The sequence below is a fragment of the Mycoplasmoides fastidiosum genome (assembly GCF_024498275.1).
Classification (GTDB): domain Bacteria; phylum Bacillota_I; class Bacilli_A; order Mycoplasmatales; family Mycoplasmoidaceae; genus Mycoplasma_N; species Mycoplasma_N fastidiosum.
Genome location: NZ_CP101809.1, coordinates 749,730 through 1,211,102, shown reverse-complemented (window position 1 = coordinate 1,211,102; position 461,373 = coordinate 749,730). Strand labels below are relative to the sequence as shown.

Sequence of the window (461,373 nt, the reverse complement as noted above, 5' to 3'; positions counted from 1 at the left end):
ATTCTTGAAGCACAGAATTAGCAGTATTAAACCCAGTAACTCGAGGACCACCTACTGCTCCACTTTTTTCATTGAATGTTTTAGCTAATTTAAGACTTAAATCAAAGAAATCGTTATAATTTTGCATTTTGGCTTTTGACAAAATATAACCTTTACCATCGGTGCCTTTAGGAAAATTGTTTGCTACGTTTTTTGGATTACCCCAAATTTCTTTAATTTTGTTTAGTTTTTCAGCATTTACAGTATATTTTTTCTTTTGGGTACCAGTTGTTGCAGTTAATGAAGTTGTAGATGTTTTTTCAACACCTAATTCTGTTCTAAATCATTCTTCATCTTTAGAATCGATGGTAATTCCTGCTGATGTATCTTTAATTAAACTATCGAAGAAGTAGTGTAAAACTGGCCGTGAAAGAATGGTGATATTACTTCGAGAACTAATAGGTGCTGCATAGAATTGGGTATCAGATTGAGGAATATCTTGAATTTCAGTAAAATTAGAAAATGTTTTGTAATAATTATCCAATGATAATCCTGGTTCAGTAGCAGAGTTTTTGTTGGATAAATTTAATTCTCGATTAAATTTCCCTAATTCTCTTAGCAATGATTCATATCCAAAAGTAATTTGAGGAATATTAGTATAATTTCCTGTAGTGAAGTCTCCACTAATTTGATTTAAAACTTCAGAATATGTTAATCCTTTTCCTGTAACATAAAAATCAACAGGCATGTAACCTGCTTGTTTTTTTTCTTCAGGATTTTCTGCAAGAAATTTTTTATATTTATCAGAAATTTCTAATAAAGTTTTGTGATTAAGACTATCTTTTTGAAAAGGTAAATGAAATTTTAATTCTTGTAAATTTTGAAAACTGTTATTACCCCCACAAGCTGCTAAAACTAGTGAACCTAACATTGATAAACTAGTTGTAAATAAAAAGATTGATTTTTTTCTTTTTAATTTAGAAAACATATTAATGCCTTGAATTTTTTATAAACTTGAATAATTGAAATTATAATTTATAAATACTCAAAACCTATCAAAACCATCGCTGCTAAATAAGAATTTTTATAAAGGAAAAAATTTTGAAATCAAAAATTTTAGAAGACAATTTTACGATATCTAATCAAGAAAAATCAAAGCAAAAAACACGCAAAAAAGGCGTTTTTATCGTTTTTGAAGGTGGAGATTTTTGTGGCAAGTCAACCATTTTAAAAAAAGTGGAAAAACAGTTGCAAAAAAAATTTGAATTAGATAAATCCTGGTTAGGTTATGAAGGGGTAGTTACTAGTTTTGAACCAGGAGGTGGTTCAGAAACTGCATTAGCAATTCGGGAAATAATTTTGAATCCTCCCAATCAAAAAAGATTGAATGAATTAACTGAAGCTTTTTTGTTTGCTGCTTCTCGAAATGAAAATGTAACAAAATTAATTTTGCCTAATTTACAAAATAAAAAAATTGTTATTACTGACAGATTTGTAGATTCTTCTTTTGTTTATCAAGGATTATTAACTGATTTAGGTTATGAATTAGTAAATCAAATTAATCAATTAGTTTTAAAGGATTTAAAAATTGATTTAACATTTTATTTTGAAATTGATTTTGATACTTGAAACCAAAGAGTTTTAGATCGGAAACAAACACAAGAATTTAATCACTTAGATAAAATTAATTTTGAAAAATTAAAAACTAATTATCAAAAGATTTATCAATTGAAGGATAATAAAAAACGAAAAGTTATTTTTATCGATGGAAGTAAACCGATTGATAATATTGTTGATGAAATCATTAACCATATCGAAAAATTTGGATTAACCCAATAATATGATCTTTGCAAAATGAGCAACCGAAATTAAAACTCTAAACCAATTACCTCATTCCATTATTATTAATTTAAATAGTAATTCTGATGCGGATTTGATTGTTCAAGATTTTTTTCAATTAACCCTTAATTTAAATAAAAAATTAACCAATCAACAGCGTGAAGAATTTGGAAAAGCATTTATTAATAATACTTATTCTGATTATTTTCCTGTTAAAGATATTGAAAAAAATACTTATTTAAAAAAAGATTTTGAAAGTATTTTTGAAGGAATGAGATACAGTTTAAATAATAAAAATCACATTCGTTTAATTACAATTTTTAATGCAGAAAAATTAAATGAAAAAATTAGTAATTCACTTTTAAAATTAATTGAAGAGCCAGGATTAAATACTTATGTTATTTTATTCACCAATAATTATCAGAATATTTTAAATACAATTAAAAGCCGATGTATTTATTTTAATTTGAATTTAACCAATCCATTTCAAGATCGAACACTTAGCGAATCAATGAAAGCATTAATTTATGCTAATTATGATCGAGCTGAAATCAATTATTTAGATCAGATTAACAGAAACAAAAAAATTTTTGAATTTACCCAAAACTTTTTTGCAAATTATCAAGCCAAAAAACTAGAAAACTTTTTTGATGAAATTAAAAATTTTTTTCAAAAATTAGATAATACTGAAATGCAACTATTTCTGGATTATCTCATTTATTTATTGCGTAATGAAAACAAATCTAAAGAAATTTTTCTAATTGATCAATTGCTAAAATTTAAAGCAAATTTTCATTATTCTAATCCTCGCATTGCTTATATTTATTTATTAAATCTACTTATTAAGAACACTTATGAATAATTTACACTTACTCCCAACAATCGCAGCATTGGCAACTCCAGTTGGTAAAGGCACTCTTCATATTATTCGGGTTTCTGGTTCAAGGTCTTATGAGATTGTTAGCAAGATTACAACTGAAGAAGTTGTTAAAACAGGTAAAAAAGATATCCAGTTAACTAGAATTAAAGATGGTTACAATCAAATGATTGATCAAGTTCTATTGATTAAATTTGTTGCTCCATTATCATTTACGGGTGAAGATATTGTAGAAATTAACTGTCATGGCAATATGTTGATTGTTCAGTTAATCTTAGAATTATTAGTTAAAAATGGTGCACGTTTAGCTGAACCTGGGGAGTTTACTAAGCGTGCATTTTTATCTGATAAGCTAGATTTAAATAACGCCACTTCAATTATGGCTTTGGTTGAAGCGAAATCACAACATGAAATTCATACAGCTATGGCTAATTTAGATGGACGAGTTTCATCAGAAATAAAAAAAATTAGTGAAGATTTATTTCGAATTATTGCGGAATGTGAAATTAATATTGATTATCCAGAAACAGATAATAATCACGCGGATGACGAAACAAATTTACGAAATAAAATTGAACCTAAGTTAAAAGAAACAATAACTGAATTACAAAAGTTATGTAAAATTTCTCAATCCAAAAAAATAGGAAACTATCGAATTGCAATTGTTGGTCGGGCCAATGCAGGTAAATCTTCATTAATGAATGCCATTTTACAAACTGATCGAGTAATTGTTTCAGACATTATGGGAACGACCCGTGATAGTGTTGAAGTAGAACATTATTTTCAAGGAAGACTTGTAAGTTTTGTTGATACTGCGGGAATTAATGAAACTGACGATGTTTTAGAACAATTGGGAATCGATCGAACCTACAAAGAAATTAGTGATGCTGATCTAGTTTTGCATTTAATTGATGGCACAGATCCGAATCATCCTGAGAACCAACGAATTAGTAAAAAACTTCAAGACAAAAAAGTAATTAAGGTTTTTTCCAAAAAAGATTTAATTAAAGAGCAATTAGATCCAGAACAAATTTATATTAGTTCAAAAGAAAAAGATTTAAAAGATTTATATGAAAAAATTGAGGCTGTTTTAAATTCTAATTCCATTGATTCCACACAAGTTTTTGGTTTATGCAATGATGATGCAATTGCTAAACTTGCTTTAGCTTTATCAGAATTAGAAACAGGTCACAAAGAATTGCTTGAAAAAACTCCAATTGATTTAGTTGTTGAAAATCTTCGTTCAAGTTATGATACTTTGTTAAGTATTACTAATGAACCTGATAGTGATATTATCAATAAAATTTTTGCCAACTTTTGTTTAGGAAAATAAAATTATGAAATTTTTTGATACCCACTGTCATCTTAATCTAGAGCCTTTAAAAGATCAATTTGATCAAATTATCACTGAATTGAAAAGACAAAATTGTTACGCCAATATTGTTGGCATTGATCTAGAGTCTAGTTTAGCTGCGGTGGAATTAGCAACTAAATCTGAAATGTTATTTTGTACAATTGGAATTCATCCAACTGAAGTACACAAACTGGATAATGAATCAGAAATAATTGCTGTTTTTGAAAATTTATTAAAAAATAAAAATAAAAATAAAATTATTGCAATTGGGGAAACTGGATTTGATTTTTTTCATTTTAGTGCTGAAGAATACACAACACAAAAACAAGTTCAAGAAAAATGATTGCGAATTCATTCTGCGTTAGCTAAAAAATATGATTTGCCATTAATATTGCATGTGCGTGATGCTCACGCTGAAATGCTAGTAGAACTTCAACAAAATCAACATTATGGCATTATCCATTGCTTTACTCAAAATTATGAGATAGCACAGCAATATTTGAGTTTAACAAATAAATGATTTCTTTCTATTCCAGGAGTTTTGACCTTTAAAAAAGCAATTGACATTCAAGAAGCAGTGAAACAAATTTCGCTAAATAAATTGTTAATCGAAACCGATGCTCCATGATTGGCTCCTATGCCGTATCGGGGGAAAACTAATTATCCACAATACTCATTAGAAACTTTGAAAAAAATTGCTGAACTTAAATCACTTGATCTAACAGTTTGTGCTGAACAAATTTTTGCCAATACATTAGAAATTTTCAAACTCAATAAAGAAAATTTAAGATAAAAAAACCGACTGTTAATTCAGTCGGTTTTTTTATCTTATTTAACTGGAAAAACCTTGAATAATTCGTGAATTACTCCATCTTCAGAATTAGATTTATCAGTAATTTTTTTAGCATAAATTTTAGCTTGAGTAACACCATTCGATAATGCATAAGTATTACAAGGCATTTTCAACATGGTTAAGTCATTAATGTTGTCACCAAAAATATAGATATTTTGGTAATCAACATTGTAATAACTTGATAAAAATTCAACCCCTAATTTTTTAGTTGCATAAGGGACACCAATTTCCATAAAGAAAACATCACTATTCTCATACTCCCAACACTGAATTAATAAAGTGGTTGCAATGTTTTTGATGTGAGAAAACAAATAATTAACTAAACTACGATTTTTAAATTTAGTTCGAATGTATGCAACTTCATGATGACAAGAGTTATAGTAATTTATTAAAAAATCATTAATCTCTTGAGAGGAGTGCAAATTATAAGTTTTTTCTACCGTTGTTACAACTGTTCATTCCATTTGATCAACAAAAACTTGATCATTAAAAATTGATTGAAGAAAACTCTTATCAAACGTAAAATAACGAGGACTAAAAGTTGGATCATTTGGTTTGACAATTTGACAAGAATTACAACAAACAGCAACAGTGTCTAAATTAAGTTGCTGATAAATTTCTTGAGTTTCTTCCCAGTTTCTTCCGGTTACTAAACATAAGATTAAGTTAGAGTACTGGGATCTCAGTTTAGTCAAACCATCAATTGTAGTTTGAGTTAGTTTGTGATTGTTATTTAAAATGGTGCCATCAATATCACAAACTACTAAAGTTTTCTGACTATTCATTTTTTAAACTATCTACCTTTGATGAATCAATGTGCATTTTAGGATCATTTTTAAGTGGTGGTTTTACATAATTAGCACCTAAAGTGGCTGGATCTTCGATTAATTTGAATGACTGAATGGTTCTTAATAAGATATCCTGATGTTCTTCAATGGTCATTCAAGGAATTTTAATAGGATTAATACGACTAGTTTCCAACAATCGGCTGATTTTATCTTTTGCTAAATAAAATTGTTTAACTTGACCATTTTCTTTATATGCTAAAAAAGCATTATCCTGATCAACATCAATTGTAATTGCTCGAGCATTAGCGGCTAATAAATGTAATTCCAAATTACCCATTGCATAAAGAGGAACTCGACCAAAACAAGCTAAAGTTTTAGCGGTTAAAGTAATTAATCGATCACTATTAAAACGAGATGGACCGTTGTTAACATAAATTGCATTAATGTCATTTTTACTTAAATTGTTTTGAGTCAAAAATTGGCGAACGTTATTCAATAGTGATTCGCTAATTTGGTTTTGAGGGAATTTTTGTGATTTAAGTGAAATTGATTTTGGTGTTATTGTTACTAAAGCTAAAATAACATCGTTTTTTAATGGGCCTAAATATAAAGCGTATTCATTCTTTTTATTATTCATTTTTTAAATCCTTAAATCGCAATTGGTGATATTTGGTATCAAATTCTTGAGGTCACTGACTTTTAAAACTAATTCTTTTTTTAGTAACCGGATGATCAAACTCTAAGTAACTGGCATGCAAATATTGTCCAAATAAATCGCCAGGAATTTTATGACCATAAAGATAATCATTTAAAACCGGATTATTAATGTGAGCTAGATGAACTCGAATTTGATGGGTTCGTCCAGTTAATAAATTACATTCTACTAAAGTATGATTATGTAATTGCTCGAGTTCATTTACTTCTGTAATCGCATCTTTTAAATCTTTTTGAGCATTCACACGCATTTTTAAAGTCCCATCATTGGATCGTCCAATTGGTAAGTTAATTTTTAAATGCTTATGAGGCAACTTCCCTTGAACAATAGCACAATACTTTTTAATTACAACTTTTTTTTCAAAATCTAACAAGATTTGTTTTAAAGCTGTTTCTGTTTTAGCCACAATCATTAAACCTGAAGTTTCTTTATCAAGTCGATGAACCAAACCATTACGTAACAGATCAACTGCTTGTGGATTTTGGCTAAAATAAAAAGCTAAAAAATCAGTTAAAGTATCGTTCTCATTTTTGCTTGTAGGATGAGAGAGTAATCCAGATGGCTTATCAATAATTATGATGGCATCATCCTCATAAACAATTTTAATCTGGGAAAAAATTGGTTGATTACTAATCTCTCTCTGGTTTGTTTCAATAATTGGGATTGTTTCTGATTGATTAATTTGAATGCGATATTCTAGTTGATCTAAAATAAATCCAGGTTTCGAAATTATTTTATCATTAACAATTATTTGATTATTTTTAATTCAATTTTGCACTTTAGTTTTTGTTCATCCGAGTTGATCAGTTAAATATTTATCTAAACGAATTTTGTTTTTTTCGGAATTGTTAAAGTGAATAATTTTTAAAATCATAGTTTGAATTTTATCAAAATAAAATTTGAGTTATTCTTGTTAAATTTTTTAGAGTAATTCTAACTAACAATAAAAAAATTTGCCCTTAAAAAATTAAGAACAAATTTTAATTATTTTAAGTAAAAATTACAATTTAATTTGCTTGTTGGCTACTAGTTGTTGGAGCAGGTGTGGTTGGAGTTGTTGCAGGAGCATTAAGCACTTGATTTTGATTGTTTGGAGCAGCAGTTGTTCCAGCTGCAGCTTCATTTGCCATTTTTTCTTTATTATCAGCTTCTTGCTGCCATTCTCTTAAACCAATAACATAAAGTTTATGACTACTTCTTTGAATTGCATCAGGGTCATTAAAGTTTCTGTTGATAAAACTAATTTTACGATTTAATGCTGCTTCGGGATTCCGATTAAAAGGAGTAGTAAAACCAAGAACAGTACCGCGATCAAATTCGCTTAAACCATCTAAAATTTCTTGACCCTCTTTAAAGTATTGTTCTACAACATCAGCATTACTTACGGTTGAACTAGTGTAACCAGAATATTTTTCTTTAGGTAAAGTGATAGTTAAACTTTTGTTACCATATTCAAACCCCTTAATGGTTGTAGTGGTCTGAGAATATAAATCAGCAGCGATATCATATGCTGCTTGAGCATAGTTCTTAGTAATAGAACTAATGAAACGATACGACTGAGTTGGATAAACCAATGATTGGTCAACATCAATTCCCACAACGTAAGCAAAATCAGCATTTTTGCGATAGTAACGAATGGTTGATTCAATCCCAGGATTACCAGCTACAGGCAAAGTAGCTCGAGTTGTTTTATTTAACACTTGTTCAACAGTATCGGTTAATCTTTTACTGTTGATATCTGATGAAGATAAATTAATTTGGTCGGTGGTAATTTGTACACGGTTTTTATAATCGGCTAAAAAATTATAAGCCAAAACACCATCTAAAAAACCACGGTTATACTGGGTTACACTTGGGACACTTGCTGAACCAAAAGTACTAATGCCTCGTTCTTCACGATTATTAAAAGAAGTAGCAATATATTTAGCAGTAGCATAACCAACAACGTATGCACTGTCTACAACATCAAAATTATAAGAAATGGAATTACCTTTAGCAAAATCTTCAGGAAGTTGGAAATCAACTGCGACAAAAACAGTTCTTCTTCGATCCATTTGAATTTTATTGGCTTCGTAGAACTCCTTAACACCTTCAAATTGCTCACGGCCAACTAAGAACCATAAATTGACATTACGTTGTAGAGCATCAGCATAACCTTCTGATGGAGTTTTATATTTAGGATCATTTAGCTTAACAAAGTAAGGTTCACGAACTGATGGAGTAATATTTTTCATCTGTTCACTTAAGTGCAATACACCGGTTAGTGTAGATTGGGTAACAGAATTATCGTCATATTCACCCCTAGCACTAAAAACACCAATTCGACTCTCTCTTGTTAAATCAGTAGTTCGAAGACTATCATTCAGAGTGACAGGATTTTTTGGTCTTGTAGTTCCGCAAGCTGCTAAAAATAAAGCAGAAGAAGTAGTAAGGACCATTAAAGTTGGTACAATTTTTCTCTTCAAAAAATATTTTTTCATTCGTATGTTATTTTAATTTTTATGACGTTATCAGATCATTTTTCTCACGTTAGAATAAGTCTGTCGAGTAAAAATGAATAAAAAACTTCAGTTAAAATCATAAGATTTAACTTTATTAAATTATAAACTTATATTGAATTTTATTAAATGCTGATTTTTATCCAAAAATCAGCATTTTTTATTTGTTATTAAGAACTAAAAGATCCCAAAATAATCAGTATTTATCGGGATATTTACTAAGTAAATTAATATTTCTTACATTAAAAAAGACCATTTTGAAAAAAATTACCACTTTTTGGTTAATTTCTAAAAAATGGTCTTTTTTAATTACAAAATACGCGAAAAACGAATTTAAGATTAGAACTAGAAAAATGAATTTGAAGCAGAGGAACTAATAATGAATTACATGAAAAACTATGAAATGAATCATGATGAGATGTTATCCAACATGATTGAAGAAAAACAAATTGGTCTTTGTAAGAAAGAATTAAAAAAGCTTTTTATTTTGGGTTCATATTATGCGTTGCATCATATCAATACTAATCGATATGATGCGTTTATTAATGCTTATAATCATCGCGAAGTTTTAAGTTATGTGTATTTAGCATTTGCATATGCGTTAAAGCAATTTCGCTGACAAGAAAATACAAGCATTAATTCTTTTAGAAATTATTTTTTTGAATTAATTCGGTTTTATACAATTGCAGAATTTAAGTTAATTACTCATTGGAAAACAGCTAGCCAGTATAAACACTTAGAAAAAGATCAAAGTAATTTTGTTACTCCAGCTTATGAAGAAAGCAATCACTTAATTAATGTGCAAAAAATTAATACAATTAAAAAAATGTTAGTTAATTTAAACCCAATTTACTTAAAAATTATCGAAGGTAAATTACAAGGTTTTTCACATAAAGAAATTGCCAAACAAAATAATGTACCTCCAGATTTTGTGCGTTCTAGCTTTCAGTATATCAAGAAAATTGTGCGTAAAAAATACTCTACTCTTAAAGAATTAGAACGAACGATTTAATTTTTTTCTGCGATATTTAATGGTTTTTTTGGTAAAGAAATAAGAACCTAAAAAAACAATAAAGATTAAACTTACAGCAAAAATTAAATAATTGGTAAAAAATCTTCAAGCAAAAATGCTATTTGCAATTTGGTTATTTAAATCGGCATTATTAATAATTTCTGAAAAAGAAACTAGTCCATTTAATGTAAATTGTAATGTTCCTTCTACATTAGGAATAGGCACAAAATTATTAGCAGTTGTACCGATGTTAATAATGTTAAACATTGTGTTTCATGGGATTAAAGCACCTGAAAAGGGATTAAAACCATAATAGAATAAAACAAAAATAACATACAACAACATTGTTGCCACAAAATTATTAAAAACCAAAATTAGAGTGTCTCATTCTAAAATTTCTTTACGAAAAGCAATTTTATAAGAAGCATTATTTTTATATTTTTCAACAATCTCTTCACGAGTAATATATTTCATTTTCAAAATTTTTCTAAAAAAATGAATTGTTGAAGAAATTGCCACATGTATACGTCGGGAATAATTAATACCAAAAATTAGAGCTAACATGGTGATATCGATTAATAAACCAAACATCACAATGTAATAAATGTAGGTAACTTGCCCACTTACAATTGCTGCTGAATTATCAACTGAATAGGCAATAAATGATGGTCAAGTAATAATTGTTTGCATTGCTGATCAAGCTAACAAATTAGTACCAATAATTGTGCCAATTTTTTGGCGCGATACCCCTTTGCGTGAAAGTCATCAAACAAAATAAGGTTCAGAACCGATGGAAAAAGGAGTAATCATTTGCATGAAGACTCCAACAAAACTGTGCTTAATTCAATCAAAATAAGAAATTTTTTCATGAACAACTTTTCTTAATTTGATGGAATAATTCAAAATACGAACTAGAAAAACAATAAAAAAATTAATGATTGATAAAACAATCGCCAAGATTAAAAAACGATTAGTATCATCTAAATTACTAATCGTTTGTAATAAATTATGAAAGTCAATATCAAGCACAAATTTAATTACAATAACAATTAATCCAAATAATAAAATGGTTCAAAGTACAATTCCAATAATCTTTTTCTTATCAAAAAAGTTGGTGAATTTAAGTGGGTATTGGAATTATTGATTGGATTTTTAATCATGAAAATTTAATTATTTTATTGCAAATTAACTAAAAAAATTTCAATGTCACGCTGTAATTTCTCATAAATTTTTGATTAATTCTATAATCAATTTAGTTTTAAGTATAATATTAAATATTTATTATTCGAATTAAACTTCTATGAAATTTCAAATTGCGATTGATGGACCATCTGGAGTAGGTAAAAGCGCTACAGCCCAAAAAGTAGCTAATGCCCTAGATTTTTTATATGTGAATACTGGGTTTTTATTCAGAGGTCTAGCTTATGTTTTTCAACAAAAAAAATTAGCTAATCCCCAAATCACGATCGAACAAATGATAGAAGAATTAAGAAAGCAACAAAATTTTGCGTCAGTAGATAATCAAATTTATTATCAAAAAAAATTGATTAATGATTTTTTATCTAATTCAGAAATTGCAAAACTAAGCTCAGAATTATCACAAAATCTGAACATCCGTAATTTTATTTTGGATTTAGAGCGACAAATTGCAAATAACCAACAGGTTGTTATGGAAGGCCGAGATATTGGCACAGTTGTTTTACCAAATGCATTTTTAAAAATTTTCTTAACTGCTTCTGTTGATGTGCGTGCTCAACGTCGATTTAGTGAATTAAAGAGAATGGGGAAACTTAACAACCAATCATTAGACGAAATTAAATACGAAATTTCAATGCGTGATGAAAAAGATCGTAACCGCGAATTAGCCCCTTTATTAAAGGCTGAAGATGCGATTGAAATATTAACTGATAATTTAGATCTAGAAGAAGTTGTGTTAAAAATAGTTGGCATTTTTCTTGAAAAACTAAAAACTTCTTATCCAAATAATTAAAAAATCAAACTACTCAATAAAAAAACCAAACAATTTTGTTTGGTTTTTTTATTGAATTTGTTCGGGAGGAGTCTCAGAAGACAAGTTTTTGGTTTGTGCTTTTTTTAACTGAATTGGTTTATCAAATAATTTATCTTCATCAATAGTTTCAATGTTAATAGCGATAACGGTTTTTTTATTTTTAGCTCGTCAGATTAAAGCAGATACTTTGGATTCTACTATTCTTTTTAAATCTTTTAATTGCACTTTTTTGGTCGGATCATCAAAGTAAGTTTTTAAATCGGTATGAATATGATAAACAATACGCTTAAATAAATCCATTGAATCAAAAGCATAAAATGATCCTGCAGTCGCTAGAGGAGAAATGGATAAAACTTTTCGTTTTTTCAAGTCAACATAAACTTGACAATAAATTACACCATTTTCACTTAATTCAAAACGATCTTTAATAATTTTATTACCTTCTAAAGTAGCATCATTACCATCAATATAAACTTCAGAAGCATCAACAGCTTCATTGTTGGAATGAGATACAACTCCGTTTAGTAAATATAAAACTTGGCCATTACTGATAATGAACACATTTTCTTTAGGAATGCCTAATTCAGATGCGCTTTTTTGTAAAGCCCGCAGCATTTTATATTCACCATGGATGGGCACAAGATATTTAGGATTCATTAGACTAATTAATAGTTGTTGTTCCATTTTTGCCCCATGACCAGAAGAATGAATTTTTAAATTTGCTGAATTATAGTACAGACGACAACCAGATTTGCTTAAACGATTCATTAATTCATCAACACTAACAAAATTACCAGGAATAGCATTTGAAGATAAAATAACTGTATCGGTTGGTTTTAAACTAATTCAAGCATGACGTCCTTTAGCAATTGTGTTTAAAGCAGCAGTATCTTCACCTTGAGATCCGGTACAAATAATCATGATTTCTTTATCGGGATACTGATCAATATCACGAGCTTGAATCATGAATTTATCATCAAATCTTAGATAACCAATTTTTCGTGAAACAGTTACATTACCAACCATTGAACGACCCACAATAACTAATTTACGATTTCGTTTAATTGCAATCCGAATAATTTCTTCAACTCGACCTAAATTAGAAGCAAACGAAGTAATAATGATTCTCCCTGAACAAGAGCTAATTAAATTATTTAGTTCTAATAAAACATTGTCCTCACTCTCATTAAATCCTTCATTTTCGGCATTGGTTGATTCACACAATAAAACATCAATGTTCCGCAAAGCAATTTTAGAGATTTTAGAAATATCAGTTTTATCAGCGTTGTTCCCAAAATCAAACCGAAAGTCCCCAGACGAAGCAATGTTGCCATTAGGAGTTGTTATTGCTACACCAAATGAATCAGGAATGGAATGGTTTACGCGGTAAAAATCAATTGTAAAGTGTTTGGTTTGAAAAACAGATAGATCAGAAAAAACTTCTGCTTTATTTAAAACGGCTTTTTTGTGTTCAGATACTTTACGTTTAATTAATTCCAAAGCAATAACTGGAGCATATACAACAGGAATATTAATTTTTTTCAGTAAATAGGGTACACCACCAATGTGATCTTCGTGACCATGGGTAATGACTAAAGCTTTAACTTTGGCTTCATTTTCTTTTAAATATGAAAAAGAGGGAATAATTCCAGAAATTCCTGGTAATTCTTTTTTGTTTGCAAATTTAATGCCGCAATCAACAATGATGATTTCATCATCATGCTCAATACAATACATATTTTTGCCAATTTCTTCAATCCCACCTAAAGCAAAAATTTTAGTTGGAATTTTATTTGGTTCTTTAAAAATGTGTTTTTGTCTCTCTGATCGTTGATTATTTAAATATTCTAATCCGCCCACTTTCATCCGAGGAATTCGAGAAGTTTCAACTAAATTATTTTTTCCTAAAAAATCCCGTTCAAAAGTTTGGTTATGATCAGCATTTTTGGTAAATAAATTTGGGCTTTTAGCTTTTAATTGGGGTTTTAAAACTTGAACAAATCTTTTAGAAGTTCCAAGTTTAGGTTGACTAGAAACTTCTTTTTTTTCTTCTGGTTTAAATAAATTTTTTTTGTTGGGATTATTTGGATGCTTTGAATTTATTTGAGGAGTTTTAAAACTTTTTTTTCGGGAATTATGATTATGAAAATTTGGTTTTTTCTCATGATTAGAAGTTAATGAAATGTCATTAGATTTATTAACTTCATTATTGAAATTTTCGTTAGTGGTTTTTTTGTTTTTAGATTTTAAGTGATTTGATTCAAATTCTTTTTTATTCATAATTTTTATTCGATTCTAAATGCTCCTTCTTTTACTTTAAACGGTTCGGTTTTGGAAATGCGATCATAATAAAGAACACCATTTAAATGATCAAATTCGTGTTGAAAACAAATGCTTAAGAAATTATCCATTGCATACTGTTCATCTTGATTGGTAAATAAATTAAAAGCTTTGACAATAATTTTTTTCTTTCGATAAACATAACCTTCATATTTGGTTTCTACGCTTAAACAACCTTCACCAGTCGATAAATATGAATCTTGAAGTGATTCAGAAACAATAACTGGATTAGCTAATAAATATTTATGTTCAATTTCAATCGGTTCATTTGCTTCATTTAGGGGATCAGGTAAATATTCCCGAAAATGAATGTACATTATTCGTACTGGAACACCTAATTGAGGAGCAGCAATTGCAATTCCCTTTTTAATACCCAATTGATCTGCAGTGTCATCAAAAGTAGAATCGATGAAAGCTTGCATTTTAGCAATTAATTCTAAGTGTTCATTGGATAGAGGTAATGTAACGGGATTACACTTTACCCGTAAAACATCGGCGGGATCAATCGCTAACCAATTGTTATTAGGAATGAGCTTTTTGTGATTATTCATAATTTATGTTTGAATTATTAAATTTCATGAAAAGTTGGTAAACAGTTTCTGGATCTTCAATCATGGCCACATGAGCAATGTTGTTTAGTTCTACAAATTGTAAATCTTTAACATAAGTATTAAAAAATTCACGCAAAATATCAGACGGACAAATAGGATCTTTTTCTCCAGTAATAACAAAAAAAGGCAGAGAATTTTTTTGATATCCTACTAAAATTTCGGCAAAAGTTGCATCACTTTTTAAAGAGTGATAAAGATCAAGCATATGAGAATTATGACGTCCTTCAATCTCAAACCGTCTTTGTAAACCTCTTAAAAAAGCAGGATTGCTAGTTGATTCTTTACCTTTTGCATATAAAGACTCGTATAAGAAACGGTATTTTTCAAAGGTATCAGCAAAAAAATATTCCTCTCAATCACGATTTTTTAATTTTTCAGCAGGAACAAGTGGAGAGATTAAAGTGACATTTTTAATTAAATTAGGTACACGAGAACTAACAACAGCAGCAACACCCCCACCCATAGAGTGAGCAATTATACTAATATTTTTTAAGTTTTGGAATTGAATAAATTCAATAGTTGCTTCAATAAGCTGTTCAAAATCTAACGGACGAGTCCGAATTGGCGAACCATGACCGGGTAAATTTAAGCCATAAAAATCATTATCAGTGATCAAATTTAACAGTCCAAAGGCTGCTTTATAACTTGATCAAAATCCATGAATAAACAAAATGGGATTTTCTGGTTTTTGATTATTTTTAAAATGGAAGTCAAAATTCGCCAATGTTTTTACCCTAACCCTAACAAAGTATTTCGATATTTACCATTTTTAGATGGTTGTTTTAGTTTGCGTAAAGCTTGAGCTTCTTTTTTGCGAACTCAATCAAAAACAATTTTTCACTCTTCATCAGTGTAATCTTTGTTTTTATCGTGATTAGGCAATAATAAACTATTGTCTTTGTTGCTACGAACGATATGATGTTTATCAGTTTTTAATAAGCATTTAGCAATCATTTCAGTACTCATGGAATTTTTATATGGTTCAAGTCCATAACGCATCATAATTACTTCTAGTTCATCACGCTCTAAAGTATTTTCTAAAAATTCCAAAAGGGTTTTGGTTTTGAATTCTTTTTCGGCTGCTTCTTCGGGATTATCCATTTCATTATCTTGAACAAAATCAGAGAAATTGGAATCCTCATCATGAGCAATTGGTTTGTCTAAAGAAACTAAATCCACATTCAACTTTCGAATCTCAATAATTTTTTTAGGAGTATATGTTGAATCTTGTTTTGCTAATTCTTGAGAAATCTCTTCAGCTGTTGGATCATGTCCCAATTTAAGGGTTAAATAACGTTCGACCTTAACAACTTTATTGATAGTTTCAACCATGTGAACCGGAATACGAATGGTTCGAGCTTGGTCAGCAATTGAACGAGTAATTGCTTGACGAATCCATCAGGTAGCATATGTTGAAAATTTGTTTTCTAGTTTATAGTCAAATTTTTGAATCGCCTTCATTAAACCCAGCGAACCTTCTTGCACTAGGTCTTCTAAGTTTAAACCACGGTTCAAATATTTTTTGGCAATAGAGACAATCAAACGTAAATTAGAAGTAATTAGTTGATGGGTTGCATATTCACGAGTTGCAGGATCTAACATTAATTTTGCTAATTCAGTTTCTTGTTCTTTGGTCAACATTTTAGAATAACCAAGTTTGGATAATAAAGCTTTGTTTGGGTCGCGAATTTTTTCGCCCATACTTGCTTGACCATAACCTTTAGAAGCCTCAAGCACATTATCAATTTCAAAATTGGAATGTTCTTCCATTTCTTCTTCAGTTAACTCAGTAATTTTGATTTTATTATTAGCAAATTTTTTAGCAATAATTCGTCATTTATCATCACTAATTGGTGCGTAATCTTCTAAATAAAGAGCTACAACATCATGGCTTAATTTATTTTTCCCTTTTTTCACTCCCAAAGCTTGAGTTACTAAAGGATCTAAATAACGATTAATTTTTTTAGTATCAAATTTATTACGTTTGTTATTGATTTCAAACAATTGCTGATCTAAAATCACGCTATTACTTTTATTTTTTAAGCTTTCTTGATGAGCGATTCGTTTATCGATAATTTCTTTAACCTTCATCAATTCTTGATACACTTCATCGTAGCTGGCTGCATTTTTAACAGAATTAGAGTGTAGACGGCGTTTTTTTACAACTCCATCTTTCAAAATGTAAGTTGATTTAACGGTTTTGGTTTTATCAGAGACGTTTTTATTTCTAGTAATTTGCTTTTTGGTTTTAGCACTAACAGTTTCATCACGTTTATTTTTAGCTGATCCAGACCGAGAAATCAACTGCATTTTTTGTTCTTTCTCAGCGCTATAAACAACATCAGTTTTGATGTCTTTTTGCTTTTTTTGTTTTCGAATTTTGTCAGAAACAATTACTTTTTTTAAAACAGCTTTTTTTGCTTTAGTTGCAGTTTTAGTTTTATTTGAAGCTGCTGCTTTTTTAGTTGTTGTTTTTGTTTTATTCTTTGCTTCAGTAGCTTGTTTTTTAGTTGCAACTGCAACTTTTTTCTTGACTGTTGTAGTTTTAGTAGAACCAACAGCTTTTTCTTTTTTGATGACTGGTTTTTTAGATTCAGCAGTAATTTTTTTAGCAACTACTTTTTTTTCTTTTGTAACTTCTTCTGTTTTTTTGACAGCACCTTTTTTGGTAGTAACAGTTTTTGTAACTTTTTTTACTACTGGTTTTTTAGTTTTTACTTCAGCTTTTACTGGAGTTTTTTTAACAGTTTCTTTTTTTGGTAGACTAACTACTTTTTTTGTAGATGACTTCAAATTACTCTTTGCAGATGCAACAGTTTTTTTATTTGCGACAGTTTTAGCCACGATTGTTCCAATACCCTTTATTTCTAAAACAAAATTAATCTTTTTACACTTTGCCTGATTCAATAAAAGATTCAGAAGTCTATATTATTTTGATTGAGAAATTCAATTAACTTTAAATCAAATCAAATTAATTGAAACTATACTCAGGATCTTTTATTTTATCATATTTTAAAGTTAAAAATAAATTTTTTATTTTATTTTATTTTGTTCTTTTGTCTTTTTGGTTTAGCTGCCATTTGTAACTCAATGATTGCATCACGTAAATATGCAGCTCGCTCATATTCTTGATTATTAGCAGCTTCTAACATTTGCTCTTGCAATGTTTTGATTGTTTCTTCAGTTTGTTTTTTATCGCGAGAGCGTTTGATTGTTAAATCTAAATCAGTTCCTGAAAAGTTGCTAGATAAGTCGCTGTGAATTGGTTTAATAATTGTTGTTGGCACAATATTGTGAGCTTTATTATAATTAATTTGAATATCGCGCCGACGATTAGTTTCTTTAATGGCTTGCTCCATTTGGGTTGAGATTGTATCTGCATACATAATCACCCTTCCTTCGGTGTTGCGTGCTGCTCGACCGATAATTTGAATTAAAGATTTTTCGCTACGGAAAAAGCCGGGCTTATTAGCATCAAAAATTACAACTAAGGAAACTTCGGGTAAGTCTAAACCTTCACGTAATAAATTAATGCCAACAACTACATCATAAACTCCCATTCGTAAAGAATTTAAAATGTGATCACGTTCTAAAGTTTTTAATTCATTGTGCAAATAAGCAACTTTAATTTTTTGTTGCTTTAAATATTCAGTTAATTCTTCAGCCATTTTAATTGTTAAAACGGTTACTAAAGTTCGATGTTTTTTTTCAATCTGAATTTTTAGTTCAGCAACTAAATCATCAACTTGCCCAACAGAAGGTCGTACTTCAATTACTGGATCAATTAAACCAGTTGGACGAACAATTTGCTCAACAATCTCATTATTAGCTTCCTGAATTTCTCATTCATTAGGAGTAGCTGAAACATAAATCACTTGTTTAGTTTTAGATTGAAATTCTTCAAAATTTAAAGGACGATTATTCAAAGCTGAAGGTAAGCGAAATCCGTGTTGAACCAATGTAGTTTTGCGGGATTTATCAGTGTTGAACATTCCCCGAATTTGGGGAATGGTAATATGAGACTCATCGATGATTAATAATCAATCATCACCAAAGTAGTCAAATAGACTATAAGGTGTTTGACCATCTTCACGTAATTCCAAGTGAGCAGAATAATTTTCAATGCCAACACAAAAACCCATTTCTTTTAGAAAATCTAGATCATGATTGGTACGTTGAACAATGCGTTGTTCTTCTAGATATTTATTTTGTTTAGCAAAATTAGCTGCAACTTTTTTTAGTTCGGCTTCAATTCGACGAATGGCTTCATCACGGCGACTAACTTCTAATAAGTATTCATTAGCAGGAGTAATCAAATAGTTTTTATGTTTTTGAATAATAGTATTATTTAACGGATCAATTTCAGCAATTTCTTCAATGACATCACCAAAAAAAGAAACCCTTAGAATGAACTGATCAGTGTAACCTAACATGATTTTTAATACATCACCCTTAAGACTAAACTTACCAGCGGTTAACTGAATATCATTGGCTTCATAGTTTAGTTGTACTAACTTATTGATCACTTTTTTAATTGTTAAATTCGGATCATTTAATTCTAAAACAAACCGAAAGTTAGCAAAATCTTCAGGTGGTGATGCGGGATAAATTGAAGCTACTGAAGCAACAACAATTACGTCTTTACGGGTTGTTAATGCAGTTAAGGTTGATAGCCGCATCATTTCAATAATACTGTTAGTTACTGATGATTTTTCAATGAAAGTATCAGTACTTGGAATATAGGCTTCAGGTTGATAATAATCAAAATAAGAGATGTAATATTCAACACGGTTATCAGGAAAAGTTGATTTTAAATCATTATATAATTGTCCTGCTAGTGTTTTATTATGCGCAATCACTAAAGTTGGTTTTTGCACTTTAGAAATAACATTAGCAATAGTGAAAGTTTTTCCGGTCCCAGTTGCACCTAATAAAACACTACTTCTTTTTTTGGCATTAACAGCTTTAACCAAAGCTTCGATTGCTTTGGGTTGATCACCTTTTGGAGTTTTGGAACTTTTTAAATTAAATCCAAGAAAATTCAAACTTAATTGCCTCTTTCAGCGGCTGCTTTTTGAATTGATTGTAATTGTTCTAGTGCGGATAATTCTGATGCTGATGAATTTGAATTATCAGTGTGTTCAGATGTAAGATTTGCTTCTCCAGAAGAACTAGCATCTGTTTTGCGAGCATCAGCCATTTGATCCTGAATTTTTTTGCTGCGTTGAGCTCTTAATGTTTCTGCATATTCATAACATTGAGTATTAATACCAGGAATGTTGTAATGTAAGAAGGTTAAGATGACATTATTACCAGTTTCGGTTAATAATTTTTCAAAGGCAATATCAGCTTCTTCAATGTAAATATTTAATGGTGATTTTTGTTCTAAAGTTCTTAATGAAACACTGTCACGCAATTTAGAAATAAAACTAATGTGTTTTTGTCAGCCGTTATCTAAATTATGAATCAAGATTTCACGAATCATATTGTTAGTTACAGTTTCACCTAAAACTTCGGTTTTTAAATCAACCATCTTATTCAGAATTAGAATTAGAAAATTTTCAGCTTCATTGATAGTTAAATCAAAAAAATCTTCAGGTAAAAACATTGGATAACTGAACATTTTTTCATTCAAGGACTCGGCTAAAAGTTCATAGTTCAACATTGTAGTATTACGAGAGTCAATAAATAGTTTTACAACTTCAGGAACAACTTTTTGAATAATACGTTTTAGAATATCAACGTTCTTTTTAGTAGTCAAAATTAAGTCACGTTGTTTATAAATTAACTCACATTGATAGGATAAAACTTGATCGTATTCAATCAAATTTTTCCGCATATCAAAATTAACACTTTCAACTTTCTTTTGAATCCGCACTAAAGTTTTAGAAAACATTTTGGAATCAAAATAGCTATCTTCAATTTTTTGAGATAGTTTTTCAAATCGATTAGTTGCAAAACGTTTAAACAAATCGTCTTCTAATGAAATGTAAAAAATAGATTCACCTGGGTCACCTTGACGACCAGAACGACCCCGTAACTGATCATCAATCCGACGAGATTCGTTACGTTCAGTTCCAATTACCAACAAGCCACCAAGTTTTTTTACTTCTTCACTAATCTTAATGTCAGTTCCCCGACCAGCCATGTTGGTAGAAACAGTTACTGAATATTTTTTTCCAGCACGTGCAACAATTTCAGCTTCAGTGGCATTATTGCGGGCGTTTAAAACTTCATGAGGAATTTTTTCTTTTAGCAATCGCTGATGAACAATTTCAGAGTCATCAACAGATGATGTTCCGACTAAAACTGGTTGACCTTTTAAGAAGCGTTTTTTAATTTCAATAATAACGGCTTCTCACTTTAAATTTTTAGTTCCAAAAATAACATCAGGAACATCATTTCGAATAACAGGACGGTTAGTTGGAATTGGAACAACAATCATGTTATAAGTTTTAGCAAATTCTTGTTCTTCAGATAAAGCAGTTCCAGATAATGAAGCAATCTTTTTATATAATCGGAAAAAAGATTGGTAAGTAATTGTGGCAACAACAATATTTTCGGGTTCAATTTGTACTGATTCTTTAGCTTGTACAGCTTGATGCAATCCAGCATTATAACTTCGCCCGTGTAAAATCCGACCAGTGAAGTGATCGACTAATAAAATTTTGTCATCTTGAACAATATATTCTTTACCATTTTCAAAAACAAAATTAGCAGTTAAAGCATTATTAATTTTGTGCACTAAATCAGAATTTTCAAAAGAATATAAATTTTGAATCTGAAAATAGTTTTCACATTTTTTAATTCCTGAACTTTGCAAACTAACTGCTCGAGACTCGGGATCAATTTTAAAATCACCTAAAACTAAAGTTTTGACAAACCGGTCAACTTGAACATAAAAAGAAAGATTTTCTTGGGGCTGACCAGAAATAATTAACGGAGTTCTAGCTTCATCAATTAAAACAGAATCTCCTTCGTCAATGATTGCAAAATTTAAACTACGTAAAACTTTTTGATCATAACTTGTAACCATGTTGTCACGTAAGTAATCAAAGCCTAATTCGGAGTGAGTCGTATAAGTCACATCACATGCAAACATTTTGCGTTTTAAATCACGAGATAATTGAGAAGTGTTAAAACCAACAGTTAAACCTAAAAAGTTTAAAATTTTACGGGAGAATTCAGCATCACGTTTTACTAAATATTCATTAACAGTAACAACATGAACTCCTCTTTTTTCCAAACCAATTATGTAGTTTGCTAAAGCAACAGTTAAGGTTTTTCCTTCACCAGTTTTCATTTCAGCAAAGTCACCATAGAAAATAACAATAGCGCCAATTAATTGCACCGGATAGGCAAACATTCCATGAGCGCGATAAGCTGCTTCGCGCACAGTAGCCAATGCTTCAGGTAAAATATCTTCAGTTGTTTCACCTAATTCTAGGCGACGTAAAAATAATTTGGTTTTGTCTCGTAACTGATTATTAGTTAATGCCCGCATTTCATCTTTATAGGATTCGGTTTGATTAACCACTTTTTCAGCTTTATTTAAAATATAAGTCTTGTTTTCGAATAAGGATAACAGCTTCATGTGTTAGTTGGTGTTTCAAAATTATGGATTAAAATTCATTGTATCTATTAATAAAATACAAACTGATCTTATATTATACTAAATTTTAAAGTCATTTAAAAGCAGCAAAATTTAGCAAAATAATCGGAATTTAGGTCAAAAAGTTGATAAGATAATTGCAATTATTACTTTTTGATTAACATCTTTTTTGTTTTAGTTGTTACACTAATTTTTATGAATATTTCATAAAGTTATAACAGTGATAAAAAGTTTTATTGAAAAGTGTTCGAGCTTAATTTAAAACTTTTTAGTGGAGATTTTTTGATCTTTATTTAAATTGAAAAGATGTATAATAAATTTTACGTATTAACTTTTGAATTTTAATCAAAATTTAGTAACTATTTTTATATCGGATTTAATACTTTTTCGAACAAATTTCATCAATCCGACTACCTGATTTATTATCAATTTTAAACAAGGGGCTAATTGTGAATATTTTCACTAAGCTAAAAAAATCCTGAAATCAAAAATTCAATAAATCACTCTCCATTAAAAAAGTTGCAGTTGCTACTCTGGTTTTAACAGGGATTGGTGTAACTGCTGGAAGTACTTATAGTATTGTTCAAAATTTTAAATTAGGAGGGGATTATGTTGACGGCTATATCGGTAAAATTGGTTTAAACCCATTCAATGAACCGTTAACATCAAGTTCTGCTTCAAACAATCAGGGTTTTGGAATTTATAAATTAGAAGGCAAAGAATATGACTTTGATAATCCTGATGTTTTGAACTCAGGAATTAGTCAAGCTGAAATTGCGTTAACTAATTTCAATAATAGCTTGGGACGCCGCGATTTTTTTGTTAATCGTTCTAATGCTAATTCAGTTACTGATAATAATGCTACTCGTTTACTAAACTTGTATTTTCATGCACCAAGTTTAGGTCAAATTAAAAACGAAGATCCAACAAATCAAAATACTAAACCCCAAATTGATTACAATCATAATAACGCTTGATTCAGACACGTTAGTTTTAACCAAATTAGCATTGACCGATACGGATTTGATTATAACCAAGATGGTTCAGCTACTGTTGGTGGGGGACCAAAACTACATACTTTAGTACAATACAACAATATTGGCACAGCCAATATGCGATATTTATCTGCTAATATTAATGGCTCTGAAGGTGTCGGTTTTAATATATATGATCAAAACATTCCTAAATCTGAAATCAGTATTTTAGCGAATACCAACTCTTCACTATATGTTATTCCTTCACAGTTTAGCAATACCGCAAGTAATACTTGGCAAGTTTGATTAGATAAAGATCTTTTAGCTTTACGGCTAAATTACATTTATCAAACTTATGTTTTTAATCAAGATTGAGCATATTCTTTAAACGCGGTTCAACGAGTTATTGGTAATCCTAATATTAATAATGGTCAAACCGATGTTCAAAAAGCGAATTATCAAACAATTCGACAAAACTACTATGCTTTATCTGCTAATGAGAAAAAATTTGCAGAAGATTATATCAAGATTGTAGTTAACTCTAACACTGCTAACCGTTCGAATACTGATGCAGTTGATCGGGCAACTACTCCGGCACGATTTATTAGTTCTGATAATTTAAATGCAATTTATAACAATTTTGTTGCTAATTCTGGTGATCTAAATTTATTTAATGAATACTTAATTAATAACATTAAACCCGGATCATCTGGAAATTGAACCAATTTTTTTCCTAAATATAATTCTCGGTTTAATGCTAATTTTGATGAGAAGTTAGATAGTACTGTTCCAGAACAAATTAACCCGATTTTTGCTTTAAATAGTGAGGGTGCTGTTATTGATACTCCACCAGCAGCTGATGCTAATGCTAACACTGATCAAAATCAAAACGATCAAAACGCAAATCAGAACAATACCAATACTGATAACGCATCAACAACTACTCCGGCTAAAAAACTGGAAAAATATAAACCAAATGAAAATGAAATTTGGTTATCAGTTGATTCTACAATTAACCGAACAATCACTAATCAAAACCTTTTTGATCGGTTAACTAAATATCAAGTACGTTTTTTCCGTTTACGTCAAAATGCGATTATTCGTGACCAAAACAATAATTTTATTCTGTCACCGATTTGAAGTAGTGGTATTTATTCACCATCTCCAGTTTCATCAGCTTTAGAAGCAATTAGTTTACGATATGCTCCTCCAGTTGCAGGAAACAACATTGGTTTATTTCAAAACTTAAGCAGTGGTTGATGATCCATTATTGCTTCTTTAATTTTTGCTCTTTTAGTCGGAATTATTGTTGCTGTTATTTACCGCATTCCAGGATTAGTTGCTAGTTTATTTTGAACTAGTGCTATTACAGCAAGTTTAGCAACTTTCTTTGGACTAAAATTAACTTTAGTTTCAGATAGTGCAGCAGGGATTATTGCTTTTGTTATTATTTCAGCAATGATTATGTTGTACGGATTAAACTTCTTTATTAAACAAGTCCGGCAAGGAAGCTCCCTGCGGCAATCGGCCAATAAAATGTTGGGTGAAGGATTCCAGTTTGGCTTTGACATCATCATCCCAACGTTTTTTAGTGCAATTTTGATTGCCTTTACAGCTTTATTAGAATTACGTAGTTTTGGTTTATTTTTATCAATTGGAACATTCATGTTGATGTTTGTGTTTGTTTTTTTAACAAACGTTACCAATTGATTCTTAATAACAATTAATAATCACCGACCGCAATTATTTTTATCTAAGACAAACCGAGCATATTTAAAATCCTTAACTGGAGAATTAAATATTGAATCCGAATTAGCCAGAAAATTTGTAAGTAAAAAATATTTTGCTAACCGCACTCAAGGAGTCAACGATGGTAAATTACTAGTTGATTTATTTAGTTGAAAAACTTGAATTTATTTTGCTTTCATTCTAGTGATCTTGATTGTAGGAATTACAATTATCTTTATTCCTTCAATTGGTTTTGGTTCATCCTTCATTTTAAAAAATGGAATTAGTGTGAACTATGTTGTGAATGCCGATACAGTTTTGGGAGGTCGTAATTTAGCTGAAGCTCAAGCTGCATTAACCCCCGAACGTCTAAACCAACTAGTTGGGTTTCAATTTGTTCGTGATGTTTCAGCATTAAATCCAAGCGAATACTTTTTAAGAACGACTAACACTTTTGATTTCGCAACTTTAACAAATGAGTTTAACCAATGATTACAGCCAAATACTTATAGTATTCAACAAACTAATGAATTTAGCAATAACGCTTTAATTGGTGAAGCATTCAAATTAATTGCCATTAATTTAACAATTATGAGCATTTATTTCGCAATGCGTTTCAATTGAACAAGCATTTTTCAATTGTGATTAACCACTTTCTTATTGATTGGTTTAAGTATTGGCATTATTGCAATTATCCGAATTACAGTTGACCGCAACATTACCGGCTCAATTTTAATTTTCTATGTTTTAGGTTTAATTACTAATGCAATGTTATTGCATTTGTATCGTGAAAATTTTGATAAATGACACATGTATCGAACTAAAGACTTCTTTCGATTAATTAATAAATCAATCGAAAATAATTGATTGTTTTACGTTTTATTTTTAAGTATTGGCACCATTACTGCGATTTTAGGGGCTTTATTTAACTGAATGGAATTACAAAATCTGTTCATTTATTTATTAATTGGCTTGATTGCTTCAGGATTATTAATCATTCCTTTTGGTACTTTAATTTGAGTTCTGTCAATGAAATTACGACAACGCTTATTTTATAATGGTGAAGTAGATGAAGAGCACAATTTACTAAAACTAAAATATCACATTAAAAACCGCGATGTAGTTGATGAAGAATTAATTTCAGGAATCAATTTTTTCCCACACAAATAATTTAAAAAAATAAATAAAAAAAACAACCCAGATTTCTGGGTTGTTTTTTTTATGAACAAAATGCAATTAATCCAATAAAAAAACCACCATTGTTAAAAAATGGTGGTTAAAAAAATGGTGGAGACTATGGGACTCAAACCCACGACCTCCTGCTTGCAAGGCAGGCGCTCTATCAACTGAGCTAAGCCCCCACATGGTGGGAATAAATGGACTCGAACCATCGACCTCTCCCTTATCAGGGGAGTGCTCTAACCAACTGAGCTATACTCCCAATTAGCTAGTGGACTAAGTGGTATAAATCCAATATATTATACACAAAAAAATTAGCTACCATATTAAATTTTGAACCAAATAACTGTATGAAGGCGTAGCAATTTTTGTTAAAAAAAATTAATTTCAAGTATAAAGATTACAACGATTATTTGTCCTTAATTTGTAATTTAACCCTTGAATTTTGATTTTTTAGTTTGTTAATTACTGTTGAAAAATTGAATGATAAAAACTGCTTTTATCATTGAAAGACCAATTTACTCTTTAATCTAGTTTGGTTATATCAAGTTTTTATTTCAAAACTGGCATCGAATAAAATGACCCAAGAATTTGATTCTATAATTAAAAACGGAATTTTTTAAGGCTTGATTTCCAAAGTTTAATTCAATTTTTGAGCCTTCAAATCAAGATTTGAAAGGTTGAATAACACATGTACTCAAAAAAATGATTTCTAACACTTGTGGCACCAAGCTTCATTGTTTTTAGTATTGTTATGCTCGTTCCCACTCTTATGGGAATTTTATTGTCTTTTACTGATTGAAAACAGGGCGAAGACATGTTTGCAAGTGGCTGAATTGGCTTCGCAAACTACCGAGCAGCTTTTAACAATGGCGGGTTTATTAACGCCATTTGATACACATTTGTTTTTACAATTTTTTGTGTTGTCATCATTAATCTTATTGGTTTTGGATTAGCGTTATTGCTTAATAAAGCTTTTCGTGGCCGAAACTTGTTTCGTAGTGCCTTTTTTGTTCCCAATTTAATTGGCGGCTTAATTCTAGGTTACTTGTGACGTCTAATTTTTGACCAAATTTTTGTCAGCATTTTTGGAGGTAGCTCATTACGTCTAGAATCCCAATTCGGCGCAATGATTGCGATGGCACTTGTGGTGAGTTGACAGTCTGCGGGCTATGTCATGATCATTTATATTGCTGCTTTACAAAATGTTAATAAAAGTTTGGATGAGGCTAGTCGCATTGAAGGCGCAGGAATTATGCGCCGTTTTTACAGTGTAACTTTGCCAGCAGTAGCACCAGCAATTACTGTTGCTGTTTTCTTGGTTCTAAGTGGTTCGTTCAAATTATTTGATCAAAACTTAGCATTAACTGAAGGAGCAAATAATTCGGGATTATTGGCTTATGACATTTATGGTACAGCCTTTATTCCCTCTTATACTCAAACATATGGGGTTGCTCAAGCTAAATCAGTCATCTTTACCATTTTAGTTTCCATGATCGCGCTAATGCAAGTTTATTTCAGCAAGAAAATGGAGGTGCAACAATAATGTTTGGCACCCAAATTCATTTAAAAGAAAAACGGGATGCATTAAAAATTTCGGGTCGAATTACCTTTTTCACTTTTCTAACAATCATTGCTTTGGTGTGATTATTTCCATTTTTCTTAATGGTTAATACTTCTTTTAAAGACATTAGTCAATTAGTTCTTAATGACATTTGAGCTTTCCCTAAACCATATGAAACTGAAAGCTGAAACCAAGCCTTTAAAGCTTTGGATTTTGTTCAGTCGTTTTTCACTTCATTGTTAGTTACCATTTTTTCTAATTTTTTTATTGTTTTGTTTTCATCCCTTGCAGCATGACAAATTTCGCGTAGTAAAAAATGGTATGCTAAATTTTTATTTTATTTATTACTAATCGTCATGATTGTGCCGTTTCAAGCAATCATGTTGCCCTTAATTAGTGTGATGGCAAAAATGTCATTCATTAATTTGCCAGGTTTGATTTTTATGTACACTGGTTTTGGTATGAGCTTATCCATTTTTATGATGACGGGATTTTTAAAATCAGTACCAATTTCTTTAGAAGAAGTGGCGCGGGTTGAAGGATATAACCCAATTCGGGTTTATTTCAAAATCATTTTGCCACTACTTAGACCCATTATTACCACCATTGTTATTTTGAATACTATGTGGATTTGAAATGATTTCTTATTACCTTATCTAGTCTACCAACAAAACCAAAATGGTTTTACAACAACAGTTGTGAAATTATATGATGGATTAGTTGGTACTTATGGAACCGATTACACCGCATTAATGGCAGGATTAACAATTTTGATTATTCCAATTACAATCTTTTTTATTTTTGTACAAAAAAATATTATTTCAGGAATCACTAACGGAGCAGTTAAATAATGAATTATAAAAAGCATGTTGCAACTGCTTCCAAGCTCCCTGATTTTTTATTAAAACGCTATGAACAATTAAAAAAAGAAGAAGTCAAGCAAGATTATATTTTAGAACTGAGCAATGTCGATAAGTTCTACAGCAATGGTTTTCAAGCTATTTTTAACACTAATATCCGACTAAAAAAAGGTGAATTCTTAGCTTTATTAGGTCCGAGTGGTTGTGGTAAATCAACTACTTTACGAATGATTGCGGGATTAGAACAAGTTAGTCAAGGTGACATTTTCATTAATAACGTTAATGTCACAGATGCTGAACCAGCAGTCCGTGATTTAACCATGGTTTTCCAAAACTATGCTTTATTTCCGCATCTGTCAGTTAAAAATAATATTATTTTTGGTTTAAAAGCCAACACGAAAAAAATTGGTAAAGCAGGGGTTGTTTATAAAAAGATTAATGTCTTAAAAAGTAAAATTCAAGCTCGAGCCAATCTAATTAACAACATTCAAAATTTAACTAAAAATGAAGCCATTCTAGCCAAAGCAATCGAAAAGCTGAAGAAAACTAAAACAACTTTAGCTAGTCGCGTTGCTCATCCTCCTCATTTTCTAGTTGAGAAAATTGAGACCAAAATTTTTGGTGATTTAACCCGAAAAAAACGCTTTCAAATTGCTAGTCTAGAATCATTTATTAGCGCTAGTCAAAATAAAATTGCCATTTGAAAAAAAGAAGCTGTTAATGTTCCGAAAATGAAAGAGGAAATTGAACAGTATAAAAAAGAAATCCAAGATTTAAACAATCAATTAAAAGATTTAGTCAAAGCTGAAAATACTAATGAAATCATTGAGCAAAAATTACATGATGTAACTAAAGTCTTGGAACTAGATTATTATCTTGATCAAAAACCAGCTCAACTTTCAGGGGGCCAACGTCAAAGAGTAGCATTAGGGCGATCAATCATTGGTAATCCAAATCTTTTTTTAATGGATGAACCACTTTCTAATTTGGATGCCAAATTACGCGCAACAATGCGCCAAAAAATTCGTGAGTTGCACGAAAAAATTAATTCAGGAACAGTTTATGTAACTCACGATCAGATTGAAGCAATGACGATGGCTGATTTAATTGCGGTCATGACGGATGGATTTGTTTTACAAATTAGTAATCCTAACGATTTATTCAAAAACCCATCTTGTTTATTTGTTGCCAGTTTTGTAGGTTCTCCAGAAATGAATCTATTTGAAGGACAATTTATTAATAATCAATTTGTTTCTAAGAAGGGTGTGGTTTGAGAAATTCCTAAATATAAAACGAACAATCTAAAACCAAATCAGAAAATTGTTTTTGGTATCCGACCAACTGATTTCTCAGTTGATGACAGTCTTTTAGAAGCTTACAAAGTTCAAATCACCACCAAAATTATTAGTAAAGAATTATTAGGAAATGAAATCCTTTATCGAGCTCGAATTGTAACTGACAAAGGGTTAGGTGATGAAATTAAATTCATTACCAGCGCTTATGAAAATTATCCACTAAATAGCTTACAAAAAATTTATCCTATTTTGTCCAGAATTCATTTATTTGATCAAGAAACTACAATTAGTTTAACTTCAGAATTAAATTTAGACACTATTAAAGCCTTAAGAAACTGAATTGGTTCAGCAGATAAGATTGCAATTCGTACTGAAATTTTGGAAACAGCTAAAGTTAAATCACATAAAAAATCACTTGTTAAACAAATCTATCAAAAATTAAGAACAAGTGTCATTAATTTTAAAAAATCAAGTACTTCAATAAATCCATAAGGAAAATAACATATGAAAATTTATAAAAAAATAATTAATATTTTAGGTTTGATGAGCATTGGTGCTATTACATTAGCAGCATGTGGATCAAATAATAGTAATAATCAAGCACGGATTGAAGCTTTGACTAAAGCAGTGCAAGAAGATAGCACAGCAATTACTGAACTAAAAACTCGTCTTGCAGGTTATTCAACTGATGATATGGAAATTATTGCTAACAAGCAAGAAATTGCCGAACAATCACGTGATTTTATTAAAGTCTTTAATGATACTTTTGGGACTAAATTAGCTTTCACCCAAGTTGGAGGAGCTACTGATTATGGTCAATTTTTATCTACTAAACTTGTTAATGGTGTAGGTAATGTTTTAATGATTGGGGGTGGTTCAGTTGATGGTTTTGCCCAAACAATTTCCCGATTTACCAGTGCTTCAGCAGCAGAAATGTTACATAATGATGATACAACTGCAGGTCAGTTTTTAGTAAATGGTAAAGCTTTTTTACCAGCAGCTGTGGAATCAATTGGGGTAATTTATAATCGGGATACTTTTGCCAAAGCTAAAATTACAGTTTTTGAAGGTCAATCTTTTGAAAATGCTACTACTAAACCAGCTGATTTAGTTAAACCAACCACAGATTACAACGGAACTATTGTTAAAGATGGTAATACTTATGTCTTTACAAGTGATTTAACCGAACCAGGTTATCGATTGATTACTAAAACTTTAACTGATGCTAAAATTGATCCATTTTATGTAACATCTAAAACCCAAAGAGAACAAATTTGGCCAATGACCAACCACTTATTGGGAGCAGCAGTTAATGCTCAAACTGGATTAACAGCCAATGATGAAGTTAAGCTGCGGTCAGAACCAAACGCAATTTTAACAAATGAGGTTATTAACAGTATGAAAACAGCATTAGATATTTATGGTCATGATGCTGCTTGAAATTTAAGAACTAACACCGTTGATAATGCTATGAATTTTGTAGCGTTAGGTCGATATGCAATGAGTCAAAATGGAACATGAGCAACTCCACAAATTACCCGAGCAAATCCTGATGCTAATGTTGGGTTTTTACCAATGCCAATTTTTAATAAAACAGATAAAACCGCAATGTTGTATCGCAGTGTTTCACAGCGATGAGGTTTGACTACTTTAGCAGAAGATGCAGCTAAAAAGAAAACAGCTCAATTATTTCTACAATTTCTATACCAAACCAAATCAGGATTAGAATATGCTGGAAACGAAATGCAATTGTATTCACCATTTAAAGCAGTTCCTGGAGTTAATTTAGATTTCAAAGATAATTTATCTGCTTCATCCCAAAGATATCAAGGAGCTGATTTAGGTGAAACGGTTGATAACTATTTTGTAACTGGATTTGGGAATACCGATGAGGTAGTTATCCAAGTAACCAATGAAGGATACAAAATGGCTGATTCTCAATCAAGACTAATTACAGAATTTAACCGTTTAATTGAAGCCCGAAAAAACACTACAGCAACTACTAAATAGTTTTTGAAAATTTATTTAGTTGTTCAATAAAAAAATGCATTTCTCTTTAGAACAAGAGAAATGCATTTTTATTCTTATGATTCAAAAAGAAAAAGTGATGATTAAAGTTTTACAAATACAAATCATTTACTTAATTACAAGTTATTATTTGAATTCACATACTTAATTCAAATAATTTTGTTTAATTTTTCATTAAAATTTAGAACGTCTTTATTTTTATCATCTAGGATTTTTTTATGATTAAGATTTCTAAAAGTGAAATTGATGCTTTATTTAAAATGAATTATTTGCAAGCATGCAAATACCTTCAAGAAAAATATGGTCTAGCTACAGGAAGCTATTTCGCAAATAGTGGATGTAAATCTACTAATTCTAAAATTAAAAGAACAAAAGAAGGGTTATATATTCATCACATTAAGGAAAATGAATTTGCAGATTTGGCCCAGAAACATATAGCAATTCTTTGTGATTTTAGTTATCAAGAACCAATAAATCTAGTTTATTGTAATTTAATTGAACATTTAATTTTACATGTTTTAATTGCATGAGAATACATGCAAAATAGACCTAATTTAGGTATTATTTGGATAATTGCTCAAATAAATGATTATTTCAATGAAAATGTTACTTTTGAAAAAACACCTCATCATGAAGTGCAACGACAATTATATAAAGATTTTAAAGAAGAATATTTTTATACTTTAAGTCAGATAATCAAAAAGGACAAGGAAAATATAATATGAAGTTTTTCCAAAAGAATTTTTATGTCTTATAAAATTTTGGGAGAAAATGAACAATTAATAAAAGAAGGAAAGATAATCAAAATTTGAGCTGATTATTTAGATCAAAATTATTATCAAGAATTAAAAGAATATTTAATTAAAACAGATGCATTTGATGAATATTCTTATTATCAAATTAGTACAAAAAATGATTTTCAGTATTCAGAATATATAGGAATATTAATGGGACGTCATTAGCTAATAAGTAAAAAAATAGTATTATAAGTTTAAATTAGAATTCAAATACATTTCTCTTTAAAACAAGAGAAGTGTATTTGCATTTTTATGATCTAAAAAAGCTATACTTTTCAAAGTATGATTTATCAAAATATTTTAAAGGGATAAAAGTGATTAATAATCATCACTATCAAATTGATTTTTGAGTTTTTGAATAATTCTATTAACAACTTCGGTTCTTAATTTATCTGGAAACCTTTTGGTCTTTAAACTTTCTCTAATTTTCTTCTTAATATTTCTTTCTGAATCTTTATTTTCAAATCAAGCTTCTTCAATTGTCATTCTTTCATGATTTGTTAGATTTATAAAAATGAATTGGGCTAAATCTTGATAAAAATACTTTGGAAATTTTCGTCTTTGATTCCGATTGACATTGCGAAGAATATCATAAATGTCATTAATTCATTGTTCTTCTTCAGTAACAACCGTTTCTTCTTCCTCTTCAAATTTATAACTTGAAGAAGTATAAGAATCAGACTCATAACTAAAAAAATTTGCAATAAATGCAACGGCTCTATTTAAACGACTTTTTAATGAAGAATAAAGTGTATCTTTTAATGATTGAAAAAATTCTTTAACTGCTTGAGTAAAAACTTTTTTTGAACTAGAATCAGAAGCAAGAGATTTGTGATCAATAATTTTAATTTCATTATTTTCTAAATTAAGTGAAGCAATTTTTTGTTCAATTTCTTTTTCTTTTTGTCTAATTTCTTCTTCTTGTTTTTGTTTAACTAATTCTAAATCACTTAAATTGAATACTTCTTGCAAATCTGCATGATCAGGATTGCTTTCAAATTCAATTAGTTTGTCAGCGTATTGAGCAATATTTTTGATAAATGATTCTCAATCAATTTTTCTTTTAATATCTTCAGCAATATAAATTTTTAATAAAATTAAAAACTCAATTTTTTCTTTTTCTTGTGGACTTAGATAAGGAAATTATTTTTTTATTTCAGAACTAATCAACTTAAAATCTTCAAGGAAATATTTTTCCATATCAGTATTAAGAATTAAATCTTTTAATCGCTCAAACCTTTCATCTCTAGTAGTTGATTCATCAAATTTTTGATAATCATCTTTTCCAAGAATGTGTAAGTAAAAATTATTAATTTTATTCATTAATATATCTTTAATTTCAACATCAGAAAAATTTTGTTTAGCATTGCGAATTGGTTTATATTTAGTTTTAGAATGATGTGAGTATAATCTTAATGCTTCATTTAAATTATCAGTAATGTTGATATAAGACACAATTAAACCATACGCCTTTTTTAAGGCATAATCTTTGTCATCAACATATTTTCTATTAACCCTAGCAATTGCTTGCATTAGAGAATGTTTTCTTAAATTTTTATCAAGATAGATAACATCTAAAGCAGGAACATCATAACCAGTCAATAGCATATCTACTACGATTAAAATTTTATGTAAACTATCTGGTCTTTTAAAACTATTAATAATTTTTTGGTTTCAAATTTTGGATCTTGGTTGATCTGTAGAATTAGATGAATTGGAATTACTATCGGGAGTAACAATAACTTCAATATGATTGCGTCATTCTGGCCGCAATTTTAAAATTTCCTGTTTATATAAATCTGCTATTTTTTTACTTTGAACTGCAAATAAAGCTTTTCCTTTTAAGGCTCTTGATCTTTTTTCATAGTGTCTGACAAAATGTTGGGCAACTAATTTAATTCTTTCAAGATTTTCTCAATGAGATTTGTTTAAAAGAACTTGAGTTTTAAGAATATTCTTAACTTTAATAGCTGTTTCTTCGCGATTCGTGGATAATTGATCGCGAATAATTTGATTTTCTTTTTCGTTTTCTTCTTCTATCAATTTTAAGGTTTGATCAGAAACATTAAAATTAATTAAAGTGCTAACATTCTCATACCGTAATTCCACAACGGCTCCATCTTCAGTTGCTTGATTTCAAGCATAAACATGGATGTGATCACCAAATACATTGCGAGTATCTCTGTCATCTGATTCGATGGGAGTCCCTGTAAAACCAATAAATTTAGCATTTGGTAAAGCCATTTTCAAAGTGCTAGAATAAGAATGTGTTTTAGATAAACCTTTTTCTAACTGGAAAGAAATTTTTTCACTTGCATCATCTTCTTGATGAGAACGATGAGCTTCATCGGTGATAATTAAAATATCTTGACGATCATTTAAAAAGCCAACATTATTACTAAATTTTTGAATGGTAGTAAAATAAATTGATTTTTTCTTGGAATTTTTTAATTCTTCTTTTAATTGTTGGATATTTTCGAAATTAATTAATGAACTTTTGCCTAAATATTTTTGAAATTTTTTAAAATTATTAAAAATCTGTTGATCCAAATCAATACGATCAGTCAAAACAACAATAGTAATATTAGGTAAAAAATCACGAATATTTTTAGCCAACATTACCATGGAAAGAGATTTTCCTGAACCTTGAGTGTGTCAAACAATTCCAACTTTGTTATCACTCTGTTCTTTTTCAACAATGATTTTTTTGCGAACAATTTCAGCAGATTTTTTTACAGCATAATATTGATAATAACGAGCAAAAATTTTACGTGGCTTATCTTCGCTATCATTAAAGAAAATAAAATTTTGAATGATATCTAAAAATTTCTCTTTTTGAAAAAGATCTTGAATAACAAACTCAATTTGATTTTTTCCCTCTACATCATCCCTTCAAAAATGAAATTCATCTTTTGCTGAAGTTATGGCTGAAACTTTAGTGGTTGTGTCATTAGTAATAAAACTGAAAAAATTACATGACAAAAATTTATTTCGATTAGAAATTAAAGTTTTAATTTTTCGAGATGAATTTTTAAGAGTTCCATCATGACTATCAAAACTGTATTTTTCAGTTTGACCCACAACTAAAGGAATACCGTTAACAAAAATAACAATCTCAGGAATTGATAAAGGATCTTCTTCATCTCTGTGATCAATATAAGCAATAAAATTATTATTTTCACAATTATCAAAATCAATCCATTTCATTTTGTAAACAGAACCGTTCAAACTTTTATATTTAAACGGAACAATTAAGGATTGAATTATGTTTTTATTTATATTAATAATTTTGGTATTTCTGGATTTGAAAAATTTTTCATTTAAAAAGGATTCATCAAAAAGTCTATAAAGATTTTCGCTCTCAAGCGAGTTTTCTTTCAAAATTTCAGCAATTTGAGGATTGATTTTTTGTAAAGAATCAAATAAAATCGATTTTATGATTTTATGTTGATTGAAGATATTGGCATCTGTAATTTTTGATTTATCCCAATGGGTATAACCAAGATTTTGAAATGATTTAGTAATTTTTTGAAGTAAAGCCATTTTTTTCCTGTATTTTTATTAACTTAATCAAGGCTGAAAAACAATTAAAGATAAAACAATAGCGATAAAAAAAATAAAAATAAAATTTATTTTTTTTCAATAAAAAAACAATGACAATAAAACTAAAATTGGTCCTCAAACATAAAGTGCATATAATCTTCAACCGTTGAAAAAAAGATTTTTAGCAGATTGAGAATTATCACCAATGTAATTTTTTAAGGACTGATTAAATACAGTGTGAGGAATTATTGCGCCTAGAAACAGTTGCAAAGCTAGAGCAATTAAAATACCAGCAATAACAGGTTTAAATCATTGGATATAAACAAGTCATTTCTTATTTTTTATTTTATAGAATAATTTGCTGGCAAAGTACATAATAAACATTGCAGGCAGCATAAAAACCGCATAAGATAATATTAAAACTAAAAATCCTCATCACTGATTAGCACTAATTAAAATTCCGGTCATTGCCGCTAATTTAGTTGATACAGTTCCAGGGGTTAAATTAGCAACTGTAATTACAGCATCGAAAGAATTAGGATCTAAATCTAGTGAAAAAGTGTTATTTAAAGTGGTTCATAACCATTGAAACATCGGAATAAAAACTTGACCACCACCAAAAACAATTAAAGAAATAATGGCAACAGCAATTAATGACAACAGAATTGGAACTAAAATCATACTTATTTGCGCACCTGTTGTTTTGCTCTAATTTTTTGCACGATAATAATTGAAAAAATCACTAACAATAATCCCAAAATAGCAAATGCAGGTAAGTTAAAAGGAGCAGGAACTAAAAAACAAAAAACAAAAGTAAAAAGAGTCAATCCAATTAGTGGCAAGGTTTTAATGCCAGATTCTTTTGCTTTTTTTAAATAATTAATGACAAATCCAACTAACATGCCCACAATCGCGCATAAAATGGCAACATTAATAATTAGTAAATACTGAATGGGCAGATAGGTAAGACCATAATAAATTCCCACCGCAAAAATAACATGAGGTAATACTCCTAAAAAAGTTGCTAGACTTCCCCAAAATAAGCCTAGTTTTTTAATCGCAATATAAGATAAAACTTGAATAACATTTGCGCCTGGTAATAAATTAGAAGTAATGATAATTTGTTGAAATTCTTCTTCATCAATTCATTGGTATTTTTTCACAAACACTGAATTAATGTTTGGCAATAAAGCATTGCCTCCACCAAAACTAGTAAAAGTAATTTGAATGATGACTCATAAAACAATTAAAAAATCTTTCAAGATTTTTTTAGATTTCATAACTTAACCAAACCAAAAAAATAAATAGATATTTAATAATAATTTTATTTACTTTTTTTATTCAACGCCTAAAAAAACCACATTTAAATCAATGTGGTTTTTTGGATTTATATTAAAGAAATGTTAAAAATGAAGAAAAGGTTTAAAGATATTCTTCCAAATTTAAATAATCAACAATTTGTTGACGAATTATGGTAATTTCATTTTTGATTGCTTCTTGGGTTTCACCAAAAAAATTGTAGTAAATTTTAAATTTAGGTTCAGTTCCTGATAATCGAAAACGTAATCAGTTATCGTCATCTAAAATTCAATCCAAACAATCATTAACATGATTTCATTCCACTTTAGTTACTGGGTGACTACTAACGGTTTTTAAAGGTTGATTTTCTAAGAAATCTAATTTAGCTTGCATTAATTGTTTTCAATTAGGATCTTTGATGACAAACGAATGAGTTGTTCCAAATCATTGACCATATTGGTTGTAAAGATTTTTTAAAACGTCAGTTAAACGTAATCCTTGGGATTGATAGTAATTAATCATTTCCAATGATAAAGCTACTGATTGATAACCGTCTTTTTCACGATTAAAGGGAAACAATAAAGAACCAATTGCTTCTTCAAAAGCGATTAATAAATTATTGTTTGCTTTTTCTTGTTTTTCAACAATATCACAAATGAATTTGAAACCAGTACCAGTTCGATGCACTGGGATTTGATGGGCTTTAACTAACCGATCAATAAAATTGTTAGTCACATATGAAGTAACCACATAACGATTAGGTTTTTGCTGAGTGGTTAGTAAATAATTAGCAAATAAAATCCCGTTTTCATTACCGTTAAAATAATAAAAACTATTATCTTTTTGCCGTTCACCCATTGCAAATCGATCACCATCTGGATCTTGACTCATTAAATAATTAATGTTATGTTGATTGGCATAAACTTCCATCGGCGCAAATGATCGGGGATCTTCAGGATTAGTAATTTCAGAATCAGGAAAATCACCAGTGATATTAGTTTCTGGAGTAAATTCTTGAAAGTTGATATATCCTAATTGGTGCATTAAAGCTAAACAAGTTTGTGATCCTACACCGTGATGACTACTATATAAAGCTTTGACACTAGTTTTAGCCCTTGTTGCAAAATTTGGTAAAGCTTTTTTCACTTCATCAAAATAAGTCTGCAAACAATCACTGGGTAGATACTGGATTAATGGGGAATTAATCGCATGTTCAATATCAAAAAGCTGATCTTGACTAGGCATATTTTGAACAATAATTTGGGCTTGTTCATCAATGACTTGGCTGCCAAATTGGTTATAGGCTTTAAAACCATTATAAGCTTTAGGATTATGACTAGCAGTAATATTAATGCCTCCATCCGCATTTAAACGACGAATCCAGTATGAGATTACTGGAGTTGCTAATAGTTTATTTTCAGGGGCTAAATAAACTAAAATGCCTTGAGCAGCTAAAACTTCCGCACAACTTAAAGCAAATAAATCTCCATTCAAGCGATTATCATGAGTGATTACTGCTACTGGCTGAGACTTGTTACTAGATTGTTTTAAAAAATGGGCATACCCCAATGCCATTTGGCGGTAAACAAAAACGTTTAATCGTTGGGTACCTGGTCCAGTAATTGCCCGAATTCCAGCGGTCCCAAATTTTAATGGAGTGTCAGCAAAAGCGCGAGCTAATTCAGCTTCATTCATCGTCTGAATTATTTGTTTATCAGCTTCACTAACTAGATCAGAATTTAATCACTGATCAATATTTTTTTTGATATTGTGATACAACATATTTATCCTTTGGTTCTACTAATAAAATTAATTTTAATCCGCTAAATTCATTTTTTTATCTTTGATTTCAAATGGTTTTTTACACTTTTTTTATAAATTAGTTTTTGAAATCAAAGATAGTCAAAAATTATCTGCTAAAATTAACTTTGATTTGTATATCAAAATCAATTATTGGCCAAAAACCATGATTACTAATAATTTCAAAAAAACGAAAACGAACGAGGTCATTGCTTATTTATTTAATTTAGTTCAAACTCGATGCAATTCTGAAGATACATCGTTACCATCAGAAGCATTTATTTGTAACAAATTTAAATGTTCCCGAATTATCGCAATTGCTGCTTACAACAAACTAAAAGCAATTGGTGCAGTGAATATTATTGAGAAAAAAGGCCGATTTGCCGTTAAAAATTTCAATAATCTGATCAAACCACTAAGTTATGCAATTAATTGCGATCGTGATACTACCGAGAAGGTAAAAGGTCGAAAAAAGGCTGATTGACTCCTACAATTTGGAGTTAATTACAAAAAATTCAACCAGTATTACAAGCAGTATTATAAAAATGATGAACTAATCATGACTGCTGATTACTACTTGGCACCTGAACTTAATATCGGTAATAACTTTAATGAAATTTCTATTACGCACAAGTTGGCATATGAAAATATGACACTAGAACGAGTTAACTATCACCTTAAATGTGAAAACATTGAGATGTTTGGTAGTCAGAAGATTATTGTTGTTTACATGGAGGGCTATTACCAAAACGAAATTTGTGTTTGTGCCCGCTATTTAATTGATCCAAATCATTTTATTTTTAGACACGATGAATACAATCTATTTTTTTAGATTGTATTTTTTGTTGCTTCAAAACTTGATATATTAAGAAGAAGAACCACTCTCGGCAATTTTTATTGTGAATTTCATTTAGTAATTAAAATTATAAATTCAGTGAAATGACACAAAAATTAGTAGAGATTAGTTAGTTAGATGATGACAGCTACCAGCTGAAAAAATAAAATTATTTACCAAATTTTCCCGCGTTCTTTTAAAGACGCTAATAATGATGGCGATGGTGATTTACAGGGGATTATTCAAAAATTAGATTACATCCAATCATTGCATGTTGACATTATTTGATTGTGCCCTATTTATGAAACCGAATTTGCTGATGCTGGTTATGATGTTATTGACTATTTCAGTGTTTGGTCAAAATTTGGCACACTTGAAGATTTTAAACAGTTAGTCAAAGCAGCTAAAAAACGCAATATTGACATCATGATGGATGTTGTATTAAACCATACTTCATCAAAAAACAAATGATTTATTGAAGCGTTGAAATCTCCCGATCAACCTGAACACCAATTTTATATTTGAACCGATCTACCTGGTAAAGAAGAATCGATTTTTGGCGGTTCTTCTTGAACCTATGTGCCCCATTTAAAAAAATATTATTATCACTTGTTTGCTGAAGAACAAGTTGATCTTAACTGAATGAATCAAACTACAATCGATAACTTTGCTAAAGTTATCGATTTCTGATATGGTCTAGGAGTAAAGTGTTTTCGCCTAGATGCCATTCAGCATGTAGCCAAAGATTTTGGAGCAACTTTTAGCCATTCGTTTGCAACTCACATGGTAGAAATTTTAAAAAAATTCAATCAAGCTGCTTTTGCAAACAAACCAGATGTTTATACTTTTGGTGAGGCATCTGGTATGAATCCCCAAAAAATTCTGGAATATGGAACAGGAATTAATCAAGTTTGTCAAAATTTTTATAATTTCAGTTGATGATGGGTGGGATGAAATCAACAAACAGGGCGCAATGGAGTAGATTTTAATTGGGACGTTAGCAATTTAGCTAACCCTGATGCCCGATTGTATCAATCAGATGTGCGAATTAAAACCGAAATGTTAACCAATTTTGCAACTAATCATGATACAGCTCGCGCAATTTCTCGTTGGGGTAATGAGGGAATTTATTGAGAACAATCTGCTAAAGCATTGTGCTTGTTATTAATGAGTTTAAAAGGCATTCCATCAATTTATTTTGGTGAAGAAATTGGAATGTTGAACAACCATTTTCAAAACCGGTCTGAATTCCGTGATGTTGATGCTTTAAATGCTTTTAAACTGTTAGTAGATGAAAAACAGATTTATTCTGAAGAAGAAATGTTGATTGGGCATAATGTGAACAGCCGTGATCATTCTCGTTATCCGATGCAATGAGATGGTGGTAAAAATTATGGCTTTAGTGAAAATGATCAAACTTGAATTAAATTAGGCAAAAATTTTGAGAATAAAATTAGTGTTGCAAATCAAGAAAACGATCCACAATCAATTTTAAATTTTTACCGTGATGTCATCAAATTGCGTAAATCTTCAGAATTTAACCAATTATTTTTAGATGGTAACTCACATTTTGAATTTTCTGAAAATTTGTTATGAGTAAAACGCACTTATCAAAATCAAACAACATTGACAATTATTAATTTAAGCTTACAAGAAGTTGTTTTAACAAAACCAATTTCTTACCAACAAATCTTGTTTAGTTCTTATCGGGATCAAAAAAGTATAACTAATAAATTACGCCCGTATGAAGCAGTTTTATTGTTGATTTAATGAGTAAAAGGTAAATTATTCCGTGCAAGCAAAGTTATATTACGACACAATAAACAAAATTATTAGACAAAAAGGATTTAACCGCGATCTAACCGCTAAAACCGAATCAATTTTTTCCCAAGGTAATGGGACTTTAGGAATTCGGGGAGTCGATGAAGAAATTGAAAGTTTTAACAAAGAAGATTTTTTTGTTAATGGGGTTTTCAATGTTGGTGATAAAGAAGAAGTCTCTGAATTAGCGAATCTAGCTGATACTTTACAAACCAAGATTAGTATTGATCAAACAACTTTTTCTTTATCAGATTCTTCTGGTTTAATTAGTTATGAAAAATGACTAGATTTACATACAGGTTTATTAACTAGAACCATTGAACACCAAATTGGGGACAAAAAATTCCAATTTATTTTTGAACGAATCGTTAGTCAAAAACATAAAAATTTTTATGTGCAACGTATTACAGTGAAACAATTAAGTGGAGCAGCTTCACAAATTATTGTTTATCCTCGTATTAATGGTCAAGTGACTAATTCTGGAATTCAACATTGTAATGAGGGAACTAAAAAATTAGTTGGTCCTAATCATGTTTCTTACACTTATAAAACTAACCAATCTGATTTAGCAATCAGTCAAGCAATGTTTTTAAATGTTTACTCAGGAGACCAAAAATTATTTAATAATGATAACGATTTCATTTTACAAATGAGTCGTCGTCAAGTGGGTTTTAAAGTTAAAACAGAACTAAGGGTTGATAAGCCGTTACATCTAGAAAAAGTGATGGCAATTGCAACAGCGATTAATCCTGACAGCCCTAATGGTTTAGCTAATGAAGAACAATTTGATAGTTTAATCAATCAACAGAACGATTTAATTAAAAACCTTACTTTAGAAAAGGTGATTGAAGATAATCATCAATTTTATACAGAAAAAATTTATCGACAATTTACTGTAGAAATCATTGGTGAATCAGAACAAGCCCAATATGCTCGGTTAGCATTAATGTTTAGTTTGTATCATGCTAATAATTTTGTACCCCAAAATAATCCCTTTTTATCAGTGGGGGCCAAAGGATTATCAGGGGAAGGTTATCAGGGGCATTGTTATTGAGACACTGAATTCTTCATTGTTCCCAACTATACTTTTAGCAATCCCCAGGTTGCACGCAATTTACTAGAATATCGATTCAAAGGATTAGAAGGGGCTAGAGCAAAAGCTCAAGAATCAGGTTTGCAAGGCGCTCAATTTCCTTGGGAAATGGGTTGACCAACTGATGGTGAATTAACCCCATTTTGAGGCCAACCGGATATTATTACTGGAGAACAAGTACCAATTGCTTCTCGAGCTCAAGAAATTCATGTCTCCGCAGATATTGCTATTTGTCTTTGACAGTATTATCAAGCAACTAATGATGAACAATTCATGTTGGATATGGGATATCAAATGTTATTAGAAACAGCTTGATATTATACTAATCGCGCTGAGCCAAAAAATAGCGGTTATGAAATTACTGATGTTATGGGTCCAAACGAATATAAAGGTAACATTGACAACAATAATTTCATTAACTTTGCGGTGCAAGAAAATTTACGTCTTGCTTTAAAAGTGCTACCGCGCTTACAACAAAAATTTGCTGAACCCAAATTAATTGATGGCAAACAATATTCTAGCTGACTAGAATATTTAACAACCAAAATTCCCTATCAAATTAATTTTGATTTGATCAAAAAAGTTGCTGATAATTTAAAAATTCAAAAACCTAATGCAGCACATGTCATTCCTGAAAATGATCAGTTTTTGCATTTGCCAAAATTAGATGTTTTACCCTTTCAATTTTTAGGTGATGCTGGTAATACTTTGTTTAATACTTCTGAGGGAATCAAGCGTTTAAGTGGACAATTAGTAAAACAAGCCGATGTTGTTTTAAGTCTCTTTGCTTTCCCAGAATATTTTGATCAAAATTTAGTTAAAACTAATTTTGAATATTATGAACCAATCACAACTCACGATTCTTCATTATCAGCCGCAACTTATATGATTATTGCTAATGATTTAAAAGATCGTGCTCAAGCTTATAAATTGTTCGAGTATGCAATTAATATTGATATGGGAACAAATTTCCATTCATGTGATAAAGGCATTCATGCGGGATCTTTATGTGCAATTTGACAAATGATTGTTTTTGGATTTGGTGGTTTTCGTTTTTGATCTAATTCGCAAAATGATGATTATCGAATTAATATTAATCCTTTAATTCCCCAAAGCTGAAATTCTCTAAAATACCGGGTGCAAGTTCGTAATACTTGAATTGAAATTGATATTAATCAAGAAACTTTTACAATTAAATTACTAGATGGCACAGCTTTAGATGTGTATGTTAATAACCAAAAAGAAACAATTACAATTGAGAAACCACGTCAATTCGAGGTTGTAAAATCATGAAGATAAAGGGTCTTATTTTTGATCTGGACGGTGTAATTACTGAAACTGCTGATTTGCATTTTTTAGCTTGAAAACAAACCTTAGCGCAACTAGGTCTGGAATATACTGAAGCAGAAAACCAAAGTTTAAAAGGATTAAACCGGCTTGATACTTTAAAAGCGATTTTGAAACTAAAGAACCATGAGTTAACTAATTCTGATCAATTAGAAGCATTAACAACAGAAAAAAATAATCTATATGTTCGCTTTCTTCATGAAGAACTAACCGAAAAATCAGTTTTAGCAGGAGTGAAAGATTTATTAGAGCAAGCAAAAAAGTTAAATTTAAAAATGGCAATTGCTTCTTCATCTTTAAACGCTCCGCTTATTTTAGAAAAAATTAGTTTAAGTCATTATTTTGATTTTATTGTTGATCCAAGAACCCTTAAAAAGGGCAAACCTGATCCTGAAATTTTTATTAAAGCAGCCGCAGGATTAGGTATGCTACCCCAAGAATGTATTGGTTTAGAAGATGCTATTGCCGGAGTCGAAAGCATTAAAAATGCTAACATGACAGCAATTGCTATTACCCATCAATCACCAGTGGATTTCGGAATTGCTGATTTTGTTTATGATGAGTTAACCGAATTTAATTTAAGTGATTTAATCAGTCAATTAGAAACAAACAATAATTAATAGAGGCAATTTCCTTGGCCATTGCATATTGAAATGATTGAAAGATTATTGATTTATCTTTTCAATCAGAATTCGAATACAATCTTCAAACTCCATTTTTCATTTTTGATAGCAATAATCAAAAATTTCAACTTAGAACATTAAGTGTCAACAAGCAACCAATTTCTTCGCCTTCAAAAAGGACTGAATGAAAATTTCGTTTTGAAATTTTAGAACCATTAACTATTGGTCATCAATATTATTTATCAGACGATAAAAATAATCAATTTGAACTGCATTATGGTCATATGGTACGGAGTGCAGAATTTGATCAAACCTTTTTTTATGATCAAAATGATTTGGGTTGCACTTATAATCCCTCTTTTTCCATTTTTAAAGTTTGAACACCCATTGCGACTCAAGTTGATTTAGTTTTAATTGATCCAATCACTAGTAGAGAAATAATTTGTTCAATGCAGAAAAATCCTGCAGGAGTTTGAGCAACTCAAGTGGACGGAGATTATGAGGCTTATAAATATTTATACCAAGCTAAAATTAATTTTCAAACCATTCGCACAACCGATCCATATGCACATTCTTCTGATGCTAATAACAAACATTCATTTGTAATTGATTGAAATAAAATTGAAGCAGCAACTCCCCAACACCAACAAATTCAACTAGAAAAACCAACCAATGCAATTATTTATGAAATTAGCATTCGGGATTTTACGGATCACCAACACTTTCAATATCGCAATAAATTTCTAGGTTTAACTGAAACTAATTTAACCGATGAAAATAATCATCCAGTTGGTTTAGATTATCTGAAGTGGTTAGGGATTAGTCATGTACAATTACTGCCTATTTATGATTTTGCAACAATTGATGAAGCCCAATCAGTAACTGAAACAGATTACAACTGGGGCTATGATCCGTTGCAATATAACGTTCCTGAAGGAAGTTATACAACTGATCCTCACGATCCTTATGCACGGATTATGGAATTAAAAAAAGCAATTGCAACTTTACACCAAAATCACATTGGTGTGGTTATGGATGTGGTTTACAACCATGTTTATGATCCTGATAATTTTGCTTTCAATCAATTAGTGCCTTATTATTTTTTCCAATATGATCACAACAACCAACTATTAGCAGATAGTCAATGTGGTAATGATGTTAATTCTTCGCGAAAAATGGTTGATAAATTCATTTTGGATTCAATTCAATTTTGAACAGAAAAATATCAAGTGGACGGTTTTCGGTTTGACTTAATGGGCATTTTGCATTTTCAAACTTTTAAGAAAATATCAACTTGAGCACAACATCATTATCCCCAACTTTTACTTTATGGCGAAGGTTGAATCATGAAACGCAAGTTTTGGGGTAAATTTGCTGATTTTTCTTATGCATCAGAGCTGAAAGAATTTGGTTTTTTCAATGATGTAAGTCGTGACTTTTTGCGGGGTAATGCTAATCATTGAACTAACGGACAAGATATTCTAGAGCCAATGCGCGAAATTCTGACTGGTTCCATTGGGGTTAATCAGGGAGCTAAATTTTTTGATTTACCGATGAATTCCATGAACTACGTTGAAATTCATGACGGTTATACTTTATGAGATCACTTACAAATTCATTTGCAAGATTGGTCTTCAGCTAAAAAAGAGAAAATTCATTTATTTGCTACTGCATGTGTTTTATTAGCACAAGGAGTGCCGGTTTTACATGGGGGCCAAGAATTATTTCGTTCTAAAAAATTGGTTGAAAATAGTTATAATGCCCCATTAGCAATTAATCAATTTCCATGAGATCAATTAAAGCAACATTTTGCTAATGCTGAAAAAATTCGAAAATTAATTGCAATTCGCAAAGAATATCCAGTTTTTTGTTTGAACGATCGGGAAAAAATTCGTCAACAAATTCAAGTTGAATGGGATAAAAATAAAAATATTTTGTATACTTTAAATGATGCTACAGCCAAACTTTTGGTTGGTTTTAATTATCATGCATATCCAAGCGAATTAAGTGTAAATATCCAAAATTATGAATTAGTTTTTGATTCAAATAATTCCTCAACAAATTATAAAAATTTAAACAATTCAAATTTCATTTTAGAACCTTATAGTTTTTGTATTTTAAAAACAAAAAATTAATTATTAAAATAGTTTCCAAAACAAATGCAACTACTTCTTAAAGTAGTTGCATTTGTTTTTTATCGTTTAATTATTTTAAATTCTTAATGATTTTCGTTATCAACTAAAACTGTACCATTGTTAAATAAAGTAGCTAAATGATCGTTTAGATTAGCAGTTTGACTACCGGCATTAGGACGCAATTGACTGCTTAATAAATTCTGAACAGTAGTTAATTGTTTGTTGTTACCTCATTGTAATTTAACTAATTCAGTTTTCAGTTGTTCAAATGAAAGCTTTGCATGATTAGCGCCTGATTTTGTTGTTCCATTTACTAAATCAGTATAAACATATCCGGATTTATCTGAATTTTTAGCAATCGCATTTAATTTATTTTGATTATCTGTTGATAAACCAGTTATTTTAGAAAAGTCATCTAAAGCTTTACCAAAAGTTCCCTCACTTGTTCCTTTTATGTCGGTAATGATTACTTCTAATGCGCGCATTAATGGTGCAGTATTTTTATTTTGTTCGGTTTGTGTCGCTGGAACTGCTTCTGTTGCGCTTGTAATTTTTTGAATGTGATTTCCTAACGATTCTACAGCGCTAACAACTTCTAAAACATTACCATAATTTTTTGAAACACCAATGGTTTGATTTAATGCAGTTGCTTGTTGTAATAGCGGATAAAAAATAGTACTTTGGTTTGTGGTTCATAAATTAGGTTGTAACTTATTTCACTTTTTTTTGAAAGCAATAAATTTGGTTACTAAAGCTTCGGCTTGGGTTTTAAAAGCATTAATTTTAGTTTTATCGGCTGTTTTACTGGTATCAGTAATACCATCATGCAAGGATTTTAAATCCTGAACTAATTTAGCTAAAGCATTTGTTGTACTACCAGCAACTAAGTATGTTTGATAAGATTGCACACCGTTTGCGATTTTTTCTAAAACATTTTTAATACCATTATCACCCGTTTGGCTTAACAATTTAGCTACATTAGCGCTATCTTTTGTTAAATACGCATTTAAACGTGCCACATCTAGTGGGGTTGGATTTTCCACATGTAGTGCTAATAAATTAACTGCACTTGCTAATTTAGATAATAAAGCTTGGTTATATGTCAATGATTTAATTTCATTGTTAATTTGATTTCATGCGACTGATTGATCAGCAAGACCAACAATAATTGTATACAATTTAGTACTTTTAGCTGCAGTGTTAGCTGGAGCATTGCGCTCAGCGGTTAACTCATCATTACCAGTGGTTCATAAATCTTTACCAGCTTCACCTAATACGCCAGTCCGTACTTTTGTAACTAAACGATTTAAAGTAGTGGTATGAGTAGAACCGTCTGTTCCTTGTAAAAAAGTTGTTACATCATTGTTAACAAAATTATCTAATTCAGAAGTTGCGCTATCTAAAATAAAAGCTGATCTTTCAACGTTTACTAATCTAGCTGCAACTAATTTCACTTCGGCTTCATATGTGTTTTTAGCTGTAACTAAAGCAGTTAATTGCGTTTGCACATTAGCTTCAGTAGATTTTAAGAAGTTGTCAATAGCAGTTGTTAATTGAGTTTGTAAATTTTTTAACTTTTTGGCATCATCTTTCTTAGGTAGTTCTTGAAATTTTTTAAGTAGATCTTCAGCACCATCAGATACTTTTCTTAAAGCATCTTGAAATGGTTTTTTCTGCTCATCTTTAATAGTTGTTTCTTGTGCTGAATTAACATTATTACTTAATGTTTTTACTAATGCAAAAACAGTAGCAGCATCAGAGTCTGCTGCTGTGTCTGCTGTTTTACCCAGTGCAGTTTCTGAATCTTTCACTTTTTCTTGGTTAAAATCATCAATCAAAGTTACTTTTGCTAATTGAGTGGTAATACTATTTTTCCAATCATTTAAATTATTCTTAATGATTGAAGATAAGCCAGGAGTTTGTAAAACAGCTTCGGCAAATTTTTTCTGTTCTTCAGTTGCTGTTGGTACAACTGGAACTTGGGGTTGATGAGTTTTCTTATTTGCATCTGTCTTAGGATCTTGACTAGGAGGATTCGCATTTTTATTAGAAGAATCAGAGGCATTATCGCTTGGTGTGTTACTGCTATTGTTAACCCCAGATTGAGCACCACAAGCAGCAAGCACTAAACTGCTTGTTGTTGCAACTCCTAAACTGGCTAATCATAATTTATTTTTTTGAATGAATTTTAATTTCTTCATTAATTAAAAAGTCCTTATTTTCTTAAAAATTATTTTTAGATGTCCAAAGAAAAATCTTTAAACATCACTCATTTTACAAAAGTCTTTTTTTTTTTTTTGAGAAGAACAGAATCTAAAAATATGGGGATAAATTTTTAAAAATGAATTTTTCACCCAAAAATTATTTATTTTTAAAAATGAAAATTTCAATTTAAAAAATATTCTTATTTTAGTTTTTTAAGCAAATTAAAACCTTGTCATAATGAATAACTAAGCGATAAAAAAGTTACAAATTTTTAGAGTGATATAATTTAATCAGCAAATATAAAAGAGTTATTTTTTATATTTATTTAGAAAAAAGGAAAGGATTTAGTTGAATATGAAAATAATTATTTTTGATCAAGTTGATGACTTACAAAGATACTGCGCCCAACTTTTCCTTGACAAAATTCATCAAAATCCTAAAGTTACTTTAGGTTTTGCAACTGGAATTTCACCAATTCCAGCTTATCAATATTTGATTCAGGATCATCAAGAAAATCAAACTTCTTGAAAGGAAATTACTACTTTTAATCTTGACGAATTTCTTGGGATCAATAAAGAGCATCCAGAATCTTTTATCCAACAAATGAAAAATAATTTGTTTGATCATATCGACCTTAACACAAACAAAATTAATATTCCCAATTGCGAAGCAAATGATCCGTTTACTGAAGCAATGGAATACGAAAACAAAATCATCAATCATGGAGGCATAGATTTCCAATACATTAGCTTAGAGATCAATGGGCATATGGCTTATAACGAACCAGGCACATCCTTTACTAGTAAAACTCACGTGGTTGATTTAACTAGTGAAACAATTACTGATTTAATTACAAAAAATAAATTTTCATCGCCAGAAGAAGCGCCTAAACAAGCGATTACAATGGGGGTTCAGACTTTACTGAAACACACCAAAGAAGCAATCATGGTTGCTTTTGGCAAACATAAAGCAATTGTTGCTAAAAAGATGTTAGAAGAAGATCCTAATAGTCAAATAACAGCTTCTTTTTTACAATTACACCCCAATTGCACCTTTATCCTTGATAAAGAAGCAGCAAGTTTATTGAGCGAGCAGACCCTAGCGATGGCTAAAAAGGGGTCTAACAGTGTTACTTAATATTTTCAAACAGCGTGGTAATAAACTTATGCGCCACACTGATAAAACACCTCACCGAATCAAAAATCATTTTAATAAAATTCTAAATAAATTGCAGCGACTGGGAAAATCTTTAATGTTTCCAATTGCGGTTTTACCGATCGCTGCGCTTCTGCTCCGTATTGGAGTTTTAATCACTGACCCATTGAGTAACGGATCGGTTGGTATTAGTAGTGCACAAGTTTTTATTGGTAAATTAATAAGCACACCAGGTCAAGTTATTTTTGATAACTTAGCAATTATTTTTGCCATTGGAGTAGCTTTTGGTTTAGCTAAGGATAACCGCGGCGAAGCGGCATTAGTAGGTGCGATTGTGTGATTTGGCATGACTGCACTTTTAAAAGAAGATTTTTTAGCTAGTGCGATTTGAAGCAATGTCGCAACCGCTGAAAATTTAGAAAATAAATCCATGTTACTTTATTTTCTAAGAAATAACAAGCCAGTATATCAACTCGATACGGGTGTTCTAGGAGGAATTGTTGTTGGAGTTTTGGTTAGTTTAATTTATAATCGTTACAAAAGTGTGCGTTTACCATTATCCCTTTCATTTTTTGGTGGGCGCCGTTTTGTACCGATGTTAGGAGTTTTAACTGTTATTCCTTTAGGTTTGTTTTTTGCCATTGTTTGACCTGGTTTACAATTTGCTTTAATTAACATTGGTCAAAGTTTAGCTGCTTCTGAAGGAGGAGTCCAAGCGGTTTCGGGTGGAGTTTATGCTTTTTTAAACCGGTTGCTACAACCATTTGTATTACATCACATTATTAATGTATTTGTTTGATTTCAACTACCAATTACTGGTCATTCCATTACTACCCAAACTGAATTAACAGTTAATGGTGATATTACAGCTTTCCAAAACGGGATTGTTGGTTCAGGATTATTTACAACGGGATTTTTTCCGTTATTTCTAGGCGGGCTACCTGGAGCAGCTGCGGCGATGATCATGACAGCAGATAAAAAGAAACGGCGACAAATGGCTCTGTTTTATGGAGGTGCCACTTTAGTAGCTTTTTTAACCGGAATTGATGAGCCACTAGTTTTTTCTTTTATTTTTGTCTCACCCTTACTATATGTTATTAATGCCTTACTAACCGGAATTTTTTATGCATTAGTGACTTTAACCCAAATGTCCATTGGAATTGGTTTTTCTGCGGGTTTTATTGATTATGTTGTTTCTTTTGGGTTATCATGACAACTAGCACGTGAATTTAGTATTTTAGCTAATCCCTTATGAGTCTGGGCTTTTGCTTTAGTTATGTTTGGAGTTTATTATTTTGTTTTCTTTTTTGTAATTAAAAAATTCAAAATTGCAATTCCTGGTCGCGAAGAACAGTTGGGTTTAACTGAAGTTGTTAGCTCACAACGTAATATTTTTGATGAAGCAGAACAGAAACATCAAACTCAAGGAGTAGTTACAGATAAATACCAAACTATGGCTAAAGATATTTTAAATATTCTTGGTCAAACAAACATTGAACTTGTAGAAAACTGTGCAACCAGATTACGCTTAACCCTTAAAACAAACGCTAAAGATCAAGTTAATGACCAGCTAATCATGCAAACCGGAGCTAAAGGAGTCATTCGGGTTGGTGATAAGGGGTATCAAATTATTATTGGTACTGATGTGGAACATGTTGCTGACCAGTTAAATAAATTAATCAAGTCACAATAACAAATAATTTAAAAAATAAAAAAAGCGGTTAATTTTAACCGCTTTTTTTATTGCACATGATGAATTTTATTTAGAAATAATGACAGGAACTAATTCGTAATTAGTATGTTCTTGCATGTTAATGGCATCAAAAATTTTTCGGCCAATTAAGTTGTAGTTAATTAAAATCTTAAAACTAAAATTAGCAAAAGCATCATTTAACGACATATAACCAATGTCACTAAATTGTACTGAATGATTATTGAAATTAGCTGATGCCCGAAAAATAGTGTGACTACCACAAATAATTAAATCAGGTTCAATAACAAAAGAATCACGTAGATAATTAGTAGCAGTTTCTAATTCGTTGTTGGGGCATAAGAAAATTTCAACTGGTAAATTTTCATTTTGATTCCAGTCTAAAATGGCTTGATAACGATTTTGATAAGTTTGTTGATCAATGGTTGAACTTGTTGGATCAACACCTACATAAGCAATTTTTTTGAATTTGTTTTTAGCTTTAATTTTGGTTAATAAACTTTTAATTCCACTTTGTTCGTTGACATAAAAAGATTGAAATTCTGGTAATTTTGTTCCATAAATAAAAACCCGATCTTTAATTTTAATTAGTTCTTTAACAAATTTTTTATCATCAAAAAGTTTGACGTTATAAAAAACAATTAAATAGCTAAATTGAATTTTTTTCAAATTCTTAATGATGTGTGCATAATTGTTTTCATTATTAGTTTTGACCCGATGTAAAAATAATAACTTATCATTTAAATTTTTATCTAATTCTCGAATAACTTGGTAATTTTGGTGATTTTGAAAAGAGACTGATAATAATAAAACTGATTTCTCTTGATTTTTAGTCTTTTTTAATCGCTTAATTTGTTCGGCATTTTGAGCATTTTTCACATATTCTTCAAGAATAATTTGGTTAGCTTTTTTGATCGGCTTATTATTGAAGAAACGAGAAATAACTGCAAGACTACAACCTGTTTTTTCAGCAATTAATTTATAAGAAATCTTTTTATTCATAAACAATTATTTTTTAAACACTTTAATTTCGGGTAATTGTAAATAATGAATTGGTTCATCATCAACTGTTTTTTGATCATCTTCATAACAACCACAATTCCATTTTTGCAGTTGTTCGGCTAGTAAATCGGTTTGATAATTTTCAAAAGAAATTTTGCCGTTTATTTTATCGATAATGCCCGAATTTTCTTGATTGAATTTTGTATTAATAAAATTTTGAATAATTGTTCACATTAAGCCAAAATTAATAATTTCTCCACCCATTGCTAACACATTTGCATCATATTGGGTTCTGGCTTGTTGGGCGATTAAGGGGGTTTTGGTTAATACACAGCGAATATTTTTTACTTTATTACAAGAATTGGCAATGCCTACTCCAGTTCCGCAAATAACAATGCCATAATCGACTTTTTGCTGAGCAACAAGAGTGCTAACAGCATGACCATAAAGGGGATAGTGGGTTCGTTCTAAATCATGAGTTCCACAATCATAAACTTCATGATGGGCTTCCACTAGTTTTTCCACAATTTTATTTTTAATGGGAGTCACAATGTGATCACATCCAATTGCAATTTTCATAAACTAATCCTTTGGTTGCATTAATTTTTTTAACATTTCAAGTCTGACTCAATGTCTTGCTGCTTCAAATTTAGAATCCAAAAAAGTTTGAATAATGACTTTTAAATTTTCTAATCCGATAGTAGCTAAAGGGCAAATCATGATATTGGTATTGTTGTGTAATGGAGTCATATAAGCGGAGTGTTGGTCTTCAACAAAAGCAACAATGGAATTCAAGTCTTTTGTCAAATACATAAATCCAGCAATGCCGTATTGTTCAATGACAATAATTCGGTCATATTTTTGTTCAGCAATTTCTTGCAAAATTTGGTCATAAATTGAAAAATTTAGGTTTTCATTATCGTTTAAAACCAAACTTAGATGTTCATCTATTTTCAGAGTGGTCAAAATGTTTTTAACAAAATGACCATTATCTGGTGATGCGTAAATTTTAATTTTCATAATTTGTAATTTCTTAAATGGAATTTTCACTAATATTTTATAAAAAAACTAATTTTTCTTATTTTTATCTAAAAAATTACCTTTTTTCATTAATCATAAAAAAATAACTATAATTAAAGCGATAAAAATGAAAAAAATTAAATTTAAGCTTATTTTTAATGAAAATTTCATTTTTACATAATTTAATGTTTTTTTATCTGTTTATGTCCCAAAATACTAACCAAATTGCTATTTCCATCATTGCGTATGCTGGAGATGCTCGAAGCGATCTTTTAATTGCTTTAAAAAATGCTCGAGAAAAAAACTTTACAGCTGCAGAAAAATTATTTAAAGCAGCCGAAGAAAATTTACACGAAGCACATCGAATCCAATTTGACCTACTACAACAAGAAGCCAGAAGCCTTCCAATTGATTTAACTCTTTTAATGATTCATGCTCAAGACCATTTAATGAATGCATTGACATTGAAAGATCTAGTTTTAGAAATTATCGAATTACATAAAGCTAAATAATCCAATGAATAAATTTATAAAAATTCCCGATAAGTTTTATTTAGGTGGTGCTATCGCCGCTGAAGAAGTAGAAGGATTGGGCATTACTCCTAAAGCAAGAACAGAATGAGATTTATTTTTTGCTGAATCTCCACAAAGTTTTTTTCATGGAATTAATAATAGTTACACCAACAACATGATGGTTCAATACCAAGAGGATTTAAATCTTTTTCAAGCTGTGGGTGCTAACTCAATCAGAATTTCCATTTCTTGATCACGTATTTTTCCTGAAAAAAATAAACTGAGTCAAACTGGCATTGATTATTATCATGCCTTTTTAGATTATGCAGCTGCTTTAAATATTGATGTGATTGTTACATTGATGCATTTTGATTTACCAGCTTATTTTTTTAATCATAAAAATGATGGATGAAACAACCCTGAAACTATTGCAGGATTTGTACAATTTGCAGATGTTGTTTTCCAGGAATATGGAAGTAAAGTCAAATATTTTGCCACTTTTAATGAACCAATTGTCGCTTTAGAAGGCTATACCGGATCCAAAAAACGATATCCATTATTAGACAACTTAAAATTAGGTTATCAATGTATGGCCAACATTGTTTTGGCCCATGCTCGAGTTGTTAATTTATTTAAAACAAAGTATCAACACATAAATGCTCAAATTGGTATCGTTTTAAACTGAGCTCATTGTTACCCTAAAGATAATCAGAATTTCACGCCCGCAGATTTTGCAGCAGCTAATAAATACAATCATCTGCATAATTACTTTTTTCTTTCACCAGCTATTTTAGGTAAATTCGAAGCTGAAACTCGATCATTCTTACAAGAAATGAATTGTGATTTTCACTTAACTCCAACAGAAATTGATGAAATTGCAGCAAATCCAATTGATTGGTTAGGGGTTAATTTTTATGCGCCTACTCGGGTTGAAATATCAGAACAAAATGATAAATGACCTTTCAAATTATGAAAATGGGATCAAGGTCGTTTTAATCATTTTCGTGGGTGAGAAATTCATCCTGAAACATTATTAGAAATTAGTGCAATCATCCAAACCAAATATCACAATCTCCCCTGAATGATTTGTGAAAATGGTATGGGAGTAGAAAACGAAGGTATTTGAAGAAATCTGAAGACTCAACAAATTGAAGATGATTACCGTATTAGTTTTATTGCAGAGCATTTGGATTATTTATTCCAAGCAGTAGCAAAAGGCGGCAATTGTTTTGGATATCATCTCTGGGCAATGATCGATAATTGATCATGAATTAATGCTTACAAAAACCGGTACGGATTAATTGAGCTTGATTTAAATAATTATGCGCGGAGAATTAAAAAATCAGGGAACTGATTTAAACAATTAACAGATAGCAAACAACTTGATTTAGATTATCGTAAAGTTGATGAAATTATTGATTATCAAAAAATTAAATACAGTCAATCTAATTAAATATGAATCCTGTAATTACCAAACAACAATTTAGACAGTATGCTAAAACTTCAGCCAATTATTTAAATCGTTGACTAACTCGATTTACTTCTAATTTGTTAATTAAGTCATTAATGCAAGCCATGATTCAAACCATTATGTTTATCATTGTTGGTGCATTATTCCTTTTATTGTTTGCTTTACCTCAGGCTATTTTGACAATTGCTTATGATGCTGATTATTTAAATGAACACATTTTTAATAACTATCATTGAAATAATTGGAGCCGGTTTACTTTAACGGTTTGGGATTTAAGTGGTGGATTTTTAGGCATTTTAGTTGCTGCTCAACTTGGTTATGTCATGACTAAAAACCTGAATCCTCGTTTGAACTTCCAGAAACAAATTCCTGCGATTTTTGTTTATATTACTTGTTTAATTTCTTACATTATTCTAGCCATTATTCCCGCTTCTATTGACGCTTATCAAGTGGGGGATAATAGTTATTCCCGATTTGCAGTCTTATGGGGGTCACAAGGATTATTACCAGGAATTATTCTGGGTTGATGTTTACCATTGATTTTTTATTTGTGTTATAAACATAATATTACTTTACGGCTATCACCTAGTGCACCACAAATTATTTCCCGAGCTTTTACTCCAATTGTGCCGGTTTTTATTAGTTTCTTTTTAGTTTCTTCAATTTCATTAGGATTCAATATTTTATTAGGAGCACCATTATTTATTTGGATTTTTACCCAATTATCTTCCCGAATCATTAACCAAATTAATGACACTTGAGGATTGGCTATTTTTTATAGTTTTATTAAACCGTTTTCCTGATTTATTGGCATTCAACCCAACTGAACTGGAGCTATTTTTCAACCAATCCTTTTATCTAATTTAACAGAAAACGGAAATTTACTAACCAATCCTAACTCCACTTCGCTTTATTCTTGATCCAACGGTAGAACCCATATTTTTGTAGAAAATGTAATTGATAGTTTTTCTGATGCGGGTGGAGCAGGCGCCACTTTTATGGTGCCGTTTTTATATCTATTATTTGCTAAATCAGATCAGTTAAAAACTGTGGGAAAAAATTCATCAGTAACAATTTGGCTTCAAGTCAATGAACCATTGTTATTCGGTGCTGGATTAATTCTTAATCCGATTTATGTTATCCCCTTTTTATTGACACCAATTTTAAGTGTGATTCCAGTTATGACTTTTTGACAATTGGGTTTATTCAATGGCGCAGGGAGTAATTTACCATGACCAACTCCTTGATTTTTAAGAACAGCAATTCCTAACTTTAACCAAGTGGGAGTCTATTTTTCCATTATTATTGGTTTCTTGCTACAAATCTTCATGTATTTACCATTTATCAAAATTCATGACAATATTTTACTAAAGCAAGAAAAATTAGTTAACCCAAACAAACTCTATGTTAGTGGATTACAAGTGATTTGGGGGACATGATTCAATTTTGATCCATTGGCATTTAAACAATTGCGATTAGCCAAAAAAACTCAAAAGGATCAAAACAATTCAGCAGATCAATTGCAACAAACATTTGTTAAAAAACATAATGACAATATTAATTTTTACTCATCTGTTAAACTAAATAAAAAATTAGAAAAATTAAATAAAAAGCTGGAAAATAAAATTCAATTACTTAATGATAAGCATACAGCATGAATCGAAAAACAACGTACCAAAATTGAGACTTTGCAGCAAAAAGTTGAAATTTATCAAAATGATATTCTAACAATTGCTGGTCAATTGAATGCCAAACAACAAGCTAAGATTGATAAATGAAATGCAGAAATTACTAACTTAAATACTCAACAATTTAGCTTTAAATTAACCCAAGATAATGAACCAATTTTATGATACTTCCGTAAAAAAATGGAATTGGAATTAAAATATCAAATTTATCAATTACGTAACGAAAACTATTTGCCAATTCGTTTTTATTTTGCGGGTAAAATCTATAATCATTTTAAAAATCCCAACTATCAAGTTTCAACTGATGTTATCGCTACTTTAGAATCCGAAAAAAATAATAATTTAATTACAAAAGTTAATTTAAGCAATCAAATTATTCATATTTCCCAAACCCAAAACCCATATCAAAATTACTTAGAATGAATTCACCCTTCCAAATCTCAAACTATTATGAGTGAAATAATTGAGAATAAACCAACAAATTCAACTTCCAAAAAACCAGTTAAAAAAATTTTATGTTTGTGTATTGGGGCTGGAAGTTCATCAGTGCTGGCAAATAATTTAAATAAAGCAGCACAGCAACATCATTTGAATTATGAAGCAACAGCTTTTGCTTTTGGCAATCATGCTGAAGCATTTAAATTAGCTGATATTGTTTTGGTTTCACCTCAACTAAAACCTAACTATCAAGCATTAGCAAATGAGGGATCTAAAGACCAAATTAAAGTGGTACAAATGTCTGCTAAAGAGTATATTAATTTAAGTAATGATGTGAATGCTGTGACAGCATACTTTGAAGCAAACTCTGATTTGTTAAAAGAATAATTAAAACTAGCATTATTTTTTACATTAAAATTTTAAATACATTGCATATCTATTTAAATGCAATGTATTTATTTATCAATTAAAACAAATGCAAATTCAATAAACTTAAGATTAAAAAAATTCTTTAAAGAAATAAATATCCTTATTAATTGAATTAAGTAAACAATCTGATCATTAATAAAGAAAATTAATTTTTGAAATAACAGGTAAATAATATGAATATTATTCATCCGGATAAATGATTCCAAACAGCTTTAAAAAACCGCCAAGCCATTCCGGCTTTTAACATTTTGAATTTAGAAACTTTAAAGGGAGTTGTACAGGTTGCTGAAAGACTCAATCAACCAGTCATTATTCAAATTTCACAAGGTTCATTGAAATGAGCTGGTTATGATTATTTAATCCCAATGGTTAAAAATGTTTTAGAAAAGTCTTCAGCTTCATTTGTTTTACATTTAGATCATTGTTTAGATTTAGAATTGTTAGAAAAAGCAGTTAATGACGGATTTAGTTCAGTCATGTTTGATGGCTCACATTTTAGTTATGAAGAAAATGTTCGTTTATCCCAATTAGCTAAAAAAATTACTAGTTCCAAAAATGTTTTTTTAGAATTAGAAATTGGCAAAATTGGCGGTAAAGAAGATGATCTTGTTGCGGATGAATCTGATCAATTAGAATTAAGTACAATTCTAGATTTTTATCAAAAAACCCAACCAGATAGTTTAGCAATTGCTTTTGGAACTTCCCACGGCATTTATAAAAAAGCTGCAAGTTTAAATTATGAATTGATTAAACAAACTCGGGCTAATTTACCAATCCCCCTAGTGATGCATGGTACTAGTGGGATTGCTTATGATGAAATTCTTCAATGTGTGGCTTCAGGAATCAATAAAGTTAATATTGCCACTGATTTATTAGTTGTTTACCAAAAAGCAGTACGGGATCATTTATTAGCCCACCCTGATACTCATGATGTGCGGATTACAAATAATTTAGGGATTGATGCAATTAAAGTCAAAGTGGAATCGTATTTCAATTTGTTTAAATAAAAAATCAACATTTTAATCCTGCAATTTATCTTCAAAAAAGATATAGAGCTTCTGGATATAATTACATCTAGCTCTCACATTTGGAGCAATCTATTTTTAATCAAATTAATGAAGGAATCTTTATGCTTGAAACAATTTTAGTTGTCTCTGATAATCATGGCAGTCTTGAATCAATTCGGCAATTAATTAATCAGAAAAAATATTTTGCTGTTTTACATGCTGGTGATTTTACTTGTGATCCTCAAAGTGTTTTAAAATTACATCCTAAAACATATTTTATTTTGGGAAATAATGATAGTTATGACCAAGGTTCTTATTTGCCCAAAGATGGACAATATTATCCGCAAGATAATGTTTATCTTATTAATTTATTGGGTCAAAAAATTTTGTTGACCCATGGGCATTATGTTTTACATTGAGAAGAAGTTAAAAGTCGTAATAACTTAAAACAATTAGCAGAAAAATATGGTGCCAATTTTTTAATTTTTGGTCATACTCATGTGCCTTATTATCAAACTTTAGAAAACCTTCACCTTTTAAATCCTGGGTCAATTAATTATCCCCGTAGTAATTCAGGAAGAACCTATGGCGAAATTGAAATCAAAAATAACCAAATTCTTAATGTGACAGTCAAACATCTGGCATAATTTTCTAGATGTTTTAAAGTTATTTAATATAAAATAAAAACCAAAGACACAAGCAAAAATTTTAATAATTTTTGTCGAAAAACAATTTAATTGAATACAACAATGAAAAAAATATTAATTACAAGCAAAGCTGGCATTAAGAATGATTTTGTCGAATTTGCTGTTAAGTTTAGCATTCCTGATTTCTACTTTGATCTTTATGGTCAAGCTTTAAGGGTGTTTAAAATTGATTTATTTAATCAAGGATTCAATTTTGAACCAGTCTGACCTGAAAAAGTAGAAACTCATGTTGTGCGTTTTGAAATTGATGGGATGAATTTTTTAAGTATTGGTCCTAATCATTTTGCTTCAACAAGCGAACGCAATGCAACTGTGCTTGCGGAAAAATATCAAGCACAAGTTGTGTTCTATAATTCAGAGAAAGAATTATTCCGTTATCGCAACGGAATCTTGTTTGTGAGCTATACTTTATTCTTAAATAAAGAAGCAAGTAATGAAGATAAAAGTGTTTTAGTTACCATTGATAATGGTTACCTAAAAAATGCCGTTTTAAATTCTCACATTCAAAACGAAAACCGAACTTTTGACACCATAACTATAAAAAGTTTTTATGGAGTTAAAAATGTTCCCCATTTAAAACGTCGTAAAGTCTTCACTAAAGAAGAAGCCGCAATTTCTCAAAGCCGATATAATAATAAAAATAGTGTTGATTTAACTCACTTATATAATGACCACTTAGTAAGTTTCAAATTCTTAACTTCAGAATTAGATATTGATGGTCAACTAAAAACTTTAGACGATCAAGCTTTTGTTCATAATGAAATTTTCCATGATAAACCATCATTTAATGAAAATTTAATTGATTTTGAGCTTGAACAAACTAAATCTAAAGATGATGAAGAAGCAGATTGAGAAGATTCATTGATTGCATCAATGAATCAAGTTGAAAGCGAAGATAAAGGGGTCATCGGTGATGATTATCTAGAATTAGTAGATACTGAAAAAACCGTCAAAGAACCAAAAGCTGATTTCGACTATGAATCTTATGTTCGTTCTACTAATGATAAGTTTTTAGATCTAGATGAATATGAAGTAATTAACCGAATGGCTCAAATTGATGGTCAATCTGCTGCAACTACAGTTAATGAAGAAATTCGCACTGACCAGTTAAATCAAACTACAACTGAATTCAATAGTTCTGATGAAAAATCAGCTGAAACCAAAGTGCCGGCTGAAAATGATTTATCATTTATTGCTGAGCGAATTCAAACAGGTTTGTTTAAAAGCACAAACGTAAAAATCCCTGAAATCAAAGAAGTTCCTGCACCGGTAAAAGAGACTGAAAATGAAGAAGATGAATTAGCTGGCTTTATTTTTGGTGAGGAATCTGAAAATTTAGAAGAAACTGAGCAAACAGAACAATCTGAACAATCAGAAGAATTGCATCAAGAAGAACAATCTGAACAGCCTGAACAATCTTTTGAACAACACGACCAACAACAGAATGAAGAAGATTCATTTATAGATTATAGTTTTGAAGAACAAACTAATTTTGAAGAATCAAATCATTTTGAAAAATCATCTCCATTAGAAGTTGCAAACTCAGATGACATTAGTTCTGAAACTTTTTTAGCGTCTAAAGAAGAACAATCTTTTGAAGAACCAATTAATCATGAAACTCAAAATGTTTTAGATTCGAATTCTACAGTTCGAATTTTGGAAAGCAATGTTGATGAAAGTGAATTGGCGATCAAAACTATTAGCAGCTTCAAACATAAAGTTAGTTTATTCTTTGCTAAACTAAAAGTTAAAAAAATTAAATTGGATGATCCAGAAAATATTTTGAATTCACCCGAACAATTGGCATACGATGAAGTTGTTGATCAAATTCCAGAATCAGAAGTTTCTTCAGAAATATTATATGATTCTGAAACTGAAACAACGAGCGCTATGTTTGGTGCGGAATCAGCAGCCATTAGTGAACCGGTCTTAACAGATGGCTCATACCAATTGTATTCTGAAGATTTAAGAACAGAGTTACCAGAAGAAAACGAAGTGTTAACCGAATCATTTGAAACTGATGAAGTTGCTCAAGAGACTGTTTTTGATGCAGATGTGACTGGAGTGGAAACCAATGTTCTGCAAGAAGAATTTTTTGCTTCACATCAAAATGATGAAGATTTAACCGAAGATTCATCAATTCAAGAATTATCAGTTGAAGAAGAATCCCGAACAGAAGACTTAGAGTTATTAACAACTGATCATCACTCTAGCGATGTAGAGGATCAAATCTTAGTGGAGAATTTAGCAACTGAGAACTTTGAAATCCCATCCCATCAATTTGAATCAAATTCTGAAGAATTATTTGAATTCAATGAAGCTCAAAAAGTTCACTTTCACGAAGTTCAAACAACTGAAGTGGTTGAAGAAGAAGTGGTTGAAGAAATTATTTCTGAATCCATTATTCCCGAACCAATCATTCCCGAACCAGTTCGCGAATTAACTGAAGGTGAACGTTATGATCGTGAATCTCGAATTAATCGTTTACGTGATGCTATTGCTGACTGTGAAAAAGCAATTACTGAATTTAATAAAGCTCATGGTGGCAGCGAAGAAGAAAAAAATATTTTATCTAATAACTTCAACGAATCCACCGAAGTAATTGTAGATGCTTTAATTAATAAACCAATTGCAGAACAGTTTGTGAATGGGGAATGAGAAATTTCCAATAACTCTGTTGATGAATTTACTAAAGACATTCGTGATATCTCTCACAATTTCTACCGCCGTAGTTTGAATTTACAAAACTTGAAAAAACGAATTCAATTACAAGAATACATTACTAACAAACGTAAACAACTGACTGATATTTTAGTTCGACGTACTAAAAGAATTAAAGATTATCAAGGACGGACAACTGAAATTATGTCGGAAATTGAAGCGAAAATTAACTAGAATAAATTCAGTTTTATTTGTCATAAAATTGCAAATTTTTTTACTCAGAAATCACAGCCAAACTAGGCTGTGATTTTTTTGTTTTCATTTTTTGGTGAAGAAAATTTTGGTTATTTAATTTCAGCAAAAAAAGGAGTTGTTTTAACAGAGGAAAAAAGAAATTTTAGAACAATAATCTTTGAAAAAACAATAACTTTTATTTGATTTTTTAATATAATTTCATTTATGTTAAAACCAAATATTTTTTTTATTTTTTAGATTTTTTTCAATAAATAAAATTTTTATTTTTAATTTAATTTTAAGGATTGTTAATGAACAAAAAACCATTAATTTCACTACGTCATATTAATAAAAAATATGACAATAATTTAACAGTAATTGAAGACCTGTCGTTAGATATTGACGATGGGGCTTTTGTTACTATTTTAGGCCCAAGTGGATGCGGTAAATCAACTTTATTAAAGATGATTGGCGGATTTGAAATGCCAACAAAAGGCCAAATTTTAATGAATGGATTGGACATTAAAGATGTTCCCATCTACCAACGAGCTACTGCAACTGTGTTTCAGGATTATGCGTTATTTCCCAACATGAATGTTTATCAAAACATTGCATATGGTTTGAAAAAAATGCGAACTCAAAAAGAAAATGCTGAAAACATGCGGGTTAAAGTGGAATTAGTTGAAGAAGCTGCCAAACTAAAATCCGGTGATAAATTAGCTGCTAATGCTAAACGTGTAAAAGAAGTTAAAGAACGTTTAGAAAAAGAAACTGCCAGTTTAGCAGCAATTTCTAATCAAAAATCTTTTGCTTACAAAGTGAAAAAAAGTTTAATTCAGTCCCTTGACAATGAATTAAATGATTTAGATTACTGAAAATCTTACTGGGAAACTTATCCCTTCATCAGTAAACAAAATGCTGAAAAGAAATATTTAACTCGCAAACTAACTAAAGAAGAAATTCAGGAAAAAATTAATCACGTTTTAAAATTAGTTAGTCTTGAGGGAAATGAATTTAAAAAACCTGACCAGTTATCTGGGGGTCAACGTCAACGGGTAGCTTTAGCTCGAGCAATTGTTACTCTACCAAAAGTGTTACTATTAGACGAGCCATTATCTGCATTAGATGCAAAAGTTCGCAAACAGATGCAGGTTGAATTAAAACGAATTCATGAAGAATTAGGAATTACTTTTATTTTAGTAACCCACGATCAGGAAGAGGCTTTAGTATTATCTAGCAAAATCGTGGTTATGTCTAAAGGAAAAATTGAACAAATTGGTACTTCTTCTGAAGTGTATGACTCACCAGCTAATGTTTGGGTGTCCAATTTCATTGGCAAAGCCAATTTATTTGAAGGAACTTATCTTTCTCTTGGTCAACTAAAATTCTATGATATTGAAATTGTCACAGATGTGATGACCGGTTTTGATGCCAATGAAAAAGTGCAAATCATGATGCGTCCTGAAGATTTTGATGTTGTCCCTCAGGGCAAAGGCTTCATTGATGTTTATGTGGAAGATGCAATTTATACTGGTAAATTATGGGAACTAAAATGTCAGTTCCATGATCGTGATATTTTTGTTGATAATATTGACGAAATCAAACCAGGCCAAACGATCGGTTTACTTTGAGATAAAATCGATGTTCACGTAATGAAACAATAAAAGAAAGAGGTGTAAATAAAAAATTGAAACAGTTAGTTTTTGGAATTTTTAAAAAATTTCAAAATCCACGCTTGTGGCTTATTATTCCGTTCGCAATCTTATCACTAGTTTTAGTGATAATTCCCTTAATTGTTGTCGTTTTATACGCTTTGACTCCTGTGGTCGGTAGCACCCAAAATAATTTTGTTGTTTTAAACGCTACAACTGGTGCAGCAATTTGACGTTCTTTATGAGTTTCTTTTTTAGCAACTTTTATTTGTCTGATTATTGCTTATCCATTTTCATATTTTTTAAGCTTTGCTGAATCTAAAACTTTTAAAGTCTTGATTTTATTAATTATTACTGCACCAATTTGAAGTAGTTTTTTAGTGAAATTAATTGGACTAAAAAGTTTATTAGACATTATTAATGGTGGCGCCAACTCTACTTATGGGGTGGGTTATAGTCTGTTGGGTTTAATTTATTTATACCTACCATTTGCAATCTTACCGATTTACACCATTCTTGACCAAATGCCTCGTAACATTTTGAATGCTTCTCAGGATTTGGGATATAACCAATGAGAAACTTTTTTATATGTTGTTCTCCCATACACTAAAGCAGCAATGCTGTCTGCAATTATTGTGGTATTTTTACCATCCTTCACCACAGTAGCAGTCGGTCAATTCTTAGATAATAGTAACGGCCAATTATTAATTGGTGACATTAACTATGAACAAGGTATTTTGGGGTTAGATTCACCAATTGCTCTAGCACGTTCTTCTGCGATCTCATTAGTGATTAGTATCGTGATGTTCTTGTGTTATGGAGTGATTGTGTTAATTCCTAAAATTGTTGCCGTAGTTAAAAGCCAAAACCGCAAAATTGAATTTGCAAATGAATTTGGTTTTTTAGCAAAACTTGCTAACCGATTCCAAAATAAAAATAAAGGAGTTAACTCCAATGTTTAAAACTTTTTTGGCTAATTTCTTCACCCAAAACCGTTTTTTCAAAACTTTAAAAATGAGTTATATTTGGGTTGTTTTGGCGTTAATTTATATTCCATTAATCATTGTGGTTTTCTTATCATTCACCGATCCATCAGTGCGGGGAAATGTTGTTTTAAATTTTGAACGCAACTGAAATAGTGGTGAAAATTTCTCTCGATTGTTTGTTGATTTATCTTATAACGGAAACTTCATTAGCTCATTAGTCAATTCCATTATTATTGCTGCAATTGTTACTCCCATTTCTTTGGTCATTGGTACTTTAACTACTTTTGGAATTTGAAGAGCCAAAGAAATTACTAAGGCGAATGTTTTGAATGTTTCCAAAATTACCATCATCAATCCAGATGTTATTACTGGGATTTCTTTATCAACCTTATTTGTAATTGCATTTTTACCACTAGGTTTAAACTTTGGTTGAGTAACTATTATTTTGGCACAAATTTCATTCACTGTTCCATATGTTATTGTTACTCTTTATCCGAAAATGATGAAGATGAACATTATTTTGTTATTAGCTAGCTATGATCTAAATTACCGTAAATTTGAAACTTTTATTAAAATTGTTGTTCCTTATTTAATGCCTTCAATTTTTGGGGCAACTTTAATTGCTTTTGCAGTTTCATTTGATGATTTTATTATTACTAATCTAGTGCGAGGTCGGGTAACTACAATTGCCACTGAACTTTATACCATGAGTAAAGGAATTAAATCATGAGCTATTACTTTTGGTGCGTTAATTGTTTTAATTACTTTAGGTATTATTGCTTTATTATCAATCTTTAAAATTGTAAAAACCAACCGCAATAAACTTTCACCACGCAACATTATTCGTTCTTTTAAAAAGGATGATGTTGTTAAAAAACATCGGGGACAAGTCAATACTTTTGAAGAGAATCCGATGGAAATGATGTCACGAGCAGAATAGGAGTTTAAGTTATGCGTAAAAAAATGAAACAAAAATGACTTGCCCTATCAGGTTTATCCACACTAGGAACCGCAATTGTTTTATCAGCGTGTGGAGTTAATGCTAACAGCAATGATGGCAGTTTAATTCTTGGTAACTACCAGTCTTATATTTCTCCTTGATTAGAGAATAATTTAGGTCAGAAATATAACATGAGCTTTAACTATTTCAACACTGCAGAAGAAGTGCCTTCACGTTATCGTTTAAATAACTATGATGCTTCTATTGTTTCTAGTTCAGTCTTAGAAAATTTAATTAAAGTTGATTTAGTAAAAAAACTGGACTGATCCTTTTTTGGTATTAAAGATAGTAATGGTGATTTAATTACCAATGCTACCCAGGCCTTAACCCTGTTTACAAAACCAGTTCAAGAAATCTTAACCAACATTTATACTCGGGATGATGGTACCAAAATTAATTTATTGGACTATGGAATCCCTTATTTCTTACAAACTTTTAATTTTGCTTATCGGGGCGAAGCTATTCCGGCTTTACACGAAAATGAAAAAGATTTGAAATGGTCTGATATTCTTAAAGCTATTAGTGAAAACGATCGGTTTAAATCCCGAAACAACATCCCTCAATTAGGTGTAGTTAATGACCCCCGCACTTTATTGTCAATTGCAAATTTAATGAATCCTAACACCCTTGGAGTGAATCCAGATTTAAATAACGGAACAATTGCGAATTTAGAATCAGCGTTTGATAATTTTACTCGTAACGGTATTAATCGGGGCATTTTAGGAAATAATCCGGTGTTATTGAATGCCGATTCTACTGTTATTGTCAACCAATTAGCTGCACCAACTGCAAGCCTAGGATCTTCTGCTGGAGGCTTCATGTACAATGGAGATATTTTATTTACTGCTAATGGTGGGGATAATCAAACTGAAATTGATGGGGATGATTTACACATTGTCAAAAATCAAGCAACTCTTTATGCTTTAGACCTAATCAATTTTTCTAGTCAAGTGCCCGAAACTTTTACAAACAATAAACCAACTGCAGGATCTAAATTAGACCGATTGTACAAAATGGCGCGCAGTTTAAGTCTTGAAGGTAGTGACACCACAGAATCCATGTTGGCTGAATCTGAAAAAGATGAAAATTTGACTGCTGCAAAAAAAGCAGAATTAGAACAAGCAATTAGTAATAACTGCACTGAAAATTGCATTAGCTATGATGCTAATCTGATTGATGGTACAGCCGATGATGATGGTAAATACATTTATGGACCAATGATTAATTTTAATTATGTTCAGTACACTCCGGTGCTAACTAAAATGTACAATGAAATTTTAGGTGTTCCTTTAAATCCTGAAACAGCAGAACCCGATCCAGCTGCAGCTGGTGCAACCGGTACTGATGCAGCAGCAAATTCTGGAACCACAACCACAACTCCACCAACTTCAACTGATACTACACCAGCTGTGGATCAACCAACCGTTAAGATCACTGATGATAATGTAACTTTAGAACAAGTCGAACAGTTCATTGAAGACTCTTACTTTTATGAACCACCAACTGAAGTTTTCTTTGGACGAAAAGAAAGTGGAAAAACTGATTATAATAATCTAAACGCATCTAACTGAGAAGATTATTTAAGTTCAGCTAATTTTGATGATGGTTCAGATGCTGAAACCGATCCAGCAACTGTTGCAACTAAGAAGTTAGTTGTTACCGAAGCTACTTTAGTCGAAAAAAGAACTCCAGTAGAAAATGGAGCCTTAGTTCATAATTATGTTCGGGTTAGCTATGAAATTCAATCAATTGCTAATCCTGATGAAAAAGAAACTCACACTCAAGAGTATCTATTATCTCAAACTGCAGAACAGCACTTAGCTGAAGCAATCAAACCATTAAAAGAAAAAGCGTTATTAATGGCCAAAATCTTGATCATTAATTATTTTCCAGAAATGAATAAATTTGTGGAAAAAGACCTGCCTGATATTTTACGAAGTAATTTATTGATTGCTTTTAATGAACTAAAAAGTGCATGGTAATTTTTGCGGCTTTAGATTAAAAAGCAAATTATAGAAACCAACCCCACCATATGCGGCAAATTATTTTAGGGATCGAAACAAGTTGTGATGACACCGGAATTGGATTAGTTGATCTGAAAACCGGTTTAATTGGTCACAATAAATTTTCATCCGCTGAAATTCAAGCCAGCTATGGTGGGGTTGTGCCTGAAATTGCGGCTCGGGTTCATGCTGAACAAATTATTCGAGTCACCAATCAAGTTTTAGTTGAATATAATATAACAGTCGCTGAAATTGTGGCAATTGCTTATACCCAAACCCCTGGATTGAAGGGGTGTTTGATGGTGGGTGGTATTTTTGCTGAAACTTTAGGTTGGATATGGAATAAACCCTTAATTCCCTTAAACCACTTATATGCCCATATCTTTTCTGTGGGGATTAATCAGCCCCTAGTTTTTCCGTTTATGGCTTTAGTGGCTTCAGGAAAAACAACCTCATTATATTTGGTCAAAGCATTAAACCAAATCGAATTATTAAACGCAACTGTTGATGATGCAATTGGGGAATGTTATGATAAAGTGGCTCGAGTAATGGGGTTGAATTATCCGGGTGGTCCCAAAATTGATGCTTTATTTGATCCCAACCTGCAACCAGCTAGCTTAGCCCAACAACCCCAAGCCAAAAAACCCTTTAGTTATTCAGGGATTAAAACCGCTGCAATTAATTACTGACAAACCACTAATTTAGATTGTGACTTATTAACGCGTCAAAAATATTTAGCAACTGCTTTTCAGACTTGAATCATTCGTTCACTGGTTAACAAAATTAATTTTTATATGCAGGCGCATGATTTAAACCGCATTGCCATTGTTGGCGGAGTTGCTGCAAATCGTTTTTTACGAGAAACTTTAAGCAATTTAAATTATGAAGCGCTTTTAGTGAATCTAGAGTATGCAACCGATAATGGTGCCATGATTGCTTATTATGGTAGTTTGTTGTACCAAGAACAAGAAAAAAATCAAAAAGAATAACTTTCGTTTATGAATTGAAATTTTGATATTAGTAGTGCTGAATCAGTCGGTCGAGGCCATCCTGATAAAATTTGTGATCAAATTGCTGATTTTATTTTAGATGAATGTTTAAAACGCGATCCTAAAGCTAAAGTTGCTTGTGAAGTATTGGCTTCTAATCGTTTAATTGTCATTGGGGGCGAAATTACTACTTCAACTTATGTTGATGTAGTTAAAGCAGCTTGAAAAGTTTTATTAGACTTGGGTTATAACGAAAATGATTTTACAATCATTTCTAATGTCAACAAACAATCAAGTGATATTTCTCAATCAGTCATTAAAAGCAGTAACGAAGTTAGTGCAGGAGACCAAGGCATTGTCTATGGTTTTGCTTGCAACGAAACAACTGAGCATTTGCCATTGGCATATGTACTAGCAACCAAAATTATTCAACAAACAACTAAGTTGATTAAAACCAAAAAACTACCGTGGGCCAAATATGATATGAAATCATTAGTAAGTTTACGTTGAGAAAAAACTACACCGATTTTAGACTCAGTTATTTTTTCAATTCAACATGATGAAAAAGTTAGCAATGCCAAAATTATGGAAGATATTCAACAATTAGTTTTTGATCCGATTTTTCAAAAGGAATATCATTTAAATGATAATTACCGACGGGTTATTAATAGTTCTGGTCGGTTTATTATTGGTGGACCCATTGCGGATACGGGCTTAACTAATCGCAAATTAATGGTTGATTCGTATGGAGGTTTAAGTTTACATGGCGGGGGAGGATATTCGGGTAAAGATCCTTCTAAAGTCGATCGTACAGGGGCCTATTTAGCCCGGTGAATTGCTAAAAATTTAGTGGCTGCAAAAATTTGTGATTGGGTTGAAGTTAAGTTAGTTTATGCTTTAGGCATTGCTCACCCGATCAACATTAGTTTGCGTTTTAACCAAATGATAAAATATAGCCATGAGCAAATTTTAGCAGCCATTCAAAAAACTTTCCCGTTAGATCTAAATGATGTGATTCGGGAACTAGAATTGTTAAAACCCCAATATTTTGCTTTAGCCTGTTATGGTCATTATGGTCGTCAAGATCAAAAGAATCGCTGAGAATCAATTGATAAAGCTCAGGAATTAATTAAAAATTTAAATGCATAATTATGAATGCTGAATTATTAGAACAACTTCTTGGTGAACTGAAAACCAAATTAACCCAAGCTCCCAATTTACAAGCAGCAATCGAAGCAAAAAACTTGTGATTGAAAAATCATGTTTTATCTTTACAAGCTAATTTACGGAATTTAACCCCAGAAGAAAAAAAAGTGATTGGAGGATTGATTAACCAACTTAAAGACGAATCTAAATTGCTCTTTGATGAAGTGCGTGACCAGTTTGAGCGTCAAAACTTTACTGTAATTAAAGCTGATTTAAGCATTAAGAATGAAGCAATTACTGCGGCTTTACCTCACTGGGTAAATGAAATTATTGCCCGTTCTTGTGAATGGTTTGCACGGATGAATTTTCAGATTGAAACAGGGAGTGATGTTGTCAGTTATCAAGAAAATTTTGACTTATTAAATATTGGTCCTAACCACCCTGCACGCTTAAATTCGGATTCATTTTATTTTGATGACAAAACAATGTTACGAACCCATAATACAGCTCACACCGCTAAAGTTTTATTAGAACAAAAGAATAAAGGTGAATTACGAGTAGTCACTTTTGGTGATGTTTATCGAAATGATCCTGATGATTTTACTCACACTCATCAGTTCACCCAAATTGATTTTATTTGGGTTCAAGAAAAATTATCATTAGCTAATTTAAAATGAATGATTAAAAACTTTTTAGATTATGTTTTTGAACGTGATATTAACCTACGGTTTCGTCCATCGTTTTTTCCATTTACTGAACCATCTTTTGAAATCGATATGGCATGTAATAAGTGCGAGCAACAAGGTTGTTCTACTTGTAAAAAAACCGGATGAATTGAAGTGTTGGGTTCAGGCATGATTAACCAACATGTTCTACGCAATACAGGATATGATCCAACTAAATTTAAAGCCATTGCAGCTGGTGTTGGCATTGAACGTTTAGCAATGATTAAATACAGTATTAGTGATATCCGAAACTTTTTCAATAATGATGTGCGCTTCTTAAGTGAGGTGAAAAAATGTTAATTAGTCGCAACCTTTTAGCGCTTTTACAACCTGCTATTACCAACATTACTTCTGAACAACTAGCTGAAGCCTTCATCAAAGTAGGAGTTGAAGTGGAAGCGGTTTATGCGCACCAACCAATTAAAGAAATTTATTTTGGTTTAGTTAAGTCTTGTCAAAAACACCCTAAATCCCAAAAACTTTCTTTATGTGAAGTAGAACTTTCTACTGGAGTAACTAAAACAATTGTTTGTGGAGCGGCTAATGTTCGCACTGGTTTAAAAGTTGTTGTCGTACAACCAGGTGCAGTTTTACCAAATGGTTTAGCAATTCAACCTCGTGAAGTTTTAGGTCAATTATCTGATGGAATGATTTGTGCTTATGATGAAATTCGGGGAATTGATAAAACAATTTTATCTAATGGTAATGATGATGAAGGCATCATTGAATTAGATGCAGATTTTAATTATCAACAACCATTCAATCCAAGTGTACTTGGTTTAGATGATTGAGTTTTTGATTTATCACTTCCTTCTAACCGACCAGATTTACACTGTGCTTTTGGTTTGGTGGTTGAAATTTCCCAAAAACTCAATTTAGCTTTTAAGATACCTAGTTATGAAGAATTATGAAGCAAGGTTAATGACTTAGCTAGAACCGCAACTTTAAAAGTAGTGAATAACCAAAAAACTAATGATGCAGCTTTTTTTGTAGAAATCAACCAAATTGCAATTCAAAAAAGTGATTGAAATTTAAAAAGCTTAATGTTAAATAATAATTTAGGATCAATTAATAATTTGGTTGATTTGGGTAATTTATTAGTTTTATTATTTCAACAACCCGTTCACTTTCATGATGTAGAAAAAATTAGGGATAAAACCTTAAAAATTGATTATGCAACTAATCAAACATTCACTGATTTAAACCAAAAAAATTATCAATTATCTCAAGATGAAATTGTTATTTTAGACGGAGCTGATCAAGTTTTGGCTTTAGGAGGCATGATTGGTTCAGATGTAACTAAAATTAGTGATACAACTACTACTTCTTATTTAGAACTAATTAATTTTCAAGCTTTACCAATTCTGAAAGCGAATCTTAAATACCAAATCAACAGTCTTTCTACGATTAGTAATAGCAGTCAAAAATCGAATTATTTATCGTTACTAGCTTTAAATTTCATCATTCAAAAATTATCAGCTAATTATGATTTAAAACTAGCTTATGCAGTTGCTAAAAAACCCGAACCACGAATTATTCAATTTAATCAAATTTGATTAGAAGAATTTATTGGTCATCAATTTAAATCAGAAATGATTATTGATCAATTAATTAAATTAGGTTTTACCCAGCAAAATGATCATTTAATTGTGCCAACTTGAAGATTAGATTTGCATGACTTTAATGATTTAGCAGAAGAAATCACTAATATTATTGGCATTAATGAAATTGCTTTCACCCCTCCTGTTTTAGTTCCGCAAAATAAGTTAGATCTTGTTCAATTTGAGAATTGGAATCAAATAAGACAATACTGATTACACAAAAATTTCTTTGAAGCTAAAACATATAACCTCCAAAAACGCAACGATGTTGAAAAATTTAATTTCATGCATACACCAATTTATGCTGATTTAAAAAATTACAATAACATTAATCGAACCACTTTAAGAACTCATAGCTTAAGAGAATTACTAGAAGTGGCCTTAATCAATTTATCTAAACAAAATCGACCGGTTTCTTGATTTGAATTAGCGAATGTTTTTGCTGATGACTCATCCCGATTGGGTTTAAGTGTTTTAGCGATTCCTGATGTGATCAGTTTCCCAATGAATCAAACAAAATTAAGTCATGATTTATATGATTTAAAGACTTATTTATCTGAATCATTAAATTTATGTCATCAGCAAATTAATTTTAAAGGGATTGATGCAGACAAATATTTAACTGAAGTTTTTGTTCCCGAAAATACTAATTGTATTGTTGATGGAAATGACCAAATACTTGGGTATGTGGGACAGTTAAATTATGGTTTTTTAAAAAACCAAAAATGGAATTTAAAACAAGTTTGTTACGGCGCATTTGTTTGAGTTGACCGTGGTGTTCCATTAAAAAGAACTGCACCAGTTCTAAGCGAATACCCTTCTTCATTCCGAGATTTCTCTTTCAGTCTTTCACTTGATGCGCATTTAAAATTAGGTGATTTGATTCAACAAATTTATGAAATCACTAATGTTGTCGAAGTTAATTTAATTGATAAGTATGTTGATGAAAAAACAGAAAATAATTACTTATTGACTGTTCGATTAAATAATTTATCTAAAACTTTAGATAGTCAAGAAATTGATACCGCTTTTAATGACATTGTTGCAATTTTTACAAACAACAATATTAAATTAAGATAAAAATCTCCAATAAAAAAACCAGTTGAATCATCAACTGGTTTTTTTATTGTATTAATAACAAATTATTGTTGGAACTGAGTTCTTCATCATGACAGAGCTCCAAATACTCCCGCATAATTAGATGATTGGGCTTTTAGTAATTTGGTTTTAAATGGAGTGTTGGCTAGATATTGGTTAAAACCATCGTGAATGGCTTGCAAATATTTATCTTCTAAATTAGATAAACCACCACCAAAACTGATTGCATCTAAATTAAGAATAATTGCTATTGAACCTAAAAAATTGCCAATTTCAGTTAAGTAATTATTTAATTCATTTTTAAATGCAGAATTAGCTGCAAAATTTTGCGCTAATAATGCGGTGTCTTTCATACTGAAATTATATTTCTGTTTAATGTTTTGATAAAAACTAGAAAAAGAAAATTTATCATCCAAAGATAAATTACCAAATTTTAAATAACCAATCTCTCCACCCAATCAGTTATGACCAGTAAATAATTTTTTATCTAAAATAATTCCTGAACCAATACCAGTGCCAAAGGTAAATAAGGCAAAATTATTAACATTAACTAATTTATCAAATTCAAAAATAGCTGCAGCATTGGCATCATTGATTAAAGTTAATTTCAAGTGGGGATATTTGCTAATTAAGCGATTAAAATTAATGTTTTTAATTCAATTATTTTTTTCATTAGCAAAAAAAATTTTGTTGGTTTTGCTATTGACAGCTCCCATTGAACAAATGGCAACACCTAATAAATTATTCGAATAATATTTATCAATAATTTCTTGCATTTTGATTTCTAATGTTTGCGGATTAGTCGGAATACTTTTTAAATGATAGTATAAATTTTCATTCTCGTATAAAGATGCTTTGACACTAGTACCACCAATATCAAATAAAATAAATTTAACATTGATTTGTTTCAGGTCTTGGGGATCAGCAGTAATTTTGATCATTTTATGTGTGCTATAATTTAATTTCAATCTAATAATTATAATACGCTAAAAATATTTATGCTTTTGAAGTATAAACAAGAAGAAAAGATTTTATGAAACGTCAAATTAAAATTAAATTAGTTGATTTTGATGATGAAAAAACTAAATTTCAATTAGAAGACGATGCATATCGAGGTGATTATTTTTTCATCGAAGATGCAATTAATGATTTAGCTAAAATTGATCAAAAATTTTTTTATCGTAAATTAAAAATTACCGAAGAGCAATTTATTAAAAATAAAGAAAATGAAATTGCTCCACAAATTATTGATAAATTTAAACGAAGCAATGAATTTTTGGGTTTGCAACAAGAAAATTTCAAATTAAAAAATAATTTAGAAAATAATAAAAAAAATTTAGAGATTTTAAAAGAAAATTTCAGAAGAGAAATTGAAGACCAAAAAAATCAAGAAATTGCTCAATTAAGAGAACAAATTGCAGCATTAAATAATGAAATTAAAAATAGTGAAGAAAACAAAAAAGTCAATATTGAAAAATCAGTTGCTGAAATTAAACTTCGATTAGCAAATGATTATCAAAAACAATTTAATGACAGAATAGAAGAATTAAGAAATAAAGATATAAAAGAATTTGAAGAAAAATTAAATAAAAATACTAACGAGCGATTAGCACCGTTAAGAGAAGAATGAGAAAGAATACGCAACGAACTTAATAGCAAAATTAATGAAGATGCTAAACACATCAAAGAACTAGAAACAGCCTTGCAAAGCCGTGCTAATTGAGGTCGCAATATTCAAGCAATTGGTCAGGATTTAGAACAATATGTTAAAGATGAATTTGAAAAATATTTTCCATTTGCCAATGAACAACATAATCAACCTAAATTAACTCCGCAGAAAATTCATGAAGAGGGCCGGGCCGATTTCTTATTTGAATGTTTCGATGACGAAAAGAAACGATCCTTGTCAGCGGTGATCGAGTGTAAAACAGAATCAGAATTATCTGGAAGTCGCACCAAAAATTCTGATCACTATAATCAAGTTTTAAGGGATGCAGAAAAATTAAAAACAGATTATGCAATCTTAGTTACTGAATTAGAAAAAGAACGTAATTTTAGTATTCTTGAAGTTGTGCCTGAAAAAATTCACCAAGCTAAAATTAAATTATTTATTATGCGGCCAAACTTCTTAATTCCCTTTTTACAATTAATGACTAAAATTAATGAAATTAAGAAAAAATACAACAAGAAAAATTCTAAATTTGAATTAGTAGAAAATTTTGATGCTAAATTTCAAGAATTTAAAGATAGCATTCTAAAAAACCAAATTCGTCATATTACATCAGAATTCGATGATATTGAAAAACAAACTAATACTATTATTACTTCTGCTAAAAAAATCCAAGAGGAAAGTTTAGAACGAATTAAATCTAAGTTTATTCAAATTACTAAGAAGTTTAATGATTTTGAACCCAAAGTTAAAAAATATATAAATAATTTAGAAAAAAATAATATTACAAACAAATCATTTAATAATTCAGAAGAAGAATAAATAAAAAAATACAGAATCAAAAAAAGCAACCCAAAATTTTGGGTTGCTTTTTATATTTGTTAGTTAAATGTTACTTAAAAATAGAGAAAAGGCTACTTCCTAGTTCTTTCAGAATTTGACTTACACTAGGAAAACTTAGTTTGCCAAAATCAATTTTCGGTGAAATGAATTTCATGTATGTTGATTTACGCATATCAATTTCTGAACTATACTTACCATCTTTATGTTCACCAAATTGATTAGAATTTAAAGAATAAGTGGTAGTGATAATATAAGGATCTAAACTAACAATAGTTGAAATAATAGATGTAATTAAATTTTTGATTGTGGGAGAGTTATTAATAATATTGTTAGCAGATAAAGGTTGATTTAAAAGGTTGTTAAAAGCTTCAAATAAAGGAACTTTTGTAATAGAAATTTCTGGTTCAACATTGGAGTTAACCGGATTTTCATAATATTTTTTAGCAACATCTTTCAATTTCTGAATTAGCTCATCATTAACATCATCATTGGTTTGGATTGTATTAATGATTTCATCATATTCTTTATCTCGATTATCATTTTGAATGATTGTACTATGGTCAGAAAGAAAATAATTATACCCATCAGCCTGAAGTTTTTCAGCGGCATCTTTCCAAATTAATTGTAATTTTTGCGGGTGTTTATAATCAGTATTCGAATTGGCGACTTCACTAGTTGGAGCAAGGGCCACTAAACCTTCAAGGTTTAAATCAGAGTTAATAATGAAGTGTTGGGGATTTGATCCTAGATTAGAATAAAGCGGAACTTTGTTAATGGTTTGGGGCAATTCATAGAAAGCTTGAGAAACCATAGCACTAATTTGGGAATTAGTAAATACTAATGGAATTTTTAATAAATTTTTAACAAGGGTTTCTACTGGTCTATCAATTTTTGGATTATTGGAATTTGATTCGCTTTCAGTTGATTGATTTTTTTGAGGTCGAGGTTGATAAGGTAAAAAGAAAAAAGTTAAAGCTTGCAACAAAGATTTTAAATCACCTTTTCGTAATTTACTAATAACTGAATTTAAAGATATTAATCCTAAAATACTAGTATTATCTGCACCTAATTCATATTGATTTAATTTTTCTAAAATAGGAATGACTACCCCATAAAAACCAGATAAATCAGTAGTAGATTTAACTTGATCAACCTGTCAACCAAATGTGTAATTAGATGCCATTTTTACATCAAAAGTTTTAGGCATATAAAATAATAAGTTGCCTTTATCAGCTTTGTAATTTGTGCTGATATAAGTACCAGCAGGAATTTTTAAATCATCTAATTGCAGATCATTAATTAGTGTGGAAACAATTCCATCAAAGGCATTACTGCCTCCAAAAGAAAAACCAAATCCTTTTAAAATTCTGCCTAAATCAAATAACTTACTTACGTCATATGTAATTTCTTGATCCTTATACTTGACAGTTCCTTTTAAAGGAAAGTTTAATTCCTTTTTAAAAGTAATTTTTTCAGTATACTCCATTGATACTTTAGGAATATTGGGATTGGTTAAATCAATTTCAGGATCTTTAATTCATGTGACTTCAATATCTAAATTATGATAAACATATGAAGCAAGATTATTGTTTAATAATGCTTGAATGAAAGCATAAATTTGTTCTAATGGCGGTAATGATTCATTTTCTTGGACAGAAAAAACATTACTTAAAACATCTTTTAAAGCGCCAGGAATATTGAAATTAGATAATAAAGCATCATTAGCTGCTTTTGCTTTATTTTTATAAAGTAAATCTAATAAAGAATAATTAATACCATCATTACCACGAATATTTGGGGTGATGAAATATTTTAAAATGTTATTAATGTCACTGCTTAAATTAGAATAATAAATTCTTCTAAAATTAATGGCATCATTAGTTAAATCATCTTTTAACTGTTGACCAGTTAAACCACTAATTTTTTTCATTGCAGCATTATGCAATGATTGAAAATCATAATTTTCACGCACTCGAGTGTAATAAGTATTCAGTGCAAAACTGCGGTATGGCAAAATTTCTAAAGTATTAACAGCACCTGTACTAGATTGTAATTGAGCATCAGTAGGGGTTGAAGCCGTTGCGATTTCTTCTTGGATGGGGGTTTGCTCAGCTCCTTCATAAATAAATCGTTTGACATAATTCACATTAATGTCCATTAAGTTTTTAGGATCAGTTAATTTCCATGAAGAAAAATAATTACTTACTCCACCTTCAGAAGTATTGGTATTTTTGTACCATGGTTTAACTTCTAATTCCGCGGCTCGAATACTAATTTGCGCGCGGGAATTTGGCGCAATAGTAATGGAGTTAAAAAGATCAGCAAGAGTTTTGCTACGATTCACTAATTCAAAACTGAAAAGAAAATTTTTCAGTAATAATTGGTGTTCAGATACTTTTTCTAATTGAAAATCTAATTTCAACCCTTTAAAATCAATATTTAAATGTGGCTTAGAAAACGCTAAAAATTTTAAGTTATCCAAAATATCATTACGAATACTTTCAGCAGATAACTCAGCAATGATTTTTTGATAGGCAGCAGAATTTAGTAAATAATCTAAATCAATGTCCGCATCAAAACCATGGAATGCTTCAATCAAACCATGAATCGGTTCATAGTTGGATTGTTTATAAAAATTAGGTGAAAATTCTAAGTCATTTAAATTAGTTCAGTTGGAATCAGCAGTCAAAGATTGAACTGATTGTTGGTCTAGCACATCAGCAAGCTCGGGCTTTTTCAGTTGGCTGTGATCAGTATTATGAGTGATTGTTGGTGCACAAGCAGCTAAAACACCACTAGCCATAATGCTAAAAGGGGCAACTGAAAAAATCTTGAAGAAATGGTTTCTTCTTAAATAGACTTTATTCACTGGGATTAAAAATCCCCAGCCAAAAATTAGGTATTAATTTTTAGAACTAGGGAATTTTGATGATAACAACTTTGCAAAGCAAACTATATGAGACTATAATTTTACTCTTTCCATGAAGAAATAGCTTATTTTTTCTGAAATAATAAAATTAAAAATTGTGGATAATTTTTGTTAGAGATAACAAAAAACCATATCCTTGAACAGGGATATGGTTTTAATTTAAAGCAGATCAAAAATTTTTATAGACCGTTGGGGAATAAATTAGTTTTAATTCCTTTATTACTATAAGCCCGAGCTAAAGCATCTTTGTAAGAGTTTTTCTGGTCTAATCCACCACCAAAAATTAAGTCATAGTCAGCTAAATAATAATTGGGAATGTTGTTATACAAAAAACGTTCGCTTTTTAAAACAAATGATAATCCAGTATCAGATTTATCCCAGTCAGAATAATGAATTGAAACAATTTCGTTTTTCTCATTAATAACCATTCCACCCGAAGATCCGCCCCGCATTGCATCGTGACGAATGGCATAAGATAAACCGCCTAAAGTAAGCTTTTCACCCCAAAACTTCAGGTTTAAATTGTTCATGCCAATTAAGTTATCATTAATTCCTTCATGATTAGTGAAACTGGATAACACTCGCACATTTGCAAAGGGAGAGCCCTGATTTTTAATGTTTTCAGGTAACTCAGGATGTAAATGACCGTTTTCTTCGGGATTTTTATTGGTTGCAACATGCGGATAACTGGTAGCACCACCAGAAGGATAACCTGCAGAATAAAAATCAGGAGATTTCCATTTTTTAGGTGGTTGACTTAAATAAGATTGCTTTAAAAAACTAAATTTGTGTGGTTCAGCAACATAATCTTGGGTAGCTCATTTAGCTTCAGCTTCATCTTTAAAAGTGGCTTCAAAAACAGCGAAATCAGCAAATTCTTCAAGGGAGGGATCAAATTTATCAGGAAAGAAATCATGGGGTTTAGATTTTAAGAAATCCCGACCAGTGAACAGAATTTTCGCATCTACACTAACTTCTTTAGAAGAATTGGGATTAGCATAAGAAGGACCTTTATTTTCCATTCCCAAGGCTTCATTAAACATTTGGCCTCCACCACCAATGCTGCCCACAGGATAAAACCGTAATTTGGTTTCTTTAGTGATGATATTAGTTTTAGGATCATACTGGTACGGAGCATATGATGATTTAGAACTTAAAGCCCGGATAACATGTAAGTTAGTAGCATAATACCAAACAGTAGGATACTTACTAGAATCAGTTGGAATTTGATAATCTAAAATCCAACCGGTGCCCCCATTATCACCAACTTTTAAATCTAAATCATCATTGGTAAAACTCCGGTTTTTGTCACCGCTTTCGTTTTCATACCAGTTGACAAAGTTTAAACTAGCCGAGTATTTTAAAATTTTACGATAAGTTTCATTTGGAACGGTGTTTTCAGAATTAGCATTGACTTTAGTATCATATTCCTCAGGCACATTACCTTGATAATCCCAATCGTGAAATTGAACACTTTTGACATCAGTACTAAATACCCGGTTAAGCGTATTGTATTGTACACGGGGAGTTGACCGGGGAATTTGTTGGTTATTAATTACGTAATTGCCATCAACAAGCTGGCGGCTAAATTGATCTTGAAAATTAGTTTGCCAGTTAGCCGGATAATCACGAGCAACATGATAATTTGGTTTATTTTCTGCAGTAATTGGTAGGTAGTTATACCGAAATTTAGTTGGATCATCATCAGTGATTTTGCCACTATATTCGATTGAACTTTTCCTAGGATGAACTTCTGGATCAGGTTGAACGTTATTGTTGTCTGAAGTATCAGGACGAACTAATTTGGGCACTTTTGGGGATTGAAATTCGGGATTAAATTCTTGTGTAGTCGGAATACTACTGTCAATTTGGGCACAAGCACTAGCCACCAAGGACAATAAACTTAGGCTAATGAATGTTTTTTTGGATCAATTTTTCTTAGTCATTTTGGTTCATACCAACGGCTTCTTGAATTTTAGAGCTACTTTTTATTTGCTTCTTGTCTTATTAATTATATGAAAAACTACAATCTTTAGCAGTGAAATTTTTTTGCACCCAATAAATATTGGGGGGAAAATCTAATTTCCAGTTGGATTTAAACTTAAAATTAAAAAAGAAAACCAAGCCTGTTAATTCGGCTTGGTAAAAAAATAATTGATTTTTTGAAATTAGTGATGAGCTGTTTGGGCAATTTGATTTAACATTTGGTCCAATTGTTCATACCGAGTTTTTAAAGCGTCAAACTGGGTTTGATCAACCGCTTTTTTACGACGCAACAATGACTGTTGTTGACTTAATTGTTTTTCAACTTTTAAAATTTCACGAAATTCTGCAGTTGTAGTTGTTCAAGAAAGATTAGTAATACGATGATTATAAGCTTCAGAACGGGGACGGAATAGTTCAACAATTAAGGATAAACTATAACCAAATAATGAAGTGGCAAAGAAATTAATGATTGCTAAGTAAGAAGAATTCAAACCAACTCGAGCAGCTGGAGGAATAAAACTTTGGGTCAGAATTCACAACGGTAACACAATTAATGAAGAACAAACAATGCCAATGAATGTACCAATGCTGTTGGCTCGTTTAGTAAAGATGCCTAAAATAAAGACGGCAGCTACAGGAGAACCGAATAAACCAACAATGCCTAAAAAGTAATTAATTACATCGTCAATACCTGTATGAACAAATGATAAGGCCAATGCAGTACCAAACAGACCCGAAATTAAAACAATGATTTTAGATCAGATCAAACTCCATTTCTGACTCATCTTGGTTCAACGTTCAACAAAATCACTCATAATCGAATTAGATAAAGAACTTAAACTAGAAGAAATCGTGGATTGAGAAGCAGCAAAAACTGCGGAAATAATTAATCCAGCAATGCCTGAAGGTAAAACTGAAACAACAAAATAAGGTAATAATAAATTAGTTGCATTTCGTCCAGAAGCAGTAATAGTCTGAATTGCTTGAGAATCATCAACATTTTGATTTAAAGAACTGTAATAAGTATATAAAACACTACCTGCACCATAGAACAATAAGATGGTAATAAAACCTAATCCAGCATTAATTCATAGAGTGCGGTTAATATCAGCAATATTTTCTTTGGCTTTATAACGTTGTACCACATCTTGAGAACCAATGTATTGGTATAAAGTGTTGAAAAGATTGGAAATAAAAATTAAAGGAATTCCAATCATGGTCAAACTAATTTTTCATTGACCAGCATTTAAAATAGCTTGGTATTTTAGTTCAGCCGCATCCCATTTAGTGTATGCTAGTCCTAAAATAACCACTAAAGCGATGCCAAGAATTAAAACAATACCTTGAATAGCATCACTTCATAAAACGCCTTTCATCCCTCCGAATAAAGTGCTGAATAAAACAACCAGACCCATAATTGCTACCAGCAGATAAGGACTAATATCGACAAATAAAGAAAGCGCAGCAATCGGAATATACATCACGATTGCAATTCGGAAAATGTGAAAAGCAATGAAGAAGGCAGAAGAAATAGCCCGCAACGCGTAATGAAAACGCTGTTCTAGGTAATGATAAGCACTAGTTGCTTTCATGCGACGAAAGAAGGGAATGATGTATTTAATTAAAAACGGAGCTAAGACAATGATTGTTAATTGCGCAAAAGCTCACATTCATCCGCTTTGAAAAGAAGTGCCGGGAACAGCTAGATAAGTAATAGAAGAAAGGGTGGTGGCCCAAATGGAAAAACCCACAACCCAAGTTGGAGTTTTTCCACCACCAGTAAAGTAGTCAGCTGTATTATTGAGTTTTTACGTCTTTGTCATCATCAGAAAAAGACTCCCATTCCCAAAATGATGATTAGATAAATCAACATGACTACTCAATCGGCAACTGATAACGTAACCTGTTTTGTTGTCATAATATAAAAAAATTATTTAGTTTAATTTAATAAAAGAAAAGGAATGTTTTAGCCTAAGTATTTAGTTTTTATTTCTTGGGCGTATTTTTTTAATTCGTCACTATCAATTAATTTGAATGGTTTTTTATTAACTCCAGCATCAACACCATCTAATTGCATAATTGCTTTCAGAGTTTGCATTAATCCTTTAGATAACAAAGCATTAATATAATCGTTGTAAATGTGTACACGTCGGCGTAGCAGATCCATGTCTTTATTATTAAAAGCTTCAATAATAGAACGAGCTCCTTGGGCATTAACGTTATAAGTAGAACCAATAAAGCCCCGGGCCCCCAATAATAAACCAGCTGATAAAGCCTCATCAAAAGCAAACATGAAAATTTTGTCTCTAAATTGACCTAATAAACGTTCAAAAAAGTAAAGATCAGTTGAACCATATTTAGAACCAATTACGTGTTTAATATTTAATAATTCACCAAATTGTTCTAAAGTTACTTTCCCACCAGCTAGTTGGGGTAAGTAGTAAATAAACATTGGTAAGTTCGATGCTTTAGCAATTTCTTCATAATAAGATTTCACTTCTTCAAAAGAAAAATTATAGTAATAAGGAGTAATTGCAGAAATCGCATCATATCCTAGTTGTTCAGCATATTGAGCTAATTCTTTAACTTCATCTAAATTCAAGCTACCGATCTGAGCGATTAGAGTAATTTTACCTTTAGCTTCTTCAGCTACGATTTCTAATACCCGTTTTTTATCTTGGGGGGTTAGCAATAAAAATTCCCCAGTTGATCCGGTTGCATAAATTCCATCAACCTTTTGGACATTAATTAAGTAGCGCACAATTTCGCGCAGACCATTTTCTTTAATTCGACCATTCTGGTCAAATGGAGTAATAAGCGCCGGAAAAATTCCGTCAAATTTTGTAGTATTCATTTTTTATTTAATTAAATTTGTTATTCAATAATTTTTTGTAAAAAAGTTTTAGTAATAAACTGGGGACGAGTAATTGCTGACCCAACCACCACCACATCAACTCCTAAATCTAAAACAGCTCGAGCATCAGCAGGGGTGTTCAATCCCCCTTCAGCTACCAAAATCACGTTTTTATCTTGAGAAATTTGCCGACACCACTTAATGAATTCATAATCATTTGCGGTGTTAGACATATTTTGAGTTTCAGCGGTATATCCTCGCATGGTTGTGGAAATGATGTCAAATCCTAAATTAATGGCATTTTCAATATCTTCTTTATTAGAACAATCCGCCATTAATAATTGGTGGGGGTTTTTATGCGTTTGAAAATGTTGCACCAATTCAGTTAGAGTTTGGGCGGGACGTTGACGTAACGTAGCATCGATTGCAACAATATCAACATTAGTTTGAATTAATTGGTCTAAGTCTTCAATAGTGGGAGTGATATAAACATCAGATCCAGAATATTCTTTCTTAATTAGGCCAATAATTGGTAAATTAAAATTTTCAGCCATAATCTTTTTAATGTTATCGATTTGACTGGTTCGAATTCCTTGAGCTCCGCCTAAGACTGCAGCACGTGCGAGTTTTAAAACCGTATCACCACCAAAAAGTGGTTCACCTTCAACAGCTTGACAAGAAACGAAAAATTTATGTTTTTTCAGATCAAACATTATTTCATCTTAACCTTTACGACAACTTTTTTTAGTTTGCGTAGATCACCTGTATATTTAGGAGTGTGACCTTCACCAGGTAGAAAAATCAGAAAATCTTCACGACGGGGTTTAAAAAAATTGCGGTGATCATCAATTTCAAATAATTGATAATCATCAGCAGGTACATATTCGCCTTTGGGTTTACCCATTCGAGATTCATCGTCATAATAAAACATTTCATCATCAACTGCAACTTGAATATCAGCATAATGGTGGTGTACTTCGTGTTGTTTGGTTGTGTCATCATATGAATCAGCATTTAAAACAATACAAAAAACTTCATCACCTTTAATTTCATGCTTGCCTAAAGGAAGTTGATTAACGTCTTGTTTGGCTAGTCAATCAATTCCTAAATCAAGATTAGGGTGGATACCCAAATATTCCTTAATCTTGCTTAATTTGCCATAAATCATTGGAAAAGTCCTTGGAATAATAGTGAAAGGAAGTCTGATAATGGCACTTCCTCTTTAAAATTATACAGTTAGAAAAAAATATTAATTATTTACCCGAAAAAAAGAAAATTTTTTCCATATATTCAGAAATAGTTAATTTGTAAAGTGAAAAAATTATCGCTTATTTTTTTACACATATCATAATAATTTTTCTATAATATCAAAAGTTTGATACCACTTTAATAGTAGGAATTTTATGTACAAAATCTTAGATATTAGCAATGTTCGGATCTCAGCTAATGAGAAAATTATTAATGATTTTATTAATAATCACACTGATAAATTTATTAGTTATTCAATCAAAAAACTAGCTGAAACTTTGTATTTAAGTATTGGTTTAATTTCTCGTATTGCCGAAAAATTGGGTTTAAAGGTTTTAAAGAACTAAAGAATTTTGTTATCCGCGAACATGAACGTCAAAAACATTATTACAGTGAGAAGAGTGATAACTTTTTAGAAAATGTCAACATTTTCTATCTGCACTCAATTGAAAAAACAATGGACATTTTAGTTCCAGAAACTTTAAAACAAGCAGCTGAAGTTTTAAAGAATGCGAACAATATTATTTGTTATGGCATTGGTTCATCATTAAATGTAGCTAATGAAATGTGTTATAACTTGCAAGTGATTGGCAAGAATGCTTTCTTAGCTAATACAATTCATGATATATTCTTACAAATTCAGACTAACAGCCGGGATAAATATGTAATTTGTTTCTTTTCCAAGTCAATGAAAACCAAAGAAAACAAGTTTCTTTTAAGCTTGTTGCAGAAGTATGGTATTAGTGTCATTCTAATCACTAACAACCGACGATATGTGAGTGAAAATAAGACAATTGTGATCCATTTTTACACTTTAGAACAGAAAACTCGAATCATTGCTTTATCTTCTAAAGTGTCCCAACTGTTTATTGCTGATATTTTGTTACGCAAGATTTATTTAAGTAAAACCGAAGAAGAAAAAAGTGATATTTTATTGGAATTTCATGAGAAATGACAGTAACAAAATCAGATTTATTCTAAATATCTTTAATCATTAATAATTAAAATTGGTATAATCAAAAGCGTACTGGTAGTTATCTTTCTGAGGGGATAATTATTAGTACAACCAACCTTTTTTTAAATATTTATCCTTATTAATAAACTCCCTCCTCTGCGAGCTTTCGTCGGGTTCGTAAATTGTTTGTTAATTAGATTTGTCTCTTTTCAAAAACTCTCTCTTTTTCTTTTATTTTTTCCTTTCGTAATTTTTTTTTTAATATTTTGTTTTGTATTTTTCCTTTTTTTTGGTAAGTTAATTTAAAACTCCTTTTATTAATTTTTTTAATTTTTTTATTTTCATAATATTTACTCCATTTTTGTTAATTTCTTTTATCCTTTCTTTTAATTAACATTTTTTAACGTTTTTCATATTTTTTAAATTTTCAAAATAAATAGTAAGTCATTTTTTGTATTAAATATCAACTTATATTAAATACGTTTGTATTTAGATATATTGTTAAAATCTATTTATTCATTTATTTTTTTACCATACCTCCTTTTATTTAAATTAATTACTAATTCTAACTTTGTTGTTTTTTCACATTACCATTGTGTCTTGTGTTCTTATTTAAAAACAAAAAATAGAACTAAAATTTTATTTTTTGTTCTCGGCGAGTTAAAAAATTATTCTTTAGTAAAGACATGGGCTAATTTTTTAATCGCTCCAAGCATATTGCTATCTCCTATTATTAATAACTAAACGCTATAATTACGTGCATATAAAATTGTCAGTTTCTTGATGATTTTTCAAAAATTACTTTTGCCACTTGATGGCATTATAAAAAATACCGATATTTAATACATCTTTAATCCAAACTATATTTCTCCTGTATAACTGGATTATCAAACTATATAATTAGTCTGTTATTATTTTTTACAAACAACCCACTTTCATTCAGTGGGTTGTTTTTTTATTGTAATTAAAGATGTTAAAATGATTAATTTTCAATTATAATTAGAACCGCTTTGCCGATTTAGTTTAGTGGTAAAACAAGACAATGGTAATGTCTAGAGAGCAGTTCGATTCTGCTATTCGGCACCATAATAAAAAAATCAGCTATTTTACAAGAGTCGAAACTAATAATTAGTTTTCAATCAAGTGAAATAGTTGATTTTTTATGTTAATGAATTAAGAATTGATCATTTAATTTAATATTAGCTGATGTGAATAAAGCAATGGGAATGATTCAGTAACTATGCTGGTTAATAATTCAATCCTTCTTGATTTTATTGATGTTCAATCAGATATTGGTAATGCGGTGATCAAAATTGGTTTCGATTAAGGCAAAAGTTAAATTTAAATCTAAATCTTTATTTAAAAATTGAAAAGTACAAATAACATTCATTTCATCAATTTTATTGATGTCATTGATTGCACCTCAGTTAACTAAATTACGTAATTTCACGACTAAAGAACGAAATTTTTCTTTTCCGTTAATTGAAATTTCATAAACCCGAAAAAAAGATTGACGCATTTTAGCTTTTTTAATATTGTATTGCCATAAGTACTTGCGTAAAGGTGTTTGGTACATATTTTTGCTTGCAATTTAGTTTTGAAAAAATGGTAAAACCCAATAAAAAAACCGCCATAATCACGAGATTATGGAGGCGAGTTGCTTCTGTAGAAAATAATACTTGTGGATCCAAATAAGCACTACATTCACATCCACAACTCATTGTGTAAAATGGAGGGCTACCAAATTACACCTTTTATTATAACTAATCCAGTAATAATTTTCAAAATAATTTAATTTTTGATTCCCGTTTTTTGCAAAATTCATCAAGTTTAATTGGTCAAAATTTAATCTAAAATCACCCTTTAAAAATGGACAGCAAAAAACGACTATAATTAAGGTTGAATAATCGACTTTTCTGCAGGGAATAGTTGGTTATACTCTTGTTATTTTTGATTAAAAAAATGCCTTTTAACATATATAATTAAAACCATGTTAAAGTGTAATTTTGAATTTCAAAATTTACTAATCAATAGCAAAAATTTAATAAATTTTAGGTTACAAATAAGTGAAAAAAGACAAAGATTTAGAAAACAATTTAGAAGTAACGTCTAGTTCAATTTTACGTGAACTAAAAGACGTGAACGAACAATTGGAATTAGTCAACAAAGAAGAACAAGAACTTGAAAAGTATTTGCATGCTAATATCTTCAATTTTGTAGAAGCAAAAGAAGGTTTAGAAGATGTATTTAAAGTTCAAGAAAAAGCTTTACAAATTGTTGATGAATTAGACCGCGGTTTATTAAAGTTGGATCGAACTGTTCCATTACTTGAAGTTCGTCACTTAACTAAGTATTACGAAAATCAACGACAACCAGCAGTAGTTAACACTAGCTTTAAAGTTTATCCTGGAGATTTTCATGCTTTAGTTGGTGCAAGCGGTTCTGGAAAAACAACTTTATTAAACTGTATTCTACGTAACGACACTAGTTATCAAGGTGAAATTTTATTTGCTAACAAAATTACTAGCGAAGAAGAACTAAAAACTTGATTACCATCTATCGGAGTTGTGCCTGCTCAATTTGATTGAGACCCAAATTCAACATTGCATGACTTAATTGTACAAAAAGCAGTTGCTTTAGAAAAAACTCATTTAGAAGCTTTATCTTACGCCCGAAGTTCTTTAGAAAAATTAAATCTATGACATTTGCGAACTCGTAAAGTTGTTGAATTAGGTTTATTAGAACGACGTAAATTAGGTCTTTCTATTGCATTAATTAATAATCCTTCATTAGTGATTTTAGACGAACCATTGACTGGCCTGCAAAAACACGAAGAAGTTGAATTATTAGTTTTATTAGCTAAACTACAAGCTGAGTCTCGTGGAGTATTAGTATTAAGTCACTTAATTGACGAATTTAGTGGCTATGCTAACATGATGACTATTCTTTCAAAAGGGCGAGTTTTTTTCTCTGGATTAGTAAAAAGTTTAGAATTACAAAACCAGTTCAAATTTTTAGTGCAAACAACTGACAACCAATTAGCATTAACACTGCTAAAACGAATCAACTGTAAATATCGTTATAACGAAATTTCTAAAACTATTCTTGTGAAATTTGATGGCCAATTGAACTTATTATTATTCCAAAAAGAATGTGCAGCAAAAAACATTATCATTACTGACTTGAAACATGCAGCAACTAGTTTAGAAGACTTATACGTAGTTTTACTAAAAGTAGGAACTAGTGAAGCAATTCGCGAAATTTATGATTACCGTGCAACCCATTTAAACCGCCAAGAAGTGGAATAATTAATCTTTAAAAAATAAATATGAAAAACAAAAACCGTTCAATTGCTTGAACGGTTTTTTTGTTATTTTGTTTATAAAAATAAAGATTCTATTTTTTACAATTAGCTTCTAATTGGGACAAATAAGATTTTTCTTTTAATCGATTAATGAAAAATTCTTGAATTTTTCGTGCTACACCATCATTGCCATTATCAAACGGAGTGACGCCTCGGGCCACAAATTTAGCCGTAGTTTTTCCGTTTTTCATTGCATAACCATAATGAGCTTTGGAAACCAAACTAACATCATTATAACCATCCCCAAAAGCAATGCTTTTATCTAAAGGAATTCCATAGTAAGAAGAGAAGAATTCTAAAGCATTACCTTTGTTAGCAAAGACGGTATTTACTTCTAGAATTTTGGATTTATCATTTAAAGATCACATTTGACAAGTCATTGTTTTTACTTTGGATTTAATCAAACTAATAATGTAGTCAATGTCAACTGAAATTGATAATTGAATTAAAATTGATGGAATGTTTCTTTGGGTTTGAAAAACTTCTTCAAAACCATGACTAGGACGATCTTTTTTTAAATCAAAATGGAACCAACGGGATAAATCTTCAATGTGTTTTTCATCAAGTGGAGCATAAGTTCGTAAACTATGCCCATCTTCTAAGATAATGTTTTCGATCACATTTAAAATTTCTTGATCTTCACATAATTGTCGTAGAATATCGCTTGAAAAAACATAATTAATTGGCACCATGTATTGATCATATGGTTTATGCACAATCGAACCATTTAGATTGGCGATTAAAGTATTTAATTCTAATTGATCATAAAATGGTTTAGCAGAACGTCATGGTCGTCCGGTCGCAATACAAAATTTATGACCATGCTTATTTAAAATTTTAATAACTTTTTTAGTGTAATCAGTGATCTCTCCTTCACAATTTAAAAGAGTGCCATCCAAATCAGAAACAATTAAAAATTTTTCAGGAGTGAGCGCAAGTGCTTTTTTAAAATCACGCATTTGTTCTTGTTGAATTTTAGTAGACCACTTGTTGGAAGGATCGATTATTTGATGGTTTTCATCTGTAGTTTCTTCAATTTTATTTTTCACAATTTACCTTCTTTTTAAAACATATTTTCAATAAAAAGCAAGCCTTAATTAATGCCGCAATTAATGATGTTGTAAACCATATAACTGTTGCAATTGGTTAATTTTTTTCTGAGCAATTTTTTGACAATGTTGGTGATTATGCTTCAACATTGTTGCTAATGCTAAATCATCAATTGTATTATATTTGTTTTGAATTTTTGCGAGAAAATCACAAACAACATCAGCTACTTTTTCTTTTAATACTTTATAACTTTGATCTTTTAATGAGGTTACAAACTCATTAATAGCTGTGTCGGTTAAACCGCAATAAATTTCAATTAAATTGGTTACACCAGGTTGGTTTTCTCGATCAAAATTAATGGAATTTAAAGAATCGGTTTTGGCATTCATGATTTTATTGCGTGCCACATTAATTGGATCAGTTAAAAAAATAGTGCCTCGATCGGTAATGCTAGATTTAGACATTTTTGCTAACGGATTTTGTAAATCCATAATGCGCGCACCAACTTTAACAATGTATTCTTCTGGTATTACAAAAAAATCTTTTTGATATTTATTATTGATGCGAATGGCGATATTGCGCGCTAATTCTAAATGTTGGCGTTGATCTTCACCAACTGGAACCAAGTGTGCATCATACATCAAAATATCAGCCGCCATTAAGACAGGATAAATTAATAAACCAGTTGGAATAGTCACTGTCTTGTTTTTTAATGTAACTTGTTGGGATTTATCTTTAAACTGGGTCATTCGATTTAGTTCGCCTAAAGAAGTTTGAACTAATAATAAATAACACAATTCTAAATGTTCAGGCACAGCTGATTGGTAAAAAATTCGACAACGCTCAGGATTTAATCCGGCTGCTAAATAATATTTAATTACTTCTAAACTATTCACAGCCAATACAGCAGGATCAAACGAGCTGGTTAACATGTGATAATCAGCAACAAATAAATAGCTATCATACTCATTTTGTAATTTAACAAAATTTTTAATAGCCCCAATATAGTTCCCCAAAGTTAATTTATTAGATGGTTGGATGCCAGAAACAAGAATCTTACTATTATTCATACTTTATAAATCTTCAAAAATTTTAGTAGTAAAGTTATCAATTTTATTAATTTTATTCAGATAAACCCATTGGATTACATCATTAACATAAAGCCGACCAGTCATCACATAACGTCCATTATTGATACTTAAGTCAAAGAAACTAACATCAAATAAAAAATCTAATTTAGTTAATGGTTGACCTAAAATCATGCGCCGCCGATTATCTTGTTCATCATTAGGATGATTAAAACGTTCTAAATCAAGAGTATTTGATTTAGCATCATAAATGATTGATAGTTTTAACACAGCTCCATCATACAAGTTTGCATAAAAACTTTTACCTGGTTGAATTTCAATTGTTTTAAAAAACAATTTCTCATTTTCGTTTTGTCGTACTAAATCAATGTAATCAGGTAATAATTTTAAATAAATCCGCTGGTTTTGAAATAGAACTCTTTTCATTGGGGTTAAACAACCAGCTCAACCATCTGTAGCTTCAACGAAATTGGTTTGTTCGGGCAAATTTGCTTGACCAATCATTAAATACCGGTCTTTATCTTTAAAAATTTGGGGTCCGTAAAAATCAAAACCATAATCCAATTGACGCAACTTACTAATTGGTTGAATTTTAGTTTCAAGGTCAAAAAATTCAGATAAGGAAAAAGTAGTATAAAAAGTTCTACTAGTTGCTTTAGTATCATTACTTGTTCGTACAGGGACCATTCCAAAAACTAAAGCCACTTGATCGTTTTGAATAATAATATTGGGACACTCCACTGCACGCCAGCTAGCAGAAGTAATTTCAAATCGCTTAAGAAAATTAATTTTGTTATTTTCTAAATCAAAAGAAAATAACCAAATTTGGGCTCGGTTATTATTTGTACCAATTCCCACTAGAAAATAAACTTTATATTCATGAACAAAAACAAAGGGATCTTTGAATTGACTAGCAATAATTTTGTGAAAATTAATACTAGACATTAATAACCGTTTTTGAGAAACTTTAGCGTTTTTATCTAATTTAGCTAAAACTAAAGTTCGTACACAATTGTTAAGTATATCACCACCGGTATTGACATCACCTGAATACATTATTAATTGCTTGTTTTGATAATAAAAACAGGATCCCCCTAAACAACTGGCTTCATCATAATCACTATTAGGAGAATTAGTCATTCACTGGTATTGATAAGTGAAGAAATTGTGGGTTTTAGCCATTGAATAGAACTTAATATTGCGGTTTGTTTCAAAGGGATTATGCTGAAAAATCACATGATAGTGCTTTGAATCAAAGAAGATGCCAGCAGGATGATCAATTAAACCAAAGTTAGGACTAATTAAAGTTTTAGGGCGATAAATGCTAACATTGTTAGCATTAATTTTTTGTTTAATTTTTCATAAGTCCGCTTTGATGTAAGTGGTTTTGTTTGTATTCATTTTAGTGGTGAATTTAAAATTTAAATAGTTATTAAATATTATAATATTTTTAATTTTTTTAGAAATCTATTCTCTGATAGTCGGGATTTTAGTTCCAAAGATCAGAAACTAAAAAATTTTTATTAACACAGTTTGGAACAATAAAAAAATTACTTAATTTTTTGTTAAAATTTGTTTAGTTTCTTAGCAGATGTTTTTTTCTTAAAAAATACGCAAAGAAAATCTTTATTAATATTGTCTAGATGAATCTAGAGTTAAAAGAAAACGAGGAACATGACCTTAGACAAAGAAAAATCTTTAAGAAATAAATATTTGCAGAATGCATATTTACCCTTAGGATTAATGGGCTTTGCAATTACCACAGTCCTTTTATCGCTTTATAATTTAAGAATCTTTTCAACTGCTGCAAGCCCAGTAACTGAAGCTTGAGCAATTGTTTTTATTAGTGTTTGCGCACTTGTATTAGGAGGTTCAATCCAGTTTATTGCTGGATTAAGAACAATTCATTATGGCCACCAAAAAACCGGATCAATTTTAGCAACATTTGGTGGCTTTTGATTAATTTATGGAACCTTCCAATTATTGCTTAATTTAGCTCCACTTGATGGCACCACTCTTGCTGGTAAAAATCCGGCTGCTGGAGTACCAGCACATGCACCTAATTTTATAAGAGCAATTGTTGCAGTTTTTTTATTTCTTTATGGTGTTATTTGTATTGTTAGTTTATACATTAGCATGCACAAAAACATTATTACTTCATTAATCTTTTTCACCCTAATTGTTGCTTTTTTCACTTTAGGTATTGGTGATGCAATTGCTGGAAGTGGCGCAGCTACTCAAACAGCTTTTAGAGCTAAATTACGAGCAGCTAATGCTTTTCAAGTTATTGGCGGTGTGTTTGGTTTAGCCGCTGGCTTCTCTGCTTTCTATCTTGCATGAGCAGTAATTTTGGTAAATATTTTCAAAAAACCAATTTTACCATTTGGTAAACCAATCTTGAAACCCCGTGATGCTTCAGTTCAATTGGGTGATTAATTTTTATTAAATTAAAAATTAATTCTAATAACAGACTATTAAAACATGATCTAAATTTGGATCATGTTTTTTGTTTTATGAAGGATAGATTTGTTCGATAACAATAAAAAAATCCAACGATGTTAGTTGGATTTTTTGTTGTTTTTTAGGTTTACTAAACTTATTTTAATTTAGGTTTAGCAGCTAGTTTGTAAAGAGTTCGCACTAATGGACCAGAACCAGAGCCATCAGCAAATGAATCCATACCAGCAATGTCTAAGTGGTAATAAGGTTTGTCACTACTAAATTCTCGTAAGAAACATGCGGCACGAGAAGAGCCAGCATTTGGAGAATTAGTGGAGTTTTTAATATCAGCAATATGACTAGTTTTTAATAAACTGATGTAATCATTATGGAATGGTAAACGTCAGATTAATTCAGCGGCATCAGCTGCTGCAGTTGTTAAAGCATCCCAGTCTTGATCAAATTTAGATCATGCTCCAGCAAAAGTGCTACCTAAAGCATAAATCACAGCTCCAGTTAAAGTAGCAATGGTTAATAGTTTGTCAGCTTTTAAATCTTTGTAAGCATAAGCTAAACAGTCAGCCAACACTAAACGGCCTTCAGCATCGGTATTATCAATTTCTACAGTAGTACCTTGATAAGAAGTTAAAACATCATCAACTCGGTAAGATTTGGAGTCAACCACGTTTTCAACTAAACCAACCACACCAATAACATTGGTTTTGACTTTATTAACCGCTAAAGCACGAACAGCAGCAACTACTGCAGCCGCTCCGGACATGTCAAATTTCATGCCCCGCATGTGACCACCAGTTTTAAGACTATAACCACCAGTGTCAAAACAAACACCTTTACCAATTAAGGCTAATTTTTCTGCTTTAGCATTGGTTTTGTATTCTAAAGTTACAATCCGTGCTCCATCATCAGAACCTTGAGCGACACCACAAATTAGCTCCATTTTTTTAGCAAGTAATTGTTTGTGAGTTAAAACATTTATTTTGACTGGCAAACCTTTTAATGCACGTTTAATTTCTTCGACAAAAGTGGAAGGATATAAGAAATTATTAGGCATGTCTTGTCAGCGACGAGCTTGAGTTTGGGCAGATGCCAAATTAACTGCTTCGTTGCATTCTTTTTTACATCGAGCTGGCACGTTGGTTACTTCGTGTTTTAATTTGGAACCTTTAGTGGTTTTCATGGAAAATGGCACTTTATTGTTACCATATTCAATTGCAGCATAAACTGCTGTTGCCACAGTTTCTAGACCTAATGGTTTTTCCAAAACTTTTAAAAAGGAATCAAAATCAACTGCTAGTTCTTTAGGACTTTTTAATGCTAAGTTTAATAGACTACGATACAATTCGTTTCCATTAGTTTGAGAAGGATTAAAATGTAAAACTTTAGCAAGAGGACTTAGTTCTTCAACTTCCAAATGTTTTTTTTCAGACTTTGCTTTACCAACTGCGGCTGCAGTTATTACAACTTTGGACGCAGCGCTTGTTTTTTTTGTTTTCATAAATTGTGAAAAAAATTCCTATTCTATTATGGATTTTTCTAAAAAATAATTTAGTTTCAATAAATGATAACAGAAAAAAATTAATTAGTTGTTGATTTAGAAAATCAACTCCAAAATCCAATACATTTTAAAAAGGTCAACAACAAAAACCCCCTGCTTGAAATTGAGCAGGGGGGTTTTTGTTGTCAGATAAAATTAACAATTATTTTTGAGCAAATTGTAATGACAAATTACGTGTTACATAATAAATTGCTTCAGACAAAGTTGGATGAGTATGAGCTGTAGCAGCTAAATCATCGATAGTTAAATTATTGTTCATGGCTACAGCTAATTCATTAATTAAAATGGAAGCATCATCTAAACCAATGTGAGCTCCTAAAATTAAATGAGTTTGCGGATCAACAATTAATTTGAAGAAACCACGACTAAAACGTTGTTCAGCGTGATTACGAGGTAGCTGAGCAGCTGGAATTTCAACCACTTGGTATTCTTCAGGCTTTTTGGTTTTTTGTAAAAATTGTTCACTAGCTCCAACAGAAGCAATTTCGGGACTTAAATAAAGTGCATAAGGCACATTGCTTAAATTAATTGGCCGTGATTTTAAACCCAAAATAGAGCGAGCGATAATTCCGCTGTGAATGTAAGCAACATTGGACAATTGAATTTGAGCAGTTACATCACCTAAAGCATAAACATGAGCTAAACTAGTTTTCAAATCAGGAGTTAAAACTAACCGGTTGCGTTGATCGCGTGCCAAGTTTAGGTTAGTGAATGATTCATCATTGATAATTCGACCAACAGTTTCTAGGTATTTTTCGGTTTTAATTTGGTGTTTGTGGCCATCATGTTCATAAATTAATTGAAAATCAGCAGTCATTTCTAAAATTTTGGCACCAGTCACAATTTTAATTCCCATGTCTTTTAACATTTCATCAACCAATTTAATTCCACTTACATCAAATTGGGGAATGATTGTTGGCATGTCTTGTAGAATGGTTACTTCAACTCCTAAAGTCGCATACAAATAAGCAAATTCTACAGAAATAGGACCACCACCAATAATAGTTAATGATTTAAATAATTGGGGTTGGTTGTAGTATAGAAAATAACTACTTGTGCTCAAAACTTCAGCTTGACGTGCAGCTGCAAAACCAGGTAAATCAAGTTCGCGAGAACGACTTCCAGTTGCTAAAACTAATTTATCAAATTCTAAAGTTTCACCACTTTTTAATTGTAAAGAATGTTCATCAATAACAGTTGCTTCATCTGTGAACAAATCTACTTTAGCTCCAATTAGTGTAGCATTAATCGCACCATTTAATTTCTCTTTTAATTGTGCGCGATTAGTTTGGATTTTGGTGTAATCAATTTTTTGCACATTAACATCAATACCATAATCAGCATAATGTTTCAAATTATTAATTTTTTTAGCAGAGCTTAATAAAGCTTTAGTTGGAATACACCCGTAGTTAACACAAGTTCCACCTAAAAAGTTTTTTTCAATTAAGCCAACTTTTAGGTTGTTTTTGGCTAGATCAACAGCTAATGTATAACCACCAGGTCCAGCACCAATTACAATGACATCATATTTTTTCATGTCGATTTTAATTTTCCCTCTTATTTTGCAAAATTGCTCACTAGTTTTGATTTAGTAATTTTGCAAATTTTATTTTAATGAGTTAATAAATATTTAAAAAGATCATCAGATCATCTTAATAAATTGAAATTTATTATAGCCTCTGGTTTTTGAACCCAAGAAGAATTATGATTTATTTATATTTTTTTTAAAATACTACCAATTTTTAAACTGTTATGTTGATGTTGTCTAAAATTATGGAAACCATTAGTAAAAAACAAAAAATCGTCACAAAAACTTCGTGACGATTAAATTAAATATATGCACAAAAAATGGCGGAAGCTAAGAGATTCGAACTCTTGCGCAGGAAATCCCACCTAACACCTTAGCAGGGTGCCCCCTTAGCCACTTGGGTAAGCTTCCGTATCGAATATAAATTATACACCAAATCAGACCCAAGTGTGCAAATAAACTAGTTATGATAAATTGAAAAAATTTTCGATTTAGTACTTTAGTTTATCAAATCAAGATTTTAAAAAAGTCCTTAATTGGTGCTTTTTTACAACCTAGAATTAAGTGGATTTCAAAAAGCAATTTTTTTATCTCATTTTTTTGGAAAATATTATTCTTTTGTATTTTATTAATAGCAATTTTTCATTCCCCTATTTTTAATTAGGTATAATTAAAGTTGCGTTTTAACGTTCTTAGTATTTTAATCGATACTGACAGCGTTTAAAAATGATACATATTACACATAAGGAATTTATTTCAGAGAATAAATTATGTCAATTACACCAAAGTTACACTTTTTTAAAAGTGAACAAAAACCTTACCGGTTACTTGATAAAGATGGTAATTGGTTATACCCTGAAAAAAAAGCGCCCCTATCAGTTGCTAAAGTTAAAGCAGCTTTTGAACGCATGATTTTTCAACGTACCCTAGATGAAAAAATGTTGCAAATGCAACGTCAAGGACGAATGTTAACTTTTGCACCAAACTTAGGAGAAGAGTGCTTACAAGTTGCTACGGCATTAGCAATGAATAGCGAAGACTGATTAATTCCAGCTTTCCGCTCTGGATTATTAATGTTAGAACGTGGTTTTTCATTAAAAAACATGTTACTTTATTGGAACGGTAACGAACGTGGTTGTGAAGTTGGCGAAAAATGAAATACTCTCCCAATTAACATTACCATTGGCACTCAAATGTCTCATGCTGCAGGAATTGGTTGAGCATTACGAATTGATAAAAAAGAAGCTGCTGCAGTTTCTTTCATTGGAGATGGAGGAACTGCTGAAGGCGAATTTTATGAATCATTAAATTTTGCTGCGTTACGTAAAGCAAAATGAGTAGCTGCAATTAATAATAACGGTTTTGCAATTTCTACTCGAACTGATTTAGAAAGTGGTATTAATGATTTATCTGCTAAAGCAATTGCTGCGGGAGCTCATTATTTAAGTGTTGATGGGAATGATATTTTTGCCTCTTATGAAGCTGCTAAATTAGCATTAGATTTTGCTCGTTCTGAAAATGGTGGTCCAGTTGTTTTAGAGTTTGTGACCTATCGAAAAGGACCACACACCACTTCTGATGACCCATCTATTTATTTAAAACCAGAAGAAAAAACTGTTGGTGAAGCAACTGATCCATTTATTCGCACTGAAAAATGATTACGTGATAAAAAAGCTTGAACTGATGAAGATTATAATCGCACCCGTGAAGCTGCATTAAAAGAAATCGATGAAGCTTTTAAACAAATGGAAGCAGAATTAATTCCTCCATTGGCTGATGTTTTTGATTACACTTATGCTGAATTAACACCTGATTTGAAACGTCAAAAAGAAGATGCGATCAAACGATTTGGAGGTAAATAATAATGGCTGATAAAAAAACTCTTAATCTAATTGGTGCAGTGACTGATGCCTTAGATTTAGCGCTTGAAAAAGATCAAAATGTTTTACTTTATGGTGAAGACTGTGGTTATGAAGGGGGAGTATTCCGCGCGACTGCAACTTTGCAAAGTAAATATGGCGAAACCCGAGTTTTAGATGCTCCAATTGCTGAAGCAGCAATTGTTGGAATGGCTGGTGGTTTAGCTTTAGCTGGTAAGAAACCTGTGGTAGAAATTCAATTTGATGGTTTTAGCTATCCGGCTTTCCAACAATTATTTTGTCAAGTAGCACGTTATCGGAACCGTTCCCGAGGTCGTTGGGCAATGCCAATCGTTGTTCGTGTACCAATGGGGGGAGGCATTCGCGCTTTAGAACACCATAGTGAAGCTTTAGAAGCAATTTATGCAGCTCACCCAGGAATTAAAGTGGTTTACCCATCTAGTCCTTATGATGCTAAAGGCTTGTTATTGGCAGCGATTGAATCTAAAGATCCTATCTTGTTTTTAGAACCAAAAAAATTATATCGAGCGTTCAAACAAGAAGTGCCTGCTGGTTATTACACTGTTGAAATTGGTAAAGCCAATGTGATTAAAGAAGGTAGTGATATCACTTTAGTTTCTTATGGATCCACTTTACACGAAGGAATTGCTGCAGTTAAAGAATTGGGCGATAACATTGATGTCGAAATTATTGATTTACGTACCATTTCTCCACTTGACTGGGATACTGTTTTAGCATCAGTGCGTAAAACTGGTAAATTATTAGTGGCAATTGAAGCTGTGAAATCTTTTTCTGCAGCAGCAGAAATTGTTACCCGTGCAACTGAAGAATGTTTTTATGATTTAAAAGCTGCCCCAGTTCGTTTAACTGGTTATGACATTATTGTTCCTTATGCACGGGGCGAAAAATATCATACCGTAACTAAAGATGATATAAGCAAAGCATTGAAAAAATTAGCAGAACTTTAATTTTTAGCAAATTAAATCAAAGGAAATATTTATGTATCAATTTAAATTTGCTGATATTGGTGAAGGTCTTCACGAAGGTAAAGTAACCCAAATTTTTGTCCGTCCTGGTGACAGTGTCAAAGATGGAGACCGCTTATTTGAAGTGGAAACAGATAAAGTAACTTCTGAAATTACCAGTCCGATTGGCGGTAAAATTACAGAAATAAAAATTACTCCTGAACAAACTGTTCATGTTGGTGATGTAGTTTTTTTAATTGATGATGGTTCAGGTTCTAGTGCTGCACCAGCAGTTGAATCAAAACCAGAAGCAGCTCCGGCAGCTGGGGGCGCATCTGTTGTGGGTCAGGTAAAAGTTTCTGACGAAGTTTTAGATTTTGGATTTAGTAAAAAAACTACTTCTAAACCAATTTCACCAACTCCATTAACCACTTCAGGACCAATTAGTTTAAGTCAAGCTCGAGCAATGAAACTAAAAATTTCTCCATTTTTAGTGAAATATGCTGAAGCTCATCACATTGATTTAACCCAAGTAAAACCCACTCGAGCTGATGGTATTATTTTAAAAACTGATTTAGATGCAGTTGCTAATGCTGCTGCTCCAGTTGTTGCTCCAACCCCAACTGTTGCAGCACCAGCTTCAGCCTCTGCTACACCAAAATCAACGGGTCCAAGTCCAACAATGTTCACTGGGTTTGTTGCTCGTCGTGAAAAAACTTCTTCTTTGCGTCAAGCAATTGCTCGGAACTTAAAAAATTCTTGAAACAAAGTTGCTTACACTAATTTAGTAATTCAAGCTGATGTTACTGAATTGTGGAATTTACGCAGCAGTATTAAAGACTCCTTGTTAAAAACAACCGGAATTAAAATCACTTTCTTACCCTTCATTGCTAAAGCAACCGCAATTGCTTTAACTGAATTTCCAATTTTTATTAGCCAATACGACGAAGCAACTCAGGAACTGGTTTATCCAGATACCATTAATTTAGGCATTGCTGTGGATACTGATCAAGGTTTAATGGTACCCAACATTAAAGATGCTCAGTCTAAATCCGTGTTGCAAATGGCAAACGAAATTATTAGTTTAGCTAAAAAAGCCCGAGCCAAAGAATTAAAAGGAGCTGATATGAGTGGGGGTAATTTTACAATTACAAACTACGGTTCAGCCGGAGCATTATTTGGTGTACCAGTAATTAAATTTCCTGAAGTAGCAATTTTAGGAATTGGCACAATTATTGATCAAGTGCAAAGTGTTTCTTTAGGCGGCATGGGTGATAACCGAAAAATTATGTATTTAACAATTGCTGCTGATCACCGTTGGATTGATGGTGCAGCTATTGGTCATTTTGGAACCCGTATCCGTCAGCTTTTAGAAAATCCGTCACTGTTATCAGTGTACTAGGTTAGAGGAATTAAACATGTCACAATATGATGTTATTGTCATTGGCGCAGGACCTGGTGGTTATCAAACCGCAGTTGATGCTGCTAAATTAGGCATGAAAGTTTTAGTGATTGAAAAGGATGAATTAGGCGGTGTTTGTTTGAACACTGGTTGTATTCCAACTAAAACTTTATTAAAGATTGGGAAGTCTTATACCAACTTAAAAAAAGCGGGGGCTTATGGTTTAAACTTAGATCCTAGTGCAGTAACCATTGATTGATCCAAATCCCAAGCTCGTAAAGCTGATGTGGTAAAAAAACTTACTTCAGGAATTGGATTTTTATTTAAATCTAATAAAGTTGATTTAGAACGAGGTGAAGCAGTTGTGCTTAACCCAACAACTGTTAAAGTGAATGGTAAAGAATTTCAAACCAAATTCATTATTGCAGCAACCGGATCATCGCCTCGTATGTTACCACTACCAGGTTTTGAACAAAGTTTGAAAGATGGGTTTGTAATTACTTCCACTGAAGCTTTATCATTACCAGTGATTCCTAAAGAATTAGTGATTATTGGTGGCGGAGTAATTGGTATTGAATTTGCCTTCTTGTATTCTGATTTAGGCACTAAAGTAACGATTGTGCAAGGTTTAGACCGAATTTTAGAAGTTTTAGACCAAGAAATTTCAGCCACAATTACTGATATTTTGAAGAAAAAAGGGGTGGAAATCATCACTAATGCCAAAGTTTTAAGTGCGGAAAACCGGGAGCTAAAATTTGAAGTTAACGGTCAAACCCAAAGTTTAAAACCAAACCACGTCTTAGTTTCAGTTGGTCGTAAAATTAATTATGCAGGCTTAGAAGCATTAAACTTAGCACAAGATGAACGGGGTGTAATTAAAGTTGATGATCAATTACGTACCAGTGTTCCCAATGTTTTTTTAGTTGGTGATGCAGTTGGCAAAGTGATGCTAGCCCATGTGGCTTATAAACACGGTGCGATCGTGTTGGATGCGATGCATAATCGCGCTACTAAAATTGATTATTTAAAAGTACCTTCATGTATTTATTCTCATCCTGAAGTTGGTACAGTAGGTTATACTGAAGAACAATTAAAAGAAAAAGGTATTGATTATCTAAAACATAAAATTCCAATGGCGGCATTAGGGAAGGCTTTAGCCGATGATTCAACAGTTGGGTTTGCTAAACTTTTAGTTGGTAAAAAGTATGGTGAAATTTTAGGATGTCACATCGTTGCTGAAACAGCTAGTGACATGATTGCTGAAATTGCTTTAGCAATGGAGTCCGAATTAGTAATTGAAGATTTAGCTAAAGCAATTCACCCGCACCCGACGATTTCTGAAATTATTCAAGAAATTGCCAAAGATTTATATTTCAAACATTTTTATAAAACGGCTTAATCAAATATTTTCCAAGTTGCAACCACCATTTTTATTAAATGGTGGTTGTTTGCTTTAACTGTTTTATTTGTTAAAATAAAACCCTATGAATTGGAAAAAAACTAGTAATTATGTCGCATTATCGCTGACTCGAATCATGAAAAATGAAGAATATGAAAATGAACTAGTTCATTTTTGTGCGGTTCGTTTCGTTAATGATCGAGCTAAAGAATATTTAGATCTTTATATTGAAAATTCTAAGAAGGAATATGATCAAAACCTGAATAAAAAAGCTTATCCATTAGTGTTAATTTTAGCGATGTTACATACCTGATTTGAAAATGATATTATCATTTTGCATGATGGGGGTCGTAAGGATATGGAGTGGCTCTCTGAAGAGTTAAACCGCCACACCAACCTACAAATTCGTAACCAATTTATCAATGTTGAAGACTTGGCAGTTTTTGAAATTGGTTTACAGAAAACATCGCTTAAAAATATTGCCAAACATTTTGGTGTTTATCGAGTAAATACTAGTACCAAAGTTAGTCGTGATGCACACAATTGCATGTTAATTAATGAAATCTGGAAGGCTTTCAAAGATTCCCAAGATGTTTAATTCCAAACCGAAATCCACTGAATTAATTCTTGTTCGACCAATTCAGGGTCTTTATTTAAATATGAATCAAGTCCCGTACAAATTTAGTTGACCAAAACTTAAGTGGGTTGATCAGAGTTTAGATTTTTTTTATGTTGATTATTATGCAACCACTTATCGTTCTTATCGAGCTGATTACTTATTTTTAAATCTAACAAATCCCGAAAGAACTAATAAAACATTAGCTATTTTTTTATCGCCCCAAGTAGCTTTTTCCCAATTAGCCCAAGTTGTAGCACATTCAACTTTTGATCGGGCTGTGATTCGGATTAATCATTATTCTGACCATCTTTTGAATCAGTTATCCCAAGCAATGAAATTATTGGATGAAAAAAAGATTAAAGATGTTGTCATTGATTTATATGACACTGCAGATGCCATTAATTATTTACACGAATTGTATGCACGGTTTTTATATCCAAATGTTAACCAAATTAATCTCTATTTTGATGATGAAACCACAATTGATCAAGGAGTTTTAACTCAAAAAATTGCGGCTTGACTAGCAAACAATCCTGATTGAAGTGTTGATCACAATTTTAGCGTGCGACGTACTAATTACATCAATCCTTACTTGCGTTTTTTAAATGGTCATGATAATTATTTAGGCATTGGTGATAACGCGGTTTCTTTAATTGATAATTTATTTTTTAAATCAGTTTATCTTCCTAAAGAAAATGCTTTTGGGACTTATCAGTTATACGGTACAAATCAGGCCGAATACAAAGAAGCAATCATTAATCGCTTAATCCTAAGCTTATTGGAAACTTCCATTAATTTAATCGATGCAACTGAAAACTGATTAGATGCTTTTTTTGGTCCTGGCAATTACCAATTAGCTACTTTACGCACTAAAGTTGCCAGAACAACAAAAAAGAACCAACAAATTGATCAGATTGTTAGTGTCTTAATTGATGATTTACAAATTGAACCAAATTGATTTGCACAAATTAATAACCAAAACAAAATTGATCACATCATTAATTTTATTAATTCCTTTTATTAGAATTTCACTACCTACTTTAGTTTTTTCACACTATCAAGTTGTGAACTAACTTATAATTATTGTTAATTCGCATTTTTATTATGAACACTCATCCTAAAAGCACTGAAATTTTTCTAACAAAAACTACTGACCCCTTTTTCAACATTGCGTTAGAAGAATGACTGTTAAAACAATACAAATCTGAAAATAACATTATTTTCTTGTGGCAAAATTTTAATTCCATTATTATTGGTCGCAATCAAAATACCCATTTAGAAATTAATCAGAAATTAGTTGATCAATACAACATTAAAGTTGCCCGCAGGCTTTCGGGTGGGGGAGCAGTTTTCCAAGATGCTTTTAACCAATGCTGAACTTTTATCATTAAAGAAGCTAGAGCCGGTGATTACCGGTTTTTTGCAACTCCAGTTTTGGCGTTTTTAAAAGAAATTGGTGTGGATGCGGAATTTTTTGGTCGTAATGACTTGACGGTTCAGGGTAAAAAAATTTCTGGAACTTCACAAATTGTTTATGGCGACTATGTCTTATGTCACGGAACAATCCTGTTTGATGTTGATCCGGTGATGATGACTAGTGTTTTGACTCCCAATTTAGAAAAACTTTCTTCTAAAGGGATTGATTCTGTACGAAAACGCATTCTTAATTTGAAAGAGGTTTTACCTGATTGGAGTTTTGAACAATTTCAAGCTGCTTTTTTTCAATTTTTAGAAAAATACTTTAACACCCAAATTAAAGAACTACCAGCTGAAGCAATTAGGTTTGCAACAGAAGCCGCTGCTAAAAAATTTAGCACTTGGGAATGAAATTTTGGTGAATCCCGGGAATTTGAGTTCATCAAAAAACAATATTTTGCTAACAAAGGCACGATTACACTTTCTTTTAATACCAATAAGAACACAATTGAACAACTAAAAATCCATGGAGATTTTTTATCAACTAAAGAACTAAGTTTCATTGAATTATTACTAGTTGGTTGTCGGTATGATCAAAAAAGTGTGGAAACCCTATTAGAAAAAATTGATTTAACCCCCTATTTAGGTGGGATTACAAAAGAAGATTTTATTATGTGTATGTTTAATTAGGGTATGATTAACATATTCTTGCAGAAAAACAAAGGAGAATTAAAATGAAAGCTGCAAATCAACTTCGCCCCAAGAGCTTTGACGTTAACAAACGTTGAGCGACAACACCTGATGTGAATTATGGCAGTCCAAAATTCTATGTTTTAGGGGAGTGACGGAAACAAACCTTTTCAATTACTAATTTTCATTTTAAAATCTGATGATTTTTATTGAGTGTGGGATTGATTTATGGGCCACACTTAGTATTTGCAATCATTCAAACGGTTTTTGTATTTCGTCCAGAATGAAGTTTTACTGGTAGATCGTTTTATATTTGAAACTACTACTTTTTAATTGCTACAGTTTACTTCCGGATGGGAATTGCGTTTGTTTTAGGGATCTTTTTCATGGTCTACTTTAAAAAACTGTTCTGAACTTCAGGAATTTTCATGCTGTTCTTCTATGTTTTTTTACAATTAGGCTTTGCTGTTTTAGGCAGATTATTAGAACGTTATGCCCATGTTGAAAATTTTCCTTCTTACTGAACTTATTTTTTAGCTCTGGTCATTATTTTCGTTTTAGCAATGATCTTAGTACCCGATTTACGCCGAGCTTTTTTACTAATTTTTGCTAAATGAAACTCAGTTAACAGCTACTTAGGTCGTAAATTAAGTGTTCAGCCAGATCCTCGAGCAACTACTGAAGAACCAAAACCTGGCAAATTAAAAGCTAGTTTATCCGCTTTTGCCTTGTTTCTTTTAATTTTTATCATTACTTTTGGGGGCACAATGTTTGCCAATTACATTACTGGCATCATTGAAAGTTATTTACCTAAAATTAATAACTCTAACCAAAGTTCAATTGATGAGACTTTAGGAAGTGGTAATTTTTGATTGGAAGTTTTACCATTATACTTATTAGTTTTATTTGGCGCTCCTTTGGTTGAAGAACTAGTTTTCCGGGTGAGTTTTTTATCCTTTGGTAACCGTGGCACCACTAGTATTTTATTATCAGGCATTGTTTTTGGTTTAATTCACACCCATGCGGATGGCTTAATCAATGTGACTGGTTATTTATTATTTGGATTAGTTCTAGCGTTTTCTTATTCGCTTGCAGGAAACTACTGAATTGTCTTTTTAGTTCACTTTACCAATAATTTAATTAGTGTCCTAGTTTAAAAGGGCTAAATAATTTCTACAAAAAATTTTAATAAAAATAATTTTCCTTTTAAAATTGTTGATAATTTTGAAGGAGTTAAATATGACAACAAAAAAAAATAATGTTTTTGGAATAATTAACTACATCTTAAATTTTGTTTACAACAAAGAAACCGATTTATTTCAAACTGATGAACAAACTGATGAAACTTTTGATTATTTGGACTTCAAGCACTTAAAATTACAGAAAATTCTCTATTTTTTGTTTGGTTTTTATTATGGTAAAACTAAACAAGAATTATTTGACGCCGAATTTATTGCTTATCGTTATGGTCCGATTATTAAACCAGTTTATGACAAAATTAAGAATACTTATGTGGATGAACCACTAAAAAATCTTGAAAAGGATTTATTTGCCAAATACAGCATGGAAGATCTGGAAATGGATCGAACTGTTGTGAATGAAATTTTAGAAAAACTTCTTAATTTTTCCACTTGAAGATTGGTTGAACTAAGTCACTTGGACGGTGGTCCTTGGGATGAAACCAAACAATCTGAAGTTATTGACAAAGCCAAAATACTCAAATATTTTGATGATGCTTTTATTGATTAAAAAATACGTGTACTAGGGTTCTGATGAATAAAAAAGTGAATAAAAAAATTTTAAAAGCAAATAATGTTCACTTTAACTCCGTAAAGATTGATTTTTCTTTCAAATATTTTGATTTTAGTGACATAAATAGTTTTGATCCAAAAGTTTTTAAAAAAACTTTCATGCTTATGAAAGATCGCATTAACTTAAAATGATCTGATGTTCAATTAGAAGGTTTTGTAATTGAAGAAAAATCAGATAAAACCAAACAAATTGCAAGAAAACTAACAAAACTAAACGACCAAGAATTTCAAGAAAGATTTAGTGGTAAAGTTTGGGATTTCCAAAGGGGCGATACTGCTTTACGAGTTTTTGGAGTTTTTGAAAAATCAAAATCAATTTTTTATATTTTACAAATTGATCCATCTCATAAATCAAGATAATTACAATACATGAAAAAACCACTTGCTTTTAAAAAAGCAAGTGGTTTTTATTTACTAATTATGTATTAAAACTAATCATTAATTTGAATTTTTAAAATTTCATAAACCATCAGCATTCCGATCAGTGAAATCATATGTGAAAGCGGGATCTTTACCAGATTTTTCGTATAAAACACCTAATTCAATAATATTATCATGTTGACCTAAAACAGTAATGGTACTGTAAGCAAAAGTATTGTTTGGTTTAGTGTTAAAATCATAAATTTTTTCAAGACGACTATAATCGTTGTTTTTAACAACAAACAACTTACCATTAATTCGTTGTCCAGTGGTTGGTAAACTGATAAAAGTGTATTCAGTGTTTTTATGTTTCACATGCGCCAAACCGTGCATTGCCCGAGAATTGATGTTTTGATAATGATAAACACTTAAAGGTTGATCAGGATTATTATCAACAGCTTGTCAAGTGGCACCTGCATCAGTTGATTTAGAAACATAATATTTATTTTGTTCATTAGTTCTTAAAAAAGCATAAAGAGTACCATCATCAGCTTCAATTAATTGGGTTTCTGAAGCCATACGTCATTGTTTGCTGTCACGATACTTAGCTCGATCATTGAATGATTGGGCTTTAGTCCAATTTTGTCCATGATCATCACTATAAATTGCGAAAGCTTCTCTAGGATTAGCTCCAGTTACAGCATAAAACGGAAAGACTAAACGGCCATTTAAACGAGGATTTTTTTGTTTACTTAAACCAATGCCTTGACCAGGTCCTAACACTACAGAATTAGCATTTTTAATATTACCTTTAGCTTGAGCAGTGATGTTGTTAACTAATTCTCAAGTTTTACCATCATCTTGTGATTTTAGTAAGTAAATATAAGAAGCTGAATCGATGTAATATTTAGGTTTTTGGTATTTTTGGTTTTCATTATTAAAACCATCAAATAAGGAAACGCCTTGAACAGAATTATTTATTTCATTAATGTTATTGATGTTTTCATAAGCTAAAAAACTTAATACACCTGTAGTTGGTTCATATTTTTGGTGTGCAAAAATTTTAGTTGCAACTAAATTACTGTCAGCAGTATTATTTGGATTATTGTCTTTTAGTTGAGAAACTTGAAACCACACATTGTTAGTTTGACGTTTGATTTCTTTTAGCACATATGGTTTATTGTCATTTAAAATATGAAACTTTTGGTATTTACCATCAGGAGTATAACCCATATCTGACCCAGTTAAGGGATTGCGATTATTAGCAATCGCCATCAACCCGGATCCACCGGGAAAGACATCAGCTGCCATGTAAATGGTATTGGTATTATGAGTATCATCAATGACAGTTGAATCAATTGCCCCAGCAATATTGCCGGTATTATTATGAATTTTTAAAATAACTTGAGCATCTGTTCAAGTTCGACCATCATCATTACTAGTTCGCATCACTTGATGAATTGGAGTGTATGGGGAATCTAGTTGGTTATTAATGCGTTGATCAACAATACTGATTAACTTACCGCTTTTAGTTTTGATTAAACTAGGAATGCGATAACTATGGGAATTTTGATATTTAGGAGCAAAAAGTCCGTAAGTTGATAATTTTTCCACTTGATACCCGGCCAAACTAATGACTTGTTCACTAGCCTGATTGACTTCAGTTGCTGTAGTTAAAAGGTTATTGGGTTTAATTATAAATCCAGTGGTTGCTACAGCTCCTAAAGTAATAGCTAGAGTAAGAACTTTAAAACTAATTTTTTTCATTGTTATTGAAGTTTATTCCAATCTTAATTTTGCCAGAATATTCCTTTCTTTAATTTTCTAATAGCTGTTTTTTATTTTAAAAAATATTGGATAATAAAGATCAAAGCACAGCTATTATATTAATCGATGAAAGGGAAACTAACAATTTAATTATAGAATTCCAAACCATGAAATAACTATCTGAAATTGATTTTCTTTGTAAAAAAATTTACAAACGTATTTATATAAATTAGAAATAATTTAACGTAGTGAAAATCTTTTTTAAGAGTAGTAAAAGCAAAAAAAAGCACTGATTTTCTTGATGATTTCAATTAATGATTAATTGATTCATCGCGAATATATCAGTGCTTTTAAGTTTTAAATTTTTATCTTTAAATCATGCAAGCACGACTTAAATTTATTGAAATAATTTTAATCTTATTGGGTGATTACAATTATTTAGCAGCTTGACCAGTACTCATGCCACCAGCAACTGCGCCCATGCCAGAAGCTCCATCAGAACCAGTAGTTGATGATGCACCACTAGCTTGACTGTTTTGAGATGAGCCAGCAGCTGCACCACCACCAGTTGCTGGAGATTCAGTAGTCTCTTTAGCTTCTTCTGATTTTGCTTTTTCTTCTGTTTCTTTAGCTGTTGAATCTGTAGATGATCCTGTACCAGTGGCATTAGCATCATCGCCTTTCATTTGTCCGTCTGCTTTGTTTTCGGTTTTATTATTTTCTTCTTTTTTAGCAGCATCAGCAGATTGATTTTTATCATCTGCTTTTGGTTCTTCTTTTTTATTTTCTGCATTGCTTGCACACGCAGCTAAAACTAATGTAGAAGTTGCAAATAAACCTAAATTTGCCATTCAGAAACGACTTCTTTTTAATAAATTCATTTTTTTCATAATAATAAACTTTCTTAATTTTTACAATAATTTAATTTCTAATTGTGACTGCTTATTTTTTACATTTTGTTTAATAAGCATTTTAATTTACTTAGTACTTTTTATAATTGCACTTATTTAATTTTTATTGACTAGGAGTACCAGGACCAGACATACCTCCACCTGCAGCAGTGTTTGGATCTTCTGATGTTTGTCTTGGTGGGGTAGTGGGATTTCCCGCACCACCAACTGCTGAATCTTTAGGAGCAGCTTCAGTTTCTCCATTTTTTGGTGTTGATGGACTTGTACTTACACTTGCATCACTGCCAGCTGTGGAAGGATTAGAATTAGTTGATGAACTAGTTGAACTATCTTGAGATGTACTGGTTGCTGCTCCTTCGCTTGCTTTAGGAGTTTCTGTAGTAGATTCTTTAGCATTTTCATAATCTGGTGCTCCAGCTTTTTGATCTTTTTCTTCTGATTCTTTATTTACTGGAGTTTCTGCAGATTCTGGAGTTGATGGTTTTGAATCATCCTTCTGCATTTTATTAGCATCTTCTGAAGTTTTTTCGTCTTCTTTTTTAGATGTTTCAGTTGATTCGGATTTATTATCTGATTTTTGATTTTCAGATTGATTTGGTTCTTCTTTTTGGTTTTCTGCATTGTTAGCACAAGCGGCTAAAACTAAAGTAGAAGTGGCAAACAAACCTAAACTTGCCATTCAGAAACGGCTTTTTTTGAATAAATTTAGTTTTTTCATAATAACAACTTTTAAGTTTTTTAACATTTAGAAAATGTTCAAAAACTTAAACCTTTACATTAATTAATTTTTATTTATTTTATTTTTATTGAGGAGTTCCACCACCAGGAGCAGCTGCTCCTTGAGCAGTGTTTGGATCTTCGGTGGAACGACTCGGAGCCCCAGCACCACTGGCTGAATTACCTTCTTCACTTGGTTTTGGAGCTGGATTTGACATTGTTCCAGAATCACTTGTACCTTGATTTGATGCAGTAGATTGAGAACCAGTTGACATGCCAGATGTTGTTTTATCATCTTTAGTTTCTCCACCGTCACTAGTTGATGGAGTTTGAGATTCTTTAGAATCTGGTGATTCAGCTTTTTGATCTTTTTCTTCTGTATCTTTAGTTACAGAATTTGTATCAGAACTTGAAGTACTTGGATTAGAATCATCTTTTTGCATTTTATCAGTAGATGATTCTTTTGTGCCTTCATCTGTTTTCTTATCTTCTTTTTTAGATGTTTCAGTTGATTCGGATTTATTATCTGATTTTTGATTTTCAGATTGATTTGGTTCTTCTTTTTGGTTTTCTGCATTGTTAGCACAAGCGGCTAAAACTAAAGTAGAAGTGGCAAACAAACCTAAACTTGCCATTCAAAAACGGCTTTTTTTGAATAAATTTAGTTTTTTCATAATAACAACTTTTAAGTTTTTTAACATTTAGAAAATGTTCAAAAACTTAAACCTTTACATTGATTAATTTTTATTTATTTTATTTTTGTTGGGATTTTTGACTAGAAGCAGCGTTTATATCGGAATTACTTTGACCTGTTGTTGGAGTATCAGTTTCTGATGCCTTGATTTTATCTGCATCTTTGTTGGCTGGTGCTGAATCAGAATTTGCAGCATCTTTGCTATAATTATCACTTTGCATTTTGTCTGCTGATTGCTTTGAATCTTTATTTTCTTCTTTTTTAGCAGCATCAGCTGATTGAGATTTGTCATCTGATTTTTGATTTTCAGATTGATTTGGTTCTTCTTTTTTATTTTCAGCATTGTTTGCACACGCAGCTAAAACTAATGTAGAAGTCGCAAACAAACCTAAACTTGCCATTCAGAAACGACTTCTTTTTAATAAATTCATTTTTTTCATTACAACTAAACTTTTTTAATCCTTTATTGATTTGTGATTACTTAATTGTTTTTAATTGGTGTTATTTACTTAATTATCGTAACTTTGCTTTTGATTGATCAGCATCATCACAGGTAACAACTTTACCTTCAGTAGGTTCTGTTTGTTCTCCGGCTTCCGATTTAGCATCAGCTTGTTCTTCTGAAGAATTGATATCAGTAGAAGATTCAGAATCTGTGGTCATACCAGATCCTGTTGAGGTATTTTTGGAAGGATCAGCTTCACCAGAATCTGAATTTTTAGTATTTTCTGGGCTTGGTGTTCCGTCAGGTTTCTGATTTTCTGTTTTTTCTGTTTTATTATCTTTAGTTTTTGGAATTTCAGAAGATTTTGAGTCTGCTTGGGTATCATTGCCCTGCATTTGTTCTGTGTTTTTTTGTTCTTCTTCTTTTTTGGTTTTTTCAGCTGGTTTAGATTTTTCTTTTTTAGATGTATTATCAGATGATTTAGCTTTATCATCTGATTTTTGATTATCAGGCTGTTTTGGTTCTTCTTTTTGGTTTTCAGTATTGTTAGCACACGCAGCTAAAACTAACGTAGAAGTCACAAACAATCCTAAACTCGTCATTCAAAAACGACTTCTTTTCAATAAATTCATTCTCTTCATAATAAAAACTTCTAAAATTCTTTAATTTGTATCGCTTAATAAATTAATGTAATTAACTTGATGGTTCACTAACAACTGTAGCTTCTTTAGGTTGTTCTTCTGTTTCGGATTCTCCATCAACTGTTGCTTCTGGAGTTTCAGGAGCGGTACTGTCAGCGGGAGATTGAGAAGCAGTATTTCCATCACCAGCTGCTGCAGAAGTATTAGATTTAGATTCCATACCATCAACGGCTGCTTGATCATCTTTAGCAGTAGTGCTTTCGCCACCAGATGAAGTCTGAGTGTCTTTAGTGTTTGCTGAATCTGTTGCTTCAGCTTCTTTAGATTTTTCTTCTCCAGTTTTTTGATTGTTTTTTTCTGAAGATTGTGAAGATTCTGAATTTGCTTTATGATCATTGTCCTGCATTTGCTTTGCATCATCAGCTTTTTGATCTTCTTCTTTTTTGGCTCTATTATCAGATGATTTAGCTTTATCATCTGATTTTTGATTATCAGGCTGCTTTGGTTCTTCTTTTTGGTTTTCTGCATTGTTAGCACAAGCGGCTAAAACTAACGTAGAAGTTGCAAATAAACCTAAACTTGCCATTCAGAAACGACTTCTTTTCAATAAATTCATTTTTTTCATTACATCAAAATTTTTTAATTCTTTAAATTTATAGCTAATTTCAAAGAAATAATTCCTTATATTAATTTGTGACTGGTTTTTTGATTGATATGGTTTATCTAATTATCGTACATTAGTGTTACTAAAAACAACTTTGCCTTCAGCGGGAGTGTTTTCTTCTTGAGTTTCGACTTCTGCTTCGGATGGATCGGGGGTAGTTGGTTCTGTTGAAGAGTTATTACCAGCAGAAGTTTGAGAATCATCTCCCATACCCGACATTGAAGCATCATCTTTAGATGTATTAGCTTGATCAGAAGCAGAAGGATTAGACTCGCCAGATGTTGAGACATCAGAATCTTTAGTATCAGTTGACTCAGATGGTGTTTCAGCTTTTTGAGCTTTTTCTTCTTTAGCTTCTTTGTCTTCGGTTTTTGGAGCTACAGTAGGTTCTTGATTTGTTGTAGGATCATCGCCCTGCATTTGTTCTGTCTTTTTTGGTTTTTTATTTTCTTCTTTTGGTTTAGATTCTTCTTTTGGTTTTTGACTTTCAGATTGTTTGGGTTCTTCTTTTTGGTTTTCTGCATTGTTAGCACAAGCAGCTAAAACCAAACTTGAAGTTGCAAAAATCCCTAAACTCGCCATTCAGAAACGACTCTTCTTTAATAAATTCATTTTTTTCATGATAATAAAATTCAAAAGTTTTTTAATTTGTGTTCTTTATTTAATTAACGTAATTGACTTGACGAATCGCTAACAACTGTAGCTTCTGAAGGTTCCATTTCTGCTTCTTGTTCTTTTGTTTCAGATTCTCCACCAGCAGCTTTTTCTGGAGTTTGCGGAGAAGTATTTGCTTCACCATCTGTTGCAGGAGTACCAGAACCAGCCCCCATATCAGCATCTATTTGATCATTTTTAGTAGTACTATCTTCACTAGCAGCTGGAGCTTGAGAATTTTTAACATCTGCTGAATCTGTTGTTTCAGCTGCCTTAGGTTTTTCTTCTTCAGTTTTTTGATCTTTATTTTCTGAAGGTTGCAAAGGCTTTGAATCTGTTTTAGAATCACCATCTTGCATTTGTTCTGGATCTTCAGCTTTTTTAGTTTCTTCTTTTTTAGCTGCGTTGTCAGTTGGCTTAGATTCTTATTTTGGTTTTTGACTTTCAGGTTGATTTGGTTCTTCTTTTTGGTTTTCTGCATTGTTAGCACAAGCAGCTAAAACTAATGTAGAAGTCGTAAATAAACCTAAACTCGCCATTCAGAAACGGCTTCTTTTTAAGAAATTCATTTTTTTCATGATAATTAAATTGCAAAGCTTTTAAAATTAATTAATTTTAATTACTTTATCTTTGTTGACCAAGCGCACTAGGAGTACCTGAACCTTGAGCAGTGTTTGTGTCTTCACCGGTTTGTCTTGGTGTGCTGTTGCTAACATCTGGGCCCATTGAAGAAGTATCATTAGGTTTTGGAGTTGGACTTGTAGTTGCGTCAGCACCACTATTTTTAGCTGCTTCTTGACCATCTTTAGATGTATCACCACTAGGAACTGGAGCTTCAGCCTCTTTGGCGCTTGCAGAATCAGTTGCTTCAGACTTGGAATCTGAGTCAGAATTTGATGGCATTACATTAGTATCATCACCTTGTGCCTTGTTTGCTGATTCTTCTTTGCTTTCATTATTTTTTTCACCTTCTTTTTTAGCAGAATCAGCAGGTGCTTTTCCATTGTTTGATTTTTGTTCATTAGTTTTTGGTTCTTCTTTTTGGTTTTCAGCATTGTTAGCACAAGCAGCTAAAACTAATGTAGAAGTCGCAAACAATCCTAGACTTGCCATTCAAAAACGACTTCTTTTCAATAAATTCATTTTTTTCATAATAATCAAATTGCAAAGTCATTTAAAATTTTGTTAATTTTAAATGACCGATCCTTAAACTTAAAATTTCTAATTTCTTTAATGATTAAATCCATGATTTAAATCAATATAAATATTTCAAATAAAACATCAATAGAAACACTAATACCACTTGGTATTAGTGTCTTATTTTATTTATTTTGCAGCAGGTTGGCCGCTGGTAGATCCTGGAGAAGATGTTGCACTTGAACTATCACTCATACCTGATGATGATGAACCTGCACCAGATGACATTCCAGATGATTGACTAGCGTCTTTGGACTGAGCATTATCTGAACTTGTTCCAGCAGCTGGAGTTTCATCAGAACTCTTGGCTTTTTCAGCGTCTGATTGAGCCTTTTCATCCTTACTTTCAGTATCTTTTTGTTCTTGACCTGCTGAAGCAGATGCGTTAGGATCATCTCCTGGCATTTTTTCTTCAGCTTTTTCGCCTTCTTTATTAGCTGCATCTGCTGAACCTTTATCACCTGCTTTTTGATTTTCAGATTGATTTGGTTCTTCTTTTTTGTTTTCAGCATTGCTTGCACAAGCAGCTAAAACTAATGTAGAAGTCGCAAATAAGCCTAAACTGGCCATTCAAAATCGACTTCTTTTTAATAAATTCATTTTTTTCATAACAACAAAACTTCATAGTTTTTTTTAAAATTTTGTTAATTTTTAAAAAAACTGAGCTTTCATTTTTATTAATTTCTAATTTGTTGATTGCTTATTCTTTTAAATTTATGTCATAAAATGTCACTAAAACTTTTGATTCAATTGAATTTAACTAAATTTTTATTGAATCAAAATTTTCCTAATTTGATATTTTTAATCAATTTAGAAAATTTAAAAGAACAATTTTCTTAACATAAATATGTAGAAAAATAATTTCAATCGCGGATAATTATATTAGATTAATAATAAATTGATATGTCCAAAAAGGCAAATAAACAAAATTTAGGGTGGGATATCTTCAAGGAAATAACAATTGGACTTTGGATAATAATTTAGTTATTAAATACTTTAGTTGCAGTAGATACTAACTGATCATAGCCCTTTTTGTCTAAAAATTGTTTAATGGTATAAACATAAGCGTTGGGATTTTTGGTTTCGACAAAGCTTTTAAAGTTTTCTTGGGTAATCACCAACTGGTCTTGAGCCGCAAGGTTTTTTAAGGGTTTATTAATAATATCAATATGAGTAATGTTGTTGTTTTTTAATAGTTTACGGACTAAAGAAGCCCCCATTGCACTAGATCCCATACCCGCTTCACAAGCAAAAACAATTTGTTTAACACTTTTTAAAGCACTGACTAAATCATCATTAACTGCAAATTGGGTCTGTTGGATTTGGGTCTCTTGTCTTAAATCAGCTAGAGTTAAATGGATGTCAGTTTGTTGGACTTCTTGTTTTTTAGTAATCGTTTTATTGTTTTTGACAAAACTATATGTACAAAAATAACGATCATTAGTTGCTGATTGATAATTGAAGTCAACGATTTTGTTAGCCAAGTCCTCAGTTTCTACTTTAGAAAACTTCATTATTTTAGTGGAATCGAAATGAGTAAGTGCTTTAGTAAAAGTATGGAATTTTTTAGAAAAAAAATGAGATTTTAAATAATTAATTTTGGTTACTCAAAATTTATTTTTCGTAGCAAAAACTTTAACTAAATAAGTGTTTTGTTTGTAATCAACATATTGAAATTCCAGCATCTTAGCTGATTTAGGATTCAAATAAAACAATTCTTGATTTCCGTTTTCTAAAATTAGGGTTTCTAATAATAATTGTTTTTTACCTGAAATTGTTTGAAAAGTTAAACTTTGTAGTTTTTTAACACGGTTTAATTCAAATAAGTTAGGTTGGTTTTTAATTTTGTAGTGACGGGAATTAATTCATGAATAATACGGATTAATGAACACACGTTCGCCGTTTTTATTGCGTTCTCAAATCAAATAAAATGCGGTCAATCCACCAACAATTCCAGCTGATCCTAAAATAGAAATGGTTAAACCAATATAAGAAGAACTGCTTTGGTATAAGAAAGTGTAAACAGAAATGACACTACCAGGAGAATTAACAGAAATTGAACCCACTCCGAAAATGTTGTAGATAATAATATTAAAAATTCCGCCAATAATCATAAAGATTAAAGTAACTGGTTTCATTAACACAAATGGGAAATAAACTTCATGAATTCCGCCAACAAAATGAATGGGCATAGATGATGCAGCTTGGGCTTTTAAACTATTGGATTTAGCAAATAATCACCAAGCAATTAAAATTCCCAGACCTTGTCCTGGATTAGGATCTAATAATAATAAGAAAGATTTTCCCGCAGTTTGTACTTCTGCAGTTCCCAACGGAGTAAAAATTCCGTGGTTGACAGCATTATTCAAAAATAATACTTTAGCTGGTTCGACAAAAATTGGCAATAATCAGTCTAACTGATTTTGATACATGCCATTAATGGCTTGGGAAAAGACACACTGGATTCCAGCAATAATTGGGGTTAAACCATAAAAAGCAATAATGGCGAATCCAAAACCAAAAATTCCTAAAGAAAAATTATTGATTAACATTTCATAACCTTGAGGAATATAAGGTTTTCAAAACCGTTCTAGTTTTTTGAAAACAATTGCAGCAATTGGTGCAGCAATCATGGCACCAAGTAGCATGGGCATGGTTGTTACTGGTTGGTTGGTAACAGGATCAATTGGAATTCCTGCAATATTAGCAAAGTAATGGGTAGAACTGGAATATAACACTCCTAAAGTAGCAATAATTCCAATCATGGCGCCTCGGGTACCATATATTTGTTTACCGCCAAAAAACGCAATTAAAACGGGAATAACATAACTTAAGGTTGGTCCAATAATGATGGCTAATTGTTCATTAGGAGTTCAACCAGTTTTTAAGAAAAATGCAGTAATTAACCCTCAAGCGATAAAAACTCCAATGGCCGGCATAATCATCCCAGCAAGAAAAGAACCAAATTTACGAATTTGATTCTTGATGGTTTTAGGTTTGAATAAATCACCAAACCGTTTAGGATTAACTTGGCTGCGGGTTTTATTCATTTCTGTAGTCACAGCAAAATTATTATTGTTCATAATTTGTTAATGATTTTTATATCAATCTTCATCTAAAGATAGGTTGGCAAAACTGTCACAACCATTATGGGTTGATGGAAGGTGGGTGTTTAAATGCATTTCAACTAAACTTAAATCTCTGGGAGTAATAAAAATTTTTTTAGCAATAATGTTTTCTTCGATTTCATGAATAACACTAGTACGACAAACTGGAATAATGCTCTGGTTAATGTTGTAAGCTAACATCAGTTGGGCAACTGTGCATTGGTATTTTTGGGCCAGAGATTGTAGAATAACGTTTTGAAACGTATAAGTATAATTTCCAAATGGCCTTCAACCTTGAACACTAATGTTATTGCGTTTGTTGTAAATGATGCGGTCATAACGCATATAAGTTACACTAGATTCAATTTGATTAATTTGGGGCATAACTTGAGTTTCATTGAATAAAGTTTGAACTTGATCGCGATCAAAATTTGAAACTCCAATAACTGCTACCAAACCCTTTTGCTGACAAGCAATTAATTCTTTTCAAGCTTGCACATTAACTGACATGTCTACATGGGGACGGTGCAATAAAAATGAATCAATTTGATCAATTTGTAGTCGGGCTAAAGTTGCGCGCAATTCTTGTTCAACACTATTTTTATAATCTGATGGTCAAATTTTGGATTGAATCAAAGGTAATTTATTATTTTGATAAACTGGATTTGCAGCAATAATTTGCAAGCACTCACCAATAATGGTTTCGTTTTCATAATGTTTAGCAGTATCAATAAAGTCATAACCTAAACTAACTACTTTTTGTAAAACTGGTAACATTGCTTCTTTGGTGGTGATGCGATAAGTGCCAAAGCCCAGAACACTATTAAGAATTGACATGATGACTCCTTAAATATCTATATTCTTATTTTAGTGAACAGAAATTCAGTCATCAAATTACTGCTAAAAGCTTTGTCAGCAGTAAATGCCAAAACAAAAAAAAAAAAAAATCTGCATTGAGTGCAGATTTTTAGTTTTGATCTTGCTTTAATAAAAAATGGTTAAACAATAATAATTTAGTATTTTCATCCAAATACCAATGATTAACAATATTATTGATTTTTAGTTTGATAAATAAGGTTTGGGGAATTTTTTCTTCTAAATCAATCGTACTAAAAATAATATCGATCGGATGCTTGTTTAATAAGTTTTTTAATTGACTATATGAACAAGCATTGATTTCAGCATTGGGGAAAATGCGTTCAATGTTAGTTTTTAAAATATAACTAATTCCCATGCCTCCCCAACAAATTGTGTTAATTTTTCAGGGCTGCTTACAAATCCATTCATAGAAAAAATTAATGAAATAAAGAAGTAGATAATATGACTGGTAAGGATCTTTAAGTACTCACTCTTGAAAAGCTTTTTCAATGATTTCATGTAATTTGGCATAATTCTGTTTTAGCAAATTAAAATTATGAAAATTATTTTGATCTAAAACATTCACATTAGTTTCATTAATTAAATGCAGCAATAAAACTTCTTGAAAATTATTACTAATAGTAATTTGGGGATCAATTTGATGAACTACTTTTTGAATTGCTTGACTAATTTTATTTTTATTTTGTAAATAATCTTTAGTTAGAAAACAAGCAATAAAATCTTTATATTCTTGGGGAATAAATCATTTGCTAATTGGGCTGTCAAAATTATTTTCTTGAATATAAGAAAACCAAATTCAAGTTACTAAAGTTAAAAGAAAAAAATCTTTAATTGATTGAATATCTGAATAATTTTTTTCTAATGCTTTAATGACTAGATGATAGTTTTCAAAGTTAATAAAGGGTTGAATTTTATCAACTAATAATTTGGGGAAATATTGTTTTAAGTCTTTTTTAACTAAAACATTAGTTAAATCATAATTATAAAAACTTTCACAAAACCAAGTAGTGAAAAAAACTCATAAAAATTTTTTAGATTGAGCATCACCTTGGTGGCTATGATTGCGATAATAATTATTAACTAAGCTATCAACAATCACAAAATCGCTGTTGGATAAATTTCAATGTTTTTTAATAACGGTTTTTTTATAAGTACCTAATAAGTAATTATCAATAATAATTACTAAAGCGATTTCGCGCAATAATAATTCCACTTTATTTTGTTGGTACAAACTAATCAAAAAACTTTGATAAGGTTTAAAATTTTTAACACCAGAATTAATTTTTTCCAGTTTATTAATTTTTAAAAAATTATTTAATTCATCTAATCTTCGGTATCAAGTTCTTCTAGAAATATTAATGTGGTAAGAAATTTTTTCATATTCAATTTCTTGATAATGAATGATGATTTCTAGAAGTTGACGAATTTGTCGATTCATTATCATCAGCAGCACCTGCTTTTATATGTTATGATCAATTCATGATAAAGTTGGGATTTAGTTTGCCCATTCTAAACTCAAACAAATATCCATACTTAAAATTCTAATTAATTTTTGAGAAAAAATCAAGATTTTGCTAATGAATTAACAGAATTTTAACCGATCTTCATTATCGGTTTAAAAATAAAAAAATGCATTCTAAAATTAGAATGCATTTTTAATTTAATTATTTATTAATATGGTAATTATTTGATTTTAAATTTCAGTTCAGCAGTGGCTACAACATGGTTATTAATAAAGTGTAATAAATCTTGTTGGGTTTTTAGTTCTGGATAAGCTTGGGGAGCAAGATCAGTTGCATAAACAAACAAAGTATAAAAACCAGCAGCAGTAGAATAGGTATCACTTAATTCCACAAAATATCCCCCACCAAATAAATTTCGGGCAGCAAATAATTTTTTTTCTTTCTCAGTGATCAACCCATCTTTACCAAACTGGGCAAATAAAGAGGGACGACCAGAATTTAAAATCTCAGCACTATAACTGTTAACGGTGTTAAACAAATGGGTTTGTTGATCGACCACAACCCGATCGCCTTCTGGTTGAAAAATACTATAACCAGTCCAGTTTACTAATGGGGTTCCGATAATATTCAAACTTTGGGAGTTATTCAATAAAACAACATATGATTGAGCATCAGCTACCTTATCAAAACTAAATTCAATGCGTTTAAAAGATTTAAAACCTACAGAAAGAGGGTTTTCAGCATTTCATTTTAGAATAGTGAAATATTTGCGATCTAAAAAATTTCCGGATTCAGTTTTGATTAAATCTTTGATTTGTAAATTTTGAATGCGAATTAAACTAGCTGTTTCTGAAACATAGAAATGACCACCATCTTTTAAATGGGGGTCAACAATGTCGGGATTAGCTAAACTGATATAACCATTTTGAAATTTCACTTGCCGACCAACAAAGTATAGTGAATATTTTTTAATTGGATCAGATTTTAAAACGATTTCTTCAAACAAAGCAAAAGTTTGGGGATAAGGCAAATGATCAGTATCGGGTTTTTCTCTTAAACCAATGACAACCACTTCGTATAAATGATCATTTTCAGGAGGAGTAGGACCAAAATAATTCCGAGCGTTATCATTTAAAAATTCAGCAGGAATAATACTGGATTGAACGTTTTTAGTAGTAGAGTTTTCAAACTGGAATAAAACATTTTCGCCTAATTCAGCTGAAGCATTTTCATCCAACTCAGTAATATTAGGATCTAAAACTAAAGCAGCCCAATGTAAAAACGGTACTCCCATGGCACCTGAAGCATCTTTATCCATTAAAACAACAGCATAAGCAGCTGCATTTTCGATTGCAGCCCATTTCAAGTGCAATGAACGATAAGGATCGGTATTTAATCTTGCATTAATAACATGGTTTTCATCAATACTATTAGAGGTTAAAAATTTGGTGAATTTTTCTTGCATTTTGTTATCCATTCATGAATATTTATAAGGTGTTTAAATTTTAACACAGAAAAAATGAATCATTTTTTGTCAGAAGATTAAAAAAACCAAGTTAAGTGGTTTAACTTGGTTTTTCAAGGAAGCAGACAACTAATTGTGGCGTATGATGTTGCCTGTTTTTAATTGATTTAACAGTTCTTGGCCGGTAAGTTTTTTATCACTCATGGACATTTTTTCAATTGATGATGAAATATAACTATCAAGATTAGCAGTATTCAAATCACCTGCTGGATTAAATAAAGGATTATGAGCAGAATCTTTATAAGGAACAGCTTGAGCTGCTTCTTGGAAACTGATGTAGTCTCGTACAGAAATACCTAAAGCATCTAGACTTAATTTTTTCACATTATCTTTTTCAGTTTTAGCTTGATCCATAATTTTTTGATAATGGGCTTTAGCTTTAGTTACATCGCCATAATTTCTAGCAATTGGCACATAGTAGCGGGATTTTAATTCGATGTAATCAGTAGTGTTATATTCAACACCATTTTCAATAATGGTGCCCTTATATAATCAACCTAAAAATTTAATTAATCCCTTGTCTTTGCGTTCGGTTGTATGAATTGGAGTCAGCGCAGATCCCCCGGCCACATAAGTGAATTTTTGTTGTTGGGCATCTGTGGCTTTAGTCACATAATTAATTTGACCAACTCACTTTACTTCTTCATCAAACTTAGCAAAAGATTGAAAAATTTGTTCATTATTATTACTGAAATATTTACGGGCATTATCAGATTGGGCAGAACTTAAATAAGCCACAGTTGGAGAAACTGCTAATGCAGTATTAAAAGTGCGAATGTAATTATGGGACCAATCTGAACCGGTTTTAGCAGCATAATTAATTGGCCGTAGTCCCAAATCTTTTTTATAGGGGATAAAGTTAGAACCAACAAATTTGTCAAATGATTCAACAAAAGCTTTAGCTTTAGGATTCTCTGTTGGGTCTCCATCTAAGAAATTATAATCAACAGTTACCCGAGAATTTCTTGCATCATTTTTATATTTAAAAATGTAATCACTTTGGTTCTCTCCAGTATCTTGCCATAAGAACCGATAGAAAATATTATTGGAATAATCAGACGAAAGAACACTAGTTAACTGATCTCTAATGGGATCAAATTTTACTCCACTTTTTAGTTTTAAAAGTGGAGTAACTTTGTAAACAAACTCGTTTAGTTTGTCATAGTATTTAAAAGTGTCGTTATTAATGGTATAACCATTCAATTCGGTTGTTTTAGTTGCTGAAGATTCAGGATACTGGAAGCGGTTATACCCAGAAGATTTGATTCTTTCGATTACTTTTGCACGAGTGATAGCTGCAGCATCATGAACTAGTCCACTGGATTCAGTAGTTAAAGTTGCTCCGGCTTGCACAGCTAAATCTAATAAAAATTTTAAAACAACTAAATTAACAGTTAAACTTTCTAGACTAGTTAAATTAAAGGGAAGAGAATACAATCGTTTTTCATTACTTGCAGAATTAGCGCCAGAAATATTGGTGTGCATGGATAAGATTTCGGGACTGAAATCTTCAGGTTTAATAACACTGGAAACATCAAGTAAGCGATTATAACTTTGGATGGAACTTGCTGCGGTTGGGGTGTTCAAAATTAAAGATGGTACAAGTGAATCACTTGCTGAAATCTTTCGAACAGTATCATTTAATAGAGCAACTTCAGAAGTTGGCCCATTGTAATCGCTTTGGGTTAATAAATCAACTTGAACAAAATCAGCTTGATCTTTAAAAGTGGCGTTGTAATAATTTACTAAAGGTTTTAAAGCAGTTGGTAAAGGTCAATCTAATCCTTGAGCTGTTGCAAAAATCACATTATTGGATTGCGTATTAGCACACGCAGAGATAACTAATGAACTGGTGATTGCACCAATGAAGAATAAATTTAATTTTTTAAATCAATATTTTTTAACCATTTTTTTGTTTTCTACTTCCGTTTACTTTAAGATTGATTAGTTTTTTATTGAAATCATGTTGGAACAATAAAAAGCTGATTAATCTCAAGTAATTATTAATTTTTGTATCTGAACAAAAATAGGTACAAATTTATTCCTATTTCTTGCGATACAATCAGTATTTTATTACTTTTAAAACTAAATGTCAATAATTTTGGCATTATTTTTCTCACTATTTTTAATTCAGATCATGTTTAATTTCTAAATTAATGCTTTGAAAATTCTTAATAAATAAAAAAATCAAAAATGTTGATTTGCAGGCAAACAACATTTTTGATTTTGGTGAAAATGGAGCAAAATTAAAAGTAGAAAGAAACTAAAAAATTCCTAATAAAGATGGGTTTTCTAAGTATTTTTTAATTGTTGAGGCAAAAGTAGCAATTTCAACACCATCAGCCCACCGGTGATCTGCAGCAACTGTTAAATACATGAAATGGTGTTCTTGATGATCTGCAAGAACACGAGTTACAATTGTTCCAACACCTAAAATTGCCATTTCAGGGAACTTAATCACAGGCATTCCAAAAATAGCTCCAGCTGAGCCGTAGTTAGTAATGGTGAAATGACCATTGCTCATATCCGCTCCTTTTAATTCCCGAGCGCGGGCTTTTTTAGCTAAAGTAGTAATATCAGCAGCTAATTGTAAAACAGATTTGGTGTGCGCATCTTTAATATTCGGTACTAATAAACCATAATCAGTATCAACAGCAATACCTAAGTTTAAAGTTCCAGGATAAACTAATTCTTGGGTTGCTTCGTCATATTGACTAGTGAAGATGGGGAACTGTTGCAAGGCTAAAGCAGTAGCTCGAGCAATGAAGGGCAAGAAAGTTAATTTTACGCCGGTAGTTTTTAAAACCATTTCTTTATATTGAGAACGCAGTTCTACTAAGTTGGTCACATCAGCTTCAACAACTTGGGTAACATAGGCAACTTTTTCTCAAGATTGTTTTAGATTTTTAGCAATTACTTGGCGTAAAGATGAAGTTTTTTCTCGTGCAGCAACAGGATGCGTACCTAATTTAGTTGGTTGAACAACTGGGGTTGGTTGAGTTGCAACTGTTGGTGTGGACAGAGGCGCAGGCTGTTGGCTAAGATCAGCACTCATGATTCGATTATGCGGGCCACTACCTTGTAAACCAGTTACATCAATGCTATTAGCGGTTGCAATTTTTTTAGCTAATGGTGAAATTACCACATCTGCACTAATTGTTGTTGTAGGTTCAACTGAAGCAACCGGAGCCGGTTGTGAAGCAGAGACTGGAGCAGTTTCAACTGCTGGTGCAGGTGCTTCATGGGCTGGATTTTCTTGACTGGGATCTTCTGGACCAGAACCATCATCAATGACAAACACAACTTCACCAACGTGAACAGTTTGGTCAACCGCAATTTTAATTTTGAAAATTTTACCATTAACTGGAGAAGTGATTTCTGAGGTTACTTTATCGGTTTCAACTTCAAATAAAGCATCACCATCTTTAATTTGATCACCCTCTTTTACTAAAATTTGGGTAACTTTGCCTTCGTGTAAACCTTCGCCAATGTCGGCAAATTTAAAATAATACATTTTGAATTTTCTTTCGATATCAAATTTTTCGTCGCAAAAATTTATATGGAATAATTAACTGCTTTGATCTGTTGGGAACAATTGCAATTATCAAATTTTGATTATAAACCATTAAAACTCACAATTAATCATAATCATGGTCAGTTAAAAAACTTCAAACTAAACCATAAGCATGAATTTGATCATTTTTTTGGGCTCCACTAGCTAATAGTTTTTCGGTTAATTGGTATTTAGCTAATTTGGCTTTTAAGCGAAATTTGTTATCAATTGTATCTTGGGGAATTTTGTGAATTCAGTAAGCAATTTCGGGGTGTTCGACATTTCATCCTGATTTCCCAAAACTAATTTGCAATTCTGTTTGCTGATTTTTGGTGGGGAAATTAGTGTTATTAATTTCATAAACCCCTGCTTCAACTTGTTTCATTAGCTGATCATGAGTTTGAAAGACCCGATCTAATAAATCATTCATATTATTTTTGTTGGCGGTGGAAATTAAAAACACTTCTTGTTTTGTTAAATTAATTAGTTGTTCATAAGCGGCTTGATCATAGTTTAAATCAATTTTGTTAATTACTAAAATGGTTGGTTTAGCTGCTAAAGCAGCAGAATACTGTTGAATTTCATTAGCAATAACTTGATAACTATTAACAATTCCTAACTCATCATCTGCAGCAATTAAGTGAATCAAAATTTTGCAACGATTTAAGTGTTTTAAAAAATCATGACCTAATCCCGCTCCATTGGCTGCATTTTCAATTAAACCAGGGACATCAGCAAAAACTAGTTTTTGATTTCGATGAGCTACTGCACCTAAAACGGGTTCTAAAGTGGTGAAGGGATAAGAAGCAATTTTGGGTTTAGCGTTAGAGATATTAGATAAAAAAGTCGATTTTCCCGCATTTGGAAACCCAAACAAACCCACATCAGCAATGGATTGAATTTCTAATTTGACAGTTAAACCAGCTCCTAAATCACCTCGTTCTCATAAGGATGGAGCTTGATTAATGGAAGATTTGAAAAAGTAATTACCCTTTCCCCCTTTCCCTCCCTTGCACAATAAAAAACTTTGACCATCTTGCACGATATCACAAATTTTAATCCCTGTCTGCAGATCAGTAACCACAGTACCACAAGGAACTTTAATAATCTTATCTTGACCTTTAGCTCCGTGTTGAATTTTAGAAGCACCATTCACTCCGTTTTCAGCCCGAATCGTTTTTAGGTTACGCAAATGAAATAAATTATTAAGGTTTTGATCACCAATGATAATGATGTCACCACCTTTACCTCCATCACCACCAAATGGCCCACCTTGGGGATAATGAGCTTCACGACGTCATGCTAAAGCGCCATTACCGCCATTCCCAGCTTGTAATTTTAAGACGCAAACATCGACGAATTGGTAGTTCATAGCAAGAAGAAATTATTTTTTTAGATTAATGTAGTTTTTTTCTTTATTTTTTTGCAATCAAGTTTTATCGGTTTGGTTATGTTGCACTTGTTCGCGGAATTCTTTTAGGTTTTCTAAATAAACACCGTCATTTAAATTACGGTTTAAATAAGCAAAGAATTTAAATGGAAAATAAAATCCAATAACAACTGTTCCAGCCATAATTAAAATGCGAATGATCACAACAAATCAAGCTGAACTAGACTGCCCTCCAAATCCTGGAAAAGCTCCAGAATAAAACAGAATTAATGCGGTGAATCAAAAGGCAAATAAGAAGACATAACAATCAGTCGCTAATAACGGGCGTTTTAAAAAGATGCGACAAATTAAGTGGTAAATGCCTAAGATTACGACATGAATAAAAATGAAAGCTAAAAAGATATAAAAGGCATTTGGATTTACTGTTGCAAAAGGATAAAAGAATTTAGCACCAACCGGCTCTTCTTGCACAACTCCATCAATCACTAAATTATTGCCAACATAATTACTCGTTGTGGCAGGATCAATCATAAGATTGCGAAAATAATCTAAGTATTGGGGCGGCAAGCCGCGAATTCATGTGTTTCACGCCCCACTAAAATTAGCGGGATTAGTTGGGTAATAAAAAACAGGGGTATTCTGATTTTGAGCAATAATCCAGTTCTGGTGCAATAAATTTCATTCCCCCATCAAGATGTAAAAAACAAGCAAAGGGGCAATGACAAGTAAAGATAATCACAGTCATAAAGCAACTGGATTACTGCGGAGTTTTAATTTCATTAGAATTTATTTTATTTTGATTGATTGAATTGCTAGTAATTAAAAAAGGGTCAAATTAAACGCGTTTTTTCCGTGGTTTTTTTACATTATAAAATTTTTGATAGTAAAAACTTAATAATTCATTGGTGCGGTGCATATACGCTTCAATTCCAGGATCATAGGGCATACTAAGAGCTCATTGTACAGCAAAACAAGTGGTTAAAAAAATATGATCAGCCAGAATTTCTCATTCCAATTTTGCTAATTTTGCTAACCATTGGGCTAATTCTAAATCTAAACGGGCCTCCCGGATGAAATTAGCATAATCCCAATAATAATTGTTAATGCGCCCCCATTCATAATCGATCAATTCCAATTCTTGGGTTTGATCATTATAAATTAAATTTAAAAGACTAATATCGTTATGGGATAAACATTTGGGTAAGTCTTTGTAAGTGTGGGTTAGTTCTAAATATTTTTGTCAGTGTTCTGAAGCTAGACGTTCATCAACGTATTGTTCAAAACACAAATTATTGTGCTTTCGCACTTTTTTAGCTGCGGGATGATTTAAATCAGTTTTGTGCAATTGTTCAATAATATCAACTAGTTTTTTTAAAAACTGGATGTCAATATCAGTAACAACTGGATTGCGCCCCACAAACCAATGACGAATGCTATTACCAGTTTTTAAATCATAATAAACATAAGTTTGATCATTAATTAATTTTAAAATGGCTCGTTCGTTGTCGCGAAAAATAATGTCATTGTTCATCCCAAAACGGACTTGGTATTGTTTGTTATTTTTTGTTTTAATGCGGTATGTTTCGTTGCTATAACCCAAGCTAATTTTTTCACATTCGACAATATCTTCAACTTTATATTTTGGTTTACAATGCTTGATAAAAAAGCTTTGAATTTCGGTCAATTTTTCACTACTCCCACTTACAAAAACTGGCTAATCATGTAAAACATAATTTTAGCAAATTATCAATTTAAATGCTTAAAAAGATGAGAAGAAATTCATTCAAAGCATTTTTATTGATGGTATTTGATCAAACAAAAACCACCCAAATTACTTTGGCTGGTCTTAAAAAATGGTGAAAATTTATTTTAAAAATTGAATTTCATTAATTAAATGCAGAAGCTGAATTTTAAAAATTAGAAGTAGCAAAAACATAAATTAAATTCTGGGCTAATGAAGGAATATAGGGTGAACCAGTATCATTGAAGAAAACCGTTTTCATTTGGGATTCAAAGAATTCTTTTAAATAAATATTGATTGGCTCAGATACGCGTAATTTATTATTGCTAAATAATCTTAATCCATTAGGAGCTGGTTCATTAACTAGAATTTTAATTTGATCATCCACATATTTTAAAGCATCACCCCTAAATCCAGCTACTTGACGTTGGAAGTCAGTCAGTTGTTCACTAACTTGAAAGTCTTGAATGATTGGATCAAAAACTTTTAACTCAATTGAATTTAAACCACTTAACCCAGATTCTAAAGCACGAAAAATAATGCGGTTTTCATCCGCGTTATAAATGTTATTTAGCGCAGTGATTACTTGGTTTAAATTCGGGTTTAAACCAAGTAAACGGTGTTTAACTTCTTCAGTCAATGTTACATTTTTAAAAGCTTCACCACTGGCGTTTTTTAAAGCATTAAAGAAGTCATCGACACTATTAATTGGTGTTTTGGGTTTTGAGGTATTATTGGTACTGTTACCAGAATTAAAGTGGGTTGGATTAAATAAATTTTGAATTTGGGCAAAGATTTGTAAGAACAATTGCCGCACTTGATTTAAATTATTATGTAATCAAAATAAAGCACTAATACGATTGTTAGTTGCATCAAAGTTACCAAAGGGATTAATTTGGTTAAAAAGGCGGGTGCCGTTGAATTGATTTAAAAAATCTAAGGCTTGATCTACAGCTTGGTTGGCTGTAAATTCGTGCCATTGATTATAACCAGTAAAAACGGTTACCGGCTGAAGTTGATTAATTGATCAAGTTGGTTGCACTAATGGAAAAACTAGTTTGGATGATTGATTTTCAGATTCATCTTCTTCATCATCTTTTTTTGTGTCTTTAGTTTGTTGAGTTGTTGGCTGATTAGCTTGGTCATTATTCGCACCAAGATTAATTCCAAAAACTTCAGATAAACGTAATCCCGAAGCAAGAGTGCCAGTTAAACCAAAACTGATCGGCAACATTAAAGTCGCTTGAGCGATCGCAGTAAAAACACGCCGTGATACTCGCCACAATAAATTACCCCCACCCCGACGTTTGAAAATTTTGCGTAAGAACAACATGTGGATACCAAAAAGGATGATGTTCATAATGACGGCTGCGATGATATAAAAAATAACCACCACATATTGTCGAACATAAATTAGGACCACTGGCGTGTAATAGCGGTACTGTTGGGGTAAATAATTTGAAAAATTATTAATCAAAAAATTAGTAAAACCTTCAAGTGCATAATTAGCAACAAGTGCAAAAATTGCTAATAAAACGACATTGAAAACTCCGTAGTACAAGACTTTTCTTCAGCCAGAAAAAAAGCCCCAAACAAAACCAATGAGCAAAAAACCGATAAAAACTAAAATGGAAATTAAATTAATGTTCATGATAAATTTTTTGGACCCATTTCTGTAAAAAGGCGGGTTAAAAAAATGTTCTTTGTATAAAATACGCCTTTTTTATTAAAAATAAAAAAGGCGCTGAATGATTTGATTTTACCCAAAATATTTGATTTCTTGGCATTTTCTAGTGCAATGCGATTAAAATCAAAATTAATTAATAAGTAATTATTTTTTACTACGTAATTCTAAAATTTCAGTTGTAACTGATTTTGGGGCTCGTTCGTAGTGGGAGAAAGTCATAGTGTAGTTACCTCGACCTTGAGTGAAAGATCGTAAGTCAGTGGCATAACCAAACATTTCTTTTAACGGCACTTTAGAACGAATAATTTGGACATTATCGCGTTGATCAGTTCCTTCAATTTGGCCTCGACGAGAAGAAATGTCACCCATAGTGTCACCGAAGTACTGGTCAGGAACAGTTACTTCCACGTTCATAATTGGTTCTAATAAAACTGGACCACATGATTTAGCAGCTTCTTTTAAAGCCATCGAAGCAGCAATACGGAAAGCCATTTCGTTAGAGTCCACATCGTGGTAAGATCCATCAAATAAAGTTGCTTTCACATCAATTAATGGATAACCAGATAAAGGACCTGATTTCATTGCATCAACTAAACCGGCTTGAATTGGTTTAATGTATTCTTTAGGAATTCGACCACCAACAATTTTGTCGACAAATTCAAAGTTTTTGTCTTTATTTGGTTCAAATTTAATTCACACGTGACCATAGTTCCCCCGACCACCAGATTGTTTAATGTATTTTCCTTCAACATCAGCTGTTTGGGTAAAGGTTTCACGGTAAGAAACTTGGGGAGCACCAACGTTTACATCAACTTTAAATTCGCGTTTCATACGGTCAACGATAATTTCTAGGTGTAATTCACCCATTCCAGAAATAATGGTTTGACCAGTTTCTTCATCAGTGTGAGCACGGAAGGTTGGATCTTCTTCGGATAACTTAGATAAAGCAATGGACATTTTTTCTTGGTCAGCTTTTGTTTTTGGTTCAATTGCTAAAGAAATTACGGGTTCAGCAAATTGCATGGACTCAAGAATAATTTCGTTGTTTTCATCACACAAAGTATTCCCAGTTCCAGTATCTTTTAATCCCACTACAGCACAAATATCACCAGCCCGAATTTCTTCGATTTCTTCACGGTTGTTAGAGTGCATTTTCACTAAACGAGAAATGCGTTCTTTCACTCCTTTAGTGGAGTTGTAAACATAAGTTCCTTTTTTTAGAACACCAGAATAAATCCGGATGAAAGTTAAGCGACCTACAAATGGATCAGTTGCAATTTTAAAAGCTAAAGCAGCAAATGGTTGGTCATCGCTATTGTTACGTTCCACTTCTTTGTTATCAACAGTAATTCCTTTAATTGCAGGAACATCAATTGGTGATGGTAAATAATCAACCACCGCATCCAATAACAGTTTTACCCCTTTGTTTTTAAAAGCGGTACCACACAAAACAGGGAAGAATTCAGCAGTTAAAACTAAACTACGAATACATTTTTTAATTTCAGGAACACTGATTTCATGACCTTCTAGATATTTAGCCATTACTGTTTCATCAGCAACAACAATTTCGTCTAATAATTCACTGCGTAAACGTTGTGCTTCAGCTAATAAATCAGCAGGAACTTCGATTTCAGTGTAATCTTCATCTTGCTTGCCATCAAAAGCATAAGCTTTCATTTCCACCAAATCAATAACCCCTTTGAAATCAGCTTCAGTTCCGATGTTTAATTGAATTGGTACAGCTTTAACTCCTAAACGATCACTGATGGATTTTACTGATTTTAAAAAATGGGCACCGATTTTATCCATTTTGTTACAGAAAACAATGCGGGGCACGTTGTATCTTGTAGCTTGACGTCACACGGTTTCAGTTTGGGGTTCAACACCCATTTGGGAGTCCAACACAGCTACAGCACCATCTAATACCCGTAAAGAACGTTCCACTTCTACAGTGAAATCCACGTGTCCAGGAGTATCGATTAAGTTTAATTGGTGGCCTTTCCAAGTCACAAAAGTAGCTGCAGAAGTGATGGTAATTCCGCGTTCTTTTTCTTGAGCCATTCAGTCCATGGTTGCTCCACCATCGTGCACTTCACCAATTTTGTGAGTTTTACCAGCGTGGAATAAAATCCGTTCACTTGTTGTTGTTTTCCCAGCATCAATGTGGGCCATAATTCCAAAGTTACGGAACTTGTCTAATTCAAATTTACGATTCATATAAAGAAGATTTGTATTGGATAATATTTTTAATTTAATAGTTTTCTGTTAAATTGCAGATTTAAAAATTCAGTAATTCACTCCATTAATTATATGATGAGAATAACAGATAATTATTCGGAGCAAATAATGCAACACAACTAAAATCGCAAGTGGGCAAATGCTTTGTTTGCTTCAGCCATTCTTGTTGTTTCTTCACGTTTTTTAATAGAAGCACCAGTATTGTTTGAAGCATCAATGATTTCATTAGCTAATTTTTCGATCATTGTTTTTTCATTACGTTTGCGACTAAATAAAATTAATCAACGTAGACCTAAAGTTTCTTTACGTTCTTTTGAAACTTCAGTTGGTACTTGGTAGTTAGAACCAGCTACCCGACGAACTCGTAGCTCGATCACTGGAGAAATGTTATTTAAAGCGGTTTGAAACACTTCTAATGCTGGTTTTTTAGTTTTTTTCTCAACTAAAGCGAAGGCACTGTACAAAATTGATTGCGCTGTACTTTTTTTACCTTCATACATAATCATATTAATAGCCTTACTTACTAATCGTGAGTTGTGTAATGGATCAGGTAAGACAAATCGTTTTGGAGCTTTTGCTTTACGCATGATTTAAAGTTTCCTTTGTTTTAATTTGTTGATATTTGTTTGAAAATAATTATTTCGCCGCAGCTTTAGGTCGTTTTGCTCCATAGGAAGATCGTTGTTGGCGGCGTTTTTCTAACCCGACAGTATCGAATGTTCCCCGAACAATATGATAACGAACCCCAGGTAAGTCTCTAACCCGACCACCACGAATCATTACAACGTTGTGTTCTTGTAAGTTATGACCTTCACCAGGAATATAAGCCAATACTTCATCGTTATTAGTTAAACGAACTTTGGCATATTTTCGTAACGCAGAGTTAGGTTTTTTTGGAGTCATAGTCCCAACCCGAGTACATACTCCTCGTTTAAAAGGCGCCGCATCAGCATTATGAACCTTTTTCAAAGAGTTTCAGGTTTTTAATAATGCTTGAGATCGGGATTTTTTGATTTTACGTTTGCGTTCATTTCGCACTAATTGCGCAATTGTTGGCATGTTTCACCTTATTTCAAGAATAATTTATATTTTTTTAATTAAAGAGATGAATGCAAGATTTTGGCTATTCTATAGCAGTAAATGCTTGCATTTTGTATTTGAAATAACAACACTTCCGTGTGTATATCAATTAACCGAATTAAGATTATACCTAAAAATTTTAGTTTTTTAGCGAAATTATTGGGAATTTGAACAGCCCAATTAAAGGTTTTTCAAAAACTAAACCCACAAAAATAAGGAAAATTTTTATTTTTTATTATGAAAAATTCTAGTTTTTTTGATAAATAAGAAAATACATTGGTTTTTGGGAATTGGTAGTTTATTTAAAATAAAAAATTACAGTCAATCTAATTTCTAAAATACTGTTAATTTCATTTAAAAGTGAAAAATTCATTTTCCAACACAAATGGAATTAGTTGTTACTTTCTTTATAAAAGTAAGTGTCACCATTTCATGCGGAATTTTTCAGTTAAGAAAAATTATTTTTCAAAACTTCTCAGCTTGCTCCCTTTGGGTTTCATAACAAGCGGCATCTTAGCAGCATGTGCGCCAACAATCCAAACAAGCGAGTCTGATTTTACTGATAATCAACAACCAGATCCATTTCTTAATCCTGTAAACAAATCAGTAGCGCAATTAACCACTTCTCAAAATAACCATCAAAGTTTTCGGGGTTTACAATTTTCATCTAATTTTTATAAAAACACCGATTATCAACCAATTGGTGATTTTATTCCGGAATTTAAAGGTTTTGATTCAGATGTTGATGTAAATTATTGACTAACTGCTCAATTTTATCGTGAATTAATTGCTAAATTAACTGCTGATGATTTACAGAATGATATTTTAGATAACTTAAAATTTTTAGTTTTCTCTAATCCCCAAATTGAGATTGATTTTGAACAATTAAAATTAAGTTTTGAATTAGTTCCAATTTCCACTACGGAGTTAAATTTACAAAATTTTAATTTACAGTTTTTATTAACTAATACACAAAAAACTAAATTTGATTTATTCAATGCCATTCCAGTTAAACCCAATTCTCAGGCTTTAATTCAAATTGAAGCGCCAACAGTTAGTGTAACACCATGATACAAAAAAACTAATACTTCAGAAGGTGGCATTAACAATTATTTTTCTTCATGAAAAATTTTAAACAATAACAACCAAATTGATGTCAGTATTAATTATCTGCAACAATTTTTGTATGATGGCATAAATATTCAATCAACTAATCATTATCAAAAAGCAAAAACTGAACTTTTTCCTAACGTTGATCATTTGAATGAACTTGAAATCTTAACTTACCGCAGTTTTGTTTTGAATACTTATTACACTCGGGTGCGAGAAAATTATGATTTTAAGGCTTTTCATGATGTAAGCTTGGCTAAAATTAAACAACTGAGTCCAGAACAATTAAAAAAAGATTTACTAAATAGTCGGATTAATTTACAACGTATCTACTATGCCAATATAAGTGATGACATCACCAGTATTCTTAATTATTTCATCACCCCTAATATTCGACAAATTGATGGACGTAGTTATTCATTATTAGATTTACTGTACCATAATACATCTAAAGAAGCAAAAGAAGCTTTATTGGAAAATTTTGATATTCCTAAAATTCTGAAAGAATTATTGATCAATATTTTTACTCCAAGAGAGAATGAACAACTACCCCCAATTGAAGAAATTTATGCGTTTATCAAAGTATTGCTGAAAAACGATTTATCATCTTATGTTTATCATCATTTAGACATTGAATTAGATTGAATTCAAGATCCCAAACTAAATTTCAAGAATCCAAATGCTCCCAAAGTTTCTATGGAGTATACAGAAAAAATTACTTTTAAAAAAGAACTAAATTTTCCTTTAAAAGGTAGCATTGAAATTGACGGTCAAATCATTAATTATGATGTAACTAAATTGTTTAATCCAATGCGGCTTTTAGCTGGTTTTGGGTTTTCATTTGCTGGGACGGATAGTTTTGATGGTGTTATTTCGAAATTATTGGATGAATTTAATTTAGATAACTTAAAGATTGCAGCAGGAACCACTTTTACAACTCGTAATAAAGTTGAGAATGGCAATTTAATGTTTCATATGCCTAAAACTTTTGATGTAAGTATTGCATCCAATACAACTTTAGGTTGACAAATTGATCAAGTACAATCGACATTTGATCTTTCTGGTTTATATGATTCAATTATGCCAGTTTTCAAAAAATTTAATGAGCATCAAACTAATTTAAACAACACTAATTTACTTGATTTAACTAAATTAAGCGGCATTGTTAATAAATTGAAAAAGGGAGATTTTAATGCCTTATTTGAGGTGTTAACTTTCTTTTATGTTCCCAATACTCAAAAAGATCAAAAATGAATTAATGAGACTGAAAAATTGACACCAGAAGAATTAGCTGCTCGAAAAGATAGACCAGTGGAAACTTTAGTTAAAAAACTATTAGGAATTCCGATCACATTTACAAATGCAGGTATTGAAGCATTAACATCTTCAGCTTTTTATCAAATGCCCTAATCAATTAATTCAACCCCAATTTATTTGAGTAAAGACAATGCTGGTAAAAAATTTGCTATCAATCCAAATTTTAATTTGGAAACATTAGTAAAATCTGCTCCACCAGGTATTGTTGCTCAACCCAATAAATCCTATAGAAACCTAGATGATTTTCAATTAGTTTGAAAAGATGAAACAAATAAAATACAAGCAGATAGTTATAATTACTTTTTTTCTGATCAATCTACAATCATTGCAAACAATGCTCGGGACAAAGAGTATGCTGAAATTCTTAAAGAAATAAAAACTAATAGTGAAGTCACTGATGAATTAGTAGCTAAGCTGAAAGCAATTGCAAAGAAGCATTATGCTAATCCAATTAGTAGTGTTGCTGAACCACAAATTGCAATTGTTAAAATTCCATTTTTAGAAGCAGTTAATAAATTGTTGCAACAGGAATTAGTAGATAATAGCCAACTATTTAAATCTAAATCAGTAAAAGAAGCAATTAAAAATATTATTAATCAAATTACCGCATTAGATCCTTATCTTGTTTCAACATCTTATCCATGGAATTCTAATCAATTTGGTAAGAACATTGATGGCAAATACAGTTCAGAACTTGATGAACGTAAATCATCATACACAACATTTATTGCACCTCAAATTGATTTTTCCAAATTAAGTTTTCCAGATGCTGGAACCATTCTTTCAGAAATTATTCTTTATCGTAAAAAATAGTCCCAACTTTAAATCACTAAATTCTCTTTTGTTTAACTAGCCATTAAGATATAGCAAGATATAATGAAAATGTAGATCGAAGAGTCTTGAGGTGATGTATGACATTTAAACAATCAAAAAAATCTAAAACAGTTTCAACATTATTATTTGCAACTATTCCTTTGCCAATTATTATTGCTGCTTGTACTACAGTAAAAACTGTGGGCCAGGTAGCAATGAAATTTAAAGCACAAGATAAAATTGATTTAGCAGATTTATTAAGTGCTGCCACAGGTGGTAGTTTTGCTAATGGAATGACTTCATATCAAAATGATGGTAATGAAAATCTTACTACGCGAGCAGGACTAAACGTGACTAAAGCAGCAGCAATTACAGCAATTAAAGCTAATTTAGGAATTGGAGTTGATAACAAATTATTAAGTAATAATGAATTTGGCATCAAATTTAATAAGTTATTAGAAGAAAATCAACAGCTATCTGAAATTGATTTGCAAAATATTGATTCAGTTTTAATTAGTATGCCTAGTTCTGCTGACAAAACAACTTTAAATGATTATCTACCCAGTTCTTGAGTATCACCAATTGTAACTGAAGAAATTACTTTTATCTTAAAAGCTAAGCAAGATCAACAATTTAGTCATAGCTCAGCAACCGAATTAAAAATTTCTGGACCAGTTAAAATCAAATTGACTGATTATCGTCGAATCGATGAAACATCATTAGTCAAACAAGATAATCAAACCATTCAAGTTCTTGGTTCTAAACCAATGACCAATCCTAAAAATTCTGATTTATTAACAGCTCTAAATGAAACTTTTTCAATTGAAGACGCTAAATTTGCTACGCCTTTATTTCCAATTTGAAACATTAAAAAAGATGGAACTCCTAAATGGTTTCAAGGATCTACTAATAATCCAGTGAAACATTCTTTAACTGATGAACAAATTGAACAATTAATTCAATTATGAAAAGATGCAAAACCAGATGCTGCAGTAAATAGCAAAGGTGATTTTCCTGCTGTTCGTGTTAAACGAGCTGTGGAAAAAGTAAATTTTAGTTTAGCTGATGGAGTGAATGCAGAAACAACTGTAACACCAAGCTCTGATAAATATTCTGTGAAAGTTAATCTGAGTTTAGATTTAATGCAACATTGAAGTTGAAACTATCAAATGGCTTATTCTGATGCAATTAGATCATATACTTTTAAGGATATTACTTTGATGATCTCCTACAATCAAGATACTTAGCAGTCTACAGTTGTTAAACGTGGTTAATATTTTTGAAAAAAAAAAAAAAAATCAACCCATATAAACTGGGTTGATTTTTTATTTTAAGTTCATTACTTCTTTTAAATTTTAATAATGTACAAATTATTAAATTTGTTCTTATATAATTTAAATACATTCTTTTAAAAATAATTAAAATTAAAGAGAAATCATAAAATGATTAATGTTAAAAATCTATCCATTAAATATGGGAAAAGAATCATATTAAATGATATTAATCTAAGTTTAAAACCAGGTGATAGAGTAGCTATTTTAGGTAAAAATGGAACAGGTAAAACATCGCTTGCTGAAACAATTGCTGGGGTAAGAGCATTGCAAAAAGGCACAGTTGAAATTGATCCTATTTACAAAAATAATACTCGAGTTTTATTTCAGGATGTTAATTTTGATAGCGATCTTAATTTGAAACAACTTTTTTATTTTTATCTAAGAATTTGTAATATTTTTGACAAAGAACTTGAGAAAACTGCTTTTGTTAAATACGAATTAGATCATGTAAAAAATAAAAAATTCAAAAAACTTTCTGGGGGGGAAAAACAAAAATTTAAATTAATGTTAACCCTAGAACTAAAACCTAAATTTTTAATTGTTGATGAGATTTCCACATCTTTAGATTATGAATGACGATCAAACGTCTTAAAAATCATTAAAAATTATCTAAGAAATAATGAAGATGTTATCTTATTAATTATTTCTCATGATGAAAAAGAAATTAGAGCTTTGACTGATAAATATTATTTGATTGAAGATCAAAGTTTAGATCCAATTAATAATTTAGATAGTTTATTTAAAACTATTGAATAGAATTTTTATAATTAATGATTTTTATTTAATAAGAACTTGTTAATCCAAAAAATAAATCATTGCACAGAATTTTATAAAATTCTTAATCTTTTAGAAAAACACTACAATTTGCAATTTTAATAATGGAAAAAATTACTTATGCTTTCAAAATAAAAAGCTCCATTTTTTATCAACTATATTTAATGAATTTATTTAAATTCGTTAAAAGTCCTTTAAATCTATTTTTTACGATTATTTTCCCAATTATTTGAACGTTTATTTCTTTCTATACTTGAGGGGGAGGAAATCGAGAAGCTGTAGAACCAAATCAAGTTCATCCGTTTATTTATTCGGTTGCTGTTATTCCACTAATGATGTTGACAAATGTGTCGATTATATATCTACCAACTAATTTTGGATTTGATCGAGTTAATAACAGAAATAAATTTTATTTAAATTTAAATATCAAAGCCAAAACTTATTTATTTTCTAATTTATTTGCATGTTTTACTGTTTTCTTAATTGGTTGAAATTTAATAACTTTATTATCTGCTGTTATTTTACCAAGCGAAAGACCTATAATTTCTGTTAGTCAATATTTTGCACTTTTATTTGTCGGTATTTTTGGTTTTATTACTTCTTTTTGTTTTGCTTCAATTTTTTCTTTTATTGGAAATACAGAGAAAACAATTAATGTAGTAGTGATGATTCATTTTTATATTGTTTTTGTTACTTCTGGAGTAATGATTCCTGCAGCATTTTTTGATATAAACGATGTATGGATGAAATATGTTCAATATTTGCAACCAATTGGTGCAACGGCCAAATTGAGTAATAGCATTGTAGGTGCAAATCCGGGAACACTTGCAAGTAGAACCCCAATGTCTTGAGATTTTAATTGAACATTAGATTGACTTACTATTGTAGTTCCAATTATAGAAGCAGTGGCCGCAATCTTTATTTTCAAAAAATTATTTAACTGAAAAATTTAATTTAAGAAATAGTTGTTTCTAAATAAAAGTCATACAAAAAAAATAACTTCATCCATTGGATGAAGTTATTTTTTAATTCAGTTTTTAGTTTTAAGTTTTTAAATGAAAACTAACCGATACTTTTCAAAGTTTTTCGTGTTTTTGATACTAAAACAATATCAAAGATGAAAGACACAAAAGTAAAAAGAAATTGGAAAATTAAAGACAAAACTGCTAGAGTTACAAAGCTGCTTGGATTATATTTATCTGAATTTTTTAATTCTTCAGTATTATTTAATTTATTTGAAGATAATAATAGAGCGATACTCAAAATAACATTAACAATATAAATTACAAGCGTAGAAGCAAACAGGATAATTGGAATAAGATATTTTTCAACAAATTGCTTATCAAAGCTTTGAGCATCTCGATAAATTTCTTTTCAAAAATCTCTAGCTTCATCAATGTTCCTTCTAATTTGCTCTCCTGTTATTCCATCGTTATAATCAGAAAAATCAATCGCACGTGTAACAAGTAATGCTAATCCTACAATCATCAAAATAATTGAAGTTACATATAAGATTATTTTTCATGCAGCCAGATTTTTTGTTGTCTTTAATTTTTTAATTGTCGGTTGACTAAAAATATTAACATCGTTCATAAAATACCTCTGACGCAATAAATTATAAAGCAAATATTAAAAAGCCAATTTTAAATTCTTCTAAATTTCTTGTTGATAACTTTTTAAAAAAGTAAATTATCTTTTTAACAGTAAAATTTGCCTCTTTATTAATTAATTAATTTTAAAAATTAATGGATTCTTATTAATTTTAGATATTTCTTTAATTCCTATATGTATTAAAATAATTAGCATTAATTTATTGAATTACTTAAGGAATTATATGAATAAATCAAAAGGATTAATGAATTTTACAGGTTCTAAAACTTGGAATCTAGTTAATGATCAATATAACCGAGAATTTGCAACAGCAATGTTGTTTTTTGAATATGCAGCAGAAGCTGATCGGCTAGGCATGACTAATTTTTCCAATTTGTTACAAAACTGAGCCAAGGAAGAATTAGAACACGCCGGTGTTTTTTATGAATATTTAGATTCTCGAGATTCTTGAGCTAAAACTAATGATTTAGCTTTAACAAAATTGTTAAAACCATTTAACCACCCTCGAGAAATTGCTCAAGCTCTAAGCGAATACCAAGCGAGTGTATCTGATATCATGGTAGAAATTGCCAATGTAGCAATTGCAGAAAAAGATCCTGCCACATTATACTTCATTGAACATTTTGTTAAAGACCAAATTATCGAAGAAAAGAAATGTATTGAAATTAATGATGCATTTGAAAATTCCCAGGATTTAACTACAGCTGATTTGATGCTACGTAAAATTGATCGTAAATATCACCAACCACAAGAAAAACCACACGAACATTAAGTAAAAAAATACGAAATAAAAAAGCTATTGTTGAAAAACAATAGCTTTTTTTATGATTTGAAATATTTTTAAGCAACAGCAACGTATTTGGTCATTTCCAAAAATACTTCGATGTATTTATTTAGTTGATCGTGAATTTGATCATACATTTTTTCATTTTTAGATAATTCTCAAGCATGAGATTTAACCGCTTTTTTATATGCATTTTTTAAATGTCATCGTTGGCTGAAGGATAAAGGTAAATCTTGAGCGTTTAATTTAGTTGTGGGCATTTTTACTTCGGCAAATAGTTTATCAAAATCAAAAATACTTAAACAATTACTATAAATTGGTTTTGGATCAGTTGTATTTAGTTTGATCAAATGATTATTCAAACTAGCTAATATTGAAAATAAATCTTCATTGGAAGTAAAAGTTTGCACAATAATGTCTTTAAAGATGTATTGTGATTGATGATTGGAATAATCAGCAAAACTAAAAGTTTTTTTTGCTTCATTCATATTAAAAAGATGCCACCTTTTGATTTAATTTGAAAAATACCAGATTAACGTTTAGTAAATTGAGGAGAACGGCGTGCTCCGTATTTTCCGATTTTTTTACGTTCTTTGCAACGTGAATCACGGGTTGTTAATTTAGCTTTTTTTAATTGGCTTTTCAGTTCTTCGTTGTAACTGATTAATGCTCGAGTTACACCTAAACGAATTGCACCAGATTGACCAGAAAAACCGCCGCCTGATACTTGGGCTTCAACATCAAATTTAGTTTCGTGATTGGTAATTGTTAAAGGTTGAGTTAAATCCTTAATCAAAAAAGGATTTAGAAAATATTTGTCGCCATCTACACTAGCAACAATTTTGCCATGTGAACGTCGAATAACAGTAAATTTACCAGTACCTGGAGTTAAAAATACTTTAGCAACTGAAGATTTACGACGTCCCAAGCCATAATATTTAGTTTGATTCATATAAATTTAGTAATCACCCTTTTAAAATAAAAATTAATTTTGTCCGTTTAAACGATAAATAATTGGTTCTTGAGCTTGGTGTTTGTGATTATCGTTTTCGTAAACAAATAATTTATGCATTAGTTGCAATGATAAGGAATTATTTTTTGGCAACATTCCTTTAACTGCTTTACGAATAAACTCAACTGGTTTTTTCTCAATCATTTCTTTACCGGTTCGAGATTTTAAACCGCCAACATATCCGCTGTGTCGATATCATCGTTCATTTTCGGCTTTATTACCGGATAAACGAATTTGTCCAGCATTGATCACAATTACAAAGTCGCCACAATCCTGATTGGGGGTAAAATCTGGTCGATTTTTACCACGTAATAAATTCGCAACTTCAACCGATAATCGACCTAAAATTTGATCTTTAGCATCGATTACGTATCACTTGCGTCTTTTTAATGCTTGTTCTTTAGTTAGCATTGTTGTTTTCATAATAAATATAAAGACTCTTAAAATGTTAAATATATTAATAATAAAAGAGGTATTTTGAAATAAAAAGTTAAAAATACCTGAAAAACTTGTGAACAAACTGGACAACTCTTTAAAACAGTAAAGTTTTAATAAATTATCTATTCACAAGTATTGATTTATGTTGAATTGTGTAACGAAAATTCGATGTTTAATCGTGGATTTTAAACGTATCAATTATATATGATTAGAAGTTTTTTTGTGTTTTTTATTTTATTAAAGTAGAAAACTAAACCAGTTTATTGTTAATATTAAGTGTCTATGATGAAAATAAATTTACATCTAATTTATTTTTTCTAAATAATTATCGAAAAATTGAAAGAAAAGTCTTAATTTTTCAAATTTTTTTATAAAAATTATAAATTTAGTTTATCATTTTGGATATAGAATTTATTCGCATTACCTAATTATTAAATGACAAATCAAACATCACCAAAAATAAGTAAAGAGAATGTCAATTTTCAAGATGATTCGCAAAATTTTCCCTTTACTTTAAATCCATTTTTGAATTTTAATTCTCAAAAAATTCCTCAAAAAACTGATTCAACCCCAGTCTTTAAGTATCAACAAGTCTCTAAGACAAATATTTGAATCTTTTTCTATTACTTAATGTTTCTTTTTAAATTAATCTTTAAAAAGAAAAACACTATTATTATCCCGATTTGTTTATATTTATTGTCTACAGCTGTTATTATTGCTACTTTTGTTTTAACTGATGCACGAATCACTTACATCATTTCTTATTCTTTAATTTTTGTTGAATTAATTTTCACAATCATTTTCAGTAGTATTAAAGCAATCAATATTTTTATTGACTTAGAAGATTTAGGAATTGATATTATTGTTTTTTCCAAACGTATTACAACTCAAAATGTTATTCTTGCTAAAGTGCTTTTTTTCTTAACAATTAATTTGTTATGAGCATTTAATGTCTTTTTATTCAATCTAATATTGATTTTAGTTAATAAAAATTTATCAGAACAATTTAATCATTATTTAATTTACTCATTTTTTGCTATTTTATTCTGTGGTTGAATTTTTGGTTTAGTGACAGCTTTAATTGGTTCAAAATTTAGCTCTAAAGTGGCTTTAACCCTACCATTATTATTTTTTACTCCGATTTTAATTGGGGGAACTTTTCTAAATTCTTTATCTACTAATTCTTTAAATGCAACAGCTAGAGTTTTGAATTTAGCTTATGACAAAAATTCCAGTGAAACTATTTCAGATGCCAATATTTTTTATTTAAACAATAATAAAGATGAAATCTTTATTACTCCAAAAAATTATGACAATGAAGAATTTAATGATTTACAAAAAGCGTTATTTCGGGACAGTTTTCAAGATTTTGAAAATGTAGCTTATAGTTATCAAATGTATTCATGATTTTTGACACCTTATCAAATGATGAATGTCTTTGATTTGCAAAATGAAAATATTTTGGAAAAAATTAGTGACAATCAAGAATCTAATCTAAAAAATTATTTATATTACAACAGAAAAGAATCTAAAGATTTTTCATATCAGTTAAATTCTCATCCAGAATTATTACAACTAGAAATTCAAAATAATAATTTTTTAGAAAAAGCTTACTTAGTTCCTGGAGTTTTTAAAAACCAAACAATTTTTAATAACGCAATTAACACTAACATTATTTATGCGCGTGAAAATGCTAGTAATTTTGATGTCAGTTTTGATGAAGATAATTATATTTTTGCATCACCTGATAATTTAGTGGGTTCTCTGAAACCTGAAATTTTAAAAGGAGCATTATCTTCACAGCCATTTAACCAATTTGCCGCTAGTTTTTTTGCTCGGTTTAATGAACAAACTTCTAAACCTGAATTATTGAATGCAATTAGTGTGGAAATTGATGAACTGGGCGGAAATTTAGTTGATGGTATTATTGATGAAAATGCGGAATTATTTAAACCTAATTTTGACACTAATTTGATCAAAAATGTAACTGAGAAGAAAATTTATTTAGCAACTGCTTTAATTTATTATTTGTATTTTGCACAAAATGATTCAGGATTACTAAAAAATTTATTACAAAATGATGACCCTAACTTAGCATATACCCCACAAAGATTTAGTTTACAAATTAGTAGCAATAATTATTTTATTGGCGGATATAGTTCATATGTCCCAGTACAACAAGTTGTTGACCAAAAAGTGGTTTCTCGTTATACCTTGAATGAAAGTAATAACTATTTGTTTCAACCAGTTAAAGAGGCTTATAGTTTAGGTTATAAAAAAACAGTAGTTGATAAAAATCAGTTCATCTATATTTGAATTGGTCTAACCATTTTATTGTTGACACTAGTTTATTTAGTTTATTTACGGAAGGATTATCGATAATGAATCATCAGTATATTCTTGAAGTAAATCATTTAAATAAAATTTATTCGCGTCGTGAAAAAACTGGAATTTTTGATGTGAATTTCAAAGTTGATCATGGTTCATTTCATGCATTTATTGGTGAAAATGGAGCTGGAAAAACTACAACCATTAAATCAATCATTAATTCATATACCAATTGAACTGGTCAAATTTTCATTGATGGAATTAGTAATAAATTAGCAATTAGCAAAAGCAAAATCGGCTATGTTCCAGAGTATGCACATTTTCCGAAAGAAGTTAGTGTTCTTGATTATTTATTATCACTAGGTTTATTATCAGGGATGAAGAAAAAAGATGCTTTAAACAGAATCAACGAGTTATTAGCAATTTTGCAAATTACTGATTTAAAAAAGAAAAAACCATATAACTTTTCTTCAGGACAAAAAAAGAAAGTTTTACTTATCCAGGCTTTGATGCATAATCCTGAAATTATTATTTTGGATGAACCTGCGGCTAATCTAGATCCAACAGCCCGCCACGAATTATTTAAACTTTTAGTTGACTTGAAAAAAGTTGGAAAAACAATTTTTATTTCTTCACATATTTTACGTGAGGTTGATGGCTATTGCGATAGTTTGACTTTAATGCATAAAGGTCGGGTTGTTTATAGTGGCAAAAAATATAAATCTTTAGAAGAAATTTATAATGAAAAAATTTTATAAAAAATCACTTTTATCACTTTTTTCTTTAGTGTCATTAGGGTTGACCAGTTTGGGACCACTAACTGTTGTTAAATCACATGCAAAAACGACTAATGTCGCCCAAATGGAATCTGAGAAAAAGGTTTTTAATGAAGACCAACATAATTTATTTTTACTGGATCAATTTTTAAATTCTGCTCAAGCTAAAGAAGAATATTTATTTCAGCAAAATAATATTAATTTTACCCAACTGTGAAATCTGAAATATTCACTAGTTTGGTATAATCCGATTTTATCTTGAAGTCGTCATAATGACAATTTATCTTTTACTAGATTTGAAACAGGCAAATCAATTTTTGAAAACTTAACCATTAATTGATGGTGATATTTATTCAATATTAATCACTTGAATTTTTCGTTTAATCCTTATGGTAGTGGTTTTGCTAATTATCCTGAAGAAAAAAATGATTTTCTAGATCTGAAAAAATTTTTTGCAAGCACCAGTTTCCGTTTATCTACAAATAAAATTCAACAAATTTATAAAGTTGATTTAATCACATTACGTGAAGACTTATATAAAACTAAAAGTGTTTTTTATTTACAGTATCAAAATAATTATTTTGTCAAAATCTATCGGTTAGTTGATAGTTCTGGTGTTATTCGATTTATTGTTTGACCAGATTTATATTACTTAAATAATCCTGAAGATCCCCAAACATTCTGAAAGGAATTTGAGCAAAAAGTTCAACAATTACGAATGAAAAAAATTAATAATTATATTTCAGAAACCGATATTGATGAAGAATTGGCAGATGAATATCAAATGAGTCAATTAATCAACATCAAGTTACAAAGTTCACAATTCACTAAGAACCTATTTCAAATTTATCGACAACAAAATATTCAACAAGTTCCAGTTCCAAATACTTCTACAACTGATATCACCCAAGATCCTGATTATCAACAAAAACGATTACAAAAACAGCAAGAAGTAGAGACAAGAGCTTATCGAAGATTTAATGATAACGGTTTATATGACGAAGCTTTAGAGGGTAGTTTTTATGATTATTTTGCAGATGCTGTTCGTCAAGTGAATAATGAGAAAAAAAATCACGTTTTACGTTATACCCTAAGAAGTGTTTATGAAAATTAATCGTCTTTGCAAATTGATTCTTACATTACTACCAGTGGGATTATTGGTTTTGTCTTGCGGTCCCCATCAGCGTGATTATTCACAATATGCAAGACCATCAGAGCAATATCATAATTCAAACGATCAAACCAAAATTTTGAAATCAGATCGTAGGTTTGATACCTTATTGAGTAAAGTATATGGATCAGATTTAACAAAAAAAACGGAATTTGTTAATCAACAAGAGGATCAAGAATATCAAAAATCTATCTATGCATCAATTAAAACAATCTCAACCAAATGATTTAATGCAACTGATTCTGAAGCTAAAAAAACAAGTTTAGCAGAATTAAGAACTTTGTATTCTGATAATTGGTATTTAGTCTTGAAAAATTTAAAAATTTTTACTAATGACTTTTCTGAATGATTTGTTTTACCAGCAACAACTGATTATATTACTGGTGAACCAATTCAAATGACTGAGCAATATTTGGCTAATCTAAAGACCTTAGCTCCATATGAAAGTTTTCAGTGAGCTGATAATTTTTTAGATGAAATTAAAGAAAGTGAAACTTCTCGAGAAGTTGCTAATCGCAGTGATTTATTAATTTTAAAAGACAAAGCTTTGTTTAGTATTAGTATTCATTTAGAAGATGATCAGTGAAAACTGTATATCAATCCGGCTTTTTATTATTTTCCTAATGCTACTCGAGAAATTTCGATTAATCTATTATCGAATATTTTTCACTACGCTTTAATTCACCGTTATGGACAGTGGTATACAGACTTTGAAGATATTATTAAAAAATGGGGTTACCATGAACCAGCTTTAATGGTTATGAACCTACGTAATTATGAAAATTAAACAACTATTTACAGCTGCATTTTTGAGTTTAATACCAGTTTTGAGTGCTTGTGCAGCTCCATCTAATACTTATCAAAAAATTATCGATCAAATTGAAACTGCCAAATCAGCAGTCACTGAAACTAATGATTGACAAAATTTTTTAAATACTAGAGGTATTACGGAATTGCTTAACTTAATTTTTCCTGATCCCCAAGCTCGAGCTGCATATATTGAGAAACAAAGTGCAATTGATTCACCCTCTTATTTAAAAGAAATTAAAGATTGATTGCAATATTTCAACTATGTGCAATCTAATATTTCTGCGAACATTTTTAGGGGAAAACCTTATATCATTGAACAAAGTAGTACTTTTTTAAGGGAAATGCTTAATGATAATTGGTTGTGATTTTTATACAATACTAAAAATTTTTACTGATTATTTTTTCCTGAATTAGATTTATTTAGTCAAAATAAAAATGAATATTTCGATGATTTAAGAACTAAAAATTTGGATAATGGTGGTTTTTATGTGCCTGAAAAATTTGAAGTTATCGATTATTCTTACATGTTAACTGAAAGTAATTTAGATGAGGAAATTGATGATGCAGAAGATGGCGATTATTACCAAGAATTCATTTTTTTCATGTTAAATCAGGATGGTTTTATTATGAAAACCAATATTTCATTTTATTACAACGTTGATAAAACTACGATTCAATCCCAACGTGTTCGCTTAACACCTTATTTATTTAGTTTTCCTAAAATTTTAAAAAATGAACACTTAAAAGAAATCTTTTCTTTGTCAAAATACATTCAAACTTATGAAAATTTTGAAGGAGTTCGTTTTTCACAAAACAATAAAATTTTATTCACTGATAAATATGGTAAAGCTGAATTACGTTACATTTTTGTTGATGTCAAAGACGACATTTAGGACTTAACAAAAAAATCAATAAAACAAAAACCCACTGTTGATGACAGTGGGTTTTTGTTTTTGCATTATTCAAAGTTGGATTGGGAATGATACATTTGCGCATAATAACCATTTTGAGCAATTAATTCATCATGACTACCACTTTCAATAATTTCTCCAAATTTTAAAACAAAAATTAAATCAGCATTTTTGATGGTGGATAATCGATGAGCAATTAAAAATGTAGTTTTATTTTTTAATAAATTAATCATTGCTTGCTGAATTTCTTTTTCGGTTGTTGTATCCACAGAGGAAGTGGCTTCATCTAAAATTAATAATTCTGAAGGAGATAAAACCGCACGAGCGATGCCAATTAGTTGTTTTTGACCATGAGATAAATTCTCACCATTATTTTTCAAAATAGTGTCATAGCCATCTTTTAGTTGCATAATAAAATTGTGGGCTTCAGCAATTTTAGCAGCTTCAATGACTTGTTCTTTAGTTGCACTAATGTGCCCGAACCGAATGTTATTAAAAACCGTATCACTAAAAATAATGTTATCCTGTAAAACAATGGAAATGTTTTCGCGCATACTTGGTTTTGTAATGTTTTTGATGGAAACACCATCAAATAAAATATCACCTTCAGTCAGATCATAAAATTTAGTTAATAAGTTGATGAAAGTTGATTTACCACTCCCAGTTGGTCCGACAATTGCAACAGTTTGACCCCGTTTTACTTTGAAACTAATGTTCTTTAAAACATTAATGTTTTTTTCATAAGCAAATGATAAATTTTTTACTTCAATATCAGTATGCAAATCAGCCTTGTTTAAATAAGAATAATAAAATGGTTTTATAAAAGCATCACGTTTTTTCTTGATGTAATTTTGGTAAGTATTAATGTTGGCTGGAGTTAAAACTTCATTTAAGGGTTTAATGATTTTTCGGGCATCTTTATTTTGGACTAACCGTACATTGATGTTTTCATCAAAGTTATATTCTTCTTGGGCTTGAGTTAACTCTTTCAAGCGGGCTGAAGATGAAAAGAAAGACTGAATGACATTAATGGAATTGGTTATTTGAAACAATGGTTCTTGAAAGGTTCGCATCATTAATAAGAATGAATTAATGACGACGATGTAACGACCATAATAATTTAATAAATTGAAAGTATCATTATTGACATCAGTACTTTGAAAAATAACCGAATCATAAATCCCAGCGGTATTTATTCGGTAATAAGCAAAAAGAATGCCAATAATGTTTACCATAATGAACAACAATTGGGTAATGAATCGATTTCAGGGAAAAATGAATGAAAACCAAAATTCAACTTTATACTGTTGACGAGCATAATCATCATTCATTTGACTAAACTTTTCACTAAAAGCTTTTTCTTGATTAAATAAATTAACCTCTTGCTGTCCCGCGATGGCTTCTTCTGAAAAAGCTGATAAAACACCTAAGCGATTTTGGCGTAAAGCATAATATTTTTGGGATTTGAAAACAATAAAAAAAGCCCCTAAAAATGAAGCAGGAATGATAATGATTACAATGATAAAAAAATAAGGACTAATAACAATCATTGCAACAAGCATTGTTGAAAGAACAAAAATTGAAGTAAATAATTGTGAAATCATTGATGGCAATTGTGAAATGGCTGAATCAATGTCGTTATTAATCCGACTTAAAAATTCACCCACCGCCATTTTGTCATAATAAGCTACTTGAGTGCGTAAAATTTTGGCATATAAAAAATCAGTTAATCGTTTAGACATGCGTTCAACTGTAAAAGCAATACCAAAACTTAAACTGTAATTAAATATGAAAGTGGCAATGTAAATTAGAATTAATATTCCACCTAAAAAATCAACTCGAGAATTGTAATTAGCATCACTAATATTTTGCTGGGTTAGTTGGTTGTTAATCACTTGGTTTAAACTTTGCATGACAAAAATACTTGCTAAACCTAAACCACTAACAATTAAAGAAAAAAGTCCAGAAAGAATAATAAATTTTCAACCGCCTTTTAAAAAAGAAAACATGAATTTGATGATTTCAATGCGGTTAATTTTTTTGCGATCTTTATTTCAAATGTGACTATCTGTATTAGTTTTAAATTTTGACATAATTATTCACCACCAGTTTGGGATTGATAAATGCGGGAATAAATATCGCAACGGCGAATTAATTCTTCATGTTTCCCAATATCAATAATTTGACCTTGATCTAAAACTAAAATTTGATCAGCATGAATAATTGAAGAAATTTTTTGTGAAACAATAATTTTGGTTACCCCTTTTAATTGTTTCAAATTACTAATTAATTGTTTTTCAGTACGCGCATCAAGCGCAGAAGTAGAATCATCAAAAATCAAAATTTTAGCTTGTTTCAACAAGGCCCGGGCAATACACAAACGTTGTTTTTGTCCTCCAGAAAAATTAGAACCCCGTTGTTCGACCCGAGCTTCTAATTGTAATTCTCGATCTTTGACAAAATCAGCAGCACAAGCTAATTCCAAGGCTTCTCACATTTCTTCAGTAGTTAAATTTTCTTTAGCAAAATTTAGATTAAAGGCAATTGTGCCACTAAATAAATTATTTTTTTGAGGAACAACGGTTACTAAATTACGGAGTGCTTGTAAGTTCATGTTTTTCACATTAACCCCCCCGATTTCAACCACTCCACTTGTTGCATCGTACAAGCGAGGAATTAAATTGACTAAAGTCGATTTTCCGCTACCAGTTCGGCCAATAATGCCTAAAATTTGGTTGGCAGGAATTTCTAAGTTAATGTTGGATAGAGAATTTTCAGCTTCTTTAAAATAAGCAAAATTAACATCTTTAAATTTGATGATTGTATTTGCGGGTTTTTGGGCTTGTGAATCTGCTAAAAAATGCATTGAAGTCTTGAAATCCAAAACATCATAAACTCGTTTAGCAGAAACATTAGCTCGGCCTAAATTACTTAGAATTCATGTAGCTAAAATAATGGATAAAACCAAGTAAGCTAAAGTTTGAGTGATAGCGATAATTTGGGCCAAATCTAAAAGATGAAAATGCACCCCAGTTCAAATTACGGTTAAAGTTAATGAGGCCATTATTAAGTTAATAACAGGACCGAAAAGATTTTCGTACTGATAAGTTTTGACATAGCCTTTTCTTAATTCTTCTGTAGTTCGAGCATTATTTTCAAACATTAAATTTTCTAGGTTATAGGATTTAATGAAACGAATTCCTAAAAAAGTTTCTTGGATGTTCCGGTTTAAACGTTCGCTATGAGTTTGGGTTTTAAAAAATAGTTTACGACTTTTATTAACAGCTAACCAAATGAAACTGAAGTTTAAAATAATGAATAAAATAACAATTAAGATAATGACAAATCGTAAATCTTGATTGGCCAAATTAGGATTGAAATTATTGGATGTATTATTAGTGTACAAAATAACAATAGTCGCTAAAATACCACCAATAAACATGAAAATTGCTCTTAATAAAACTTGGTTAGCCCAAGTTAATCAGTTGATCATATTGTTCAGGTTTTTCCCGATGCGACTAATTAAAGTACTAGAAGGAAAGACATTTAAATCAGCATAAGTAAATGTGGTAATTTTTTGATAAAAATGTAACCGCATTTCTTTACCAAAACCAATTGTTAACCGAGCACTAATAATCCTGGCTGTTACTCCCATGAAAAATGAAAGAATATTGACAGCTAACATTCCCACACCAATTAGAATGATAGTATTCAGAGAACGTTGGGGACTATATAAGTTATTAATTAGTTGTTGTAATAATAATGGAGTTGTAATGTCGGCAATAACTTGAATAAAAAATAAAAATTGAGCAAGAAAATAAATTTTATAGTGTTTCTTGAGGATCTGTTTTGTGGCTCTTAGCATCTAATCTTTGCTCCACGATTTTTTGTTTTTCTAAATAAACTTTGATCCACATAATGTCATTGACATTCACACCACTAATTCGCAAAGCTGATTGTACTGTTAATGGTTTAGCAGCATTTAATTTTTGTACCGCTTCAGCAGCTAAATTAGGAATAACTCGATAATCCTCAATTTTCGCTAATGAAGTTTTTTGCCATTTTTGGATAGCATTAATTTTAATGTTTTGTTTGCGAATATAGCCTTCGTATTTGATCTTAATCATCAATTTTTCTACAGCATATGGACTTAAAGGCAATAATTTATCACCAAGCTTAGCAACAACTTGATGGTATGAAGCATTAGGACGTTTTAATCAGTTCAATAAATTTAATGGCCCAGCATCGCCATCAACTAAATTATAAGTAGCAGCATAATGTTCGGCTAAAACGGCAATGTTTTGTTCGATATTTTTTAATTCTGTATTGATTTTTTGGTAGTCAGTCTCACTCACTAGCCCAATTTGATAACCATATTTTAATAAACGTTCATCAGCATTATCATTCCGTAAATGTAAGCGATTTTCTGCTCGAGAAGTTAGTAATCGATAAGGATCATTAACGCCCTTAGTAGTTAGATCATCAATTAATACTCCAATATAAGCCTCGTCCCGACCTAAAATCAATGGAGGTTGATTTTTAATTTTTAGCGCAGCATTAATCCCAGCCATTAATCCTTGACAAGCAGCTTCTTCATAACCCGAAGTTCCATTAATTTGACCTGCAAAATATAAACCACTAATTTTTTTAGATTCTAGGGTTTGATACAACTGAATGGGATCAATCGCATCATATTCAATCGCATAAGCAAAAGTTTTGATTTCAACGTTTTCAAATCCTTTAATTGTTTTCAAAATTTTTACCTGCATTTCTTCAGAAAATGAAGTTGACACCCCAGCAACATAATACCAGTCATAATTTCGGGCAATTGGTTCAACAAAAATTTGGTGTTTTAACCGATCAGGAAACCGAACCACTTTATCTTCAATACTAGGACAATACCGTGGTCCTACTGCATCGATTGTGCCGTTGTAAACTCCAGCTAAATGAATGTTATCAGCAATCAATTGATTAGTTTCGGGAGTAGTAAAAGTAAGATAACAACTCATTTGGTTATCAAAATCAATTTTGGTGGGATTGGTGTATGAAAAGCATAAATCAGGATCATCACCCCGATCTTCTTGCATGACAGATAAGTCTAGTGATTTTAAATAAACCCGTGGCGGAGTTCCGGTTTTTAAACGTAATAATTTAAAACCTTGTTCCTTTAAAAAGGTTGATAAAAAATTAGCAGCAGGGTTTTGATCTGGACCAGAATCAGCGAATTTTTTATCACGATATAATGCAGCTTTTAAATAAGTTCCTGCGGTAATAATGACAGCATCAGCATAATAGGTTTGGGCGGCAGTTTTTAATCCAATAATTTTTTGGTCTTCAATTAATAATTCAGTCACTTCATCTAAAACTAAATCAAGGTTGGGTTCTTGTTCGATGCGATTTAAAAACCAAGCATGATACAACTCTTTATCAATTTGGGCTCGGTAACATCAAACCCCAGGACCTTTAGAATAATTCAGTTTTTTAATTTGAACTTTAGTTGCATCAACCGCAATTGCTTGCATGCCTCCTAATGCATCAATTTCCCGAGTAACTACACCTTTAGCTGGACCACCAACTGAGGGATTGCAAGGTAGATTAGCGATGCTGGCTAAATTTAAGTTAAACAAACCAACTTTTAACCCCATTCGTGCTGGAGCAAAAGCAGCTTCTAATCCAGCATGGCCAGCTCCAACGACAATGATGTCGTATTTTTTTGTTTCCATAAAATAAGTACCTTTAAATCAATGAAATAATGACCATTAAAACACGAAAAACAAAGGAAGTTTTCCTTTGTTTTTTTATTCCTCAGCGGCTTTAGTTTTCGTGCGAGTGGTTTTTTTAGCTTGTTGGTTTTTTAGTGGTTTGGGATTTTCGGGATCATCTTTAATAAACCGACATTTGGGGAATGTTGAGCAACCAAAAAAGGTGTTACCATAACGACTAGTACGACGAACTAAAGGACTTTGACACAATTCACAATCCTCACCAACAAAAACGGGTTTTACTAATGGTTCAACAAACCGACATTTTGGATAGTTAGAACAACCAATAAATTTTTTGGGATTAGCAGTACGATAACTTTTGCGATAAATTAATTGGTGTTCGCATAATGGACACAAACGACCAACATATTCAGGTTCAACTGGGGGTTGATTTTTTTTGGCTTCGGTCAAAGTAGCTTGAAATTGGGTAAATAATTCTTTTAAAAAGTTTTTTCACTCAACTTTGTCTGAGGCAATTTCATCCAGTCCTTCTTCCATTTTACGAGTGAAATCAAAGGACATGATGTTTGGGAAAATATCTTGTAATCGTTCAACAATCTTCATTCCTACATCAGTCGGAACTAAAGCAGAATTTTGTTTTTGAGCATAATCACGTTTTAAAACGGTGTTAGCGATTGTTGCATATGTTGAAGGTCGACCAATGCCTTCTTTTTCTAAGGCCCGAATTAAACTAGCTTCATTAAAACGTGCGGGTGGTTTTTTATCATGCTGTTCGACATCAATGGTTTTTAAAGGATAAGCTTCGTTTAAAACTAGTTTAGCAGTTTGGTTTAGTTCGATATTTTCTTCTTCATTTGTCTCGTCTAATTCGACGTTAGTTTTACGTAATTTGTATTGATCAAAAACTCGTTCAAATCCGTCAAATTTGCGAACCCGAGTGTAATTGTTGAACAAACAACCATTATTTTCGAAATCATAATATTGGTATTGGTATACAGCCTGGCTCATCAAAGAAGCCAAAGCCCGAGTTCAAATTAAACAATAAACTTGAAATTTAGTTTTATCCAAATAAGGCTTAACAATTTCAGGAGTTAAGGACAAATCACTTGGCCGAATTGCTTCGTGAGCCCCTTGAACTAGTTCTTTTTCGCTTTGGTTTTTCTTGGTTGTTTTTTTGACTTGCACACCTTTTCAATAATCTGCACCAAAAGTTTTTTTGATGTAGGTTTTGGCTAAATCAACAAAAGTTTCAGACAAATCAGTGCGATCAGTACGAGGATAGGTAATTAACGAATACATTTGGCCATTAATTTCTACTCCTTCATATAATTTTTGAGCAGTTGATTCAACTAGTTTAGATGAAATTTTAAATCGGCTAATGGCTTCTTGTTGTAAAGTAGAAGTTTTTAAGGCAGGTTTTGCATTAATTTTTTCTTCTTTAGGAGCATGTTCTTTAACAAAGATGTATTCATCATTCAATTGATCAATCACATTTTGTGCACTTAGTGCATCATGAAAATTAACTTTACCATCATTAATGTTTTCATTTAATTTGTAATTTTTGATGTTACTACCCAATTTACGTAAAGTTAAGTTTAATTTGTTTTTTAACAATACATTAATGGTGAATCAAGATTCGGGAATAAAATTACGGATTTCATTTTCACGAATCTGTAAAAATTTTAAGGCAACACTTTGGACTCGACCAGCAGAAATACCACCTAAAAATTGGCGGACAAATCCTGATAATTTATAACCAAAATTACGATCCAATAATCTCCGAGCTAAATAGGAATTTACTTGGCTTAAATCAATTTGACGCGGATGATTCAACGCTTCATGAATAGCACGATCAGTGATTTCATTAAAAACGACCCGAACACATTTTTTTTGATCTTCTTCTGGTAATAAAGATCAAACGTGTCAAGCAATAGCTTCACCTTCACGGTCAGGGTCAGTAGATAAATAGATTTTATCCGCAGCTTTCGCCGCATCACGAATTGTTTTTAAAATCTCTTTTTTATTATTTTTATCGTTGATTTTTTTAGTTTCAACGATTACCCAGTTAGGATCTAGATCACGATTAAATCCCATTCCAAATTTATTTAAATCACGCAAATGACCATAAGTAGCTAATAATTCCATGTCTTGATTTTTCAAGTAATGAGAAATAGTTTTAATCTTATTTGGTGACTCAATGATCATTAAATTTTTAGACATCGGCAATCCCCTAAAACATTTTATTTTTTCTGTCGATAATCAGATAGTTGACTAATTGTAACCAAAATCATTGGTTTTTTTTGTAACTGTCGCTCAATCATACGCATGACTGATTTTTTTAAGTTAATCTTCAGTAATTTAATGCTTACTGAATTACTTTTAGCTAACCCTAAATTCTTCTGAATTTCATCTGTTACAGTTTTTGAAATCATTTTTTCAATATCAGTTGTACGTTCGTGGTCAGAAGAAATTAATCCCATAGTTTGAATCGCTGGTTGGGAAAATAAATTCTTTTCTTTATCATAAATGGTGTTAATCATTACCAAACCATAAGCAAACATGTTTTGGCGTTCTAACAAAATTGATGTTTGAATATCAACTACTCCTCCAAAATCCACATATTGTTCGCCCACTTGTAGCTGGGAAGTTTTTTGGGCTTTACCATCAATTAAATTGGTCATTTCCCCGTTGTATAAGAAACGAATTTTATGAGGATTAATGGTGTTCTCGCAATCTTTAATATAAGAAGCGAACTCTTTATAATAACCAATTCCTGGAAAAACTAATTTAGGATTTAGTAAGTTTAATAAAAATTTATGATCTTCAGATCCAGCAATTGGTAACTGAATGGTACGCCCAATTTTTTTAGTGCGCACATCATTCCGTGAAATTTCATCTAATAATTTTGCTTCTCGTAATTCTAAACCAGATTGAGTAATGGTGTTCAAAATAAAAGTATCGTTATCACCAAAACTAATATTAGAATCCTGACCAGTTAAAATCTTGTGCATCTTGTGGTACAAACGATCCTGATTACCTGTAATTAAGATAATGACATCATTATCTTTGGGAATTTTTTTGGAATCAATTAATGATAAGCCCTCATTACTAATGTATCTCATTTTGATTAGTTGATCAAATAACTTGGATAAAGTATTAGAGTAAATAACTAATTTTAGTCCATAAATTTTTGAAATTTCTGCGACATTTAAAACTGTTAACAAATCATTGTCATAACATGCGACAATCATGCGATTATTGCTGTTGGCAATTGCTTTTTTTAGAAAAGAGAAATTTTTATAAGAAGGTGCTGCAAAACCTAAATTTTTACCCACATTTTGTAAACCAACAATTAAAGCTAAAACATTAAAGTTAGTTAATTGGGGCAACATTAATAATTGGGATTCATAACCAGGCATTTTGGTGTTTTCTACAATAAATTGATCAATGAATACAATTGCTCCATCATTAGTCTTAAAAACCCAACCTAATGAGTCAGGCATGCTGTTAAAAATTTTAAAGGGAACAACTTCGCATTGCCCTGCTTTAAAGGTTTTTAAAGCGGAACAAACCCGAATTTTCGGTTCTTTTTTGCTGAAGGATTCAGATCGACTTTTTCGGGCAAACCAGTTCTGAATGATAGTTTGCCCCACTTTAGAAGTATAGACTGGAATTTCGTGGCCTAAAGCTTCTAAAAAGAATGGTAAAGCACCAATGTTTAAAAATTCTGGAGTACCCAGAAAAATTCCTTTAATTCGGCGTTTGTTTTTCTTCAAATAATGAAGATCTGGAATTACTTTAGAAATTCCAAATTGGTTGGTAATATCATCGCCAATTCCGGTGTTTAAGATGAAAATTTCATCATTAATTTCTAAAACTCCAGAGTATTTAGCGCGTTCGTCTTGGCCTCCTAAAGCAAAATATTTAATATTTGCCATTACATTTTCCTTTTTAGCATGATTTGGGGGTGAGTAAGTAAAAAACAATTTGTCAACTGTTTTGAAAGGTCTTATTTTTAGTGATTTTGCTAATTTTACTGGCCTAAAATTGTGCTAATCAACTTCTTTTATTAGTAGTAATTTGTTATCAAAATAATAAAAACTTAATATTTTATTATAATACCAACATATTAATAATAAGGGCGAAATATTTTTTAGCATAATTTAATTATTTAAATTCTCCTTTTTTCTTTTTTTCACCTAATTAAAGAATGTAGGAAAAATAACCAAATTTCAGCCCAACTAAGAAGCTTAAAATTTTATGAACCAACAAATTCAAGACATCAGCAAAAAACTGCAAGGTGTCATTAATGGTTTTTGTGTTTATGAGAGTGGTTTACGTGGTTTGTTAATTAACCAAATGCACGAAAATTTTGGTCAAAATTTTCGGGTCTTTGGTATTGCGGATGATCAATTACTTTTTTATCGTCAACTATTTAATGAACAAGAATTACTTTATGTTGAAGCTGAAAAAATTCAGTTACCAGCGTTTGTTCTTAAAACTATTGCTGCCCGACTTTTTCAAAAAACTCAAAATGATTTCATCATTGCGGTAATGGTTTATCAGCAAAAAACTTATGTTTGTATAGCGATTACTGGCAATTATTTTTATGAAGCTGAATTTAGTTTAAATGATGTATCGGTAACAGACCAAATTTATGAAGCCTATGTTCGCTTGATTGATATTGTGACAGAAGTAACTAATAATCTTTAATGAACAAAAAATCAAAAACTAAAAATGCAGCAACAGCTTCACATTTAACAACTGATTTATTTTCCTACTCTGAAAATGATTTCAAAAAAGGAAAAAAAATGAAAACAGAAGTAAACAAGCAGTTAAATGATTTAAAAAGTTTTGTTGGTGCTAAAGAAATTTTTTTAGCTAATCAAAGTTTTGCAAATGTTGATTTCTTTTCAACAGGATCTTATTATTTAGACAAAATTCTGGGTACGGGGGGTTGACCTAAGGGTCGAATTATTGAAATTTATGGTTCTGAATCATCTGGTAAATCTACTTTAGCTTTAAAAGCAATTGCTGAATGTCAGAAAAATGACGGGAATGTGGTTTATGTTGATTCAGAGGGCAGTTTTGATGGAAAATGAGCCCAGACTAATGGAGTGAACTTGGATAAATTGATGTTAGCTAAACCAGAAACAGGTGAACAAGCTGTAACCATTGTTAATGCTTTAGTTAAAACAAAGTTGGTTGATTTAATTATTGTTGATTCAGTTGCTAGTATGACTCCTAGTGTGGAAATTGAGGCTGATGTTACTGATCAAAGTATGGGTTTGCATGCGCGTTTAATGTCTAAAGCGATGCGCTTAATTCAGGCTAGTTTGTTATATAACGATCGCACTACTATTATTTTTATTAACCAAACTCGTTCTAAAATTGGTGTTACTTATGGCTCAAATATAACTACTACTGGTGGTAATGCTCTAAAATTTGCTGCATCAGTACGGGTTGAATTGAAAAAATATGAAGCAATTCGTGAAAGTGCAGATATCATTGGCTACCATATTAAGGCAACAGTTATTAAAAATAAATTAGCAGCTCCAATGAAAAATGCTCTATTACCTTTTTATTTTCAAGTGGGATTTGATCAAATTAGCGAAATCATTCAAGCGGCTTTATCTAAGGGCATTTTAATTAAAAAAGGTACTTGATACTATTTAAAAGATGAAAATTTAGGTCAAGGTATTAAAGCTGTTCGGGAAAAATTAGTAAATAATACTGAACTGTTTACAACCTTAAAAAACCAAGTTTTAGAACAAGAAAAATAAAAACTATTTTTGTAATTTTTTATTGTCAAAACAATCACCATAAAGAAACAACAACCACAAAATATTTTTTGAAATTTTGTGGTTGTTTTTTTGTATACTAGAGGGACAAATAATTATGATTAAATCAATTGTAATTTTTGATAGTATAATTATTTAGCAATTTTCTGAAGAAAATTTTATATAGGTATTTTAATGATTTTAAAAAATCGCATTTTTTTCAGCTTCAGATTTCGCAAACGCAATGATAATAAATCACTTGAAAATAATAAAATCATGCAGCGAATTCAAGAACTGGAAAACGAGAAAAAACTAAATCGATACGATATTAGAATCTTAAAACAAAAAGCTAAAATCTTGAGTGCTCGAAACGTTAAAGCAAAAGTTTTCGAAGAACCAAAAAACACTCGAGTTCAAAATCATTTAAATGTTAAAAAAGATGAAGAAGAATTTAACAAATTCACTAAAGTCTTTGAAGAGTCCGGATTTATCGATGGTTCTATCGATAAAATCAGACAACAAGAACAAGAAAAACTTTTAAATGATCCTAAGGTATTTCGCATAAAATGAGCTGATAATGATTAAAACAAATAAATCAAATCCTGCCAAAAACCCTGAATATTTCAGAAAAAAATTAATAACTAAAAATTCGGTAAAATCAACTGAAACTAATTCTGAAACTAGTACTAAACCCAAAAAAACCAAATTGGATGCTGCTGCTAAAAAACAATTGCGCAAATCAATTAGAATTGTTAAAAAAATGAACAAAAAACACAGCGGAAGTATTTTTTATAAAAATTCTCCTGATTGTGTTATTGAATTAGAAAACGTTTCTAAATGGTACAGCAACAATTTTAGTGTTAACAAAATTTTAGAAAACATTAACCTAACAATCAAACGGGGTGAATTTGTTGTGATTCTTGGTCCAAGTGGATCAGGGAAAACAACTCTACTGAATATTATTTCAGGGATGGACCGAGCTTCAAATGGCCAAGTTATTGTTTCTAACCATAATTTGATTACAATGTCAAATAAACAATTGACTAAATTCCGCAAAGAATATGTTAGCTTTGTTTTTCAGCAATATGGTTTATTAGGGGACTTAAAAATTCGGGAAAATATTGAATTAGGAGCTCAATTACAAGATAATTATCGAAAACGATTAGATATCGATGAGGTGATTTCTAACCTAGGGATTTTACGTCATAGTTTGAGATTCCCTCGGGAAATTTCGGGAGGTCAACAGCAACGGGTAGCAATTGCCCGGGCATTGGTTAAAAATCCGGAAATCCTTTTTGGAGATGAGCCAACTGGTGCGGTTGATGAAGAAACTTCTAAACAAATTCTAAAAATGTTTTGTGAGATTAATGCAATTTATAAAACAACGATTGTTATTGTGACTCACAACCCCATCATTGCTGAATTGGCAACCAAAGTTATAGTGGTAAGTTCTGGAACTTTAAAAGAAGTTCGTGAACAAGTGCCTAAATCTGTTGATGAATTAAATTGAGTAATTGAATAATGAATGTAGATATTAGAAAAAATAATCCTATTTTTGACAAAGATTTTATTATGAATCGATGTTTAAAATTTGTGGATTCGAATCGCCAAAAATTACGTAATGATCGACCTTTTAAATATTGGGCATTAAACCAAGATGTTTTTATTAACATTACTGTTGTTTTATGATTAATTTGGCAATCTTGAACTTTATCAGTCATTTTACCTAAACCAACGGTTATTGATGAGCACGGGCTATTTAATTTTTATTTACAAAGTGTTTTTTGGAAATTAGGGAACCTAGAAAATGCTTTAGCATTAAATGCTGATGTCGTCGCAGTACAATTTTTGGTTCAGGCCTACATTTTTATTGCTTTCACAATTATTTTATTTTTACTGACAATTTATACAGTTGTTGTTACTTTTAAATACATTGATGAAATCAAAAAAGCCACAACTAAGAATAATATTAAAACTTGACATCGTAAAATTACTTTCTTTCAAATCTTTGTTTTTTGTTTAGTTGTTTATGGTACTTCAATGTTTGGTTGATTACTGTTTGGAATGTTTTATATTCCTTTAGCTCAAGCTAGTCAGGGATTTGAGACTTTAGTTTTTATAATCCCACCTAAAAATGATTTGCAAACAGTACCGATCAATTTTAATCAAACAGGTTTAGCACTAATTGTAAGTAATTCAGTTAACTTATTTTTATTAGTCTCAATGTATTTGTTTTACATTCGTCAGCGTTTCATTGGTTATCGTTACTTTTTTTCTTTTGAAAAAAAAGAATGAAAACGCATTGATTATGTTGGCGAAACCATGAGTTTTAAAGAACAATATCAATTAATTAAAGCAAACAAACCACATAAAGGTAGCATTAATGCGGTTAATAATGAAGGTTATATTATTGAAATTAAAAATGTTAACAAATACTTCATTAGTAATGGTTTAAAACTACATGCTTTAAAAGACATTAACTTACGGATTAAACAAGGCGAGTTTGTTGTTATCTTGGGTCCAAGTGGATCGGGGAAAACAACTTTATTAAATATTATTTCTGGGGTTGATCGTCCAACTGATGGAGAAATTGTTGTTGCCAACAAAAACATTATTCGGATGAAGCCTGAAGCCTTAACTAAATATCGCCGTGAAAAAACAGGCTACATTTTTCAACAATATAGTTTATTACCCAATTTAACAGTGCGTGAAAATGTGATGATCGGTTCATATTTAGCCAAAGCTCGAAATAAAAAGATTAGTAAAATTCAAGGTAAGAAAAAATTTAGTTTGAATTTATCCAAAGGTTTGCGTATTCAAACTGCTAAAGACTCTTTTGTTGATGAAATCTTAAAACTATTAGATCTAGAAATTCACGCTAACAAGTACCCCTCACAGTTATCGGGTGGTCAACAACAACGGGTAGCAATTGCTCGTTCTTTTGTTAAACATCCAGATATCTTATTTGGTGATGAACCAACTGGTGCGATTGATGTGGAAATGTCTAAACAAATTTTAGAATTATTTTATTTAATTAACACTCTTGCTAAAACAACAGTGTTAATGGTGACCCACAACCCATTAATTGCAGAAATGGCTACCCGAGTAATTGTGGTAAGCAATGGTAAAATTGTGCGGAATCAAATCAATTTAAAACCTAAACGGGTTAATGAAATTGATTGGAACTAATAAAAAATCTACTTGACTATCAAGTAGATTTTTTATCTATTTATCGAGTTCATCAGAGAAAATGAGACTAGAATTTTGAAAAAATAACCAAAATTTTGGCTTTAAATATTTAAAATAAAGCCATTTAATATCTAATTTAAGCCGGAGTTAAAGTTAATGCAGGCATCATTAAATATCAAAACAGTTAATCCTAAATTTAATAAAATTTCTAATCAATTAATTCAAATTTACAATGATGATAATCAGTTGCAAAACTGCACTTACCTTCTGGTTGATGAAAATAAAGTTTTAATTATTGATCCCAGTTTCATTGGTGATTTTTTGATTGAATTTATCCAAAAAAATAATTTAGAAGTTGTTGGTATTTTTTTAACTCACGGTCATTGAGACCACTGAATTTATGCTCGGTCCATCATTGAATATACCAAACTCCCAATTTATTGTCACAAAGCTGATCAACCCGTTCTAGAAAATGGTTTAGCACGAATTCATTCCATGGACCCTAGTTATGATCCTAAACAATTAATTAATGATTTAGTTGTCTATCAAAACTGAAAAGATCATGATGTAATTGAAATCGATAATTTTCGGTTACGGGTTTTGCATACTCCTGGCCATAGTCCTGGTTCGGTTTGTTTTAGTTTTGATGATTATGTTTTTTCGGGTGATCATGTTTTTGCAACCACAATTGGTAGAACTGATTTATATCTTAGTGATCCCATGCAAATGAAGACAAGTTTACAAAAATTTTTTAAAAATTTTTGTAAATGCCAAATGATTTTACCGGGTCATTTAGATAAACATGTTCGGGTTTGCGATGCTTATAAAGCGATTAGTTCGAATATTAGCTTTGAGGATTAAAGGCAAAAAAATAAATTAATTTCACAAAATTCATTTAGAATAAGAAAATTTTTATTTTTTTTATTTTAGTTATTTAAACATGCTAAAATAAATTAAGGTTTCGAAGGCTTAGTTTTATCTCTAAGTCTTCTTAACTTTCTAAATTAAAATAAAGGAATATTTTTTTGTGTTATTTTCATATTAATTTTAAAAATTACTACTAATTTTTAAGGTTTATGAAAAATTTTTTTATGAATGCCCAGAGGATAGATTGCTGTGAATTATAGCGAAACTAATCAGGAATACTCAGAAGAGTTGAGGAACAAGATTAGCAAATATATTATTGATATTTTGCTAGAGAGTGAAAGAACTGTTCCTTACCGTTCTTTACGATTTAAGTTGATTGAGAAGATTAGAGCAGACAACGATGAGAGTTATATTCGAGATGACTTTTTCATTGACATTTTAAGTGAATTAATTGTTGAAGGAAAAATTGGTATCTCTAATTCCCAACGTTACTACATTGATTATTTGGATTGGCCTGAAAAAGATGGCAGAGTGTTAACTGGTTTATTTCGAATGAGTTATCAAAATAAAAATTCTATGGGTGATAGCGAAAGCGACCCTAAAAATTCTAATTGAGGATTCATTTCTGAAGTTGAAGATATTTCAATTTTCACTCCGGAAAATGAACATGAATTAGCCCGAAAAATTGGTCAAAAAGTTTCTCATTACGTACATACTCGTAATGTTGAAAGATTTTTGCCCCAGTTGAAAAACGGAGCATTAGTTAAATTTGTGGAACTTGATGTTTCAGCGAAGAAATCACAAAAAGAACGAGTATCTAAATATATTGATGCTCGTATTGTGGAAGTAATTCGTGAAATTCAAAAACCCAAAATTTCTGGTGATTTTGTCGGAAAAAGAGTGGCCGAATTAGTAAACATGAAAAAAATCTTTAAAAGAAGTTCAGGAAGAAAAACCTAAATCCGAAGAAGAACATATTAAAATCGTAACTTCAGGCGAATAGTTATAAAAGATTTTAAAAAAACCACCATTGTTATCAATGGTGGTTTTTTATTTGTTGTGATTATTTCGGGCAGCGTTTTTCTTTCGTAAAAAAGATAGAAACAGATTAATTGGTCGATCTTTTTTAACAGGAACATATGCACTAATTTGTTCAGCAGAAATTTCACCAGAACGTAAAATTTTTTTCTGGTTGTAATCAAAAATTGTTGATGCAATTCGTGAAATTTTAGCAGGATGAAAACTGTTGGCTTCGACAATAATTAGCTTGTTGATTTTGCCTTGAAATTGGGTTTGAATTTCAGCTAAATTAGTCACAGGAGGTTGATCAGATAAATTAGCTGAAGAAGAATAAAGCGGGCCTACTTCATCAATTAAATGAAGTAGGGGTTGATATTTGGGCATTCGATAAGAAGTTCCATTTAAAACAATTGTTAACGGTCCAGGCCAATAATTATTAACTAAAGGTTGTAAATCTTCAGGTAAAACTTCGGGAATTTGTTCTAGCCGAGAAATAAATACAATTAATCGTTTTCGTAGTGAACGTTTTTTTAGTTCATAAATAATGTCGGGTTGAATAGCAATTAAACCCTTAACCGTATCAGTGTCAACAATTGCGGCTTTGTTCATCTTTAATTCAAAAACAATTGATTTTAAGTCTTTTCAATGATAAATGCGCATAGTAACTTAATTTTACTGCATAAAAAAATCTCCTTAATTTTTAATTAAGGAGATTTTTAATTATATATATGGAGCAGAATACGAGAATCGAACTCGCGTCTTAACCTTGGCAAGGTTATATTCTACCATTAAACTAATTCTGCGCATGTTTCTAAAATCATAGAAAACAAACTCGAATCAATTATACCATATTTGCTGATTTAAACCAGTCGGTTTTAATTTATCAATTAGTAAAAACTTCAATATTTTCAACTTAAAATTTGGTCAACAATCCCATGAACACTAAAACCATTGGATTCATAAACTTTTTGACCATCTGCTGATTTACCAAATCTTTTAGCTAAACAACACTCAAAACGGTTAAATTTAGCTAGCATGTATCACATCTTATCATTAGAAGCTTCAATAGCAAAAATAGGTTTAGTTTTTAATTTTAGTTTTGTTATCAATTGATAATCAGTAACTAATTCTTGTAAAATGGGCACAGAAATAACTTGGGCAATAATTTCATGTTCTGCTTGTAATTTTTCAGCTACCTTGACCGCTAATTCTACTTCAGAACCAGAAGCCAAAATAGAGATGTCAAATTTTTCAGGTTGCAAAATAGGATAAGCAGCAAAATTAGTTGCTGGAGCTAAGTTAAATGATTTTAAAGGTTGTCGTGAACCAATAATAATTACTTGTTGATCTTGACTGTTAATAGCTCGTTTAAAAGCTAAATTGGTTTCAGCTTCGTCACAAGGACGAATCACTAAAGTATTAGGCATAGCTCGTAAAGTTGCTAATTGTTCAATTGGTTGATGGGTTGGTCCATCCCCGCCAACTTGATAACTATCGTGGGTAAAAACATGAATGCTAGGAATTTTCATGATTGCTCCTAAGCGTAAAGCTGGTTTAGAATAATCAGAAAAAACTAGAAAAGTAGCATCAATAGTTCGTAATTTACTATGTAAATAAATGCCATTATTAATTGCGGTCATAGCAAATTCCCGAATTCCATATTTAATGTTTCTTCCTCCTTCTTCTAAATCAGTTGTAAAACCAACCCGACATGCGGTTTTTAGATCAGCTGAACCACCAATGATATTTCAGAAGTCTTGTTCAATTTGTGCCATGATTTCTTGAATGTAGTCACGGATGGCACTGTTTGTTTTTTTAAAAGAAAAATTAAAATCAGGATAAGACAGGTTCTCATTCATTAAACTGCAAAATTTAATTCCTTCAGCTGGATATTGCGTCATATATTCATTGAATAACCGAAATCACTCTTCATAGGCCTCGTTTTTTTGTTCCAAAAGTTTTTTTCCGTGTTGATAAATTTCATCTGGATATTCAAAAGGGACAAAAGAAGTTAATCCATTCAGTTTTTTATAAGCAATTGTTTCTTCAGGATTTAAAGTTCCATTATGCCCTTTTGGTTGATTGGCTCATTTTGTATTTTTAGCAATTACGGTTTTAACTTGAATATAAGTGGGCTTTTGATTGAGTTTAGCCTGATCAATTGCTGCTAAAATTCCTTCTGAATCATCATTTTCTAAAATGATGACATCAAAATTTTGGGATTGAAAATATTGCACAAAATCAATCTTATTAACTGCAGACGAACGTGAATCAATTTGACAATCATTGTAATCGTGTAACAAAATTAGCTGGTTTAAATTTAAAGTTCCAGCTAACTGAATCGCTTCTAAAGCAACCCCTTCTTGTAAATCGCCATCCCCACAAATAACAAAAATTTCATGATCCATAATGGGGAAATTGGGACGATTAAATTGTTTGGCTAAATAAGTTTGACTAATGGCCATGCCTACGCCCATAGCAACACCTTGACCTAATGGACCAGTTGAAGCATCAATGTAACCATCATAACTGATTTCGGGATGACTGGGCGTTTTGGAGTCTAGTTGTTTATGTTTTTGCATGTCTTCTTTGGTTAGCAAACCCATGAAATGATGAATTGAATAAAGCAATAAGGACCCATGCCCCGCACTTAGGATCAACCGGTCACGATTGATCCAATTCGGTCTTTTATGAGTGAATTTCATTTTTCGACCAATCAGGTTATAAGCTAAATTGGTTGCTCCTAAAGCCATCCCAATGTGTCCTTGTTTGGCTTGATTAATTGCATCTAAACTAATTCCCCGCATTGCGGCTACAAATTTTTGGTGAATATTTGACATTTTATTTTCCGTTTGTATCCAAATTTTCTTCGGGTGATAATTGGGTTTTTCGGCGTGGTCATCATGACACATATTTTAGTAATAACCCATCCACGATTAAACCAAAATAAATAATAAGAGCTAACCCAAAAGCCACTCATTTACTAATTAAACCAAGAACCCCAGGAATTGCACCAATGATGTAATCAGTATCACCCCAGTTTAGAGAAATTAAAGAACTTGGTTCTTCAGCCCTGGCGGCTAAAGCGGACAATTGTTCATTTGTTCCTGGCACTCATTTTCCAGCAAGAAAAATCACCGGAATAAAAGTAATAAAAATTCCCATAATTAATGGACCCACAATTGCGCCCCAAATCCCCCCTTTAACATTGCCAAATACACCACTGGTCGCACCTAAAAAGAAATGGGGCACTAAACCAGGTAAAATTGTAGCGACAATAATTTGACCACCTGATAATCCAATCGTAATCCCCATACCAATAATGCCGCCAACAAACGAACTAATAAACCCAATAATCACCGCATTAGGTGCGTAAGGATAAACAACAGGACAGTCTACAGCAGCTTTAGAATTTTTAATAAACCGGTCACTAATGCCCTTAAATAGGGGAACCAGTTCACCAATAAACATTCGTACCCCAATTAAAATGATTTCTACACCAGCAGTAAAAATAAAGGCTTGTAAAAACATTTGCACTAACCAATGGGGTGAGCTTAAAATCTTGACAACATTTTCTAATCCAGGAAGAGGAACATGAACCCCATCAACTTCTTGGGTATATCGCCCCAGATCATACATGATACCGCTAGGAATAAATGCAAACATGTAGAAAATAAAAATCGTAATGGAAATAGAGACTAGAGTATTACGAAAAAAGAATAAACCTTTGGGGAATTTAATTGCTTCAGTAGAAGTAACTTTGCCTTTTTTTAATTTATAAATGACTTCACCAATTAACCCACTAATCGCATACCCAAATCCACCAGTATGACCTAAACCAATTTCATTGGTGCCAGTAATTAACCGCATATACCGTTGCTGAGAAGCGGGGGATAAAACCATATAAACTGCTATTACTGATGAACCAGCAAATAGGGAAATGACAAAATCAGAAACATTATTCTCAAAGTCAAACCCAATTGTGTACATGACAGTAGCTAACATCAATGATGTGTAATACAACACATGACCTGACAAATAAACATATTTAAACCGAGAGAAAGCAGCTAGAATTAAATTCATCACCATGCCCACGATCATAATTAATGATCCTAAAGTAGCAATGCGGGGTAAAGCAGTGGCTAGCAATCCAGCAAATGCATCATTGTTAGGAATCACTCCGTTTAAATTGTAGGTCACTTCAAACAAGGGCTGAAAATTATTTAGTGATCCCACTAAAACTCCAGCACCCCCACCTAAAATTAAAAAACCGACAATTACTTTAAAAACACTAATTGTAATTTCGGTTATTTTACGTTTTTGTAGCAGTGCACCAATTAGGGTAAAAATGGCCACTAAAAAAGCTGGAACAGCTACAAAATCGCGTAAGAAAATTAGAACTCACATTTTCTGTGCCTATATTTTTAAAAAAGCTTTTATTTTTGTTTCCAATTCTTGTTTGGACAAAATATTAGTCAAAACAATCATTTTGTCTTCGGGAAAATTTAGTGATGGAGCTACATCCTTCCCGATGACAATGAAATCTAATCCTTGTCCATTAAAAGAGGAAATGTTAGTGTGATTAACACTTTCATATTGAACACCCAAAGCATCTAAAACACTTTTCACGTTCATTTCAAGTAATAAAGATGAACCCAACCCAGATCCACAAACGCATGTAATTTTCATTTGATATCGTTTTCCCTATCATTTAATAATTTTTTTAAATTCAGCTAACGATTGAACTTTTAAAATGGCAGCTTTAGTTTGTTCATCAGTAAAATATTGACTAAATTCAGCAATTAAATCCATGTGACTATTATTATCTGGTGCCGCCATAGTGATAATAATGCGGGCTTGTTTATCAGCTTGATCAGCAAAGATTACATTATCTTTTAAGATCAAAGTTGATGTAGCCGGAGCTAAAGCATAAGTGCCTGGTTCAGCATGTAATAAAGCTAAACCCCCTTCAAAAACATAGTAAGGACCAAATTTCGCCGTTGTTGCAAAAATCGCATTAGCTAGTTGAGCAGTTGCTTTATTATGTCGTACTAAAATTTCCACTCCCTTAATTACGGCTGTTTTTCAGTCGTGAATGGTGTCACTTCATTCGATCATTTCAGGGTGAAATAATTGTAATTTTTCGGCCATGATTGATTAGTTTTGTTTTAGTTAGATTAATAAAAGAAACCACCCACCTAAATTTTATCGATCCAAAAAAAGTTTTCGTGATTTTGGAAAATTTTTTTCAATTAACACAAATTTATAAAAAAAATTTTAGAAACCTTCAATAGAAAAAACAAGACCTTTTTGCTGGTGAAATTGCAATTTTTTAGTAATAATTAGATGATTTCTACAACCTTTTCAAGAAAAAATAATCATTGATCAAGAATAAAAATAACTGCTGAAAGCAAGAAAAAAACCAAGAGCTAGCTCTTGGTTTTTTTAATAAAAGAAACGGTAAAAATCAATTAAGTTATTTAGTTTCAACAGCAACTGGAGTTTTACGACGCGGTCATCATGGCACAAATTTCAATAAGATACCATCAATAATTAATAAACCATAAACCACAAGTGCAAAAGCAAAACCAACCCATTTGTTAATTAAACCTAAAACTCCAGGAATAATACCTAATGTATAATCAGTATCACCTCAGTTTAAAGTTCTTAATCCATCGAGCTGACTTTCACCACCATTTTGAATAGCAATTGCTTCTAATTCTTTATTGGCCCCGGGAACCCATTGTCCTAGGATAAAGATGATTGGAACAAAAGTAATTAAGATTCCGACGGTAAAAGCAGCTAAAATTGCGCCTAAATATCCGCCTTTAGCATTACCATAAATCCCATTAGTTGCCCCTAAGAAAAAGTGGGGTACTAAACCAGGCAAAATAACAGCAGGAATGAATGCGCCTTGGGATAGACCAATCGTAATTCCCAACCCGACGATTCCACCCAAGAATGAACTAATAAATCCAATTAAAACAGCATTCTGAGCATAAGGGAATAGAACCGGACAATCGACCGCGGCTTTAGCCCGTTTAATAAATTTCTCACTAATTCCTTTAAATAAAGGGACTAGCTCACCAATAAACATGCGTACTCCCACTAAGATAATCTCGACTCCAGCTGTAAATGTAAAAGCTTGAATCAACATTTCCACAAACCAGTTGCGAGTACTTAAAATTCCAACGATGACTTCTTTTCCTACTTTAGGGACAGTGCGACCATCAACCACTTGGGTATAATGACCCAATTCATACATGACACCACTTGGGATAAAGGCTAACATATAGAAAATAAAAATGGTTAAAGTAATGGAAACTAAAATATTTCTTAAGAAGAATAATTGTTTAGGGAAATTAATTGCTTCAGTAGAAGTAATTTTTCCCTTGCGAAGTTTACCCACTGCTTCACCAATCACTCCACTAATTGCATAACCAAAACTACCAGTATGGCCAAGACCAAATTCATCAGTTCCAGTAATAGTACGGGTATAACGTTGCATCATGGCTGGTGAAATTGCCATATACAAAGATAAAATTGCAGCTCCGCCGAATAAAGAAATGACAAAATCAGCAGGATTATTTTCAAAATCAAACCCGATTTTATAAAAAACCCCTGATAACATCAAACCTAAATAATATAACATGTGTCCAGAAACAAACACATAACGGAAGCGGGAAAAACCAGCCAAAATCAAGTTCATGATCATTCCCACAATCATGATTAACGAAGCTAAACTACCCATTTTTGGTAAAACATTAGCTAACAAACCTGAAAAAGCATCATTATTAGGAATAATTCCTTGCAAACTGTATGCAGATTCAAATAGGGGTTGAAACTGGTTCAGCGAGCCAATTAATACTCCAGCACCAGCACCTAAAATTAAAAATCCAACAATTACCTTAAAAACGCTAGTAACAATCTCGTTTAGTTTTTTACGTTGTAACAAAGCTCCAATTAGTGCGAAAATGGCAACTAAAAAGGCTGGTAAACCAACAAAATCACGTAAAAATATTAGAAATCACATATTTTTAAATCCTTATAACTTTAAAAAAGTTTTTAGTTTGGTTTCCACTTCTTCTTTTGACAAAATATTGGTGATCAGCACCATTTTTTCATGCGGATAATTCAAAGATGAGGCAACATCAGCACCAATGACAATGAAATCAACATCAATTCCGTTAAAAGAAGAAATATTTGTGTGTTCAACACTTTCATATTTAATGCCTAATTTCTCCAGCACCGACTTGACATTCATTTCTAATAACAATGAAGAGCCTAATCCTGAACCGCAAACACATTTGATTCGCATGATATTCTCTCCTTCTTAAATTTTGACCAATTTCTTAAATTCAGTCAACGACTGTACTTGTAAAATTTGGTTTTTTAGTTCTTGATCCCCAAAAACTTTACTAAATTCAGCAATTAAATCAATGTGACTATTGCTATCGGGTGCAGCCATAGTAATGATAATGCGGGCTTGTTTATCAGCTTGATCAGCAAAGATTACATTATCTTTTAAGATCAAAGTAGAAGTAGCTGCTGTTAATGAGTGTGAATTTGGTTCAGCATGTAATAAAGCCAATCCTGGTTCAAATACATAGTATGGACCAAATTTATCAGTAGTAGCAAAAATTGCTGTAGCTAATTCAGGAGTAGCTTTATTTTGCTGAACTAATAAGTCAACACCTTTATAAACAGCAGTTTTTCAATCTTTAATTTCATCACTCCATGCTAACATGTCCGGATCAAATAATTTGGATTGTTGAGACATAACGAATGATCACTTTATAAATAAAATTATTTGCCCCAACGATTAAAACTAATCACTGTGGTAACAAGGCTTTCTAAAAAAAAGACAAGATGTTTATAGACTCAAAAATATTTTTTGGTTCGTAAATACTTTAAACCCAATTTAAGTTCATCTGGTTCTAAAATGGTGGGTAAAACTTTTAGACAATCTGAATAAATATTACGAAATAATTGATAACTAATTTGTAAATCAATTAGAAAAACAAGCAAACTAATTCCGACTAAAACAACAGTCACAATTCATAAGTTCACAATTAGGAAAAACGAATACAACAGGAATAAAACTAATTGAGTAATTTTAAATCCTTGTTCAATTTGATAGTACTGATTTGAGGCGTGTACTCTTTTATGAAAAATAAAAATAGCATTAACATACGCATAAACAGAATTATTATCAAGATGATTAATGATACGTAATGTTTGTGTTTTGGAATTAAATTCAGTTGCTAAAAAGTGTTTTTGAATTTGGAGTGAATAATGATAATCGTGAGATTGTAATTGATTTTTTAAAAAATATAATGAATTATTTTTGGTCGATTTCACAAAAATCTGGGAATATTTATGCCGTAAATTTTCAACATAAATTCACCGAATCAAAAAAGAAATTGTGATGATAACAAAAGGTAAATATAAACCCAGTCAGTTGAATTGAAAAGTCATTTAACGCCTTTTGTTTTCAGTTTCAAATTTATTAATGTTTTCTAAACGATTGACAACTTGTTCAACTCTAATTTCACCTTGATTAGAAGCATTAGAATTAATATAGGTTTCTAATTGGCTTAGAGTCATAAGTTTGTATTTAGTGGAATTAACAATTTCTAAATCAGAATTATTATGTATAAGCACCACTTCGACACTGCCAAAATTTTGGCGCATAAATCTTTCAATTTCTTTGTATCAAGTTAAGTGAAAGTTTTCAATCACTCTTTTCTTGTTTTTGAAATACAAAAATCCGGAATTGAAATTCTGATTGGTGATTTCGATTTTATTTGCTTTTTTCGTATTTAAAAAATCAGAAAGGACTACAATTTTATTAGGGAGAATAATTACTCCAGGAATGACTGAAAAATTCCGTTTAGCAAATTTATTTTTAATTAGTAAATTGACAAAAGTATTTGTAAAGTTATTACTTTTACAAAAGAAATCTAGTTCTTCAATTGTTTGTCGAGAGACTGAACCAATTTGGTTTTGGGCTTTTTGGTTAGAATGTTTGTTTTTGGTTTTAAGATAATAAATTAAAGCTCCTAGTGCAATTAAACATAAAATTGTAATTGCCACATACAAAGAAACTCTTAGAAGCATAAAGCTACAAAACCAATCATTTAATGAGAAATTTTAGTTAATCAAATTATCTGGTTTAAATTATATAGGATTAAAAATAATTTGCTATCTTTTGCAAATCCTAATTCCTAAAAAGAAAAGTTTAAAAATTATTTTATGAAAAAAGGTGTCTTTAAACCAATTTTGCAAAAAAGGAATAGACTCTCAGAATCTGATTTAAATATTTTCAATTACATTAATAGTTTTCCTGATGATTCTTTTAATCTTAATCTTACTGAATTAGCAGCAGCATGTTTTGTATCCGAAGCAAGTGTGAGTCGGTTTGTTCGAAAAAATTTGTTTAACTCATACCGAGAAATGGTGTTATATATCAACAAACAAATCCAATCTATCAACAGTCAGAGTTGCTTGTTGATTAATCAAGATGAAGAATTTAATAAGCTGTATAACATTCAAAACTATGCCTTTCAAGCAACAATTAATGACCGAAATTTACAAAAAATTAAAACAGCGGCCAATATGATTTATCAGGCCAATCGGGTGGCGGTGTTAGGCTTAGGATCATCATATAAAACAGCAAGCGAGTTTGCCGCTAACTTACGCAAAATTGGGTTAAATGTAATTTCAGATCCAGATTTTCATGTCTTTTTTCCTTTAATTGCGTTATTGGATAAAAAATCTTTACTCATTGTTGTTTCTAATAAAATGATAAATCGTGAAATTATTATTGCGATCGAAACTGCCAAATCACAACAATGTAAAATTGTTGTGATTACTTCTAATGAAGAAAATATTTTAAATAACTGTATTGATCTGAAAATTAGCTATCATAAAATTCATGATAAAAACAAGCATGTGCCATCGGCTTCGAAAATTAGTCAGTTTTTAATTATTGATTATTTGTTTGATCATTTATTAAACAAAAATCCTAAATTCAAAAAAAATCTGGATAAAACCCAAAACATTTTGAAGAAATGAATTTAAAAAATACAATTCAATTTATTTATTTTCATATTTAGATAATTAACCGAAAAAACAATTTTTAAAATATAATTAAAAACATAATTTTCGGGAGGTTCATATATGAACGAAACTTATAATTTTCAGCCAGAGACCAATTTATTATTGCAAAAAGTGAAAACTTGAATTATTGTTAAACTTGTGTTGCATAGTTTAGGACTTCTTTTTGTTATTATTTCAGTAGGAATTGCTGTTTCTGCTGCTTTGCAACTTGGTGTTCCTGGTCAAGGTATTGCTGGATTGAGCGATCTTAATATTACTGGATGATTATCTAATCCTGCATTAATTGCAAATCAAAACTCGGGCCAGGTTTTTGTCTTGTTTGTTATTGGTATTGCGCTTTTTGCTAATTTAATTATTGCTATTTTTTTATATTTAAACAGCGCTAAATTAATGAATACTCCTGATTTTCAAGCGAATCTAGAAACCAGACTAAGTAATTTGAATAATTTAGCCTTAATCAGTTTAATTTTTCAATATATTTTTCCTCTTGTTTCTTTTATTAGCGATATTGTTTTTTGTCATCGAGTGCGTAAATTTACAGCTAATAAAGCCCACAAACCAAAACAAAATAAAAATTCAACTGAAAATAATTAATAGCAAATTATTTTATTAAACACAAAAAAACAACCACTAAGTTTTAGTGGTTGTTTTTTTGATTTTAGAAAGAAATTATTTTGGAGTTGATTCAGGTTGTTTTTTATCACTATTAAATAATTTAGCTAATTCATTAACAGAAGAAGATGGAGATAATTTAGTTGAGGATGAATTTTGATTTGCAAATAGTTTTAAAAGTGCTTCGATTATTTTTTCAGAAGAAGTAATGAGATTATTGGTTTCTAATTTTAATTTTTCAAATAAAGCACTAGCAGATTGCATGGAACCATTGGAATCTGATCCAACATCAGTGTTAACACTTGGATTTTCGCTTTTAAGGAAGCTGGCTAGGAATTGGTCGAAAATTCGAAATTCATTACTACTGCTTAAACTATCAATTAGTTGCTTTAAAGATGCTGTTAATGTATTTTTTTCAGTGCTAGAGATTTTAGTCTGAATATTTTTGAGAATCTTTTCCATATCAGCAAAATTTTTGATCGAACTAGCCTCACCTTCGCCTTGTTCATCCTTAAGAATCTTTTCCATTTCAGCAAAGTCTTTGGATCAATCTTCTTTTAAATCAGAACCATCAATAAAATATTGCAGTAAGTTTTTGGTATTTCTGATTTGAAAAACTTGATAATGATCTTTTAAAGATTGCAGAGTAGTTAATATGGCACGAAATTTATTTCATTCTTGATAAAAATTAGTAAATTTATCGTGAAATTGTTTATTAATTTGAATCATTGATTCTAAATTACTTATTGTACTTCCAAGAAAATTTGAATCTCTGGTTTCTAGTTGCTTGATTTTTTGCAAATCACCAATTAAACTTGTTCATCCATTAGATGTTAAACTTGTTCATTTGCTAGATGTTAAAAGATTTTGGAATTTATTTGTTTGATTCTTGATATCTCTTGCAACATTTCTGGTGTTATTTTTATTTAATTGGGTTAGCAAAGGAGCGACACCAGCTACTTGGGCGGAATGATTTAAATTAGGAGCAAAATTTAATTGGTCTAAAAGTTTGTCAGAATTTAAAGCTAAAAAAATTAAAGCATCTTGATTGTTGCTTAATAAGCCTTGGTTTAGAGTTAATGCTTTTATTTCATAATCTAATTGGTTTCAAGTTTGATTTTGATGAACTAAATTCTCAAAAGAATAATTGAAATTTTGATCAATATTATCACTTGATCTACCTAAAAGTTGGGATTGTAATTGATCTAATAAATGATCTAAAGCTTCCTGATTTTCCTTAGATTGGAAAATATCGGATTTCAAATGATTAGCTCGATCTTCTAATTTAATTGCTTTTAAACTAAGATCTTCTAGAAGATTGGCAATTTTAACGTATTTTTCAGTTAAATTTCTTAAATGAATTAGATATTGATCTTTAATTTCTACTAAAGATCGCAAGTTCTGCACTTGATTATTGTTTGAATCAATATATGTTTTTAAGACTTTTGAAAAATCTGCTTTTAATGATAATAATTTTTCTTGATCAGCAGAACTAGATAACTTGGTTAATTCAGAGGATAACTGGTTTGCTTGGGTTGTTAAAGCATTGAAAGAATCATTAAAAAATTTTTGATCTTCTTGGGAAGTGTCAGAGCTTTGAATCTTGACAAGAGAAGATTGCAAGAATTTTGTTAATGCATGAACTGAAGCGGTAGCAGAATTATTAGCTGTATCATTAGATTTGCCTAAGCTAGATTGAGCATTTGTAATTGTCTGTGAACTCAAACTTACACTTTTAGTATTTAAAAGATTGAATTGACTATTAATTTCATCAATAGTTTTCTTTTTATTATTTGTTAGTGTTGTTTGAACTTCGCTTTGAGCTAAAATCTGTTTTATTCTATCCAATTGTTCAGCATTTGTTGTAATTAATGGGATATTATTTTTATTAGGTTGATTTTGAGTCTTATTATTATCTGAAAGATCTTTGAAAGGTTTTTCAAAAAAATATAGAGCTTGTTCTTGATTTTTTCCTATTTCAGAATTAGCATCAACATCTGGTTTAGGTTTTGAGTCTTCTGATTGTACTGGAGGTTTGGTTAAAGTGGTTTCTGGATTTTTAATTAAAGGCCGACCATCTTTTGTCTCCTTGCTTGAGAGTTGGTTATTATTGATTGACTCAGTGTTTGCCAATTGTTCTGAACAAGCACTTAAAACTAAGCTGCCAATATTCACCAATCCCAATTGAACCACTCATAATTTACTTTTTTTAAATCATCTTATTTTTTTCATCAAATTAAAGAATTGTTCTGTTCAGAACAATATTTAAATTAACTACATAAAACAAATTATTACTAATATTTTTTATCCGTATAAGTTTTTCATTTTAAAGAAATAATACTGAAAATTTCAAGTTAATTTTACAGTTAATTATTAAATTTCAACAATAAAAAACAGATCATTTAATACTGCTCTGTTTTTTTGTAATGATGATAGTTTTTTAAAACGTGGAAATTATTGTCTCACAATTCCGTTATTAAAGGCTTCAGCTAAGGAATGATTGACTGAAGGTTGAGGATTGTTAACCGAATTATCTTGGTGTTTTCTAAATAATTCGGTAAGAGTTTTGATTTCTTGATCTGCAGAACTAATTAGATTTTCTACTTTGGTTTGCATTTGTTGAAATAAATCTCTAGCTGTATTAGTTTTGGTGCTTGGCTGAGAACCGATAAAAATTCTTAGATTTTCAATTTTACCACTAGCAAAAGCCTCTAAAAGCCGATTTAAAGCTTCAGAATTATTATTGTTAGCTAAGACAAGAACTAATTGCTCTAAAGCTCTTTTTAAAGTATTTTTTTGAACTGGAAACACTCTTGTACTGATATCGCCTAAAATTTCTTTTAAGATTTGCATTCCTTTTGCAATTTCAGGATCAGCTGAAGTTGGTGAAGTAATTAAATTTCTTAATGTCGCAACACTTTCAGCTGTTTGATAAGCCTGATAATGTTCTTTGATGGATTGAAGAGTGTTGATGAATGATTGGAATTTATCCCATTCTTGATAAAAAGTAGTGAATTTCTGATTGAATTCACCATTAATACTGAAAAAAGATTTTAATTGGTTTGTTAAATAAGCATTATTTTCTATTTGATTAACGGCTTGTAAGTCCCGAATTAAGTCATTTCAAGCATTTGATCCTAAAAAAGTTTGGTACTGATTAGTCTGATTGCTAATATTTCGCACTGTTGGACGAGGATTGGTTTGATTTAATTGAGCTAATAATGTGGAAAAACTAGATGAATTAGTTGGATTATTAACATCAACATTAGCATTTAATTCAGCCAACAACTGATCAGCATTCTGATTTAATAAACTTAAAGCAGCTTGATTCTCGTTTGTTAAACTTCTGTTTAAAGTTAAAACTTTAAGATCATTTGTTAATTGATTTCAAGCTCGATTTTGATTAATTAAATCATTTAATAAACTGTTGAAATTTTTTTGGGGATCGCTGTTAGATCGATTCAAAAATTGATCTTGGGTACGAATTAATAGATTCTCTAACGCTTCTTGATTTTGTTGAGAACGACCATTAGCATTTAAAACTACTAACCCTTCTTGACTACTAAAATCATTGAGTTTAATTGTTGCAAAATCAAGGGTTATAGTCGCATTGGCAACGGTTAAATATTTTTGAGTAGTTGAACTTAATTCTTGTTGATATTTATTTTTAGCACCTAATAATGCTTGTAATTTGGCTTCTTGATTATCACTAGTTGCATTAGTATAAGCTACTAAAGCATCTGCTAGTTTGGTTTTAAGTGTTGATAATGATTCAGTACTAGTAGGATTAGCTAAAGCATTTAATTGAGTGGTTAAAGTAGTTGCTGCACTAGAGACTGCATTTAAAAGTGAACTAAGAGTATAATTGGGATCTGGTTTTTGATTTTTAGCAGGAGGGTTATTTTTATCTGTTTGCACTGCAGATTGTAAGAAATTGACTAAAGAATGAATTGAAGCGGTTGACGAATTAGCAGCTTGATCACTAGAATTGCCCAAAATGGTTAAAGAAACCTTTGCAACTTGGGGATCAAATTAATTGCACCAGTAGTTGCTGCAGTTAAGTTTTGATTAATAGCTGCAACAGTTCTTTCTTCGTTTTGTTGTAATGCCATTTTTACTTCGGTTCGTTGTAAAACCATCTTAGCTTGCATTACACGTTCTTTTTGGGCTATTACTTCGGGAGTTTCAACTGGTTCAGCAGGAATTACAGGCTCAGCTGGGATAACTTCAGGACTTGGCATTTCTTGTTGATTATGCTCCAAAGTTTCAGGTTTAGTTTTAGCTTCATCATTCTTTTTAATTTCAGGAGTGGATTTCTTGGATTCTGTTTTTGGACTATCATTAGAATCAGGACTTGGCCTTTTTATTTTAGGAACAATATTAGGCTTGTTATTTTCAGTCGTTATATCTTTATTTACTGTATTCTCGCCTCAAAAATCACCACAAGCGGCTAGTACTAAACTGCTAGTAATTGCAAAAACTAAACCCGCTAATCACAACTTATTCTTTCGAAATAAACCTATTTTTTTCATAACAACAAAATCTTTAATTTTCTTTTTGCATGATAATTTAGCTCAAAATAGAACTAATTATTTATTAATATAATTTTACCCTTGGAAAATTTCTTTATTAAAAGAAATCATTTATTACAAAATGAATTTTAGTGCAAAATATTGATGGTAAATATGAACCATTGATTACAATAAAAATATCAGATTTTTTTTAATTTCTGAATTAATTTAAATCAACAATCTTCATTTAGGTGAGGATTGTTAATGCTTAATGGGAAATACAATAAGATTGTTAAAATTCCATTTAAATTTTTTAGTTAGAAAGTTTTAATAGTTCTCATAATTACTAAAAACATAAATTTATTCATAAGTGAGAAAAAATGTTTTTTAAATTCTTAAAAAAAGTGCTTGCTTTTGGCGCAATGAGTTTATTTTCAGCAAGTTTGTTAGCAGCATGTGGAGACCATCAAAATGGAAATCATGTTCAAACCCAAAAAAGACAACGAAATATTGATTATCGAGGTTTTGCAATTAAACCCCAACCAAATGTGGAAGATCGCATTTTAAAATTTCCCGCAGCGATAGCTGAAAATAAATTGAATGCTGAAGGAAAATTTCGGTTTCAATTACATCATTCCCCAGTGCAAGGTTTAATGGGTGAATGGACTGCTTATGCAACTCGGGTAAAAGCGATGCATAATAATGATTTATTTCAGCCAATTACTGTTTATTCAGCTACAGCAACAGTTCAAGCAGTTCATGACATCGATGCTGAATCATCTTTAGTTTTTGTTTTTGATCAGTTAGATGTAACTAAAAAAGGTCAATTTTTTACTTTTTACTTCATTAAAAATGACGGAAGTCAAAGGATTTTATTTAGTCAGGTCAATATCGAAAATAATCGTGATATTTTTCCGATTCAATAAATTTTGAAGAACAAAAAAAATCTAGGTCATAAAAAATGACCTGGATTTTTAAATCAAATAAGAAAAAAACTATTTATTTTTTACAAATCATGTATTTCTGTTTCGGGCAGAATATTACCATTATTAAATATTTCAATTAAATGATTAGTTAATCGTGCGGTTTGACTGCCATCACTGGGTTGTAGTTGCAAACTTAATATAGATAACAAGTTAGACAAAGGATTACCACTATTATTTTGTAATTTTTCTAATTCAGTTTTTAATTGTTCAAATGAAAGTTTAGCAGCTTGGTTTGTGCTAGATGTGGTTCCTTCAACTAAATCAGCATAAATTAAGCCAACATTAGTAGTCGTGGTACCTGAAGTTGATGAGTGAGCAATGGCTTCAGCATCAGATTTAGCACTTTCTTCTCACTGATTTTCACTGGCAAATTCACTTAATGCTTTGCCAAATGATCCTTCAGTCATTGATTTAATTTCGGTAATAATTTGTTCTAAAAAATACATTAATGATTTTTTATTTAATGGTTGTGAATCATTACCAAGCGGATTGTACAATATTGTTGCAATTTCAATACTTAATTTTCTTAAAGCTTGGCCTTGAGCAACAACTTGTAATACGTCGCCATAATTATTAGATAATGCAATCAAACGATTTAAATTAGCTGCACCTTCTAATAACGGGTATGTAATTTTATTGGACTCATTTTTTATTCATAATAATTTTTGTAGTTTGTCTCATTCGGTTTGAAAAGACGTAAATAAATTTTTTAATTTTTCTGCTGCGGTTTTTAATGCATTTACTTTAGTTTGACGACCAGAATCACTAACTTTAGTTGCTAAAGTTTCTAGTTTTTTTACTAAAGTATTTGTTCCATCTCCTGTTAAAAGAGTTGAGTATTGATTTGAACCATTAGCGATTTTTGCTAAAATTTCTGATACGTTTTTATCAACAGGATTTAAGATTTTTAAAACATTAGATGCATCTACGGTTAAATAAGCATTTAAACGCGAAACATCAACCGGCAATAAAGTGTTTAAATGTAGGGCTAAAAAATTCACAGCACTATCATTATTGATTAATAAACTTTGATTGTAGGTTAAAACCTTCATTTGTTTATTTAAACTGCTTCAAGCAGCATTTTGATCAGCTAATCCGACAACAATCGCATAAAGTTGAGTGCTTGGATTTGTGTCATCTTCAATACCAAAGGGAGCACTATCTTCAGCTCATAAATCATAACCAGCAGTGCCTAAAACATTAATCCGCACTTTAGATACTAAAGCATTTAAAATATGAGAATGTTTAGTGCCATTTGTTTTGTCTGATAAAAAGGTTGCAACATCATGATTAACAAAGGTTTCTAGTAAAGAAGTTGCTTTATCCACATCAAACGCTGCTTTTTGAACTTCAATTAATTGGGGAATGACTTGTTTTAATTTTTTATGATAATTTTCATGAGCGTTTTTTAGAGTTGTTCAACTATTATCTTGGGTAGTTGATTTAGCATAAGCTTCTAAAGCAGTTTCAAATGTTTGTTTAGCAGTATTTAAAAGTGTAGTATTTGCACTTTTACTCGATGGCAATGTATTTAATTTAATTAATAAATTACTAGCATATTTTTTTACGTTTTTAATGGTTTGGGAAAATTCATCTTTTTTTGTAACGGGAATAATACTAGTGTCAATTGCTGAAGTTGTTAATTGAGACTCTAATGTTTTTAATAAAGCCATAACAGAATGAGATTTTTCACTAGTGCCATCAATGGTTGTTACTATCTCATCTGAAACATTTCCTAGAGCAGTTTTAGAAGTGGCAATTGTTTCTTGACTAAATTTGCCTACTTCACTAACAGTTACAATATTAGCTCTAATTTTTTCAAGTGCTTTTTCTTTATCGATTGTTAAAACAGTTTTAATTTCAGCTTGTTGCAATAAATGTTTAGTGGCTGCAATTTGATTAACAGTTGCTTGAGGAACTTTAAGAAGTGGGTTAGTGGTTGATGCATTATTTGAACTGTTACTGCTATTCATATTAATTTGATCAACTAAATTATCTGATTTTTTAGTTTTGTCTAAATTATTTTGATCAGATTGATTAGGGGCATTCGGTTCAGAATTTGCCGAGTTATTGGAATTATTAATTCCGTTTGCATCATTTTGATTGGGTTGATTGGAGTTATTACCAGTATTATTATTTTGTGCAACAGCAGCATTATTTGCACATGCAGCTAAAACAATACTACTAGTGGTAGCTACACTAAAACCGGTTAATCCAAATTTTTTTCTATGTAGAAAATTTAATTTCTTCATGAAATAAAAAATATTCTTTTTTTAGCTTATCAACGATTCAACGAATCCATAATTTTATTAGTTTAGGATTAATTGTAATTAAGATTTTTTGAAGTTTAAAAAAATTAATGTGAAAAAATTGTTAAAAGTAAATTTAATTCTATTTTTAATAAAAGGTTTCATTGTTTATAAAAAATAAAAAAACAGATCACTTTCTGTGACCTGTTTTTTTATGAAAGAATAATTCAAAATTTTTTATGAATTATGTATTTGAGTCTCAGGAAGAATATTACCATTATTGAACATTTCAGCCAAATGATTAGTTAAACGAGCTGTTTGACTACCATCACTTGGTTGTAATTGCTGACCTAATAAACCTAAAAAATAATATAATGGCTTATTACCTACGTCTTGCAATTTTTCTAATTCAGTTTTTAATTGTTCAAACGAAAGTTTAGCAGGAGTTGAAGGCGTACCTGTTGTGGCCATAGTGCCTTCAACTAAATCAGTATAAATCAAACCAGTATTGGCTGGAGTTGAAGTGGTATTTGAATGTGCAATGGCTTCAGCTTCAGATTTATTAGTTTCTGTTCATTGGGTTTCTTTAGCAAATTCATCAAGTGCTTTTCCGAAGGAATTATCTGCTGTATTTTTTATTTCAGTAATGATTGCTTGTAAAGATTTTATTAGTGGTGATTGCTCTTCTTGAGATGTTGATGATAAAGTGGGAGATACTGCATCTACAATTTTATTACCTATTGCTCTTAAACTTAAAGCTTGTCCTAGTGCTTGTAAAACATCACCATAATTATTGGCTAATCCAATTAATCGATTTAAATTAACAGCACCTTCTAGCAATGGAAATTTAATTTGAGATTGATTCATAATTCATAATGAGTCTTGTAATTTATCTCATTCGGTTTTAAAAGCAGTAAATTTAGTCACCAATCCTTCGGCTGCTGTTTTTAATGTATTGACTTTAGTTTGACGACTAGCATCACTAACCTTAGCTGCTAAAGTGGTTAATTTCTTAACTAAAGTTTCTTCTTCTGAACTACCTAAAAGAGTTGCATACTGATTCACACCTTTAGCAATTTTTTCTAAAATTTCAATAGTATTAATTGAAGATTGTGAATGCAATATTTTTAAAAGATTGGATTGATCAAAGATTAAATAAGCATTTAACCGCGCAACATCAACAGGAACTAAAGTTTCTAAATGCTGGGCAAAAATATTAATTGCACTTTCAACACCAAGCAACAAATTTTGATTGAAAGTTAAAGATTTTATTTCGTGTTCTAAATTATTTCATGCTGTAGTTTGATTAGCTAAGCCAACCACAATAGCATAGAGTTGTGTACTTGGTTGAGTATCACTTTCAGCACCCGGTGGGGCATCATCTGTAGCTCATAAATCATGTCCTAATGTCCCTAAAACATTTGTACGCACTTTAGCAACTAAAGCATTTAAGATCTTAGAATTTTGGCTTCCATTTGTTGTGTTGGATAAAAAATTAGCTACATCTGTATTAATAAAACTTTCTAATCAAGAAGTTGTTTTATCAAGCTCAAGTGCGGCTTTTTGAATAGCAACTAATTTAGGAGCTGCTTCATTTAATTTTGCTTGAAAATCATCTTGAGCTTTTTTCAAATTTAATCAAGCAGTTTGTAAATTTTCTGTTGTAGTTGCAGAGCTATAACTATCTAAAGCAGATTCAAATGTAGTTTTTGCTACATGAAAAATATTAGTATCTGTAGTTACTGTTGCAGGTAAATCGTTTAATTTAGACAATAAATTATTTGCGTGTATTTTTATATCGTTAATCGCCTTACTAAAATCTGTTTTTTTATCTGTTGGCACAATTTGTACAGTTGTTGTAGGGGCATTTAATTGTGATTCTAAAGTTTTGACTAATGCTGCAACTGATTGATTTTTTTCATTATTGCCATCAATAGTTGTGATGATTGCATCACTTGTAGTTCCCAAAGCTTGCTTGGAATTAGCAACAGTTTCTTGGCTGAATTTACCAATTTTGGTTACAGTTAAAATATTGGCTTTAATTTTTTTACTTGCTACTTCTTTATTATTGTTTAAAACAGTTTTAATTTCAGCCTGTTGCAGCAATCTTTTAGCATCTACTATTTGTTGTTGAGTTGCTTGAGTTATTGCTGAAATCTGAGATGTGTCAGAACTAGGGGGAATAACATCATTATTTGATTGATCAGATCCAGGTTTTGATGCATCTTCAGTTTTATTTATTATGTCTAAATTATTCTGATTAGACTGATCGGGTTTAGTTGGTTCGGGATTGGCAGAATTATTCATTGCTTCTGAATTATTCGGTTTAGTTTGTTGAGAATCAACAACAGGATTATGTGCGCAAGCAGCTAAAACTAAACTGCTAGTTATAGTTCAGCCAAAACTGGCTAATCAAAAATTTTTTCTGTGTAGAAATTTGAATTTCTTCATTAAATTAAGGATAGATCCTTTTTTAGGTTATCAACGATTCCATGAATCCGTATATTGTTTAATTAAATTAATTTTTTGTCTTTTTCTTTTTAAAATGATTGAAATAGTTTTTAAAAAATAATTCAATTAGTATTTTAACAAATGGTTTGTCTATCTGATTAAAACAAAAAAACAGATCACTAAAAGCGATCTGTTTTTTTAATCTTTAAAGTTAATTGAAAAATTTATTAGTTATGAATTTCGGTTTCAGATAAAACATCACCATTATTGAAAATTGCAGCTAAGTGATTATTTAATCGATTAGTTTGACTACCATCACTTGGCTTCAACTGTTTGTTTAATAATTCTAGTAAATCGTGTAATTTTTTATCAGTTACATCTTCTAAATTACTTAAATTATAACTTAAAGTGCTAAACAACAATTTATCAGATGGTTGATTGGTTCCATCAGTTTGTGTTGCACCACCCACTAAATCAGTATAAATTAAACCAGTTTTTATTGTTTTTGAACTACTGCTGGTCGTTAATTTAGCAAGGGCTTCTGCTTTAGTTTTATTTTCACCGGTTCATCCAGATTCTGTGGCAAAATTATTTAACGCTTTACCAAAACCAGTAACTAGCGAATGAATGTCACTAACAATTTTTCCCAATATTGTTGCTAATGAGGTTTCTTGAGTTTTCTGGGATGGATTATTTGGAATAATTTTTGTTGCAGTCGTAATTTGAGTTACTAATGTTTGTAAACTTTGGGCTTGACCGACAACCTGTAAAACATCACCGTAGTGATTGGCTAAGCCAATTAACTGGTTAAGATTAGTGGCAGCATCTAATAATGGGTAAGTAATTGTGGTATCATTTTTTGTCCATAATAAGGGCCGTAATTTCTCTCACTTTACTTTAAATGCATCAAATTTAGTAATTAATTTTTCAGTTTCAACTTTTAGATCAGTTACTTTTTTCTTACGAGGTTCATCGCTAACTTTATTTTCTAAATCGGATAATTTTTGCAATAAACTATCCGTTCCAGTTTTTGCTAAAAATTTATCGAAATGATCAATACCTTTGCTAAGATTTTCTAAAGTTTTAGCAATACTATCATAGTTTTGATTTTCAGTCAAAATTTTAACGACATTAGCACTAGGAACAATTAAGTAAGCATTTAATCGAGCTACATCAAGTGGAACTAGAGTTGTTAGGTGTAAAGCAAAGACATTAACAGCATTAACAGCTTCTAAAATCAAACTCTGATTAAAGGTTAAAATTTTAATTGCATTTTTCAAATTATTTCAAGCTGCAGTTTGATGAGCTAAACCAACGACAATGGCATAAAGTTGAGTACTTGGTTTTTTATTATCGCCCGTTGGAATGCCGGCTGGTGCATTATCTTCTGTTCATAAATCAGAACCAATAGTACCCAAAACATTGGTGCGTACTTTAGTTACTAAGGCATTTAACACAAGCGAATGCTTAGTGCCATTAGCTGCATCTGATAAAAAAGTAGCTACATCGGTATTGATGTATTTTTCTAATTCTGAAGTTGCTTGGTCTAAATCAAATCCAGTTTTTTGGGCATCAATTAATTTAGGAGTGATTTCATTTAACTTATTTTGATAATTTTCATGAGCTTTTTTCAAAGTAACTCAAGTGGTATTTAATGTTGTCGAATTGGCTGCTGTATAAGCTGCTAAAGCAGTTTCAAATGTTTTTTTTAACATCATCTAAGAGATTAATACCCTTACCCACTTTTGTCGGTAAAGCGTTTAATTTAGCTAATAAATTGTTTGTTTGAACTTTTACCTCATTAACTGCAGCACGAAATTGGTCTTTTTTATTGTTAGGCACAATTGTTGGATCATTTTCGGCTGTTTTTAGTTGAGTTTCTAGAGTATTAATTAAAGTCATGACTGAAGCTGCTTCTGCTTTTGATTGATCCACTTCAGTGAGAGCTGTGCTGGTTAAAACACCAAGAGCAGTCTTAGCATCTTTAACAGTATCTTGACTGAAAATACCCACTTCATTGACGGTTAATAAATTAGCTGTAATAGTTGCTCAAGCAGCACTTTTGTTATTGTTCAAAACAGTTTTAATTGTTGGAGTTTGTAACAAAATTTTTGCTGCAGCTAATTGGTTTTCAGTTGCTTGGGGAATTATAGGAATATTTGGTTCAGAAGTATTTTTACTACTGTTTGCACCTTCTGAATTATCTGGGTTGTGTTGTTCAGAATTATTATTAATACTGTTGCTATTATTTGAAGGTGTTATATCATTCGTTCCACAAGCACCTAACACTAAACTACTCATCGTGGCAATGCCTAAACCAGCTAACCATAGTTTATTCTTTTTGAATAAATTTAATTTTTTCATTAAAGTAAAAGCTCTCTTTTTTGAAAAATAATTTTTGATGTTATTTTTCGAAATATATAATTAATTTTAATAAGTGATTTTCTGATTGAAACTTTGATTTGAAAACGGAACAATCATTTTTCACAACAGGGGAATTATAATATGATATTTTCTCACTTGTAAATTTAATAAAACAAAAAACAGATCACATTTAATGCGATCTGTTTTTTGTTTTATATATATTTTTATTCAAAAATTATTTGTTGAATTAATTATGCACTTCTGATTCAGGCAGAACATTACCATTATTAAAAATTGCAGCTAAGTGGTTATTTAATCGACTAGTTTGACTCCCATCACTTGGTTGCAATTGTTTGTTTAATAATTCTAATAAATCGTGTAGTTTTTTATCTGTTTCGTTTTCTAAATTACTTAAGTTATAACTTAAATTTTCGAATGTCAATTTTTTAGATGATTCATCATTTGCACTATTTTGTGTTGCACCACCAACTAAATCAGTATAAATTAAACCAGTTCTTATTGTTTTTGAATCGCTGCTGGTCATTGATTTAGCAAGCGCTTCTGCAGCGGTTTTATTTTCATCAGTTCATCCAGATTCTGTGGCAAAATCATCTAATGCTTTACCAAAACTGTTATCTATAATAGAATTATTATCAGCAACAATCTCATCTAATATCGTTGCCAATGTAGTTTCTTGTGGGTTATCGAGTTGATTGCTTGGAATAATATTTACTGCGATGGTAATTTGATTTACTAATGTTTGTAAACTTTGTGCTTGGCCAACAACTTGTAAAACATCGCTGTAGTGATTGGCTAAACCAATTAATTGATTAAGCTTATTAGCAGCATCTAATAATGGATAAGTAGTTGTAGTACCAGTTGTTGTTCACAATAAAGGTTGCAATTTATTTCATTCATCTTTAAAAGTAGCAAATTTAGTTTGTAATTTTTGGGTGGCTGTTTTTAAATCAGTCACTTTTTTCTTACGATTTCCATCGCTAACCTTACTTTCTAAATCGGATAATTTATGAATTAAACTATTGGTTCCAGTTTCTGCTAAAAGTGTATCGAAATGATCAATACCTTTAGCAATAGTTGTTAAAGTTTTGGCAATACTGTTATTTGTTTCATTATCAGTCAAAATTTTAACAGCATTAGCACCATCAACAACTAAATATGCATTTAATCGTGCCACATCTAATGGAACAGTTGCATCGATGTGTAAAGCAAAAACATTAACAGCACTAACAGCTTCTAAAATCAAACTTTGATTGAAAGTTAAAATTTTCATTGCTTGATTTAAATTATTTCAAGCTGCAGTTTGATGAGCTAAACCAACGACAATCGCATAAAGTTGGGTACTTGATTTTTTGTTATTACCGGTGGGAATTCCGGCTGGGGCATTTCCTTCAGGTCATAAATCATAACCAATAGTCCCTAGAACACTAGTCCGCACTTTGGTTACTAAAGTATTCAGAACAAGTGAATGCTTAGTACCATTATTAGTGTTAGATAAGAAGGTGGCTACATTGGTATTAATGTATTTTTCTAATTCTGAAGTTGCCTGATCTAATTCAAAGCCACTTTTTTGAGCGCTAATTAGTTTAGGAGTAATTTCATTTAGTTGAGTTTGATAATTTGCATGAGCTTTTTTCAAACCAACTCAAGCGGTGCTTAATGTTGTTGTATCCGCTGCTTTATAAGTTGTCAAAGCAGCTTCAAATGCTTCTCTAGCATTATTTAAAAAATTAGCATTTTCACTTAATTTTGTTGGCAAAGCATTTAATTTGGTTAATAAATTGCTTGCTTGAATTTTCACTTTATTAACAGCAGTACCAAACTGATCTTTTTTATCATTAGGTACAATATTTGAATCATTTTCAGCTGTTTTTAGTTGAGCTTCTAAAGTATGGATTAGACTCATGACTGATGCTGCTTCAACCTTTGTTTGGTCTACTTCATCAATAGATGGGTTAGTTGAAATACCAAGAGCAGTCTTAGCATCTTTAACAGTATCCTGACTGAATGTACCAATTTTATTAAGAGTTAATAAATTAGCTGTAATAGTTGCTGAAGCAGCTTTTTTATTATTGTTTAAAACAGTTTTAATTTCTGGGGTTTGTAACAAAATTTTTGCTGTTGCTAATTGGTTTTTAGTGGCCTGAGGAATTATAAGATGATTTGGTTTAGAACCAGTTTGATCATTGTTTGAATTTTGATTCGCTTCGTTATGATTAGAATCAGGATTTGGTTTAGGAGCTGTTTGATTACTATTTGCATCTTCTGAATTATTTGAATGAGATTGCTCAGAATTATTGTTGGTATTATTATTTTGCGATGTTAGATCAGTGGCTCCACAAGCCGCCAGCACTAAACTACTCATTGTAGTAATGCTTAAACTAGCTAACCATAGTTTATTCTTTTTGAATAAATTTAATTTTTGCATTAAGGTAAAAGCCCTCTTTTTTAAAAAATAATTTTCGGTGTTATTTTTTATGTAATTAATATTAATAAGTGATTTTCTGATTGCAAATTTGATTTGAAAACGGAACAATCATTTTTCACAACAGGGGAATTATAATATGATATTTTCTCACTTGTAAATTTAATAAAACAAAAAACGGATCACATTCAATGTGATCTGTTTTGTTTTTATAGTATTGTCTAAAAAAATTACTTGTTTATTAATTATGCACTTCTGATTCAGGTAGAACATTACCATTATTAAAAATTGCAGCTAAATGATTATTTAAACGAGCAGTTTGACTACTTCCACTTGGTTGTAGTTGTTTGTTTAATAGCCCTAATAAATCATGCAATTTTCTACCAGTTGTATCTTGTAATTTTTCTAGTTCAATTTTTAAATGTTTAAGGGATAATTTAGTAGGTGTTTGGATGTCCCCAGTAGTTTGTGCAGCGACGCCTTCTACTAAATCAGTGTAAATTAAACCAGTTTTGGTTGTTGTTTTTCCAGTAGTTGTGGATTTAGCAAGCGCTTCTACAGTGGTTCTATTTTCACTAGTTCATGCGGTTTCAGCAATAAAATCATTCAATGCTTTACCAAATCCTTGAGTCAAACTATTAATATTAGCAACCATTCCAGTTAATGATGCAATCAATGGGGCTTCTTTGATTGAGTTAGTTGTATCTGCGGGAATAGGTTTTACTGCGGTAGTAATTTGAGTTATCAATGTTTTTAAACTTTGGGCTTGACCAACAACTTGTAAGACATCATCATAGTGATTAGCTAAACCAATTAATTGGTTCAAATTAGTGGCATTATCTAATAATGGATAAGTTATTTTAGTACCACTTGTGGTTCATAATAAAGGTTGTAATTTATTTCACTCCTTTTTAAAAGTAGCAAATTTAGTTACTAATTCTTGAGTTGCCGTTTTTAAATCAGTTACTTTTTTCTTGCGTTGAGTATCTTCCACCTTATTTTCTAAAACGGTTAATTTTTGCACTAAACTATCTTTTCCTTCTTCAGATAAAAGAACTTCATATTGACTAATCCCTTTGGCAATTGTTTCTAAAACTTTGGCAATACTATCAGTGCCCTCAGTTAAAATTTTAACAACATTAGCATCAGCAACAATTAAATAAGCATTTAGTCGAGCAACATCTACTGGAACTGGAGTTGCTAAATGTAATGCTAAAACATTAACAGCACTAGTGGTTCCTAAAATTAAATTGTGGTTAAAAGTCAATGTTTTGATTGCCTCACTTAAATGATTTCAAGCGGCAGTTTGATTTGCTAAACCAACCACAATTGCATAAAGTTGCGTACTTGGTTTTTTATTAGTGCCGGTTGGAATTCCTTTAGGTGCATCTCCTTCTGCTCACAAGTTATAACCAGCAGTACCTAAAACATTAATTCGCACTTTAGTTACTAAGGCGTTTAAAACAAGGGAATGATTTGTCCCATTAGTTGTATCTGATAAAAAAGTAGCTACATCAGTGTTGATGTATTTTTCTAATTCTGAAGTTGCTTGATCTAAATCAAAGCCACTTTTTTGGGCTTCGATCAATTTGGGAGTAATTTCATTTAATTTAGCTTGATAATCTTCATGGGCTTTTTGCAAACCAGTTCAAGCGGTATTTAATGTTGTTGCATTTGCTTCTACATAAGTTTTTAAAGCAGCTTCAAATGTTCTTTTGGTTTGATCTAAAAGATTATTATCAACACTGATTTGTGCTGGTAAAGCATTTAATTTAGCTAATAAATTAGTTGCTTGAACTTTCACCTCATTAACAGCAGTACTAAATTGATTTTTTTTATTAGTTGGTACAATTGCTGGATTATTTTCAACTACTTTTAATTGGGCTTCTAAAGTGTTAACTAAACTTATGACTGAAGCTGCATCAGCTTTATCTTGATCTATTCCAGTAATAGCAACATCAGTTAAACCCCCAAGTGCGGCTTTAGCATCTTTTACAGTATCTTGACTAAATCTCCCCACTTCATTTACAGTTAATAAATGAGCTTTAATATCTGTTAAAGCAGTATTTTTATTATTGGCTAAAACAGTTTTAATTTGTGAACTTTGTAGCAAAAGTTTTGCTGCTGCTAATTGGTTTTCAGTGGCTTGAGGAATTATAGGAGTTACTGTTTCAGGGGTTTGATTATTATTCAAGCCTTCTGTGTTTGCTGAATTAGGTTGTTCAGAGTTATTATTACTATTATTTGGTGGTGTTACATCAGTAGTGCTACAAGCAGCAAGAATTAAACTGCTTATTGTGGCCAAACCAAAACCAGTTAATCATAGTTTATTCTTTTTGAATAAATTTCATTTTCTCATTAAGATGAAAATCCTCATTTTTCTGAAAATAATTTTTTATATTAAATTCATTTTGATTTCAATATAGTTAATTTTAATTACGTAATTTTTTAATTATTAATTTGATTAAAAAATAGATGATTATTTTTTTAACAGGAAAATTATAATACGATATTGATTTAGTTCGAATTTAATAAAAAAAACAGATTACATTTGATGTAATCTGTTTTAAATTTGTTTAAATGTTTTTGCAGTGGTTGGATATTTGTTGAATTAATTGTGCATTTCTGATTTGGGTAAAACATCACCATTATTAAACATGGCAGCTAAATGATTGTTTAATCGAGTTGTTTGACTACCATCACTTGGTTTTAGTTGTTGGTTTAACAAGCCCAACACTTCTTCTAGTTTTTTATTTGTACCAGTCTGTAATTTTTCCAATTCAGTTTTTAATTGAGTAAATGAAAGTTTGGCTGGAGTAGCACTGTCACCCGTTGTTGCGGCAACACCTTCAACTAAATCAGTGTAAATCAATCCAGTTTTTGTTGTTGTGCTATCAGCTGTAGTTGATTTAGCCAATGCTTCTGCACTAGTTTTGTTGGTTCCGGTTCAACCGGTTTCTGTGGCAAATTCAGTTAATGCCTTACCAAATGAATTATCACTAGTTGCACTCACATCAGTAATGATTTGTTGCAAAGCATGCATTAATGGAGCTTGTTGGGTTGCTTGGGACATGTCTGATGGAACAGCTTTAACAGCAGTGGTAATTTGTGTTACTAAAGCGCGTAAACTTTGGGCTTGACCAACCACTTGTAAGACATCATCATAATGATTAGCTAAACCAATTAATTGATTTAAATTTGCTGCAGATTCTAATAATGGATAAGTAGTTGTAGTACCAGTTGTGGTTCACAATGTTGGTTGTAATTTGTCTCATTCAGTTTTAAAAGTAGCAAATTTAGTTACCAATCCTTCAGCGGCTGTTTTTAAAGCGGTTACTTTTGCTTTTCGAGCATCATCAGTAACAGCAGTTTCTAAAGTTGTTAATTTTTGAACTAAAGTATCTGTTCCAGTTCCTGATAAAAGAGTTGCATATTGATTAACACCTTTAGCAAGAGTTTCTAAAGTTGTGGCAATGTTTGTGTCAGTAGCGTGTAAAATTTTAACCACATTAGATTGATCTAAAGTTAAATAAGCATTTAAACGCGAAACATCAACCGGAACTGGAATGGTTAAATGTAAAGCTAACACATTTACAGCACTAGCAACATCTAAGGATAAATTTTGATTAAAAGTTAAAGTTTTAACAGCATCATTTAAACTATTCCAAGCTGCAGTTTGATTGGCTAAACCAACGACAATCGCATACAGTTGGGTACTTGGTTTTTTATTATCACCAGTTTCAATTCCTTTAGGCGCATCACCCGCTACTCATAAATCATAACCTGGGGTTCCTAAAACACTAGTGCGGACTTTAGCAACTAAAGCATTTAAAACAGAAGAGTGTTTAGATCCATCAGTTGCATCTGATAGAAAAGTAGCGACATCGGTGTTAATAAATGTTTCTAATTCAGAAGTTGCTTGGTCTAAATCAAACCCACTTTTTTGCGCATCAATTAATTTGGGGGTTACTTCATTTAATTTTGCTTGATATTCTTCGTGGGCTTTTTTCAAAGCAGTTCAAGTGGTAGTTAATGTTGCTGCAGTTGCTGTTGAGTAAGTTTTTAAAGCTTCTTCAAAACCCTTTTTCGCAGCATTTAACACATTAGTTTCCGCACTGGCTGTTGTTGGTAATGCATTCAATTTGGTTAATAAATTGGTTGCTTGAGTTTTAACTGCACTTACAGCTGCGTTAAATTGGTCTTTTTTATCAGCTGGTACAACTGTTGCTTTAGTTTCAGCTGCTTTTAATTGTGATTCTAAAGTGTTAATTAAAGCCATGACTGATGCATTTTGTGCATTGGTACCACTAACATCACTCACAACTGCAGCATTAGTTTCTCCAAGTGCAGCTTTAGCATCTTTAACAGTTTCTTGGCTGAAAGTACCAACTTCATTCACAGTTAATAAATTAGCTTCAATTTTAGCTAGAGCAAAATTTTTGTTATTCGTTAGAACAGTTTTAATTTGTTCATTTTGTAGCAAAGTTCTAGCCGCTGCTAATTGGGTTTCGGTTGCTTGAGGTACTGTAGGCGTACTTGGTTCAGGGGTTTGGTTATTGGTTGTTTCATCTGTGTTATTTTGATTGGATTGTCCAGAATTATTGTTAGTGTTATTGCTATTATTAGATGGGGTAGTGTTATTACTAGCACAAGCTGCTAAAACCAAACTACCCGTTGTAGCAAGACCTAAACTGGCCAATCAAAGCTTATTTTTCTTCAATAAATTGAATTTTTTCATGAAGACAAAAGTCCTTATTTCTTTAAAAATATTTTATATGTTCCACCCCTTTTGGGGCTTGAACGGTATCAATTTTAGCCAAGGGCTTTTTTTTTTTTTTTTTAGTCACACAGTCAATAAAAATATGGGGATAATTTTTTGAAAAATTACTTTAATAAATTCTCAAGAATATAAAAAAACCAACCAAACTTTTTGTTTGATTGGTTGGAATTTTTAGTTAGAAATCATTAATTTAAAAAAGTTTTAGATTAATGATTTTCAGTGTCCGGTTGGACATCACCGTTGTTAAACAAAGTAGCTAAATGCGCAGTTAGATCAAAAGTTTGACTACCTTGGTTTGGTTGTAGTTGATTGTTTAATAAATCAAACACAGTTTTTAACTGTTTACCATCAGCATTTTGTAATTTTTCTAACTCAGTTTTTAAATCAGCAAAAGAAAAATTAGCAGGTGTTGATCCGGATCGGGCTTTAGTTGTTTGGCTTAATCCTGAAGTGTGTAAATATCCAGTACTTGCTTTAGCAATTGCATCTAAAGCAGCTTGGTTAGTTTGGTTTAAACCAGTAATCGCAGCAAAAGAGGTTAAATTAGTTCTAAAAGCACTATCATTTTTAACTGTTTCAATTAATTCTTCTAATGCTGTCATTAATGCAGATTTTGTTGCAGTAGTTTTAACTGCAGTATCAATTTGCGTAATCAAAGTATCTAAAGTTTTAACTTTAGCAACTACTTGCACTACATCGGCATAATTTTTAGAAACTCCAATTAACTGGTTCAATTGATCAGCTTGGTTTAGTAACGGATAAGTAACGACATCTCCAGTTTTGGTTGTAAATGCCGCACTGACTTTAGCTCATTCTTGATTAAATTTAGTGAAACTAGTTACTACTTTTTCAACTTCGGTTTTGAAGTTATCAATTTTAGTTTTATCAGCTGTTTTGTCTGATTCGCTGCTTACATCAGTACTTAAAGATGTCAAATCAGAAACTAATTTTGCAGTCCTATTTGCAGGGGCAACTAAATAGGTTTGGTAAGTACTGATACTATTAACAATATCTTCTAAGCTATTTTTAACACTATTGGAACTAACATCTAACAATTTCACAACATTAGCATTGTTAGTTACTAAATAAGCATTTAAACGGGCTACATCAACCGGCACACTATTTTCCACATGGAAAGCTAATAAATCAACAGCGTTTTCAGCTTTCGTGATTGCACTTTGTTTAAAGGTTAATTTTTTCAAAGTGTTAGAAATGGTTTTTCATGATGCGTTTTGATTGGCTAAACCAACTACAATTTTGTATAATTGGCTACTTACTGCACCATCTTCAATCCCACTTGGACGGTTTTTTGTGGCCACAGTTGCATCAACATTACCAGCAGTTCATAAATCAGCACCTAAAGTACCCAATACACCAGTCCGTACTCGAGTTACCAAGTTGTTTAGCGTAGTTGAATATTTATTACTTTCTGAACTTAAAAAAGTTGCTAATTTGGTATTTGCATAATTAGATAGTGCAGAAGTGGCACTATCTAAAACAAATCCAGCTTGTTCAGCTTCTACTAATTTTTGAGCAACTTTTTGTACTTCAGCTTCATAAGCATTTTTAGCAGTACGTAATGCGGCTAGTGTAGTTGCTACATTAGCTTGAGTTTGGTTTGTGACAAACGCAGTTAACGCTTCAGTAAATTTATCTTGCAAATCTTTTAGTTGTTTAGTTGCATTTGCTTCAGGTAAAGCTTGCAAACTGGTTAATAATGCGGTTGCACTATTTTTGACTTGAACAATTGCATCAGTGAATGGAGTTTTTTCAGCTTCAGGAACTAAAGTTGTATTAGCTTTAGCAACGCCATCTTCTAAACTCTTGATTAAAGCAAACACAGATGAAGTTGCTTCATTAGCAGCTGCATTAGCTGCAGTTCCTAAATTTGTAATTGATTGTTCTACAGTTGTTTTATTTAAATCATCAATTGCAGTTACTTTAGTTAATAAATCTGTAATCACTTTTTGATCAGCAACAATTGAGGCTTTTCAGGCTGTTTTTACTTCAGCATTGTCTAGTACAACATTAGCTAATTTTAATTGTTGTTCTGTTGGTTTTTTCACTTCTGGTGCTGGAGCTGGCTTAACTGGTTGTTGGTTGGAATCACCACCACCAGTACCTGGGGTATTAGTTGAACCACTAGTGTTACCAGAACTTGTTCCGCCAGTGTTTTGAGTTTGATTAGCACAAGCTGCAAGTACTAAACTACTTGTAGTTGCAATCCCTAAACTGGCCAATCACAGTTTATTCTTTTTGAATAAATTGAATTTTTTCATTTATGACAAAAGTCCTTATTTCTCTAAAAATAATTTATATGTTCTACTCTTTTTGAGCTGGAACAGGATCAATTTTAACCAAGGTTTTTTTTGGCGGCACAGCTAATAAAAACATGGGGATAATTTTTTAGCAACAAAAAAACAGATCACATTGGTTGTGATCTGTTTTTGATTGATTAAAGTATTTCTTGATGAATGAAAATATTTTAAATTAATTATGAACTTCTGATTTAGCTAAAACATCGCCATTGTTAAACATTGCGGCTAAATGGTTATTTAATCGGGTTGTTTGACTGCCATCACTTGGTTTTAATTGTTGGTTTAATAAAGCAAGAACTTGACCTAAAATTTTATCAGAACTACCTTGTAATTTTTCAAGTTCAGTTTTTAATTGACTAAATGAAAGTTTAGCTGGTGTTGGATTTTCCCCAGTTGTAGCAGCAGTTCCATTGATTAAATCAGTGTAAACATAACCAGAATTATTAGGTGATGCTGTTTTAGCAATTGCTTCAGCTTTAGTTTTTGTGTCAGTATCTCATGTTGTTTCAGCAACAAAAGTTTTTAGTGCTGTACCAAAACTACCACTATCAGCAACTGCATCAATCAATACTTTTAAAGTTGCTAATAACGGAGCAGTATCATCTTTTACACTTGTAGTAATTGTTTGAATACGAGTTTGCAAAGTTTGGGCTTGACCAACAACTTCTAAAACATCACTATAACCATTAGCTAATCCAATTGCTTGGTTTAATGCAGCTGCTTCAATGAGAATTGGATAAGTTTCTTGGCTTGTATTACCAGTTCATAACAGCGCACTAAATTTAGTTCATTGTTCTTTGAATTTACCAAAATTCTCAACTAATGTTGCTGCTGCAGTTTTTAGTGGAGTTACTTTTTGTTTAAGAGTAGCTTTACTATCACCACTTAATGCAGTTTCTAATTCTGTCAAATCTTTAACTAATTTAGCTTGAGCACCAGTTTCAGAGCCCGCAACTAAAAACTGATCAAAGTGACTAACTCCTTGACGTAAATTATCTAAAATGCTTTTTATACTTCCAGTTGTTGGGTTTAAAATTTTTACAATATTAGATTCATTCACAGTTAAATAAGCATTTAACCGCGCTACATCAACCGGCACTGAAACTTGTAAGTGTAAGGCGAAAACATTCACTGCTTCAGGAGTTTGTAATGATAAACTGTGATTAAAAGTTAATACTTTAACAGCATCATTTAAACTGTTTCAAGCCGCAGTTTGATTGGCTAATCCAACGACAATCGCATACAGTTGAGTACTTGGTTTTTTGCCATCACCAGTTTCAATTCCTTTAGGCGCATCACCCACTACTCATAAATCATAACCTGGTGCTCCTAAAACACTGGTTCGGACTTTAGCAACTAAGTTATTTAAAACAGTTGTATTTTTACTACCATTAGTTGCATCTGATAAAAATGCGCCCACATCAGTATTAATGAAGGTTTCTAATTCAGATGTTGCTTGATCTAAATCAAATCCACTTTTTTGCACATCAATTAATTTGGGCGTTACTTCATTAACTTTAACTCGGTATTCTTCATGAGCTTTTTTCAAAGCTGTTCAAGTTGGATTTAATGTTTGGACTGTAGTTGCTTTAACATAATTATCTAATGCAGTTTCGATTGCAGTTTTAGTTGTATTTAAAAGATTATTATCAGTAGTAACAGCGGCTGGTAATTTGTTTAGTTTATTTAGTAAAGTAGTTGCGGTGTTTTTAACATTAGTAACAGTTTGAGTGAACTGTTCTTTTTTAGCAGCTGGTATAATTGCTGTGTTATTTTCAACAGCTTTTAATTGGGCTTCTAAAGTATTAACTAGTGCTAATACTGATGCTGCTTTAGCTTTTTCTTCAGTGATATCAGTTACAGCAGCATTATCGCCAGAACTTAGTGATGTTTTAGAAGCAGCAACAGTTTCTTGACTAAATGTGCCCACTTCATTTATAGTTAATAAATGAGCTTTAATTTGGTTAACAGCATTATTTTTGTTATTAGCTAAAACAGTTTTGATGGTGTCTTGTTGTAATAAAGTTTTAGCAGCTGCTAACTGGGCTTCAGTTGCAACAGGAACTTTGGGAGTATTTGATTCAGGAGTTGGTGTGGTATTGATGGTGCTACTGTCTGTGCCAGAATTATTGTTTTGGTTATTGGAATTTTGACCAGAATTATTGACTGGAGGAGTGTTGGTATTGCTTGCACATGCAGCCAATACTAAACTGCTTGTGGTAGCAAGACCAAGACTGGTTAACCACAATTTATTTTTTTGTAGAAATTTTAATTTCTTCATGAATTAAAAATCACCTATTTTATATTTTCTTAAAAATTATTTTTAGAGCGTTTAAAGAAATTAAGGACTTTAAACAGCAATGATTTTAATCAAGGGCTTTTTTTTTTTTTTTTTGGGTAAAAGTAAAAATAAAAACATGGGGATAATTTTTAAGATGTTCAAAACTGGTTACTAATCATGATTACAATCCTACAAAAACAAAAAAACAGATCACACAATTGTGATCTGTTTTTGATTGATTGAAATATTTTTTAATTGATAAAAGACTTTTAATTAATTATGCACTTCTGATTCAGCTAAAACATCACCATTGTTAAACATTGCGGCTAAATGATTGTTTAATCGGGTAGTTTGACTACCATCACTTGGTTGTAATTGTTTGTTTAACAAATTAATTAAATCATTCAATTTTTTATTTGAAACATTTTGAAGTTTTTCTAATTCAGTTTTTAGTTGTTCAAATGAAAGTACTTTTGGTTTGGCAGGGGTATCACCGTTTTTAGCAACGGCTGCTGCACCATTCACTAAAGTGGTATAAATAATTCCCTCATAAGTTGTTGAACCATCAGTTTTTTCATTTGCTAATGCTTCAGCATTAGTTTTATTATTACCAGTTGTTCAACTAGATTCTTTGGCAAAATCTGCTAAAGCTTTGCCAAAAGTTGTATCTGTACTTGCTTTAATGTCAGTAATAATGGCTTGTAAAGCATGTAATAAAGGTGCTTCTTTTTCAGCCTTGTTAGCTTCACTTGGAATTGGGTTTACAGCAGTTGTAATTTGTTTTGCTAATGCTTTTAAACTTTGGGCTTGGCCAACAACTTGTAAAACATCACCATAATGATTTGCTAAGCCAATCAATTGATTTAAATTAACAGCACCATCTAATAAAGGATAAGTAATAGTTGTGTCTTTTTTAATTCATAAAGCAGGTTGTAACTTATCTCATTCTTTTTTGAATGCTGTGAATTTAGTTACCAACCCTTCAGCTGCTGTTTTTAAAGCAGTTACTTTTGCTTTGCGACCATTATCAGTTACTGCATTTTCTAAATCAGTTAATTTTTTCACTAAAGTGTCATCACCACTATCAGCTAAAAGTGTATTGAAATAATCGACACCATGAGCAATTGTTTCTAAAACTGTGGCAATATTATCACCAGTTGTTGCGTGTAAAATTTTTTGCACATTTGATTGATCTAAAGTTAGATAAGCATTCAAACGCGCTACATCAACTGGAACTGGAATTGCTAAATGTAAAGCAAACACATTAACTGCTTCTTTATTTTCAAGTAGTAAATTTTGATTGAATGTTAAAGTTTTTATTTTGTCATTTATTTGGTTTCATGCTGCAGTTTGGTTTGCTAATCCGACTACAATCGCATAAAGTTGACTACTTTTTTTAGTTTCATCAACACTAATGCCAACTGGAGCATCATCTTTAGCCCATAAATCATATCCAGGATTACCTAAAATATTTGTGCGAACTTTAGTAACTAAGGTATTTAAAACAATGGTATTTTTACCACCATTAGTTGTATCAGTCAAAAATGCCCCTACATCAGTGTTAATGAAAGTGTCTAATTCTGAAGTTGCTTGGTCTAAATCAAATGCACTTTTTTGCGCATCGATTAATTTGGGTGTTACTTCATTAACTTTAGCTTGATAATCATCATGGGCTTTTTTTAAAGCTGTTCAAGTTGGATTTAATGTTTCAGCTGTAGTTGGGTTAACATAACTATCTAAAGCAGTTTCGAATGCAGTTTTAGCTGAATTTAAAACATTATTATCAGCAGTAACAGTAGCTGGCAATTCGTTTAATTTATTTAGCAGTGTAGTTGCAATTGTTTTCACACTATTAATCGCTTGAGTAAATTGATCCTTTTTATTAGCAGGTACAATTGCTGTGTTATTTTCTGACAATTTTAATTGTGCTTCTAAAGTCTTAACTAAACCTAATAATGAAGCCGCTTTTGCATTTGCATCAGTAATATCAGTCACCGCAGCATCATCGTCAGAACTTAGTGCTGTTTTAGAAGCAGCAACAGTTTCTTGGCTAAATGTTCCTACTTCGTTTATAGTTAACAAATAGGCTTTAATTTGGTCAATAGCATTATTTTTGTTATTAGCTAAAACAGTTTTGATGGTGTTTTGTTGTAATAGAGTTTTAGCTGCTGCTAACTGGGCTTCAGTTGCAACAGGAACTTTAGAAGGATTTGGTTCAGGAGTGGGTGTGGTATTGGTGGTGCCACTGTCTGTGCCAGAATTATTGTTTTGGTTATTAGAATTTTGACCAGAATTATTGGCTGGAGGAGTGTTGGTATTGTTTGCACATGCAGCTAATACTAAACTGCTTGTGGTGACAAGACCAAGACTGGTTAACCATAATTTATTTTTTTGCAGAAATTTTAATTTCTTCATGAATTAAAAATTACCTATTTTATATTTTCTTAAAAATTATTTTTAGAGCGTTTAAAGAAATTAAGGACTTTAAACAGCAATGATTTTAACCAAGGGCTTTTTTTTTTTTTTTTGGCAAAAGTAAAAATAAAAACATGGGGATAATTTTCAAGATGTGAAAAACTGATGGTCAATCATAATTACAATCCTACAAAAATAAAAAACAGATCACATAATTGTGATCTGTTTTGTAATTTGTTAGGAATAAAATTTTTAATTAATTAAAAATGAGTTTCAGTTTCAGGTAGTACATCACCATTATTAAACATTTCGGGTAAATGTTTATTTAATGCTGCAGTTTGACTGTCAATATTTGGACTTAACTGCTGTACTAAAAGATCTTTCACATTACCTAAAGTCTGGTTAGCTGGTTTAGCTGCACTATCTTTCAGTTTTAATTTAGCTAATTCAGTCTGTAAATCTTGAAGGGATAATTTAGCCTCAGTTAATGTAGATTTAACAATACCATTAGCATAAATATAACCAGAATAAGTTGTAGTAGAACCAGTTACAGAAGTTTTAGCGATTGATTCAGCTAGTTTTTGAACTGTTATGTTTGGAGTTCGATCACTAACATTTGTTGTTGCTCAACCAGTTACAGTAAGAAATTGAGTTAAGGCATGACCAAATTTAGCAGCAGCAGTAGTATTTGTAATATCATCTACAAGAGCTTTTAAAGTTGAAGCAACAGTATCAGGTGCTGATCCTGTTTTAGCAACTAAATTATTATTAATCCCATCAACAACGGTTTCTAATTTTTTAGCTTGACTTACAACTTCTAACACTTGACCATAACTATCAGAAACCGCAATTGCTTGATTTAAATTATTAGCATTTTGCAATAACGGATAAACTTTAGTTGCATCTTTGTCAGTGAATAGAAAATTCTCTAATTTCTTTCATTCAGTTTGGAACTTAGCAAAATTAGCTACTAATGCTTCAGCTGCAGTTTTTAATGGTGTAACTTTACCTTTTTTAGCAGTGTCACTATTAACTGCTTTTTCTAAATCAGTCAAATCTTTTACTAACTTAGCCATTCCATTAGATTGTCCTTCAGGTTTGCCTAAAACTTCTTCGTAATGACTAATACCGACACTAATTTTTTCTAAAACTTTTTTAATACTATTATCACCACCATCATTTAATAATTTCACAATATTAGCTTTATCAACAACTAAGTAAGCATTTAATCGTGCCACATCCAATGGTGCTTTGACATCAACATGCAATCCTAATAGATTTAAGGCACTTGGTAATTCAGATAATAAGCCTTGATTGTAGGTAAATACTTTGAAAGTGTTATTTAAATTATTCCAAGAAGCAATTTGGTGTGCCAAACTAGCCACCATGGCATAAAGTTGGGTACTAGTTGCTTTATTTGCATCAGTAGCAATATCTGCTGGTGCATCATTTTCTAGTCATAAATCTTTGCCAGGAGTTCCTAAAACATCAGTGCGCACTTTAGCAACTAAATTATTTAAATTGGTTGTGTGTTGATCTTTTTTAGTTCCTGCAGTTAAAAAGGTGCCAACTTTAGTATTAATGTATTTTGCTAATTCAGAAGTTGCTCGATCTAAAGCGAATGCTTTGCGCTCTGCTGTTAGCAATAATGAATTGACTGCACTTAATTTAGTTTGGTAATTATTTTTAGCAGTTACTAGTGCAGTTAGTTTGGTTTGGGCATCAGCAGAAGTGGCTGATTTATAATCATCAAGGGCTTTTTCAAAAGCAGTTTTTAATGCTGTTAATTCATTAGTTGCATCATCCGCTGGAAGGGCTTCTAAAGCAGTTAATAAAGCGGCTGCATGGATTGTTACAAATTCTAGTGCTGCATTAAAATTAGTTTTTTCGTCATCAGGCACATTACTATCAGTTGCTGCAACATCTTGTTTTAATTTGTCCACTAAAGTTTTTATATCTGTATCACTAGCTGTTGGAGAAGTTTTTTTAGATTTATCTAAAGCATAAATGGAATTAGTGATTTTACTACGGTTAAAAGCACCAATTTCAGTTACTTCTTTTAGGTTTTCTTTAATCAAATCATAAGCTTGTTTAACTGTATCAGTTAAATAAGTTTTAATTTCAGCATTAGATAGTAAGCTTTTTGTAATTGCTAATTGTTCAGTTGTTGCAGTTGGAACTTTAGGTTTAGCATCTTCTTTTTTAGATTCTGAATTTGACTCATCTTTTTTAGTGGAATCATCCGTATTTGGTTTTGTTGAATCAGATTTATCTGATTTCTTGTCATCAGATTTGGATTGGTTAGGTTGAACATTGCTACCACAAGCCGCAAGCACTAAACTTCCGGTTGTGGCTAAACCTAGACTTGCCAACCACAATTTATTTTTGTATAGAAATTTTAATTTCTTCATGAATTAAAAAATGACCTATTTTTATGTTTTCTTAAAAATTATTTTTAGATTGTTTAAAGTTTTTCCAACTCTAAACAGAACTCATTTTAGCCAAGGGCTTTTTTTTTTTTTTTTGGCTCCAAGTTGAATAAAAGAGTGGGGATAATTTTTTAATCAGAAATGAAAATCAAACTAGTTTTCTTTGTAAAAATATTAAATCGCAACAAAAAAACAGATCACAAATTTGTGATCTGTTTTACATTTATTTTGCTTGATTTTTTTGAATTATTAAATATGATTTTCAGTTTCAGGTAACACATCACCATTATTAAACATTTCAGGCAAATGTTTATTTAAGGCTGCAGTTTGACTGTCAATATTTGGGCTTAGTTGTTGAATTAAAAGGTCTTTCACATTACCTAAAACTTGGTTAGCTGCAGGGGTTGCATTATTTTTTAGATTTAGTTTTTTTAATTCAGTTTGTAAGTCTTCAAGAGAAAATTTTGCATTATTTAAAGTGGATTTAACAATGCCATCAGCATAAATATAACCTGAATAATTACTGCCAGTTTTTTTAGCAATAGATTCAGCCAAGCCTTTTACTTTTGCAGTTGCGCCTGTTCTACCAGTTACATCAATATCATTTGATCAATCTGTTACAGCAAGAAATTCAGTTAATGCTTTACCAAATTTAGCAGTAGTATTTGTAATATCGTCCACAAGTGTTTTTAAAGTTGATGCAACTGTTGCAGCGGGATTTTGACCAGTATTAGTAATTAAATTATCATTAATACCATCAACAACGGTTTCTAATTTTTTAGCTTGACTTACAACTTCTAATACTTGACCATAGCTATCAGAAACAGCAATTGCTTGATTTAAATTATCAGCAATTTGTAATAATGGATAGACTTTAGCAGTATCTTTTCCGGTAAATAAAAATCCTTCTAATTTATTTCATTCAGTCTTAAATTTTTCAAAATTAGTTACTAGTGTTTCAGCCTCAGTTTTTAAAGCACCAGCTTTAGTTTTACCAGTGCCGGTTGCAGCAGTGTTTAAATCAGTTAAATCCTTAACTAATTTTGCAGCTGTCTGAGCATTAGGTTTGCCTAAAACTCCTTCGTAATGACCAATTCCAACACTAACTTTTTCTAAAACTTTTTTAATGCTATTAGCACCACCATTATTTAATAATTTCACAATATTAGCTTTATCAACAACTAAGTAAGCATTTAATCGTGCCACATCCAATGGGACTTTGACATCAATGTGTAAACCTAATAAATTTAAAGCACTTGGCAATTCAGATAATAAGCCTTGATTATAAGTGAATACTTTGAAAGTGTTATTCAAACTATTTCAAGAAGCAATTTGGTGCGCTAAACTAGCAACCATGGCATAAAGTTGGGTACTGGTTGCTTTATTTGCATCAGTAGCAATATTTGCTGGTGCATCGTTTTCTAACCATAAATCTTTGCCAGGAGTGCCTAAAACATCATTACGGACTTTAGCAACTAATGCATTTAGATTTGTTGTGTGCTGAGTATGTTTACTTCCTGTTGTCAAAAAAGCAGCAACTTTTGTGTTAATGTATTTGGATAATTCAGAAGTTGCTCGATCTAAAGCAAATGCTTTGCGTTCAGCAGTTAATAATAATGAATTAACCGCATTTAATTTAGTTTGATAATTATTTTTAGCAGTTACTAGTGCAGTTAGTTTAGTTTGAGCATCAGCAGAAGTGGCTGATTTATAATCATCAAGCGCTTTTTCAAAAGCAGTTTTTAATGCTGTTAATTCATTAGTTGCATCATCAGCTGGAAGGGCTTCTAAAGCAGTTAATAAGCTTGTAGCATGATCAGTCACTTCTTTTAATGCGGCATTAAAATTAGCTTTTTCATTTTCAGGGACATTACTATCAGCCTCTGTCACATCAGTTACTAATTTAGCTACTAAATCTTTTACATCTGTATCACTATTAGTTTTGGAAGGATTTTTAGATTTATCTAAAGCATAGATAGAATTGTTTACTTTACCACGATTGAAAGCACCAATTTCAGTCACTTCCTCAAGATTTTGTTTAACTAAATCATAAGCTTGTTTAACAGTATCAGTTAAATGAGTTTTGATTTCAGCATTTGATAATAAACTTTTTGTAGCAGCTAATTGTTGAACAGTGGCTGTTGGAATTTGAGGAGTTTGTTCTTCTTTTTTAGCTTCACTACCTGATTCATCTTTTTTAGTGGAATCATCCGTGTTTGGTTTTGCTGAATCAGTATTATCTGATTTCTTGTCATCAGATTTGGATGGGTTAGGTTGAACATTGCTCCCACAAGCCGCAAGTACTAAACTTCCAGTTGTTGCTAAACCTAAACTAGCTAATCACAATTTATTTTTGTGGAGGAATTTTAATTTCTTCATGAATTAAAAAAATGACCTATTTTTATGTTTTCTTAAAAATTATTTTTAGATTGTTTAAAGTTTTTTCAACTCTAAACAGAACTCATTTTAGCCAAGGGCTTTTTTTTTTTTTTTTTGGCTGTAAATTGGATAAAAGAGTGGGGATAATTTTTTTAATCAGAAATTAAAATTGATTCTGACTATTTTATAAATTAGCTAAATTACAATAAAAAAACAGATCACAAATTTGTGATCTGTTTTGTAATTTTTTAATTAAAAATTTCTAATTAGTTAAATATGATTTTCAGTTTCAGGTAGCACATCACCATTATTAAACATTTCTGGTAAATGTTTATTTAATGCTGCAGTTTGACTATCAATATTTGGTCTTAATTGTTGAACTAAAAGATCTTTTACATTACCTAAAGTTTGATTTGCAGCAGGGGTTGCAGTATTTTTTAGAGTTAGTTTTTTCAATTCAGTTTGTAAGTCTTCTAATGAAAATTTAGCATTTGTTGCAGCTGGATTTGATTTAACAATTCCGTTAAGATAAACATAACCTGAATAGGTTTTTTTACTATTTTCAGTTTTTTCACGTGCAATTGAAGAAGCTAATTGTTCTGTATTTGTTTCAGACCGACCAGTAACAGCTGTTGTTCCTCAAGTGGTTTCCTTTGCAAAATCAGCTAATGCTTTTCCAAATTTAGTTGTGGTATTTGTAATATCATCTACAAGTGTTTTTAAAGTTGAGATAACTGTAGAAGCTGATCCTGCTTTAGCAACTAAATTATTATTAATACCGTCAACAAGGGTTTCCAATTTTTTAGCTTGACTCACTACTTCTAGAACTTGACCATAACTATCAGACACAGCGATTGCTTGGTTTAAATTATCAGCAATTTGTAATAACGGATAAACTTTAGCAGCATCTTTTCCCGTAAATAAAAATCCTTCTAATTTATTTCATTCAGTTTTAAATTTTTCAAAATTAGTTACTAGTGTTTCAGCCTCAGTTTTTAAAGCAGCAGCTTTAGTTTTACCATTACCAGTTGCAACAGCATGTAAATCAGTTAAATCTTTTACTAACTTAGCCATTCCATTAGATTGTCCTTCAGGTTTGCCTAAAACTTCTTCGTAATGACTAATACCGACACTAATTTTTTCTAAAACTTTTTTAATGCTATTAGCATCACCAGCATTTAATAATTTCACAATATTAGCTTTATCAACAACTAAGTAAGCATTTAATCATGCAACATCCAATGGTGCTTTGACATCAATATGTAAACCTAAGACATTTAAAGCGCTTGGTAATTCAGACAGTAATCCTTGATTGTAAGTAAATACTTTGAAAGTGTTATTCAAACTATTTCAAGAAGCAATTTGATGGGCTAAACTCGCGACCATAGCATATAGTTGACTGCTGGTTGCTTTATTTTTATCTGTTGCAATATCAGCTGGAGCATCATTTTCTAATCATAAATCTTTGCCTGGAGCTCCTAAAACATTGGTGCGTACTTTGGTAATTAGATTATTTAAATTGGTTGAATGTTCACTACTTTTATTGCCTTCAGTTAAAAATGTACCAACTTTAGTGTTAATATATTTCTCTAATTCAGAAGTTGCGCGATCTAAAGCAAAGGCTTTACGTTCTGCAGTTAACAACAATGAATTAACTGCGCTTAATTTAGTTTGGTAATTATTTTTAGCAGTTACTAATGCAGTTAATTTTGTTTGTGCATCGGCTGCATTAGCTGTTTTATACTCATCAAGAACTTTTACAAAAGCATCTTTTAAAGCAGTTAATTCATTAGTGGCATTATCAGCTGGAAGCGCTTCTAAAGCAGTTAATAAACTTGCAGCATGATCAGTCACTTCTTTTAATGCGGCATTAAAATTAGCTTTTTCATTTTCAGGAACATTACTATCACTAGCAGCTAGATTTGTTTGAAGTTTTTCAACTAACTCTTTAACATCAGTATCACCGTCTTTTTTGGCTGTGTTTTTATTTTTATCTAAAGCATAAATAGAATTATTTACTTTAGTTCGGTTAAAAGCTCCAATTTCAGTTACTTCTTCAAGATTTTGCTTAATTAAATCATAAGCTTGTTTAACTACATTGGTTAAATGGGTTTTGATTTCATCATTTGACAATAAGCTTTTTGTAACAGCTAATTGTTGAGTTGTGGCTGTTGGAACTTTAGGTTTAGTATCTTCTTGTTTAGGTTCATTACTTGATTCATCTTTTTTAGATGAATCATCGGTATTTGGTTTAGCTGCATCAGATTTAGGTTGGTTAGGTTGAACATTACTCCCACAAGCGGCAAGTACTAAAATCCCAGTTGTAGCAAGACCTAAACTCGCCAATCACAATTTATTTTTGTGGAGGAATTTTAATTTCTTCATAAATAAAAAAATTACCTATTTTATGTTTTCTTAAAAATTATTTTTAGAGTGTTTAAAGTTTTGCAAACTCTAAACAGAACCCATTTTAGCCAAGGGCTTTTTTTTTTTTTTGGCGGTACAACTAATAAAAAAATGGGGATAATTTTTAGCAACAAAAAAACAGATCACATTAATTGTGATCTGTTTTGTAATTTGTCAGATTAAAAATTTTGAATTAATTAAATATGATTTTCAGTTTCAGGTAACACATCACCGTTATTAAACATTTCTGGTAAATGTTTGTTTAGCGCTGCAGTTTGACTATCTTTGTTTGGAGTTAATTGTTTAACTAAAAGATCTTTAACATCACCTAAAGTTTTATTTGTAGGTTGAGCTGCATTATCATTAAGCTGTAGTTTAACTAATTCAGTTTGTAACTCTTCTAATGAAAGTTTATTACCTGTTGCTGCAGTTGTTGGTTTTACAATTCCTTCTTTATATAAATAACCAGAATAAGTAGTTCCTGTTTTTTTAGCAATTGATTCTGCTAAACCTTTTGCTTTATTATTTGCATCATTTCTGCCAGTAACAGCAGTTTCTGGTCAACCTGTTACATTTAAGTAATCATTTAAAGCTTTACCAAAACCTTTAGTAGTACTTTTAATATCATCAACTAAAGTTTTTAAAGTAGAAGTAACTGTAGTAGCAGCTGCTCCTTTTTTAATCATTAAGTTATCGTTAATGCCATCAACAACAGTTTCTAATTTTTTAGCTTGACTAATTACTTCTAAAACTTGTCCATAACTATCAGAAACTGCAATCGCTTGATTTAAATTATCAGCAATTTGTAACAATGGATAAACTTTAGTAGTTTTTTCTGTAGTTACCAAAAAACTTTCTAATTTTTTTCATTCAACTTGGAATTTACTAAAATGAGATACTAATGTTGTAGCAGCAGTTTTTAATGCAGCAACTTTATTTTTTTTATCAGTATCAGATTTTACTGCTTCTTCTAAATCAGTCAAATCTTTAACTAATTTTGCCATATTATTGCTTTTATCACCAGATGCTACTAAAACATCTTCGTAGTGTTTAATTCCTGCACTAACTTTTTCTAAAGTTTTTTTAATGCTATTAGCATCATCTTTAATTAGTAGTTTCACAATATTAGCTTTGTCAACAACTAAATAAGCATTTAACCGCGCTACATCTAATGGGGCTTTGACATCAATGTGTAAACCTAAAACATTTAAAGCACTTGGTAATTCAGATAATAAACCTTGATTGTAAGTAAATACTTTAAAAGCGTTATTCAGACTATTTCAAGAGGCAATTTGGTGCGCTAAACTAGCAACCATGGCATAAAGTTGAGTGCTTTCTTTTTTCTTGTTATCGGTTGCAATATCAGCTGGTGCATCATCTTCTAATCATAAATCTTTACCAGGTGTTCCCAAAACATTGGTGCGTACTTTAGCAACTAAATCATTTAAATCTTTAGTATGTTGACCTTGTTTTGCGCCAGTTAAAAAAGCAGCAACTTTAGTATTGATGTATTTTTGCAGTTCAGAAGTTGCTCGATCTAAAGCAAAGGCTTTACGTTCTGCTGTTAGCAACAAAGAATTAACCGCACTTAGTTTAGTTTGATAGTTATTTTTAGCAGTTACTAAAGCAGTTAATTTAGTTTGTCCATCAGTTGCTGTTGCTTCTTTGTAATTATCTAGTGCTGCTTCTAATGATTTTTGTAAAGCGGCTAATTCATTAGTTGCATCATCAGCTGGCAGTGCTTCTAAAGCAGTTAATAAACTAGTGGCATGATCAGTCACTGCTTTTAATGCCGCATTAAAATTAGCTTTTTCTTCACTAGGTACATTACTATCAGTTGCTTCAACATCAGCTTTTAATTTATTCACTAAAGTTTTTACATCTGTATCACCAGCTGCTGGAGAAGTTTTTTTAGATTTATCTAAAGCATAAATTGAACTAGTGATTTTACTACGGTTAAAAGCGCCAATTTCAGTTACTTCTGTTAGATTTTGTTTAACTAAATCATAAGCTTGTTTAACTACATCAGTTAAATGGGTTTTAATTTCAGAATTTGACAATAAGCTTTTTGTAGCTGCTAATTGTTGGGTTGTAGCTATTGGGACTTTAGATTTAGTATCTTCTTGTTTAGGTTCATTACCTGATTCATCTTTTTTAGATGAATCATCCGTGTTTGGTTTTGTTGAACCGGTATTATCTGATTTCTTGTCATCAGATTTAGGTTGGTTAGGATGAACATTATTTCCACAAGCCGCAAGGACTAAACTTCCTGTTGTAGCTAAACCTAAACTAGCCAATCATAATTTATTTTTGTGGAGGAATTTTAATTTCTTCATGAATTAAAAAATTACCTATTTTTATGTTTTCTTAAAAATTATTTTTAGAGTGTTTAAAGTTTTTTAAACTCTAAACAGAACCCATTTTAGCCAAGGGCTTTTTTTTTTTTTTTTTGACCACAGATTGAATAAAAGAATGGGGATAATTTTTTAGAACAACATTATTTAATAAATAAGCATTTAACCGCGCCACATCAACCGGAACAATAACATCAGCATGTAAAGCTAATAAATTTAGCGCACTTGGTAGTTTTAATAATAAACTTTGGTGATAAGTTAAATTCTTTAGTTCAGAATTAATTTGATTTCATGAAAATTGCTGTTCAGCAAGATAAACTACAATTTTATATAACCGATCACTTTTAGAATCTTTTTGAATGCTTGTTGGTCGATTATTCATGGCTACAGTTTCACTAATATTACCAACAGTTCATAAATCAGCACCTAATGTACCTAAAACACCAGTACGAACTTGATTAGTTAAATGGGCTAAAGTATCAGTATGTTTTTTGCCATCAGTTCCGGTTAAAAATGTTGCCACTTCAGAACCAATGTATTTTTCTAAAGCTGATGTGGAACTATCTAAAATGAAAGCTTTTTGTTCAGCATTTACCAATCGTTCTGTAACTACTTTTACTTCTGTTTGATAGTTTTTATGTGCATTAAGTAAAGCTTCTAATTTAGTTGTTAATTCGGCTTCAGCACTCACACTAACAAACTCATTAACTGCAGTTTCTAATTTTTTCTCTAAATCAGCTAATTTGGTTGCATCATCTTTTTTGGGCAAAGCATTTAAAGTTTTTAATAGCGCATCAGCATCACTAATAACTTTTTTTAGAGTTTTTTTGAATTTATCTTTTTGTGCAGTTGGAACACTATTGTTATCAGCTTTAGTAACGTTATCTTCTAATGTTTTGATTAAAGCAACAACTGATGCTGTTGCTGAACCAGCCATAGGATCTTCTGTTTTGCCAAGAGCTTGAATGGATTGAGCTACAGTGTCTTGATTTAGTGTATCAAGCAATGTAACTGTTTTAATTTGATTCAAAATATTTTCTTTAGTTTTATTTACAGTTTCTTGTAAAACTGCTTTCACATCACTATTATTTAAAATGGCTGTTGCTAAAGATTTTTGTTCTACAGTTGCAGTTGGTAATTTTGGTACTTCTGGAGTTGCTGGTGTTTGGGGAATTGTACCAGAGTCAGGCGCAGGGGTTGGTTTGGAATTTTCTGGGTGAACAGTATTATTACTGCTGTTATTAGTATTTTGACTCGCACATGCGGCTAGAACTAAGCTACTGGTAGTAGCAATTCCTAAACTGGCTAATCACAGTTTATTATTCTTGAATAAATTGAATTTTTTCATTAAATTAAGATCCTTAATTGTCTAAAAATAATTTTGACATTCAAACATTTTAGTTTGAACAAATCCAATTTTAGCCAAGGGCTTTTTTTTTTTTTTTTTGGCGTGAATAAAGGCAAAATGATGGGGATAATTTTTTAGATAAAAATTTAAATTTAATTGAAACAATAAAAAAACAGTCAAGAAAATTCTTGACTGCTGAAAAAGTTAAGTTATTTTGTTTTTAAAAACTGAATAATTGAAGTAGCAATTTTTTTGGAAAGAATTGGAGGTACGGCATTACCAATTTGTTTAAATTCTGCTGTTCTAGAATTTTCAAAATAAAAATTATCCGGGAAACCTTGGATTCTAGCTGCTTCTCTTACAGTAATGGATCGATTTTGTTTTAAATCAGGGTGAATATAATAATGTCCATCTTTGGCAATATGTGCAACAACAGTATGACTAATTGAATTATAATCAAGGGCTTTATAACGATCCAAAAAAGATGTTAGATTTGCATGGGTTTGTAATTTTTTGGGAAGTCCATCGTACTTTAAATTAGTGCCTTTTTGTTTTGCTTTTAAAACCAATTTATAAATTTCTAAATCATTTTTATTTTGTATTCTAGCATCATGTTGGGTTAAAACATCTTGTGTACCATTACGAATGTATTTTTGAATTACAGCACTGGTTTTAGTATTTTCATATTCTTTTGCAGATTCACCAGATTTAATTTTAGGTAACTCGGCAAATAATTCTTTTAACAAAGGAGGAGTTTCTTTGTGTTTATCTAAGTAATCAAAAAAAGATTTATTAACTAACAAGTCTTTGCGATGTCCAATAATGAATAATCGTTCTCTTTTTTGAGGAACTCCAAAATCTTCAGCGTTAATGATTTTATAGTTAACTTGATATCCTGCTTTAGTGAATTCGTTGAGAATTTGAGGAAATAACAAATCATTTTTCACATCTCTAAAAGAAATTAAGCCTTTAACATTTTCAAAAACAAAAAATTTTGGTTTATAGCGCTTTAAAAAAACTAAATAATGTTTATAGAGATAAATTCTTTCATCAGTTGATTTCTTGGCTTTATTACCATGTCTACCAATAGTTGAATAAGCTTGACAAGGCGGACCACCAATTATGCCATCTAAATTTTGATTTTTTAAACGTTGATCAATAAATTCAAATATTGAAGGCATTGTTTGTTTATTGATTTCTGCATTCAAAATATCGCTAATAATTTTGGCTGGAACAGCAGCATAAAGTTGACTTTTAGAAATTTTGCCTTGAAGATAATCAGAGTATAGGGATAATTTATTTTTATCTTTTAAATAATAATAAATGTTTCTAAGTTTTAATGATGAACAAGCACTTTCATCCATTTCAATATGACTAATAAATTTAAAATCTTTTTTCGACCTAAAACCTTCTGTTAATCCACTGGCTCCAGAAAAGAGATCAATGATTTTTAACATGTTTATCCTATATTTTTGTTTTATTTATCATTATGAAATTTTTTGATTTCGTCATATTTATTTATAAATTCTTCATTAAATTTTTTGGCATCTCTTAATAAGTCGGAATAAGATCTGATGAATAATTTTTCTGATTTATTCAACTCTTCAGCAATTGATTCAGCCACTTCTTCCATATCATAACGATCGGATATTAAAAAAGTTTTTATTTTTTGAGATAATTTAACTTTTTCTTTAATAAAGATTGAATAACTTAAAGCTTGATGAATATCTTCTAATCCGATTTTTATTTGAGGCCTTTTAAGTTCAATAATGATTAGTTCATCATTTATCAAATTACATAAAAAATCAATTCTTCTATTTTTTTCTTCTAATTTTTTTTTCTGGAAAGTTTTCTTTTAAAAGTTTACGATATGTTGTTTCTCGTTTAAATGTTGTAATTCTTGGATCTAATATTCAAGGAAATTTTTCTAGAAATGGTTGAATGATTTTTGATTCGCTTGCATTTTCATGTACAAATTTTTCAAATTGTTCAATTGCTCTTATACGTCCAACAGCAACTTGTGCTAATTCTTTAGCTTCAATATATTCTCAATCAGAAGTAATTTTTTCAATAGTGTCTACAGTAATTTCTTCATCTTTTAAGTTATAAATGTATTTTTGAAAACTTTCAAATTTAAACGCATTTCGCACACCCTCTAAAACTCTTTTTATTGATTCTATATCATCAATTTCAGCAGAATTATTTAAGAGAGTATCTTTAACTTTTTTAATACTATTAATTTCAGCCTGATTTAAACCATTAAAAAAACTATCATCTAATTTAAGTTGATCCTCTTTTTCTTTTTTTCTATTTTTTCTTCATGATTCAGAAATTTTAGAAATTAATTTATTTAAATCATTTTTTAATTGAAGTGTGATTTCATTTTCTTCTCATAAAATAGATTGTCTGGTTGTAGAAATGTAATCGTTTTCATTTGAATCATCAATAAAATCAATATTAAAAAAACCTGTTACATAACTATTAAATCTGTCATTAGCTCGATCATTGAAAAAAACATTTTCAGAAGCTAATTTATTTCTCACATACAAAACAAAACCACTATCTTTTTTCATTAAAGGTGTTCTTTTTGTATAGATTTTTCCAGTTACTTTTTGTTCATTTAATCTTTTTAGTTCAACAGAACTTATTATTTCATTTGAAAAATCTGCTGGAAATTTTCACTCAAATTGTTTTTCCAAACTATCGAAATAAAGTGATTTATTTACTAAAATTTCTACATTATTATTTTCATTAAGAATTTTTATTTCAAAATCATTATCATAAAAAGTAAATCTTCTTGAAAGACTTTTAGCCAAATCTTCAATACTCATAATACTATTTTGTTTAATTTCTTTAATTATGATTGTTGTGCCAGAAGATTCATTTGTAGATTGATTTTCAAAAATAATTTTAGGACGATAATGATTACTAATTTCAGCTTTTAGATCGTCATAATTAATAATAAAAGCGTTTTTAATTCCTTCTTTAACCGAAATAACTTCTACAGTTTTCGCTACGCCAAAAACAGCTAATTTACCTAAGCCTTTTTTTCCAGTAATTTTTCTTTTTTTGATTAGAGAAAGACCATTTTTTTCAGTTAATCTTCTATTTTTACCAATGACAAGAAAATTCCGATTTAGTTCATCGTGATTCATACCAATTCCATTATCTTTGATAGTCACGATTTTATTGTTGTAATCAATACTAATTACAATATTTTCAGCATCAGCATCATAGGAATTAGAAATAAGTTCAGCAATTACTGGAAGAAATGAACTGTAAAGTTTTATGCCTAAATGATCAATTGTATTTTTATCAAATTCTATTTTAAAACCTTCATTGTTCATGTTTGTTTATCTGATAATAAATCAGTTCCTATATATTTTTTCAATTAGAAATACAACAGCAAAAAAAAAAAAAAAAAAGTTGTAAAAAAATTTGATTATTCTACAATGGAAAATTCAAATTTGTTCCAACTTTAATAAAAAAAATAGACTCTTTAAGATTCAAACATTTTTAAAAAATCAGAAGCTAAAAATCAATTTTTAGCATTCTATTTTGTCTGTTCAAAATTATGTTCTAATTATACCTTTATATTTGGAGTCTTTGCATTATCCTTTCTAATTTGATTTATAAATAAATCCTTAAATCAAGCCATAAATTGCAGTCAAAATCAAAAATTTTAATTACTTTCAACATACAAATTTATTAAAATTGCGCCAAAAAATTTTTTCATATCATGGCAAATAGATGAATACTTTTTTGAAAAATTATTAAATGAAATAATATTCAAACTTTTATTGAAATTGATATTTATTCATGAATATCATAGGTCAAAATCGTTTCATTCAATTTCAGTGATTAAATAATTATCATCAGAATAAAGTTGGAAGACAATAAAGTATAATGTAACCATTGATTAGGTTTGAATTGTGAAACTATTTAAAAACATAATTTAAACTAAAAATTTTTGTGAATAATCATCGATTGTTCACAAAAGCTGATATTAAAAAGCTTTTACAAGAATTTTGTTTAATACTGATTTTTACAGTTATTAAAAACAGGAATATAAATAAATATAATCAATGCATTGAAATTGAATAATGCATTAATGTTGAAATTTTATTTTGAACAAATAAAGTTTAGAAATTATGAACAAAAAACTTTCAGTTATTTCTGAAAATATACCCTCAGATAAGGTTAAAAATCAACAAAAAATAAATATTTTTATTGATTTTGAATGTATTTCTAATCCTTATTACTGAGGAATATATCATAGTGTAGAAAAACAATTAAGATGATTGTTACCAAAAAAACAAATTCCAATATCTTTTGTAATTGGCAATCTGAAAACCAATTTTTATCGGCATGTGATTTCTAATTTTCCAATAGATAAAAAATATAGAAAAAATTTTTTAAACTTTTATTGCGCGAAATAAAAGAAGTAGCAGGCACAAAAAATTTAAAACGAATTACTTTTTGAGCCTATCAGAAACTAATGGAAGAAGAGGTTTTAAATTATTTACTTTATGAAAAAGTAGAAGTCATGGAAATCAAGGATAAATTTCCTTCCCCCAAAATTCCTAAAATGTGTGATTTAACCGAAATGACACAAAAAATTATTGAGAACCAAGAAATTTTTAAAAGCATTAAACCAAAAATTTTAATAAAACGTCAAGGGGCATTAATTTGTTATTTGTGTTTTTTATTAACTGTTAAACGATATCCTGAAATCGTAAGTAAAGAGAAATTTTTAAATCAAATTATTGATATAAACGAAGATATCATTATTAAAAATTTGGAGAAATATTCAGAATCTGAAATTGAATTTATTAAAAATAATATTGTTGCATCTGACTGAAAATAAGTATTTTATTTAGTTGAACCCAAACAAAGCCAACCAGAAAAACTCTGGTTGGCTTTGTTTGATATAAGTTAATTAAAATTAATGATTTATTGAATTTTTAGGGAAATAAAAGTAATGAATTTTAATTAGTGATTTTCAGTATCTGGCAAAACATTACCGTTGTTAAATAGATCTGTTAAATGTTTAGTTAAAATTGCATTTTGACTAGTTTCACTTGGTCGCAATTGACTATTTAATAATGCAGTAATTGGAGTTAATAATTTGCCAGCACCAGTTTGTAATTTTTCTAATTCAGCTTTCAACTGCTTAAAAGATAAATTAGCTGGTGTTTGATTGTTTCTTGCTTTACCATCTACTAAATCAGTGTAAACATAACCCACTTTAGTATCACCAGTTTTTTCGGCAATTTCTTTAATTTTGGCTTGTTTAGTTGAAGAGGTAATTCCTGCAAATTGAGTTAAAGCATAACCAAATGTTCCATCAGTAATACCATCAATATCAGCGATAATTGTTTGCAAGGTTGTAAATAATTTGTTCATGCTATTAGTATTTTCAACAGCAGTTGTGATTTTACTAATTTTCTTAGCTAATAACTCAACATAACCAACAACTTGAAGCACATCACCATAATTTTTAGAAACGCCAATGGCTTGATTTAATTCAATTGCCTGAGTTAACAATGGATAACTGATTTTATTATTAGCTGCTTTTTGAACTAATAAAGTTCTTAATTCAGATTTATCTCATTCGGTCTTAAAAGCATTAAAATTATTCTTTAATTTTTTTACAGCAGTTTTAAATTTATTAACTGCAGCTGCTTTAGTTGTATCAGAACCAACATCTTCTACATCAGTTTCTAATTTAGTTTTAGCATTAATGTCGGTACCAGTAACTACTAAATATTTTTCATAATTGTTAATACTATTAACAATATTTTCAAAAGTTTCTAAAATACTAGAGCTACCACTTTTTTTAGCACTTAATAATTTTGCGATATTAGCTGAATCAGTGACTAAATATGCATTTAAACGAGCAACATCAACAGGTGTATTTTGTTCAACATGTAAAGCTAAAAGATTTACAGCAGCATCAGATTTTAATAATAAATTTTGACTATAACTTAATTCTTTTAAAGTATTGTTTAGTTGGGTTCATGCAAATTGTTGTTCAGCAAGACCAACTACAATTGCATATAACTGATCACTTTTATCAGCTGCTTTAATATTAACCGGACGATTTTGAGCAGCGATTGCTTCACTAATATTACCAACAGTTCATAAATCAGCACCCAGTTTACCTAAAACACCAGTCCGAACTCGAGTTGTTAGATGTTCTAATGTGCTTTTATGACCTGGACCATTTGTACCAGTTAAAAATGTTGCTACTTTAGTATTGATGTAATTTTCTAAAATAGAGGTAGAACTATCTAAAACAAATGCTTTTTGCTCAACGTTAACTAAACGTTCAGTTACCACTTTTAATTCTGTTTGATATTTATCTTTAGTATCTAATAATTCTTTTAATTTAACTCCAGCATTAGCAACAGTTGCAGTTGTAAAACCATCAAGTGCAGTTTTGAAACTATTTTCTAATCCGCTTAATTTTTTAGGTGCATTAGCTTCTGGTAAAGCTTTTAAAGTTTTTAATAATTCATCAGCATCATGAATTACTCTATCTAAAGCAGCTTTAAAAGTTTGTTTTTCTGCAGTAGGGACACTATTAATTTCTGCTTTTTCAACATTATCTTTTAAAGTTTTCACTAAAGCAACCACAGATGAAGTTGCTGCATTTGCCATAGCATCTTCAGTTTTACCAAGTGCAGCAATTGATTTAGTTACTTTAGTTTGATTTAGTTCATCAAGTTGAGTGATAGTTGCAATTTGGTGAGTAACAGCATCTTTATAGGAATTGATAGAATTTTCTAAAACTTTCTTAACTCCTGAATGTTCCAAAATATCTGTAGCTAAAGCTTTTTGAGTTTGGGTTGCTACTGCAATTTTTGGTACAACAGGAATAGGTGGAACAACCGGTTCTTTTGGAGTTTCAGTTCCGGGATTACTGGTTTGATTGGTATTGTTATTACCAGCATTATTATTACCATTTTGAGCATGATTAGCACAAGCTGCCAGAATTAAACTACTTGTGGTAGCAATTCCTAAACTGGCTAATCACAGTTTATTCTTTTTGAATAAATTGAATTTTTTCATTGAGTTAAGATCCTTAATTGTCTAAAAATAATTTTTATGTTCAAACATTTTTAGCTTGAACAGATTCCATTTTAGTCAAGGGCTTTTTTTTTTTTTTTTGGAAGTAATTGTAGAAAAAGCTTGGGGATAATTTTTAGAAAAAATAATAAAACCAACCAGAAAAATTCTGGTTGGTTTTATTATTTATATAAGCTAATTAAAATTAAAAAAGGATTAAATTTTGAGAGAAATAAGAGTGATTAAATTTTAATTAGTGATTTTCAGTATCGGGCAAAACATTGCCGTTATTGAACAAATCTGTTAGGTGTTTATTGAAAACAGCAGTTTGACTAGTTTCACTTGGGCGTAATTGATTATTTAATAAAGTGGTAATTGGAGTTAATAGTTTACCAGTACCAGTTTGTAATTTTTCTAATTCAGTTTTAAATTGTGCAAAAGAAAGTTTAGCTGGAGCTTGTGATGAACCAGTAGTAACTGCAGTTTTACCATCAACTAAATCAGTATAAACATACCCTGTAGTTTTATTGGTGATTTTATTAAGCTCAGCCTGTTGACTGCCTAAATCATTGATTGCAGCAACCTCTTTTAATTTAGAACCAAATGCTCCAGCATCTTTAACTTCATCTACTAAAGCATCTAAAGCTTTCATTAATGCAGATTGAGTTCCAGTTGTTTGAACTAATTTGGTGATGGCATCAATATTAGTATCTAAAATTTCTACTTTACCAACAACTTGTAAAACATCACCATAATTTTTAGATACAGCAATTGTTTGATTTAATTTGGTAGCAGCTTCAATTAGTGGGTAAGTGTTTTTGGTTGCATCAGTAGTGTTAACCGTAACTAATAATTTTTGTAATTTTTCTAGTTCTGTTTTAAAACTTTGTAATTTAGTTCCTAAAGCTTTAGCTGGCTCAACAAGAGCTTTGATTTTAGCTTTTTGGGTATTTTTATCTGTTTCAGTTACACTAGTTTCAAAAGCTGCAAGTTCTTTAGCTAATTTAGATTCTTCAGTACCTGTACCAATTAAAATATCAGTATATTGTTTAACAGTCCGATCAATAGTTGCTACAAGTGATTTAATACTGTCTCCAGTTGTTGGTTGTAAAAGTTCAACTACATTAGCAGATTTAGTTACTAAATAAGCATTCAATCGCGCCACATCAACTGGTACATTTTGTTCAACATGTGACCCTAGTAAATTAATTGCATCATCAGCTTTTAATAATAAACTTTGGTTGTAAGTTAAACTTTTTAGTTCGTTTGCAAAAGTGTTAGATGCGAATTGTTGTTCTGCTAGACCAACTACAATTGCGTATAGTTTGTCACTAGTTGAATTTGCTGCAATACTACTTGGACGGTTTTGAGCAGCAACGGTTTCACTAATATTACCAACAGTTCATAAATCAGCTCCCAAAGTTCCCAAAACACCAGAACGAACACGGGTTACTAAGTGATTTAAAGTTGTGGTATTTTCTTCGTGTTTAGAATCAGTAGTTAAAAATGCCGCAACTTTAGTGTTTGCGTAATTAGACAATGCTGAAGTGGAACTATCTAAAACAAAAGCTTTTTGCTCCGCAGCAACTAATCTTTCGGCAACAACTTTAACTTCAGCTTGATAAGCATCTCGGGCATCTAAAACTGCTTTTAGTTTTGTGGTTAATTCAGTGTTCGCACTTGTTTTTACAAGTTCATCTAAAGCAGTTTTTAATTTAGCTTGTAAATCAACTAATTTTTTAGCATCGTTTGCTTTTGGCAGACTATTTAATGCAGTTAATAATTCAGCAGCATCTTTGATTACTTGATCTAAAGCTGCAGTGAATTGGGTTTTTTGTTCATCTTCAAATGTTGCTTCTGCAGCTGCAGTAACATTAGCTTTTAAAGTTTTTACTAAAGCGATCACAGATGATGTTGCTTCTTTGGCTGCGGGGTCATCAGCTTTTCCTAAAGCAGTTACAGAATCAGTAACAATGGTTTGGTTTAAATTGTCAATTTTACTAATAGTAGTCAACTGTGCATTAATTACTTTTACAGATTCAGTTACAGCATCTTCTAGAACTTTTTTTACACCTGGATTGTCAACAATCACAGTTGCTAAAGCTTTTTGTTCAGCGGTTGCAGTTTTAATTTCAGGTACAGCAGGAGTTAAAGGTGTAGCTGGTTCTTTTGGAGTTTCAGTTCCAGAATTACCGTTTTGATTATCAGGATTTCCTGAATTAGTATTAGTGTTATTATTAGTACCTTGGGTTTGACTAGCACATGCAGCTAGAACTAAACTACTTGTGGTAGCGATTCCTAAGCTGGCTAATCACAGTTTATTCTTTTTGAATAAATTGAATTTTTTCATTAAGTTAAGATCCTTAATTATCTAAAAATAATTTTGATGTTCAACTCTTTTTTAGATTTGAACGATATCAATTTTAGCCAAGGGCTTTTTTTTTTTTTTTGGCCGTAATTGTGCAAAAAGCTTGTGGATAATTTTTTAGCATAATTTTGTAAGAGTATTTTATTATCAATAAAAAATGAAAAGGATCAAGTCAGTCCTTGATCCTTTCGTAGCAATTATTTAATTTTAATAAAATGAGTTTATTCGTTTTCTTTTTTATCATACCTAACTTCAAGCTCCTTGAGAACTGATCCGTCCAAAACTCTTCTTAGTTTATAACGAATTAAGGAATTAATGCTTCGACCATCAAATCTAGCAGTAGCTGCTAAATATTGATATTCTTTATGGGTGACTCGTAAATTAAAAATGTGATATTCAGTAGTTTTTGATTTTTTGCTAGTCGTTTCTGCTGTTGGCTCAGGTGGTTGAGTGTCATCTAAAATTTCATCTTCAATCGAGGTTGATTTGTTCATTAATTTTGATTGGGAATTTTGCGATATCAACAACTATTTATGTTTTGTAAATAAGATTAGTTCCAGTTAAATTGCAAGATGTTAAATCAGCAAATGCAGTATAAATTGCATTTGATTAATCAACATTAAGTAATAAATTATAAAAGAAAAATTTAGGAGTGTTTTGCTAAATTATTTTGAAACAAGAAAACATCTTAAATTTCAGTTTCGTAATAATAATGATTTCATTCGTTTTGCAGAATCATTAAAATTTGCTGATAAATTTTTTGGTGTTCAAAAAAATTAGTGGCTTGATTTTGAATTTGACAGCAAGTTGATTGTTCATCAACTTGTTTAGCAACATTGAGGATCTCGAATGTTGCTTCTAAAAGTTGAGGATGAATATATTGGATTTGGGACTGGTATTGTTGGTTGAGGGTATGATAATAAACTTGAATTAGTGCTCAAATTGGATCAGGTTTTTGCAACATTTCAAGGAGATAGTTAAAAATGATTACTCCACTACTGTCAGCTAAATCACGTATGTAATAAACTGGATTTTTGGTTTGATATTTTTCAAATTCAGCAGCTGATAAATAATAAATTTTGATAGGATCAATATATAAATCAACACTATTATGATCTTCGGGATTTCTTGCTCCATAAATTTCATGATTTACAAAAGTTGCATGATTTTTATCAGCGATACGAGCTTGACAGTAAAAATAGTTTTGATTTAAGTGATCATAAAAAAGCACTAAAGGAACACCATTTAATGGGGTTTGGCAAATTGAAAAAATAATTGACTTATTTTTTGTATGAATATTAATTTGATCGGACATAAAGTACTTTTTAATTTTTAATAATGAAATAAGTTAATTATCATGTTGGTGAATTAACTTTTTTTTAATTCTAAAAACCACCGAAAAGAAGATTGCATATAATCTGCTTTAGTTTGATTGATGAAAGTTTTCAAATGATTTAACACGGTTTTAGTGTTATCAGTATTGTTTCGTTGATCTTTGATTTCTAATAATAAGTTCTCACCCGGTAAACGGTGGATAACTCTTAAAGTTTCGAGTTGTTGCTTCATCAAGGTAGGATGAGCATAAGCGATATGAGTTTCTAAATTGTTTCTGGTTTGATTGTAAGCAACATTCATTACAAAACAACGGGGTTTAGCAGCAAAAACCGGAATTAAATGATCACATAATTCAGCAACTTTATAAGGGGAGAAATCATTTAATTCATAATCAAAAAAAGTTTTAGGACTTAGTTGTTTATTAAAGTATTTCTTGCTAATAAAATAAAACTGAGTTAGATCAACATACAAAGGTTTTTTAAAAGGGCTTTCTTTTTCATCAACTAAAAATTCGTGCTTTTTAACCGGATCCAAACTTAAATTATCAGAATTAGGTTTACGGAATTTTAAATAAAAATAGTTTTTTTCTCAAGTTGAGTTGAAAGGCACATAGGCTTCTTTTAAAAAGATTTTATGATGATCTAAATCAGCTTTTAATTCGGGAAAAACAACTTTATCTTTATGAAATTTTTTAATTTTCATAATTAGCAGAACTCATTAAATATAAATTAAAAATATTGATTTTTTCAGTATTTATTATTTTATGAGAAAACCCACAAATATTTGGTTTATTTCGCATAATTTTTGATTTTTTTCGTGTCATAAAAAAAGAACCAGAATTAACATTCTGGTTCTTTTGTTTTTAGAGAAATTTATAACTAATTATCCAAAAATTAATTAGTGGTTTTCAGGATCAGCTTGAATATCACCATTGTTAAATAAATCAGCTAAATGATTATTTAATTCAGCAGTTTGACTGCTTTGGTTGGGACGTAGTTGGTTGTTCAATAAGTTAGCAATAGTTGTTAGTTGTTTATTATCTCCGCCTTGTAAATTTTTTAATTCCCCATCAAGTTGTTTAAAAGAAAGTCGTGCAGCAGTATTGGTTGTGCGAGTAGTTCCGTTAACTAAATCGGTGTAAACATAACCAGTTTTTGGAGTACCATTTTTAGCAATTGTTTCAGCTTCGGTTTTCCCAGTTGTAAAAGTTTCAGCAACAAATTCGGTTAAAGCTTTACCAAATGAACCATCAGTATTAGCTTCTACATCTTTAACAATTACATCTAATTTATTGAGTAGTTCATTGGTTTTTTGGGCTGTAGTAGCAGCTAATGTTGTAGTAATTTGACTAATATTATCTTCTAATAATTCAACTGCACCAACAACCTTTTGCACATCACCATAGTTTTTAGCAATTCCAATTGCTTGGTTTAAGTTAGTTGCTTGATTTAGCAAGGGAATGGTTTGATTATTATTTTCACCATTTCATAGTAAAGGTTGTAGTTTGGATTTATCTCATTCATCCTTAAAGGCTTTAAATTTAGTTACTAAAGCCTCAGCTGCAGTTTTTAAAGCATTGACTTTAGCTTGTTTAGCTGTGTCAGCACTTAACATTTTGGCTAAATCATCTAAATCTTTTACCAATTTGGGTTGGGCATTTGCTTCTGATCCCGTAGTTAAGAATTTGTAATAATTTTTGATACTATTAGCAATATTTTCAATTGTTCGGTGAACATTAGTACCCGTTTTAGCATTAAATAATGCTAGAACATTAGATTGCTCATTGACTAAATAAGCATTTAAACGAGCAATATCAACTGGTAAGTTTAGATCAACATGTAGGACTAATAAATTGGTCGCATCATTATTTTTAATTAATAAACTTTGATTAAAGGTTAATGCTTTTAAATTTTGATTTACATTTTTTCAAGCAGCATTTTGATTTGCTAAACCAACAATAATACTGTACAGTTGGGTGCTTGCTATTTGTTGCTCCACTCCAGCCGGTCGGTTTCGAGCTGCTTCTGTTTCGCTAACATTACCAGCGGTTCATAAATCACCACCCAATTTTCCTAAGACTCCAGTGCGAACTTGGTGTACTAAGTTATTTAAGGTTGTAGTGTGTTTCGTACCATTGGTTCCGGTTAAAAAAGTGCCAACTTTAGTGTTAATGTAATTTTCTAAAGCAGAAGCAGAACTGTCTAAACCAAAAGCTTTTTGTTCGGCACTAACTAAATTTGCAGCCACTTTTTTCACGCCGGCTTGGTAAGTATTTTTAGCTTGAACTAGTGCGCTTAATTTAGTTGCAGAATCAGTTGCAGTTGCTTTAACAAATTCTTCTAAAGCTTTGGTAAATTCAGCTTCTAATTTAGTTAACGCTTTAGTTGCATTTTCTTCTGGTAAAGCTTTTAAACTAGTTAATAAAGCAGCGGCATCAGTTTTTACTTGATTTAATGCAGCTGTGAACACTTGTTTTTCAGCCGCAGGAACTTCAGTGTCAGTTGCGGCAGTTAAATTTGTTTCTAATGTTTTAACTAAAGCATAAACAGTCGATGCATTGGTATCAGCTGCAGCATCATTTTCAGTGCCTAAATTTTTAATGGAAGCAGCTACAGTTTTTTGATTTAGAGAATCAATGAAAGTAACTTTTTTAATCTGTCTTACAATTTCATTTTGATGAGAATTAACAGTATCAGTTAAAACTTTTTTAACCCCAGCATCTTCTAAAAGAGCAGTTGTTAATTGTTTTTGAGCTGCAGTAGCCACTGGAATTTTTGGAGTCGCTGGAACAACTGGTACTACTGGAGTTTCTGGTTTATTCTCTTGGGGTTGATTGGTTGAATTATCAGGTGTTTTAGTACCTTGATTATTAGCGCTTTGGTTTTGGTTAGCACAAGCAGCTAAAACTAAACTCCCTGTTGTTGCTAAACCTAAACTGGCTAATCACAACTTATTTTTCTTGAATAAAATGAATTTTTTCATTAAGTGTAAATCCTTAATTGTCTAAAAATAATTTTTGAATGTTTAAGCTATTTTGTGCTTAAACGCAATTGATTTTAGCCAAGTGCTTTTTTTTTTTTTTTTGACAAAAACGGGATTAAAACAATGGGGATAATTTTTTTCATTTTTACAAACTAATTAAATTATTAGACTAACAAATAAAAAAACCAATCAAACAAATTGTTTGATTGGTTTTTTGTTAAAGATCAAAATTAAAATTTTGATAATTATTTTTTAGAGAAATAAACTGGATATTTTTTTAATTTAGTGATTTTCAGGATCAGTTTGAACATCACCATTGTTAAATAAATCAGCCAAATGATTATTTAATTCAGCCGTTTGACTGCTTTGATTTGGTCGTAATTGGTTGTTTAATAAGTTAGCAATAGTTGTTAAACGTTTAGTGTTGCCAGCTTGTAGGTTTTTTAATTCGGTATCCAATTGTTTAAATGAAAGCCGTGCTGGAGCAGTTTGTGATCTATTTGTTCCGTCCACTAAATCAGTGTAAACATAACCCGCTTTTGCTGCAGTCGCAATCGCATCAGCTTTATCTTTACCGGTTGTAAAAGTTTCAGCAACAAAATCAGCTAAAGCTTTACCAAAACCATCACTGGTAGATTCAATGTCTTTAATGATGGCATCTAATTTGGCTAATAATTCATTAGCTTTGCCAGCAACAGTATCAGCTAGAATGTTAGTAATTTGACTAATATTATCCTCTATTAGTTCTACGGCTCCAACAACTTTTTGGACATCGCCATAGTTTTTAGCAACCCCAATTGCTTGGTTTAAACTATTTGCTTGACTTAGTAGAGGGATGGTTTGATTATTGTTCTCACCAGTTCATAGTAAGGGTTGTAGTTTAGATTGATCTCATTCATTTTTGAATGCTTGGAATTTACTTACTAAGCCTTCAGCCGCAGTTTTTAAAGCATTGACTTTAGTTTGTTTAGCAGTTTCACTAGCTAATGCTTGGGATAAATCATCTAAATCTTTAACCAATTTAGCTTGGGCATTATCACCAGAACCTGCAACTAAAAACTGATCATAATTACTAATACTGTGTGCAATGTTTTCAATAACCCGATGAACATTAACTCCTGTTGATGCGCCAAATAATCTCACGACATTAGATTGATCATTAATTAAATAAGCATTTAACCGAGCTACATCAACTGGTAAAGTTAAATCAACATGTAATGCAAATAAATTTGTCGCATCTGCAGTTTTAAGTAGTAAACTTTGGTTGAAAGTTAATGATTTTAAAAGCTGATTAATATTTTTTCAAGCAGCATTCTGATTTGCTAAACCAACAATAATACTGTATAGTTGAGTGCTTGTTGATTGCTCGGTAACACCAGCTGGTCGGTTTTGGGCTGCTTCAGTTTCGCTAATATTCCCTGCAGTCCATAGATCACCACCTAAAGTTCCCAGTACTCCAGTTCGCACTTGGTGTAATAAATTGTTTAATGTGGTAGTGTGTTTAGTGCCATTACTACCAGCCAAAAAGCTCCCAACTTTTGTGTTGATATAGTTTTGTAAAGCAGAAGCAGAACTATCTAAACTAAAGGCTTTTTGTTCAGCATGAACCAAACTTTCAGCGACTTTTTTCACACCCGCTTGGTAAGTATTTTTTGCTTGAACTAATGCGTTTAACTTAGTTGCAGAATCAGTTGCACCAGATTTAATAAAATCATCTAAAGCTTTGGTAAATGCAGCTTCTAATGTTTCTAATTCTTTATTGGCATTTTCTTCTGGCAAAGCTTTTAAACTAGTTAGTAATGCTGCAGCATCAGTTTTTACTTGATTTAATGCAGCTGTGAACACTTGTTTTTCAGCTTCAGGAACTTCAGTTGCAGTTGCACTGGCCAAATTTGCTTCTAAAGTTTTGACTAACGCATAAACAGTTGATGTGTTAGCTTCAGCAGCTTGGTCACTATCAGTTCCTAAATTTTTGATGGAATCAGCTACTGTTTTTTGGTTTAATGAATCAATGAAGGTAACTGTTTTAATTTGATCCATAATTTGATCTTGATGAGCTTTAACAGCATCAGTAAGAACTTTTTGAACACCAACATCATCTAAAACAGCTGTTGCCAATTGTTTTTGAATTTCAGTTGCAACCCGAACTTTAGGGGTTTCTGGGGTCCCTGGTGCTACTGGGTTTTCTGGTGTAGCAGGATTATCATTTTTAGGTTGATTGGTTGGGTTATCAGGTGTTTTAGTGCCTTGATTAGGACTTTGACTAGCACATGCTGCAAGCACTAAACTTCCCGTTGTTGCTAAACCTAAACTGGCTAATCACAACTTATTTTTTTTGAATAAATTTAATTTTTTCATTAAGTGTAAATCCTTAATTGTCTAAAAATAATTATTGAATGTTTAAGACATTGAAGACTTAAACAGGAATGATTTTAGCCAAGGGCTTTTTTTTTTTTTTTTTGGTCACAAGCAGTTAAAAACAATGGGGATAATTTTGATATTTTGATGAATAAGCGGAGTTTGTTTATTAAAAACAGAATAAAAAAACCAATCAAACAAAAGGTTTGATTGGTTGGTTTTTTGAAAAACACAATTAAAAGTTAATCTTTATTTTCCAAGTGATTAAGTTAGTTTTATTATTTAATTAATGATTTTCAGGATCAGGTTGAACATTGCCATTGTTAAATAAATCAGCTAAATGATTATTTAATTCAGCGGTTTGACTGCTTTGATTCGGTCGTAGTTGGTTGTTTAATAAGTTAGCAATAGTTGTTAATTGTTTATTATTACCCGCTTGTAGGTTTTTTAATTCGGTATTTAATTGCTTAAATGAAAGTCGTGCAGCAGCATTGGTTGAGCGACCGGTGCCATTTACTAAATCAGTATAAACATAACCCCTTTTTGTTGCAGTTGCAATCGCATCAGCTTTATCTTTACCAGTTGTAAAATTTTCAGCAGTAAAATCAGCTAAAGCTTTGCCAAAACCTTCAGTAGTGGATTCAACATCTCTGATGATGGCATCTAATTTAGTAAATAATTCATTAGCTTCATCATTAACAGTATCAGCTAGAATGCTAGTGATTTGACTGATATTATCTTCTATTAGTTCTACAACTCCAACAACTTTTTGCACATCACCATAGTTTTTAGCAACCCCAATTGCTTGGTTTAAACTGTTTGCTTGATCTAGTAGAGGAATGGTTTGATCATTATCTTCACCAGTTCATAGTAATGGTTGTAATTTAGATTTATCTCATTCAGCTTTAAAAGCCTGAAACTTGGTAATTAATGTTGTGGCTGCATCTTTTAAAGCATTGACTTTAGTTTGTTTAGCATTATCATCATTTAGTAATTTGGATAACTCATCCAGATCTGCTATTAATTTTGCTTGAGCACCATCTTCAGCACCAGCAACTAAAAATTGATCATAATTTTTGATGCTGTTGGCAATGTTTTCAATAACTCGATGAATATTAATGCCTGTTGATGCACCAAATAATCTAATTACATTGGATTGATCATTAATTAAATAAGCATTTAAGCGGGCTACATCAACTGATAAAGTTAGATCAACATGTAAGGCTAATAAATTTGTTGCATCTGCAGTTTTATTTAATAAACTTTGATTAAAAGTTAATGATTTTAAAAGTTGATTAATATTTTTTCAAGCAGCGTTCTGATTTGCTAATCCCACAATGATACTGTACAGTTGAGTGCTTGCTGTTTGTTGACTAACTCCAGCCGGTCGGTTTTGTTCAGCTTCATCTTCACTAATATTTCCTGCAGTTCACAGATCACCACCTAAAATACCTAGCACTCCAGTTCGTACTTGATGTAAGAAATTATTTAAAGTGATAGTGTGTTTAGCACGGTTCGTGCCAGCTAAAAAACCCCCAACTTTTGTGTTGATGTAATTTTGTAAAGCAGAAGCAGAACTATCTAGTACAAAAGCTTTTTGTTCAGCATTAATTAAATTTTCAGCGACTTTTTTCACGCCCGCTTGGTAAGTATTTTTAGCTTCGACTAACGCAGTTAATTTAGTTGCAGAATCGGTTGTTGGGGCCTTAACAAATTCTTCTAAAGCTTTGGTAAATGCAGTTTCTAGTTTATCTAATTCTTTATTGGCAGTTACTTCTGGCAAAGCTTTTAAACTAGTTAATAATGCTGCAGCATCAGTTTTCACTTGATTTAGTGCAGCAGTGAAAACTTCTTTTTCAGTTTCGGGAACTTCGGCTGCAGTTGCATCTTCTAAATTTGCTTCTAAAGTTTTAACTAAAGCATAAACAGTTGATGTGTGCGTACCAGCAGCTGGATCGTTATCAGTGCCTAAATTTGTAATGGAATCAGCTACAGTTTTTTGGTTTAGAGAATCAATGAAAGTAACTGTTTTAATCTGTCGCACAATTTCGGTTTGATAAGAATTAACAGAATCAGTTAAAACTTTTTTTACTCCAGCATCTTCTAAAACAGCAGTTGCCAATTGTTTTTGAATTGCAGTTGCAACTGCAATTTTAGGGGTCACTGGAGAAACTGGTGCTACTGGATTTTCTGGATTAACAGGATTTTCTGGTGCAACTGGTTGATCTGGATTAACAGGGTTATCTTCTTTGGGTTGATTGGTTGGGTTATCAGGTGTTTTAGTGTTTTGATTATTAGCACTTTGGCTTTGGTTAGCACAAGCAGCTAAAATTAAACTACTTGTAGTTGCTAAACCTAAACTGGCTAATCACAACTTATTCTTTTTGAATAAATTCAATTTTTTCATTAAGTGTAAATCCTTAATTGTTTAAAAATAATTTGGGAATGTTTAAGTCATTGGAGGCTTAAACGGGAATGATTTTAGCCAAGGGCTTTTTTTTTTTTTTTTTAGCCACAAATGACTGAAAAATAATGGGGATAATTCTTATATTTTGATGAATAATAATTTGTTATAAAAAAAGAATAAAAAAACCAACCAAACAAAAAGTTTGGTTGGTTTTTTGAACGATAAAAGCAAAAACTTAATCCTTATCTTTTAGAAAAACAAGTTAGTTTTATTATTTAATTAATGATTTTCAGGATCAGCTTGAACATCGCCATTGTTAAATAAATCAGCTAAATGTTTATTTAATTCAGCCGTTTGACTGCTTTGATTCGGTCGTAATTGATTATTTAACAAGTTAGTGATAGTTGTCAATTGTTTATTATTGCCAGCTTGTAGATTTTTTAATTCAGTATTCAATTGTTTAAACGAAAGTCGAGCTGGAGAAGTTCGTGATCGACCAGTTCCGTTCACTAAATCAGTGTAAACATAACCAGTTTTTCGACTCCCGCCTTTAGCAATTGCTGCAGCTTCAGATTCACCAGTAGTAAAAGTTTCGGCAATAAAATCAGCTAAAGCCTTACCAAAACCTTCAGTAGTAGATTCAACATCTTTAATAATAGCATCTAATTTAGCTAATAATTCATTCGGTTGATTATTCACATTAGTTGCTAAAAGATTAGTAATTTGGCTAATATGATTTTCTATTAATTCCACAACCCCCACAACTTTTTGGACATCACCATAGTTTTTAGCAACCCCAATTGCTCGGTTTAAACTGTTTGCTTGATTTAATAAAGGAATGATGCGAGCACTACCTGTACCAGTTCATAATAATGGTTGCAATTGCGTTTTTTCTCATTCTGCTTTAAATTCTTTAAATTTAGCAATTAAAGCTTCAGCAGCAGTTTTTAACGCATCGACTTTAGCTTTTTTGTCAGTTTCAGAAGTTAATTGATTAGACAAAGCTGTTAAATCTTGAATTAATTTTGGTTGAGCATTTTCTTCAGATCCAGCAGTTAAGAAAGTGTCATAGTTGCTAATACTGTGGGCAATATTTTCAATAACTCGATGGACATTAACTCCAGATATTGCGCCAAATAGTCTGATCACATTAGATTGATCATTAATTAAATAAGCATTTAAGCGGGCTACATCAACTGGTAAAGTTAGATCAACATGTAAGGCTAATAAATTTGTTGCATCTTCAGTTTTATTTAATAAACTTTGATTAAAAGTTAATGATTTTAAAAGTTGATTAATATTTTTTCATGATGCGTTTTGATTAGCTAATCCCACAATAATACTGTACAATTGGGTGCTTTTTGATTCCTCGGTGACACCAGCTGGCCGGTTTAGAACAGCTTCAATTTCACTAATATTTCCTGCTGTTCATAGATCACCACCTAAAGTTCCTAATACTCCAGTTCGCACTTGGTGTAATAAGTGATTTAGAGTTGTAGTATGTGTGCTACCATTATTACCAGTTAAAAAAGTGCCAACTTCTGTATTAATGTAATTTTGCAAAGCAGAAGTTGAACTATCTAACGCAAAAGCCTTTTGTTCGGCATTTGCTAAACTTTCAGCTACTTTTTGCACACCAGTTTGATAAGTATTTTTGGCTTCAACCAAGGCAGTTAATTTAGTTGCGGAATCAGCTGCATCAGCTTTAACAAATTCATCTAAAGCTTTGGTAAATTCATTTTCTAATTTTTCTAGTTCTTTATTAGCAGTGTCTTCTGGTAAGGCTTTTAAACTAGTTAGCAAGGCTGCAGCATCTGTTTTCACTTGATTTAGTGCGGTAGTGAAAACTTCTTTTTCAGCTTCAGGCACTTCAGTCTCAGTTGCGCTTGCTAAATTTGCTTCTAGAGTTTTGACTAACGCATAAACAGTTGATGTGCTGGTATCAGCAGCTTGATTACTGTCTTCTCCTAAATTGTTAATAGAATTAGCTACAGTTTTTTGATTTAGTGAATCAATGAAGGTAACTGTTTTAATTTGATTCACAATTTGATCTTGAAGGGCTTTAACAGCATCAGCCAGAACTGCTTTGACCCCAACATCATCTAAAACAGCAGTTGCCAATTGTTTTTGAACTGCAGTTGCAACTGGAATTTTAGGAGTTGTTGGAATAACTGGTGTTACTGGGTTTTCTGGTTGAACAGGGTTTTCTGGTTGAATAGGATTATCTGGATTAACAGGATTATCTTCTTTGGGTTGATTAGTTGGGTTATTAGGTGTTTTAGTATTTTGATTATTAGCACTTTGGCTTTGGTTAGCACAAGCAGCTAAAATTAAACTACTTGTAGTTGCTAAACCTAAACTGGCTAATCACAACTTATTCTTTTTGAATAAATTCAGTTTTTTCATTAAGTAAAAATCCTTAACTATTTAAAAATAATTTAAAAATGTTTAAGCCATTTGAGACTCAAACAGGTGTGATTTTAATTAAGGGCTTTTTTTTTTTTTTTTAGCAAAAAACAGAGAGAAACAATGGGGATAATTCTTATATTTTGATAAATAAGAGCAATTTGCTATCAAAAAAACCAATCAAACAAAAGGTTTGATTGGTTGATTTTTTGAAAAACAAAATTAACAGTTAATTTTCATTTTTTAGATAAATAAATTAATCTAATTTTTAATTAATGATTTTCAGGATCAGCTTGAACTTCACCATTATTAAATAAATCAGCTAGATGTTTATTTAATTCAGCCGTTTGACTGCTTTGATTGGGGCGTAATTGGTTGTTTAAAAAGTTAGTAATCGTTGTCAACTGTTTATTACTACCAGCTTGCAAATTTTTTAGTTCAGCATCCAATTGTTTAAACGAAAGTCGAGCAGCAGAATTGGTTGCACGACGAGTTCCGTTCACTAAATCAGTGTAAACATAACCGGTTTTTGAAGTGCCACTTTTAGCAATTGCTGCAGCTTCAGATTCACCAGTAGTAAAAGTTTCAGTAGCAAAATCATTTAATGTTTTACCAAATGAACCAACGGTTGATGCATCAATGTCATTAATGATTGCATTTAATTTAGCTAATAATTCATTCGGTTTATTGTCCACAGTAGTTGCTACAATATTAGTAATTTGACTAATATTATCTTCTAGTAGTTCTACAACTCCCACAACTTTTTGGACATCACCATAGTTTTTAGCAACCCCAATTGCTCGGTTTAAACTGTTTGCTTGATTTAATAAAGGAATGATGCGGTTGTTATTTTCGTCAGTAGTTCATAATAGTGGTTGCAACTGCGTTTTTTCTCATTCTGCTTTAAATTCTTTAAATTTCACAATTAAAGTTTCAGCCGCAGTTTTGAAATCATCGACTTTACCTTTTTTGTCAGTTTCAGAAGTTAATTGATTAGACAAAGCTGTTAAATCTTGAATTAATTTTGGCTGGGCATTTTCTTCAGATCCAGCAGTTAAGAAAGTGTCATAGTTGCTAATACTGTGGGCAATATTTTCAATAACTCGATGGACATTAACTCCAGATATTGCGCCAAATAATCTGATCACATTGGATTGATCATTAATTAAATAAGCATTTAACCGCGCTATATCAACTGGTAAAGTTAGATCAACATGTAAGGCTAATAAATTTGTTGCATCTTCAGTTTTATTTAATAAACTTTGATTAAAAGTTAATGATTTTAAAAGTTGATTAATATTTTTTCATGATGCGTTTTGATTAGCTAATCCCACAATAATACTGTACAATTGGGTGCTTTTTGATTCCTCGGTGACACCAGCTGGCCGGTTTAGAGCAGCTTCAATTTCACTAATATTTCCTGCTGTCCATAGATCGCCACCTAAAGTTCCTAATACTCCAGTTCGCACTTGGTGTAATAAGTGATTTAGAGTTGTAGTATTTGTACTACCATTATTACCAGTTAAAAAAGTGCCAACTTCTGTATTAATGTAATTTTGTAAAGCAGAAGCAGAGCTATCTAATGCAAAAGCTTTTTGTTCGGCATTTGCTAGACTTTCAGCTACTTTTTGCACACCAGTTTGATAAGTATTTTTGGCTTCAACCAAGGCAGTTAATTTAGCTGCAGAATCAGCTGCATCAGCTTTAACAAATTCATCTAAAGCTTTGGTAAACTCATTTTCTAATTTTTCTAGTTCTTTATTAGCAGTGTCTTCTGGTAAGGCTTTTAAACTAGTTAGCAAGGCTGCAGCATCTGTTTTCACTTGATTTAATGCAACTGTAAAAACTTGTTTCTCAGCTTCGGGAACTTCAGTCGCGAGTGCATTATCTAAATTTGTTTCTAAAGTTTTGACTAACGCATAAACAGTTGATGTGTTAGCTTCACCAGCTGGATCAGTATCATTGCCTAAATTTTTAATGGAATCAGCTACAGTTTTTTGGTTTAGTGAATCAATGAATGTAACTATTTTAATCTGATCCACAATTTGATCTTGAAGGGCTTTAACAGTATCAACTAGAACTTTTTTCACACCAGCATCTTCTAAAACAGTTACTGCTAACTGTTTTTGAATTTCAGTTGCAACTGGAATTTTAGGAGTTGTTGGAACAACTGGTGTTACTGGGTTTTCTGGTTGAACAGGATTATCTGGATTAACAGGATTATCTTCTTTGGGTTGATTAGTTGGGTTATTAGGTGTTTTAGTATTTTGATTATTAGCACTTTGGTTTTGGTTAGCACAAGCAGCTAAAATTAAACTACTTGTAGTTGCTAAACCTAAACTGGCTAATCACAACTTATTCTTTTTGAATAAATTCAGTTTTTTCATTAAGTAAAAATCCTTAACTATTTAAAAATAATTTAAAAATGTTTAAGCCATTTGAGACTCAAACAGGTGTGATTTTAATTAAGGGCTTTTTTTTTTTTTTAGGAAAAAACAGATAGAAACAATGGGGATAATTCTTATATTTTGATAAATAAGAACAATTTGCTATAAAAAAAGAATAAAAAACCAATCAAACAAAAGGTTTGATTGGTTGATTTTTTAGAGAAAAAAGTTAGTTTTATTTTTAATTAATGATTTTCAGGATCAGCTTGAACATCACCATTATTAAATAAATCAGCTAAATGATTATTTAATTCAGCCGTTTGACTACTTTGGTTTGGTCGTAATTGGTTGTTTAACAAGTTAGCTATAGTTGTTAATTGTTTATTACTACCAGCTTGTAAATTTTTTAGTTCAGCATCCAATTGTTTAAACGAAAGTCGTGCTGGTGAATTTTGTGTTCTTGCAGTTCCAGTTACTAAATCAGCGTATACATAACCAGTTCCTGGATTACCGCTTTTAGCAATTGCTTCAGCTTCAGTTCTACCTGTTGTAAAAGTTTCGCCCACAAAATCAGCTAAAGCTTTGCCAAATGAACCAGCAGCTGATGAATCGATGTCTTTAATAATGGCATCTAATTTAGCTAATAGTTCATTAGCTTTGCCACCAACAGTATCAGCTAGAATGCCAGTAATTTGATCAATATTATCTTCTATTAGTTCTACAGTTCCAACAACTTTTTGGACATCACCATAGTTTTTAGCAACCCCAATTGCTTGGTTTAAACTGTTTGCTTGATTTAATAAAGGAATACTGCGATTGTTATCTGTACCTGTTCATAACAGCGGTTGTAATTGGGTTTTTTCTCATTCTGTTTTAAAGGCTTTAAATTTAGTAATTAAAGCTTCAGTAGCAGTTTTTAAAGCATCCACTTTAGTTTTTTTATTGGCTTCAGAAGTTAATTGTTTAGATAAATCATCTAAATCTTTCACTAATTTTGGTTGTGCACTTGCTTCATCAGATGCAGCAGTCAAGAAAGTATCATAGTTGCTAATACTGTGGGCAATGTTTTCAATAACCCGATGAACATTAATTCCAGATGCTGCACCAAATAATCTCACTACATTAGATTGTTCATTAATTAAATAAGCATTTAAACGGGCCACATCAACTGGTAAAGTTAAATCAACATGTAATGCGAACAAGTTAGTTGCGTCCTCAGTTTTATTCAATAAACTTTGGTTAAAAGTTAATGATTTCAAAATTTGGTTAATATTTTTTCATGATGCGTTTTGATTAGCTAATCCCACAATAATGCTGTAAAGCTGGGTGCTTGTTGATTGCTGGGTGACACCAGTTGGTCGGTTTTGAGCCGCTTCAGTTTCACTAACATTCCCTGCAGTTCATAGATCACCACCTAAAGTTCCTAATACCCCAATTCGTACTTGGTGTAATAAATAATTTAGAGTTGTGGTGTGCTTGTTACCATTAGTACCAGTTAAAAAAGTGCCAACTTTTGTATTGATGTAGTTTTGTAAAGCAGAAGCAGAACTATCTAGTACAAAAGCTTTTTGTTCAGCATTCACTAAATTTTCAGCCACTTTTTTCACCCCTGCTTGATAAGTGTTTTTGGCTTGAACTAGTGCAGTTAATTTAGTTGCAGAATCAGTTGTACCAGCTTTAATAAATTCATCTAACGCAGTTGTGAATGCTGTTTCTAATTTTTCTAATTCTTTATTCGCAGTTTCTTCTGGTAAAGCTTTTAAACTAGTTAATAACACAGCTGCATCGGTTTTTACTTGATTTAATGCAACTGTGAAAACTTGTTTTTCAGCTTCGGGAACTTCAGTGGTAGTTGCACTAGCTAGATTTGCTTCCAAAGTTTTAACTAACGCATAAACAGTAGATGTGTTGGTATCAGCAGCTGGATCGTTTTCAGTTCCTAAATTTTTAATGGAATCAGCTACAGTTTTTTGGTTTAATGAATCAATGAACGTAACTGTTTTAATCTGGCGCACAATTTCGGCTTGATGAGCTTGAACAGTATCAGTTAGAACTTTTTTGACACCTGCATCATCTAAAACAGCTGCTGCTAATTGTTTTTGGTTTGCAGTGGCAACTTGAACTTTAGGGGTTTCTGGTGCAACTGGAGCTTCTGGTTTGTCAGGCTGATTTTCTTTTGGTTGATTGGTTGAGTTATCAGGTGTTCTAGTACCTGGATTAGCGCTTTGATTTTGACTAGCACAAGCAGCTAAGACTAAACTACTTGTGGTTGCTAAGCCTAAACTAACTAATCATAGTTTATTCTTTTTGAATAAAGTAATTTTTTTTCATTAAGTTAAGATCCTTAATTTTCTAAAAATAATTTTGATGTTCAAACCTTTTTAATCTGAACGCAATCAATTTTAGCCAAGGGCTTTTTTTTTTTTTTGGCCGTGATTGTTAAAAAAGCTTGGGGATAATTTTTTGGATTTAGTTAAATTAAAGGAATTTCTAATCAATAAATCAGAAAAAACCAATCAAACAAATTGCTTGATTGGTTTTTTGGAAATTTAAAATTAAAAAATTTAGAAAGGTAAAATCTTTAATTAATGATTTTCTGAATCAGCTAAAACATTACCATTATTAAATAAATCAACTAAATGACGGGTTTGGGCAAAAGTTTGACTACCTTGATTTGGTCGTAGTTGATTATTTAATAAGTTAAGAATTGTAGTCAACGCTTTATTATTACCAGCTTGTAATTTTTTTAATTCAGCATCTAATTGTTCAAAAGTTAAATTAGCTGCAGTTGTACCACTACGAGCTTTACCTTGAACTAAATCAGTGTAAACATACCCAGCTTTAGCTGCTGTTGCAATTGCATCGGCATTGGTTTTACCAGTACTAAAAGTTTTGCCAACAAAATCAGTTAATACTTTCCCAAAAGTACCATCAGTAGTCCCTTTAATATCATTAACAATTGCAGTTAATTTTGTAAATAATGGGTTAGCTTGCTTATTGACCATTGCATCTAATGCAGTGGTGATTTGGTTAATAGTAGTTGCTAAAGTTTCTACATGACCCACTACTTCAGTGACATCACCAAAATCTTTAGTAACTCCAATTGCTTGATTTAAGCCAGTTGCTTGAACTAATAAAGGGTAAACTGTTGTTTTATCGTTTTTATTTCATAACAATTCAGCAACTTTAGTTTTATCTCATTCGGTTCTAAATGCAGCAAATTTAGTTACTAATCCAGCAGCTGCAGTTTTCAAAGCATCAACAGCAGTTTTATTAGCAGCTTGACTGCTCTCAGTCAACTGTTTAGATAAATCATCTAAATCTTGCACTAATTTGGCTTGAGCTCCAGAACCAGTGCCAGCTACTAAATATTTTTCATAATTGGCTAAACTGTTAGCAATATCGCTAATAATATTAATAACATTAGTTCCAGTTGCTGCTTGCAATAATTTCACAATATTAGATTTATCATGAACTAAATAAGCATTTAATCGAGCAGTATCAACCGGCATAGCTTGTTCAATGTATAGGGCTAATAAGTTAATGGCACTCTCAGTTTTAGTTAATAAACTTTGATGGTAGGTTAAAGATTTTAAAGCAGCTGTAACTGTATTTCAAGAAGCTTCTTGATCAGCTAAACCAGCAATAATGGTATATAGTTGGGTTGTTTTAGTGCTTTCTTCAATTCCGGCTGGTAAATTTCGTTTTGCTTCTTTAGTATTCAAATTACCAGCAGTTCAAACACTAAAACCTAAAGTACCTAAAACACCAGTACGAACTTGAGCGACTAAATTATTAAGTGTTGCAGTGTGTTTGTCTTTATCATTACCAACAGTTAAAAAAGTGGCTACTTTAGTATTAACATAGTTAGCTAAAGCTGAAGTTGCACTATCCAATACAAAGGCTTTTTGTTCAGCAGCAACTAATTTTTCAGCAACTTTTTTAACCCCAGATTCATATTCGTTTTTAGCATTAATTAAAGTAGTTAATTTTGTTGCTGTTTCAGTACCAGTTGCACTAATAAATTGGGTTAAAGCTGTAGTTAATTTAGTTTCTAGGTCTTCTAATACTTTAGGGTTGTCTTTTGGTAAATCATTTAAACTAGTTAATAAATTCGCGGCATCAGTTTTAACTTTAGTTAATGCTTGAGCGAAGTTGGCTTTTTCTCCAGTTGGAACAACTTCAGCAGTGGCACTAGTAACATTAGTTTCTAATGTTTTGATTAAAGCATTAACAGTTGAGGTTTTTGCATCTGCTGCACTATCTTCTGGTTTACCTAGATTTTTAATTGATTCAGCAACTGTGGTTTGATTAAAAGTATCAATTAAAGTTACAGTTTTAATGTGATCAATAATCGTTTTTTGACTTGCTTGTACTTTAACTTGCAAAACTTTTTGAACACCAGGGTTTGCTAAAACCGCATTTACTAACGCTTTCTGGGCCTCAGTTGCTACTTTAGCTTCAGGAACAGCAGGAGTAGATGGTACAACTGGTTCTTTTGGAGTCTCAGTACCTGAGTTATTATTTTGATTATTACTATTGCCAGAATTATTGCCAGCATTATTATTGGGAGTTTGTTTTTGGCTCGCACAAGCGGCTAAAACTAAACTACTTGTAGTTGTTAAACCTAAACTTGCTAGTCACAGTTTATTCTTTTTGAATAAATTTAATTTTTTCATTAAGTTAGGATCCTTAATTTTCTAAAAATAATTTTTATGTTCAAACATTTTTAGCTCGAACAGATTCAATTTTAGCCAAGGGCTTTTTTTTTTTTTTTGGAAGTAATTGTAGAAAAAGCTTGGGGATAATTTTTAGAAAAATAAGAAAACCAACCAGAAAAATTCTGGTTGGTTTTATTTTTTATATAAGCTAATTAAAATTAAAAAGGGATTAAATTTTGAGAGAAATAAGAGTGATTAAATTTTAATTAGTGATTTTCAGTATCAGGCAAAACATTGCCGTTATTGAACAAATCTGTTAGGTGTTTATTGAACACAGCAGTTTGACTAGTTTCACTTGGTCGCAATTGATTATTTAATAAGGTTGTGATTGGAGTTAATAATTTATTAGCACCAGCTTGTAGTTTTTCTAATTCAGTTTTAAATTGTGCAAAAGAAAGTTTAGCTGGAGTAGATCCATTTTTTGCTTTTCCAGTAACTAAATCAGTATAAACATAGCCTGTAGTTTTGTTGGTGATTTTATCTAACTCAGTTTGTTTACCACCTAAATCAGTAACTTCACTTACTGCTTTTAATTTAGAACCAAATGCGCCATCATCTTTAACATCATCTACTAAAGCATCTAAAGCTGTCATTAATGCAGACTTAGTTCCAGTTGTTTGAACTAATTTGGTGATGGTATCAATATTAGTATCTAAAGTTTCTACTTTACCAACAACTTGTAAAACATCACCATAATTTTTAGATACAGCAATTGTTTGATTTAATTTGGTAGCAGCTTCAATTAGTGGGTAAGTGTTTTTAGTTTCATCAGTAGTGTTAACAGTAACCAATAGTTTTTGTAATTTTTCTAATTCAGTTTTAAAGGTTTGTAATTTAGTGCCTAGATTTTTAGCTGGTTCCACAAGAGCTTTGATTGTAGCTTTTTGTGTATCTTTATTTGCATCAGTAACACTTGTTTCAAAAGCCGCAAGCTCTTTACCCAACTTAGAATCTTCACTATTATTTCCGATTAAAATATCAGCATATTGTTTAACAGTCCGATCAATAGTTGTTACAAGTGATTTAATACTATCTCCAGTTGTTGGTTGTAAAAGTTCGACTACATTAGCAGATTTAGTTACTAAATAAGCATTCAACCGTGCCACATCAACTGGCACATTTTGTTCAACATGTAAGCCTAATAGATTAATTGCATCATCAGCTTTTAATAATAAACTTTGGTTGTAAGTTAAACTTTTTAGTTCATTTGCAAATGTGTTAGATGCAAATTGTTGCTCAGCTAAGCCAACTACAATTGCGTATAGTTTGTCACTAGTTGAATTTGCTGCGATATCACTTGGACGGTTTTGAGCAGCAACAGTTTCACTAATATTACCAACAGTTCATAAATCAGCTCCCAAAGTTCCTAGCACACCAGTGCGCACACGAGTTACTAAACGATTCAAAGTCGTGGTATTTTCATCATGTTTAGAATCAGTAGTTAAAAATGCCGCCACTTTAGTGTTTGCATAATTAGATAATGTTGAAGTGGAACTATCTAAAACAAAAGCTTTTTGTTCTGCAGCAACTAATCTTTCAGCAACAACTTTAACTTCAGCTTGATAAGCATCACGCGCATCTAAAACTGCTTTTAGTTTTGTAGCTAAATCAGTATTAGCAGTTGTTTGCACAAGTTCATCTAAAGCTGTTTTTAACTTGGTTTGTAAACCATCTAATTTTTTTGCATCGCTTGCTTTTGGTAAATTATTTAATGCAGTTAATAATTCAGCAGCGTTTTTAATTACTTGATCTAAAGCTGCAGTAAATTCGGTTTTTTGTTCATCTTTAAATGTTGCTTCTGCTGCAGCAGCCACATTAGCTTTTAATGTTTTGACTAAAGCAACTACAGATGATGCTGCTTCTTTGGCAGCAGGATCATTATCTTTTCCTAAAGCAGTTACAGAATCAGCAACAATGGTCTGATTTAAATTATCAATTTTACTGATTGTAGTTAATTGGGCATTAATTACTTTTACAGATTCAGTTACAGCATCTTCTAAAACTTTTTTCACGCCTGGATTATCAACAATCGCAGTTGCTAAAGCTTTTTGCTGAGCCGTTGCAGTTTTAATTTCGGGTACAGCAGGAGTTAAAGGAGCAGCTGGTTCAACTGGTTGTTCAGTTCCAGAGTTACCGTTTTGATTACCAGTATTTTCTTGATTAGTATTGTTATTGGTTCCTTGGGTTTGACTCGCACAAGCTGCAAGTACTAAACTCCCCGTGGTCGCAATTCCTAAGCTGGCTAATCAGAGTTTATTCTTTTTGAATAAATTGAATTTTTTCATTAAGTTTATATCCTTAATCTTCTAAAAATAATTTTGATGTTCAAACGTTTTTGATTTGAACAGATTCAATTTTAGCCAAGGGCTTTTTTTTTTTTTTTTTGGCAACGAATGATTAAAAACAATGGGGATAATTTTTAAAATTTTTGTCAATAATTAAACTAGTAAGAAGTACAACAAAAAACCAACTAAACAAATTATTTAGTTGGTTTTTAAAAATTTGAGTATTAAAAAATTGTAGCAAAACAAGGTTTTAATTAGTGAGTTTCAGTATCGGCTAAAACTGTTCCGTTATTAAATAATTCAGCTAAATGCTGACTTAGTGCAGCAGTTTGACTACCTTGGTTAGGTCGTAATTGGTTATTTAATAAATTAGTAATTACAGTTAGTTGTTTGGTGTTACCAGCTTGTAACTTTTCGAATTCAGTTTTTAGTTGACTGAATGAAAGTTGGGCTTTAGCAGAACCTGTTGCTGCAGTTCCGTTCACAAAAGTGGTGTAAACATAACCGGTTTGTGAAGCAGCAATTTTATTAATTGCTGCTTGATTTGTAGCATCAGTTACAGCTGCAAAATCAGTCAAGGCTTTACCAAAACTACCAGCTTGAGTTCCGGTTACATCAGTAATTAGTTCATCTAATTTGGTTAATAATTGATTAGCAGTATTTTCAGCAGTGGTACCCAAGGCCTTAGTAATAGCATTGATTTGATTTTCTAAAGTTTCAACTGCGCCAACAACTTGGACAACATTACCATAATTTTTGGAGACACCAATGGCTTGATTCAAAGCAGTTGCTTGACTTAATAACGGATAAACTGGGTTTTCTGTTGTGCCAGTTCGAAGTAATTCTGCTAATTTAGATTTATCTCATTCATCTTTGAAAGCTTTAAATTTAGCTACTAAACTAGTTGCTGCAGTTTGAAAACCAGTAACTGAAGCATTGCTACTTAATTTAATTGCTAAATCATCAGCATCAGTTACTAATTGCGCTTTAGCATTTTCACCACTACCAGCTACTAAATATTTTTCATAATTTGTTATGCTGTTAACAATATTGTCAATTGCAGTAATTAAATTATTATTAGTGGTTTGAAACAATTTCACCACATTAGATTGGTCATGAACTAAATAAGCATTTAGGCGGGCAACATCAATAGGAACACTAATTTCAGCGTGTAATGCCATTAAGTTAACAGCATTTTCAGTTTTAGTTAATAAGCTTTGATTATAAGTTAGACTTTTTAAAGTACTATTAATTGTTTTTCAAGCCACTTCTTGATTAGCTAATCCAACAATAATACTGTACAACTGTGTTGTTGTAGTGTCTTCTTCAATGCCAGTTGGCAAATTCCGCTTTGCTTCTTCAACATTCACATTACCCGCGGTTCAAACACTGAAGCCTAAAGTGCCTAAGACACCAGTGCGAACTTGAGTCACCAAGTTATTTAAAGTAGTAGAATGGACTCCAGATTCAGCGGTTAGAAATGTGGCTACTGCAGTGTTAACATAATTGGATAATGCAGCAGTAGAACTATCTAAAACAAATGCTTTTTGTTCAGCATCAACTAATTTAGCTGTTACCACTTTTACTTCAGCTTGATAAGCATTTTTAGCTTCAAGTAAAGCAGTTAATCGAGTTTGTGTTTCAGCCGCAGTAGTCGCTGATACAAAAGTAGTTAAAGCAGCTGTAAATTTATCTTCTAAATCCTTTAGTTTTTTAGGATCAGATGCAGCTGGTAAAAGATTTAAACTAGCTAATAAACTTTCTGCATCAGTTTTGACTTTAGTTAGTGCTCGAGTGAAGTTTTCTTTCTCATTAGCGGGTACTAGGGTTGTTTGAGCATTCGCAACAGTTGTTTCCAAATTCTTAATTAAAGCATAAATCGTGGATGTGTTTGTTGTTGCTGCAGGATCTTCTGCTGTACCTAAAGTTGTAATGGATTGTTGGACAGTGGTTTTATTTAATCCATCGATTGCAGTTACTTGACTAATTTGATCAGTAATAGTTTTTTGATTGGTTGCGACTGTTTCTTCTAAAACTTTTTTAACTCCAGCATCATCTAAAATCAGATTAGCTAATTGTCGTTGGGCTGGAGTTGGGGTTGGAGTTGCAGGAGTTTGTTCTTCAGGAGCAGTTGGCGTATTATTATTTGTTTCAGATCCTGAATTATTATTGGTTTGGGGATTAGTGGAATTGGCAGTTCCTGCAGGTGGATTAGTAGTTCTTTGAGTTTGGTTAGCACAAGCCGCAAGCACCAAACTACTTGTGGTAGCAATTCCTAAGCTGGCTAATCACAGTTTATTCTTTTTGAATAAATTGAATTTTTTCATTAAGTGTTCATCCTTAATTATCTAAAAATAATTTCTATGTTCAATCTCTTTTAAGACTTGAACGACATCAATTTTAGCCAAGGGCTTTTTTTTTTTTTTTTTGACTCCGAATGATTAAAAATAGTGGGGATAATTTTTGAAAATCGTAAATGATAATTAAATTGGGTTTATTAATTTTTACTAAAAGTTCAATAAAAAAACAGATCACATAATTGTGATCTGTTTCGTCGTTTATGAAAATAACTCTTAATTAAAAATGAGTTTGAGTTTCTGGTAAAACATCACCGTTATTAAACATTTCTGGTAAATGTTGATTTAACGCTGCAGTTTGATTTTCGTAGTTTGGAGTTAATTGTTGCAGTAATAAATTTTTAATTTTACCTAAAGTTTGATCAGCAGAAGAACTATCTTTTAATGTCAATTTAGCCAATTTGGTTTGCAAATCTTCTAGTGAAAGTTTAGCTCCAGTGGCAGTAGATTTAGCAATTCCATCAGTATAAATGTAACCTGAGTAAGTAGTTGCTCCACTCGTAGTTTTTTTAGCAATGGATTCTGCTAATCCTTTTATTTTGGTAGTTGCATCACTACCAGTTTGACCTGTAACAGCAGTCTCTGGTCAATTTGTTACTTCAACAAATTCTTTTAATGCTTTTCCAAATCCAGCAGATTGGTTTTTAATATCAGTAATCAAAGTTTTTAAAGTTGAAGCAACAGTATCAGAAGAACCTTTTGTTGTTGAAGTAGTTAAATTATTATTAATTGCATCAACAACAGCTTCTAATTTTTTAGCCTGACCAATCACTTCAAGTACTTGGCCATAACTATCAGAAACTGCAATTGCTTGGTTTAAGCTTTTAGCATTTTGTAATAATGGATAAACTTTAGTTTTAGCTTCATCTGTGAATAAGAAAGATTCTAATTTCTTTCATTGGGTTTGGAATTTACCAAAATTAGTTATCAGTGTTGTAGTAGCAGTTTTTAGTGCAGTTACCTTATTTTTCTTAGTCTGGTCAGATGTTAAAGAATTTTCTAAATCAGTTAAATCTTTAACTAATTTAGCTGTAGCAGTAGTTTCGGTTGATGTTTTTGTTAATACACTTTCGTAATGTTTGATGCCAACTGAAACTTTTTCTAAAATTTTGGTAACACTATTATCACCACCATTAGCTAATAATTTTTCAATGTTGGCATCATCAGTCACTAAATAAGCATTTAAACGGGCTACATCAAGTGGTACTTTTACATCAATATGTAAACCTAAAAGATTTAGTGCACTTGTTGATTTAGATAATAATCCTTGATTGCAAGTAAAGATTTTTAAAGTATTGTTTAAGTTGTTTCAAGCCGCAATTTGATGAGCTAAACTAGCCACAATTGCATAAAGTTTAGTACTGTTTTTTCTATCATCACTAGTTGCAATACTCCCTGGTGCATCATCTTCGAATCATAAATCTTTTCCAGGTAATCCTAAAACATCATTACGCACTTTGGCAACTAAATTATTTAAATTAGTTGTATGATCAGCTTTTTTAGCTGATGTTGTTAAAAAGGCAGCGACTTTTGTATTGATGTATTTATCTAATTCAGAAGTTGCTCGATCTAAAGCAAAAGCTTTGCGTTCAGCAGTTAATAGTAATGAATTAACCGCACTTAATTTAGTTTGATAATCATTTTTTGCAGTAACTAATGCACTTAATTTAGTTTGTGCGTCAGTACTATTTGCAGATTTATAGTTATCTAATGCAGTTGTAAATGCATTTTTTAATGTGGTTAATTGATTCGTTGCTTGAGCTTTTGGTAATGCTTCTAAAGCAGTTAATAAAGCAGTGGCACCATCAGTTACTGCTGCTAATGCGGTATTGAAATTATTGGTTTCTTCAGAAGAAACACCACTATCAGCAGTTGCGGCATCAGCTTTTAGTTTTGCGACTAATTCTTTCACATCAGTGGTACCAGTTGCTGCACTAGAATTTTTGGTTTTATCTAATGCATAAATGGATTGCATAATTTTAGATTGATTGAAATCACCAATTTTTGTTACTACATCTAAATCAGCTTTAATTTGTTTTAAAGAATCATTAACAATAGATGATAAGTAAGTTTGAATTTCACTATTGGATAATAAACTATTCACAGCAGCTACTTGTTGGGTTGTTGCAGTAGGGACTTGAGGTTTTTGTCCTTCTTTTTTAGCATCAGTTTCTGGTTGATCTTTTTTGCTAGGATCAATTGTATCTGGTTTGTTGGTTTCAGGTTTATCTGCTTTTTTGTCATCAGTTTTTGACTGATTAGGTTGCATATTATTCCCACAAGCAGCAAGTACTAAACTTCCGGTTGTGGTAAGACCTAAACTGGCTAACCACAATTTATTTTTGTATAAAAATTTTAATTTCTTCATGAATTAAAAGATTTTCCTTATTTATGTGTATTAAAAATTATTTTTAGAGGGTTTAAAGCTTTTTTGAACTTTAAACCGAATTCATTTTAGTCAAGGGCTTTTTTTTTAGCCCAGAACGATGAAAAACAATGGGGATAATTTTTAGTACACAAACAATTGCTAAAATTAATACTCTGATTAATTCAATAAAAAAACCAATCAAACAAAAGTTTGATTGGTTGGCTTGAAAAGGATGATTACAGTAATTTATAAAAAGTTTTTAATTAATGATTTTCAGGATCAGCTTGAACTTCACCGTTGTTGAATAAATCAGCTAGATGATGAGTCATTTCAAATGTTTGACTACCTTGATTCGGTTGTAATTGATTACTTAATAAATCAAATACAGTTTTTAGTTGTTTGGAGTCAGCATTTTGTAATTTGATTAATTCAGTTTTTAGATTGCTGAAATCTAAACTAGCTGGTTTATTTGCTGCACGAGCTTGATTTTTGGCAATTCCTGAAGTGTATAAATAACCGGTACTATCTGATGATTTTGCGATTTCTTCTAAAGATTTTTTATTAGCTTCATTTAAGTCGGTCACAGATGTAAATGATGTTAAATTAGTTTTGAAAGCGCTACCATCTTTAACCAAATCAATTAAAGCATCTAATGCAGTCATTAATGCTGATTTTGGAGTTGCTGATTTTACAGCTGCATCAATTTGGGTGATTAAAGTTTTTAAACCATTCACTTTACCCGCAACTTGCACCACATCGCCATAATTTTTAGAAACCCCAATCATTTGGTTTAACTGATCAGCTTGGTTTAATAGTGGATATATTGTAGTTGATTCAGCAGTTACAGCGAAACTAGAATTTACTTTATCTCATTCGGTTTTAAATTCAGCAAATTTAGTTACTAAAGTTTTAACTTGAGCATTGAAATTGTCAATGTTAGTTTTTTGAGTATCTTTACCAGTTTCTTGTCCAACTGCAGCACTTAATGCTTCTAAATCACTGACTAATTTAGCACTACCACTGGCTGGAGCTACTAAATATTTTTGGTAATTACTCACACTATTGGCTACATCTTCTAGAATGTGAGCAACATTTGTTGTTGATGCTTGTAATAGTTGAACAACATTTGCGGTTGGAGTAACTAAATAAGCATTTAAACGGGCTACATCAACTGGGACACTTGCTTCAACATGTAAAGCCAATAATTCAACAGCATCTTGAACTTTGGTTAACGCACTTTGTTTAAAAGTTAATTTTTTCAAAGTTTGAGAAATTGTTTTTCATGATGCATCTTGGTCAGCTAAACCAACCACAATTTTGTACAGCTGAGTACTTACAACACTATCTTGAATACCACTTGGGCGATTGCGATCAGCTACGGTTTTATCAATATTTCCAGCAGTTCATAAATCAGCACCTAAAGTTCCTAAAACATTAGAACGCACTTGGGTAACTAAATTATTTAAAACTTTAGAATATCTGCTGCTTTCATTGCTCAGAAAAGTTGCTAATTTAGTGTTGGCATAATTGGCTAATGCAGAAGTCGCACTATCTAAAACAAAACCTGCTTGTTCAGCATCAATTAGTTTTTGAGCCACTTTTTTCACTTCAGCTTTATAAGCATTTTTAGCAGTGCGTAACGCTGTTAATGTAGTTGCAGCATTAGCTTCAGCTTTGTTTTCAACAAAAGCTTTTAAAGCAGTAGTGAATTTTCCTTGTAAATCTTCTAGTTGTTTAGCTGCAGTAGTTTCTGGTAAAGCTTGTAAAGATGCTAATAATGCAGTCGCACTGTTGCGTACTTGTACTACAACATCATTAAAAGCAGTTTTTGTTTCAGCTGCTACTTTATCGTCTGTTGCTTTTGATACACCGTCTTCTAAACTTTTAATTAAAGCAAATACAGATGAATCAGCAGCTTCAGCAGCTGCAGCAGTAGCTACGCCTAAAGTTTTAATGGATTCTTCAACAGTTTTTTTGTTCAATTCATCAATTGCAGTTACTTTAGTTAATAAACTTTCAATTGTTTTTTGATCATCTTTAATCGTTGCTGTTCATGAATTTTTTACAACAACATTGTCTAATACTGCGTTGGCTAGTTTTAGTTGTTGTTCAGTTGGTTTTTTCATTTCTGGTGCAGGAGGAACAACTGGTTCAGTTGGGTTTTGGGTTCCTGGGTTTTCAGTTTGGTTACCACCATTTTGACTACCACCGTTATTGTTGGGAGTCTGAGTTTGACTAGCACAAGCTGCTAGTACTAAACTACTGGTGGTAGCAAGGCCTAAACTGGCAAGTCATAATTTGTTCTTTTTGAATAAATTCAATTTTTTCATGAAGACAAAAGTCCTTATTTCTCTAAAAATAATTTTTATGTTCAGCTCTTTCTGAGTTTGAACAGGATCAATTTTAGCCAAGGGCTTTTTTTTTTTTTTTTTTGACGTAAATTGACATAAAACAGTGGGGATAATTTTTTGGATGAGTGATTTAATGATCTAAACAAGCAATAAAAAAACCAATCAAACAAGCTGCTTGATTGGTTAAGGGTTTTTAAAATGGATTAATTAAAAAAATTCAATTAATGATTTTCAGTGTCCGGTTGGACATCACCGTTGTTAAACAAAGTAGCTAAATGCGCAGTTAGATCAAAAGTTTGACTACCTTGGTTTGGTTGTAGTTGATTGTTTAATAAATCAAACACAGTTTTTAACTGTTTACCATCAGCATTTTGTAATTTTTCCAACTCAGTTTTTAAATCAGCAAAAGAAAAATTAGCAGGTGTTGATCCGGATCGGGCTTTAGTTGTTTGGCTTAATCCTGAAGTGTGTAAATATCCAGTACTTGCTTTAGCAATTGCATCTAAAGCAGCTTGGTTAGTTGTATTTAAACCACTTGTTGAAGTGAATTTAGTCAAATTAGTTTTAAAAGTACTTGAATCTTTCACTAAATCAATCAAAGTCTCAAGATTAGTCATTAATGCTGATTTTGGTGCAGTAGATTTTACAGCAGCATTAACTTGATTGATTAAATTTTTTAAACTATTCACTTTACCAACAACTTGCACCACATCACCATAATTTTTAGATACGCCAATTGTTTGATTTAACTGATCAGCTTGATTTAATAAAGGATAAGTGGTAACATTTTCAACAGTTACTCCAAAACGGGGACTTATTTTGGTTCATTCATCATTAAATTTAGCAAAAGCAGTAATTAATTTATCAACTTCGGTTTTAAAACCATCAACATTACCTTTTTCCGTGGTTTTATTTGATTCCTGAGCAATTGCAGCACTTAAGGCTTCTAAATCACTTACTAACTTAGCCTTACCACCAGTTGCTGCAACTAAGTAAGTTTGGTAATTGGTTACAGTATTTACAATATCTGCTAAAACATTTTTTACATTAGTTCCAGTATTAGGTTGTAGTAATTTTACTACATTTGCACTATCAGTCACCAAATACGCATTTAACCGGGCCACATCAACTGGTACACTGGTTTCAACATGGAAAGCCAATAATTCAACAGCGCTTTCAGATTTAGCCAATAGACTTTGTTTATAAGTTAATTTTTTCAAAGTTTGACTAACTGTTTTTCAAGCAGCGTCTTGATCAGCTAAACCAACGACAATTGCATAAAGTTGAGTACTTACAGTTTTATCTTGAATTCCAGTGGGACGGTTGCGATTGGCTACAGTGGCATCCACATTTCCAGCAGTTCACAAATCACTACCTAGTTTACCTAAAACATTAGCCCGTACTTGATTCACTAAATTATTCAAAGTAGTAGAATGTTTTTTGCTTTCGGCATTTAAGAAATTAGCCAATTTAGTATTAGCATAATTTGACAACCCAGAAATCGCACTATCTAAAACAAATGCAGTTTGTTCAGCTTCAACTAATTTTTGGGTAACTTTTTTAACTGCAGCTTCATAATTGTTTTTAGCAGTTCGCACTGCAGCTAATTTGATTGCTGCAGTTGCAGCAGTTTTATCAGCAGTAAATGTTTTAATTGCTTCTACAAATTTATCTTGTAATCCTTTTAGTTGTTTGTTAGCGTTGGCTTCGGGTAAAGCTTGTAAAACTTTTAATAAGGCAGTTGTTGCGTTTTTAGCTTGTACAATAACATCACTAAAAGCAGTTTTGTCAACTGCAGGAATTAAGCTGTCTTGAGCAGCAGTTACACTTTGTTCTAAAGTTTTTAATAAAGCAAAAACTGAAGCAGTAGCTGTATCAGCTGCAGCATTAGTGTCTGCGCCTAAGGTTTTAATGGATTCGGCAACAGTTGTTTTATTTAGACTATCAATTGCTGTTACTTTGATTAATAATTCTTCAATTGCTTTTTGATCAGCAGCAACAGCTGCTTCTCAAGCACTTTTTACTTCCGCATTATCAAGTACGATATTTGCTAATTTTAATTGTTGCTCAGTTGGCTTTTTCACTTCTGGCGCAGGAGTTGGGGTTGGTTGATCAGGAGTAGTTGGTTGATTGGTGTTATCTTTATTATCAGTTGTTCCTGGATTTGTCGAACCACCAGCAGAATTTCCTTGACTATTTGATTGGGGAGCAGCATTGTTACTAGCGCAAGCAGCAAGTACTAAACTACTTGTAGTGGCAATCCCTAAACTGGCCAATCACAGTCTATTCTTTTTGAATAAATTGAATTTTTTCATTTATGACAAAAGTCCTTATTTCTCTAAAAATAATTTTTTGTTCAACCCGTTTTGGGTTTGAACAGAACCAATTTTAGCCAAGGGCTTTTTTTTTTTTTTTTTTTTGCTCAAAGTTAATGAAAAACAGTGGGGATAATTTTTAAGAAATCTGCAATTGCATTTGCTTTGATAAACAATAAAAAACCAACCAAAATGATTTTGGTTGGTTTGAAAATTGGGAAAGAATAATTAACAATAATGAAATTATTGTAGGGCATCAACCATAATTTGACGGTTGTTAAAGATATCAGCCAAATTACTGTTTAAACTTAATGATTCATCACTCAGTTTAGCTAAAGAAGGAATATTAACAGAATTTAAGAAAACTGTAAATGGTGATTTAGCATTAGTTGTTGATAATTTTAACAATTCATCTTTCATTTGTTTTATAGAAAGTAAAGGTAAATCATAACTATTGAATGTGTTTTCTCAACCCTCTAAGAATTGTTGTAAATAACCAGCATAAGTAAAGACGCCTTCTTCTTTAGTTGGTAAACGATCATAAATGCCTTTAAACAGCACCCGAATTTCGTTATGTGCTTGATCCAATGGAATTTCTCGGCCAAAAAATCGCAGATGAGAAGCGGTTCAAGTGAATTCATTTTGACCATATGATGTATCGTTCAATCAGTTAAGTAAACCAATTAAGCTATTAGATAGATTAGATTTCAAAACATCATTAACACGAGCTACTTTAGCATGTAAGGCATTAACATTACCAACAACTTCTAAAGCTTGATTATAAGTTTGCGTAGTCACTAATCCATCAATAATTTGTTGTGCATCAGCTAATAAAGTAGTATTATCATTATTTGCGGCGTTATTATCAAAAACTAATGAGCCAATTTCTTGGTTTCATAAATTCACAAAAGCAGTTACTTTTGCAACCATTTCTCTAGCTGGAGCAAGAAAATTGGTTAGATAACCTTTTCAAATTGTTAATCTATTATCTTTTTCAGCTAGTGAGTAGATTGTTTGTATTTCCTTAATAATTCGGGCAACCCCATTAACCGGATTAACAAAATTATCAGTGTAAAACTTAACAGTTTTTTGAATAACTTCTAGGCTTTTAATTAATTCATTGTTAGCATCAACAACCGTTTGGCTCAAACGTGCTTTTTGTTGGTCAATATCAGCATCTAACGGATTAATAATCACAGCTTCTTCCAAATTTAAAGCTAATAAATTTAGCGCATCTGGATCATTAGCACGTAAACTTTGGTTAAAGGTTAATTGTTTTAATCCGGAGTCTAAATTATTTAAACTTGCTTTTTGTTGAGCTAGTGCGCTTAAAATTACGCTTACTTGACCATTATTAGCTGGTACTGTAACAGCATCAGCCTGTTTTACAACAGTAGTTTTATGCACTTGTTGTTGGAAAACATCAGTATTCAATGAACCTAATACTTGACCCCGAATTTGATCAGTTAAAGCTTGTAAACTACTTGTGCCATCAATTTGCTCATTAAGACTTGGGGCTTGAACGTTAACAAAAGTTTCTAAAGCGACAATCGCATTTTCTAATGCTAATGCTGCTGCTTTTACTTTTATTAATGGTTGGTTTAGTTGATCAAGTGCGTTTTGATAACTGTTACGAGATTTTAATAATGCTTGTAGTCGTTCAACTAAATTAGTTTCATCAGAGCGAGTGAAATTAATTACTCGAGATTGGAAAACTGCTTGTTGACGTTCTAATCTTGCTGTATCAACACTAACTGGAACAAGATTCAAAATATCAGCCAATTGCTGATTGTTTTGGTTCACTTGATCTAACAGTTTATTTAGATTATCCACTTTATCAGCTGTTAGTGATTCAGCACTATTTGTTACCAAATTTTTAAAAGATTCCACCAAAAGAGCTACTGAGCTAACATGACGAATTGCACCACTTACTGAGTTGCGGTTAATATTTTTGATTTGGTTAACCTGGCTTAAATGACTGGTAATAGTCAGTTGAGCTGACACTACAGCTTGTTGCAAATTAGTTTGCACACTTGGTTGGTTTAAAGTCACTTCAGCTAATTGTTTTTGTTCAACAGTAGCCTGAGGAACTTGGGGATTAGCTGGGGTTTCTGGTTTTTGTTGGTTAGCATCATTGCTGCCAGAATCAGGATCATTTTGAAAATTAGATTCTGGTTCAACTTCACTTGCACAAGCCGCAAGGACAAGACTGCTGGTTGTTGCTAAACCAAAACTTAATAATCAAAATTTATTTTTGGTCAAAAATTTAACCTTTTTCAATCGATTCATAATGAAAGTAAACTAAAAATAAATTTTTCTTAATATAGCAAACATAATTTTAATAAAAAGTATTCTTTTTTTTTTTTTTCGAACCCAAAAATAAAAAAAGCAAGGGAATCATCAAAAATTAAATATTGAACTTTTCATTCCTTGATTAAGCTAATAAAAAACTTCATTGGCTTAATTTTCGAACAGGCTGAAACCCATTTACAACTAAAAATAACTCTAAAATATTTTTGGTTATTTTTTCCATGTCAAAATTAAAAAATAATTGATTAATCATTAATAATCATCAGCAATAATTTCGCGGTTATTAAATACTTCAGCTAAATGAGTATTTAAAGTTTGCGCTTGATTGCTAATTTTTGTTAATGAGGGTAGGTCAATGGTTTGTAAAAAGATCGTAAACGGGGAACTAGTATTATTTCGGGTTAGTTTGACCAATTCATCGCGTAGTTCTTTAACAGAAAGAATTGACAAATCATAAGGCCGAACCACATCACTTCAACCGTGAGTAAACTGGCCTACATAACCAGAAAAAGAAAAGCCTTTATTTTGATTCGTGCGTTTTCGCTTGTCATAAATACTTAAGTATTTCAACCGAACAACATTATTATTAGCTGATAGATAATTGGCAAAATTAGCATAAGCCTCTAAAGCAATTCCCAATTCAGCTTGATCATCAATCATTGCGATGATTTGGTCTAACAGACCAGTTAAACTACCAGATAATTTAGAAGCCAATGCCGCATTAATTCTGGCTACTTTTGTGTTTAAAGCATCAATATTCCCTGCCACTTCGAAAGCTTGGCTGTAAGTTTGGGCTGTTACTAATTGATCAACAATGTTTTGGGCATCAGCTAATAAAGTGTTATTTGGGAAATTGTCTTGGGAATTAACAGCAACAAAATCACTCACTTGTTCTTGTCATAAATGGGTAAAAGAAGTTAAAGCAGCAACCAATTTTTTGCTTGGTTCAATCATTCCACTAATCGCACTAACGTGTGACTTCAGGTGGTTATCAGCATTCACCAGATTTTGTAATTGTTCTAAATCATTCAAAAATTTAGAATTACCACTTATGGAGGTTATAAAATTTTGTCGGTAGAAATCAATCGTTTTTTGAATGGCTTCTAAATTGTGTAATAACTGGTTATTCGCATCAACAATAGCTTGATCTAACTGAATTTTTTGGCGGGATAAATCAACATTTAATGGGGTAACTGCGACTGCTTCATCTAAATTTAATGCTAACAAATTTAGCGCATCAGGATCATTAACAAGTAGACTTTGGTTAAAAGTTAATTGTTTTAGCGCAGTTTCTAATTTATTTCAATTCCCTTGTTGTTGAATTAAAACTTTAGTAATCAAACTAACTTGACCATTATTAGTTTGAACAGTTGTAACATCAGCTTGTTTGGTTTGATGAATTTGCTGAGCTGGAGACTGAACCGGATTGGAATCTAATGAACCCAGTACTTGTTGGCGTAAATGTTGAGCTAAAGTTTGTAGACTAATTTGTGAATTATTTGGTTGATTCAAACTAGGAGCTTGAGTTGTGATAAATGTTTCTAAGTTGATTAGATTATTTTCTAAAGTTAATGCATTTTGTGCAACTTGAACAAATGGAGCACTTAATTCATTAAGTGCTGCTTGATAATTATTTCGACTTGCTAATAACATTTCTAAACGTTCGGATAAATTGGAATTATCAGAACGGGTGAAACTGACAACACGGGATTGAAAAAGTACATGTTGTCCGTCTAATTTAGAAGTATCAACACTAGTTGGCAAATTATTTAAAGCTTCAGTCAAATGTTGAATGCTTTGGTTTAATTGATCTAACAGTTCACCAACACTTCTTGCTGTTTCAACTCCCAAAACTGCGATATTTGCACTTGTTAATTTTTTTAAACCCTCAACAAGTCCAGAAACAGAAACGATACTATTTATGGCGCCATTAACAGATGATTTATTGATATCTTTAATTGCAGTTAAATTTTTTAATTGATCGGCAATTTCAATTTGGGCATTAGTAATTGCTTGTTGTAAATTAATTTGTACATTTGGTTGATTTAATGTAGCTACGGCTAATTCGTGTTGCTCAGCACTCGCACGATGAATTAAGGGTCGGGGTTGATTAGGATGATGGACTGATGAATCCGGATTTTGGGGTTGATTATTTTGCCCAGCACCATTTTCGTTTTGAAAATTAGTTTCGGATTCAACTTCACTTGCACAAGCAGCAAGAACTAAACTACTGGTTGTTGCTAAACCAAAACTTAATAGTCAAAACTTATTTTTGGTGAAAAACTTTACTTTTTTCAAGCAGTTCATATAAGTAAATTAAAAATAAATCTTTCTATAAGTAGAATAAATTATATAAAAAACAGCACTCCTTTTTTCTTTTTGTTATAACAAAGAACTTAAAAAGGGGTAAAAAACGCTCAAATATCCCAAAAAATAACAAAATTAATTCTTATTTCTTTATTTCAGTCTCAATAATTTCAATAAATGAAGTAATTCGATTTGTATTAATGATCTTGTTCATAAGAATTAAAAGATGGATATTTGCATTAATAATTTTCTTATTACCTAAAAAAGAACCAGAAAAAATTCTGGTTCTTGTATTTTTTAGAGAAGGATGATTAGGGATTCAATATAAATTTCCTAATGATTTTCAGAATCAGCTAAAACATTACCATTATTGAATAAATCGACTAAATGTCGGGTTTGAGCAAAGGTTTGACTACTTTGGTTAGGGTGCAATTGATTGTTTAATAAATTAGCAATTTTAGTTAACTGTTTGTTATTTCCAGCTTGTAAATTTTTTAACCCAGTGTCTAATTGTTCAAAAGTTAAATTAGCTGGGGTCTCATCACTTCGTGTTTTACCTTGAACTAAATCAGTGTAAACATAGCCGGCTTTAGTGGAAGTGGCCATTGCATCGGCTTTATCTTTACCGGTCATGAATGTTTTAGTCACAAAATCCGCTAAAGTTTTACCAAATGTAGTACCTGTAGTGGTTTTAATATCGTTTATAATCGCAGTTAATTTTGTGAATAACGGATTATTTTGTTCGCCTACTTTAGCATCAAGTGCAGTGGTAATTTGATTAATAGTCGATGCTAAAGTTTCTACATTTTCAACAACCTGGGTGACATCACCAAAATCTTTAGTTATACCAATTGCTTGATTTAATCCAGTTGCTTGAACTAATAAGGGATAAACGGTTGTTGATTCATTTTTATTTCATAATAATTCAGCAACTTTAGTTTTGTCTCATTCGGTTTTGAATTCAGCAAATTTAGTTACTAGTCCTTGGGCTGTTGTTTTTAATGCATCAACAGCTGTTTTTTTATCTGTATCAGTAGCAACTTCTTTGGACAAATCATCTAAATTTTTCACCAATTTAGCTTGAGCATTAACACCAGCCACTAAATATTTTGCACAATTAGCTAAACTATTAGCGATATTACTAATTGTCACAATCACATTTGCACCACTAAGTTGCTTGTAGTAATTTCACAATATTGGATTGGTCATAAACTAAATAAGCATTTAACCGTGCTGTATCAACTGGCATTGCTTGTTCAACATGTAAAACCAATAAATTAATGGCACTGTCAGTTTTAGTTAATAAGCTTTGGTGGCAAGTTAAAGATTTTAAGGCACTGTTCACTGTGTTTCAAGCAGCTTCTTGATCTGCTAAACCAGCAATAATGGTATATAGTTGAGTGGTTGCAGTATTTTCGTTAATACCAGTTGGCAAATTTCTTTTTGCTTCTTCAGTCTTAATATTTCCCGCGGCTCAAATATTAAAACCTAATGTTCCTAACACTCCAGTGCGGACTTGATTTACTAAATTATTTAGGGTTATAGTGTGCTTGTTTTTATCATTACCTACAGTTAAAAAAGTAGCTACTTTAGTATTCACATAATTAGATAATGCTGAAGTTGCACTATCTAACACAAAAGCTTTTTGTTCAGCAATAATTAATTTTTCAGCTACTTTTTTAACACCAGCTTCATAATTATTTTTAGCAGTAACTAAAGCAGTTAACTTGATAGTTACTTCAGTGCCAGTTGCACTAATAAATTTGGTTAAAGCAGTAATAAACTTAGTTTGCAAACCTTCTAACACCTTAGTGTTTTGTTTAGGTAAATCATTTAAGCTTGCTAATAAATTAGCCGCATCGGTTTTAACTTTAGTTAATGCTCGAGTGAAATTTTCTTTTTCGCCAGTTGGCACAACGTCATCAGTGGCACTTGCTACATTATTTTCTAATGTTTTGATTAAAGCATTAACAGTTGAAGTAATTGCTTCAGCAGCAGCATCTTCTGGCTTACCTAAGTTTTTAATGGATTCAGCTATTGTTGTTTGGTTAAAAGTATCAATTAAATTTACAATTTTAATGTGATCAATAATTGTTTTTTGATTTGTCTGTACTTTAGCTTACAAAACTTTTTGGACCCCTAAATTTGCCAACACTGCGTTGGCTAATGCTTTTTGACCAGCAGTTGCTACTTTAATTTCAGGAATAACTGGAGCAGGTGGAACAACCGGTTCTTTTGGAGTTTCAGCGCCTGGGTTATTATTTTGGTTATTACTATTACCAGCATTATCATTGGGAGTTTAGGTTTGACTAGCACAAGCCGCAAGTACCAAACTACCCGTGGTAGCAGCACCTAAACTGGCTAATCACAGTTTATTCTTTTTGAATAAATTGAATTTCTTCATTAAGTTTTCATCCTTAATTATCTAAAAATAATTTCTATGCTCAATCTTTTTTAGGATTGAACGTATTCAATTTTAGTCAAGGGCTTTTTTTGGTTTAAGTTGAATAAAAACAATGGGAATAACTTTTTAAGTTGTAAATTATTCATGCAAAAATTAACAACAAAAAACCAATCAAATATTTAATTTGATTGGTTTAATAATATTTACAAAATGAGAATGAATTATTTAGGATTTTTGGCTTTTTTCACAACATTCCCATTATTAAATTCTAATGCTAGTTGGGTGTTTAAAGGATCAATTTCATAATCAATTTTTGAATCAAATTGATTTTGAATTAATTCTAAAACTTTACCTAAAGGCAACGTTGTTGTGAGATCCTGATCAGTGGAATTCAATTTTAATTGTTTTAATTTATCTCATAATTCAGTAAAAGTGGTTTGTAAAGTTTGGCCAACTTGGTTGGTTGTATTTTTCACTTTTTTTATCAAGAAATCATAAACGTATCCAGAAGTTTGACCATTACTATCTTTATGGGCAATGGATTTTGCAAAGTCATATAAAGTAACACTAGTTCCATCACTCAAATGCATATGACTTGATGTTGATCAATCGTTGGTTGTTGCAAAAGTTTCTAGAACTTGGGAAAAACGGCTATTTTTATTTTGAATATCATCAATGATGCTTCGCAACAATTTCATTAGCGGAGTAGTTTCACTAACTGCTTCTGTTATTTTCACAATAGCGTCTTTCAGGTATTCTACTAATCCTTTAATTTCAATTAATTCAGCATAACTTTTAGCATTATTAATTTTTTTATTAATTCAGGTAGCTTGACCAATTAATTTGAGATGAATTGTTTTGTCTTCATCAACAACAAATAAACTAGATTTTAATTCATTTCACAATCTATAAAATTGATCATATTTATCATTCAGACTTTGAATTGCTTGGGCTAAATCATTAACTTTATTAAAGTCGCCGCCTCCATAATAAAATTGGTATTTTAACGAAGTTAAATCAACATACATTCGAGCCGGAGTATCTCCATGAGAAAGTAAATATTTGTTATATTCTTCAGTCCCAGTTAAAAGGTTTTCAATAACGCTTTTAACACTAGCTTGATTAGTAGTTTGTTTTTCTAAAACTTGAACCAAATTAGTTTCAGGATCTTTTTCAATATTTTGTAATATTTCAATTTCTTGGGAAACATCAGTATTTATACCATTAGCTAATAATTGCACAGCAACAGGATTATTATCGAGCAGACTTTGGTTAAAAGTTAAAATTTTAATTGCTCTTAAAATTTCTTGTCAAGCTCCAGCTTGTTGGGTGTATTTCAGTAATACTTTGTAAATACCAGTAGTTAAAGTCTGATCGTTTAAATTTGCAGGAACATTGCCAAACAATCACTCATGTAATTTGGGATCGTCATTAGGTACAGGGGTTGATAAATCACTGCCTTTGCGTCCGTAAAGATTTTTATCAACTTTGCTAAAAAGATGATCCAAAGTTTCTTTATTAGCCGAAGCAAAACTAGCATCAGTATTACTTAGATCTTTTAGTTGACTAATTAAATCCTCAAAATTTAAAACTACTCCACTAATGATGCGCAAATCATGATTAATAGAGTTTAAGCTAGATTGGTACCGATTGATTGCTGCTAATAAATTTTGTAAGTTAAACTGGCTATTTTCTGAAGTCGATTGTACAAAACTTAAAACTGCCACATTCAATGCTTGTTCAGGAACAGCTAAACGGTTGTTAGTTTTTTTGGTAATCGATCTAAAGCCCGCACAAACGAACGAGTTAGGGTGTGCAATTTAGTTAAAGTTGCACTAGTTGTTGGTTGTGCTGTGTTATTTTTGGCTTGATTAATTAAAAATTTTAGTAAAGCTAAAATACTGGAATTAGCAGTACTGGAAGCAGCATCATCTGGTCTGCCTAAAGTGTTAATTGAACCGTTAACATCATTATTATTTAATTCTCCCACTTGACCTACAACTTTTAATTGTTGGCGAATATAACCTTCTTTAGAGTTAGTTGTATCAGTTTGGCCAGCTAATTTAATGACGTTATCAGCAAACACCTTGCGAACAATATGTTCTTGCAATAGAGTTTTGACGGCTTGAATTTGTTCTGTAGTAACAGAAGGAACTTGATCATCAGGTTGAAGAGCAAGGGGAGGAGGCGGAAGAACTAAGGGTTCATTGTCAACAGGATCTTGGAGCTGTTGAGGTTGTACAGGACCAGTAATGGTTGTTTGAGGTAAACGCGCACAAGCGGCTAAAACAAAATTAGCACCAATTACTAAACCCGAAAGGATTAATCACTTGCGGGATAATTTATGCAATTTTAATTTGTTCATTCAACTGATTAATCCGTTATTTTAATAAAAAAATCAAAACAGTTTTATCAACTCAAAAGTATGAAGAAAAAATTAAACTTCATCTCGATTAATATTACTAAAAATTTTTTGAATTTTTCACCAAATTTTTAAAACAGAATTGATTTTTAAAACATTTGGTACGACTAAAAACGAATTTGTGTTTAAAATTGCATTTCTCATTAAATAAATAAGATGTATTCTTTTGTGCTCCTGTTTAGAATTAATTATGATATTTTTTGTTCAAATTCATAAAAATAATGTATATTAGAGAGTTAAACACTTAACTGGTTTGGCAAATTTGGGGGAGTAATTTTAGAATGAAACAACCGTTTTTTACTAGTTTTTATAGGCCTAAACGGCTTGAGGGCAAATTGGGCGTTCTGTTTATGTGGTATAATTACCATATTTATAATTAGGCTTTAAGGTGTTTTATCTTAATCTTGAATATTAAGGAGTCTATGCGAACTAAAAAACACACAATAAGAATTGCTGTCATGACGGTAAATCAAGTTGAAGATATGGAGTTATTCATTCCTGTTGACATTTGAAAACGTGCAGGAATCTTGGTCGATATCATTGTTTGCGAATTACGCAATGGTTTCACTTTAGCTTATTCAGGAGTGAAAGTTTCGGCTAACTCACACCTTAATAACACTAATTTTAATCAGTATGATGCAATTTATCTACCTGGTGGTCCAGGATATGAGCGTTTCTTAATTCCTCCAGCTACTCAAAAAAATATTGGTGAATCCAAACTTCATGAAGCAATCAAACGATTTGCCTCAGAAAAAAATAAGTGGCTGATTGGAATGTGTGCTTCTCCAGTTGTTTATTTTTCATTAATTGAAGACCCTAAATTTCGAGCTACCAAGTTTACTTCGTTTAACGACAAAAATTTATTACGAAATTTTGAAGAATCTTGGGTTAATGAACCTGTTTGAGTAGAAAACAATTTAATCACTGCTCAAGCAGCGGGTAATGCATTTGACTTAGCGTTTACTGTGGTTGAAAAATTATTAGATCCAGCAATCGCGCATGAAATCGCAACGCGGATTAATTATCCTTGGGATAAGATCAAACGCCGCATGAAAGTTTTCGCGCAGCAGTAATCTCTTTTTGTTGAATGGTTGATAAAAAGGAAACTAATGCCAAACTATGAATACCCGTTCACTTGTGACGACGGGGCAGGTGAATACCACCGAAGCTAATTTTTATGAACCCGTTGGGTTCGCGCCTCATTTTTATCGAAACTCCTATCACTGGGCTGTGGCGAGCATGATTTTTTTCACAGTTATGGCGGTGGGCGCTTCGATTGTTTATCTATTATTTCTATTAGCTGTTTTTGTTCCAGCTGTTGATTCGGGTTATTTGCATTGGGGTGTTAATTGGGCCTTTTGACCAATTATTATTCCAGCAACGCCAGCTTATTTATTATTAGTTTGAACTTGATTATTAAATTTAATTACTTATTTTGGCTTTCGCAAAGAATTTCATGCTTGCAAAAATCGTTTTCCAACCGAACCAACTAATTGTGTAAAACGAACTTTTGTAAGCATGTTTCGCTACAAAAATAACTTGGCATGATTTTCAGCAGCAGTTTATTTAACTTTAGTTTTATCAGTGATTCTGGTTTATATTATTGTCTTTATTAAAAACAGCTGATTAGTAGGTGGACAACGCACGATTAATTACACTGCACATTTAATTGCTGTGGAATTGGGAACCAACGATCGGTTCATTGAAGTTTATAGTTTTCGTAATTATGTCATTATTGTTGGAATTATTGCTACTTGTTTTTTAGTTATTCAAATTGTGTTTAATGTTTTAATCAAGTTGCGTATTTCCCAAATTGAAAATTATTATGGTGGTGCGGATAAAGTTGTTGATGCAACTTATTTAGCAAACCGGTTAAAATTCATTAACCGACGCAACATGATTTTGTTTGCGTGTTATACAGTTGTTTTAGTGTTGTTATTTATCTTAATTATTAAAATTCCGCAAAAAATTTTCCCGAAATTAAATTTAAAAGAAAAATTACTTCATCCTTTCAAATAATTAAGGGATGAGTTTTGATTGTTAATGGCTAAATTTAAGTTTTTTTCTTCTTCTAAATCTCAAGCAACAGGATCAGAACCTTCAACTGATGCTGTTGCTTTTTCATCTAATAAACCTGCAGAAAAACCCGAATCAGATGAGTTTGATTTTTTAGCAGATGAACCAGAAACAACTGATCAAACCGATGATGAGAATCAGGGTGATAACTCGTCTCTTGTTCAAAAAATTGAAACCCGCATTAGTCATAATTTACATATTTTTTCAACTGCCCGTTATAAGTTTTATAAATTATTTTTAGGTCCCCAAACAGATTATCGTAAACTTAGCTGGTGAATTGGAACTGGGTATAACTTAATTTTTGTTCTATTAGCCTTAGTAAATATTGCTCCCTTAGTTACTGATTTAAGTAGCCATGATCAATTTGGAGCTTTTTTAAAATATAATTATGTCCTAATTTTTATTTTTGCTAGTGATTATTTTTTTCGGTTAATTTTTTCAGATTGTTTTTACAAGGGTCGGTTTCGGTTGTGAAAGGCTTTAGTATTACACTTTCTTAATTTTTTTATGGTCATTGATTTGGTATCATGACTATTAGCTTTATTATCAGTTATTTTTGGTTGAAATACTGAAAAAAATAATTACATCATTATCTCCATTTTTCTATTATTGAAATCTTTAAGTGGGTTTCGGTTGTTGATGAATTATTCCCAAAACTATAAACGCTGACAAATTCTTTTTTTAGTAATTCGTAAAAACAAGAAATTCATTTTTTTACTGATTGTTGCTTTTTTATTCATCACGTTTATTTTTGCCATCTTAGTTTATAACGCATCAATTTTTTCAGCAGAGTTGGAAGAATTTAAAGGTCAACGTAAAGTCAATAATTTTTTTGATGCATTTTGATTAAGTTTTTTAACAATCACTACCATTGGCTATGGCGATGTTTTTCCAACAACCTTTTCTGGTCGAATTGTGATTATTTTTCTGTCAATTTTTGGAATTAGTTTTTATTCATTATTAACAACTTTAATGGTAAATATTTATAATAAATACATTAACACTGTTAAACGGTACTATAAAAAAATTGGCAAAAAAGTAGAATCCGATGAGGAAATTGATCTCTAACTGGTTGGGTGAATAATGGTTAGTAAAAATAAATCAGTAATTCGCTTTATTTCTGGCATTGCTTTAGTTGCAATTTATATTGTGTTTTCTTTTGGGGCTATTTACAGTCCAACTACTCAATCCAACTATTTAATTTTTAGTTTATTTTTATTTAACTATTTAGTTTCAGTCATTTTATCAATTTACATTTTAAATTCCAAGCGGTATGAATCATTTAAATCGTTATGAATTTTATGAATTATTGTGACCCCTATTTTGGGTCAAATTTTTTTCATTTTCTTTGGAGTTTCAGGTATTCAACGGCGTAGTTTAATTGAGTATCGTGCTGATGCAGCTGAATTTTTAGAACATGAAAATTATAAAGACTCCACAGAATTAAAAACAAATATGGGCGAGAATTTTCCCCTAGTTTTTGACTATTTACGTGAAGCATGTGGTCGTCCGATTTATAAAGGTAATAACGTACAGTTATTACTAAAACCCCAAGACATTTTGGCGAAAATTTTAGCTACAATTGAAAAAGCTGAAAATTTCATTCATCTGCAATATTACATCATTGAACCAGGTTATGTTTGGGATGCAATTGTAGAAGCCTTAGAACGTAAAGTGGTTCAAGGAGTTGAAGTTCGGATTATTGTTGATTATTTAGGATCTTTTTTCACCTTAAAGAAAAAAGATCTTTTAGACATCCGCCGACGGGGGATTCAGATTTATTATTTCAATGGGTTTAGTCACTGAAAAAATTTATCGATCTTAAATTTTCGTTGTCATAAAAAAATCTTGATTGTTGACAATAAATATTCAGTTTATGGGAGCACTAATTTGTCTGATTCCTATTTTGGAATTTCGGGCAAAATTTTTCCGTTAAATGATTATTGTTATTATATTGAAGGCAAGATTGTCAACAGTTTTAATTTATTGTTCGCATATGATTGAAAATACCATTGTGATAATTTAATTAGCCAAGATGATTTAATTAAAAATCCCGAAAAGTATTTCAAGATTCACCAGACTGCTGATCCTACTAACACAATTATGCAGTTTGCTGAATCAAGTCCAGACATTAATGAAAAAATTTTTGTTAATAATTTAAACCAATTAATTTTACGTTCCAAAAAATCAATTGAAATTGCCACTCCTTATTTCTACCCTAGTATTGGAATTATTAATGCTTTAAAAATTGCAGCAGACTCAGGAGTTAAAATCCGGTTAATTCTGCCCCGACAACCCGATTATGTTTTTCCAGTTTTAACCATGAACCGGTTTTTTTACCAAACCTTACTAGAATCTGGGGTGGAAATTTATGAATACTTCGGGTTTAATCACGAAAAAATTATGGTCGTGGATGATGAATTGATTTATACTGGGACTTATAACTGGGACTTTCGTTCCCTTTTCTTAAATTATGAATCAGTTCTGCTGATTTATTCTAAAAAAATGGCCCAAAATCATTTAGATGCTTTTTGTTTTCGTTTAAGTAAATCCGAAAGGGTTAGTTTTGAAAACCGACACATTTGAAACAGTTGAAAGCAAAAATTTGGTGCTTTCTGAATTCGGCTCTTTTTCCCACTAATTTAGGGGTTATCACCAGTATTATTTCGGAACGGGAAATTTCTTTTAATGATTAATTTAAAGTGTTAAAATTAAGAATTAATTATGTGATATTGATATTTTTAGGATAGAAATGCGAAAAAAATTATTATTAGGCAACTGGAAATGTAACAAAAACCACAACGAAACAGTTGCTTATGTCGATCATTTAAATCAACACTGAAACCAGCAAAATGTTAACTGTGTATTGGGATTTGCCCCAACTTTTTTACACTTAAAAACCGCGCAAAACCATTTAGTTCACAAAGACATCATCGTAGCAGCGCAAGATGCTTATTTTCAACCATCAGGCGCGTTTACAAGTTCAGTGTCTGCAGCACAATTAAAAGCTGATGGCATTAACGCGACTTTAATTGGTCATTCTGAACGTCGTAGTTTGTTTGGTGACAATTTAGAAATTATTGCAGCCAAAGTTCAAGCTGCAGCTGGGATTGGTTTAAAAGTGATCTTTTGTTTTGGCGAAACTTTAGCTGAATACGAAAGCAACCAAACTTATGCGGTGCTATTTGAACAAATTACTTCGGCTTTAAAAAATTTAAGTCCCGAACAACACCAGCAAATCATTTTCGCTTATGAACCGGTTTGAGCTATCGGCACTGGTAAAACTCCTACTCCTAATGAAGTGAATCAAATCATCCAACACATTCGCCACCAAATCATTGCTCCAATGTGAACTGAAGCTAGTGCTAACCAGAGCTTAATCCTTTATGGTGGTTCTGTTAACTTAGATAATGTTGACAAACTACTGGGCTTTGCTGATGTTGATGGTGCGTTAGTCGGTGGGGCTAGTTTAAATGCGGCTGATTTTTTGAAAATGGCCGAAAAAGTCCCAGCCGCATCCATTACCAAATCTCATTAATCTCATGAAGGTTAACGAGTCATTTTTATTAATCTTTTCTAAAAAAATATAAAACAAAATGACAATTTACCAATTTAAAAATAATTGGTAAATTGTCATTTGAAAGGAACATTTTTATTTTGAAATCTCAACACAAAAAACCAATCGTCTTATGTATCATGGATGGTTGGGGTTTAACTGATTTAAATCCAGGAAACGCTGTTGCTTTAGCAAGCACCCCGAATTATGATGCACTATGAAATAAATACCCACACGCTACTTTATTAGCTTCAGGAACCGCTGTTGGTTTACCTGAAGGCCAAATGGGCAACAGTGAAGTGGGTCACATGAACTTAGGAGCAGGACGAATTGTTTATACTGGTTTATCTTTAATTAATAAAGATATTGCTGATGGTGTTTTTGTTTCTAAACCTGAATTTGCCCGCATTTTTGCTGAAGTGAAAAAACGCAAATCTAAATTACATGTTATGGGTTTAGTTTCTGCGGGGGGAGTGCATTCACATACAGATCATTTAATGGCCTTTATGGATGCTGCTCAAGCTAATGAAGTGCCATATGTTTTACACGCATTTACTGATGGTCGGGATGTTTCTCCTGATGCAGCATTAACTGATTTTGTGACTATTGACCAAAAATTAAAAGCAACTAATGGTAGTTGGGGCTTAATTTCTGGACGTTATTATGCAATGGATCGGGACCGTCGCTGGGAACGCACTGCATTAGTCTATGATGCTTTAACCCAAAACCAATGTGATCAGCGATATCAAGAGCCATTAAGTTATTTAAAAGCACAACATGCTGAAGGTATTACTGATGAATTCATTAAACCAGCTTTAGCTACTGATTTTGATCAAAAAATGATTCAGGATAATGATGTCGTTTTCTTCTTTAATTTCCGTCCCGACCGGGCTCGACAATTAAGTCATTTATTACGTGGATCTGATCAGTTGTATGATTATGTACCAGCTTTTCAAGTTAAAAATATTTTCTTAGCAACTTTAATGACTTATGAAAAAATCATTATTGATGAAGTCATTTATCCCCCATTTGCCATTGAAGATACTTTAGGTGCAATTTTAGCTAGACACAACAAATCCCAGATACGCATTGCTGAAACCGAAAAATATCCCCATGTAACCTTCTTTTTTGATGGGGGACGAGAAGTGGAGTATCAGGATACTAAACGCATTTTAGTACCCTCTCCTAAAGTAGCCACTTATGATTTACAACCAGAAATGTCTGCTAAAGAAATTACTGAAAAACTTTTACCCGAATTAGCCCAACATGACGTGGTGATTTTAAATTATGCTAATCCCGATATGGTAGGTCATACTGGAGTGATTACGGCCACAATTAAAGCAGTGGAAACTGTCGATCACCAAATTGGGGTTTTAGAAAAAGCAGTTAGTTCTTTAGGCGGAGTGATGATTATTATTGCTGATCACGGGAACGCTGAAGTTAAATTAGATGAATTTAATAAACCAGCAACCAGTCACACTACTAATCCAGTTCCATTAATTGTGACAGACTCGAGTGTTAGCTTAAGAACTGATGGTATTTTAGGCGACATTGCTCCCACCATTTTAGATTATTTGGGAATCCCCCAACCAGAAGCAATGACTCGGTCAACTTTAATTAAATCTCGTCGTCTTCCGTAGTAAAATATCTCAAATGTCGAAAAAAACAAGTAATTATCCCCTAATTAATCTGATTACTGATAAGAAATTTAAACCGTGTTTAACTAATAAAGGCGGTTATAATGCTGAGAACGTTGATCTTTTTTTAGATGATGTGGTTAAACAGTTAACCCTAATTTATAATGAATTAGAAAATAGTCGGAGTAAAATTAGAACGATTCAAACTGAGAATCAACAGTTGCAGCAAATTAATCGGGAATTAGAAGAACGAGTTCGGGATTTAGAGAATAAAAACCTTGCTTTAGAAGCCACCAGCGATACCCACCGGTTGAACTACCATTCAAAAAAACTTTCTGATTCAAATTAGGGATAAAAAAAGGTAATTAGTTATGAAAATTATTGGTTTTGGAATTGATTTAGAACCACTTGATCGCTTCGATAGCCGGGTATCAAAAATCAATGATTATTTAATCAAACGCTTTTTAACCGAACGCGAATACGCCGATTATCAAAAAATTACTAGTCAACCAAGTCGGGTGCGGTTTCTAACTTCACACTGGTGTGCTAAAGAAGCGGTATATAAAGCATTACAACAAAAAGATTTGTATTTAGACCAAATTGAAATTTCCCGGTTGCCCAATGGTCATTTGGCTTATCAACCCCAACATATGGATGTTGAAGGATTTTTAAGTTTGACCTATTCGGAAGGTCATTGTGCTGCAGCGTGTGTTTTAATGAAAAAAGAAAAACAACCAACACCCGCATCGTCCCACCCATTAACTTGTTTTAGTCAAGCCGAACAACAACGCTTAGAATTATCAGCTGCTTGTCAAAGTCAAGTACATTATGATCCAATTGCTAATTTATTGAAAGCAAAATTGGATTCGGTTTTAGAGAAGTTGGAAGACATTCAGCCTAAAAAACCTGAAACACCGATTATTCCCAGTTTAAAATTTGGCCGGGTTGGTTAATCATTAAATGTTCATCATTTAATGATTAATTTTTATTTAATCACCTTTAATTCAATTTATCAAATCAAAAAAGGATCAATAATATGACACCTCACATTAATGCTAAAAAAACTGATTTTGCTAAAGTTGTACTTATGCCCGGAGACCCGTTGCGAGCAAAATGGATTGCTGAAAATTTTTTAACTAATGCGGTGCAAGTTAATTCGGTTCGGGGGATGCTAGGGTTTACTGGTGAATACCAGGGCAAACGAATTAGTGTTATGGCTCATGGTATGGGTAATCCTTCAATTGGGATTTATAGTTTTGAACTGTTTAATCCCGAAATGTATGATGTTGATGTCATCATCCGAATTGGTTCATGTGGTAGCTTGGATCCTGATTTACACGTTAAAGATGTGGTGATCGGAGCTGAAACTTTTGGTGACAGCAACTACGCCCAACTAACCAATATTCCAACTGATCAAGGTGTATTAAAAGCCGATCCATCCCTAGTTAATTTGGCTAACCAAACTGCAGCTGAACTAAACTTACAAGCCCATCAAACCCGCTGTTATGCTTCTGATGTTTTTTATGGGGTAGAAACTTATCAACAAACCGCTGCTCGTACTGGGGCTCAAGTGGTGGAAATGGAAGCATTTGCGCTTTATGCCAATGCCTTACGGTTAAACAAAAAGGCCTTGTGTTTATTAACGGTTTCTGATTCGTTAGTTACTCATGAATCCATGTCAGCCCAAGAACGCCAAACCGGTTTTTCTAACATGGTGCAATTAGGATTAAATATTGGTTATAAACTATTAAGTTAAATCCCAACTTGAATAGTTCGGTTGACTGAATTAATTATGACAAATTAATTCGGGCCAGAATTGAGGTAAAAATGCAAATTTGAAAAAAAATTAGCGCCATTATTTTCGGAATTATTCCCGTGGGTTTATCTGGTTGTGCTTTATTTGAACAACGGGTTTTACCCCCACCCCGCATTGATCCAGATAATGCTTGAACTGATGCCCAAGGTCGCATTTTAAGCGGGTTTGCTTCAGAATTACAGTTTAAGTTACCCGAATTTAATGACCAAAACCTTGACCTTTTTAAATACATTAATTCTCGGGCTATTTCCATTACCGCCACCCGGCAGAACCGGAATAATCCCCGTGAGGCTTCAGTGGTTTTTGGAACCGGTTGAATTATTGGTGCGGCTAACCAAGCGACAACTGAAGGACGGGATTTAGCTTTTTATGTTTTAACTAATGTCCATGTAGCTAATAATTTCTGAAACCAATTGGGTGTGAACTGGAATATTCGTTCTGAATCATTCGGCTTTGGTTATAGTCCGTTTTTTAAACAATATTTAATTAATGGCAGTTTACCAACCGAAAAAGAATTATCAGGGCGCAGTGGTAATTCCCTACTGAATTTCAGCACCGATATTGATAGTGATTATGCGCCAATTGGAGTTGATTCACGCACTTTTCACTGGAATGCGAACAACTTTAGCATTCAAGATTTTGACTATGCAACTGCTCCGTTTACAGCTGATACCATTCGAACTAAACAGGGATTACAATCCAGTTATGAAGGGGTTAATTTTTCAGCTGATGCAGCAGTTATTGAAATTAATTTAGCCCCTGCTTACCGGTATGCCAGCCGTACTAATGATGTCTTATTAAAACGTTATATTGAATACGTTAGTGAAACCGTTGCCATTGCCCAAGCAGATACTCCTTTCGGTTCTGCAGATAATTCTGCGGGGTTTTTAAGTGGATATCCATCAGTACGTCATTCCCGTTGGGTTGCTAATTCCACCAGTATTATTAACATTCAATTAAATCCTGAAATTCAACCCCGAAACCGGATTTTATTAACTCCCAGTCGCAACATTGATGAAATTTACACTGATTCACTGTTAGATGTACAAATTGATCCAACTAGAATCCAACGTTTTGCTTCTCCAGTTTCTGAATATGGGGTTCAAGGCTTGAATATTGGTGCAGGTTCTTCGGGAACAGCTTTAATTGGTTATCAACCTGATAAACCCGCAAACCAGCGGTTCAGCATTAACGGGATTTACTGGGGCGGGCTAGAAAGTGAAACTTCTCCCACCAATTTTGAAGGCCGAATCTCCCGATTTGTGGTTCCGAACCGGTATGATTTAATTGGTATCACCAAAACCACAGGTTCTGTCACTGCATCAACCCCTGTTTCTAATAATAGTTTATGTGATTATATTGCAACCCAACCCGGAGCTCGCAAATTAAACTATTGTTAGAAACAATGAATTTCAATTGGAGAATTAACAAAAAACTGGTGGTTGGTTCATCAGTTTTTTGTTAATTATTTTCGTTTAATCAATAAAATAGCAATTAAATCAACGATCCTAATTAGTTGAACCAATTTTGATCACGAAAGCAGGATTAGCTTATGTTTTTCTTTCGATTTTTTCGTAAACTGCAACTATTATTACCTGTAGCTAGCATTATCGGTGTGAATGCTTGCAGTTATTTATCAGGTAACAATTCACCCTTATTTTGACGGGGTTATGATAATTCTGCTGATTTATTGCAATTTAATCCAGCTTATGAATCAACAAGTTATCCAATTCTAACCTATTTACAAAACAGTCCGAATCACACCAATAACCACCGCAATCCTCAAGAAGCCAATTTTAAAATTCCTGAATATACTTCTGAACAAACTGCTTTGTTTGATTTTTTCAGATCTCGGGTAATTAGTTTGCAAGTGTTTCGCCAAACAAATGATACAGCAACTACCACTCTGTATTCAGGAACTGGTACAATTCTTGCTAAAGTGAGTGATGACCCCCAAGATTATCATTTTTATGTAGCTACTAATTTACATGTGGCCCAAAACTTTTTAAGTAACAATTTTTCGTTAATTTCAGGAGCCCGATTTCATTTTAATCCCTATTTCAATTTAGCAAACCCACCAACCCCAGAGCAGTTATTTGATCAAGATAAAATTAGTTTTCCCGCAATTCAAAGACGATTTTTAGATTTTAAAAATCCAACTGCTTCCAATACAATAGCTTGAACAGCAACTGATTTACGGGTTAAAAATTATAAAATTCTTGATTATCGTGATGATAATGCCTATTTTACCCGTTTCTCTGATAATTCAGAAACATCCCAAACCCGATTTGACAATGGTTTAGGTGTGAAAGCTGGATTTGCTGCAGATTTAGCAATTTTGAATTTAGATTTTGGGAATTTATTTGATCGCCAATTCGGAACCGGTCACTTCACTGATAACTCTTTAGATTGATTACGCTATAAAGAACTTTTTGTAAGACAAGTGCAAAATAGTGATGTTCTTTTTGATAGTGTTACTGATACTGGTGGTTATCTTTTAGGATATCCTGCTGCTATTGAAGCAAATTCTGGTACTGATGATGCTTATGGAGTGGGGATGGTAAACATCGAAATTGTTCACCAGAGAATTAGTGAGGCGATTGATGACATCAGAAATAATTATTTCCCCCCATTTTTAACCCGAAACTACCAAAATGACGAATTTTTTCTGTTTCATAAAGGCCAACGTTATTTTTATGGTCCAGTTAGTGACTATAATATTCGCCAACTTAACCTTCAAGCAGGTGCATCAGGGTCAATTTTTGTTCATTTTGACCCGAAGGAAAAACAAGTGAGCTTAAATGGCATTTATTGAGGAGTAGCTTCCAGTCAAATTGGTCAGTTTCAATCCGGAGACATTACAGTTACTAATTCTTATGGTAGAATTACTAAATTCATAGAACCAGACACTTATGATTTAATTGGTAAAGACCCTGAAAATGCCGGTAGTCATTCTTTTTGCAACTGGATTATGAACCAAAAAACCAATGATGCAAAATTACGGTTACCAACTTTTTGCTAACCTCATTCCTAATTAATAGACCAATTTTTTGGGCTAATCCCACTTTGATTGCTAGATTACAATTTAATTTTTAAAAATCACGAGAAAATATGCTTAAAGCGTTTGTCATCCAATTTGATGAAGTTTTTGCACACTTAAAAAACTACCGTACTGCTGCTTGAAAACAAACTTTTGCCCAAATTGATCCTAATTTTCCCATCTCCCAAGCGTTGATGCAGAATTTGTTGAAACTCAAAAATTCCAGTGACAAAATTATCTTTTGAAGTGATTTTGCAGCAAAGTGCCGCATTGATTACCCGCAAATTAAAGCGGTTAAAGCAGTCGAATTGGTAAAATTGTATGACCGAGTTTTATTACAAATTCTGAATGAACAATTAAGTGATGATTGTTTAGATCCGCATTTATTAAGCGAATTAAGCCGTTTAAACAAAATGTTTGATGTCATTTGTTATGTGCTAAATTTTTCAGAATTATCTAATTTAATCTGAACTAAACTAAAAATTGGTAAAAACTATCCCTTCATTCATCGGGCGTTTGCTGAACCACAGTTAAAAAGTTTGAATTTTGTTGAAAACCAAGTTATTAAAATGGATCAACAACAATTATTAGACTGAATGAGTAGCAAAAAAATCCGGCCAAATGAAATTATTGTGATTGCGAAAAAAATTGATTTAATCAAAACAGTTTCAGCAATCAATTGTTATGTGGTAGGAGTTGATAATGCTTGTTGTCGTTCTTATTGTGAGCTAGATTTTGAAACTTCACGAGAAACAATTGATTTAGATCAAGTTTGTTTTGGATACCACGCTAAAAATTAATTTTGGACAAATAATCAAATAAATTAATATTATTTTTGGCGGAATTAACTGCAGAAATAATATTAATTTTTTTTTGGCTAAAAAATTGCTTGCGATTAATCGGCATGAATTGGAATTCATGGTGTTCAATGTTATAAATTTTTTGCATTAAGTTATCAGTTAACTGAATTTTGGCGTAGTTTTCCTGGTTTAAATCAACTTGAAAACTTAAAATCCCAATTTTAAAATTTAAAATTGCTTCATTATCGCTTTTTCCGGTTTGATAACTACAACTGTTGGGCGCATGTTGGTTAAATTGGTTGAAATCCTTAATCACTTGTGAAAGCACAATGTTTTCAACTGGAATATTAATTTGGGAATAATGACAGAAATAAAAATACAAAAAATTATGGTTCAAAAAGTACATGGACTGGCGTTTTTTGGAATGAAAATCGTTATTTAAGATGTAACGGATTTCGGTGACTAATTTAATTTCAATTAAAAAATTCAGTGCGAGCATGACACTTTCATACCGTAAATCATTTTCATCACAAAATTTGCCAATTGAAAATGCGCCAAAACTAGTTGTGGCAATTTTGCGAATAATAGTACGCAACAAATTCGAACTAATTTTTTTATTAGCTAGAAAACCAATTTTTTGGCTGATTAAATTTTCGATGATGATATTTCAGTCTTCTTCCATTTTGACTAAATTATGAGCTTCATATAGATTTAAGCAGTAATGATAAATTAACTGGTTGTAATCGTTTCACTTATTTTGATTTTGGGTTAATAAATAGCTTAAGTTCAGCTTATATTCACAATAAAATTTGGGAATTAACTGTAAAAATAGATTTCGGTTTTCCCAGTGTAAAAAATTAGAACAAATGCCATAAAAAGTGATGTTGTCACTGAAACTGAAGTTGTATTGTTTTTTACTGAAATATTCCAACCCATCCATTAAAAATAAAACATTATTTTGCTGACAAAGATCAGAATGAATTAATTCTAAAAAATTGGTTCAAATCACATCAAGTTTATGCCCAGCTTTTACACAGCTTTCAGCTGGAAAGTAAATGATAGTTTGGGACGGGTCTTTTTGAAGTGCTAAGTCAATAATTTGTTCAAAAAAGCGTTTGTTTAATCGGGCATCGTCGTTGATAATAACGGCTTTTTTAAGGGATAAAATTTTAGCATAATTCAAATGTGGTGATTTCATAAAAGAAGCAAAAACTCATTCTGTAAATTTGTTTGTTAAAAATCATTTTACAAAAAAATGTAATTTAATTTTAAGAAAAATTTTCTTATTTATTCTATAATTAACCAGAAGTTGTGGAAAATGTTATTTTTCAATGTAAACACAACTTTAATTACGCTTAGAAATACAACTTAGTAGTGAAGTATAAAATGGCAAAAAAAAGAAAACCCTCCAGCAAGAAAAAAGAAATTAGTTTAACTAATGATTTTCTAATGCGGGATGAAAAGTGAAACAGTCCAAATGATGTAGGGCTGAGCAAGGAAGAAGAAGAGCGTATTGAATTAGCTAAAAAATTCAATATTAACTTGGCTCGTCCAAAGCAATCCAAACGGATTAAAGCACTTTTTGAACTGTACGAAGAAAATCTAAATAAATCTAAACTGAGTTCTTTCTTGTACTCAAGAATTATTGATAGTAGCAACAAACTAGTTGAAATTTATAAAAAACAGCGTTCTGAAATCCAAAAATTAGATTCAATTGATGAAAATGTGGAATTCATTAAACGTCGTTTGGCATATGTTATCAACCGTTACCGTGCTCAAGTTGATACTGCTTATGCAGAAATTGAACGCACTAAAACCCTGCTATCTGATTACAATAAGCGCAAAATTAATCCATCCGAGTTAATTCCTGAATCTAAAGAAGAACTAACTCGTTTAGGCGATGTGGCTTGAAACCACTATTTAAAAGCGATTGACATTAATAAAGAATTACGTAACACCATTATCGGTTATGAAAACCGGTTGTGTTTATACAAAGTTGGAAAATTATTCTTAGATTACAAAATTTATGTAAAACAAGAATTAAACCAATACCGTGAGCATTTGTTGCAATTAAACGAAGCTAACGAATACGAATTTAACGAAATTTTACGACACTTTGAATTACCACCTGCTGAATTAGCTAAATTTCAAGAATTTTTAAAAGCCAAAATGGAATCCAAGCTAGTTAATGCTCAAGGATTAAAAGTTGCTTTTGATAAATTCTACGATTTTGACGTAAAACAAATTGATCGCATGGTTCAAGAAATTCGTGAGCAACAAGAAAAAGATTTCAAACAACTGATTTATGTGATTAACCACTATAAACGCATGTTGTTGAAAAAACAAACTAAAGCTAACGATGATTTGAACGAACTAATTCAATACGCGAAAAAATGCTACATTGAAAAAGTGGCTGAGCTAAAACAATCATTGATGCTAAAAGAAGAAATGTACTCTAATGATAAATCTTATCTTTCTTCTGAAGAAATTGAGTTATTGTTAGAACTAAACCGAAAAGAATTAGCGGTTCGCATCGAACAACTAAAACACAAATTTACCAACCGTATTAAACCATTAACTGATGATTTTAACAATATGGAAATGTTGATTGAACGGGACTATGTGTTTGATAAACGTAAATTAAAAGAGCAGTTAGCTCAACTGAAATTCTTAGAAAACAAAAACGTTGAAAAACTAACCCAAGATTTCAACGAACGCAAAGCTAAATTAATTGAATTATTTGATGATCGTTATAATTTCATCAAATCAGACATTGAATACTTGCGTAATGATTTTGAAAAAACGATTGAGCAACTAAAAACTGATGTTGAAGGGGTTGCAGCCAATATTTTAGAGCAACACGAACATTATTGAACTAATGTTAATTTGGAATTTAACTCTGAAATTCGCAAATTCTTAACTAAATTTCACTATGAAAGTGCGCCTTGAACCCACAATTGAAAAGGTGGTGATCGGGGCTGAATGCATGATTATTTATTAATCAATCTAAGTGCTGAATATTTAAACCACGTTGGTGAATCATTGAAAGGTTTTTCCCCTGAACACCAACTATATACCAACATTGGTAAAGCTTTAATTCAATTCAATGAAAAAACCCGTGAACTATATAAAGTGCGGGATGAAATTGAATTTGAACAATTAATTCGCTTAAACACAATTCCAGCAGTTGATGTTTCTTCAATTAAACAAACGTTTAACCAAAGTTTAGTAACTTTAAAAAATGAAGAAACTAATTACCAAAAAACCCTGAAAACCTTTTTGGCAAGTTTAAAAGATCGGAACTAAAACCATATGGAATTGAAATCAAAAATTAAATCCAAGCAACCGATTCCATGAGGCAAAATTATTGTGATTCGAGAACTCAATGTTCATCCCACAGTTTTAGGGCAAATGGAAAAAGGCATCCGGGATAATAATCCAAAAATTACAGAACAAGAACTACAACAGCAAGTTTATAAAATGGTTTTACGGGATAATTACTTCAACCATTTAATGGATCTGGTCGCACAATCTTATGAAATTGTGGTTGATCCAGAAGAAGAAAACGCCCGCAAGCGCGATCTAAAACAACTTCATCCCGAATTAGATCAAGCCATGGTTGATCAGATTGTGCGGATTAACATTATGCGCGAAATTATTTTTACTGATTTGGGAAAAGAATTTGGCATTAGTGTGACTGATGAACAAGCTAAAGAAAGCTTAGATCGATTCTACCAACAAACTGGTCAACCAATTCGCGAATTTTTATCAAATCGTAAAAAATTTGAAGATATCAAAAAAACCATTTTTGATCAATTGATTTCCGAGCGGTTAATGAATGCATTTAAACCGGATTTTCAGTTGGAAGAATTCAACCGTCGCATGGAAGCTGAACGCCGCCAGCAACAAGAACAAGCTGCTAAAAAACCAAATTAATATCAAAACAATTTAAATTAATTAACAAAATTAAGTATTAACTAAAAATGACTATTAGAATTAAAAAGATTTTTGCATATGAAGTTTTAGACTCTCGCGGCTACCCTACTGTTGCTGTTTTAGCAAAAGTAACTGCTAGTGAAATGTTATCTCGAACTAAAGAAGCAAGCGGGAAAGTGATGGTACCTTCAGGTGCTTCCACTGGCCAAAAAGAAGCTTTAGAGCTACGTGATGGAGATAAAACCCGATACAACGGTAAGGGTGTTAAAAAGGCCATCATGTACATTAATAATGTTTTAGGACCAAATTTGATTCGTAACGGGGTTGACCCATTAAATCAAGAAGAACTGGACCGAACTTTAGTGTCTTTAGATGGCACTGAAAACAAATCCCAATATGGAGCTAACGCCATTTTGGGAGTTTCTTTAGCAATTGCTAAAGCTGTCGCTAACGTTCAACGTTTACCTTTTTATCGCTACGTTAACAAATTATTAGCAGCTCGAACTACAACTTCTGCAAATAATAATAAATTAACCATGCCAGTACCAATGGTAAATGTGATTAATGGTGGTGAACATGCTGATAACACCATTGATTTCCAAGAATTTATGTTTATGCCAATTGGCGCTCACTCCATGCACGAAGCCGTACGCATGGCAAGTGAATGTTTCCACGCTTTACAATCCATTTTACATTCCAAAGGTTATAACACCAACAAAGGGGATGAGGGTGGATTTGCACCAAACTTACGTAGTAGTGAAGAAGCTTTATCTTTAATGGTTCAAGCTGTTTTAAAAGCCAAGTACAAACCCGGAGTTGCTGAAGGGCAAATTGCGTTTGCTCTAGACTGTGCTGCATCTGAATTGTATGACAAAAAAGAACGAGTTTACACCTTTAAAAAAGCTTTAAGTGCGGGCTTGATGTCCAAAAAAGAAGCAGTAAAAACTAGTCAAGAAATGATTGATTATTTAGTTAGTCTAGTTAATCGTTACCCAATTATTTCAATTGAAGATCCACTAGATGAAACTGATTGAGATGGCTTTGAAGCATTAGTTGCGGCTTTAGGCAACCGGGTGCAAATTGTGGGGGATGATTTATTCTGTACTAACCCAAAAATTACTGCTGAAGGGGTGACTAAAAACCTAGCTAACGCAGTTTTAGTGAAAGTAAATCAAATCGGAACTTTATCTGAAACTTTAGAAACCATCCGAATTGCTAAAAATGCGGGCTGAACTTACATCATTTCCCACCGTTCTGGAGAAACTGAAGACACCACCATTGCTGATATTGCAGTCGGAACAAATGCGGGGCAAATTAAAACCGGTTCAATGTCTCGTTCTGAACGAATTGCTAAATACAACCGTTTATTAGAAATTGAAATGGAATTAGGTCGCTCTAATTGCTTCTACCCGGGTTTAAGCACTTTCAGTAATTTAGACCAAAGTCTATTAGAAGAAAAAAATTACAACCAAGCTTTAGCTTTAGAAGCTTCTCGTGAATTCAGCACTGCATTAATCACTAAACCAACTCGTACCCGTCGGGCAAGCACTAAACCAAAACGTTCAGCTAAAAAAGCGCGTACTTTATCTGCACCGTTAGTTGAAGCTGTTGAAGTAGTTGAATTGCCAACCGTTTCCCGTCATGTTTTATCAACCAGCAAACGTACTACCAAAAAAAGATTAACCCGAAAAGTAGTGAAAAAATCCAATCATTCAGTTGCTTCATCTGTTGAGAAAGTGAGTGTTAAAAAATCAAAAACTTCTATGCCAATCAAAAAATCAACTTCTAAAAAACCTGTTGTTGCTAAAAAATCAGTAGCAGCGAAAGAGCCAGTGGCTGTTAAGAAATCTGCAGCTGCCAAAAAACCTGTTGTTGCGAAAAAAGTTGAAGCTGTTAAAAAATCAACTAAACCAGTTGCTGCCAAAAAACCAGCTGCTAAAGCAAAACCAGCTGCTAAAAAAGCAGTTAAAAATGTTGAACCAGTTGCAATTGTTAAACCAGTTGCGAAAAAAGCAGCTGGGGCTAAACCAAGTGTGAAAGCAAAAACTGTTAAAGTCGTAAAACCAGCTGCGAAAAAACCTGCTACAAAAAAACCAGCAGTTAAAAAAGCAAGTCCTGCTAAATCACCTAAAAAAGCAGCTGCAAAAAAATAAATTACCTTGTAAAAAAAATAACTCATACCAAATAAAACGATTGTTTTTCGGGCAAAATTAATCAAAAATTGCTATAAAAATTTTCAGTTTATGGTAGAATTAGTCTAATTGAAAAACTTTTAAATTCAAATATGGTTTGCCCAGAATTTGGTCTTTCAAAATCATGTAATCACTTCAATTATTTGTAAAATAAGGTAACAAGATTTTGATTCAATTAAAGGTTTCAGACATCTAAAAACAACAAAACAATGAAATATATTATTTCATTGTTTTGTTGTTTTTTTTAATGTAAAGCGATCAAAAATAAAATTATTAGAATTTCAAGAAGAGCTTATTTATATAAACATGAATTCACCAACTAAAAAACGAGTCGCTGTCTTAACTTCTGGGGGTGATTCTCCAGGTATGAATGCGACAATTTATGGTTTTGTGGCCTCAGCAATTAATGCCGGATTAGAACCATACATTGTAGTTGATGGTTATGATGGGTTAATCGATAACCACATCTTTCCCATTAGTTACAATAAAGCGCGTCAACATGCGCATGATGCAGGAACTTTCATTGGTTCGGCCCGCTCAATGCGGTATAAAAATGACCCAACAATGCGCCAATTAGCGAAAAAAAACTTAGAAAAAAACAAAATTAGCGGGTTATTAGTAATTGGGGGAGATGGTTCATACCAAGGGGCACAATTACTTCATGAACTAAAATTTCCGGTACTAGCAGCTCCAGGAACAGTCGATAATGATGTTGGATCTTCGATTGTAACTGTTGGATTTAATTCTGCAGCTCAAGTAATTTTTGACTGTTTAAAAACAATTAAAAAAACCGCAATTTCCCACCGCAGTGTTTTTTTAATTGAAGCCATGGGACGTCACTGCGTCGATTTATCAGTAATTGCAGGAATTGCAGGAATTGCCGATGCAATCATTACCGCTGAAAATCCATTTAACACCCAAGATTTCATTGAGTATGTGAAAAAAGCTGAAGCCCGAGGTCAACGGGGGGTGATCTTTTTGGTAACTGAAAAAGTGTATGGAAAAGAATACTCAGATCAGTTAGACGATTTAAACGTGATTGCTAAAGCGATTGAAAAAGCAACTGATCGGACCACTCGTTATCAAGTCATTGGTTATTTACAACGCGGGGCAACCCCAACTGCAACTGATGTATTATTAGGCATTGGTTTTGGTAACCAAGCGATCCAGTTGTTTTTAGAAAACAAAGTTGGTTATGCTTTAGGTTCTAATGGATGGGACTATTATGAAACCGAATTAGCAATTGCTAACCAACTAAAACCAGCTGACCGCACCAAAATGATGGAATGAAACAACAAGTTAATTAATATTAATGAAACCAAACCGGTTATCACAGCAACCGATAATCCAACTAAAAAATAAAAAAGAAAATGAAAGAATAATTCCTTATGATTAGTCATTTACGAAGAACCAAAATTATTGCTACTTTTGGACCAGCAATTACCCAAAAATTGTGAACATTTGCCAGCTTAGAAGACCCAGCCAACGCAGAAATGGTGAAAAAAGCTTATGCAACGACTGAATCTTGTTTACTAGCTGGAGTGAATGTGGCCCGATTTAATTTCTCCCACGGCACTCATGAAGAACAATTAGTGCGAGCCAAAATTATCCGCGAAGTTTCTGCTAAACTAAACCGTCCTATTTCATTGATGTTAGATACTAAAGGCCCAGAAATTCGGGTATGAAAGATTGGTAATGAAGACGGAATTTTATACCGTGCGGGTAGCAAAATTACCATTTATACCACTCAAAAAGTAGTTGGAGATGAATCTGGTTTTTCAGTTGTTGATTCAACTGAAACCTATAACATGGCCAAAGATGTGGCGGTTAATAACACCATTTTAGTTGATGATGGTAAATTAAGTTTAGAAGTGGCATCAGTAGATGTTGCTCAAGGTTTAATTGAAGTTTATGTGATTAATGATCACGTATTAAAAACCAACAAACGGATTAATTTACCAGGTGCAGATTACACCATTCCATTCTTAAGTGAAAAAGACCGGGGCGATATTTTATTTGCGATCGAACACAACTATGATTACATTGCAGCTAGTTTTGTGAATTCCAAGGAAAACTTGTTAGACATTAAAAAAATTCTGAACGAAAACGGGGGCAGTCACATTAAACTAATTGCTAAAATCGAAACCCGGCAGGGTATTGATCGGTTAGATGAAATTTTAACTGTTGCTGATGGGGTAATGGTTGCTCGGGGTGATTTAGGTTTAGAAGTGCCATATTATGAGGTACCTTACTGGGGCAAATACATCATTAAAAAATGTCGTTATGCCAATGTTCCAGTAATCATGGCAACCCAAATGTTAGATAGTTTGGAAAAAAACATTATTCCTACCCGAGCAGAATCTTCTGATGTTTTCTGAGCTGTTGAATTAGGGGTTGATGCTACCATGTTATCTGGAGAATCAGCTCAAGGGTTATTTCCAATTAATGCGATTAATGTCATGTCTAAAATTGATCGACAATCCGAAATTTTTTATGACTATGACCGCAGCTTGCGTACTTATTTTTCTAAATCACCCAAATTCCACACACCAATGTACCAATTTGCTCGTAAAATCGCTGAAATAGTGATGCCTGAACGCGAAATTATGAACAGTGGTTTTAGTTTTCAAGCTATTGCAGTTTTTGGTCCTACTGAAGAATTTATTACAGCCTTATCTGCAGCTCGTCCAGCTACTCGGGTGTTAGTGTTTACTGACAACCCACGTGTATATACTGGTTTAGGTATTTTTTATGGAATTTTACCAATTTTAGTTGATGATGTAACCCACGCACAAACTTATGCTGCTGATTATTTAAAAGCATATTACGACAACCAAATTCAAACCCGTCGTGACCATTCTTTAAGCCGTAAAACCTTGGTAGTTTATGGTTCTGAATTAGGATTAATTGACAATCACACCCCAATTGCTGGTGTGGAAGTAAAATTAAAGTAGTTGATCACTAATTAAATTCCTGTTTTTATCCACTTTGACATTAATCAAATAAAGCTTAGTTAATTATGACTAATTTATTTGATTAATTTTTTGTGATGCAGTAGTTAGCAACCCAAAATTTTTATGCGGTTTGCTTTCAAGTAACAAAACTGATTTGTGAAACTGTTAACAATTTTAGCAACAGGATAACTGTGAAGAAAGTAATGTAAATATGAATAACCAAAAACCCTTTTTTATTGACGAGATTAGTAATTTAGTTAGTCGTCGTAACTACTCTAAAATTCCCCACTCGCAAAAACCCCCAAGTTTAGTCGGAATTCAATCCCAATCCTACCGGGATTTCATTAATGTTGAACTAAAACGTTTAATTCAAAACAACTTTCCGATTGTTTCTAATTCTGAAAACCTAGAATTACACTTCAACAAAATTGTGTTGCGCAAACCCGAAATTACTGAGTTTGATGCGTGAGAGCAATCTAAAACATATCAGGCTTCGCTGTATGTGCAACTAAGCTTGTTAAACAAAGAAACCGGTGAAGTAAAAATTTTAGGTTCCAAAAAGAATAAAAACAGTGAAAACCTAATTTTCTTCGGGGACATTCCGTTAATGACCGAAAAAGGAACTTTCATTGTTAACGGGATTGAAAAATTTGTGATCTCCCAAATTGTGCGGGCTCCAGGGGCGTACATGTTAACTAAATCCCAACTAAAACTATCAAACTCCCGCAAAAAAATTCAGGAAGGAACAATTTGTGAATTGCTGCCTTTAAAAGGAGCGTTAATCTTATTTTATATTCCTGAAGGACACCGTCAGATTCGGGTGTTAGCGCGAAGTAATAGCGGTGAAAGTGCGGCCCAGTTTTCTTCTTCCACGCTTTTAAAAGGTTTAGGTTTAACTGAACAGCAATTTTTAGCCGTTTTTGAAAATAATGATTTTGCCACTGAAACTTTGAGTGGGGAATCTTTTAATGCAACTGAAATCCTAAATGACCCTGACATCCAAGAAATCTTAGCTGAAATTTCTCAAACTCCTGATTTAAACGAGTTATTAAAAGAACACGAAAACCGTTTAGATTTACGCTTATACGAATTGTTAGTAAAATTTCACAATCGCTTTGGCGATACTTACAACCAAATTCGCAACCAGTTGTTACAACGTTCAGTTGAAGACAGTAAATACTCAGTTTTACAAAGTGATTTACGCCGGTTTTTCACTAATGCTAACAGCATTTTAGAACTAATTTGTATTGAACGCGCTGCTAAACACATCATTACCCAAATTAATATTTCCTACAAAATTGCTAAAACCGCAACAACTTCTTACCAAGAATTGTTGTGAAACTACTTCTTTGAAAAACGGATGTATGACATGGGTAAAGTTGGTCGGTACAAACTTAATCGTAAACTGCGAATTTCTGAACGATTATACCGTCAAATTTTAGCCCAAGACATTAAAGACATTGATGGTAAAATTGTTTTTCCTAAAGGGACTTTAATGTTGAAAGATGAAATCCAAAAATTCAAAAAACTGTCTTATGAACACAAATTAGACATCATTGAATCTTTCAAACTAAACCACTTACCTAAAAAATTCAAAAACCGAGATTTATACCGCGAAGTTAGTTTTGAAAAAATTCGCATTTTTGAAAATCAAGAAGAAAACAGTCCGATCTTAACTTTAATCGGAGTGCCTGATTATACTTCTAGTGATTCGATCTCATTTGCAGATTTATTATCCGTTTTTTCTTATTTATCCCACATTGATAAAGAGATTGGTAGTTTTGATGATATCGATCATTTAGGTAATAAACGGATGCGTCTAATTTCTGAATTATTATGCAACCGCATCCAAATTGCCTTATTACGAATTGAAAAATTCATTCGGGAAAAAATGGCCGCATCTGAAGTTAAGATGAAAAATATTTCGTTGAAAAACGAGGGTAATACCGAACAAATTAGTGTTAAATCTTTAATTAACACTAAACCGTTCCAAATCATTATTAAAGAATTTTTTAATTCCCACCAATTAACCCAGTTCATTGACCAACAAAACCCGTTATCTGAATTAACTAACAAACGCCGAATTTCTGCAATGGGACCAGGGGGAATTAACCGTGATGACCCGAACCTAGATATTCGGGACGTTCACTATTCGAACTACGGCCGAATTTGTCCAATTGAAACCCCAGAGGGAATGAATATTGGGCTGATCATGTCACTGGCAACTTATTCACAAATTGATGAATTAGGGTTTATTACTTCACCATATTACAAAGTACGTAACGGGGTGATTACGGATGAAATTCACTGACTAACTGCTTTACGCGAAGATGAGTATGTGATTACTGAAGCTATTAGCCCCCGGGATAAAAAGAACAAATTATTATCTCCAGTTAACGCACGTTATCGTTCGTTTATTGAATCTTTTGAAGCTAAAGATGTTGATTATATTGATGTTAACCCTTGTCAAGTAGTTTCCATTTCCACTGCATCCATTCCCTTCTTAGAAAACGATGATGCGAACCGGGCCCTGATGGGAGCGAACATGCAACGTCAAGCAACTCCTTTACTGCGTCCTTATGCACCAATTGTGGGGACTGGGTTAGAATACCCAATTGCCCGGGATTCAGGTATGGCTTTAGTGGCTGAAGAAGATGGAATTGTAGTCGCAGCCGATGGGGAAAGTCTGTCAGTGCGTTATGAAAATTTAGGGGTGAACCGCTGTCACCATTTGGTGAAATTCAAACGTTCTAACCAAGATACTTCTAACACCCAAACCCCAATTGTACGAGCGGGTGAAGCAATTCAAAAAGGTCAAGTTTTAGCCGATGGTCCCGCGATGCAAAACGGGGAATTAGCGTTAGGACAAAACGTGTTAGTGGCGTTTACCACTTGAAGTGGCTATAACTATGAAGATGCGATCGTGCTTTCTTCCCGGTTAGTTCAAGATGATTTATTCACTTCGATTCACATTGATGAACACACCATTGAATGTTTGCGAACCAAAAACGGGGATGAAGAAATTACCCGCCAAATTCCTAATATTTCTGATGATGCAAAACGTTATTTGGATGAAGATGGGGTAATTATTGTTGGGGCTGAAGTTTATGAAGGCGATATTTTAGTTGGAAAAACTTCACCTAAAGCCCAAGTTGAACAAAGTTCAGAAGAAAAATTATTACAAGCAATCTTCTCTGAAAAAGTTAAACAAGTGAAAGATTCTTCTTTAAAAGTACCCCATGGTGGTGAAGGTGTAGTGGCTGCGGTAAAACGGTTCTCTGTGCAATCAGGGAATGAACTGAACGACGATGTGATTGAAATCATTAAAGTCTTTGTTGCCCAAAAACGTAAAATCCAAATGGGGGACAAAATGGCTGGACGACATGGTAACAAAGGGATTGTTTCCCGCATTGTGCCTATGGAAGATATGCCCCACTTAGAAGATGGCACTCCAGTTGATATTCTGTTAAATCCACTAGGTGTACCAAGCCGGATGAACATTGGCCAAGTTTTAGAGATGCACTTGGGCTTAGCCGGTCGAAAACTAGTGTTACGCGAATTAATTAAAGCTTATTTTAACAACACTCCAACAACCCAAATAGGTCAAATGTTCGGGTTACGCGAAACTAATGTTGTCAACTTGTTAAAAAACTTCAAAGAACACATTGATGAAATTAACATTAACACAGAGAAACAAGCTTTAGAAAAATTGAGTGATGTTAATCTAACCATGATTCTGAAGCAGACTGGTTTGTTAACTGAAGATTTAATTTACAAAATTTCTACCCCGGTTTTCTCAGGGGTAAACCACACTGATTTAATTGAAATTATGAAAGAAGCTGGTTTAGACCCAACCATTAACAAAGGGAAGTTTGATTTGTATGATGGCCGAACCGGAGAGAAATTTGAACGCCCAATTTCAGTCGGTATTAGTTACATGTTAAAACTAGACCACATGGTTGATGATAAGATTCACGCTCGTTCAGTGGGACCATATTCCAAAATTACCCAACAACCATTAGGGGGAAAATCCCAAAATGGTGGCCAACGGTTTGGGGAAATGGAAGTATGAGCTTTAGAAGCTTATGGAGCAGCTTATAACTTACGTGAATTATTGACCGTGAAATCCGATGATGTCCAAGCCCGCAATGCGGTTTATTCTGCGATTATTAAGGGGCGTAAACTACCCCAACCATTACTGCCAGAATCCTTTAAATTGCTAGTGAAAAAATTAGAAGGTTTATGTTTCCGGATTAACATCCAGTATGGTCAAAATAGCAAGCTAATGAATTCTTATGAATTTTTAGATGCCAAAACCGAAGAAAACCAAATCTATAAAAATACCAAAACCGAAGCAATTGTTGATGGGATTGATGAAGTAAACAGTTTCTCAGAAAACGAAATCTATCGCCATGAGGAATTAGAACTAGAAGAAGTGCCATTAGATGAGTTAGAAGATGATGAAGCATTATTGTTTGATACAGAAACTGAAGACGACGACGACGCTGATAACAACAACCATTTAATCGACGAATCTGTCGAAGAAGAAAATTAATTGTGACCAATAAGCAAGATATAAAGCAGGTTTTATGTTAAATAAAGAAGAAATGCAAAACCGTTTAGACCAGTTGCAAAAAGAAGAAGCAGCTTTAAACCAGGAAGATTCTCGCATTCACGCGATTCAAATTGGGTTAGCTTCTGCAGAGATGATTCGGTCTTGATCCCGGGGAGAAATTACTAAACCCGAAACAATTAACTACAAATCCTTAAAACCCGAACGGGGCGGATTATTTGATGAAGTGATTTTTGGTCCCACCAAAGACTATGAATGTGCTTGTGGAAAATATAAAAAAGTCCGTTATCGCGGGAAAAAATGTGAACGTTGTGGGGTTGAAATTACTGAATCAATTGTACGGCGGGAACGAATGGGTCATATTAATTTAGCTTGTCCAGTTACCCACACTTGGATGATTAAGGAATTACCGTTACCATCTAAAATTTCATTAGTCTTAGGGATGACTTATAAGCAAATTGAAGAAGTTGTTTACTTCCAAAACCACATTGTGCTTGATCCGGGTCACATTAGTTTTGAAAACGAAAAAAATAATTTCAGTTTAAACGAAGTTTTAAACTTAGCCGACTTCAAACAATCCATGCCAACTCGGGCGAAAATTCGTCGGTTAATTAAACAAATTTGCACCAACATTTTAGCAGCCAATAACAATAATGAAGATCATAGTGATTACATGCAAGGAATGTTATTTTACAAAAACTTGCAACAATCCAATCTGCCGTTTAGTGTCGAACAAATGTTTAAGTTTTTATACAAACATTCTGGTTTACGTGTGGGCATTGGGGCTGAAGCGATTGAAGAATTATTACGCAACATCAATTTAATCAAAGTTGAAAAAGAACTAGAAGAGCAACTGTTAAAAGACGATTACATTAACTACACCGATAATAAAACTAAAACTTTATTACGACGGTTATCAGTGATCCGCTGGTTAATTAACTCAGGTAATAAACCCGAGTGAATGGTTCTACGCGCTATTCCAGTGATTCCCCCAGATTTACGCCCGATCATCCAGCTAGAAGGAGGGCGGTTCACAACAAGTGATATTAACACCTTCTACCGGCGAATTATCATTCGTAACCAGCGTTTAAAACGGGTGTTGGCTTTAAATGCGGCATCAGTTATTATTAACAATGAAAAACGGATGTTACAAGAAGCAGTTGACTCCTTAATTGATAATAATGCGCGGAAAAAACCATTAGTAACTAAAGACAAACACCCGTTAAAATCTTTAACCGAACACCTAAAGGGTAAACAAGGGTTATTCCGTCAAAACCTGTTAGGAAAACGGGTTGACTATTCCGCACGAAGCGTAATTGTGGGTGGACCAGAACTGAAAATGTATGAAGTGGGTCTACCAATTTTAATTGTTTTAAAATTGTTTAAACCGTTCATCATTCGCGAACTAATTCGTAATGTTGATGAAAACGGCAACGACATTAAACCAATTGTTAATTCCATTCGAGCTGCTGAGAAAATGATCTTGCGTCAAGACCAAGAAATTTGACCAATTGTTCACCGGGTAATTAAAGAACGTCCTGTTTTATTAAACCGCGCCCCAACTTTACACCGGTTAGGCATTCAGGCGTTTGAACCCCGGTTAATTGAAGGAAAAGCGATTCAGTTACACCCGTTAGTTACCCCAGCGTTTAATGCTGACTTTGACGGGGACCAAATGGCGGTGCACATGCCAATCTCTGAAGAAGCGATTGCTGAAGCCCGCAGTATTTTATTGGCACCATGACACATTTTAGGGCCCAAAGATGGTAAACCCGTGATCACTCCAACCCAGGACATGATCTTAGGAATTTATTATTTAACAGGTGAATCCAAAGAAGCTTTAGGAACAGGATCATTCTTTGCTACGATTGATGAAGCTGTAGCCGCATACGAAATGCGCCGCATTCATTTACACGCCATCATTGCCATTCCGACTGCAGAAATGCCTAATAAAAGCTTCCCCCACCAGGGAATTTTAATTACCACGGTTGGGAAACTAATTTTAAACCGGGTGCTACCTGATGGATTTGTTTATTTAAACCAAACCCTACCCAACGCGATTGATTCAACCGACATTGTCACCACGGGGGGGAATATTCAAAAAGCGATCCAAACCAAACAAATTCAACCCGCTTTTAACAAAAATGCGTTATCCCGGTTGATCTCTGCAATTTACAACCAGTATCCATCTAAAACAATTCCAGTCGTTTTAGACCACATTAAAAACTTAGGGTTTGAATATTCCACCAAATCATCAACCACAGTTTCCGCGTTTGATGTGCCTTATTACCAAGAAAAATACGCGTTATTTGAAAAAGCGGATGAAGAAGTAGCTAAACAAAAATACTACTATTCCAAAGGGTTATTAACTAATGACGAACGCTACCGAGCAACCATTAAAATCTGGAACGATGTTAAAGATGAAGTGTCTAAAGGGATTCGTCAGGTGATGAATTCCCAAACTCAAAAAGATAACCCAATTATGGTGATGGCCGAATCTGGAGCACGGGGGAACGTATCCAACTTTACCCAGTTATCCGGGATGCGGGGGTTAATGAACAAATCCTATAACTATAACCAAAAAACCAAATCCGCAGTTACCCACGATATTATTGAAGTACCGATTAAACACTCCTTCATTGAAGGACTAACCGTGCTTGAATATTTCAACTCCTCTTATGGGGCACGAAAAGGGATGACTGATGTGGCGATGAAAACCGCTGAAACCGGGTATATGACTCGCAAACTGGTTGATGCTACCCAAGAAGTCATTGTGCGTGAACACGATTGTGGAACCCGTAAGGGTTTAATTCTAGAAGACATCATTGACACCCGGTTGGCTTCACCAATTGAAATGTTAGAAGAACGAATGTTACACCGTTTTTCTAATAATGATGTTTATGATCCGAAAACTAAAGAATTAATTGTAGCGCGTAACCAAATCATTGATGAAACCGTGGCCGCTAAAATTGTTAAAGCCGGTTATAATACGGTTGAAGTTCGCTCCATTTTAGCGTGTCAGCTAAAACAGGGAATTTGCCAAATGTGTTTTGGGAATGATTTAACTACGCGTGAACCAATTGCGATCGGCACTGCCATCGGGGTTATTGCGGCCCAATCAGTTGGTGAACCAGGGACCCAGCTAACCATGCGGACCTTCCACTCTGGAGGGGTTTCGGGCGAAGCTAACATTGTGCAGGGGTTTGAACGCTTGAAGCAATTGTTTAACATGATTGCGCCTAAAGAATGAGAAACTGCAGTAATTTCGCAATTAAACGGGGTAGTTGAATCAATCGAAAACAAAACTTGAGAAGGTTCAAAAATTTCACAAGTTTATATTACAATCCGTAACAAAATTGATTACCGGGTGTATATTGTCAATATTAACGCGTCATTACGGGTAAAAGTCGGCCAAGAAATTAAGGTCGGTGACAAAATCACTGAAGGTTCAATCGATGTAAAAGAACTACTGAAAATTGCGGGAATTGATGCGGTGCGGAATTACATGATTAAAGAAGTACAAAAAGTTTACCGGTTGCAAGGGATTGAAATTGCTGACAAATATGTCGAAGTGATTATCCGCCAGTTAACTTCTAAAGTTCAAATTCAATCACCAAATGATTCTTCATGATTCATTCATGAAATTGTTGATGTTAACTTATTCCGTGAAGAATGTACCCGTTTACTCTTAAATGGGAAAAATCCCCCAACCGCGATTAACATCGTGTTTGGCCTAGAACAAGCCCCAGCCAATACCAATTCCTTTTTATCAGCGGCATCATTCCAAGATACCAAAAAAATTCTGACCGATGCTGCAGTTAAGGGGCAAATTGATTACTTACATTCGCTAAAAGAAAATGTGATCATGGGGAATTTAATTCCCGCTGGAACTGGGTTAAAAACGCCTCAAGAAGTGATCAAACGCGCCAAAGAATTGGGCAAATTTGATTATTAAGCAACTGCTGTAAAACTAAAAAAACTTGGGTCCTTACCCAAGTTTTTTTCTTGTCAACATTCTGACTAACCGATGTCAACCCCAATTCAAAAGATAAAGGTTTATAATTAAAAATAGTTTTTACAAACGCATTTACACTGAAAGTTATTGAAATATGAATTTTTTTGAATACAACCACTTAGTTGTGGAATACTTCGAAAAAAAAGTGACTAATCCGAAGGGAACCATTTTTTATTTACCTGGGTTTTCTTCGAGTTATTTAGCCCACCAAAAAGTAGAACAAGCGATCACTGATTATGATTATTATTCAGTTTCTTATCCGGGACATGGTCGGACAATTGCGCATAAATCAACTGATTTTAACATCCATTTTTATGTGGAAATCGTGTTGAAATTCATTGAAATGAAGCAATTGCACAACTTAATTTTTGTGGGACATTCCATGGGTGGGGCAATTGCGGCTTTGATTTATCGGAAACGACCTGATTTATTTGTCAAAATGTTTTTAATTGGTCCAGTGAACAAAACGATTCAAACTACCATTCCAGAACTGTACCCGATCTTTTTCCCGGATAATTTTGAAGACTGGTTAAAAAAAGCTAAACCCTTTTTTCATCGTTTAGGCGACTATTTACAAGACGGGATTTTTGTGAAAAACACCCAATCATGAATTCAGCTAATTAACAGTTGTACGGTTTATGGTTTGGGTTATCGGACTTTAGGACCAAGTTTATTATTGGATAGTAATTTAGCGCTGGTTGAAGAAGGGATTAAAGCGGTTGAAGTCCCGTTTTGAATGGTTTATGGTCAGTTTGATCGGGTGGTTAATACACCCAAAATTGCCCAGTATTACCAAACCACCAATCCTAGTTGTCACACAATTGAATTAGCTAATTGTGGCCATTCCCCGTGAATTGATGATTATCAATTATATTTACAAACCCTAAAAGATTTTTTAGCAAGCTAGAACTAGCTGACTCCCCCACAACAAAAAACAACCATCAAGTTTGATGGTTGTTTTTTATGTTTATGAAATCTACTTCTATTTTTGAAGGTTGTATTTAGCAATTAATTTTTTCGCAACTGTGCCATAAACTTCACAAGTAGTTGGGTGGGCATACAAAATTTCAGCTAGAGCAAACACGGTTTGGTTGGTGTGCATTGCTAAAGTGGCTAAAGCAATTAATTCATTAGCGTTTTCAGCAACAATGGTTACTCCTAAAATTTGGTTGGTATCCGGATCAACTTGCATTTTAATGAATCCTGGTAATTGTTCATCAGTAATGGTGCGTAATAATAAATCAGTATCCACTCGTAATGCTACATATTTTTTGTTTTGTTGTTTTAATTGCTCTTCGTTTAAACCAATTGCTGCAATTTCGGGCTTACCAAAACAAGCTACGGGAATTAAATTGGTTAGGGTTTGGGTTGGTTCGCCGCGAATGTTATCAACAATGATCCGACTAGTTTCATAGGCCACATAAGAATTTTGGACGGTATTAACCACATCACCAGAAGCATACACGTGTGGCAATGAAGTTTGGTAACGTTCATTAATTTCTAATTGTCCGTTTGGGCGACGTTTTAGGTTTAGTTTTTCAAAACCGTAGAAATTAGCTTCCCGCCCAATTCCCACTAACACTTTTTCACCACCCGCAAAATGTCGGTTACCATCACTGTCTTCGTATTGAACACCATATTCACTAGCATCAATAATTTTGACCCCAGTTTTAATGATCATTTGGTTTTTCATACTTAAATAGCGTACCATGTAGTCAGAAACTTCAGGATCGTATTGGGGTAAAATGCGGGGACTAGCATCCAAAATAGTAATGACAGTGCCAAAAGCAGCGTAAACAAAAGCCATTTCCATGGAGACAATTCCCCCACCAATAATGACCATGGTTTTTGGTACTTCTTTCAGTTCTAAAACTTCATCACTAGAAATAATGTTACCCCGGGCATAACCTTCAGCAAATCCAGGTAAATTTAGTTGTCGTGGTTTGGCTCCAGTGGATAGAACTAAGTGTTTGAATTCAATAATTTCATCATTAACTTTCAAATGGTGTTCATCAATTGCTTCTGCATAACCAATGTAGGTTTCAGCTTTACCTTGATTAATTAAATCAATAACGTGGGGCTCTAATAAAACCCGTTTAGCTTGACGACGGGCTTGAATTTTGTCCCAGTCAAAACTAGTACAACAAACATCAATTGCTTGGTTTTCAGCGTGTTTAGCAGCTTCATAAACTTTAGCAGAAGCGATTAAAGTTTTAGAAGGAGAACAACCCCGTCCTAAACAAGTGCCACCATAATTATGAGCATCTAAAACCAAAGTTTTATAGCCGTATGAGCCGCTTAAACGACCCGCAACATGACCACCAGGTCCAGCGCCAATGACTACAACGTCATAGCTTTTAGTAGGTTTATTCATGAGAGATAATCCTTAATTTTTGCAATTAATAACCAAAATAAAATTGCTTTATTTAAGTTATTATTTAGATAATAATTTCTATGCTTTAATTTTAAACTTATTAAATTTTTAATGGGAAGAAATTCGTTAAAAAAAGCAACCTTTTGAGGTTGCTTTTTGCTTTATTTAACATGTCTAATATGACATTATTTAGTACTTGTTTGAGCAGGTTTGTTTAGTTCATCGATGTAATGGGATAATTTATTGGGAATATCAACAAGGGCATTGCCTGAAGTCACTAAAAATAATGTTAATAATTCTTTGGCAAAATTTTGGGTAGCTACTTCAAAATTGGATTTTGATAACAATCCATCAAGATTTTTGTGATCAATATGTAATAAACTCTTCACAATATCACCTAGGGTTTCTAGTTTAGGTAAAAATTGTTTGATTAAATTTACAACAATAATATTTAAATCACCATTTGGTTCAATCAGTGGTTTAATTATTTCAACTTGATCTTTAATAAAATCTTGTTTAGCTAAATTTAGCAACTGAGTAAGAATACTTAAATAACTTATAGGATTAACAGCAGCAAATACAGCTTGTAAAGTTGTTTCTAAAACTGTTTGAGTAAAATCTTGATTTGTTAAAGTGTCTAATTTCTTCACAAGGTTATTGAGAAATGTATTTAAAAACGATCGATCTTCTAATAAATAATTTAGTAAATGCACAAAATTAGATTTGTTTTCATAGGCTGTGATCATGAATCTATCTAATTCAGGAGTAGCAGCAACAGTTGTGAATACTAATGATCTTAAAACACTGTAAAGATTGCCATTACCATTGGAACTAGCTAAGTTATTTAAGAAAAATCTTAATGGATAAGATCAACTTTCTAATTTGGCAATTTTTTCTAAACTTGCATTTGTATCGTTGGGTAAATTGTCTTCTAAAACTAAAGGTTTATCGTTAGTTCCAACATATTTTTCAACTAATTTTGTAAAAGTATTTTCAGGTCCAAATTTTAAAAATTGGCGGAAAGTACCTAAATCCTGAGTCAGATATTGTTCATTCATGGCCCAAAAAGGATTTAATTTTTGCAATTCACTAGTTGAATTTTCTGGATCTTTAGATTCAGTTTTAGATTGATCTAAACTTAATTTTAAAAATAATTCTAGCCCAATTTGTTTTTGACCGTATTTAGTTGGATGAATATCAAATAAATTATGAGCCAATTCTTTTTTATATTTATTTCAAAAAGTTGAATTAAAAACACTTATAAAATTGACTTTATCTTTATTAGTTAAATTTTCATAAGTATTATGCGGAATTCGATTCACAATATCAAATAAGGATCCTAAAAGATCAGTTACTTCAACATCTTTAGTTTGCAATAATTTAGTTAATTCTCCATTAATTAAACTAGTTAAACGTAATAATGGTTGAGGATAGTTAACCAAAATAATGGTTGCTTGAGAATTAATTGTTTTTAATTTATTAATTAATTTGACATAACTAGCTGTAATGGTTTGAACAACTGATCTGATTTTCTGGCTTAAAGTTTGGTAATCAGTTTTAGTAAATAGTTCCGCAAAATTAAATTTATTAAAAAAATCATTTGCTGATAACGAAATAGTAATTAGGTTTGCGGCTTTAATTTTTTCTAATGATTTAGTAAAACCACTTTGTTTAAAAGCATCTGCACCTTGACCAAAATATTCGTCAAAACGGCTTAGATAAGGATTTTGATTTTTTTGATTATCTTTTTTTAAAGAATCAAATAAGTTAAACCGATTATCTGGATGATAACTAGAATCATTTTCACCTAATAAGTATAGTCAATCATCAATTGTAGAACCACTCAGTCCTAAATTATGATAACTATCAATTAAGTCTGGTTGAGTTTGTTGAATGTAATTAGCAAAATAAGAAGGATAGCTCCAACCTGTAATTTGCTTAGTATCGGAATTAAATTGGCCACTAGTATCAATTCCAGCTAAGTCACCATTGTAACCAGCTGTAACTGAATCACCTAAAGCAACATAACGGATGTGATGATTATCATTTTTTTCAACATCATTTTTATGTTGAGAATCAGGTTTTGGCTGAGTAGGTTTGGTAGTCCCAGATTCAGCCGGGGGGGGGTAATCTTAGATGATTTATTAGATGGTTTTCCACCATCCATTTGGGGAAAAGTTTTGGATGATGCATTAGCATCACTATTTACACCGGATGATCCTTGTTCAGAATGATTGTTTGAATTCTCTGGTTGAGAGGTTAACACATTTGAACAAGCTGACAAGATAAGAGCAGAAATAGAGCTAATGCTGAAAATTCCAAATGAAAATTTAGATTTAAATTTCAGCTTTTTAATCATTTACACAATAAAGTCCTTAGTTCAATTTATTAGGTCTTAACAAGATCATTTGTCCTATCAAAACTTAATTTTGTTATTATACTATAAAAATATTACCTAGTTTTTTTAGTTCTTGATTGAACTTAAACAACTAATAAACAATCATTAAAATTTTTAATGAATAATCTGAAAATGAAATGTAAATTATTAGATTTTGAAAATAATAAGATTCTTTTTTTAAACCAAAATGTGTAAAAATTTTAAGATTCAAAATTTAATCATTGATCAAAGATATATAAAAAGCAACCTTATAACAGGTTGCTTTTTATTTATTGTTTATATGTTTTGTTAATTAATTTGAAGGAGAAGATTTAGAAGGGCTATTTAATTCATCAATATAACTAGCTAATTTTGCAGTGATTTGAGATAATTTACTAGAACCTGCTAGAAATATTGTCAGTAATTCATGAGCAAATTTTTGTGTAGTTGCTTCGAAATTAGATTTCTCAACCAATCCATTAAGATTTTTATTTCCAATTCCTAATAAGGATTTAACTAAAGAATTTAAAGTTGCAATTTTTGGCAAAAATTGTTTTGCTAAATTAACAACAATAGTATTTAAGTCTCCATTTGGTTTTATTAATTCTTGAATTTTTTCCAATTGATTTTTTATAAAATCTTGAGTTGACAAGTCTAATAATTTAGTGATTATAGACAAATAATTTAGCGGATTGATAGCACTAAAAGTGGTTTGCAAAGTCTGTTCTAAAACAGCTTTATCAAAATTTTGATTTTCTAAACTATCTAATTTTTTAACAAGACCATTTAAAGTGTTACTTAAAAATGATCCGTCTTCTAATAAGTAATTCAACATGTGGACAAAATTAGATTTTCCAGCATAAACTGTTGTCATAAATTGATCTAATTTATCAGTTTTTGTTGCTATCGGAAATAATAAAGATTTTAAAACATTATAAAGATTAGCATTATCATTAGAATTTGCTAAATTATTTAAGAAAAATCTTAATGGGGAAGATCAATTTTCTTTTTTTCCAATTTTGCTTAAATCCAAATTAGTGTCGTTAGGTAAATTATCTTTTAAGGTTAGTGGGTCTGATAAGGTACCCGCATACTGACTAACTAATTTACTAAAATTTTTTTCAGAATCAAATTTCAAGAACTGGCGGAAAGTACCTAAATCCTGAATTAGATATTGCTCATCCATAGCTCAAAATGGATTTAATTTTTTTAGTTCACCAGTCGGATTTTCTTCATCGTGTGATTTAATTTGGGTCTGATCTAAACTTAGTTTTAAAAATAATTCTAAGCCAATTTGTTTTTGACCATATTTAGTCGGGTGAATATCAAATAAATTGTGAGTTAATTCTTTTGAGTGTTGTTTTCAAAAAGTTGGATTAAAAACACTTACAAAGTTTACTTTATTCTTATTAGTTAGTTTGGTATAAACACCACGAGGAATTTGATTAATAGAGTCAAAGAAAAACTCTAAATAATTATTAGTTTTCAAACCTTGATTTTTAAAAGTTTTAGCAAGTTCTTGATTAATTAAATGTGTTAATCGTAATAATGGCTGAGGATAATTAACCAAAACAATGGTTGCTTGGGGGTTGAGAGATTGTAATTTATTGACTAATTTAATGTAATTAGTTTCAATTTCTTCAACAACTAAATTGATTTGTTGACCCAATTGGGTTAAATTAGTTTTGCCAAACAAATTAGCAAAATTAAATTTATTAAAAAAATCATTTGCTGACAACGCAATAGTAATTAGGTTTGCTGCTTTAATTTTCTTTAAAGATTCAGTAAAACCTTTTTGTTTAAATGCATCTACACCTTGACCAAAATAAGTATCAAATCTATTTTGGTAAGGATTTTCATATTTCTTATTTTCTTCTTTTAGAGAGTTAAATAAATTAAACCGGTTTTCTGGACGATAACCACTGACAGTATCACCCAATAAATACAATCAATCATCAATTGTAGAGCCACTTAAGCCTAAATTATGATAACTACCAATTAAACCTGGTTGAGTTTGTTCAATATAACTGGCAAAATAAGAAGGATAGCTTCAACCCGTAATGTTTCTTGCGGTTGTATCAAAATCACCACTGGTATCAATTCCAGCTAAATCACCATTATAACCAGCCGTAATTGAATCACCTAAAGCAACATAACGAATCCGGTGCTGATCGTTTTCGTCTACAGAATCTTTAGATTTTGATTCAGCAGAGTTAGTGGGTTTACTAGTTTCAGATCCCGTAGAAGAAGGAATGACTCTTGATGAATTTACAGAAGATTGATTATCATCAATATTAGGAAAAATTCTGGGTGATGCATTAGTATCACTATTTGTGTTGGATGGTTCTTGTTCAGAATGATTATTTGAGATTCGGGGCGGAATGCTCAAAATATCTGAACAGGCAGATAAAACAAAAGCTGAAATGGAGCTAATACTAAAAATGCTAAACAAAAATTTAGATTTAAATTTCAGTTTTTTAATCATTTAAACAATAAGATCCTTAATTTAATTTATTAAGTTTTGATAAACATTTTTATCATGCCTTAATTGCGATATTATACTATAAATATAAAATATGGTTTTTTAGTTCTTATTTCTACTTAAAAGACTAATGTGGAAGAATTAAAAACATTTAACAAATAATCAAAATAAACTTAAAATTATGTATGTTTAACAACATGCTGATTTTATTTCTAAAAAAATTCATCATTGATAAAAATGTACATAAAAAATGCAACCTTTTAGGGTTGCATTTTTTATGTATTACTACATGTTTTAAGATGGAATTAATTAGCAGAAGATTTAGAAGTGCCATTTAATTCATCAATGTAACTAGCTAATTTTGCAGTGATTTGAGTTAGTCCACCAGGACCTACTAAAAATATTGTTAACAAATCTTTAGCAAAATTTTTGGTAATGGTTTCAAAATTAGGTTTGCTTATTAAATCTTTAAGGTTCTTGCTTTGAATTCCTAATACTATTTTGACAATAGAATTTAAACTTTCAAGTTTAGGTAAAAATTGTTTCAATAAATTTAGAACAATAGTATTTAAATCTCCATCTGGCTTAATTAATTCTTGAATTTTTCCCAACTGTTTTTTTATAAAATCTTGGGTTGATAAATTTAAGAATTGAGTAAGTATGCTTACATAATTAATTGGATTAATGGTGCTAAAAACTGTTTGAAAAGTTTGTTCTAAAATGGCTTTATCAAAATCTTGATTTTCTAAACTATCCAATTTTTTAACTAAATCATTTAAAGTTTTGTTTAAAAATGATCCGTCTTCTAATAGATAATTCAATATATGAATAAAATTAGATTTTCCTTCATATATTGTTGTCATGAATTCATCTAATTTATTAGTGTTTGTGGCTGTTGGAAATAATAAAGATTTTAAAACACTATAAAGGTTGCCATTGCCATTAGAATTTGCTAAATTATTTAAGAAAAATCTTAATGGAGAAGATCAATTTTCTTTCTTTCCAATGTTTTCTAAGTCTGTATTTGTGTCATTAGATAAATTATCGGTCAAAACTAAAGGTTTATCTTTAGTACCAACATATTTTTCAACCAATGTTGCAAAACTAGTTTCAGACCCAAATTTTAAAAATTGATGAAAAGTACCTAAATCTTGAGTTAGATATTGTTCATCCATAGCTCAAAATGGATTTAATTTTTTTAGTTCACTAGTTAGATTTTCTTTATCGTGTGATTCAATTTGAGTTTGATTCAAACTTAGTTTTAAAAATAATTCTAAGCCAATTTGTTTTTGACCATATTTGGTTGGATGAATATCAAATAAATTGTGAGTTAATTCTTTTGAGTGTTGTTTTCAAAAAGTCGGATTAAAAACACTTACAAAATTCACTTTATTTTTATTAGTTAGTTTGGTATAAACACCACGAGGAATTTGATTAATAGAATCAAAGAAAAATTCTAAATAATTATTAGTTTTTAAACTTTGACCTTTAAAAATTTTGGCAAGTTCTTGATTAATTAAATGTGTTAATCGTAATAATGGCTGAGGATAATTAACCAAAACAATGGTTGCTTGAGGATTAATGGATTGTAATTTCTTGACCAATTTAATGTAATTAGTTTGAATCTCTTCAACAACTAAATTGATTTGTTGGTTCAGTTGGGTTAAATTAATTTTTCCAAATAAATTAGCAAAATTAAATTTATTGAAAAAATCATTTGCTGATAGTGTAATAGTAATTAGGTTTGCTGCTCTAATCTTCTTTAAAGATTCAGTAAATCCTTTTTGTTTAAATGCGTCTGCACCTTGACCAAAATAGGTATCAAATCTATTTTGATAAGGATTTTCATACTTCTTATTGTCTTCTTTTAGAGAATTAAATAAATTAAATCGGTTTTCTGGATGATAACCACTGACAGTATCGCCTAATAAATACAATCAATCATCAATTGTAGAACCACTTAAACCTAAATTATGATAACTACCAATTAAACCTGGTTGAGTTTGTTCAATATAACTAGCAAAATAAGAGGGGTAACTTCAACCTGTAATATTTTTTGCGGTTGTATCAAAATCGCCACTGGTATCAATTCCGGCTAAGTCACCATTATAACCAGCTGTAATTGAATCACCTAAGGCAACATAGCGAATACGCTGTTGATCGTTTTCATCTACAGAATCTTTAGATTTTGATTCAGCAGAGTTATTAGGTTTGCTAGTCCCAGATCCAGTAGAAGAAGGGATGACTCTTGATGAATTTGTAGAAGATTGATTGCCATCAATGTTAGGAAAAGTTCTTGGTGATGCATTAGCATCACTATTTGTATTGGATGATTCTTGTCCAGAATGATTATTTGAGATTCGGGGTGGAATGCTCAAAATATCTGAACAAGCAGATAAAACAAAAGCAGAAATAGAGCTAATACTGAAAATGCTAAATAAAAATTTAGATTTAAATTTCAGTTTTTTAATCATTTAAACAATAAAATCCTTAATTTAATTTATTAAGTTTTGATAAATAATTTTTATCATAACTTAATTGCGATATTATACTATAAAAATAAAATATGGTTTTCTAGTTCTTATTTGTACTTAAAAAATCAATGTGGAAGGATTAGAAGCCTTTAACAAATAATTAAAAATAAAATTAGAAATTATGTATTTTTAACAATATGCTGATTTTATTTCTAAAACATTTATATAAATTATTAATTCATAAAAAATTCATCGAGGATAAAAATGTACATAAAAAAGCAACTTTTTTAGGTTGCTTTTTTATGTATTATTAGGTGTTTTAATTTGTAATTAATTAGCAGTAGATTTAGAAATGCCATTTAATTCATCAATATAACTAGCTAATTTTGCAGTAATTTGAAATAAATTTCCAGGACCTATTAGAAATATTGTTAATAATTCTTGAGCAAATTTTTGTGTTGCTGTTTCAAAATTAGATTTTTCAACTAATCCATCAAGATTTTTATTACCAACTCCTAATAAGGCTTTAACTAAAGAATTTAAAGTTGCAATTTTTGGCAAAAATTGTTTTGCTAAATTAACAACAATAATATTTAAATCACCATTTGGTTCAATTAATTTTCTAACCACTTCAAGTTGTTTTTTATGAAATCTTGGGTTGATAAATTTAAGAATTGAGTAAGTATGCTTACATAATTAATTGGATTAATGGTGCTAAAAACTGTTTGTAAAGTTTGCTCTAAAATAGCCTTATCAAAATCTTGATTTTCCAAACTATCCAATTTTTTAACTAAATCATTTAAAGTTTTGTTTAAAAATGATCCGTCTTCTAGTAAATAATTCAACATATGAACAAAATTAGATTTTCCTTCATATGTTGTTGTCATGAATTCATCTAATTTATTAGTGTTTGCTGTTGGAAATAATAAAGATTTTAAAACACTATAAAGATTAGCATTACCATTAGAGTTTGTTAAATTATTTAAGAAAAATCTTAATGGAGAAGATCAATTTTCTTTCTTTTCAATTTTTTCTAAGTCTGCATTTGTATCATTAGGTAAATTATCGGTTAAAACTAAAGGTTTATCTTTAGTTCCAACATATTTTTTAACTAATGTTGAAAAATCATTTTCTGAACCAAATTTTAAGAATTGTCGAAAGGTGCCCAAATCTTCTTTCAGATAATGTTCATCCATTACCCAAAATGGATTTAATTTTTTTAGTTCACCGATTGGATTTTCTTTATCGTGTGAATTAATTTGGGTTTGATCCAAGCTTAGTTTTAAAAATAATTCTAATCCAACTTGTTTTTGACCATATTTGGTTGGATGAATATCGAATAAATTGTGGGTTAATTCTTTTGAATGATTTTTTCAAAAAGTTGCATTAAAAACACTTACAAAATTTATTTTATCTTTATTGGTTAGTTTTGTATAAACTCCGTGAGGAATTTGATTAATTGAATCAAAGAAAAATTTTAAATAATTATTAGTTTCTAAACTTTGACCTGAAAAACTTTTGGCTAATTCTTGATTAATTAAATGTGTTAATCGCAATAATGGTTGGGGGTAATTAACCAAAACAATGGTTGCATGGGGGTTAATTTTTTGTAATTTATTCACTAATTTAATGTAATTATTTTCAATTTCTCCCACAATTAATTTAATTTGTTCGTTCAGTGTATTTAAATCATTTTTACCAAACAAGTTGGCAAAATTGAATTTATTGAAAAAATCATTTGCTGATAACGTAATAGTAATTAAGTTTGCAGCTTTAATTTTTTCTAAAGATTCATTAAAACCTTTTTGTTTGAATGCATCTTCACCTTGACCAAAATATTTATCAAACCTGTTTTGGTAAGGATTTCCATTTTTCTTATTATCTTCTTTTAAAGAGTTGAATAAGTTAAAACGATTTTCAGGACTATAACCACTAACAGTATCACCTAACAAATATAACCAGTCATCAATTGTAGAACCACTTAATGCCAAATTATCATAACTAGTAATTGATCCAGGTTGTACTTGTTCAACATAACTAGCAAAATAAGAGGGATAACTTCAACCTGTAATCTGCTTGGTGGTTGAATTAAATTCACCACTTGTATCAATTCCAGCTAAATCACCATTATAACCAGCGACAACAGAATCACCTAAAGCAACATATCGAATGTGATGTTGATCATTTTTATCTACATTATCTTTAGATTGTGGACCAACTTTTGGTTCAACAGGATTAGTAGGCTTGGTAGTTTCAGATTCAGCCGAGGGAGGGGTAATTCTAGATGATTTTTCAGATGATTGATTACCATCAATTTTAGGAAAAGTGTTGGCTGATGCATTAGTTTCGCTATTTGTATCAGATGATTCTTGTTCAGAGTGATTACTTGAAATTTGAGGTGGAATACTCAAAATATCTGAACAAGCAGATAAGACAAAAGCAGAAATGGAACTAATACTGAAAAGGCCAAATAAAAATTTAGATTTAAATTTTAGTTTTTTAATCATTTAGATAATTAAGTCCTTAATTCAATTAATTAAATTCATTTAATGCATTATGCATTAAGGTTTAATTGGCACTATTATACTATAAAAGCATCATTTGGCTTTTTTAGTTCATAAAATTGCCCATCAAAAAGCAAATTTAATTGTTGATAATTCTTTTATCTCAATAATTATATTTTCCATTTTTAGTTTGTATTTCATATTTCAGAATTAATGAATTCTTAAATAATTTAGAAAACAAAAAGTAACCAAGAAGGTTACTTTTTGTTGTTTCGTTATTTTAAATATGATTAATTAAGTAGATGCATTTAATTCTTTTATATAGTTGTTCAATTTAGATGGGATGATATAAATAGAACCTTTTCCCAAAAGTATTATTGCCAATAAACTTTCCACAAATTTTTGGGTTTTGGTTTCAAAATCAGATTTTTTAACTAATTCTTCAAAATTAAATTTTTTAATAAATTCAAAAGTTGGTAAAAACTGTTTTAATAAATGGACAAAAATTGTATTTAGTTTCTTGTTGGGTTTAATTAATTCTTGAATTTCTGTTATTTGCTCTTTAATAAATTTTTCTTTTGATAAATCTGATAATTCAAACGCTAAATTTAAAAAATTAGATTCAATATCATTTTGAAAAGATTTTTTTAAATTTGTTTCTAAAATTTCTTTTGTGAAATTTTGATTTTCAAGATTATCCAACATTTCAACTGATTTATTTAAAGCACCATTAAAAAAGATTTATCTTTTAGAAAAAATTAATTAAATGAACAAGATTAGACTTGTCATCATATTTTTTAATTAGGAAAGCATCAAGTTCATTTGATTCTATTTCTCCAAGAAAAATGAATGATTTTATTTTGGAATAAATAACATTGCCTTGAATATTTAAATTATTAAGAAAATACTTTAAAGGATAAGATCAATTTTTCTGTTTTTCAATTTTCTCCAGATCAGAATTTATGTCATTAGATAAATTATTTAATAAAACAATAGGTTTATTATCTTTAGCAACATAATTACTAATTAATTTTTGTAAATTAATATTTGAATTAAATTTTAAGAATTTTTTAAAAGTATTAGCATCTTCATTTTTATAATTATTTGATTCTTTTCAAAAAGGATTTGAATCTGAATTATCTGTAGTTGTTTTAGATAATTTTAAAAATAATTCCAAGCCCATTTGTTTTTGACCAAATTTTGTAGGATGAATATCAAAAATATTATGAGATAAATCTTTAGCGTATTTTTCTCAGAAATTTTGATTAAATGCACTGATGAAATCAACATTGTTCTTATCATCTATATGTTTATAGGTATTAAAAGAAATTTTATTAACTCTATCAAATAAGGTTTGAAAAACAGTAATTTTTTCTCCATTTTTATATAAGTTTGAACTAATTTTAGCAATTTCAGTTTCGAGTAAATTAGAAAGTCTCAATAAAGGTTTGGGATAATTAAGCAATACAATTCTGGCACGAGGATTAAGTGAACTAATTTTTTGAATTAGTTTCACATAATTATTTTCAATTTGTTTAGCAATGCTTTCAACTTGGGATTGAATAGAACTAAAATTAGTAGAACTATTAAAAAGATTAAAAAAAGGAAATTTATTAAAAAAATCATTTGCTGATAAAGTGATAGTAATTAAAGTTGCATCTTTAATTTTTTCTAATGATTTATTAAATCCAGTTGGTTTAAAAGCATTTTCATTTTCACCAAAATATTTGCTGAATCGATTTGCATAGGGATTTTTGTGAGCTTCATTATCTTTTTTAAAAGAATTAAATAAAGCAGATCGACTAGTAGGATTATAACCAACAACATTGTCGCCTAACAAATACAATCAATCATCAATTGTTGATCCACTTAAACCTAAGTTATGATAACTACCAATTGAACCTGGTTGAGTTTGTTCCACATAACTGGCAAAATAAGAAGGATAACTTCAGCCAACAATTTGTTTGGTTTCAAAATTAAATTGACCACTTGTATCAATGCCAGCTAAATCACCATTATATCCAGCAGTGATAGAATCACCTAAAGCAACATACCGAATGCGATTTTTTGCATATTCAGCAGCTTCATCTTTAACGTTAGAATCAGTTGCTGGAGGAGTGACTTTAGGCAGTTCTAAAGGGACTTGATTATCATTAGTTTGGTTAGGTTTTTCGTGTTCAGGAGGAGTATCCAAAGTTTTGGGTCGACTATTTAAAGCATCAGAACAAGCAGATAAAACAAAAGCAGAACTAGAACTAAGACTGAAAAATGCCAATCAAAATTTTGATTTCAACTTTAATTTTTTAATCACCATTTAAGCAATAAAATCCTTCTTAATTTTTTACAATAGTCCATAAATTATTATGGTCTAATCATCGCTATTATACTACAAACCAGATTGTTGAACTTAATTTCACTAACAAAAAATAAATTAAAAAATACGGAATCAATTAAAGAAAACCCCCTAATTAATTTAGGGAGTTTTAAGTTATTATGCGATGTAATCGAGTGTTAAAAAGAAGGGTCTAAAAATAAATGCTTTATAATTTAAAATGTTGATATTTTTTGAAATATTGATATTTATTGAACTATTTTTGTTGTTAGGAACTTATTGTGGAAAAATCAATCCAACCTTCGTTATTAGCTTTTACTAAAACTCAGATGCGCGAACAAATTGCTAAATGCGCTGAAATAGGAATTAGCTGAATTCATTATGATGTTATGCATCCAAATTATGTGGGCGCAACCGCTTATAAATTTGAATATTTAGATTTAATTCGGGAACATCAAATTAAAGTTGGAGTACATTTGATGACTAAAAATGTTGTTGAAAATGTCCGACAATACTTGGATAAAGATGTCCAAGCAATTGTGATCCATGGTGATGCTGATATTACTAGTAATATCCATGCTGCATTAGATTTAATTAATCAAACTCCGCATATTGCTGCTGGACTAGCGATTAAAACTTATGAAGATTTATTTCCGTTAATCCCTTTTTTAAAGAAAGTAAAAAAAGTGGTGATGATGGGAGTGCGCCCAGGAGCAGGCGGGCAAAAATATCTTTCTTTCACGACGCGTAAATTAAGACATTTAAGACAATTAATTCTGAAATTAAATTTGGATATTGAAATTATTTTGGATGGTGGGGTTCGACCCAATGTCATCAGATTAACTAGACAATATGTTGATACTTATGTGACTGGTTCATATTTAATGGCTGCACCTAACTTTGAACAAGTCTATAATGATTTATTAACCATCGCTCAATCTTATAATTAAACTCTTATTTACCAATTGGATCTTCAAAACTAAAAGCTTCTGTTTCAATGACAATCGGCTCATCAGTTTTAAAGCTTTCAGTTGGTATTTTTTTGATGGGATTAGGCTCAGGAGTTGCAGTAGTTGGATCTTTTTGAATGTTAATAATAGATTCATTCAATAAATCCAATTGTTCTTTTAAATTTAAATCCTGATTTGCAAAATTTGTGTTATTTCGGTTAAAGATTTTCTGGTATTTAAAGGTATGTTCAAAGTGTAACACACCTAAATAGTAAACACAAATCACGGTTCCTAAAATTGGAATCAGCGAAAATAAGGCAATAAAAATATTCCGAATAATTTTTTGATAAATCGCAATTGATAATAAAGTGATCATCACTAAACATTGGGTTAAAAAAGCAAAAAAACTAATGTAAAAACTTAACGCAAAAACAAAAGCTTCATTATTGGAAGCAAAAATAATGTTGGCTTGAATACTTCGGAAGAACGAATAAATTGTCCCGGTTTTAGCTAGAATAAAATCGCTTCAGAATGAAGGTAATAAAACAAAGAAAATGCGGTTACCTAAATCGTTGTAATTAGAATAACTACCTACACCAATTGCATAAGAGTGACTAATTGCAATAATGTAAAAAATTGTACTAATAGCACTCAAAAATGCTAGTAAAGTAATTAAGGTAAAACCAGTTACGACAATTCGTTTTTTAACGTTCAAACTGGGAATGGATTTGGCAATAATATCCGCTTTCTCATCAGTAATATTGTTGAGTTTATTGCGGTTTGCAAATCCAGCACCAAAACTAAATGGTTTTGGCTTAGTAAATGAGTTAAGATTTTTAGATTCTTTTTTTGTTTTCTTTTTAAAAAACAAATTCATCTAAAACCTCCGATCTGAATTTTTATCATGACTTAGTTAAATCCCAATGTGATTCTGGATCACCAAGAAATTCTGGGAATTCAATTAAAGCAAAATGATAAAGTTATTTGAGGCGGAACTATCTTCCATTCTAACACAAGAATTAAAAGAATATTCCGTCTTCAAGAATGATAAAAATGGTGCAATAAGCGGTTAGTCATCAGTAGATTACTGATTATATTGACCACCTAGTGCAAATAAAATGGTATAATAACATATTAATTGGCATTTGAAACTAATTAATTGCAAAAAGCATTTGCGGAAGGCTTTAAAATCATCGCTCAATGAAAACTAAAAACGCCATTTTAATTTGTGATGTTTGTTTGAATCGGAATTACAAATTCAAGCTTTCCAATAATCGAACTTATCGTTTAGAATTGTCCAAGTACTGTAAGCATTGTCAAAAAACTCAAATTCATAAAGAAACCCGTTAAGCAATCAGCATGAAAATTTTTAAATCTAAAGAACTTGAAGCAGCAATTAATGATACCAGTTCTAAAACTACCAAAACTGCTGCTGTCAAACCAACAGCTAAAAAACCCCGAACTGCAAAATCAAAACGACCAACAAATTCTTTTATTAAAACTTGAATGAAAGTGTTTTGACAACGTTCATTAATTCTTTTTAATGGAATTGTCAAAGAATTTAACCGCATTACTTGGTTGAAAGGTAAAAAACTTTGAGAAGCATACGGGATCGTGATTACCATCACCGTGTTGTTTGCGGTTCTTTTTTATGTGATTTCCATTATTGCTGGTTTCATTAAATAACGTTTTGACCATTAATTGATAAATGATGAAAGAAAAGATTATTCACTAATAATTATGAACAATACCCACTATGCTGACTATTATTGGTATGCATTAAAGACTAATGTTAGCAACGAAGATTCTGTCGCGAAAATGATTCGTGAACACATTACTTCTTATCGTTTAGAACACGCGATTGTTGATGTGTTAGTTGTGAAAGATTATCGCATTGAAGAATCTGAAGAAATTCATCCGTCTTCTGAAAAATTACCAAAAGCTTTTCGAATTACCAAAAAATCACAGTGGATTCAAATTCGTAATGGCAATTTTATTCGTGTTCGCATTATTGAAAGCAAACCTTATCAAGGAATGATTTTTGTTCGCATGCTTAATGAACCCAAAATTCATCGAGCTGTGTTATCTTGAGCGCCAGGAACTTATTTTTTAGGAGTTGCGGGATCACCTGAAATCATTTTTGATCATGATTTTAATCAAATGGTTAGTCCTTTTATTAATCAAGAGATTCCTGATTTGCAAAAATACTTGTTAGAGAAACATCTAGCAGATCAAATTATTACTTCTTCTAAACAAACTGCAACCACAACGGCTAAACCAACTAAAAAATCTAAAAAAACAGCCGATCAATTGGATATGGATATCATTCCAGAATTAGATGTAAATTTACTGTTTCAATTCGATAAAGAAGACCAAGCTGCTGGTTTTGGTAGTGGAGTGACTTCAGTAGTTCATCATAAACCCGAAACTGCAACAGCTGAAACAACTAGTGCAGTTGCAACTGAATTAGGTTCAATTGCATCAACACCAGTTGAACCAATCCCAGTTATCGAATCAGAACTAGTTGGAGTTACAGCAGTTGAACAATCTACTCCAACTCCACCAGTTAGTTTAGCTGAAGAAACATTAGCTGAGCCGGTTATTGAAGAACATTATGAACCAATTAATTTAAAAATTGATCAAGAAGTTTTTTTAATTAAACTAAACATGCCTGGTATTGTGAAAGAAATTCGTGAAAAAACCAGAGAAGTAATTGTGCAAATTGAAATGATGGGCCGAAGCAACAACATTGCAATTGATCCAAATGACATTAAAGAATTAGATTAGAAATTGAGAAATTACAATGAATTTCATTCAAAGAATTAAGAACCTATTTGGTGCTAAAAAAACTAATAGCACTAATATTTATGCTCCAGTTGACGGAACTTTAGTTGATCTAAAAAATGTTCCAGATGAGGCTTTTTCTAGTGGAATGTTAGGTAAAGGTCTTGCGATTAAACCAGATAACGGAGCAATCTATACTTTTATGAAAGGCTCATTGGAAGTATCATTTGATACTGGTCATGCTTATGTGTTTCAAGATCCAGTGACTGAAGTTACTGTTCTATTACACTTGGGAGTTGATACAGTTAATTTAAGCGGAGAAAACCCTTTCACCAAAGAAGAGATTGCCATTAAAACTGAAATGAATGTCGGTACTAAATTGTGTGAAATGAATCTTGATTTAATTAACCAAAATGCTAAAAGTGATCATGTTATGGTTTTAGTGCAAAACGATACGATTGGGGAACATAAAATCGTTTTTCACAAAACTAGTGGACAAGTAAAAAAAGGTGAATTATTATTCACCATTGAGTAAAATTTTTAGTGATTTTTATCTAAAAAATGAAGACTAAAAAAGCGCTTTTTGCGGGAACTTTTGAGATTTTTCATTCAGGCCATGTTGATGTTTTATTACAAGCAGCGGGCCTGTTTGATTTTGTATACGTAGCTGTGAGCTATAATCCTTATAAAACCAATGCTTCTCCAATTGATGAACGTTTAGAACGAGCTCAAGCTAAAATTGCCGAACTAAAACTAACCAATGTTGCTGTAATTAAAAACAATGGATTTGGGGTAATTTGTGCTAGATTAAATGGGTGTCAATATTTAGTTCGGGGCATTCGTAATGTTAACGATGTGCAACATGAACTAGATTTAGCGACTCGTAATCAGGAGCTAGAACCAACAATTCGTACCGTACTTTTAGTTGCTAAAAACGAATTGCGCCATACTTCTTCAACAAATATCTTAACACCTAAAAAATAAGTCTTATGTTTTATACAATTACTTTAAGTCCTGCAGTTGATTATATTTATAAACTAAATAAACCAATAACGATTGGAACAACTAATCGAGCTAGTTTTGATTTTGCTAAACTTAATAAACAAATAGATCTGAAAAATTCCAGTTTTGGAGTTCCCTACATTGTTTATGGCGGTAAAGGCGTGAATGTTAGTCTTTGTAGTTTAGCTCATCAAATTCCCAGTAAAGCCCTTGTTTTAACTAATGATCCAAATCAGGGCTATGTGTGCGATTGAATTAAGACTCATCCCCAAATTGCTGAACAATTTGTTTGGTTTGAAGCGTTATTGCATTTACGTGTTAATGCAAAAATTATGTTCAACCAAACAATGACCGAAATTAATGATCAAAATTTCATGACTAATTGAAACTGAACTGAAAAAATTTTAAATTATTTAGAAACACATGTTAAAACTGGCGATTTCATTAGTGTTAATGGTAATTTACCGGTTTTATTAGATGATCAATTCCAGATTTTAGGGGTTAATAAAGCTGCTTATGTCACTAAAGTTGAAGAATTCATTCGTCGGTTGCATCAAATTGCTAAAACTAAAAATGCCCAAATTATAAGTGATAGTAATTTGTTAGTTAATTCATTATTGCTTAAAGAAATAACTTTTTTATTTAAACCCAACTTAGCTGAATTGGATGAATTTTTTGACAAACGAAAAGTTAAATTAAGAGAAGAATTTCAATTAACTGAACCAATCATTGATTTAGCGCCAATTTATCAAGAAATAATTTTAAAAGCGATCAGTTTTTTTAAGCGATTTCGCATTAAGTTTTTATTAATTTCATTAGGTGCTGATGGTGCTGTTTTAGTGCATGCTAACCAAATTATAATTGGTCGTCCAAACATTCGTTTTCAAAAAGAACCAATTATAGGGTTTCAAGGCTGTGGAGACACAATGTTAGGGGCTTTTGTCAGTCACTATTTGCAAATTAAATCAGATAACATAATGAGTTTAGATAATTTAAAAGAATTATTAGTTTATGCAATGGCTGCTGGAGCAGCTAAAGCTTTAACTTTTGAAATTCCTGATCTTCAATTCATTGATCAGATTTATCAGAAATATTTTGCTGATCAAGACAAAATTATCATCCATGAAAATTACTTTTATTAAGTAAAACCAAAAAGAACAACTGAATTTTATGAATCAATCCCGTATTAAAAACCAAGCTGAAGATTTTAGTGGCTGGTACGAAAGTGTTGTCGAAAATGCTAAACTAGCACAACCAGGTTTAGTTAAGGGGACTATTTTAATTTTGCCTCATGCTTGAGCAATTTGAGAACAAATTCAATTTTTCATCAACCAAAAATTTCAACAACTAGGAATTAGTAATGTTGGGTTTCCCAGTTTTTTAACCCATGAATCATTGGCGAAAGAAAAAGATCATGTAGCTGGTTTTGCTCCAGAATTATTTCTTGTTTATAAATCAAAAACTGATCATTCTCATTCAGTAATTTTGCGTCCAACAAGTGAAATTACTTTTTGTCATTATTTCAAAACTAATTTACAAAGTTATAACCAATTACCAATGCAAGTTAACCAGTGGTGTAATGTTTTCCGGGCTGAAAAAAATACAAAAGCATTTTTAAGGACATCAGAATTTTACTGACAAGAGTTACACACTATTCATGCAACTGCAACCGAAGCACACCAAATGGTAGCTGATGTTTTCAATATTTATCAAGAATGTTTACGAGATTATTTAAACATTGGTTTTCTCGCAGGACAAAAAACAATTCTTGAAAAGTTTGCTGGTGCAGATGCAACTTACACTCTAGAATCATTTATGCCAGATGGACAAATGTTACAATCTTGTACTGCTCATTATTTGGGTACCAACTTTACTAAACCATTTGAAATCACCTTTAATTCCCAAAATAATGAAAAAACTTTTCCCTTTCAAACTTCTGCAGGAATTTCAACCAGAATTTTAGGAGCAATTATTATGAGTCATGGTGATAATTTTGGTTTAGTCTTGCCTTTTGACGTTGCACCACATCAAATTGCAGTTTTAAATTTAGTGAAAAATTCTGATGAACAAAGTCAACAATTTTTAAATCAACTCAATAATTTATTAAAAAATTACCGCGTGAAAACCGATCATTCGAATAAGAGTTTTGGTTTTAAAATTCAAACCCAAGAATTGTTAGGTACTCCGTTCAGTCTTGTGGTTGGACAAAAAGAGATTGCTGAAAACCAAGTGGTTGTTATTGACAGATTAGACCGCGAAAAAACAATAGTACCACTTACTGAATTAAATGAATGATTGCTTCAAAAAATTCAGTGGTACAAAACCGAAATGTACAATCGTTCTTACCGACGCTTAGTTAATGCGGTGGTTGAATGTCAGAATTGGGAACAAGTTATAACAACAGTGAAAGCTGGTAAAATTGCTTTAGCCCCTTGATTCAATGACAAGAATAATGAGGAAAATTTTAAAGCTGCTCAAACTGGTTTTTCCATTCGTTGTATAAAAAACCCATTAGAAAACAACGCCACAACTGTTAATTCTGAAGTTCAAATCCCGTGTGTTTTTTCTCAACAACCGGCTAACTGTTGAGTTTATTTTGCACGGAGTTATTAAGAAATTAATAAAAACCAATTAATTTTGTTTGTATTTATTTAAAGCATTTTTAGCTGCAATTTTTTCAGCGGCCCGAATGGTTTTCGCAGTGCCTCGACCATAAATTACTTCATCAACCATAACAACGACGTTATACTCGTTGTTTTTTTTATCGTGCTTGAATTTGTAATCGATCTTGCGACTAGTTTGGGTTTGTAATAGCTCTTGCAAAATTGATTTATAATCAGTTGATTCTTCTAAATCATGAGTCCAATAGTATCGTAATAAGGTATTGTTGACTAATTTTTTAATGTAGTTTTTATTGCCTTGGTCTAAATAAATTGCAGCAACAAAGGCTTCAAAACAATCACAAATTACTTTATCTGGAATATTATGTCTTAAACTTTTACCAATAAAAATGTATTTGTCTAAACCAATTTCTTTTGCAGCACGCACCATGGTGTTTTGTTGCACTAACATCCGTTGAATGGTGGACATTTCACCTTCAGTTAGTTCATTAGACATATTGAATAAAGCTTCACAAACAATTAAATCTAATACAGCATCACCCAAGTATTCTAAGCGTTCATAAGAATAGGTTTCATTAATTTCATTAGTATAAGAACGATGAGTTAAAGCATGCAAATAATAATCAAATTTTTTAACATTAATTTTTAGTTGGGCTAAATACTGCTTTAAAGCTTGAATTCGTTCCTTATGGGTTTGGGGTTCAGAATCATGGTGGTTCTGAAGGAGATTTTTTTTATTGGTCATTTTTGATGACATCCCTTCTTTATCGTTAAGGCGTTTTGACTCTGGATGGCAAGTGATTAATGGCTGGTTTGATCATGTTTAATTTTAGTAAAAATTAAATCAAATATCAATACGTAATTCTGGTTGTTTTTTATTTGAAATCTAATAAGCAGAATTACGCATTGATTTTTGTTTACTAAAATTAGTAATCACTTTTAGCCATCTGATACAACAGACGTAAAGAACTATAATATTCTAAAAAACCAGCTGAGCCGTGGGTTTTCACCACTAAACCATTGACGCCTAAAATAATTGCACCTGCATTATTTTTGTAATCAAAAGTGGTTCGTAAATTTTGAACCATTCCCCGGACAAATAAATAAGAAAGCTTGGTTCAAATCGATTTTTGGAAATATTGTTTAATGACTTTTGCTAAAGTCATACTAGTGCCTTCCATGGCTTTTAAAACAAGATTGCCAGCATAACCATCACAAACAACAATATCACAAACATTCTCTAAAATGGTTTTTGGTTCAATGAACCCAATGTAGTTAATCTTCGGATCATTTTTTAATAACTCAGCTGCTTCTTGATGGTAGCTAAAGCCTTTATGTTTTTCAGTACCAATGTTTAAAATCCCTACCCGAGGATGAGGGATTTGCAAAACTTTTTTATTAAATTCATCGGCCATAGTCGCAAATTGCACTAGTTCTTGAGCATTAACTTCCAAATTAGCCCCAACATCTAAAATATTAAAAGTTTTATTTTTGGTAGAAGTAGGTACAAACGGCATGAATGCGGGTTTATTAATATTGGGTTTTAAACCAACTATTGCATAAGTTAGGGTCACAAAAGCATTAGTATTACCCGCTGATAATAACCCGTGAGTTTGCTGGTTAGCTAAAGCTTGTAGACCTAAATACATAGATGAATCAGTTTTTCGTCTGGCTGCCATGATGGAATCATCTTGTTTAATTTCAGATTGAGCCACAATTTTTTGGAATTGGGGGTTAGTAACTTGATCTAAAACTTCAGCAGTAGCAACTAGGCATAATTGCAAATCATCATGTTCAGCTAAAAATTTTTCACAAGCTCTGATGGCTTCAACATAATCAGATTCAGCACCCATTAAATCAACGGTTAAATTAATTTTCTTCGCCATTTTTAATTAATCCAATTGTTAATAAATTCTTTTCTGATTCAACAAAAAAATCATGGACTTCTATAACCCGTTGGTCTTGTTTTAAAAGTTGGGTAATGTGAGGAATGGTTTGATTGGCTGTTTGATCATTATATAAAAGCACAACATCAAAAGTTTTGAACGAAGACCGAATGCGTAGAAAAATTTCTAACATTTTTTCACTAACTTCAATTAGATTAGATGATTCTAACACGGTTTTTCGTCCGTTTTTTAAAACAAAGCTTTTTGTGTTATCATTACTGTTCACTTTTTCGGTAATGAATAAGTGATTAAAGTACTGCGCGATCCGTTGCAATAATTTTTTGTTTCACCAATTTGGGCGGCGTTTTTCATAAAAACTTAGTAAAAACAAAGCGTTCATGTAAGAAGAAACTTGAATGATTTGTAAATTTTGCTTTCGGTTAATGAATTGTTCAGCGTTTGTTAATTTACGTTTTTGTTTTGCATTAATGGCGAAAACATAAATTCTTTGGGCTTTAGTTTCATAGAACTCTTCCACAAGGTGTTTGTTATTTGGAGATCCTTGAGCTTCTAAATCCCATAAATAATCCAATCCATACCGGTCATGGACGAATTGTTTTAGTTCGGTTGTGGGTAAGAAAGTGAAGATTGCGCTTTTTTTATCAAGAATTAAATCGTCTGATTCGTATTTTTGGAACCGATCAGCAATGTGCTCTTGAAATTGTAAATTCATGTTTTCAATTTTCACTGAAATGAATTCACCATATCGTTGACCAATTTTTAACAATTTATCAGGAGCTAGTAAATGGGCGTGGATTTTCAGAATATCATCTTCTTGCACAATAACAACTGATTCAGCATTATAAGCATCTAAATCATTAATAATTTCGTCGTATTGATAATCACGTTTGGTTTTTTGATTGGGCGCGATTTTTAAGCCCAAACGTAGCACAAATTCACAACAATATCCAAATCCTGATTTTTCTTCAAAGTTGGATTGTTTTTGTTTCAGCAATTCTTTTTGTTGATCTTTAGCAGATTGAACACTTAATTCTTGAAAGAGATTATATTCAGTAATAGGCAGATCATTAGCTTCTAAAAAGCCGCGATAAAACTGCAATAAAGCAAAAGCCCCCGAATCAATTGCGTTGTTTTCTTTTAATACGGGTAATAAATTAGGTGACTGAATTACTGCATTAGCAGCTGCTGCATAAACAATCGTTAATAATTGCTCAATACTTTCAATGTTCGGTTTTTGGGTTTCTAAAGCTTCAGCGATAAAACGCGTGACCGAAAGCATTGTTCCTTCAGTTGGATTTTGGACTGCGGTATACGAAATTTCGTATGATTTTTGAAAGGCATTAAAAAAATCATCAAGATTAACATCATCAACACAATGGTCTAATGGCATAGTTAGACCCCGAATAACTCGACTAATAATAATTCCCGAATTACCTCGAGCATTCATTAAAGTTTCGCGGGCAAAAGTTTTACTAAAATCATTAATTCCGTTGAAATTTTGATGCGAAACAGCCTCCATTGCTTTAGATAATGTCTGTTTTAAATTTAAACCAGTATCACCATCTGGCACTGGAAAAACATTTAAATCATTAATATAGTCAGATTGGGCAATGATGTTGTCAATCCCCTTAATTAGCATTTCTTTTAGTTTGGAAAATGTAATTTGTTTATTATTCAACAACAGTTTCTCCCTAAAATTTCTGAATTTTCTTTTTGTTCAATAAAAAAAGATATCACATGAGGTGCATCATCATGTGATATTTTTTGAAGTTAAAAAATTGAAATTTTTCTAACTTTGCAAAGCAGTTACCATAGCAGTGTAAACAACATCTTCAACAGTAGAACCGCGTGATAAATCATTGACAGCGCCATTGATTCCAACAATAACTGGTCCAACTGCGCCTCAATTACCTAAACGTTGAGCAACTTTATAACTAATATTACCAGCATCTAAGTTTGGAAAAATGAAAATATTCGCACTGCCATCGTATACCAATTCTTTGTATTTGCTCTTACGAATTACTTCATCAACTCCTGCATCAAATTGAATTTCTCCAGCTACTTTCACACTAGCATCAGCTACATTTAAACTAGCAACGGTTTGAGCAGCAGCTGCAATTTCTAAAGTTCGTTCGGTTTCAGCACTTCCTTTAGTGGAAAAACTTAACATTGCTACTTTAGAATCTGGCATGTATTTAATAGCTTGGTTGAATTCAATTGCATTTTGGGTAATGTCAACTAATTGATCTTTAGTTGGATTTAAATTTACAGCCACGTCTGCAAAAATTAATCGTTCATTACCTCGGTGCATTAACATGACAGATGAAAAAGTTTTTTTATTGGGTTTTAAACCAAAAACTTTAAATCCTCCCCGTAAAATATCAGAAGTGGGATAAGATAATCCGCCAACTACTCCGTCAACAAGTTGATTTTTATACATCATCATCCCAATGTTGATTCGGTGTTGCATGAAAGCTTGTGCTTTTTCTAAAGTTTCTTTACCCTTACGTAGTTCAAAAAACTGTTGAGTAAAACGTTCTAGTTGTGTTTGATCAGCAAAAACGTTAACACATTCAACCCTTTCAGGTAAATCAGTTGGGAACTGGTCGTTTTCAAATAGTAAAACTGGCACGATATTTTTAGTTTTTTTCACTAGTTCACGCGCAGCATCTTGAGTTCGTTTGTCATCCCCATCAATTAAAATAATCCGTTTAGGTTGGGCTAAAGCTTCAACTGCTTCGGTAATAAATTGTGTAAATTCCATTATTAACTTAACTTAAATTTCCAATCTTTTATGTTTGATAAATAGTTATTAAAAATTGATCAGTTTGTTCAGTATTAAATCAGCATCTTAATATTGAAGTAACAGTAGAAATTATCCACCCATTAATTTAATTCTGATTTCAAACTTTTCTCAATTTTTCTTCTAATGTATTATACCAGTGTTTTAATGAATGAAATTCAAACTTCGTTATGATAATTCCTGAAAGTACTGATTTTTCCAGCAGAAATGCTGATTTTAAGAGTCATAAAAATTAGTTAGAAAAAACAAAAACTTTGTTACAATCAACACTGTTCTTAATCATCAACCGATGATCAATTGATTGCTTTGGCAATAATTGGAAACACCATTTTTTTACATTTGACAAATTTCGTTATGCAAAATTAACGATAATTGTCCTTAAAATTAGTTTATTTTTTGGTTCAAAACCAAAATAACTTTTTTTCAAAATTATCTATAAAAATCAGATTGCACCCTAAGGTGTTTGTTGTTTTGCGAACACAAACTTAAAAGAAGTTATCTAACTTGTGGTCTGAATTAGTGACAAAAAATAGATAAACTAAAGTTTTTTAAACATTTTCAATTTAGAAACCAATCAGAATCTATGAAATTTAAGTCATGAAAATGAAACAAGCTTAATCGCAAATTAAGAATTCTTGTTCCATTTACTTTTTTTACTGCAGCAATTGGTGGAGCAGCAGGTTATTTACTTTCACCCACAGGGAACCAAATTTTCATTACTAACTCTTCTTTAGAAGCGGGTTATGATCAAAATTTTCGGGTACCAATTTTTGAAAATCAATATAAAGATTGGGATTTACAAACTGGTAACTTACAAGTAATTCAAAAACCAAATGTTAAAACAGCTCAATCATTTGAATTAAAAACAACTGATTTAACTACTGAAACCTTTAATGACAATGCTGTTTTTAATGTGGCACAAGCTGCAAGTACAGGAGTGCGACGCCCTAATGAATCTAATTATGTTTCATTATATAAGGCTTCGTTTACTAGAGAACAGTTTGAACAAGCTTTTAAAAATCGTCGTGATCCAGATTTAGGCTTTTTATTTAAAACTAAGTTTGAAATGTTTGATCCTGTAACCAAACAAAATAAAGTAGTTTCATATGACAAAGGCTTAATTACTGGTTTTTCACTAAAAGATTTAGAACTAGTGAAATCCAAAACCTACCAGATTTTTCATTACTCTGTTAATGATGATTTTTCTGATTTGCAAGGAACTGTTTCTGCTAGCATGGAAATGCGCATTGACAAGCGGGGTCGGTTTTTTGTTGAAATTAATTTAGGTGCTCATAATTTAACTACTCAAAATCTTTCAACTATCCCAACTGAAAACCAATTTAAGGTTAGTTTTGAAAAAGTTGAAGGCAATCAGATTTTCAAACCACTTATTTTTTGAAATTTAAATAGTACTAATGATTTGGACAGATGATACTGACCAAACCCTAGAGGTCCAGTGCAAAATCCAGAAGTGGTTGCACCATTATTTCAAGATAGTGCGGTTATTAGTGATAAAGATTATACAGTTACTCTAACTGATAATGCTCAGAAAAAATATGTTTATGAGTTAGTTGACAATTTTGAAAGCAAAATTAATGATAACACAGTTGTTTCTAAAACTCAAACAGGCGATGAACTACTAACTGCACGGTTTGAAAATCAAAAATGACAAACTAATTTTTTCAATAGCTGAGACAAAAAAGGGGTTGCTAAAGACCCTGGATCACAAGTTAAGTTTGATTTAAATTTTGATGTACGTGATGGAGAATACGGCCAAGTACAAAAATATAAAACTTCAGTTTACGGTTATTTCAATTTTAGTAGTTTGATTAACGGAAACAGTGTAGATCAAACAATTGTTAGTTATGATTTAAGCGATGGCCGAGTGAAAAACTTTGGCAAATTATTAGTTAAGCTAAATGCTCGAGTTAATTTGCGTGGGCAATTAGTAATTAAAGTTAGTTCTATTGCCAAAGATTTCGCTTATAGCTCATCTGAGTTTGCTAGTGATATTGATAAAAATGATTTTCATTCTTCTTTAAAAATTGATAATTTAGAAATTTCTCGTTATTATGATGGAGCAGCAAGTACTAATGCTGTTAATAAAGACGAAATTGGTCCAATTCGCAATTTTAATCGCGATGTGCGACAATTGAATATTAAAGTAGTTAATTCCAACATTGCGGGTGCAACACAAGACAGCAATAAGAATGGACATCAAGTAAGAAGTAGATGAAATTTCTGAGATCCTTATTTATTTCATTACCACCGAATTTGATCAACAGAACAAACTGAAGATTTTAGCAATTATGTTGAAAATGAAAAAGAATTTGCTGAAAAAACCCAAATTACTTTCAGATTTGCAGGTTTAACTGAGACTAATAATCGAACTAACATTGTTTTAAACAGTCCAGGTAGCTCTAAAATTCTTAATAAAGGATTAAAAGGTTGAACAGCTGATGGTAAAGATGCTGGTAGTGGTGAATCCATTTATGGACCAAACGATTTAACTGATCCTTACACATCTTTCACCATTCCTTTTTCTGAAATTGGAAAAAAAGCCAATAATGATCAATTTTGATTTAAACGACTTTATGCTTTTCAAAACCAAAATTATGGCTCTAATGGTTTTGATCAATCTTTATTTAATTTTACTAATACAAGAAGTAATGCCAACTACTCTGCAATGCGAGTAATTTATTATCTGCAATTAACTAAAGTAGGAGATTTTGGTTTTAAATATAGAATTGGTATGGATGTAAGTTCTTACCAATGAGATCAATCTAACACATCTGCTTCTAGAGGTAAATCTGGAATCACGTTACAGAACATTGAATATCAAATTGGTAAATAATTTTTAATAAAAAAATGAAAATGGCGATAAAAATATTGCCATTTTTTCATGGTTAATTTTGTAATTTTATTAAGCAATCAACAAGCTTACTGATCCTGTTTTAAATCACTTTGTAAAATGCAAATTGTGGTATACTAAAGCCGTTTTTAAACTTAGCAAACTCTTTTTATAATTCAAATCGATTCATCAAAAGAAAGACACTGGATATTTTAGAAGTATGAAATTTAAATGATGAAAAAGAAATAAAACTAGTCAGAATTTAAAAATCATTATTCCTTTTACTCTTTTAGTAGGATCTATCAGTGTCACAACTGGTTATTTAGTTTCACCTTCAGGTAGTCAGTTATTCACTTCTAATGCTTCATTAGAAGCTGGATACGATCAAAACTTTCGGGTGCCAATTTATCAAAATAAGTACAAGGATTTTGAAACAACTAATGGTAATTTACGGGTAATTCAAAAACCCAATTTGAAAACAACCCAGTCATTAGAATTAAAAGCTAATACGGATTATAATCCTAAGACCTTTAATGATGCGGTTAATTTATCGATTGTTCATAGTCGTTTAGATTCTATTTCCAATTCTGTTCATAAATCAATTAAATTGTTTCAAGCATCATTTACTAAAGAACAATTCGAAACCACTTTTGCTAATCGTTTTAGTCCAGATTTAGGTTTTATTTTTAAAGTTAAATTTAGTGGTCCTGATGGTTCGGGTGATAATGTTAAAACAGTTGCTTATAATCAGGGATTGATTACTGGATTTTCACTTGATGATTTGATTCGAACTAAATCCCGTCGTTACCGGATTTTTGATTATGCGGTTAATGATGATTTTGCAAACCTTCAAGGTATGGTTTCTGCTTTCATGGATATTAATATTGATAAGCGGGGTAATTTTTCTGTTGATATTAATTTAGATGAAACTGAATTAAGTACTCAAAATCCGGAATGAAATTCTGGATTTAACCAGTTTAAAGTTGAATTTGAAAAATGGAACAACGATTTGATTTTTCAACCAGCTATTTTTTGAAATTTAAACACCACCAACGATTTGGAACGATGATACTGACCTAATCCGCTTGGTCCAGCTCAAAATCCTAAAATTACAGTTCCGGTTTTCCAAGATAGTGCAGTAGTTGGTAATGACCAGTATACAGTAACCAATCATAATAATGCTGTTCAAAAATATAATTATCAGTTAGTACAAGATTTTGAAAATGTTTCAAAAAATATCGTTAACTCTAACAATCCAGATGAATTAGTGAACATTAAATTTCAAAATCAAAGTTGACAAACTAATTTTTTTAATGATTGACCCAATAAAGGTGTAGCTAAAAATCCAGGTGCACAAGTTAAGTTTGATTTATTTTTTGATGCTCGAGATGCGGAATATGGCCAAAAACAACATTATAAAACAACGGTTTATGGTTATTTTAATTTCAGCAATTTACAAAATGGTGCTGAATTCAACCAAGAAATTGTTAATTATGATTTAAGTCAAGGACGTTTAAAAAATTTCGGACTTTTTCAGGTACTTTTGAATGCTCGGGTAAACTTACGGGGTGAATTATTAATTAAATTACAAACCCAAGTTCACAACCTTTTATACCAAGCATCACCATTGGCCAGTGATGTTGCTCAATCTGATTTTTTGACAACTGCTAAGATTGATAACATTCAAATTTCTCGTTACTATGATGGGGATCAAAGTCTAACACCAATTGATAAAACAACAATTGGTCCCAATCGTGAATTCACACATAATGTAGCGCGATCTAATATTGAAGTTGTCAATAATAAAATTGATGGAGCTTTAAGAACAACCGATCGTTTGGGGCGGCAAGTGCGAAAAAGTTCATCAGCTGAACCTTACTTATATCATTATTATCGGGTGTGATCCAAAGAACAAACTGAAGATTTTAGTTCCTATATTGAACATGATAAAGAATTTGCTAATAAAGTTTTGATTAGCTTTAAATTTAGTGGTACAAATCAAACAAACAACCAAACTAATCCAGTATTAGATACTTTATGAAAAAATCGTATCATGAGCTTAGGAAAACGGGGTTTAAATCTGGATGGTTCAGATGCAGGAGTGGGCCAAACTACTTTAAACGCTGATGACACTAATGATCCCTATACCAGTTTTAGTATTCCTTTCGCCAAAATTGGTTCTTATGCTAATAACGATCAATTCTGATTTAAAAAGTTTTATGCCTTTGATACCAAACCATACAGAGAGGTTCAATTTGATCGATATCTTTTCAATTTACGCGCATCAGGAAATGATAATTACTCCGCAATGCGGGTGATTTATTACATTAAATTAACCAAAGTGGGTGACTTTAGTTTTGCCTATAAAATTGGTATGGATGTTAGTGCTTATCAATGAAGCAGAAAGCATAATTCAGCTTCTCAAGGCCGAGCAGGACTAAAAGTTGATAGCATTAATTTTTCAATTGGTAAATAATTTTCCGATCTAAATCAAGCAAAAAATAATCATAATTTTTTTCTTAAATTACTACACTAAAATCAGATTGAACTGAGGAATGTTTTTTAAAGTCAAAATTATGGTAAAATAGATCCAATCGTTTATTAACTTAATTTGTTCATTATTTTTGTTTTGATTTGAATCAAAACAAAAGAACTTTATTATCAATAAATTTTTTAATTAGACTAGTTTTTGAACAATCTAATTTTCTCAAATTTCATATTTTAATGAAAGATAATTAATTTTAAAAATCTTAATAATTTTTAAAATTAACCACACGGACAACAAATGAAATTTACTTCATGAAAATGAAACAGTTTAAGTCGAAGATTAAAATTTTTTATTCCGTTGACCTTACTAACTGTTTCTGTTGGTGCTGCAGCTGGTTATTTAGTATCACCTTCTGGTAGTTCACTTTTTATTTCTAATTCTTCATTAGAAGCAGGATACGACCAAAATTTCCGGGTGCCCATTTTCAAAAATCAGTATGCTGATTTTGAGAATGCTACTGGTAATTTACAGGTAATTCAAAAACCTAATTTGAAAGCATCCCAATCACTAGAATTAGTTGATCCTAACAATTTTACAATTCAAACTCTAGCTGCTAACTCCTCATTTCAAATTGGACAGCTAAGTTCTGTCGTGCGACAAAGTGCTGTTGGTAATTCTGTTGATTTATTCAAAATGAGTTTTACTAAAGAACAGTTTGAAAGAGTTTTTAAAAATCGTAAAAGTCCTGATTTAGGTTTTCTTTTTAAACTAAAATTTAGTGCTTATGATTCAGCATCAGCAACAACAAAAACAGTTGCTTATGATAAAGGATTAATTACTGGATTTTCGCTTGATGATTTAAATTTGGTGAAATCTAGAAAATACCGTGTCTTTGATTATTCAGTTAATGATGATTATTATGATTTACAAGGTACCATTTCAGCTGTAATGGAAATGAGTATTGATAAGCGCGGTAATTTTGGAGTCACAATTAGTTTAAATGCGGAAAATTTAAAAACCCAAACTTTATCTGATAATCCTAAATTAAACCAATTTCACGTTGATTTTGAAAGTTTGGGTAACAACCAAATTTTTAAACCAATTATTTTTTGGAATGTCAATGCATCTAATGATTTAGACAGTTGGTACTGACCAAACCCTCGGGGTCCAATTCAAAATCCCGAAGTAAGAGTACCACTTTCTCAAAATAACGCAATTGTTGCTCCAACTGATTATACTGTTACTTTACATGATGATGGAGCTCATAAATACCAATATCAATTAGTGAATGATTTTGAAAAACTCGCCACGAATCCAACTGCAACAGAACAACCCAAAGAACTAGCAACTTTAAAATTTAGTAATCAAGAATGACAAACCAATTTTTTCAATAATTGGGGTAAAGATATGGGGATTGCTAAAGATCCGGGGGCTCAAGTTAAATTTGATCTAAATTTTGATGCGCGTGATGGCGAATATGGTCAAAAACAACTTTATAAAACTTCAGTTTTTGGTTACTTCAATTTTAGTAGTTTAAGAAATGGCGCGGTTGTTAATCAAGAAATTGTTAAATACGATTTAAGTGATGGTCGGGTAAAAAACTTTGGAACCTTTAAAGTGCTGTTATGAGCACGGGTAAATTTATATGGTGATTTAATTATTAAACTATCATCAGTTACTGAAAATTTATCTTACCAAAGTTCTGAATTTGCTAATGACATTGCAAGTTCTGATTTCAATTCTTCAGTCAAATTTTCTAACTTTGAAGTTTCTCGGTTTTATGATGGTCAAGATTCTAAAGAAACAATTGATCAAAAAGCAATTGGACCGAATCGTGTGTTCAACCGAAATGTTTCACATGCGAATATTAAAACAGTCAACAGTAGCATTCGGGATGCTTTAAACGGAAACAATGCTCGAGGGCGAAACATGCGCACTTCATGAGGTTGATGATCTACCCAGCCTTATTTATTTCACTATAATCGAGTTTGATCCACTGAACAAACCGAAGATATAAGTAGTTATGTAGAAAATGATCCGTTTTTTGCCCAAAAAACTGATATTACCTTTCGCTTTGGCGGAACGGTTGAATCTAATAATCGGACCGATATTGTCTTAGATACTCCTGGGAATGCTCGCATTATGAATTTGGGTAAAGATAATGTCAATGTTAGTGATGAACAAGCAGAGCAACGAAAAATTGTTGGCCGAGCTAATTCTACAAATGACCCTTACACCCAATTTACAATTCCTTTTTCTGAAATTGGTAAAAAAGCTAATGGCGATAATTTTTGATTTAAACGGCTCTATGCTTTTGATCGCCAAGAATATCGTTACAATTATTTAGATAGATACTTATTTAATTTTCAAAACCAAAACACTAATAATAACAGATCAATGATAAGAGTCATCTATTACATTAAATTAACCAAAGTTAGTGACTTTATCTTTAAATATCGCATTGGAATGGATGCAAGTACTTATCAATGAAGTAAAGGGGATAGTGCTGCTTCTCGGGGCCGCGCGGGCATTAAATTAGAAGATATTACATACACAATTAAAGAATAAATTGCTGGGTCAACAACAGCAATTTGTTTTTTTAATATAATAGAATTAATTGGACTAATGATCAATATGAATAAAAATCAAAATCAAAATGCAGTATTTGCTGATTATATCGCGGCTAAAAAGAAATTTTTAAGACGCCAAATTTGATTATCTTCAGCAACTGAAAACTTGATTAACTGATTACAAGTAATCTTGAATTTTATTATTTTAATTTTAGCTGTAATCGCAATTTGGTGAGCAGTTGATATTTCTAAGGGAAAATCAATTTTACCTTTTTTAGAACAATATCGCGATAAACTGAGTTATGAGGGATTTGTTTACACGATTGTTGTTGCTTCGTTTATGATCTTATTATTTGTATTATCCGTTTTCATTGCTGGTTATAAAATGGCCATGAAATGGGACAGTTATCGTCGGATTATGAATGAATTACAAGCAATTGTTTTATTTAAAAAAGACGATACAAACTATACTTTAGAAAATTTTGAACAAGATTATGATAAGTTAGTGAAAACTTATTTAACTAAAGCCAAAGTGCCGTGATTACAATTATTAAGAAATGCTTTGAAAGGAGATCGGGGTGTTAAATAAATTTTTAATTAAACATGCTGATGAAACTGTCAAAGAATTTGTTAATCAGTATTGATGAAAATTCAGAATTAAAGCCCGACTATATTTGTTTGCTTACTGAACAATGAGTGGTTTTTCATTAATGACTTCATTAGTTTTGGGAGTACTAGCCACTTTATTTTCTGCAAAGGTATTGACTCAACCTAATACTTATGCCTTAAGTGTTTTAATTGTGGGAGCAATTAGTTCATTTATTTCAGCTTTTCTAAGTTTTTTCTTATTAAAGAAGCGTTATATTAAAAATTATGCTTTATTACAGTTTATTAATTTAGAAAAAATTATTTACGAAAACCGTATTGGAGTTTATGAAACCCACCAAAATCCTGATTTATTGTTCGTAGAACGGTTATATCAAAAAATGGGGGTAGTATCGATTTTACAACCCCAACAACTACAGGAGCTGAACTAATGGAATCGAATTTAAAAGCCAAAATTAATAATCTTTTTAATGAGTTTCACAAGAAATATTGGGTTTCTAAAACTATTTATGTTGTGACTAATTTAGCCATCATGATCATGAATGTAGTTTTCGCAATTTTAAATACCCGCGCAATTCAAAGTAATGCAGAAAGCCCTTTAAAATGAATCTTCTTTACAATTGCTTTAATTAACATTTGCATCACTTTTGCAACCGGATTCAAAACCCTTTTAGCTTTAACCAATCGGGTTAATAAATCCAAAGAGCAGTTGGAACAATTAGCTTTAATTGAAGAAAATCCCGATCAATATCCCCGTCGTAAAGTGGTTGACCGGTTAACTGAAATGGAAGCAACTGAATATTAAAATAAAAAAAAAAAAAAAGTAGCAATACTTTTTTTTTTTTTTTTGCAAACAGATAATGAAGAAATGGCTACAAGTTGAGTTTATCAGTAATTGAATCAACAACTCGTTCTAAGTCAAAAGAAGAAAGATCATCCAAACTCTCACCTAAACCAATGTATTTCACGGGAATATTAAAAGCTTCTTTAATTGCGAAAATAATCCCCCCTTTAGAAGTACTATCCATTTTGGTTAAAATGATGCCCGTAATTTGAGCAGCTTCATTAAAAGCTTCAGCTTGATATAAACCAGATTGACCAACTAAAGCATCTAAAACTAATAAAGTTTCATGCGGTGCTGAAGGATCAAATTTTTTAATTACCCGATAAAGTTTTTCTAATTCCTTCATTAAGTTTTGTTTATTTTGTAATCGTCCTGAAGTATCACAAATTACAACATCATAGTGTTGGTCTTTGGCTTTAGTTAATCCTTGAAAAACAACAGATACGGGATCTTGACCATATTTTTGAGGAGTGACAATATTGATTTTTAATCGTTTAGCTCAAATCATTAATTGTTCAATCGCTCCAGCTCGGAAAGTGTCGCCAGCAACTAATAAAACTTTTTTATTTTGTTTGACTAACATATTAGCTAATTTAGCAATGGTGGTTGTTTTACCCACACCATTAGCACCCATTACTAAAATCACATTAGTTTGGTTTGGCCGAATATTTAAACCTGTATCCAGAATTGAATCTTGAATGTAAGAAACAAAGATTTTATCAACAATAATTTCTTTAATTAATTTCACATCTTTGACATTGTGATATTTAATTTCATCAACAATTGCTTCAGTGATTTTAGTTGCAGTTACCGGACCAATATCAAAACTAATTAAAACATCTTCTAAGTCTTGAACAAAATTATCATCTACTTGTTTGAAATCTTTGGCTACTTGATCAACTAGTTGAGAAAAAGCAGTTGCACTTTTTTTCAAACTTTCATTAAATTTTTCTTGTGAAGCCACATTAACTAAAACCTTATCAGCCTTAGCCTGGTTTTGTTGGATTAGTTCTTTCTCTAAGTTGGGTTTCTTAGTTAATTTATTGATGATTCGTTTAAAAAAACCAGCCATTATTTATCTTGATCGCTTTCAACAATTTCTAACGCTTTTTTCAATTCCACCGGAATAATTTTAGAGATTCCTTTAATCATCATTGTTACCCCAAATAAAGATTCACAACATTCCATAGTGCCATTTCGGTGGGTAATAATAATGAATTGAGTTCGTTCAGAATTATTTTTAATGATGTTGCCAAACCGTTCCACATTAGCGGGATCTAAAGCTGATTCAGCTTCATCTAAAATTACGAGCGGTAAAGAAGATACTTGTAAAACTGCAAACAATACTGATAAAGCAATCAAAGTCTTTTCACCTCCAGAAAATAACATTAGATTAGTAATTGTTTTTCCTGGTAAATAAGCATGAATTTCAATGCCACATTCTAAAATATTTTCGGGATCATCATAAATAATTTCACAAGTTCCTCCACCAAATAAGTATTTAAATATTTCGGGTAATTTTTCATTAGTTTGTTTAATGATTTGATCAAAACTTTCGATTGCTTTCTGGTTTAAATCAGCTAGAACTTTTTCTAAATCAGCAACAGCTTGAGAAATAATTTGGTATTGCTCTTGTTTATTTTTATAATCTTCTTCTAAATTTTTTAAATCATTAGCAGCTTCAAAGTTAACATCACCCATACTTCGAATTTCTTCACTTAGACGCCGAATTAACATTCGAGCTTCTTCGTATTTAATATCTAAGGGTTCACTAAAATTTTCAATTGCGTATTCAGGGGTAAATTGATAACCATCCATTAACCGATCAGTATGTGAATTTAGTAATGATTTAATGCGTTCAGCCCGAATTTTTAAATCACTAATTTGATCATGAATTTTCTTGTGACTACTGTTTAAATTTTCTAGTTGAAATTCATAATTTTCAATATCCATGTGCAAGTTATTTTTGATTTTAGTATCAGATTGCACAATCATTTTTTGTTGTTCTAGTTTTTGTTTTTTTTCAACTAATTCAATCAATAAATTATCAATATTTTTTTTATGAGATATTCCCTCAGGATCTTTGGCTTGTTCGGCTAAATGATTGTAATTTCATTCGTATTCTTTTAATTGATTAGTTAGAGTTTCGATTTGTGACTTAATTAAAACTAACTGATCATGCCGAGAAGCAACTTTCTCAGTATTGTCACGAAAATTTAATTGGTTTTTTTCTGATTGTTCACGAATTTTTTGACTAATTGCTTGTTGTTCTTGAATTTCAGTATCAAGATTTTGAATTTTTTCTTCAATGTTAAATTCAGTATTAGTACGCTTTCGGTTATAACCCCCACTGATAGCTCCTAGTGTAGAGATTTGTTGACCATCTAAAGTGATTACGCGATAATTTTTGTTGGTAAACTTAGAATGGTGAATGGCAGAATTAATGTCATAAGAAATAATGATGCGAGCTAATAAAGCATCAATTACAGGTTGAAATTTTTCTTCAACATGAACTAATTCATTTCCTAAACCAATGAAATTATCTAGCTGATTTAAAATTTCATAGTGATCATCAGGCATGTAACGAATTTTTAAATCGTTAATTGGTAAAAAAGTTGCTGCTCCAGCTTGGTTACGTTTTAAAAATTCAATTGCTTTGCGTGCATCTTCACTATTATCAACAACAATGTTTTTTAATGCTTTGCCTAAAGCTAAACCAATTGCAACTTCATGTTCTGGTTCTACTCTAATTAAGTTGGACAACATGTCATAAATTCCAGTTAATGAATTTTTGGCTTTTAAAACAGCTTTAACACCGTATTCATAACGATAACGATCAGCTAATTGGTTTTGCAAATTAATTTGTTCTTGTCTTTTTTGTTCTAAGCGATTGGAAACTTGATTAATTTCACGCATTAACAATTCGTGCTCGCGTGATAATTGAGTTTGAATTTCTTGAAAGGTGGTATGTTCTTGTTCTAGTTTTTCCTTACTGAAACTTAATTCTTTAATTTCTAAAGTTTTATTATCAATAATTTGTTTTAGTGCACCAATTTTTTCTTCAATATTACCAGCAGTTAGCTGTTGTTCCAACTCGGTTTCGTACTTATTTTTTTGAATTTCTAATTGATTACATTCGCTAATCAAATCATGAATGATTTGATTATTAGCATGTAAACCTTGATCAATTTCTGTAAATTTATCTTTTAACAGTTGTAATTTTTGTTTTAGATTATCGATTTCTTGATTGTCTTGCAAATTAGAAGATTCTTTAGATTCAATATCGGCTTGAATTGCTTTTAAATTATTAGTTTCCTCTAAAATTTCTTGAGCTAAAACTGTAACTTCAATTTTTTTTAGTTGTTCTTTTTTATCTAAATAAATGCGAGCTTTTTCGGCCTGCTTTTCTAATTTTTTAACTTGTCGATCAATGTTATTTAATGAAATTTCTGCATCTTTTAAATCAAGTTTAGTTTTATCTAATTCAGCAATGGTTTCTTTTTTTAATAAGGTATATTTTCCAATTCCGGCTGCATCTTCAAAAATTTTCCGACGATCAACTGCTTTAGTTTCAGTAAATCATGAAACGGTTCCTTGGGAAATAATTCCTAAAGAGCCTTTGGATAAACCAGTATCTAGAAAAATTTCAACAATTTCATTTCGTAAACAAGGTTCACCATTAATAAAATATTCATTTTTACCCACTCCCCGAGTTAATCTTCGGGTAATGGTAATTTCTTCTAAATTGGTCCGCAAAAGTTTGGCTGAATTATCAAAAGTTAGTGAAACTTCAGCAAAGTTGGCTGCTTCTCGGGCGTCAGAGCCACTAAAGATGAAATCAGTATTCTGCTTTCCCCGCAATTGTTTGGAGGAGCGCTCACCTAAAACTCATTTCAAACCATCAACAATATTAGATTTGCCTGAGCCATTAGGACCAACTACACCAGTCATGTTATTTTCAAAATTAATAACTGTTACATCAGCAAAAGATTTAAAACCCCGTGATTCAAATCGTTTTAAAAACATGCCTTATCCTATAAAAATAAAATTGTAATTGGTGTCAAAAAATATGAAACAGTGCTTCTTTCAAGTCTTAAAAATTACTTGATAAATCACTAATTAATAGATTATAGCATAATAAAAACAAGCAACAATTTTTGACCTATAAAAACCGAATAAACTTAGTTTTTATTCTTCTAAAGACCATCAAGCTTATTCCATTTTTATAAGTAAGAAGATAAGTTGGGTTCATGAGAAATTTTTGTTATAAAATTACAAAATACTGTTACAATGATCATCGCGTACCTTAGAAGATAATTGGCTTTTGTCCTTAATGCTTTTTATTATTAAATGAAGCGATTATTCAGGAACTTTTCATTTATGCTCTTAATTGAATTTTTAATAAATTTAATGAAGGAATAATGCCTTGTTTTCTTTGGTGTTTTTACCAAAAACAAGGCATTTTTTATTGTCTTTGTACGCTTAAAAGTAATTAAGAAAGATAAGTAAGATGTCCAAAAAAATTCATGATTATAAAGCATCATTAGTTAATGAACTTGCTGACAAACTAAAATCATGCCAATCTTTTTTAATTTATGAATATGCGGGTTTTACCGCTAAAGAAGCATCTAAATTGCGTGATGATTTAATTGCTGCTGAATGTCAAATGACTGTTTATAAAAATAATATTATGAACCGGGCACTAAAACAATCTGGCATTTATAGTGAAGCTAGTTTCACTGGTCCAAATGCTTTAGTTTTAGGTGGGGAAAATATTGAACCATTAAAAGCAATTGCTAAAATGGCTAAAACCCATAAATTCATTAAATTGAAAGCGGCTTTAGTAGATGGTAATTTAATGCTTGCAGATCAGTTAACTGATTTTGTAAATTTACCAACCAAAAAAGATCTGTATGCAATGTTGTGTCAATGCTTACAAGCTCCATTACGCAAATTTATGCATGTGGTTAAAGCGGTTGGTGAAGCTAAACCGCAATAAACAAATATTCAAAATTAAAAATTTAAATCTCTATTTCATTTAAAACAAATTATAAGGAAAGACCTAAAATGGCAAAATTAACAATCGAGCAAATCATTGCTAGTTTAAAAGAATCAACTTTAGTGGAACTAAATGATTTGGTTAAAGCAATTGAAGAAGAATTTGGCGTTTCTGCTGCTTTACCAGTTGCTGTAGCTGCAGCTGATACTGGTGCAGCTGATGCTCCTACTGAAGTAAACGTTGTATTAACAGCTGCTGGTGACAGTAAAATTAATGTCATTAAAGTTGTACGTGAATTAACTGGTTTAGGATTGATGGATGCTAAAAAATTAGTTGACAACACTCCTGGAGTTATTAAAGAAAACGTACCAGTTGCTGAAGCTGAAGAACTAAAGAAAAAATTAGTTGAAGTTGGCGCAACTATTGAATTCAAATAGAATTGAATTCATTATTTAATTTTTAAATTTCTTAACTGCATCTTAAGAGATTTTTTATACTAATCAAGATCAAATAAAAAAACCTCTTAATGTTACATTAAGAGGTTTTTTTATTAATATAATGGGGCGAATGACGGGAATTGAACCCGCGAATGCCTGAACCACAATCAGGTGTGTTAGCCACTTCACCACAATCGCCATATCTTTTTAAATTATACCATTAAATTAAAAGCTTTAATACAATTTAGTTTTAACCAAACATGACCATTAGTTAATTTTTTGATATTTTAGTTACATTATATCTAACATGAATGAAGAATTTTTTAAGATGTCTTAACTAATCTTGATGAGTTTTCGAGTGAAGAATTTGTTTTAATATATAATTAAAATTTGTTAGAGTCAAAATTTTTTGACTCTTTTTTTAATTATTTGAAAAATAAATTTTTATTGAGTCCTTTCACTATTTTAAATGCAAGAAAAATTACAGGTTTATCAGCACTTCAATAAAAAAGTTATCACAAAAATTAATGGTATTTTTACTGAAGTAATGATTCCAACAAATTTTGGCAGTAAAATTATTTGTGGCGATTGAATTGAATGTGAATTAAAAAATGACTCTTATTTAATCACTAAATTATTAGATCGAAAAAACCTTTTAATTCGACCTAAAGTTGCAAATATTGATCACATTATTTTAGTTTATCCATTAATTCGTACTAAAAAATTTAGTGATTTATTATGGTGAATTTTAATGTATCAATCTCAACATTTCAATGTTAAAGTGGTATTTAGCAAAAGTGATTTACTACCAGTTGGCGAACGTGACGTTAAAATCAATTTAATTAATGATTATTTAAAAATTTTACAAGTGGAATCATTTGATTATCATAATTCTGAACAATTAAATCAATTACTAAAATCACTTCAAAATAAATTAATTGTTTTAGCTGGATATTCAGGGGCTGGCAAATCGACTTTCATAAATTTTTTAGATCCTAATTTAATGATTTTAACTCAAAGTTTAAATAATAAAAATTTAGGAAAGCACACCACAACGACTGCTAAAATTTATGAGATCAATCAAATTAAAATTATTGATGCACCAGGTTTTAGTAATCTTGATTTAAATTTAAGCCCTTTAGAAATTGCTAATGGTTGAAATTTATTTACTGAATTGGGAACTAACTGTAAGTTTAATGATTGTTTGCATATTGATTCCAATGCAGATTGTGGCATTATTAGTGCTATTGCTGCAAATAAATTAGATGAAAAAATTTATGAAGTTTATTTAAGTTTCATGAAGAAGAAATAAAATAATTAACAATGAATCGAATTGAAAAATTTGCTGATTACCGGAAAGAAATTGAATTTAATGCTAATGCTCTTAAAAATGTTCAAGCTAGTGTTAAACGTCTTAGTGATCTTTACAAAGATTTAAAAAAATTACAAATTCCTAATTTAGTTCAAGTGGAGCAAAAATTGGATTTAGTTAAGCACCAAGTTTATCAACTAAAAACAGTTGATGAAATTTATAAGCGAATTAAAGATTTCAACAGTGAATTTAATCAAAATCTTATTGATCAATTTATTTTTCAAACTAAGCAAGTTTTGGAACAAAATTATCAATCACTATACCACAATGATTTGAATAATTTTTTAAACGACGAATTAGCTAATGACCCTAATCATGTCATGAGTTCAGAACAATTTACTAAAACCGAACAATTAAAAAACGAATTGCTTGAATACAAAATGAATTTGGATCATAATCTGGAATTGTTAGAGAAAACTCTATTAAAAGCAGATGAATATTTAAAACAAAATAAAAATAAGGAAAATGATCAGTTTGCAAACTTAACATGAACCTTTAAATCCAAAAAATTTAAAACTGCTTTTTATTTAATTTTTGGTGTTGTGTTAGTAATTGTAATAATTATGATTGGTTTATTTTTTGGGGTTAAACTTTAGAGCATGAATTTAAAACGCGTCAGCATTATTGGCCGACCTAATGTTGGTAAATCACGATTTTTTAATCGAGTGACTAAAAATAAAATTTCGATTGTTCTAGCCGAACCAGGTATCACTCGCGACCGCATTAGTGCACCAGTAGAATGATTGACCCGTCACTTTGAATTAATTGATACAGGCGGAATTAGTGATGCCAAATTAAGTTTCCAAGAAAATATTAATGAGCAAGCAAAAATTGCCATTGATCGGGCTGACTTAGTTTTATTTATGGTGTCTTATTTGGACGGATTAACTCCTGAAGATTTATATGTTGCAAGTGTTTTGAAACGATTAAAACCTAAAAAAGTCATGGTTTTAGTCAATAAAGCTGAAAACTTTCAGGATTATGATAGTGTTAGCCAATTTCTGAAGTTAGGATTTGGTCAACCTTATATGATTGCGGCCGAACACGGAATTAATATTGGTAATGTTTTAGATGATATTGTTAAACATTTACAAATTGCACCAACCGAAAAGCCCCAAAATGATGTTTTTCGGTTTAGTTTAATTGGCAAACCAAATGTTGGTAAATCATCTTTAGCTAATGCTTTATTAAATGATCAACGCTTAATCGTTTCCCCAATTGCAGGGACTACACGGGACGCAGTTGATTGTTATTTTCAATATCACAACCAGGAATATTGTTTGATTGATACTGCTGGAATTCGCCGTTCAGGTCAAGCTAATAAATTAGAAGTAGAACGTTATGCAGTTTTACGAGCTAAAAAATCATTGATGCGATCCAAGTGTGTTTTTTTAGTTTTAGATATTGCTACTGGAATTACTGAACAAGATGAGATTATTGGGGGATTAGCCTACAAAGCTAATATTCCTACCATCATCTTAGCCAATAAATGAGATATTTATCCCAACAAGGATGATAATAGCATGCAAATGGCCATCAAACTTATTCGGGATCGGTTTGTTTATTTAAATTGGGCACCAATTGTTTTTATTAGCGCATTGACCAAAAACCGAATTCACAAAATTTTTGAGATGATTGAAGAAATTAAAGCTCAATTAAATATTAAAGTCGCCACTTCGGTTTTAGAAGATTTGTTATTAAAAGCTCAAGCTCTTAACCCAATTCCTAACGTTCATGGAAAAAAGATTAAATTATCTTATGCAGTACAAGTCAAAGGTCAAATTCCAACTTTTGTAATTTTTTGTAATGACCCCAATTTATTGCATTTTTCTTACGCACGATTCATTGAAAACCAAATTCGGTCGGCTTTAGGGTTAACTTTAGTACCCATCACAGTTTATTACAAATCTAAAAACGCTCGGGTAAGGAATAAATAAAAAATGGCGTTTTTACTAGAAATCTGGTTATAATTACATCAAATAACGATTTATAATAATCTTTTAAGATACCGTTTTAAAATTTACTTAGGAAAATAGAATGAACAAATCTAACAAAATTGTTGCTTCAACTAAAAAAGAGATTTTGAGTCGAGTAAGTGAATTGCTTTCTTCCCAAATTTCTCATCAAGTTAGCCAAAAAGACCTTGACACAATTTTAGAAACCTATTTTAGTGTTTTATTAAAAACACTTCAAGTAGAAAAAGAAGTTCGAGTTCTTGATTTGGGAAAAATGAAAATTGTTGCTTCTCCTGCTCGAACAGCTTTCAACCCTAAAACAAAAGAAAAGATCTTGGTTAAAGCTAAAAATACTCCTAAATTCACCTTTTCAAAAAGAATTAAAGAACTAGTTAATGAAAAAGTAAAAGGTTAAATTCTTTTTTCTTATTTCACATAAAAAAGTCATATACTAATGGGTATATGACTTTTTTTACGTATATATTGATTATTTATTAGCATTGCCCTTAATTTATTTTGGGGCACGATTATTTTAGGTTTAAAAATGAAAAAATTTACTGATTTCCGTTTTTCTGAAAAAAATTTATCCATGAAAGCACGGGAAATTCTTTATAAAAACGGCACTGAAGCGCCTTTTACTGGAGCTTATTGGGATCATTGAGAACAAGGTATTTATGTTGATCCTTCTAATGGTGATGTTTTATTTAGTTCATATGATAAATTTAGCTCACGATGTGGTTGACCAGCTTTTTACCAACCAATTGATTTAGATGCAGTACAATTCAAGCATGATAGTTCACACAACATGTCCCGCACTGAAGTGCGCACAGCTAAATCTGATTTACACTTAGGTCATGTATTTGATGATTTAGATCCAACTGCTCTAGCTCAAGGTTATCAGCGTTATTGCATTAATTCTGCAGCGTTAAAATTTGTACCTGAACAAGAAATTTTAGCTTCTGAACACCAACCCTGAATTGATTTCTGAACTGCTTCTAAAGCTAAAAATCAAAATGATTTAGGGATGATTGTGATTGGTGGAGGTTGTTTTTGAGGGGTACAACACTTGATTCGGGATATTTCTGGTGTGTATCATACTACTGTTGGTTATGCTAATGCTAACGAAAACCGTCCGATTACTTACAGTCAAGTTTGCAGTGGAACTACTGGTGCAGTTGAGGTTGTAGAAGTTTTTTATAATAAAAAAATTCTCCCACTTGAACGGTTGCTAAATATTGTGTTTCAACATGTCGATCCGACCACTTTAAATCAACAAGGCAATGACAAAGGAAGTCAATACCGTTCTGGTGTTTATTTCACTGATATTAATGATTTGCCAAAAATTACACAATTTCTAAAAAATTTACAACACCAATATAATCAACCAATCGTAACTGAAGTAGAACACTTACGAAACTATTTTTTAGCTGAAGAATATCATCAAAATTATTTAATCAAAAATCCTAATGGTTATTGTCACATTAAATTTTAGTGATAACTAATATTAATTATGAAAATTGAAAAAAACCAAATCACTAGTTTAACTAAAAACTGGTATATTCCTTTAGACGAATCAACAGTTGAGCAATTAATCACCCACTGAAACCAAATTGATGCTGATCTAAGTTTAGTCACCACAATTGCCACTGAGCATGTTGTTATTAGTAATTCTCTAAAATGAATTAGCAATACAAGTTTAGCAACTGATCAACCCCAAGCTGCAATTAATGTAAACCAAGCTTTACAAACAGTTCCAAATCAAGAAGAAGGATATGTTGTAGTTCGTAATGAATTCTAAAATTTTGCAATATCATCAAGATTTAAAAACAGGAAAAATCAGTTTAACTACTACATTGACCCAAATTAAAACAGCTTTAGCAAATCATGCTCATGCAAACGCTATTATTAATGATTGTTATGCTTCTGCTCAAATTGCCATCGATCAATTTCAACCTAGTTCCAGTTTATTAAATGGGGTATTCTTTAGTTTAAAAGACAATATTGTGACTACTGATCAAGTTACAACGGGGGGATCACTATTTCTTAAAAACTACACTTCACCTTTTGAAGCAACTGTGGCCCAAAAATTAAAAGCAGCAGGAGCGATTAATGTTGCTAAAGCTAATTTAGATGAATTTGGTTTAGGAGGTTCAGGCACTTTTTCAGCCTATGGTCCAGTGCATTTATATAATCATCCAGAATATTTAATGGGAGGATCTTCTTCGGGCTCAGCTTACTTAGTTGCAGCAGGAATTGTGCCATTTAGCATTGGCACTGATACTGGTGATTCAGTGCGAAAACCTGCTTCTTTTGGAGGGATTGTTGGGTTTAAACCAAGTTATGGATTAATTTCTCGGTTTGGAGTTTATCCGTTTTGTCCTTCTTTAGATACAGTGGGCATTTTAAGTCAAACGGTAATTGATGCAGCAATTGTTTTAGATGTTATTGCTGGTCAGGATCAACATGATACAACAACTTGAACAGATAGTTGTACAAATTATTTAATAACAACCCAACAACCAATTACCAAAAAGATCCGGATTGGGATTTTGAAAAATATGTTTGATTATGAAGAACAACCTAATTCAGCTCAAACCCATTTTGATACCACTAAAACTGAATTTTTAAAATTAGTCCAAGAATTAGAATCACGATCTGAAATTGAAATTGTGTGAACTTCTTTTGATGATCAAATTCTTAAAGTGATTAGTAGTTTATACTTAATTATTGCTTATGCTGAAGCAGCTAGTTGTTATGCTAATCTAACTGGAAGTACTTTTGGTTTAGGTTTAGCCAAAAATAATTTTTTTACAGCGATTACTGATAACCGAAGTTGTTTTGGTCAAGAATTTAAAAAACGCATGGCTATTGGAGCTTATGCTTTAAGTGCTAAAAATTATTTTTCTACTTATTTACAATCTAAAAAAGTGCGTGAAATCATTAGTGATTTATTAGAAGAAAAATGAAACGAATGTGATGCAATTTTATCGTTAGGAGCTTTTGGTACTTCTTATAAAATTGCTGAATTAAATGCAGGCATTAATCCTCCCAAAAACATGATTGACAGCATTTTACAAATTGCTAACTTTGAAGGCTTGCCATCAATTACAATTCCCTGAATTAAAATTAAGGGTTTAAGTGTTGGTTTGAATTTATTCACTAAAGAAAAACAAGATGGACAACTACTTAATTTAGCATACTGAATTAGTGAATGAATTTCAATAAAAGAGGTTGAGTAATATGAATTATTTAGTCACAATTGGCTTAGAAATTCACACTACAGTTAATTCTAAACGCAAAATGTTTTCAGCCGCACCCAATTTAGCTAACGCTGATCCCAATACTTGTATTGATTATATTGATTTGGGTTTACCTGGTACTTTGCCAGTTGTTAATTTAACTGTTGTTGAAAAAGCGATTTTATTAGGCCATGCTTTAAAAATGCAAATCAATTATCAAAAAATTAATTTTGATCGGAAAAATTATTTTTATTATGATTTGCCTAAAGGTTATCAAATTACTCAGTACTATCATCCGATTGCTAAACACGGAAAAATTATTTTACCCGAATCCCAAAAAACAGTTGAAATTGTGCAGATTCAAATTGAAGAAGATACTGCAAAACAAACTAAAGTTGGCGACAAAATTTTATTAGATTTTAACCGTGCTGGAACTCCATTATTAGAAATTGTTACAGCTCCTAATTTTACTAATGCTATTCAAGTTTTAGAATTTCTTAAATATTTAAAACGCACTTTAGTTTTTTTGGGTATTAGTGATGGCAAAATTGAATTAGGTAACTTACGAGTTGATGTGAATCTATCAGTGCGTAAAAATGCAACCGATCCATACGGTAATAAAGTAGAAATTAAAAACATTGGTTCATTCACAGCTGTTGCTAGTGCGATTAACTATGAAATTACACGGCAAACTAATTTAATTAAAAATGGTCAATCAGTAGAACAACAAACCCGTCGGTGAAATGAAACAACTGAAACCACTGAATTCATGCGGGTTAAATCTGATGCTGTAGAATACTTTTTTATTCCGGAACCAAACATTCCCGAATTTGGTATTAGTGAAGAACGATATCAAGAATTAATTACTAATTCACCCCAAAATTGATTAAGTATTGAAACTGATTTATTAACTGCTGGATTATCTCAAAAAGAAGTTGATCATTTATTAGATAATTATGAAATCTATCAAATTGTTCACTTATTAAACCAACATTTAAATGATTTCAAAAAAAGTTATAAATGAATTGGTAATGAAATTTTGGGTTATTTAAATAAAGCTGATTTGAATTTTGAAACTTTAGCACCCACAATTTTACAAGAATTAATTGCTGCAGTTTTAGCTGTAGAAATAGAACAAAAACTGAATGCAAAACAAATCAAATTAGTTTTTAGCGCTATTTTGGCAGAAGGTTTAAATTTAGATACTGCCATTGAAAAATATAATTTAAAACAAATTACTGATTTAAATTTTTTAGTGGAACTAGCTGAAAAAATTCTTGAAGAAAACCGCAGCAAAATAGATCAATTTTTAGACAATCCAATTAAATTTGAAAAATTTATTATTGGTCAAATTATGGCTCGAACTAAAGCGCAAGCTAATCCCTTGAAGGCCAAAGAAGCTTATTTAAAAGTAGGTGCTCCGTTATTAAAACAATAAAAAAATCCTGTTTATTTTAAAACAGGATTTTTTTATTTATTTTTTAGGTTATTAGCAACCACCTAAACCAGAACAGCCGACAAATTCGGGATTATCACTATAAGAAGATTTAGCTTGAATAAAGTTCCGATTTACATTTTTCCAGTTAACAATTTTCCAGAAATTAGCTACATAATCAGGACGGCGATTTTGATAAGCTAAATAATATGCATGTTCTCAAACATCTAGTCCTAATAAGGGAATTTTGTGTTCCATTAATGGAGAATCTTGATTAGGAGTAGAAACTACTTCTAATGAATCATCAGATTTATAAACTAATCATGCCCAACCAGAACCAAAACGGGTTTTTGCAGCATTTTCAAATTGAACTTTAAATTCTTCAACACTACCAAAATTTTTAACTAAAGCTGCTTCTAATTCTTGAGGAATTGGTTGATCTTTTTCAGTGGATAAAATGTCCCAGAATAAAGTGTGGTTAGCATGACCTCCACCATTATTCCGCACTAAATTTTTTACTTCTTCAGGTAAGTTATTAAATTCAATTAATAATTTAGTTACCGGCACTTCTAGATAAGAAGGATGGTTTTTTTCTAAACCAGCATTTAAGTTATTGATATAAGCTTGATGGTGTTTGCTGTAATGAATTTCCATAGTTTGAGCATCAATTTGGGGTTCCATTGCTTCATAACTATAGGACAGTTTAGGTAATTTAAACATTTTAAATCCTTTATTTCACTAAAATTTATTAGTATTAGTAATTTTACCACTAACAAATTCAGAATTAGGATTTTGCAGTTTTATTTACAAAATTTTTAACTAAGGTTATTTGAGTGATTTTAGTAAATAATTGGTTTAATTTCAGATTAGTGATGATTTCTAAAAAGATAATTCCCAATCAAAAAGTTCACAAATAAACATTGAAAGCTTCGGGATTACGTGTGGCAAAGCTTATAAATTTTTGCCCAAACAGCGAAGCACCAAAAATGCCAAAAATCACTACATCACGTAAAATCAATTCAAATTCAAATTTACTGAAACTTCAAAATTCTTGCTTTAACCGAGGTCAGAAATGTTGTTGTAAAATTCATAATTTGGAATAACTTAATAATTGATAATACTGCAAAGAAGCATCAGTGATTTTATAAATCATGCCGTTAATTTTTTTGGCAAAGTTAAAACTGGTACTGAAAATTAATATCATAATTACAGTTGCTTGGGATGTATCAAAAATAGGATTAAATAAATAAAATAAAAGAATAGTGGGCAAAGAGCGATTTAATAAATTAAAACCAGCAAAGAATTTAGCAATAAATTTATTGACAATTTTGGGCGATGCTAAAAGTCCCCAAATTATGCCAAAAAAAATTGCTCAACAAAAAATGGTAATTGTTTGTAACAGAACTTGAAAAAACAAATAAAATGGATTATCTATTAATTGATCAGTTGTAAAAAGATATCATTTAACGTTAAATAATCCTTCTAAATAACCTAGCATTTGCGCATTGGCTGGAGAGTGAAAATTTAATTGGGTTAACGAATAAATACTAATCCCAAACATCAATCCAAAAATGAGTAATTTAAATTTATCACCATAATAAAATCGTTGAGCCATTTGTTGAGGGTGTCAATTGGTGATTTTGGTCTTGCTGGAATTATTTTTTGTATAAAAATTTAGAACAATTTCAAAAAACAATAAACTGAGAAATAAGAATAAAAAAGGAATGAAAACTTCTTCAAAATTTTTAGCCGCATCAGCAATTGGCTGATAAATTAAAGTGCCTAAACCAATAACTCCTAAAGAACCTAATAGTGAAATTCACCGTAAATTAGATTCAATGGCAAACAATAGAAACAAAAAACTTTTGTGTTTGATTTGTTGTCAAATAAATTGATAAAACAAACTAAATCGTGCATAACCAATTTTTTGGTAAAGTTGATATTGTTCTAAGTTAACATTTTGAAAAATATTGACAAAATATTTGTGCAATCACAATCAACTAAATCAGAAGAAAACCATCACTACTACATCAAATGAATGGAAACCTGACTGTCAAATACCTAAAAAAACAAAGACGGGAAAAGCTCGCAAACCAATTATCAATCAGCTACCTAAGTTTCACAATCAATTCTTGAAAAAACGATTTGTAAAAAAATAAGCACTAATCATCGCAGCGATTCAACCACTAATAGTTCCCAAAAAAATATTGCCCAAACTGATCATTAAAAATTCAGCAGATAATGACCATAAATTATAAGAAGGATAATGATGATTAACAGTTACGGGGCTAAAAAATAGTTTTAAATAACGATAAAAGAGATCAGCTCCATTTGGAAAGAACCGGACAGGATTAAAAATAAAAATTATTACTAAAATTATTGCAATTAATAAGCTGCCAACAAATTTTATTCAAGGTCGTAACTGTTTTTGATGCTGTCGGTTCCCATCACAATATCAATCAAGAAACCAATTGTGTTTGATCATTTTTTACTGGTAAACCAATTCTAAATCATTAGCATTTACATTTTGGGTTGGTTTGATGAAATGAATTGTTTGGTTTTTGATGGCAATGGTTTTATTGGAAATCATTTTCAATAAATTAACATCGTGAATATTGATGATGATACAACACTGATGAATTTGTTGTAATTTTTTGATTAATGCAATTGTTAGTTTTGCAGTTGCTGGATCTAATGATGTTGTTGGTTCATCAGCCAAAATTAACCGCGGTTTTTTCAATAACAATTTGGCAATTTCTACACGTTGTTTCTGACCTTGGGACAAAGCACCAATTTTTGTAAATGCCTTATTTAAGATCCCTAATTCCTTAAGAGTTTGGAAGATCATAGTGCGTTGCTGGTAATTTAGGTAAAAGAAAATTTTTTGTCACCAAACTTGTTGGTGTAAAAAATCCCGCTTAATTGCTAAATAAACCGTATCATCTTCAAACAAAGTAGAAGTTTGGGATAAATACCCAATTTTTGATCATAATTTTTTGCGCTGCTTAACCGATAATTGGGTTAAATCATGCTGATCAAAATAAATTTTGCCGCTAAGAATTCGATCGGGTTGAAAAATGGCGTTCATTAATGTTGTTTTACCAGCACCCGATTTGCCAATTACGCAAACAACATCATTTTCATTGATCTGAAAGGAAATGTTCCTTAAATAAGGCACATCTTTGTGATCATAAACAATATTAACTTGTTGAAATTCGATTATAGTCATTTCCAATACACCTTTGGACTGGTGTTTTGGAAATGAATTTCATTACAAAACATACTTGCTCCGTTAGTTTTAACTATATCAGCTAATTAAGGGTGTTTCTCAACGCTTCTGGATAAAAACCAGAAAAGTACCCCTGATGTTCTAGGAAATTAATTATATAGTTTAAATGAAAATTTAGTATAATTTCAGTGATTATTGTTTTGAGAAAAAACACTTGATTTAGATTGAGTTTAAAAGAAAAAACACTGAGCCTGCTTAGTGTTTTTTCTTAATGAAATGAGCCATTTCACTGGAAATGACCTTGTTTTTCAACTAGTAAAATTCAGAAAAAGAAAGGATTCTTATGTCAGCAGTTTTTGTAATTGGTGGCCAGCAATATAGTGCTAAAGAAGGTGATGTACTTTATGTGAACACCCTTGGTGCTAAAGAAGGTGAATTAGTGCGTTTTGATCGCGTATTAATGGCTAATAATAAAATTGGCAAACCAACTATCGCTGGTGCTTCAGTTACTTGTCAAGTATTAAAGCACGGACGACAGAAAAAAATTCATATTATTAAATTTATTTCCCAAAAACACCACATGAAACGTCAAGGTCACCGTCAAGGTTATACCAAATTAGTGGTTAAAGAAATTAAAGCTTAATTATGATTCGTATTCGCATTAACCCAGCCGAAATTAGCGTTCAAGATCATGCTAATTTTGCCGTAGTCAATCAGGACATTGTCTGTGCGGGGGTTAGTGCCATTATTTTAGGTGCTTGTGGTTTTTGGATTAATGATCAACGCATCGAAATTGTTCAAACGGTTAATCCGGCTTTAGTGACAATTCGTTTTAATTCTGATGCTTTAGCTGATAGTGATTTGTTAAGTCAAAAAGCCCTATTAGTTAAGCAATTAACCATGATAGCCCAAAATTATCCACAATATATTCAATTAGAAAAGCATGAAAGGAACGCAAATGACTAAATTAATTTATGATTTGCAATTTTTTGCTTCTAAAAAAGGGGTGGGTTCTACCAAAAATGGTCGTGACTCCAATCCTAAGTTTTTAGGTGCTAAATTAGCAGATGGTCAAAGCGCTAAAATCGGACAAATCATTTACCGCCAGCGTGGCAACCGGATTTTCCCTGGTAAAGGGGTTGGTCAAGGTTCTGATGATACATTGTTTGCTTTAAAAGATGGGATTGTAAAATACCGTCCCTATCTAAAACGCAAAACTAAAGTTGAAATTATTCCTCCAACTCCTAAAGCATAAATCAAACTATAATCTTTTTTCTCACAAACAAAACTCTGATTTTTCAAAACCTAAATCATTAATCTAAGGTTGACTGGTTCGTGGTAGAGTTTTATGATTGCTCGCTAACACCACATTAAGAACAAATATTTACAAGGAATGTTGCTTATATGGCCGCAAAGAAAATCAATCGCATTGCCAAATTAGAATTAATTGGCGGACAAGCTAAACCAGGTCCTGCTTTAGCTTCTGTTGGGATTAACATGGGTGAATTCACCAAACAATTTAACGATCGTACTAAAGATCGAAACGGTGATGTTGTTCCAACTATTATTACTGCATACACTGACAAATCATTTATTTTTGAAGTGAAAACCACTCCAACAACAATTTTGTTAAAAAAAGCTGCAGGAATTGAAAAGGGTGCAAAAGTCCCTAATAAAGAAAAAGTTGGTAAAATTTCTAAAGAAAAAGCGTTAGAAATTGCCAAATATAAATTAGTTGATGCTAATGCTCGTGATGAAGAAGCGATGTTACGCATGGTTGCAGGAACTGCAAAACAAATGGGTTTAGAAATCGAAGGGTTTGATCCAATCAAACCAAAAAAAGCTAAAGGCTTTTAGAAAGGAGACAAATTAATTCAATGCCAAAACATTCAAAACGCTTTAAAAAAATTCTAGCTAGTGTTGATACCAAAAAGAATTACACTGTAACTGAAGCTTTAGAATTATTAAAACAAAATGCTAACGTTAAATTTGTTCCTTCTGTTGACATTGCTGTTAAACTAAATTTAAATACCACTAAACCCGAACAGCAATTACGTGGTACTTTCACTTTGCCACACACTGTAGCTAAAGAAGTACGAGTTTTAGTTATTGATGATGCTTTTACTAAAGAAGATGCTGAAAAATGTGGAGCTGATCATTATGGTAGTGTGGAAAAAATTGATGAAATTAAACAAGGCTGAATGGAATTTGATTTAATCATTACTACTGCTAAAATGATGCCTCAATTAGCTAAAATTGGGAAAATTTTAGGTCCAAAAGGTTTAATGCCAAATCCCAAATTGGGAACAGTAACCAACGATGTTGTTAAAACTGTTATCGAATTTAAAAAAGGGAAAAGTGAATACCGCACCGATTCTTTTGGAAACATTCACATGCAAATTGGAAAAGCTGATTTCACTGTTGAACAATTAAGTGAAAACTTTGATGCAGTAATGCAATTATTAATTGCTCGCAAACCAAGTGTGGTTAAAGGAACTTACATCCAAAATATCTCTTTATCAACTACCATGGGACCGGGATTAAAAATCCAATTTTAATTTTTTCACTTTTTTATTAGAACAAAGACTCAACAAGCAGGACTTCTAATTTAAAATTAAAAACACTACTTCGAGTAACTCGAAACTAATTTTGAAATGCAAAATTTGTTACTAATTTAATATAAAGAACAAAAATACCTGCCCTTCAGTTATTGGTTTAACTGAATGGTTTTTATTTTGGGAGTCATCATGGGATGAACTAAAAAATGGGGAATAATAAACCTCTTGACCCTAACAAGTGGTTTCTTATTAAACGCATGTGCAACAAATGCTGATCTTAGTTTGATTACAATTGGACTTTCACAAAACTTTACAGATGCTTCAACTTTAAATCAGTTTAAAACTGCTTTATTATCTCAAATCATTGAACTTAAAACTAATCATTCCCAGTTTAAACAAGTGGAACTAAAAGATTTACACATTGTTTCGATTGAGGACGAAGCAACTAAAATTCAAGATTTGAATACTAATAAAATTCAATTTGGGTTTGTCTCTGCTTTTGCAGTTTTTCAATCTCGTGTACAGAATTTTCAGATTGCACTCCAGACTAAAACAGATGCTTTTATTGGTGATCAGACAATTGCTTTTTATGCAACTGAAAATAATCCATTAGCCACAATTGCAACCAGATTAAACGAAAACTTTCAAAATCCTAGTTACAAAACTTGATCTGATTCAACTAATCCTAAAGGTTGAAATGGTTTTCGCTATCAGAAAAATTATGTTGAACCAGCTCAAACAATTCCCTATTACCGCGGAATGATTATGATTTATGGTAATGAAACCGAACGGACCCAAATCAGAACCGCATGAAATAATAAAGATTGGAATGCATTTAAAAAATTTGGCATTATGAGTGGGAATTTAGATTCGGCTGGTAGATATTGATTACAAGCAGAATTACTAAAAAAACATTTTGGACCAAATCAGTTCACTAGTTTAGCAGAATTGGCTAAAACTGATCCAGATTTCTTGTTTCTTTCGGGACAAAAGGGAGAAAATATTGGCGCAACTAATCTAGCAAAATATCACATTGTTTTTGATGATGCAGGTTCATATGCTTGAACTAAATCTAATACAAATAACAGTCAAATTTTTGCTTATACCCCAGCTGATACCACGAAACAAACTGAAATTTTTATGGTAACTGATCCGCTTCCTTATGACTTAGGAATTTTTAGTGCTCAAGTTCCCCAATTAACCCAAGATCTTGTGGTTCAAGCTATTCTAAATTTGCAAGCTAATGATCCGTACGGACCAAGTTATGGGTATAATGGGTACGAAGCAGCTAACTCTGATTTTCTAAACCAGTTTCGACACAATTACGGATTTTAATTTAGATTGCAAAACGTTTAAAATTAGTGTTTAATTTAGAATTAATTGAATGATTAAAACAGGGTTCATCAACCCTTAATTTTGATGAAAAAATTACGGATTTTACGGGCATATATTGCTAAAATCTTGAAATTTATAATATATAATTATTAAATATTCACTTGTGGTAATTTGAAAATTTCGTAGTTGCTTTCTGAAGGAAATCTTCTGCTTTTTTAATTTACCATCTAATTTTTAATTAGGATCCTTTATACATAATGGCTAAAGTTAAAACAACTACAACTAAGAAAAAAAATCAAGAGTTAAAAAATCATCAAATTAAAGTGCAGCAGAAGAAAAAAAGCGTTCCTGTTGTTACTACTGTTGAAGTTAAAGAACAAGAAATGGTGCAATATCAAGATGTTAGTCAAGATAATGCACTTGAACCAAATATCTTTTTAACCAAACAAAACCAAATTTTTGATTTACTAAAATTTAGCAGAGAGCAAGCTAAAGTTCATCGCATTGTTTCCAAAGAACAATTACGACGATTAATTGTTCAACCCCAAATTTCATCAATTAGTAATTTAACTAATTTAGTTCGTCTAAAATCTGATTTCGTTTACAAATCAGAAGACGAATTGTATCAAGAATATTTGGCTAAAATTGAAATTGAACAAACTCAAGAACCACCACGTGATGATGATTATGTTGTTGAAGTTGAAAAATCAGCACCATATTTAGCTGACTATGTTGTAAGTAGTAAAGTTTTTGAAAAATATCTACCTGAAGAGTTATTAAAAAAAGGTGCTAAGAAAATTTTAATTTTAACTGACACTGATTTCCAACAAACAACCCATTCTTATCAGTTATTAGTTAGAGCTTTACGACAACACGGAATTTTCTTTGTTGAATACACTAACATTCAACCTGAAATTACTAAAAAATTAGTGTGGGATGTTGCGGCTTTTGGTCACGAACATGATGTTGATTCTGTGATTGCTTTTGGTTCATGATCACTGATTGACTTCTCCAAAATTGTAACCATTAAGATGTCTAATCCAAACTTGAAACGTTTAAACCGAGCATCTAGTGAAACTTACACCCGTTCTAACTATTTTGTATTCTCTATTCCAACTTTAGTATGTATGGAAGATGGCGTGAATTCTTCAAGTGTTTTATTCAATGAACCAATTAAAAAATTGGGCGGTGGAAAAAAAGCTTCTAACAATGATTTATTAGCTTTAATTACTCCAGCTGACAACTCTGACTGTTCTTTTTTCTATCCTGAAATTTTGTTAGAAATGAACCCAGAAAAACTAAAAGAAGCTTTAATCGAAACTTATTTCCGAATCATCTTGAATTTATATGATGCTAAGTTAAGTGATCGAACAATTGATCTTTTAGTGACTGATGCAAAATACATTCGCGAAACTTTAAGACGTTTACAAGCTAAGAAAAAAGGCTTGACTGAAAAAGAATGTGATCGTTTGGCATTGATTATTGTTCGTACTGTGGATGGAACAACTTATTTACCAGAAGCACACCAGTGAAACTGATACTTCTTGGAAACTGCTTTATATGCCGAATTCCGCACTAAACGATCTGAAGGTTTAGCAGTTTTAGCACCAATTTTCTTCCGTGAAGGTGTGAAACATTCTGATAAATTTAAAGAGCGCACGGTGGTTTTGGCTAATAAACTATTTGATCGGGAATCAGTTGATGGGTTTGTGCTAGAATTAATGCATTTTGCAAGTGAATTCAATTTACCACAAGCTTATTTAGATATGCATGAAATTCGCGAATTAACTCCTCACAATTTGGTGAATGTAATTCGCAACGGAACTTATTTTGTGCCAGCTAAAATTACTAAAAAAGTTCTTGAAGGTATTTCTTTATACTAATTTTTCACATGATTATTTAAACAAAAATCATTATTCTCACTAGTTATTTAGGGAGAAGTGATTTTTGTTTTTATTGTTATGAACAATTGAAATTATTTTTGTAATCGGAGTTTACTAAAATAGTAAAAAAATAATAATCCATTTAAAAAATCTTGATTATTATTAAAGCTAAATGAAACGAGGGATCGCTAATAAATTAGCTCTGTTTTTATGAAACGAGAAAGAATCTTTATTCAGTCGAATGATTTATCACAATTTCATTACGGCGGAATTAAAAAATACCAAAAATTTAATGTTTTTTTAATTTATGCTACATTATTTGTTTTGTCGTATTTAACCCTTAATTTTTTAGCTTCTAACATTTCTGGAGCCATTGCATTAAAAGAAAATTATGTGCCTTATTTGGCCAATTTCTTGTTTCAGATCATTCACACTTCATTTGCAAGCTATTTTTTAACTTTAGCTTTTACACGTTTTTATCAAGATCACAAAAGTTTTAAACTCTATCTACTCTGAATGTTCATTTATTATGGCAGCGGAGTCATTAGCTATGGCTTGTGGTTTTACATCCAACCCCAAGTTGATTTTACTAATGCTAAACCAATTGATTTAGTATTCTTTAAATACATCATTTACTTCTTCTTGTATGCGATTTTATTAGAATTAGTTTATGTAATTTTTTTCCTAGTTTTTGATCGTAAAGTTGATTCCATTAATGTTGTCAACTATAAAATTAAGTTTGTAACTTTATTTATTTTCTTTGTTTATACATTATTGTTTATTGGCTATTTAGGTGGACATTACGAACGGGCTATTAATTTTTTCAAAGATCAATTAATTCCATTCTTTCGTTTTCGCGAGCTGACTTTAAGACAAGGTATTCGTAGTTTTATTATTTTGTTTGTATCAGTTGTGCCATGGTTATTTTTAATTGCATTACATTTAAATGTCCAACGATATGCTAAACGCAATGTTGTTTTAAAATTATTTAGTGCGCGATTGACTACGGCATTTTTATTAGCTAATTTCTTGTTCTTTATTGTTAATAATTCCAGTGCAATTCGTAATTTTCAGTTTTCAAGTTTAAACTACATTTATTTAGTAATCACTCTGATTACATTAGCAATTTTCTTCTTTTTATTAATTTGAAATCAGATTCACTTTAACTCTTCGATTTATTATTTCTTAATTGTGGGGTTTTTCTGATTCTTGTTATCTTGGTTTTTAGTTGTTTTATACATTACTGGTGACACGGTTAACTTTTTTTCTCGGGTGAATTTAATTATTCTTGCAGTCGCATTGATTGTAATTATTTCTACCATTTTCTTTAATAGTTACACTTTAAAACAACCAGTTTTAATGATTTCTAACATTTTGTTACAACTAACAGGATTAATGTTTATTGTGATTTATTTAATTAACACAAACTTACCTGATATTGATTTAAAAGGTTATGACCCGTTTTTAATTTTGTATGTTTTGATTGCGTTATTATCGTTAATTAACATTAACATTTTGCTAATCGTCTTTATTATTTCATTGAAACGATTAGCAAAAAATAAACGAAACCGTTTAAAAATCTTTTCTCCCCAAACTTTTGATAAATATAACCTAACCGGATGATTGAAATTCCAAAACTTTAATAAGCATCCAGTCAATTCCAAATAATATTTTTAAAAAAACTGTTAAGGAAATAAATCATTTATGAATATCCAACAAATGCTTAATTGAATGAAATCACTTTGAAGCCGGTTAAATAGTTGACAAAAAATCAAACACGAAGTGCAAAATTTATTTGCAGTTCAACTGAAAGATTTTGTAACCCGAATGAAAACGGGGAAAAAGAATGTTAATTTATCTTACATTGAAAAAATTAGTGCTCAGTTTGAAACTGTAGTTAATAACAAACAAAGTTATGTTAATAAGATTGATAACTTCAAAGAAATTATTTATTTAGAAAATTTTTTTGATAATAAAAATCAAGCATTTGAACGTTTAATGGCAGGAATTACTGATGCTATTCGTACCCGGAAACAAATTATTTTTCCCGAATTTTTCATTACTTGGTGGTCTAATCAAACTGGTTATTTAAATTATCCAACTTTATCAGTTAACAAAGCAGAATTAAGTACTAACTTAAAAATTTATGATCCTTTAAACCTAGATGATCCTGATGTCATCAAAACTTTTAAAAGCTTAATGAAAGTACTTCATTATGAATTGAAAGAGCAAGAAATGTATTTGTTTTTAAACAAACACATTATCATTGCTTTTTCCCAGAATAATGGTTATTATTTATTGTTTTCTAATGAGGTTAATAGCTAATGAAAAGCTATCAACATGCCGAACTTAAGGTTCAGAATTTAGAGAATTTAAAAAAATACCTTAACATCTATTTTTATGAAACCCTTTCAATGTTACAAGTACGTAGTCGGTTACTAACTAACAAACTAAACGAAATGGCCTATGTAAAAAATATCTTTTTAGACATTGAAAAAAAATATAAACTTAAATCTTTTTTTTACTATAATCCTCGTTCTGAACAATCCCAACAGGGTAATTCCTTATATGTTTATATTGCAGAAAAAATTAAGTTATCTGGAATTAACTCGTCTTCTTATGAAAATGACTTATTAAAAAAAATTGGGCCAAAAGATTTATTAATCACAATTGGAAGTGCAGCTAATGAGTTTGCCACTAAGAATGAATTAAAACCAATTCTTAGTCTTCCTAAAAACACAATTGATAATTTGGATGAACTGAAAACTTTGCTGTTTGAATACTATTTAACTGGTAGAGTGGCTCAAGTAAAATTCGTGTTTGTAAGTAACAAAATTAATAATGGTGAAGTGACAATTTTACCAATTAACAAATTTGATATTAAATACGAAGTTAGTACTGAAGATGAAGAACAATTAAACATTGAAAAATACAATATTTATCCCAATTTAAACGAATTTCAGAATAACTTAGCATCAATGTATGTTGAAAATGTGATTTATGGGATGATTTATGAATCTGATTTTTATGTGTTGAAAAAACGCTTAGTAAAAATTCGAAGTAATTTGAATGAAATTGACAAAAAAATCTTCAACTGAAACTACGAAATTTCTAAGGGTAAATATGATGAAATTAACAGCGACATCATCTTAACCCAGCAAAGTCAAAAATAGTGGTTAATCATGAATAATTTTTTGAGTAAACTGCACAAACAGTTGCATTCACTACTACATCAACAACCCGATTATTTTCATGTTGTTTGACCTGATGATGAAAAACTGATGAATAATGCCCAAATGCAACCGATTGATTGATCAAAAAAATATTTTGCCAAATTACTGGTTTATGACAACTTTAAAGAAATTTTGGTGAAAAATAATGATTTAATTGTTGATAAAGATTTATTGATTTCATTTCATAACGAGCGCAGTAACCATATTTTTTTATTAAAAGATGCCTTAATTATTTTTGAAAACAATAAAGCCACAATTAAAATGTGTTCAAAAATTGTTGAATTTGTGCGACCTGAAAAAACCAGCGATGAATTTTTTAGCAACAACCAAGTAGAAATTGGGGTTATTAAAAAACGGTTGCGTAAAATTAAGCAAAATGAAGTGTTTGGTTTATTACCAAGTGAAATCTTAGAGCGTAACTACTTACAATCTGCACTGAAAGTGAAGAAATTCATTGACTTTGTTAAAATGGAACCATACCTAAAAATTCAAGAAAAATAAAACCTGGCGGGAAACTAAAAAAATGAATTCACATGTTAAATCAATTCAAGACTATATTGTTGAAATTAGTGGAAACGACTAGTATGCCATTAACCAAATCTTTAAATTCAAAACTGGAAAAACCGGGATCGTTATTAATGCCACTACCGATCGGGCTTTTTTAATGTATGATGGTCAAATTGAAAATTTAATGATTGGTGATGATGCCACTCCCTTAGGTGGCGATTTTGAACTGAAAACTAAATCAAGTTACTTTGGCACAATTATTGATATTTATGGCAATAATGTGTATGGAACAAATAAACAGAAAAATGAAACAGTTTTTCCTTCTGCTTCTGGTGTTTTTGCTGAAGCTAAAAATTTGAACTACCGTTTGAATCTAGATACGCAACTAAAAACGGGAGTTTTTGCAATTGATGTTTTATTTCCGATTGGTTTAGGTCAACGTCAAGTTATCTTAGGTGATGCTCAAACTGGTAAAACTAGTTTATGCTTATCCACAATTATTAATAATAAAGATAATGATCAATTAAAAGTTATTTATGCTTCAATTGGTAATAAATCAGTCGATTTATCCCGAATTTATAATGTTTTATTAAATAAAAAAGCTTTAAAAAACACCATGATTCTACATGCGCCTAGTGATAATTCGTTGCAGCAGTATTTAATGCCTTATGTGGCAATGAATCATGCTGAAAATTTGATGATGGCGGGGTATGATGTTTTAGTGGTGATTGATAGTTTAACCAATCATAGTCATGTGATTCGTGAAGCTGGACTATTAACCGGAGCACCAGTGGGGAAAGAAGCTTATCCGAGTAACTTATTTTTTGCTCATGCACAATTTTTAGAACGCTCTGGTAAATTTATTAATGGCAAAAGTATTAGCTGTTTACCAATCGTGAAAACAATTAATAACGACATTACTTCATTGTTGGCTTCGAATGTGATTTCGATTACTGATGGTCAAATTGTTTTAAGTTCAGATTTGAAAAACCAATCCATTTTACCAGCCATTGATTTACAACGTTCTGTATCCCGACTAGGTGGAGCAGTGCAATCACAAATGTTACGTCAATTATGTAATAATTTAAATGCTATCTACAATTTGTATGTGCGCAACATGCGGTTTAGCCAAATTAATTTTGAATTTAACAGCTTCATTAAAAAAACTTTAGATCAAGGGAAATTACTGGTGAATGTTTTAAAACAAGCAGAGTTTGTTTGTTATTCAAGTGTAACCAATTTAATTTTGGGTTCAATTGTTTCAGGCAATTTGTTAGATGCTAATGCTCCAATTCAGTTTTATATTGAGATGTTTCAAGAATACATGCACCAAGATCACGTTGGAAAAATCATTTATCGTGCCATTCGCGATCAAATTGATCACCGTCGCGATATTAACCAAGAAATTTTGGGTCACTTCTTGAAAAATATTTTCATGCAATTTGAACAACTAAGACACACTGACTATCAAATGAATTTTAATAATCCGGATTATTTTAAAATTTCACCAAAAGTGATGGAAGTGTTGAAAGGATCATTATGGGCAAAATAATTGTGGCGCAACCTGGGGTTTATGATGTGCAATTTAATCAGGGTCAATTGCCTAAAATTGGTAATGTTTTAGTCTGTGAAACAAAAAAATGTGTGCTTGTTGTTGAAGCAATTATTTCTGAAACTGTTGCCAAATGTATTTTGTTAAAAGGTTCAGATTCATTTTTACGAATTAACCAAAGTTTAGTTGATACTAAAAAACCACTGATGGTTCCAGTAGGAACTGAAACTTTAGGGGGAGTTTTCAATATTTTGGGCCAACCGCTTAATAAAATTGAAGCGGCTTATCGTAAAATTCCAATTAATTCCACCAATAAACCCAAAAAAGATTTTTATGTTAAAAATGAAATCATTGAAACCGGAATTAAAGCGGTTGACTTTTTTACTCCAGTTTTACGTGGTGGTAAATTAGGAATTTTTGGTGGTGCAGGGGTTGGTAAAACCATTTTAATTAAGGAATTGATTAACAACATTTCCCGTAAGATTAATAAAAACGTACATAACATTTTTGTTGGCGTGGGTGAGCGGACTCGGGAAGCTAAGGAATTGTATGATGAATTACAAAAAACCAATTTTTTAAACTTAATGAGTTTGTATGTCGCGGAAATGAATGAAACTTCAGCTTCCCGGATGAAAATTTTGCAAGCTGGAATTACAGCAGCTGAATACGCTCGTGATGCTAATAAAAACGAAGTGCTAATTTTCATCGACAATATTTACCGGTATTTACAAGCTGGACGAGAACTGTCTTCTTCATTAGGAAAAAAACCTTCAGAATTGGGTTATCAAGCAACGATTAACAGCGAAATTGCTAGTGCCCAAGAACGCTTAGACACTAATAGTAATGGCTCAATTACTTCTTTTCAAGCCGTATTTTTGCCAATGGACGATTTAAATGATCCCGCATCTGTAGCGATTTTAAACCACTTAGATTCTTTGTTAGTTTTATCTCGGGAAATTGCGGGAAAAGGATTGTTTCCAGCGGTTGATCCGTTACGCACTTCTTCTTGAATTACTAATCCAACCATTATTGGGGATTTACACTACAACTTGTTGCTTGAAGTAAAAGCAATTTTAAATAAACAAAAAGAATTAGAAGAAATTATTACGATTTTAGGGATTGAAGAACTAGATTTAGAAAGTCGTAAAAAAGTGAAAATTGCAGCCCAGTTAACCAGTTACTTTACCCAAAACCTGCACACTACAGTTCAGTTCACTAACCAACAAGGGGTTTTTGTACCTTTAGAAAGAAATTTAGAAACAATTAAACGAATTATTCAGGGTGACTATCTGAGTTTAGAAGAACACGAATTCCTTTATATTAATGATTATGAAGATTTGGATCGAATCTTAGCTAATCAAGTTCAGCCAGATGAGCCCGAAGTCATTGAAAAACCAACCAACCAAAAAGTTTCTTTATTTGGTTTTGGCCGTCGTAAAAAAGCGGCTAATTCTACCCGGTAAAACGGATTAATTAAATTTTATTATTACAATTCAACCAAAATTAGCTACAACTAATTTTGGTTGCTTTTTTGTTCTGAAGTAATTGATACTAATAAATTCTATCAACGCAAAATTAACTTGTTCTTTGATACAAAAATGAATTGAAATGCAATCCGCGTTATATAATAACCTCTAGTTTATTCTAGGCCCTAATTACTACTTTTAATTATGGGTTAATCAAAAAAAATTAACTACCAGATTAAATAATTGTTTTATTTCATTTCTGGGCTTTCATTTTTGTATTAAGATCATTTCAACCAAAAATACAAAAAACAAAACTTCAAAAGCATTTAATTTTCGAAGTTATATAACTGCACAAAAAATAATTAGATTAACAATTTAGCTTTGCAAGTTAAGTTATCTAATGCTGTTAGCGTGTGTTTATAGTCATTCGCTTTTTGTCAGTTGCTATTTTTATTCAATTTAAGGGATGTACCTGAATTATGCGTAAGGCAATCAAGGGCATTTGAAAAGCAAGTTCACTAATAATTGCTGGACTGACAATTTTTATTGGCTTGAATAGTTTAAATCGTCACCAAGCTCATACTAACTTTAACCAAAATTTTTTGACAACACGAATTCAACATCAAGATGTTGTATTTCTGTCTGGAAGTTATGCAATCAATAATTTGGATTCTAAAATTGCTGAAATTTTAGCTAACATCCATAATGTATTTAAATCTAAGTATCAAGAACTTAGTACAAAATTTGAAAAATCTTCTGATGATGAAACTAATAAATCAATTACATTTTTATTAATGAATATCACTGCAGTTGATACAAATAATCTTTGATATAAAAAATTAGCGGATAATTTAAAAAAGGTTTTGTATTTAAACGTTTTAGGGGATAAATTTCATTATCAAAATGATCAACGAGCTGATGCTGAATCTTTTCCGGCTTTTAATTATTTAAACGAACAACGAAAGAAAATCGTTTTAAAATTAAATGATCCTAACTCCCATCCTGACTTCATTATTAATACATTAATGCCATCAGAAGCGAGAAATTTAGCTGATCAATTACTTACTGGTTGACAAACATATTTAACATCTGGCACTGATACCACATTTGGTAAAAGTTGATATGAACAAATTCCCAAACAATTAAAACCCGTAAGACATTATGATGTTGCCTTAGATACCCAAGATTATCAAAATTTAATTGACGCATTAACAACTACAAAAGCAAGTAGTGAAATTCTATTAAAGCATGCAAAATTAGAAGAGATTCAAAAGCAAGTCGAACAAAAGTTACAAACAGAATTAACAAAAGATATTAAAAGTTTGGAAGACATTAAAAATCAAGATAAAAATTCTCAATTGTTTTTGGATACAGCTCCTAATAATTTAGCATTAAATTTAGGATTACTATCTAACAACCCTCATTCTAGTCAAGATGTTGATCTCTTTAAAGATAAATGAAACGCACATTTATCTAAAGAAAATAATATTAGTTTTAACCCCTTATTTTCTTTTCCCTCAACCAGTGATGAAAGCAAGGCAAAAATTAGTGATTTAAAATTGCAATATTTTACTAATGGCAATTTAAATGATAATCCTTCATTAGATTGAATTTTAAGTTTAAATAATGCTTCGGTTCAAGGCCAATATCATTTTCCTTATACTGCTACACCAAGTGAAACTGCTAGTTTTCTTTTAGAAAAACTTTTTGTTCTTATTCAAAATTTTGGTATTCAAAATTTAATTGATTTAACTGATGAAGCTAAAGCAAGTAATAAAACCACTTTTGAACCAGCAGATTTTAAACAGACATTTGATATGTCGCAGCTACCAACTGGTTTATTAAATTTGTTAAAAATGGAATTCAAAATTACTGCAGTACAAAATGAATTTACAAATAAAACTAATATTAATGATTTATTAATTACGATTACTGGATCAATTCAATCTAATGGCACTAATCCAAGTGGCAGTAATATTATTGGATCTGTCTCTCATGACTTTATTTTTCGAGTAAATCCTGATTTAGAAAATAAACTTTTAACTACAGCTCCTAAACTTGATCCGGTGTGAAACAATTCAATTAAGTTGGAATCAAATGAGCAAATTCAGCAGTTAATTGCTGCTGGACAATATAATCGTTATTTTAGCTATAACAATACTAATTCTAATTTTCAGTATTCCACAACCGGAATTGAAATTGGTAATGGCGTAGTAAATGTCACAACAGAAATTAGTTTAAATAACAAATACGCTTCAGGAATGAAGATCAGTTATATTACTGCTTTGCCAATTAGCTTATTTATTGATAACACTAATTTTGAAGCTTTAGCCACAGCTGCAGCTGATCAAATTAATTATGATTTAACATCCATTTATGGACAACTGTTTGAAGAGGTTTTTAATCCATTTGAATTAGATGATTTAACAAAACAACTTATTTTTGAAATTAAAACAGATTCCGAATTTCCTTATCGTTCCATTGAAGAAAATATGGATTTATTTATTGAACGCTATCAAAAAGAATTAATTGACAGAATTAGCTCAGCCAATTTTATTGATAATGATAAACGCATTGAAGGATTAAAAGATCACTATAACGAAATTCGGGAACGATTAAAAGCAGCTTTAGTTAAAGTAGGTATTAGTTTAGATAGTAATTTTGCTAAAAGCCTTTTAGATCAAATTGATATTACTGAGCAAAACGCAATTGAGAATACTAATGTAGAATTAGATCCGCGGTTTTTAGAAATCATTGATTTTATTGAGGACTCTGATAACAATTTAGACACAATCAAATCACTAGGAAGACTGTTAGAAAAATTCAGTCCCCAGCAGTTAGTTACCGCTCTGAACCAAACCCAAAAGGGGGTTGCTTATGGATTTACCGGAATTACTTCCTTGATTTTATTGAGTTCATTAGGATTAATTATTCGGGGCATTAAGATTGATCACAAAAAATATTCAATTAGTAAATATTGAATTGTGGGAATTGGCACAATTTTACTCCTAATGAGTATAAGTGGATTAGGTTATTTGATTTCATTGATTACTGTTTAAACATTCTTATTTAAGATAAGAGTAATCTAAATGGGGCCATTATTGTATTATTGTGATACCTAATAACCATCAAAATGGTATTAAAATACAGTCAGTTTTATATAATGGAAAGTTATAATAACAGTATCTTAAAGAAGTTGTAATTGGATTGAAACGATCCTTGGAAGGGATCAAATCGTGAAACGACACCTTAAAAAATTTTGGAGTTCAGCATTCTTTTTGATTGCAGGATTAGCAGTTATAACTGGATTTACTACCCAAAATCAACAATCCAACCAAACTTTAACTCATCTTTATCATTCTCGCCCCCAACAACAATTAGCTGAGCTTAGTCTTCCTCAAGTTGAATTTAAAGGTTATACCGAGATTGAACTTGATCAAAAAATTAGTGAAACTATTGCCCAAATTCACACATTTTTTACTAATAAATATGATCAAATAAAAGATCTTTATCCTGGCAGTGAAGCCAGAGAAATTGATAAAGCAATCACTTATCTTTTATATAAGATAAGTGCAAATGATGCTGCAAGCACTAATTCTTATTATTCACAATTGTTTGATAACTTAAAAAACATTATTTTGCAAAATTTTAATAGTTCAGTTTTTATTACTGCTTCATCATCAGTGTCACAATTTGTTTTTCATACTTATTTAGCTAATAGCACTTTGAAATTGGGCGATGGTAAAAATAAATTTGATGATTTTGTAATCAATACTGTTAGTGATCAAACAATTAAAAAAGCGGTTGATGATTTTTTAACAAAATTTAGTAATTATTTAACATCAACAAATGCAGTATCATCACCAGTTTTAACATCTACTATCAATCCTTTTGCTTTAGATTGATATACTAATATTCCAGAAGCATTAAGACCAGTTGTAAAGTTTGGCCATTCTTTAGAAGAAAGTGCTTATTCCAACCTAATTAAAGCATTAACAACCAAAGATCAAAATTCTAAAATTGTTGCTGATTTAGTGGGTTTAAAAGAATTAATTAGTGATTTTAATACTCAGTTAATTAGTGATTTTGAAAATGACTTGAAATATTTGAGTGAAAAAATAACTAAAGTTACAATTGGGCAAGCATTTTCTGATAGTTCACCACTTGAGTTAATGAGTCTGATTAAATTAGTCAATTCAACCTATGATTTTGATTGAAAAGACTATTGAAATTTAAATTTATCTCGAGCAGAAAAAATTAATTTATTAACTAATTCTTTTCCAAATGTTAAAGTAGTTGATAGAAAAATTAACTACTCTACTGCTGATAAAACTTCTGCTGCTTTTAGTTACACTCTTAATTTAAATAACGCTAATTTAAATCATACTAATACTGGTTTATATTATTCAACTGATTTTAAAGAAGCAGCTGAAACAATTTTAAATTGGGTTAATCAAACAATACGAAATAATTTTTTCCGTTTTTACCAAATTGATCCCAATATTAATTTAAGAAATTACCCAATTTTCTTTGATCAGAGCAGTTTTAAAGAGACTTCATTAATGCAACAATTACGTCAAATTTTGCCATTATCAATGGAAATTTTGAATGTCAATCAAACTCATAATTGGGATTTTTTAAATCAAAGTCGAATCCAACAATTTGATCAAATTCCTTTTTCAGTTAGCTATCAACTTATTTTAGGAGACAATAGTGGATCTTTTAATTGGGATAATAAAAAAGTTTTGCAAACTTCACAATTAACCTTTGAAATTCCTAATACGAATCAATTAGAAGCATTAAATCAAGCACCAGAATTGATTCCGGTTTGAAATGGCGAAGAATTAAAACTAGATACAGATTTAGCTCATATTTTTGATAATCAAAATTTTTTAAATCAACACTTTAGTTTCAATAATACCAATCCTGAATTGGAATATAAAATTTTGTCTGCTTCGCGCGAACAGAACAACATTAAACTAACTAATCAGATTACAGTTGTAGGTACCAATCTATCCCGAACTTATACAATTGATTTACCAATTTCTACCTTATTATCTGAACAAGAATTTCAATCTTTAGTTGATGCTTTAATTGGACAAATTGAAAACGAATTTGCCCAAAAGTTTCCTGATGAATATGCAATTTATAAAGACCTGAATAATGGTGCAATTCGTCAATCATTATTAGAAAAAGTTTTAGCTGAAATTAGGTCTAATCCAGATTTTTTAAAAAATACACTAGAAGAAAATATTGAATTATTTAAGTCTTATTTTCAAAAAGAATTAGAAAACTTTTTTAACAAAACAGAACAACAAAAAATTGAAGATCAAATTTTAGATCATTATGCAGAATTGCGGCATAAATTAATTACTGCTTTAAATCGATTGGGAATTAGTCTTGAAAGTCAACTTGCTAAAATTTTATTAGGTCAAATTGATGCAGAACAGGCTTTATCCTTACAAAATAAAAAAATTGCTGAACCAAGCGCAGAATTAAAAGCAATTATTGATTTTGTTAATGATCCTGATAGTGATATTGATAAAATCCAACAATTTGCGCCAATTCTAGAAAAATTAAATCCCTATCTTTTATCTAAAACACTAGATAGAACTGAAAAGGGCACCTTATATGCTGTCACTGTTTTGACTGCTATTATGGCTGCAGTGTCAACTGGATTTATTTGACGCATTAGCCGAATTGACAGTTCCAAATTCCGATTACGTAAAGGTATTTTTTTAGCAATTGGTCTTATTATTTTGGCTTTAAGTTTAGGTGGTTCTGGATTTTTAATTTCACTTGTTGCCCTTGGGTAGTTGATAACAAAGCAATAATTTTCAAAATTAAGAAGGTCAAAATTGAAAAAAACAATTAAATGAATGAGAAAGTACTTGACAATTTTGTTTGTTGGGAATTTTGTTTCTTTGGCTTTTAATACTTTAAGTGAAAACAACCAGCAATCAGTTTCAACATCAACTAAATCTGATAAATTAACTTTTGTTCGACAACAAAATAACAGAATTTCATTAGTTCCTAATTATGGAGTTTTTAACGCTAGTGCACAAATTACTGCAACACTTCAAAGTATTAATGAACTGGCTAAGAAAAAAATCGAAGAAACAAAAGATCAGTTTCCTACATCACATGAAGAAGATGTTGCTAAATCGATTACTTTTTTATTAGACAAAATTACATCAAATAATCGTAATAATAAATGGTACAAACAGCTGAGTGATAATTTGAGTACAATTTTGTATTCAAATATTTTGTCTGGTAGATTTCTTTATAATTCAGCAAATAATCAAGAAAATAATCAATTACCCATTTTTTCTTATTTGGCAGATAACCGGCAAAAAAGTCTTCTAAAATTAGATGATCCCAATTCCCAACCTGATTTTGTGATTAATACATTAACACAAGATGAAAAGTCACAATTTGCTCATCGGTTTTTAAACAAATGAAAAACTTATTTAACTACTGATTCAAATAAGAATAGTAAGAGTAGTTCAAGTTCTAATAAATTTGGTATGGAATGATACCAATCTATTCCGCAAAGTCTGCGACCATCAAGAGAATATAATGTTCCATTAACTGAAGATGATTATCAGAATTTAATTGCTGCTTTAACCACTACTAAAGCTAATAGTCAAATCATATTGAAACATTCTGAATTAGATCAAGTTCAAAAAGAAGTTGAAGTAAAACTGAAACAAAAATTACAAACCGATTTAGCTAGTTTAGAAAAAGCAAAAACTAATTCAAACCAGAATAAAACTCTTTTTTTTGATACTTCAGCCCGAACATTAGCATTGAATTTGGGAACAATTGCTCAAAATAGCCCAAGTGAAGAAGAAACCAAAGAATTTACAGCCAACTGGAATACTCATTTTTCTAAAACGGGAAATATTCATTTAGATTCTAATTTTTTTCTCACTAATGGAGAAATTGCTCAAGCAAGTATAAGTGATTTGCAATTTAAGTATCAAAATACAGATGGAACCCCTAATAATAATCCTCCATTGGAATGAATCTTAATTTTAAATAATGCTGTTTTGAAAGGTGAATATCAATTTTCTAATACTTCTAACCCAGCTCAAACAACCCAATTTATTCTTGAAAAAATTTTTGCAATTATTCAAAAACAAAAGATTACTGATTTAATAAATTTAACTCCTGAAGCAGCAAATAGTTTAAGAACTGAATTTCAACCAAATGATTTTCAGTTAACTCCAATGGCAATGCAAGTCTTACAAAAATTGTCACAATTATTAAAATTAGATTTTGAAATCACACAAGTTAATAGCGATTTTACTGCTAAAAAAGATATCAATGAATTTGAGTTAACAATTCAGGCTTCACTACGATCCTATGGAAGTGCTCCAGATAATAATTTATCATTAGGTTCATTAACAAAAAAATTTATTTACACAATTAAACCCGATTTAGAAGACCAAATTATCAATCAAGCGCCTTTAATTGTTCCAGTATGAAATAATTCAGTTGAAATTAGAAGTGAAAACCAAATTCAAGAACTTTTAGCTGCTGGGAATTATAATCAATATTTTGATTATCCAAATGCTGATTCGAATTTAAACTATGTAGTAACAGAAATTAGTTTTGATACAGCTAATGTTTATGTAACAACAGCAATTACTTTGAAAAATAAATATGCTAGTGGTTATACTAAAAAATATATTAGTACATTACCAATTACTTTATTTATTGATGAAGCTAAATTAAATGAATTAGCTAAAATAGCTGCTGAAAAAATTAACAATAATTTCAGATGAGCTTATGGGGATGTTTTTGACACTATCTTTGATAATGCGAAGTTAAATCAGATCTTTGAAAAAGTTTTAACCATAACAAAAACAGCACCTAATTTTCAAGAAAGTGCAATTGATAAAAAAATTGAAGCATTTTTAAATAATTATCAAAATGAATTATTAAGTCAAATTCAAAAAAATAATTCAAAAAATAATGGAATTAATCAGGAAAAAATTAATGAGTACTATAATGATTTACGTGAAAGATTAAAAGAAGCATTAATCAAAATAGGAATTAGTTTAGATAGTAACTTTGCTAAAAGTTTATTTGAACAAATTGATTTAACTGAAACAGAAGCTTTAAATAATCAAAGCACTCAATTAGACCCCCGGTTTTTAGAGATTATTAATTTTATTGAAAACTCAGATAAAAACCTAGATGTCATTCGCTCTTTAAATAGTCTTTTAGAACATTTCACTCCTAAAGAAATTGTAAAAGTTTTAAATGATACTCAAAGAACAGTTGCTTATAGTTTTACAGGCATTAGTTCAGCAATTTTATTGAGTTCTATCGGCTTAATTATTCAAGGGATTAAAATTGATAGTCAAAAATACCGAATTAGCAAATCAGTTGTTATTGGTGTTGGCATTGTTCTATCACTTATAAGCACTGGAGGCTTGGGTTATCTAATTTCTTTATTAGCAGGATAAAAAATATTTCTTTTCTGGATTTTAATTGTTTAAAAGAGAGTTTTTATTCTTATTGATATTAATGAAATTTTCATTTAATGATTGATTGAATGAATAACAAGAAATTAATAGTTTATAAAGCAATTTATAGGGATTAGGTTTACAATCTGCTTAGTAGTTGTAGGTATTCATGATTTGGTCTTTTCTAACAAGTAGAAATTGATAAAAATTTAAAAAAATACCCAAAAAATTAACTAACTTACAAGCAAAAAATAGATATTATCTTAATTTAGGCTGGTAAAATGTGGGTAATATTTAATTAATGTAATTAAATAATTTTTTTATCATTTTACAAATCCCTAATTTTCAAAATCTTTTAATTTTAGAAAATTACAATTACCTGAATTAACCTTAAATAATTACTACTTTTGATTATGTAATTATTGGGAGGACTCATTGTGAAAAAAATAGCCAAACAGCTATTTGGTTCTGCTCTTTTTTGATTTTTTGGCTTATCCACTGGAGCTGGATTAATTGCCCAAAATCAAGAAACCAATACTCAAAAAAATCATTCATTCAGTTTGGCCAACCAAAAGTTTCAACGTCATCAAGAAGCTCAAGTAACTGAGGCCAAAACTTTAACTGATGATGAAGTTGAAACTTTAATTAAAAAGGCCCTTGAACAACTCCATGTTGCTTTTGAACGCAAATTTGGACAGATTAGTCAAACCTATCCCAGAACAGAATCAGGCCGCACCAACAAAGCTATTACTTATCTTTTATCACGCATTACTGATGCTAATGAAAAACAAACAACAGATTATTACGCTGAATTAGTAGCTAATTTAAAAACTTTAATTACTCGAAATTTTAATGCACCTGTTTTTTCTTCGCAACAAAACAAATCTGGTGAAGATAACATCCCTTTTCCCAGCTATAAGGTAGAATTGACTAATGAATCTCGAAGAGGACGAAATTATTGGGAGCATTCTTATCTAGTTGATAATCTAGTCAATACCGCAGGAGCTACGCAAATTCGTGATTTAGTAAATAATTTGTTGAATAATTGGGTAACTTTTTTAACTAGTGATAGCTATTCTAGTGGTTATGACGATGATTCTAATTATCCAATACAGTCCTATCCTTTACAGAGTTATTCTAGAAGTAACGATTCTTTTGGCATGGGTTGATACAATAGAATCCCTAATGAATTAAAGCCCCATTTTATTTACAATAGATCATTTGATCAAACCAGTTATTTAAATTTGGTTAGCGCTTTAACAACAACTAAAAATAATAGTTCAATTATTACAGTTGCAACCAATTTAGAAAATTTAACCAAAGTTTTAAATACAGCTTTAAATCGACAACAAACTGAAGATGCTGCTTATTTGAAGCAATTGAATCAAAATAAAGATCTTACTTTTACTAAATTATTTCAAGATAATTCAATCAGTCACTTAAATGATTTAATTGAACAAGTAGATCCACAATACAAAATCGGGGATGCGTCTAATTTTTGAAACTTTAATTTTTCTAATGCTGATTTCATTACTATCGATAATAAAAATTATCCAGGTGTGGAATTAACTTATAAAAAAATTAATTATTCAAGTTCTTACTCAAATAATCCATCTTTTGAATACACTCTGAAATACAATAATGCTTCTGGTACTTTTAGGACTAGTCATTTTCCATATCGTGGTAGCTTAGTAGACGGAGGTAGTTTGATTTTAACGACTACACTTCAGCTAATGACGCAAAAATTTTCTAATTTTTTTGAATTAAATAAGTCTGTCAATCTTAAATCATACGATTTAATATTAGATAAAAGTAATTTCCATAAAACCCAAATTGTTGAACAGTTAGAAAAAGCATTGCCGTTTACATTTGAAATTAAAAGTGTTGAACGCGTTAATCCAACTGCTTTTGGGGCTTCTCAACCAAAAGAGTTTGTTTTTAAAATTAATTATGTTGCTAATTTGGGAAATAAAGCGCCATTTAATTGGTATGTTAATTTTTCTAATAATCACCACGCTTTTTTAAAAATTCCTAATTATGCTGCTATTGAACAATTAGAAAAAGCACCAGAATTACCACCTATTTTAGATATTGACAGTCTATCTAAAGTCAATTTAGGTTCTTTAAGTGATCTTCTAAAAGATCCAAAATTTTTAGCTGATAGTTTTAGTTACCAAAATTTTGATTCTTCTTTTGCTTATCAAGCAATTCAAGCTGTACCAACTAAAAATAAATTAATTGTAACTACTGAAATAAGGTTAACTGGTTCAGAACTTTCTAAAACTTATGAAACCGAATTACCAATTAATGGTCTTTTAGATAGCGAGCAATTGAATAATGCCCTGCAATTAATTCGGGATCAAATTGAGCAACAACTAAAAAATAAATACCCTGATCAATATGATTATTATATGCGGGAAGAAAATAAATGATTACGCGATCAGTTACTTGCTCAAGCACTTGAAAAAACAAGATTAGATCCAAGTTTTTTAACCAATAATCTTGAAGAAAACATTGAATTATTTACTCAAAATTTTCTAGAAGGTTTTTTAGATTTTTTCTCTCAAAGTAATCAAGAAGCTTTAAGTGATGAAATCCATAAACACTATCAAGAAATTCGTGAAAAATTGATTGCTGTACTACGTCGATTAGGTATTAGTCTGGATTCAGATTTAGCCAAAATTCTATTAAACCAAATTAATTTTGAAGAACACAAATCACTAGAAGAAGGTAAAATCATTCCTCCATCAGCAGAATTAGCTGCTATTTTAGATTTTTTAAATGATCCAGATACTAACATTGACAGATTAAAAGAAATTGCGCCCATTTTAGAAAAATTAAATCCATATTTATTAGCTAAAACCTTCAATACAACCCAGCGGGTTTCCTTGTACACAGTTAGTACTCTAACTTTTATGATGTCATTAATTTCTTCTGGTTTTATTTGAAGGGTAAGTCGAATTGATGGTCAGAAATTTAGATTAAGAAAAGGCATTTTTTTAGCAATCGGGATTACCATGCTGTTATTAAGTTTGGGTGGTTCAGGATTCTTGATTTCTTTACTTGCAGCTAGTTAATTGACAGTAAAATCGTTATCATTTTTAAAAATTTTATAAAAATTAGCAATTTTTCCGTTTCAGTAATAAGAAGTTCTAGTTAAATTAATTTTGATTGGTAAAATGAATTCATTGTTTAATTTCGAGAATTAAATTATTTTTTTATTTGTTTTTATCATCACAAGATTTTGTAATAAATTTGTTATTTCAAAGTTGGTTTAAAGTTGCCTCAAAATTAATTATCATCTGATCATTGAGATAATTATTGAAAGGATTAAATGTGAAAAAAATAGCAAAACGGCTATTTGGTTCTGCACTTTTTTGATTCGTTGGATTATCCACTGGGGTTGGATTGACCGCACAAAATCAAAAAATTAACACCCCAAAAAATCTTTTGTCAAACCTAGTCATTCAAAAGTTTCAATATCAACAAAAAACTGAAATGACTGATGCCAAAAATTTAACAGATGAAGAAATTGAAGTGTTAATCACAAATGCGCTTCAACAGGTTCATGCTGTTTTTGAACGCAAATTTGAACAAATTAATAGAACTTATCCAAATACAGAATCAGGTCAAACCAGTAAAGCTATTACTTATCTTTTATCCCGAATTACTGATGCTAATAATGGTGAAACAGCAGATTATTACAATCAATTAGTAACTAATCTAAAGATTTTAATTGACCGGAATTTTAATGCCCGTATTTTTGCTTCTAAACAGGATAAATCTAAGGAAGATGGAATTCCTTTTCCAAGTTATCGAGTGCAATTAAATGATAACAATAGCAAATCCATCAGAGGAGATGATTACCAGAGAAATCAATATTTAGAAGATAATTTAATCAATACCGCAGGAGCTAGTCAGATTCGCAGTTCAACAAATAGTTTATTAAAAAATTTAGTTAGTTTTTTAACTACTGATAAAGACTATGGTAGTTATTATGACAGTGATGATAATTTTCCTCTAAAAACTTATCAATTAAATAATGATCAATTTGGGATGGGATGATACAACAAAATTCCTGATAATCTAAAACCTCGTTATGTTTACAATACATCATTTGATAAAACTAGTTATGTAAATTTGATCACTGCTTTAACCACTACTAAAAATAACAGTACTATTATTACTGATGCAACTAATTTACAAAATCTAACTAGTGTTTTTAATAATGCCTTGGATTCCCAACAAACTCGAGATTATGCATATTTAAATGAGATTAATAGTGACACAAATTCTGTTTTCACTAAATTGTTTAAAGATGATTCAGTTAACAATTTGAATGCTTTAATTGAACAAGTAGACTCATTATATAAAATTACAAATGCAGAAAATTTTTGAAATTTTAATTTTTCAAATGCTCAATTCATTTCTGTTAACAACCATGATTATCCAGGAATTGAATTAGTTTCTAAAAAAATTAATTATTCAACTAGTTCTTCAGATATGCCATCTTTTGAATACGGTTTGAAATTCAATAATGCTTTTGCTTCTTTTCGCACTAGTGATTTTCCTTATCGAGGTGATTTTACTGAAAGTGGAAATCAAATTTTGAAAACAGCAGTTCAATTAGTGAATCAAAAATTTTCCCAATTTTTTGAATTGGATAAATCTGCTAATCTTAAATCTTTTGATTTAACATTGAATCCCAATGATCTTAAGAAAACAGATATTGTTCAACAATTAGAACAATCTTTGCCTTTTTCTTTTCAAATTCAAAATGTGCAACGTCAAAATCCAACTTATTTTGGTAATTTACAACCAAAAGAATTTCTTTTTAGAGTCGATTACTCTATTAATTTAGGTAGTGGAGCGCCATTTAATTGATACTCTCATTTCAATGAAACTTATCACGCATTTTTGAAAGTTCCTAATTATGCTGCTCTTGAAAAACTAAAAGAAGCACCAGAATTACCACCTATTTTAGATTTTGATAATTTATCTAAAATGAATTTGGGATCATTCAATGATGTTTTAAAAGATCCAGAATTTTTAACTAATAATTTTAATTACCAAAATTTTGATGCTGCTTTTGCTTATCATGCTATTAAGGCTGAACCGAACAAGGATAAATTGATTATTACTACAGAAGTAGTTCTAAATGGTTCAGAACTTTCTAAAACTTATGAATCTGAACTACCTATAAGTGGTCTTTTAGATAGTGAACAATTCAATAATGCTTTGCAATTAATTCGTGATCATATTGAACAACAATTGAAAGATAAATATCCCGAACAGTATGAATATTACATGCGTGAAGAAAATAAATGATTGCGGGATGAATTACTTTCAAAAGCGCTTGAACAAACCAAATCTGATCCAAGTTTTTTAACTAACACTCTTGAAGAAAACATTAATCTGTTCAGTCAAAAATTTTTAGAAGGATTTTTAGACTTTTTCTCCCAAAGTGATCAAGATGCTTTACACAGTAAAATTCATGAACATTACCAAAATATTCGTGAAAAATTGATTGCTGTATTACATCGATTAGGTATTAGTCTGGATTCAGATTTAGCCAAAATTCTATTAAACCAAATTAATTTTGAAGAACACAAATCACTAGAAGAGGGCAAAATCATTCCTCCATCAGCAGAATTAGCTGCTATTTTAGATTTTTTAAATGATCCTGATACCAACATTGATAAATTAAAAGAAATTGCGCCCATCTTAGAGAAATTAAATCCTTATTTATTAGCTAAAACTTTCAATACAACCCAGCGGGTTTCCTTGTACACAGTTAGTACTCTAACTTTTATGATGTCATTAATTTCTTCTGGTTTTATTTGAAGGGTAAGTCGGATTGATGGTCAAAAATTTAAATTAAGAAAAGGGATTTTTTTAGCAATCGGCATTAGCATATTGTTATTAAGTCTAGGTGGTTCTGGGTTCTTGATTTCTTTACTAGCAGCCAGTTAATTGACTGCAAAACTAGTTATTTAGAAATCAATAATTTCTTGTTTTTCAGAATAAGTTTTCATTAAATTAATTTTGATTGATAAAATAAAAATATTGTTTAATTTATTAAAATTAAATTTTTTATTTATATTTATAACATTGAGCTTTTGTTAATATATTTAGTATTAAAAAAGTCGTTTTAAACTGCCTCAAATATTAATTATCATTTTTAAAGTGGATAGTTATTGAAAGGATTAAATGTGAAAAAAATAGCAAAACGGCTATTTAGTTCCGCACTCTTTTGATTTGTGGGCACATCAACTCTAGCAGGAATCACTAATCAAAATCATGGAGTTAGTGCTAGGTCTACAAGTCTATTTAATCCTGTCAATCAACAGCTGCAACGTCATGAAGCAAATACCGAAAATATAGCTCAAGGTTTATCGGTCGAAAAAGTTGGAATAGAAATTAAAGAATCTTTACAAAAGATTCATGAGCATTTTAAATACAAGTTCCAACAAATTCGATATCGGTATCCAACATCATCTTCAGATCGTGTTAATCAAGCAATTACTTATCTTTTATACAAAATTACTGATCCAATTCAAGCTGGATCTGTTAATTATTATGATCAACTAGTTAGAAATTTAACAACAATAATTGATCAAAATTTTAGTGCTAGCATTTTTAAAACCCGACAAAATGAACCAACAGATACTTATCTCCCTCATCCCAATTATCAAATTACAGGTAATTGAAAAAATAATCAAAATTTTATTATTAACGATAACATTATCAACACAATTTCTCCACAAGAGATTGAAAATAAGGTTAAGAAGTTTTTAAGCAATTTTGTCAATTTTTTAATTGGTGAAAATGATAAAAAATTTAAAGTTTTACCTTTTCTTAATGAATTTGGAATGGATTGATATGATCAAATTCCTAATTCTTTAAAACCAAAAATAATTTATGATAAATCATTTACTGAGTCAGATTATTTAAATTTAATCGATGCGTTAACAACAACTAAACAAAACAGTTCGATCATTACAAATGCGACTGAATTAAACAAAAAAACTGAAGAATTTAATGAAAAGTTAAATCAACGACAAATTGAAGATTTGAAATATTTAAAAAGCATTAATTCATCTGATGCGGCAACTTTTAGTCGTCTTTTTACGGATAGTTCCATTGAAAAATTTAATAATTTAGTTGATCAAATTGATTCTAAATATCGAATTACAAGTCCTACTTATTTCTGAAATTTAAATTTTTCTCAAATTGATTTAATTGCTTTTAACAAAGTGCTTTATCCTAATATAAAAGTCTTATCAAAAAAAATTAATTATTCAACATCTACAAACCAATCACCATCTTTCAGTTATGTTTTGCAATATAATAATGCGTTTTTAGGCTCTAATGTCACAAATTTACCTTATACTGGTAATTTTGAAACTAATGTTCAAAGCATTTTAGAAAATACCACCAAATTAATTTCTGAGAATTTTTTAAAATTCTTCAAAATCAAGGATACTATTAATCTAAGAAATTCTAATTTATATTTTGAAGTAGAAGATTTTGAAAAAACAGAAATTACTCAAGAATTAGAAAAAATTCTACCTTTTGAAATTAAAATTACAAATCTATTTCGAGAATTTCATTATGGTGCTTATACCATGTTGAATGAACCTCTAGCTGATGAATTACATTTCACAACTGATTTTGAAATTAAGTTTGGTAACAAAGATTCTTTCAATTGATATAAAACGTTTTACAAAGAGGGAAAAACTATATTAATATTCCCCAGCTATGAAATAATAGATCTTTTAAATGTTGCTCCAAATTTTGTGCCAATATGAAGTTATAACGACTTAAATGATTTAACTGCTGACTCATTAAAATCTTCAGAAGCTTTATCTAAGGTTTTTGACTATGGAAATACTGATATTCGCTTTAAATATGAACCAGTAGAGCTAAAATTATGAGGAAAAAAAGTTATTCTAACAACTAAATTAAGTTTATTAGGAACCGATGCAACCAGAACTTATGAAAGTGAATTGCCAATAGCTGATTTTTTTAATTTTAAACATCTGGATGATGATTTTGAGTTATTAAAAAACCAAATTGAAGAACAAATTAAAGTAATGTATCCCGAACAGTATGAATATTACATGCGCGAAGAAAATAAATGATTGCGGGATCAAATCATAAATGAAGCATTATCTATAATTGAAAATAATCCAGAATTTTTATCTAATTCTTGAGAAGAAAACGTTGAATTGTTTAAAGAAAAATTTCTTAAATATTTTGAAGATTTCTTTACTCAAAATCCTAATGGTGGACAACGGGGTGAGATTTATCAACATTATCAAGGGTTGCGTGAAAAATTAATTTCAGTTTTAAACCGATTAGGCATTAGTTTAGATTCTGATTTAGCTAAATCATTGTTGAATCAAATCAATTACGAAGAACAAAAATCCCTAGAGGTAAATGAAATTGTACCGCCATCACCAGAATTAGTGGCAATTATTAATTTTTTGGATGACCCACATAATAATGTGGATAAATTAAAAGAATTTGCGCCTTTATTGGAAAAAATTAATCCTTACTTGTTTGCAAAAACTTTTGATACAACTAAAAGAGTTTCATTATACGCTGTTAGTGGTTTAACTTTTATGATGTCATTAATTTCCTCTGGTTTTATTTGACGAGTGAGTCGATTAGACGGTCAAAAATTTCGTTTACGTAAAGGAATTTTTTTAACAGTTGGAATTACTATTTTATTATTAAGTCTTGGTGGTTCTGGATTTTTAATTTCTTTAATGGCTGCAGGATAGATTGATTTCTTAGTTGAATATTTTAATAAAAAGATGAATTGTTATCAATTCATCTTTTTATATTCTCAAATTTAAAATGCAAAAAGGTTAATTAGTTCAAGAAGAATTTAAATATAAACTGAAATGGACTGATAAAATTAATTCATTATTTTTTTAAAAATTTTAAAAAAAGCTTATATCAATTGATTTGCTTTTAAGCTTATTACTGATAAATTTTTAACATGCTTATCATTATGGTTGTTATGAATAGTTATTTTTATTAATTGTTTAATTAATAAATTGCAGCGAAAATAAAGTGAAAAAAATAATTAGATATTTTTTAAATTCTATTGTCTTTTGAGTAAGTGGTTTTTTAATGTTTTTAGGATTTAATAATCCACATTATCATTTAACCCATTCTTTAACAACTAATTTACACCAATCTCATGATAACGAAATAGATCTTCACTATTATGCTGAAGAAGAAAATGTGCAACATTATGATGATAATGAATTAAATTTACAAATTGCTAGTGCAATTAGTAAAATTCATGATTTTTTTAGCACTAAATTTCAAGAGATTCATAACTATTATCCTAGATCAGAAACTGAATGAAAAGACAAGGCATTAACTTATCTTCTAAATAAAATTACTGATGTAACTAATCCTGATACAGCTAATTATTATGATCAATTAGTTGCTAATTTAAAAACATTTATTAATCGCAATCTAATTGCTCCGATTTTTCAAAAAGAACGCGAAGAAACTGTTGAAGATTTTATTCCTTATCATAATTATTCTTTAAAAGATTCCAAACAAAATCTTGCTGAATCAAGTGATGAAGTGATTAATACAGCTCCAGTGAATTTCATTAAAACAACAGTTAATCAATTGTTGAATAATTACACTAATTTTTTAATTGGATCTGCTGTTGAGAACAATCAGAAATCTAAAATTGTTGGAAATCATCACAGCAATTTAGGAATGAGTTGATATCAAAAAATTCCTGAAAATTTCAAACCACAAATTGTTTATGATGAATCAATAGATAAGTCTAGTTATGCTAATTTGGTTGATGCTTTAACAACAACTAAAAATAAAAGTGAAATTCTCACTACAGCAGCTAACTGAAACAAAATTGCTGATTCATTTAGTCAAAAATTGCAAAAACAATACCAAGAAGATCTAAAATACTTAAAAAATTTTGAAGGTAATAATTCTAATTTCAGTCATTTATTTCAAGATCATACTATTAATCAATTCAATTCATTAATTAAAGAAATTAATCCTGATTATCAAATCACCGATCCTGAACACGACTGAAATTTAAATTTATCAAATGCTGATTTATTTAGTTTTAACAACCAGGAATTTCCTGATTTAAGTTTTATTGGTTATCGAATTAATTATTCAAGAGATAAAAATACTAATCCCTCTTTTGAATACGTATTAAAGAAAAATAACGCTTGACTATCTCATCTAGCTAATAATTTTGCTTATCAAGGTGATTTTGAAGAAGTAGTTAAAAATTTACTTACAAATATTTTAAAAATTATCAATGAAAATTTTTTAAATTTTTTCAAAATTGATCCAGCCATTGATCTAAATATACCTAATTTTGTTTTAACTAAAGACAGTTTTATACCAACAGCAATTACAGATCGGTTATTTAAAATTTTACCTTTTAGCTTTGTAATTGATAATGTGCAAAAAGTTAATGAAAATGGTGAACCTGATGATAGTGTTTCAGTAGATGATAATTTATTTTTCAAGATTGATTATCAAATTAGTTTAGGCAATGTTGGTGATTTTCAGTGATATCAAACTTTTACTGAAGAATATCATTTAATTTTAAATTTACCCAATCCGATTAACTTAAATTTATTAAATCAAGCACCCGAATTAGTTCCAATTTGACAAGAAATTAATTTAGCTGATGGTGAAGGTTTGGATATTATTCAAATGTTTAATGATCCAGAGTTTTTAAGGAAACAATTCAGTTATGATAATAAAAATAATTTATTAGAATATCGAACTCTTCAAGCAATAACGGATAATGATAATATTAATTTGATTACCCAAATTAATTTAGTAGGAACTAATTTATCAAGAAGTTATGCCAAGGTTTTCCCCATTCAGTTTTTCTGAGAAAATCAACAATTCGAGACTGCAATTGAAGCGGTTAAAACCCAACTAATTGAACAATTTGGTAATGAGTATCCCAAACAATATGAATTTTTCATGCAAGAAGAAAACCAGGGATTGCGGGATCAAATTATTAGTGCAACTTTTTTACAAACCAAATCAGATCCACATTTTTTAACTAATTCTTTAGCCGAGAACATTGAATTATTTAAAACTAATTTCCTGCAGCATTTAACTGGTTTATTGGTAGAAAACTTTAATAGTGCGCAAGAAAATCACATCAAAGAACATTATCAAAACCTTCGCGAAAAACTAGTTAATGTTCTAAACCGTTTAGGAATTAGTTTAGAGTCTAAACTAGCAAAAGGATTGCTGCATCAAGTTGACACTGATGAAGCAAAATCACATGAAGCAAACGAAATAAGACCGCCATCACCAGAGATGACAGCGATCATTGAATTTTTAGATAATCCAACCACTAATTTGGATCACCTAAAAGACTTAGCACCAATTTTAGAAAACATCAATCCTTATTCGTTCACTAATGCTTTAAATACAACTGAAAAGAACGCTTTGTATGTGTAACTGCATTAACTGGATTATTAACACTAGCAACTAGTGGATTTATTTGACGCATTAGTCGTATTGATGGTCAAAAACTTGGGTTACGGAAAAAAGTCTTTTTAGCAGTTGGAATAATGTTTTTAATTTTAGGTTTATCCGGAACAGGCTTTTTAATTTCTCTAATTTTTAACTTTTAATTGATGATCTTAGGATTGACAGAAATATTTATTAATTTCGTGAACAAATGCTTTAGCTTCAACCGCAGCTTTTGGTCCCCGAATGGTGCGTCCAGCAATAAAGATAGTTGGACTACTATCTTTAAATAATTTCACGTCTTTATGACTTAGACCACCAGTAATGGAAACTTTAAAACCAGCTTTATGTAATTCTTGGATTTTTACTAAGTCTTCTTTGCCTCATTCTTTTCCAGCTGCTTGAGCGTCGCGAGAACGGTGGTAAACAATATGGGTTGCTCCAGCTTTACGTCAATCAGCTAAATCTTTAGCAGTAAAATCACAAGTTAATTCAATTTGCACTTCTGGTTTGTGAGGGTATTTTTGAGCTTCTTTATAAACAGATTTAATTGTATTTAAATCAGCTGCACAAATCACAGTCACCAGATCAGCACTAGAATCGAAGGCCATTTTGCTAAAAATGCTTCCCGCATCCGCAATTTTCATGTCGGCAACAATAATTTTGTCTGGGAAAGCGGCTTTTAGAATAAACATTGCTTTTTTTCCTGAAGAAGCAAGTAAGATGGTGCCAACTTCAACAATGTCAACATAAGGTTCAACAGCTTTAACTGCTTGAATGGCTTCATGAATACTTAAAGTATCTAAGGCAATTTGTAATAAAGGTCGACGTTGGGTGGTTTTGTGAATATCAGAGGCGAAACGGGTATTTACTTGGTGAATATCACATTTAGCTGCGGATACAACTTTTGTTTTAGTTTTTGAGCTAGTTTTAGCAGAATTAGAAGATGGTGTTTTTTTGTTCATTGAGATTTTCGTTATTTTATAATCATTTTTTTCGGGTTTTTAGTTTAGAAAAATACTAAAGAACTACAATTTTCTTTTATAATACCCAAAAAAATTTTGAATTTGTAAAAATCCTGAAGATTTCAGAAAAATCTGATTAATCAGATTTTTACAACTTTTTCAGATTTGATGATTTGGGTCATGCTTCTGTTCTATAATTATTTGTGAATTTGGTTGCTTAAGTTTTTATTTTTTAATAAAACAAGGAACTATTTTTCTTTAATTAAATGCTGTTTTTTCAAATTAAAAGCAAATGAAAGGCAAATAATCAAGAAGTATGCATAGTCAAAAACGCGAAAAACTAAATTTTATTCGGACTGTTTTGGGTGATATTAAACCTGAAGAATTGGGCTTTACTAACAGCCATGAACACTTAATTCGTTCTGGCGGGATTGAAGTTCGTGAACACAAAGATTTTTTAATGGACTCAGTTCCGGCTGGAAAAGCGGAATTTCAAGAATGATTAGACAATGGCGGTAAGAGTTTGGTTTGTTGTGACCCAATTGGTTGTGGTCGAAATGTGCCAAAAATGTTAGAAATTGCTGAATCCTTTAAAGATAAAGGACACATTTTAATGTTAACTGGGTTTCATAAAGCCCACTTTTATGACACTAAAATTTCTTTTTTAGCAGTTACTCCTGTGGACGATGTGGTTGATATGTGTGTTCGCGAAATTGAAGAAGGCATGGATCTTTATTCTTATGCTGGACCTGTAGTGAAACGTACTAAACACAAAGCAGGCTTAATTAAAGCGGGAACCGGATATGCAATGATTCATCCGTTTGAAATGAAATCTTTAGAAGTATCAGCTAAAACTCATTTACGAACTGGTTGTCCAATTATTGTCCACTGTCAATTAGGTACTATGGCCTATGAAGCTGCACAAATCCTAATTGGTCACGGAGCTGATCCATCAAGTATTGCTTTATGCCACTTAAATAAAAATCCTGATCGTTACTATTACAAAAAAGTTTTAGAGTTAGGCGTAAATATTTGTTTTGATGGTCCGGATCGGGTAAAATATTATGCCGATAGTGTCCTAGCAGATAACATTCACTGGTTATTACAGCAAAACCCCGCTTTTGCCAACCAAATTTTATTATCCATGGATGCGGGTCGTTGTTATTATCAAACAAATTACTCCTTAGAACGTGGTGATGTTTTTGCTTTAGGAATGAAATACTTAATTACTCGCTTTATTCCGTTACTTGAAGAAGTAGGTGTGGCTAAGGCTGACATTCAGAAATTTATGGTGGATAATCCACGGGAATGATTACGTTTCCGTAAAGTTAACTAGCCTAATTTTGACAACTGCAGTTGTCAATTTAAAAATTAAACGATAAGTCGTTATTTAAAAGATGAATTCTGAAACTAATAATAATTCTGGATCACGAAAACGCTTTTCGCTTTTTGGTCCCCTACATGACCGAATTAAAGCATGGCGTGATAGTTTTCAAAATACTGCTTTTTATAAAAAATATGGCAAGTATTTTGCACCAGTCCTATTTGTGATCTTTGTTTTAAGTTGGCTAATCGCCTTCTTAATTATTGGTGGTACCACAGGTCAATGAGGTGATGCGGCAAACCAAGTGTTTGTCAAAGCCTTAATTAACAACTTCATTGGTCTTGGTCCGGTTTTAATTGGGATTTTAATTGCCATTGGTTACAAACTTGATCGCCGTCCGTTTACAGATGTGTTTTTAGGGTTTGTAAAAGGGTTTATCGGGATGTTAATTCTGACGATTGGTTCAGGCATTTTAATTAACACCGCTCGCCCCATTTTTTTAGCATTAAGCAATTTAGGTGGGAATAATTCATCAACAAGTGTTGTTCCTTTAGACCCGTATTTTGGCCAAACTTCAGCTAATTTATTCTTTGGTCAAAACGGTATTACTGGTGATGACATTGTTAGTGTCATTTATCTAGCCCTTGTTTTTGGGTTTGGTTTAAATATCATTTTAGTTGCTGCTAAACGCTTCACTAATTTACGTTCTATTTTTGTAACTGGACACATTATGATCCAGCAAGCAGGTATTTTTAGTGTTGTCATTTACTTAATTTTCTTGTTTTCTGGTGTTTCGGGTGCAGGAGCCTTTTGGGGAACTTCAGTTTTAGCTGGGATAACTTCAGGGGTTTATTGGGCCTATGGTTCTTCATTTAACTATTATGCAACCCAAAAAGTCACTGAAAACGCCGGATTTGCTGTTGGTCACCAACAAATGTTGGGGATTGGTTTAGCTTATAAAGTGGGTAAATACTTTGGTCGAGCTGAAGATGATGCTGAGAACTTACGTTTACCCCGTTTTTTATCCATTTTTGAAGATAACATCTTCACTCAAACCCTAATTATTTCGCTTTTATTCCTAATTTTTATCCTTGTGATTCAGTATTCTGCAGCTAGTGATGAAACCCGGTTCTGAGTTTGAAATGCTGAAGCGGGTACTTATGTAACTAACACCGCAGCTAATTTTGGGATTCAAAACCAAACTGGAAACTTAAGTAACTGGTCAGCTGGAGGCGGAGTATTCTGATTCTATGGTTTCTTATACGGAATTTTCCGTATTGTTGGTTCTATTTTAGTGATTGTTTATGGGGTACGTATTTTTGTTACCGAATTACAACAATCATTTACAGGAATTAGTAGTCGATTAATTCCTGATGCAACTGTGGGTGTAGATATTGCTGCAACTTTTGGTTATGGTCAATCTTCTGTAACAATTGGGTTTATTTCTGGAACAGTTGGTCAATTTGTTTCAGTAGCGATTTTATACGGTATTTCTCGAGCTTTACCAATTGAAACCCAACGGAGTTTCCCAATTGTTTTACCGATCTTCATTACTTTGTTTTTCAATTCCGGAGCAATGGGAATTTATGCTAATAAATCAGGGGGAATCCGAGCAGCCATTATTGTGCCGTTCTTGTTTGCCATTTTAGAAATTTTCATGGTTACAGCTGGATTATATTCTGTTAATCAGTTGTTTACAGCTCAAGCAGTGAATCCAACCCTTTCATCACCGTTTAGTGTGGGTTATAACGGAATGTCTGATCCGAATTTCTTCTTTGGTTTCTTATTTGCTTTAATGGGATTAGATGCAAAACTAGCTTATTTATGAGTTGGCTTGTGAATTGTAATTTTGTTAGTGTTAGCTCAATTCATCAAATACCATGATGAAGAAAAACAAACTGTTTTATACAATTCTTTCCACCAGCTAATGACAAAGTTGGGTTGAGCTAAAACTCCCCAAGTTTTAACTGCTTCTTCAGTAACAGAAGTTGAAGAATCCCCTAATTCCTAATTTTAATTATTAATTTTGAAAAACTTTTATTGTCAGATGTCACATCATTTGCAGACATTGTAACAATAAAAGTTTTTGCTTCTTATTCAAGGAAATGACAATGAATAAAAATTTATCCAAAACTTTTGATGCAATTTTACGTGACAACCATACTTTAGCATTACAACAAACCGCAACTGATTGACAAGATGCTGTGCGCCAGGTGGTGCAATTATTAGTGCAAGCTAAAATGACTACACCTGATTATGCTGATGCAATCATTAAAGCGACTGAAGAATTAGGGCCATATTATTTAGTGGCCGAAAACGTGGCGATGCCCCATGCGGTTTCTGGACCTTATAATTTAGATAATGGTTTTGCATTATTAACTTTAAAAGAACCAGTTTTATTTGGCACCGAAAAAATTCAAGTTTTAATTTGTTTATCATCAATCACTCCTGATTTTCATGTGGCAGTGGCTTTACCTCAAATTGCTGCATTATTTGATGATTTAGATATGGGCAACAAAATGGCACAATGCCAAACAGAAGCCGAAATTTATCAATTAATTTCGGGAATTGATTTTTCTAAATATTTAAACTAGTATGATCAAAACACAATTAGGTTTATACGAAAAAGCCTTACATGATCAATTGACTTTAGAACAAAAAGTGTTGTTAGCCAAACAAGCCCAGTTTGCTTTTTTAGAGTTGTCAATTGATGAATCAGAATCCCGGTTAGCACGGTTAGATTGATCAGATCAAGAATGGATTAAATTAAAAGATTTTCTGGATCAACACCAGTTTCGGTTTGGTTCACTTTGTTTATCAGGTCACCGTAAATACCCTTTAGGTAGCTCTGATCCGGTGGTTCGTGAACATAGTGTGCGAATGCTGGAAAAAGCCTTACGAATCTGTCAAATTTTAGACATTAAAATTATTCAATTAGCTGGGTATGATGTGTTTTATGAACCAAGTACTCCTGAAACTCAAGCATGATTTGCAACCAATTTAAAACTAATTGCGCAAAAAGCCGCTGCAGCGGGGGTTTATTTAGGAATTGAAACAATGGACACCCCATTTTTAGGTACAGCAACCCGGTGTCGGAAGTATGTTGATTTAGTTAACTCCCCGTACTTACAAATCTATCCTGATATTGGTAATTTAAGTCAATGGACTGATCGTCCCGAACAGGATTTAAGTGATAATGTCCAGTTTTTTTTACAAGTGCACATTAAATCGACTTTACCAAATGTTTTTCGTGATCTAGCTTGAGAAGCTGGTAATGTGGAATATGTGAAACTTTTAAAAACTTTAGCTGATCAAAATTATACGGGTCATTTCCTAGCCGAGATGTGAGCACCTAAAGACGAAATTTTTGACTATGAAAAAGAAATGGCGCGATTAAATCATGCTTATGAATTTGTTGCTGATAAATTAAAACAAGCAGGTTATCAATTATGTTAGAAAAATTAAAACAAGCAGTTTATGATACCAATATGGCTTTGGTTCATAATGGTTTAGTCGTTTTAACTTGGGGCAATGCTTCAGCTTATGATGAAGCAACTGGGTATATGGTAATTAAGCCTAGTGGAGTTGATTATCAAACAATGCGTCCTGAGGACATGGTGGTAATTGATTTAGATGGTAATATCATTGAAGGTGAATTAAACCCGTCTTCTGACACCCCAACCCACTTAGAACTGTATCGAAAATGAAAGGGTAAAGTTAGAGCAATTATTCACACCCATTCAATTAATGGAGTGGCTTGAGCCCAATCACTTCAAGAAATTCCGTGTTTTGGTACCACGCATGCGGATGTGTTTTATGGTTCAGTACCGATTACCCGGATTTTATCCCAAGCCGAAATTGAAGCCGGATACGAACACAATACTGCAACCGTAATTTTAGAACGGTTTCAAGATTTGGACCCGCTAGGAGTTCCTGGGATTTTAGTTGCTAATCATGGGCCGTTTTGTTGGGGTCCTAATTTAAAAAAGGCCTTAGATACAGCGATTACTTTAGAAGCCGTAGCTGAAATGGCGTGAAAAACTAAAGTAATTAATCCCCAAACCCCACCAATTACCCAGTACATTCAGGACAAGCATTATTTTCGTAAACATGGGGCTAATGCTTATTATGGCCAGAAAACCGTTAAATAATATCCCAGTAATTTCACGTTAAAAAATTATTTATTAAATTAAAAATAAAATTGTAATTAAAATATAATTATTACCGATCAAAAAATAAGGAGCTTTATATGCACATTGTTGTTGCATGCGGTGCAGGGATGGGAACATCCATGCTGATTCGTTTAAAAGTTGAAAAAATTTTGCGTGATAAAAAAGTCAGTGCTAAAGTGGAAGCTTTATCAGTTGGTGGGGCTAAACCCATGACTAATACTGCTGATTTAATTATCACCCAAACCCATTTGCTAAGTCAATTTGATACCCACAACAAAGCTAAAATTGTGGGTATTAAAAACGCTACGAGCGAAAAAGAAATTTTAGAAGCAATCGAAAACTTTTTAGCTAACCAAAAATAAGTTCTCTGCTTGCACTTAAATTTGAACCAATAAAAAAACCAAAAAAATGAAGCTGAAAATTCAGCTTATTTTTTTGGTTTTTTTATTCTAGTCAGGAACTTGTGATAATTCCTTCTGTTAAAAAATGGCAGGGGTAGCAGGATTCGAACCCACAACACGCGGTTTTGAAGACCGCTGTTCTACCGTTGAACTATACCCCTAAAAAACTGGCGGAATAGACAGGATTCGAACCTGCGCGCAGTGTTACCTACCTAAAAGCTTTCCAAGCCTTCCCCTTCAACCACTTGGGTACTATTCCACTAAGTTTTATTAATACCAAATGAGTTTTATTTGGTAAACAACTTTAATAAATCGTTTAAGGATTTAACCTTCATTAATTCCTGATCATCAGCCTGATAACCCACTTTTTTTTCAATATCAGTGATAATCGAAAAGGCTAGTAAACTATCAATTTGTAAATCTCGAATCGGTAAATCCAATTTATCCTCGGTAATTTTAACATGATAATTGCGATTTTTTAATGATTGTTCGATGAATTTGATTAATTCCGGTCTGGTCATAAAATAAGTTTGATTAGAGGGCAAAACTAATCTGAAAGTGATCGTAATATTTTTTATCAAAATCAATTTGATCGTCCCATTGGACAATCACATCAACTGATAAATCTAAGTTATTAATCTTAAAATAAATTTTACCATTAAATTGATCACTGGTTAGTAATCCTTTCTGGTTGGTAATAATGGCGTTTTTTACCAGATCTTTCAGTAATGGTTCTAACTTATCTTCTCTGATTTGATAAATGATATTATCATAATGGGATCGATAGCCAACTGCTGCAACTAACTTTTCTTTTTGTCGGAAATGATCAATTAAATTAATTCGTTCTGATGCTTTTAAATCAACTTCTTTAGGTAGTTGATTTCTGGGTTCATTTACCATTGGAGGTGGAGTTTCAGTTGTACTGATTTGGGCTTGCAACTGTTGATCGCGTTGGTATAAAAAGAAGCCACCTAAACCTGAAGAAACAGCTAAAACCCCAATTAGAAATACGCTAAAAATTCTTTTATTACGTTTGTTAAAAAACATTAGAATTCAATCCTTTTATATTTTACTAATTCCCGATTACGGGGACGTCAACCAATTGATTTCAACCGTACATAATTACTTTGTAAATCAGTTTGGATGAAATCTTTTTGAAATTCAAACGAATTATGGGTATTAACTAAAAACCGTGCTCCACCAACTAAAACGGTCATTTGATTAGCATAATTACCCCTACTTTTATAGGGAATAAACAATCCACTAGCTCCATTGTTCTCGCCTAGTGATAAGGTATTATTTTCAAAAATTGAAGTTCCTTGCATTGATACATCAACATTAGTTTTGGATCGGTTAGGCCGAATCGAAATATTCGCATATGGAATTTCTAGTTTCTTCTCAATTCCCTCTTGGGGCACATAATAATTAGCGAGCGAACTAACACCTTTAATTTCAATTGGTTGATTGTCCAAACTTTCTAAACGTACCAATCTTTTAATTGGGGTGTTGTTGATGTACCGATAATCATCTAAATTCACCCGTACCCGAGTACGTTGATACCGGTTAGTGGTCGAATTTTTATAAACAGTTCAACTAGTTAATGGACTAATTTCGTATTGAGTTTGATTACCCGATCTGCGAACTTCAAAAAAATTATCGTACAAAAACGACACTTTAAATTTATTTTTCTCAACACTTTCTACAAACTGATCAAAGATTTGATCAGTTATTTGTTGCCGTTGATCAGTAACGATATTACGAAAGTTTTCAGCATCCACTTTAAAGTTTAGATTGGCTAAAATTGTTTCGTTATTTAATGGATTTAAAAACGATTTATCTCCGCTTACTCGTACATTGAAATTAGATTGATAAAAATAGCATTTTAATTTGGAATTTTCAGGTTTACGATCACGTTGGTGAGCGCAGGGAACACCCGCTTGTAAATAAACATTATTGATATCTTGTTCGCTGAATTTCATGTCATAAAACAAAGTACGTGGGGGTAAATTATAGTTTGCAAAAATATAAAAATTAGCTCTAACGTTTCATTCAAAATCATTCGCTGTAAAGATGAGTTGATAATCATCAACAATAAACTGGGGATCATTAATTTGGTATACTTGCACAACTTTACTCCTTTAAGCTACTTTATAAGCAGCAGATTTTTGTGGTTGCACTTATTAATTAAGCTAAAAATTCCAAAAAAGAGAATTAATTATTTGCCTTTTGAAGAAATTATATTAAGTGATTCAGCTCATCTTCTGATTCCAGCATTTATTAATTTATAATAAAAATAACCCAACATTAATCGTGGGTAATTCATTAAACTGGGTCCGTGATCATGAAATTTGCCTGAGTGCAAAAGGAGTTAGGGATGTCAAAAGAAAAGAAGGAATTAGAACAATATATTTTTCAATATATCCTATTAAAAATTCAAATTGGTGATTGAAAACCTAATGAACGGATTGTATCCGAACGGTTTTTATCCCATAAATTTCATTGTTCTAATTCATTAATTCACAGCATTTATTTGAAATGTAAGAACTTGAATTTGATTAAAAATGATCCGAATAAAAAATGATTTATCTGTCCTTTTTTTGCCCAAAATATTTTAGGATTTGAACCTTATACCCAAGTTAAATCGATTGAATTAATTAATCAAACTTTAGAATTTATTTTTACGGCTTTTGATTTACAACAATTCAAAAGTTTACACCAGTCCCGTTTGGCGATTAAAAAATTTGCGTTTTTTAAAAAGATCTTTTTTACAACTGATCATTCTAACCAAACCAGCCATGTCATGTACTATGCAATCAATCCTAAACGGATTGATTTTTTGGACTTGAAACTTTTGAAGAATAATGCCATGGCTTTTTTTGCTAAAAATGGATTAGCCATTACTAAGCGAGTGAAAAAAATCATTTGTCAAAAAGTAGCTAATAATCCGCATGATGGCACAGCCTTATTTGAAGTTATCATGTATCATGTTGCTTATGATCAACACGATGAAATCTTGTTTTGTATGAAAACCAATTTCTATGATTATCAAGATCTGAAAGAAGTAGTTGTAGAATACCGATACGATTAAAACATTCTGAAAATTTAAAAAAAATGTTCTTCTTAATGAAGAACATTTTTTTTATTGCTAATTGGTTTCTAACAAAACTGCTTAAGCAGTTTTTGTTTTGGAAGCAGAAAAAGAATTTTCGCTTTTCTATAATTAGACTCAGAAGTAATTAACTTCGATCTAGCAATAACTAAAGCCCCAAATTAATCATGAATGATTGAGCATCTGAATCAGATTTGAGTCGCGAAATTTTAGCCTGTGAAAATGTGAGTATTAGTTTTAATAATGTTCCAGTTTTGCGGAACATGCAAATTAAGCTTTATTCGCATCAAGCAGTAGCAATTGTCGGTGAAAACGGTGCTGGTAAATCAACTTTAACTAAAATTCTAACCGGCATCTATAAACCTGAGTTAGGTAGTATTTACCACAAAGGTCGCATTGCTTCGTTTCATTCAATTAAAAATTCTAAAAAGAAATTCAAAATTGCCATTGTGCACCAAGAACAAAACTTGTGCGAACAGTTGAGTGTAGCCCAAAATATTTTTTTAGGTAACGAAAAACGCGTGAATGGTTTTTTATCAAGTCATTTAACCAACACGGCTGCTAAACATTTTTTAGAACTATTGAATGCGGATTTTAGTGAAACCACTTTAGTCAAAAACTTAACAGTTTCCCAACGCCAGTTTGTCGAAATTGCTAAAGCCTTAAGTGAAGAACCAGAAATTATTATTTTTGATGAACCAACCAGTGTTTTAACTAATCGTGATACAGAAAAATTGTTTGAGATTGTTACCAATCTGAAACAACAAGGCATTGCAGTGGTTTGAATTACCCACCGGATGGAAGAAATTGAACGCATTTGTGAACAAGTATTAATCATCAAAGATGGTAATTATGTTGTTCAAAAACCCTTCAAAGCCTTTCAAGGTATTGATGAAATTGTAAATTTAATGGTTGGTCGGGAACTAGAAAACCGTTATCCTCCTAAAGTTCAAACAACTAGTTCACACGCGCAAACTTTTGAAATTAAAAACCTGAATTCTTTAGATAACCACAACATTAATTTAGTTTTACGAAGTGGAGAAATTTGTTGCTTATACGGTTTAGTTGGTTCAGGACGTTCGGAGTTAGCCCAAACCATTTTTGGAGCTAAACCTTATATTTCTGGTGATTTTTGGTTAAACAACCAGAAGTATTTACCGCGTTCACCTAAATTTGCCTTAAAGAACAAAATTTTTTATTTATCTGAAGACCGTAAACAATTTGGCTTAAATGTCAAAAAAAACATTGAATTCAACATTAACTTAGCTAATCTTTCCCAAATTCAGCGAGCGGGATTTTTATCTGCTTATTTAAGTAAAGAAACCGCTAATAAATTTATTAAAGACTTATCAATTAAGGCTTATGCTCCAACCCAACCAGTTGATGATTTATCAGGAGGCAACCAACAAAAAGTTGCGATCGCTAAAGGGTTAAATACTTGACCCGAATTAATCATTTTTGATGAACCCACTCGTGGGGTTGATGTGGGAGCGCGTAAAGATATTTATGAAATTATTAACAAACTAAAACAGGACAACAAAATTGTACTCGTGATTTCTTCAGATCTTCCTGAAGTAATTGGGATTGCTGATCGGGTTGTAACTTTTTTTGAGGGCAAGATTACGAATGAATTAATTGGTCGTGAGATTAATGAGTCCAGCATTATTAAAAATGCTTTAAGTTTATAGGAACATTTCCATTATGAAAGAATGAATTATTCAAGTCAAACAAAAATTATTTCCCCAACAATCCGAAGTGCATTTATCCCAGAAATTACACCATACTCACATTGGTGATTTTTTGGATGAGCAAGTTAATTTACAGAAAAAACGGGTGGTGATTGAACAACACAAACAGGAATTAGAACTAGAAAATTTGTACAATGATTTTCACAATTATGCGGCTTATTGCAACCAAAATATTGAAAACTTAGAAAAAGCTTACCAAAAATTTATTAAGCTAAAACGTTCAGAATACGAAGTGCGCATGCAACGCTTGAACAATCCTGCTGCCATTGAGCATTTAGAAACTGAGTACCAAAATTTAATCACTACTAAAAAAACCAAAATTGAGCGAATTATTGACCGAATTAATGCAACCCGAGAGAAAAAATCCCAAGCTATTAGTGCAAAAATTCATAAATTTAAACAAATGCAAGCCGCTTTTTTAGAAGAAATTAATCATGATGCTCAAGTAAAAATTACCAAACTGGAGGCCCAAAAAACCACGCTAACAACTCAAACGGCCCAATTTTATCAAACTCGTAAAACTAACCTAGACACCCAACACGAACAATTACGCCAAGCTTATCAGACTGATCAGACCCGTTTGAATGATCAGTTAGCTAATCATCAAATTGATGTTTTAACTTATGAGACCCAACAACTAAATTTAAACTACCAGTTTGTACGAAAACATACACGATTACAGAACCAAGCCAATCAATCGACTTGGTTAATTCAAAAATTACGCTTGGGAATGTTTTGTCAAAATTTTTTCCAAAAAGAAAAAATCTTAAACTACACCACCAAAACTGTTAAAGCGGCTAATTCTTCAAAACTGATTATTTTCTTTTTAATTATTTCCTTGTTTACTGGAGTCATTTTTCAGTCCCAGTATTATTCAGAACAAAACTGGTTTGGAGCAATTTTAGGTTCGAATGTTCCCATTGCGTTTATTGCTTTAGGCGAAACTTTAGTGATTCTGACTGGGGGCATTGATTTGTCAGTTGGTTCGATGATTGGGTTTGGTGGCACGATTTATATGTCATTAGTTTATTCAGTTGGACTTCACTGACTGGGTAGTTTGATTATCATGTTTATTGCTTTATTTTTAATTGGATATTTATCTGGTTTTTTAATTTCCCGATTAAAAATTCCCCCATTCATTATTACTTTAGCGGGACTGCTAACTTTACGTGGCGCAACAACAATTATTTTGCAAGGAATTCCCATTTCTAGTAGTACTGATCCCATCTTAAGTATTTTTAATTACAACATTGGTGGGAGTTTTCCAGCCGCAATTTTAATCTTAATCGTTGTGGCGGTTGTTTTAATTTTGTTCATGAAGTTCGCTAAATTTGGTCGGTATGTATATGCTGTAGGTGACAACATGCAAGCCGCGGTTTATTCTGGTATTAATTCTAAACACATCTTGAATATGGTTTATTTATTATCAGCTGTTTTAGCAGGATTTGGGGCATTATCTTCTGTGGCTCAAATTAATTCGGTCTCCCCCCAAACTGGAGCAACCCTAGAATTAGACGCAATTACTGCAGTGGCTTTAGGTGGAACTTCGTTTGCTGGGGGAAAAGGGGGATTAGTCAAAACCCTAATTGGTTGATTCTCTATTTCCTTGTTGATTAATGCCTTAACTTTCTGGGGAGTTGATTCTAACTACCAATTTGTTGCCAAGGGCATTGTGATCGTGATTGCTTTAATTATTGATCGTGATTTTAATTTATTTCAGCGGGTCAAAAATTATTACTACCGTGCTTTAAGCTATTTATAAAAATCAAGGAAATGAAATTATGAGTTATTTCTCTAAACGCATGGCCAAATTGGCTTTAGGTTTTGGGGTCCCATTAAGTATTTTAGCGATTGCTTTAGGAATTGTGGGCGGAACGGTGACTCGTTCTAACGCTCCAATTGCGGTTTTATTATCTTCGCGGAATAATCCGTTTTTCCAACAAGTTGCTAACGGAATTGATATTTATGCCCAAAAATTTGGTTATCAAGTCCAATACTTTGATTCTGAAAATTCTGTTGAACGCGAAAACGCTCACATCCGGTCCATCATTGCTGCGGGATTTAAGATGGTTTTGTTTAATGATGTGAACGAGCAATCAGGGGTTAATGCGGTGAAAGCTTTAAACCAAGCAAATATTCCGGTTATTGCGGTTGATCATGTTTTAGTTCCAGAAGAACTGAAAGCCAAAGAAAATAATCAATACCAAATTGATGATAATTTTAAAGTTATTGCAAACATTGCTTCTGATAACTTTCAAGCTGGTGAAATTTTAGCAGTTTATGCTAGTCAAGTACTCCGGATTCCGTATAACACTCGATCTTTTACTTTATACGGTATTCCTGGTACGGCTTCATCTGACCAACGGATGCGCGGGTTTATTCGGGAAATTAATGACGGCCGAAATCGGGGTCATTATGGTTTAGCAGCAGTCGGATTTAATTTGAGTTATGACAATGGCTTTGGTTTTCAAGCTGATGACAACCGTTCTAAAGCCAATTTAGGGGTGCAAAACAACATTCAACGTTATTTCACTCCGAGCAGTCCCGAATTTTCACCACTATTGTTTGCCACTAATGATGAAGCAGCCCTAGGTGGAATTGCCGCTTTAAAATCAAGCGGAATTTTAGCTGGATCCCAAACTTTTGCGGATGCGGGCTCAAATAAAACTTGGGTTTTTGGGGTTGATTACACTGATGATGCGCTGGTTGCGATTAAAAATAACGAACAATCCGCAACCGTACGTCAAGACACCCATTTAATGGGTTATATGTCTATGGATATTGCCAGTTATTTTTTAGACCCTAATTTATATGGCAACAAAACCGCTTATGGGGCTACCCAACGGTACCAAAATTATGACAAAACTACTTTTGATTACTGATTAAAACGTTATCCCAACCGGTTTAGCAATGACATTGATCCTTCCACAACCATGCAAAATGGTTATTATTTCAAACTAAATACTTCTCTAACCTACTGGGATTTAACCAATAATGATTACAAAAATGTACAACAAATTAAAGATGATAACGGAGTCAGTCGGTTAGAAGACATTGGCCCAGCAGGGACACTTTCAGCTGCTGATACTCCTGATCAAGTCAGCTCAACCGCATGAACTTTTAGTTAAACTTTTTGAAAAAAACAACAACCAAGCAAACTAATTATTTACAACAACAAATTATTTATTACTCATGAAAATCACAACTTTTACTAACAACACCCCCACAACTTACAATTCTGCAACAACAATTCCAGTCTTTAATCCCCACACTGGGAAAGAAATTGCGCAACTAGAATTTACCCCTCCAACTGCATTAGACACCATTGTGGCTGATGCGCTTATTGCCCAAAAACAATGACAGCGGTTAACTTATAAAAAACGGGCAGAAATTTTTTATCGCTATCGCGAACTTTTGGAACTAAACCGATTAGAACTAGCCCGTTTAATTCACGAAGATAATGGCAAATCGATGCTAGAGGCAATGGCAGAAATTGATAAATGTATTGAACTAACAGAATTTAGTTGTTCCATTCCCCAAATTATTAGCGGGGAGAGTCAACAAGTATCTCGGGGAATCGAATGTCAAGAACACCGCCGTCCTTTAGGGGTTGTTGCAGTTATCACTCCCTTTAATTTTCCGTTAATGGTTCCCCACTGATCAGTACCCAATGCTTTAATGTTAGGTAATGCGGTAATTTTAAAACCATCTGAATCCACTCCCTTAGCCAGTTTTCGAATGGGGGCTTTATTAGCAGAAGCTGGTTTGCCTAAAAATTTATTTCACATTGTTAACGGGGGCATTGACATTGTTAAAGCCCTAGCCACTCATCCCCAAATTCAAGCTTTAAGTTTTGTTGGTTCCACCACAGTTGCTAAAAGTGTTTATCAGGAAGCAGTTGCTCATAACAAACGCGCTTTATGTTTGGGTGGGGCCAAAAACTACGTTTTTGCAATGAAAGATACTGATCCTAAAGTTACTGCTTCAGAGATTTTAGCTTCGGCTGTAGGAATGGCGGGACAACGTTGTATGGCTTTGTCTGTTGCTGTGCTAGTTGGTGATAATCCCGAACTTTACCAGGAACTAGTAACCCAAGCTAAAAACTTCCATTTGGATGATCCGATTCCCCCACTAGTTTCACCAGTAGCAATTACCAAAATCAAAACTTACACTCAAGCAGCCATTGCTAAAGGGGCAACAGTTTTAGTGGATGGACAGGATTTTGCTAAACCAGCTAACCAAGCTGATGGTTACTGACACGGACCAACCCTAATTGATTGAACTAATTGTCCTGATGAAATGGGGTTAGATGAAGTATTTGGACCAGTTTTAGAAATTGTTCAAGTTCCCACCATTGAAGCAGCAATCGCCTTCCAAAATCGTTCTCCTTATGGTAATTCAGTTTGTATTTTTACCCAATCAGCCCGCATTGCTCAAGAAGTCTTAAGCCAGTGTAAAGCCGGCATGATGGGGATTAATATTGGTGTAGCAGTTCCTCGTGAACCATTTAGTTTTGGGGGATTAAACCAATCCAAATTTGGTTATGGTGATATTACGGGGAAATCTTCAATTAATTTCTGAACTGATTTGATTAAAGTGACCACAAAATGAAACCCCGTTTATAAAGTTGATTGACTATCCTAGAAGGGATTAGTTATCATGTTTCAACCAACAACTAAAGATTTAGATTTTGTTTTAATTGGACGGATCACAATTGATTTTAATCCCCAAGATTATTACAACAGTTTAGACCAGTTAAACTTTTTTCAAAAATACATCGGAGGATCAACTGGAAATACAGCAATTGGATTACACCGTAACCAACAAAAAGTGGTGTTAGTCACAAAAGTTGGGGCTGATGGATTTGGTCAAACGATTCGTCATTTTTTAGCTAGTGAACAAATGAACAGTCAATATGTGATGACCGATCCGGTTCATCCAACCGGATTAACTTTTACTGAAATGCTTTCACCCGAACAATCCCGGATTTTGATGTACCGAACTGAAGTAGCTGATTTGTATTTACATCCGGATGAAATTGATCCAGATTTAATTGCTCGGAGTAAATACTTATTAATTTCGGGTACGGCTTTAAGTAGCTCACCTAGTCGCGAAGCAGTTTTAAAAGCAGTTTTAATTGCAAAACAAACCAAAACTAAAGTCATTTTTGACATTGATTATCGGCCGTACAATTGGGTTGATCAAGCCACTGTTTGTACTTATTACCAACTGGTGGCTACCCAAGCTGATTTGTTAATTGGTTCACAAGAAGAGCTCAGTTTTTGTTCCCAATTTACCAGAATAAACTTAGAGCCATTTGATTCCAAAACTGTGGCTGAATACTGGTTACAAACCGCCGAATTAGTCATTATTAAAAACGGTAAAAAGGGTTCAGAATGTTTTAGTCGTACCCAATACTACCACGTTGGCATTATTCCGGTGACAATGTTAAAAGGTTATGGGGGCGGGGATGCTTATGCTTCTTATTTTTTAACTTTTTACAACCAAAACCCCCAAGATTTGCAAACAGCTTTAATTTATGCTAGTGCAGCAGCCAGTTATATGGTGCAATCCCATTCCAGTTTTAACCACCCTTATTTAACAGAACTAAAAGCATGGATTGATGAACACACCAACCACGATCCAGAACAGTTAATTCTAACCCATCAGGAGTATTAATGTTATGTTTCTAAAAAACCAACATCTAGGAACTGGTTATCATCGGTTACTCACCCGCACTAAAACGGGTCACACCCTTAATTTAGATGTGCATTTGTGAAAAACAAATACAGAACCAACCACACTGGATTTAGTTAGTTCGAGTGATGAAACTGTCTTATTAGTTTTAACCGGTCAAGTTAGCATTAGCATCAATGATCAATTGCCCCAAACTTACCAACGGGATTCTTTATTTGATCAAATAGGAACCTGTTTAGTTCTGCCGCCAACCACCCAAATCCGTTGTCAAACCCACCAAATCCCGACTGAGGTTTTAGTGCTTCAAACCCCGAATGCGCAATTAAACCAACCCCAAATTTTTGATCCAACAACAGTGAGTGAAGATTATTTTGGTGAGGGTCAATGGGATAACACTGCCTTACGATTAGTGCGCACTTATTTTGATTATGACAATTTACCCACATCTAATTTAGTGGTGGGTGAAGTGATTAGTTATCCGGGTTGTTGATCCTCATATCTGCCCCATTATCACGATCAAGCAGAGTTGTATTATTTTAAATTTGATCATGCAAATGGGTTTGGCATTTCAGTGATTGGCGATCAAGCCCACATTGTAACAGAAAATGATTTAAGTGTTATCGAACCTAACTTAGTTCATCCAGTGGTATCAGCTCCAGGTTATCCGCTTTATTTCTGCTGAATTATTTTACATAATCCTAACCAACCATGAAAAAAAGACCGGAAGATTGATCCAAACCACGCTTGATTAGAAGCGCCTAATGTAAGCTATTGAAATAAAAAGAAGAAATAATTTGTTATGAACCAACAATTACAAGTTGCCATTTTAGGTGGTGGTCGCATTGCGTATGTTCACGCTAAAGCGATTACTTTTCATGTTCCTAATGCCCAAGTGAAATGGATTTATGATCCTTATTTAAATCCCACAACCCAAGCCCGATTTACTGAATTGGGAATTAATCACTTCACAAAAACCTTAACCGATGTTTTAGCTGATCCTGAAGTTGATGTGGTTTATATTTGTACACCCACACCCACCCATGCTGATTATGCCATTCAAGCTTTAGATGCCCAAAAACACGTGTTTTGTGAAAAACCAATTTCGTTTGATTTAGCAACAATTAACTTAGTACAAGCCGCAATTATTCGCAACCAGAAAAAATTTATGGTCGGACATAACCGCCGGTTTGATCATAATTTTCAAGCTGTTAAACAAGCTTTGAATGAAGAAGTTATTGGTTCGGTCTTTCAAATCAAAATTACTTCGCGCGATCCTGGATTACCTCCCTTAGAATATTTAGTTGCTTCGGGTAATTTATTTTATGACATGATGATTCATGATTTAGATATGGCCCGGTTTCTCAGCCCCTCCCCGATTACTAAAGTCTTTGCTTATGGGGCGGGTTTGGTTAATCCAGAATTAGTTAAACAAGTTAATGATTTAGATAGTGCGGTTGTTGTTTTAATTTGTGAAAACCAATCCATGATCATAATCGATAACTGCCGACAAGCTAGTTATGGTTATGATCAACGGGTTGAAATTTTAGGCGCCACCGGGCAGTTACAAATTGGAAATGATCATCCCAATACTCTAGTAGTTTCCAGCGCTACTGGAATTAATCATCCTAAACCCTTACATTTCTTTTTAGAACGTTACATGCAAGCTTATATTGCTGAATCCATTAGTTTCTTCGCAGCGATTACTCATGATCAAACTCCAGCAGTTACAGTGAATGACGGGTTTAGTGCAATCTTATTAGCTGCTGCTGCGACTTTATCCTGACAAGAAAATCGGGTTGTTGAATTAAAAGAATTGAGTCCATCATGAAAACAATAAGATGCACTACTGCCCAAGCAATTGTGAAGTATTTAAACCAAGTTTATTTACAAGTTGATGATAATCGACCCAAAAAATATGTGACCGGATTTGCAACTATTTTTGGTCATGGGAATGTTTTGGGTTTAGGAGAAGCCTTAAGTCATGAATTTCATAGTTTTTATTTGTACCAAGGTAAAAACGAGCAAGCTATGGCCCATGTGGCATTAGGTTTTACTAAACAAACTAACCGGCAACAAATTATGGCTTGCAGTTCTTCTGTGGGTCCAGGAGCAGCTAATTTAGTTACTGCAGCAGCCACAGCCACAGCTAATCATTTGCCCTTACTTTTATTACCTGGAGATGTTTTTGCTTCGGCTAAACCTGATCCGGTTTTACAACAAATTGAGCAAACCCATGATTTAGGGATTAGTACTAATGATGCGTTTAAACCAGTTTGTCGTTATTTTGCCCGAATTAGTCGGCCTGAACAAGTTATTAAATTTTTACCCCAAGCCATTCAAGTTTTGACTAATCCTGCTACAACCGGAGCGGTTTGTGTAGCCTTGGCTCAAGATGTTCAGGGCGAAACTTATGATTTTCCCGAATGATTTTTTGAACCAACCACCATTCAAGTCGATCGGTTTACCACTTCAGAAACCAAAATTAATTACGCTTTTACCCGGTTAGCCAAAGCTAAACAACCATTAGTGATTGTGGGTGGAGGTGTTCGTTACAGCCAAGCAGGTGAACAAGTGGTGGCTTTTTGTAAAAAACATTTTATCCCGTTTGTTACCACTCAAGCAGGGGCTTCTAGTGTGCCTAGTAGCGAGCCATTAAATTTAGGAGGAATTGGGGTTACAGGAAATTTACAAGCTAACTTATATGCCCAAAAAGTGGATTTTGTTTTAGGAATTGGAACTAAATATTCCGATTTTACAACTGGTTCTAAACAATTATTTAGCGAAAAAACTTATTTTGTCAACATCAACATTAACCGGTTTGATAGTCAGAAAATGCGGGGGTTTGGTTTAGTCGGTGATGCATTAGCGATTGTTAATCAACTATTACACGCGGATACGAACATCAATTTTCAAACCAAGTTAGAACCAGTTTTACAAAAGGTTAAAAAACGATGAATTACAGAACTAAACCGGTTGCAGCAATTGGACCAACCGTTGCAAAATCTAGAAATTCAGGATACTAATCTTCAATCAGTGATTGAATTTGAAAAAGCAATTCACAACCATTACAAAAATCGACCGGTCCAAATTTTCCACCAAGCCCAGTTGGTGCAGCTGTTAAACCACCACTTAAATGACCAAATCATTTATGGAGCAGCTGGATCATTACCAGGGGATTTACAACGGTTATGACAAACTGATCGAATTGACAGTTACAACTTGGAATATGGTTATTCTTGTATGGGTCATGAAATTCAAGCCGCAATTGGTGCTAGTTTAGTTTCAAATTTGCAGCCTACTTTTGCGTTTTGTGGCGATGGTTCATTTTTAATGCTGCATTCAGAATTACATACCGCTGTGGCCAGTGGAATTCCGGTGGTGGTTTTATTATTCGATAACAGTGGATTTGGGTGCATTAACAATTTACAACTAGCCTATCAAAAACGAAGTTTGGCAACCGAATTTCGCTCTGGTCACCCGGGCTTGAATTTTAAGACAGATTTTATGGTTACAGAATTTGCCACAATTGCTCAGGGTTATGGGGTGGATGCACATTTAGTTGAATCGACTGAACATTTACTTGTCTTATTAGAAAAAGCGAAAAAAACCACCCGACCAATGCTGATTGAAATGAAAGTTTATCCTAAAACTATGACCCATGGTTATGAATGTGCGTGAGAAGTTGGTGCAGCCCAATCTTCTTTCCAGTCTGAAACCGAAGCTGCAGCAGCTGAAACTTATGACTATTTTAAAACGCATAAATTTAATTAAGTTAAGGATGAATTATGTTGCATTTTTCAAATGTTAAATTAGCAGCAGCTCCGATTGGCTGGGCTAATGATGATTTAGTTAGTATTGGTGCTTCAACCACTTTTGAACAAATCATCTCAGAAATGGCGTTAGCAGGTTATCAAGGGACAGAAATTGGGAATAAATACCCTCGGGATACCACTGTGCTAACTAAAGCTTTAGCACTACGAAACTTAGAAGTTGCTTCTGCGTGGTTTTCAAGTTATTTACTCACCAAACCTTATGCTGAAGTTTTAACTGCTTTTAGCAAACATGTTCATTTTCTTAAAGTAATGGGTGCTAAAGTTGTGGTTGTATCAGAACAATCATACAGCATTCAACAAGCGCCAGTGGGCTTGTTTGCGCACAAACCAGTTGTTGATGATCACACATTTAGGTTGTTAGCAGAAAAACTAAATGATTTAGGTGCTTACGCCCAATCTCAAGGTTTGAATTTAGTCTTTCACCACCACATGGGCACAATTGTGCAAACTGCCAACGAAACTCGCAAGTTATTAGCTTACACTGATCCAACTAAAGTTTTTTTATTATTTGATACGGGTCATTTTTTCATGAGTGGTGATGATCCAGCGCCTTTAATTTTGGAATTTGGTTCCCGAATTAAACACGTTCATTTAAAAGATGTGCGTTCAGAAATTGTTGAACAAATGCGCGAGCAACAAACCAGTTTCTTAGATGGGGTTTTATGGGGAATGTTCACAACCCCTGGGACGGGTAGTTTAGATTTTGCGTCAATTTTTCAGAATCTACACCAAATTAATTATCAGGGATGAATGGTGGTTGAAGCTGAACAAGATCCGGAAAAAGCTAACCCGTTTGAATATGCTTTAAATGCTTTAGCTTATATTAAACAATTCATTAGTTACGAATAGGAATTATTTCAGATGTTACCAATTCGGATTGGTGTGGTTGGTTTAGGTCGAATGGGGTTCACTCATGCGCAAAACATTCACACCCAAATTGCTTCTGCTCAGTTAATTGCTTTATGTTCAATTGATGATCAGGCTGCTTACTGGGCCAAAACATGAAATATTCCCTATCATTATCAAGATTATGCAATGATGTTAGCTAATCCAGAAATTGATGCAGTGGTAATTGTTTCGCCCACTCCAGACCATCCCCGTCAAATTAAACAAGCTTTATTAGCTGGCAAGCACGTGTTTTGTGAAAAACCCTTAGGAACTGATTTAGCTGAATGTTATGATTTAGTCAATTTCGCTTTAAAGCAAACTAATCAAGTGGTTCAAATTGGGTTTATGCGTCGGTATGATCGAGAATTTGCAGCAGCAAAACAATTACTCGAAACTGGAGAAATTGGTCGACCGATTTTAATTCGGTTGTTTTCTCAAGATCCTGAAGTCGATATAGCCAACATGTTTCGATTTGGTCCTAGTTCAGGCGGGCAGTTTGTTGATGTTTCAGCTCATGATATTGATTTAATGATTTGGTATTTGCAAGCCTATCCCCAACGAGTTTTCAGTTTGGGTAAGGCTTATAAGTATCCCGAATTTGCCACTTGAAATGATGGGGATGTCGTGGCAGGCATGATTGAATTTGATAATCAACAAATCGGCATTCTCATGGCTTCTCGCATCAGCAGTAATGGTTATCAAGCTCAAGGCGAAATTATTGGCACTAATGGTCATTTAACGATTAGTCTACCATCTAATGCAGCCAGCCAAATTAATTACATTAATGCGAATGGGCACCAGCAACAAACTTATCGCAATTTCAACGAGCGGTTTGCAACTGCATATGTAGCTGAATTACAAGCTTTTGTTAACCGAATTCACCAACAAGACTATGATAATCGCGCCTTAGTTGATGCTTTAGTCAACATCGAAACTGCATTAGCTTGTCAGCAAGCGTTTGTTACCCGGCAAATTGTTGATGTCAACTTAAATGCCGCGAAAAATTTATTAGCAATTGCTTCTAAAAAATCGGTCCCATAAAACCCAGTTTTTATGGGTTATTTTTTGGCCATACCACAAAAATCATAATTTAAAAAATTTCTTGCCATTATTAGGACAAAGTAGAAAAAATTTCAATCTGGAAAAATAATTGAAATATTTTTTTGAAATTATTTTCTTTCTTTTGATCAAAAATTTGCAATTAATTTTAAAGGCATATAATTATTTTGAATAAATGAAAATGAAGAATAATTTTCCTGAATTGACGGGATTTTTGTTTATTCATAATGAAATAAAATTAAGAATTTTCAATTAAAAACCTTTTTCTGGAATTAGTAGTTGGTTCAACAAAATCAAAATCATTACAGGTTAGTTTAATTCAAAATAACAACCAAATTCGATACATTGATCAGAAAAAGCTTTTTAACAAAATCATTACAATGAAATTTTTTGCTACTTTTTAATTCATTAATTGCAAAAAATAACAACTACAGTAAAAGAAAAAATCCATTAGAAATTATGAAAAATAAAATACGAATTGATGGAAGAAACAAAATTACCTTAGTTTGGCTAACTTTATTAACTGGACTGTTTGGTTTGGAATATTTTTATGTTGGCCGTAAGGAGTTGGGTTTTGCTAAATTAGGATTTTCTTGGGTTGGTGCAACTGTAATTACTCTGGCTTGGGTAATTTATGGTTCTAATCCAATTGTTTCTACAACTGGGTATGGTGGAGTGGTTTCTGCTTCTTGAATCGGTGCAGCGATCTTATTCATTAGTTTAATTTGAAGCTTCATCAACCTTGGTTTCATTCTTGTCGGTAAATTCCGTGATAACACTAATACCCCAATTAATGCGTGAAATAGTAGTTACCAAGAATGAGTTGAATATTTAATTAAAGGAGAACAATAGTGTCCCCGCTAGATATAGTTATTTTAGTTATCTACTTGATAGGGGTTTCTGGGTTAGGTGGTTTTTTCTGATTCATTCAGCGAAGACGGAAACAAAATTCCACCAATAACTTTTTTACTGGAGGCAGTAAAAACCCGATTTGAGTAGTTGGTTTGTCCATTTGAGCAACCATTTTATCTTCTTTGTTTTTTGTGAACATTACTGGTCAAGTAGCCACTGGGGCCTGAATGTGAGTTGGGCCGAACATTGCATTAATCGGCATCACCCCGTTTGTGGCAATGTGAGTTATTCCGTTCTATCGTCGGTTGAAAGCTTCAACCGCTTATGCTTATTTGCAAGAACGATTTAACTACGCTTTAAGAGCAATTAATTCTGCGTCCTTTATTATTTTCCAAATTTTCCGGGTTGCAATTGTGTTATTTGTGCCAATCATTGCATTAACAGCAGTGGTTGATGTGAGTCCTTACATCATGATTGTGGTTGTGGGAATTATTGTTGCTTTATTAACCGCATTTGGTGGTTTTAAAGCGGTAATTTGAGCTGATGCAATCCAAGGGATTGTTTTATTAGTGGGAATTGGAGCAGTTTTAATTGGGGCTTTAGTGAAAACTAATTATGGTTCTGATACTTTAGTTTACCAATCCATCTTAACCAAAGAAAGTTGAAAACTAAGTTTAGCTCAGGGGGGAATTTCCTTCTTATTCTTGTTCAACATTATTAATTCCATGTACGCGTTTATGGGGTCTCAAGATGTGACCCAACGGTATAAAGGAACTCGTAATATTGCCCAAATTCGCAAAACTTTATACATTTCTTCTTTCTTAGGGGTTATTACTGTACTTTTATTCTTTGGCGCTGGTTCTGCGTTATATACTTATTATTCCACTGTTCCAGGAGCAGATGTTAATGATTTATTCAAATCAATTGGTGTAAGTCAAAATACCTTCATGATTAATTTTGTGAAAAATGCTTTACCAATTGGATTTGTTGGCTTGATTTTAGCAGCCATTTTTGCTTCTTCTCAGTCTACTATTAGTTCTGGTTTATCTGCATTAGCTAATTCCATTATCGTTGATTTTATTCAACCAATTACCAAACACAGTAAATCCGATCGTTACTACTTATGATTCTCCCGTATTTTAGTACTTGTGTTTGGGGGAGCAGCTATTTTGTTTGGGGTGGTATTAATTTATGTGAAACAAACCGATTTACTAAACTACTTTACCGGATTTGTTGGCTTATTGAACGCGCCAACTGTTGCGGTGTTCTTATTAGGCATCTTTAGTCGCCGGGCTAATTCGGTGGGGGTTTTAATTGGAATTATTATTGGGTTTATCATTGGTATTCCGTTATGATTATTAACCCAAGGATTTATTCCAGAAAGCGCCCGAATTCAATTCCACGGGGTGTGATTAACTTTAACCACCTTCTTTACTACACTGATTTTAGGTTATGTGTTTTCATTAATTGCTAACCGTTTTGGCCACCAGCCAACTCCTGAAAAATTAGTGAACCACACCATGCAATTCCGGACTAAAGAGTTCAAACAATTAACCCGGTTAGAATCTTCTTTAGGTAAAATTGCAACTTTAGTTAAAAAAGGTCAATTAAGTCAAGAATACTTAGATTTAGCTGAAGAAAAAATTGAACAATTAGGAACAATTGTAAGCAACCAATAATTAATCTTTCATTATTCATCCAAATTGTTATTATCTAAATTAAATCTTTAAAAATCCTTGCTAATAAAATAGCAGGGATTTTTTCTTTACTTGTTGAGTTTGTCTTGATCTTAGTTAGTGTGTAATTGAACAATAAGACCAATAGTTATTGTACTAATTGAAAATGACTGAAGCAGTCAATAAAAAAACGCTTAAACTCAGTTTAAGCGTTTTTGTTTTTAAAGGATTAATTGCTAGACTAATTGGCAATTATTTATCAGCAATAGCACTAATTCCGGGTAAATTTTCTTCTTCCATATAAGTTAGAGAAGCACCCCCACCAGTGGAAATGAAACTAACTCCTTGACCATGATTAAATTGTTGGTAAGCTGCTGCAGAATCACCCCCACCAATTAAGGTAAATGCATGGTTTTTAGCCGTAATTTCTTGAATTTTATTAGCAATGGCTCGGGTTCCGGCTTCATAATGACTAAACTCAAACACCCCCATAGGACCGTTTCAAACTACAGTTTTTGCTTGGTCTAAAATGTTATTAAATTTGGTAATTGAATCTGGTCCAATATCTAACCCAATCCAATCGCCCCACTCAGCAGCTGAGGCATTAGCTACTAAAACTTTTCCAGGCAAATCAGCAAATGAAGGCGCGGCGTGAGTATCGATAGGAATCACTAATTTTTCGCCATAAGTTTGCATCAATTCCCGACATTTATCAACCATTGATTGATCTAACATGGATTTTCCAATTGCCTGGTTATTGGCTTTTTTAAAAGTATAAGCCATACCTCCACCGATTAAAACATAATCAGCTTTTTGAACAATTCGTTCAATCACTTTTAGTTTGTCAGAAATTTTTGCGCCCCCTAAAACAGCGACCAAAGGTCGCTCAAATTGATCGCAAGCTCTAGCCAAATTTAGTAGTTCTTGTTCAATTAAAAACCCAATCGCAGATTGGGTAACATTCGAAGCAATTCCGACATTTGAAGCATGAGCTCGGTGAGCAGTGCCAAAAGCATCGTTCACATAAATTGGGGCTAAGCTAGCCCAAAATTGGGCTAATTTAGGATCGTTTTTTGATTCAAGTTTCACCACGTCACCTTGATCATTAACATCTTGATAACGGGTATTTTCTAAAACTAAAACTTCACCCAAATCTAAATTTTGAACTGCTTCAGTTACAGCGGTTCCAGTGTTAGCTGCTAAAAAACGAACTGGTTGTTTTAATAATTCGCCCATGCGCGCAGCTACTGGGGCTAAACTTTTTTTCCCGCTTAATTTATCTTCTAAAGATTTAATGCGGGATAAGTGACTTAAAACAATGATTTTACATTTGTGTTCAATCAAGTATTGTAAAGTTGGTAATGATTGAACGATACGAGTATCATCTCCAACCACTCCATCTTTTAAAGGAACATTTAGATCCAACCGTACTAAAACGGTTTGCTGGTCTAAATTTAAATCCCGAATGGTTTTTTTATTGTAGATCATGAATAAAATTTAATTAACTAATAAATGGTTTATTAAAGATTAGCCATGTGAATTAAAGTTCGCACTAATTGGTTCACATATGATGTTTCATTATCATATCAAGTGAATAAACGAACTTCACCAGTTGGTTGCACTTTAGTTAATAGAGAATCGAAGATAGAACCAGCAGTATTCCCAATAATGTCAGCTGAAACTAATGGAGCATCAGAGTAAGCAAATGATTCGTTAGCATTCTTTTTCATTTCGGCATTTAATTGTTCAACGGTCACTGGTTTTTCCACAAATAAAGTTAAATCCACTAATGAACCCGCAATTACAGGCACACGGTGAGCAAAACCGTCTAATTTACCCACTAATGAAGGAACAACTAAACCAATTGCTTTAGCAGCTCCGGTTGTGGTTGGCACAATAGAAGCCGCAGCAGCTCGAGCTCGACGTAAATCAGAGTGAGGTGCATCTTGTAAGCGTTGGTCCGCAGTATAAGCGTGGACAGTAGTCATCGTTCCAGATTTAATGGTAAACGCTTTATCGATGAAGTGAACCACTGGAGCTAAAGCATTGGTTGTACATGAAGCAGCAGATACAATTTGGTCTTCAGGTTTTAGGATTTCGTGGTTTACGTTGTAAACAACAGTTTTCATTTCTCCAGTTCCTGGAGCAGAAATTAACACCCGTTTAGCTCCAGCTTGTAGGTGTTGTTCAGCTGCTTCTTTTTTAGTGAAGAAACCAGTACATTCAAGAACGATGTCAACACCTAATTTTTCTCATGGTAAGTTTTTTGGGTCGCGTTCAGCATGAACGGGGATGGATAAAGTTTGACCAGACTTTAGGTCGCTAACTTTTAAGAAACCATCTTCAGCTTTCACGTCATAACCCTTTAGTTGACCTTGAGCGCTGTCATATTTTAGTAGGTGAGCTAATGTTTTTGCATCAGTTAAGTCATTAATGGCAACAACATCTACTCCTTTTTTTTCAAGTAATGTTCGAAATGCCAAACGACCAATTCGACCGAAACCATTAATTGCAACTTTTCTATTCATATAGGATAATAATTTCCAAAATTAAGATGTATTTATTTAATAAATAAATGTGATTTTCAGTAATTAGTTACGATTTAATCACATCAATTAATTATAACATTATTAAAATAAAACCAACAGATCCTTACTAATTAGCTCTAGGATCAACTTTTAATATATTAATTAACAGAAGATTAAATAAACTCCGAATCTAGTTTAATTTTCTATTACAGAGATGTACACAACAAAATTAATTAACCAAAAAACGACCATCACTAGTTGGGATATTTGTTAAATTTGCCGCAAAATTTGGTAAAACTAGAATTCACTATTAAATTCTTTGAAATTATACGACTGAAAAATCACTCCTGATTTTTATCTAATCGTTTTCGAGAAAAAATGGAAAAAAATTTCAAAATCATGCTGGGTTTAGCGATGGTTTTTTTAAGCGATTTTTTCGGTTTTGTAATATAATTCAAAAATATTTCCATTGAAATTTTCGGCAATGGAAAATATTCATTATTTATCACATTTAAAATGTTGAAGAAAAAATTCTTGCTGGAATTTTTTCTTTTTGAATTTCCTAATAATAAAATTTTTTTCTTTTTGCTATTGCCAAAACAAAATTTATTAATTCTATTTTGTAATAACAATCAGATTATGAAGGAGAATAATTTTGCTTGTTTTTTTAAAAAACATTTTAAGAAGCATTCGCAATAATTGATTATCAATTTTCTCGCTAGTGTTCTTTATCTCTGTTATTAGTATGGTGTACTCAGCAGCCACCAACTTAATTACTAATTTGACTACAAGTGTTCATAACATTAACAGCCGAAGTCAATTACATGATGCAGTCATTAATCCAACTTATGGTTATGGTAATGGGGATTTTGTTCCCACTGCTGAAGCGAAATACCGTTCGCGGGTTGTAACTGCCATTAATTCAACTGCGGCTCGGGTTTATAGTAAAGCAAATGGTAGCACTGACTATGTTTTAGGAGCTGCAGTTTCACCAATTCACAATAGCAATGCAACTCCGCCTTCATGCTTTCAACCAGGATCACAGTTCTCTCAGCCATTACTGATCTATAACTTTTTAAATCCTAATGATTTGGAATTTGATACTAACGGAAATCTGATTAGTACTGAAATTTTAGTAACTTCACAATGTGGAGTAACTGGAGCAGTTAGTGACGCTACTGTATTATCTGCTCAATCAGGTGTTGGAGCTAATGTTGTTGGATACAACTATGTGAAAGCAATTTTTGGAAATTACAATACCCAAAATAGTGATCAAATTGGTATTAACGAAATTAGTTCTGGTACTTCTTTTTTAGCAAAAGCGCAAGGTGTAACTGATACTAGTGGCCAATACAATGGTTTAATTCCGGTTGCTCGAACTGTTAATGAAGCAGTGAACGAACTAACTCCCGAATTAGAAAATAACCAAATTAAATGAACTAAAAGTTATCAGTATTTTTATAATTATTTCAAAAATCCTGCTCCAAACCAACCTACTTTCAATTTAACTAATTTTGACCAAACCACAGCAACCAAGTATTTAGAACCATTAACTAATAGTTTGCGAGTTGATAGTTTTCAAGCAGCTGATATCAATAATGCTTTACAAAATTTAATTAATAAATACAATTTAAATGAAACAACTACAACTAGTGGTGGTGGAACCAGTACTCCTGAAAAAACTTATGACTTAGATAAGTTTGTTCAAACTATTTACAAAATTGTTTTTTATAAATGAAAAACAATTGGGGGCACTTCAACTATTCAAGATGCTTTAAACCAATTAAAAACTAATAATGCAAGTGAAATCCAAACTTATTTAGGCACTAATAATACATCATTTGATAGTTTAAGCGATCCCCAAAAATTTATTTTCACTTCCACTAGCAATTCTAATCGAGCTGGTTTTATTGAACTTTGAACTAAACTAAACAACGAAGAAAAAACTCATCTTTTAGACTTAACTCTTGAGGGAATTAATAATTCAATTAGTGCCAACAATAATGCTCGTTCTCGGGATCAAATGGCCTTGATTCGGAATTTTATTGTTAAACACGGTATGTGGACTGTGGACAATGTTTTGAATGACTTTGAGTTTTTAAACCCTCAAACTAACATGAAAGAGACTTATAACATTCCTCGGAACGATGTTAAGTCCATTATTGTTAACCAAACTTCTGAAAGTAATAATCCAACTACCACAACTACACCAACTAATTCAGCATCACAATCAACCCAAACTACTAATTCAGCTAACAGTTCTGAAACAACTTTAACACCAACTGAACCCAATAATGCTTTGATGAGCTATAAAATCATTCAAAGTAATTTCCAAGACAGTTCTGCACCTGATGCTGAATATGTTAATAAATTAATTATTTTTAGCGGAAATGAACTGTTTTATAAACCATCATACAGTAACTACCAAATTCTGCAGAATTGATTAAACTTACGAAACATTCGCCGTGATTTAGCGCCTGCTCAAGACATTCCGTTCATTCGAATGTTATTACGGGCAAATTTTTCATCACCAAAAATTCGTGAAGTTTTTGATAAATACTTAAAAATTCTAGAACACGAAGATCGACAACAAACCATCTTTTTAACTGGTCCTGAACGAATTCAAATTCAGGATTATTTGAATCAAATTCAAAACGGATTTTGAAACTATAACGGTCATGAACTAGTTTTTAATTTTACTTCAGTTGACTTTTTCCGTCCGTTAAATACAATTGATGCACAATTACAAAAATTTTCTCAAGTTCCAGCTCCAGCTTATTTAAGTGATACAACTGCTCCATTTATTGTTGTTTCACCTGAGTTTGCACGACATTTTGATAAAAAACCCATTAGTGATGAAGCGTATGAAAACTTTAAGTTATTAGCTAATTCTGAACAAATCAACCAGCAACAATGAGAAGCAGAATTAAATAATTTCATCATTGATCCGCGTAATTCCCAAAATATTTTAAATGCGGGCGGAGTACAAGCGATTATTGTGGGAACTGGGTTAACTGCAGATTTTGTTTTTCCATCCATTTCCCTATTTAATTTGATTCCTGATCCATTACACGAAGTTTTAGTTTATGTCAACGAAAATGGTTACAACAAATACTTAGCAAATAATCCAGCGGGTATGACTGAAAACTACATTTCAGTTTTAGTGCCTGAACAGATTAAAGAAGCTGGATTAACTACCCAATTTCTAGATAGTTTACGAACTGCGGTTAATGAATATGCGCCTAGTGGCACGATTTTCTATAATGCTGATGATACCAGCATGACTTTTTCAGCTAGTGCTTACCGAGTTGTTTTTGTTGATAACATCATTAAAATCCTGAATTTAGTCAGTTATTTTTTAATTATTATCGTGGCGATCTTAACCCTATTTGGGGTAATCGTGTTAGTGCGACGTTACTTTAAAAACAACTCTAAAGTATTTGGGAACTTAGGAGCAAATGGAATTTCTAAACTAACGATCATTTTATCTTCAGTGATCTTTGTCACCATTCCTGCTTTAATTGGACCAATCATTGGTTATTTTGTGGGATTATTCACCCAAAATACGTTATTTACAATCTTAAGTAATTACTGGTTCTTAGATTCGAGTCCAGTAGAGTTTAATTATTTAACCTTAATTTATTATGTGTTAATTCCGTTAGGTATTTTAGGTTTAGTAGCAATTATTGCTTCAACCCTAACCTTACGGGCTTCTTCATTAGCATTAATGCGTGAAAGTCCCATTTTCAAACAAAACCGTTTTAGTCTGAAATTGAACGGATTATACAATTCGTTTACTCCATTATGAAAATTCCGGTTGATTGTGGCAACTAACTCCTTACCCCGGATTTTATTACTATCGGGAATGAGTTCGCTGATGATTATTGTGTTGGTGTTTATTTTCTCTAACATTGGTCAATTTGGCCGAATTGCTGAAAACGAACAAACAACCAAACGTTATGATTATGCCGTTCAATACCGCACTCCAACTGTTGAACATACTCAAGCTCCGCTTCTTTCTTACCAACAGTTAGGACAAACTTATTTAAATAACATTAGCCAAAAAATTGATACAGTTTATCAACTGCCAAATACAACAAAACCTGAAAAAGCGACACTAAATGTTAGTCCAGCTAATCCGTTATTAGTGGCTTCGAACATCAACAACTTTTTTCAAGATAGTGCTGCACGTTATGGAGATCAGTTCAACCAACAATTAGCTGATAACCCTGTAACCGCTTTAGAACAACTAAATCAAAAACTCCATTTTAACCCAGCAAACACTGGTCGATGAGCCCGAAACAGCATCTTATCCCATTTTTTATTACGTTCAATTTGGGATGAGAGTCAAAAAGCTTATAAATCAGTGAGTTTACCAAGCCCAGAGGAACCAAAACACCGAGTATTCTATTATTCTTCTGAAGCCGCGAATCCGCATGGTTCTCAAACCACAACTAATTTAAATATTATTAATTTTGCTGATATTCAAAAACACAACAGTTTATTTAGTCCTGATATTACCAAACAAACCACTTTCTACTATTCTGATTATGTACCAGTGGAACAAGCTAACCGGGAGGATAAAAAATTAATTTTAGCTCCAGATGGCACACCATTATTTCAACCATTATCTGATCTGTACCGGACTAAACAACCGTTATTAAAAAATAATAATGGAACAGGAACTGAATACATTTCTTATACTAGTTCAACCGAAAAAGAAATTAATTCTGAATCTAGTACTGAAAACCAAGACTTCCAAGAATTTGATTATGGAACTAATCAAAAAGTGAAGTTACCATTATTAAACCGGTTATACCGGGACAATGCTAACTACTGAATTTTCTCCATGGATGACCGAGCTAACAGTCAGTATGATCTGAACTTTTTACAAAACCGGGTGTTGGTAAAAATTCTGTTAGACAACACCATTAAAGTGAATGATTTTAGCTTGAAATTAAACATCAACATGTGAGATATTATTCGGCCCACAATCGAACAAGCTTCTCCAGCGATTTTAAATCAAATTGATAAAAATAATGTTAACTTAATTCGGAACATTATTCAAAGTCGCTATGGTGCTTTCTTCTTGAACCGGTTCTTTTCCATGCACCAGTTGAGCAATCCGGTAACTAATTTTAATGATGGGGATGTATTTAATGGTGAACCAAGTTATTTAGTTCGTCCTGAAGATTTAACTGCAATCAATAATAATCCAAGTTCAAACGAAACAACAATTGTGCCTGGATTATATTATTTAGACAGTACTAAAACCGTTTATTTATACATTAATCCGTTTCCCCGGGATAGTGATAATCATCCCGAAAACCGTTATTCAATTTTTGCCTTATTCCGTCCTGACTTCTTGTATTTAATTCTTTCAATTCTAAATGATCCAACGTTTGCTAATCCCCAAGTTGGTCCAGTTAAACTAACTTTTGGCAACCAAATCACTAATCCTGATTATAATCGATCCAACCAGCAATGAACTACTACAGGTAATCCCGAAGTTGATAGTCAACAAAATGTTGGAATAACCGCCTCTGGTTTTAGTCGGGAGCCAATCGATTATGATCGGTCTGTTAATGGGGATCAAACTTTTACTTATTTAACCGGAAAAATCAAAAACATTGATGGCAATGTGGCTATTACTGGTATTAAACAAGATCCCCGGGGTTCTTATTTAAAACTGCGCGATGATAATAACCAAATTATTAACCAACGTTTGTATCAAGAGCCCGAAATTGATCAAACAACCAACACTCCCGTGTACCCGATGATCATTAATTTATTCACAGCCCAAAAATATAATTTGGGTGTAGGGGATTATTTAGATTTTGCTCCGGATAATGATGCTGACCGGTTTGCGGCCAAAATTGCGTTACAACCTCACCAACCCCAAGCTCGCTTCAAAATTGTTGGTTTAAATAATACTTATTTCCAATCCGCCTTTTTTGTTTCCCAAAAATCAGCCAATACCATTTTAGGTATCAATCCCGAATATGGTTATAACGGTTTCTTTACCAAACTAAAAGATCCAAGTCAACAACCAATTCAATTTACTTCGGCTTTATCAGTCTTTTCAGAATCTGGAATTTACTCACCAGCCCAGTTTGATCCTCGTTCAGCAGTAACTAAAGAATTGTTCTTACAGCCCCAAACCCAAGTGGGCAACGTGATTATTCCAGCAAACTTAGATATTTTACGAACAATGTTTAACTTACCAGCTAATTTGACTGGTACAGACGATATTATTAATGCTTTCCGCGAAGTTTATGGTGAATCCATTATTAATCCATGAATTACGACTTTAGATGATTCAAGCACAACCAACTTGTTGTTCACCAAATTATCAACAACAATGCAGGCTTTAGTAACGATTATTCTGATTGTCTTTATTCCGTTATTAATCATCATGGTAATGATGGTGACCTCATTAGTGATTGATGATCTAAAACAATTATCAGTAATCATGATTATGTTAGGATTTAATAACTGGGAAAATGCGGTGACTGTTTTAACTTATTTAATTCCGGTCTTAGCAATTGCTTTAATTGTGGGTGTACCTTTATCAGTGCTATTCTTACAAACTTATGTAGGAATTATTTTAAGTGCAATCTCTTTATTGATTCCAATCAAAATGGTGCCGTGATACTTCTTATCAAGTATTGGAATTTTAGTAGGCATTTTCACCTTTGCTTTTGGTCAATCTTACATTAAACTAAAACGAATTTTCTTACCAATTGCAATGAAATCTTTTGGAGATTAGATTGATTCAATTTAGTGCCAATATTTAATACTCAAATTAAACCAGCAACCAATTAAGATTGCTGGTTTTTTGTTTATTGAAACTTTCATTCTCCTTTTTGGATTTTTAAGCTTAATAAATAGCTGAACTAAATCAGTAACAGAAAGGAACAGATGATGTTACATTCAAACCAAAAACTTAATTTTGAACAAAAAGCTTTAAAACAAGCTGGGGCTGCTGCAAGAGTATTAAATGCTAGTGCGCGCAGTTTAAGCCGGATTAACCAATCACCTAAAGTCCCAGGGTTAAAAGCAACAAGAAGCAGATCTCGAACAGCCACGCTTAAATCTGTGGCTGCAGCAACAGCAAAAACAACCCGAACTCGAAAAACTAAAAATAATTTAGAGCCAACTGATCAACCAACCACCAGACGGGGTCGGAAACCACAAAGTTTAATTGAACCGCAGTTAGCAATGTCTACTTCAACAACTAAGTTGAATGATTCTCTAGCTACAGTCGCTCCAACTTCATCATCGGGTTATTTGCGTAGGACATTCGACAAGCTAAAAAACGGCATCAAATCAGTTTTATATGATCCTAAAAGTAAAAGTAAAACCACATTGGGAATGAGTAATGGTCGATTATACCAATTAGGAGTTTGACCAATGGCTGTGGCAGCAAGTGCGGTTGGATTAATTTCTAATATTCAAACTGCGAATGAAATTATGAATGAAAAACCTGAACCCCAACAAATCTATTATGATCGCAATGGACAGCAACGTGTGCTTTATTCCCGGTCAGCAACTAATTATTCCGAATTAGAACGTCGGAAGAATCGTTATGCAGTTGTGGCTAGCAAAATGCAACCATTTTTACGAATTCGGGCAAACCCGAATGATTCAGCAATTAGCTTTGGAGCACCATGATTTTTCTAATGAATAAACCATCACTAAAAAAACTAAGCTTAGATGCAAAAATGCGCACCCGCGGGGGTGGAGTGACGTTTAGTGTGATCTTGGGAGTTATTGGTTTAATCCAAACTATTTCCATGATCATTCCCGTAATTGTTAATTTTTTTGCTCCCGAACAACCTGAAGAACCAGTTGTTGTGCCTAATCCGCATTTAGCTGCAACAGCATCTAATTCCACCCCAAGAAAATCAGAATCGTCCCAATATGCCCCGCGGTATTTAAATTATATTAATAAACCAAGCGAAGGCATTAATGTGATACACGGATAAGCGTTAGGACGCCTAGTATGAACAAGAATATTGTTTTGAGTTTTAAAAAACAACCAATTGATTTTAATCAACCAATTGTGGTCAGTCAGTATTTTAACCAAAACCTTATTTTACGAAAATGAAAACGTAAATTAGAAAAGAGCCGGTTAAATCCCCAATTACAACAACGCTTATCAATGGAATTATTTGCTGAATTAGAACAAAAAACTTTTTTATTTGCAGCAATAAATTTAATTAAAAAACATTATCAAATTAGTTTGGACTTAGCTAAAATCCAAATTGCACAACTAAATAGTCATCTAGTTGATGAATTGGTTTTACAAGAATTTTTTCGGGATTATCAAATTCAAACTGATCCATCAGATTTAATTGCCTTTCAACAGTTATTACCTAATTTAAATCAAGTGAAATTTGAAAAATTTTTATTAGCTAAAAAGTTTTGAGAATTTGTTTTTACGAGGTTTCAATTTGAATTTGATTATTCAGTTTTGTTAGATTATTTGATTTATAAACAAGCCGCTTTACCAATTGCTTCATGCCGGCGGTTTAATAACTGACGAAGATTAGACCAGTGGTGTGATTATCACGATTTGAAAATGACAATTCGGTTTTTACCCCAGACTTTTTTAATTTTTTTATGAAAACAGAATAAGTGAAACTTTTTGAACCAGACTTATTTGAAAAAACAAGTTGAGTTATGAAAACCAAATAAAAAACAATTAATCAACTTACAATTAAAAGAGCATAAAAATAACAATGATATTAAAACGATTAAAGTACAACTGCTCAAACAAATTAGTAATTTTGATGATTTGAATTTTCACCAGTATCAAAAACTTTTTATCAACTTATTTACTACTAGACTAGAAAAAAACTGAACTCCTAAAACCAAAGACAATTTACAAAATTTATTGAAGGAGGTTTTTAACGAAATTATTCATCATTACTTGTTTTTTGATTTACTGGTGTCATGAAATACTGAATTAATTTAGCAAAACAACAAGCAATAAAAAACCTCTTAATTAAAATTAAGAGGTTTTTGTTTATTTGATGTTTTCGGTTTTAATATGAAAACGTTTACGTAAATATTTAGGAAGAATTTCATCAATCGCATTAATTACATTGGTTGTTAATTGATTGATTGTGGAATTGTTTTCAACTATTTTTCAACTTGAATGAATTTCAGGACTTAAATAATAAGCTGCAACACCTGGTTTTTCTTGAAGTAAATTATCACGCTTTAAATAAATAACATCATCAACAGCATCACGGAAAAATTGGTGATCATTAACATAAGTGGCTAACTCCACAAAAATTAATTCATCATTAACTGAAGCTTGATTTTTTAATTCAACTAACTTAGATTTAATAATCGGCAACATTGCTGCATTTAACTTGCGTAAGTTTTGGTTTTGATTAGTTTCTGGATCATGACCAGTCATTAATCATTCTTTAATGGCTTCGCGTTTAACCCCTTTTTGATCCACAAATTGGTCACCTAATTTAGTTTGGATTACATTATAGCCGCGTTCACCATAAGCATAGATATCATGAATTCATTTATCCACACTAAAAACATGATAGCCTTGGTTTTTAATGATTTCTAATCCGACAGATTTTCCTGAGCCTTTTAGTCCGCTGATGATTATCAACATGTTAATTTATTATGATTTTAATTTAAATATTTTGATTATATCATAACTAAATTTGACAATGAAAAATGCCCAATTTATCGGGCATTTTTCTTGATATTTTCATTTTTTATGATAAGTGTTTAAACTTCAAAAACTAATTTAGCAGCTTCTAAATATGCTCGAAACAAACCGCCATAACCAAGTTTGACTCCACCAAAATAACGGACAACAACTAATAAGTAATTAATTTTTTGATGTTGCACTAACAAATTAAATAAATTTTTTCCAGCCACTCCTTTGGGTTCACCAGCATCAGATAATCCAGAAATAAAATTTTGGTCATCGGTTTTTAAATAAAACGCATAACAAATATGGCGGGCTTTTTTATGAGTACGTTTAAGTTCTTGCAAAATTTTTGTGATTTCAGTTTTGGTTGTTACGGGATAAAGTTGAGCATAAAACTTAGATTTTTTAACTTCGTGTAAATGCATTGTCGTTATAAAAGTTAATTAATTTGCTGAATGATACTAGTACCACTTAAGCGATCTTCTTTAAGAATTAAGGGTCAAAATTGTTGAATTTGGTTTTGGTCATTAAATTCCATTACCACCGCACACAATTGTTTTAACCCAGATGCTACATCTAATTTAAATTTTTTTGAACGAGCAAAAAAGACATCAAGAATTGTTGCTGGATCTCCGCCAATAATCCCTTCAGCTGGTCCGGTCATTCCCACATCAGTGATGTAAGCGGTTTGATTATAAATTTGAAAATCATTAGTTGGCACATGAGTATGGGTACCTAAAATGGCATCCACTTGACCATTGAAAGCACGTAAAAAAGCGTTTTTTTCACTAGTGGTTTCGGCGTGAAAATCAACGATGTGAATATCATGATCGTGATGTTCAGCTAAAAAATTTTCGAAGTAGGCAAACGGATTTAAAATATAAGATTCATTGGTATGAAAGTCAACAAACCGGACTGTACTTCCCAATAAATTACTAATGCGAATGCGAATATTTTGAAATTCAACAACAACTGAACCCACTCCTACATCATGAAATTGATAAGTAGAAGCTAAATTTAAAGGACGAATAATATCTGGTTTTTCTGCTAAAACTTTTAAACCCTCTTTTTTTGCTCAAGTATGATTACCCATTGTAATGAAATCAATTTTGGCATTTTTTAGTTCTTCATAAATACGGGGAGTAATGCCTTTACCATGAGCCGCATTTTCTGCATTGGCGATCACAAAATCAATTTGGTGGTCGGTAATAATTTGGGCTAAGTTCTGTTTAATGATTTCGCGTCCTGGAGCTCCGAAAATATCGCCAATAAAAAGAATGCGCATTAGTTTTTTAATAATCCGATCTTATCTGAATTAGCGACAATATCAATGGTTTTATTTTTGCTAGGAAAGAAAATTTTAGCAACTTTCATTTTGTCATTTAAAATACCAATTTCTCTAATTTGTCCAGATCCAAACCAAACATGTTCAACTAAAGCTCCAACCTTTAAACTTTCTTCAGGAATGCCGCTTAAAGTTCGTGAAGTTTTATTATTAGTGGTGATTTTTGTTTCAAAAAAAGAATCATGACTCATTCGACTTTTAGTAAAAGTATTACCTAAACGTTCAACATCAGCACATTTTTCAGCTTCTAATAAAAAAATTGAAGGTTCAGCACTGGTTTTAGTATCTCAAGAATAGCCACTCGAACAAGATAAATATAACCGATCCATTGCTCGGGTATAACCAACATAAGCTAAACGGCGTTCTTCTTCAAGTTCACCTTTTCGCGAAGATGGAAATTTGCCTTGATCCATTTTAATAACAAAAACATATCGGTATTCCAAACCTTTAGAAGCATGAATGGTCATTAAATTAATTTTTTTGTTGCGATCCTGATCTGCGCTTTGTTCATCAATGTTTAAATAAAGGGTAAGCTCATCAATGATGTCAACTAATTGTTTTTCTGGTTCATCTTTTAGTTTTTCAGCGATGGAATTAATTAACTGTTCAATTGCATCGATGCGATATCGATCAGCATGAGGATCTAATGAAGCTTTATAGCCACTTATTTCAAAAATATTTCAAATTAATTTTCCAATGTCACTAGTATCTAATTGACGAATATTGGTTAATAGTTCACAAAAACCAACACAGCCATTAATGGCTTGTTTTCGTAAATTAGGAACTTGTTCAGCTTGGAAAAAGGCTTGGTATAAACTAATTTTATTTTCCAAAGCATAATCTTCTAACAGATCTAAAGTAGTATCAGAAATACCTCGTTTAGGAATATTACAAACTGCTCGTAAAGCAGCTGCATCATCAGCAATAATTAGTTTTAAGTAAGAAATGATGGTGCGAATTTCTTCGCGATTATAGAAGTCAACTCCACTATGAACAATATACTGAATCCCACGTTGAACTAAAACTTCACTAATCTCTTTATTGAATGCATTATTGCGGTATAAAACTAAAACATCGCTAAACTGAAAATCACTTACTTCAGTTTCTAATTTTTGAATTTGATCACAAACCCAATTGGCTTCATCATTAGGATTATCAGCAATATAAGAGAAAATGGGAAAACTAGCAGCTCGTTCAGTAAATAAATTTTTATCAATTCGACTAGGATTATTTTTAATTAAAGTATTGGCAACATTTAAAATTTTTTGAGTTGAGCGATAGTTTTGTTCTAATTTAATAATTTGATGATCAGGATAAAAATCAAGAAATTCGTCAATAATTTCAGGACTAGCTCCCCGTCAACCATAGATGGATTGATCAGGATCGCCAACTGCAAAAATATTACGGGATTTAGCAGCAATTTTATTAACGATTTCTAATTGTAAGGGTTCAGTATCTTGGAACTCATCAATTAAAATAGCTTCAAAATTATTTTGTCAATAGTCCAAAGCAATCGGATTTTGCAATATTTCTCTTGTTAGTGATAAAATGTCATCAAAATCTAAAGCATTATCATGTTCTAATTGATTAACATAAGCCCGAAAAAGTTGTTTAAAAACTTCATAAACCTTATAATCGCCTTCGCCAATGCTTTGATAAAACAGTTCTGGGCCAACTTCTTCTGGTGTATAACCTTGACCTTTAAAATGTAAAATGAAGTTTAAATAAGTACTAGGTTTTAATTTTTTATCAGTATAACCAATTTTAATTTTTTTTAAAAATCGGGTAATTAAAGCTCTTTGAGCGGGTGCATCAATGATCGAAAAATTACTAGAACGACCAATTAAGTTGATGTGTTTTCGTAAAATTCACACACATGAACCGTGAAATGTGGAAATATTGCGAGGAGTATTATTGGGACATTCTTGTTGGACGCGTTCACTAATTTCTTTACTAGCTTTTTTTGTAAAAGTAATTGCCCAAATTTTTTCTGGATTAATACCCATCGCGTTAATTAAAAACGCAATGCGTTGGGTAAGCACAAAAGTTTTGCCAGTTCCCGCACCTGATAATACTAAAGTGGGTTTTAATTCAGCTTCAATTGCTTCTAGTTGACTTTGATTAACTACACGATTCATATTTGATTAATGATTTTTTACACTTTCTTTAATTTAAATAATTCCATGCTATTGGGATTTTTTGGGTCTAAAGTCAACAACATAAATTCTTGCTGCACTATCTTGTCAGCTGCGCCGTTTTTGGGCCCAGTAAGTGTTAATTAAATAAAGGAATTGCACCAAAAAAACGCCTCAAAATAAAACTGAAAAAAAAGTTGAAACCGCTTGTAAAGCAACAGAGCTATCGTTTTGTTGTTGGCGGAACATCATGTTAATCATCACTAAAAAAACATTTTGTTCCAATTTTAAATTGGCCATAACAATACTGAAAAGCAGCATTAAAAGGGGAAATAAAAACAAGGGAACTAATTCTTTCTTAAACAACCGCAATAGTTGTAGCTTAATGGTACTAACTTTTTCGGTTTCATTCACAATTCGGATTTTAAACAAATAACCAAATAAGGTTCACCCATGGCTTAATTTGGTCAGAACTAAAAAATATAAACCATAAATAACTAGTAAATAAGCTCAAAACACAATTAGGCGTCAGCTTTGGTAATTACTTTCTACTGGTGATAAATTATTAAATCATGCAAAATTTTCAGCAAACGAATGATTGGGACGAAAAACTAGAATCAGCAGAAAAATAATTAAATTACTAATGTACAAAAGCAATAAATCCAACCCCCGGACAATAATCCGTTTCACCCCCCCACTAAAAAAAAATCGTTGTTCGACCCGTGGAGTTTGGGTTGGTTTAAGCTTTAATTTATGTTTTGCTTTTTTCATAATAAACAGGAACAGAGCAAACTTCCATAAGCTTATATTATACAATTAATCTTTCAAGCTATTGATGGTTTGATTATTTTTTTAAGTTTTAACAACAGAAATCCCCAGTACAACCGTACTGGGGATCATAAAAGCTATAATATATGGTTAATTAAATATAAAAAAAGATATGAACTAAAAAACGACCAAGAACAAAAAAACAAATGGTGGCTTCAGGCAGAATCGAACTGCCGACACACGGTTCTTCAGACCGTTGCTCTACCGACTGAGCTATGAAGCCACAATGGCGGAACTGACGGGATTCAAACCCGCGATCTCCACTGTGACAGAGTGGCGTGTTAGGTCTCTACACTACAATTCCGTATGGTTGCGGGAGTAGGATTCGAACCTACGACCTTCAGATTATGAGCCTGACGAGCTAACCAACTGCTCCATCCCGCGATAAAAGTAGTTTTTTCAGGTATACTACTAAAACCCACATTACAGCCTAATAATTATATATGAATAACCCGGCTTTTTGTTAAAAAATGGCGGAAGCTGAGGGATTCGAACCCCCGCGCGCATTGCTACGCCTCTCGGTTTTCAAGACCGATCCCTTCAACCACTTGGGTAAGCTTCCATGAATAACCCATTTAGAAAATAAAAAGGGGTTATTAATTTAATAATTGTATTCTGGTGGCTGAGGTGAGACTCGAACTCACGACGTCTCGGGTATGAACCGAGCCCTCTAACCAGCTGAGGTACTCAGCCAAAAAATGGTCGGGATAACAGGATTTGAACCTGCGACCTCTTGGTCCCAAACCAAGCGCTCTACCAAGCTAAGCTATATCCCGAAGAAAAACAAGTTAAATCAAATTTAACTTGTTTTAGAACAATTTATAATGGCACACCCGACAGGGCTCGAACCTGCGACCTTCAGTTCCGCAAACTGATGCTCTATCCTACTGAGCTACGGATGTAAAATTGGAGGTGTCTGTCAGATTTGAACTGACGCATATGGAGGTTGCAGCTCCAGGCCTTACCACTTGGCTAAGACACCATCTGGAATTTTCAACTACTGTTACATTATACAGAAAAAAATATTTAGTTTTGATTAATATAAAATGTTTCTGTATGCGAATTGTTGAAAAATTCCCATTTTTTAGATTAAGCGGACTTAATTGGTTCTGGTTTTCATTTTTTTATATGCTTAATTAATCTAGATTTTTTGGGATTTTTACTTTGATAATCTCCAGCTACTGCAGCCATAATGATCCCGTTCACATTTAAAAAAGTTCGGAACATGTCGATCACTGGATCAATTGCTAATAGTGCGCCAATTGTTGCTCCAAACGGTAAATTAGTGATAGCAAAAACATTTCGGGTAACAACCGAAGCTACTCCAGGGACTCCTGATAAACCAAAAGAACTGAAAAAAGTTCCAAAAAACAAGAAAACTAGAAAAATAATTGTGGAACTTAAATCCATTTCACCAAACGGATTATCAACAAATAAAACAAATCCCGCGGCCATTGTTGGATATAACGCCCCACAAGCAACCATGCCCATTGTTGTGCCTAAAATTGGCATCGTTGAAGCAGTGACTTGATCGGTGCGAAATTCATTTTCTAATGATTTTTGACTTAAAGGAGTGGTTAAATTTGATGAAGAAGTTAAAAACGCACTTAAAAGAGGCTTAGCAGCTTTTTTCAAATAAGCAACGGGGTTAAGTTTGGTTTTGTACCAAATAAACCCTAATTGCACCAAAAATAACAATAACATTGCTAAAAAGAACACAATCACAAATCAGGCTAAAGAAATAAATAAATTCCCGCCATTACGAATAATTGCACTAATGAATAAACCAAACACCCCAATTGGTAAGAATTCAAAAATTAAATCAGCAATTACATTAAAAACTTTGAACCCAGCTACTAAAAAATCACTAGCTAAACCAAAGTGTTTGTCATTAGGGTGATGTTTTTTACCTAAATAAACAGCAAATCCTAAAATTAATGCAAAAACTAACACACTAATAGAGAAAAAACTAAACCCTGTTGAACCCAAAACATTGCGGGGTAATCAACTGACAATAGTTAATAAAATACTAGTATAAGCAGGAGATTCAATTTTACCTTGGTTAAATTGCAAACTAATGTTAGGCAGTATCCGAAACACTTGAAATAAAGCAATTCCTAACAGAACCGCCAATGCTACAGCTATTAGCATGTATTTAATACTGTGAGCTAAGGATTTAGAATGGGTGTATGTTGCAATTTTGCTCCCAATCCCAAAGAAAATTAAAGGTCCAACTACTAATGAAATTGAACTGGTAAATACGGTTGCATAAATTCGGGTTAACCCGTTCACTTCATAAATTCAGTCATAAGCATATGCTTTAGTTCCATCAGCAGCTTCAAGCACAGTTAAACCTTTAAATCGATTTAATCCCGCAAAGACTAATCCTAAAACTAAAGCACCAATAATCGCAAAATATAAACTAAAGTTTCAAGCTAAATGGGCTTTAGCAGGTCAAACTTTTTTCGTAAAAATACGAATGGTCACCACCATCAAAATTAATAAAAGTGAAACCGCAAAAAAGGCATATGATTGAGCAAAAGAAATTCCTAAAAAGGATTTAAAAAAATTATCTGATTGAACTGGCATGAGTTAGTAAATTAATTATTTTTTGACTGATTTTATTTCAAGACAAAATAAAAAACAGATACTCATTTACTAAAAAATGATGTATCTGTTTTCATTATTTCTTCGGTTTTTTCTAAAATTGTTAGAAAATTGCTAGCTGAATTTAATTATTTCAAAACAGCTAACATGAAATCTGGGCATGAAAGCGATACAAAATGGTTGGACTACAACAACATTTTGTCTGTGGTGATTTAACTTGTAAAATTAGGAATAATGAAGTATTAGACATATAATTTTCCAAACTAAAGATTAGAGCAAATTTTACCAAGTTTTTCTTGAAATTACCAGAAATTTTTAGCGAAATTTTTACTTGGTGATTTTTGTTGAATTTTTTAAATAAGGGGATAAAATTGTTATTACGAAAAATAGAATATATAGATCAACTTGGAAAAAAGATGCAATTTAATTATTCCTTTAATCAATTAAAAGCAGATTTTTTAGTCTTTAGCAAAAGAATCAAATTTGCACTTACCTGAAAGGATCAACATAATCCCTATCCCCAAGCTCAACAACTATTAACTTCAAAACAGTTTGGAACTTATAAACTTCTGAATAGTCTAGGTTTAGGATTTATGTTGTTATTAATTGGGTTTTCTAGTTTAACAATTTTACGCGGGATTATTTATCCTGAAAATAATTACACTTTATTAATTTGGTGAACTAATTTAGGAACGTTCACAACCCAAAGTAATTTATTAATTACTTTCTTTTTTAGTTGGTATTTTTTTAAACCAGCTAGTAAGATTTTTAAAAATTATTACGTGATTGTAACCATCTTAAGTTATATTAGTGTGACTTTTATTGGTTATAACTTTTTTATTGGTTTGCGTAGCAATTACGCCACTTGAACAAGTATTGGAAATAACATGGAACGAATTGATTCAAGTGTATCGATTTGAAATCATGTGATTGCTCCAATTTTAGCAGTTGCTTACTGGTTAGCTGATGCAAAACACTTTGTGAAAATTCAAGCCCAAAGCGTTCTAAAAAACCAGTTATTTGGTTTTGGTAAATTAGTTATTTATGGCTTAATTTATCCTTTAGTGTTTTTGATTTATTCATTACTAGTTTCATTAGTTGGGGTTTATGTTGTTTACAATGGTTTTACTAATTTAAACCCAAACTTAGGTTATGATTCTGTTGCTCGCATTGCAGCCTTAAAAAACACAGATGGTAGTTTGAGTTTGTTTAGTGGTGCTAATGATGGTGCAACGAATTTAGTGGGATCTAATCAAAATCTAAGTCCTGAATTACTCATGCCAAGTCACTACACTTTTGGTCGTCCATTCAACATTATTTTTTATGTTTTATTTCTGTTGTTGTTTGCATTATTTTTATTCTTGTTTCAAGTAGCACGTAATCAGTTTTTCTTTGCTGATTTAAAAGGCTTTAAAAAACAATTTCATTATCGAAAAAGTTTGAAAACTAAATCAATTAGCGAATAACTATTAAAGTTAAAAATCAATACTAAAAAAACAGATCAAATTGCTTGATCTGTTTTTTATTTTTTAGGGAATTTCTTTGTATTAAAGCGGTATTAATCTAGTATTATTTTTATACCAAAATAATACAATAAAATTGTTGAGTTGAACTTAAAAAAGTGTTTAATCGTTATTTTTCAATTAATTACACGGGAATTATAGGTTTGATATAGCATTAATTCAAACTATTTATTTCTGATTTTGATCCTTAATCTGGATATGATAAAATAAGTTTTCGCTAGATAGATAATATAAAAATGGTGTAATTAATTAGATGGCCTTAAAACTACTTAGTAAGCTTTGAAATTGGTCTTACTAAGAAATTTTGGTATGTTATTTTTTGGTTACAGGTTGTTAGCACTTTAATTGTCTATCACTCCATCATAAAATGATTCTAAAGTTCAAAAATTTATTTTTTGATAAGAAACATAAATTTTATTTTAGTCAGACAGCTAGTTGATTAGTGAGTTTGGCAATTTTAGCATCAGCTAGTGTTGGGTTTAGTACATCAATTTATTTCACTGAACAAGCTGCCATTCAACAACAAGCTGATTCACAATTCGATCCAGTACAAGCACGTTTATCCAGAATTGAACAAGCAGGAACAACTGGTGTTTCTGCTGTTATGACTGATCCATCTAACAATGATGATGATACAGATTTGAGTGCTTTTTTAGGCCGAGATTTAGCTGATCTAGAAAATATTATCATCGAAGACAACACTAAAGCAATCTCATTTCGGGGTGATTTGCCGAAAACGGGAATTCGGGTGGTATCAACTGAAGTTAGTTTGACTAAAAATAATCAAACAACAAAAGCTAATGCCTATGATTATGTCAACCTAAAGTATGTCCAATACAATAAAAAAACCAAGCAGATTAATGATGTTAAATTTGCTCCACCTCCAGGTTTATTTGCTGATAATACATGACCTACTTTAGAAACTTCTAATAACCAATTATCTAAGTTTTTTCCAACCCGAGCGATTCGTCAAGCAGTAGCTGGACTTTTAGGAAAAACTTTAAACGATAATTTTAGTAAAGATGAATGATTTAATGCTTTTGATCAAGTTAATCTTACTTTAGATTTATCTAACCAAGCACTTAATTCAATTGCTGAAATTTTTAACCCAAACCTCCGCTGAGGTTTGGGTATTTATGATTTATTGGGAACAGCTAATTCTTCACCTAGAATTACTGGTGCTTCTAATTTTGAAATTCGTTACCGGGGTTTAAGTACGATTAATGTTGATGATAATATCATCACGCATTTTCCTAATCCCAACTACAAAAATTTTCCGGCTTTAAAAAACATTCGGGCCAGTAAAAACGCCATTCAAGCCATCGGAGATTTTAACACTTTTAGTAATAATCACTATTCAACTGAATACCAAACAGATGATGAATTGCAAAGTTCATCAATAACCAAAACAAACCAAAATTATTATGATTATTTGAAAAGTTTGTGAGAAGAGGATGAAACTAAAAATTTAGAACCAGTAAAAGCAATTAAAAAATGATTGACTGAAACCTTAAAAAATATTAATTATGGAGGTTCTTCTGTTAGCTCAGTAACTAAGTCTGGCCAAAGAACAATTAATAATTATGATAGTTTTTTAGATGCAATTTCAGCAGACCCTTTTTATTTTCGTGGTAAAAATGGAGAAAAATATATTAATGAAAATTCTTCTTCCTCAACCACAAATAATAATGGTTTAAACCCAACTGAGGGCTCTACAAATATTCCTTATGATACTAATAGCAACATCACAACAACAAGTGATGGAGCCCTAATAAATACTAATAGTGCTACAAGCTTTAATTTAAATAAGGGTATCAATTTTGGCGGAGTTCGTTTAGATATTTCTAAAGACATTTATCGGATTGATTTTTCCAACAATCAGATTGAACGTATTCCCTTATCTAAAAACATGTTTACTAATGTTGATTTTGGAAATAACCGGTTGCGTTATATCACTCCCATTGCGGCTAAACCATTACCTTGGTTTCATGGTTTAATTTTCTTCATTTCTAATTTAAACCAAAACTTTTACAATACTGTTAATCCAAGTAATTGAAGTAAATACTATAATCAAGATAATGAAAATAGACCAACTGATTGAAACGCTCAAGAACAACGGATATTAGATGCATTAAAAATGGGCAATTATAGTTTCACCTTGCCTAGTTTTTCATTCTATGGCAATCAATTATTAGATTTTTGACCCCAACAAGACACTGATAGTAGTTGATATACTTGACCAAAATTAACGATCCCTACATCTAAAAGAGTTAAAGGAGATGGTGCAAACGTCAACTCTAATGTTAATGGTTATCCAGTTGGTCCTTGAAATCATCAAATTGGAAACAAGTCAACAGAGTTTTATCCATGGTTTCATCGGGTTTGAATTGGTCCTGAAGATGGAGGAATTTTTTCTACCTATTTAGGTGTTTTTGATGGTAATTTTATTCATGATATTGCAACTGATACTGGTGCTCGCAGAGGTACTAATAATTTATATGGAATTTTTTTCAATCAACTAAATGACAATAAAATTTTAACTTATTCCCAAAGTTATAATAAAACCATTAACTACAACATAACTGTTGCCAAATCAAAATCAGATCAAGCATTTATTTTGCCTGGTTTTAATTCTAATGCTGAACTAAAACAAATTGGTACTACTGCTTCAACAACTTTATCAACAAGCAGTTCTGATGTTAGTGGAACTAATTCTGATCTTGCTCGCAAAATGTTTGATGATGCAATTTTAAAAGAAACATCTGATGCTTACAAATCATATAATTCCCAAATACCTTACATCATAACCAGAACCCTTCCCCAAAACCATTCGGTTTTGAATTCTTGAGGGAAACAAAATGGTCGAACTGGTTCAAGTCAAATGATTCAAGTCTCTTTAGTTGATCAGGATGGAGAAAATGTTGCTCCAAATCATTTTTCAAATATTGATTGAGTTCATCTCTATGCCAATGCGAATGGCTTAGATGCTTCTACCCTAAATTTTCAAGATTTGCCAGAAGCCGGATATAACCCAACTGATAATACCACTTCTTCAAGTAGCGGATCTGGATCACAGTCTAACAACGGTTATAATTTTTTAACCCAAGTTTTAGGCCAATTACCATATTACAATGGGCGCAAAAATGCCAAACCTTGAACAAGTGCAACGGGAAATAAATCAGTGGGCATTCCACTGAATAAATTTGCTCAAACTGACAGTGGTACAGCTATTCCTAAGTCACCCTCTTATAATTTGATTGTTTCAGCGCCAACCCAAGAATGAACTTATCGTTATACAATCAATGTCTTAACAGATACAACTTATACACTGAATGTCAATGATAGTGGTTCAGTAAAAGATAAAGATCACACATTAGATATTACTAAAACCAATTTCACAAAAAGATATAACTTTGCTTCATCCATTACAACTCAAGATTTATCAAATGAAGTTGAATCATGAACTACAGGAACTTCTTATATTCAAAATTATATTAAGAATGATTCTAGTTCTATACAAATAAAATCCGTTGATTTAATTAATAACCAAATTGTTGTTGGTTTTAATGTGAATGACCCAACTGGAAATCGCATTTCAATTGCGGATGTCACATTAACTAATTTTGCAACTCAAACAGCCTTTTTAGTTAATAACGAAAAAGTTGTTGAGAATTTTGACGAGACCACTAGTGCTCCAATGCAATTTGCTCCCAAGGATCGAAATGAAGCAATTGAATGAATTAAAAAACATGTTGGAGTTCGTTGGATTGATATAAAACTAAGTAGTTCGGATACCGCAACAACTACAAATCCAATTAGTAATTCAGCAGATAATAGTTTAGGACAACAAAATATTCATAAATTATCTGATTTAAAAAATCCTGAACAATATATTAGTAGTGTCTTTTTTAATAAAAATGATGGAACACTATCATTTACTTTACAAATTAATTCTAATGTTAACAATGGCGGAATTAATTTGGTGCAAAATCACACTATTACTACTTTTAAAAAATTTAGTTATTCAATTGATACTACAAAAACACAAAAAAATTTAGCTGCACTTGACTATACTGAAGAGAAATTGAAGGAGTTTGTCACTTTAAAAACCTTCCAAACAATTAATGGACAAGAAGAGAATGCTAATTCAAAAAAATGATCTGAAGCAACCAATGAACTAAATCAATTTTTACCGCCTGAAACTGAATTACAATTAACAGATATTAATCGCAATCCTGAAGTTGGCAGTATTGATTTTGCAGTTAGTTTGTTCGAAAAAAACGCCTCTGGAGTTTTAGGTGCTCTAATTGATGTGAAAAATGCTAGCATTTTTGGTTTATCAAGTTTTAATTCCTCTTTTGGTTGAAAACAAAATAATGACCGATTATCTGGAATTGCTTTTATTGCTCATAATGACTATCAAGATAAACCAGTTAGTGATTTCAAAAAAGCATTATTAGACGCTGCATCAAATCCAAAGAATTTCAACCAACTAATTTTGCCCTTATTAGATTTGAACGGAACTGCACCCAGTTTTAATGGTGAGCAAGAATTGAGTGGCTCAACAACATTAACAGATGATAAGAAAAATCAATTAGTAATTGGTTTCCATGGTGGAGCCACTTTAAGTGCTACGGAAATTAAAACTAATGTAATTACAAAAGATGATGCAAATTTAGTTGGTATTAATTCGCTAACAATTAAAGGTGGTTATCTAAACGGTAAATTTTATGCTGGTTCAGACACTGGCGCTCCAATTAATACTTTACCTTCATTATTAGTTGCTTTAAAGCCCAATACAACTCAATATCACACAATCAGTAATGCTTATAAAAAACCAGTGACTGGATTAACTTCAACATCATCTTATGCAGATGGTAAAACCCTATTTGAAGATGCACTAAATAATAAATGAAAAGATTTATTACCAAGTGAATGATTAGCTGAATTAAGAAGGTTAAAAAATCGACAAAGTAGTTTATTAGTTAGTCAATTAGATTATCAGGGTTATGATAGTTTAACTGGGTTTTTAAATCATGTTCTCAACACTTCAACGTCTAATACTAGTTATCAAACTCATGTTGATTTGAATAACTTCAGTGGAATTGAAATTAATAATTCCACTGGTGAAGTCAAAATTGCTGCTAATACTTTGTTTGTAAATAATGTTTACAAAAATGATCAAAAAGCGGAACGTAATCCAACTCCAGAATTTTATGACAAACCAATCAGTTTCTTTTTAAGTAATTACTTTTTCCGCATTGATGAGTCAATTAAAAAGAAATTACCTTATGCTGATAACGAAGATGTTAATCGCACTTTTGCCAATGAAAGTGTGTTAGGGATTGTTAATCAATTAGAAGATTTATTAGCTAAAGCCCAAAAACTTTATGCTTCTACAGACTCTAATCCTTTAACAGGACCTGATTTATTAGCGGCTCAAGATGCCATTAACATTTTGAAATTTAAATTTATTCACCCTGTTTATTACACTAATCCGGATGCGGATCGATTTTTTAGTGAACGATTTAAAACTAAAGATGTAAAAACTGCAGATGTAAATCAAATGACCAAGTTTAGTATGTTGGAATTTACCAATTTAAACTATAACGAGGGCAGTTTAGATGTAAAAGTAAAAGTTGAAAATTATATTACCGGATTTGATGGACAACACTTTACTTTGGATAATAAAGAACAAAGTTTCAAAATTACTAATACTTTAGGAACATTTTTATTACCAACCTGAAAAAACTATGCTGAAAATAATTTTAAACTTCGCACTGATGATGATCAATTAACCGCGTTAGATGGTCAGAAAGTATCGGGGGTAGTAACTAATGCGACTTTAAAAAATTGAACAGTGGAAGATTATTACAAAGCATTAATTACTCATAATAATCCAGTTAATGATGAATACATTGTTTTAAATAGCTCTGAATCCTTATTTGATCTAGCTACTTGACAACTAGTTGATAATACCGGTATTGCAATGGCTGACACTAGCAAGCATCACGCAGATGCTTTAAAAACTTTAAAAGAACAATTGAATAAATTTCATGTTAGTTTAAATGTTCGCAAACAAGACGTGCATTATAGTGTTAAGAATGAACAAATATATCTATTAAATCCGTTCCTGCACTTTAATGTTGATAATGCTTCTGTTGAGCAACTGCAAATTTTACAAAATATTTTTGATCCTAATAAAAGCAGTGAACAATTAATTGATAATTTTGGCAATTATCAAAACATTGGTTTAAGTAATGTAATTATTCAAGGCTTTAAACGTCAACCAATTATTATTACTCCACAAAATTATAAAGATAGTGAATACGAAATTAATTTTAATGGCACCTTGAGTCGAATCAATACAGTTTCAGGTTCTGATATTTTAGCTTGATTAAAAAGAAATTTAAACGAACCAGCAGCAATTAATACTTTCTTACAATCATTTCTTCATGTTCAAGGTTTTTCCCGGCCAACCCAACCTTTATCACTGGTTTTAAATCCCGATTTAGCTGAATTATTAGCTCATGATACCCCAGTTGAACAAATGACTAAATACTTATTAATTAATGATGGAATTGGTCAGCTAACTTTTTTACCAGGTAGTATTCAAATTGTTAATAGTTATCAAGTGACTGCCATGGATTTAAATCCTGACCCAGTTAATTTAGACCAATTCCTCACTGATCCAACCCAAGCTCGAATTGAATTAACCCGTTTGAAATTAGTTAATACTGGAGTAATCGTTGTCGAAGATGAACAAGTTTCTAATCAGTTAGTTCGTGATGGGATTCAAAGTAATATTCGTGATGCAACTATGGCTTTGCAAACTGAGCATTTTGCTTTAGCCTACCGATATTTGCAGTTAAATCAAGTGTTAATTAGTAAAAACAATGGCCAGCGTTTAATTATTCATGATGTTTATTCTGATATTGCTAAGGGCACAATTGTAATCCAGTATGAAATTGAAAATGCTTTTGTTGATGGACAAATCAAAAACTTACAGCAAGAATTGGTTATTACTGGTTTTAATTCGAATTCGCAGTATTTCTTAACAACTCACTTACCATGAATTTTAGTTACTTTAAGTCTTTTGGCAATTGCTGTTTATTATGGAATTTGACGTCATCGTCACACAACTAACAGTATTAAATACACATTAACAGGTCGAGATTCATCTCATTCTAGGCCAACTAAAGTTGGTCCTCAAAAATTAAAAAAATCCAAAGGTTTTAGTTCAACTAAAACTAAATAACAATTCATGAAACAGAAATTAAAAATTTTGCATAACAAATTGGTCAAAGCTAATCTCTTCACTTTTGGATTAGTTGGATTAGCTAGTGTGGGTTTAACAATTAATTACTTTAGCCAAGTAAAACCGTTAACTAAAAACCATCTGCTTGAAAATAACATTGATCATCAAGCAGCAAGAGTTGTTAATTATGTGCCATGGACTAGTGAAGGAGCTCGGCGCATTATTGATGTGTTTAGTTCTCCTGCTATGGCTAATCGAATTTTAACAGCTTTAAAAACTGCAAATACAAGTGTTGCTTTTGATCTAGATGTTAATTCAACATTTACTAAAGAACAACTTCAAAAAATTACTGAACTCGATTTAAGTAATTTAAGTTTAACCGAAATTGATGATATTTTCAATCCCGCCTTAGTTTGATCTAATTTATGAAGCATTAATCTATCCAATAATAATTTTGGTGATTATGAAATCAAATTTGCTAAAGCACAGATGCCTAAACTATATAAAATTTTGGCATCATATGCTAATTTGAACAAGATGATTGATGTTAGTTCATATGTTGAAGACCCATTCGATCAAACCCAAGAAAATACAGATGCAAGAAAAAAAGCAGAAGAACAATATAATAAACCACTTCGGACAGGAGTTCCCCGCTTTTATGATTTAAGTCATAATAGTATTCGCGAAATTCCTAAATATTATTTAAAAATTAATTTAGCCTACTTAAATCTTAGCCACAATAAATTAGGTTCAGGCACTGACACTGATCCAATGGGGGTTTATGCTACTCCATGGTATTCACTAAAAACAACCCAAAATACGAGTGGATTATTAAGTATTCAAGACCCAAGTATTCGCGGTCCATATGGCATTAGTGTCTATAATTCGGGTGACAAGAAAACAGGTGGTTCTAATGAATATAAATACACAGATGAACAAGTCGCCCGCTGACGCCAATCACCTTGGCCAATTCGGGGTTTAACCTTTGGTAACTATAATGATGTTCCCAATTCAACCCAATCCAATAATTTAGATTCAAGTGTTACTCCAGGGTCTGACATGAAAGCTGATGCTGGTGGAAAGAAGCCTTATTTTGATTTTGGGAATAATAATTTGACATCACCGATGGTTTTCCAGAACGGGAATGTGACATTTGACGCCAAATCAGCAACCGCTCCCCAACAGAAAAGTGTCAAGCTTTATTTAGGTTTAGAAGACTATAAAAGATCAGCTTACAAAGCTACTCAAGAAGCAATCATCACTACTGCAAAAAGCAAGGGTGATGAAAATAATCCGAATGCTAATGCCGAATTATTAGTACCCCAACCCGATTCAATTTTTCCAATCATGAATTTAAATGCCTGATCCAAAAAATTTGAACCTGGTTACAACTTCAACCGACCATTATTTGGGGTTTATGGTTTTCGATCCTTTAATGGCTATGGTTTGTTTGAACAAACTGAAGATTCTCGAACTGATAATTCTGAAGGAAATGATTGGGATAATGCTGTTTATGCAACTGATCCATCCAAAGATGAATATGCTGGAACAGAATCAAAAACGGGGGGAGGAATCAAGTGGAATGTGCCTAAATTATCTGATTTTGGTAAAGCAACTAACGGAACTTGAACTGGATTATACAGCCCTAATATAAATGACCCAACCGCCCCCACTCTAGATGAATTCATTAAAGGCACTAATAATGGTGTTAAAAGCGGATTCTGGGGAACTAAAGGGTTTGTACCTGTAAATTCAGATACAGCTAAAAACCAAAAAATGAGTTTTACAGATCCTACTAATCAAACTTATTACAAACGGTATAAACCCTTCCGCACTTATTTCGTAACTGCTAAATCCTTTGCTAAAACTGATCGAGGTGCTGACTATGCTGTTAACACTTTTGATGGTAATGTGTTTTATGATGCAGCAAATTATCAAAATTTTAATGCTCAATTAGATTTTGCTCCATCTGGCACATCGCGAACGGGATTAATGGCTAATTATGCTGAGAACCCAATTAATCTTTTTAATCAAACAAAAGATAGAAAATTACAAGAAAATCAAAAAACGGTTATTGAAACAATTCGCCATTTTGCTAGTTATTATGGTACGATTCCTTCTGCTTATTTAACTGGCATGGCACCAGCAACATGGGTTTCTAACATTAACCGTCCAAGTAGTTTTGGCGTCCAACCATCTACACCAACCCCCTATACTTCTTCGTTAAAAACAAGTAATGGTTTGTACAATTACTCAAGTCATTTTAATGTGGTTGATCAAATTTCAACTGATTTAAATGTTGTTAATAATTTTGCAACACAAATAAGCCAGACTTCTAATTTCAATTTATCTGAATACCAAAATAAGTTTCCGCAAAATGTTAATGCTCAAGATATTTTAAATGGGGAAAATAAATTCTGAAAAACCAGTCAGCAATTCGACCGCATTTATTTAAAAAACTTAAATGAAAAAGATATAACTTTCAATTATGATGCTGAATCTGGATCTGTAAATTACCAATTCCGAGTTTATTCTCCAGGGTATTCGCGTCAAGGTCGACTAATGCAACCAGGTGATTCTAATGCGGTTGCTATTAAAGATGCAACTCCAACCATTGATGTTAAAGTTAATCAAACTATTACCGGATTTGCCAAAGCCCAAATGCAACGCGAGACGGTTCGCGGAACTTGAGAAACCTTTAGTTCATCTGCAGTTAATGCCCGAAATTTCATTGAATCTGTTGCGCCACAGTCAATTCAAAGTGCAATTAGCAGAATCATTGATTACAACCGTGTTGATGCTAATTTAATTGCTCGAACTTTCAAAACTAACTACTTAGGCAATAAAGCTCGTTTAGGAGTTAGTGTTAGTGCAATTGAACAAAACCAGGGCGATTTGATTAGTGTTCATCCTGATTGAATTAAAGACATTGTAAAAAATCAAGCAACTGGAACAGTCGAATTTAAAGTGGAAATTCCTGACTACACTTTATCTAATGGAATAAAAATCAGTTATCCAAACAAATTAAAATCAGCCACTTATAAATGAACTGGTTTACCTAAAGCTACGACAACTGTTATTGGTCGAATCACAACTTTAGATCAAGCTGAACAAACTTTTACAGCAAATAGTTTTAGTAACGATCCAGTGAAATTAAAATTATTCCAAGATATTTCTGCTAAAAATCCTAGCGCAATTACTGCAGCTGATATTTTTAATTTAGGCGCGGTAAAAACTGCTGTTGCCAGTTGAAAAGTGGTGAACGCAAACAATGCGAATAATTTCTTCCAATTATATCCAGATGATGCTAATGGAACATTAATTTGAAGAGTCCGAATTATAGCGGATTTAGTCAACGGTATTCCTGAACAAGAAATTTCTGTTTTATGAGAACGTTTAGCTAATCAATCTACTACATTAAGTTGAAAACCACAAACGCAGCTAAAAAATTTATTGTTAGGTAAATCACCTAACCGAATTAAAGCTGAATTTAAAGCTAATTCAGAATCATTTTTAACAGTCGCTAATCGTCCAACTGATTTAGCACTAAAAGGAAGTGATTTAGTGTTAAATGATGGTAATTTTTCAATTGATGAAAGTACTGGACAAATTCAATTTATTAACGTTCAATTAAAAAATTACTATTCAAATGGCATTAGATATACTGATGGTAAACCAACTACAACAACATCCACTGCTACAACAGCAAAATATTTAACAGTTGCAAATTCTCCTAAATATCAAGGTCAACAACCTATTTCTAGTTTGAAATGGAAACCTGACAACCAAATAATTGCAAATATTAAAAATTATTTGAAGACTCATAATTTGATTAAAACAGATCCAAATAATTCCGTAATTACAACGGTTGAACAAATTATTAACCAAATGAGTTTGTATGATTTAAAACAAGCAATTGTGAACAATAATTTAAATCTTGCTAATTTAAGTTTGTTTGATTTGACCAATATAAGTTCTAAAGATTTACAATTAAAAGCATCATTAAATGACAGTGTGATAATTGATCATTTAGCAGGAACTTTAACTTTTAAAAATATTGTTTTCAATAATTGACAAAGTGCTGATAACTTTGATCTAATTACTTATGAACTACCAGTTCATACTATAACTGGAGCACGAGGGGTTAACACTTTTGTTTGAGCCAATAATTTTAGTTCAGCATTAACCAGTTTACCAACATCAGAACTACAAAGAATTTTTGGTTCACCAACTTTAGCCCCAGCTTATATCGATGCACTAAATGTTGGTCAAAAAACAATTGGTAATGATAATTTAGTTCAAAACCGATACAAAGTTGATCCAGCAAAAATTAAGATTGATTTAAACAAAGGCACAATCACATTTGAATCCAAAGCGATTACAGTTACTAATTTCGTTGAAAAAAATCAACAACCAGCCCAAGATTATGTTGTTACTCAACCTAAAACTTATAGTTGATCCAATAATTCATTAACTCATTACCAAATTAATCATCAAGTCAGTTCACCAAATGGTTTTAAAGATGATTATGCGAAATTTTATTTTGGATACAGTTACAATTTAAGCAGTATTCTTCCCGAGCAAAAACAAGTGGTCGATGAAGCTATAACTAAATTAAAGATTCCTAATCTAGTTAATCAAACAGTGCAAGAAGCAACTAATTTAATTCGCAATTCGTTAATTGAACAAAATTTAGCACGTATTAATCATGCAGATTTAGCACGTATTAATGAACTAAAACAACAAGCAGTAAACCAAGCTGTTAAAACTACAGATTTTAGCAATTACTTTTATTTGCCAAGTTATTTAGCATTTGTGAATTCGTTCACCCCAATTGGAGTTAACCGAACCTATTTAATTGCTGAAAAAATTACAGTTGATGCTAAAAATTTATCCCAATTAGTAATCCAAAAACCCTACATTGTTAACTATCATAACAGTGGCAAAACCGAATTACATGGACTTACCGATTTTTCTTACAGTATTTTCTTAGCAAACAAAACCACAGTGAGCTTTAAAAAATATAGTGGTCAAAAAATTTCATCACACTTAAGCACAGGGGAATTTAGGGCTAATTTCTTACCTGAGTTATGAAAAAATGCTGATTTAGCAACAATGAAAGCGGATTTGGAATTTTTAACAGCTAATCATAAAAATTTAACCGTTCGCAGATCAGACCGTTGAAATCGGATTCAAACTGCTTGACGTAGTACTTTTGAAGCTCAAAATGTGCCTTTAGACAGTAGTTATGATAGCACAGTTGTTTATCCGACTGATATCACAATCAATAGCGGTGAACGAACTTTAAAAGTTAATAAATTAATTTTTGCTTTATATGCTAACAGCCCTACTGAAGCAGGAACAATTATTGCTGATTATGAAATGTTAACAACAGAAATTTGGGTTTTAAATACCGGTGGTTCCACCACATTAGTAACTAATCCAGACACTGATTATCAAGTCCTTTTACAACAAGCACCAACAGTTTTATTGCGTAAATTAAATTTACAATTAGGTCATCAAACTGATCCAAGTTTCAGCTTTAAACAATTTGCAGATCAAAAAGTTTTTTATTTAATTAATTCAGATCCTTCAGTTTTATCTAATGCAGCCAAACCAACTACTAATTCTGGACCGGTTGGTGAAATTGGTCGCATTGATTTAGTTGATGGTCAATTACGTTTAAGTCAAATTGTGATTAAAAATCCATGAGTTAACGGCCAAATTGGGCCTTCATCAACCCAATCTGATATTACTCTGCATTTTTCTGTTCAATCCACTAGTTTAATGCCAAATAATGATTTAGTTATCATCCATTGGTTGCGCCAAAAATTTGGTCAGAATAAATCAATTACTGACTTATTAAAAGCCTTTGATACAGCTGTTAAATCTAATTCTTTTAACCAACAACAATTTAATACAATGTTAGTTAAAAATCATGGTTTGGTAAGACTAAATTCGGTTTTTGAAGACCCATTAACCCAAGCACGACTTAACCCAAATACTAAATTAATCGATGCGATCACAATTAATTCCAATACGGGTAAAATTACCTTGAAAAACCTGCAGATTGTAAATGGTTATGTGAAAAATCATCCCCAAGGCAAGACGCCAATAAATCTTGAAGCATTAACAATTCAAGTTAATACTAGTTTTTCAACCGAATTTACCACTCATTTTGATCAGTTAACCACTGATCCTGCATTAATGAATTTAAGTCCATCTGAAGTTAAAGAAGTATTAACAGCTAACCCGCAACGGTTAGAAGCACTAGTTCGTTTTGCTGATGAGCACAGAATTGAAAAACCCGAAATAAGTCTTGAAGCTAATGATTTACTAGGACAATTACAGATTAATTTAAACCTAGCTAATTATTATGAAAAAGGAGTTAACTTAGGTATAAAAACATTTACATATACCTTGTCCAGTTTCAGAAATCAATTAACTGTTTTAATAGCACCAATTTTCACAGTCATAGGATCAGTTGGGTTAACTTTTTTATTGTATTTTCTTTGAAAAAAATATAAAAATCAAATCGAAAAATTCTACATCAATAAAATTGCTAAACGAAGTAAAAAACCGAAATAGATTTAGCTTAATCTGCTCATTTCATATTAACAAACCACCAGCAATCAAGCTGGTGGTTTGTTAATAATTAATTAAAAATAAAAGCATTTTTGAAATCAATTTTGGTATAATTAACCCAAATTATTATCTTAATAATTGCGAAGTGGTTTATCCCCCCATAATTAAGCTGTAAAATGTGAATATGGGCCATCAAAATCAGAAAACATCTAATAATTTTTTTATTAGATGTTTTATAATATATGATCACTTCTGCTGCTTGTTAATTTTATTTAATGGGCAGTAGTTTTTTTGTTTCTGAACCTATTCGAAAATTATTTTATTTAAATTTATATAACTTAAACGGAGCGATTTTGACCGCACATAACAGACGCAATACCCCCCCTCGCCGCCAGATCCCCATGAATGATCGGATTTTTCACAAGACATTGATTTTAATCGATGTTAATGGCGAAAAAATTGGCGAAGTAGCAACTGCTGATGCGCTAGCTAAGGCCCAGGCACAAGAACTGGATTTAGTTGTTATTAATGAGAAATCTAATCCCGTGATTGCAAAAATCATGGATTATGGAAAACACTTATACGAACAAAAACGAAAGTTACGTGATTCAAAGAAAAAAGCAACTTTTGTTAAAGTGAAGTCAATTAATGTTAAACCCCAAATTAACGATCATGATTTATCATGGAAAGCCGATCAAGCAATCAGTTGATTACAAGATGGCGATCGAGTGCAATTTGTGATTAAAGTTTATGGTCGAATTGGAACAAAAACTGAATTAATTCAACAAACTTACCAGAAATTTGCTAAATTACTAGAAAATTACGGTAGCCCTCAGGCTGATTTAAAACGGGTCAGTCCGGTAATGTATGAAGTATTTTTCACACCCTTAAAATCTAATAGTCCTAAAGGAGAAAAAAACAATGGCTAAATATAAAATGAAAACTAAAAAATCATTTGCCAAACGTGTGCTAGAAACTGGTTCTGGCAAACTAAAACGCAAACAATCATTTCGAAGTCACTTAGCACCGAATAAAACTACTAAACAAAAACGTCAATCCCGTAAATATGTTATTTTGAACAAACCCCAAATGAAACGGGCTTATCAATTGTTACAAGGCTAACTAATTGATTATTTATTTTTTTAAAATTTAACTTAACTCAAAGGAGAAGAATATGCGTGTAAAAGGCGGATATACAACTAGAAGAAGACGTAAAGCGGTCTTAAATAAAGCTGAAGGCTTTTGAGGCAATCGACATATTAGTTTTCGAAATGCTCACCAATCATTAATTAAAGCAGCACAATATGCTTACCGGGATCGACGGAACAACCGCCGTAACTTACGTCGGTTATGAATTAGCCGAATTAATGCTTCGGTACGGGGGTTAGGTTATTCATACTCTAAATTTATTAATGAACTAAAGCAACAAAACATTGAATTAAATCGCAAAATGTTATCAGAATGAGCAGTTAATGATTTTGCCGCTTTTGAAAACTTTGTCAAAAATGTAATGGAGAAAAAATCAGTTTAAGTTTCTTAAACTGATTTTTTGTGTAAATATGTCTCAAACTCTAAAATGGAATTTACAACCTTTACTGCTTAAACAAGCCCAGTTAGATCATTACATTCATACTAAAAAAGCGCTTAATTACCAACAAACTTTTGTCGAACGGTTATTAGCTTTAGTCGTTGAATTAAATGAACTAGCAAATGAAACAAAGTGTTTTAAATATTGATCAGCAAATAAACAAATTAATGTTGACCACATTTTAGAAGAGTATGTTGATGGGTTACATTTTTTATTATCGTTAATGTTGTATTATGAATTAGACCCTGAACTGACAATTGCACCAACTCCTAAATCAGATGATCAAGTTCTAAGTCAGGTTTTTTTAGAATTAAACCAAACCTTTTGACAAACAGCTCAAAAAAATACTTTTTTAACTTGATTTACTAAATACTTGACTTTAGCCTTCCAACTCGGATTTGATCAAGTTCAAGTTGAAACCATTTATCAAAAAAAATGAGCAATTAATTTAGCCCGTCAGGATAACGGGTACTAGTTTTTATCAGCACGGTTCATGACCAAATTAAAATTCACTAATTTTGAAACAAAAATTTCGTTTAAAAGTGTCATTCATAATAATGCTTTAATTCAGTACAAAATTAAGCGTTCAATGAAGTACAAAAACATTACGATGAAACACGATGAGAATTATAATTTGATCATCTTAGCACCACATCACATTAACGATGATTACATTGAAAACTTTGTTCACCGTAATATTAGTTCAATGTTAGCAAAAATTGAAAAGGTGCGTAATTCACATTTACTAGATCTAACCCAAAACCAAATTTTTTTATTGGGAAAACGTTATAAATTGGTTCGGTTACTGACCAACCAGCGAACTAGTAAAATTTTGTTAAATAATCTAGAAGCCGAACAAATTTATTTTTATGTAGGCACTGCCATTGGTAATGATTTAACTAAACAACGCCAATATATTTTCCAACAAGTCAAACGAATTAGTGCTAAATATTTAAAAAACCGCGTGCAATTTTTTTGTCAAAAATTTAGTTTGGCTTTACCTGAAGTTCAAATTAAAATTTTAAAACGGAAATGAGGTTGGTGTTCTTCCAAAAAAATCATCGCCCTGAACGCCTTATTAATTGCTTTTGAACACGATGTTATTGATCATGTAATTTGTCATGAATTAGCCCACTTAACTCACATGAATCATGCCAAACCCTTCCAACAACTACTACGTTACTACGATCCTAACACTGATCAAGTAATTAAAAAAATTAAATTTAACTTAGACTAATTTATTAAAAAAACAAAGGAGTTTTTTATGGCTAATTTTATTCCTGCCAAAGATTTACGTTCTGGACATACCATTGTCTGAAAAAATGATTTATACCAAGTCTTAGATCATAGTTTCAACAAAACCGCCATGCGTGGAGGAATTGTTAAATGTAAAATTAAAAATCTAAAAACCGGAGCCATCATTACTCAAGAATTTACTGGAGAAAGACTAGAACAAGCAGTGATTGATCGGGTGAAAGCCAATTATTCATATGAAAGTGATAATGGTTATATTTTTTATAATGCCACTACATTTGATGAAATTATCATTGCTAAAGATTTAATGAATTGAGAAAAAAATTTTTTATCTGATAATTTAGAAGTAACAATTAGTCTTTATGAAAACCGGATTTTAGGAATTAATTTACCCGAAACTGTATCAGTTTTAGTTGTTGAAGCTGAAGATGCTGTTAAGGGTGATACTGCAACCGCATTAACTAAAAAAGCATGATTAGAATCTGGTTTAGAAGTGATTGTGCCCCAGTTCATTAAATCTGGTGAAGTAATTAATGTGTCAACTGTTGATGGCAAATATAAATCCCGCTAGTTTTTATTCCCGTTCTAAACCCGAAATCTTATAAGAGAGACCAAAATGAAAGCTAAAATTTTAAGATTTTTTAAAATTATTATTTCGCCTTTTCTTTTTGCTTATATTGCTTTAAAAGTGGTATTTGCAATTTGGGCAGGACAACGTTATGTTCGTTCCCATCAAAGTGGTGAAGCCCAAATTCATGCGAAACAAATTACAAATCGTCACGCCCGGGTTTATCGGATTATTAATGCGCTTTTGTTTTATAAAAACATTGAAATTGAAGTTAAAGGCTTGGAACGCGTTCCAAAAACTCCGGTTTTATTTTTAGCCAACCACAAATCCAATGTTGATTCATTAGTTTTTTATAAAACAATTTATGAAAACAAAAAATATCCTTTAAATACTTTTGTAGCAAAATGGGAGTTGGTTAATTCTAAAATTGGTTATATTTTGGATTTAATTGATGTTATTTTCATTGATCGTAAAAATCCCCGTCAAGCTTTAAAACAATTAGAAGAAGAAGCGCCTAAAATTTTAAAAAATAATCGATCATTGTGTATTTTTCCTGAAGCAACTCGAGTTCCAGGGGATCATTTGGGTGAATTTTTTCCAGGTTCTACTATTCCGGCTTATCAAGCATTTGTTGCCATCGTACCTGTTGCAATTTATAACAGTGAAGGTCAATTATGGGATAAAACTAAAGATGGGCGAATTTTTCATAAACCTAAATCAAATAAAATAACAATTGCGTTTGGTAAAGCAATTACTGCGCAAAATTTCATTAATTTAAACCAACAAAAATGTGTTGAATTAGTGAAAAATAAAGTGCAGGATTTATATGATCAATTAGCTCGTGAAGCTGATGTGCAATCCCAATTACACAAATCTGATCACCAAGAAATTGTTTCTGAATTTAAGGAAATGATTAAGTCCAAAACTAAAAAAACCAGTAATTAAAATTATCACTTCTGAGAAGACTAATGCAACAATATTTAGATTTAGTTCGTAAAGTATTATCTGAAGGCACATTAGTTGAAAATCGCACTAGTGTCCGCACCTATGCTACTTTTGGGGGTCAAATGGAATTTGATTTAAGTCAGGGTTTTCCCTTACTTACCACCAAACAAGTCCATTTTCGTTCTGTGTTAGTTGAACTATTATGATTCATTAAGGGTGATACTAATATTAAGTATTTAGTTGATCACAACGTTCGGATTTGGAATGAATGACCTTATCAACAATATTGTCAAAATCCAACCAATCCAGTCCTAACTCTTGCTGAATTTGTTGCCAAAATTAAAACTGATGCCCAATTTGCCGCTTTACACGGAAATTTAGGTCCAGTTTATGGAAAACAATGACGCAATTCTCAAGGAGTTGACCAATTAGCTGAAGTTATTGAAACGATTAAAACTAATCCAAGCTCTCGTAGAATGATTGTTTGTTCGTGAAATCCTGGTGAAATTCAGAATATGGTTCTACCACCTTGTCATTGTTTGTTTCAATTTTCAGTGATCAATAATCGCTTATCTTGTCACTTATACCAACGCAGTGCGGATTTGTTTTTAGGTGTACCCTTTAACATTGCTTCTTATGCTTTACTAACCCACATTATCGCTCAAATCTGTGGTTTAGAAGTTGGTAAGTTTGTGCATAGTTTTGGTGATTTACACATTTATGAAAACCATGTGGAACAATGTCGAATTCAGTTACAGCGTGAACCTAAACCATTGTGTCAATTGGTTATTAATCCGAATGTTAAAAGTTTAGCGGATTTAAAAATTGAGGATTTTCGAATTGAAAATTACCAATCCCATCCACGCCTTAAAGGAGTTGTAGCAGTTTAAGATGGCAATTAAATTAATTTGGTGTCAGGATCAAAACGGGGGAATTGGTAAAAACAACCAATTACCTTGAAATTTACCGCAAGAAATGCAACATTTTCGGGACACAACTTTACACCAAATTATTGTTATGGGCCGGAAAACTTTTGAATCAATTGGTAAACCTTTACCAAAACGCACAAATGTGGTATTGACTCGAGACCCTAACTTTCAAGCAACAGGAGTAGAAGTGTTTCATGATGTACAATCAGTTCTAAAAAAATATGAAGGCATTGATTTATACATTATTGGCGGAAGTGAAATTTATCGCACTTTTTTTGGTTTAGCTGATGAATTAATTATTTCCCAACTGCCAACTAGCTATGATTGTGATACTTTCTTAAATTTTGATTTAAACCCGTTTGAACTAATTCATACTAAAGATTTTTTAGATTTTCAAGTTCATTATTATCATTATGTAAAAAAGAATGATGCTTTAGAACTGAATTTAAAAAATTTTATTGGTCCATTGGATTTATTATGAGTTTTAATTCGAGAAAAAAAGTACGATATTCATGATTTAGATTTGAAAGCTTTAATTGAACAATACTTAAAATTCATTAAAGAACAACTGCACCGCATTGATTTGGATTTGGCTGCTGATTATTTATTAACTTCAGCCCAATTGATTTCTTTAAAAACCAAAATGATCTTTGCTACCGATGAAAACGCTACCACTGAACAAATTCAGGATTTTTTAGCCGAAAAACAACTGTTAATTCAACGTTTAATCGAATACCGAAGAATTCGGAAGGGGATTAGTTGGATGCGAAAAAAACAACGCGAACGTACTAAAGTTTTTATTAAAAAACCCGATTTTTTCGATGATGCTAATGCTGTTAAAACCGAAAATTTATATTTACCCAAATCAATTGATGTGCGACGGTTAAAACAGAGTTTGGAAATTGCGCTTGAAAAAATGCAAATGCGTAACTTAAAAAAGCAACAACTATCCATTCGGGAATTATCAGTTGATGAAGTGACTTTAGAATTAGCCAATTGGCTAATAACCCAACGAATTAAGGAATCCAGTTTTTTAACTTATTTAAAAAGTTTAGAACCAATCAAACGAACTTTACAATATATTACAGTTGTGTTTTTGGTGATTTTAACCCAAGTACGCAACCAGTTTATTACAATTGAAATTCAGGGTGATGATATTCTGTTTGCAGTGACTGACAAGTGGGATTTAAAATATGAATAAACGCAAAAAATCTGAAAATAGTACCGAATATTCTTTAGACGATTTGTTACAAAAACTATTCGAAAAAAATACGGTCAAATCCATTGATCATATTGAACCTTTAATCAATTCTGATGAACCAGCTACTGCTGAAACTGAAAGTGAATTACTTGAAGCAATTACTACTCCAAATGAATCAGTTCAATCTGATAATCAAACATCAGATTCAGATCTAGTGTTAGTTGATGAACTTGAATCAATCCCAACCGAATTACCAGTTGAAACTTTTGTTTTCAGTGGTCCAGAAATTAATTTACATCGTTCGGTTTTAGAAGCAGCTTTGTTTACGGTTGGTTCACAGGGATTAAAGATCAACGAAATGAAACGGATTTTAGATCATGAAAATGTTAATAGTGATTATTTACATGATCTATTAAAAAAAATGAAGCAGGATTATTTAGCTGATCCAACTTCTGGGATTGTTGTAGAAAAATTTGATGATGTTTATAAAATCACCACTAAGGTTGAACTCTATGACCATTTACGAAAATTAATTAAACCCAATTTATCATCAGCTTTAACTAACACATTAATGGAAGTGTTATCTTTAATTGCTTATAACGGACCATGTCCTAAAAGTTTAATTTTTAAAGTGCGTAATGTTGATCCAACTAACAGCATTGATAAATTAATTAAGCTAGGTTTGATTTATCAATATAAACGTGCTGAAACTCCAGGTAAACCGTGATTGTATAAAACGACTCCGAAATTTTTTGATATCACCGGGATTCGTTCTAAAGCCCAACTTCCAAAAGTTAGCGTCAGTTTAAATGGTTATTTAGACGATGAAACAAATCATGATTCTGAAGAAATGAATGAGCAACCTGGTGATGATGATTTTTTCAACATCAACCGTAAAAACAATCTTGAGATTGATGATGAGTAATTAATTTTCATGCTTGTTTAAATTGTTTGTAATTATAATAATATTATTTAGAAGAGATTTTTTGATCAGGTAATTAAACTATGAACTCCAATGGAACTAAAATCAAACTTGTTTTAGATAAAAAAACTGAAACAAATAATTCCCAACCAAATTCAGCCAACACAACTACCCCACCTAAAAAAGGAGGTATGTTTGCCCGATTAAAAGGACGGTTTGCCAGTTTATACAGTACTGATATTCCAGGACCTAATGCATCCAAAAAATTACCTGATGATGATCACTATGAAGACCAACCCGAAATTAAATCATTATTAAATGATCGTAGCAGTTCGACCCAATTTAATAAAGAATTTAACCAACGGGCGCGTCAAACTGGTTTAGATCCAGTGGAAATTAAAGATCCTAAAACTGCTCAAACCCCTCGGTATGATGCTAATCATTATTACAGTATTGGTGGCAAGGGAGTTCAACGGGATAATTTAGATGAAATTATTGATGAGTATGAAGAAGTTCAAAAACACAATAAAGATTCCTTAGGAGCAGAATATGTAGTTGATGATGAAACAACTACTAATTTATTAAAAGAACATTTTGATACTAAAGAAGTACCACTAGATGCTAGTTTAGATTCGTCCACACCAACCACTTCTCCAGTTGAGGGAGTTTATGATCAAGTTGATGATTTAGAAGCATGAGATTTAATTAGTGATCAACCCTTAAATGTTTTTGAAAAACAAGATTTGAAAAATAGTGCAACCCATTTTGATGAACAAATTGATTTTGATCACCTAAAAACAGTTGATACAGCAAAATCCACCACCATTGTTGATGCAATTACTTCAAGTCACTTTGAAAGTATTTTTGGAACCGAACCCATTCCGTTGACAACAGACGAAACTGAAAAAGAAACAGTTGATGCAGTTATTGAATCAGAAACAGTAGCGACTGCTCAAATCGCTAAAGATATTAATTTAGCCGATCCTTTTCCAACAAATGCGCCTGAAGATGTTTATCAAACCGAAGACGATCAAAATATTTTTTATGTTAATCCCCATCAAGAAAATGACGAAGATGTAACTGCTGGAATTTTTGATGAACTAACTCAGGAACAAGCAACTCCGGCAACTGAACCTATTTCAGAACCAGTGGTTGCTGCTAAAGTTGAATCAAGCCCAATTACAACTGAACCTGAGTTGGTTACAATTCCCAGTGAACCGATTATTACTCCTCCAGTTAAACCTATTGTTAACGAAGTTAATTTAGATCAGAAAAAACCATTAACTGATGAAGAATTACAACTAAAAGCTGATCTGTTAAAATTGGAAAGAGAAATCAAAAAAATCAAGAAAGAACTTGATGATGCGGAAATTAAAATCGATCACACCACAGCCAAAACCAATAGTTTGGAAAAGGTAGTTTTAGAAAAAACAACTCAAGAACCAGTGCGAGTGGAAATTAATCAAGCCGATTTGATTAAAGCTTTACAAACCGAAAAACTAAATTTTGTGCAAAATCAAATTACCAGAAACTTAATGGATGGACAAGAGTTGGTGGAAAATTTCTACACCCAAAAACTCGATGAAACACCAGCAGTGGAAAATGATGTGATTCGACCTAAAGCTGAAGATCGAGAAGTAAACATTATTCAGACCCTTAAAATAAATCCTGAAGTTGATGAAACTTTCACTGTTTCTCCAAGTGTTAATAAACCAATCAACACCAAAAACTTTACTAAACCTTTATCTAAAACTAACACCCAACTTTTAGTTAAAGTTAAAAAACGGCTAAAAATTGTTTAAGCACCAAAGGAGATTTCAATGCAAAAGTTAGCTTTCATCGTGGACGATAGCATCGTTTCAAGTGACAAGCCTCTACCACGGCACCATTATGCGGTTTCATTAACCATTACTGAAGAGGGAATCGATCCAATTGAATATAATGCTAAAAATCCAATTAGTTTTCAAGATTTAAAGACAAAAATCAGTTTAAAGCAAAATTTCAAAACCAACGCAATTGTCATTGGTCAAGCATTTCATTTGGTTAATGAATTATTAAAAGATTATGAAAAAATTGTCATCTGTGGCATTTCTTCAGGTTTATCATCTTCATACGATTCATGGAAACAAATTCTACGTGATTTTAGTGAGTTTCGTAATAAGGTTTTATTAGTTAATAATCAAATTATTGGTGAAGCTTTATATGAACATACCAAACGAGCTTTAATTGCGGTACAAGAAGATGATTCTTGAGCAATCATTAAAAAAACTTTAGAACCAGTTTTAAAATTCAATGGCTTATTGTTAATCCAAGATCTCAGTTCTTTACACCGTGGTGGCCGGATTTCAACTTTTAAAGCCAAAGTTAGTAATTTATTACAAATGAAAATTTTGATTCAGTATAAAAATGGCAAACTGAGTTTTTATGACAAAGAAACTTCTTTAGTTAAAAGTTTTCAGAAAATGCACAACTACGTGGAAAAAACTTTGGGGATTAATTTAAACAAACCCAATAAACTCATTTTATGAAATAGTTTTATTGATGAAGCTAATTTTCAAAAAGTTAAAACGGAATTAAACCGTCATTTTCCTAATACAACATTTGTTGTAACAGAAGTGCCCAAACCAATTTTGGTTCACGTTGGGATTGATGCGTTAGCAATTACCAAATTTTATAAATAAATCTTTATTTGTCTTTTTTAGTTACTTCAGCTTTAATTTGAGCTCAATAATTTTGCATCTTCATTTCTACAGCATTAAACGGATCAGGTTGATAAAAAACCTGATCCTTTATTTTGTCGGGCAGGTATTGCTGAAAAACATAGTGATAAGGGAAATCGTGGGGAAATTGATAACCTTTAACACCTAATTTTACAGCTGATTTGTAATGATCATCTCACAAATGTTTAGGAATCTCGTGTTGAGGATGATTGCGAACAAAGTGTAAAGCCGCAGCTAAACCAGATTGACCAGTATTAGATTTAGGACTTAATGCCATTTCCACCGCAATTGGACCAAAAATGTTATAACATTCGGGTTGACCAACTTTAATTGCAGCATTCACCGCATTAATTACGCGGTCACACAAATTCATATTCGCTAAACCAATATCTTCAAATGCACAAACAGTTAATCGACGGGCAATCGTTTTTAAATCACCAATTTCGATTAACCGGGCTAAATAATATAAAGTAGCATGAGGATCACTACCCCGAATTGATTTTTGCAGTGCTGATTTTAAATTATGATATTCATCATTATCATTGCCAGTAACAAAATGACTTAAGCCTAACACTATTTGTAAATCAGAATCGTTAATTGTTTGGGGATAGAGTAAATTTAGTTTGGAAATAATGTTTAACAAAAACCGCACATCTCCACCCACATGTCGGGAGATGATGTTTTTTTGTGAATTTGTAAGTTCGGTTAAACAATGATTTTGGGCAATTAAATGTTCGATGAAAACTAAGATTTCTTGATCGTTTAATTGTTTTAATTCAACTAATTGTGAACGGGAACGAATTGCAGGATTAATTACAAAGAAGGGATTTTCAGTTGTTGTGGCAATTAAAACTAAATTCCCGGTTTCAATTTCGTGCAGAAAGATGTCTTGTTTATCCACATTGAGCAAATGAATTTCTTCAGCAATTAAAACTCGTTTATGTTCGGGTTGTAAACCTAGCAACTGAATTTTTTCCATCAGTTGTTTTTTGTTTTCTAAAGAACAATTAAAAATAACGGGTTCGATTCCTAATTCATTACACACAACTTGGGCCAAACTACTTTTTCCAATTCCGGGTGGACCAAATAAAATCATCGAAAAAATGGTTTGCTTCAATATCATTTGACTAATAAAGCGTCCAGGACCAATCAAATGGGACTGACCGATAAGATCAGTTAATTTTTGGGGTTTTAAATAATAGTTTAAGTTGTGATGTGTTTGCATGTTGAATAGATTTTATCATTCATCTTTCATGGAATCAGTGATATAAATCATGTGTGATTTCAAAACTTTTTCAGGATAATAAGAACGTTTGGATTTGGCTAAATTTTCTTCATTCATATCATCCTGTCGATCCATTCAAGCTTGGTTAATATTATTTAATAATAAGTTTTGCGAAATAATGAACGGAAACAAACCACGTCAGCTATGAACGGCTTTTTCAAAGAAAACTTCATAACTTTTTTTATGACTATAACCAATGGTAAAACCCAAAATTTTGCGATCTTTTTTCTGACGTACCACCAATCCACTCATAGTCATTGGATCATAATGGGCTAAAAAATTTCGCGAAAAAATGTATTCATTTAATTGGGGATCTTCTTTACCATCATGAATTGTTTCCCAAATAAAATCTAAAACTTCATCAAAATCATCAGCACATAATGGGGTTGCTTCCACTTGATCAAAGTGATTTTTTAAAAAGTAATTTAGATGATTACGCTTTTTTTGTAATTTTTTGCCAGAAAAAGTTTTAAATTTTTCTAGTTTGTACAAATAATGGGCGTTTCAGTCATACACAATTTCAAAGTCAATACTTTGACTAAGAGTTTGTAATTGTTTAGTATTGACAGCTTCCACTGCCCAATCACTTTTAATCGCATAAAGTTGTTTTAGTTTATAAAAAGCACAATAAACCGCATCAAAAGTGCTAATTTGGTTTTTATCAAAAATGGGCATTAAAATAAAATGGTCGCCATAATGTAAAATTTGGTTAACTCGGGCATTAAAAACATCAGCATCACTTAAAATAAACCGGTTAAATTTAGAATCGAAAAAAATAATTTTGAAATTATCATATTCGACAATTTGAAACCGAATACTAATGCCATAATAACTTAAACCTAATAAACTTAAAGCAGAGAATTGATAATCATGATCAATTTGATCCATTGCGGCTTGGAGTTTTTTATAAGTTGATCAATTTAATCGTTCCATAAAAATTAAAATGGCAGTTTGCCAAAGGGGTTTTGACCTTTCTTCAATGATTTCACAAACAAATCAACTTTCTTTTTGGACTCATCTCATTGTTTTAAAAGTTTGTTTAAATCATCGGGTCGACACCCAGAACCTTTAATTACGCGGGTTTTGCGACTGGCATCTTTTTTAAAAAGTTTGGGATTACGGCGCTCTTTAACCGTCATTGAATTCATGATGATTTCTCATTTGCGCATTTTTTCTTCAATGTCACCAATTTTATTTTTAGAAATATTAACATTAGTTGGCATCATGTCCAAAATACTGCTAATTGAACCAATTTTTTTGATTTGCCCCATTTGTTGCATTAAATCTTCTAAATCAAATTGACCACTAAACATCCGGTAAATACCTTTTTTAGAAATGGCTTCATCCGTCGCTTCATGTGCTTTTTCAGCTAAACTGACCAAATCGCCCATTCCCATGATCCGATCAGCAATTCGTTCGGGATGAAATTGGTTTAGATGTTGATACCGTTCACCTGAACCTAAAAATTTAATTGGAATATTCAAAACTGCGACAATTGAAAGGGCTGCTCCCATTCGGGCATCTGAATCGGTTTTAGTAATAATAATTCCGGTTAATTTTAGCTGACGATGAAATTCTTTAGCAACTTCTAAAATATCCTGACCAGCCATGGCATCAACAACAAACAAAATCTCTTGGGGTTCAATGATCCGTTTAAGACTAACTAATTCTTTCATCAAATCCGCATCAGTTTGTAAACGTCCAGCTGTATCAAAAATAAAAGCATCTAATTTTTTATTTTCGGGATTATCCAAAATTTCTTTAGCGGTTAAAACTGGATTTTGAAAACCTTTTTCAAAAAAACTAACTTCGATTTCTTTTGATAAAGTGCGCAGTTGTTGAATCGCAGCAGGTCGATAAATGTCTAAACCGATATTGGCAACTTTTTTATTGTGACGAGTTTTTAAATAATAAGCTAATTTGCCAGTTGTCGTTGTTTTCCCTGAACCATTTAACCCTACCATCATAATTTTTAAAGGTCGTTTCTGGGTTTCTAAACCAATGGTATTTCTACCTAAAATATTGATTAAATTTTGCCGAATTGTGGAGAGCAAAAATTCATCTAATTTTGTATTAGCATTTAATTGCTGCTGATTTAAGACTTCAGTTTTAACGTTATCTAAAAATTGACGAATTACTTTTAAATTAACATCAGCATCCAAAAAAGAAGTGCGAATTTCTTTAAGAATGGGAGTTAAATCAGCTTCAGTGATTTGGTTTTTTAATAATTTGTTTTTTAAATTTCGAGCCACAATGGCTTGAATAGCGCTTTTAAAAATCATAAAAATTTCCTATTGTCATTTCACTAGTGCAAAACTTTTTTTGCCTTTTTGCAATAGTAAATAACTAGTTTGCATGTTGGCTTGGCTAACAATTAAATTAACATCAGTTACTTTTTGATTATTGACTTTAATGCCATTAGCTTGAATTAATTTTCGTGCTTCACCCAAACTAGAACTTAGTTGAGTCTGCACAAGTAATTCGATTAATTTAGTTGATTTATTAATGGTAATAGTTACCAAATTTTGTTCTAAAACTGTATATTCATTAACACTAAAATCATTTTCAGAGTCAGCAAACAATAATTTAGTCATAGTTTGACAGCGTTTTAGTTCAGCAGTTCCGAATAAATCCAAAATTAGCTGATCAGCTAATTTTTTTTGGCCTGAACGTAATTTGGGATTTTGCTGGTGTTGTTGCACAATCATTTGAATTTCAGCTAAAGGAATAAATGTTAGAGCTAGTAAATATTTTTCCACGTCTTGATCAGCACTATTGATCAAAAACTGATAAATTTGACTTGGAGAAGTTAATTCAGGGTCTAAAAATAAAGCATTACCTTCAGATTTACCAAATTTTTGGCCTTGATAATCAGTTAATAAATTAAAAGTAATGCCTACAGCATTAGCTTGTTCTTCTTGACTCATTTTTCGGACTATTTCAATTCCTGTAGTAATGTTGCCCCATTGATCAGAACCGCCCGCTTGAATTGCCACATCATATTTTTGATACAGACACCAAAAATCCCATCCTTGCAATAAAGGATAAGTAAATTCAGTGTATGATAAGCCGGTTTTTAACCGTTCGCTTAAAGCTTCTTTTTCTAATAAATAATTAACATTAATTAGTTTAGCTACATCACGCAAAAAATGAATTAAATTCATTTCAGCATAAAAATCCAAATTGTTAACAACTAAATCACATTGACTGTATCGGGACAATTGGGTTGCAATTTTAAGTCCATTATCTTGAACTGTTTCTAAAGTTAATAATTGACGTTCACTTTTTTTAAATGAAGGATCACCAACTAATCCAGTTGCTCCTCCTAAGACTGCAACAGTTTGAAAGCCAAAATTTTTGAAATGCTTCAAAATACAAATGCCCACGTAATTTCCCAAATGCAATGATTGAGCAGTAGGATCAAAGCCAATATAGGTTTTTTTATTTGCTGTTAATGCTGCAATCAATTTGGGTTCACTAGTACAATCAGCAAGTAACTTTCGGGCTGATAGTTCTTGTAATAATAGTTGGGCTTGATTTGCAAAATGATTCATTGTTATGTTAATTATTTATTTTTCTCACTAGTTAAATGAGTTGTTGGTTCAACTTCATCGACGATTTGTTCGTAAGTTTTATGATTGTTATCTTTTCTGTAGATTTTCTGTTTCCCATTTTTGTAAAGATAAAATTTAGTAGAACCATGATCTTTAGAAAATTTCATTTTTAATGGATTTTTGAATATTTTTTTCATTTCCATTCAAACTTCTTTTGTTGTGTCAAAAGCATCATCAATTTCCTCAGAAGCATTTTGCAATTCTTCAGCTGCATAATTTAATTCTGTTTTAGCGGTTTCAAGATCTTTATTAGCATATTTGAATTCTTCAGCTGCTTCTTTGAAATCTTCGGCCGCTTCTTCAAAATCTCCTATAGCATCTTTAAAATCATTAGCAGCATCTTTAAAGTCTTTAGCTGCGTCAGCAAAATCTTCAGCGGCTTCTTGAAAATCTTCGTGAATACCACTGGTAGTTTTGTGAGCCATTTCTATAATTTCTTGACTATCTTTAATTGCTTCTTGAGCTTCTTTTAGAGCTTTTTTTGTAATTTTTCTGCAAAGGTTAAGGATTTTAGTTATCATTTTCAGTACTTCCTCTTATTTCTTCAACAATAGTTGAATCGTGATCCAAGATTTTGTTGTTATCAAATAAAACATCATCTTCTTCATCACCAGTAATGGTATATTCAGCCCCAAATTTATCGCGAATAACTTTGAAGTTAAAATATTTGCGCATTAAATAAATTTTATATGCAAAAAACCCAATCAGACTTAAATATGATAAACTGATTAAAATCATTGCCAAATAGTTTACAGCACCATAATAGATTGTTTGGGCAGAAGGATCATATAATCAATAAAGATTAGAACGAAAGTTCTTATATTCACTGACAGTTAGAGTTGGAGCAGTGAGCAAAGTTAAAATTAAAATTACTAAAAAAACAACATATTGAATTTGAATTTTTCGTAATTTTTGAATTTTTATCGAAAATCAATTTTTTCAAGCTGAAGTTTGATGAATTTTTTCTAAAACAATGAGATTATTATTTAAATAAGCAATTAATTTAGATAAAAAAACCTGAACAACGATAAAAGCTACAAAAGTAAAAATAAATCGTATTATTCGTTCGTCTAACTGTCAAAATCTTAATTGTTGATCAATAGTGTAGTGAATAATAAAAGTTTTTTGAACACTACGGTCAACTCCGTGTCAAATACTGTTTCGAAAAAGGGTAATGACATTGGGTACTTCAAAAATATAAGTTGTTAAAATAATCGAAAAAACAATTAAGGTAATAAAAGTAGCAATGCCAAAGAGTTTGTTGATTCTGTTTAACCAATCAACTAATGCAAAATTGTTGATGTTAATATTTCGCAATCCCCGAGCTAAATTCATCATTCCTCTTAAAGAATAATAAACGATACGGATATTCATGACTTTAGATCAAAATTTGGACTTATTCATTTTTCGCTCCTTTTTTTAACAAATAAATTTTATAAATTTCCGATGCACGCAAGTTGGGGGTTGCTACTAATTTACAAGCATTTTTTAAGCTAATGTTATTTTGTAGATGTTCTTCTAATTTAGCTAAAATGATTGCTTCAGATTCAGATTCATTAATCGTTTTTTGTTTGGGGAGAATGATGACAAATTCGCCGCGTAATTCAATGGTTTTTTTTAGTTCTGAAATTTTGCCATAATAAAAAGTTTCATGAATTTTACTCAGTTCTCGAGCAATGCCAATTTCAATATCACCAAATACTTCTAATAAGATGTTTAAACCTTTTTCTAAAAAATTTAAAGCTTCATAATAAACAACAGTAGCTAAGTTTAAAACGCTTTTTAATTCATTTAACTCACTAATTCTTTGAATGCGCTTTTTGGTCAAAAAATTAGCAAAGAAAAATTTACGGCTATCAATTCCGCTGGAAACTAAAGCATGAACTAAAGCACAAGGACCATTAATGACTTGAATTTGGCTACCAGCTTTTCGTAAGGTACGAATCAAATTATAACCTGGGTCACTAATAACAGGATATCCGGCATCAGAAACCAATACACAAGATTCTTTTTGCAGTAATTCTAAAATTTTAGCAGTTTTAACTGTTTCTGACATTTTATTAAAACTAACTAGTTTTTGTTGGTTTTCAATAGTTAATAACTTCAAAAGTTTTTTGGTTACTCGGGTATCTTCACAAACAATTGTGGTTGCTTCAAATAAAACTTTTTTAGCTAAATCGGTTATTTCTTGTAAATTGCCAATCGGAGTTGCTACTACATATAATTGGTGATATTTATTCATGATCTAAGGCATTCTGAATTTGTTGTAGGTGCAAACCCATTAACTGAAATTTTTTAAATAAGGTTTTGTGATTAAAATAAGGAATTTGGAAATAATCACAAATTTGTTGACGCCGAAATTTCGAATTTAAATTAAGCGTTAAATATTCTTCTCAACTTAAAGAACTGACAATCTTGGTTTGGTTGACAAACTCTAAAATTTTTTGTTTGAAACGAACTGGATTCATTTCGGCAATGCCAGTTTTAATTTTGTGGGGACTTAAGTCATTTTGATGGAAATGACAAACTTTACAATTAGGAATTTGTTCTAAAATTCGTTTTTGAATTTTTTGACCTTGATAATCGGGATCCAATAATAAAATTACTTCTCTTTGGTTATCAATTTGTCGAATTAAATTGATAACTCGTTGGGATAGTTCTGAACCATTAGTTTCAATTGTTGTGACTTCAAAAAACTGTTTGATAAAACTTGTATCAGTTTTACCTTCAACTACAAAAACACAATCAAGTCGAATTTTTTGATTCATATACTTAAAACTGTGATCAAAAAATTAAATTAAAGACCGGTATTTTTGATAAACACCACTAATTGAACCAGCACCTTTAATATAAATTTCGATTAAATCGGCAAAAAATGCGGATAAGTCAACAATTTTCAACCCAGAAATAGGTTTTTCATAAACGGTATTAATTGTGTTTGTTACATAAATGGCGTCTAAATGTTTTTTATCATAAGCTAAATTAAAATTTTTAACAGCATCCCCACTAAAAACTCCGTGGGTCGCTAAAATGATAATTTTGTTAGCCCCGTTTGCTTTTAAAATATCACAAGCTTTAATGATGGTATTACCCGTATCGATCATGTCATCAACTAACACACAATCCTTGTTTTTTACATCGCCCAAAATATTTTCAATTTGAACCATATTTGGCGCGGGTCTTTTTTTATCAACAATTACCAAAGGAACTTTTAAAACATCTGAAATTTCTCGAGCGCGTTTAATGCCACCATAATCCGGAGAAACAATACACAAGTTTTGCAAATTGCAGTTTTTCTTAATTTCTTTCACTAGTAAATAAGTTGCGCGCAATGTATCAACAGGAACATTGAAAAAACCCTGAATTTGACTAGAATGAACATCCATCAACATTACTCGGGTTGCTCCAGCAACACTTAATAAATCAGCCACTAGTTTAGCAGTGATTGGTTCTCGACCCTTAGTTTTACGGTCTTGACGCGCATAACCATAATAGGGAATTAAAACGTTAATTTCTTGCGCTGAAGCTCTTTTTAAAGCGTCAATGGTAATTAATAAAGTCATTAAGTTATCGTTAACTGGATCACAAGTTGACTGTAACAAAATGACTTTCTTATTTCTTACAGAAGCTAAAGGGCGGCAAAAAAATTCGCCATCAGAAAAAACTTGAACATCGACCTCACCCTTTTCCAGATTAAGTTTCTGACAAACTAATTCAGCTAATTTTTCACAACCAGGCAAGCCAAAAACAATGCAGTTGTTATTTTTCATTTTTTATCAAAATTTTAGTAAATAACTAAAATTATACCATAGTATAAAAGCTGAAATTTTTTAGCTGATTTTTTTGATTTTTCTTATGTTTTTTCAACATAATTTTTATAACTAAATATTTATTTGCATTTGTTTCTTGCTATTTTTTTCAATTACATCAAATTGTTAAATTGTTCTTTAAGTCTAAATTACTTGGTTGAAAAATTAATGAAAATTCACACTTTAAGAAATTAGAACTGCAAAAATAAATTTATAATTTAGTTCATTCAATTAAAAAATCAATTTTGATCTTTTAATTCAACCAATATTTGTTACTGTTAACAACAATTCACAATCCAGTTATGATCAATTATGGAATTTATCAAGATCGCATTAATGAATTAAAAAACCAATTAAACCAATTAATTCATGAACAAGATTTTGATCGCACTCAAATTAAAAAAATTAATAAAGCCTTACAATTTGCGGAAAATGCTCATGTCTCTCAATTTCGCAAGAGTGGAGAGCCATACGTAGAACATGTCATTATCACTGCCATTAAATTGTGTGAATGAAAAATGGATTATGAAACCATTTGTGCTGGTTTAATGCATGATGTGATTGAAGACACCCAATATACTTATAATGATTTGTTTTTAGAGTTTGGTTTTGATGTCGCTGATATGGTACAAACAGTTTCTAAAGTGGCTCAATATTCCAAACGGAAACGGGGTGATCCTAAAGAACGAAATAACAGTTATTTAGTTCAAGTGTTTTTGTCATTATCCAAAGATTTGCGAGCGATTGTTGTCAAATTGGCTGATCGAACGCACAATATGGAAACAATTAATTATTTAAAACCAGAAAAACAGGTCTCAATTGCTCGGGAGACACTAGAGATTTATGCCACTATTGCTGGGCGGTTAGGAATGTATAACATTAAAACTCGTCTAGAAGATATGTCTTTTAAGATCATTAATCCGCATGATTATTCTTTAATTAATAAACATTTACAAAAATTAGAAAACAATGCCCGGGGACAATGGGATCGAATTCGAGCCCAAATTAAGAATATGTTAGATGTAGAAGGCATTGAACATAAAATTGAATACCGTATTAAAGGGATTTATTCCATTTATAAAAAAACTGAAAAGGGTTATTTGATTGAAAATATTCACGATATTTTTGCAATGCGCATTATTGTAAAAGACCCATTACAGTGTTACAAAGTATTAGGATTAATTCACTTAAATTTCATTTATATTATTAATGCTTTTAAAGATTTCATTTCTTCACCAAAATGAAATTTATATCGTTCAATTCATACCACAATTATTGTTAACCGTTTTTTAATGGAATTTCAAATTCGCACTGAAGAAATGCACACTATTTCTCAATTAGGCTTAGCTGCACATTGAAAATATAAAGAAGGTGAAAAATATTTAAATCTATCTAAAAAATTAATTGATGAATTTTTACAAGGCCGGGAAGCTTCGGTTAATGTTATTAAAGAAATTTCTAAAAATGAATTATTTGATATTTTTATTTCTAATGACAACCAATTTTATGTTTCAACAAGTAAAACAACTATTTTAGATTTAGCTTTTCGGTATAATGCTGAACAATTTCCTTATTTAGCCAGTGCTTTTTTAAATGGGGAAAATGCTTCATTTGACTCTCGGGTGCGCAAAGGTGATGTGGTGCATTTTAATTATGCCAATTTAACTAAAATTGAAGAATCTTGAATTAGTGCGACTCAGAACATTAGTTTAATTAATCACATTCAAAATATTTTTAAAAAACGTAGTATTAGTATTCAAAATAACATTGATAAATTTTTAGCTAACGCGCAAAAATTTTTAAAACTACCAGAAATTCATGAAGCCAACTATAAACGTCGGTTAAGTTATTTGGGTTATAAAAATATTAGTGATTTTCTAGAAGATGTTTCCCGAGCTCAATTAGATCAAGAAGTGGTTTT

General features: G+C 31.5%; 335 protein-coding genes, 16 tRNA genes and 5 pseudogenes (2 of these 356 running past the window's edge). 178 read left to right on the top strand and 178 right to left on the bottom strand.

The genetic code is table 4. From position 1 onward, the window contains the following. Positions 1 to 967 carry the 5' portion of a P80 family lipoprotein gene (locus tag NPA10_RS04335; RefSeq protein ID WP_256547483.1) on the bottom strand. Its footprint begins 821 nt before the window's first position, so only the first 967 of its 1,788 coding nucleotides appear in the window; its start codon is at positions 965 to 967; its stop codon lies beyond the left edge, outside the window. Between the two features lie 113 nt (positions 968 to 1,080). Between NPA10_RS04335 and tmk the strand changes: the two genes are divergently transcribed. Genes tmk through NPA10_RS04315 form a run of 4 tightly spaced genes read left to right on the top strand, consistent with a single transcriptional unit; the run spans position 1,081 to position 4,842 of the window. Further along, the gene (gene tmk / locus NPA10_RS04330) at positions 1,081 to 1,818 is read left to right on the top strand and encodes a dTMP kinase (RefSeq protein WP_256547482.1); all 738 of its coding nucleotides are present in this window, start codon (positions 1,081 to 1,083) and stop codon (positions 1,816 to 1,818) included. Position 1,819: 1 nt separating this feature from the next. Continuing rightward, entirely contained in the window at positions 1,820 to 2,680 is an 861-nt protein-coding gene (locus NPA10_RS04325) for a DNA polymerase III subunit delta' (protein WP_256547481.1), read from the top strand. After that, entirely contained in the window at positions 2,673 to 4,028 is a 1,356-nt protein-coding gene (gene mnmE, locus NPA10_RS04320; protein WP_256547480.1) for a tRNA uridine-5-carboxymethylaminomethyl(34) synthesis GTPase MnmE, read from the top strand. The genes NPA10_RS04325 and mnmE overlap by 8 nt, the downstream gene beginning before the upstream one ends. A gap of 4 nt (positions 4,029 to 4,032) precedes the next feature. After that, on the top strand, positions 4,033 to 4,842 hold the full coding sequence (locus tag NPA10_RS04315; protein WP_256547479.1) for a TatD family hydrolase: 810 nt from the start codon (positions 4,033 to 4,035) through the stop codon (positions 4,840 to 4,842). A 35-nt stretch (positions 4,843 to 4,877) separates the two neighbouring features. On the opposite strand, the gene NPA10_RS04310 is transcribed toward NPA10_RS04315, so the two are convergent. From NPA10_RS04310 to NPA10_RS04295, 4 genes are all read right to left on the bottom strand, one after another. After that, complete coding sequence (locus NPA10_RS04310) at positions 4,878 to 5,687, bottom strand: HAD-IIB family hydrolase (protein ID WP_256547478.1); 810 nt, start codon at positions 5,685 to 5,687, stop codon at positions 4,878 to 4,880. Then, positions 5,680 to 6,327 (bottom strand): hypothetical protein, encoded by a 648-nt coding sequence (locus NPA10_RS04305; RefSeq protein WP_256547477.1) that lies wholly within the window; start codon positions 6,325 to 6,327, stop codon positions 5,680 to 5,682. Before NPA10_RS04305 ends, NPA10_RS04310 begins: the two co-directional genes overlap by 8 nt. Beyond that, positions 6,320 to 7,279: an RluA family pseudouridine synthase gene (locus NPA10_RS04300; RefSeq protein ID WP_256547476.1), complete on the bottom strand. Its 960-nt coding sequence runs from the start codon at positions 7,277 to 7,279 to the stop codon at positions 6,320 to 6,322. The genes NPA10_RS04305 and NPA10_RS04300 overlap by 8 nt, the downstream gene beginning before the upstream one ends. Positions 7,280 to 7,412: 133 nt before the next feature. Continuing rightward, positions 7,413 to 8,870: a BMP family ABC transporter substrate-binding protein gene (locus NPA10_RS04295; protein ID WP_256547475.1), complete on the bottom strand. Its 1,458-nt coding sequence runs from the start codon at positions 8,868 to 8,870 to the stop codon at positions 7,413 to 7,415. Between the two features lie 412 nt (positions 8,871 to 9,282). Between NPA10_RS04295 and NPA10_RS04290 the strand changes: the two genes are divergently transcribed. Beyond that, on the top strand, positions 9,283 to 9,915 hold the full coding sequence (locus tag NPA10_RS04290) for an RNA polymerase sigma factor (protein ID WP_256547474.1): 633 nt from the start codon (positions 9,283 to 9,285) through the stop codon (positions 9,913 to 9,915). Here the strand turns inward: NPA10_RS04290 and NPA10_RS04285 are convergent. Next, entirely contained in the window at positions 9,898 to 10,944 is a 1,047-nt protein-coding gene (locus NPA10_RS04285; protein ID WP_256547473.1) for a lysylphosphatidylglycerol synthase domain-containing protein, read from the bottom strand. The two genes, NPA10_RS04290 and NPA10_RS04285, sit on opposite strands and share 18 nt — an antisense overlap. A 271-nt stretch (positions 10,945 to 11,215) precedes the next feature. Between NPA10_RS04285 and cmk the strand changes: the two genes are divergently transcribed. Beyond that, positions 11,216 to 11,905, top strand: coding sequence for a (d)CMP kinase (gene cmk, locus NPA10_RS04280; RefSeq protein ID WP_256547472.1), 690 nt, complete (start codon positions 11,216 to 11,218; stop codon positions 11,903 to 11,905). Between the two features lie 159 nt (positions 11,906 to 12,064). On the opposite strand, the pseudogene NPA10_RS04275 reads toward cmk, so the two are convergent. From NPA10_RS04275 to secA, 6 genes and pseudogenes are all read right to left on the bottom strand, one after another. After that, positions 12,065 to 13,735: pseudogene (locus NPA10_RS04275) on the bottom strand (ribonuclease J); the annotation flags it as partial. Positions 13,736 to 14,211: 476 nt separating this feature from the next. Then, entirely contained in the window at positions 14,212 to 14,817 is a 606-nt protein-coding gene (def, locus tag NPA10_RS04270) for a peptide deformylase (RefSeq protein WP_256547471.1), read from the bottom strand. Beyond that, entirely contained in the window at positions 14,810 to 15,601 is a 792-nt protein-coding gene (locus NPA10_RS04265) for an alpha/beta fold hydrolase (protein ID WP_256547470.1), read from the bottom strand. The genes def and NPA10_RS04265 overlap by 8 nt, the downstream gene beginning before the upstream one ends. A gap of 5 nt (positions 15,602 to 15,606) precedes the next feature. Further along, the gene (locus tag NPA10_RS04260) at positions 15,607 to 17,721 is read right to left on the bottom strand and encodes a sigma-70 family RNA polymerase sigma factor (protein ID WP_256547469.1); all 2,115 of its coding nucleotides are present in this window, start codon (positions 17,719 to 17,721) and stop codon (positions 15,607 to 15,609) included. 194 nt (positions 17,722 to 17,915) lie between these two features. Further along, positions 17,916 to 19,922: an excinuclease ABC subunit UvrB gene (gene uvrB / locus NPA10_RS04255; RefSeq protein WP_256547468.1), complete on the bottom strand. Its 2,007-nt coding sequence runs from the start codon at positions 19,920 to 19,922 to the stop codon at positions 17,916 to 17,918. A gap of 128 nt (positions 19,923 to 20,050) precedes the next feature. Beyond that, positions 20,051 to 22,471, bottom strand: a pseudogene (gene secA / locus NPA10_RS04250) (preprotein translocase subunit SecA); the annotation flags it as partial. A gap of 467 nt (positions 22,472 to 22,938) precedes the next feature. Between secA and NPA10_RS04245 the strand changes: the two are divergent. Next, entirely contained in the window at positions 22,939 to 26,361 is a 3,423-nt protein-coding gene (locus NPA10_RS04245; protein WP_256547466.1) for a hypothetical protein, read from the top strand. Positions 26,362 to 26,476: 115 nt separating this feature from the next. Here NPA10_RS04245 and NPA10_RS04240 read toward each other — a convergent pair. Beyond that, positions 26,477 to 26,552, bottom strand: a tRNA-Ala gene (locus tag NPA10_RS04240). Between the two features lie 3 nt (positions 26,553 to 26,555). Then, positions 26,556 to 26,632: transfer RNA gene (locus NPA10_RS04235), tRNA-Ile, on the bottom strand. Between the two features lie 429 nt (positions 26,633 to 27,061). On the opposite strand from NPA10_RS04235, the gene NPA10_RS04230 reads away from it, so the two are divergent. From NPA10_RS04230 to NPA10_RS04205, 5 genes are all read left to right on the top strand, one after another. Then, positions 27,062 to 27,916: a carbohydrate ABC transporter permease gene (locus NPA10_RS04230; protein ID WP_256547465.1), complete on the top strand. Its 855-nt coding sequence runs from the start codon at positions 27,062 to 27,064 to the stop codon at positions 27,914 to 27,916. Then, the gene (locus NPA10_RS04225; protein ID WP_256547464.1) at positions 27,916 to 28,785 is read left to right on the top strand and encodes a carbohydrate ABC transporter permease; all 870 of its coding nucleotides are present in this window, start codon (positions 27,916 to 27,918) and stop codon (positions 28,783 to 28,785) included. Before NPA10_RS04230 ends, NPA10_RS04225 begins: the two co-directional genes overlap by 1 nt. Then, entirely contained in the window at positions 28,785 to 30,581 is a 1,797-nt protein-coding gene (locus NPA10_RS04395; protein ID WP_307291654.1) for an ABC transporter ATP-binding protein, read from the top strand. The genes NPA10_RS04225 and NPA10_RS04395 overlap by 1 nt, the downstream gene beginning before the upstream one ends. A gap of 12 nt (positions 30,582 to 30,593) precedes the next feature. Next, positions 30,594 to 32,099, top strand: a complete 1,506-nt coding sequence (locus tag NPA10_RS04210) for a type 2 periplasmic-binding domain-containing protein (protein WP_256547463.1) — start codon at positions 30,594 to 30,596, stop codon at positions 32,097 to 32,099. 236 nt (positions 32,100 to 32,335) lie between these two features. Next, the gene (locus NPA10_RS04205; RefSeq protein ID WP_256547462.1) at positions 32,336 to 33,079 is read left to right on the top strand and encodes a hypothetical protein; all 744 of its coding nucleotides are present in this window, start codon (positions 32,336 to 32,338) and stop codon (positions 33,077 to 33,079) included. A gap of 153 nt (positions 33,080 to 33,232) precedes the next feature. Here NPA10_RS04205 and NPA10_RS04200 read toward each other — a convergent pair whose 3' ends face one another. The 5 genes from NPA10_RS04200 to NPA10_RS04180 form a co-directional block, all read right to left on the bottom strand. Next, a complete protein-coding gene (locus NPA10_RS04200; RefSeq protein WP_256547461.1) occupies positions 33,233 to 33,886 on the bottom strand; it encodes a hypothetical protein in 654 nt (217 codons plus the stop codon). Positions 33,887 to 34,057: 171 nt separating this feature from the next. Then, the gene (locus NPA10_RS04195) at positions 34,058 to 36,457 is read right to left on the bottom strand and encodes a type I restriction endonuclease subunit R (protein WP_256547460.1); all 2,400 of its coding nucleotides are present in this window, start codon (positions 36,455 to 36,457) and stop codon (positions 34,058 to 34,060) included. 18 nt (positions 36,458 to 36,475) lie between these two features. Next, positions 36,476 to 37,138: a chromate transporter gene (locus NPA10_RS04190; protein WP_256547459.1), complete on the bottom strand. Its 663-nt coding sequence runs from the start codon at positions 37,136 to 37,138 to the stop codon at positions 36,476 to 36,478. A 2-nt stretch (positions 37,139 to 37,140) separates the two neighbouring features. After that, positions 37,141 to 37,737: a chromate transporter gene (locus NPA10_RS04185; protein ID WP_256547458.1), complete on the bottom strand. Its 597-nt coding sequence runs from the start codon at positions 37,735 to 37,737 to the stop codon at positions 37,141 to 37,143. Between the two features lie 142 nt (positions 37,738 to 37,879). Further along, positions 37,880 to 39,538, bottom strand: a complete 1,659-nt coding sequence (locus NPA10_RS04180; protein WP_256547457.1) for a phospho-sugar mutase — start codon at positions 39,536 to 39,538, stop codon at positions 37,880 to 37,882. Positions 39,539 to 39,599: 61 nt separating this feature from the next. Between NPA10_RS04180 and NPA10_RS04175 the strand changes: the two genes are divergently transcribed. From NPA10_RS04175 to pulA, 5 genes are all read left to right on the top strand, one after another. Beyond that, on the top strand, positions 39,600 to 40,388 hold the full coding sequence (locus NPA10_RS04175) for a hypothetical protein (protein ID WP_256547456.1): 789 nt from the start codon (positions 39,600 to 39,602) through the stop codon (positions 40,386 to 40,388). A gap of 144 nt (positions 40,389 to 40,532) precedes the next feature. Then, entirely contained in the window at positions 40,533 to 42,161 is a 1,629-nt protein-coding gene (locus NPA10_RS04170; protein ID WP_256547876.1) for an alpha-amylase family glycosyl hydrolase, read from the top strand. 22 nt (positions 42,162 to 42,183) lie between these two features. Continuing rightward, entirely contained in the window at positions 42,184 to 44,604 is a 2,421-nt protein-coding gene (locus tag NPA10_RS04165) for a glycosyl hydrolase family 65 domain-containing protein (RefSeq protein ID WP_256547455.1), read from the top strand. Then, positions 44,595 to 45,272: a beta-phosphoglucomutase gene (gene pgmB, locus NPA10_RS04160; protein ID WP_256547454.1), complete on the top strand. Its 678-nt coding sequence runs from the start codon at positions 44,595 to 44,597 to the stop codon at positions 45,270 to 45,272. The genes NPA10_RS04165 and pgmB overlap by 10 nt, the downstream gene beginning before the upstream one ends. A gap of 14 nt (positions 45,273 to 45,286) precedes the next feature. Continuing rightward, entirely contained in the window at positions 45,287 to 47,410 is a 2,124-nt protein-coding gene (gene pulA / locus NPA10_RS04155; protein ID WP_256547453.1) for a type I pullulanase, read from the top strand. An 83-nt stretch (positions 47,411 to 47,493) separates the two neighbouring features. On the opposite strand, the gene NPA10_RS04150 is transcribed toward pulA, so the two are convergent. Beyond that, positions 47,494 to 49,611 carry a hypothetical protein gene (locus NPA10_RS04150; protein WP_256547452.1) on the bottom strand — a complete coding sequence of 706 codons (2,118 nt, stop codon included), beginning with the start codon at positions 49,609 to 49,611 and terminating at the stop codon, positions 47,494 to 47,496. 358 nt (positions 49,612 to 49,969) lie between these two features. Between NPA10_RS04150 and NPA10_RS04145 the strand changes: the two genes are divergently transcribed. Both NPA10_RS04145 and NPA10_RS04140 read left to right on the top strand, forming a co-directional pair. After that, positions 49,970 to 50,752 (top strand): glucosamine-6-phosphate deaminase, encoded by a 783-nt coding sequence (locus NPA10_RS04145; RefSeq protein WP_256547451.1) that lies wholly within the window; start codon positions 49,970 to 49,972, stop codon positions 50,750 to 50,752. Between the two features lie 115 nt (positions 50,753 to 50,867). Next, positions 50,868 to 52,463: a PTS transporter subunit EIIC gene (locus NPA10_RS04140; RefSeq protein WP_265745470.1), complete on the top strand. Its 1,596-nt coding sequence runs from the start codon at positions 50,868 to 50,870 to the stop codon at positions 52,461 to 52,463. A gap of 66 nt (positions 52,464 to 52,529) precedes the next feature. Here NPA10_RS04140 and NPA10_RS04135 read toward each other — a convergent pair whose 3' ends face one another. The 3 genes from NPA10_RS04135 to NPA10_RS04125 are packed head-to-tail and all read right to left on the bottom strand — an operon-like array spanning position 52,530 to position 54,503. Further along, positions 52,530 to 53,483: a hypothetical protein gene (locus NPA10_RS04135; RefSeq protein WP_256547450.1), complete on the bottom strand. Its 954-nt coding sequence runs from the start codon at positions 53,481 to 53,483 to the stop codon at positions 52,530 to 52,532. Between the two features lie 6 nt (positions 53,484 to 53,489). Next, positions 53,490 to 54,062 (bottom strand): RpiB/LacA/LacB family sugar-phosphate isomerase, encoded by a 573-nt coding sequence (locus NPA10_RS04130; protein ID WP_256547449.1) that lies wholly within the window; start codon positions 54,060 to 54,062, stop codon positions 53,490 to 53,492. 3 nt (positions 54,063 to 54,065) lie between these two features. Further along, the gene (locus tag NPA10_RS04125) at positions 54,066 to 54,503 is read right to left on the bottom strand and encodes an RpiB/LacA/LacB family sugar-phosphate isomerase (RefSeq protein ID WP_256547448.1); all 438 of its coding nucleotides are present in this window, start codon (positions 54,501 to 54,503) and stop codon (positions 54,066 to 54,068) included. Between the two features lie 158 nt (positions 54,504 to 54,661). Here NPA10_RS04125 and NPA10_RS04120 point away from each other — a divergent pair, with 158 nt between their 5' ends. From NPA10_RS04120 to pheT, 14 genes are all read left to right on the top strand, one after another. Beyond that, entirely contained in the window at positions 54,662 to 55,015 is a 354-nt protein-coding gene (locus NPA10_RS04120; protein WP_256547447.1) for a PTS sugar transporter subunit IIA, read from the top strand. Between the two features lie 4 nt (positions 55,016 to 55,019). Beyond that, positions 55,020 to 56,468, top strand: coding sequence for a glycoside hydrolase family 1 protein (locus tag NPA10_RS04115; protein ID WP_256547446.1), 1,449 nt, complete (start codon positions 55,020 to 55,022; stop codon positions 56,466 to 56,468). A 2-nt stretch (positions 56,469 to 56,470) separates the two neighbouring features. Further along, positions 56,471 to 58,999 (top strand): PTS transporter subunit EIIC, encoded by a 2,529-nt coding sequence (locus NPA10_RS04110; protein WP_256547445.1) that lies wholly within the window; start codon positions 56,471 to 56,473, stop codon positions 58,997 to 58,999. Between the two features lie 215 nt (positions 59,000 to 59,214). Then, positions 59,215 to 60,048, top strand: coding sequence for a class II fructose-bisphosphate aldolase (locus NPA10_RS04105; protein ID WP_256547444.1), 834 nt, complete (start codon positions 59,215 to 59,217; stop codon positions 60,046 to 60,048). A 122-nt stretch (positions 60,049 to 60,170) separates the two neighbouring features. Beyond that, positions 60,171 to 60,695 carry a YfcE family phosphodiesterase gene (locus NPA10_RS04100; RefSeq protein WP_256547443.1) on the top strand — a complete coding sequence of 175 codons (525 nt, stop codon included), beginning with the start codon at positions 60,171 to 60,173 and terminating at the stop codon, positions 60,693 to 60,695. Between the two features lie 102 nt (positions 60,696 to 60,797). Further along, positions 60,798 to 63,650 (top strand): hypothetical protein, encoded by a 2,853-nt coding sequence (locus NPA10_RS04095; RefSeq protein WP_256547442.1) that lies wholly within the window; start codon positions 60,798 to 60,800, stop codon positions 63,648 to 63,650. Positions 63,651 to 63,961: 311 nt separating this feature from the next. Further along, positions 63,962 to 65,314: an ATP-binding cassette domain-containing protein gene (locus NPA10_RS04090; RefSeq protein WP_256547441.1), complete on the top strand. Its 1,353-nt coding sequence runs from the start codon at positions 63,962 to 63,964 to the stop codon at positions 65,312 to 65,314. 23 nt (positions 65,315 to 65,337) lie between these two features. Then, on the top strand, positions 65,338 to 66,264 hold the full coding sequence (locus tag NPA10_RS04085) for an ABC transporter permease (RefSeq protein WP_256547440.1): 927 nt from the start codon (positions 65,338 to 65,340) through the stop codon (positions 66,262 to 66,264). After that, positions 66,257 to 67,228 (top strand): ABC transporter permease, encoded by a 972-nt coding sequence (locus tag NPA10_RS04080; RefSeq protein WP_256547439.1) that lies wholly within the window; start codon positions 66,257 to 66,259, stop codon positions 67,226 to 67,228. The genes NPA10_RS04085 and NPA10_RS04080 overlap by 8 nt, the downstream gene beginning before the upstream one ends. An 11-nt stretch (positions 67,229 to 67,239) precedes the next feature. Continuing rightward, on the top strand, positions 67,240 to 69,270 hold the full coding sequence (locus tag NPA10_RS04075) for a type 2 periplasmic-binding domain-containing protein (protein ID WP_256547438.1): 2,031 nt from the start codon (positions 67,240 to 67,242) through the stop codon (positions 69,268 to 69,270). A gap of 50 nt (positions 69,271 to 69,320) precedes the next feature. Beyond that, positions 69,321 to 70,280: a tRNA (adenosine(37)-N6)-threonylcarbamoyltransferase complex transferase subunit TsaD gene (gene tsaD, locus NPA10_RS04070; RefSeq protein ID WP_256547437.1), complete on the top strand. Its 960-nt coding sequence runs from the start codon at positions 69,321 to 69,323 to the stop codon at positions 70,278 to 70,280. A gap of 9 nt (positions 70,281 to 70,289) precedes the next feature. Further along, a complete protein-coding gene (gene metK, locus NPA10_RS04065; RefSeq protein WP_256547436.1) occupies positions 70,290 to 71,429 on the top strand; it encodes a methionine adenosyltransferase in 1,140 nt (379 codons plus the stop codon). A gap of 2 nt (positions 71,430 to 71,431) precedes the next feature. Then, a complete protein-coding gene (gene pheS, locus NPA10_RS04060; RefSeq protein ID WP_256547435.1) occupies positions 71,432 to 72,451 on the top strand; it encodes a phenylalanine--tRNA ligase subunit alpha in 1,020 nt (339 codons plus the stop codon). Next, a complete protein-coding gene (gene pheT / locus NPA10_RS04055; RefSeq protein ID WP_256547434.1) occupies positions 72,445 to 74,832 on the top strand; it encodes a phenylalanine--tRNA ligase subunit beta in 2,388 nt (795 codons plus the stop codon). The genes pheS and pheT overlap by 7 nt, the downstream gene beginning before the upstream one ends. Before the next feature lie 62 nt (positions 74,833 to 74,894). Here pheT and NPA10_RS04050 read toward each other — a convergent pair whose 3' ends face one another. Continuing rightward, positions 74,895 to 75,791, bottom strand: a complete 897-nt coding sequence (locus NPA10_RS04050) for an ROK family protein (RefSeq protein WP_256547433.1) — start codon at positions 75,789 to 75,791, stop codon at positions 74,895 to 74,897. A 92-nt stretch (positions 75,792 to 75,883) separates the two neighbouring features. Between NPA10_RS04050 and NPA10_RS04045 the strand changes: the two genes are divergently transcribed. Next, complete coding sequence (locus tag NPA10_RS04045; RefSeq protein WP_256547432.1) at positions 75,884 to 77,341, top strand: DUF2130 domain-containing protein; 1,458 nt, start codon at positions 75,884 to 75,886, stop codon at positions 77,339 to 77,341. Positions 77,342 to 77,411: 70 nt separating this feature from the next. On the opposite strand, the gene NPA10_RS04040 is transcribed toward NPA10_RS04045, so the two are convergent. The 6 genes from NPA10_RS04040 to NPA10_RS04015 all read right to left on the bottom strand — a co-directional run bounded on the left by NPA10_RS04040 (position 77,412) and on the right by NPA10_RS04015 (position 86,299). Beyond that, entirely contained in the window at positions 77,412 to 80,165 is a 2,754-nt protein-coding gene (locus NPA10_RS04040) for a hypothetical protein (RefSeq protein ID WP_256547431.1), read from the bottom strand. Positions 80,166 to 80,470: 305 nt separating this feature from the next. Then, a complete protein-coding gene (locus NPA10_RS04035) occupies positions 80,471 to 82,237 on the bottom strand; it encodes an MIP family Ig-specific serine endopeptidase (protein ID WP_256547430.1) in 1,767 nt (588 codons plus the stop codon). 222 nt (positions 82,238 to 82,459) lie between these two features. Continuing rightward, on the bottom strand, positions 82,460 to 84,028 hold the full coding sequence (locus NPA10_RS04030) for a sodium:solute symporter family transporter (protein ID WP_256547429.1): 1,569 nt from the start codon (positions 84,026 to 84,028) through the stop codon (positions 82,460 to 82,462). A 215-nt stretch (positions 84,029 to 84,243) separates the two neighbouring features. Next, a complete protein-coding gene (locus NPA10_RS04025; protein WP_256547428.1) occupies positions 84,244 to 85,131 on the bottom strand; it encodes an N-acetylneuraminate lyase in 888 nt (295 codons plus the stop codon). Between the two features lie 20 nt (positions 85,132 to 85,151). Then, a complete protein-coding gene (locus NPA10_RS04020) occupies positions 85,152 to 85,844 on the bottom strand; it encodes an N-acetylmannosamine-6-phosphate 2-epimerase (RefSeq protein WP_256547427.1) in 693 nt (230 codons plus the stop codon). Next, entirely contained in the window at positions 85,844 to 86,299 is a 456-nt protein-coding gene (locus NPA10_RS04015) for a NanQ anomerase/TabA/YiaL family protein (protein WP_256547426.1), read from the bottom strand. Before NPA10_RS04015 ends, NPA10_RS04020 begins: the two co-directional genes overlap by 1 nt. 235 nt (positions 86,300 to 86,534) lie before the next feature. On the opposite strand from NPA10_RS04015, the gene NPA10_RS04010 reads away from it, so the two are divergent. From NPA10_RS04010 to NPA10_RS04000, 3 genes are all read left to right on the top strand, one after another. Then, positions 86,535 to 86,726, top strand: a complete 192-nt coding sequence (locus NPA10_RS04010; RefSeq protein WP_256547425.1) for a hypothetical protein — start codon at positions 86,535 to 86,537, stop codon at positions 86,724 to 86,726. A 110-nt stretch (positions 86,727 to 86,836) separates the two neighbouring features. Then, entirely contained in the window at positions 86,837 to 87,340 is a 504-nt protein-coding gene (locus tag NPA10_RS04005; RefSeq protein ID WP_256547424.1) for an SIS domain-containing protein, read from the top strand. Positions 87,341 to 88,346: 1,006 nt separating this feature from the next. Next, positions 88,347 to 88,420, top strand: a tRNA-Thr gene (locus NPA10_RS04000). Between the two features lie 79 nt (positions 88,421 to 88,499). Here NPA10_RS04000 and NPA10_RS03995 read toward each other — a convergent pair. Next, positions 88,500 to 88,910: a hypothetical protein gene (locus NPA10_RS03995; protein ID WP_256547423.1), complete on the bottom strand. Its 411-nt coding sequence runs from the start codon at positions 88,908 to 88,910 to the stop codon at positions 88,500 to 88,502. Between the two features lie 490 nt (positions 88,911 to 89,400). Between NPA10_RS03995 and NPA10_RS03990 the strand changes: the two genes are divergently transcribed. Next, positions 89,401 to 90,642, top strand: a complete 1,242-nt coding sequence (locus tag NPA10_RS03990; protein WP_256547422.1) for an ATP-binding cassette domain-containing protein — start codon at positions 89,401 to 89,403, stop codon at positions 90,640 to 90,642. A gap of 88 nt (positions 90,643 to 90,730) precedes the next feature. On the opposite strand, the gene NPA10_RS03985 is transcribed toward NPA10_RS03990, so the two are convergent. Genes NPA10_RS03985 through NPA10_RS03975 form a run of 3 tightly spaced genes read right to left on the bottom strand, consistent with a single transcriptional unit; the run spans position 90,731 to position 94,237 of the window. Beyond that, entirely contained in the window at positions 90,731 to 91,747 is a 1,017-nt protein-coding gene (locus NPA10_RS03985) for a Cof-type HAD-IIB family hydrolase (protein ID WP_256547421.1), read from the bottom strand. Between the two features lie 60 nt (positions 91,748 to 91,807). After that, positions 91,808 to 92,818 carry a tryptophan--tRNA ligase gene (gene trpS / locus NPA10_RS03980; RefSeq protein ID WP_256547420.1) on the bottom strand — a complete coding sequence of 337 codons (1,011 nt, stop codon included), beginning with the start codon at positions 92,816 to 92,818 and terminating at the stop codon, positions 91,808 to 91,810. Between the two features lie 3 nt (positions 92,819 to 92,821). Beyond that, entirely contained in the window at positions 92,822 to 94,237 is a 1,416-nt protein-coding gene (locus tag NPA10_RS03975; RefSeq protein WP_256547419.1) for a sucrose-6-phosphate hydrolase, read from the bottom strand. 273 nt (positions 94,238 to 94,510) lie between these two features. On the opposite strand from NPA10_RS03975, the gene NPA10_RS03970 reads away from it, so the two are divergent. Continuing rightward, positions 94,511 to 95,272, top strand: coding sequence for an acetate uptake transporter family protein (locus tag NPA10_RS03970; protein WP_256547418.1), 762 nt, complete (start codon positions 94,511 to 94,513; stop codon positions 95,270 to 95,272). Positions 95,273 to 95,432: 160 nt separating this feature from the next. Here NPA10_RS03970 and NPA10_RS03965 read toward each other — a convergent pair whose 3' ends face one another. The 3 genes from NPA10_RS03965 to NPA10_RS03955 all read right to left on the bottom strand — a co-directional run bounded on the left by NPA10_RS03965 (position 95,433) and on the right by NPA10_RS03955 (position 98,790). Further along, entirely contained in the window at positions 95,433 to 96,791 is a 1,359-nt protein-coding gene (locus NPA10_RS03965; protein WP_256547417.1) for a leucyl aminopeptidase, read from the bottom strand. A 202-nt stretch (positions 96,792 to 96,993) separates the two neighbouring features. Further along, positions 96,994 to 98,388, bottom strand: coding sequence for a dihydrolipoyl dehydrogenase (locus NPA10_RS03960; protein WP_256547416.1), 1,395 nt, complete (start codon positions 98,386 to 98,388; stop codon positions 96,994 to 96,996). A 312-nt stretch (positions 98,389 to 98,700) separates the two neighbouring features. Continuing rightward, positions 98,701 to 98,790, bottom strand: a tRNA-Ser gene (locus NPA10_RS03955). Between the two features lie 359 nt (positions 98,791 to 99,149). Between NPA10_RS03955 and NPA10_RS03950 the strand changes: the two genes are divergently transcribed. The 10 genes from NPA10_RS03950 (at position 99,150) to NPA10_RS03905 (ending at position 108,921) form a co-directional block, all read left to right on the top strand. Next, entirely contained in the window at positions 99,150 to 100,241 is a 1,092-nt protein-coding gene (locus NPA10_RS03950; RefSeq protein WP_256547415.1) for a thiamine pyrophosphate-dependent dehydrogenase E1 component subunit alpha, read from the top strand. Positions 100,242 to 100,243: 2 nt separating this feature from the next. After that, positions 100,244 to 101,227 carry an alpha-ketoacid dehydrogenase subunit beta gene (locus NPA10_RS03945; protein ID WP_256547414.1) on the top strand — a complete coding sequence of 328 codons (984 nt, stop codon included), beginning with the start codon at positions 100,244 to 100,246 and terminating at the stop codon, positions 101,225 to 101,227. A gap of 31 nt (positions 101,228 to 101,258) precedes the next feature. After that, positions 101,259 to 102,626 carry a dihydrolipoamide acetyltransferase family protein gene (locus NPA10_RS03940; RefSeq protein ID WP_256547413.1) on the top strand — a complete coding sequence of 456 codons (1,368 nt, stop codon included), beginning with the start codon at positions 101,259 to 101,261 and terminating at the stop codon, positions 102,624 to 102,626. A gap of 16 nt (positions 102,627 to 102,642) precedes the next feature. Beyond that, positions 102,643 to 104,025: a dihydrolipoyl dehydrogenase gene (gene lpdA, locus NPA10_RS03935; protein ID WP_256547412.1), complete on the top strand. Its 1,383-nt coding sequence runs from the start codon at positions 102,643 to 102,645 to the stop codon at positions 104,023 to 104,025. A gap of 85 nt (positions 104,026 to 104,110) precedes the next feature. Beyond that, positions 104,111 to 104,623 (top strand): 3'-5' exonuclease family protein, encoded by a 513-nt coding sequence (locus NPA10_RS03930; protein ID WP_256547411.1) that lies wholly within the window; start codon positions 104,111 to 104,113, stop codon positions 104,621 to 104,623. Continuing rightward, entirely contained in the window at positions 104,616 to 105,668 is a 1,053-nt protein-coding gene (locus NPA10_RS03925) for a hypothetical protein (protein WP_256547410.1), read from the top strand. Before NPA10_RS03930 ends, NPA10_RS03925 begins: the two co-directional genes overlap by 8 nt. Positions 105,669 to 105,748: 80 nt before the next feature. Then, a complete protein-coding gene (locus tag NPA10_RS03920; protein ID WP_256547409.1) occupies positions 105,749 to 106,750 on the top strand; it encodes a lipoate--protein ligase in 1,002 nt (333 codons plus the stop codon). 44 nt (positions 106,751 to 106,794) lie between these two features. Beyond that, positions 106,795 to 107,907 (top strand): CPBP family intramembrane glutamic endopeptidase, encoded by a 1,113-nt coding sequence (locus tag NPA10_RS03915; RefSeq protein WP_256547408.1) that lies wholly within the window; start codon positions 106,795 to 106,797, stop codon positions 107,905 to 107,907. An 82-nt stretch (positions 107,908 to 107,989) separates the two neighbouring features. Continuing rightward, a complete protein-coding gene (locus tag NPA10_RS03910) occupies positions 107,990 to 108,499 on the top strand; it encodes a Panacea domain-containing protein (RefSeq protein WP_256547407.1) in 510 nt (169 codons plus the stop codon). A 167-nt stretch (positions 108,500 to 108,666) separates the two neighbouring features. After that, positions 108,667 to 108,921, top strand: coding sequence for a hypothetical protein (locus NPA10_RS03905; RefSeq protein WP_256547406.1), 255 nt, complete (start codon positions 108,667 to 108,669; stop codon positions 108,919 to 108,921). Between the two features lie 78 nt (positions 108,922 to 108,999). Here NPA10_RS03905 and NPA10_RS03900 read toward each other — a convergent pair whose 3' ends face one another. The 25 genes from NPA10_RS03900 to rpsL form a co-directional block, all read right to left on the bottom strand. Continuing rightward, the gene (locus NPA10_RS03900) at positions 109,000 to 110,688 is read right to left on the bottom strand and encodes an exo-alpha-sialidase (protein ID WP_256547405.1); all 1,689 of its coding nucleotides are present in this window, start codon (positions 110,686 to 110,688) and stop codon (positions 109,000 to 109,002) included. A gap of 434 nt (positions 110,689 to 111,122) precedes the next feature. After that, complete coding sequence (locus NPA10_RS03895) at positions 111,123 to 111,578, bottom strand: hypothetical protein (protein WP_256547404.1); 456 nt, start codon at positions 111,576 to 111,578, stop codon at positions 111,123 to 111,125. Between the two features lie 124 nt (positions 111,579 to 111,702). Further along, positions 111,703 to 112,317, bottom strand: a complete 615-nt coding sequence (locus tag NPA10_RS03890) for a prolipoprotein diacylglyceryl transferase (protein WP_256547403.1) — start codon at positions 112,315 to 112,317, stop codon at positions 111,703 to 111,705. A gap of 85 nt (positions 112,318 to 112,402) precedes the next feature. Next, on the bottom strand, positions 112,403 to 112,990 hold the full coding sequence (locus NPA10_RS03885) for a hypothetical protein (RefSeq protein WP_256547402.1): 588 nt from the start codon (positions 112,988 to 112,990) through the stop codon (positions 112,403 to 112,405). A 79-nt stretch (positions 112,991 to 113,069) separates the two neighbouring features. Next, positions 113,070 to 113,450 (bottom strand): hypothetical protein, encoded by a 381-nt coding sequence (locus tag NPA10_RS03880; protein ID WP_256547401.1) that lies wholly within the window; start codon positions 113,448 to 113,450, stop codon positions 113,070 to 113,072. A 73-nt stretch (positions 113,451 to 113,523) separates the two neighbouring features. Further along, positions 113,524 to 114,096: a hypothetical protein gene (locus tag NPA10_RS03875; protein WP_256547400.1), complete on the bottom strand. Its 573-nt coding sequence runs from the start codon at positions 114,094 to 114,096 to the stop codon at positions 113,524 to 113,526. A 52-nt stretch (positions 114,097 to 114,148) separates the two neighbouring features. Continuing rightward, complete coding sequence (locus NPA10_RS03870) at positions 114,149 to 114,721, bottom strand: prolipoprotein diacylglyceryl transferase (protein ID WP_256547399.1); 573 nt, start codon at positions 114,719 to 114,721, stop codon at positions 114,149 to 114,151. A 102-nt stretch (positions 114,722 to 114,823) separates the two neighbouring features. Beyond that, entirely contained in the window at positions 114,824 to 115,381 is a 558-nt protein-coding gene (locus NPA10_RS03865; RefSeq protein WP_256547398.1) for a hypothetical protein, read from the bottom strand. A 44-nt stretch (positions 115,382 to 115,425) separates the two neighbouring features. After that, complete coding sequence (locus NPA10_RS03860) at positions 115,426 to 115,773, bottom strand: hypothetical protein (protein ID WP_256547397.1); 348 nt, start codon at positions 115,771 to 115,773, stop codon at positions 115,426 to 115,428. Between the two features lie 66 nt (positions 115,774 to 115,839). Beyond that, positions 115,840 to 115,992, bottom strand: coding sequence for a hypothetical protein (locus NPA10_RS03855; protein ID WP_256547396.1), 153 nt, complete (start codon positions 115,990 to 115,992; stop codon positions 115,840 to 115,842). 46 nt (positions 115,993 to 116,038) lie between these two features. Beyond that, on the bottom strand, positions 116,039 to 116,566 hold the full coding sequence (locus tag NPA10_RS03850) for a hypothetical protein (protein WP_256547395.1): 528 nt from the start codon (positions 116,564 to 116,566) through the stop codon (positions 116,039 to 116,041). A 174-nt stretch (positions 116,567 to 116,740) separates the two neighbouring features. After that, positions 116,741 to 117,220: a hypothetical protein gene (locus NPA10_RS03845; RefSeq protein ID WP_256547394.1), complete on the bottom strand. Its 480-nt coding sequence runs from the start codon at positions 117,218 to 117,220 to the stop codon at positions 116,741 to 116,743. 371 nt (positions 117,221 to 117,591) lie between these two features. Then, positions 117,592 to 119,694, bottom strand: coding sequence for a PTS transporter subunit EIIC (locus NPA10_RS03840; RefSeq protein WP_256547393.1), 2,103 nt, complete (start codon positions 119,692 to 119,694; stop codon positions 117,592 to 117,594). Positions 119,695 to 119,700: 6 nt separating this feature from the next. After that, positions 119,701 to 120,555 carry an aldo/keto reductase family protein gene (locus NPA10_RS03835; RefSeq protein WP_256547392.1) on the bottom strand — a complete coding sequence of 285 codons (855 nt, stop codon included), beginning with the start codon at positions 120,553 to 120,555 and terminating at the stop codon, positions 119,701 to 119,703. 130 nt (positions 120,556 to 120,685) lie between these two features. Continuing rightward, on the bottom strand, positions 120,686 to 122,035 hold the full coding sequence (locus tag NPA10_RS03830) for a PTS sugar transporter subunit IIB (RefSeq protein ID WP_256547391.1): 1,350 nt from the start codon (positions 122,033 to 122,035) through the stop codon (positions 120,686 to 120,688). Between the two features lie 245 nt (positions 122,036 to 122,280). Further along, positions 122,281 to 123,525 (bottom strand): YbhB/YbcL family Raf kinase inhibitor-like protein, encoded by a 1,245-nt coding sequence (locus NPA10_RS03825; protein WP_256547390.1) that lies wholly within the window; start codon positions 123,523 to 123,525, stop codon positions 122,281 to 122,283. A 129-nt stretch (positions 123,526 to 123,654) separates the two neighbouring features. Next, on the bottom strand, positions 123,655 to 125,493 hold the full coding sequence (locus NPA10_RS03820) for a P68 family surface lipoprotein (protein WP_256547389.1): 1,839 nt from the start codon (positions 125,491 to 125,493) through the stop codon (positions 123,655 to 123,657). Positions 125,494 to 125,848: 355 nt separating this feature from the next. Further along, positions 125,849 to 127,099 carry a dihydrolipoamide acetyltransferase family protein gene (locus NPA10_RS03815; RefSeq protein WP_256547388.1) on the bottom strand — a complete coding sequence of 417 codons (1,251 nt, stop codon included), beginning with the start codon at positions 127,097 to 127,099 and terminating at the stop codon, positions 125,849 to 125,851. Between the two features lie 124 nt (positions 127,100 to 127,223). Continuing rightward, positions 127,224 to 128,510, bottom strand: coding sequence for a GTPase ObgE (gene obgE, locus NPA10_RS03810; RefSeq protein WP_256547387.1), 1,287 nt, complete (start codon positions 128,508 to 128,510; stop codon positions 127,224 to 127,226). A 12-nt stretch (positions 128,511 to 128,522) separates the two neighbouring features. Then, complete coding sequence (locus NPA10_RS03805; RefSeq protein WP_256547386.1) at positions 128,523 to 129,308, bottom strand: hypothetical protein; 786 nt, start codon at positions 129,306 to 129,308, stop codon at positions 128,523 to 128,525. Between the two features lie 55 nt (positions 129,309 to 129,363). Next, entirely contained in the window at positions 129,364 to 130,212 is an 849-nt protein-coding gene (locus NPA10_RS03800) for a protein kinase family protein (RefSeq protein WP_256547385.1), read from the bottom strand. 226 nt (positions 130,213 to 130,438) lie between these two features. Continuing rightward, positions 130,439 to 131,920 carry a hypothetical protein gene (locus tag NPA10_RS03795; protein ID WP_256547384.1) on the bottom strand — a complete coding sequence of 494 codons (1,482 nt, stop codon included), beginning with the start codon at positions 131,918 to 131,920 and terminating at the stop codon, positions 130,439 to 130,441. A gap of 180 nt (positions 131,921 to 132,100) precedes the next feature. Next, positions 132,101 to 134,173: an elongation factor G gene (gene fusA / locus NPA10_RS03790; RefSeq protein WP_256547383.1), complete on the bottom strand. Its 2,073-nt coding sequence runs from the start codon at positions 134,171 to 134,173 to the stop codon at positions 132,101 to 132,103. Between the two features lie 140 nt (positions 134,174 to 134,313). Next, positions 134,314 to 134,781: a 30S ribosomal protein S7 gene (rpsG, locus tag NPA10_RS03785; protein WP_256547382.1), complete on the bottom strand. Its 468-nt coding sequence runs from the start codon at positions 134,779 to 134,781 to the stop codon at positions 134,314 to 134,316. Between the two features lie 49 nt (positions 134,782 to 134,830). Then, complete coding sequence (gene rpsL, locus NPA10_RS03780) at positions 134,831 to 135,253, bottom strand: 30S ribosomal protein S12 (RefSeq protein ID WP_256547381.1); 423 nt, start codon at positions 135,251 to 135,253, stop codon at positions 134,831 to 134,833. 510 nt (positions 135,254 to 135,763) lie between these two features. Here rpsL and NPA10_RS03775 point away from each other — a divergent pair. The 5 genes from NPA10_RS03775 to NPA10_RS03755 all read left to right on the top strand — a co-directional run bounded on the left by NPA10_RS03775 (position 135,764) and on the right by NPA10_RS03755 (position 141,575). Then, the gene (locus tag NPA10_RS03775) at positions 135,764 to 137,794 is read left to right on the top strand and encodes a hypothetical protein (protein WP_256547380.1); all 2,031 of its coding nucleotides are present in this window, start codon (positions 135,764 to 135,766) and stop codon (positions 137,792 to 137,794) included. Between the two features lie 24 nt (positions 137,795 to 137,818). Further along, a complete protein-coding gene (locus NPA10_RS03770) occupies positions 137,819 to 138,514 on the top strand; it encodes a hypothetical protein (protein WP_256547379.1) in 696 nt (231 codons plus the stop codon). Between the two features lie 98 nt (positions 138,515 to 138,612). Then, on the top strand, positions 138,613 to 139,761 hold the full coding sequence (locus NPA10_RS03765; RefSeq protein ID WP_256547378.1) for a hypothetical protein: 1,149 nt from the start codon (positions 138,613 to 138,615) through the stop codon (positions 139,759 to 139,761). A 195-nt stretch (positions 139,762 to 139,956) separates the two neighbouring features. Continuing rightward, entirely contained in the window at positions 139,957 to 140,604 is a 648-nt protein-coding gene (locus NPA10_RS03760; protein ID WP_256547377.1) for an ATP-binding cassette domain-containing protein, read from the top strand. Positions 140,605 to 140,726: 122 nt separating this feature from the next. Then, positions 140,727 to 141,575 (top strand): hypothetical protein, encoded by an 849-nt coding sequence (locus NPA10_RS03755; RefSeq protein ID WP_256547376.1) that lies wholly within the window; start codon positions 140,727 to 140,729, stop codon positions 141,573 to 141,575. Positions 141,576 to 141,684: 109 nt separating this feature from the next. On the opposite strand, the gene NPA10_RS03750 is transcribed toward NPA10_RS03755, so the two are convergent. After that, positions 141,685 to 142,215, bottom strand: coding sequence for a hypothetical protein (locus NPA10_RS03750; protein ID WP_256547375.1), 531 nt, complete (start codon positions 142,213 to 142,215; stop codon positions 141,685 to 141,687). Positions 142,216 to 142,456: 241 nt separating this feature from the next. Here NPA10_RS03750 and NPA10_RS03745 point away from each other — a divergent pair, with 241 nt between their 5' ends. After that, on the top strand, positions 142,457 to 143,005 hold the full coding sequence (locus NPA10_RS03745) for a ferritin-like domain-containing protein (protein ID WP_256547374.1): 549 nt from the start codon (positions 142,457 to 142,459) through the stop codon (positions 143,003 to 143,005). 68 nt (positions 143,006 to 143,073) lie between these two features. On the opposite strand, the gene NPA10_RS03740 is transcribed toward NPA10_RS03745, so the two are convergent. Genes NPA10_RS03740 through rplM form a run of 3 tightly spaced genes read right to left on the bottom strand, consistent with a single transcriptional unit; the run spans position 143,074 to position 144,455 of the window. Then, a complete protein-coding gene (locus tag NPA10_RS03740) occupies positions 143,074 to 143,505 on the bottom strand; it encodes a hypothetical protein (protein WP_256547373.1) in 432 nt (143 codons plus the stop codon). Positions 143,506 to 143,549: 44 nt separating this feature from the next. Beyond that, a complete protein-coding gene (rpsI, locus tag NPA10_RS03735) occupies positions 143,550 to 143,969 on the bottom strand; it encodes a 30S ribosomal protein S9 (RefSeq protein WP_256547372.1) in 420 nt (139 codons plus the stop codon). Between the two features lie 33 nt (positions 143,970 to 144,002). Then, positions 144,003 to 144,455: a 50S ribosomal protein L13 gene (gene rplM / locus NPA10_RS03730; protein ID WP_318034589.1), complete on the bottom strand. Its 453-nt coding sequence runs from the start codon at positions 144,453 to 144,455 to the stop codon at positions 144,003 to 144,005. Positions 144,456 to 144,902: 447 nt separating this feature from the next. Between rplM and NPA10_RS03725 the strand changes: the two genes are divergently transcribed. The 5 genes from NPA10_RS03725 to NPA10_RS03705 are packed head-to-tail and all read left to right on the top strand — an operon-like array spanning position 144,903 to position 150,445. Further along, positions 144,903 to 146,849: an ABC transporter permease gene (locus NPA10_RS03725; RefSeq protein ID WP_256547370.1), complete on the top strand. Its 1,947-nt coding sequence runs from the start codon at positions 144,903 to 144,905 to the stop codon at positions 146,847 to 146,849. Next, positions 146,849 to 147,553: an ABC transporter ATP-binding protein gene (locus NPA10_RS03720; protein WP_256547369.1), complete on the top strand. Its 705-nt coding sequence runs from the start codon at positions 146,849 to 146,851 to the stop codon at positions 147,551 to 147,553. Before NPA10_RS03725 ends, NPA10_RS03720 begins: the two co-directional genes overlap by 1 nt. Further along, positions 147,537 to 148,685, top strand: coding sequence for an aromatic motif membrane protein (locus tag NPA10_RS03715; RefSeq protein WP_256547368.1), 1,149 nt, complete (start codon positions 147,537 to 147,539; stop codon positions 148,683 to 148,685). The genes NPA10_RS03720 and NPA10_RS03715 overlap by 17 nt, the downstream gene beginning before the upstream one ends. After that, positions 148,675 to 149,529 (top strand): aromatic motif membrane protein, encoded by an 855-nt coding sequence (locus NPA10_RS03710; RefSeq protein ID WP_256547367.1) that lies wholly within the window; start codon positions 148,675 to 148,677, stop codon positions 149,527 to 149,529. Before NPA10_RS03715 ends, NPA10_RS03710 begins: the two co-directional genes overlap by 11 nt. Then, positions 149,519 to 150,445 (top strand): aromatic motif membrane protein, encoded by a 927-nt coding sequence (locus tag NPA10_RS03705; protein ID WP_256547366.1) that lies wholly within the window; start codon positions 149,519 to 149,521, stop codon positions 150,443 to 150,445. The genes NPA10_RS03710 and NPA10_RS03705 overlap by 11 nt, the downstream gene beginning before the upstream one ends. A 65-nt stretch (positions 150,446 to 150,510) precedes the next feature. Here the strand turns inward: NPA10_RS03705 and NPA10_RS03700 are convergent, their stop codons facing one another. The 5 genes from NPA10_RS03700 to NPA10_RS03680 all read right to left on the bottom strand — a co-directional run bounded on the left by NPA10_RS03700 (position 150,511) and on the right by NPA10_RS03680 (position 160,124). Continuing rightward, positions 150,511 to 152,556, bottom strand: coding sequence for an ABC transporter ATP-binding protein (locus NPA10_RS03700; RefSeq protein WP_256547365.1), 2,046 nt, complete (start codon positions 152,554 to 152,556; stop codon positions 150,511 to 150,513). Between the two features lie 2 nt (positions 152,557 to 152,558). Beyond that, the gene (locus NPA10_RS03695; RefSeq protein ID WP_256547364.1) at positions 152,559 to 154,328 is read right to left on the bottom strand and encodes an ABC transporter ATP-binding protein; all 1,770 of its coding nucleotides are present in this window, start codon (positions 154,326 to 154,328) and stop codon (positions 152,559 to 152,561) included. Next, on the bottom strand, positions 154,288 to 156,186 hold the full coding sequence (gene mnmG, locus NPA10_RS03690; protein ID WP_256547363.1) for a tRNA uridine-5-carboxymethylaminomethyl(34) synthesis enzyme MnmG: 1,899 nt from the start codon (positions 156,184 to 156,186) through the stop codon (positions 154,288 to 154,290). Before mnmG ends, NPA10_RS03695 begins: the two co-directional genes overlap by 41 nt. A 75-nt stretch (positions 156,187 to 156,261) precedes the next feature. Next, the gene (gene topA / locus NPA10_RS03685; RefSeq protein ID WP_256547362.1) at positions 156,262 to 158,406 is read right to left on the bottom strand and encodes a type I DNA topoisomerase; all 2,145 of its coding nucleotides are present in this window, start codon (positions 158,404 to 158,406) and stop codon (positions 156,262 to 156,264) included. Between the two features lie 20 nt (positions 158,407 to 158,426). Further along, complete coding sequence (locus tag NPA10_RS03680; protein ID WP_256547361.1) at positions 158,427 to 160,124, bottom strand: ribonuclease J; 1,698 nt, start codon at positions 160,122 to 160,124, stop codon at positions 158,427 to 158,429. Positions 160,125 to 160,446: 322 nt separating this feature from the next. On the opposite strand from NPA10_RS03680, the gene NPA10_RS03675 reads away from it, so the two are divergent. From NPA10_RS03675 to NPA10_RS03645, 7 genes are all read left to right on the top strand, one after another. Continuing rightward, complete coding sequence (locus NPA10_RS03675; RefSeq protein WP_256547360.1) at positions 160,447 to 160,899, top strand: hypothetical protein; 453 nt, start codon at positions 160,447 to 160,449, stop codon at positions 160,897 to 160,899. Then, positions 160,899 to 161,969 carry a recombinase RecA gene (recA, locus tag NPA10_RS03670; RefSeq protein ID WP_256547359.1) on the top strand — a complete coding sequence of 357 codons (1,071 nt, stop codon included), beginning with the start codon at positions 160,899 to 160,901 and terminating at the stop codon, positions 161,967 to 161,969. Before NPA10_RS03675 ends, recA begins: the two co-directional genes overlap by 1 nt. A gap of 192 nt (positions 161,970 to 162,161) precedes the next feature. Further along, entirely contained in the window at positions 162,162 to 162,551 is a 390-nt protein-coding gene (locus NPA10_RS03665) for a hypothetical protein (RefSeq protein WP_256547358.1), read from the top strand. Continuing rightward, positions 162,544 to 163,488, top strand: coding sequence for an ABC transporter ATP-binding protein (locus tag NPA10_RS03660; protein WP_256547357.1), 945 nt, complete (start codon positions 162,544 to 162,546; stop codon positions 163,486 to 163,488). Before NPA10_RS03665 ends, NPA10_RS03660 begins: the two co-directional genes overlap by 8 nt. A 50-nt stretch (positions 163,489 to 163,538) precedes the next feature. Beyond that, on the top strand, positions 163,539 to 165,155 hold the full coding sequence (locus NPA10_RS03655) for an ABC transporter ATP-binding protein (RefSeq protein ID WP_256547356.1): 1,617 nt from the start codon (positions 163,539 to 163,541) through the stop codon (positions 165,153 to 165,155). Positions 165,156 to 165,311: 156 nt separating this feature from the next. After that, positions 165,312 to 166,016 (top strand): MBL fold metallo-hydrolase, encoded by a 705-nt coding sequence (locus NPA10_RS03650; protein WP_256547355.1) that lies wholly within the window; start codon positions 165,312 to 165,314, stop codon positions 166,014 to 166,016. Positions 166,017 to 166,271: 255 nt separating this feature from the next. Further along, on the top strand, positions 166,272 to 166,982 hold the full coding sequence (locus NPA10_RS03645) for a hypothetical protein (RefSeq protein ID WP_256547354.1): 711 nt from the start codon (positions 166,272 to 166,274) through the stop codon (positions 166,980 to 166,982). A gap of 90 nt (positions 166,983 to 167,072) precedes the next feature. On the opposite strand, the gene NPA10_RS03640 is transcribed toward NPA10_RS03645, so the two are convergent. The 11 genes from NPA10_RS03640 to NPA10_RS03590 form a co-directional block, all read right to left on the bottom strand. Then, positions 167,073 to 167,651: an L-threonylcarbamoyladenylate synthase gene (locus NPA10_RS03640; protein ID WP_256547353.1), complete on the bottom strand. Its 579-nt coding sequence runs from the start codon at positions 167,649 to 167,651 to the stop codon at positions 167,073 to 167,075. A gap of 120 nt (positions 167,652 to 167,771) precedes the next feature. Further along, positions 167,772 to 167,845: transfer RNA gene (locus NPA10_RS03635), tRNA-Gly, on the bottom strand. An 84-nt stretch (positions 167,846 to 167,929) separates the two neighbouring features. Continuing rightward, on the bottom strand, positions 167,930 to 169,882 hold the full coding sequence (locus NPA10_RS03630) for a transketolase-like TK C-terminal-containing protein (protein ID WP_256547352.1): 1,953 nt from the start codon (positions 169,880 to 169,882) through the stop codon (positions 167,930 to 167,932). A gap of 1 nt (position 169,883) precedes the next feature. After that, positions 169,884 to 171,449 (bottom strand): PTS sugar transporter subunit IIC, encoded by a 1,566-nt coding sequence (locus NPA10_RS03625; RefSeq protein WP_256547351.1) that lies wholly within the window; start codon positions 171,447 to 171,449, stop codon positions 169,884 to 169,886. A 9-nt stretch (positions 171,450 to 171,458) separates the two neighbouring features. Continuing rightward, positions 171,459 to 171,731, bottom strand: a complete 273-nt coding sequence (locus NPA10_RS03620; protein WP_256547350.1) for a PTS sugar transporter subunit IIB — start codon at positions 171,729 to 171,731, stop codon at positions 171,459 to 171,461. A 15-nt stretch (positions 171,732 to 171,746) separates the two neighbouring features. Next, the gene (locus tag NPA10_RS03615) at positions 171,747 to 172,193 is read right to left on the bottom strand and encodes a PTS sugar transporter subunit IIA (RefSeq protein WP_256547349.1); all 447 of its coding nucleotides are present in this window, start codon (positions 172,191 to 172,193) and stop codon (positions 171,747 to 171,749) included. Between the two features lie 325 nt (positions 172,194 to 172,518). Next, positions 172,519 to 174,075: a PTS ascorbate transporter subunit IIC gene (locus tag NPA10_RS03610; RefSeq protein WP_256547348.1), complete on the bottom strand. Its 1,557-nt coding sequence runs from the start codon at positions 174,073 to 174,075 to the stop codon at positions 172,519 to 172,521. A 12-nt stretch (positions 174,076 to 174,087) separates the two neighbouring features. Further along, positions 174,088 to 174,360 carry a PTS sugar transporter subunit IIB gene (locus NPA10_RS03605; RefSeq protein WP_256547347.1) on the bottom strand — a complete coding sequence of 91 codons (273 nt, stop codon included), beginning with the start codon at positions 174,358 to 174,360 and terminating at the stop codon, positions 174,088 to 174,090. 15 nt (positions 174,361 to 174,375) lie between these two features. Then, entirely contained in the window at positions 174,376 to 174,822 is a 447-nt protein-coding gene (locus NPA10_RS03600) for a PTS sugar transporter subunit IIA (RefSeq protein ID WP_256547346.1), read from the bottom strand. Between the two features lie 26 nt (positions 174,823 to 174,848). Continuing rightward, positions 174,849 to 175,520 carry a hypothetical protein gene (locus NPA10_RS03595; protein ID WP_256547345.1) on the bottom strand — a complete coding sequence of 224 codons (672 nt, stop codon included), beginning with the start codon at positions 175,518 to 175,520 and terminating at the stop codon, positions 174,849 to 174,851. Further along, a complete protein-coding gene (locus NPA10_RS03590) occupies positions 175,521 to 176,138 on the bottom strand; it encodes a hypothetical protein (RefSeq protein ID WP_256547344.1) in 618 nt (205 codons plus the stop codon). It abuts the gene before it with no gap. Between the two features lie 159 nt (positions 176,139 to 176,297). Between NPA10_RS03590 and NPA10_RS03585 the strand changes: the two genes are divergently transcribed. Then, positions 176,298 to 177,125 (top strand): MurR/RpiR family transcriptional regulator, encoded by an 828-nt coding sequence (locus tag NPA10_RS03585; protein WP_256547343.1) that lies wholly within the window; start codon positions 176,298 to 176,300, stop codon positions 177,123 to 177,125. A 99-nt stretch (positions 177,126 to 177,224) separates the two neighbouring features. Further along, positions 177,225 to 177,758: a hypothetical protein gene (locus NPA10_RS03580; protein WP_256547342.1), complete on the top strand. Its 534-nt coding sequence runs from the start codon at positions 177,225 to 177,227 to the stop codon at positions 177,756 to 177,758. A 75-nt stretch (positions 177,759 to 177,833) separates the two neighbouring features. Here NPA10_RS03580 and NPA10_RS03575 read toward each other — a convergent pair whose 3' ends face one another. From NPA10_RS03575 to NPA10_RS03565, 3 genes are all read right to left on the bottom strand, one after another. Beyond that, positions 177,834 to 180,008: a hypothetical protein gene (locus NPA10_RS03575; protein WP_256547341.1), complete on the bottom strand. Its 2,175-nt coding sequence runs from the start codon at positions 180,006 to 180,008 to the stop codon at positions 177,834 to 177,836. Positions 180,009 to 180,230: 222 nt separating this feature from the next. Beyond that, positions 180,231 to 181,772: a hypothetical protein gene (locus NPA10_RS03570; RefSeq protein ID WP_256547340.1), complete on the bottom strand. Its 1,542-nt coding sequence runs from the start codon at positions 181,770 to 181,772 to the stop codon at positions 180,231 to 180,233. A 5-nt stretch (positions 181,773 to 181,777) separates the two neighbouring features. Next, on the bottom strand, positions 181,778 to 182,308 hold the full coding sequence (locus NPA10_RS03565; protein ID WP_256547339.1) for a hypothetical protein: 531 nt from the start codon (positions 182,306 to 182,308) through the stop codon (positions 181,778 to 181,780). Between the two features lie 359 nt (positions 182,309 to 182,667). On the opposite strand from NPA10_RS03565, the gene NPA10_RS03560 reads away from it, so the two are divergent. Continuing rightward, positions 182,668 to 183,213 carry a hypothetical protein gene (locus NPA10_RS03560; RefSeq protein WP_256547338.1) on the top strand — a complete coding sequence of 182 codons (546 nt, stop codon included), beginning with the start codon at positions 182,668 to 182,670 and terminating at the stop codon, positions 183,211 to 183,213. A gap of 80 nt (positions 183,214 to 183,293) precedes the next feature. On the opposite strand, the gene NPA10_RS03555 is transcribed toward NPA10_RS03560, so the two are convergent. The 18 genes from NPA10_RS03555 to NPA10_RS03470 all read right to left on the bottom strand — a co-directional run bounded on the left by NPA10_RS03555 (position 183,294) and on the right by NPA10_RS03470 (position 218,837). Beyond that, positions 183,294 to 185,525, bottom strand: coding sequence for a hypothetical protein (locus NPA10_RS03555; protein WP_256547337.1), 2,232 nt, complete (start codon positions 185,523 to 185,525; stop codon positions 183,294 to 183,296). Between the two features lie 234 nt (positions 185,526 to 185,759). After that, entirely contained in the window at positions 185,760 to 187,973 is a 2,214-nt protein-coding gene (locus tag NPA10_RS03550) for a hypothetical protein (protein ID WP_256547336.1), read from the bottom strand. Positions 187,974 to 188,200: 227 nt separating this feature from the next. Continuing rightward, positions 188,201 to 189,688: a hypothetical protein gene (locus NPA10_RS03545; protein WP_256547335.1), complete on the bottom strand. Its 1,488-nt coding sequence runs from the start codon at positions 189,686 to 189,688 to the stop codon at positions 188,201 to 188,203. Then, a complete protein-coding gene (locus NPA10_RS03540) occupies positions 189,576 to 190,337 on the bottom strand; it encodes a hypothetical protein (protein WP_256547334.1) in 762 nt (253 codons plus the stop codon). Before NPA10_RS03540 ends, NPA10_RS03545 begins: the two co-directional genes overlap by 113 nt. Before the next feature lie 247 nt (positions 190,338 to 190,584). Continuing rightward, positions 190,585 to 192,783 (bottom strand): hypothetical protein, encoded by a 2,199-nt coding sequence (locus NPA10_RS03535; protein WP_256547333.1) that lies wholly within the window; start codon positions 192,781 to 192,783, stop codon positions 190,585 to 190,587. Positions 192,784 to 193,021: 238 nt separating this feature from the next. Further along, positions 193,022 to 195,139, bottom strand: a complete 2,118-nt coding sequence (locus tag NPA10_RS03530) for a hypothetical protein (RefSeq protein WP_256547332.1) — start codon at positions 195,137 to 195,139, stop codon at positions 193,022 to 193,024. Between the two features lie 252 nt (positions 195,140 to 195,391). Then, positions 195,392 to 197,518, bottom strand: coding sequence for a hypothetical protein (locus NPA10_RS03525; protein WP_256547331.1), 2,127 nt, complete (start codon positions 197,516 to 197,518; stop codon positions 195,392 to 195,394). A gap of 248 nt (positions 197,519 to 197,766) precedes the next feature. Further along, positions 197,767 to 199,839: a hypothetical protein gene (locus tag NPA10_RS03520; protein ID WP_256547330.1), complete on the bottom strand. Its 2,073-nt coding sequence runs from the start codon at positions 199,837 to 199,839 to the stop codon at positions 197,767 to 197,769. A 211-nt stretch (positions 199,840 to 200,050) separates the two neighbouring features. Next, positions 200,051 to 202,159: a hypothetical protein gene (locus NPA10_RS03515; protein WP_256547329.1), complete on the bottom strand. Its 2,109-nt coding sequence runs from the start codon at positions 202,157 to 202,159 to the stop codon at positions 200,051 to 200,053. A 273-nt stretch (positions 202,160 to 202,432) separates the two neighbouring features. Continuing rightward, positions 202,433 to 204,574, bottom strand: coding sequence for a hypothetical protein (locus tag NPA10_RS03510; protein ID WP_256547328.1), 2,142 nt, complete (start codon positions 204,572 to 204,574; stop codon positions 202,433 to 202,435). Between the two features lie 260 nt (positions 204,575 to 204,834). Continuing rightward, entirely contained in the window at positions 204,835 to 206,985 is a 2,151-nt protein-coding gene (locus tag NPA10_RS03505) for a hypothetical protein (RefSeq protein WP_256547327.1), read from the bottom strand. A 267-nt stretch (positions 206,986 to 207,252) separates the two neighbouring features. Then, positions 207,253 to 209,382, bottom strand: a complete 2,130-nt coding sequence (locus NPA10_RS03500; protein ID WP_256547326.1) for a hypothetical protein — start codon at positions 209,380 to 209,382, stop codon at positions 207,253 to 207,255. 270 nt (positions 209,383 to 209,652) lie between these two features. Next, positions 209,653 to 211,767, bottom strand: coding sequence for a hypothetical protein (locus NPA10_RS03495; RefSeq protein ID WP_256547325.1), 2,115 nt, complete (start codon positions 211,765 to 211,767; stop codon positions 209,653 to 209,655). Between the two features lie 218 nt (positions 211,768 to 211,985). Beyond that, positions 211,986 to 214,124 (bottom strand): hypothetical protein, encoded by a 2,139-nt coding sequence (locus tag NPA10_RS03490; RefSeq protein WP_256547324.1) that lies wholly within the window; start codon positions 214,122 to 214,124, stop codon positions 211,986 to 211,988. A 70-nt stretch (positions 214,125 to 214,194) separates the two neighbouring features. Then, a complete protein-coding gene (locus tag NPA10_RS03485; RefSeq protein ID WP_256547323.1) occupies positions 214,195 to 215,490 on the bottom strand; it encodes a hypothetical protein in 1,296 nt (431 codons plus the stop codon). 209 nt (positions 215,491 to 215,699) lie between these two features. Beyond that, positions 215,700 to 216,947, bottom strand: coding sequence for a DNA cytosine methyltransferase (locus NPA10_RS03480; protein ID WP_256547322.1), 1,248 nt, complete (start codon positions 216,945 to 216,947; stop codon positions 215,700 to 215,702). Positions 216,948 to 216,967: 20 nt separating this feature from the next. Next, positions 216,968 to 217,282, bottom strand: a complete 315-nt coding sequence (locus NPA10_RS03475; RefSeq protein ID WP_256547321.1) for a hypothetical protein — start codon at positions 217,280 to 217,282, stop codon at positions 216,968 to 216,970. 22 nt (positions 217,283 to 217,304) lie between these two features. Further along, positions 217,305 to 218,837, bottom strand: coding sequence for an ATP-binding protein (locus NPA10_RS03470; protein WP_256547320.1), 1,533 nt, complete (start codon positions 218,835 to 218,837; stop codon positions 217,305 to 217,307). Between the two features lie 804 nt (positions 218,838 to 219,641). Between NPA10_RS03470 and NPA10_RS03465 the strand changes: the two genes are divergently transcribed. Next, positions 219,642 to 219,929, top strand: a complete 288-nt coding sequence (locus tag NPA10_RS03465; protein WP_256547319.1) for a hypothetical protein — start codon at positions 219,642 to 219,644, stop codon at positions 219,927 to 219,929. Beyond that, entirely contained in the window at positions 219,917 to 220,357 is a 441-nt protein-coding gene (locus NPA10_RS03460) for a hypothetical protein (protein WP_256547318.1), read from the top strand. Before NPA10_RS03465 ends, NPA10_RS03460 begins: the two co-directional genes overlap by 13 nt. Positions 220,358 to 220,482: 125 nt before the next feature. Here the strand turns inward: NPA10_RS03460 and NPA10_RS03455 are convergent, their stop codons facing one another. The 11 genes from NPA10_RS03455 to NPA10_RS03405 form a co-directional block, all read right to left on the bottom strand. Continuing rightward, a complete protein-coding gene (locus NPA10_RS03455; RefSeq protein WP_256547317.1) occupies positions 220,483 to 222,564 on the bottom strand; it encodes a hypothetical protein in 2,082 nt (693 codons plus the stop codon). 250 nt (positions 222,565 to 222,814) lie between these two features. Then, a complete protein-coding gene (locus NPA10_RS03450; protein ID WP_256547316.1) occupies positions 222,815 to 224,911 on the bottom strand; it encodes a hypothetical protein in 2,097 nt (698 codons plus the stop codon). A gap of 239 nt (positions 224,912 to 225,150) precedes the next feature. Further along, entirely contained in the window at positions 225,151 to 225,423 is a 273-nt protein-coding gene (locus NPA10_RS03445) for a hypothetical protein (RefSeq protein WP_256547315.1), read from the bottom strand. Between the two features lie 194 nt (positions 225,424 to 225,617). Further along, positions 225,618 to 226,244 carry a hypothetical protein gene (locus NPA10_RS03440; protein ID WP_256547314.1) on the bottom strand — a complete coding sequence of 209 codons (627 nt, stop codon included), beginning with the start codon at positions 226,242 to 226,244 and terminating at the stop codon, positions 225,618 to 225,620. A 53-nt stretch (positions 226,245 to 226,297) separates the two neighbouring features. Beyond that, positions 226,298 to 226,966, bottom strand: a complete 669-nt coding sequence (locus tag NPA10_RS03435; protein WP_256547313.1) for a hypothetical protein — start codon at positions 226,964 to 226,966, stop codon at positions 226,298 to 226,300. Positions 226,967 to 227,161: 195 nt separating this feature from the next. After that, entirely contained in the window at positions 227,162 to 229,246 is a 2,085-nt protein-coding gene (locus tag NPA10_RS03430) for a hypothetical protein (protein ID WP_256547312.1), read from the bottom strand. Between the two features lie 282 nt (positions 229,247 to 229,528). Next, positions 229,529 to 231,604: a hypothetical protein gene (locus tag NPA10_RS03425; protein WP_256547311.1), complete on the bottom strand. Its 2,076-nt coding sequence runs from the start codon at positions 231,602 to 231,604 to the stop codon at positions 229,529 to 229,531. Positions 231,605 to 231,890: 286 nt separating this feature from the next. Next, positions 231,891 to 234,011: a hypothetical protein gene (locus NPA10_RS03420; RefSeq protein WP_256547879.1), complete on the bottom strand. Its 2,121-nt coding sequence runs from the start codon at positions 234,009 to 234,011 to the stop codon at positions 231,891 to 231,893. A gap of 279 nt (positions 234,012 to 234,290) precedes the next feature. Further along, positions 234,291 to 236,417, bottom strand: a complete 2,127-nt coding sequence (locus tag NPA10_RS03415) for a hypothetical protein (RefSeq protein ID WP_256547310.1) — start codon at positions 236,415 to 236,417, stop codon at positions 234,291 to 234,293. A gap of 272 nt (positions 236,418 to 236,689) precedes the next feature. Next, the gene (locus NPA10_RS03410) at positions 236,690 to 238,804 is read right to left on the bottom strand and encodes a hypothetical protein (RefSeq protein WP_256547309.1); all 2,115 of its coding nucleotides are present in this window, start codon (positions 238,802 to 238,804) and stop codon (positions 236,690 to 236,692) included. 245 nt (positions 238,805 to 239,049) lie between these two features. Beyond that, positions 239,050 to 240,819, bottom strand: a complete 1,770-nt coding sequence (locus NPA10_RS03405) for a hypothetical protein (RefSeq protein WP_256547308.1) — start codon at positions 240,817 to 240,819, stop codon at positions 239,050 to 239,052. Positions 240,820 to 240,862: 43 nt separating this feature from the next. On the opposite strand from NPA10_RS03405, the gene NPA10_RS03400 reads away from it, so the two are divergent. Next, positions 240,863 to 241,138: a hypothetical protein gene (locus tag NPA10_RS03400; RefSeq protein ID WP_256547307.1), complete on the top strand. Its 276-nt coding sequence runs from the start codon at positions 240,863 to 240,865 to the stop codon at positions 241,136 to 241,138. A 251-nt stretch (positions 241,139 to 241,389) separates the two neighbouring features. On the opposite strand, the gene NPA10_RS03395 is transcribed toward NPA10_RS03400, so the two are convergent. The 10 genes from NPA10_RS03395 to NPA10_RS03350 form a co-directional block, all read right to left on the bottom strand. Beyond that, complete coding sequence (locus NPA10_RS03395) at positions 241,390 to 243,483, bottom strand: hypothetical protein (protein WP_256547306.1); 2,094 nt, start codon at positions 243,481 to 243,483, stop codon at positions 241,390 to 241,392. Between the two features lie 248 nt (positions 243,484 to 243,731). Then, the gene (locus tag NPA10_RS03390; RefSeq protein ID WP_256547305.1) at positions 243,732 to 245,810 is read right to left on the bottom strand and encodes a hypothetical protein; all 2,079 of its coding nucleotides are present in this window, start codon (positions 245,808 to 245,810) and stop codon (positions 243,732 to 243,734) included. Between the two features lie 254 nt (positions 245,811 to 246,064). Further along, positions 246,065 to 248,137 (bottom strand): hypothetical protein, encoded by a 2,073-nt coding sequence (locus NPA10_RS03385; RefSeq protein ID WP_256547304.1) that lies wholly within the window; start codon positions 248,135 to 248,137, stop codon positions 246,065 to 246,067. Between the two features lie 250 nt (positions 248,138 to 248,387). Next, positions 248,388 to 250,535: a hypothetical protein gene (locus NPA10_RS03380; RefSeq protein ID WP_256547303.1), complete on the bottom strand. Its 2,148-nt coding sequence runs from the start codon at positions 250,533 to 250,535 to the stop codon at positions 248,388 to 248,390. Between the two features lie 263 nt (positions 250,536 to 250,798). Next, positions 250,799 to 252,865, bottom strand: coding sequence for a hypothetical protein (locus NPA10_RS03375; protein WP_256547302.1), 2,067 nt, complete (start codon positions 252,863 to 252,865; stop codon positions 250,799 to 250,801). Positions 252,866 to 253,107: 242 nt separating this feature from the next. After that, complete coding sequence (locus NPA10_RS03370) at positions 253,108 to 255,201, bottom strand: hypothetical protein (protein WP_256547301.1); 2,094 nt, start codon at positions 255,199 to 255,201, stop codon at positions 253,108 to 253,110. A gap of 243 nt (positions 255,202 to 255,444) precedes the next feature. Next, a complete protein-coding gene (locus NPA10_RS03365) occupies positions 255,445 to 257,490 on the bottom strand; it encodes a hypothetical protein (RefSeq protein WP_256547300.1) in 2,046 nt (681 codons plus the stop codon). Between the two features lie 273 nt (positions 257,491 to 257,763). Next, on the bottom strand, positions 257,764 to 259,818 hold the full coding sequence (locus tag NPA10_RS03360; protein ID WP_256547299.1) for a hypothetical protein: 2,055 nt from the start codon (positions 259,816 to 259,818) through the stop codon (positions 257,764 to 257,766). 333 nt (positions 259,819 to 260,151) lie between these two features. Continuing rightward, positions 260,152 to 261,027: a hypothetical protein gene (locus NPA10_RS03355; RefSeq protein WP_256547298.1), complete on the bottom strand. Its 876-nt coding sequence runs from the start codon at positions 261,025 to 261,027 to the stop codon at positions 260,152 to 260,154. Beyond that, positions 260,987 to 261,733, bottom strand: a complete 747-nt coding sequence (locus NPA10_RS03350; protein WP_256547297.1) for a hypothetical protein — start codon at positions 261,731 to 261,733, stop codon at positions 260,987 to 260,989. The genes NPA10_RS03355 and NPA10_RS03350 overlap by 41 nt, the downstream gene beginning before the upstream one ends. Before the next feature lie 10 nt (positions 261,734 to 261,743). Here NPA10_RS03350 and NPA10_RS03345 point away from each other — a divergent pair, with 10 nt between their 5' ends. Beyond that, the gene (locus NPA10_RS03345) at positions 261,744 to 262,121 is read left to right on the top strand and encodes a hypothetical protein (protein WP_256547296.1); all 378 of its coding nucleotides are present in this window, start codon (positions 261,744 to 261,746) and stop codon (positions 262,119 to 262,121) included. 322 nt (positions 262,122 to 262,443) lie between these two features. Here NPA10_RS03345 and NPA10_RS03340 read toward each other — a convergent pair whose 3' ends face one another. Both NPA10_RS03340 and NPA10_RS03335 read right to left on the bottom strand, forming a co-directional pair. Next, positions 262,444 to 263,955, bottom strand: a complete 1,512-nt coding sequence (locus NPA10_RS03340; RefSeq protein WP_256547295.1) for a hypothetical protein — start codon at positions 263,953 to 263,955, stop codon at positions 262,444 to 262,446. A 17-nt stretch (positions 263,956 to 263,972) separates the two neighbouring features. Next, positions 263,973 to 264,587, bottom strand: coding sequence for a hypothetical protein (locus NPA10_RS03335; RefSeq protein WP_256547294.1), 615 nt, complete (start codon positions 264,585 to 264,587; stop codon positions 263,973 to 263,975). Positions 264,588 to 265,066: 479 nt separating this feature from the next. Between NPA10_RS03335 and NPA10_RS03330 the strand changes: the two genes are divergently transcribed. The 12 genes from NPA10_RS03330 to NPA10_RS03275 all read left to right on the top strand — a co-directional run bounded on the left by NPA10_RS03330 (position 265,067) and on the right by NPA10_RS03275 (position 277,569). Further along, a complete protein-coding gene (locus NPA10_RS03330; protein ID WP_256547293.1) occupies positions 265,067 to 265,717 on the top strand; it encodes a DJ-1/PfpI family protein in 651 nt (216 codons plus the stop codon). Between the two features lie 46 nt (positions 265,718 to 265,763). Next, positions 265,764 to 266,663, top strand: a complete 900-nt coding sequence (locus NPA10_RS03325; protein WP_256547292.1) for an MSC_0882 family membrane protein — start codon at positions 265,764 to 265,766, stop codon at positions 266,661 to 266,663. Between the two features lie 24 nt (positions 266,664 to 266,687). Next, positions 266,688 to 267,788, top strand: a complete 1,101-nt coding sequence (locus NPA10_RS03320) for an ion transporter (RefSeq protein ID WP_256547291.1) — start codon at positions 266,688 to 266,690, stop codon at positions 267,786 to 267,788. Positions 267,789 to 267,803: 15 nt separating this feature from the next. Beyond that, positions 267,804 to 269,366, top strand: a complete 1,563-nt coding sequence (locus NPA10_RS03315; protein ID WP_256547290.1) for a phospholipase D-like domain-containing protein — start codon at positions 267,804 to 267,806, stop codon at positions 269,364 to 269,366. A 106-nt stretch (positions 269,367 to 269,472) separates the two neighbouring features. Then, positions 269,473 to 270,258, top strand: coding sequence for a triose-phosphate isomerase (gene tpiA / locus NPA10_RS03310; protein WP_256547289.1), 786 nt, complete (start codon positions 269,473 to 269,475; stop codon positions 270,256 to 270,258). 119 nt (positions 270,259 to 270,377) lie between these two features. Beyond that, positions 270,378 to 271,916 (top strand): 2,3-bisphosphoglycerate-independent phosphoglycerate mutase, encoded by a 1,539-nt coding sequence (gpmI, locus tag NPA10_RS03305; RefSeq protein ID WP_256547288.1) that lies wholly within the window; start codon positions 270,378 to 270,380, stop codon positions 271,914 to 271,916. Positions 271,917 to 271,929: 13 nt separating this feature from the next. Then, complete coding sequence (locus NPA10_RS03300) at positions 271,930 to 272,262, top strand: DivIVA domain-containing protein (RefSeq protein ID WP_256547286.1); 333 nt, start codon at positions 271,930 to 271,932, stop codon at positions 272,260 to 272,262. 22 nt (positions 272,263 to 272,284) lie between these two features. Then, complete coding sequence (locus tag NPA10_RS03295) at positions 272,285 to 272,866, top strand: 4'-phosphopantetheinyl transferase superfamily protein (RefSeq protein ID WP_256547285.1); 582 nt, start codon at positions 272,285 to 272,287, stop codon at positions 272,864 to 272,866. An 83-nt stretch (positions 272,867 to 272,949) separates the two neighbouring features. Beyond that, positions 272,950 to 273,669 carry a purine-nucleoside phosphorylase gene (gene deoD / locus NPA10_RS03290; RefSeq protein WP_256547284.1) on the top strand — a complete coding sequence of 240 codons (720 nt, stop codon included), beginning with the start codon at positions 272,950 to 272,952 and terminating at the stop codon, positions 273,667 to 273,669. 8 nt (positions 273,670 to 273,677) lie between these two features. Next, the gene (locus NPA10_RS03285) at positions 273,678 to 275,129 is read left to right on the top strand and encodes a DUF31 family protein (protein WP_256547283.1); all 1,452 of its coding nucleotides are present in this window, start codon (positions 273,678 to 273,680) and stop codon (positions 275,127 to 275,129) included. Between the two features lie 152 nt (positions 275,130 to 275,281). Then, entirely contained in the window at positions 275,282 to 276,751 is a 1,470-nt protein-coding gene (locus NPA10_RS03280) for a DUF31 family protein (RefSeq protein WP_256547282.1), read from the top strand. Positions 276,752 to 276,840: 89 nt separating this feature from the next. After that, positions 276,841 to 277,569, top strand: a complete 729-nt coding sequence (locus NPA10_RS03275) for a hypothetical protein (RefSeq protein WP_256547281.1) — start codon at positions 276,841 to 276,843, stop codon at positions 277,567 to 277,569. Here the strand turns inward: NPA10_RS03275 and NPA10_RS03270 are convergent. Then, a complete protein-coding gene (locus tag NPA10_RS03270) occupies positions 277,559 to 278,767 on the bottom strand; it encodes a hypothetical protein (protein ID WP_256547280.1) in 1,209 nt (402 codons plus the stop codon). The genes NPA10_RS03275 and NPA10_RS03270 overlap by 11 nt on opposite strands. Positions 278,768 to 278,955: 188 nt before the next feature. Here NPA10_RS03270 and NPA10_RS03265 point away from each other — a divergent pair, with 188 nt between their 5' ends. The 8 genes and pseudogenes from NPA10_RS03265 (at position 278,956) to NPA10_RS03230 (ending at position 296,146) form a co-directional block, all read left to right on the top strand. Continuing rightward, the gene (locus tag NPA10_RS03265; RefSeq protein WP_256547279.1) at positions 278,956 to 280,875 is read left to right on the top strand and encodes a hypothetical protein; all 1,920 of its coding nucleotides are present in this window, start codon (positions 278,956 to 278,958) and stop codon (positions 280,873 to 280,875) included. Positions 280,876 to 280,881: 6 nt separating this feature from the next. Then, positions 280,882 to 281,505 carry an MPN555 family protein chaperone gene (locus tag NPA10_RS03260; protein ID WP_256547278.1) on the top strand — a complete coding sequence of 208 codons (624 nt, stop codon included), beginning with the start codon at positions 280,882 to 280,884 and terminating at the stop codon, positions 281,503 to 281,505. 47 nt (positions 281,506 to 281,552) lie between these two features. Continuing rightward, positions 281,553 to 282,941 (top strand): annotated as a pseudogene (eno, locus tag NPA10_RS03255) (phosphopyruvate hydratase); the annotation flags it as partial. 1,062 nt (positions 282,942 to 284,003) lie between these two features. Next, positions 284,004 to 285,059 (top strand): ATP-dependent 6-phosphofructokinase, encoded by a 1,056-nt coding sequence (locus NPA10_RS03250; RefSeq protein WP_256547276.1) that lies wholly within the window; start codon positions 284,004 to 284,006, stop codon positions 285,057 to 285,059. 26 nt (positions 285,060 to 285,085) lie between these two features. Then, positions 285,086 to 286,651, top strand: coding sequence for a pyruvate kinase (gene pyk / locus NPA10_RS03245; protein WP_256547275.1), 1,566 nt, complete (start codon positions 285,086 to 285,088; stop codon positions 286,649 to 286,651). Positions 286,652 to 286,862: 211 nt separating this feature from the next. After that, a pseudogene (gene rpoB / locus NPA10_RS03240) lies at positions 286,863 to 290,993 on the top strand (DNA-directed RNA polymerase subunit beta); the annotation flags it as partial. Between the two features lie 265 nt (positions 290,994 to 291,258). Further along, entirely contained in the window at positions 291,259 to 295,179 is a 3,921-nt protein-coding gene (gene rpoC / locus NPA10_RS03235) for a DNA-directed RNA polymerase subunit beta' (protein WP_256547874.1), read from the top strand. A 154-nt stretch (positions 295,180 to 295,333) separates the two neighbouring features. Further along, positions 295,334 to 296,146, top strand: coding sequence for an alpha/beta fold hydrolase (locus NPA10_RS03230; protein ID WP_256547273.1), 813 nt, complete (start codon positions 295,334 to 295,336; stop codon positions 296,144 to 296,146). 75 nt (positions 296,147 to 296,221) lie between these two features. On the opposite strand, the gene NPA10_RS03225 is transcribed toward NPA10_RS03230, so the two are convergent. The 9 genes from NPA10_RS03225 to NPA10_RS03185 all read right to left on the bottom strand — a co-directional run bounded on the left by NPA10_RS03225 (position 296,222) and on the right by NPA10_RS03185 (position 309,743). After that, on the bottom strand, positions 296,222 to 297,613 hold the full coding sequence (locus NPA10_RS03225) for a dihydrolipoyl dehydrogenase family protein (RefSeq protein WP_256547272.1): 1,392 nt from the start codon (positions 297,611 to 297,613) through the stop codon (positions 296,222 to 296,224). A 185-nt stretch (positions 297,614 to 297,798) separates the two neighbouring features. Continuing rightward, on the bottom strand, positions 297,799 to 299,586 hold the full coding sequence (locus NPA10_RS03220) for an SGNH/GDSL hydrolase family protein (protein WP_256547873.1): 1,788 nt from the start codon (positions 299,584 to 299,586) through the stop codon (positions 297,799 to 297,801). A 41-nt stretch (positions 299,587 to 299,627) separates the two neighbouring features. Further along, a complete protein-coding gene (locus NPA10_RS03215; protein ID WP_256547271.1) occupies positions 299,628 to 299,972 on the bottom strand; it encodes a hypothetical protein in 345 nt (114 codons plus the stop codon). 331 nt (positions 299,973 to 300,303) lie between these two features. Then, on the bottom strand, positions 300,304 to 302,475 hold the full coding sequence (locus NPA10_RS03210; RefSeq protein ID WP_256547270.1) for an SGNH/GDSL hydrolase family protein: 2,172 nt from the start codon (positions 302,473 to 302,475) through the stop codon (positions 300,304 to 300,306). A gap of 302 nt (positions 302,476 to 302,777) precedes the next feature. Beyond that, on the bottom strand, positions 302,778 to 304,946 hold the full coding sequence (locus NPA10_RS03205) for an SGNH/GDSL hydrolase family protein (protein WP_256547269.1): 2,169 nt from the start codon (positions 304,944 to 304,946) through the stop codon (positions 302,778 to 302,780). Positions 304,947 to 305,276: 330 nt separating this feature from the next. Next, entirely contained in the window at positions 305,277 to 305,576 is a 300-nt protein-coding gene (locus NPA10_RS03200) for a hypothetical protein (RefSeq protein ID WP_256547268.1), read from the bottom strand. After that, on the bottom strand, positions 305,561 to 307,453 hold the full coding sequence (locus NPA10_RS03195; RefSeq protein ID WP_256547267.1) for an SGNH/GDSL hydrolase family protein: 1,893 nt from the start codon (positions 307,451 to 307,453) through the stop codon (positions 305,561 to 305,563). Before NPA10_RS03195 ends, NPA10_RS03200 begins: the two co-directional genes overlap by 16 nt. A 291-nt stretch (positions 307,454 to 307,744) precedes the next feature. Further along, positions 307,745 to 308,155: a hypothetical protein gene (locus NPA10_RS03190; protein WP_256547266.1), complete on the bottom strand. Its 411-nt coding sequence runs from the start codon at positions 308,153 to 308,155 to the stop codon at positions 307,745 to 307,747. Positions 308,156 to 308,198: 43 nt separating this feature from the next. Next, entirely contained in the window at positions 308,199 to 309,743 is a 1,545-nt protein-coding gene (locus NPA10_RS03185; RefSeq protein WP_256547265.1) for an SGNH/GDSL hydrolase family protein, read from the bottom strand. 320 nt (positions 309,744 to 310,063) lie between these two features. Here NPA10_RS03185 and NPA10_RS03180 point away from each other — a divergent pair, with 320 nt between their 5' ends. Further along, positions 310,064 to 310,732 carry a beta/alpha barrel domain-containing protein gene (locus tag NPA10_RS03180; RefSeq protein ID WP_256547264.1) on the top strand — a complete coding sequence of 223 codons (669 nt, stop codon included), beginning with the start codon at positions 310,064 to 310,066 and terminating at the stop codon, positions 310,730 to 310,732. A gap of 4 nt (positions 310,733 to 310,736) precedes the next feature. On the opposite strand, the gene NPA10_RS03175 is transcribed toward NPA10_RS03180, so the two are convergent. Continuing rightward, entirely contained in the window at positions 310,737 to 311,609 is an 873-nt protein-coding gene (locus tag NPA10_RS03175; RefSeq protein ID WP_256547263.1) for a hypothetical protein, read from the bottom strand. Between the two features lie 323 nt (positions 311,610 to 311,932). Here NPA10_RS03175 and rpmG point away from each other — a divergent pair, with 323 nt between their 5' ends. Genes rpmG through proS form a run of 7 tightly spaced genes read left to right on the top strand, consistent with a single transcriptional unit; the run spans position 311,933 to position 317,131 of the window. Then, positions 311,933 to 312,082 (top strand): 50S ribosomal protein L33, encoded by a 150-nt coding sequence (gene rpmG / locus NPA10_RS03170; protein ID WP_256547262.1) that lies wholly within the window; start codon positions 311,933 to 311,935, stop codon positions 312,080 to 312,082. Between the two features lie 9 nt (positions 312,083 to 312,091). Further along, a complete protein-coding gene (gene secE, locus NPA10_RS03165; protein ID WP_256547261.1) occupies positions 312,092 to 312,418 on the top strand; it encodes a preprotein translocase subunit SecE in 327 nt (108 codons plus the stop codon). 54 nt (positions 312,419 to 312,472) lie between these two features. Beyond that, positions 312,473 to 313,519, top strand: coding sequence for a hypothetical protein (locus NPA10_RS03160; protein WP_256547260.1), 1,047 nt, complete (start codon positions 312,473 to 312,475; stop codon positions 313,517 to 313,519). Positions 313,520 to 313,535: 16 nt separating this feature from the next. Further along, positions 313,536 to 314,051 (top strand): PTS sugar transporter subunit IIA, encoded by a 516-nt coding sequence (locus NPA10_RS03155; protein WP_256547259.1) that lies wholly within the window; start codon positions 313,536 to 313,538, stop codon positions 314,049 to 314,051. 26 nt (positions 314,052 to 314,077) lie between these two features. Beyond that, positions 314,078 to 314,500 (top strand): pantetheine-phosphate adenylyltransferase, encoded by a 423-nt coding sequence (gene coaD, locus NPA10_RS03150; protein ID WP_256547258.1) that lies wholly within the window; start codon positions 314,078 to 314,080, stop codon positions 314,498 to 314,500. Positions 314,501 to 314,505: 5 nt separating this feature from the next. Further along, the gene (locus NPA10_RS03145) at positions 314,506 to 315,660 is read left to right on the top strand and encodes a PfkB family carbohydrate kinase (protein ID WP_256547257.1); all 1,155 of its coding nucleotides are present in this window, start codon (positions 314,506 to 314,508) and stop codon (positions 315,658 to 315,660) included. 28 nt (positions 315,661 to 315,688) lie between these two features. Then, positions 315,689 to 317,131, top strand: coding sequence for a proline--tRNA ligase (gene proS, locus NPA10_RS03140; RefSeq protein WP_256547256.1), 1,443 nt, complete (start codon positions 315,689 to 315,691; stop codon positions 317,129 to 317,131). A gap of 18 nt (positions 317,132 to 317,149) precedes the next feature. Here the strand turns inward: proS and rnc are convergent, their stop codons facing one another. The 4 genes from rnc to NPA10_RS03120 form a co-directional block, all read right to left on the bottom strand. Continuing rightward, positions 317,150 to 317,884: a ribonuclease III gene (gene rnc, locus NPA10_RS03135; RefSeq protein ID WP_256547255.1), complete on the bottom strand. Its 735-nt coding sequence runs from the start codon at positions 317,882 to 317,884 to the stop codon at positions 317,150 to 317,152. Positions 317,885 to 318,065: 181 nt separating this feature from the next. Then, positions 318,066 to 319,025 (bottom strand): phosphate acyltransferase PlsX, encoded by a 960-nt coding sequence (gene plsX / locus NPA10_RS03130; protein ID WP_256547254.1) that lies wholly within the window; start codon positions 319,023 to 319,025, stop codon positions 318,066 to 318,068. Then, a complete protein-coding gene (locus NPA10_RS03125) occupies positions 319,009 to 320,724 on the bottom strand; it encodes a DAK2 domain-containing protein (RefSeq protein ID WP_256547253.1) in 1,716 nt (571 codons plus the stop codon). Before NPA10_RS03125 ends, plsX begins: the two co-directional genes overlap by 17 nt. Positions 320,725 to 320,835: 111 nt before the next feature. Further along, positions 320,836 to 321,810: a phosphotransacetylase gene (locus tag NPA10_RS03120; protein ID WP_256547252.1), complete on the bottom strand. Its 975-nt coding sequence runs from the start codon at positions 321,808 to 321,810 to the stop codon at positions 320,836 to 320,838. Positions 321,811 to 322,432: 622 nt separating this feature from the next. Between NPA10_RS03120 and NPA10_RS03115 the strand changes: the two genes are divergently transcribed. The 6 genes from NPA10_RS03115 (at position 322,433) to NPA10_RS03090 (ending at position 331,169) form a co-directional block, all read left to right on the top strand. Then, complete coding sequence (locus tag NPA10_RS03115; protein WP_256547251.1) at positions 322,433 to 324,703, top strand: hypothetical protein; 2,271 nt, start codon at positions 322,433 to 322,435, stop codon at positions 324,701 to 324,703. A gap of 217 nt (positions 324,704 to 324,920) precedes the next feature. After that, the gene (locus NPA10_RS03110) at positions 324,921 to 327,176 is read left to right on the top strand and encodes a hypothetical protein (RefSeq protein ID WP_256547250.1); all 2,256 of its coding nucleotides are present in this window, start codon (positions 324,921 to 324,923) and stop codon (positions 327,174 to 327,176) included. Between the two features lie 309 nt (positions 327,177 to 327,485). Continuing rightward, entirely contained in the window at positions 327,486 to 329,756 is a 2,271-nt protein-coding gene (locus NPA10_RS03105; protein ID WP_256547249.1) for a hypothetical protein, read from the top strand. A 66-nt stretch (positions 329,757 to 329,822) separates the two neighbouring features. Beyond that, a complete protein-coding gene (locus NPA10_RS03100; RefSeq protein ID WP_256547248.1) occupies positions 329,823 to 330,347 on the top strand; it encodes a hypothetical protein in 525 nt (174 codons plus the stop codon). Beyond that, on the top strand, positions 330,337 to 330,795 hold the full coding sequence (locus NPA10_RS03095; protein WP_256547247.1) for a DUF4231 domain-containing protein: 459 nt from the start codon (positions 330,337 to 330,339) through the stop codon (positions 330,793 to 330,795). The genes NPA10_RS03100 and NPA10_RS03095 overlap by 11 nt, the downstream gene beginning before the upstream one ends. Next, positions 330,795 to 331,169 (top strand): hypothetical protein, encoded by a 375-nt coding sequence (locus NPA10_RS03090; protein ID WP_256547246.1) that lies wholly within the window; start codon positions 330,795 to 330,797, stop codon positions 331,167 to 331,169. Before NPA10_RS03095 ends, NPA10_RS03090 begins: the two co-directional genes overlap by 1 nt. Positions 331,170 to 331,236: 67 nt before the next feature. Here the strand turns inward: NPA10_RS03090 and ftsY are convergent, their stop codons facing one another. Beyond that, a complete protein-coding gene (ftsY, locus tag NPA10_RS03085) occupies positions 331,237 to 332,280 on the bottom strand; it encodes a signal recognition particle-docking protein FtsY (RefSeq protein ID WP_256547245.1) in 1,044 nt (347 codons plus the stop codon). After that, entirely contained in the window at positions 332,280 to 335,234 is a 2,955-nt protein-coding gene (locus tag NPA10_RS03080) for an AAA family ATPase (protein WP_256547244.1), read from the bottom strand. Before NPA10_RS03080 ends, ftsY begins: the two co-directional genes overlap by 1 nt. Before the next feature lie 484 nt (positions 335,235 to 335,718). Between NPA10_RS03080 and rplJ the strand changes: the two genes are divergently transcribed. Beyond that, on the top strand, positions 335,719 to 336,207 hold the full coding sequence (gene rplJ / locus NPA10_RS03075) for a 50S ribosomal protein L10 (protein WP_256547243.1): 489 nt from the start codon (positions 335,719 to 335,721) through the stop codon (positions 336,205 to 336,207). A gap of 68 nt (positions 336,208 to 336,275) precedes the next feature. Beyond that, positions 336,276 to 336,644: a 50S ribosomal protein L7/L12 gene (gene rplL, locus NPA10_RS03070; RefSeq protein WP_256547242.1), complete on the top strand. Its 369-nt coding sequence runs from the start codon at positions 336,276 to 336,278 to the stop codon at positions 336,642 to 336,644. A 122-nt stretch (positions 336,645 to 336,766) separates the two neighbouring features. Here the strand turns inward: rplL and NPA10_RS03065 are convergent. Next, positions 336,767 to 336,842, bottom strand: a tRNA-His gene (locus tag NPA10_RS03065). Positions 336,843 to 337,113: 271 nt separating this feature from the next. Here NPA10_RS03065 and rsgA point away from each other — a divergent pair. The 9 genes and pseudogenes from rsgA (at position 337,114) to gatB (ending at position 344,648) form a co-directional block, all read left to right on the top strand. Then, complete coding sequence (gene rsgA / locus NPA10_RS03060) at positions 337,114 to 337,956, top strand: ribosome small subunit-dependent GTPase A (RefSeq protein ID WP_256547241.1); 843 nt, start codon at positions 337,114 to 337,116, stop codon at positions 337,954 to 337,956. Between the two features lie 11 nt (positions 337,957 to 337,967). Beyond that, positions 337,968 to 338,612 (top strand): hypothetical protein, encoded by a 645-nt coding sequence (locus tag NPA10_RS03055; RefSeq protein ID WP_256547240.1) that lies wholly within the window; start codon positions 337,968 to 337,970, stop codon positions 338,610 to 338,612. Positions 338,613 to 338,621: 9 nt separating this feature from the next. Further along, positions 338,622 to 339,953, top strand: coding sequence for a ribosome biogenesis GTPase Der (der, locus tag NPA10_RS03050; RefSeq protein ID WP_334304523.1), 1,332 nt, complete (start codon positions 338,622 to 338,624; stop codon positions 339,951 to 339,953). Positions 339,954 to 340,053: 100 nt separating this feature from the next. Next, positions 340,054 to 340,386, top strand: coding sequence for an HU family DNA-binding protein (locus tag NPA10_RS03045; protein WP_256547238.1), 333 nt, complete (start codon positions 340,054 to 340,056; stop codon positions 340,384 to 340,386). Between the two features lie 39 nt (positions 340,387 to 340,425). Beyond that, positions 340,426 to 340,899 (top strand): annotated as a pseudogene (msrB, locus tag NPA10_RS03040) (peptide-methionine (R)-S-oxide reductase MsrB); the annotation flags it as partial. 90 nt (positions 340,900 to 340,989) lie between these two features. Next, positions 340,990 to 341,463, top strand: a complete 474-nt coding sequence (msrA, locus tag NPA10_RS03035) for a peptide-methionine (S)-S-oxide reductase MsrA (RefSeq protein WP_416388927.1) — start codon at positions 340,990 to 340,992, stop codon at positions 341,461 to 341,463. 18 nt (positions 341,464 to 341,481) lie between these two features. Beyond that, a complete protein-coding gene (locus NPA10_RS03030; protein ID WP_256547237.1) occupies positions 341,482 to 341,769 on the top strand; it encodes a hypothetical protein in 288 nt (95 codons plus the stop codon). Next, positions 341,759 to 343,210: an amidase family protein gene (locus tag NPA10_RS03025; RefSeq protein ID WP_256547236.1), complete on the top strand. Its 1,452-nt coding sequence runs from the start codon at positions 341,759 to 341,761 to the stop codon at positions 343,208 to 343,210. The genes NPA10_RS03030 and NPA10_RS03025 overlap by 11 nt, the downstream gene beginning before the upstream one ends. A 1-nt stretch (position 343,211) precedes the next feature. Next, on the top strand, positions 343,212 to 344,648 hold the full coding sequence (gene gatB, locus NPA10_RS03020; RefSeq protein WP_256547235.1) for an Asp-tRNA(Asn)/Glu-tRNA(Gln) amidotransferase subunit GatB: 1,437 nt from the start codon (positions 343,212 to 343,214) through the stop codon (positions 344,646 to 344,648). A 51-nt stretch (positions 344,649 to 344,699) separates the two neighbouring features. On the opposite strand, the gene NPA10_RS03015 is transcribed toward gatB, so the two are convergent. From NPA10_RS03015 to NPA10_RS03005, 3 genes are all read right to left on the bottom strand, one after another. Further along, positions 344,700 to 345,365, bottom strand: coding sequence for a superoxide dismutase (locus NPA10_RS03015; RefSeq protein ID WP_256547234.1), 666 nt, complete (start codon positions 345,363 to 345,365; stop codon positions 344,700 to 344,702). Positions 345,366 to 345,429: 64 nt separating this feature from the next. Next, positions 345,430 to 347,130, bottom strand: a complete 1,701-nt coding sequence (locus NPA10_RS03010; protein ID WP_256547233.1) for a hypothetical protein — start codon at positions 347,128 to 347,130, stop codon at positions 345,430 to 345,432. A 3-nt stretch (positions 347,131 to 347,133) separates the two neighbouring features. After that, positions 347,134 to 347,874: an ATP-binding cassette domain-containing protein gene (locus tag NPA10_RS03005; protein ID WP_256547232.1), complete on the bottom strand. Its 741-nt coding sequence runs from the start codon at positions 347,872 to 347,874 to the stop codon at positions 347,134 to 347,136. A gap of 343 nt (positions 347,875 to 348,217) precedes the next feature. Here NPA10_RS03005 and rplU point away from each other — a divergent pair, with 343 nt between their 5' ends. The 20 genes from rplU to NPA10_RS02905 all read left to right on the top strand — a co-directional run bounded on the left by rplU (position 348,218) and on the right by NPA10_RS02905 (position 380,384). Further along, positions 348,218 to 348,517 carry a 50S ribosomal protein L21 gene (gene rplU / locus NPA10_RS03000; RefSeq protein ID WP_256547231.1) on the top strand — a complete coding sequence of 100 codons (300 nt, stop codon included), beginning with the start codon at positions 348,218 to 348,220 and terminating at the stop codon, positions 348,515 to 348,517. A 2-nt stretch (positions 348,518 to 348,519) separates the two neighbouring features. Further along, positions 348,520 to 348,840, top strand: coding sequence for a ribosomal-processing cysteine protease Prp (locus tag NPA10_RS02995; protein ID WP_256547230.1), 321 nt, complete (start codon positions 348,520 to 348,522; stop codon positions 348,838 to 348,840). After that, positions 348,833 to 349,129: a 50S ribosomal protein L27 gene (gene rpmA, locus NPA10_RS02990; protein ID WP_256547229.1), complete on the top strand. Its 297-nt coding sequence runs from the start codon at positions 348,833 to 348,835 to the stop codon at positions 349,127 to 349,129. The genes NPA10_RS02995 and rpmA overlap by 8 nt, the downstream gene beginning before the upstream one ends. A gap of 149 nt (positions 349,130 to 349,278) precedes the next feature. Then, positions 349,279 to 349,731, top strand: a complete 453-nt coding sequence (rplK, locus tag NPA10_RS02985; protein WP_256547228.1) for a 50S ribosomal protein L11 — start codon at positions 349,279 to 349,281, stop codon at positions 349,729 to 349,731. 20 nt (positions 349,732 to 349,751) lie between these two features. Then, complete coding sequence (rplA, locus tag NPA10_RS02980; RefSeq protein WP_256547227.1) at positions 349,752 to 350,432, top strand: 50S ribosomal protein L1; 681 nt, start codon at positions 349,752 to 349,754, stop codon at positions 350,430 to 350,432. A 189-nt stretch (positions 350,433 to 350,621) separates the two neighbouring features. Continuing rightward, on the top strand, positions 350,622 to 351,767 hold the full coding sequence (gene cypl / locus NPA10_RS02975) for an ABC transporter thiamine pyrophosphate-binding lipoprotein p37/Cypl (RefSeq protein WP_256547226.1): 1,146 nt from the start codon (positions 350,622 to 350,624) through the stop codon (positions 351,765 to 351,767). Positions 351,768 to 352,024: 257 nt separating this feature from the next. Further along, on the top strand, positions 352,025 to 353,650 hold the full coding sequence (locus NPA10_RS02970) for an iron-containing alcohol dehydrogenase (protein WP_256547225.1): 1,626 nt from the start codon (positions 352,025 to 352,027) through the stop codon (positions 353,648 to 353,650). Positions 353,651 to 353,860: 210 nt separating this feature from the next. Continuing rightward, positions 353,861 to 355,318 carry a hypothetical protein gene (locus NPA10_RS02965; RefSeq protein ID WP_256547224.1) on the top strand — a complete coding sequence of 486 codons (1,458 nt, stop codon included), beginning with the start codon at positions 353,861 to 353,863 and terminating at the stop codon, positions 355,316 to 355,318. A gap of 63 nt (positions 355,319 to 355,381) precedes the next feature. Further along, positions 355,382 to 355,975, top strand: a complete 594-nt coding sequence (locus NPA10_RS02960; protein ID WP_256547223.1) for an MSC_0623 family F1-like ATPase-associated protein — start codon at positions 355,382 to 355,384, stop codon at positions 355,973 to 355,975. Beyond that, a complete protein-coding gene (locus NPA10_RS02955; protein ID WP_256547222.1) occupies positions 355,975 to 356,823 on the top strand; it encodes an MSC_0622 family F1-like ATPase gamma subunit in 849 nt (282 codons plus the stop codon). The genes NPA10_RS02960 and NPA10_RS02955 overlap by 1 nt, the downstream gene beginning before the upstream one ends. A 9-nt stretch (positions 356,824 to 356,832) precedes the next feature. Further along, a complete protein-coding gene (locus NPA10_RS02950) occupies positions 356,833 to 357,384 on the top strand; it encodes a hypothetical protein (RefSeq protein WP_256547221.1) in 552 nt (183 codons plus the stop codon). An 88-nt stretch (positions 357,385 to 357,472) separates the two neighbouring features. Continuing rightward, the gene (locus NPA10_RS02945) at positions 357,473 to 358,942 is read left to right on the top strand and encodes an ATP F0F1 synthase subunit alpha (protein WP_318034588.1); all 1,470 of its coding nucleotides are present in this window, start codon (positions 357,473 to 357,475) and stop codon (positions 358,940 to 358,942) included. Then, positions 358,930 to 360,405, top strand: coding sequence for an MSC_0618 family F1-like ATPase beta subunit (locus NPA10_RS02940; RefSeq protein ID WP_256547220.1), 1,476 nt, complete (start codon positions 358,930 to 358,932; stop codon positions 360,403 to 360,405). The genes NPA10_RS02945 and NPA10_RS02940 overlap by 13 nt, the downstream gene beginning before the upstream one ends. A gap of 482 nt (positions 360,406 to 360,887) precedes the next feature. Next, the gene (locus tag NPA10_RS02935; protein WP_256547219.1) at positions 360,888 to 363,467 is read left to right on the top strand and encodes a hypothetical protein; all 2,580 of its coding nucleotides are present in this window, start codon (positions 360,888 to 360,890) and stop codon (positions 363,465 to 363,467) included. A gap of 177 nt (positions 363,468 to 363,644) precedes the next feature. After that, positions 363,645 to 366,224 (top strand): hypothetical protein, encoded by a 2,580-nt coding sequence (locus tag NPA10_RS02930; RefSeq protein ID WP_256547218.1) that lies wholly within the window; start codon positions 363,645 to 363,647, stop codon positions 366,222 to 366,224. A 42-nt stretch (positions 366,225 to 366,266) separates the two neighbouring features. Then, entirely contained in the window at positions 366,267 to 368,885 is a 2,619-nt protein-coding gene (locus NPA10_RS02925) for a hypothetical protein (RefSeq protein ID WP_256547217.1), read from the top strand. 437 nt (positions 368,886 to 369,322) lie between these two features. Beyond that, positions 369,323 to 371,962, top strand: coding sequence for a hypothetical protein (locus NPA10_RS02920; RefSeq protein ID WP_256547216.1), 2,640 nt, complete (start codon positions 369,323 to 369,325; stop codon positions 371,960 to 371,962). A 259-nt stretch (positions 371,963 to 372,221) separates the two neighbouring features. Beyond that, complete coding sequence (locus NPA10_RS02915) at positions 372,222 to 374,858, top strand: hypothetical protein (protein WP_256547215.1); 2,637 nt, start codon at positions 372,222 to 372,224, stop codon at positions 374,856 to 374,858. Between the two features lie 239 nt (positions 374,859 to 375,097). After that, complete coding sequence (locus NPA10_RS02910; RefSeq protein ID WP_256547214.1) at positions 375,098 to 377,674, top strand: hypothetical protein; 2,577 nt, start codon at positions 375,098 to 375,100, stop codon at positions 377,672 to 377,674. A 295-nt stretch (positions 377,675 to 377,969) separates the two neighbouring features. After that, a complete protein-coding gene (locus tag NPA10_RS02905; RefSeq protein WP_256547213.1) occupies positions 377,970 to 380,384 on the top strand; it encodes a hypothetical protein in 2,415 nt (804 codons plus the stop codon). A 185-nt stretch (positions 380,385 to 380,569) separates the two neighbouring features. Here the strand turns inward: NPA10_RS02905 and NPA10_RS02900 are convergent, their stop codons facing one another. Beyond that, positions 380,570 to 381,361, bottom strand: a complete 792-nt coding sequence (locus NPA10_RS02900; RefSeq protein ID WP_256547212.1) for a 3-dehydro-L-gulonate-6-phosphate decarboxylase — start codon at positions 381,359 to 381,361, stop codon at positions 380,570 to 380,572. A 316-nt stretch (positions 381,362 to 381,677) separates the two neighbouring features. Between NPA10_RS02900 and NPA10_RS02895 the strand changes: the two genes are divergently transcribed. The 6 genes from NPA10_RS02895 (at position 381,678) to NPA10_RS02870 (ending at position 387,219) form a co-directional block, all read left to right on the top strand. Continuing rightward, positions 381,678 to 382,697 (top strand): phosphotriesterase family protein, encoded by a 1,020-nt coding sequence (locus NPA10_RS02895; protein WP_256547211.1) that lies wholly within the window; start codon positions 381,678 to 381,680, stop codon positions 382,695 to 382,697. A gap of 61 nt (positions 382,698 to 382,758) precedes the next feature. Further along, the gene (locus NPA10_RS02890) at positions 382,759 to 384,696 is read left to right on the top strand and encodes a PTS ascorbate transporter subunit IIC (protein WP_256547210.1); all 1,938 of its coding nucleotides are present in this window, start codon (positions 382,759 to 382,761) and stop codon (positions 384,694 to 384,696) included. Positions 384,697 to 384,796: 100 nt separating this feature from the next. Continuing rightward, a complete protein-coding gene (locus NPA10_RS02885; RefSeq protein WP_256547209.1) occupies positions 384,797 to 385,279 on the top strand; it encodes a PTS sugar transporter subunit IIA in 483 nt (160 codons plus the stop codon). A 1-nt stretch (position 385,280) separates the two neighbouring features. Beyond that, complete coding sequence (locus NPA10_RS02880; RefSeq protein ID WP_256547208.1) at positions 385,281 to 386,141, top strand: L-ribulose-5-phosphate 3-epimerase; 861 nt, start codon at positions 385,281 to 385,283, stop codon at positions 386,139 to 386,141. After that, a complete protein-coding gene (gene araD / locus NPA10_RS02875; RefSeq protein ID WP_307291850.1) occupies positions 386,135 to 386,836 on the top strand; it encodes an L-ribulose-5-phosphate 4-epimerase AraD in 702 nt (233 codons plus the stop codon). The genes NPA10_RS02880 and araD overlap by 7 nt, the downstream gene beginning before the upstream one ends. A 98-nt stretch (positions 386,837 to 386,934) precedes the next feature. Beyond that, positions 386,935 to 387,219 (top strand): PTS sugar transporter subunit IIB, encoded by a 285-nt coding sequence (locus tag NPA10_RS02870; protein ID WP_256547207.1) that lies wholly within the window; start codon positions 386,935 to 386,937, stop codon positions 387,217 to 387,219. A gap of 125 nt (positions 387,220 to 387,344) precedes the next feature. Here the strand turns inward: NPA10_RS02870 and NPA10_RS02865 are convergent. The 5 genes from NPA10_RS02865 to NPA10_RS02845 all read right to left on the bottom strand — a co-directional run bounded on the left by NPA10_RS02865 (position 387,345) and on the right by NPA10_RS02845 (position 389,384). Next, positions 387,345 to 387,419 (bottom strand) — tRNA-Trp (locus tag NPA10_RS02865). A 7-nt stretch (positions 387,420 to 387,426) separates the two neighbouring features. Further along, a tRNA-Ser gene (locus NPA10_RS02860) sits at positions 387,427 to 387,517 on the bottom strand. Positions 387,518 to 387,545: 28 nt separating this feature from the next. Continuing rightward, a complete protein-coding gene (locus NPA10_RS02855; protein WP_256547206.1) occupies positions 387,546 to 387,779 on the bottom strand; it encodes a phosphopantetheine-binding protein in 234 nt (77 codons plus the stop codon). A gap of 13 nt (positions 387,780 to 387,792) precedes the next feature. Then, the gene (locus NPA10_RS02850) at positions 387,793 to 388,305 is read right to left on the bottom strand and encodes a hypothetical protein (RefSeq protein WP_256547205.1); all 513 of its coding nucleotides are present in this window, start codon (positions 388,303 to 388,305) and stop codon (positions 387,793 to 387,795) included. Continuing rightward, positions 388,305 to 389,384, bottom strand: a complete 1,080-nt coding sequence (locus NPA10_RS02845) for a hypothetical protein (protein WP_256547204.1) — start codon at positions 389,382 to 389,384, stop codon at positions 388,305 to 388,307. Before NPA10_RS02845 ends, NPA10_RS02850 begins: the two co-directional genes overlap by 1 nt. A gap of 215 nt (positions 389,385 to 389,599) precedes the next feature. Between NPA10_RS02845 and NPA10_RS02840 the strand changes: the two genes are divergently transcribed. The 13 genes from NPA10_RS02840 to NPA10_RS02780 all read left to right on the top strand — a co-directional run bounded on the left by NPA10_RS02840 (position 389,600) and on the right by NPA10_RS02780 (position 406,123). Then, positions 389,600 to 390,346, top strand: coding sequence for a GntR family transcriptional regulator (locus NPA10_RS02840; protein WP_256547203.1), 747 nt, complete (start codon positions 389,600 to 389,602; stop codon positions 390,344 to 390,346). Positions 390,347 to 390,534: 188 nt separating this feature from the next. After that, positions 390,535 to 392,055 (top strand): sugar ABC transporter ATP-binding protein, encoded by a 1,521-nt coding sequence (locus tag NPA10_RS02835; protein WP_256547202.1) that lies wholly within the window; start codon positions 390,535 to 390,537, stop codon positions 392,053 to 392,055. Between the two features lie 13 nt (positions 392,056 to 392,068). Further along, entirely contained in the window at positions 392,069 to 393,877 is a 1,809-nt protein-coding gene (locus NPA10_RS02830) for an ABC transporter permease subunit (protein ID WP_256547201.1), read from the top strand. Positions 393,878 to 393,896: 19 nt separating this feature from the next. Beyond that, the gene (locus NPA10_RS02825) at positions 393,897 to 395,243 is read left to right on the top strand and encodes a substrate-binding domain-containing protein (RefSeq protein ID WP_256547200.1); all 1,347 of its coding nucleotides are present in this window, start codon (positions 393,897 to 393,899) and stop codon (positions 395,241 to 395,243) included. A gap of 64 nt (positions 395,244 to 395,307) precedes the next feature. Next, the gene (locus NPA10_RS02820; RefSeq protein WP_256547199.1) at positions 395,308 to 396,759 is read left to right on the top strand and encodes an aldehyde dehydrogenase family protein; all 1,452 of its coding nucleotides are present in this window, start codon (positions 395,308 to 395,310) and stop codon (positions 396,757 to 396,759) included. 15 nt (positions 396,760 to 396,774) lie between these two features. Next, positions 396,775 to 397,794, top strand: coding sequence for a PfkB family carbohydrate kinase (locus NPA10_RS02815; RefSeq protein ID WP_256547198.1), 1,020 nt, complete (start codon positions 396,775 to 396,777; stop codon positions 397,792 to 397,794). 4 nt (positions 397,795 to 397,798) lie between these two features. Next, complete coding sequence (locus tag NPA10_RS02810) at positions 397,799 to 398,605, top strand: 5-deoxy-glucuronate isomerase (RefSeq protein ID WP_256547197.1); 807 nt, start codon at positions 397,799 to 397,801, stop codon at positions 398,603 to 398,605. A gap of 6 nt (positions 398,606 to 398,611) precedes the next feature. After that, positions 398,612 to 399,649 (top strand): inositol 2-dehydrogenase, encoded by a 1,038-nt coding sequence (gene iolG / locus NPA10_RS02805; RefSeq protein WP_256547196.1) that lies wholly within the window; start codon positions 398,612 to 398,614, stop codon positions 399,647 to 399,649. After that, positions 399,637 to 401,583 (top strand): 3D-(3,5/4)-trihydroxycyclohexane-1,2-dione acylhydrolase (decyclizing), encoded by a 1,947-nt coding sequence (gene iolD, locus NPA10_RS02800; RefSeq protein WP_256547195.1) that lies wholly within the window; start codon positions 399,637 to 399,639, stop codon positions 401,581 to 401,583. The genes iolG and iolD overlap by 13 nt, the downstream gene beginning before the upstream one ends. Positions 401,584 to 401,597: 14 nt before the next feature. Continuing rightward, on the top strand, positions 401,598 to 402,494 hold the full coding sequence (gene iolE / locus NPA10_RS02795; protein ID WP_256547194.1) for a myo-inosose-2 dehydratase: 897 nt from the start codon (positions 401,598 to 401,600) through the stop codon (positions 402,492 to 402,494). Between the two features lie 12 nt (positions 402,495 to 402,506). Then, complete coding sequence (locus NPA10_RS02790) at positions 402,507 to 403,574, top strand: Gfo/Idh/MocA family oxidoreductase (protein ID WP_256547193.1); 1,068 nt, start codon at positions 402,507 to 402,509, stop codon at positions 403,572 to 403,574. 477 nt (positions 403,575 to 404,051) lie between these two features. After that, complete coding sequence (locus tag NPA10_RS02785; RefSeq protein WP_256547192.1) at positions 404,052 to 404,444, top strand: NINE protein; 393 nt, start codon at positions 404,052 to 404,054, stop codon at positions 404,442 to 404,444. Continuing rightward, entirely contained in the window at positions 404,444 to 406,123 is a 1,680-nt protein-coding gene (locus tag NPA10_RS02780) for a sodium:solute symporter family transporter (RefSeq protein ID WP_256547191.1), read from the top strand. The genes NPA10_RS02785 and NPA10_RS02780 overlap by 1 nt, the downstream gene beginning before the upstream one ends. A gap of 249 nt (positions 406,124 to 406,372) precedes the next feature. On the opposite strand, the gene NPA10_RS02775 is transcribed toward NPA10_RS02780, so the two are convergent. Together NPA10_RS02775 and gap are read right to left on the bottom strand one after the other, a co-directional pair. Next, on the bottom strand, positions 406,373 to 407,605 hold the full coding sequence (locus NPA10_RS02775; protein ID WP_307292045.1) for a phosphoglycerate kinase: 1,233 nt from the start codon (positions 407,603 to 407,605) through the stop codon (positions 406,373 to 406,375). 35 nt (positions 407,606 to 407,640) lie between these two features. Further along, positions 407,641 to 408,648, bottom strand: a complete 1,008-nt coding sequence (gene gap / locus NPA10_RS02770) for a type I glyceraldehyde-3-phosphate dehydrogenase (protein ID WP_256547189.1) — start codon at positions 408,646 to 408,648, stop codon at positions 407,641 to 407,643. 655 nt (positions 408,649 to 409,303) lie between these two features. Between gap and NPA10_RS02765 the strand changes: the two genes are divergently transcribed. The 4 genes from NPA10_RS02765 (at position 409,304) to NPA10_RS02750 (ending at position 417,628) form a co-directional block, all read left to right on the top strand. Next, entirely contained in the window at positions 409,304 to 415,417 is a 6,114-nt protein-coding gene (locus NPA10_RS02765) for an ABC transporter permease (RefSeq protein WP_256547188.1), read from the top strand. Positions 415,418 to 415,572: 155 nt separating this feature from the next. After that, positions 415,573 to 416,331, top strand: a complete 759-nt coding sequence (locus NPA10_RS02760) for a hypothetical protein (RefSeq protein WP_256547187.1) — start codon at positions 415,573 to 415,575, stop codon at positions 416,329 to 416,331. Further along, complete coding sequence (locus tag NPA10_RS02755) at positions 416,331 to 416,636, top strand: hypothetical protein (RefSeq protein WP_256547186.1); 306 nt, start codon at positions 416,331 to 416,333, stop codon at positions 416,634 to 416,636. Before NPA10_RS02760 ends, NPA10_RS02755 begins: the two co-directional genes overlap by 1 nt. Before the next feature lie 17 nt (positions 416,637 to 416,653). Next, positions 416,654 to 417,628: a hypothetical protein gene (locus tag NPA10_RS02750; protein WP_256547185.1), complete on the top strand. Its 975-nt coding sequence runs from the start codon at positions 416,654 to 416,656 to the stop codon at positions 417,626 to 417,628. Positions 417,629 to 417,679: 51 nt separating this feature from the next. Here NPA10_RS02750 and NPA10_RS02745 read toward each other — a convergent pair whose 3' ends face one another. The 14 genes from NPA10_RS02745 to NPA10_RS02680 form a co-directional block, all read right to left on the bottom strand. Then, on the bottom strand, positions 417,680 to 418,291 hold the full coding sequence (locus tag NPA10_RS02745) for a dephospho-CoA kinase (protein WP_256547184.1): 612 nt from the start codon (positions 418,289 to 418,291) through the stop codon (positions 417,680 to 417,682). Positions 418,292 to 418,410: 119 nt separating this feature from the next. Continuing rightward, positions 418,411 to 418,761, bottom strand: a complete 351-nt coding sequence (locus tag NPA10_RS02740) for a YigZ family protein (protein ID WP_256547183.1) — start codon at positions 418,759 to 418,761, stop codon at positions 418,411 to 418,413. Positions 418,762 to 418,775: 14 nt separating this feature from the next. Continuing rightward, entirely contained in the window at positions 418,776 to 419,621 is an 846-nt protein-coding gene (locus tag NPA10_RS02735) for a TIGR00282 family metallophosphoesterase (protein WP_256547182.1), read from the bottom strand. Continuing rightward, positions 419,621 to 421,819, bottom strand: coding sequence for an ATP-dependent helicase (locus NPA10_RS02730; protein WP_256547181.1), 2,199 nt, complete (start codon positions 421,817 to 421,819; stop codon positions 419,621 to 419,623). Before NPA10_RS02730 ends, NPA10_RS02735 begins: the two co-directional genes overlap by 1 nt. A gap of 48 nt (positions 421,820 to 421,867) precedes the next feature. Continuing rightward, positions 421,868 to 422,587: an RDD family protein gene (locus tag NPA10_RS02725; RefSeq protein WP_256547180.1), complete on the bottom strand. Its 720-nt coding sequence runs from the start codon at positions 422,585 to 422,587 to the stop codon at positions 421,868 to 421,870. Positions 422,588 to 422,791: 204 nt separating this feature from the next. Beyond that, positions 422,792 to 422,867 (bottom strand) — tRNA-Phe (locus NPA10_RS02720). A 4-nt stretch (positions 422,868 to 422,871) separates the two neighbouring features. Then, positions 422,872 to 422,948: transfer RNA gene (locus NPA10_RS02715), tRNA-Asp, on the bottom strand. 3 nt (positions 422,949 to 422,951) lie between these two features. Next, a tRNA-Met gene (locus NPA10_RS02710) sits at positions 422,952 to 423,028 on the bottom strand. A gap of 87 nt (positions 423,029 to 423,115) precedes the next feature. Beyond that, positions 423,116 to 423,206, bottom strand: a tRNA-Ser gene (locus tag NPA10_RS02705). Between the two features lie 54 nt (positions 423,207 to 423,260). Further along, a tRNA-Met gene (locus NPA10_RS02700) sits at positions 423,261 to 423,337 on the bottom strand. Between the two features lie 6 nt (positions 423,338 to 423,343). Next, positions 423,344 to 423,420, bottom strand: a tRNA-Pro gene (locus tag NPA10_RS02695). Between the two features lie 49 nt (positions 423,421 to 423,469). Continuing rightward, a tRNA-Arg gene (locus NPA10_RS02690) sits at positions 423,470 to 423,546 on the bottom strand. 5 nt (positions 423,547 to 423,551) lie between these two features. Next, positions 423,552 to 423,626, bottom strand: a tRNA-Cys gene (locus NPA10_RS02685). Between the two features lie 107 nt (positions 423,627 to 423,733). Next, a complete protein-coding gene (locus NPA10_RS02680) occupies positions 423,734 to 425,233 on the bottom strand; it encodes a dicarboxylate/amino acid:cation symporter (RefSeq protein ID WP_256547179.1) in 1,500 nt (499 codons plus the stop codon). Positions 425,234 to 425,667: 434 nt separating this feature from the next. On the opposite strand from NPA10_RS02680, the gene NPA10_RS02675 reads away from it, so the two are divergent. The 15 genes from NPA10_RS02675 (at position 425,668) to NPA10_RS02605 (ending at position 450,705) form a co-directional block, all read left to right on the top strand. Beyond that, a complete protein-coding gene (locus NPA10_RS02675) occupies positions 425,668 to 426,717 on the top strand; it encodes a DUF1600 domain-containing protein (protein ID WP_256547178.1) in 1,050 nt (349 codons plus the stop codon). Between the two features lie 424 nt (positions 426,718 to 427,141). Then, complete coding sequence (locus NPA10_RS02670; RefSeq protein ID WP_256547177.1) at positions 427,142 to 434,032, top strand: hypothetical protein; 6,891 nt, start codon at positions 427,142 to 427,144, stop codon at positions 434,030 to 434,032. 6 nt (positions 434,033 to 434,038) lie between these two features. Beyond that, positions 434,039 to 440,620: a hypothetical protein gene (locus NPA10_RS02665; RefSeq protein ID WP_256547176.1), complete on the top strand. Its 6,582-nt coding sequence runs from the start codon at positions 434,039 to 434,041 to the stop codon at positions 440,618 to 440,620. 350 nt (positions 440,621 to 440,970) lie between these two features. Continuing rightward, entirely contained in the window at positions 440,971 to 441,546 is a 576-nt protein-coding gene (gene infC, locus NPA10_RS02660) for a translation initiation factor IF-3 (protein ID WP_256547175.1), read from the top strand. Beyond that, positions 441,539 to 441,739, top strand: coding sequence for a 50S ribosomal protein L35 (rpmI, locus tag NPA10_RS02655; protein WP_256547174.1), 201 nt, complete (start codon positions 441,539 to 441,541; stop codon positions 441,737 to 441,739). Before infC ends, rpmI begins: the two co-directional genes overlap by 8 nt. A 52-nt stretch (positions 441,740 to 441,791) precedes the next feature. Next, entirely contained in the window at positions 441,792 to 442,148 is a 357-nt protein-coding gene (gene rplT / locus NPA10_RS02650; protein ID WP_256547173.1) for a 50S ribosomal protein L20, read from the top strand. Between the two features lie 28 nt (positions 442,149 to 442,176). Next, complete coding sequence (locus NPA10_RS02645) at positions 442,177 to 442,680, top strand: dUTP diphosphatase (protein ID WP_256547172.1); 504 nt, start codon at positions 442,177 to 442,179, stop codon at positions 442,678 to 442,680. Positions 442,681 to 442,698: 18 nt separating this feature from the next. After that, on the top strand, positions 442,699 to 443,442 hold the full coding sequence (locus NPA10_RS02640; protein ID WP_256547171.1) for a M48 family metallopeptidase: 744 nt from the start codon (positions 442,699 to 442,701) through the stop codon (positions 443,440 to 443,442). Between the two features lie 27 nt (positions 443,443 to 443,469). After that, positions 443,470 to 444,030 carry an elongation factor P gene (efp, locus tag NPA10_RS02635; protein ID WP_256547170.1) on the top strand — a complete coding sequence of 187 codons (561 nt, stop codon included), beginning with the start codon at positions 443,470 to 443,472 and terminating at the stop codon, positions 444,028 to 444,030. Positions 444,031 to 444,075: 45 nt separating this feature from the next. Next, positions 444,076 to 444,972, top strand: coding sequence for a lysophospholipid acyltransferase family protein (locus NPA10_RS02630; RefSeq protein ID WP_256547169.1), 897 nt, complete (start codon positions 444,076 to 444,078; stop codon positions 444,970 to 444,972). Between the two features lie 23 nt (positions 444,973 to 444,995). Then, positions 444,996 to 445,862, top strand: coding sequence for a thymidylate synthase (gene thyA, locus NPA10_RS02625; RefSeq protein WP_256547168.1), 867 nt, complete (start codon positions 444,996 to 444,998; stop codon positions 445,860 to 445,862). Position 445,863: 1 nt separating this feature from the next. Continuing rightward, positions 445,864 to 447,102: a segregation/condensation protein A gene (locus NPA10_RS02620; protein WP_256547167.1), complete on the top strand. Its 1,239-nt coding sequence runs from the start codon at positions 445,864 to 445,866 to the stop codon at positions 447,100 to 447,102. Beyond that, a complete protein-coding gene (gene scpB / locus NPA10_RS02615) occupies positions 447,095 to 448,027 on the top strand; it encodes an SMC-Scp complex subunit ScpB (protein ID WP_256547166.1) in 933 nt (310 codons plus the stop codon). Before NPA10_RS02620 ends, scpB begins: the two co-directional genes overlap by 8 nt. An 80-nt stretch (positions 448,028 to 448,107) precedes the next feature. Then, entirely contained in the window at positions 448,108 to 449,826 is a 1,719-nt protein-coding gene (locus NPA10_RS02610; protein WP_256547165.1) for a hypothetical protein, read from the top strand. A gap of 18 nt (positions 449,827 to 449,844) precedes the next feature. Continuing rightward, the gene (locus NPA10_RS02605) at positions 449,845 to 450,705 is read left to right on the top strand and encodes a DegV family protein (RefSeq protein WP_256547164.1); all 861 of its coding nucleotides are present in this window, start codon (positions 449,845 to 449,847) and stop codon (positions 450,703 to 450,705) included. Positions 450,706 to 450,709: 4 nt separating this feature from the next. Here NPA10_RS02605 and NPA10_RS02600 read toward each other — a convergent pair whose 3' ends face one another. The 9 genes from NPA10_RS02600 to NPA10_RS02560 are packed head-to-tail and all read right to left on the bottom strand — an operon-like array spanning position 450,710 to position 459,413. Beyond that, positions 450,710 to 451,969: an AAA family ATPase gene (locus NPA10_RS02600; RefSeq protein ID WP_256547163.1), complete on the bottom strand. Its 1,260-nt coding sequence runs from the start codon at positions 451,967 to 451,969 to the stop codon at positions 450,710 to 450,712. 12 nt (positions 451,970 to 451,981) lie between these two features. Then, complete coding sequence (locus NPA10_RS02595) at positions 451,982 to 452,962, bottom strand: phosphatidylglycerol lysyltransferase domain-containing protein (protein WP_256547162.1); 981 nt, start codon at positions 452,960 to 452,962, stop codon at positions 451,982 to 451,984. A gap of 5 nt (positions 452,963 to 452,967) precedes the next feature. Beyond that, positions 452,968 to 454,311: a signal recognition particle protein gene (gene ffh / locus NPA10_RS02590; protein ID WP_256547161.1), complete on the bottom strand. Its 1,344-nt coding sequence runs from the start codon at positions 454,309 to 454,311 to the stop codon at positions 452,968 to 452,970. 9 nt (positions 454,312 to 454,320) lie between these two features. Then, the gene (tyrS, locus tag NPA10_RS02585) at positions 454,321 to 455,583 is read right to left on the bottom strand and encodes a tyrosine--tRNA ligase (RefSeq protein ID WP_256547160.1); all 1,263 of its coding nucleotides are present in this window, start codon (positions 455,581 to 455,583) and stop codon (positions 454,321 to 454,323) included. 11 nt (positions 455,584 to 455,594) lie between these two features. Further along, entirely contained in the window at positions 455,595 to 456,164 is a 570-nt protein-coding gene (locus NPA10_RS02580) for a hypothetical protein (RefSeq protein ID WP_256547159.1), read from the bottom strand. After that, entirely contained in the window at positions 456,154 to 457,047 is an 894-nt protein-coding gene (locus NPA10_RS02575) for a hypothetical protein (protein ID WP_256547158.1), read from the bottom strand. Before NPA10_RS02575 ends, NPA10_RS02580 begins: the two co-directional genes overlap by 11 nt. Then, complete coding sequence (gene rsmI, locus NPA10_RS02570) at positions 457,040 to 457,885, bottom strand: 16S rRNA (cytidine(1402)-2'-O)-methyltransferase (protein WP_256547157.1); 846 nt, start codon at positions 457,883 to 457,885, stop codon at positions 457,040 to 457,042. The genes NPA10_RS02575 and rsmI overlap by 8 nt, the downstream gene beginning before the upstream one ends. Continuing rightward, positions 457,878 to 458,411 carry a ribonuclease M5 gene (gene rnmV / locus NPA10_RS02565; RefSeq protein WP_256547156.1) on the bottom strand — a complete coding sequence of 178 codons (534 nt, stop codon included), beginning with the start codon at positions 458,409 to 458,411 and terminating at the stop codon, positions 457,878 to 457,880. Before rnmV ends, rsmI begins: the two co-directional genes overlap by 8 nt. Positions 458,412 to 458,435: 24 nt before the next feature. Next, positions 458,436 to 459,413 (bottom strand): ribose-phosphate diphosphokinase, encoded by a 978-nt coding sequence (locus NPA10_RS02560; RefSeq protein ID WP_256547155.1) that lies wholly within the window; start codon positions 459,411 to 459,413, stop codon positions 458,436 to 458,438. 341 nt (positions 459,414 to 459,754) lie between these two features. Between NPA10_RS02560 and NPA10_RS02555 the strand changes: the two genes are divergently transcribed. Further along, positions 459,755 to 461,373 carry the 5' portion of a RelA/SpoT family protein gene (locus tag NPA10_RS02555; RefSeq protein WP_256547154.1) on the top strand. Its footprint extends 529 nt past the window's final position, so only the first 1,619 of its 2,148 coding nucleotides appear in the window; it begins with the start codon at positions 459,755 to 459,757; its stop codon lies off the right edge, out of view.